The sequence below is a fragment of the Burkholderia gladioli genome (assembly GCF_000959725.1).
GTDB classification, from domain to species: domain Bacteria; phylum Pseudomonadota; class Gammaproteobacteria; order Burkholderiales; family Burkholderiaceae; genus Burkholderia; species Burkholderia gladioli.
In genome coordinates this window covers 2,715,300-3,176,672 of sequence record NZ_CP009323.1, presented here as the reverse complement: position 1 = coordinate 3,176,672, position 461,373 = coordinate 2,715,300, and the positions used below count along the sequence as shown (strand labels likewise).

Here is a 461,373-nt window from a genome sequence, read left to right as displayed (position 1 = left end):
AGCAGCGCCGGGTCGTTGATGTCGCCGAGCATCAGCGCGGCCGGATCGCCCGGAATCGCGCGGATCATCGCGAACACCAGCACCGTGACGATCGCCACCGAGGGCACCGCCATCAGGATCCGTTTGAACAGGTAGGACAGCATGCTATTTCTCAGTGCTTGATCACGTTGAACACGCGCGTGCGCCGCATCGGCCAGGAGCCGACGCCCTCCAGGCGGCTGCTGACCTGCAGCAGCTCGGGCGCGAAGTACATCATCAGCATCGGCGCGTCGGCCAGCATCAGCGCGTGCAGCTGGTCGAACACCCGCTGGCGCTGCGACTCGTCGGTCATGCCCTGCAGGCTGCGCCACAGCGCCCGCGCCTTGGGGTTCTCCCATTGCGCCATGGCACGCTTGTCCTTGTCGCCGATCACGTCGCCGTACATCAGCTCGGGATCGATGCGCGCCGAGTAGGCGAAGGACATCAGCTGGAAATGGCCCGAGCGGAAATCGGCGAGCTGCTTGCCCCACTCGACCAGGTCCAGGCGCGTGGCGATGCCGGCCTGGCTCAGCAGCGACTGCATGTAGACCGCCAGGCTGTACATGTGCGGGAAGCGCCGGCTGGTCTCCAGGCTCAGCACCTGGCCGTGGTAGCCGGCCTCGGCCAGCAGGCGGCGCATCTCGGGCAGGTTGCGGCGGTAGCCGGCGGCGTCCTCGGCGCTGAACAGCTCGGTGGCGCCCGGCACCAGCGAGGGGTTGTAGGGCGCGCGCCCATCGGTGACGGCCTTGACGATGCTCGGCAGGTCCAGCGCCAGCGCGATCGCGCGGCGCATGCGCACATCGGCGAGCAGCGGATCGCGGGTCTGCATCAGCAGCATCGCCGGATCGGCGGTGGGCCCCGTCACCAGGCGCCAGCGCGGGTCGCTCGGCAGCACGCCGTTCTCGCCCACCGACATCAAATCGATCTGGCCGGCCACCAGGGCCGATTTCTGCGCGGCCTCGTCGGGGATCACCACGAAGCGCACGTCGCCATGGGCGAGCTTGGCGCCGGCCAGGCCGCTGGGCGGCTCGGCGCGCGGGCGGTAGCCGGCGAACGGGCGCAACAGCACGTACTGGCCGCGCTTCCATTCGGAGAACACGAAGGGGCCGGTGGCGACCGGCTTGAGCCACTCGCCCCGGGCGTCGACGCTGGAGGGACTGAGCACCGCCAGCGGGCAACGCGGGTCGACCATGCGCGTGAGGAACAGCGCGCTCGCGCGGTCCAGCTCGAACACCACCGTCATCGGGTCCGGCGTGCGCAGCGCGAGCACGCGCGGGCCGCGACTGCCGTCGTAGACGTTGCGGCACTCGAAGCCGGAGCTGCGCTTCATCAGGAACTCGAAGCTCCAGCGCACCTCGCGCGAGGTCATCGGCGTGCCGTCGTGAAAACGCACGCCGTGGCGCAGGTGGAAGGTGTAGGTCTTGCCGTCGGGCGAGATCTCCCAGCTATCGGCCAGCATCGGGCCGACGCTCAGGTCCGCGCGCAGCGCCACCAGCGACTCCACCACATTGGCGAGGATGTTGTCGGTGGCGGTGTTGCGGGCGATGTTGCCCGGCATCGAGGTGGGCGTGTCGGAACCTTCGGCGACGCGAATCTCGGGTTGCGAGGCAGGTTGCGAGGCAGGTTGTGATGCGGGTTGTAAAGCAGGCTGTAAAGCCGAGGACGCAGCGGATGAGGCACCGGCGGCCGCGGCCGTCGCGGCGCGCGCCGTGGCCGGCAGCCAGGCTGCCGCGGCGGCCATGACCAGCGCCAGCGACAGCGCGGCGGCCCGCTTGGCGCCTCGCCAGGCGCCCGGGCGCGCCGGGGATGCCGGGAACGAAGGCTTGCGCCCGGGTGGCTCGGCGCAGGCAGGGTGGGATTGCATCCGGTCTCCAGATCGGTGTCGGCGTGATTGTGTGTCGGCCGGATCAGGCTCCGGCCGCTTGTCGCTCGATGAAGCCACCGCAGCGTGATGACGATCCTAGGCACCGCCCCTTTTTGGCGGAAGCCTCGCCAAATTATCGCGATCTATTTTTTCGATCACCGTACGTTAGCATCGGCAGCCGGTGCTGGGGAGGGGCCTGGATAGGCCGCGGGAAATCGGGCCAGGTGAAGCGCGAAACACGTGCCGCTGCGCGGCCCGCGGCGGCGCCGGTCGGGGCACGAGGATTCGTCTGGAGAAATGAGAGGAAAGGACAGTCGCGCCGGGCCGGCCGTCCCATGACGCGGCCGGGATTCGCCGGCCAGCCGGTTCGATGTCTTGCGGCAGGCAAGCCGGCGCCGCGAGCGCGGCTCCGCCCTGCCCTGGCCAGCGCTCAGCGGGTCGCGCCCACCGTCAGCAGCGCGTGATAGGCCGCGTCGTTGCCCTGCGCCTGCGCGAGCCGCAGCGCCGTGGTGCCGCGCGCGTCGGCGTGATCGGGGTTCGCGCCGCGCTTGACCAGTTCCGGCAGCAGGTCGAGCCGGCCGAACAGCGCCGCGAACGAGAGCGCGGTCTCGCCCGAGTTGTTGACCTGGTCGATCGGGCAATCGGTCCGCATCAGGCGCCGCGCGCTGTCCAGCTCGCCCTTGAAGAGCGCGCCCATCAGCGCGGTGTTGCCGTTGCGGTCGCCCAGGCAGGCGTTCGCGCCATGCTCGAGCAGGAATTCCATCGCCTTGGGCTGGGCGTCGTAGGTGCTCAGGATCAGCGCCGTGTAACCCTGGCGGGTGGTCGAATCGATCGGGTAGCCGGCCTGCAGCAGCGCTTCGAGGATGTCGGTGCGTCCGAGGCGGGCCGCGGCGAACCAGTCGTCGTCGTAATGGTGGAGATCCTGCACCGCGACGCCGGGTTCCGGCTTGTGCAGCTCGGGTGCCGCGCAGGCACCGAGCGCGAGCAGCAGCGCGGGGACGAGGGCCTTGAGGAACGAGGATGGGCTGCAGCGCGATGGCATGTCATAGGGCTCCGTCGAAGTGCCGGGAATGCGGATTCGGGAAACGGGCGACCCGGGCCGCAGGCGGCGCGTGATGCCGCGCCCCCTGCTCCCGGCCCGGGCAGCGCGCCGTCGGCTGGCGACGGCGCGCGCCGCTTACATGTCGCTCAGCGTGGCCGCCTTGGCCTGCACGCGCGACAGGTCCGCGTGGGTGGCCGAGGCCAGGCGCTTGCCGTAGTCGGCGTCGGCCTTGTAGAAGTACGACAGCATGGTGATCTTGTTGTCGTCGTTGCTGACACGACTCAGGTCGCCCGAGAGCGCCGTCACCAGGTCCGCCTTGCCCTGCGAGGACAGCGAGCGGTAGTACTCGCCGGCCTGGCGGAAGTTCAGCGTCTTCTTGATCGCGGCCTGCTGGGTGGTGCCCGACAGCGGCGTCTGCACGTACTTGTACTTCGGATCCTGCGGGATCTCGCCGAGCGTCGAGGGCTCGTAGTTCACCTCGCCCTTGCGGTCGCCCGCGTTCATCAGCCCGTCCTGGTTGTTGTTGACCACCGGCACGCGCGGACGATTGATCGGCAGCGAGTTGAAGTTCGGCCCCAGGCGGTACATCTGCGTATCGGCGTAGGAGAACATCCGGCCCTGCAGCATGCGGTCTTCCGAAGGCTCGATGCCCGGCACCATGCGCGAGGGCGCGAAGGCCGATTCCTCGGTGCTCTCGAAGTAGTTGTCCGGCACGCGGTTCAGCGTCATGGTGCCGATCTTGCGCTCCGGCACGTCGGCCCAGACCTTGGTGTCGTCGAGCGCGTTGTAGTCGAACTTGTCGAGATCCGCCGGCTTGAGCACCTGGATGTAGAGGTCCCACTTCGGATCGTCGCCGCGCTTGAGCGCGCCGTACAGATCGTTGCTCATCAGGTTCCAGTCCTTGCCGATCGAGGCCGGGATGTCCTGCGGACGGATGCCCTGCATGCCCTGCGCGCTCTTCCAGTGGAACTTCACGTAGTGCACCTCGCCCTGCGCGTTGACCAGCTTGAAGGCGTGCACGCCGAAGCCGTCCATGTTGCGGTACGAGTTGGGCATGCCCTCGTCCGAATACAGGCGCGTGAGCATCGCGGTGGCTTCCGGCGTATGCGCGAAGAAGTCGAAGGCGAGGTTCGGATCCTGCACGCCCGTCACCGCGCTGGGCTTGTTGGCATGGACGAAGTCGGGGAACTTGATCGCGTCGCGGATGAAGAAGATCGGCAGGTTGATGCCCACCAGGTCCCAGTTGCCTTCGCTGGTGTAGAACTTGGTGGCGAAGCCGCGCGGGTCACGCGCCTGCTCGGGCGAGCCGCGATAGCCCATCACCGTCGAGAAGCGCACGAACACCGGCGTATGCTCGCCCGGCGTGAACACCTTGGCGACCGACAGGTCCGAGATGTCCGCGTCGGCCACGAATTCGCCGAAGGCGCCGGTACCGCGCGCATGCACCACGCGCTCGGGGATGCGCTCACGATCGAAGCGTTGCAGCTTCTCGATGAGGTGCGAGTCCTGCAGCACGACCGGGCCGCTCGGGCCTGCCGTCTGCGAGTTCTGATTGTCGCCGACCGGCGAGCCGTTATCGCGCGTGAGGTTTGCCGCGAACGCCATCGACGACATCATCAGGCCGACGGCGGTAGGGATTGCCCATCGCGACAGGGTTTTCTGTTTGTTCATTTCGTCTCCGTGAGGAAGTGACACCACTGGGGATACCGGTTATCGAGACGAGTGAATGCTATTGAGACAGGCCGCGCGATTCCAATTGGTATTGGTAATGGCGCAAATAGGCAGCCTCAATCATATGAACTATCGAAGACCATCGAAGACAGCGAAAATCGGCTGAAAACGCCCATCCATCAAGGATGTGAAGACGTTTACGAAAGCTTTGAATTGATCAGCATTCCGACATTTTTCTTCTTTTCGTTACTGACTTTTCGCAATTTCTGGACGCATCGTCCAATTGACAACTACTGCGACGCAGCATTTTTTCGATGATATTTCATGTCCATGATTTACCGGACATCGAGGAATTTCGGTAATATCGCGCGCGTTTTCAGTCAGTACCGGACTCGAACCTGTCTTAACCAACAGCAGGACAGACCAGTCCACTCGATGCGCGCGCAACGACTCCGCAGCGCCCCGGATAAAGCAGCATGCGCCACGCTTGTTTTCCGTCCAATAAAAAACGACATCGCCGGCATGAAGCCGTGACGATGTCGTTCGTTTTGGTGAAGAGCGCTGCGCGGCGGCGGCTCAGGCCACCACCTGGCTCTTGTGCTCGAGGGCGATATCGCGGAAGTTCCGGAACAGCTCGATACCCGCCTCGGTGCAGATCGATTCGGGATGGAACTGCACGCCATGCAGCGGCCGCGTGCGATGGCGGATACCGTGGATCACGCCGTCCTCGCCCCAGGCGCACAGCTCGAAGGGCTCGCGTACCGCCTTCACCACCAGCGAGTGGTAGCGCACGATCGACAGTTCCTCCGGCAGCCCCGTGAACACGCCGCGCCCGTCGTGACGGATCACGTTGACGCGGCCATGCATCGGCACCGGCGCATGCACCACCTCCATGCCGTACAGGTGCGCCATGCATTGGTGGCCGAGACAGACGCCGAGCAGCGGCAGTTCGGTATCGCGGATCACGTCGGCGCTGATGCCCACGTCGGCCGGCACCGCCGGCGTACCGGGGCCCGGCGAGACGATGATGCAGTCGTAGCGCGAGAAGTCGATCTCGTCGAGCGAGGCGGTGTTCTTCACCACGGTCGGCTCGACCCCGCAGACCTGCCCCATCTGCTGGAAGATGTTGTACGTGAAGGAATCGAAGTTATCGATGATCAGGGCTTGGCACATCGGCGCACGGTCCTTGCATGGATGAGGGAGGACACGGCCGCGCGGATCAGCACCGCTCCGGGTGGGAGCGGGCCGCCGCGTCCGGCCGCTCAGGCGAGCGAGGCGCGCTTCTCGCCGAGGTAGCTGGCGAAGCGCGCCACGCCGGCCTCGATCTCGGCCGCGCCGGCATTGCTGAAGGCGAGCCGCACTTCGCGGCGTCGCGAGGCGTCGAGCGAGAAGAAGGTCATCGGCATCACGATCACGCCGTGATCGCGCGCGCATTCCACGGTCTCGCGCTCGCCGAACTCGAAGGGCAGCGTGACGCCGAGGAAGAAGCCGCCGTCGGGGCGATTCCAGCGGATCTCGCCATCGGTGCCGAAGGCGCGTTCGAGTGCGCCCAGCAGCGCGTCGCGATTGTCGTGGTAGAAGCGGCGCGGCGCATCGACCAGTCGCCGCAGGCTATGGCCCTCGCGCAGCAGCACGCCACCCACCAGGGCCTGGGTCACCTGGCTGGTGTTGACGGTCACGAAGCTCTTGCGCTCCGAGACTTCCGCGCGCAGGCGCTCGGCGGCCTGCTCGCTGCCGAACAGGCGCCTGGGCAACACCGCCGCGCCGACCCGCACGGCCGGGCACAGCGTCTTCGAATAGGTGGCCAGGTAGATCACGCAGCCGGCCGGATCGAGCGCCATCATCGGCCGGGTCGACTCGCCGTCGTAGCGGAACATGCCGTAGGGATTGTCCTCGAGCACCACGATGCGATGCTCCAGGCAGCCGGCGATGATCGAGCGCCGCTCGGCCTCGTCGAGCACGGTGCCGGTCGGATTGTCGAACTCGGGCGTCAGGTAGAAGCCGCGCGCGGTCTTGCCGGCGCGGCGCAGCGCGGCGGCGGTGCGGGCCAGCGCCTGCTCCCAGTTCTCGCCGGCCTCGCATTCGACGGGCAGGATCTCGATGCCGGCGAAATCGGCCACGCCGGTGATGCCGATATAGGTGGGATTGCGCGCCAGCATCACATCGCCGCTGGCGCGGCACAGCGCGGGCACCAGCAGCGCCAGCGCCTCCTGGCAGCCGGCCGTCACCACCACCTGCGAGGCATCGCAGTCGACGCCTTCGTCCAGGCGCAGTTGCTCGGCGATCAGGGCATTGATGATGCCGGCCGTACGGCCGTACTGGGCGAGCCGCCGGCCCGCCAGCGCGAGGTCCTGGCCGGCCGCGCGGGCCGCGTGGGCCTGGTAGTCGGGCACCGCCTCCAGCCAGCCTTCCAGCGAGAAGAACTGCTCGGCCGGGCGGCCCGAGGCGAAGGAGATCGCCTGCGGATACTCGTTGGCGGCCTCGTTGAGGAAATTCATCACCGAGAGCCGCGAGGCTCCGGCGCTTGCTTGAGTCGACAAGGCCCTCTCTCCCATCCTGTGCATGTCCCGAGGCGCGACGGCTGGCCGGTCGGGCCCGCCAGGCGATGGCTTCGGGATATCTCTCAGTGCCATATCGACGGCATCGAGCCGCCGTCATTTCGTTCTGTGCATCGCGTGCCGCTTCCTTGCGAAAGCAGCGGCGCGCAATCTGGCGGCTACGATAGCACCGTCGGCGATCGATAAATTATTTGCTGATTTTTCTTGATAAATTCGCGTGCTGTTGCACGAAGCGATCCAATCCGGCTTGCGGCGAGACCATCGGTATCGTGCACGGCGGGAAACGCGACAAACCACCGGACCAGCGTTTACACTCGTGCGCTTTCGCGCCGGGCGCCCCGCCCCGCCTCACCGGACCTTCCGAACCGCGCCGATGCCGCCACCGATCAACGTCGAAGACTTCCGCAAGCTCGCCCGACGCCGGCTGCCGCGCCGCGTGTTCGACTACCTGGACGGCGGCGCCGAGGACGAACGCGGCCTGCGCCGCAATCGCGACGCCTTCGCGCGCCTGGCCTTCGTGCCGCGCCGCCTGGTGGACGTGGCCTCGCGCGAGCTGTCCACCACCCTGCTCGGCCAGCGGCTCGCCGTGCCCTTCGTGCTGGCGCCGACCGGCCTGAACGGCCTGATCTGGCCGCAAGGCGATATCGCGCTGGCACGCGCGGCGCAGCGCGCCGGCATTCCGTTCGCGATGTCCACCGCTTCGAACGTCTCGCTGGAGCGCCTGGCCGGCGAAGCGGGCGGCGAGCTGTGGTTCCAGCTCTACGTGATGCATCGCGAGCTGGCCGACAGCCTCGCCGAGCGCGCCGCGCGCGCCGGTTATCGCACCCTGGTGGTGACCGTGGACGTGCCGCTCAACGGCAAGCGCGAGCGCGACCTGCGCAACGGCTTCGCGCTGCCGCTGCGGCCCAGCCCGGGCCTGCTGCTCGACACGCTGCGCCATCCGCGCTGGAGCGCCGCGCTGCTGCGCGCGGGCGGCGTGCCGACGCTGGCCAACGTGGGCGCCGACGACCATGCCAGCGTCGAGGTGAAGGCCGCGCTGCTGCGCCGCCAGATGGACGCGAGCTTCAACTGGCACGACCTGCGGCGGCTGCGCGATCGCTGGCCGCATCGGCTGCTGGTGAAGGGCATCCTCGGCACCGACGACGCCCTGGCCTGCCTGGAGCTCGGCGTCGACGGCGTGATCCTGTCGAACCACGGCGCGCGCCAGCTCGACGACGCGGTGGCGCCGATCGACATGATCGCGGCCGCGCGCCATGCTTGCGAGCGACGCGGCGCGCTGCTGCTCGACAGCGGCATCCGGCGCGGCTCCGATATCGCCAAGGCGCTCGCGCTCGGCGCCGATGCGGTGATGCTGGGGCGCGCGGTGCTCTATGGCCTGGCGGCGGCCGGCGAGGCCGGCGTGACGCGCGTGATCGAGATCCTCGGCGACGAGCTCGATCGCACGCTGGCGATGCTGGGCTGCCGCGGCGTGGTCGATTTGTCGGCCGCGCATGTCGAGCCGTCCGCCGCGCCCGGCGAAGGCTGGTGAAATCGTCGCCGCTGGTTCAGGCGCGGGAATGCAGCGCGCTGGGGCGCGCCTCGCCGCGCCGATGCGGGAGTGCGTTCGTATCGTCCTCGCCGCCCTCGCCCCTTGCCTCGCGACGCGCATCCGGCGCATCGCCCGAGAAGTAATAACCGGCACGCCGGACCGTGTGGATGAAGCGCCGGCCATCTGGGTCGCGCAGCTTGGCGCGCAACTGCTTGACGTGCACCTCGATCAGGTTGGTGCCCGGATCGAAATGATGCTGCCAGACCGCCTCGAGGATCATTCGCCGCGTCATCACGCGATCGGCATTCAACATCAGGAATTCGAGCAGGCGGAACTCGGTCGGGCGCAGTTCCACCAGGGTGGCATCCACCAGGGCGATGCGGCGAATCCGGTCCAGCACGATGCCGCCCGCCTGCAGGCGCGCCGCCGCCGCGTCGTCGGCTGGTGCCGGCGGCCTCGCCTGCCGTCGCAGCAGCGCAAGCACGCGCGCCCCCAGCTCTTCCAGGTCCAGCGGGAACGGCTGGTAGTCGTCGGCACCCGCTTTCAGCATGCGCACGCAGCGCTCGATGCTGCCCTGGGCATCGATCGCCAGCATCGGCACGCTCAGGCCCGTCGCGCGCATCGCCGCCACCAGCGCGGGGCCGTCGATCTCGGGCAGGTCGTAGGCGACGATCACCAGCGCATAGGCGCCGCTGGTCACGCGATACAGCGCGTCGCGCGCCGAGGCCGTGTCGTCGGCCGACAAGCCCTGCCGCTGCAGCGATTGCGCGATATCTCGCAATGCCTGCCGATCCGCTTCGATCACGAGGATGCGGCTCATGATCGACCTCGCCGGCGGGTCGCGATCCATGCCGGGCGGCCGGGGCGCATGGCGCCGGCGCCCGGGTTCGATGCGGCACGCATCGCTCAGCTACCGAAATACACGTTGCAGAAGCTGGCCGGGCCCACGCAGTTCGGGTCCGAGGCGGCCGAGTTCTGGCCGTTCGCAGCCTGGGCGCGCTGCGCCTGGCCTGCCTGCTGTTGCGCGACCTTCGCCTCGGCGGCCTGCAGCTTGGCCGGGTAGTCGACGCTCTCGCCCGCCGCCGGATCGTAGCCGGCCTGTTCGAGTTGCGCGAGTTCTGCCACCACCTGCGCGCGCGTGATCGGCGCGGTGCCCTGGGCGAACGACAACGCCGGGATGGTAAGGGCGCAAAGGGCGATGGCGAGGGTACTCAGCTTCTTCATGATGATGCTCCTGGTTCGGATAAATGGTTCGAAATCCTCATCAATCGATGGATTCCGGTTCGCTCGACGGGCTAGCTTGCTGCTTCGTTGCGTGCCTGTCATAAGGGCTAACAGCATTTCGCGACGAATATTCCCGTCTCGTCCCGAATCTTTTTTCAGGCGAGGCGAATGCGTGCCGTCATTCACCAGATCGGGCGGCGCGGCGATTCCGTTACATCGCGACCGAGATATCGCGGCGCGATCCAACGATGCGAGCGGGCGGAGAAAAAACGAAAGGGAGGAAAAGACAGGAAACGCACGAGCGGCAGCGCCCGCGCGACGGCCTCAGGCCGGTTTGCGGCGGGCCTTCGCCGCCTGGCGCGCCGTGGCGGAGGCGCTTGACGGCGCCGCCAGATCGCCGGCCGCGCCCGGCGGCACCAGCGCCATCATCGCCTGCGCGCCCGGCGACAGCGAACGCCCCTTGAGCCAGACCATGTGCAGGGCCCGCTCGATACGCGGCGCGTCGACCTCCACCAGTTGCAAGTCGCCGCGCGCGAGTTCGTCGCTCACGCTCAGCCGCGAGAGATAAGCCAGGGATTGTTGTGCCTGCAACAATCGCTTGATCGCCTCGGTATCGCTGACCGACATCAGCGGCGTGATCGACAGCCCCAGCCGCGCATAGGCTTCCTCGACGATCGCGCGGGTGCCGGAGCCGGGCTCGCGCAGGATCACGGCGTGTTCGGCGAGATCGGCCGGCGCGAGGCACCGCCCGGCCAGCGGATGGCCGGCGGCGGCCACCACGGCGATCTCGTCGGCGCCGATCGGGCGCGCATCGAGCACGGCCGTATCGAACGGGCCCTCGACGAAACCGAGCGTGAAGCTCAGATCGCGCAGGCCGGCCTCGACGCCTTCGGTATTGGTGACCGTCAAGTCGATCGTGATGCGCGGGTGCCGTGCGCTGAAGCGCGCGATCAGGGCCGGCACCAGATAGACGCCCAGCGTGTTGCTCGCGCCGATCCGCAGATGCCCGGCGCCAAGGCCGGCCAGCTCGCGCAGTTCGCTCTCGGCCGTGTCGGCCAGCGCGAAGATCCGCGACGCGTGGTCGAACAGCAGCCGCCCCGCCTCGGTCAGCGCCACGCCGCGCGGCAGGCGATCGAACAGCACCAGGCCGAGCCGCGCCTCGAGTTCGCGGATCTCGCGCGTGACGGCGGGCTGGCTGACGTGCAGGCGCTCCGCGCCGGCGCTGATGCTGCCGGCGCGCGCGACTTCGTGGAAGGCCAGTAAATGCGTGAAGTTCATGAGTGGACAGACCTCGTGGCCCGGTCGGCGGGCATGACGATGCCGCCGGCAACGGGCTTCATGACAGGCAAACACCGCGCGCGGGCACTTATTCCCGGCCCGGCGGCAATCTTTCGATCGAGACTTCGGAAGCTGGCGCAAAGCATATCAAAAAAGCATGCTTAAGATCATTAATATGTATTTTTCTTATCCCGCCACGAACCCTAGACTGCCCTCATCTCCTCCCGATCCGATCGGAGCCCATGATGAAAACCTCCCAAGCCGCCCTCGCCCGCCGCGCCGCCCAGCGGCCCGCCTGGCTCGAGAATATCCGCCAGTTCACGCCCAACTGGTTCGCCGTGACGATGGGCACGGGCGTGGTCTACCTGGTGCTGAACGCGCTGCCGGGCGCCTCGCCGCTCAAGACGCTGGCCGCCGCCTGGCTGTGGCGCCTCGACATCCTGCTCTACGCGCTGTTCGCCGCGATGTTCGTCGCTCGCCTGGTGCTGTTCAGCGACACCATCCGGCCGATGCTGCACCATCCGCTGCAATCGCTGTTTCTCGGCACGCTGCCGATGGGACTGGCGCCGATCGTCAATGGCCTGGTGCTGTTCGGCGGCGCGCAGCAGGGCAACACGGCCGGGCAGCTCGCGCTGGTCCTGTGGAGCTTCGACGCGGCGCTGTCGGTGCTGGTCGCGATCGGCGTGCCCTACCTGGTGTTCACGGTGCAGGAACACAGCCTCGAGAAGCTGACCGCGGCCCTGCTGCTGCCGATCGTGGCGCCCGAGGTGGCCGCCGCCAGCGCCGCCCTGCTGGCGCCGCACCTGAACCCCGCCGCCGCGCAGGTGGTGATCGGCCTCGGCTACGTGCTGTGGGCGATCTCGGTGCCGCTGGCCTTCTCGATCCTGACCATCGTGCTGTTCCGCCTGGTGATCCACAAGCTGCCGCATCGCGAACTCGGCGTGACCAGCTGGCTCACGCTCGGCCCCATCGGCACCGGCGCGCTCGGCCTGCTCACGCTCGGCCATGCCGCCAGCCAGGCCTTCGCCGGCACGGCGCTGCAAAGCGTGGCCGTCGCCGCCCGCGACTTCGGCGTGCTCGGCGCGCTGCTGCTCTGGGGTGCCGGGCTCTGGTGGCTGGCCTGTGCCCTGCTGTTCATGTGGCGCTATCGCCGCGAGGGGCTGCCCTTCAATCTCGGCTGGTGGGGCTTCACGTTTCCGATCGGCGTCTACACATTGGCGACCTTCAACCTCGCCCACGTGACCGGTTTCGGCATCTTCACCGGCCTCGGCCTGGGCTTCGCCAGCCTGCTCGGCATGCTGTGGATCGTGGTGCTGGCCCGCACGCTGCGCGGCCTGATGTTCGAGCGGATGTTCCGCGCGCCGTGCCTGGCGACCAGCCGCGCCTGAAACACGCGTCGCTCCGCCAAATGGAAGGGGGCCGCGATCCACCGGGATCGCGGCCCCCTTCGGTATTCCAGCCCGCGCTTCGCGCCGGCCTGAAGCGCTTCAAGACACCTCGGGGCACCTCGGGGCCGGTCAGGGCACGAATCGCAGGCTGTGCTTCGCCTCCCCGGGCAGGAACGGCGTGGGCTCGCCCTTCACCCAGGCTTCGTGGCCGGCCAGGAAGAAGGGGCTCAGCGGATGGCCGCTCTGCCCGCCCGGCATGTTGAAGATGCCGGCCTCCTCGTGCCCCGGCGACACCACCATGCGCTCCGACTGCCCGAAGTTCGGGCCCGCCACGCGCGGCATGCCGGAATCGCCCGGCACCTGCTCGGCCGGCGCCGCCAGCCAGCGGCCCAGCAGCGGCACGCTGGAGGCGAACGGATGCGCGATGCGCAGCGTGTTGTGGCGGCCCCAGGTGGCCTGGTCGAGCTTCGCGCCGTCGCGCGTGAGCTCGGCGATCACCTGGTCGATCGCCTTCAGTTGCAGCTCGCGCCAGCTCCCGGCGCCGGCCGGTAGCCAGCCCGCCGGCTGCGCATCGAGCAGGCGCGCCATGGTGATCGACCAGCGCGAGTTCACATGCTCGTAGTCGGCATCGGGATCGAGCTGGTGGATCTGCGTGTCGAGCCCGCCGAACACGTCGCCGGACAGGCGATACAGGAAGCCGCGCGCGAGCCGGTAGCCGACCGAATCGACGCTGGCGCGCCCGGTCCAGCTTTCGGTCAGCAGGCGCTTGAATTCGGCGCGCTGCGGATGGCCGGCCACGGCCGCGTCGTCGAGCAGGCGCAGCGCGCGCTCGCGCCACGGCGTGATGAACAGCGCGCGATCGTCGAGATCGACCTGGTAGGCGGCGGGCTCGCTGGTCTGTCCGAGCGCCGTCAGGTCATCGCGCAGTTGCGAAGCGCGCGAGCCGTGGTCGGCCCCGCCGTCGCCGATCAATTGATAAGCATCGCTGGCCAGTTGCCGGTTGTTGGCGGTCCACAGCTGGCCGCCCGAGGGATCGACCACGCGCGGCACCGCCTCGGGCGGCAGCACGCCCCGCCAGCCGGGGCCGGCGCCCACGCCGCGCCGATCCGGCAGCGGCCCGGCGATGGTCCAGCCGATGCGGCCCGAGCGATCGCCGATCATGATGTTCTCGGCCGGAATCCCCGAAGTGTTGGCGATCCGCATCGCGCTGTCGAGGTCGCCGGCCTCGCCCATGCGCGCCAGCGTCAGGTTCACCGCCTCGGGCGCTTGCGCGACCCAGTGCACCGCGTAGGGCCGGCCGTCGATCTCCCTGACCGGGCCCACGGACGTTTCGAGCACCGTCATGGTCTGCGCGGCGCCGCCGTGCACGCCGATCGTCTCGGTATAGGCCCGGGCGCGCTCGCTCACGCCGTTCACGCGGAACGCCAGCGGGTCGCTGCCCTCGTGTTCGAGCGGCACCAGGTTCAGGCCGTTGATGTAGCCGTCGGTGAAGCCCCAGGCCACCTCGCCGTTGCTGCCGACCACCACGCCGGGCAGCCCGGCCAGCGTCACGCCCACCACGCGGCGCGTGTGCGTGCCGTCCTGCGTGACCAGCGCGGCGCGATACCAGGTGTTCGGCAAGGCGATGCCCAGGTGCATGTCGTCGCCGACGATGGCCGCGCCGTTGGCGCTGCGCTTGCCGGCGATCACCCAGCTATTGCTGCCGATCGAGGAACGGAAATCGAGCGCGGCGCGCTTCTGCAGGCCGTCCGAGCCGCCGCGGAAGCCTTCGGGCGCGTTCTCGGGCAGCGGCGCGAGCGGCGCGTCGATGCCGGTCGCGTCGAGCGGCGCGTCGTGCCTCGACGATTCGGGCAGCAGGAAGGCCTGCTGCTCGGCCGTTGCATGCGTGCGCAACCACAGCCTGCCGACCTCGCGCGCCGGCAGGTTGCCCTGCAGTTCGAAGTACATCGCGTAGATCGCCAGCAGCGAATCCTCCGGCTGCCAGCGCTCGGGGCGCGCGCCCAGCAGCGCGTATTCGAAGGGCCGCGCGCCGAGCGCGGCCAGCCCGTCGTTGACGCCCTGCGTATAACGATCGAGCGCCTTGTGTTCGTCGGGCGAGAGCCGTGCCACGGCCTCGCGGGCCCGCGCGCGGAAGCGGTACAGGCGATGTTCGCGATCCAGGCCGAGCGCCGCGCTGCCCACCAGGGCCGACAGTTCGCCCGCGCCGCTGCGGCGCAGGTAGTCCATCTGGAAGAAGCGGTCCTGCGCATGCAGGTAACCGAGCCCGTAGGCCAGGTCGTAGCGGTCGCGCCCGCTCAGGGTGGGCACCCCGGCGGCATCGCGGGTCACCGTCAGCGGCGCGCCGAGCCCGGCGGCACGCAGTTCGCCGTCGAGTTGCGGCAGGCTCGCGCGCAGGAACAGCGTCGCGCCGATGGCGACCGCCACCACGGCCAGCACCAGCAGGCCTGCCAGGATCTTGAGCCACCTCGACAGGCGGCGCTTGCGGGAAGTCATGGATACGGGATTCCGAAACGGGACACGGAAACACCGCCGGCCGCCCTCTCGCGGCGGCTGGCGGCAAGGCTCATCTCATTGCTTGGAGATCAGGAAGTTGCCGAGCGCGAGGTAGTCGATATCGGTCTTCATGAAGGTGTTGATCGCATCCTGCGGGGTACAGACGATCGGCTCCGAATCGTTGAACGAGGTATTGAGCAGTAGCGGCACGCCCGTCAGCGCGTAGAACTCGGAGATCAGCCGATGATAGCGCGGATTGTCCTCGGCATAGACGGCCTGGGCCCGCACCGTGCGATCGAAATGGACCACCGCCGGGATCCGGTCGGCCTTGTCGGCGCGCGCCACCGAGGTGGTCAGCATGTACTTGCCGGCCACCGCCGCGGTGCTGCCCTCGAACCAGGCCTCGGCTTCCTCGCCGAGGATGCTCGGACAGAAAGGTCGGTACAGCTCACGGTGCTTGACCTTGACGTTCATCACCTCGCGGATGTCGGCATTGCGCGGATCGGCCAGCAGGCTGCGGCCGCCCAGCGCGCGAGGGCCCCATTCCATCGCCCCGTTGAACCAGCCGATCACGGCGCCCTTGGCGATCAGCTGGGCCACCTCCTTCTCGATCTCGACCTTGTGATAGGCCAGCGTGGTGCGCTTGAGCACGGCCTCGATCTCGTCGTCGGAATACGACGGCCCCAGGTAGGAATGCGTGAACACGTAGTTGCGCGGCTGGCCCAGCACCTCGTTCCAGATCAGGAAGCAGGCGCCCAGCGCGGTGCCGGCATCGTTCGAGGCGGGCTGGATGAACACGTCGTCGAACAGCTTCTCGCGCACGATCACGCCGTTGGCCGCGCAGTTCAGCGCGACGCCGCCGGCCATGCAGAGGTTGCGATAGGTCTGGCGGTCGAACTTGCGCAGGATGTGGATCAGCACCTGCTCGGTCAGCAGTTGCAGGCCGGCGGCGACATCCACGTAGGCCTGCCAGTTGTCGGTATTGAAATCGACCGGCTCGTGGCGGCGCGGCAGCCCGAACAGTGCCTCGAGCGTGGAGAAGTCGGGCGACTCGTGGCGCAGCACCGACAGGTCCACCGTCATGTCCGCCTTGTCCGGCACGATGCGCGAGAACAGCTCGATGGTCTTGCCGGCGTCGCCGTAGGCGGCCAGGCCCATCACCTTGGAGGCGTCGTACTGGCTGAAGCCGAGGTACTTCGAGAGCTTCTCCCAGACGAAGCCCAGCGAGTTCGGGAAGTTGAAGTCATGCACCTTGCTGAGCTTGAGCCCGTCGCCGTGATAGAGCGAGGTGCTGGCCCATTCGCCGATGCCGTCGATCACCAGCACCGCCGCCTTCTCGAAGGGCGAGACGTGGAAGGCGCTGGCCGCGTGGCAGTCGTGGTGCGGCAGGAAGTGGAACTCGCCCTGGAAGCCGGCTTCCTCGATCAACTGGCGGCGCGAGGACAGCACGCCGTCGGCGAAGCTCAGGCCGCCCTCGAGCGTCTGGTAGCTCTGCTTGTCGAGCGGCCAGTCGTGCGTGCCGCCGCTCGCGGCGCGCCACGAGGCCACCCCTTCCTGCAGGATCTCGGGGCTGAAGGAGTAGCCGATATGGGCCACCTGGTCGAGCTCGATGCCGGCCGCGTCCAGGCACTTGCGGATCGACTTCCAGGGCAGCTGGCCGGTGGTTTCCGGCGTCGACAGCTTGCCGTGCTTGATGCGGTTCAGGCGTTCTTCCTCGATCGCCATCACCACCTGCCCGTCCTTGATCAGGCAGGCGGCGGATTCGTGGTAAGCGGCGTTGATCCCGAGTACGTACATGATGTGTTGTCCTCTTCAGTCCAGTTGTGATTCGTCGATGATTCGGTGCTAATGCGTGTCCGCTTGGAGTTCGGGCGCGCGCCGGCGGCGGCGGGCCGGCGCGCGTGTCCCGCGTTCAGGATCGGCCGTCGAGCAGCGTCTCCAAGGCGCGGATGGTCGGGTTTTCGTAGAACTGGCGAAGCTCGATCTTCTGGCCGTAGCGCCGGCTCACCTCGGAGATCATCTCGATCGCCTTCAGCGACTGGCCGCCCAGCTCGAAGAAATCGTCGGTCACGCCGACCGCCGCCGCACCCAGCAGGCGCGTCCAGATCGCCGCCAGCTCGCGTTGGCGGTCGGTGCTGGCGGCATGCCGCTGCTGCCGCTCGCCCACCTCGATCACCGGCAGCCGGCGCGCGTCGACCTTGCCGCTTTCGGTCAGCGGGATCGCCGGGATGAAGTGCACCTGGTCGGGGATCATGTAGTCGGGCAGCGACTGGCGCAGCCAGCTGCGCACCGCCTCGCGCGTCAGGCTCGGCGCCGAAGGCGCGAGCGTGGCGGCCTCGGCGTCGCTCGCGAGGCGCAAACGCGCCAGGCCCAGCGAGGCCGCGACGCGCCGCCATTGCGCGGCCAGCGCCTCGGCCTGCGCGGCCGGCAAGGCGCCGGCGGGCGCATCGAACACCAGCAGCGTGTCGGGCACCTGCCCCGCATCCTGCTGGGCCGCCGCGAGCGAGACGGCGGCCTCGCGATCGAGCGAGAACGAGAGCGAATCCGCCATCGCGTCCGCACGCAGCGGCACCGCCTCGATCCAGGCCAGCACCTGGCTGGCGGCATCGGTCAGCACCAACTGGCAGGCCGGGAAGCGCCGCGCCAGCTCGTTGCTGGCTTCGACCACGGCCGACATGCCGGGCTCGCCCTCGTCGTCGCCCATGCCGCCCGCACCGGCGGCTTCGGCAACCGCTTCGGCCACTGCTTCGGCCAGTGGCGCAGGCTCGCGCAGGGCCAGCGCCGCCGCCGTCAGCTCGGGACGCTGCTCGAGCGTGAACGCATACCGCGGCGCCCCGCCCGGCTCGCCCGCCACGCCGATCGTCTCGGCCGGCTGCTCGACGAAGGCCACCAGCCGCCCCAGGTCCTCGCGGTACTGAAGCGCGGCCGCCGCGATCGACGGATGGGCACGCAAGGCGCTGGCGATCTCCTCCAGCTCGACGCGGTTGCCGCGGATCTTCAACTGCCGATCGGCGCGGCCGTGGAAATGCACCAGGCCGGCGCGATCGCAATGCCCGAGGTCGCCGGTGCGATAGACGCGCAGCGGCTGCCCCTGGTACTCGATCTCGACGAAGGCACGCGCGCTCGCCGCGTCGTCGTTGAGGTAGCGGCGCGCCAGGCCCGGCGAGGCCACGCAGATCTCGCCGATCACGCCGCGCGGCACCGGCTGCAATTGCGCGTCGAGCACATGCAGGCTGGCATTGCCCACCGGCCGGCCGATCGGCACGGTGTCGCCCGCATAGGGCTCGCTGCAATCGAAGCGGCTCGCGTCGACGGTCACCTCGGTCGGGCCGTAATGGTTATGCAGGCGGCAGCCCGGGAAGGCGGCGGCGAAGCGCTCGGCCAGGCCGCGATAGAGCGCGGCTGCGCCGACCACCGCGTGCCGCAGCGAGGGCAAGGCGCCGATCTCGCCGCGCTCGCGCGCCTGCACCAGGCTCTCCAGCATCGAGGGCACGAACTGCGCGAAGCTCGCGCCCTCGCGTTCGATCAGCTCGCCGTAGGCATGCGCGCTGCGCAGCCAGTCGTCGCCCATCACCACCACGCTCGCGCCCGAGGCCAGCGGCCAGAACACGTCCTGGATGAACACGTCGAAGGTGAACGGCGTATGGAACAGCACGCGGTCGCGCGCATCGAGCGAATAAGTACGCTGCAGGTCGGCGATCATGCTGACCACGCCGCGATGCTCGATCTCGATGCCCTTGGGCGTGCCGGTCGAGCCCGAGGTATGCAGCACGTAGGCCAGCGAGCGCGGCTCGACGGGCGCCGGATCGGCATCGGAATACCCGCCCAGCGCGCCCATCACCTCGTCGACCAGCACCACGTCGTAGGCGAACTGCGCGAAGGCGCGCCGCGTGGCGCCGGCCGTCAGGGCCCAGCGCGCGCGGGAGCCGCGCAGGATCGCGTCGATGCGCTTTTGCGGCGTCTGCGAACCGATCGGCACGAAGCTCGCGCCCGCCTTCAGGATCGCGTAGAGCGAGACGATCATGTCCAGCGAGGGCGCGAGCAGCACCGCCACCTTGTCGCCCGGCTCGACGCCGAGCGACATCAGGTAGTGCGTGAGGCGGTTGGCCTGGCGGTTCAGCGTCGCGTAGTCGTGGCGCTCGCCGTCGACCACCAGCGCGGTGGCCTGCGGCGTGCGCGCGGCCTGCCGGGCGAACAGCGAGTGCATGCTGGCCCGCGCGTCGTACTCAACCGGCTCGCCGTGCACCACGGCCGGCGGATTGCCGTTCGCGCCGACCATCGTGTAGCGCGCGAGCGGCTGGTGCGGATCGTCGAGCACCTGCTCCATCAGGGCGGTCATGTTGTCGAGCATCTGCCGCACCGTCTCGCCCTCGAACAGGTCGGCGTTGTAGATGCAGCTGAACATGATGTCGCTGCCGAACTGGTCGACCACGAAGTTCAGGTCGAAGCGCGAGGACTTGTTCTCGGTGTCCACCACGTTCTCCAGGCTCAGCGCCAGCCCGTCGAAGCGGATCCGGCTCATCAGGTCGCTCTTGTTGTTCTGCACCCCGTACATGATCGAGAACAGCTTGGGCCGCGACAGGTCCTTCTCGTGCTGCAACTGCTCGATCACCTGGTTCGACGGGTAGTGGTAATGCTCGAAGGCATCCAGCGTGCGCTGGCGCACCTGGGCCAGCAGCCCGGCGAAGCTCATGCCCTCGTCGATCGTGCAGCGGATCGGCATCGGCGTGGCGAACAGGCCGAACAGGGGCTTCAGGCGCTCGTCGGCGCGGCCCGCGATCGGGCAGCCGATCACGAAGTCGTGCTGGCCGCTGATGCGCGCCAGGTAGGCGTCGATGATCGCCAGTTGCAGCATGAACAGCGTCACGTCGTGCTGCTTCAGGTAGGCCTCGATCTTGCGCACCACGCCGCGCGGCAGCCAGCTGCGCAGCGCATCGCCGCGATACGACATCACGTTCGGGCGCGGCCGGTCGGTCGGCAGGTCCAGCGGCGGCGGTAGCGTGCGATACATGTCGAGCCAGTAGCGCTTGTGTTCGTCGAAGGCGCCCGAGCGCAACTGGCGGTGCATCCACTGCACGTAGTCGAAGTAGCCCACCTCGATGGCCGGCACCTCGGGCGGCCGCCCGGCGGCGTAGGCGTTGTACAGCTCGCTCATCTCCAGCATCAGGTTGATCAGCGAGGTCTCGTCCCAGATGATGTGGTGGACCACGAAGATCAACTGGTGGAAGTCGCCGCCGTAGCTGGCCACGTGCAGGCGGAACAGCGGCCCGGTGGCGAAATCGAAGGGCGCCACGCCGAAGCGCGCGCCGAGCCGGTTGGCCTCGTCGATCGCCTCCGCGCCCGAGAACTGCGTGCGATCGAGGAACACCTCCCCGGCATCGATGCCGATCGACGGATCGACGATCTGGATCGGCGCGCCGTCACGGTAGTCGAACTTCACGCGCAGCACCTCGTGGCGGTCGAGCAGGGTCTGCCAGGCCTTGACGAAGGCATCGCGGTTCAGCTTGCCGGTGAAGAACAGGTCCGACACGCTGATGTTGTAGACGGGGCTCGTCGGGTCCATCTGGTAGGCGTACCACTCGGGCACCTGGCAGGGCGCGAGCTCGTAATGCGGCTGCGCGGGCAGGCGCTCGATCGGCTCGGGCACCACCGCGCCCTGCCCGTCACGCAGCGCGTCGAGCGCGGCGGCCACGGCGCGCAGTTGCGGCGCCTCGAACAGCGCGCGCAGCGGCAGCGCCACGCCGAAGCGGGTGCGCAGCTTGAGCGTGAGCTCGGCGGCCAGCAGCGAATGGCCGCCCAGTTCGAAGAAGCTGTCGAGCGCGCCCACCTGGTCCACCTCCAGCAGCTCGCGCCACAGCTCGGCGAGCTGCGCCTCGGTGCCGGCCGCCGGCTCGACGTGCTCGTGACGGCGGAACACGTCCTGGTCCGAGGGCTGCGGCAGGCGCTTGCGGTCCACCTTGCCGTTGGCGTTGAGCGGGAAGCTGTCCATCAGCACGAAGGAGGCCGGCACCATGTAGCCCGCCACGCGCTCGGCCACGAAGGCACGCAGCTCGGGCACGGTCGGCGCCGGGTGGCGATGCGGGATCACGTAGCCGAGCAGGTAGAGCCGCTCCTTCGCATCACGCGCGGCCACCACCACTGCCTGGCGCACGTTGTCGTGATCGCCGATCGCCTTCTCGACCTCGCCGATCTCGACGCGCTGGCCGCGAATCTTCACCTGGAAGTCCTCGCGACCGAGGAACTCGAGCGTGCCGCCCGGGCGGTAGCGCGCCAGGTCGCCGGTCTTGTAGAGCCGGCTGCCGGGCTGCGCCGAGAACGGATCGGGCAGGAAGGCGCGCGCCGTGCGCAGCGGGTCGCCCAGGTAGCCGCGGCCCACGCCGGTGCCGCCGATATAGACCTCGCCCGTCACGCCGAGCGGCACCGGTTCGAGCTGTGCGTCGAGCAGGTAGGTGCGCAGGTTCGGCAGGGTGCCCTGGATCGGCACATAGGGCAGCGCGGTGCCGAGCGGCTCGCGGATCCACAGATGGCTGGTGTCGTCCGAGCACTCGGTCGCGCCGTAGGTATTGACCACCGGGATATGCGGCACGCAGGCGAACCAGCGCTCGCAGAGCGCGGGCGTGAGCGCCTCGGCATTGCTGACGTAGACGCGCACGCCCGGCAGGCGCTCGGCGCCCGGGCGCGATTCGAGCTCGTCGATCAGGATCTTCATGTGCGAGGGCACCGACTCGAACACCGTCACGCCCTCGGCATCCAGTTGCGCGAACAACTGTTGCGGATCCCAGGCCGCGTCGCCGGGGATCACCGCGGTGCGCCCGCCCACCAGCAGCGCCACCAGGTACTGCCAGATCGACACGTCGAAGGTGGTGACGGCCATCTCGGCCACCACGTCCCGCTCGCCGATGCCGAGGTCGTCGATCTTGGCCAGCAGGTGGTTGAGCATGCCGAGCTGCTCGATCATCGCGCCCTTGGGCAGACCGGTGGAACCCGAGGTGTAGATCACGTAGGCCAGCGAGGCCGGCGTGAGCGGCAGGAACGCGCCCGGCGCCTCGGGCTCGCGCAGCAGCGTGTCGAGCGCCACGCGCTCGGCGGCCACGTTCAATGCCTGCGCGCAGCCGGCGCCGGCCGCGTCGTGCAGCACGTAGCGCAGCTTGCCGAGCTCGGCCACACGCTCCAGCTTGGGCAGCGGATCGGCCGGGTTCAGCGGCGTGAACGCCAGGCCCGCCTTCAGCACGCCGAGCATCGCCACCAGGTAGCCGAGATCGCGGCCGAGCAGCAGCCCGACCAGGGCCTCGTCGCGCGCGCCGAGCGCGAGCAGGTTGTGGGCCACGCGATCGGAGGCGCGGTCCAGCTCGGCGTAGGTCATGGAACGATCGCCGCAGCTCGCCGCGATGCGCTCGGGCACGCGCGCGGCCTGCCGCGCGAACAGCTCGCGCACCGTCAGGCCCGGCTCCAGCGGCCGGCGCGCCTGGTTGAGCGTCTCCAGCTGATAGCGGCGCTCGTCCTCGTCGAGCAGCGGCAGCGCGTGCAGCGCCGTGCCCGCATCGGCGGCCACGCCCGCCAGCAGATGGCGCAAGTGCGCGGCCAGGCGCTCCACCGTGGCGGCCTCGAACAGGTCGGTGCTGTACTCGAAGCCGCCGTGCAGCCGGCCGTCCAGCGACCAGGTGGCGAGATACAGGTCGAACTTCGCGCTGCGATGCTCGGGTTCGAGGTTGCCGGCACGCAGGCCGTCGAAGCGGGCCGTCTCCAGCGCGGCGCCGTCCTGGTACGAGAACATGGTCTGGAACAGGCCGCTGCCGTCGCGTTCGCGCTGGCCGTTGACGGCCGCGGCGATCTCCTCGAGCGCGACGTCCTGGTGGTCGAAGGCTTCCAGGCAGGTGGCGCGCACCGTGTCGAGCAGCTCGGCGAAGCGCGTCGAGGGCTGGGCGCGCAGCCGCATCACCAGCGTGTTGACGAAGAAGCCGACTACCGGCTCGAACTCGGGCCGCCCGCGGCCCAGCGCCGGCACGCCGATCAGCAGGTCGTCCTGGCGGGCGTAGCGCGCCAGCAGCGCCGCGTAGGCCGCCAGCAGCAGCATGAACATCGAGACGTGGTGACGCTGCGCCACCGCCTCCAGCCGCGCGGCCAGCGCCGCGTCCAACTCGAAGGAGAAGGCCGCGCCCGCGCCGCTCGGCTGTGGCGGCCGGGCATGGTCGGTGGGCAGTTGCAGCACCGGCAGCGTGCCGTCGAGCCGCGCGCGCCAGTAGTCGAGCTGGCGTTCGCGCTCGCCGCCGTCGAGCAGGCGGCGGTGCCAGTCGGCGAAGTCGCGGTATTGCAGCGCGCGCGTGGCCGGGTCGGCGGCCGTGAGCGCCGGTGCCCGGCCGACGCGCGCCTGGTTGTAGTGGCGCGCCAGGCTCTGCTGGAACAAGGCCACCGACCAGCCGTCGATCACGATGTGATGGAACATCGACAGCAGCGCGTGTTCCTCTCCGGCCAGCCTGACCAGGCTGAAGCGCGCCAGCGGCCCGCGTTCGAGGTCGAAGGGCGTGCCGAGCTCGCGCTGCACCAGCGCGTCGAGCGCGGCGCGGCGCGCTTCGGGCGCGAGCGTCGAGAGGTCGTGGCGCGCCAGTTGCGGCGCGGCGGGCGCGTCGATCACCTGCAGCGGCGTCTCGCCTTCCACCACGAAGCGCGTGCGCAGCGATTCGTGCTCGGCCAGCGTGGCCGCCAGCGCCGCGCGCAGGGCCGCCTCGTCGAGCGCGCCGTCCAGCGTCAGCAGGTCCGGCAGGTGATAGGCGGTGTTCAGCGGGTCGCGCTGATGCAGGTACCAGAGCCGGTATTGCGCGCCCGACAGCGGCGTGGCGAGCGCCTCGATGCGCTCGATCGCCGGCAGCGCGCCGCCGGCCGCCGTGGCGCCCGCCTCGCGTGCCCCGCCCGCCACGCGCCCCTCGCGCAACCGCTCGACCAGGGCCGCCAGCGCGCGCACGGTCGGGCAGTCGAACAGCGCCGCCACCGGCAGCCGCACCGCGAAGGCCGCCTCCACGCGGCTGTTGATGCGGATCGCCAGCAGCGAGCTGCCGCCCAGGCTGAAGAAGTTGTCGTCGATGCCGAAACGCGTGTCGCCGAGCAGCTCGTGCCAGAGCGCCAGCAGCGCCGACTCGGTGCCCGACAGGGCGGGCGCGGCCACCACGGCGTCGTTGGCGGCCACCGCCAGCAGCGCGCGGCGATCCACCTTCTGGTTGGTGGTCAGCGGGAAGGCCTCCATCACCACCACCTGGGCCGGCACCATGTGGCGCGGCAGCCGCTCGCGCAGGTAGTCGACCAGGGCCGCGCCGTCGGTGCCGGTGGCGCGCGGCGCCGGGGCGCCGCCCTGGCGGTCCAGCGTCACGTAGCCGATCAGCGGATTGCGCGCGTGCTGCCGCTCGCCGGCCAGCACGATCGCCTGCGCCACCGCCGGATGCGATTCGAGCACGGCCTGGATTTCCTCGGGCTCGACGCGGATTCCATCCACCTTGAGCTGGAAGTCGGCGCGGCCGAGGTAGTGCAGGCGCCCGTCCAGGTCGTAGCGGACCTGGTCGCCGGAGCGGTACAGGCGCGCGCCGGCCGCCGTCGAGAACGGGTCGGGCACGAAGCGCTCGGCCGTCAGCGCGGCGCGGCCGCGATAACCCTGCGAGACGCCCGCGCCGCCCACGTAGAGCTCGCCCGGCATGCCGGCCGGCACGCGGTTGCCGTGCGCGTCGAGCACGTGCAGTTGCGCATTGGCGACCGGCTCGCGCAGGTAGATCTCGCCGTCCTCCAGCGCGCGCTCGATGTCGACGCGATCGACGATGCAGCCGATCGAGCACTCGCTCGGGCCGTAGATGTTGTAGAGCGCGATGGCCTCGGCCGCGCCGCCGCGCTGCCATTGCCGGATCGCCTCGGCGGTGATCTTCTCGCCGCCGACGCTGATCAGCCGAACCGAGGCGGGCCGCGCGGCCGGCTCGGCGGCCAGTTGCTCGCCGAGCACGCGCCAGTAGGCGGTCGGCAGGGTCAGCACGCTGATCGCCTGGGCGCGGCAGCAGTCCAGCAGGGCCGGCACCGAGCGCTTCACGTCCTCCTCGCCGATCACCAGTGCGGCGCCCGCGATCAGCGGCGTGAAGATCTCCTCGAGCGAGGCGTCGAAGGTGAGCGGCGCGAACAGCAGCGCACGGTCGCGCGGCGTGTAGCCGAAGCGATCGAGCACCGTGCCGAGATAGTTGACCACGCCGCGATGCGTGAGCACCGATGCCTTGGGCGTGCCGGTGGTGCCCGAGGTGTAGGTCAGGAACACGCCATGGTCGGCCGGCAGCGACAGCGCCGGCGCCTGGGCCGGCTGGTCGCGCCAGGCCGCGTGTTCGAGCGGCAGGTGCCGCCCGTCGAAGCTGCCGAGCGCCGCACCGGCGCGGGCCAGGATATGGCGGCAGCCGCTGTCGGCGATGATCGCCTCCAGCCGCTCGGCCGGCAGCGCCAGGTCGACCGGGAAGCAGATCGCGCCGGCCTTCAGCGTGGCGACGATGGCCAGCACCGCATCCACGCCGTGCACGGCCTCCACGCCCACCACGCTGCCGGGAGTCACGCCGGCCGCCGCCAGCAGGCCGGCGAGGCGATCGGTCTCGCGCGCCAGCGCTGCGTAGTCGAGCGTGCCGGCGCTGGATACCAGGGCCGGCGCCGAGGGCGAGACGCGCGCCCGACGATCGACCAGCGCATGCAGCAGCGCGCCGCCTTGCGGGCCGGCCGGCTCGGCCAGCAGCGCGGCGTGGTCGATCACGTCGGCGTTGTGCAGCCGCGCCACCACCGCCTGCTCGGCCGGCGTCAGGAAGTCCAGCTCGCCGACCGGGCGCGAGGCGTCGGCGGCCAGCCCGTCGAGCAGCAACTGGAAGTTGTCGAGCCAGCGCGCCACGCTCGCCTCGTCGAACCGATCGACGGCATGCACGCAGGACAAGGCCAGGCCCTCGCCGGTTTCGCGGAAGGTCACCGACAGGTCGGCCACCAGCGCCTGCGGCGCCTCGTCGAGCAGCTCGGCCCGCAGGCCCTCGCCGTCGGCCGCGCGGCCGTCGTGCGCGAGCGTGGTCGGCAGCAGGTCGAAGGTGGTCTGGAACAGCTCGCCGCTGGCTTCGCTGCATTCGCCGATGATCCGGTCGAACGGCAGCGCGTGATGGCGATAGACGTGCCGCAGCGTGTCGCGCATCTCGCGGATCAGCGCCGCGCCGCTGCGATGCGCGCGCACGCGGGCCCGCACCGGCAGCACGTTGACGAAGAAACCGACCAGCGGCGCCAGCTCGGCACGGCCGCGATCGTGATACGGCATGCCGACCACCAGGTCGTCCTGCCCGCCCAGGCGATGCAGCCAGGCGAAGTAGGCGCTGATCAGCACCTCGTAGAGCGAGGCCTGCTCGCGGCGTGCCAGGGCCTTCAGCGCGGCCAGCGTGGCGGCCGGCCAGACGCGCGTGTGACGGCCGGCGGCCCGCGCCTGCGCGGCGCCGGGCGCCTGGCCGGTGATGCCCTCGGCCGCGCCGCGCGCCACCGGCAGCGGCGCCTGCGCCGGCAACGCGCGCAGGTAGTCGCGCCAGAAATCCAGCAGGGCCGGTTCCTCGCGGGACAGCGCCTGCTGCGCCCAGACGCTGTAGTCGCGATACTGCACCGCCAGCGGCGCGAGCCGAGCGGCCCGCTGCTCGCGATGCGCGGCATAGGCTTCCAGCAGGTCGGCGAGGAACACCTCGGCGGACCAGGCATCGACGACGATATGGTGGAAGCTGGCCGCCAGCACCGCGCTGTCGGCGGCGGTCTGGATCAGCGCGAGCCGGTAGGGGCGGCCCGCGGCCAGGTCGAAGGGCTCCTTGGCCATGCGCGCGAGATGGTCGCGCACGAAGCCCTCCAGCATCGAGGCCGGGTTGCCGCTCAGGTTCATCTGCAGCAGGTCGGCGTCGGCCGGCACGAGCGTGGCCGCCTCCTGCGCGGCGGGCACGATCTGGCGCGGCCCCTCGTCGGTCTCGACGATGCGGGTGCGCAGGATCGCGTGGCGCGCCACGGTATCGATCAGCGCCGCGCGGAACGCGGCCGCATCGAGCGTGCCGCTCAGGCGCAGCGCGCCCACCACGTTGTGGCCGACATGCTCGGGATGGAAGCGCTGCGCGAGCCACAGCCGATGTTGCAGCGGCGCGAGCGGGATCGCCGCGTCGGCCGGGGCGAGCGGGATGCCCGCCGGGCGCGCGGCATCGCCGTCGAGCCGTTGCGCCAGTGAAGCCAGGTCCTGGGTCATGAAGAAGTCCTTCAGGGCAATCGCGCGGCCGAGTCGGGTCTCGATCGCCGCGACGGCGCGCGCGGCCAGCAGCGAGTGCCCGCCGAGCGCGAAGAAATTGGCGTGGGCGTGGTCGACGCGCTCGCCGAGCAGTTCGCTCCAGATCGCCGCCAGCGCGCGTTCGGTGTCGGTGGTCAGCGGCGTGCGGGTCGCCTCGCCCACCCCGCCCGCTTCGTCCGTTTCGACGCAAGCGCGCGGCGCGGGCAGCGCCGCGTAGTCGACCTTGCCGTTGCGCGTGAGCGGCAGCGCGTCGAGCTCGACCACGTGCGTCGGCACCATGAAGGCCGGCAGCTTCGCGGCCACCGCCTGCTTCAGCCACGCGGCGCGCGCGGCCGGCGTGCCGGCGATGTCGGTCGATGCGGCGTCGAACACCACGTAGGCGACCAGTTGCAAGCCCGCCTGCGCATGCTGGTGCGTGCCCACCACCGCGTCGTAGACACCCGCCTCGCCCTTGATCGCGTGCAGGATCTCGCTCGGCTCGATGCGATGGCCGCGGATCTTGAGCTGGTCGTCGGTGCGGCCGAGGTAGTCGAGTTCGCCCGCCGCGTTCCAGCGCACCAGGTCGCCGCTGCGATACAGCCGGGCGCCGGCCTCGCTCGAGAACGGATCGGCGATCAGGCGCGCCTGCGTGAGCGCCTCGTTGCCGCGATAAGCGCGCATCAGCGAGGCCCCGCCGACATGCAGCTCGCCCGCCAGGCCGCGCGGCACCAACTGGCCGTGACGGTCGAGCACCAGCGCCTGCACGCGATCGATCGCGGTGCCGATCGCGGGCGCCGCCTGCCGCGCGTGCGGCGTTTGCGCCGGCACTTCCGTGGCGGTCGCCACCACGCTGTTCTCCGACGGGCCGTAATGGTTGAACAGCCGGTAGCCGGCGCCGGCCGGCGCGCGGCGCGTGAGCCGCTCGCCGCCGGTCAGCAGGTAGCGGAACGCCGGCGTGCCGCGCCAGCCGTCGGCCAGCACCGCGTGCGCGAGCGGCGTCGCCACGAAGGCATGGGTGATGCCGGCCGCGGCGAACCAGGCCGTCAGCTCGCGCGAGGACTGGCGCGCCGCCTCGGGCGCGAACCAGACGCTGGCGCCGGTGGCCAGGTACGGCCAGATCTCCCAGACCGCCGCGTCGAAGCCGACGCCGGCCGTCTGGCTGGCGCGCGTGGTGCGCGGCGCCTCGTGCAGCGCATAGGCGCGCGCGTGCCAGTCGCAGAGATTGGCCAGGCCGCGATGCGGGATCTCCACGCCCTTGGGCGTGCCGGTGGTGCCCGAGGTGTAGACCAGGTAGGCCAGGTCGTCGAGCGCGACGGCAACGTCGAGATCCTCGCCGTCCAGGCCGGCGGCCTCGGCGACCAGTGTGTCGAGCTCGAGCGCGGCCACGCCGGCCGGCAGCGTTTCGGGCGCCGTGCCGGCCTCCACCAGCAACTGTCGCGCGCCGCAATCGGCGACGATGCGCGCGCGACGCGCCTCGGGATAACGCGGGTCGATCGGCACATAGGCGGCGCCCAGCTTGAGCACGGCCAGCGCGGCCAGCGCGAAGCCGGGCCCCGGCGAGAGGCACAGCGCGACGGCCTCGCGCGGCACCGCGCCGAGCGCGCGCAGGCGGCGCGCCAGGCGATTGGCCTGCGCGTTGAAGGCGCCATAGGCGATGCCTTGCGCGGCATCGGCGCCCATCACGGCGAGCGCTTCGGGATGCAGGCGCGCGATCCGCTCGAGGTGGTGATGGATCGGTTCGCCGGACAGCACGCCGGCCTCGCCGAAGCCGAAGCCACGGCCGAGCGCGAGCAGCGCCTCAGCCGCGTCGACGTCGACCACCCGCGTCTGGGCCGGCGTCAGCTCGGGCGCCGCGACCACCTGTTCGAGCAGCAGGCGATACGTGTCGAGCAGCAGCGTCGCGCGCTCGCGGTCGAAGGCCGAGAGGCGATGGTTCAGCGCGATGCGCATCGCCTCGCCCTCGGCGCGGCAGCGCAGCGTGAGGTCGAACTTGGCGCTGCGGTCGGCGCGCCGCTCCAGCGCGAGCGTCGCCGCGCCGAAGCCGATCGCGCCGAACTCGCGCTCCTCGTAGTCGAACATGGCGCGCACCAGCTCGCCCGCCCCACCCGCGCGCTCCACGCCGGCCAGCTCGACCATCTCGCCGTAGCCGAGTCGCGCATGGCGCCAGGCCACCACGCTGGCCTCGCGCCAGTCGTGCAGTTGACGCGCGAAAGGCGTGCCGTCGCCGATCGTCACGCGCAGCGGCAGCACGTTGACGAACATGCCGATCATCGTCGCCGTGCCGGGCACGTCGCGCCCGGCATAGGCGGTGCCGACCAGTACCTCGGGTTCGCCGCCCAGGCGCGCCAGCAGCAGGCCATAGGCGGCCAGGTAGACGGTGGACTCGCTGACGCCTTCGCGCGCGGCCATCGCGCGCACTGCCGCGGCCAGTTCGCGCGGCAACTCGGCGGCGACTTCGTCGCCCGGTGCCGTATCGATATCGCCAGCCTCGACGGCTTCGGCCTGCCGCGCCGCTTGCGGCAGGCGCAAGGCGGCCAGCCCGTCGGGGGCGAGGCCCGTCAGCTGCTCGCGCCAGAACGGCAGCGCGGCGGCTTCGGCGGCCTGCGCCTCGGCCGAGCGGCTCCAGGCCGCGTAGTCGCGGTACTGCAGCGCAGTTTGCGCGGCTGCCGTTTCGGCGACGAGCGTCGCGCCCACGGCACCGCGCCGGGCGATCTCGTCGAGCAGGATCGCCACCGAACGGCCGTCGGCGATCAGGTGATGCAGGCTCAGCAGCAGGTAAGCCTGGTCCGCCGCGAGCGGCAGCCAGCCCGCGCGCAGCAGCGGCCCGTCGGCCAAATCGAAACGACGCGACTGGAAGGCCTCGATCGCCGCCGCCACGCGCGTCTCGCGCGCCGTCGACGCGAGACCGTCGAGCTCGACCGACAGCCGCTCGATCGCGAACGGCGCGGCCACGCGCACTTCCTGCACCGGCAGGCCGTCGCGCAGCGGGAAAACGGTGCGCAGCGCCTCGTGCTCGGCCACCAGCGCCGTCAGCACCTGCTCCAGGCGCTCGAGATCAAGCTCGCCATGCACGCGCAGCGCGCCGCCGACGTGGTAATCGGTGCTGGCCGGGTCGTAGCTCTGCAGCAGCCAGATGCGCTGCTGGGCCGGGCTCAGCGGCACCGGCAGGCCCGGCTCGACACGCGCCAGCGCCACCGGCGCGGCACGGCCGGCCGCTTCGCGCAGATGCGCGGCCAGCGAGGCCACCGTGGCATGCGTGAACAGCTCGGCGATCGCCACTGTCACGCCGAAGCGCTCGCGCAGCGCCTCGGCCAGCTTCGCGACAAGCAGCGAATGGCCGCCGAGCGCGAAGAAATCCTCGTCGGCACGCGGCGTCACGCCGCCGAGCAGCTCGCGGTAGCAGGCGGCCACGCCCTGCTCCACTTCGTCGGCGAACAGCGCTTCCTCGGCCGGGCTTGCCGGCGCGGCGTCCAGCGACGGCAGCGCGCGGCGGCTGATCTTGCCGTTCGCGTCGAGCGGCAGCGTGTCGAGCAGCACATAGGCGGCGGGCCGCATGTAGGACGGCAGCCGCGCCTCGACGAAGGCGCGCAGCGCGGCCTCGTCCAGCGCGGCGCCCGCTCCGGCGCGCGGCGCGACATAGGCGGCCAGCAGCTTCCCGGCCGCGGCGCGTTCGAAGGCCAGCACCTTGCATTGCCCCACCGCCGGATGCGCGGCGATCACCGCCTCCACCTCGGCCGGCTCGACGCGGAAGCCGCGGATCTGCACCTGGTCGTCGGCGCGGCCGATGAAGTGGATGCGCCCGGTTTCGTCGAGCCGCACCACGTCGCCGGTGGCATAAAGGCGCGTGCCGGCCGCCTCGCCTCGCGGCGCCAACACGAAGCGCTCGGCGCTCAGCTCGAGGCGCCCCAGGTAGCCGGCGGCCAGCCCGGCGCCGCCCACGTAGAGCTGGCCGGCCACGCCGAGCGGCACGGCGCGCAGCGCCGTATCGAGCACGTGCAGCCGCTGGCCGCGGATCGGCCGGCCGATGTCGGGCAGCGCGGGCGCGCCTTCGGTCGAATCATCCGCGGCAACCTCGCCGGCCGTGGTGACCACGCTGTTCTCGGTCGGGCCATAGGCGTTGACGAGCCGGTACGCGGCACCGGGCACGGCGCGCGACTTCAGCTGATCGCCGCCGGTGAGCAGCACGCGCAGCGCGCGCGGCGCGGCGCCGGTGGCGAGGAAGGCCTCGGCCAGCGGCGTGGGCAGGAAGGCATGGCTGATCGCCTCGGCATCGAGCCATTGCGCCAGCGCGGCCGCGTCGTGGCGCAGCGCGGCTGGCGGTTCCACCAGGCTCGCGCCCGCGCACAGCGCCGGCCAGATCTCCCAGACCGCCGCGTCGAAGCCGGGGCCGGCCAGCATCGCCACGCGCGAGCCCGCATCGAGCCCGAAGGCCTCGACATGCCAGTCCACCAGGTTGGCGAGGCCGCCGTGCGGCACCAGCACGCCCTTGGGCTGGCCGGTCGAGCCGCTGGTGTAGATGCAGTAGGCGATGTCGTCCGCGCGCGGGGCGACGGCCGGCAGCGCTTCGCCAGCGCCGGCGGCATCGAGATGCGCGTCGACCACCATCACGCGCGCCGCCGCCGTGGCCGGCACGCGCGCGGCGTCGCGCCGGGTGCTCAGCACGCGCCGCGCGCCGCTGTCGTCGAGCAGCCAGGCGAGGCGCTCGGCCGGGTTGGCGAGATCGACGGGCAGGTAGCTGGCGCCGGCCTTCAGCACGGCCAGCGCGAGCAGCGCCTGCATGCCGCGATCGGCCACCGCCACCGCCACGCGTTCGCCGGCCGCGACACCGTCGGCGCGCAGCATGCGGGCCAGCGCGTCGGTGGCGCGATCCAGTTCGCCATAGCTGAAGGCGCGTTCGCCGCCGGCCAGCGCCGGCGCATCGGCCTGCGTGGCCGCGAGGCGGGCGAAGCGCGCCGCCACGTCGTCGCCGGCGCGCATCGGCGTGGCCGCCGGGCCCGTCAGGTGCCGGCGCAGCAGCGCCAGCTCGGGCTCGGCCAGCATCGGCAGCTCGCCGACGCGGGCCGAGTCGCCGGCCTCGCTCAATGCAGCCAGCAGCCGCGCGAAGTTGGCGGCCAGGCGCGCGATCATCGGCGCGGCATGGCGTTCGGCGCGATAGGCGATTGCGCCGGCCAGTTCGCCGCCGTCCTCGCTGAGCTGGAACGTCAGGTCGAACGGCGCGCGCACATGGCCGGTCTCGCAGGAGGCCAGCACGCTGTCGCCGAGCGCCAGGCGCCCGCCCGCGCTACCCAGCGCGAACGGCGCGAGGCGTTCTCCTTCGGTCGCATCGACAGCCGCATCGCGGGCCGCATCACCGGCCGACAGCGCCGGGCGGCCGGCGCCCGGCGCCAGCAGCGAGATCACGGTCTGCACCAGCGGCCCCGTCGCGCCCAGCGCGTCGGCCAGCACCGGCAGCGGCAAGGCCTGGTCGCGCAGCCCGTCGACGATCGCGGCCTTGACCTGCCGCAGCCAGGCGCCGATCGGCTGGCCGTCGTCGAGCGCGACGCGAATCGGCAGCACGTTGGCGAAATAGCCGATGGTGTTCGCGTCGGCCTGCTCGCGCGCATGCGCCGGCATGCCGAGCACCACCTCGCGCTGCGCCGCGTAGCGACCCAGCAGCAGCGCGCCGGCCGCGAACAGCAGTTGATAGACGCTCAGGCCGTGACGGCCGGCCAGCGCGGACAGCGCGCCGGTGGTGGCCGCGTCGATGCGGAAGCGATGCTGGCCCGCGCCGGCCTCGCCGGCGCGCGAGGGCGCCACCGTCGCCGGGAAGGCGGAACGCTCGGGCATGCCGGCCAGCCGGCCGCGCCAGGCGTCGAGCGCGCGCGCGGCCGCCGGCGAGGCGAGCCAGTCGCGCTGCGCGGCGGCGAAGGCGCGATAGCCGCGCGTGGCCACCGGCGGTTCGGCCTCGCCGCGGCCGAGCGCGTCGTAGAGGCGGCCGAGTTCGGCCAGCAGCAGGTCGAAGGACCACATGTCGACGCAGCCATGATGCAGGGCGAGCGCGACCCAGGTCCGCGTCGGGCCCTGCGTGACGCTGGCGCGCCAGGCGGCGACGCCCAGGTCGAACGGCGTGACCAGCGTTTCGCGCGCGGCCTGCAGCGCGGCCTCGTCGTCGGCGAAACGCGCCTGCACCAGGGCCGGTGCCGGCGCCTCGGCCGCCATCGGCTTGCCGTCGCGCTCGATCAGCACCATCCGCAGCACGTCGTGGCGCGCCGCCAGCTGACCCAGCGCGCGGGAGAAACGCTCGGCATCGAAGGCCGCGTCGGCCTCCGCCACGAAACCCTCGTTGTAGTCGACCGAGCCACGGTTCGCCTGCTGCGCGAGCCACAGCGCGGCCTGGCCCGGCGTCGCCGGCCAGTCGCCAACGGCGGGCGCGGCCGCCCCGGCCCGCGTCGGCGTGCCGGTTTCCTCGGCGGCCGGTGCTCGCCAGGCGCGTTCGGCCAGCGTGCCGATCTCGGCGGCCAGCGCCGCCAGCGTGAGATCGCCGAACAGCAGCTCGACCGGCAGCTCGACGCGCAACGCGGCGCCGAGCCGATGCTGGACCTGCACCAGCGCCAGCGAATCGAGGCCGAGCGCCGACACCGGCCGCGACAGGTCGAGCGCGTAGAACGGCGTCTTCAGCAGCTCGGCGAACTGGTTCTGCACCACGCCCTCGACCAGCCGCGCAAAGGCCTCCCCCTGGGCGGCGGCCAGCATCGCGTGCAGCACCGCGTGCGGGTCCTGCGCGACCCGCGACGCGTCCCGCGTGCCGCTCGCGCCGGGCCGCGCCTCGTGCAGCACCTTCAGCGCGCCGCCGTGCAGCTCCTCGCGCACGGCGCTGCGCTGCACCTTGCCGCTGGAGGTCTTGGCGATCGAGCGCTCCTTGATCAGCACCACGCGTTCCAGCGCAAGGCCATGCCCCGAGGCGACGCGTTCGACGATCGCCGCGACGATCGCCGGGAACTCGGCCGGCGGCGTATTGCGCCGCACCTCGGCGACCAGGGCCAGCGCCTGCGTGTCGGCTTGCGCTGCCTGCGTGGCCTCCGCGGCCTGCCCGGCGCTCTCGCCGGCGCTCCCCGCCGAGGCGTTCTCGGCCAGCGTGAAGGCGGCCGCGCCGTCCGGCACCAGCGCGCGATGCGCGGCGGTGGCGGTGGCCTCCAGGTCGGACGGATAGTAGTTGTCGCCTCGCAGGATGATCACGTCCTTGCAGCGGCCGGTGACCACCAGCTCGCCGCCGTGCAGGAAGCCCAGGTCGCCGGTGGCGAGGAAGGGGCCGTCGCCGTCGGCCGTGAAGTTGCCGAAGGTCTGCGCGCTCTTCTCGGCATCGCCCCAGTAGCCCTGGGCCACGTGCGGGCCCTTGACCCAGATCTCGCCGACCGCGTCGTCGGCCAGGCGTGCGCGGCTGTCGCGATCGACGATCGCCAGCTCGCCGCCCGCCACCGGGCCGCCGCAGCCGACGCGCCGGAACACCGTGCTACGTCCCGAGGCGGCCAGGCTGGTCTGCTCGATCACGTGGCGCGGCCCGTAGCCGGTCGAACCCGTCACCAGCAGGGTGGCCTCGGCCAGCCCGTAGCTGGGCCGGAACGCCTCGGCGCGGAAGCCGCAGGCGCCGAAGCGCGCGACGAAGGCGTCCAGGGTGCGCACCGACACCGGCTCCGAGCCGTTCACGGCGGCCGTCACGCTCGACAGGTCGAGCCCGGCCAGTTGCGCCGGCGCGATCTTCTCGACGCACAGCTGCCAGGCGAAGTTGGGCGCCACGGTCAGCGTGGCGCGATAGCGCGAGACGGCCTGCAGCCAGCGCAGCGGATTGCCGAGGAAGTCCATCGGCGCCATCAGGGTGGTCGGGTAGCCGACGTAGACGCCCTGCAGCAGGGTCATCAGCCCCATGTCGTGGAACAGCGGCAGCCAGAACACCGCGTGGCTGTCCGGCGTGTTGCCGCACATCAGGCGGATCATCTCCTCGTTGGCGAGCAGGTTGCCGTGCGTGACCATGATGCCCTTGGCCTGGCCCGTCGAGCCCGAGGTGTATTGCAGGAAGGCCAGCGTGTCGGGCGTGGCCGCGTGCGGGCGCCAGCCGGCCGGATCGAGCTCGCCCAGCTCGTCGACCACGATCAGCTCGACCGCGCTCAGCGCGGGACGCTCGGCGATGAAGGCCTCGATCGAGGCGGCCTGCTTGCGGGTGAGCATCACGAAGCGCGGCGCGGCGTCCTCGATGATGCGCGCCAGGCGCTCGAAGTGATGGTTGTTGCGCGGCGCGTAGGCCGGCACGGCGATGAAGCCGCCATAGAGGCAGCCGAAGAAGGCCGTCACGTAGTCGAGGCTTTGCGGGCAGACGATCAGCGCGCGATCGCCGGCGCCGCCGCTCGCGGCCAGCCGCGCGGCGACGCGGCGCGCCGCCAGGTCGAGGCCGGCGAAGCTCAGGCTCGGCGCCGCATCGTCGCCGTCGCGGCCTTCGAGATAGCGATAGGCCAGCGCCTCGCCGAGCGTCTCGGCGCGCGCGCGGCACAGATCGACGAAATTCGCGTGGCCGCTCATCGCGCCTCCCCTGCGGCCATGTCGGCCGCCCCGGCCTGCGCGCGTCGTTCGCGCCATTCGCTGGCCAGCAGCGCATAGGCGTATTCGTCGCCCCAGGCGCCCTTGAAGAACACGTTCTGGCGATACATGCCCTCGCGGCGGAAGCCCAGGTGCTCCAGCAGCCGCTGCGCGCGCGCGTTGAGCGCATCGACGGTGGCCACCAGCCGGTGCTTGCCATGCTGCTCGAACAGCAGCTCGACCACGCTCGCCACCGCCTCGCGCGCATAACCCTGGCGCTGCGCCTGAACGTCGAAGGTCACGCCCAGCTCGGCCTGGCGTCCCTCGTCGAGGAAGTGCACCGCCACGTCGCCGACCAGTTGCCCGTCGGTCCGGCGTTCGGCGGCGATCTGGAACCAGGTTTCATCGGTGTCGAAGGCGAGCGGCTCCTGCTCGGCGAAGAAGGCCAGCGCGTCGTCGAAGGAATACGAGGACCAGCCCTGGTAGCGCGCCACCTCGGGATGGTTGCGGTAGGCGGTGAAGCTGGCGAGGTCGTCGCGCGTGAAGGGGCGCAGCACCAGGCGCGCGGTGGCAAGCGGGAAGCTCATTCGGGTTCCTTGAAGTCCAATGGCGGGCTGGTCGGCGCAGACCGTGGAGATGCGGGAAGTCGCGGCGCTCATCGATGCGACTCCATCGCCTCGGGCAGCGCGGCCTCGGCGAGGATCGCCCCGGCGGCCGCGATGGTGGCGTCGATCGCCGCGTCGTCGATCTGGTAGTGGACGACGGCGCGGATCACGCCGTCGCCGAGCAGGCCCATGCGGATGCCCTGCTCGCGCAGCGCATCGAGAAAGGCAGCATTGCCGGGCACCGCCACGTCGAAGAACACCATGCTGGTGTCGAACGCGGGCGCGCGCAGCGCGATGCCGGGAATCCGCGCGAGCCCGGCGGCCAGACGCGCGGCGCGGCGATGGTCCTCGCCCAGCCGCTCCACCATCTCGGTGAGCGCGACCAGGCCGGCGGCGGCCATGATCCCGGCCTGGCGCGTGCCGCCGCCGAGCAGCTTGCGGTAGCGCTTGACGCGATCGATCAGCTCGGCGCTGCCGCAGACCATCGAGCCGTAAGGCGCGGCCAGGCTCTTGGACAGGCAGAACTGCACCGAATCGGCATACGAGACGATCTCGGCGGCCGGCACGCCCAGCGCCACCGCCGCGTTGAACAGGCGGGCGCCGTCCATGTGCACGGCCAGGCCGTGCTGGTCGGCCAGCTCGCGCACGCGGCGCAGGTAGTCGAGCGAGAGCACGCGGCCGCCGGCCAGGCAATGCGGGTTCTCCAGCGCGATCACGGCGGCCGGCGCGCACTGGTAGTCGTGGCGGTCGCGGATCGCCGCGCGCAGCGCCTCGATCGGCAGGCTGCCGTCGGCCGCGGTGGCCACCGGGTGCAGCACGCCGCCCCCCACCAGCGAGATGCCGCCCGCCTCGTAGTTGTAGAGGTCGGACTGGTCGCCGAGGATCACCTCGTGGCCGCGCGGGCACTGCGCCAGCAGCGCCGTCAGGTTGCCCAGCGTGCCGCTCGACACGAAGGCCGCGGCCGCCTTGCCGGTCATGTGCGCGGCCAGCGCCTCCAGTTCGTTGACGGTCGGGTCCTCGCCGTAGCAGTCGTCGCCGACTTCGGCCTCGAACATCGCGCGGCGCATCGGCGCGGTCGGCACGGTCACGGTATCGCTCAGGAAATCAATCAGGGGTCGGTCCATCGCCTGCGTCTCTCGTTCGGTCAATTCGTTTCGTCATCCTGACGACGATCGATGCGATCGCCGCCGTTTGTGGGTGTTGCGGCTGGCCAGGCCGCGCTCGGCCTCAGTGCGGCGCCGCCGCCAGCAGCGCGGCGACCCGCGTCTGGCGCTGCCGCGCACCGGCCTGCCAGGCCGCGCGACGCTTCCAGGCGGTCTCGGCCGAGCCGCGCAGCAGCGCCAGCGCGCGCTCGATGCCGGCTTCGGCCGCGCCCGGGCCGCCGCCGTGGGCGAGCCGCGCGGCGGCCGCCTCGACCGGCGCGAGCGGCTCGCGCACCAGGCCCGCCAGCGCGGCCGGCGCGTCGCCGCCCGCCTCCAGCGTGGCGGTGATCAGCGCGCCCACCTCGTGATGCGCCTCGTGGAAGCTGGTGCCGGTCTCGCGCACCCGCGCGTTCGCCACCTGGGTGGCCGTCACCAGGCCCCGGTCGGCCGCGGCGCGCATCGCCCCCGGGTGCCCCTCGATGCCGTCGATCATCAAGCGCAGCAACTCGCAGCTCTCGCCGAACTCGCGCACGGCGTCGGCGCAATGCGCGGGCATCTCGGTGCCGATCTCCACCGAGTTGCTGAAGGGCGTGCGCTGCGCTGCGAACACCGCCGCGTTGAGCGCGCCGGCCACGTGGCCGAGCTTGCCCTTGACGATCTCCAGCAGGTACGGGTTGCGCTTTTGCGGCATCAGCGAGGAGCCGCCGGAGAGCTCGTCGGGCAGCGCCAGGAAGTCGGTCTCGCGCATGGTCCAGAGCTGCAGGTCGTGCGCCAGGCGGCTCAAGGTGGCGGCCGCGATCGCCAGCGCCGACAGCAGGCGCAGCACCAGGTCGCGGCTGGCCACCGCGTCCAGCGCGCTGTCGAAGCTGTGGCCGAAGCCGAGCAGCGCGGCGCTGGTTTCCGGGCGAATCGGGAAATCGGTGCCGGCGCCCGCGCCCGCGCCGAGCGGGCAACTGGCGAGGTCCTCGTCGAGCGCGTCGAGCGCGGCCTGGTCGCGCCGCAGCGCGGCCTCGACCGACCAGAGGTAGTAGCCGAAGCTGCCCGGCTGGGCCACCTGGTACTGGCTGTAGACCGGCAGCGGCCAGTCGAGCGTGGCGCCGGCCTTGTCGAGCAGGGTCGAGCGCAGCCGCCAGAGGCGGTCGGCGGCGCTGTCGAACCAGTCGCGCGCGCGCAGCTTGGCGACGCAGGCGTTGATGTCGTTGCGCGAGCGCGCGGTATGCACGGCGCCGCCCGCCTCCAGCCCGACGCGCTCGATCAGCAACTGCTCGTAGAGCGCATAGCTGCCGCGCGGCGCAACCGCCTCGACGATCGCCGCGAAACCGGCCTCGCGCTGGCGCGCCAACTCGGCCAGCACCACCGCCGCGCGCGCCGGCGGGCACAGCCCGGCGTCGACCAGCATCAGCAGATGGGCCTCGTCGATCGCGGCATAGGCCTCCAGCTCGGCCAGGCGCTCGGCCGGCGGCTCGGGACGGCGCACGATCGCCAGCGCCTCGGGATGCAGGCCGCGGCGCAGGCGGCCCGTGCCGGCCGCCGGCGCGGGCGCGTCCGTCTCGTCCAGTTCCAGCTTCACGCGCGCCTCGATGCCGTCCAGCGCGCGCGCCAGGGTCTCGCGATCGGCCGCCGAGGCCAGCACCAGCGCGACGCGATCGCGGAAATCGCCGTCCAGCTCGACGCGCTGGCCCGGCTGGCGCAGCGCCATGAACTGCATGCGCACGCCGGCCGCGCGCGGCGCCTGGGCGAACGAGAGCGCGCGGATCGTGCCGCGCCGGCCCGGCAGCACGAAGCGGATCGCGGCCTGGCCGTCGCGGCGCGGCGCGAGGTCGGGCGAGACGCCCGCGTGCAGGTCCACCATCGCGCCGAGCACGTCGATGCCGGTGGCCGCCTCGATCGCCTGCGGGATCATGCCGCCCGCCAGGCGCGGGTTGATCTCGATGATCACCACGCGGCCCTCGGCGATCCGGCATTCGACATGGGCCGGGCCGAAGCGGTGGCCGGTGGCGTCCAGCGCGCGCAGCGTCTCGGCCACCAGCGCGTCGCGCTGGGCGGCCTGGATCGGCGCCGGGAAATCGTGGCCGCTCTCCACGAAGAACGGCAGTTCCCCGAGATGCTTGCCGGTCACGCCGAGCACGCGATAACCGCGCCCCGCGCCCAGCCCCACCACCTCCACCGAGAACTCCGCGCCCTCGACGAAGGCCTGCACCAGCAGTTGCGGCACCACCGCCAGCCCGCGCTCGTTGCTGCGCGCCGCGAGGATCTGAGCGCCGTGCTCGAGCAGCTCGGCCTCGTTTCGCACCAGCCGCACGCCGACGCTGCCCGAGCCGAACGAGGGCTTCAGCACGCGCGGATAGGACAGGCCGAGCGCCAGGTCGCGCAAGGCGCTCAGGTCCGGCACCACCTCGGTGTGGGCCGCGCCCACGCCGGCCCGCTGCAGGCAGGCGGCCAGGCGGGCCTTGTCGCGGCAGGTGCGGATCGCCTCGGGGCTCGCGCCGGCCAAGCCGAAGTGCGCTGCCACCGTGGCGGCGGTCTCGATGAAATACTCGGAGGTCGAGAACACGCCGGCGATCTGCGAGAACGCGCCGAGCGCATCGACGATGCGCGCCACGTCGGCGGTATCGACCACCAGCGGCTCGATCAGCAGTTCGCGCAGGAACGGATAGAGCTGGGGGCGGGCGGTCACGAACACCACCTGGTAGCCGCGCAGCAGCGCCTGGCGCAGGCACAGCCGGCCGGTGCCGGTGGTATTGCTTTCGATGAATACGAAGGTCTTCACGGTCAGGGCGTCAGGTGGTCGGTTGCTCGATGGTTCGGGTTCGCCGGGCGGCTCAGGCCGCGGGGGCCGGGGCCGCCGCGGGCGCGGCAGGCACGGCGGGCGCGGTGGGCGTGGCGCGGATCTGCGCCAGCGCGTCGCCGGCCGGCTTGTCGCGGCCGGTGGCCTCGGCGAAGCTGCGCCGTTCCCACTCGAAGCGGGCCCAGGCGCCGCCGGCCGTGGCCGGGCTGCCGGCACGCGACGGTTCGGTGGCCAGCACGGTGTCGGCCACGCCCTGCTCGCGCAGCCAGGCGTCGTCGTAGACCGAATCGATGTAGCGATGGCCTTCGTCCGGCGCGATGAACACCACGGTCTTGCCGTCCTGCCGTTGCGCGCGCACCCATTCCGCGACCATGAAGGCCGCGCCCGAGGTCGGCCCGCAGTACAGGCCGTGCTCGGCATGCAGGCGCCGCGTGCTGGCATAGACCTCGGCCGGCGACACCCAGTGCACCTCGTCGAAGCAGGCGTGGTCGACATTGCCGGGATGGATCGAGTTGCCCAGCCCGCGCAGCGCGCGCTTGCCCACCGGCAGGCCGAACAGCACGCTGCCGAAGGTGTCGACGCCGACCAGCCGGATCGAGGGATCGGTCTCGCGCAGCGCCTTGATGGTGCCGCAGGTGGAGGCGCCCGAGCCGACCGTGCCGACCACCACCAGGTCGCGGCCGAAGGCGGCGATCAGCTGCCGCGCGAAGGCGCGATAGGCCTGCTGGTTGTCGGGGTTGTCGTACTGGCGCGGCCAGAAGCCGCCGGGGTTGTCGCGCAACTGCTCCTGCAGCGCCTCGAGCCGCAGCACCTGCACGTTCGAGCCGGAAGCGTCGGCGCCGACGATCTGCACGCGCCCGCCGAGCTGCGCGAGGCGTGCCTGCAAGCGCGCGTCGATCGCCGCGTCGCTGACGATGTGGAACGGGATGCGCTTCTCCGCGCAGACGATGCCGATCCCCATCGCGAAGGTGCCGCTGGAGGTTTCAAGCACCGGCATGCCGGGATCGAGCTGGCCGGTGGCCAGCGCCTTCTCGATGATGTACTTGGCCGGCACCAGCTTCATGAGCCGGAACGCGGCGGCCACCAGGCCGGGCCGCAGCGCGATCAGGTCCGGGTGGTCGAGCGAGGCGGAAACGCTGTCGTAGAGCCGGGCGTCGAGGCCGCCGGCATGGTCGAGGATCTGGGTCATGGTGTCGTTCATGCGATCGATTGTTCGAGCATCCACAGATAGGCATCCGAATCGGTGCCGCTGCCGCGCACCGCCTTTGGCCAGCGCGCGGCGCGCCATTCGTCGGCCAGCGCGGCGCGCGCGAGCGCGTCGGCGCTGCGATGGCGCCGGTAGCACCACTCCACGCCGCTGGCGATCGCGGTCTTCAGCTCGTCGGCGAACTTGCTGGGCTCGAGCACGTGGCGCGGCAGCTCCTGGTGCGCGCCGGGCGTGCCGCCGGCGGCCGCCGGCGCGATCTCCAGCAGCTCCAGCCGGCCGGTGCGGTTCTTGCGGATCGAGAGCCGGAACGCGGCGCCCGCGCCCGAGGTGATGGCCACGTGGTAGATCCCTTCCGGCACGTGGCCGGTGCCGCCCACCTTGGCGCCCGGCAGCCGGTAGTAGGACACCGTGCCGTCCTCGATCAGCACGAATTCCAGGCCCCGATAGCGCAGCATCGAGGCGTGGAAGAAGTCGGTGATCAGCCAGCGCCGGGCATCGACGCGATGCACCCAGTAGTAGATCAGCGGATGGGCGGCGACCATCTCGCCGAAGGCGCTGCCGAGATGCTGCAGCTCGGCGGGCGCGAGCGCCTCGAACGGCGTCTCGCGGTACAGCAGACGACGCAGCTTCATGCTTCCTCCCCGGTGTCGACGCAGCGCGCGACGATGAAGATGCCGAACGCGCAGGCGGCGATCAGCGAGGACGACGCCATCACCTGATGGATCGCCAGCGATTTCGCGAGATAGCTGTACAGGAAGTACATCACCGCGATGGTGACCGACATGCAGAGCCCGATCAGCGACAGGAACGAGGCGCGGATCCGGCTCGGCAGCCGTTTGTTGAAGTACTCGTTGGCCACCACGGTGACGATCGGGTTGATGATCATCACCAGGAAGAAGCCGGCGAAATCGACCGCCACCACGTTGAACCACATCGAGGCCAGCACCGCGGTGGTGAGCAGCGTGCTGGCGATCACCACCGGGTAGAAACGCAGGAAGGACATGGTCCGCTGCATCACCAGGTAGACCACGCCGATCAGCATCTGCGCGGCGAAGAAGAACCAGGTGATGGTCTCGATGCTGAAGCCGTTGCCCTTGAACAGCGCCTGGCTGAAGGTGAAGAACGGCGAGGTGCAGGCCGCGAAGGCGGTGAAGCCGAGGATCGGCAGCGCCACGCCGCGCCAGTGCCCGCGCAGGAACGCGAACAGCTCGCGCATCACCTCGCCGCGCATCACCTCCTTGCCCGGCGGCTCGTGCTCCGCCGCCTGGCCCTCGGCGGCCAGCCGCGGCGGCTCGGCGGCGAAGCTCCAGGCCGCCAGCGCCAGCGCGTAGACCACGAAGTAGGCGGCATACACGGCGTTCCACGACAGCTCCTGCAGCAGCCCGCCGGCCAGCACCGCCAGCGCCCCCGAGATCAGGCCCAGCGCGTTGGCGCGCAACTGGATGCCGTTGAAGTCGGCCACCCGCCGGTCGGCCACCAGGCTGTCGTAGAGCAAGGCCGTGTCCGAGCCGTAGACCAGCGCGAGCGCGGTGCCGAGCAGCGCATAGAGGCACAGGAAGGCCACGAAGCCGTCGCTGACCATCACCCCGAGCGCATACAGGCAGTAGGCGGCCAGCCCCAGCAGCACCGAACGCTTGCGGCCGAAGGCATCGCCGAACATGCCGGCCGGCACCTCGAACAGGATGTTGGCGACGAAGAACACGCCCTGCAGGATGCCGATCTGGTAGGCGTCGAAGCCCTTGTGCAACAGGAAGATCACGAAGATCGCGCGATCCACGATGGCCAGCGTCAGCACCCGGTAGGCGAGGTAGATCCGCGCGTTGCGGGTGCTGAGCCGCCCGGCCCGATCGACCGGGCTCGGCAGTTCGGCGACGGTGTCAGGCACGCGCATGGCACCCTCCCCGGCTGGCCGGCGCGGCGGCGACGGCAAGCCGCCGCGTGCGCGAGGCGCCCGGCGCGCGGCCGGGCAGGCGTTCAGCAGATCGTGTCATAGACCCTCACGCTTCCGTGGGCCGACAGCGCGTCGACCGCCCGCGCCAGGTTCGCCGCATGGTCGGCGCGCCCCGCCTCGTAGAGGATTCCGATGCAGGTGCCGCTATGCGCCGTCACCAGCCCGAGCCCGCCGGTCGCGGCGCTGACGTCCTGCACCGCCACCAGGTGCCGCTTCGGGTTGACCTTCTGGTTGATCTGGGCGCTGCGCGTCGAGACCCGCCCGATCTCCGCCAGGTCGCGCGCCGCGAAGGCCGCCACGATCCGCTCCAGCAGCTCGTTGAACTCGGCGCGATGCTCGCGGTTGTGGCGGTTGGCTTCGCCGCCGCGATGGTATTCGAGCGTGTCCAGCGTGCCGCCCTCGTCGAGCGAGACGATCTGCAGGTTCGGCAGCCGGCCCAGCCGCGCGCGCAACATGCCCTTGCGCTGCAGGTAGACCACCGATTCCGCGAACATCACGCCGTCGGTCGGCTCGATGCCGCTCATGTCGCGGCACAGCTGTTCCAGCGGCAGCTCGCGGCCCAGGTAGACCTCGATCGCGCGCGCGGTGGCCAGCAGGTCGGCCGAGGAACTGCTCAGGCCCTTGCCGACCGGGATATCGCAGTCGATATGGAAGGTGCCGCCGACCGTTCTGCCGTGACGCGCGAGGATCACCCGCGCGAGCGCGGCCGCCTTGGTCTTGCCGCTGGGCTGCGTGACGATCTCGCTGCTGCCGTGATCGGGCACGAAGGTGCTGACCGAATACTTGCGGATCGGCAGGGTGACGAGGAAGTCGCTCTCGTCCTCGAGCAGCACGCCCTGCAGCAGTTCGCCGAACGAGCAGTACGAGATGCCCGCCGCCGCGCGCGGGGCCGGATGGAAGGAACGCATGGGCTCGGACATGAGCATGGTCGTCCCGTCAGCGGCCGGACTGGTGCGCGGCCAGCATCGAGCGCAGCCGCGCGAGCAGCTCGTCGAGTGCCTGGTCGCCGCACGAGCCCAGCGAGTTCTTGCGCGCCACCATGTCCTCCACCGTGATGCGCGCCACGTCCTCGCCGAACAGCGCGCTGGCCTGCGCGAAGCGCTCGTGCGGCAGCTCGGCCACGTCCACGCCGAGTGTGTCGGCGGTCTTCACCAGCTCGCCCACCACGCGATGCGCCTCGCGGAACGGCAGGCCCTTGCGCACCAGGTAGTTGGCGTACTCGGTGGCGATGATGTGGCCGCCCAGCGTGGCCGCGCGCATCTTCTCGGGCACCGGCGCCATGGTGCGCACCAGCTCGGTGAGGATCGCCAGCGAGCTCATGCAGTTGTCGAGCGCGGCGAACCAGGCGGTCTTGTCCTCCTGCAGGTCCTTGTTGTAGCCCAGCGGCAGCGCCTTGAGCAGGGCCATCAGGCTCATCGCGTTGCCGATCACCGAGGCCGACTTGCCGCGCACCAGCTCGGGCACGTCGGGGTTCTTCTTCTGCGGCATGATCGAGCTGCCGGTGCAGTAGCCGTCGGCCAGCGCGATGAAGCCGAACTCCTGGCTGGTGAAGGAGATCAGTTCCTCCGACAGGCGCGAGAGGTGGATCATCAGGTTGGCCGCGTGCGCGCCGAACTCGACCAGGTAGTCGCGGTCGGACACCGAATCGATGCTGTGCAGGGTCGGCTCGCGAAAGCCCAGCAGCGAGGCCGACAGGCGGCGGTCGATCGGCAGGCTGGTGCCGGTCGAGGCGCAGGCGCCGAGCGGGCACTGGTCGGCGCGCTCGAGCGCGTCGACGAAGCGGCTGCGGTCGCGCTCCAGCATCACCACGTAGGTGGCCAGCCAGTGCGTGTAGTAGGTGAACTCGGCGCGCTGCAGGTGCGTGTAGGACGGCATCACCAGGCCCGCATGCTGCTCGCCGTGCTCGAGCAGGGTGCGTTGCAGCGTGTCGATCGCGTCCACCAGCTCGCGCGTCGAGCGCATGAAGTAGATGCGCTGCGCGGTGGCCTGCTGGTCGTTGCGGCTGCGCGCGGTATGGGTCTTCTTGCCGAGCTCGCCGACCTTCTCCACCAGCAGCGTCTCGAGATTCATGTGGATGTCCTCGAGCGCCGGGCGCAGCGTGATCTCGCCGGCCTGCCAGCCGGCGCGGATCTCGCCGAGCGCCGCGGCCAGCGCCGCGTGCTCGTGGTCCTGCAGCAGCCCCACCGCGTGCTGCATGTCGACGTGGGCGGCGGTGCCGTCGATGTCGGCCTCGAACAGGCGGGCCTCCAGCGGCAGGCTGGTGTTGAAGGCCACCAGGCTGTCGGTCATCTGCTGGCTGAAGCGGCCGGCCCAGGGATTCGCCAGGGGCGTGCTCATGCCTGGCCTCCCGCTTTCGCGCCGCGCGCGGCCTCGATGCCGATGCGCAGGCCCAGCGTGTTGAGGAAGCCGGTGGCGTCCTCGCCGCTAATCGACTGGCCCGCGTGCAGGGTGACCAGGTCGCGCGAGTACAGCGATTGCGGCGACTCCACCGCGGCGGCCGTGGCCGAGCCCTTGTAGAGCTGCACCGTCACTTCGCCGCTCACGTACTTCTGGGTCTCGTCGATCAGGGCCTGCAAGCACAGGCGCTCATCGCTGAACCACAGGCCGCGGTAGACGATGTCGCCGTATTCATCGGACACCAGGTTGCGCAGGCGCTCGACGTCGCGACCCAGGGTAATCTTCTCGAGCTTGCGGTGCGCCGCGTGCAGGATGGTGAGCGCCGGGTTCTCGAACACGCCGCGCACCTTCAGGCCGTTGATGCGGTTCTCGATGATGTCCTGGAAGCCCACGCCGTTGCGCGCGCCGGCCGCGTTCAGGCGCGCCACCAGCTCGACCGGGCCCAGCGCCTCGCCGTCCACGCTGACCGGCACGCCCTGCTCGAAGCCCACGCGCAGCGTCTCGATCGCGTCCGGCGCGAGCGTCGGCGGCGTGATCCAGTTGGCGTCGTGCCAGTCGAAGGCATTGCCCACGCTCTCCAGGTAGTCGCCCTCGGTGGTGATGTGCACCAGGTTCTCGTCGTGGCTGAGCAGGTTGTCCGGGCGGCTCTCGACCGGGATGCCGTGCTTCTGGCAATAGGCGAACAGGTCCTCGCGCGAGGCGATGTCCCACATCCGCCACGGCGCCACGGTCGGCAGGTTCGGCGCGAGGATGCGCGAGGCCATCTCGAAGCGCACCTGGTCGTTGCCCTTCTGGGTGCAGCCGTGCGAGAGCGTGTCGACGTCGTGCGCCAGCGCGTAGTCGGTGAGGCCCTTGACGATCGCCGGGCGCGCCAGCGGCGTGCCGAGCAGGTAGTCGCGCTCGTAGGCGGCATTGGCCTTCAGCGCGGGGAACACGTAGTCGCGGATGAAGGTCTCGCGCAGGTCGGCGATCACCAGTTCGTCGGCACCGGCGATCGCGGCGCGCTTCTTCATGCGCTCCCAGTCCTCCTTCTGGCCGAGGTTGGCGCAGTAGGCGGTGACGCGGCAGTCGAACTGCTGCTTGAGGAAGTGCAGCGCGGTGGAAGTGTCGAGGCCGCCCGAGTAGGCGAGCAGGATGTGCTTGGGTTTCATGTCTGGTCTTCCGTGAGGGTGGATCGCCGCCGGGTCAGCCGACGAGATAGTTGTCGCGCTTGCCGCGCACCTGGTTGACGTTGTCGACGAGTTCCGAGAACTCGATGCCGATGCTGTATTTCTTGCCGTCGATCTGCATCAGGCAGCCGCCTTCGCCGCGAAAGCTGAAGGTGCGCAGCAGGTCGATCAGCTCGCGCGCCACGTAGGTCGCGTCCGGGTCGATCTCCATGGCCGCGGTGGTCTCGGTGATCTTCTTGCGCGTGCCGCCGTGGCGCTGGCGGAACAGCCGGTAGGTGCCGGTCTCGATGCTCGGCCAGGTGGTGCGGAACAGCTCGATCGAGGCGTCCATGTGCTTGTCGTAGATGATGTCGCCGGTATCGGTGCCTTCCACGCGCACGCGCATCTGGCTGATGATCGGCCCGGCATCCACGGCGGTCTCGATGCGGTGGATGCTCACCCCAGCGGGGGTGCCGTCGAGCACCGCCCAGGCGTAGTAGTAGAAGCCCTTGTTGTAGGGCAGGTAGCCCGGATGCAGGTTGATCGAGTCCTTGGCGGCCAGCGCCAGGAAGCGGTCGTCGAGGATGTAGTCGAAATAGATCGAGACGATGAAGTCGGGCGCGAGCGGCACGATCAGCTCGTCGAAACGCGCGCGCGCGTCGAGCACGTTGATGGCCGGAATCGCGTGCCGCTCGCACAGCGCGAGGATCTCGTCGAGCTGCACCGCATTCGCCTCGGGATGGACGATCACGGCCACCACCTCGACGCTCGGCCGCTGCGCCAGGTAGCGCAGCGATTCGAGCCCGGCGATGTTGTCGATGCAGAGCAGCACCTTGTCGCGAATTGGAGTATTCATTCAGGAATCCTGTTCAGGCCGCGCGCGGGACGGCGCGCGCTCGTTGTCCGGTCGCTCAGTCGGCCTCGCCGCGGTGCTTGAGCACGTAGCAGATGCCGAAGCCGGTCGGGTCGGCCTTGGCGCTGGTCACCTCGTCGCGCACGACGTCGTAGCCGGCCTCGTCGAAGATCTGGTCCCACTCGCGCTTGGGCAGCAGCAGCTGGTTGGTGAACGGATGCAGCAGGAAGTACGGGTTGTAGTAGCCGCGCCCCATCGGCGCCTGCATGGCGGCCGCGTTGTCGATGTCGTAGTCGACCTCCATCACCATCAGGTAGCTGCCGGCGAACTTGCGGCCGAGCTTGCGCAGGTACTCGATGAAGGCCGGGCGGCCGATCTGCGAGATGATTTCCTGCAGCACGAAGCCGAACAGGATGAAGTCGGGCGCCTCGTCGATCTCGTAGTCGAGCGCGTCGACATTGACCAGGCGGATCTGGTCCTGCATGCCCATCGACTCGACCTGGCGCAGGCCGGCCTCGTAGGCGCCGGTGTCCGGCTCGATGCCGACCGCCTTGATCGCGCCGAGCTCCTTGACCAGGGTGCAGAGGTATTGCGCGTTGCCGCAGCCGAAGTCGACGATCTGCTTCGCGTCGGGCTTGACCGACTCGATGAAGGCCTTGGTGATCGGAATCGTGTCGTACTGCGAGATCTGGCAACTGCCGACGCCGACCAGCCGGCCGTTGCGCTTGTAGCCGTCGATGCCCTCGGTCAGCATCGCGCCGACGTTCGAGAAGATGCTGTCGTAGCCGCCGATCAGGATGTTGAACCAGCCCTCGTAGTGCTTGATGCGCGAGCCGTAGTCGGACAGGCGGAAGCTCGCCTGCGGATCGCGCCCCTCGCCCTCCTTCACCAGCAGCCCCTCGACGGCGAGGTATTCGAAGACGGTGCGCAGCAGGTACGCGTCCATCTTGCGGCCCTCGGCGATCTGCGCGAGCGACTTGCCCGCCAGCAGGTCGTCGAACACGCCGAGCTGCAGCATCTGGAAGATCACCTTGGCGCCGACGAAACCCTTCACGTAGTCGAGCGTCTTGAACTGTTCCGGCTGGAACCAGGTCGAGTCGAGGATGGCCTCGACGGTCGGTTCGGCGTCGCGCACGTCGGCGCGTTCGAGCGTTGCTTCAGTCATGGAATTCACCTTGGATGGAAACGGATTCGGAAAAGCCGGCGGCTTCGGGGAAGCTGCCGAGCGCGGCCAGCAGACGATCGTTCTCGTGAGCGAGGCCGATGCTGATGCGCAGGTGGCCGGCCAGGCCGAACTGCGCGGCATCCTTCACCTGCACGCCCTGCCCGGCCAGCCAGGCCAGCGTGCGCGCACCGGCCGGGTTGGCGACCAGCACGAAGTTCGCCTCGGAGGGCACCACGCGGTAGCCGAGCGCGCGCAGCGCCTCGCTCACGCGAGCGCGCTCGGCCAGGATCGACGCCACGTGCGCGTCGCGGGCCTGGTCGTGGTCGAGCACGGCCTCCAGCGCGTTCAGCTCGAGCGTGCCGACATTGCTGAACCACTGGCGGCGCTTCATCGACGCGATCGCCTCGGCCGGCCCGAACAGCACGCCCAGCCGCAGCCCGGCCAGCCCGTAGGACTTCGAGAACGAGCGGAACACGTACTCGTGCTCGCCGAAGGCGGGCCGCTGGCGCCGCCGCGTCGAGTAGTCGACGTAGGTCTCGTCGATCAGCAGCTTGCCGGCCCGCGCGCGCAGCGCTGCCAGTTCGTCCTCGCCCAGCAGCAGGCTGGTCGGGTTCGAGGGGCTGGCAAGCGTGACGAAGTCCTCGCGCGTGAGCCGGGCCAGGTCGGCCGGGTCCAGTTGCAGCGACTCGGTCAGCCCCAGCTCGAAGTGCGGCAGGCCATACACGCCGATCCGCCCGCGATAGCCGTCGAAACCGGGCCAGGCGCTGACCTGGCGCATGCCCGGAAACGCCTCGCAGAGCCGGTCGAAACACTCGTCGATGCCGCGCACCAGCATCAGGTTCGCTTCCGGGCAGTCGAAGTGCTCGGCGAGCCGGCGCGTCACGCGCGGTTCGTCCTCGAACGGATAGCGGTTGACGCGTGAGGCGGCGGCGGTGATGGCCGCCACCACCGCCGCCTCGACCGGCGCCGGGTTCTCGTTGAACGCGAGGCAGACGGCCTCGACGGCTGTCGCCGTGCGCACGCCTGCTGCCCGCTCCTTCACTGCTCCATCGCTCACGGTGTGATCCTTGCCGGGTGGGTTGGGAATCGCTGCCTGGCTGCCTGGCACGTCGGGCTCAGCGCGGCGGCGGGTTGAGGCCGGCGCGCTCGTTGCGCATGCCCTTCCAGCGCCAGCCCTCGATCGCGCGCTTGATGTACTCGCCGAAGAACTCCGGCACCAGGCTGAACAGTTGCGGATAGGTGATGAAGAACGAGCTGATCGAGATCGACACGTCCATCGAGATCACGCAGTGGCACCAGTTGCGCGGAATGTGCAGCGACTCGCCCGGCTCGATGATCACGCGATAGGGCGTGGCCTCGCGCAGCTTCGGGAAGCGCTTGAAATCGGGGTTCTCGATGTCGACCGGGCTGAAGGTCTCGCGCTCGAACTCGCCGATGTAGAGATGCGACTTGGCCTGCTCCGGTGGGAACAGCCAGACCATCTTGCGGCCGACGATCTGGGTCAGGAAGTTCGGCATCGGATCGGTGTGGGTCGGCGTGTGCGTGCCGGCCGGGCCGATCCACAGGTACGAGTCCATGTGCGCGCCGGGGATGTGCTCGATATGCCCCTTGATGTACGGGTGCTGGACCAGGTCGGCGCGCAGGTTCGGGAAGGTCTTGCGGAACGGGTGCGAGGCCATGTAGTACATGTGGTCCGGCTTCTCGCGCAGGATCGCGATCAGTTCCCTGAGCTTCATCTCCTGGAAGCGCAGGTACTTCACGTAGCCCTGCGGGCTGTTGTTGCCCGGCCCGCGCTCGTGCGGCTGGAAGCTCTCGACGCCGATCGTCTCCTCGCCGAAGTTCTTCTCGAAGTAGTCGAGCGACCACTTCTGCATGGCGGGCCAGCCGCCCAGCGCGCCCGCGATCTTCACCGGGCGGTCCTTGTTCAGGTAGTGCTTGCGGAAGTCCGAGACCTTGGGCTGGTGCAAGGTGTCGACGGACAGGATTTCATCGAACGGCATGGTCAATTTCCGATCCCGAATGTTGGTTGAGGTGTTCGCGGACGCTGGCGGGCACCATGTCCGTCCAAAGTTGCTCGATCCGCTGCAGGCAGGCCTGCTTGCTGGCGGGTTCGCCGACCGTCTCCCAGCCGGCAGGCAGGTTGCGTCCGTCGAGCCATACCGAGTACTGCCCCTCGCTGTTTCGCACTACAAAATACAAATCGTCATCCATGGCTGTTCCCCTGGAAAGGCAATGTGAAGCGCCGAACTTCGCCGCGATCGCGGCCGGGCCGCGTCGCGCGAATGCAGAAGCCGCCTGCCCCGTCAGGGGATATCGAAATGCGCCGCCACCTGGTCAATTCGGATTGGTCAACAAAATCACCCGAAAAACATAATGTCGATTCATTCCCGGCTCCAATGAGCGCAAAGACTGAGGCATCCTCCTTACGAGTGTCAAGACTTATTCAAATAACGAGTCATTTTGAGTTAAATCAGAAAACGATCCGATATCAATTGAAAAAGTTTTGAATCGTAAATAAATGAATCGAACCTGCCGATTCTGACGGCGGAAAAACTTACATCACGCCGACACTGGCTGGCATTCCACAAACGTGATATCACGCGCGCGGTCGCGCCGACGCGAAGCTTACATGTCAGGTTGTTTCCGTCGCCCCATATCGTCTTACCGGCGTGGATTCAGCCAGATCGCTCGAGCCGAGCCTTACAGGCCGGGCCATGATTTGAAAGGCATTTTTCATATTGGCATTCTTTGTGTTACCGAGCCTTGACGCGATCAAGACGATCGTTTTCTTATCGCCGTCGCTCATTCCGGGAAATTTCGATATCGTCACTTAATGCCGGCAGCGCGCGAAATTATTACCTGGCATTGCCGTTTCATTTATTGACCACCGCATCCGACCGTCACCCGGAATCCCAATTGATTTCTTTTTTTATTCATTCCGAATCGGATCGGCGAAGTCAAAACGCTATGATTGAACGCGACGATTATTCATTTTTTTATTTATTACGAAGCGGATCACGAATTAGGCGATTGATGCGGGATGTTTCGCGAATCGCCTCATGCGCACCATCCGCATTTCCACAAACGCAACCCGGAACGACAATGTTGCACGAACAGGAACGACCGAAGGAAGCGCCGACGACGCCGTCGCCAAACCACGCCGAAAGCGCCGGCGATATGCCCGGCGCGGCTTCTCATTGGACCGCCCGCGCGCCCGAGGTTGAGACGCGAGACGCGATCGCCGTGCTGGCCGACGGCATCGGCGAGCTGGAAAGCACGGCACCGCTGGAAGAAATGCAACGATCGCGCCTGATGGCCAGCTTGCTGGATCCAGGCGGCGAAGGACGTCCATCGTCGCTGACGCTGGCGTTCGCCTCGCGTGCGCGGCTCGATGTCTGCCTGGCGTCGCTGCAGCGCGCGATCGACGGCAATGCTGCCTTGCGCGGCGGCGTGGCCTGGGCGCTGCCTTCGCGGCCGATGCGCTTCACGCTGCGCGAGGCGACGCTGCGGGTTCATACCGCCCGGCTGGCGGCCGGCATCGACGGCGAGGCGCAGTTGACAGCACTGGCCGCCCCGCCCGGCATGCAGATCGATCCGCAACGGCCGCCGCTATTGCATGCCGTGATTGCGCGCCTGCCCGGTGCGCGGCCATGGCGGTTGCAGTTGCTGGCCTCGCCGCTCGCTATCGAACTCGATGCGCTCGCAACCTTCCTGCGCGAGGCCGTCGCCGACGATCCCGGCTCCGGGCTGGCCGTGTTTCAACGAATCGAGCCCCTCCCCGCCGCATTGCGCCCCGCCCCGTGGCATGAGATCGAGGCCCACGCACCCGCAAGCAGCGAAGCGGGCGATGCCGATGTCGGCACGGATACGGCGCTGCGCGCCCAGCTCGCCGCGCTGGCCACCGAGGCGACCGGCCTGGCCTCGACCGGCCTGCATGCCGACCTGCTCGGCAGCGAAGCGCCCGAGGAGCGCGCGTTGCAGGCCCTGCGGATCGCCATGCAGGTTCGCGATCGGCTGGACGTCTCGATCCCGCTCGGCGCGCTGCTCGCCGCGCCGACGCCGGCAGGCCTGGCCACGTATCTCTGCGGCGTCGTGCAAGCACGGGCCCGTGTTACCGGCCAGGACGAGCCCGCGCCGATTCCGATCCAGACGGGGCGACACGCGCAGCCGCCCGTGTTCTGCCTGCCGGGCGCCGGTGCCAGCGCGGCCAGCTTCGTGGCACTCGCCACCGCGCTCGGCCCCGGCGTGCCGATCCATGGCTTGCAGGCACGCGGCCTCGACCCACGACAGGCGCCCGAAACCAGCGTCGAGGATGCCGCGCGCCGCCATCTGCAATCGATCCTGGCGCTATGCCCGCAGGGCCCGGTGAGGATCGTCGCGCACTCGTTCGGCGGCTGGATCGCGCTCGAGACGGCGCGACAGCTCGAACGGCTTGGGCGCCGCTGCGCGCCGCTGGTGCTGCTCGATTCGCCGCCGCCGCCGATCCTGCCGCTCGCACCTGAACCGAGCCCTGCCGATATCGTTCGCACCCTGGTGCGCCTGCTGGAGCAATCCTCGGGGCTGTCGTTCCAGCTCGACGACGCAACGATCGAAGCCGCCGCCGCGAGCGATTTCGAAGCGCGGCTCGCCTTCGTCGGCAAGCTGATGCGCGACGCCGCCCTGTTGCCGCCCGCCGCGGGTGCCCATCGGGACGCCGCCATCGCGCCGATGCTGCAGACCTTCGAGGCACAACTGCGCACCTGCCATGTCGCGCACGGGCGCCTCGACGGCGAAGCCATCGTGATCGTCGCGCACGACGGCGGCGAAGGCAGCCCGATGCCGGGCGCGTTCGGCTGGAGCGCGCTGGTCGAGCATGTGGAGTTCGCCGTGATGCGCGGCAATCACATGAGCCTGCTCCAGGAGCCGGCCGTGCGCGAGATCGCGCTGACGATGCGCGAACGCTGGCGCATCGTCTGAGGCGGCCAGGCCGCCCGCTCTTCCACCTTGCTCGTTGCGCCTGCGCCGTGGTCCGCTTTCCCGGCGTCTTCCCCGGCGTCTTCCCCGCCGTCTTCCCCGCCTCGACCTCGGCTCGCAAAAAAACCTTCCCCGCGCTGTAACCGCCAGCCCTCATGCGTCGAACTCACTGTCGTACCCGCTGCGGGTATCACTCACCTACCCATCAGGAGCATCACCATGTCGGCAAAGCAATCGATCCATTCCGCCCTCGTCCTCGGTGCCGTCGCGAGCCTGCTCGCCTCGGTCGCCCATGCCGCCCCGCTCACCAAGGCCGAGGAAGGCGCGGCCATCGCGGCCCACAAGGAGAAGTGCTACGGCGTGGCGCTCAAAGGCCAGAACGATTGCGCGGCAGGTCCCGGCACGACGTGCCAGGGCACCTCGACGGTCGACTTCCAGGGCAACTCGTGGAAGTTCGTGCAGGGCGGCACCTGCACCAGCATCGTCACGCCGGGCGGCGGCCACGGCTCGACCACGCCGATCAAGTCCTGATCGCCGCTGTTTCCACCGATGGCGGCCCTTCGCGAAAAATTCGCTGCTCGCCGTAACCCGCCGCCGTCCTCCATCGAACTCACTGTCGTACCCACACCAGGTACCACTCATCCACCCATCAGGAGAATCACCATGTCGGCAAAGAAATCGGTCAATTCCGCTCTCATCCTCGGTGCCGTCGCGAGCCTGCTCGCCTCGGTCGCGCACGCCGCTCCGCTCACCAAGGCCGAGGAAGGCGCGGCCATCGCGGCCCACAAGGAAAAGTGCTACGGCGTGGCGCTCAAAGGCCAGAACGATTGCGCGGCAGGTCCCGGCACCACGTGCCAGGGCACCTCGACGGTCGATTTCCAGGGCAACTCGTGGAAGTTCGTGCAGGGCGGCACCTGCACCAGCATCGTGACGCCGGGCGGCGGCCACGGTTCGACCACGCCGATCAAGTCCTGATCGCCGCCGGCGGCCCAGGAGACGAGCATGATGGAGTTCCTCAGCCCGGCAGGCCACGAGCCCAGCCGTCTCCAGCCGGCCGCCGCGCAGGCGGGCCTGCTGGCCGGCACCAGTCTCAAGAGCCAGCACATCGCCGAGATCCTCGACGAAACCCTGCACGACGCATTCTTCGAAGTCCATGCCGAGAACTACATGGGCGCGGGCGGCCCGCCCCATCGCTGGCTGGCTGCCGTGCGCGAGCGCCATGCGCTGTCGGTGCATGGCGTGTGCATGTCGATCGGCGGCCCGGCCCCGCTCGATGCCACGCATCTCGCGCGCTTCGGCGAGGTGGTGCGGCGCTACCAGCCCGCGCTGGTTTCCGAGCACCTGGCCTGGTCCTCGCATGGCGGCGCGTTCTTCAACGACCTGCTGCCGCTGCCCTACACGAAGGCCACGCTCGAGCGCGTCTGCGATCACCTCGACCAGGTGCAGAACGCGATCGGCCGCGCCATCCTGCTCGAGAATCCCTCGACCTACGTGGCCTTCGCGCAATCGAGCTTCAGCGAGACCGAATTCATCCGCGAAGTGGCGCGACGCAGCGGCTGCGGCCTGCTGCTCGACCTCAACAACGTGTTCGTGTCCGCGACCAATCACGGCGGCTCGGCCGAGGCCTATCTGGCCGAGTTCCCGATCGAGCGGGTCGGCGAGATCCACCTGGCCGGCCATACCGAGCAGCGCGACGACGAAGGCGAGACGCTGCTGATCGACAGCCACGATCGCCCGATCGCCGATGCGCTCTGGCAGCTCTATGCCGACCTGATCGCGCACACCGGCCCGATCCCGACGCTGATCGAATGGGACAGCGCGCTGCCCGACTGGCCGACGCTGCGTGCGCAGGCGCTCGAGGCGCGGCGCATCCAGCTCGCGCTCGCGCCGCGTTCCGAACCGGCCCGCGCCCACCACGAGGCCGCCGATCATGCGCACTGAGATCGATATGGATAACTACGCTTCGGCATTCGCGCCGGGCCTGATCGACCCTAGCGTCAACGCGCCGGCCGAGCTGGTCGCGCATCGAGGCAAGCGGGTCGCGAAGCGCTACGACGTCTATCGCAACAACGTCACGGTCAGCCTGATCGATGCGCTCGCCGCGATCTACCCGGCCGTGCAGCGCATCACCGGCACCGAATTCTTCCGTGCCATGGCGCGCTTCCATCTGCGCGAGACGCCGCCCGTCTCGCCCCTGCTGTTCGAATACGGCCGCGATTTCCCGGCCTTCATCGAGCGCTACGAGCATGCGCGCGCGATGCCCTGGCTCGCCGACACGGCACGCATCGAGCGCGCCTGGCTCGACGCCTATCACGCGGCCGATGCCGAACCGCTGTCGGCGCAGGACTTCGCCGCCTTCGCACCGCAGCGGCTGGCCGAGCTGCGCTTCACGCCGCATCCGGCCACGCGCATGGTGCGCTCGCCCTATTCGGCGCTGGCGATCTTCGCGATGAACCGGGGCGACGCGCCGCTGCGCACGCTCGATGCCAGCGAGGCGGAAGACGCGCTCGTCACGCGTCCCGGCCTCGAGGTGATCGTCACGCGCCTGCCGGCCGGCGGCGCCGAATTCCTCGGCAGCCTGATCGACGGCGCCACGCTCGGCGAGGCGGTCGCGCTCGCCATGCAAACCCAACCCGCGTTCGAGCTGTCCGCCCATCTCGGCGGCATGCTCGACGCCGGCGTGTTCAGCGCCGCCCACCTCGGAGACTGATCATGATGTCCGACGCCCGAACCCTGAAGCGCTCGCCGCTGGCCTGCGCCGCCGTGCTGGTCGGCCGCGCGCGCCGCGCGGTGCAATGGCTGGCCCGCCCCTGGCTGGCCCAGCTGGTGCTGCGCCTGGCCCTGGCGGTGCCGTTCTGGAAATCGGGGATCCTGAAATGGAACGGTTTCCTGCAGCTCAACTACACGGCGATCGAGCTGTTCACCAGCGAATTCCAATTGCACCTGCCCGGCGGCCCCTATCCGTTCCCGGCGCCGGCCCTGTTCGCCTTCCTGTCCGGATGCGGCGAGGTGCTGTTCCCGGTGCTGCTGGTGCTCGGCCTCGGCACGCGCTTCGCGGCGATCGGCCTGCTGCTGATGACCTGCATCGTCGAGCTGACCGTGCCCGACGGCTGGCCGGTGCACCTGACCTGGGCCGCGATGGCGCTCGGCATCGCCGCCTGGGGACCGGGCCGGATCTCGATCGACCATCTGCTCGGCGATCGTTCGCCGCGCGACTGACACGGCGCGACGGCCGGCAGCCCGACGAGATGCTCCGATGAAAACCCGCGAACTGGTCGCGCGGCTCGCCGCCGATGCCGGGCCGGTCGAGCCCGACCGCGTGACGCGCCGGATCGGGCGCGCCCTGCTGGGCGGCCTGGCCGGCAGCATCGCGCTGCTGGTCGCGCTCTACGGCATCCGCAGCGACATGCCGCAAGTGCTGCTGAGCGCGGCCTTCTGGATCCGGCTGGCGTTCCCGCTGGCGATCATGGTGGCGGCGGTGCAGTTGACCGAGCGCCTCGGCCGGCCCGGCGCGCCCACGCGCCTGGCCTGGTTCGCCGCGGCACTGCCGCTGGCGGTCATGGCGCTGGCCGGCATCGGCCTGCTGCTGGCGACGCCGCCCGGCTACCGGCTGCAATTGATGCTGGCCGACTGCTGGCCGCTCGCGGTCGGGAACCTGGTGCTGCTGTCGCTGCCGCCGCTGGCTGCCGCGATGCATGCCTTGAAGGGGCTGGCGCCCACCCGCCTGGCGCTGGCCGGCGCGGGCGCCGGGCTGCTGGCCGGCGCGCAGGGCTTGCTGGTGGATTCGCTGTATGGGGCCGACGGCGCGCTGTCGCTCTGGGGGCTGGCCTATGCGCTGGCGATCGGCCTGACCAGCGCGCTCGGTGCCGCGCTGGCGCCCAGGTACCTGCGCTGGTGAGACGGATCGATGAGGAAGGTCGACGATGCCGCGTCGCGCGGGAGCGCGCGACGGGAGCGGGAATGGGAACGGGACAACGTGGAGATCGGGATCAGCCGCCGCCGACGCAGGCTTCCTCGGCCGAGATCGTCTCGCGCAGCGCGGCGGTATGCTCGATGAAGGCCGCGTACATCAGCAGCGAGCAATCGCTGTCGCGCAGCGCGACGCCCCGCTGCTCGGCCTCGCTGTCGAGCAGGCGCAGCAGGCCCTCGCGATCGCTGCACTGGTCCAGCATCGCCTTGAGCAGGATCTCCTGGGCATGGACCCGGCCGGACAGCACGTCGATCCGCATCTCGTCCCTGCTCATCCTGCCCGCGCCCGCCGCGGCTCCGGTTCGCTCGCGCCGCTGCGTGCCGTCTCGATACTGCCCGTTCATCTGGTCTTGCTCCCGTGATGCATGCCGCGCGCCCGGCGCGATGCCGCGGCCGCGCTAACCGGCCCCGCGCGCGAAGCCGTCCTGTCTGCCCTGTCCTGCCCGATTTGCGGCTCGCGCCGCGGTTCAGCTGACGAAGATCGCCAGCGCCACCGCGCAGGCCACCAGCAGGGCACTCGCCCCGAGCAGGTATTTCTCGAACGTCACGGCCCGGCTGCGGCGCGGTTCGCCCAATGGAGTTTCCATTGCCCTCTCGATATCGAAACGACGCCGCGAATCGAAATGCGCGGCGACTGAGCCAGATCGCGGCATCTGCCGCGAGTTGAAGGAATTCCGGTTTTTCAACATCGCGGAATGAATACGGGGATTATGCAATCCGCGCCTTTCATTCGCGATAGACGGCATTCTGTTATCGACAACAGTTCGATTTATCATTGTCCGATCACCGCATGAAAGATGAACCAGCAGTGCAACAATTGCAGCATCGAATTCAGGCCGGCACGCGCCAGGACTGGCGCCGCGGTGCGGCCCATGCGCCGTTTCCGGCACTGTGGCGGGAATGCGGACATATCCTAGCATCCGCCATTTCCCGACACTAGATTAATCGTTCGGCTCAAGTGATATCGGGGCATTTCGTTCTCGACGATGATCGCCATCGAGCCGCATTCAATCCAATTACATATCCAATAAGCCGAGTGTTGCGGCGCGTTTTACTGTCAGCGAAATGTGATTAACGGAAAATTTTTCGTTAAGCCGCTTGTAATAGCCATATACGGTGGGCACCGCCACGCACAATTGCCCGGCGATATCGTGGGCGGTGCAGCCGCTGCGCAGCAGCCTGAGGATGCCGGTCTCGCGCTCGGTCAGCGCGAGCGAGCGGGCCGCGTCGGAACGCTGTTGCCGTGCATGCCAGTCGAGCAGTTCGCTGGCGATCAGCCGATAGAGGATGCGCTTGCCGTGCAAGGCGGCCTCGCCCTCACCCGCTCTCGCGTCGAGGCCGACGTAGAGCACCCCGCCCAAGCCCGGCGTCGGCAGGTGGGCCGGCGCGATCAGCTTGGCGCGAAAGCCGTGCGCCGCATCGTGCTCGCCCAGCGCGCAGGGGCCGTCCGCGCGCGGCGCGATGGCGGCCGCGCCGGTGGGCGCCGAATTGCGCCGCGCATAGGCGATGCCGGGATCCGTCTCGAACCAGCCGCGCGCGCGATAGCTGTCCAGCCAGGCCGGAGCGGCATCGGTCAGCACCTCCTCGTCGCCCAGCCGCGGCGGCTCGCCTTCCGCCGGAACCAGCAGGAAGGCGAAACGTTCGGCGCCGAGCAGCCGGACCAGGCGCGAGACGATCTCGCGCAGGGCCTCGCGATGCGGCGCGCATTCGAGCTCGTCGAACAGCGCGAAGCAGTCGTATTCGGATGCTTCGTGCGACTGGGCTGGCGCCGCGATCGACAGCGCGCCGGCACGCACGCCGAACGCGCCGGCATGCGCCTGCGCGCACAGCACGCCATCGGAGGGAGTCGGCAGGCCGGGCCTGCCGTCGGTCTTGCCGGGTCTTGAGAAAACGCTCATACGAAGGCTCTCTAGGTGTGTGCCGGGGTTCGTGCGCCGATGGCGCCCTCGATCGAACCCGCCACGTCATGGATAGACGGTTTCCGCTCCAGCCTGCCCTTGTCGCTTGCAAAATCTGTGATCGCAGCTTGCTCGATCGCTTCAATGGACCAGGGGCATCCTCTCCGATCGGAAAGGACGCCGTGCCGCAACTTCGACTGCCTGATGCTGCCCTGCTCGCGCCGCCGGGCTGGTGGCCCGCGGCGCCTCTCGTGTCATGCCATCGTGCCGGCTCAGGTACGCAGGCTCGCCCCGCCGTCCAGCTCGTCGGCGGCGGCCCGGTCCTCGCTGCGGGTCAAGCGCAGCGACACCGTCATCGCCACCGTGCTGGCATAGACGTTCAGCGCGGTGCGGCCCATGTCGAAGAAGGCATCGACGCCGAGGATCAGCAGCACCGCCTCGGCCGGCAGGCCGATCGCGGCCAGCACGATGGTGATCGCCACGATCGCCCCCGAGGGCACGTTCGCCGCGCCGTCGATGGTGATGATGGTCAGCACCAGGATGGTCAGCGCGAGCGGCCAGCTCCAGGCCACGTGATAGGCATCGGCCAGGTAGCCGACCGCGAGCGCCGTATAGAGCACGGCGCCGTCGCGATTGAAGATGTAGGACAGCGGCAGGATGGTGGAGGCCACCGACTGCGGCACGCCCATCTCGGTCAGCTTCTTCAGGTGCACCGGGTAGGTGATTTCCGAGGAGCGCGTGGTGAAGGCGAGGATCAGCGGCTCGCTGACCTTGCGGATCACGGCTAGCGGCCGCTGGCCGGCGGCGATCACGATCGCGCTGAGCAGCAGGCCGAGGATCAGCATGCCGAGGTAGGAGATGCCGAGCAGCTTGACCAGCGGCATCAGGCCCGACACGCCGCGGCTGCTCATCAGGCCCGCGACGGCCGCGAAGATCGCCAGCGGCGAGAGCGCGACGATCCACTCGACCATCTTGAACAGGCCGGCGAGCAGCGAGGCGAACAGGTTGATGGCGGGACGCCCGGCCTCGCCGGTGGCGCCCAGCGCGGTGCCCAGCAGCACGCCGAACACCAGCACCGGAATCGCGTTGCCCGAGGACAGCGCGGCCACCAGGTTCTGCGGGATCAGGTCGGTGATGAACTTGACCCAGTCGATGCTCGAGGCGAGGTGCTCGGGCAGCGCGCCCGATTCGGTCAGCGGCGCGCCCAGGCCCGGGCGGAAGATCCAGTTGAGGCCGAGCCCGAGCGAGCTCGACACCAGGGTCATGACGATGAAGAACAGGATGGTGACGAGCGCGGTGCGCCCGAGATTGCGTCGCTGCTCGACCGCGCGGTAGCTCCCGACCGTCACGGACAACAGGATCAGCGGCATCACCACCATCTTGATGGCGTGGCCGAACATGGTCGACAGGAAGCCGACGTCGGCCGCGAAGCGCGGCGCCGTGACACCCGCGATCGCGCCGAGGATCAGCGCCACGATCATCAACAGGGGAAGCGAGGTCCTGCTATTCTTTTGACTCATTTTTGGCCCGGATTAATTTGATTCTTGCAGGGGTACCGTCGACGATGTGATGCCACATATGCGTGCGGGCCGCCTCGGGCTGCCCGTCGCGGATCGCGGCATAGATCGCCAGGTGCTCCACGGTGCCGCGCCGCACGGTCTCGATGTCCTGGCGTGGCAACTCGTTCAATGCAAGCGTCTGTGCTCTCAGTAATTTATAGAAGTTATGCAGCCGCTCGTTACGCGCGGCCAGGAACAGCTCCTGGTGAAACACCCAACCGATGCGCTGCTCGGCCATGATGTCGGTGTCGCCGCTCTCGATCAGCCGCTCCATGCGCTCCACCGATGCCGACATCGCCAGCGTCGGCCCGCGGGCTGCCGCCAGGTAGGCCGCCGTGCTCTCCAGCGCGAGGCGAACCTCGTAGATCTGCTGGAGATCGTCGCGCGTCGGATCGTTGACGAAGGTGCCCCGCTTGTCGAACACGGTGACGAGGTTCTCCGCGGCGAGCCGCTGCAACGCGCTCCTGACCGGCATCTGCCCGATTCCGAGCTTGCTTGCCAACCCGCGATGTGAAATTTTTTGCCCTGGTTCCAGCCTGCCGTCGAGAATTCGTGTTCGAATTTCGTCGTAGGCGTGGTCAGCATCGGAATTTGTTTTTTCTTCCATTCTGTGATCGCAGTGTTGTCATTGCTAAACTCGCAATCGGCCCGCGCTGAGGATACCTCTACCGCCAGCGTCGATCAACCGTCAGATGTGACGAATCGAATAACGACTACGAAGACATCTTTTTGCTCCCCGATTCTCAATGAATACTCACGCTCCGATATTTGAAATTCTTACGGTTAGCGCGGATCAGGTGTATCCGCTGCGCGCGCGACTGCTGCTCGACGGCGATGAAATCGCCTCCCGGCTGTCCGGCGATCTCGGAGCGGATACGCTGCATTTAGGAATCCGGCGCGGCGAGCAGTTGGTGGGCGTGGCCTCGGTATGTCGCGAGGATTGCCCCGACCTGCCGCGCGACGGCTGGCGCCTGAGGGGCATGGCGATCGACGAGGCGCTGCGCGGGTTCGGCTTCGGCCGCGTGCTGGTGCGGCTGTGCGCCGAGCATGCGCGCGGGCGCGGCGGCCGCACCCTGTGGTGCACCGCGCGAGAAACCGCGAAGGGGTTTTATGAAGGACTGGGGTTTACCAGCGATCCCCGGGTGCTGTCACTGCCGACCAAGCCCGATGTGCAGTTTTATCGGATGTGGATGGATATTTGAAAATCGCCGCTCAATCGGCGCGATTATCTAGAGTTGAAACTCCAGGGCGCGGTGTCTCGATGTCGTGAAAATACGTCGCGCCGAACCCGTAAGCGCGGCATGGCTTCCGGTTAATCGCGCCGACGATGCGCTGCGCGATTATGCGGGCCGCATCGTCGGCCGCATCACGCACCGGATCATTCACCGGTTTATTTATCCCGTCGCGCCGCCCGCTCGCGCGGGCCGCATTGCCGAGCCACCCTCGCCTCGCGCTTTCCGACCAGTCCGATTGTCCCGTCCCCCCGCCCGCTGCGACCATCGCCACTCGCTGCGCGCGGCCTGTCCGTGAGGCCCGTGCGGAACCGGAACCGCAACAGGACAATCTCGATGAGCGAAGCACAATTCCCGGCGCGCGCCGCCGCCCGAGCCACTCTCGATGCCGGGCCGGAACCGGGCGGCCAGGGCCTGCAACGTGGCCTGGGCTGGCGCGACGCCTTCTGGGTCACCAGCGGCGTGCCGGCCGGCGTGCTGTTTACGATCGGCGGGGTGTCGGCCACCATCAGCCACCCCGCCTGGGCGATCTGGATCGCCGCGATCACCATGGGCCTGATCCAGAGCGCCACCTATGCCGAGATCTCCGGCCTGTTCCCGCACAAGTCGGGCGGCGCCTCGGTCTATGGCGCGATGGGCTGGGTACGCTACAGCAAGCTGATCGCGCCGGTCTCGGTCTGGTGCAACTGGCTGGCCTGGTCGCCGATGCTCGCGCTCGGCTGCGGCCTGGCCGCCAGCTACGCGCTCACCGCCCTGTTCCCCGCCGACTCGGTGATCCGCACCTGGCAGTTGCAGCTCGCCGACCTCGGCTTCATCAGCCCCGGCCTCACGCTGCGCATTAATGCCACCTTCCTGATCGCCACGATCCTGCTGCTGCTGACCTTCCGCCTCCAGCACAGCGGCGCCTCGAGCGCCGCGCGCACGCAGCGCATCCTCGGCATCGCCTCGCTCACACCGCTGCTGATCGTCGGCATCGTGCCCTTCGTGACGGGCGACGTGCCGGCCTCGAACCTGTTCCCGCTGCTGCCGCTCGGGCACGACGCCCACGGCAATCCGACCGCCGCCACGTTCGGCAGTTGGAACGGCCAGGGCGTGGTGATGGCGCTCGGCGCGATGTTCATGGCCGGCTGGGCCTCCTACGGCTTCGAGACGGCGGTCTGCTACACGCGCGAATTCCGCGATCCGCGCCGCGACACGGCCAAGGCGATCTTCTGGTCCGGCGCGCTGTGCCTGATCGTGATGACCCTGGTGCCGATGGCTTTCCAGGGCGCGCTCGGCACCCAGGCCATGCTCGATCCCGCGATCGGCGACGGCACCGGCGTGGGCGCCGCGATGGCGCGGCTGGTGGGCGGCGGCGCCTGGGTGGCCAATGCCATCGTGGTGATGCTGATGCTGTCGATCCTGCTGATCGTGATGACCTCGATGATGGGGTCCTCGCGCACGCTGTACCAGGCTTCCGTGGACGGCTGGCTGCCGCGCTACCTCTCGCACGTCAACCGGCACGGCGCGCCGACCCGCGCGATGTGGACCGACCTCGGCTTCAACCTGGTGCTGCTGATGATGTCGAACTACATGACGGTGCTGGCGATCTCGAACGTCTGCTACATGATCTTCGTGTTCCTGAACCTGCAGTCGGGCTGGATCCATCGCATGGACCGCGGCGAGCGCGAGCGGCCGTTCCGCTGCCCGAGCTGGCTGCTGGCCGCCGGCGCCGTGTGCGGCTACCTGAACCTGGTGTATGCCGGCGCGGGCGCTGACCTGCATGAAGCCGGCACGCTGCGCAACGGCCTGGTCGCGATGCTGCTGATCGTGCCGGTGTTCGTCTATCGCCACTACTGGCAGGATCGCGGCTGCTTCCCGGCCCAGATGCAGCGCGACATCGAACTGGTGCTGCCCGCGCGCAGCCGCTGGCTCGATCTCGCGCCCTACGCGGCGCTGCTCGGCGCGGTGTTCACGGTCGCCGCCGCCTGGTGGCTCGCGCGGCAGGCCTGAGCGCGGCCAGCCGCCCGCGACGGGATTGAGCCCGGCCATGATCCGAGCCGATAATCGCGCAGGCGCCTCGGCTTCGCGCCTCCTTCAACCCCTTCGCGGCAGCTTGATTCGATGACGAGTATTGGTCCCTTCTCGGTACAGGTGGTGGCGCTGGCGGCAGCCGCGCTGCTGGCATGGCTGATCGCCCTGGGCCTGGCACGGACGCTGCCGGGCGAGGCCGACCGGCGCGCGGCGAGCCTGCTGGTCGACGCCCTGCTGGTCGGCCTGCTGGTCGCGCGTCTGGCCTATGTGCTGCGCTGGTGGCCCCAGTACGCGGCGGCACCGGCCTCGATCGTCGCGATCGGCGACGGCGGCTTCTCGGCCTGGGCCGGGCTGGCCGCGGCGCTGGTCCTGCTTGCCTGGCGCCTGCGGCGCCGGCCGGCGGCGCGCCGCCCGGTGCTGGGCGGCCTGCTGGTCGGCCTGGCGGCGTGGGGCATCGCGCAGGGGGTGCTGGGCAGCATCCGGGACAACGCGCCGCCGCTGGACACGCTGGCGATCAGCACGCTCGACGCGAAGCCGGTGGCGCCGGGCCGTTTTGCCGACAAGCCGGTGATCCTGAATCTGTGGGCGAGCTGGTGCCCGCCCTGCCGCCGCGAAATGCCGGTGCTCGCGCAGGCGCAGGCGGCCCATCCCGAGCTCACGGTGCTGATGCTCAACCAGGGCGAGGACGCCTCGACGGTGCGCGGCTTCCTCTCGCAGATGGGCCTGCGCTTCGACGAGGTGATGCTCGATCCGCGACGCGACGCGATGCGCGTCTACGGCTCGCGCGGCCTGCCCACCACGCTGTTCTTCGACGCTCGCGGGCACCTGGTCGAATCGCATGTGGGCGAGATCACCGCGGCCCGGCTCGAGGACATCCTGCAGCGGCAGTTCGACCACTGAGCGCTCGCGCGCGAAGGGGCGCGCCCTCGCGCGCCCCGCCTGCCGTGTTCAGCCCGTCACCGCCCGGGTGGCGCGCACGAACTCCGACACGCCGGTCAGCATGATCTGCACGCCCACGCACAACAGCAGGAAGGCCGACACGCGCATCGCCACCTTGGTGCCCTCAGCGCCGAGATAACGCGCCAGCGTGGTGGCGCGGCTGTAGATCTGCCAGATCGCGAAGGCCACCAGGAAGGCCACCGCCAGCGAGATCAGCCCGGACATCAGGAAATCGACGGCGCCCTTCTGCCGGTTCGCGTGCAGCGCGATGCCGGCCGCGATCGAGCCGGGGCCGATCGTCAGCGGCACGGTCAGCGGGAAGAAGGCACGCGCCATCAGCTTCTGCAGGTCGCCGCCGCGCACCGTGCCCTCGGCCGCCGGCACGTCGGGCGCGTTGAGCATCGACCATGCCGGCCATCGCCACCGCGAAACCGCCGCCCAGGCGCAGCGCCTCCATCGAGATGCCGAAGAAGTTCAGCACCGGCGCACCGAGGAAGAAGATCACCAGCAGCGTGAAGAACACGTTGATCGCGAGTCGCTTGGCGAGCTGGGCGCGTTCGTCCTCGTTCAGCGACTCGGTGCGCTCGAGGAACACGAAGGCCATGCCGATCGGGTTGATGATGCTGATCAGGCCGGTAAACCCGAACAGAATGTCTGGAATCAGTCGCTCAACCGACATCACGATGCTTGGCTCCACTGGACGAAAGGAATCGACCGGGGCAGGCAAACCATGCGGCGCGTCGCGCGAGCGCATCCTGCCGGCAACCCGGGCGGCGACGATTCTCGATCAGAGGAACTGGCGGGGCTATCGGCCGAGTCTGAAAAGCATTCCTTCGGGGCGCGGCGACGCGCCCTCAGCCAGGCAGCCGCACGCCTTCGGCGGGCTCCGTCTCGGCCAGCCGCACCGGCCTCATGCGCGGCATCAGCACGTGCATGATCGCGAGCGCCACCAGGTAGGCCAGCGCGCCGATCGCGAACAGCGCCCAGTACTGCCCGGTGCGCTGCAGGGTCTCGCCGATCACGCCCGAGAACAGGAAGGAGCCGAGCATGCCCATCGTGCCGCCGATGCCGATCACGGTGCCGACCGCGCGCCGCGGAAACACGTCGGAGACGGTGGTGACGAGATTGGCCGACCAGCCCTGGTGCGCGGCCGCCGCCAGGCCGACCGCCAGCACCGAGAACCACAGCGCATGGAACTGCGAGAGCAGGCCGATCGGCGTGACGCACAGCGCGCAAACGCCCATCGTCAGCTTGCGCGCGAAGTTCACGCGGCCGGTGCGCGCGACCAGCCGCGACGAGGCCCAGCCGCCCAGCACGCTACCACCGCAGGCCATCGCGTAGATCAGGATCAGCGGCGGCCCCATGTGCTGCATGTCGATGCCGTTGGCCTCGTTGAGCCACTTCGGCAGCCAGAACAGGTAGAACCACCAGATCGGATCGGTCAGCAGCTTCCCGACCATGAAGGCCCAGGCCTCGCGATGGCGCAGCACCGCGAGCCAGCCGACCCGGCGCGGCTCGGGCTCGCCGCCGGCATCGGCGTCGATGTGGGCGAGCTCGTCGGGCGCCACGCGCGGATGCTCGGCCGGCGCGCGATAGATGCGCCACCAGGCGGCCAGCCAGACGAAGCCGACCGCCCCGCTCACCGCGAAGCTGGCGCGCCAGCCCCACAGCACGGCCATGATCGGGATCACGGCTGGCGCGACCACCCCGCCCACGGTGGCGCCCATGTTCCAGATGCCGGTGGCCAGCGCCCGCTCCGCCTTCGGAAACCAGATCGCGGTGGTGCGCAGCGCGACCGGGAAGTTCGAGGCCTCGGCGAAGCCGAGCAGCCCGCGCACCGCGGCGAAACCCGGCACGCTGGCGGCCAGCGCGTGCAGCATGGCGGCCGCGCTCCACATCGCCATCGCGCCGCCATAGACCAGCCGCGTCGAGACGCGATCGGCGAGCCGCCCGAACAGCATCAGCCCCAGCGCGTAGGCGGCCGTGAAGATCATCACGGTCTGCGCGTACTGCACCTGGCTCCAGCCGATGTCGGCCTGCATCAGCGGCGCGAGCAGGCCCAGCGTCTGCCGGTCCATGTAGTTGATGGTGGTGGCGAACAGCATCATCGCGCAGATGGTCCAGCGGTAGCGCGTCGAGGGCCGGCCCGCGGCGCCCGGATTCGGTAGGTTCACGTCTGTCTCCATGTTGGTGTTCGATCCGCGCCCGCGCGCATGACGCGCGACGGGGCGCATGACTCGCCCTCGCCGCTTGCCGCTGTTGCTGCCTGTTGTTGCCGGTTACTGCCGGTTACTGCCTTATCGCGCCGTCGCGAACGTCCCGCCTCGCGCGGGCTGCCTCGACGCCCCCTCCTCAGTAGCGCGGCTTCAGGTTCTTCCAGTCGGGCCGGTACTTGCGCATCTGGCCGACGTCGTCGCGCTGGCGGATCCCGCAACCCAGGTACAGCTCGTGCAGCTTGCGCAGTTGCTCGCGATCGATCTCGAGCCCCAGGCCCGGCGCGTCGGTGAGCTGCACGCAGCCGCCGCGGATCGGCAGCTTGCCGCCGCGCACCACCTCCTCGTCGGGTTCCTGCCAGGGGTAATGCGTGTCGCAGGCATAGGAGAGGTTCTCGACCGAGGCGGCCACATGCGTCATCGCCATCAGGCTGATGCCGAGGTGCGAGTTCGAATGCATCGACACGCCGATCCCGAAGCTGTCGCACATGCGCGCCAGTTGCTGCGTGTCGCGCAGGCCGCCCCAGTAATGATGGTCGGCCAGCACGATCTGCACGCTGTTCAAGGCCACGCCGCGGCGGAACTCGTCGAAATCGGTGACCACCATGTTGGTGGCCAGCGGCATGCCGGTGCGCCGGTGCAGCTCGGCCATGCCCTCCAGTCCCGGCGTCGGATCCTCGTAGTACTGCAGATCGTCGCCGAGCAGCTCGGCCATGCGCAGCGCGGTGTCGAGCGACCAGTTGCCGTTCGGGTCGATGCGCAGCGGCGCGGCGGGGAAGGCACGCCGCAGCGCCTTGATGCAGGCCACCTCGCGCTCGGGCGCGAGCGCGCCGGCCTTCAGCTTGATGCTCTCGAAACCGTGCGCGTCGATCATGCGGCGCGCCTGCTCGACGATCTGCGCCTCGTCGAGCGCCTCGCCCCAGGCATCGGGCGCATAGGGGCTGTCGATATGTTCGGCGTACTTGAAGAACAGGTAGGCGCTGAACGGCACCTCGCGACGCACCGCGCCGCCGAGCAGGTCCACCAGCGGCGCGTTCAGGTAGCGCGCCTGAGCATCCAGGCAGGCCACCTCGAAGGCCGAATAGGCATTGCTGACGGCCTTGCTCGCATGCGAGCCCGGCGCGAGCTCGGCGCCGGCGGCGCTGGCGGGCGCCTGCCTGGCCACCACGCCGCGCACGATCTCGCGCAGCCGGTTCAGCTTGAACGGATCGAGCCCGACCAGTTCGCCCTTCACCGCATCGAGCACGGCCAGCGCGGGCGCGTCGCCGTAGCTCTCGCCCAGGCCGATATGGCCGGTATCGGTCTCGATCTCGATGATCGAGCGCAGCGCATAGGGCTCGTGGATGCCGGCCGCGTTCAGCAGCGGCGCGTCCTTGAAGGCGATCGGGGTGACGGTGACGCGGGTGATCTTCATGCGGATCTCTGGATGGGAAAGGGGGAAGGCGGCGCTCAGCCGGCGCGGCGCGACAGGGGCTCGGCGCGCCGGCGGGGCCGCTCGCGCGTGAACCAGACGGCGAGCACGGCCAGCAGCGAGCAGATCGACAGGCCCGCGAGGCCGCCGCGGATCGAACCGGTGTGCTGCTCGAGCAGCCCGAACACGGCCGGCGCGACGAAGCCGCCGAGGTTGCCGATCGAATTGATCAGCGCGATCACGCCGGCGGCGATGCGCGCATCGAGATGGTTTTGCGGGATCGGCCAGAACAGCGAGGACGCGGCCTTGAAGCCGACCGCCGCGAAGCAGATCGAGACGAAGGCGAAGGCCCCGCCGCCGAAGCTGGAGACCAACATGCCGAGCGCGGCGATCAGCAGCGCGACCGAGGTCCACCGCTGCTGGTGGGGATGGCGCGCGGCCAGCCGCGCGAAGCCGATCATCGCCACGATCGACACCAGCCAGGGAATCGAATTGAACAGGCCGACCTGGAAGTCGCTGTAGTGGCCCATCTTGCGGATGATGCCGGGCAGCCAGAAGGTGGCGCCGTAGATCGTCAGCGAGATCGCGAAGTAGATGAAGCAGTAGAGCGCGATGCGCGGATCGGCCAGCAGCTCGAGCGGCGATACATGGGCCGGCTGCTCGCGCTCGCGCGCGGCCTGCTCGGCGGCGACGGTCTCGACGATCGCGCGCCGCTCCTCGTCGGCCAGCCAGCGCGCCTCGGCCGGGCGCGAATCGAGCCAGCACCACACCACCGCGCACAGCAGGATCGAGGCCGCGCCCTCGGTGACGAACATCCACTGCCAGCCGCGCAGGCCGCTGCCCGCCATCGCGCCGAGCCCGAGCAAGGCGCCGGAAACCGGGCCGGCCAGGATCGAGGCCAGCGCCGAGCCGCTCAGGAACACCGCCATCGCCTTGCCGCGCGCGCCGGCCGGCAGCCATTGCGTGAAGTAATAGATCACGCCGGGAAAGAAACCCGCCTCGGCCACGCCAAGCAGGAAGCGCAGCACGTAGAAGGAGGTCTCGCCGCGCACGAAGGCCATCGCGGTGGCCGCGATGCCCCAGGTCAGCATGATCCGCGTGAGCCAGGCCTTGGCGCCGAAGCGCGCCAGCAGCAGGTTGGAGGGCACCTCGAAGATCGCGTAGCCGACGAAGAACAACCCCGCGCCGAGCCCGTAGGCGGCCGTGCCGATGCCGACGTCGGCCGCCAGGTGCTCGCGCACGAAGCCGATGTTCACGCGGTCGATGTAGTTGACGATGAACATGATCACGAACAGCGGCAGCACGCGACGCTCGATCTTCGCCACCGCCCGCGCCAGCGGCGCGGCCGATATCGGCGCGAGCGCGCCCGGCGCGGCGCAATGCTTCGCAGTGTCCACGGCTGTCTCCTGGATGTTCTCGTTCGTATTCGTTGCGCCCGCGACGGATATTCGCCTCGAGCTGGGGCGGATTAAAACACTAAAACATTAGTGCGTCAATGAAGCGGGATTGCGGTATCGTGGCGGCTGGCCGGCCGCCGCGCGGCGGCCGGCTTTTCTGCTTGCCCGCTTTCCGTCATCCCGTGCCGACATGACTCCGACGCTTTCCGACGCTCCCGCCGCCTCGTCTCCCGCCGAATTGATCGCGCCCTCGTTCGACCGCTCGCGCCATGCCGCACCGCAGGTCTTCGAGCACCTGCGCGAGCTGATCGTGGCGATGCGCATCGCGCCGGGCACCGTGCTGCAGCGCGCCGAGCTCGCCGCGCTCTACGGCCTGAGCCAGACGCCGATCCGCGACGCGCTGATCCGGCTCGGCGAGGAAGGCCTGGTCGACATCTTTCCGCAGCACGCGACGGTGGTCAGCTCGATCGACGTGCCGCTGGCGCGCCAGCAGTTGTTCCTGCGCCGCTCGATCGAGCTGGAGATCGTGCACCGGCTCGCCAGCACGCCGAGCGCGCCGCTGCTGGCGCGGCTCGCCGACAGCATCGAGCTGCAGCGCATGCACGCGGCGCGCGAGAACTACGTCGAGTTCGTGCACGCCGACGAGGCCTTCCACAAGCTGATGTACGACGCGGCCGAGGTGATGGATCTATGGACGCTGGTGCGCCGGCAGAGCGGGCACCTGGACCGGCTGCGCAACCTGCACGTGCCGATCCCGGGCAAGACCGAGCGGGTGCTGGAGCAGCATGCGGCGATCGTCGCCGCGATCGCGGCGGGCAACCCCGAGGCGGCGCAAGAGGCGCTGCGCGCGCATCTGTCGGGGACGCTGTCGCAGGTCGACGAGATCCGCGCGCGCTTTGGAGGATTCCTGAAGAATTGACGGCGGGCGACGACGCGGCGCACGAACCGCGCCGCGCACCGCCTGGCCGGGCTCAGCCGCGCCCCGCACCCCTGAGCTTGAACACGCTGACCGCGTCGGCCAGCAACGCGGCCTCGTCGCTCAACGCCACCGCCTCGCGCTGTGCCTGATCCACCACCTGCGCGTTCTGCTGGGTCGCCTCGCCGATCTGCGTGACGGCGATGTTGACCTGCTCGATCGCCTGCGACTGCTCGCGCGAGGCCTGGCTGATCTCGCCCATCAGGTCGCGCACCTGGCCCACCCGCTCGACGATGCCCTGCATGGTGGCGCTGGCCTCGCCGGCGATCCGCGCGCCGCTGTCGACGGTGGCCGTCGATTCGGCCACCAGCGTCTCGATTTCCCTGACCGATGCCGCGCTGCGCTGCGCGAGCGCGCGCACCTCGGCCGCCACCACCGCGAAACCCTTGCCCTGCTCGCCGGCGCGGGCCGCCTCGACGGCCGCGTTCAGCGCCAGGATATTGGTCTGGAAGGCAATGCTCTCGATCACGCTGGTGATGTCGGCGATGCGGCGCGCCGAGCGGCCGATATCGTCCATGGTCGAGACCACCCGGCCGACCGCCTGGCCGCCGTCGAGCGCGGCCTCGGCGGCACCGGCCACCAGTTGATTCGCCTGCGCGGCGTGATCGGCGTTCTGCTGCACGTTCGAGGTCAACTCCTCCATGCTGGCGGCGGTGCGCTCCAGGTTGCCGGCCTGCGCAGCGATGCGCGCGGCGATGTCGCCGCTGCCGCCGGCGATCTCGCTGGTGCGCGCCGACATGCCGGCCGCGCCCTCGCGAACCTGGGCGACGATGCGCGCCAGGCCGTCGCCGATGCCGTCGATGGCGCGGATCAGGCGGCCGATCTCGTCATGGCGCGGCGGCGCGCCGTCTGCGATCCGCACGCTGAGGTCGCCCGCGGCGAGCCGCTCCGAGGCGCGCGCCGCCGCCTCCAGCGGGCCGCTGACGAGCCGACGCACCGCCAGCACGAACAGCACGCCGAACACCAGCACCAGCGCCAGGCCGACCAGCAGGAAACGATCGCGGGTGGCCGTCACATCCGCCATCACCTCGTCGCGCGGGGCGATGCCGGCCACCAGCCAGTGCCATTCGGGCAGGGTCTGGAACACCACGTACTTGGCGCGCGCCTCGCGCTCGCCGAGCGCCGCGTCGGCCGACACGTAGTCGAGCCGGCCCTGCCCGGCCTCGAGCATGCGCCGCACCGGCAGGTTCGCCTCCTCGGCCAGCTTGCCCTCGGCACTCGGATGGACCACGAACTTGCCGCGATCCGCGCCGCCCGAGGCGTCGATCACCAGGAAGTAGCCGCTCTCGCCGATCTTCTGCCGGCGGATGCCGTCCTCGATCGAGGCGATCTCGGCGCCGACGTCCACGCCGACGAACAGCGCGCCGATCACGCGCCCGCTCGCGTCGCTGATCGGCTTGTACTGGGTGATGTAACGTTTGCCGAACAGCGCGGCCAGGCCCGTGTAGCTGCGGCCCGACGCGACCGGGCCGTAGGCGGGCCCCTTGCGGTCGAGCAGGGTGCCGATCGCGCGCGTGCCGTCGGCCTTCTTCAGCGAGGTGGTGACGCGCACGAAATCGTCGCCGCGCCGCGCGAAGACGGTCGCGATCGCGCCGCTATGAGCGAGGAATTCGTCGGGAATCGTGAAGTCCAGGTCGAGCACGCGATCGCCCACCTTCAGCGTCGGCGCGTCGGTGCCCTGGATGTTTATCGTTTGCGCGAGGTCCAGCGAAAAACCGCCGGGCAGCAGGCTCTCGAACTGCGTCATCGAGCGGCCGACCTCGGTGCCGAGCGCCTTGTCGAACAGGGCGATGGTCTCGGCGATCGACTGATTCCTCTCGGCGACGCGCAGCAATACCTGGTCGGTCACCTGGGTGCCGGCGGTGCGCGTGAGCGCCCAGGCGAACACGGCAAGGCTCAGCGCGAACAGCAGGCAGGAAAGAATCGCGAGCCGCACACCGATACCGGCGCGGCGCAAGGCTAGGAAGTTCATAAGTGAGCGGCAATGACAGGAAAAGACCGTGGACAGGCAGCGGGACGCTGCACGGCGCCACGACACGCGCGACAAAGCGTGCGCGGTATCAGCCCTTAACGGCAGTTCCCCGAGGATCTTGAATATGTCATTTCATTCACATTTCAAAATGCTTCCGGATGCGAAAGGATCGGTGCTCGGGTGGATATGGCCGCCCGAGGCGGCGGATTGCGTCGACTAGGACGAGCCTGAGGCAATCGCCGTCCGGATCTTCGCCATGCGCGCCTGCGCCATCGCCAGGAACACCTGCACGATCGGCTTCTCCTGCTGCCATCGCGGGCACACGGTGAAGCCGCGAAACAGGATCTCCGGCGCGAACGGCCGGAACACGATGCGCGCGGGGTTCGTCTCCTCGATCGCCAGCGGATTGACCACGCCCACGCCGAGCCCGCGCGCCACCAGCGCGCAGATGGTCGCGCCATAGGGCGTCTCGATCGCCGGCACCTGGTCCGCTTGCGCCTGGCGCAGCACGCGGTCGACCGAGGCGCGCGTGTCGTCCGCGTAGGACGGCAGGATCAGGCGCTCGCCGCGCAGGTCGGCCGCCACGATCCGCTCGCGCGCGGCCAGTGCATGCCCGGCCGGCAGCGCGCAGACGCCGGGCAGCCGATACAGGTCGACGCTGGTCACCTCCACCACCTCGGGCGGGGTGGTCGCGAAACCGATATCGCAGCTCGACGAGGAGGCCCAGCGCTGGATCGTGCCCTCGCTGCGCATTTCCAGCGATACCGCCACGCGCGGATGCTCGGCCAGGAAATCCTCGATCACGGCCGGCAGGAAGGACAGCGCCATGATCGGCGCGGCCACCAGGCGCAGCCGGCCGCTGCCGAACTGGCGGATCTCGCGCGCCGCCTGCCCGAGCTTCTCGAGCCCGACGAAGCTGCGGTCGACCTCGCGATAGAAGGCGGTGCCCGCATCGGTGGCGCGGATCCGCCCGCCGTGGCGCACGAACAGCGCCAGCCCGGTGGCCGCCTCCAGTTCCGCGATCAGCCGGCTCACGCTCGGCTGCGAGGTGCCCATCTCCTCCGCGGCGGCCGTCATCGAGCCGCGCAGCATCACCAGCCGGAATGCCTCGATCTGCCGTTGATTCATCGCGCCCCGCCTGGTCCGGATCCCCTGGCAGGTTGCCATATCAAAAATGAATGGAAGCTGTTTTTGTCGCTATTTGACCGCATGAGCGGCGCAAACCTAGACTGGTCCCGACCTCTGCACGACGGAGCCCGGATGCGACCCGACGCCCTGCTGTTCCACGACGACTTCCGTCTCGCGCCTTATTGGTGGGACGCCGCGCCGCCCGAGACCGACCGTTCGCCGCTGCCCGGCTCGGTCGAGCTGCTGGTGATCGGCAGCGGCTACTGCGGCCTGTCGGCGGCCGCCGAGGCCGCGCGCCACGGCCTGGCCACCGCCGTGATCGACGCGGCCGAGCTCGGCGCGGGCGGCAGCACGCGCAGCGGCGGGATGGTCTCCAGCGGCCAGAAGCTCGCGCTGACCAAGGCGATCCGCGGCGTCTCGGCCGAACGCCTGCAGCGGCTGATGCGCGAATCGATCGCCAGCTTCGACTTCCTCAAGCAGTTGATCGCCGACGAAGGGCTCGACGCGGACCTGCAGATCAGCGGCCGTTTCTTCGGCGCCTACACCACGCGCCACTTCGATACCCTGCGCGCCCAGGGCGAACTGCTGCGCGACAAGACCGGCGTGACCGTCCACGTGATCTCGCGCGAGCAGCAGCGCGCGCTGATCGGCAGCGACTACTACTACGGCGGCATCCTGATCGACGATTACGGCGGCCTGCACACCGCGAAATACCATCGCGCCCTGCGCGCTCTCGCGCGCCGGCGCGGCGCCAGCCTGCACTCGCACGCCGGCGCCGAGCGCATCGAGCGGCTCGGCGGCGGGCGAGCCGCGCGGTTTCGCGTGCATACCGCGCGCGGCACGATCGAGGCCGCGCGCGTGCTGGTCGCCACCAACGGCTATACCGGCGACCTGCTGCCCTTCCTCGCGCGCCGCGTGCTGCCGGTGGCGAGCTACCAGATCGCCACCGAGCCGCTGCCGCCGGGCCTGATGGACGCGCTCAATCCCGGCCGGCGCATGGTCAGCGATTCGCGGCGCAACCTGTTCTACACGCGGCCCTCGCCGGACGGCACGCGCATCCTGTTCGGCTCGCGCCCGGCGATCCGCGATCTCGACGAGCGCGACGCGGCGCGGCGGCTCCACGCCAAGCTGGTCGGCCTGTGGCCGGCGCTGCGCGACGTGCGGCTCACGCATGCCTGGAAGGGTTTCGTGGCGATGACCACCGACCGCCTCGCCCACCTCGGCGAGGCCGACGGCATCCACTACGCGCTGGGCTGCAACGGCAACGGCGTGGCCCTGATGAGCTGGCTCGGCCAGCGCATCGCGCGCCGCCTGGTGGGCGCCGCCACCGAGGCCGGACCGTTCGGCGAGGGCGGCTTTCCGCTCGGCCCGATGGGGCTGGCGCGCTCGCTGGCGGTGCCGGTGGGCGCGGCGCTCTACCAGCTCGACGATTACTGGAGCGGCCGCCATCGCAGCGCGCTCGCATGATTCGAGGTTCGATCCGCAGGAGCCGGCGATGATCAGCTTGAACAAGGTTTCGAAATGGTATGGCGAGCATCGCGTGCTCGACGCCTGCTCGGCGACGGTCGCGCGCGGCGAGGTGGTGGTGATCTGCGGCCCCTCGGGCTCGGGCAAGTCCACCTTGATCAAGTCGATCAACGGGCTGGAGGCGATCCAGCAGGGCGAGATCCTGGTCGATGGGCGCCGCGTGGGCGGCAGCGTGGCGCAGCTCGCCGCGCTGCGCGCCTCGGTCGGCATGGTGTTCCAGCACTTCGAACTGTTCCCGCACCTGACGGTGCGCGAGAACCTGGTGCTGGCGCAGGTCAAGGTGCTGCGACGGCGCCGCGACGAGGCCGCCGAGCGGGCACGCGTGCTGCTCAGGCGCGTCGGCCTGCATGCGCACGAGGATCGCTTTCCCGCGCAGCTTTCCGGCGGTCAGCAGCAGCGCGTTGCGATCGCACGCGCGCTGTCGATGGACCCGGTGGCGATGCTGTTCGACGAGCCCACCTCCGCGCTCGATCCGGAGAGGGTCCACGAGGTGCTCGAGGTGATGAGCGAGCTCGCGCGCGAAGGCATGACCATGCTGTGCGTGACCCACGAGATGGGCTTCGCGCGGCGCGTGGCCGATCGCATCCTGTTCATGGATCGCGGCGCGATCGTCGAGGACGACCGCAGCGAGCAATTCTTCGAGCGGCCGCGCTCGGCCCGCGCGCGGGAGTTCCTGTCGCGCATCCTGCACTGAACGCGGCGCCCCGCACTCGCTTTCCGTTAACCCCACCCTTGCCACGAAGGAGTTCCGTCATGCGTTTGAGCCAGTTCCTGCGCGCCGCCGCGATCGCCGTGCCGCTGTCCCTCGCCGCCTTGTGCGCCGCCCCGGCCGCTGCCGCCGACGACCTCGGCACGCTCACGCCGGGCAAGCTGATCGCCGGCGTGGACGCCAACAACAAGCCCTATTCCTACGTCGACAACGGCAAGATGACGGGCTTCGACGTCGAGCTGCTGCGCGCGATCGGCGCGCGGCTCGGGCTGCAGGTGGAATTCCGCGCGCAGGACTTCGCCGGGATGCTGCCGGGCGTGGCGAACCGCCAGCTCGACGTGGCCGCGGGCTCGATCTCGATCACCACCGACCGCCTCAAGATGGTCGACTTCTCCGAGGGCTACCTGACCGGCCTGCTGAGCGTGGCGACCCTGCCGGGCAGCGCGATCAGCGCCGATGTCGCCTCGGTGAAAGGCAAGCGGATCGGCGTGGTGCAGGGCACCATCGAGGACACCTATGCCGATACCTACATCCCCGGCGCCCAGGTGGTGCGCTTCCCGAACCTGAACGCCGGCTTCCTGCAACTGCGCTCGAAGTACATCGACGGCTACTTCATCGACAAGACGCTCGCGGTGGGGCTGCAGGCCAAGTACCCGCAGCTGAACCTGCAGGACAAGCTCGACATCTCGGCGGTCAACCTGCCGGCCGGCTTCCCGCTGCGCAAGGGCAACAGCAAGCTGGCGGCGGCGCTCAACAAGTCGATCGACGCGCTGGTGGCGGACGGCACCTGGCTCAAGCTCTACAAGCAGTTCAACCCGACCTACCCGACGCCCACCAGCCTGCCGCCCTATGCGATGAAGACCGGCAACTGAGCCGGTAACCGAGCCGACAATTGAGCCGACAACCGAGCGCGCCGCCGCGCCCGGTCCCTTTCACGATCAGGAGGAGTCCACCATGCAGGCCTTCATCGAGAACTTCCTCGACTGGCAGTTGCTGGTCTCGTCGCTGCCCTCGCTGCTCTACACCGGCCTGGTCAACACGCTGGTGCTGTCGGTGTTCTCCACCCTGCTCGGCATCCTGGCGGGCATGGTGCTGGCGCTGATGGCGGTGTTGCCCACGCGCTGGCTGACCACGCCGGCGCGCATCTACGTGGACGTGTTCCGCGGGCTGCCGGCCGCGCTGGTGATCCTGGTGGTCGGCCAGGGGCTGGCGCCGGTCGGGCTGGCGCTGTTCGGGCCGAATCCGTATCCGCTCGCGATCGTGGCGCTGGCGCTGATCTCCTCGGCCTATATCGCCGAGATCTTCCGCTCCGGCATCCAGAGCGTGGGCCGCGGCCAGCTCTACGCCTGCCAGGCGCTGGGCATGAGCTACTGGAGCAGCATGCGCCACGTGATCGTGCCGCAAGGGATCCGGCGCATCCTGCCCGCGCTCGCCAACCAGTTCATCTCGATCGTCAAGGATTCGAGCCTGGTGTACTTCCTCGGCCTGCTGACCTCGCAGCGCGACCTGTTCACGATCGGCCAGAACACCGCGGTCAACACCGCCAACCTCTCGCCGCTGGTGGCCGCCGGCGCCGTCTACCTGCTGATCACCGTGCCGCTCACCCACGCGATCAACCACCTGGACCGCTGGACCAACCGCCACGCCAACCCCGGCGCGCAGCGGCCCGAGCGCGCCACCGCGATGCGGCGCGCCTTGCGCGCGGCGGTCTCGCGCGTCGCGCCGCGCCACTGAGCGCGCGGCATCGTTCGCCGCCCTCGCCCTCATGAACCACAGGAGATCGCATCCGAGATGGGACCGAAAGTCGACCCCGTAGCAGAAGACATCAGGCCGCCCGAGCGCGCGGACGTGGTGGTGATCGGCGGCGGCATCATCGGCGTGAGCACCGCGCTCGCGCTGGCCGACAAGGGTTTGTCCGTGGCGCTGTGCGAGAAAGGCCATGTCGCCGGCGAGCAGTCGAGCCGCAACTGGGGCTGGGTGCGCGTCACGCGGCGCGACCCGCGCGAGCTGCGGCTCGCGATCGAGAGCCTGCGGATCTGGCGCACGCTAGACGCCACGCTCGGCATCGAGACCGGCTTCCGCCAGTGCGGGATCCTCTACATGTCCGAGGACGAGGCCGCCATCGAGGATCATCGCGACTGGCTGCGGCGCGCGCGCGACGAGGCCGGCGACAGCTTCGACACGCGCGAGGTGGGCACCGCCGAGATCGACTCGCTGCTGCCCGGCGCCACGGTGCGCTACCGCGGCGGGCTCTACACGCCCGGCGACGCGCGCGCCGAGCCGCAGAAGGCCGCGCCCGCGATCGCCAACGCGCTGCGCCGGCGCGGCGTGTCGATCCTCGCGCCCTGCGCGGCGCGCGGCATCGAGACCAGCGCCGGCCGCGTCAGCGCGGTGGTGACCGAGCACGGCACGATCGCCTGCTCGGCCGTGGTGGTGGCCGGCGGCGCCTGGACCCGCTACTTCTGCGGCAGCCTCGACATCGAGCTGCCGCAGTTGCTGGTACGCGCCTCGGTGATGCGTACCGAGCCGCTCGACGGCGGCCCCGAGCTCAGCGCCAGCAACAAGCATTACGCGTTCCGCAAGCGTGCCGACGGCGGCTACACGATCGCGGCGGGCTTTCGCACCTGGACCGATCTCACGCCCGACGCGTTCAAGCTGTTCTTCCAGTATCTCGAGGCCCTGAAGAGCCAGGGCCGCGCGATGCGGCTCGGCATCGGCCGACGCTTCGTCGAGGAGCTGCGCCGCCCGCGCCGCTGGGCGCTGGACCGCCCCACCGAATTCGAACGCGTGCGCACGCTCGACCCCGAGCCGATCGCGCGCTATGTCGACCCGGGCCTGGCGGAATTCAAGCGGGTGTTTCCGCACCTGGCGCAGGCGCGCATCGCGCAGCGCTGGGCCGGCTACATGGACGTCACGCCCGACGCGATTCCGGTGATCTCCGGCGTCGAGCGGCTGCCGGGCTGTTTCATCGCCACCGGCTTTTCCGGGCATGGCTTCGGCATCGGCCCCGGCGCGGGCCGCTTGATGGCCGACCTGGTCGCCAACGACGCGCCGCTGGTCGATCCGCATGCGTTCCGGCTCACCCGTTTCTCCGACGGCACGAAGATCGTGATCGATGCCGGGTTCTGATCAGCGGCGGCAGGGCAGCGAGGCTGCGCCGCCGTCAACACGAGGCACATGACACATGGACAAGGTGGCGATGATCTCCGGTGCGAACCGCGGCATCGGGCTGGCGATCGCCGGCGAATTGCAGCGGCGCGGCTACCGGCTGTCGCTGGGCGTGCGCGAGCCGGCGGCGCTGGCCGGCCGCTTCGGCAACGCGCTGCTGGCAAGCTACGAGGCGCGCGAGCCGGACGCCGCGCGGGCCTGGGTCGAGGCCACCGTGGCGCGCTTCGGGCGCATCGACGTGCTGGTCAGCAATGCCGGCATCTGCCGCCAGATCGGCTTCGAGGACGGCACCGACGCGCTGCTCGACGAGACGCTCGACATCAACGTCAAGGCGCCGTTCCGGCTGGTACAGGCGGCGCTGCCGCATCTGCGCCGCGCCGGCAGCGCGCGCTTCGTGCAGATCGCCTCGCTGTCGGGCAAGCGTGTGCGCAACGGCAACGTCGGCTACCAGATGTCGAAGCACGCCACCATCGCCTTGACGCACGCGGTGCGCCGCGCCGGCTGGGACCAGGGGCTGCGCGCGGTGGCGGTGTGCCCCGGCTTCGTCAACACCGAGATGGCGGCCGGCATCGCCGACCTGCCGGCCGAGGCGATGACCCAGCCCGAGGATATCGCCCGGCTGGTCGCGAACACGATCGAGATGCCGGATTCGGCCAGCATCGCCGAGTTGCTGGTGAATTGCCGGCACGAGGACCTGTTTTGACGATGCACCGCCCAGGCACGACGATCGCTTCGGCACCCTGGACGGTTCACCGCGTCTGCCTGCCTTCCCCTCGCCGCGCCCCGCCCGACGATTCATCTATGCCATAGATGCATGGCATCGAAATATCGCATTTCTGCAAGGCGAAGTCGGCTGGCATAGTTCGTCCCAACGAACCGAACGGAAATCCCGACCATGCCCCCGCTGAACCGCCGGCGCTTCGTCCAGGGCCTGCTGGCGCTCGGCGCCGCCTCCACCGGCCTCGCCCACGCCGTCGCCGCCGACACCTCGACCGAGGCCGCCATGAATCCGCAGCAACTGCCGCTCTCCCGCAACGGCTGGGTGCCGAACAACCCGCAACTGCCCGTGCTGCTCTATCGCCAGGCCCTGCAGGGCGACGATCTCGCCGCCGCCTTCGAGCAAGGGTTCCGCCGCAACGGCTGGGTGCCGCAATGGCGCGCGGGCGTCTACCCCTATCACCACTACCACTCCACCGCGCACGAGGTGCTCGGCATCGCGGCCGGCGGCGCGCGCCTGATGCTGGGCGGCCCCGACGGGCACGAGGTGCGGGTCGAGCGCGGCGACGTGGTCCTGCTGCCGACCGGCACCGGCCATTGCGCGCTGTCCTCGACGCCGGACTTCCTGGTGGTGGGTGCCTATCCGCCGGGGCAGGACTGGGACGTCTGCCGCGATGCACCCACCCCCGAGATGAGCGAGCGCATGCGCCACCTGCCGTTCCCGGACAGCGACCCGGTCAACGGCATGCATCCCCCGTTGAGCACCCTATGGCATCGATCCTGATGCCCGCGCGCGCCGCGCGCCGGGCCACCTTGCCGACCATGGCGCAGTTCTTCATGAACGGCGCGAGCTTCGCCACCTGGGGCGTGCAGATCCCCGTGCTCAAGGCCGCCTTCGGCGCCTCCGAGGCGCAGATGTCGATCGCGATGCTGTGCGTGGCCGCCGGCGCCGTGCTGGCGATGAAGCACGTCGGCAGCTGGGTGGCGCGCGTGGGCAGCGCCCGGGCGCTCACGCGCAGCAGCGTCGTCTACGCGGCGGCCCTGCTGGTGATTCCGTTGGCCGGCCGCTTCGCCCTGATGCTGCCGATCCTCGCCGTGTTCGGCATGGCGATGGCCGCCTTCGACGTCGCCATGAACGTGCAGGCCGCGCAAGTGGAAACGCGGCTCGAACGGCCGATCATGTCGACCATGCACGGCATGTTCAGCGTCGGCGGCATGGCCGGCGCGGCGTTCGGCGGCGCCATGCTGGCCACCGGCGTGTCGCCGCGCGTGCATCTGGCGATCGTCGCGGCGCTGCTGTGCGCCAGCGCCCTCTACGCATCGTCGCGGCTGCTCGCCGATCCGCCCGCCGAACACGACGAGGCATCCCCTGGCGGCGCCGGCATCCCTCGCGTGCTGTGGATCCTCGGCGGCATCGCCTTTCTCGGGCTGGTCTGCGAGGGCGCGATGTACGACTGGGCCGCCATCTACCTGCGTGACGTGACCGGCGCCTCGCTCGACACCAGCAGCTACGGCTACGCGCTGTTCTCGGCTGGCATGGCGCTGGGCCGCTTCGGCGCCGATCCGCTGCGCCGTCGCCTGAGCGTGAAGACGATCCTCCGCGCCAGCGCCTGGCTCGGCTTCGCCGGCATCACGCTGGCCATCGCCGTGCCGTTGCCGGCGGCGAGCCTGGCCGGCTTCGCGCTGATGGGGCTCGGCGTGGCCAACTTCATGCCCTTCTTCTTCCTGGCCGGCACCCGGCTGCCGGGCATGAGCGCCGCGGCCGGGGTGGCCGGCGTGGGACGCTTCGCCTACGCGGGCATGCTGTTCGGGCCGCCGCTGATCGGCGCGCTCACGCACGCGACCAGCCTGCGCGGCGGCCTGGCCGCCATCTCGGTCACGATGGGCGCGATCGCCCTGCTGGGGATCCGGCAGGTCGCGCAGGTGCTGCGCGATGCGTAATGCCCCTGATGCCTGACGAAGCGTCGCGCGCGGCGGTCCGCGCCGTTGCTCGCATCCTGTCGACCGGCACCACGGCGGCGGTTCGGCGAACGCGTCTCCACCGTCGTTGACGAATGCTCCCGGCCGCTCACCGCGGGACCGTCTCAGGCGCGCCGCGTCGCCAGTTCCGCGCCCTGGCGCAGCGCCTCGAGCATGCTGCCCTCGTCGGCGATGCCCTTGCCGGCGATGTCGAAGGCGGTGCCGTGGTCGACCGAGGTGCGCACCACCTCCAGCCCGACCGTGACGTTCACGCCCGCCTCCAGGCCCAGCACCTTCACCGGGCCGTGGCCCTGGTCGTGATACATCGCCACCACCAGGTCGAAGTCGCCGCGCCCGGCGCGATAGAACAGCGTGTCGGCCGGCAGCGGGCCGGTCACGTCGAGCCCGCGCGCCTGCAGCAGCTCGACCGCCGGGATGATCTTCTCCTCTTCCTCGCCGTAGCCGAACAGGCCGTTCTCGCCGGCATGCGGATTGATCCCGCACACGCCGATGCGCGGCCGCGCGATGCCGGCCTTGATCAGCGTGGCGTTGCCGCGCTCGATCGTGCGCTGCACCAGGCCCGGCTCGATCTTGCGGATCGCGTCGATGATGCCGATGTGGGTGGTGACGTGGATCACGCGCAATTGCGGCGCCACCAGCATCATCGACACCTCCTCGACGCCGGTCAGGTGCGCCAGCATCTCGGTGTGGCCCGGGAACTTGTGGCCGCCCGCGTGCAGCGCTTCCTTGTTGAGCGGCGCGGTGCAGATCGCGTCGATCCGGCCGGCCTGCGCCAGCTCGACCGCGCGCGCGATGTAGCGGTAGGCGGCGTCACCCGCCACCGGCGAGAGCTGGCCGAACGGCAATTCGTCGGGAATCAGGCCGAGGTCGATGCAGTCGATCGTGCCGGGTTCGTAGCGCGCCTCGGTGGCGTCGTCGATGCGGCGCACCGTGGCCTGGCCGCCGACGATCTCGATCGCGCGTGCCAGGCGCCGCGCGTCGCCGATCACCAGCGGCCGGCATTGCCGGTAGACCGATTCATGCGCGAGGCTCTTGACCACGACCTCGGGGCCCACGCCGCTCGCGTCGCCCATCGTGATGCCGATTACGGGGAGATAGTTGCTCATGATGTGTTTCGTTCAGGGGTGAAGGCTGGAAGGGTTTCAGGCGCCACCGCGCGCAAGCGCAGCGGGTTCGCCGCGCAGGTGCCGGTAGGCGCCCAGCAGCGCGTGTTCGGTGCCGAACGCGCCGGCCTTGGTGACGACATGCGGGCCGCGGCCGTCGGCGGGCCGGCCCAGCGCGACGCCAGCCTCGATCTCGCGGGCCAGCTCCAGCGCGCCGATGCGCGCGGCGCCCAGCATCGCGCGGGCGGTCTCGCCGCCGGTCACGATCAGGCCGCCCAGGCCCTCGACGTGCGGCGCCACCAGGGCCGCCAGCGCGCCGGAGAGCAGCGCGCCCTCGGCGGGATCGAAGGCCGCGTCGCGGCCGATGCGCACGATCGCGTCCTGCCGGCCGCGCAGGCAGGCGCCGATCCGCTCGTGCCAGGCGGGCCATTGCGCGTGCGCCGCGCCCTCGCGCAGCACCGCCGGCGGCACGATGAATTCGGCGATGCCGGCCTCGGCACGCAGCAGCGCGCACTGGCGCTCGGAAATCGCCGAGAGGCTGCCGACCAGGGTCAGCAGCGGGCCCCGGGCGACGACGCTCGCCGCCTCGGCGGATCGGGATTCGGATTCGGCTTCCGATGCGGCTTCGGAGCCGGCCGCGGCATCGGCTTCGAACAGCTCGGGCAAGGCCGCCAGCTCGCGCGACAGCCCGCCCGAGCCGACCCAGAAGAACGGCGTATCGAGCGCGGCCGTGAGGCGCGCCAGCCGTGCCAGGTCCTCGCTCGTCTCGGCGTCGACCACGATCGCGCGCCCGCCCTCGGCGGCAGCCGCGGCCAGCATCGCGACGATGCGCTGCGGATCGCCGCGCAGCACCTCGAGCCCGACCTGCTCGACCCGCAGGCCCGCGCCCTCGAGCAGCGCGCGCAGCGCGGCGTCGCGCCCCGCATGTTCGAGCTGCCAGGTTTCGGTGTCCTCGAGCGGCACGCCGCGCACCAGCACGCGGCCATCGATCACGCCGCGGCCGGTGGCCGGAAACGCCGGCGCCACGATGGCCGGGCCGGCCAACGCGGCGAGCGCGGCCACTTCGGCGGCCCAGTTGCCGCGCAAGGTCGAATCGATCTTCTTGTAGAGCCGCCGGCCCGGCGCGCGCTGCGCCCGCCAGGCGTCGGCCGCGCGCCGCGCGGCCTCGGCCGGGGCCAGCCGGCGCGTATCGGTGTCGATCGCCAGCACCGCCGCCGGCCGCGCCGGCGCGCTCGCGTCGAGCGAGACCACGGTGCGCCGCCCCGCCGCCGCGAAGGCGATCGCGCAATCGGCCGCGCCCGACAAGTCGTCGGCCACGATCAGCAGTCCCGAGGCCCTCATCGCGCGCCCTCGCCGGCCGCACCGCCATCCTGGTTCGCCGCGCCGGACTTGCCGCCCACTCGCCTGGCCACCGAGGCGGTCAGGATCGGCGAGACGATCGCGGTCACCACCACGCAGGCCGCCACCAGCAGCGTGGCGGTCTTGGCCGCCTCGGTGTACACCGGGTTGGCCGCGGCGATCAGCGCCGGCACCGCCGCCGCGTTGCCCGCGGTATTGGCCGCCGCCACGCCGGCCACGCCGGTGCCGCCGGTGAGCCGGTCGGCGAAAAACAGCGGCACGCCCGTCACGATCACCACCGCCACGCCGAGCACGATGCCCAGCAGGCCGGCCTGCCAGACCTTGTGCAGGTCGAGGCCGGCGCCCAGCGCCAGGGCGAAGAACGGGATCATCACCGGCACCGCGCGGCCGAGGAAGGCGCGCATCTCGCGATCGAGGTTGCCGAGCAGCATGCCGATCGCCAGCGGCAGGATGCTGCCCACCAGGGTCGGCCAGGGAAACGCCGAGAGGCCGGCCACGCCCAGCGTCACCATGGTCAGGAACGGGCCCGACTCGAGCGACATGATGGTATAGGCGCCGACGTCCTCCGAGCGGCCGTACTGGCCCATCAGGGCCATGTAGAGGCCGCCGTTGGTGTCGTTCATGGCGGCCACCACGGCCAGCGTGGAAATGCCCGCGAACAGGCCCGACGAGACCGGCTGCTCACCGAGGAAGTGGCCGAGCACCACGCCCGCCACGATCGCGGTGCCGACCTTGGTGACGAACAGCGCGCCGCCCTTGCGCAGCAGGTAGGGCGTGGCCTTCACGTCGATGCTCGCGCCCATGCAGACGTAGAACACCGCGAGAATCGGCAGCGAGCCGGTGAACAGCGCGTTGGTGAACGAGCCGAAGAACTTCGGCATGTCCGGCAGGAAGGTAGCGATCAGCGAGCCGATCAGCAAGGGGACGATCATCATCCCGCCGGGCACGCGCTCCACGGCGCGCTTGATGTGAATCTGGGCCATCCCTGTCTCCGCTGGCAGTTTTGTTTGAATCGATCACAATTTGATCGATTCGATCAGATCGAAGTGTAACGGCTGCCTCAATTTGTCGCAATCTCGGGTTCACACGGGAATACCCTGATCGAATCGATCAAAAACAGCGCCAGAGTGCGCAAATCGATCAAGCGGCGCGCGTGCCGGTCCGCCCCCGCCGGGCAAGCGGCACCGGCGGCGGCTCCGCTACACTGGCGCTCGCCATCGCCACACCACACAGGAGCTTCATGAAAGTCGAGAAACGCCGCGAGGCGATGCTCAAGGCCGTGCTGTCCGGCATGAACGACGTGGCCGCGCTCTGCGAGCATTTCGGCATGTCCGAGGCCACCGTGCGTCGGGACCTGCGCGCGCTGGCCGACGAAGGCCGCATCCTGCGCACCTACGGCGGCGCCGCCTCGGTGGGCGCGCACGAGCCCGAGGAATCGCTCGACACGCGGCGCGAGAGCTTTCGCGAGCAGAAGGCGGCGATCGCGCGCGCGGCCGCGCGGCACGTGCAGGACGGCGACACGATCTTCCTCGACGGCGGCACCACCACCGCGGCGCTGGCGCGCTGCCTGGCCGGGCGCCGCGATATCCATGTGGTGACCAACAACCTGCTGGCGGTCGGCATGCTGGCCGCGGCGGAACTGCGCGTGACCCTGATCGGCGGCGACGTGCGGCCCTCGAGCATGAGCACGCTCGGACCGATCGCGCAGTTGGCGCTGTCGCGCGTGAGCTTCGACAAGGCCTTCCTCGGCGCCGACGGCGTGGTGGCCGGACGCGGCCTGTGCGAGGCCTCGGCCGAGCAGGCCTTCCTGAAGGAATGCATCGCCGCGCAGGCGGCCCAGGTGCTGGTGCTGGTGACCTCGAACAAGCTCGAGCGCGCCAGCCAGCAGCACTGGACGCCGCTGGCGCGCCGCTGGACCCTGCTCACCGACGCGCAGGCCGACCCGGCCCTGCTCGCGCGTTTCGCGCAGCACGAGGAGGTGACGGTGGAATGCGCGCAGCGGGAAGCGTGAAGCGGTAGCGCCGAACCCCGGCGCCCGGCGCGTTCAGGCCGTCAGGCACAAACGCGCGAAGCGCGCGAGCAAGGCGAATGCCTCGGGCGTGGATGCCAGGCGCACTTGCGGCGGCAAGGCATCGGCGCCGTGCGCGCCCGGTTGCGCGCGCAGGATCGCGAGGTACTGCTCGATCGCCGGCAGCGGGAATTCCGGGTGGAACTGCACGCCCCAGCAGGCCTGCCCGTGGCGGAAGGCCTGGCAGGGATCGGTGTCGCTGGCGGCCAGCAGGCGCGCGCCCGGCGGCAGCCGATGCACGGACTGGTAATGCACCACCTGCGCGTCGAAGCGCGCGGGCAGCGCCGCGAACAGCGGATCGCCCGCCGCCTCGGCGCGCTGCCCGATCGACACCGTGCCGATCTCGAAGCGCCGGTCGCGGCGATCGCCCACCTCGCCGCCGAGCGCCTGGGCCAGCAGTTGATGCCCGTAGCAGATCCCCAGCATCGGCGTGACGCCCCGCGCCGCGCAATCGGCCAGCCAATGCCCGAGCCGTTCGCTCCAGGGCTCCCGCGCCGTCACCATCGCATGCGAGCCGGTCAGCACGATGCCGGCGTAGTCGTCCACATCCGGCAAGGCAGCCGCGCCGCGCGCGTCGAAGCGCTCGATCGCGAGGCCGGGCAGCGGGCTCGCGGCGAGGCCCGCCTCGATCCAGTCGGCGAAATCGCCATGGGCCGCGCTAATCGAGGCGAAGGTCTCGCCGGTGATCACGATCAGGATCGGTTTGTTCATCGAGGGAAGTCGGCAGGGAATCGGCAGGGAATCGGGTGCGCCGATTGTACGCAGCCGGGCGCCGGCCGATAATACGCGCGACCGAGCAAGGACCTGTTCCCCGTGAGCACAAATCAGATTCCGCCGCTGATGGACGAGATGGCGACCTTCGTCAAGGTCGCGGAAGCCGGCAGCTTCTCCGAGGCCGCGCGCCGGCTCGGCTCGACGCCCTCGGCGGTGAGCCGCTCGATCGCGCGGCTGGAGCGCGCGCTCGGCACGCGGCTGATCCTGCGCAGCACGCGCAGGCTGCGGCTCAGCGACGAGGGCCTGGAGGCGTTGCGCCATGCCGGCGAGCTGGTGGCCGCCGCGAAGGCGGTGATGTCGCTGGCCGAACGCCGCTCGGCCGAGCCGGCCGGCACGATCCGGATCAGCGCGCCGCGCGCGCTGGGCCGCTTCCTGATCCACCCCAACATTCCCGATTTCCTGGCGGCGCATCCCGCCGTCGACGTGGTGCTGAAGCTCGACGACCGCCAGCTCGATCCGGTCGACGACCAGGTCGACATCGTGTTTCGGATCACTGACGATCCGCCGCCGGGCCTGGTCGGCAGGAAGCTGATGCGCATCGAGCACGTGGTGTGCGCGACGCCGGCCTACCTGGCGCGGCACGGCCGGCCCGCGCATCCGCGCGAGCTGGCCGCGCACGGCTGCATCACGCTCAGCGAGGACCCGGTCGACACGCGCTGGCGCTTCGAGCGAGGGGGAGGCACGGTGGCGGTCGACGTGCGCGGCCGGTATGTCGCCAATCATTCCGGCGTGCGGCTGGAGGCGGTGCTGGCCGATCTCGGCATCGGCGGCGTGCCGCGCTTCGTGGCGGCCGCCGCGCTCGAGGACGGCCGCGTCGAGCAGGTCCTGCCGGACTGGCTGTTCAAGACCAACTACTACGGCAATGCCTGGGCGTTCTGCTCGCCGAGCCGCCATACCGCGCCCAAGATCCGCAGCTTCCTTGCCTTCATCGCCGGGCGCATCGGGCAGCCCGGCTAGCTTGCGGCGACCACGATCACGCGCACGGCATGGCCCATGCGCTCGTCATAGTGCGCGGCCAGCACCGCCTGCGCGTCGCCGCGGGTGCGGGCATGCACCTGGTACAGCGCGGAGGCGACCTCGGCGAGCCGCAGCGTCTCGGCGCCGGCGACGATCACCAGGATGCCCGATGCCGCGCGAAGCGCGATGTCGCCGAGTTCGTCCACCGCGTCCGTCGCCGCCTCGAGGATGCGCTCCGGGCCCGATGCCAGCCCGCTGCCCAGCGAGGCGCGTCCCGCGCCGTGGAATGCCGAGCGCAAGTCCAGGAATTCGCTGCCGGCCGGCATGGCCGAGGCGCTCGCGCGCGTCGGCCGCTCGCCGACCGCGGCGCGATAGGCGCGCACGATGCAGTCCAGCAGCGTCAGGTGGGGATAGTCGGGCATCACCACGATGGCGTCCACCTCGGCGGCCAGCTTCGCGGTGGCGTTCTGTACCGCTGCCCGATCGGGCAGCGGCGGATACATCACGATGGCCACCACGCGGGCACCGCCGGCCCGCGCGGCGGCGCTCGCGCGCTCTGCCAGTTCGAGGGCACCGGGCTCGGTTGCCGAGATGAACAGGAAGCGCAGATCGGCGCCGGCACGATCGCCTGCTGCCACCCCAGCGGGCAGCTCGCGCGCCGCCCGCTGCCACCATCCCGCCCCCTCGCGCTCCAGCCGTTCCAGGCCGCGGGAATCCATGAGACGTTGCAGGGCGCTCGCGATGGCCGCGCCGATCCGGCCAACGCCGGCCAGGTCGATCGCCGACACCCCGGCAGGCTCGTGCGGCATGGGTATCACCGACCACCCGCGGCACGATTGGTCTCCCGCGCTCTCGTTGCATGATGACATCGTGGTGTTTCCTCGGAAGGCCTCGGAGCGGGCCGTGGATTGCTGTCGAACGTCCTCACGCCACGAGCCGGGAATCGGAGCGAGCATCGCTTTTTTGAGAAACGCGCATGGCGCACATTGTTCTCCGGAGCAAAAGCGCATGTCAAGCGCACTTTGATATCAAAAAAGCTTGACGCGCGCTCTTGTTCGGATAATTCGAGCGCGGCATGCAAGATGAGAGACAGGAACGGCACCTTGTGGGAAGATCGCTCAGCCACCCATCCCTGGAGAGTCAATGCTGGAGAATCAAGACGGGCCCGACGACGCAGGTTCCATCGCGCAGCGCGTCAGGCAGCTACTGGAATCGCAAGGTGTCGCGAAGCGTCAGTACGCCACCGAAATACAAAGAATTCTGGGGCTCAGCTACTCTCAGGCACTTCGCAAGATCAAGGGCGAGAATCCCTGGACGATCCTCCAGCTTCGCGCGGTGGCCGCCGAATATGGAGAGTCGGCGGCCCAGTTGGTGGCCGACGACGCCTCGCAGGGCAGCGAAGCCGAATCGCCCGATGGCGTGGCCAGGGCATCCCTGACGATCGGCGGCAGGGACTATGAATGCCAGGCCGAGATCGGCGGCAGACTCTCGGCGAACCGAAGCCCGGAGTTCGTCGCGATCATGAGCGGCGACCGATGGCATGTGTTCCCGCGCGACGCGGCGCCGGCGGGTGAGAAATTCGAGGTCTACCGGATCTCGATCCAGGTGCGGGAAATCAGCGATCCGGCGGTTGCCGTGGTGGATGACGATCCCGCCATCACCGAACAGATCTGCAGCTACCTGAACCGGACCGGTTTCATCGCGAAGGGCTACACGAGCTATCGCAGCTTCCTGGCCGAGCTGAAATCGGCGAGCTTCGACGCCGTCATCATCGACTGGCTGCTCGACGGCATCACCGCGCGCTACCCGATCGAGGAAATCATTTCCTCCGCCCCTGCCCCGCTCGTCTATCTGCTGACGGGCAAGATCGCCACCGGCGAGGCCAGCGAGGTCGAGATGGCGGAAATCATCCAGAAATACGACATCTCGGCACTCGAGAAACCGCTGCGCCTTCCCTGGCTGGTCGCCGACCTCAATCGCCGGCTGAACCAGCGGCGCGACTAGGCGCTCCAGCCGCGCGCGCGACGCGCCCGGGTCAATGCAGGCCCTTGGCCCTGGCCGCTTTCGACAGCGAGGAGAACAGATCGCTGGCGCGCAGGGGCTTGCTCAGGAACACGTCGAACATGCCCTTGTCCCCCTTGTCGAACAGCAGGGGGCTGTAGGCGCTCAGCGCGACGACGATGGTGTCGTCGTTGATCAGCCCGATGCGGCGCGTGTGCTCGAGCAATTCGAAGCCGCTCATCTCCGGCATCTGGATGTCGCACACGACGACCTGATAACGCTTCGCCGCCAGTTGCCGTTGCGCGTCCTGCGCCGAGCTGACGCCATCGACATCCACCCCATATGATTCGAACACCGAGACCAGCGTTTCCACGATCTCGGGATTGTCGTCCACCACCAGCACGTGGCGCAGCCACGCGATATCCATCGAATGGCTCGGCTTGCCCGGGCGCCGCTGCTCCAGGGACGGCTCTTGATCCGGCCGCCCCTCGCAGGGAAGCGACACGGTGAATTCCGAACCCGCCCCGGGCCGGCTGTCGATGGCGATCCTGCCATCGAGCAGACCGACGATCTCGCCCACGATCGCCAGGCCCATCCCGATCCCCGGTACCTGGCTCGCTCGCCCGTCGGCCAGGCGCACGAACGGCTTGAATATCTGCGCCTGGTCCGACTGGCTGATCCCCACGCCCTGATCCCGGACCTGGATCACGAGATCGTAGCGAGCCTCGCCACCGGAGCGGCTGCCGCGCGCAATTGCCGTGATGGAAACCCGCACCGGGCCGGTTTCGGAATATTTGATGGCGTTGGATACCAGGTTCGTGAGGATCTGCTGTACCCGATTCTCGTCGGAGAAAATCAACGGGAAATGCTCGCTGAATTTCACCTCGATCGCGATGCCCTTCTTCATCGACAGCTCGCGCTGCGATTCCAGCGTCACCCCGAGCACCTCCGACATCCGGAACCAGCCCTTGACGATCTTCAGGCGGCTGGTTCCCAACAGCGCGAAGTCGGTGATATCCCTCAGCTGGATATCGATGGCCTGCGCGGCCCGCTCCAGCGCGAACACGCCCTTCATCGCCGAGCGCGTGAGTTCCTCGTGCATCAGGTTGTCGATCACCGAGGTCACCACCTGCAAGGGCGAACGCAGTTCATGCCCGACCATCCCCAGGAAGGCAGCCTTGACTTCGCGCAGCTCGCTTTCGCGCCGGATATTCGCCCGCAACTGCCGCAGCAGCCAGAGCAGTCCGACGAATCCGACCAGGATGATGGCCACCAGGCCGGTGCTGAGCTTCAGGAAGAAGAACTGCTTGCTCTTGAAATCGTCGATCGCCAACTGGCGCCGCAGGATTTCCGCATCGCCGATGCTGTGCACCAGGCGGCTGACGTCGGGCGCCATCGCGTTGAGGGTCGCCAGGATCGCGACCGCGTCCTGCCGGGATATGCGCTGGCGCTCGAAGAACGGCGAGAGGCTGTACAGCGGCGGGCGCAGGTCGGCCAGGGCGGCTCGATATTCGGGCACGGCCATGGCCGAGCGGGTGGCATCCCCCGTCACCGACAGGATGAAATACTTCGACAGCAGGATGTTGTAGGACAACTCCAGGGCATCGAAATCGACGGTCCCGGCGAAAATACTGGACCAGGTCGCCCTTGAACTCCTCCAGTTTTATTTCGAACTGGGCCGGCCCCCAGTAATAGTTCTCCTGCGGCCCGGTCAGCGCGTAGACGCCTCTCGGATTCAACCAGGACAGCGCCGAGTAGGTCCAGAAAACGACCGAGACGATGATGATCGCGGCGATCGACAGGATCGCGAACCTCGGCGAGCCGTGGAACCCGATCGACCTCAGGCCGGAGCGCCGGGTCTGGAACAGGTTCTTCGTCACGATCGATGCGGCGCGTGCAGGACCTCGCCCGGCACCGCGATCCAGGCGACGGGCTCGCGCGTGAGCCACGGCGGGACGGCCCGGCCTTCGCGGAGGGCCAGGTGAAGACCTCGGGAATAGTGATGGATTCGCATGTCGAATTTCGCGAACAGGATCCGCAGGCCCTGGCGTGAATGAATGGTCACGTGCCCGTTGCGGGGCGAGATGTACCAGTGATCGATCGAGGCATCGGGCTCGAAATCCAGCGCGTAGGTCGAAAACAGGATCGCGCCATCGTCCTCCAGCTTGCTCGCCATGTCGGACACGGTGCCGATCGGATCGATGCTGTGCTCGAGCACCTCGAAGGAGGCGATGAGATCGTAGCCATTGCGTACCGCCACGGGATTCGAAAAAGGATCCCAGCTGTCGGCGCAGAAACCCTTCTGCGCGAGCATCCGGCTCAGATGGCCCGCATGGCCGCCATAGTCCAGGATCGATACCTTCCGGTCGGTCACCAGGTCGGCAATGAGCCTGGCATTCTGCCTGGGTCGCGTATCGAGCACGTCGACATCGATGAGCGCGTATTCCTCGTTGTAGATGTTCCGGGCGAAATCCTCACGGCTCCAGTGGTCGAAATCCGTCGTGAAGATCGTCGCGCAGTTTTCACACTTGAAATACGTCGCGAATTCGGCATGGGGAGGCAGGATCAAGCCTCGTCGCTCCTCGCAATTCTTGTTGAAGTTCGCCGTGCCGAACCATGCCGCGCGAGCGCCGCAGATCTTGCACGGCGTGGATCCCGGCAGCCGAGCACTCTGTGCATCCATTTCAGTCGACCTCCAGCGCCTTGATCTGTCGGGCAAAACTCGCCTCGAACCGGTAGTTGTTGAACACGTCGGGGTGCAGATCGCGCGGGAATATCGTGAAGATCGGGCCGAAGTTCCTGATCTGGAGTTGCTCGCCATTCATCGACGTCGCGAAGATCGGATGATATTTCATGACGTCCGATACGTAGATGGTTTGAGAAATGAAGCCGTCGTAAGCCGCCAGCCTGAAGGTGCCGCTCGCGACCCCCACCTTCTTCAGAATATCCTCCACCCGCACGCCCACGAATGTCGATCTCGCCGTCCACGGCGTGGAGGTGATGATCGTGTATTGGGGCATCGCACCCAGTTCTTCCGCGGAAAAATGGTGCAACAGCTTGCCCTGCTCGCCCGACGGGGTTCGCTGATACACGTCCAGGGACAAGGGCGGGAGCTTCGCCGCCGCCGGTCGGGCGAGCGGCAGGCTCGCGACCAGGACCGCGATGGCGAGGCTACCGACTCGAAGCGGGCTGTGGACAAGCAAGGGGCCTCCAAGGGTGTTCCTGCGATTGATCGGCGAGATCCGGCCGGCCTGGCCGAGCCAGACAGGCCGGGTTCGCCCAGGCAAGGGATGATCGCACATCCGGGTGTCGGCCCGCCGCCTGCCGTCGCGCCCCACGAATCGCCCATGCGCGGAGCGACACGCGCTGTCTCGAATCATTGCAGATATGACATTGCTGCCCGCCTGAGCTCCGAGCCAAGATTTGCCTGACGACGCAAGCGACTGGTCTATTCAGGAAACCTCGGCGATGACGAACAAGATGTATCGAACCGGCGAAACCCGGCAGCGGATCCTCGACGCGGCTCAGGGATTGATGGCGAGCAAGGGGTTTTCCGCGGTGGGCCTCAACGAGGTACTGCATGCCGCCTCGGTGCCGAAAGGCTCGTTCTATCACTACTTCGCCTCGAAGGACGCGTTTGGCGAGGCGCTGCTCGATGTTTATTTCGAAGCCTCGCTGGCCGGCATGGACTGCCTGCTGACGGCCGGCGATCGCGGCATGGGCGATCGGCTGATGAGTTACTGGCAAGGCTGGGCCGATCGCCAGATGGAGTCGAATGACAGCATGAAATGCCTGGTGGTCAAGCTCGGCGCCGAGCTTGCCGACATCTCCGAATCCATGAGACTGGCGCTCGAGCGCGGCACGGACAGGCTCGTCGAGCGCCTCGCCGAGGCGATTCGCCTGGGCATCGCCGACGGCTCGCTGGACGTGCGCGAGGCGCCGCCGGACGTCGCCCTGACGCTTTATCAAACATGGCTGGGCGCCAGCATCATGGCGAAGATCTCACGTAGCCGCCTGCCTTTCGAGAATGCGGCATCGATCACGCGCCACCTTATTCGGCCGCGATCGAGCACAGCCGACAGCGTCTCGCTGGCCGCTTCCAGGTAGCGACCCAATCCTGCCGATCAACGGTTCAACCTATTTTTTGTTAGCAGTGCGTTTTATTTACCCAAGAACGAATGGAGCTTTCCATGCCTTATCAAACCATCAACCCCACGACCAACGAACTGGTCAAGACCTATCCGAACCACACCGACGCCGACATCGAGGCCGCGCTGAGCGCGGCGCATCGACTGTACAAGTCGGCATGGTCGAAAGGCCCCATCAAGCCGCGCCTGCAGGTGCTGGAACGCCTCGCCGACCTGATCGACGCGCGCAAGGAGGAGCTGGCCCGCATCGCGACGATGGAGATGGGCAAGCTGATCGGCGACGCGCGCGACGAGGTGTGGATCATCGCCGAGATCGCGCGTTTCTATGCGCGCAACGCCGAGCGGTTCCTGGCACCGGTGAAGATTGATTCGCAGCTCGGCGATGCCTGGGTCGAGCATCATCCCATCGGTGTCCTGCTCGCGGTCGAGCCCTGGAACTTCCCCTACTATCAGCTGATGCGCGTATTCGCGCCGGCCATCGCGGCCGGCAACCCGGTGCTCGCCAAGCACGCCAGCATCGTGCCGCACTGCGCGAGCGTGTTCGAGGCCTTGGTCAACGAAGCCGGCGCGCCGGAAGGCGCCTGGAAGAACCTCTTCATCACCGCCGGCCAGGTTGCCGACATCATCGCGGACGATCGCATCCAGGGCGCCGCCATGACGGGCTCGGAAGGCGCCGGCAGCGCCATCGCGGCCCAGGCCGGCAAGTACTTGAAGAAGTCGACGCTGGAGATGGGCGGCAACGACGTGTTCGTCGTGCTCGACGACGCGGACCTGGAAAAAGCCGTCGAGATCGGCGTCTTCTCGCGCCTGCACATCTCGGGCCAGGAATGCATTTGCGCCAAGCGCTTCGTGCTGCACGAGAACATCGCCGACCAGTTCCTCGAGAAGTTCACCGTGGCGATGGCGGCCGTGAAGATCGGCGATCCGCTCGACGAAAGCACCAGGCTGGGCCCCCTGTCGTCCGCCGAGGCCGTGAAGGGGCTGTCGCGGCAGGTCGAGCGCGCGCTGGCGCACGGCGCCACGCTGCACCTGGGCGGCAAGGCACTCGAAGGCAAGGGCAACTTCTTCGAGCCGACCATCCTGACCCATGTCGCTCGCGACAACCCGGCCTACTTCGAGGAGTTCTTCGGCCCGGTCGCCCAGGTGTATGTCGTGAAGAACGACGACGAGGCGGTCGAACTGGCCAACGACTCGCGCTACGGCCTGGCGGGCGCGGTGTTCTCGCGGAACATCGAACGCGCCAAGTCGCTGGCCTCGCGCATCGAAACCGGTGCGGTCTGGATCAACAGCTTCGCCAGCACCGCCCCTGAGCTGCCCTTCGGCGGCGTGAAGCGCTCAGGCTACGGCCGCGAGCTGTCCGAGCTCGGCATCAAGGAGTTCGTCAACCAGAAGCTGGTTCTCGTCGCCAACGCCGGGGCTTGAGACAAGTATCGATCGCCGGAGACGGCATGCAGGTCGCCGCCTCCGGCGATCCAGCCTTGATCCCGGGCTGACGGGCCCGGGCATCACCAGGCCTCGTGTCGGGCTCGCCCCGGCACGTCATCACGCCTTCGGCGCGTATTGCATCTCGCCATTGCCGAACGACCAGTCCTCGCGCGCGACATCGACCAGGCTGATCCAGACGTCCTCCTTGCGCACGCCGACCTTGGCGTGGATGCCATCCGCGATGGCACGATAAAACGCCTTCTTGACCTCGACGGTGCGCCCGGCATTCCAGGTCACCTGGATGAAAACGATGCCCGGGGTGTAATCCACGCCAAGGTAACCTTCGGCCGGATAGACGAGCTCGTCCGGGGCGTGGCGCGAAATGATCTGGAACTTGTCGTGCTCCGGCACGTTGGCGATATTGACCATCGCCTCATACACCGTCTCGCTCACGGCGGCGACGACTTCGGGCGATGCGGACTTCGACAGATCGATACGGACGAGGGGCATTTCATTCTCCTGGTGTGAGGCGGCAAGCCTCGTGAGGTCATCGCGCCCGGCAAACAGGGGACTGGCGCAAAACGATGCCTAAGCGTAGGCTGGCGCTTGCATTTCCTCAAGCGAATGATATTCATGAAAAACATGACGGAACGGAATAATGATCGATGAGCTGAAATCCTTCGTCACGGTCGTCGATGCGGCCTCCCTGACCCGCGCCGCCGACGTCCTGTGCGTGTCGCAATCGACGATCTCCAAGCGCATCCAGCGTCTCGAGGAACTGATGGGCGGCGTGCTGTTCGACCGCAATGCCAAGCCGCCGCTACCGACGGCGCTGGCCAAGCGCGTCTACGAACAGGCGGTGCCGGTCTTGCGCGCGCTTGAGCAGTTGCAGGAGATCGCCCACGAGGATTCGCCGCCGTCAGGGACCTTGCGCTTCGGCCTGCCCCAGGCCGTCACGGACATCGTGCTGTTCGATGCGGTGACCGGCATGAAGCGCCGGTTTCCCGAACTCGAGGTGCAGTTGCTCACCGACAGCAGCCCCAGGCTGCAGGAGCGGATGGACGACGGATCGCTCGATGTCGCGATGCTGATACTGCCCTCGGGGGCGGCGCTGCCGGCCGACCTGGCGAGTGACCGAGTCGCCCGCTTCGACGTGAAAGTCGTGCAGAGCGCGGACCAGCCGCTGGTCGCGCGAAGAACCGACATGCATGCGCTGGCCGCCCATGGATGGATCCTCAATCCGGATGGTTGCGGCTATCGCGCGGCGCTGGAACGCGCCATGACGGACAAGGGACAAGCCGTCAGGCTGAGCATCGATACCTACGGCACCGACATGCAACTGCGATTGGTGGCCAGCGGCCTAGGCCTCGGCCTGGTGCCGATCGACGTGCTGCGGGCCAGCAAATGGCACCGCAAGCTGAGCGTGGTGGAAGTCAGCGATTTTGCCCTGGCAATCGACCTCTGGCTGGTCCATCCACGCTACCTGGGGAATCTCCGGCAGGCCGTCGAGGTGTTGCGCGAGTCGATCGTGGCGTCGTTCGATGGGCAGGCGGCGCGCGGCGCCAAAGGCGCTGCGTCGAGGTGAGGAAGGCACGGCCTGTCCAAACACGACACGTGATCGAATCGGCGGGCGGGTATCGCGCCGATGCCGGAATCTGTCACCCGGGTGGCGTGCCTCTCGCTGGATGAACGCGCAACCATCTGATGTCGCGATCGCCTATCGCGCAACCGGCAACTCGGCAGCGACGGAACGCCTGGTTGCGCTCTGCTCGGAACTAGTGTTCGGGGCACTCGCCAGATAACGACCTGCTTGCACGGCAGGGTCGGCCTCCGCGCCCGAATCCTGGCCGGGATGTTCTCGGCCGCTGGCGGCCGCCGCCTCCGTCCAAAGCCGCTCGATCCGCTGCAGACAGGCCTGCTTGCTGGCGGGCTCGCCCACCGTCTCCCAACCCGCTGGCAGGTTCCTGCCGTCGAACCATACCGAATAATTCCCTTCAGTGTTTCGCACGACGAAATACAAATCGTCCATGATCGTTCTCCTGGAAAAGCAAGATGAAGCGATGAACATCGCCGCGAGCGCGGCGGCGCCGTCAACTCAGGCCGAGTAGGCGCGAATCATCCCGGCGGCGATCGTGTGATGGGTCGCCTCGTCGATCAGCACGAACGCGCCCGTGCCCGGATGCGCATCGTAGGTATCGCAGACGATCGGCTTCTGCAGCGTCAGCGCCACCCGGCCGATGTCGTTCATCTTCAGGTCCTGGCGGTCGCTGGCGTGCGACAGCGTATGCACGTCCAGCACCTGCTTGACCTCGCCGATCCTGGTGAACACCGTGTTGGTGGTCTGCTTGAGCAGATACTTGCGTTGCGGGGACAACGGGGTTTCATCGAACCAGCAGAGATCGGCCTCCAGCTTTTTGGCCGGCTCGATGCGCTGCGCGTTCGGCACGAACACGTCGCCGCGCGAGACGTCGACGTCCTCGGCGAGGCGGATCGTGACGGTCTGCCCCGCGAAGGCGGATTCCACCGCAGCCGTGCCGCCCGGCACCGGCGCGACGATCTCGGCCACGGTCGCCGTGCGGCCCGAGGGCAGCACCGCGATCTCGTCGCCCACCTTCACCTCGCCCGCCTCGACGCGGCCCATGTAGCCGCGGAAATCGTCGGCCGAGCTGCCGTCCTGGCGCGCCACCCACTGCACCGGGAAGCGCAGCGCCTCGCCGCCGTCGATCGCCACCGGCAGCGTCTCCAGCACGTCGAGCAGCGGCTCGCCGGCGTACCAGGGCATGCTGTCCGACAGCGTGACGATGTTGTCGCCCTTCAGGGCCGACACCGGCACGAAGCGCACGCCCTCCAGGCCGAGCTGCTGCGCGAGCACGACGTAGGCATCGCGGATCAGGTTGAAGGTCGCTTCCGAATACTCGACCAGATCCATCTTGTTGATCGCGACGATCACGTGCTGCAGGCCGAGCAGCTTGACGATCGCGCTGTGGCGCTTGGTCTGTGGCAGCAATTGCGCCGGGCTCGCGAGGCCGCCCTCGACCGTGACGCGCGTGGCGTCCACCAGGATGATGGCCGCGTGCGCGGTGGAGGCGCCGGTCACCATGTTGCGCGTGTACTGCTCGTGGCCCGGCGTGTCGGCGATGATGAACTTGCGCTTGGCGGTGGCGAAGTAGCGGTAGGCCACGTCGATCGTAATGCCCTGCTCGCGCTCGGCTTCCAGGCCGTCGGTCAGCAGCGCGAGGTCGAGCTCGTCGCCAACGGTGCGCTTGTTCTTGGCGCGCGACAGCGCGGACAGCTGGTCCGACAACACGGCCTTGCTGTCGTACAGCAGGCGGCCGATCAGCGTGCTCTTGCCGTCGTCGACGCTGCCCGCCGTGATGAAGCGCAACACGCCGAGGTCTTCGTGGTTCTCGATGATGCTCATGATGTCTGTGTCCTCGCGTGCTTCAGAAATAGCCTTGCTTCTTGCGCTGTTCCATCGCGGCCTCGGAGGTCTGGTCGTCCATCCGCGTGGCGCCGCGCTCGGTGATCTCGGTCACCGCGGTCTCGGCGATGATCTTCTCGACGTCGTCGGCATCGCTCTCCACCGGGCAGGTGCAGGAGATGTCGCCGACCGTGCGGAAACGCACCTGGGCGGTTTCGCTCGCCTCGCCCTCGCGCATCGGCGTGAGCGGCGTGACCGGCACCAGCAGGCCGTTGCGGCGCACGATCTCGCGCTGGTGCGCGTAGTAGATCGAGGGCAGTTCGAGCTGCTCGCGCGCGATGTATTGCCAGACGTCGAGCTCGGTCCAGTTCGAGATCGGGAACACGCGCAGGTGCTCGCCCTTGTGCAGGCGCGCGTTGTAGAGGCTCCAGAGTTCCGGGCGCTGGGCCTTCGGATCCCATTGGCCAAACTCGTCGCGGAACGAGAAGATACGCTCCTTGGCGCGGGCCTTTTCCTCGTCGCGGCGCGCGCCGCCGATCATCGCGGTGTAACCGTGTTGCTCGATGGTCTCCAGCAGGGTAACGGCCTGCGCGGCATTGCGCGAATCGGTTTCGCGGCGCAGCACCACGGTGCCGCGCTGGATCGAATCCTCGACGTGGCCGACCACCAGCTCGGCGCCGATTTCCTTGGCGCGGCGATCGCGGAAGTCGATCACCTCATCGTAGTTGTGGCCGGTGTCGATATGCACCAGCGGGAACGGCAGCGAGGTCTTGCGATCCGGGCCCAGGCCGAAGGCCTTCAGCGCGAGATGCAGCACGACGACCGAATCCTTGCCGCCCGAGAACAGCAGGGCCGGCTTGCTGCATTCGGCCACCAGCTCGCGCAGGATGTGGATCGACTCGGCCTCGAGCCAGTCGAGGTGGCCCATCCGGCTGGCGGTGCCGGCCGGCGATGCGAAGGCGGATGGTTCGAGCGTGATGCTCATGCGACCGCCACGAGTTCGCCCGAGAGCTGCTCGATGTCCTGCGTGAAGGTACCGAGAAAATCGTCGTCGTCGTAGAAGGCCAGGGCCTGGCGAAACATCCTGTCGCGACTTTCCCAGCGGTTCGTCACCGGATATTGCGAAATCCGCGCATGGTCGTCGTGCGAGATGTGCAGCGCATGGCCCTCCTGGATGCGCGTGAGCCCCGCGCCCAGCGTGAGCCGCGAGATCATGTCCTGATCCTCCCAGCCCCAGCCGTGCAGGCGCCCGTTGTAGCCGTTGACCGCCAGGAAATCGTCGCGCCGCACCAGCAGCAGCCCCGGCGCCTGGCGCGTGCCGTCCTGCGCGTCCTCCTCGTTGTCGACGATCGCCAGTTCGCGCCCGTTGCGGATCTTCACGTCGAGCCGATATCCGAACCGCACCACGTTCTTCGCCTGGCGCGAATTGCGTTCGGTCTCTCGCACCCCTTTCAGCGTCGCGAACCGGCCCGGCTCGGCGCCCAGACGCGCGACCAGCGCATCGATCGAGGCCGGCTCGACGATGATGTCGCAATCGCAGAAGAACAGCGTGTCGTGCCGCGCGAAGTGCGCACCGAGGTTCTGGGCGCGCGTCTTGTGGAAATACGGCTGCTCGCGCAGCTCGACGACGCGCACCGCATCGCGATACGTGTCGGTCTGGCGCGCGACGGCTTCGGCGTCGCCGCCGAAGTTCACCACGATCACTTCGCCGCCGACACGCCGTGCCGTCTCGACCAGCCCCGGCAGCGCGCCGCGCAGTTCCTCGCGATTGCGCCACGTCACAATGATGGAAAGCATGGGATCAATCTCCTCCGGCCGACGGCCGTGACATGGGTATGGGTAGGCGGCCGCGCATCAGGCGTGGCGCAGCGCGAAATCCTTCAGGAAGGCCGTCAGCCGGCTCACCGCCTGCTCCGACACGGCGTTGTAGAGCGAGGCGCGCAGGCCGCCGATCGATCGATGTCCGTTCAGACCGGAGAAACCCGCCTCGGTCGCGAGTTCGAGACAGCGCGCATCGAGTCGCGCGTCGCGGAAGCGGAACGCCACGTTCATGGTGGAGCGGCATTCGCGCCGCGCGTGCGCATCCACCACTTCGCGCAGCTCGTCGAGCGTGGCGTACAACTGCGCCGCCTTGCGCGCGTTGCGCTCGGCCATGCGCTCGACGCCGCCCACCTCGTCGCGGATCCAGCGCAACACCCGCGCCATCACGTAGATCGCGAGCACCGGCGGCGTGTTGTAGTTGGAGCCGTGGCGGATATGGGTGCGATAGTCGAGCATCGGCGGCAAGGTGTCGGGAATGCGCTCGAGCAAGGCATTTCGGATGATCGCCACCGTCACGCCGGCCGGCCCGAGATTCTTCTGCGCATGCGCATAGACCATCCCGTAGGCGCGGACGTCGAACGGCCGGGACACGAAATCCGACGACATGTCCGCCACCCACGGCGCGCCGTCGTCGTCCGGCACGGCCGGGAACTGCAGGCCCTCCACCGTCTCGTTCGACACGAAGTGCCGATACGGGGCGCGCGGGTGCCAGTCCAGATCGGCAAGCCGCGGCAGCGTGCGGTAGCCGCTCGCCGCGCCGTCCCAGACGGTGCGCATCGCCATCACGCGCGAGGCCTCGTCGATCGCCTTGCGGCTCCAGTAGCCGCCCGTCACGTAGTCGGGCGGCGGCGCGCCAGGCACGCGAAAATTCATCGGGATCATCGAGAACTGCAGGCTGCTGCCGCCCTGCAGGTACACCACGCTGTAATCGTCGGGAATGCGCAGCAGCGCGCGCAGGTCGGCCTCGCTCTCCTCCAGCAGCTGCGCGAACCACCTGGAACGGTGGCTCATGCCGAGCACGGACAGGTTCGTCTCCGGCAAGGCCACGACCGCCTGCTGCAACTCGTCGAGCACGCAGTCGGGCAGCGCGCCCGGGCCGCCGGAGAAGTTCAGTTGATTGGGATGCATGGAGCAAGACTCCTGGATCGTTGGATGAGGCGATGACGGGTCATTTCTCGAGCAGGCCCGCGGCAGGACGCGGCGCGCCGCGCCGCAGCATCGCGTTGAGCGGCTCGGAGAAGTGGCGGAACACGATCTGCGCGACCAGCGCCGCCACGCAGAGATAGAACAGCAGCCAGAGCGGCTTCGCATAAAGCCCGACGTTCTCGCGCGTCACGTACTCGCGCAGCACGCCGAGCACGATGATGTGGAACAGGTAGAGCTCGTAGCTGCGCTGCCCGAACCAGCGGATCACGCGCGCCACGCGCCACGTGCGTGCCGGCTGCGCGCTCGCCGCCTCGTGCTGGAAGCAGTACAGCAGCACGGCGGTGCACAAGGCGACCACCGACACGCCCCACACCACGTGCTGCATGATCGGCCCAGACAGATAGGTCAGCGCCAGCACCAGGCCGGCCGCGCAGCGCAGCGCGATGCCGGTGCTCCGCGCGATGCGTCGCGCCGGCAGCAGCGCCACGAGGCTGCCCATCGCGATCGCGTCGAAGCACGACAGATAACCGTACAGCGCCACGATCTCGTCCTCGGCATGCAGGCTCCGGTAATACGGCGCGAACAGGATCGGCACCACCAGCCAGATGCCGATGTAGCGCGGCCGGCGCAGCAGCAGGAACACGATCGGGAAGCTCAGGTAGAACACCTCCTCCACCGACAGCGACCAGAGGATGTTCATCGCGTAGTTGAAGTAGCCGACCTGCGCCATCAGCACGTTGTGCCAGAACGTCAGCACCGAGAGCACCGCCACCGGCATGCTCGCCGTGTCGGGCTTGTTCACGAACGAACGCATCTCGAACAGGCTCAGCACCACCATGATGGCGAGTGCCAGGACCAGGCAGGGCAGGATGCGCGAGGCGCGGAACCGATAGAAGGTGCCGGGCCGGATCCGCGTGGGCGCACCGAAGCGGCGCAGCGAGGTGGAGGTGATCAGGAAGCCCGACACGGTGAAGAACATGGTCACGCCATAGTTGCCGTTGCGCGCCACCGCCTTGATGGCCTCGGACAACCACGGCAGGTCGAACGGCAGCAGATGCAGCCGATAGGTCAGGTGGAAATGCAGGATCAGCACGAGCAGGATCGCGATGCCTCGCAGCATGTCCACGCCGTTGCTACGCTTGCCTTGGTTCATTGGGTTTCCTGTTGTTGGAGCGGCGGCGATGCCACCGCCTGTAATTCGGCGCGGGTGCGCAGCATCTGCCGCGCTACCTGCTCGACGGTCTCGATCGACCAGACGCACGGCAGCCGCGCGCCGCCCGGTATGTCCTCCTCGCCATCCCGTGCGCCGGTCCGCACCGTGCCCGAGGCGTCCAGTTCCACATGCTCCCGGGCACTCCATTCGCGGTTCAGCGCGACAGCGGCCTCGAGCTCGAGGCCCGCGGGCAGGTCGAGCGAAAGCCGGCCCGCCTCGATCGCGACCGGATAGCCGCCCGGCAGCCCGTTCGGGCCGGGAGCATGGCCGGCGTAGCTGGCGATGCGCCCGAGCAGCGCGGCCAGCAGCACGGCGCCGGTCGCGCCGGTGACGCGGTTCAGCGACGCGTCGGCGGGCAGCCGCGGATCCGGCAGGGCCCTCGCCTCGCAAGCCCGCGCATCCACCCAGACGCGCGGCGCGTGACGGTGCCCGTGCCCGGCGATCGCCGCGCCGACATGCCAGTGATGCGCGAGCATGCGCAGGCGCGCGCCGGGCGCCAGATCCATCTCGGCGTGGTACGCGGCGGCCAGCGTCGCCACGTTGCCGATGCCGCACACGACATCGTGGCCGAGCCGCACCAGGATCTCGTTGACCGCGTCGGGGTAGCAGGCATTGACGAAGCGGCTGCCGGGGGAATGCGCCGCGATCGCGCGCGCCACGCGCAGCGCCAGCACCACCTGCAGCGGCAGCGTCGCGCCATAGCCCTGGGCGCGGATCGTCGCGGCCCAGGCATCGCGCCCGGCGGCGATCTCCCACATCGACTGCAGCGAGGCCACGTTGAACACCAGCGCCGGCCGCAGCGCGGCCAGCAGGCTGTCGAGCGCGCCCGCCGCATCCCAGTCGAGCCGATGGCCGACCACGCGATGCGGCGTGCCATGCACCACGGCGCGCGCGTTGGTGGCCTGCACCAGCCAGGCCAGGCGCGCCGCGTTGCGCCCGGCCAGCACGATCCGCAGCGGCCTCGCGCCCGCCGGCAGGGTGGCGAGATCGAACAGCACGGCCTCGGCGAGCGAGCCGGTGCCGGTCACCAGCAGATCCGCGCTCATCGGCCGGCCTCGCGGGCGGCCCGCGCGCCGCTCCTTGCCGCGCGCCCGCCGCCGCGCAGTTCGGCGGCCAGGCGCGCGGCGATATCGTCCGCGGCGAGCCCGTGGCGCTTGAGCAGCACCTCGGTCGGCCCGAAATCGCCGCTCCAGTCGGCCGGCCAGGAAAACACCGGGTCGCGCACCGCGAACCCCTCGGCATGCAGCAGGTCGGCCAGGCCGCCGCGACGCGTGTGGTCGTCCACCACCCAGAGCCCATCCACGTCGCGCAGCAGGGCCGCGAACTCGGCAGCGGGAAACGGCGCGAGCCGCGTCAGGTGAATCACGCCGGCATCGACGTCGAACTCGCGCAGCCGGCGCGCGGCGTCGAGCGCGACGTGCGTGAACAGCCCGCAGCTCACCAGCGCGAAACGCGCGCGCGCGCCGATCCAGCGACATTCGGCAGGCTCGCCGGGCAACGCGCCCAGCGGTTCGCGCGGATAGCGCAGATAGGCCGGGCGCTCCCGCGCCAGCACCGCGTCGACCACGAATCGCGTGTCCGCCTCGCAGCCGGGCGTCCAGATATCGAGGTTCGGCAGCGATCCGATCGCCGCGATGTCGTTGAGCGCCTGGTGGCTCTTGCCGTTCGGCCCGCCGCAGCCGCCCGCGTGCGAGCCGACCAGCGTGACCGGCACGCCGGTCTGCGCGAGCCCGACGCGAATCTGGTCGTAGGCGCGAAAGCACAGAAAGGCCGCGAACGAGAACACCCACGGCCGCAAGCCGCAGGCGGCCATGCCGGCCGCGGTCGACACCATGGTCTGCTCGGCGATCCCGGCCATCAGGAAGCGCTCCGGGTGCGCCTGCGCGAAGCGGTCCACGCCGTAGGAATCGGCCAGGTCGCCGTCCACCACCCAGATCCGCGGGTCGTGCCGCGCCCGCTCGACGAGCGCCTGCGCGCAATGGGCGGCGGGCCTCATGCCGGCTCCCCGGCCGCCATCACGGCGTCGCGGAACTGCGCCTCGGTCAGGCTCAGGCAATGCGACAGCCCGGGCGCGTCGGCGAAGGCCGGAATGCCGTGGCCCTTCTCGGTATGGGCCAGCAGCACGCCGGGCTGGCCGCGCCGGCCCAGCATGTTGCGCATCGCGGCCTCGAGCCCGGCCGCGTCGTGCCCCGGCGCCTCGCTGACATGCCAGCCGAACGCCTCCCACTTGCGCGCCGCGTCGGGCAGCGGCGCGGGCTCGATGCCCGGCATGCCGTGCCAGCCCATCTCCTGGTAACCGTTCAGGTCCAGCACCGCATGCAGGTTGTCGACGCGGTAGCGCGACGCCAATTGCGCGGCCTCCCACACCTGCCCTTCCTGGCATTCGCCGTCGCCGAGCACCACCCAGACGCGCGCGCCCGTGCCGCGCAGCGCGAGGGCCATGCCGAGTCCGACCGACAGGCCCTGGCCGAGCGATCCGGTGGAAAAGTCGATCGCGTCGCACAGGCTCATGTCGGGATGGCACGCCAGGCGGCCGCCGTGCTGCCCGTAGCTGGCCAGCTCGGCCTCGGGCAGCGCGCCGACCGAGGCGAGCGTCGCGTACAGCGCGACCGAGGCATGCCCCTTCGACAGGATCAGGCGATCCGCCCGCCCCTGGGCGCGCCGCGCCGGATCGCGGTCGAGAATCCGGTGATGGAGCACCATCAAGCTGTCGAGCACGCTCATCGCGCCGCCGAAATGGCCGCCCTGCGCGCCGTGCAGCATCGTCAACACGCGCTTGCGGCTCTCCCGTATCTGAATCTCGAGGTTCATCGAATCTCCCGGTTCTTGAAATCAGTTCAGCGCAGCCGCGCGAGACCGTGCTCGCTCAGCAGCGCGTCGCTGCGGATGGCGCGCCAGCAGGCGTCGAACGCCGCCAGCGCCTCGGCATCGGCGCCGCGCGTCGACAATCGCTCGCGAGACAGGCCGGAGCCCGCCTGCGCGTCCCTGCCCAGCGCCGTGGCGATGGCGTCGCCGCGCGCCGCCAGGGCGGCCGGATCGGACACGATGCGCCGCAACGCCGGCAGCGGGCCGGCCAGCAGGTCCTCGTACCAGACCGGCTGGGGCCGCACGCCGGCGCGATGCAGGCGGTCGAAGGCCTCGACCGATACCTTCAGCAGCTCGGCCAGCGTCTCGCCGCGCTCGCCGAACGCGCGCGAGGTGGAGCGCACCCAATCGTCCCGCTCGCGGAACATGAAGACGTAACGCGCTTGCGGGAAGGCCTGCAGAAACACGTCCACCGCCCGGTTGCAGCGCGCGCGCAGCTTGATGACCGGCGCACGCCCGCACGCGAGCGCGAGCCCGCACACGGCGGCGCGCACCACGCTCGGCCCCCAGCGCCGCGCCGCCGCCAGCTCGGCGTCGTCGTCGACCCAGGCGACGTTGGTCAGCACGTCCGGCTCCGAGATCGCCGGCTCGCCGGCGGCGGCCAGCAGGCGCGACAGCAGCGTGGAGCCGCAGCGGCCGATCGAGAACACGAAGGTCGGCGTCAGGCCGGCATCGTCGTGCCAGGCGTCGAGCCGCTCGAACGGCAGCTCGGCCAGCCACTGCACATGGCGGCGCTGATGCTGGTAGAGGAAGGGCACGTCGCTCAACGCGGCATCGCCCTCCCAGCGGCCATGAACGAGCCGCTCGGCGCGCCAGTCCGCGTACAGCGGCACGTAGCGCGCGCGCTCGGGCAACTCGGCCAGCGAGGCGTGGCGCGCGACGACGCGGCTGTCGAAGTCGCCGGGGCGCACCATGCGGGTCGAATCGGCATGGCGGACCCGCAGCACCTGCTTGACGCACACCGGACCGGATGAATCGGCGGATGTCATGCTCTCACTCCTGTCAGGATGGACCGGCCCCGCCTCGCCACAAGGCGCCCAGCAGCCGCTGCGCCTCGTCGGTGAAGCCCTCGCCGCCGTTGGTGCCGCCCGCGTACTCGCCGAACACCGGCCCGCGGTCCGAATCGAACAGGTCGACGCGCACGTGCTCGATGCCGGTCCAGCCGCGGTAATAGTCGGCGAGCTGCTCGGCCAGCGTGATCACGCGATCGAAGTGCGCCGGACGCGCGATCTCGCGCTCGATCGGCTGCGCGCTGTGATAGAGCGCGGCGCGCCGCCAGTCGCGGTCGTAGTCGTAGGCGACGCAGCCCAGGTCGTAGCCCACGGTCACGTAGTGGATGTACTCCACGCGACCGTGGAAGGTCAGGCACTTGAACTGCGACACGCAGGGCGAGCCGTCGCGGTTCTCGACCATCTCCTCGACGATCACGTGATTGTTCAGGCCGCGATAGCACCATTGGCGCGCGAAGAAGGCGCGGATCTCCTCGGGCGCGAACGCCGCGCCTGTCTTCAGGTCGGTGCCGCGATCCATCAGCATCAGCACGCCGGTCTGGCAGCGCGGCTTGATCACGTAGCGTGGCGGCAGCGCGGCGAAATCGCAGTCGGCCACGTCGCCCTGGAAATACAGCTTCGGCAGGTAGGCCTCGAAAGCCTGCAGATGCGTGCGGCAGGTCAGCTTGCAGTCGAGCTGCGTCTCGCTCGCCACGCGCCGCATTTCGTCGGGCGTGGCGCCGGCCTGGAAGATGCCGCGGCGATCGTCGTAGTGCGGCCAGCGCTCGCGCACCTTGTCTCGGAAGGTCGTGCTCACGGGCGCGCTCCCTCAGGCTCGCCGCGCACGGGCTACCCAGCTCTCGCGGGAGCCGCTGCGGTAGTCCTCGAGCTCGCTCCAGTCGGTGAGGCCCTGCGCGTGCCAGTCGACCCGCTCGTGATCGAGGCCGTAATGATCGAACAGCATCTCCACGGCCGAGCGATTGGCCCAGCCCATCAGGCCGCTCTGGCGCGCGGTGGCGCCCGGCGCCGCGGCGTCCTCGTACAGCAGCACCAGGTTGCCGGTGCGGCTGCGCTCGCTGGGCAGCACGTCGTCGAACCAGCCCTGCATGCGCGTGAGCAGCGAGCGCTTGCCGAAGCCGCCCTGCTGCATGTTGCGCACGAAGGCGTTGACGCGGCGGTTGCGCAGCCGCTCGCGCAGGTTCCAGCGCTCGCGCGCCACCCAGGTGTCGAGGATGAAGGCGCCCGGCGCGATGCGGCCGATCTCGCGCATCACGTCGATATGCTCGATCAGGTGGCTCAGCACGCCGAAGCAGAGGATCGTGTCGAAGCCGCCCGGCTCGACCGAGCGCAGGTATTCCACGAGATCGCCGGCCACCACCTCGTAGCGCTCGCGCGCATGGCCGCCCTGGGCCAGGTTCGCGCGCGCGGCGTCGAGGTGGCTTTCGCGCACCTCCACGCCCACCACCTTGGCCGCGCCGTGCGCGAGCGCGGCGTGCATGAAGCGTCCGTCGTGGCTGGCGAGATCCAGCACGCGCTTGCCGCGAAAATCCTGCTCATAGCCGCTGATGAGCACCTTCGCGCGCCAGTTCAGGCGCTGCGCGACCGCGCGCACGGTGCTGGAGGCGAGGTAGACGGAGCCGGAGAAGTCGACGCCGGATTGCATGGTCGATGAGTTCATGATGAGGTTCGGATTCAGGTAGGAGAACCACGGCCTGCCGGCCGTGGCGCAATCGATCGCGCCTCGCGCGACCTCGTCAGGCAGGTTCGGCGGCGGTGGCCGCCTCGCGGGCCACGCCGAACGGCACGTCGCCGCGCACGCACACGCGCCGCGCGAAGCGCCGCCCGGCGCCGTAGTCGTCCACCGCGGTGTGCATGGTGCAGCGGTTGTCCCAGAGCGCGACGTCGCCGTTCGACCAGTGCCAGCGCACCGTGAACTGCGGCTTCTCCATCTGCGCATACAGGTAGTTCAGGATCGTCGCGCTCTCGGCGGAATGGAAACCCGCCAGGTGCGAGGTCATGAAGGGATTGACGAACAGGCACTTGCGGCCGGTCTCCGGATGCACGCGCACCACGGGGTGCTCCGCGCCGAACAGGTTGCTCAGGTCGATGTCGGTGCGGCCCTTGCCCTGGAACGCGCCCGGGCGCTGCGAATACTGCTCGGTGGTCATGTCGTGCACCGCGCGCTGGCCTTCGAGGAAGGCCTGCATGCCCGGCGACAGGCTCTCGTAGGCGGCCTCGAGGTCGGCCCACATGGTGTCGCCGCCGCTGGCCGGCGTCTCCATCACGCACAGCACGCCCAGCGCGGTCGGCGCCTTCGCGACGCTCAGGTCGGTATGCCAGATCGACGCCCGCCCGCTGGGCACGTCGGCGTCGAATACCGTTACCTCGGGGCGCCCGTCGGGCTTGGCCGAAAACGAGGGGAAATTCGTCTCGATCTCACCGAACAGGCGCGCGAACGCGATCTGCGTGTCGACCTCGAGCGCGGGCTGGTCGGTGAAGAACAGCACCTTGTGGCGCAACAGCGCCGCGCGGATCTCCTCGACGCCGCCGTGCTCGACGATGCCCGCCAGCGTACGGTTGCGCACTTGGGCGCCGATGGTGCCGCTCAGCGGCCTCAGGTCCAGGGTGGTCATGGGCTCAGCTCCTTGTAGTCCTTGCAGTGTCGGTGTCTCGAAGCTCGTCGTGAACGGCCGGGACGGCCTCCCGGTCGAAGCGTTCGAGCGCGAATCGGTACAACTCGATGTCGAAGCGATTGCTGTGCTCGACGTGCTCCCGGCAGGCCGGGCTCAGCGTCAGGTCACGCGCGTAGCTGCCCTCGTTGCGCCGCTCTACGCCGGCCGCGGGCCAGCCGAAGCGCGCGCAGAAGCGCCGCATCGATTCGTCGAAGCGCTCGGTCAGGCCGAAAGCCGCGAAACGCTCGACCAGGTTGTGCTTGGCCATCTCCAGGTGCTCGGGACCGACGCGCGCGCGCGGCGAATCGAAATGCGCGCCCGAGACGGCCCGCACCTGGGCGTTGTCGAGATCGATGCTCGCCTCGCTGGCGAGGAAGCGCTCGAGCCCGATGCGGCGCTGGAACAGGTACGCATGCAGGTAGTTGAGCGGCTCCTTGAGCGCGTAGAAGTAGTACGACACGAGCCGCGAGACCGGCTCGCGCAGCAGCGTGACGTAGCGGCTGCCGTGCTCGCTGTCGTCGAAGCCGTACGGGAAATGGCCGCGCAGCATCGCGTACGAGGCCTTGTCCGCTTCGTCGAGCGCGCGATACGCGTCGATCCGGCCGTTCACCACCGGATGCTCGTCGTCGACGTAGAACTTCGCGATCCTGGCGCCCGCGTGGAGCTGGTCGAGATGCTCGCCGAACGCGGTGCCGGCCGTGCGCGGGATATGGACGAAGGCGATGCGGGAGCCCGACGCGCTCATGCCACGGCCTCCCTGCTGGTGGCCTGCTCGGCATCGCGCCAGACGTCGCCGAGCGCGCGCGCCAGCGCGTCGGGACAATCGCGCAGCAGGTAGTGGCCGATGCCGGCGTACTCGACGAGGCGCACCTGCCGGCCGAGCTTGAGCCAGTCCGCGTGGCGCTCGGCGTAACCCTCCACCAGCGGGTCCTCGGTGCCCACCATGCACCACACCGGTACGTCCAGTGCCTGCAGCGCGCCGGCCTGCATCTCGTCGTTCAGGTGATCGTAGTAGACGTCGGCGAGCCAGCTGTCGTAGCGGAAGTCGTGCAGGAAGAACGCCTGCTCGTCGGCCTGGGCCGGCAGCGTCGCGCCCATGCCACCGAGGAAGGCGAAGATCTGCGCGTCGCTGCGGGTGTCCGGCTTGCCGTGACGCATGCGCATCAGCGCGCCGCCGATGCAGAGCGCGCGCAGGTCGGCCTTGCGGCGCGAGAGTTCGCGTGCGATCGCGATCGCCAGCGCCGAGCCGTTGCACTGTGCGAACACGATCACCGGCAGCGTGGTGGCCGCCAGCAGGTCGTCGCAGACCTGGCCGGCCAGGCGCCGGATCTCGGCCAGCAGCGCCGCGTCGTCGCCCACCGGCGTGCGCGGCAGCTTCACCGCGAACAAGGCCAGGTCGGCCTCGTGCCGGCCCACCGCGCGGCTGGTGTCGACGAAGCTGACCGGGCCGCCGGCGGCATTGGCCACGCACACCAGCACGGCCTTCGCGCGCGCCGTGTCGCCCGCCATCAGCACCACCGAGCCGGACTCGGTGGGCGCGCGCTCCAGGTACTCGGCCAGCGCCTCGATGCTCGGATGATCGTAGATGTCGGTCACTTCCAGGGGCGCGCCGTACTTGGCCGCGATCCGGATCGCCTTGAACGAGTCGCCGCCCAGCTCGAAGAAATCGTCGTGGATGCCGAAGCCGTCGTGGCCGAGCACCTCGGCGAACACCTCGGTCAGCCGGCACTGCACCGGCGTATGCGGCGCGACGCGCGCCACCCGCGACGGCTCGTGGCGGAATTCCTCGCGCAGGCGGTTGCGGTCGATCTTGCCGCTCGGCAGTTGCGGCAGCGCCGTCTCGAAGCGGAACACCGAGGGCACCATGTAGGGCGGCAGCTTCGCCTTGAGCGCCTCGACGATCACCTCGCGCTGGTCGGCCTGGTGCGGCACCACGTAGGCGCACAGGAAGGCCTCGCCCCGTTCAGGCTGGATCAGCAGCACGGCGGCCTGGCGCACGGCCTCGATCGCGCGCAGGCTGGCCTCCACCTCCTCCAGCTCGATGCGCATGCCGCGCACCTTCACCTGCCGGTCCTTGCGGCCGTGGAACATCAGCACGCCGTCCTCGCGCATCACGCCGAGATCGCCGGTGCGGTACAGGCGGCCCTTGTAGCGGTCGGGGAACGGGCTCTCCACGAAGGCCTTGGCGGTGGCCCCCGCCATGCCCACGTAGCCGCGCCCCACGCCCACGCCGGTCACCACGATCTCGCCGCGCGTGCCGATCGGCACCGGATTCAACTGCTCGTCGACGATGTAGATGTCGAAATTGGCGAGCGCGCGGCCGATCGGCACCGGATTCTCGATCACGTCGCCGGGCGACATCAGGTGGTGGGTGATGTCGTCCGAGGCCTCGGTGGGCCCGTAGGCGTTGAACACGTGGGTGTTCGGCATCAGCGCGAACCAGCGCTGCAGCAGCGCGGCGTCGATGGTCTCGCCGTTGACCATCAGGTAGGTCATCGCCTCGGGCCGCGGCAGGCCGGGATGCGCCTCGAGGTGCTCGACCAGCGCCAGCAGGTAGGTGGGCACCACCTCCAGGATCGTGATGCGATCGTCGTGGAGCCGGCGCAGCAGCCCGTCGATATCGTGCACGGTGCGATCGTCGTAGACGAAGGTCGTGCCGCCCTGGGCCAGCGCGATGAACATCTGCCAGACCGACACGTCGAAGCTCATCGATGCGTTCTGCGCGACGCGGCACTGCGCGTCGATGCGCATGTCGTGCGCCTTGTTGACGATGTTGTTGAGCATGCCGATGTGCTCGATCATGGCGCCCTTCGGCTTGCCGGTCGAGCCCGAGGTGAACAGCACGTAGGCGAGGTCGTGCCCCGACACGTGCACGTCCGGGTTGTGCTCGAGCGTCGCGTCGGGCGCGGCCAGCTCCTCGAACACGAAGCGGCTCACGCCGGCGGTGGCCGGCTCGACGGCGGCCACCGCGGCATCGGCGATCACCACCGTCGCGGCGGCCGATTCGAGCATCTCCTGCATGCGCTGGGGCGGCAGCACCGGATCGATCGGAATATAGGCCGCGCCGATCTTCCAGATCGCCAGCACGGCCACCGCGAGGCGGTCGCTGCGCGTGATGCGCAGGCCGACCAGCGAATCCGTGCCGAGTTCGGGGCAGGCCTGCATCAGGCGATTCGCGAGCCGGTTCGCGGCGCGATTGAGTTCGTCGTAGGTATAGCGCTTGCCGTTGCAGACGAGCGCGCAGCGGGTGGGCGTGTCGGCCGCGTGATCCTCGATCAGGTGCGGCACCAGGTTGCGCCCCAGGCGCAGTTCGCCCTGCCGGCAGGTGCGGCTCAGCCCCTCGCCGGATGCCGGCGCCGGTGCCGGGCTCCCGCCCGCGAGCAGGGCCTCGACGGGCTGTTCGAGTTGGTCGGGAAGGCGGTTCAGTGCCGCGTTCAGATGGTCGGTCATGATCTCGATGTCCTTGATGTGGTACCGCGTACGATCGAATGCGATGTCGAAATGCAGGCGGGCGCCGGGTTTTACCGTCACGGTCAGCCCGTAGTGGGTGTCGTCGATGAAGTCGTAGTCGCGCATGCCCAGCGCCGCGCGCGCGTCGTGCTCGGCCGCCGGATAGTTCTCGACCACCAGCAGCGTGTCGAACAGCGGTTGCCCGGCGCGCACGCCCGATTCGCGCTGGATCTCGACGAGATCGAGCAGGCCGTGGGACTCGCGCTCCACGTGCCGCGCATGGACCGTGCGCAGCCAGTCGCCGAGCGTCGCCCGCGGGTCGATGTCGACGCGCGCCGGCAGCGTCGCGATCAGCGGGCCGACCATGGTGTCGATGCCCGGCAGCTCGACGTCGCGCCCCGAGGTGGTGACGCCGAACAGCGGCGAGGACTGCCCGCCGTGACGCCCGAGCACCAGTGCCCAGGCGGCCTGCAGCACGGCCGCGAGCGTCACCCTGCTGCGCCGTGCCGCCTCGACGAGGCGCCGCGTGCCGGCTTCGTCGAGTTCGCGGGTCACCACCGCGGCATCGGCCGCTCGCGCATCGAGGCCGGCCTGCTCGATCGCGAGCACAGTGCGCTCGGTGCGCGCGCCGAGCTGTTCGCGCCAGTAGCGCCGATCCTCGTCGAGCGGCCGGGCCGGGCGCCATGCCACGTATTCGCCGAACTGCACGGCCGCGGGCAGCATCGGCTCGCGCCCGGCCGCCAGCGCGGCGTAGGCCAGCGCCAGGTCCGCCCAGATCAGCTGCAGGCTCCAGCCGTCGAGGATCGCGTGGTGATAGGTCCAGACGAAGCGGCGACCGGCATCGTGCCGGATCACCTGGAAGCGCATCAGCGGCGGCTGGCCGAAGTCGAACGGCGTCGCGCGATCGGCAAGCAGCAGCGCACGGAACGCCGCCTCGCGCGGCTCGGCGGCGAGACCGCGATGATCCGTTTCGCGCCACGGCAGCGGCACCGAGGCGGCCACCAATTGCAGCGGCTGCTCGCGCTCGAAACCGACGAAGGCGGTTCGCAGGGCCGCGTGGCGCGCCACCACCACCTCCCAGGCGCGCCGCAGCACGTCGAGCTCGACGTGCTCGCCGAGCGTCATGTGCACCTGGTTGACGTAGGCGCTGGCGTGATTCGGCATCAGGCTATGGAACACCATGCCCCACTGGATCGCGGTGGCCGGATACAGCGCGTCAAGCGCCGGCTGGCTGGCGTGCCAGCGCGCCAGCTCGTCGCGGCTCGCGCCGGCGAGCGGGAAATCCGCCGGCATCGGGCACCAGCCCGCTTGCGCGGCGCAATGCGCGGCAAGCTCGCGCAACGCCGCCTCGAAGCAGGCGCCCAGTGCCTCGACGTCGGCGGCATCGAAGCGCTCGCAGGCGTAGTCGATCTCGAAACGCAGGCTGCCGTCCTCCACCCCGCCGTTGATGCCGAGCCGGTGCTCGCGCGGTCGATCGGGCGTGATGTCATCGCGCGACACGGTGCTCAGCACCCGGATGTCGGCCGCCTCGTCGGCGCTCACGTCGAACTGGCCGAGATAGTTGAAGACGATCTCCGGCGCGTTGCGCGTCGCGAGCTCGTCCAGCTCGGCATCGGCCGCGAGATGGCGCAGCATGCCGTAGCCGATGCCGTGCCGGGGCGTGGCGCGGTACTGCGTCTTGACCGCGGCGATCGTCGCGGCCAGTTCCGGCTCGCCTTGCGATGCGGGCAGCGCGAGACGCTGCGGGAAATAGCTGGTGAACCAGCCGAGCGTCTCGCCCAGCGCGGGCGGCTCGTGCTCGGGCAGGTAGTGCGCGAGCGCCTCGGTCTCGCGGCCGTGGCCTTCCAGCGCGATACGCAGTGCGTCGAGCCCGCGCCAGCGCCATGCGGCGATCAGCAAGGCGGCCAGCAGCAGTTCCACGGTCTGGGTGCGATAGGCGTGATGCGTGCGCGTGAGCAATTCGCGGGTGGCCTGTGCGTCGAGCACGACCTCGACGATGCGCGTGCTGTGCCGGCTCTCGCGAGCGGACGCGCCGAGATCGGGCAGCAAGGGCGGCACCGGCTCGCGCAGCGTGCGCAGCCAGTGCTCGCGCTCGGCCAGCAAGGCCGCGCCGTGGCGCGCCGCGCCAGGCCTGAAAGCCGTTGCCGCGCGGGCGGCGCTCGATGTCGCCCCGCGCGCGCCATTGCATGAAGCCGCCGCGCAGGTCGTCGAGCAGCACGCGCCACGACACGCCGTCGATCACCGCGTGATGCGCGGCCAGCAACAGCCGGCCGCCGCGCGCGCCATCGCGCGCCAGCGCCGCCACGAACAACGGCCCGCCGGCAAGCCGCACGGCGCGCCGCGCGGCGGCGAACAGCGCCTGCGCGCCCGCGCCGTCGAGTGCCTGTCCGGCATGGTCGTGGCACATCAGGCGCGCGCTGTCCTCGCGCGGTGCCGACGCGGCGAATTTGGCCCGCCAGCCCGACGCGTCGCGCGCGAAGCGCAGGCGCAGCGCGTCGTGGTCGGCCACCAGCGTATCGAGCCATGCCTCGAGAAATGCCGGCGTGAGCTCGGCCGGCACGTCCAGCAGCCGCGATTGCTGGTAGTGATCCACGTGCCGGTCGTCGATCGCGAAGAACGCGTGATGGATCGGCAGCAAGGGCATGTCGTCCGCACTGGCTTCCGTGGCGCCCTGGCTCGCGCCGCGGTCCGACGGGTGGACAGGCTCGTGGCGCGCGTTGGCGGCCAGCAGTTCGATGCTCGGGAAGCGGAACAGGTCACGCGCCGAAAAGGCGATGCCCTGCTGGCGCGAGCGCGCCGCCACCTGGATCGACAGGATCGAATCGCCCCCCAGCTCGAAGAAATTGTCGGTCACGCCGAGCGTCGGGGCCCGCAGCACCGCGCGCCAGATCTCCCACAGCGCCCGCTCGGTCGCGTTGCGCGGGGCGAGCGCGCCGCCGGCATCGCCGACCGGGTCCTGCAGCGCCAGCGCGGCGAGCGCGCGGCGATCGAGCTTGCCCGCGATGCCCTTGGGCAGCGCCGCCACGAAGCCGAACGCGCTCGGCACCATGTAGTCGGGCAGGCTCGCCCGGAGCGCCGCCGCCAGCGCCTCGCGCGCGGCCGCCGGGTCGGCCGCGCCCTCGCCCGGCGCGAGCGCGACGTGCGCCACCAGTTGCGCGCGGCCGTCATCGTCGCGGCGCACCGCCACGGCCGCCTCCGCGACCAGCGGATGGGCGTTTAGGGCCGTCTCGATCTCGTCGAGCTCGATGCGGTAGCCGCGGATCTTGACCTGCTGGTCGACGCGCCCCAGGAACTCGATCTGGCCGTCGTGCGTCCAGCGCGCGAGGTCTCCCGTCAGGTAGAGCTTGCCGCCCGGGGTGAACGGATCCGGCAGGAAGCGCTCGGCGTTGAGCGCGTCGCGGTTGAGGTAGCCGCGCGCCACCCCGGCGCCGGCGATGTGGAAATCGCCCGGCATGCCGATCGGCACCGGCCGTTGCATGCGATCGAGCACGTGCACGCGATAGTTGCCCAGCGGCCGCCCGATCGGCACGCGTGTGCTCGCGAGGGGCGCCGCGTGCGAGTAGGCGGTGGTGAACACGGTCGCCTCGGTCGGACCGTAGACGTTCTCGATCGCCGCTGGCCGCAGCACCTCGAGCGCGGCATTGGCCAGCGCGACCGGCAATTCCTCGCCCGCGGCCAGCACGTGGCGCAGCCGGTGCCGCGCCTGGAAAACCGGGTCCGCGGCGGCTTCCCGCACGAACAGGCGCAGCATCGACGGCGTGAAATTGACGTGCGTGACGCCGAACCGGCACATCGCCGCCATGATCAGGTCGGGTGAACCCTCCTCGCCCGGCGGCAGGATCGCTAGCGAGGCGCCCCCGACGAACCAGCCGAACAGCTCCGGCACCGAGACGTCGAACGCGTAGTTGGTCTTCAGCAGGTAGCAGTCGTCCTGCCCGAGCGGATAGCGGGCCTGCACCGCGTCGAGCAGGTTGGTCACGTTAGCGTGCGTGACGGCCACGCCCTTCGGCTGTCCGGTGGAGCCCGAGGTGTAGAGCAGGTAGGCGGTGGCGTCGGGCGCGACGGCCGGCATCGCGCGCGAGGTGCCGGACTGCGCAGGCGGCTGGGCGGCATCGAGGCACAGCGTCTCGATCGCGTGGGAGGCGAAGCGCGCGCGGCGGATCGGCTCGACCGTCAACAGCAGCGCCGCGTCGCTGTCGCGCAGCATGAAGTCGATCCGCTCGTCGGGCAGGCGAGGATCGATCGGCAGATACGCGCAGCCCGCCTCGAGGGTGGCCAGCATCGCCACCAGCATCTCGAACGAGCGCTCGAAGCACAGCGCGACATGGCGCGGCGCGCCGCCCGTCACGGCAAGCAGGCGGGCGGCCAGCGCGTCGACGCGCTGCCCCAGCTCGGCGTGGGTCAGCATCGCGTCGCCCAGGCGCAGCGCGGGCGCGTCGGGCACGGCGCGGCGGCGGGCCTGGAAGCGCTCGTGGATCAGCACGCTGCCGTGCGACTCGAATGCCGTCGCATTCCAGCGCTCGATGCGGGCAAGGTCGGCGGGCGGGGTGCAGGCGAGCATCGCGACGCTCGCCTGCGGCGCCGCCGCGATCTCGCCGAGCAGCACCTCGTATTGTTCGAGCATCCCCGCGATCGAGGCCGGCGCGAACAGCGCCGTGGCGTATTCGGCCATGCAGGCCAGGCCGTCGGCGTGATGCGCGATCTCCAGGCTCAGGTCGTACTTGGCCGCGCCAATGTCGTGGGGCACCGCCGGCGGCAGCTCGCCCTGCCCGCCATCGTGGCTGGCGTCGTGCCGTTCGTTGTGGAATTCGAACATCACCTGGAACAGCGGCGTATGGGCGGTACCGCGCGCGGCGCCGGCCAATTCGATCACCTCGCCGATCGGCAGGGCGCGCCGCTCGTAGGCATCCAGCGTGTCGCTCGCCACCCTGGCGAGCAAGGCGCTGAAAGGCTCCTCGTCGTCGATGCTCGCGCGCAGCACGACGGGGTTGGCGAAGTAGCCGACCTTCGCGTCGTCGCGCCCCGTCTCGCGCAGCGACATCGGCGTGCCAAGCACGAACGCGGCCTGCCGGCTGTAGCGGCGCAACAGGATCTGCCAGCCGGCCAGCAACACCATGAACAGCGAGGCACCGTGCGCGGCCCCGAGCGCGGCGAGCCGTTCGGCCAGCGCGGCGGGCAGGCGCCGCGCGGCAAGCGCGCCGACGCCGTCGCGCACGGCAGGACGCGGGAAATCAGTCGGCAGCTCGAGCAGATGCGGCACCTCGGCGAGCCGGGTGCGCCAGTAGTCGCGCAGCGCCTCGATGGCCGGGCCGGTCGGCGGCGGTGCATCGGCAACGCCTGCGTCCGTGGCAGCGTCAATGCCGCCGCCGTTCGCACGATAGGCATCCACGATCTCCCGCGCGACGATCACGCGCGAACGCGCATCGAATACGATGTGGTGCGCCACGAACTGCAGCACGTCGCCCGCCTCGCCGAGCCGGTGCAGGCGCACGCGGAACAGCGGCCCGGCATCGAGCGCGAAGCGCGGCCGCGCGAATGCGCCGAGCGCGGCGCGCAGCGTCGCCTCGTCGGCCGGCGTCACCTCCGCCTCGGACCAGTCGAGCTCGATCGCCTCCCGCACGCGCCGGCGCAGCGCCGCCCCCTCGCCGTTGAAGGTCGCCCGCAGCATCGGGTGGCGCGCCGCGATCGACGCGATCACGCGGCGCATCCGCTCGGAATCGAGACGCCCGTCGCGCGCCGCGTCGAAGCGCAATGCAAACGACAGGTGGTAGGCCGCGCCATCCTGGACCTGCTCGGCCAGCCACATGTCGCGTTCCGGCGCCGAGGCCGGCGCGTCGCCCTGCATCGCGGCCGCGCAGGCCGAATCCTGCGTGGCGCGATGCGCGTCGTCGTGCATCGCCTCGCCTGCCTTGTCGTGCGGACGTTGCGTCGATGCCGCGGCGCGCTCGCCGAGCCTCGACAGCTCGTGCAGCGATCCGCAGCCAAGCACGTCGATCCGCTTCGCGTCGGGCGCCACGCATTCGCGCACGATGCTCACCAGCAACGCCGGCTCGAGCGTCTGCACGGTGCGTTCGAAGAGGTCCTCGTCAGGCTCCGTGCCGCTCATGCCGAGATGCGCCGCCAGCCGGCCGCGCAGTGCCTCGATCGCTTCGATCGCGTTGATGTTCCCTGCCTTGTCCATCAGTAATCCTATTTGACAGATATTCCATGCGGCCCTTGCCGCGCGGTTGTCCGGCCTCAACCCGCCACGCGCTCGCGTTGCGGCAGCACCAGGGTTTCGGCGAGCCGTCGCACGTGGCGCCGCAACTCCGGCACCGCCGTGGCCTCCCAGTCACGCGCCTGCAGCAAGGGGCCGACGTAGTAGAGCCAGTCCGAAGCCGTGCCGCTGGCATCCAGCACGGCCCCGCTGTCGGCGACGGCGAAACCCATGCCGATCGCGTCGCGCCTGAGCAGCCCGTCGGCGTGCAGGCGGCCGAACAGCGAATCCGCCGCGTCGCCGAAGTCGGGTGCGGGGCCGGTGCAGTTGATCACCGCCGCGACACGCAGCGGCTCCGGCACATCCGCCCCGCGCCGGCGCACGGCGACCTCCACGCTATCCGGCCGCCAGGCATAGCCGGTCACGCGTCCGGCCGTCAGCACCAGCGCGCCGCGCTCGAATTCGGCATGCAGCAGGGCCGCGGGCCCGGGCGCGCAGCGATGACGGTGCACGTCCCAGTAGGCCCGCAGGTGGCGCAGAAAGCGGCGCCGCTCGCGATCGGCGAGGCGGCGCCACAGCAGCGGCGTGGCCTCGCGGATCGAACCGATCACGTCGCGCCAGTCGCGGCCGGCGATCGCCGCCTCGGCCAGCGCCTCCCGCATCATCCGCAAGTAATGGCGAACCTCGGGACGCGCCAGCATGGCCGCCGCCAGCCGCCCGTCGTAGTGCGGCGGCGCATCCATCTCGCGATGCGCCTGCGGCAGCAGCCCGTGGCGCGACACCACGCGAATCGGCGCCGTGTGCCCACGCGCGCGCAGGCCAAGCACCACGTCGACCATGGTCAGCCCGCTGCCGACCAGCAGCACCGGCGCCGCGCCGTCGATGCCGTTCAATGCGCCGGGCCGCCACGGGTCGCTCACGTAGCGCCCGCTCTCCAGGACCTCGCGCGGCACGCTGCCTGCGGGCGGCTCGCCGCGCATCTGGTTGCCGTTGCTGATCACCACGCAATCGGCATGGATCACCTCGCCGTCGGCCATGGTGATCGCGGCGGGCCGCTCACCCCGCGGCGGCGCGATGGCCACCGCGCTGCCGACCACGCTGCGAAAGCTCACGCCCTCGCAGGCCCGCTCGATGCGCTCGGTCAGGCGGGCCTCGAGATAGTCGCCGTAGAGGCGGCGCGGCACGAAGCTCGCACGCGTATGGCGCGCATCGCGCTGCTGCGCGTAACGATGGAAATCGTCGACGTCGGCTTCGTCGGCGCTCATGCGCCCGGCGGGCACGTTGAGCAGGTGGTCGAGCGTGCGCGTGCCGTAGGCCACGCCCCGCGCCATCGCGCCCGAGCGGTTGATCAGCAGCAGCCGCAGCGGCCGCACCGGCGGCGAACGCAGCCAGTGCATCGCCAGCGTCGCGCCGCAAAAACCCGCGCCGATAATCGCAATTGTCGTCATGCCTTCCTCGTCTCGATTCGCAAGCAGGGGAAAAGATCGTTCGTGCCGCCTGGCTCGGCGGCGGCTAGCGGGTCGCCAGGGCCTGCGGCGCCTGCCAGCCGCCGCCGAGCGCCTTCGCGAGGCGCACCACGGTATCGGCCTGCATGCCGCGGATGCGGGCCGCCTCGCGCTCGCCGGCCAGCGCCGCGCGCTGCGCCTCGATGACGTCCAGGTAGGTGACCATGCCGTTCCGATAACGCGCGCTGGCGAGCGTCAGCAGGCGCTGCGCGTCGTCGACGGCACGACGCGACTGCTGCGCCGCCGCCGCCAGCACGTCCAGGCCGGTGACGGCGTCCTGCACTTCCTGGAAGGCCGTCAGCACCGAGGCGCGATAACGTGCCTGCGCGGCGTCGTAACCGGCGCTCGCGAAGCGCTTGCGAGCCACGCGCCGGCCGCCGTCGAACAAGGTCTCGCCGATCGATCCGCCAAGCGACCAGACCAGGCTCGGCACCGTCGCGAGCGTGGCGAACTGCGCGCTCTGCCAGCCGATCGACGGCGACAGCACGAGGCTCGGGAAATAGGCGGCGCTCGCCACGCCCACGCGCGCGTTGGCGGCGGCCATCGCGCGCTCGGCGGCGGCCACGTCGGGGCGCCGCTGCAGCAGGTCGCTCGGCATCCCGGTGGGCAGCACCGGCAGCGCATAGGCCTCGCGATTCGGCGCCAGCGAAAACTGCGGCGCGGGCTCGCCCACCAGGGTGGCGATCACGTGTTCGTAGCGCGAGCGCTGGGTCGCGAGCAGATGCAGCTGCACGCGGGTGGCGTCGAGCTCGGTTTGCTGCTGCAGCACGTTCAGCTCGGATACCTGTCCGAACTTCCACTGCTGCTGGACGAAATCGAGCGCCTTCTGCTGCCACTCGATCGAATCGGCCACGATCCCGCTCTCGTCGTCGAGCGCTCGCAGCGCGAAGTACGCCGAGGCGAGCTGCGCGGTCAGGGCGAGCCGCGCATTGGCCAGGTCGTCGGCCGACTGTTCCGTGTCGGCCACGGACGCCTCGACCGAACGGCGCACGCGCCCGAACAGGTCGACCTCCCACGACAGCCACGCGCCCGCCTCGAAATCGTTCTGCACCGTGGAATAGTTCGGCGAGTCGTATTCGGTCAGCGGCCGATTGGCCGAAATGCGGCGACGCTGCGCGGCAAGACCGACGCCGACGTCGGGCAGGCGCGCGGCGGCCACCGCCGACAACTGTGCGCGGGCCTGGTCGTAGCGCGCGGCGGCCTCGCGCAGCGTCTGGTTGCGCTCGAGCACGCGGCGCTCGAGCTCGTCGAGCTCGCCGATGCCGAAGGTAGTCCACCAGGCGTCGTCGAGCGAGGCGCGCGACGGCTCGGCCGGGTGCCAGTTGGCGTATGCCGGATCGATCTTCCAGGCTTGCGGCGCGGCCACGGCCGGCCGTTGATAGTCGGGCCCGGCCGCGCAGCCGGCCAGCGCAACGGCCAGCGCGGCGGCGCACGACAGCGCGCTCGCGCGCGCCAGCCGCACGAGGCGCGGGCCTCGCGCGACACCGGTGGCGCGATGGCTCACGGATCGAAGAGTGATGGATCGATGGATCACGGATCGATGCCTCGTCATGACGCACTTCCCCCGGGCATGGCCGGCGCGTCCTGCGCCGGCAGCACCAGCCATTTCGCCAGCGTGGCGGCCAGCGCCATCAACAGCGCGGAGACAATAAAGACCAGCCGGATCGACGTGGCCGTCGCCACCAGCCCCCAGAGATAACTGCCGATCGCCAGCCCGCCGACGATGCAGGAATGGAACAGCGACAGCGAACGCCCCGCCACCCAGGCCGGCGAGGCGGTCTGGATCGTCAGGTTGTAGGTCGACACCACCGCCACCCAGCTGCCGCCCGCCATCGCGAGGCCGGCCAGGGCCGCCAGCCGCGTCGGGCTCCACGCGGCGATCGCCATGCCCGCGGCGAAACTCAGCGTGCAGAGCGCGAGCAGGTTTTCGCGACCCAGCCGCATGCGCAGCGCGGCGCCGCCGAGCGCGCCGGCCGCCGCGCCGGCACCGAAGGAGGCGAGCAGGATGCCGTAGGTGGTCGCGTCGCCGCCGAAGCGCTGCCGCGCGAACAAAGGCAACAGCGCCCAGACCGGGCTGCCGAGGAAACCGAACGCGGTGCTGCGCAGCAACGCGGCGCGCAGGCCCGCGTCGCCGAAGCAATAGCGCATGCCCTGCCCCAGCATCGCCGCCAGCGGTTCGCGACGGCGCTCGCGCGCCGCGCCGCCGCCACGCACCGCGCGGGCCAGCACGGCCACCAGCCAGGCGCAAGCCAGCACGCTGATGCCGAACGCGGCCTGCGGCGACAGCGTCGCCACCACGAAGCCGCCGAGCGAGGGGCCGGCCGTGCGCGCGATATTGAGCGAGAAGCTGTCCAGCGCGATGGCCGCCGACAGCTCGCGCGCCGGCACCTGCTCGGTGACGGCCGACTGCCAGGCCGGCTGGAACATCGCGCCCGCGCAGCCGCCGAGGAAGGTGAACAACAGCACCCAGGCCGGCGTCATCACACCCCAGGCCGCCAGCAGCGCCAGGCACAGCGCCGCGCCCAGCATCACCGATTGCGATACCAGCATCACGCGGCGTCGGTCCCAGGCATCGGCCGCCACGCCCGACATCAAGGCGAACAAGGCGATCGGCAGGGTCGAGGCGGTCTGCACCAGCGAAACCATCGCCGGCGACGGCGCCATCGAGGTCATCAGCCAGGCCGCCGCGACGGTCTGGATCGATCCGCCGATGTTGCCGACCAAGCTCGCGCACCAGATCGTCCTGAACGCGCGATAGGCGAAGGGACCGCGCAGCGTGGCGAACCACGAGCGCCGCGCGGGCCGCGCGGTCGTGCCGGCCACTGCAGCGAGCCCGGGATCGGACTCGTCGCGCGATTCGAGCAGGTCGCTCATTGCGACTCCAGCAGATGCGTGGCCAGCGCCTCGACCGTCGGATGGCGGAACAGGTCCGCCAGTTGCGCATCGATCTCCAGCTCGCGCCGCACGCGCCCCAGCAGTTGGGTGCCGAGCAGCGAGTCGCCGCCGAGCTCGAAGAAGTTCTCGTCGATGCCCACCGTCTCGCGCCGCAATACCTCGGCCCAGTAGCCGGCCAGCGCGCGATGCAGCGGCGTGCGCGGCGCCTTGCGCGCGCCGCCGGGCTCGGGCGCGCGCGGCACCGGCAGGGCCTGGCGATCGAGCTTGCCGTTCGGCAGCAGCGGCATCTCGGCGAGCGGCACGATCACCGCCGGCACCATGTAGTCCGGCAGGCGCGCGGCCACGTGCGCACGCAGCGCGGCCGCGTCGGCGGGGCCGGCCGTGACCACGTAGGCCACGATCGATACCGGGCCGGCGGGCGTGTCGGTGCGCGGCAAGACCACCGCCTGCCGGACCTGCGGATGCGCGGCCAGCGCGGCTCGTACCTCGCCGAGCTCGACGCGCATCCCGCGAATCTTGACCTGGTCGTCGAGGCGGGCGAGATGCTCGTAGCAGCCGTTCGCGTCGCGACGCAATACGTCACCGGTGCGATAGCGGCGCGCACCGCCGCCCTCCGGCGCCTCGCCGAAGCGTTCGGCGCTCAGCTCGGGGCGGTTCCAGTAGCCGAGCGCGACGAAGGCGCTGGTAATCGCCAGTTCGCCCTCGCTCGCGCCAGGCTGTCCCTGCGCATCGAGCAGCGTGGCCTGGACGCCCGGCACGGGCCGGCCGACCGGCAGGCGCACCGCATTCGCGTCGGTCTCGAGATCGGCCACGTATTGCAGCGCCGTGGTGCATTCGGTCGGGCCGAGGCCGTTGATCAGACCGCACCGCGGCCCGCCATGACGCGCCACCAGCGCGACGTCGCCGCCGACCGCGGCCTCCCCGCCCAGCACCACCCAGCGCAACGCGGCCGGCCGGGCGAAGCCGGGAAACGCGGCTCGCAGCACGCTCGGCGTCGAATGCCAGATCGTGATGCGCTCGCGCAGCAGCCACTCGCCGATGCCGTCCACGCCGCGCCGCCGCACGTCCCATATATGCAGGCACGCGCCGCTGAGCAGGGTCGCGTGAATGTCCATCACGGAAGCATCGAAGCCGTAGTACGGCAGCAGCGTCATGCGATCGTCACGCTCGAGCCCGAGCGACGACGCATAGCAGGCCGCGTGGTGCAGCACGTTGCGGTCGCATTGCATCACGCCCTTGGGCACGCCCGTGGTGCCCGAGGTGAACAACAGGTAGCTGATCGCCTCGGGCCGCCGCGCCTGCAGCGGCGTTCCGGCTTCGGGCAGCGACGCGTCGTCGATCACGCACACGGCCAGTCCGAGCGACGCCGCCAGCGCCGCATGCTCGGGAGCCGCGAGCACGATCCGGCAGCGGCATTCCCGCACCACGGCCTGCAGGTGGGCAAGCGGGTGATCGACGATCAGCGGCACGTAGAACTTGCCGGCGCCGAGCACGCCGTACAACGCCGCGATCATCGGTGCGCCATGCCCGTAGAGCAGGGCAACCGGCTCCTCGTCGGCACCGCCGGCGGCCAGCAGGGCCGCCGCGATACGCGAGGCGCGCGCCGCGAGTTCGGCATAGGTCCAGCGCCGCCCGTCGTGCTCGACGGCGGGCGCATCGGCTTGCCGCGCGGCCATCTCGGCGAAGCGCGCCGTCAGCGAATCGGCCGATGCGATCGCCCCTGCCGAAGCGGTCGAGAAGCGGCGGGCGAACGGGTCCTCCGAGGCCGGGTTCGGATCATGCCTGCCGGCCGGGTCGTGCTGGGTCATATGGCTCTCGGTAAGGAATGCGCAAGCGGGCCGACTCGCGCTCAGGCGGCGGCCACTTCGGTATCGCCGGTTCGTGATGCGGGCTGGAACAGCCCTTCGTAGTGACGGCTCAGGCAGCGCGCCGCGGACTCCACGTCCATCGCGGTGGTGTCGATGTGGATGCGCGGCGCGCGGGGTATCTCGTAGCCGGAATCGATCGCGGTGAACGAGGCGATCAGCCCGGCGCGCGCGCGCCGGTACAGTCCCTTGGGATCGCGCGCCTCGGCCACCGATGGCGGGACGTCGACGAACACCTCGACGAAACGCTCCTCGCCGATGATGGCGCGCGCGGCGTCGCGAAATGCCTGCTTCGGGGAAATGCAGGACACGATCACCACGCGACCGGTGTCCGCCATCAGCGCCGCGACCTCGGCGATGCGCCGGACGTTCTCGGCGCGATCGGCGTCGCTGAAGCCGAGATCGGCGTTGAGCCCGCCGCGTAGCGCATCGCCGTCGAGCACCGTGGCCGGCCAGCGCCGCGCGCGCGCCTGCTGCTCGAAGCGCGTCGCGATGGTGGTCTTGCCCGCCCCGGAAATGCCGGTCAGCCAGAACACCAGCGGCACCACCGCCTCCTGCGCATCGCCCTGGAGCGGCGCGGCGAACCACGCGGCGGCCCCGCCGTCGTCCAGCGGCATCGCCGCGCCGATATCGTCGAGCGCCACCTCGATCGCCTCGCCCGGCGCGAGTTCCATGCGCCGCGGCAACCAGCCGACCGCACGGGCACGCCCGATCACGATGCCGTCGTGGATCAGTTCCTGGGTCCATATCACCGCGTCGGCGCGGCCAGGCTGCTCCGCGCGCAACGTCAGCGATGCCGGCGCCTGGGGCGGCACGGCAGCCGAGTCGGGCCGCGGGCCCCGCGATTGCGGTTGGCAGCTCAGGAACGCCACGCTCGCATGCAAGGGACGCAGGCACTCGGCCCTCACCCGCTCGCGAGCGGGCGCCGCCGCGGCCATGCGCTCGAGCGCGGGCCCGAAATCGACCGCGTAGCGCTCCCCCAGTTCCCGGGCGCGCGCCGCGACATCGGCATCGAGACGGGCCGCATCGCGCCATTCCACCAGTTGCGCGCTGTAGCGCACGGTGTTCGGCAGGACCGAGGCCCGCGACGTGCCGAAACGCTCGAGCAGACTTTCGAGCCGCCGGCCGTAATGCAGGTCCACACCGTTCGCGCCGATCTTCACGGGGCCGAGCACGAGGTCGAAGCGCGCGCCCTGCGCGGCCAGGGTCGCCTCGTCGGCGAATGCGAGCCGATCCGCGACATCGCCCTGCTGCGAGCCGACACGCGCGATGGGCGCATCGGGATCGCACAACACCGTCACCCGGGCGGCACCGCAATGCAGCGCCTGCAGCCCCGCCGCGCCCGAACCGCTCGCGTCGAGCACCTGATGCACGACCCCGATCGCGCGCCGCATGCCGTTGGTCGCGGCGATCGGCAGATCCGCGGCACACAGGAATTCATGGCATGCGCGAGTCAAGGGAATGCCACGTCTATGCTCTCTCATAGCACGTTCGTCTTTGGTTTGATTTGTCACGGTACGCGTATCGCGGATACGCGGGCCCTCGGAATGGCTTTCGTCTTTTTTCAAACGCAAGCTATCGAATCGTTTGAATCGTTTCGCTTGAATCGTTTTTAAGCAGGAATTTTATACATCACTTATTCCGAATACACAAGTCCTTATTCATCCTGATCATAAGGCGGAAATCGTTGCGTCGCACCATCCGCTCCGCGCTGAATCGGGCCCCACCGGACGAATAACAAAATGACACGAACAGACGTGCGCGTGATATTCGAAATATCCGCATCGCGCAACCGCATTCACGAAAATTTAACGAGGAAATTTTCTCCGGCGATTCATCACCCGTTTCGTTGACAAAATCGAAAAGGTGCTGTTGAATTCGTCAACTCGACGTGACAGCAGACGGTATCGGCATCCCGCGAAGTGGGTCGGAACGCCTGGTCCCGGGTCCGGGCAAGGTGTCTGCAACACCTGCGCGCGGATCGTCGAAACCATCGCCGGCTGGCGGGTGAGAGAGCACCCGCCAGCCGGATCGACCAACAACGCAGAGCGCCGGGAGCGCCGCATGCGCGGCATGCGGCTGGCCCGGCGAACAGTAGAAAGGCGCGACATGAATGCCGAGATTCATCGACGTGCAGATGCGGCCAATCCCAGTGTGGTGCTGCTTCCGCCCGATATCCTGCGTCCCACCGAAGAGATCCTCGCCTCGCGCTTCCGGGAAGTCAGCGAGCGTCTGTTCGCGGCCGGCGTCTGGCAGGAGCCGATCCTCGTCGAGCAGGCGTCGCTGGTGGTGATGGACGGCCATCATCGGCGCGCCTTCGCGCTGGCGAACGGCTTTGCCCGGGTGCCGTGCGTGCTGCTGTCCTACGCCGAGGTGAGCGTGGAATCGCGCCGCGAAGACCAGTGCGTGACGCCGCATGAGGTGATCACTCGTGGCCTCGAGGGCCGCCTGTATCCGGCAAAATCGACTCGCCACATCATTCCCGGCTCGGCAAGGATTTCCTGTCATTTCCCTCTCGAAAGACTTCGATATTCCTGATTACCCCGGCCGTATTCGATTTTCCCAACGCGAGATTGAATTCGATTCGTCCGTCTACCCGGTTTTAAAATCGGGTGCCGGCCCGATCATTCTCGATTGATTTACTCAGGTGCCACATGAAATTCGGCTCGATCGAACAGATAATCAACGACCGGATATTTCTGCGACTCGATGAATTCGCGGCGGGCCGGCAGGTATATCTGAAACTGGAAGGCTTCAATCCCGGCGGCTCGATCAAGATCAAGACCGCGCTGGCATTGATAAGAGATGCGGAACAGAATGGCCGACTGTTAACGAAACGAAAAATGATCGAATCGAGTTCAGGCAATCTCGGCTTGTCGCTGAGCATGATCGCGGCGGCGCGCGGCTACCGGTTCACCTGCGTGGTCGACGCCAATACCAGTCAGCAGGCAATCGGCGTGATGCGCGCATTCGGCACCGAGGTGGTGGTGATCGACCGTCGCGACGAGCAGGGCGGCTTCCTCGGCAATCGCCTCGCCTACATCCGCGACGCGCTCGAGCGCGATCCCGACCTGACCTGGCTCAACCAGTACCAGAACGCGGCCAATCCCGCGATCCACGCCGACATGACGGCGCGGGCGATCCACGAGGAATTCGGCAAGGTCGATCACTTGTTCATCGGCGCGGGTACCACCGGCACGCTGATGGGCTGCGTCGAGTATTTCCGGCGCCATTCGCCGGGAACCGAGATCATCGCGGTCGATTCGGTGGGCTCGATCACCTTCGGCACGCCGGGTGGGCGGCGCCATCTGCCAGGGCTCGGCTCCAGCGTGATGCCCCATTTCTTCGACGGCAGCCGGATCGACCGCCTGCTGCAGATCCCCGAGCCGGAAACGGTCTGCGCCTGCCGCGACCTGGCCCGGCGCTACGGCGGCCTGTTCGGCGCCTCCACCGGCACCGTGCTCGCCGGCGTTCGACGGCTGGCCGGCGAACTCGGCCCGGACGCGACCATCGTGGCGATCGCGCCCGACCTCGGCGGCCTGTACGTCGACACGGTCTACAACGACAACTGGTGCGACGACACCTACGGCCAGGCATGGCGCGACGCGCTGGGCCAAATCCACGTCATGGAGAATCTGGAAAATGTCTAATCGGCCGCGCCCGTTCAGCGTGATCGGCGGCAGCTACATCGCCGAGCTGCTCGCCACTTCGAAACGCGACATCATCGACATCGTCGAACACGGCTACCGGCTGCACGAGCTCGGCGGCACGAATAACCCGGACAGCTATTTCCTGCGCTTCGACGACAAGCCCGAAGCCCGCATCATCGCCTTGCCCGCGGCGATCCGGGACGTCGATCGCGCCCGCTTCGTGTCGGGCATCAAATGGATCGCCAGCTATCCACGCAACATCGAGGCGAACCTGCAACGCGCCTCGGCCGTGGTGGTGCTCAACGACTACGAGACCGGCTACCCGTTCGCCTGCCTCGAGGCCTCGCAGATCAGCGCGGCGCGCACCGCCGCGTCGGCGGTGCTCGCCGCGACCCGGCTCGGCCCCGCTCAACGACGCGCGGCGAGCCTGGGCGTGATCGGCGGCGGCGTGATCGCGAGCACCATCCTCGAATACTTCAAGGCGGCCGGCTGGCATTTCGACGAGGTTGGCATCCACGACCAATCGCCCGAGCATGCCGAGGCCTTCGCCCGCAACCTTTCCTCGCGCGACGTCTATCCGGTGCGCACCTGCAGCGCCGAGCAGGCGCTCGGCGCCGAGCTGGTGGTGCTGGCGACCACGGCGGGCGCGCCGTGGGTGCCGGCGGACTATCGCTTCACGGCATCGCAGCGGGTACTCAACGTGTCGCTGCGAGATCTCGAGCCCGACACGCTGCTCGCCGCGAACAACGTGTTCGACGACGTCGAGCACTGCATGAAGGCCAACACCTCGCCCCATCTCGCGCAGCAGCGCTACGGCCATCGCGATTTCGTCTCGGGCACGATCGGCCAGCATATCCTCGGCACGCTGCGCCTCGACCCCGGCAAGCCGGTGATCTTCTCGCCGTTCGGCCTGGGCGTGCTGGACCTGGCCGTCTCGATGTTCATCCACGAGCGTGCGCTGGCCGAGGGCGGACAGCACAGCATCGACGATTTCTTCGCGAGCACCGAGCGCTGGAGCCAATGATCGCCCGCGCCACGACACGCCGGCTCGCGCCGAGCGCGTCGCGCGCCCCCTCGCCTTCCTCGCCGCGACGCCGCCAGGCGCCGCGGCGCATCCTTTTCCCGTCGACCTCAGCAACCGCACGCCCATGTCTTTCGCCACACGCCGCCATCTGCTTGCCCTCACAACGACATCGCTGATCGCGGTCGGCCTGCTCGCATGGCTGGCCCGCTCGCCCGACACGGCGCATGCGCAGGCAGCCAAGGCCGCCCCCGCCGTGCCCGTGACCGCGGCCACGGTCGGCGCGATGGACGTGCCGGTCTACCTGACCGGGGTCGGCACGGTGACGCCGCTCTACGACGTCACGGTGCGCAGCCAGGTCGACGGCCAGATCACCGGGATCCATTTCAAGGAAGGGCAGCAGGTGCGCGAGGGCGACGCCCTGGTGGACATCGACCGCCGCGCATTCCAGGCCCAGGCCGATCAGGCCGCGGCGCGCCTCGCGCAGGATCAGGCCACGCTCGCCAACGCGCGCCTCGAGCTGACCCGCCACGAGCGGCTCGCCGAGGTCAACGCGACCTCCACGCAGGCGCTCGAGGCACAGCGCGCGCGCGTGGACGAGCTGGTCGCGCAGGTTCGCGGCGATCGCGCGGCGGTGGCCAACGCGCGCGTGTCGGTGGACTACACGACGGTACGCGCGCCGATCTCGGGACGCGTCGGCTTCCGGCTCGCCGACCAGGGCAACATCGTGCGCGCCAACGACACGCCGATCCTCACGCTGGTCACCACCGCGCCCATCACGGTGATGTACGCGCAGTCGCAGAACGCGCTGCCCGACATCCAGGCCGCCATGCGCGGCGGCAAGGTGGAGGTGGTGGCGCTGAACACCGACGGCACCCGCGTGCTGTCGCGCGGCCACCTGGAGACGATCGGCAACCGCGTCGACGTCAACAGCGGCGTGATTCGCCTGAAAGGCAGCTTCGCCAATGCCGACGGCGCGCTCTGGCCGGGGCAGTCGGTCATGATCCGCACCGTGGTGGACACCCTGCGCGACGTGCTCGCGGTGCCGGACGACGCGATCCAGACAGGGCCGAACGGTCATTTCGTCTACGTGATCGGCGCCGGCGATACGGTCGCGCCGCGCCCGGTCCGGCTCGGGCCGCGCGTGCTCGGCCATGCCGTGATCGCCAGCGGGCTGAAGTCGGGCGAGCGGGTGGTCGTGCAGGGCCAGTACCGGCTGCAGGACGGCGCGCGGGTCGCGGCGACACTGCTGCCCCCGCCCGCCGCGCCGCTGCGCGCCGATACCACCGCCGACGTCCCCCATGCGCTCGATGCGGGCTCGGGCAGCCTCACGCTGGGTGCCGACTGAGATGCGTACCAACCTGTTCGCGGTGTTCATCCGCTACCCCGTCGCCACCTGCCTGCTGACCGCCGGCATCCTGTTCGCCGGCCTGGCCGCGTACCAGCACCTGCCGGTCGCGCCGCTGCCGCAGGTCGAATTCCCGACCATCCAGGTGTCGGCCGTGCTGCCCGGCGCCGATCCGGAATCGGTCGCCTCGACGCTCGCGCAGCCGCTCGAGACGCAGTTCTCGAAGATTCCGTCGGTGGTGCAGATGACCTCGCAGAGCACGCTCAGTTCGACCTCGATCGTGCTGCAGTTCGCGCTGGACCGCAGCATCGACGCCGCGGCCAACGACGTGCAGGCCGCGATCGACGCGGCCGCGGCGCAACTGCCCGCCAACCTGCCCTCGCCACCCACCTTCCAGAAGGTCAATCCGGCCGACGCGCCGATCCTGCTACTCAGCGCGACCTCGGACACCCTGCCGCTGACCACCATCGACGATTACGTGGAAACGCGCCTCACCAAGAGCCTGAGCCAGATCGACGGCGTGGGCGCCGTGTCGATCGGCGGCCAGCAGAAGCCGTCGATCCGGATCCAGTTCGATCCGGTCAAGCTGGCCGCGCGCGGCCTGTCCTCGGAGGAGGTGCGCCACGCGCTGGCGGCGCTCTCGGGCGTCAATCCGAAAGGCATCTTCAACGGCGCCACGCGCTCCTACACGATCTACACCGACGGCCAGCTCACCCAGCCCGCGCAGTGGAACGAGGCGATCGTCGCCTATCGCGACGGCGCGCCGATCCGCGTGCGCGACATCGGGCGCGCCGTGCTCGGCCCCGAGGACAACACGCTGGCGGCCTGGATCGACGGCAAGCGCGCGGTCTCGGTCGGCATCTACAAGAAGCCCGGCGCGAACACCGTGGCCACCGTCGACCAGATCCGCGCGCGCCTGCCGGAGCTGACCGCGTCGCTGCCGCCGTCGCTGAAGGTGCGCATCCTGGCCGACCGCACCCAGACCATCCGCGCCTCGCTGCTCGACATCGAGCTGACCCTGCTGCTCAACGTGGTGCTGGTGGTGGTGGTGATCTACGCCTTCCTCGGCAGCGCGCGCACCACCATGATTCCCGCCATCACCGTGCCGGTGTCGCTGCTCGGCGCCTGCGCGCTGATGTGGGCCTGCGGCTACAGCCTCGACAACATCTCGCTGATGGCGATGACGATCGCGGTGGGCTTCGTGGTGGACGACGCGATCGTGATGGTGGAGAACATCGCGCGCCACGTGGAGCACGGCGAGCCGCCGATGCGCGCCGCGCTCAAGGGGCTCGACGAGACCAGCTTCACGATCGCCTCGATCAGCATCTCGCTGGTGGCCGTGCTGCTGCCGCTGCTGCTGATGGGCGGCATCATCGGACGGATGTTCCGCGAATTCGCGGTGACGCTGTCGATGACCATCCTGGTGTCGGCCTTCGTCTCGCTCACGCTCACGCCGATGATGGCCGCCTACATGCTGCGCGGGGGCGCCAGCGATGCCGAACGGGCCCGGCGGCCCAGCCGCTTCGAGCGCGCCTTCGCGCGCCTCGCGCGCGGTTACGAGCGCGCGCTCGACGTGGCGCTGACGCACCGCTTCCTCACCCTGTGCCTGTTCTTCGCCTCGGTGGCCGCGTCGGTGCTGCTCTACGCGGGCATCCCGAAGGGCTTTTTCCCGCAGCAGGACACCGGCGTGATCACCGGCGTGTCCGAGGCCTCGCAGACCATCTCCGTCGAGGACATGGCGCGCCACTCGGCGGCGCTGGCCGCCATCATCCGCGCCGATCCGGCGGTCGAGCACTGCCAGATGGCCGTCGGCGGCAGCGCCTACGCGGGCACCACCGTCAACAACGGCCGCTGGTACATCACGCTCAAGCCGCGCGGCCAGCGCGACGCCAGCGCCGACGAGGTGATCCGCCGGCTGCGCCCGCAATTCGCCAAGGTGGCGGGCGTGCGCATGTACCTGCAGGCCGCCCAGGACCTGATCATCGGCGCGCGGCTCGCGCGCACGCAATACCAGCTCACGCTGCAGAGCGCCGATGTGGGGCTGCTCACGGGATGGTCGCCGCGGGTGCTGGCGCGCCTCTCGGACCTGCCGCAGCTGCGTGACGTGGCGAGCGACCAGCAGGTCAACGGCTCCGCGCTGAGCATCCGCATCGACCGCGACCAGGCCGCGCGATACGGACTGACGCCGCAGGCCATCGACGGCACCCTCTACGACGCGTTCGGCTCGCGTCAGATCGGCCAGTACTTCACCCAGCTCTCGACCTACAAGGTGGTGATGGAGGCGCTGCCCTCGCTGCAGCGCGACCCGTCCACGCTCGACAAGATGTACCTGAAGTCGCCCTCGGGCGAGCAGGTGCCGCTGTCGGCGGTGGCACGCTGGACCACCGACACCACCCAGCCGCTGTCGATCAACCACCAGGCGCACTTCCCGTCGGTGACGATCAGCTTCAACCTCGCGCCGGGGGTTTCGCTGGGCGAGGCGACCGCCGCCATCGACACGGCCCTGGCGGCGATGAACCTGCCGCCCGCCATCATCAGCGCGTTCCAGGGTACGGCGCAGGCGTTCCAGAGCACGCTCTCGACCATGCCGATGCTGATCGTGGCGGCGCTAATCGTCGCCTACCTGGTGCTCGGCGCGCTGTACGGCAGCTTCGTGCATCCGTGGACCATCCTTTCCACACTGCCGTCGGCCGGCGTCGGCGCGATTGCCACGCTCTGGCTGTTCAAGTACGACTTCAACCTGATCGCCCTGATCGGCGTGATCCTGCTGATCGGCATCGTGAAGAAGAACGGCATCATGATGGTGGACTTCGCCATCGTGGCGACGCGCGAACAGGGCATGAGCTCGTACGAGGCGATCCGCAATGCCAGCCTGCTGCGCTTCCGTCCCATCATGATGACCACCATGACCGCCCTGTTCGGCGCGCTGCCGCTGATCATCGCCGACGGCATCGGCTCGGAGCTGCGCCGCCCGCTCGGCTACGCGATGGTGGGCGGCCTGATCGTCAGCCAGGCGCTCACCCTGTTCACCACGCCCGTCATCTATCTCTACCTCGACGCCCTGTCCAACCGGCTCGCGGCCTGGTTCCGCCGGCGCAACGCGTATTCGACGCAGCAGCCGGCCCGGCAAGGCATCACCCAGGATTGAGTCCGCCGGACGCGCCGATCCATGATCGACCTGATCTACCATAGAGGGCCTGCCCTGGCCCGCTCCCGCGCCGAGGCGCCGCCCGCGACCCGGGCGGCGTTCGCGCAGGCGGCCCGCCGCATCGCGGCGCGCGGCCGCCGCGGGCCGTCAACCGGAATGGAGATCGATGAACATGCATTGGCTATCCGCCGTCCTGCGCGCCGCCGCGGGCAGCATCGTCTGCGCCGTGCTGGCCGCGCCGCCGGCCTGCGCCGGCACGCCGGCCGCGACGGGCGCCGCACGAGCCGGCGATGCGCGCCACGACGCGCTGCAGGCCACGCTCGAGCGCTTCGCGCAGGCCGCGCGCCCCGGCACGCTGGGCGTGGTCGTGCTGGACCTGGAGCGGCCCGCCCGCTGGCAGGTCAACGGCACGCTGCCGTTTCCCATGATGAGCGTCTTCAAGGCGCCGCTCGGCGCCACCGTGCTGGACCTCGCGGAACAGGGCAGGTTGCCGCTCGGGCAGCGCATCACGATCACGCGCGACCAGCTGCGCGGCGGCCACAGCCCAATTCGCGAAACCTTCCAGGGCCAGCAGATGAGCTTCACGGTCGACACGCTGCTGCGCGCGGCCGTCAGCGACAGCGACAACACCGCCGCGGATGCGCTGCTGCGAGCCGTGGGCGGCCCGGCCGTCGTCACCGGCTGGCTGCGCGCGCATGGCATCGAGGGCATGCGTGTCGACATGGACGAGGGCGAGGTCTCGCGGATCTTCGGCAATCTCGGCGCATCTCCGGCCCCGCCGCCCGCGGAAAGCGCGCAGCAACGCAGCCGGCGCCTGCAGGGCGGCCTCGACGCCTACCTGGCCGACCCGCGCAACCGCACCACGCCGCTGGCCGCGGCCGAATTCCTGCGCAAGCTGGCCGGCGGCGAGCTGCTCCCACCCACCGCCACGCGGCGCCTGCTCGGGCTGCTGCGGGATCAGACGCAGCCGCGCCGGCTGCGCGCCGGCCTGCCGCCCGGCGTCACGTTCGCCGACAAGTGCGGCACCTCGCTGACGGTCAACGGCACCACCGCCGCGTTCAACGATATCGGCATCCTCACCTGGCCCGACGGACACCGGCTCGTGATTGCCGCCTTCCTGAGCGCCTCGCGTGCCTCGCGCGCCGAGCGCGAGCGCCTGTTCGCCGACCTGGCGCGCGCGGTGGCGAGCGCCGCGGCCCGCTGACGATTCGAGCGGCGCGGCGAGCGGGGGACGCGGCCGGCCTTCAGGGACGCTAGGCCGGCGTGCCCCGCTCCGCCCCGCCACCCTCGTGCAGCGCGCAGCCTGACGGCGAGCGCGACCTGCCTTTCACGCTGCTGCGCGTGGCCACGCTCGCGCTCGACTACGCGAAGGCCTTCACCCTGCCGCTGCTGGTATACGAGCAGAGCAGCGGCAGCACCCTCGCCGTCGGTATCGCCTACTTCGTGGAATTCCTGCCGCGCGCGCTGCTCTCGCCGATCTTCGGCTCGATCGTCGATCGCAGCAAGGGCAAGTGGCTGGTCTACCTCGTCGAGATATTGCGCGTCGTGCTGATGCTCGCCTGGGCGGTGCTGGGCCGCACGCAATACGGCTGGACCCTCTCGAGCGCGGTGTCGCTGTGTTCGGGGATGACGCTGGTGTACTACGAGGCGAGCGCGGCTCGACGGCTCGAACCCGGGACGCTGCAAGGCTTCCAGATCCGCTCGCAGTTGCTGGAGCCGCTGGCGCGGCTGGTGGGTCCGGGCGCGGCGGCGCTGGCCGTCGCGCATCTCTCGCCGCTCGCGGCGATCGACGGCCTCGCGCTCGGCTACGCGCTCGTGCTGGCCGCATCGTTCGCGTGGCGCGGCGCCACCTCGATCCTGGCCGCCGCCATCCTCGACAGATGGACGCCGGCCGAGGAATGGCGGCGCTTCGCGACGCTCGCGGCGAACGCGCGCCTGCTCACGCTCACTCTCGCCGCCGGCTTGCTGAACGTGCTGTTCGGGGTGTTCCAATCGCTGATCGCGCCGGTCATGATCGGCCACTACCGCATGCCGATCGCCTACAGCGCCTTGCCGAGCTTCGTCGGCGGCACGATTTCGTTCGCGCTGTGCATCCTCGTGCCGCGCCTCGCCGGACGCCGGCCGCCCGCCGATTTCGGCACGCTCGGCACCGCCAGCCTCGCGGCGGCCGCCGCGCTGTGCGCGCTCGACGTCGGGCCCTGGGCGTTCTGCGTGGCGTTCGGCTTGCTGATCGTCGGCAGCGCTCTGTATGGCATCTTCTTTCGCCACATGCGCTACGAACTGATCCCGGCCAGCCAGATCGCCCAGGGTATCGGCGCCACGACCTCGGTCACCACCGCGTTCCTGCCGGTGGCCGGCCTGGTCACCGCCTCCACCGTCGCGTTCTCGCCGGTGCTCGTGATCGGCGCGCTGGGGCTGGCGGTGGCGGCTGCGCTGTTCCTGTCGATCCGCCATGTCTGCCGCGCAAACCCGCCGCGCACCGCGCCGCTCACGCCCTCCGATTCCTAGCGCGGCGCCTAGAACGATGCGCCGAGCGTAGCGAACAGGTCGTAGCTGCGGCGCCGGGCGTTGCCGAAATCGGTCAGCAGGCCGAGCTTGCCGCGCCAGTAGCGGTTCGCCTGGAAGCTCGCCGCCATCGACAGCCGGCCGTAGGTCGCGCTGGCGCCATCCACCGCCGTCTCGATCGGCAAGGCCGGCGCATAGCGCTGCGAGGTTTCGAGCGTGCGGCTGTCGAAGGCGTCGTGGCGCAGGGCGGCCTCGACCTCGAACTCGCCGCCGCGCAGCCCGGCCGCGGCGAGCGGCAGCGTCATGCGCAGCCCGGCCCCGCCGCTCGCGCCTTTGAGGCGCTGCACGCCGACGTTCTGCACCAGGATCGGATCGCCGGTTTCGGTGTAGCCGCGCATGACGAGCTGCTGGTAGCCGATGTCGGCCACCGGCCCAAGCCTCGCAACACCGAGCGGGTACAGATAACCGAGCTTGAACACGGCGCCGAAATCGAAGCCGCTGGTGCCGCCGTCGAGCGACGGCGCGAGCACCGCGGTCCGCTCGAGCCGGTAGCGCTCCCAGCCGGCGCCCACGTACACGCGGGTGAACAGCCCGGCGCGATCGAACGCATGATAGACGCCGAGGCGATAGGCATGCAGGCCGAGTTCGCCCTGCCCGTTGTCGAGCCAGGCGCCGGCATTGCCGCTCGACAACACCGCGCCGATCCGCGAGACGCCCGACAGGCGATACTCGGCGCCGACCGAGAAATTCTCGACGTTGCTGTCGAATGCATCGATGCCCTTCGCCGCGCCATGGAAGTCGCGCGTGTAGCCGCCCGCCACCGCGATCGACACGCGCTCGGACAGCATCGCGCGTGCCGGGCCGCCGGCGCCGCCTTCGGCCATCGCGAGCGCCTGCTGCGTGCTGGCGCGCACCGCGTCGAGCCCCATCTCGGGGGCGGTGGAGAGCGCGGCCGGGGCATCGAGCTGGTTGGCGATGTAACGCGCGATGTATTGGTGGACGCTGGTCATGACATGGGTGCCGTCGGCGGTCAGATAGGTGTTCTGCACCGCCACCGAGCCGGTATTGCAGGCCGGCACGGCGCGGCATTGCACCTCCGGGGTATCGTTGAGCCCGTAGGCCGACGGGTTCGCGCGCATCTGGTTGAGCAGCCCGGCGACGTCGAACAGATGCACATTCACGCCGCGCCGCGAGAACTGCGCGAGCTCGCCGGGCAGCTTGCCGTTGTAGTCGACGTAGCCGGGCCGGCTTCCCGCGTCGTCGTTGAGGTTCAGGACCACGAACTGCCGGGCGCCCGCATCGACCAGCCGCTGCAACTGCGTGTTCAGGTTCGACAGCGTATAGGCGCTCATCTGCGCGATGTCGGTCGGCCGCGGCACGCCGAGGAACGGCTCGATGCCGTTGAGCGCGGCCTTGGTCAGGTCCTGGTCGTTGGTGCCGATCCAGATGCCGACCAGATCGTTGGCGCCGAGCCGTGGATGCGCCGCCAGCAACTCGTCCACCTGGTCGATGAAGCCCGGCATGTTGCGCCAGGCCGGCTGGTTCGCCACGATGTTCAGGTAGCCGCCGTGGCCGCTCAGCGCGCCGTTGATCGCATAGTCGTCGTCCGCCCTGAAGTTCGCGCCGATCAGGCCCGGCAGGTATTCCGCCCAGACCGGGCCGTCGGACGAGCGGCCGTCGCGGAAGATCGTGGAAGTGGCGTTGGGCAGGATTCCGGTCAGCCTGACCACCCGGCCGTTGTCGGTCAGGCTGTCGCCGAGTGCATAGAATTCGTAGCCATGGGCCGGCACGCACGCGGCGCAGGCCAGGCTGAAGGCGATCGCGCGCAGCGATCGTGAAATCGGATTGGACAGGTTCATAGGGCGCAGTGGCGTAGCTCGGGGTGACGAACGCGCGGGCCAGCACCGGGCGCCCGATCGCGCGGGGGAGGATCGCTTAGTCGGCGTAGGTGCCGCGGAACTCGCTGGCGAAGCGATCGACGTCGCATTCGGCCAGGTGATTGATGCCGGCGGCAAGCTTGCGCCCCCCACCGGTCGCGAAACCGCGACAGAAATCGTCCGCCCCGTGCTGCCTGCCGGCCGGCACGCGCACGCTCACCACGTAGCCGCCGCCGCGCCGCGGGCTCAGCACGGCGAGCGCGCGCCCGGGCCGCTGCTGCATCAGCTCGTTGGCCAGCACGCCGCTCACACGGCGCGCCCAGCGCTGCGAAGGCAGCACCAGCATCGCGACACCCGGCAGATCGTATTCGGGCTGCACCGCGCAGGCCTCGTGCAGGTCGCTGCGGTAACCCTCGGCCAACACCGCCAGGATGCCGGTGCCGGCCACGAAGGCGAGTGGATCGGCATAGGGCAACATCGCCTCGGCCAGCACCTCGGGCGCATAGAACAGATCGGCCGGATCGTCGCCGTAAGCGTTGTAGTTGAGGCAGCGTCCCAGCAGCGCGAGCGCCTCCACGGTGTCGGCGGCGAGTGCATGGCGATGCGCGAGCGCCGCGCCGAGCCGCGGCAGCGAATCGCCGAAGGCCGCGGCCACCGCCCATTGCGCATGACGCCCGCCGAGATAACGGTCGACCAGCGTGCTGGTGCAAACATTGGTACTCGTATCGATATGCGCCTGCAGCGCGGGATGAGACGGCACGCTGCCCGCGAAGTGGTGGTCGAAATAGCGAATCGCGGCGCCGCCCGCGAGCAACCGGGCGACGTCGTCGCGATTGCTGTCGTGCGACAGGTCGAGCACCGTCACGCAACAATCCGCATCGGCATTCACGCGCGCGAGCAGGCGAATGTCGCGCTTGACGCCCGTCACGAGCGCACTGCCCTCGCCTTCGACGAGCCGAAGCTGCTGCAGGGCGCAAAGGCCGTCCGCGTCGCCGTTGAATACGTGGATATGCGTCGCGCGTTCGCACCATGGAATCGTCGCGTCGGTACCGCGATGCGTGTCGGCCGCATCGTGCGGTGCCAGTGTGTAGTCGTTCGTCACCACACGGCCCTCTCTTTTCGTTATTGACATGGGACCGGCACGGGGAAACCGATGCGCTCGCCGGTCGATCGCACCGTCGTGATCGCGGCGCTGCATCGTTGTACCGCGAGTGCTGCCGCGAGGTCAATGCGATCGGCGGGGCGCGCGATGCCGCGATGCTCGCGATCGTATCGCGAACCGGCTCAACCGCCGGTGGCGGGATGGAGCGGGAAGGTCCTGCTGCCGGCACCGCGCCACTGCGTGACTTCGGCACCTCGCATCAGCCGCGAAGCTCTCAGCGTGGCACTGACGAGCGCATACAGCCGGTCGGCGTCGGAGCCGTACATGTACAGGTAGCCGTCGTTGCCGTCCAGATGCAATTCGGTCTCGCCAAGCTCGCCCGCCTGCGCGCGCTCGATTTGCACGCGCAAGGCTTGCTCGAGCTGGCGCAACCGCGGCAGCTCGCGTTCGTAGAAAGTGAAATGCACCATCACGACGGGAGCGGACGACGTGGAGGATGCGGTGGGAGCGGGCGAAGCCGCCAGCGCGCGCGAGGCAAGCAGCGCGATGCTCAGGAGGACGGCGAATTCTCGGATTCTCGACATGGCTGGTGGTGGATGCACCGGATGGATCGTCATTGTCGGGGATCGCCGTGGCGGAGTCGAGCGCCACCCGGATCCACCGCTCGCCACGGCGAGTACTTCATGCTGGCTGTATCGGCCCAATAGTGGCTGACCGCCTTGATCGCTTTCACGCCGGCCGGTATCTCGACGCTGCGCACCTATCTCGCGCTACTCGGTTTCCGCAATTTCTCGTCATGCATCGTGATGCTTGTACTGGACACGGAAGCCCTGCCCGGCATGGCGCTGGATCTGGACAAGCTTTCGCTCCTCCTCGCCCCTGCTCGCTCGGCACACGCAACTCACAAGTGACAGATACCGTCGCATGGAAGTGACCGTGCTTGAATACCTTTTCCGGGCGATTTAATCTTGCCGACTCTCGAACCTGAAGCTACCGATATGGCCGACTCCGCCGACATTCGTTTCCTGCTCGTGATTCAGGACAGTGGAAGTCTCACGGCCGCCTCCCGAAAACTCGGGCTGTCGCCGTCTGCGGTCACGCAGCGGCTGCAGCAACTCGAAAAGAAGCTGGCTACGCGGCTGGTCGACCGCACGGCACGCACGCTGAGATTCACCGAGGAGGGCCAGTTGCTGTGCCGGCGCGGCGCAGACCTGATACAGCAGTTCGACGCGCTGTTCGAACATGTTCGGCACCGCCGAGGTCGGCTTACGCACGTATTGGCATAATCGCATCGGTCTAGGCCTGGTAGACGGCGCGCAAGCACCCGAAGTTGAATCGCCGGGGCTCGATTCGCTCGTTCCATGGGCCAGCCGCTTCGGGACAAGGTCCACCGGCTTCAAATAATTCCGCGCCGCTCGATTCCGAAACTCCGGATGACGTGCGCGCATGCCGTGCGAGCGTTTTGTCGTGCACCCGGCGTCGCTTTCCCCCTGGATAGGATCCGGTGGGAACGGCTCGTTCTGCCCGAAGCGCGGGACGCAAACGCTGACTGATCGATACTCAGTCCAGCAGCGCCGCGAGCCCGGCTCCCGTCGCCCTCGCCACCTTGACCAAGCGTGCTTCCGGCATCCCCTCGCGCGCCATTCCCGACAAGCCCGACATCACTGTCGACACGTAATCCGTCACCGCATCGGCGCGGCGAGGATGTGTCCTCGCCACGAACGCGCGAATTTCCGCGCGACGCCGCTCAGCGATCCGGCGCGCGAGCAGCGCGCTCTCGCTTTGCGCGTGACCGCGCGCTGCTTCGAGGACAAGACAGCCGGTGCATTGGGGATCGTGAGCATAACGGTGCGCCGCAAGTTCGAGCAAATCCACGAGCGCCTCCGTCGGCGATCGATGCGGCTGCAGGATGCCGGCCAGCGGCAGCTCGGTGCTCGCATATCGCTCCAGCACGTGTTCGAAGAATTTCGCCTTGCTGCCGAACGCGGCATAGAAGCTCGGCGGCGTGATGCCCAGTGTGGCCGTCAGCGCACTCAGGCCTACTGCGTCATAGCCGGTCATATGAAACAGGCGCTGACCAACCGCAAGTGCCGTGTCGGGATCGAACATGCGTGGACGACCACGCCCCGGCCTGGCTGCAGAATTTAAATTAGTGGCCACTACAAAAATCCTTGCATCATCGTTCGCCAAATAATATAGTGGCCACTACTTAAAAACAAGGCTTGGCGCCTTGCCTCGACGGAGCCATATCGAGGGAGAAAACGCCGATTGCGCCATCCGTCGCCACGAACCACAACAGTCGTGCCGACCGCCCGCGCATGTCGCTTTCGCGCCCAGTCAGCGGCGCAAACGGCGTTCGCCGCGCCCACTACCACCGCCGTGGTCATGGTCGATTCCCCCTTTCACCAAACTCGCAACGCATCGCTCGCCCGCGATGCCTTTACAAGGAACCCATTCGATGACTGAGCAATTCAGCCCCTGGCATGTCACGCCCGCGCGCACGATCCGGCGCGGCCATTTCTGGGTGCCTGGCGAGCGGGTCGCCATCGGCCAGCGAACCTATCAGCGCGGGCCGATGTATGTCGAGTGGGAAGCGCCCGAGACTGTCACGCGCAAATGGCCAATCGTGCTGATGCACGGCGGCGGCTTTCAGGGCACGGAATGGTTCGACACGCCCGACGGACGCCCCGGTTGGGCACAGCGTCTGGTCGAGGCAGGATATGCGGTGCTCGTCGTGGATCGCCCGGGCCACGGACGTTCGCCGTATCACGTCGATACGCTTGGCGCCATGGGGCCTCCCTTCTCGTATGAAGGCGGCCGTCAGATCTATTTTCCGGGCGACGACACACGTCATACGCAATGGCCGTTCGGCGTGGACGATGAACACGCGATGGACGAGTTCATCGCCGGATACGGGCCCTTGCCGCACGACCTCGAAGCCTCGCAGACGATGGATGCCGACCGCACCGCCAGCCTGCTCGACCGCATCGGCCCCGCGATTCTGATCACGCATTCCGCCTCGGGGCCAGACGGCTGGCTGGTGGCCGATCGTCGCCCGCATCTCGTCAAGGCAATCGCCGCGATCGAGCCGATGGGACCACCGTTCGCGACGATCCCCAACATCGGTGAGATGCGCTGGGGACCAACCGCCGCGCCGCTACGGTTCGAGCCGCCGGTGCGTGAACCCGACACGCTGCGGCGTGCGCAACCGGGCGATTTCACGCTGCCGTCTCTGGCCGAGGTGCCGATTCTCATCGTCACCGCCGAAGCGTCCGCGTTTGCCGCGGCCAGCCCGCCGACAGCAGCGTTTCTCGATGCATGCGGCGCGTCGACACGAGTGTTGCAACTCGCGGATTGCGGCGTGCACGGCAACGGCCACGGGCTCATCTACGAAAAGAATTCCGATGCCGCGCTCGTGCCGGTGCTCGACTGGATCACGCACATCGTCTGACAGCGGCTACCCGAAGCCCACGCGGCATCACGCTCGCGAACGCGATGCCGCGGCGTTGGCGTAGCCGGCGCCGCAGGCCACGGGATCGTGCCCAACTAGCGCGCGATGGGCTTCACACTCGGCTGGCACGCGCTCGATCCGCTGGCCGGTCCACACAGCTCGCCCACATAGCTAAAGGCCGAATCACGTCGGTGGCATGTCATCCATCCAATGACGGTTCGGATATCTGCGACGTTGCTGCAGCCGGAATCGCTCCAGATCCATGTTGGTCCCCAACACCTGCACAGTGCCCTACATGAAGTCAAAATGTTGCGAATCAGAGTGTCGAGGATCGGGCTAATCCATTGATTTGACTGGCCCGCCCTACACGATTTGAACGTGTGACCTACGGCTTAGAGACGGTTTCAAAAAGGGCCCGAGGGGCTGTTAACTTTCGCGGCGAGCTGTTAACCTCAGGCATCGGAACAACCGAGACGAGGAGATGGGCAAGCCAATCATCGACGACGAGTTGTGGACACTGATCGAGCCGTTACTGCCGCCATCCAAGCCACGGCGCAAGAAGAACCCGGGCCGCCTGCCGGTTTCGAATCGCGCCGCGCTGACCGGCATCTTGTTCGTTCTCAAGACCGGACTGCGCTGGCGCGATCTGCCTGCCGAGATGGGTTGCGGCTCGGGCGTGACATGTTGGCGACGGCTACGCGATTGGCAGGCTGCCGGTGTGTGGGACCGTTTGCACGAGCTGCTGCTCGCGAAGCTGCGCGCAGCAGACCAAATCGACTTCTCGCGAGCCGCTGTCGATTCATCATCGATTCGCGCAGTTGGGGCGGGCCAAAAACTGGGCCAAACCCAACCGATCGCGCGCGACCCGGTTCCAAGCACCACATCGTCACCGACGCCAACGGCACGCCGCTTGCCGCGATCCTGACCGGCGCGAACGTCAACGATGTCACGCAATTGCTGCCGCTGATTGACGCGATTGCGCCGATTCGCGGACTGCGAGGCCACCCGCTGCAAAGACCGCGTGTGGTCTACGCCGATCGAGGATACGACTCCGAGCGACATCGACGAGCGTTGCGCAATCGCGGTATTGAGCCGGTGATCGCCAGGCGCCGTACCGAACACGGCAGCGGCCTTGGCAAATATCGCTGGGTCGTTGAACGCACGCATGCTTGGCTGCATCACTTCCGTCGCCTCCGTATTCGTTTCGAGCGACGTGCGGACATTCACGGCGCGTTCCTCAAACTCGGTTGCTGCCTGATCTGCTGGAATACCCTTCGGCGCGTCGAGCAGCCTTTATGAAACCGTCTCTTAGAAGGCCGAAGGTTTTTGCATTCTTCGACATGGATCTGACCTGCCTGATTTCTTCGGGCCATTTCAATCTTGGAGAACGGCCTCGGTTGCTTCAGTTGAACAATACCGCTGCTTGAACTCGTTGGGCGTCAGATAGGCCAGGCTCGAATGCGGCCGGATGGCATTGTAGTGACGCCGCCACTGCTCGATAACAACCTTCGCTTCCGTGCGCGTTCGAAACCACTCAAGGCTCAGGCATTCATCTCGGAACTTGCCGTTTAAGCTCTCGGATTGGCCCAGGATTCCTAACGCAGATCAGTATCGAAAGATATCGAAGAAATGATAAATGTTCAATCTGATCTCGGCCGTGGTAGGCGATTGTGCTAATATCAATAGGCATGGTTGCGTCTGATTTTACCGAAGCGGCGACTCAAAATACACGTCTCTAACTGTAAAATGCATTGGGGCTGGCTGATGTCAAATCACAAGAAAAAAATAACTCTTGTGTTATGCGTGGTAGCTGCGGCGCTAACCATACCGATGGGAAGCAACCTGGCGTACGCTGCGTCAGAAACGAGCGACACACTCGCCACCCAAATATCGTCATCCAAGTCCAAACTGTCCGAAGGGAGGGCTGCCTTAGGTGAACTTAATACCGCTTCCAGTTGCCTAAATACAAAGAGCGGAAAATTACTCTCCGAGAGAAAAGCTGCCGAGGACGCCCTCGCCGTCAGCATGAAGGATAGGCAAAATCTGGAAGATAAGAAGGCGCCGTTGCAAGTCGATTACAACAAGAAAAATGAGTTATATCAATCGGCCATCAAAGAGTCCAATAATTTGCAACGGGCATTCGGCCAGGCGAATGCCGTCCTTGAGGAACTCAGAGATGTATGGAATAAATGCATGAACGCTCCAAGCGTTATCGCCCCGCTGAAAGCGGCATGCGCGTTGGGGAACGCCATCTCGAATGCCGCTCATGCTGCTGACCAGATCAATCAATCAATACAGGAAAACAATAAGATCGTCGATAAATCCAAAGCAGATGCGAGTGCAGCTTATGCAGAATTAGCAAAAGCACAATCTTTAATTGACGAAAATCAGAAGTCGATCAACTCGGAAAATAAAAAAATCAAGAAAAATACCGAGCACATCGCATTCATCAGCAAGGATCGCGGAAAGATCGAGTCGCTGGCTTTTTCTATGAAGAAGGCCTCGACCGATCTATCGGAGAAAATAACCGAGGCGTCAGAAATAAACCTGTCTAGCAGCCGCGTGATCCGCCTTTCACGAGAGCTTTCTGACCTCGAGAAAAATCTAAACGAATCCATTGCAATTAAGGACTCCTTGTTTTTAGACGCCGACTCCGTTTTAACGAGTGGTTGGCGCGCCGAATGCAAACTTTGATTGAACCGAAGACGCGCGGGGTATCTCCGCAGTCGCCACATTGCATCACCACGCTCGGAGCATATGACATGGGACAAACTATCCAGTTTGTAAGCAAGGATGCGGTGCTAAATAGCAATATCGAATCTGCAATCGAGAAGATTTCTGCGACCACGCCGCTCAGCTTGCCCGGAGAAACCTCCGATATCGTTTCATCGTATATCGAGAAGATTCAAGGAAACTATAATGTTGATCGCGCAAAGCAAGATACTGAAAGCGCGATAAATCTTATGTATATCGCATACAATACAACTCCTCAGGAAGAGGCGGAAACTCGAAAGAAAATCGAAGACGTTGCCGAGGAGTTGAAGACCGCCCAGGAGGATAGTGCTTTAGCAATGCAAAGCGCGCTAACGGCTGCCACGGGAATTTCTCATAGTATACACCGGAGCTTCGACGAATGGCTCGAAGTTCGGGCACCGCTCGAAGATGCCAACGAGAGTGCGGTCGATGAGTTGAAAGAGTATCTAAAAGATGATCTTCTTGACCTCGCTGAGAAGATCAAAAAAAAGTCAATTTTGCTAAAGGATGCTCTCGAAAAAACGTCCACTCTCTACGAGAGTATCATCAAGAACATCCTGACCGTTACTCAGAATAGCGAATTCCTTCTGGCCGAGAGACTAAAAGACAAGCAGCGGATGAAAGAGGAAATCTTGAAAATGAAGGCGCGAGAGCATGCGCTGGAAAAGCTAGTCGAGGAACTCAAAGCCGATGTCAAACGTTATAACGACATGGCGGCGGAGTTTGAGAAGCGTGCCACGACCGCGGAAGAGCGCGCGTTTATCTTGTCGCTTGTGCAGATTGGGGCGCAGGTGATCGCAGCGGCACTTCCGCCCATCGCCGCGGCCGCAACGGCTTCCTCGACTGGTGGGGCCTCCGTTGTCGCTTCAGGGGTAGCGAGTACGATGACGCGATCCAAAGATACCCTTGAGGAAACAGCGGGTGATAGCAAGGGTGAACACACAGGTGGAAAGAAAACGGAGAAGCTAAGGGAGAAGGCAGAGGCTCAAGAGAAACTGGAGTTGTTGAATAATGAAATCACTGAACTTTCGGGTGAGATAGAGTCATTGAAGGCGAGTAAATCAAAGGAAGAGAAGCCCAACACGAAGGGTCATGACGATAAGCATGACGGGCACTCATCGGAGGACGCCGGTCATGCTTCCAGTCTCGACGAACGTATCCAGACGAAGGAGGGCGAGCTTGCAAAGAAAAAGAAGGAGCGGAATACTTTGTCGGTGACACTAGCATCGCTATCCGACTCAATTGCCGCGTTTGACAGAGGCCTGGATAAGGTCGTCGAAAAGTACGAAGGTACTGCCCGGAGCCTTCGCGAGATGCAGATGAAAATGCTGGACAAGGCGGAGGAGTTCGAGAAGGCAAAGCGAGAGCAAAATAGCGAGCTCGATGAAATTCGTGTTCTGCTTGCGGGCAAGCGAGACAAGGAAGAATCATTGCAACTCACAATTCGATCGTTGAATTTGAGTGTTACGGCGCTCAAGCGCGCTAAGGAGATTGTGGATGAGCTATCGCTATTTTTTAAATTTTTCGCCGCCTTTATGGAGCGCACAATAGAAGAAATAAAAGACGATATTGAGGAATGTTCCAAAGCGCTCAAAAAAAAGAAGCTTCGGCCGAGTGCGATCACCAACCTTGTCAAGCTTGGCGATCGTTTTTTTATCTGCCGCCAGGCGGAGTGGCACGCGATCAACACGGTTTGTTCGAAATTTCTCGCGAGTTTCGATAGTGGCGCTCACCTGTCGATCCGTCTGATGGCGATGTATCTTTCCGAGGATGACCTGAAGATCTATCTCAAGACCGTGCCGGAGACGCTTCAAAAGATCATCGACTCTAGGAAAGCGGCGAGTACCGGTAAAATCCAGAATCTCGCGGACTATCGGAAGGATCTCCAGCAAGGTGTAGTTGGGTGACGCATATTAATTTCGAATTCGGGCGGTCGGCATGATAGCCAGGTCTTCGTTTAAGCGTTGCGGAGATTCGCCAGAAGAACCTGAAAAGACCACGAGTGCGGCCAAAGCTTCGGTAACCCCCCCGTTAAAAACCGGGGCGAGGTTCCAGTCGAATAGCGCCGCCATCGTTGCAGACACGACAGCCGCGACGTCAATCGCCGCTGGCCTCGAGTGCTCGGGGACTGGGTGGACGCCTGACGTTTCGCCCATCTGACCAGCGCCTGTAGTCGGCTGGCGTCATGCCAGTGAGTTGGCTGAAGGCACGCCGAAACGACGTTTCCTCACTGTAGCCGCATTGCAGTGCTACCTGCTTAATGCTTGCTCCAGGCCGCTCGAGCAACACGCAAGCCATTTCGATCCGCACGCGGGAAATGAACCCTTTGGGTGACTCGCCGGTCAAGCGCTTTAGCCGCCGGTGCAGTGTCCGTTCACTGAGACTCAGCGCGCTCGCCAGCGCTTCAGCGGTCAATCCAGGGCTGGCATGGCGAACGATCTGCTCTGCTTGCAGAAGCAGCGGGTCGGTGGCGTTGACGAACCCGCGGGGCGCATAAACCAGTTGCGGCAGCGGCAAGCTGTCGGCCACGGAGATATCTGCGGCGAGACGGGCCACATCGGGCCCTGCCTCGCGCCTGATCACGTGCAAGGCCAGATCCACCCAGGACAGCGGACCGCCTGTCGTCACAATCCGATCCTGCTCTTCCACTGCTGTGCCCCACACCGCGCGTGCCTTGGGAAACCGCTGCCTGAACGCATGGTGGAGCCACCACGTGGTCGTACAGCGCCTGCCGTTCAGCAAGCCGGCCTCTCCGAGCACGAAGGTACCTGCACACGAAGCGCCCACCAGCGCACCGGCTTGATGACGCTCTTGCAGCCACGTTGCCGCGTGGCCGATCGATGCGGATACAGAGGGTAGCCGGTCCGGCCCCAGCGCCATACCAGTGACAAGCGCTACGTCGCATTGCGTTAATTCCCGAAACGAGGCGTCGATCGGAATCAGCCGGCCCTGCGGATCGCGCAGGCCCTTCCCATCCGCGCTTGCGATGATGGTCTCGAAGGTTGGGAGAGCTCGGCCAGGCAGGTCATATGACGCGTCGGCAGGCGGTGCGCGTAACGCCTGCTCCGTCATCCAGAACAGGTCGGCAAGGCCGCTGATGGCGGACAACAGGCTGCCTTCGACTGCAACGATTCCTATGCGCACGGCGCGCTCCGTGTCTCAGGGAGGGTTGGCGAATTTTGCATGAATGTTGGCGAGTTTGCCACCTGCAACGGTTCGCTGAAGCCGGATAAATTTGGCACGTGTCCTCAACGATTCGCTTTCACATGAAATTCCCATTCCTTCACGACTGTCCGGTCTCGCTCTTTCAGAGAAGGGCGCGCCGTCGGTCCGTATGGTTCAGCCGACTAGCTGCTGCCGTAGCCTTCACGGCGACGCTGACGACGGCTCATGCGACAGCGACTGCGGCGCTGGCTCTGCGCAACATCGTCCTCGTGCATGGCGCCTTTGCGGACGGATCAAGTTGGAGCCCCGTGATCGTCAGGCTACAGCGCATGGGTTACCGCGTCACTGCCGTGCAAAACCCCCTCACTTCGCTCGCAGACGACGTTGCCGCCACCGAAAGCGTCCTGCATCGGCAAACCGGCGACGTACTGCTAGTGGGCCATTCCTGGGCCGGGGCGGTGATCACGCAGGCCGGTAATGCTACCAACGTGAAAGGCTTGGTCTATCTATCCGCGCTGGTACCGGACGACGGCGAGTCCGTCGCCGACCTGCTGCAACGCCTCCACGCGCCGATGACCGGCCTCGCACCGGATGCGCAGGGGCTGATCTGGCTCGACGACGCGCGAGCGTTTCAGCACGTCATGGCGGCGGACGTTCCGCTCGCACAGGCTCGCGTCCTGGCATCGGTTCAACAGCCCGTAGCGGCGACCTGCTTCACCGGGAAGATCCAGCACGCGGCCTGGCACGACAAGCCTGTCTGGTATCTGCGAACCACCAACGACAATGCACTGAAGCCCGCCGTACAGCAAGCCATTGCGCAGCACATCGGGGCAACGGTCACGTCGATTCGCTCCAGCCACATGTCGATGCTATCTCACCCGGACGAGGTCGCGAGGCTGATCGATCTGGCGGCCCGGAAGGCATCGCAATGAATTCCAGCGTGTTTCTACGCGCTTCACTCCTCCCCTGTCAGCGAGGCTTCAATGAATATCCTTCATCTCGATTCGAGCATGCTCGGCAACAGTTCCATCACGCGAGAGCTGTCCGCGGCCGTGGCAGCTGTTCTCCGGGCGCAGCATCCATCGGCGCATGTGACGTATCGTGATCTCGTCCGTGACGAAATCCGGCATCTCAGCGGCCCAATCGCAGCAGGATTTCGGCAGATCGACGTCGGTGCTCTCGACGACTCCACCGCGCGCGAACATGAGCTCTCCGAAGCACTCGTCAAGGAGTTTCTAGCGAGCGACGTCATTGTCATCGGTGCGCCGACGTACAACTTTTCGGTGCCGAGTCAGTTGAAAGCATGGCTCGATCGTGTAGCCCAGGCCGGGCGCACGTTCCGGTATACCGAAAACGGCCCGGTCGGCCTGGCAGGCGGCAAGCAGGTGATCGTAGCCTCTGCGCGCGGTGGATTTTACACGGAAGCACCGCTCTCACACATGGACTTCCAGGAAAGCTACCTGAAGGCGTTCTTCGGATTTCTGGGCATCACCGACGTCCGATTCGTACGGGCGGAGGGGGTGTCGAAAGGTCAAGCCGTCCGGGACCAGGGCATCGCACTCGCCAGGGCTTCCGTGACCGAGGTATTCGTCAACGTACGCCCGTCCGGTGCGCAAACCATCCAGTAATAGAGGTCGCTTATGCTGTTCGCCATCAAACTCGGCTACGTCCGTCCCATTGAAGAGATCCAGGCGCATCTCGATGCTCACAAGGCATGGCTCGTCAAATACGCTCAGGCGGGAAATATTCTTGCTGCGGGTCCGCTGTGTGAAGAGAACGGCGGCTTCGTGCTGGCGTATGCGGACCAACCACGGGATATCGAAGAAATGATTGCCGAAGACCCATTCCACATTCACGGCCTGGCCACGTTCGATACCCAATGCTGCGAACCTGCCATATGTGCGGCAGGTTTTCCTGCACACTGGGCAGCAGGCGCAAGGTCGATATGATTGGCTTCATTTGCGGGACGTTTTCACGCTAACTCGCGGTGGAATTCCGTGACCAGTCGTACCGTGACCCGACATCCGGGCGTTAGCCGACCTGCCGCCACTATTGTGCGGCCCACATCAGCCTCTCGCCTGGGCCCCGATCCCTCTCCGGCCGCGACGGACACGCCATGACTGCGTGATCTGGCGCGCTCGCAATGCAACCTCGCCATCCGTCGGTCAGGTGCTTCTTCACGTCTGACGGAGTCGCCGCACTAACAGGACTGTTATTGAGATATCCGCGCCGTCAATGTCCGGTCCCATTAGCTCATCCAAGCGAACCGCGACTCACACGCAGGCATTCGGCCAGATCAGGAAAGCAGCCCAAATGACTTCGCCGTGCGATATACCGGTCTCCCGGCATACTAGCGACTCCGATCCGTCATCCGAGCCACGACCTGATATTCGCGCGCATCGCGCCAGCCGAGATGCCGTAGCGCTCATGCAATGTCGGCAGCGCGCCCGCGGCGAGGTACGCATCCGGCAGCGCGATCTGCCGGAACGGCACCGTCACCCCGGCCCCGAGCAACGCGGTCGCGACCGCTTCACCGAGCCCGCCGATCGTCGTATGGTTCTCCGCGACGATGACCATGCGCCCTTTTCGCGCTGCCTCGCGGACGATGGTCGCCGTGTCGAGCGGCTTGATCGTCGGTACGTGCAGCACGGCGACATCGACGCGATCGGCTTCGAGCGCCTTCGCCACCTCGAGCGCACGCATCGTCATGATACCGGACGAGATCAGCAGCACGTCGTTGCCGTCGCGCAGCAGCTTGGCCTTACCGAGTTCGAAACGGTAATCGTATTCGTCGAGCACGGCCGGCACGTTGCCGCGCAGCAGACGGGCGTACACCGGCCCCTTGTGCGCAGCGATGGCCGGCACCATCTGTTCGATGTCCAGTGCGTCACATGGATCGATCACGGTCATGTTCGGCATCGCACGCATCAGCGCCAGATCCTCGGCGGCCTGATGGCTCGGGCCGTAGCCGGTCGTGAGCCCCGGCAATGCGCAGATCAGCTTCACGTCGAGATTGTCCTCGGCGATCGCCTGATGAACGAAGTCGTACGCGCGGCGCGTCGCAAACACCGCATAGGTCGTGACGAACGGCTGCGCGCCTTCGTGCGCGAATCCGGCGGCGGCCCCCATCAGCAGTTGCTCGGCCATCCCCATCTGGTAGTAACGCTCGGGAAATTCCTTCGCGAAGATGTGCAGGTCGGTGTACTTGCCAAGATCGGCGGTCATTCCAATTACGTTGCCGTTCGTGCGCGCGAGCTTCGCTAGCGCATGACCGAACGGCGCGGCGCGGGTCGCCTGTCCCTCGGCCGCGATGGACGCGATCATCGCCGAAGTCTTCAGGCGCGGCTTGTTGTCGACGGTGCTCATGCGTGTCTCCCTGCTTCGAGTGCGTCGAGCGCGAGCTTCCACTCGTGCGCATCAACGCGAATGAAATGGCTCTTCTCGCGTGCTTCGAGGAACGGCACGCCGCGCCCCATTTTCGTGTCGCAGACGATGATGCGCGGCTGCGGTGCGTCATACCGGCGCGCATTGTCGAACGCGCGTTTCACCGCGTCGATGTCGTTGCCGTCCACGCGCTGAACGTACCAGCCGAATGCCTCAAGCTTGTCAACCAGCGGTTCGAACGCCATGACCAGGGTCGACGGGCCGTCGGCCTGCTGGTTGTTCACGTCGACAATCGCGATCAGGTTGTCGAGCTTCCAGTGCGCGGCCGACATCAGCCCTTCCCAGATCGCGCCTTCGTCGAGCTCGCCGTCGGAGAACAGCGTATAGACGAACGCATCGGAGCCCTTGCGCTTCAGGCCGAGACACCGGCCGACCGCGATCGTCAGCCCCTGCCCGAGCGATCCGCCGGACATCTCCATACCGGGCGTATAACTCGCCATCCCGGACATAGGTAAACGACTGTCGTCGCTGCCGTAGGTTTCGAGTTCGTCGGCCGGCAGGATGCCGGCTTCGAACAGCGCCGCGTACAGCGCGATTGCGTAGTGACCGTTCGACAGCAGGAAGCGGTCGCGCCCTTCCCACTCGGGCTCGTCGGCACGATAGCGCATCGCACCGAAGTACGCGACGGCCAGCACGTCAGCGACGTCGAGCGCCTGGCCGACATAGCCCTGGCCCTGCACTTCACCCATCAGCACGGCGTTTCTGCGGATGCGGTACGCGCGCTCGGCGAGCGTGACCGCTTCATGGACGGTTTCGGTATCCATCGATAACTCCAGTATCGGGTCGGAAGAAACGGGTATGAAAAACGAATCAGCGATTGACGGATCGGGGCACGAAGAACACCAGCAGTGCGCCGACCGTGATCGCGACGGAGATGAAGAGTAGCCCCGCAGTGGACTTGCGGGTCAGGTCGTTCAGCCAGCCGACGATCGCCGGCGAGAAGAAGCCCGCTAAGTTCGCAAAGCAGTTGACCGCGGCGATGCCCGCTGCCGCCGACATCCCGCCAAGCAACGCGGTTGGCAGCGACCAGAACTGCGACGACGACGCGAGGATGCCAGCGGACGCGATGCTCAGGCAGACGATCGACGCACCAACGCTGCCGAGCAGTGGCAACGTGGCAAAGCCCGCCGCCGCGACCAGCATCGGCACCGCGAGATGGAAGCGGCGCTCGCGTCGACGATCCGCGCTGATGCCGATCAGCGGCAGCGCGACGATCGCGCAGGCATACGGAACCGCGGTGAACAAACCGACCCACAGCGGATCAGCGACGCCCGCCTTGCGAATGATCGTCGGTAGCCAGAACGTGAGGCCGTACTGCCCGAGAACCACGCAGAAGTAAATCGCGGCCATCAACCACAGGCGGCGGTCCGCGGCGAAAGTCCGAATCGACACGTGAGCGGTGGTGTGCGCGGCATCGGCCGACACGTTGCGCGCGAGCAAGGCCTTTTCGGAGTCGGTCAGCCATTTCGCGCCGGCAATGCCGTCGTCGAGATACAGCAGGATCGCGAAACCCAGCACGAACGAAGGCAGCGCCTCGAGCAGAAACAGCCACTTCCAGCCCGGCATTGACATCGTGCCGTGCAGCGAATGCATGATCGTGCCCGACAGCGGCCCGCCGATGATCCCGGCGAGGGGAATCGCCATGAAGAACAGCGACAGCGCCTTCGCGCGCCGCGCCGACGGGAACCAGTACGTGAGGTAGAGGATCACGCCTGGAGCGAAGCCGGCTTCGGCGACGCCGAGCAGAAATCGCAGCACGTAGAACAAGGTGGGCGACTTGACGAACACGAAGCTCGCCGAGATCACCGCCCAGGTCAGCATGATGCGCGCGAGCCAGCGGCGCGCGCCGACGCGATGCAGGATCAGGTTGCTCGGCACCTCGAACAGGAAATAGCCGAGGAAGAAGATGCCGGCGCCCATCCCGTAGACCGTCTCGCTGAAACGCAGATCGTTGAGCATCTGAAGTTTCGCGAAGCCGACGTTGACGCGGTCTAGATACGCGCCGAGGTAGCACAACATCAGGAACGGGATCAGCCGGCGCGCGACCTTCGCGTAGGTCGCCGCTTCGAACGTCTGCGCGTCCTCCCGTTGCAGAGGCTCGCCCTGGACCAGCGATGCGGGGTACTTTGCTCTCATCCTTGTCTCCTGCCATGGCCCCTGGTTGTCCCGGGTGCATGATGGTCGGCGCCGCGTATCGGGCGGCGCCGTTCTTAGTGAATCAGCATCCCGCCATTGACGTCGAGCGTGACGCCTGTCAGGTAGCTCGACAGGTCGCTCAGTAGGAACAGGCATGCATGGGCGACGTCCGCGGCCTCGCCGAGCCGGCCAAGCGGAATGCCCTTGATGATGTCCTCGCGCATGTCGGGCGTCAGCTTGTCGCCGGTGATGTCGGTCTGGATCAGGCCGGGCGTAATCGAATTGACGCGGATCCGGTCGGCGCCGAATTCGCGCGCCATCGCCTTCGCGAGGCCGAGCACGCCGGCCTTGGCGGCGCTGTAGTGCGGGCCGCCGAAGATGCCGCCGCCGCGTTGCGCGGAGACCGACGACATGCAGACGATGCTGCCGCCGCGCTGCTCTTTCATCGCGGGCAGCACGGCTTGCGACATGTACAGCGTGCCGCGCAGGTTCACGTCGACGATTGCATCGTAGTCGCGCGCCGAGATATCGAGCGTGCGCACGGGCTGCGTGATGCCGGCGTTGTTGACGAGGCCGTCGATACGGCCGAAGTACTCCAACGTCGCGCGGGCGGCCGCCGCGCATGCATCGCGGTCGGTCACGTCACAGGCAAGGCCAAGATGGCCGGACCCGAGTTCAGCGGCAGCCGATTCGGCGTCGTCGCGGCGCAGGTCGAGGATCGCCACGCGTGCGCCGTGCGCGGCCAGCGCGCGGGCCGTCGCCTTGCCGATCCCGCGCGGCGACGCGGCGCCGGTCACGATGATGGTCCGGTTGTCGAGCAACATCGCTTGTCTCCTGTGTTGATGTGTTCTCCGGAGTGTCGGCTCACCGGACGCCCGCATCAACGCGGAAACGCTCAGCCATAGGTGAGAAAAATTCAGATGACGGCGCGCGGCGGCGCCGATGCTGCAACGCAAAATCGCGGCCTCGCCGCTCAGCCTGCCGCGCCGCGCGCCGTGGCCTCCCGCTCGATCCACGCTAGGAAACGCTTCACGCGCGGCAATTCCGCATTCTGCCGCGGGTATACGAGATGATGCGCGCCGACTTCCACCGCATGGCTCGCGTCGAACACCGGTACCAGCAGCCCTTCGCGAATCTTCCCCGACGCGAGCATCAGGCTTTCGAGCGCGATGCCGAGGCCGAGCGCAGCGGTTTCGAGCGACATGTACGACCGGTCGAATGAAAAATCGAAGGTCTTCCGGGCCGCCAGCGGCACGCCGGTCCGTCCGAACCACTGCTTCCACTGGACCAGCGGGGTTTCGGAGTAGATGAGCCGGTGCGTGAGCAGGTCTTCCGGCGCGTTCACCGGATGCCGTTCGAGATAGTGCGGCGACGCGAGCGGCGCGATGAATTCGCCGCGCACGGTCCGGACCTCGAGGTTGTCCCAGTTGCCGTAGCCGTGCCGGACGTCGACGTCGTAGAAGCCGTTCGAGAACGACACGTTTTCGTAAGAGCACGCGAGGTTCAGCTGGATATCGCCGTTCGCCTCCTGAAACGACGACAGACGCGGCAGTAGCCACATCAGCCCGAAGCTTGGGCTCGAATGCACGCGCAGGATATCGACTTCGTTGCGGCTCGACGCACGCTCGGTCGCGCGGCTCAGGTCGGCCAGCGAGCCTGTCACGTCGGCCAGATAGCGTTCGCCGGTCGGCGTGAGGACTAATCCGCGTCCTAATCGCTGAAACAACGGCTGGCCGATCTGCGATTCGAGGTTGCTGAGCTGGTGGCTTACGGCGGACGCGGTCAGGCCCAATTCTTCTGCCGCACGGTTGACACTTTTGGTCCGGGCCACGCTTTCGAACGCAATGATTGCCTTGAGCGGAGGGATACGCATGTGGGAGTCTTGAGAAATTTGCCGAACGCAAGCGAAGCGATGTCGCGCTCGGGCGATCGCACAAGCAAAGCCAGCCCATTATTTTACAGGCCAATTCTTGCCTGGCGGAGGACCTCCGGTAACTGTAGATCAAAACAACGTTTTTCACCGAGCCCAGAGTTGCGAACAGCAATGTCAACTTCCCAGGAACGCTCGCAGCAGCATCCACCCGGTGTACGGAACCTCCGTTTGACTCAGTCACCTCTCCATAGCGATACGCCCGGTCATAGGCATAGGTCAGTTATCGGGCCACCTGGCCTTGCCGCATCGGCGCGAGGGCCGGCTGGTGCCGCTGTTGGAGGACTTGCAGCCCGCGCCCTCGACGATCTACGTCTATCTTACGCGGCGCCTGTCGGTGCCTCCGCGCTTGCGGATCGTGTACGACGCGCATTGCGAGGCGCTCGACGCCTGCGAAGGGCCAGCAGCTTCGCAGGCGGGCTAGCTCTGTGCGCGGCGGGGCCTTTGGGACGCCGCGCAGCGTAGCCAGCATGCGGCGCGGATGGCGCAGGTCAGTGCCAAGAGCGCCATAGTGTGCGCAACGCGCGCTCGTTCAAACGCTTCAAGAGCAATACGGCGCAAAGCGTTGGTCAGGTACTGCACCGGCAGCTCCGCATTCGCCAACGGCAAGGTTCTGACCGTTGACGCGCGAAGAGGACAGGCTCACGCCTTTTCGCGCGTTGCTTCACGGCTGGTCGCCCTCCGTCGGTTGCGGGAAAAGATGCTCGCTCAGGAAGTCCACAAACGCCCGCACTTTTGGCGGCATCATGCGTCCCGACGGCCAGAGCGCGCAAAACGGAATCTGGTCGTGCAGGAACGCGTCCAGCACTGTTACGAGCGAGCCGTCGGCTAGTTGCTTGCGCACCGCGAAATCCGGCACGTTGGTAAGTCCGAGCCCTCGTTCCGCCATCGCGATGAGCGGCTCGACCGCACTCGCCACCGCCGTCGACGGCAGTACGACCTCGACGGGCGCGCCGTCGCGCATCAACGCCCAGCGCCGTAATCGCCCGGTGCGCGGGAAACGATGCTGAAGGCAGGCGTGGGCGGCCAGATCTTCCGGTCGAGCTGGCATGCCATGCCGCTTCAGATAGGCCGGCGAAGCGACGATCACATGCGTGTAATGGCCCAGCGTGCGCATTGTGAGTTGCGAATCGAGCGCGTCGCCGGTGCGCAGCACGACATCGAATCCTTCCTCGATGACATCGACGATATGATCGCTGAAATCGATATCGATCTGCACCTCGGGATAGCGCTGCATGAACGCGGACAGCACTGGCATCAGCAACATGCCGACGAGCGGAATGCTCACGCGCAGCTTGCCCGACGGACTCGCGCGCGATAGCGCCAGTTCGACTTCGGCCTGCTCGATCTCGCCGAGAATGCGCTGGCAGCGCGAGAGAAACAGCTCGCCTTCGCTCGTCAGACGCACGCTGCGTGTGCTGCGATGAAAGAGCCGCACCGCGAGCCGCGTCTCCAGCCGCGCGATCGCCTTGCCGATCGCCGATGGAGAAAGCCCCAGTTGCCGTCCCGCTTCCGCGAAGCTCAGCGTTTCCGCCGCACGAGTGAAGACGACCATGGCGCTCATATGATCCATCGTCCCGCCGCCGCCCGCGTGGGCAACGGGCGGACGCACGGCGGAACTCGATTGTTTCATCGCGATGTTCTCCCGAATGCGCTCATGACGATGTCCGCACGGCAATGAAGCGCCGTGCCGCGTACGACGCCTGCGCGTCGTCGATGAGGCGATGCATCTTCACGGCATCGGCGAACGTGGGAGCGCTGCGCGTGCCGTGTCGCACGTCGTGGGCGTAGGCCCACCAACACCGACGAAGGCAGGCTCGACGCCGGCAAGCGATAATAACGCGCCGGCACCGCGAGACGTTCGAGCGGCGCCTTGTCGCCATGCGCGCCATGGATCACGTAGTCGTCGCCGGCGTCGCCGAACGCAGACACGTTGGTCACGCGCAGATCGCCCTGCGTGCCCGTGATGTCGATCTGTACACCCGAGCCATTGCGCTTGCCGCCTTCGATATGCACCGACAACACCGCATTGCGCTCGAGCATGCCGGCGAGCACGAGCTGGTCGGGCGTCGATGTCGGCATCGACACGCCAGTCTCCCGGATCGTGACCTCGGGAAACTGATTGGGCGTGAGCGCAGCGATCGACACCGGCCAGCCCGTCGACGCGAACAGCATGTCGAGAAAATGCCCGCCGTAAATCGATACAACCGACGAGAAGTTTTCCGGGGGCACCGTCCATTCGAGCGCGCGGGTTCGCATCGCCTGAAAGTAATTCATGCTCACGTGCATGCGCACCGAGCGCAGTTCGCCGACATAACCGTCGCCGATGAGATCGCGCACATAGCGGTTATGCGGCGCGCGCCTGCGCTGCAATCCGACGACATGACGCACGCCGCGCGCGTCGGCGAGGCGCAGAAGCTCTTCGGATTCCGCGAGCGTGGTTGTGAGCGGCCATTCGCAGTACACGTTCTTGCCCGCCGTGATCGCGCGCCTCACGGTCTGCGCGTGTTGCGGCGCGGTGTTGAGCACGACGACGAGATCGATATCGCCGCTCTCGACGAGTTCGTCGATCGACGCCGCGACGCGCGCGATCCGATATTCGCGCGAGGCCGCCTCGGCCGCCTCGCGTCGATGGCTATACACGGTCTGCAACGCGTACTGCGGCAGCAGATCGAGCACGCGCAAATGACCATGCCGCGCCCAGTTGCCGACGCCGATCACGCCCACGCGCAACGGTGCTTCGTGTCGTGCAAGTACAAGCGTCATCGTGGACCTCCGTGTGTGGCGTGCGCGTCCCAGTCCTGCAAGGGAATCGCGGGGAGCCGGACCACGTCGTGCGTCCGGACATAGGTATTCGCTTCGCCGCGTCCAATCAGACGCAGCTTGCGCGTGTCGATGTAAGCGCGTTCGGCGTCGATGACCGCGTCGTCGTCGACATGCATCGCGACGATCCGCCCCAACACGAGTGAGCGCGACGGCCCGAGCGCGATGATGTCGAACAGCCGGCATTCGAACGACACCGGACTCGCGGCGATACGCGGCGTGCGGATCACGCTCGACGGCGCCGCGACGAGCCCGGCTTCCGCGAACTCGCTGCGCTGCGGAGGAAAGTCGATCGCGGTGACGTTCATCGCCGCCAGATTCGACTCACCGACGAGATTGACGACGAACTCGCGCTCGCGGCGCACGTTCTCGCCCGTATCCTTTCTGTCACGCTCCGAACGATGCAGGATGCTGAACCCGACGATCGGCGGGTCTTCGCCGAAGGCGTTGAAAAATGAAAACGGCGCGGCGTTCGGCTCGCCATTTTCGCCGAGCGTCGATACCCACGCGATTGGCCGTGGCGTGATGGCCGCGCCGAGCAGCTTGTAGCGCGCCCAGGCATCAATCGATTCAAAATCAAATTGCATGTCGCTCTCCTCGCGCGTCAGACCGTCACCACGATACGCCCGAAATGCTCGTTGCGTTCGAGCAGCGCGTGTGCATCGGCCATGCGCTCGAAGGCAAACCGCTGCGCGATCACCGTGCGCAGCGCACCCGAGCGCAATCCATCGAAGATGAACGACGCGGCTTCGCGCTGGCGTTGCGGATCAGTTGTCGTCGAGAACAGGTTGTAGCCGTGCACGGTGATGCGTTTGGACAGCAGCGGCAGCACCGGCAGTACCGTTTCGTCGGTACTCAGTGCGCCGTACAGCAGGATAATGCCGCCTGCCCGCGTTGCGTCGACCAGCCGCGCGAGCGTCTTTCCTCCGACCGGATCGAAGACGAGATCCGCGCCGCGCCCTCCTGTGATGCGCATGACCGCATCGACGAGATTCTCTTCGTCCGTCACGATCACGTGATCCGCACCGAGTTCGAGAAGTGCGTCGCGCTTCGCGGACGTTCGCGTGAGCGCCACCGCCGTCGCGCCGAGTTGCTTCGCGACCTGGATCGCGCCAATGCCCACGCCGCTCGACGCCGCTGGGATGAGCACGACATCGCCCTGTTTCAGGCGGGCATCTTCCGTGAAGGCCGCGTAGGGTGTCACGAACACGTTCCAGATCGCGACCGCGAGTTCGTGCGAAAGCCACGCGGGGCTTCTGACCACCGAGTGCGCGGGCGCGAGCACGCATTCGCCATACATGCCGTAATCGTTCATCGAAAACGAAGGCACGGTGGACACCGCGTCGCCGACTGCGACGTGCGTGACGTCCGCGCCGATCGCATCGACAATGCCCGACGCCTCGTAGCCCACGCGTGCGGGCAGCTTCGCGGCCTCGACATAGGCGCCGCGCCGCCACATCGATTCGGCGCGATTCAGGCCGATGGCCTTCACGCGAATACGCACTTCGTTCACCGCGGGCGTAAGGTCGCCGGCCTCGGTGTACTCGAAGACGTCGGGGCCGCCATGCCTCGCAAAGGTGATGATTCTTGCCATGATGTATTCCTTCCGGTCGATTTGAGTGGACGAGACGTGCGCTGATGCGGCACGCCTCGACGTGGCTCGAATTATCGGAACGGCCATCGACGCAATAAATCGGAATACAGCGAACTGACTGTTCTTCGCGGCCAAACAATGTCGTTTCATCGGCGCCGAGCCACGCCAGCCGGGCCGCGAGCCATTGCGGACGCGCACTTCCGCAGTGTCGCGACGCGCGGGCGGTTTTTTTCCCGGCGGCATCCGCCTACATTGGCCTCAAGCGTCGCCGCTCATGGCGCCGGCAGCAATTCCATCCCTGATACCACAGCTCTAGGAAATCGAAATGTCCACGCTTTTTTCACCGGTGAAAGTCGGTTCATATGAATTCACACATCGTGTCGTGCTCGCGCCGCTCACCTGCATGCGTGCCGAAGACGGCGCACGCCCAGGCCCGCTGATGGCCGAATACTACGCCCAACGCACCTCGCCCGGCGCGCTGCTGATTGGCGAAGCGACCATCGCCGCGCCCGAAGGCAACGGCTACCTCGGCGCGCCTGGCCTCTACAATGACAGCCAGATCGAGGGCTGGAAGGCTGTCACGAATGCCGTGCATGCCAAAGGCGGGCGCATCTTCCTTCAGCTCTATCACGCGGGACGCCAATCGAATGCCCAGTTGCAGCCAGACGGCGGGCAGCCCGTGGGGCCGTCGGAGATCGCGCATGACGGCGTCGCTTATACAGAATCGGGCTGGGTGCCCAATACGCCCAACCGCGCGCTGCGCACGGACGAGATCGCGGGCATCGTCGAAAGTTTCCGGCTGGCCGCGGCGCGCGGCCTGAGGGCGGGCTTCGACGGCGTCGAGCTGCACGCGGCGAATGGCTATCTGTTCGACCAGTTTCTTCAGGACGGCAGCAACCGGCGTACCGACGAATACGGCGGCCCGATCGAGAACCGCGCGCGTCTTCTGCTCGACACGACGCGCGCCGTGATCTCGGTGTGGGGCGCGGACAAGGTCGCGGTGCGCCTCGGCCCGAGCGGTTCATGGGGCGACATGTCGGATAGCGATCCACAAGCGCTGTTCGGCTATGTCGCCGATGAACTCGACAAGCTCGGCATCGCCTATCTGCATCTGATCGAGCCGCGCATCGCCGGCAACGTCGAGGACGATACGCGCGACCAGCACCCGGTCGCGGCGCAATCGCTACGCGCACGCTTTCGCGGTCCGATCATCGTGGCGGGCGGCTTCGACGGCGACAGCGCGGAAGCCATTCTCCAGTCCGGCGATGCCGATCTGGTCGCGTTCGGACGTCACTTCATCGCGAATCCGGATCTTCCTGAGCGGCTGCGCAAGCATCTGCCGCTCAACCTGTATGACCGCCCGACGTTCTTTGGCGGCACGGAAATCGGCTATACGGATTACCCGTTCTATCGCGAAACCGCCGTCGTAGCCTGAGAAGCCGTGCCTCACGCGCGCGGCGGCGTGACAGCGCCGCCCCGTTTTCTTTCGCCATTCGACGACGAGACTACTCATGGATATCGATCGGACCTCGCCCGCAGATTCGCGCACGGCCGCACGGACGCGGTGGCTCGCGGTGCTTTCCATCGCGCTCGGCGCATTCGCGTTCGTAACGACCGAATACATGCCGGTGGGCGTGCTGCCGGCCATCGCGCGCGATCTCGCCATTACGCCCGGCACCGCCGGGCTGATGACCACGACGCCGGGCATTATCGCAGCCTTCTCCGCGCCCCTGCTGCTGCTCGCGGCAGGCCGCGTGAACCGTCGACTGATTCTGCTATTGCTGTCGATCGCACTCATCGCGTCCAACGTGCTCAGCGCGCTCGCGACGAATTTCACGACGATGCTCACCGGACGTGTGCTGCTCGGCCTTGCGCTGGGGGGATTCTGGACGGTGGCGCTCGGCGTGTCCGGGCAGATCGTCGCGGAAAAGGAAAGCGCCCGGGCCAGTGCGACGATCTTCATGGGCATCACGCTCGCGACGGTCGTCGGCGTGCCGTTCGGCACGTATATCGCGGACGTGTCGTCGTGGCGCATGTCGTTCTTCCTGACGGCGGCGCTCGCGTTCGCCGCGTTGCTGTCGCAGGCGTTGTTGCTGCCGCCGTTGCCGCCGCGCGTGGCGGCGCTTGGCGCGGATTTCGTGCGCATGCTGGCGCGCGGCCCGGTGCTGCGCAGTCTCGCGCTCGTCGCGCTGCTGTTCGGCGCGCACTTTTGCGCCTACACCTACGTTGCCCCCTTTCTCGAAGACGATGCCTCTTTCGATGCCGCCCGCGTGAGCGCGCTATTGCTCGGCTTCGGCGTCGTCGGCTTCGTGTCGAACTTCGTCGCCTCGGCTTACGTGACGTCGCATCCGCGCGCATCGATCCTCACGATGGGCGCGCTCGTTATCGCTTCGCTTGTCCTGCTGCCGGCGTTCGCACACACGGCGGGCGCGGTCGTCGCGGTCGTGCTGGTGTGGGGCGTCGCGTACGGCGCGATTCCGCTCGGCCTCAGTGTCTGGATGCAGTCGACGTTGCCCGGACAGGCCGAAGCGGCGTCGGCACTGTTCGTGAGTGCGGTACAGACGGCGATCGCGGCGGGCGCGGTTGCCGGCGGCGTCGCCTTCGATTGCGTGGGCGCTGCAGGCGCGATGCATCTCGGCGTGCTGCTATGCGCGGCGGGGCTGGCGGTGCTCGCGACCTTCGGGACTCCGCGACGCGCGGTAGCCGTCTTGCCTCAGGAATGAATGTGCGGCACGTTTGCGTTAGCGTGCAGGTCTGTTCTCCAAAGGCCGCCTAGACCCGCCTCAGGGCGCGCCCCGATCCAACTGCAGAACCTCGGCGCCAGCGGCGCTGATCGACGAGGGCGCCCGTTGGCCGGCCGCTCGTCAAACTGAATTCCCCACTGTGGGCGTGCGGGAGCAGCGCCGCGCGGCGTCAATGGCTCCGAACGACCCAAAGCCGACGGTCAGGCATCCCGAAAGCGGACGCTCAACATGGTGACGTGGTGAGCGGGGCAGGATGACCAACGTGAAGGATTCAGCTGGCGTGATCAAGATGGGCACCGAGGTAAAAAATGTCCGGCTGGTGGACAGTGACCACGATATCGATTGCAAGATCGATGGCTTTGGTGCCATGAGCCTGAAATCGGAATTCGTCAAGAAGGCGTGACCACGTGGAATGGTGCATCAATGACGGCTGTTGGCCGATAGACTACGTCCGCGAGCCGTCCGGCATCCGAGCGCTACACGTCGCCCCACCGAACAATGTCGGTCGTCGATCGAGCCACTGTCCGCTTGGGTTGAGGCGGCATCCTCAGGCGAAGCTGCTAGCGAAGGCAGTAACCTGGACTCTGGATTTCAGGCGTGCCTTTGGTCCCTCAAACGCGTTGTATATCGCCTTGTGCGCGCCATACGAACTCGATCCTGAACGAGAGCAGTACGACTCGGCCCAACCCAGCAATTCTGCGAACGACTGCGCATCCGCGCCACGTCGCATTCCACGTTGGTGGATGTTCGCGACACATTCAGCTTAATCCACATCTATCCAGACAAGTGCAGACGCGGCCGGCAGAATCTCTGAAACAATCCAGCCATAGATGCCTTCGATTACCCAACACTCTTCGGCGGCCGCGACACGCGCCATTGAGATGACTTCCTCTCGCTTCCTGGCCAGGTTGTAGCCGCCTGGCTCCCAGTTGAGCAGGGCAAAATCCGCCCAGGCACCGCCGAGCAAGATTGCAAACTGCTCCGAAAGCCAGCTTGTCCCCGAACCCGAATTTTCAACCACCACTGTTCTGGTCAAGTTAATACGCGACGGCTCACAATGCGATTGGATGACGATTGTCGCCAATTCATCTCGATTCGTCGACCGGCCGCTTCTGGCCGAGGCTGTGTGAAAACGCACGCTGAACGTGGCCTCCTCAAAAATCGACCGTCCAGAGCGCACCGTGTTGGCTTGGCAGCAACTCCTCGGCCCAACCCGGACGACCGCCGGCGAGCGGTTCATCGGAACGTCGACCTCGTGTGGCGGTGCCGCCCAGCACCGGACCCAGGCCGCGGACGGCACCAGCCTCCGCACCCGCGCCCTGCGACCCTCGCCCGGGCTGCGGTACATCGACGGAGCGGCCTAGGAGATGGGCGCTCAGCAGCACGCTGGTCACGATCAATCGCTGCCGGTAAGCCCTGCAATGCGGCAGAATGCAAAAGTCGCCTTCAAGAGCTTCCCTATGCCTCGCATCGATCTTCCTCTCATTGCCGGTCCCTACGACGAATGCTTCGTTGACACAATAGCTGACATCCATACCCTCAGTTGGCAGCACGCGTATGCCGGGCTGCTACCGGCCGACTACTTGATGCATCAGGCTCCGGCCGAGCGTCGCGTCACGTGGCGGGCCCGCCTGCTCGAAGGTGCTGACGGACCGCTAGAGATCTCGCTCGGTCGCGTCGATGGCGCGCCTGCAGGCTTCAGCTGTCTCAGGCCGGCGTCGGAACCGGAATACGGCGTCTACCTCGACAACCTACACGTCCTTCCCGCGTTCCAGGGCTGCGGCCTTGGCAAGCGGCTGCTTGCACAGTGCGCCGCCCGCGCGATCGAAAGCTGGCCAGGGCGGCCGCTTTACCTTTACGTACTCGATGGCAATACGCAGGCGCGAGAGTTCTACCGGCGTATCGGAGGCAACGAGTCGGCCCCATTCACCGATACCTTTCCCGGCGCGAACGTCATCCTGCCGGTGCGACGCGTTACGTGGACCGATCTACCGGCGCTAATCGCACGATTGGCTCCGCATTAGACACAGGTCCAGCCGGTGCCGCCGCCCCGTCAGCGCGGCCAGCGGCGGGCCGCTCGCCGGCGAGCGGTCGAGGGCCGAGCACACCAACCGTCCAGGCGCCCTGTCGTTTCGAATATGGTCTTCGCCAGCCTGCATCGTGGCAACCTGGCCGACCTCCCACGCGTCGAATCCAGCCTCGCCGCGATCGCGGCTCGGACGAATGCCCCTCATGCATTCAGCTCAGGGCCTCCCTTTCCGCACCATCGCCGTACCCCGTTCGCCGTCACCTTCCCGCGACCATGGCTTTGCCGTGCGTCGAGCCGAGGCGCGCGCGGCCCGCCCCACCCCGCGCTTCACCCTTGACTCGTCGCACGGCGCCCTTCGCGAGCTTGTTGGGCAACATCGATATCGGCATGGTGATCGGGCTGATCGTATCGTCCGCCGTGTACTGGATGACTTGCAGATCACTCGACTGCGATGCCGACCGCCCTCGTGTCCGCGAAGCCGATTTGGGCCTGACGTCCCGCATTTAGTCGGCTTTGGAATGATGCCGGCGGCATGAACGGCCGACCATCGTCGTCGGCCGCAGCACCTCGAATGCCTCGCGCCCCTATCCAGCCAATTTTCGATTTACATCCACTGGTTCGGGCGGGTGCCTCGTGAGCGTCCGGTGAACCCATCCGGTGGTTAGGCCGGTTCTGATTTCCAGCTCCGGGTAAGAGTTCGTCGAGCCGAGCTGCCGGACGCACCGGCAGCCGTGCAAGGACGTCCTTGAGATAGGCGTAGGGATCGTGGTCGTTCATCTTGGCCGACTGAACCTGTCGACGCCGACTGAATACTGCCCCACCTTTCGGCGATTCGCCGAAGTCAATCCGGCCCACCCGGGCTCTGTATCACGCGGTGGTTTTCACACTCGCCGGCGTCCCTGTCTGCCCTGCCCTACCTTGCGCTTGTCCTTGAGCCGGTAGCTCTCGCCGCTGATTTGCACGATATGAGCGTGATGCGAGAGCCGGTCGAGCATCGCGGCCGTGAGTGTCTGGTCGTCGGCGAACGCCGCCGCCCACTGCGTGAACGGCAGGTTGCGGTCAGCACGATGGCACCGCATTCATAGCGTTTTACTACCACATTGAAGAACAGATTCGCCTCCTCGCGCCCGAACGGCAGATAGGCAGATAGGCAGATAGGCAGATAGGCAAGCCGAGCACATCGCGCTCGTCGCCGCCGCACAGCGTGGCGATGGCGCGCTCGCATGCTCGCTGCTGGAAGCGGCACATGAGCGATCGGGGGAGATTTCGGTGGCGGCGGTGGGCGCGTTGCCAGGCTGGGCGCCGGGCTGATTTCGCAGGAAGCCGGGAGAGCCGCGAACGTCACGTCTCAGGCGCTCTGCCGCTCCACGATCGTGAATCCCTTGTCGATCCTCACGGCGGCGGCCGCCGCGTCGCCGGCGTCGTTGAAGCGCGCGAGCAGCGCCTCGGCCGTGCTCGTGCCGATCGCCGCGCCGTCGATGCGCACGGTGGACAACGCAGGAAACACCTGCGCGGCCGTGCTCAGATCGCCGAATCCCATCACCGCCAGATCGGCCGGCACGCGCAGGCCGCGGCTGGCCGCTTCGGCCAGCACGCCCTGCGCGAGCGTGTCGGAGCTGCAGACAATCACGTCGGGCTTCACCGCCTCGAGCAGCCGCCCCGCCCCTTCCCGCCCCGCCTGCAACGTGGCCGGCGCCGGCATCACGGCCACGGCGGGCTCGGCCATGCCGAGCACCGCCAGTTCCGCCTTGAGGCTTTTCAGGCGACGCAGGCCGCGCGGGTCGTCCACCGACACCACGCCGAACGAGCGATAGCCCTTGCCGACCAGATGGCGCGCGACTTCCTTGCCAACCTTCTCGTGCGAAAAGCCGATCACCATGTCGATCGGCTTGCTGGTCAGATCCCAGATTTCCACTACCGGCAATTTCGCCTTCGACAGCCGCTCGACCGTCGCCTTGCTGTGCAGCGTGCCGGCCAGAACGATGCCGTCGGGTCGGCGACCGAGAATCGCTTCGACGAGTTCTTCCTCGCGCTGCGTCGAATAGGCGGTCAGGCCCAGCAGCGTCTGGTAGCCGAAGCGCGACAGGCCGTCCATGATCGCCTGCACGGTATCCGCGAAAATCGAATTGGTGATGGTGGGCACGAGGATCGCGACCAAACGGCTGCGATTGCTGGCGAGGCCACCCGCCAGCAGGTTCGGCACGTAGCCGGTGGCGCGCACGGCGTCGAGCACCTTCTTCTGCGTATCGGCGCGCACCAGCTCGGGACGGTTCAGCGCGCGCGACACCGTCATCGGCGCGACGCCGGCCACCCGCGCTACGTCGATCAGGGTCACGCTATGCCCCGACGCCGCGCTGTCGACCGGCGCGGCGCGCACGTCTTTCTTCTTCATCTGTTGACTCTCCTCCCCGTCCTGTTCATGCGGAGGGATTAGAACACGATCCGCGTTCGCCAGACCGGCGACCGACGAATCCCGCCTCAGTGTAAACGACAGTGATTGCGCAACCAAAATCAATTGAATGATTGCGCAATCACTGTATGATCGTCAAAAAATACGTTGACGCGTCGACACGGAAAGCCCACTGCGATTCGTCCGACCGATCCACTTCAGGAGGCAGGCGTGGCCGCACGACCCGACACATCCCGGCGCACCAAGGTGCGCTGGCTCACCTTGGCGATGATCTTCATCGTCACGACCTTCAACTACGTCGACCGCGCGACGCTGTCGATCGCCGCGCCGAGCATGCGCCACGACCTCGGCTTCGACGCGCTGACGATGGGCGTCGCGTTCTCCGCGTTCGGCTGGGCCTATACCAGCATGCAGATTCCGGGCGGCCTGCTGCTCGACCGCTTCGGCGCGCGTCTCGTGCTCGGCGTGAGCCTGATCGTCTGGTCGGTGCTGACGTTCATGCAGGGTTACGTGCATCTGTTCGCATCGGCGTTCGCGGCCCTGTTCGCCCTGCGCTTCCTGATGGGGATCGCCGAATCGCCGGCCTTCCCGTGCAACAGCCGGCTGACGGTGATGTGGTTCCCGAGCGCCGAGCGCGGCTTCGCGACCTCGGTGTTCCAGCTCGCGCAGTATTTCGCGCTGGCGGTGTTCACGCCGATCATGACCTACACGGTCAGCGCCTGGGGCTGGCACTACGTGTTCTACACGACGGGCGCGGTGGGCGTACTGATCGGCCTCTGGTGGCTGAAGGTGGTGCGCGAGCCGCAGCGCGACCATCGCGTGAACGCCGCCGAGCTGGCCTACATCGAAGCCGGCGGCGGGCTACCGAAGATGGGCGACAGCCCGCGCCCGTTCAGCTGGCGCCAGGTGAAGGCAATCGCCGCGCACCGGATGATGGTCGGTATCTACATCGGCCAGTTCTGCCTGACCTCGATCACGTGGTTCTTCCTGACCTGGTTCCCGACCTATCTGATCGAGGCGAAAGGCATGTCGATCCTGAAGGTGGGGCTGGTGGCCTCGATCCCGGCGATCGCCGGCTGCATCGGCGGCCTGGCCGGCGGCGCCTGGTCGGACTGGATGCTCAAGCGCGGCTTCAGCCTGTCGGCCGCGCGCAAGACGCCGATCATCACCGGGCTCGTTCTGTCGTGCTCGATCGTGGCCGCCAACTACGTTCATTCGACTGCGCTCGTGATTGGTGTGATGTCGCTCGCGTTCTTCGCCAAGGGCGTCGGCAACCTCGGCTGGTGCATCGTCGGCGACGTCTCGCCGAAGCACGCGATGGGCATCAGCGGCGGCATCTTCAACCTGTGCGGCAACCTCGCCAGCATCGTCACGCCGCTGGCGATCGGCGCGATGATCAAGCTCACCGGCTCGTTCGAGGTCGCGCTGACCTACATCGCCGCGCTGTCCCTGCTCGGTGCGCTGTCCTATCTTCTGATCGTCGGCAAGCTGGAACGTATCGAGCTCGACGATGCCGGATCGCAGACACGCGACGCCGCCGTCGCGCACGGATAACACCACGCACAACACGGCAGGCGCCGATCAACGAAGCAGGAGACACACATGAACGCATCGCACAAATGGACACGCATCGGCGGCAGCCTGCTGGCCGGCCTGTTCGTCGCGTATCTCGACCGGATCGCGCTGTCGGTGGCGCTGCCCTCGATCGCGAAGGACTTCGGTTTCGCCGCCCCGAACATGGCGGCCACGGCCAGCTGGGCGCTGACGGCGTTCCTGATCGGCTATGCCGTGGCCAACGTGATCGGCGGCATCCTGACCCGGCGCTGGGACCCGAAATACGTGGCGGCGTGGACGTTCGCGCTGTGGTCGGTGGCGACGTGTTACGTCGGGATGACGAATTCGATCGCCGTACTGCTGATCTGCCGCGTACTGCTAGGGATCGGCGAAGGCATCTACTGGCCGCAGCAATCGCGCTTCGCGACCGCCTGGTTCGCGCCGAACGAGCGCACCAAGGCCAACGCCGTGATCCAGTATTACGGCCAGTTCCTCGCGCTCGGCATCGGCTTCATGCTGCTCACGCCGCTGTACGACGCGTTCGGCTGGCGCGTGCTGTTCTACATCGCGGGCGGCCTCGGCCTGCTGGTGATCGTGCCGCTCTATCTCGCGATGCTGAAGCCGCAGTCGGCGGCGCCGTATCCGCCGCCCAAGCGCGGCAGCACAGCGCCGAAGCTGACGCTCGCGGTGCTCGGCGGCCCGTCGTTTTACCTGATCCTGTTCAGCTACGTGATGCAGGGCATGCTGTTCTGGGGCATCACGCTGTGGATTCCGCTGGCCGTCAAGTCGATCGGCATCACCGGCGCGGAGCAGGGCATCGCCAGCGCGCTGCCATATCTGGCCGCCGTGGTGCTGGCGCCCTTCATGTCGCGCATCAGCGACCGCACCGGCAAGCGCATCCGGATCGCGGCCAGCGCCCTGCTGCTGCCGGGCGTGCTGCTGATGCTGCTGCCGGTCGTGACGAGCGGCTACGGCAAGCTCGCGCTGATCACACTAGCGCTCGGCTATTTCGCGAGCAGCTACACGCCCAACATCTGGTCGATCCTGCAGGCTTCGGTGGCACCCGAGGCGGTGGGCTCGGCGGCCGGCATCATGAACGGCATCGGCGCGGGCGGCGGCGACACGCTGGCCGGCTTTCTAGTCGGCATGACCAAGGCCGCGACCGGCTCGTTCATCGTCGGCTTCGTGCTGCTCGGCGTGCTGGCCTTGATGGGTGGCGTCGCCCTGCTGATCTACGAGCGTCACGCGTCGGGCCGGATCGGCTCGTGCGGCGCCGAGGCGGCCGTCTCCACCGCGCGATAAACCCGGCGCGACCGCTCGATCGCGCGCTATGCCGCCTCCCCGTCCGCACGCCGGCCGGTGCCGCGCGGATGCGCCTTTTCTGCCTTGCCGAGACCCCGCGCACCATGACGCTCCCCTCCATTGAACCGCCGCTCCTGATCGATTCGCACGTGCATGTCTGGGCCTCGGATCCGGCCTACCCGTTCGCGGCCGGCGCGCAGGTGCCGCCCGGGGTTGACGCAAGCGCCGAGCGCCTGATCCGGATGATGGACGGGCACGGCATCGCGCGCACCGTGCTGATCCAGGTGATCCACTATCGCTGGGACAACCGCTATCTGGCCAACGTGCTCAAGCGATATCCCGGCCGGTTCCACGGCGTGGCGCGTGTCGATCCGGCCGATCCGGCCGCGCCAGACCATGTCGATGCGCTGACCGAACAGGGCTTTCGCGGCGTGCGCATCAGCCCGTTCGCGAGCGCCGAGAGCGACTGGCTCGGCGGCCCGTTGATGGCGCCGCTGTGGGCGCGCTGCGAGGCGCTGAAGGTGCCGATGAACGTGCTGACCGTGCCTGGGCGCCTGCCGCAGATCGCCGCGCTGATCGATCGCCATCCCGATCTCGCCGTGGTCATCGATCACATGGCCGACACCCCACCCGGACGCACCGACCAGATTCGCGACCTGCTCGCGCTGGCGCGCTTTCCGAACGTCTTCGTGAAGATCTCGCATCTGTGGTCTCTATCGAAGCAGGCGTTTCCGTAGGCCGACGCGTTCGCGCTGCTCAAGCAGGTGTACGACGCATTCGGGCCGAAGCGCCTGATGTGGGGCACCGATCATCCGGTGTGCCTGCCCCACCTGTCGTATGCGCGAGCGATCGCGCTCTATCGCGATCATCTCGACTTCATGCCTTTCGAGGATCGCCAGGAAATCTGGCATCGCACCGTGCAGCGGATCTGGCCGTTCGGCCTGTAGCCGACGCGCTGTGTCGGTCATTTCGGCCGCTTCGATTCGCCTTCGGTGTTAACGCCGATGATTGCGCAATCAGTCTTTGCTAGAATGATTGCGCAATCACTCAATTCGGGTCGCGCGCACCATGCGCTTGCGGCCTTCAAGCCTAAGTCAAGGACCCTGCTCATGAACACCGTCAAGCCGCTCACGCCGCAAGCATCGAACGACCGCATCAAGTGGATTCGGATCGCCTCGACGTTCCTGCCGCTCGCCAATCCGATCAGCGACGCGAAGGTGCTGACCGGCCGCCAGAAGCCGATGACCGAAATCGCGATCCTGTTCGTCGAGATCGAGACGGCCGACGGCCACCGCGGCCTCGGTTTCAGCTATTCGAAGCGTGCCGGCGGGCCGGGCCAGTTCGCACATGCGAAGGAAATCGCGCCGGTGCTGCTCGAAGAAGATCCGAACGACATCGCGCGGCTGTGGGACAAGCTCGCCTGGGCCGGCGCATCAGTGGGCCGCAGCGGGATGGCGGCGCAGGCGATCGGCGCGTTCGATGTGGCGCTGTGGGATCTGAAGGCGAAGCGCGCGAACCTGTCGCTGGCCAAGCTGCTCGGCGCGCAGCGCGATTCGGTGCGCTGCTACAACACCTCGGGCGGCTTCCTGCATACGCCGCTCGATCAACTGCTTGTGAACACCGAAATCTCGCGCGAGAAGGGCATCGGCGGTATCAAGCTGAAGGTCGGCCAGCCCGACTGCACGCTCGACATCCATCGCGTCTCGACCGTGCGCAAGCAGTTGGGCGACACGTTCCCACTGATGGTCGACGCAAACCAGCAATGGGACCGCCCGACCGCGCAACGCATGTGCCGCACGTTCGAACAATTTGACCTGATCTGGATCGAGGAGCCGCTCGACTGCTACGACGCCGAAGGCCACGCCGCGCTCGCCGCGCAGTTCGACACGCCGATCGCCACTGGCGAGATGCTGACGAGCGTGTCCGAGCACTGGGAATTCATCCGCCAGCGCGGCGCCGATTACCTGATGCCCGACGCGCCGCGCGTGGGCGGCGTCACGCCGTTCCTGAAGGTGGCCACGCTGGCCGAGCACGCCGGCATGATGCTCGCGCCGCACTTCGCGATGGAACTGCATGTGCATCTGGCGGCGGCGTACTCGCGCGAGCCGTGGGTCGAACACTTCGAATGGCTCGAACCGCTGTTCAACGAGAAGCTCGAGACGCGCGACGGGCGGATGATCGTGCCGACGCGGCCGGGGCTCGGGTTGACGTTGAGCGAGCGGGTGGCGGGATGGACGGCGCAGGAAGCGGAGTTTGGGCAGCGGGGATAAGGCGGGTCGTCGACACTTCAGGGGGCCCGGTTGCATGTCTCTTCATGGCCGAGGCTGTGTCCAAAGTCCGCTCTTGGCCGAAAGGACACCGTCATACCGGCCTGATCTGCGTTAGGAATCCTGGGCCAATCCGAGAGCGAGTTTTGCGGCAAACTTGACCCTGAACCAGGAGGTGGTTTGCCATGAAACGCAAGCGCTTTTCGATCGAACAGATTGTGGCGGTACTGAAGCAAGCGGAACTGGGGATGCCGGTGGCGGATCTGATCCGCCAGGTCGGTATTTCGGAGCAGACGTTTTATCGCTGGAAGAAGCAGTACGCAGGCATGCAATCGGATCAGGTACGCGAGCTCAAGCAGTTGCAAGACGAGAACGCTCGACTGAAGAAGCTGGTTGCGGAGCTGAGCCTGGACAAGGCGATCCTGCAGGACGTGGCTTCAAAAAAGTGGCCCGGCCCGCGCTGAGGCGAGACGTGGTGGCCTATGTGGTGAGCCACTACGGATTGACGATGAGGCGGGCCTGCCGGCTCTTGAAGCAACCACGTAGCGTCCAGTACTACCGAAGCGTCAAGGATCCCCGTCCCGAGCTGCGTTCGCGCATGCGCGAGATTGCGTACACCCGGGTGCGATATGGTTATCGGCGCGTCCACGTGCTGTTGCGCCGCGAAGGTTGGCAGTTGGGCAGGAACCAAGCCTACAGGCTGTATTGCGAGGAACAACTGCAGTTGCGCTCGAAATTGCCGAAGCGTCGCAAGATGGTCGTGACCCGGATGGCGAAGATCGTGCCAGTCAAACCGAACGATGCCTGGAGCATGGATTTCGTGGCTGACCAACTGGCTGATGGTTCGAAATTCCGTACCTTGACCGTGGTGGACGTATTCACCAAGGAGGCCCTGGCCATCGAGGTCGGACAGCGTCTAAAGGGCGAGCACGTGGTATCGGCACTCAATCGCATCGTGGCTCGACGCGGCGCCCCACGGCATGTGTTCGTGGACAACGGCAGTGAATTTTCCGGGCGGCTGCTCGACATGTGGGCGTATCACCATCGGGCCAAAATCGACTTCAGCCGACCGGGCAAACCGACGGACAATTGCCACATTGAGACCTTTAACGGATCATTCCGGGACGAATGCTTGAACCTACATTGGTTCGAGACGTTGGGCGAAGCCAAAGCGATAATCGAGGCATGGCGGCGGGACTACAACGAGAGCCGTCCTCACTCGGCTCTCAAAGACTTGGCGCCGGCTGAATTCGCCCGTCAGCTGGCGCTTTTGCCGGGCCCCATCGGGCCCGAAACGCCGGAAAACTCGCGCTAGGGTTGGTCTGGAAAACCCAAGCGGATCACCGAGGCCGTTCTCCAAGATTGAAATGGCCCGAAGAAATCAGGCAGGTCACATCAATGGTCGCGATGGCGCTGCCTAGTTCAAGTTCGACACCGTTCGACAGATGCACATGCAGCGTGAGCGTCATCGACGGGGATGGCGGTGTGGACGCAGGCGGTACCGGAACAACAGGCACGAACGCGGGTGGTGGTGCCGCGCCAACGACGAGCTGGCGAGAACTCGGAGGATCGATTGCCACGCTGTCAGTCGCATCACCCGAAGGCGGCCGGTCGTCGCCGTTATCCTGCTGCGCCAGCGAGACGCATTTCTCGCGCTCCATCAGGTATTTCGTGATCCACTTGCGCAGCAGGTTGGCGTTGATCCCGTGCTCTTGCGCCATGCGGGCCACCGACACGCCCGGGCGTAACGTCGCCTCCACCAAGGCTCGTTTGCCATTTTCATCGTAACGGCGACGGCCGTCACTACTTTGCCGAACGACTCGCAACTGTGAGTTTTTGTCAGCCATAGGTGTCCACCTCCGGAATAGGTGGACACCTATGCTCCTCGCTCAGAGTGCTGTTGGGTAGACGTCGATAATGGATCGCTTACCATCAATCTAACGGTGTCCGAGTGTCCTGGGTTGCGGGGGCAACTACAAACCCGGCGTACCCTTCGACGGTGGTCACGGAGGGTAACGGTTTTCTATCTGTACCCGGGGAAAAATACGATGTTATGACGCGCGTACACCGCCGCCTCTACGGGCCGGTTGTGGCCGTTCTCGGCGCTGTTAGGTAATTTGCTACGCAGCCCTCCGCGAACTTTCTCCGAGTTGCGAGAAGTTTCCGAACTTAAATCACCCGCAACGCTCGCCCCGTAAGGCTCCCTACGGCTTTACTGGAATCGCTCAGTGCGAGGTAAAATCCAGTCACACTCCAGTCACACTGAAACGTGATTGGCCGACAATTTGCCGGAAGTGACAAAAATCTAAGCGACTGATTCTTAAGGATTTGACTGGCCCGCCCTACACGATTCGAACGTGTGACCTACGGCTTAGAAGGCCGTTGCTCTATCCGTCTGAGCTAAGGGCGGTCGTGAGACAGGCAGCGCCGATGCACTGCCCGAAGAGACATGCGGACGATCCGAGGCGAACCATCCGATCGGGCCGTTCCCACCGAAGCACGAAACCCGCTCCGCGAGAAAAACCCGAGCCGGCAATTATACCCGATCGCTCCTGGGCAGCCAGCGTAAAACGAGGCGGCAGGGGCGGCCGTCGAAATCGGCCGCGCCACTGCCGCCCCGCGGCACCTCAACTCAAACCGGCTGCGGATGAAACGCGAACCAGCCAATGCAGAACAGTCCAGCCAGCACGCAATACACGCCGAACGCGGCCAGCCGCCCGCGCCCCTCGAAATAACGCATCAGGAAACGCACGCTCAGGTAGGCGGCGATCGCCGTCAACACGCCACCCAGCGCGGCATCGGCCAGTTGGTCCGGCGCATGGAACAGCTTCGGCAACTCGAGCACGCCCGCGGCCAGGATGATCGGCGTGCCGAGCAGGAACGAAAACTCCGCCGCCTTCTCGGTGGTGAGCCCCGCCGCATTGCCGGCGATCATGGTCAGCCCGCTGCGCGAGAAACCCGGGATCAACGCACCCACTTGCGCGAGACCGACCAGGAAGGCCCGGCCGAAACCGAGCTTCTCGGGCGCACGATGCACACGCGAACGCTGCAGGCGATCGCCCCACCACAGCAGGATGCCGTTGACGATCAGCGCGCCAGCCACGATCCGCAGGTCATGGAACACATGCTCGATCCTCTTCTCGAGCAGCAGTCCCACCAGCCCGGCCGGAATGGTGCCGATGATCAGTGCCCACATCATGTGCGCGTCGTCGTTGGGGCGGCCGGCAAAGGAGGCGAAGAAGCCCCGCACCAGCGCGCACCAGCGTGCGCGGAAATACCAGAGCAGCGCGATCGCGGTACCGAGGTGCAGCGCGACCAGGAACGGCAGCAACTGCGGCGCGTGCTTGTCGATATGCATGCCGATCAGGGCCGGCACGAGCAGCGTGTGGCCCAGACTGCTGACGGGGAAGAGTTCGGTCACGCCCTGCAGGACGCTCAGAAATACCAGAAACCAGAGGCTCACGCGTCAGTCCTTTTGTCGATGGATGGAGGGGGAAAAGCCGGCAGGATCGCCGGCAGCGCCCCGATTATGCACAGCAGCATAAGGAGCGCCAAGCCGAATGGCGCCTCGATGCCGCGATCATCGACACTGGAACCGCGTTGTCAGCAAATTGAAATGATCATGAAAAACAAACGGCCCGCGATCCGAGGACGGCGAGCCGGCAGACAGCGACGGAACAGGCTCCGTCGCGCGACGAAATCAGCGACCGAGCTGGTAGAAGAACAGCACCGTGCTGCCCGTGAACATGCCGAACAATGCGATGCCCATTGCCATTGCCAGATCCATGCTGCCGACTCCCGATAGCCAAGTCCGGTGTAACGAAACGTAACCGGTTGACGTCATTATCCTGACGGTCCGTCAGATTGCTACCCGCAATTTCCCGACACGGGTTTCCCCCGAGCAAGTTTTGCCGATCACCTCGGTCGCCTGGTACCGAAGCCTGCCGATCGGCGCGCCCCGCAGCGCACAAGCGCGCATCGATCCGTTATGCTGTCCGCCCGATTTGCCTTGTCGATGCCGACCGAAGGAACCCCATGCCCATCTTCCAGCAGCAGGACATCATCGAACTCGTGGACGGCGCGGCGCGCCTGCGCATCGCACCCCAGGCAGGCGGGCGCCTGCTGTCCTGGCACATCGGCGACGAGCCGATCATCTTCTGGCCCGAGCAGGCCGACTGGAGCGCGCCGGCCAAGGTGCGCGGCGGCAATCCGTTGCTGTTCCCGTTTCTCGGCCGCCATCGCGTGGGCGACACGATCGGCCGCTGGCGCGACGCGGCCGGCGTGGTACGCGAGCTGCCGATGCACGGTTTCGCACGCGACCTGCCGTTCGCCGCGCACGTGGATGCCGACGGCCGCGGCGTGGACATGACGCTGGAGAGCAGCGAAGCCACGCGCGAGGCCTACCCGTTCGCGTTCCGCTTCGACGCGCGCTACCAGTTCGTCGACGCGCACACGCTCGACGTCGAGCTGACCACGCGCAATCTCGGCGATGCGCCGCTGCCCTCGCTGCCCTATTACGCGGGCCATCATTTCTACTTCGCGCTGCCGCACGACGAACGCGCTCGGACCCGTATCGAACTGCCGCCGACGCGGCAATGCCACCAGCAGCCCGATGGCTCGATCAGCGCACCGATCGCGGGCGAATCGCACTACACGCTCGACGAGGCGCGCATCCTCGATCGCTTCCATTGCCTCGAGGGCGTGCCCTCGCGCCCGGTGCAGATCGACATGGCCGGCCGCCGCCGACGCATCGAGATCGACCTGAACCGCCCCGGCTCGATCCCCTGGTACGCCGTGACAACCTGGACCGAGAAGCCCGAGTCGGACTTCTACTGCGTCGAACCCTGGCTCGGCCTGCCCGACGCGATCCACAACGGCCTGGGGCTGCGCATGCTGGCGCCCGGCGCGACCGAGACGGCCGCGCTGCGCATTCGCGTCTCGCCGCTCGGCTGAGGCGATCCGCGACGATCGACACGGCAAGGCATGGAGCGCGGCCCGGCGGGCAGCGCTCCAGCCTGAACTACGGCCTTCCAATCCGTCACTCACCTGCCCGCTTCCAGCGCCGCCAAGCCCCACGCGGCGCCATGCCGCGCAAGCCCGGCCGCGCAATCTCTACCTCGAATCGGCGGCGCGCGCCGCGAACCCGGTAAAATCCGGGGTTTTCGTGTTTCACCGTCGTGCCCGTCGCGACGGTGTCCTGTGAGGTTTCATGCTGGTCAAGACCACCCGAAGGTTCGTCGTCGCTTCCCTCGTCGCCGTGCTGGCCGCCTGCGGCTCCGCGCCGGTCGGCCCCGGTTTCTATCGCGTCGAGCGTGGCGACACGCTGTCGAAGATCGCGCGCGCGAACCGTCAGCCGATATCGAACCTGGTGCGCTGGAACTCGATCACGAACCCCGATGCGATCGAGGTCGGCCAGGTGCTGCGCGTGGCGCCCCCGGGCGGCGCGCCGATCCGCTCGGCCGGCGCCGGCTCGTCGAGCGCAGGCAGCTCGGCCCCGCCGCCGTCGAGCGGCGCGGCCAGCGCCGCGCCGCGCCCGAACGCCTCGATCTCGCTGATCTGGCCGGCGGCCGGCAACGTGGTCCGCTCGTTCGACGGCGGCAGTTCCAAGGGGATCGATATCGCGAATGCGGCCGGCACGCCGGTGGTGGCCGCGGCGGCCGGCACCGTGGTGTATGCCGGCAACGGGCTGCGCGGCTACGGCAACCTGCTGATCATCAAGCACGACGCGGACTTCCTGACCGCCTATGCCCACAATCGCACGCTGCTCGTGAAGGAAGGCCAGGCCGTCACGCAAGGCCAGAAGATCGCGGAAATGGGCGATACCGACAACGACCGCGTGGCGCTGCATTTCGAGCTGCGCTACGGCGGCCGCTCGATCGACCCGTCACGCTACCTGCCGGCGCGCTGAGGCACGAATGCGGCCGACTCGCCGGCGCGTGCACGCGCGCCGGCCGCGACCCGACCGGCGGTAAGCGAAAAGGACATTGCTCAGCGCTTGCGATAGCGGCCGCTGACGCGGCCGGACAGCGGATCGACGCGCATCGCGAACAACACGACGGCGCCGATGCCCAGCAGGCTGAACCCCGTGGCAATCCAAAGCCAGACCATGTTTCACTTCAAATCGTTGAACTTGCGATAGTACGCGCGATTCGGCGCGGCCGCCGCGCAACCCATGATCGCGGCCCCGACTATCGCGTAGGCCCATGACGATACGGTGTAATCTCGTCGGAAACCATCACGCGCGATGTCGCGAGGAGCGCCGATGCTGCCCGATGCCGACGATTACCCCTCCCTGCTCGAGCGCTTCGCCTGGCGCATTCCCGAGCGCTACAACATCGGCGTCGACGTCTGCGATCGCTGGGCCGACGGCAGCGGCCGCCTGGCGCTGATCGACGAACGCGAGGACGGCTCCGTCACGCACTATACGTTCGACGACTTGAAGGCGGCCTCCAATCGCCTCGCCAACAGCCTCGCGCGCGCCGGCATCGGGCGCGGCGAGCGGATCGGCATCTTCATCCCGCAGGGCCCGCAAACCGCCATCGCCCACCTGGCCGCCTACAAGGCCGGCGCGATCGCGGTGCCGCTGTTCGCGCTGTTCGGCGCCGACGCGCTCGAATTCCGCCTGGCCGACAGCGGTGCCAGCGCGCTGGTCACCGACCGCGCCGGCGCCGCCAAGATCGCGCCGCTGCGCGCGGCGCTGCCGGCGCTGCACACGGTCTACTGCATCGACAGCGGCAGCGACGACGCGCCCGACGGCACGCTGCCCTTCGAGGCGGCGCTGGCCGCCGAATCCGAGCACTACACGCCGGTCGACACGCTCGCCGAGGACCCGGCCGTGATCATCTACACCTCGGGCACCACCGGTAAGCCGAAGGGCGCGCTGCACGCGCAGCGCGTGCTGCTCGGCCACCTGCCCGGCGTGGAGATGTCGCAAAACGGCTTTCCACGCGGCGCGCGCGTGTTCTGGACGCCGGCCGACTGGGCCTGGATCGGTGGCCTGCTCGACGTGCTGCTGCCGGCCTGGCATCACGGCGTGACGGTGCTCGCGCGCCGCTTCGAGAAGTTCGACGGCGAGGCCGCCTTCGCGCTGATGGCGCGCCACGGCGTGACGCACGCCTTCCTGCCGCCGACCGCGCTGAAGCTGATGCGAAGCGCGCAGCGGCCACCGCAAGCGCAGGCGCTGCGGCTCGTCTCGGTCGCCAGCGGCGGCGAGTCGCTCGGCGCCGGCCTGCTCGACTGGGGCCGCGAGATGTTCGGCGTGACCATCAACGAGTTCTACGGCCAGACCGAGTGCAACATGGTGCTGTCCTCGTGCAGCCGGCTGTTCGCGCCGCGCGCCAGCGCGATCGGCAAGGCCGCGCCGGGCCATCGCGTCGAGATCGTCGACGCGGCGGGGCAGCCAGTGCCGGCCGGCGTGGAAGGCAATATCGGCATCCGCGCGCCCGATCCGGTGATGTTCCTCGGCTACTGGCGCAACCCCGGCGCGACTCGCGACAAGTTCGCCGGCGACTACCTGCTCAGCGGCGACCGCGGCGTCGCCGACCCTGACGGCTTCATCCGCTTCGTCGGCCGCGACGACGACGTGATCACCAGCGCCGGCTACCGGATCGGTCCCGGGCCGATCGAGGACTGCCTGCTCAAGCATCCGGCGGTGCGCATGGCGGCCGTGGTCGGCGTGCCCGATGCGACGCGCACCGAGATCGTCAAGGCCTTCGTGGTGCTGCAGCCCGGCGCCGAGGCCGGCGCGGCGCTGGTCGGCGAGTTGCAGCAGCATGTGCGCACCCGCCTGGCGGCGCACGAATACCCGCGCGCGATCGCCTTCGTCGACAGCCTGCCGATGACGGCGACCGGGAAAATCATCCGGCGCGCGCTGCGCGCGTCGTGAGCCGGACGGGCGAGACGGCGGATCGGCTAGAATCGCGGCTGATCCCGTGGCCCGCGATCTCCGCGATCCGGCACCGATGGCGTCCCGACGGCGGCGAAACGTTCCCAGGCTCCCGGGTTCGTATCTTCGAGCACCGCGAGGCGCGCCACCGCAACGGCCATTGCCCCCAGCCTCCATCACCATGAGTTCACCGAATCCTTCCGCAGCCGGCGCAGCGCCGAGCGCGCTCTATACCCAACTGCTCGGCGAGACCGCCAAGATCGACTGGTGCGACCTCGAACGCTTCTTCGCGCAGGGCAAGCTGTTGTCGGTCGCGCGCGACCTCGACCTGGTCAGCGTGGCCGAGGCGATCGCCGCCGACCAGGCCGAGCAGGTCACCAGTTGGCTCGCCGCCGGCCACGTCGCGCGCATGCCGAGCGAGACCGCCCAGGACTACGCGAGCCGCAATCCCGAGCTGTGGGCGGTGGTGGTATCGCCCTGGGTCTGCGTGCAGGAACGCGCCTGAGCCGCGCGATGCCCGCCTCCCCTCCTTCCCCCTCGCCCACTGCTGCCTCGTACGCCGGCGCCGTGCCTGAGCGGCCGCCGATCAGCCATCGCAGCGTGCTCGGCCTGGCGGTGCCGATCGTGCTCGCCAACCTGACCCAGCCGATCCTCGGCGCGGTCGACACGGCCGTGGCCGGCCATCTCGACGGCCCGCAGGTGCTGGGCGGCGTCGCGCTGGGCAGCGTGTTCTTCGGCTTCGTCTACTGGGGTTTCGGCTTCCTGAGGATGGGCACCACCGGGCTGGTGGCGCAGGCCTTCGGCGCGGGCGACCCGGCCGGCGTGCGGCTCAACCTGCTGCGCGCGCTGGCGCTCGCGGCCGCGCTCGGCCTGGCCGTGCTCGCGCTGCAGGGGCCGCTGAGCTCGATCGGGCTCGGCCTGCTGGGCGGCAGCGAAGCGGTCCGGGCCAATGCGCGGGCCTATGTGGCGGCCCGCATCTGGGCCGCGCCGTTCGCGCTCGCCAACTACGCGATCCTCGGCTACCTGCTCGGCCTGCAGCGCGTGCGGCTGGGCCTGCTGCTGCAGGCCCTCATCAACCTGGTGAACATCGCCGCGGTGATGCTCTATGTCTATCGACTCGACGGCGGTGTCGCCGGGATCGGCGCGGCCACCGCCACCGCCGACCTGGCCGGCTTCGTGTTCGGCGCCGCGCTGCTGGCCTGGCGCCGCACGCGCGGGCTGGGACTGCCGAGCCGCGCCGAATTCTTCGAGCGCGCGGCCCTGAAGCGGCTGGTGGCACTCAACCGCGATATCTTTGTGCGCACGCTGTGCCTGCTGTCGGCCTTCGGCTGGTTTGCCCATCTCGGCGCGCGGCTGGGCGACGCGACGCTGGCCGCGAACGCGCTGCTGCTCAATTTCCAAACCTTCATGGCCTATGCGCTGGACGGCTTCGCGCACGCGGCCGAGGCGCTGGTGGGCGCGGCGGCCGGCGCGCGCGACCGCGCCAGCTTCCGGGCCGCGGTGCGCGTGACGCTGCAATGGGCGATCGGCTGCGCGCTGGCCTTCTCGCTGGCCTATGCGCTGGGCGGCGGCTGGATCGTCGCGCAACTGACCGACCAGCCGGCCGTGCGCGAGATCGCCGGCCACTTCCTGCCCTGGGCGGCCGTGATGCCGCTGATCTCGGTGTGGGGCTTCCTGCTGGACGGCGTGTTCATCGGCGCCACCGAAACGCGCACGCTGATGGTGGCGATGGCGATCTCGTTCGCGGTGTTCGTCGCCGCCACCTTCGCGCTGGCCGGCCCGCTCGGCAACCACGGCCTGTGGCTGGCGCTGTCGATCTTCATGATCGCGCGCGGCGTGACGCTTTCGCTGCGGATGCCGGCGCTGGCGCGTCGTATCGGCGGCTAGACGCGCTGGAGTCGAAGCCTGGGGCTTCGGCTCACCGGCCGGCGCATCGGTACTTCGGCCAGGTTGGCCGGCTTACTGCGATGCCGGCGCGGCCGGCGCTTCCAGCATCGAGGGCGGCGTCATGTCGGTCGGCACGCCGTGATAGTCGGCCGGATCCTGCGGCGGCGGCTTGCGATGATTCGCGCCGGAAGGATTGGGATCGCCCACGCAGCCGGCGAGCATCGCCGCGACCAGCGCGGCCAGAATGAAACGGGACATCCGTCACCTCGAAAAAGTCGGAACGGCACGATGCAGCCGCATCGCGCGATCGACGGAGTCTAGCGGAAAGCAGCGGCCGGCGTCGGACCCTGCCCGCCCGCGCCGGCGGATTGACTATCATGAAGACATGGCGCTGAGCATTTCCAGGAGGGCTGCCATGAACGTCGAATCGATCGCCGGCCTCGTCGGCCTGGTTATCGGCCTGATCATCCTGATCGGGCTGTCCATCTTCGAATCGCGCGAATACCGCCGCGAGCATCATGGCGAGGGCCGGATCCATCACTGGCTCGCCGCGCATCACCTGCTCGACTGGCGGCACCGCCACTGATCTCAATCACGCCCGCCGCCCGGCAATCGGCGCACCACAAAAAACGGCACGACGATCGTCTCGTCGTGCCGTTGCTTGCGGCTTGCCGCCGCTCGCGCGGACCGGCTCGCGAACGCTCAGGCCAGGAAGTGGCGGGCGTAGCGCGCGTTGATGTCCGACAGGCGGAACAGCGTCAGGAAATCGGCGCAGTTGAAGTCGGGATCCCAGGCCGGCGCGCCGCAGATCTTCGCGCCCAGGCGCAGATAACCCTTGATCAGCGGCGGCGGCGCGACCTTGGTGCCGGTCTGCAGCTCGTCCACCGGCAGCGGCGTGTGCGCAAAGGCGTGGTACTCGGGCGCCGTCAGCGAACCGCCGAGCGACTGGTAGAGGTTGGCCGCGTAGTGGCCGCCGTCGGCCATCGACACGCTCGCGCAGCCGAGCATGGTCTCGTAGCCATTCTGCATCATGTAGGTACCCAGGCCGCCCCAGAGCGCCATGATCACGGCGCCGCTGCGGTAGTCGCGATGCACGCAGGAGCGACCCACCTCGACCATCTTCGAGCGCAGGTGCGCCAGGCGCGACAGGTCGAATTCGCCTTCGGCGTAGAGGCGACCGATGCGAGCCGCCTGGTGCGGCGGCAGCACGCGATAGGTGCCCACCACCTTCAGCGTGTCCAGATCGCGCACCAGCAGGTGGTCGCAGTAGGCATCGAAGGGATCGACGTCGAGACCGGCCGGGCCGCTGACCGCGGCGCCCATCTCGTCGGCGAACACGCTGTAGCGCAGGCGCTGCGCCTCGCGCAGTTCGTCCTCGGTACGCGCCCAGGCCGCGCGCAGGCGGAATTCGGAGGTGACCGTTTCGGCCGCGCGCGGCAAACGGCGACGCGACTGGTCAAGCGGGAGCGAAGCAAATGGGAGCGTAGGCGTCGGCAGATCTCGCATCAGGCTTTCCTGGTCGTAAGGAATGGAACGACATGGTCGCCAATGTAGTAACCGGCCGTGACGCTTGCGTGGCGAATCGGTGTCAGTTTGGTGACATGTCGTCCAAATGACTTTAGCAGAAAGTCGGAAGAAAGATACTTTGGCTCTCTCAGACCAGCTCGGGCGATAGCGCGGCACGCAGGCTGGCCTGACCGCCCTCGCGTGAACGGCTCTGCAGCCAGATCAGGCCGCCCTTTTTCAGCGACCAGCTGTCGTCGCTGCCGGCCAGCAGGCGCGCGGCGACCGCGCCGAGCGTCGGCTGGTGGCCGACCACCACCACCGTGGACGCGATGCCCTCGGGCCAGCCGGCGGCGGCCAGCACCTCGGCCACGCCGCCGCCCGGCGCCAGCTCGCGCACGGTGCGGTACTGGTCGGTCAGCGCCTCGACCGTCTGCACGGTGCGCACGGCCGGGCTCGCCAGAATCACCGCGCTGCTCTCGAGCCGCAGCTTGAGCCATTTCGCGACCGCCTGCGCGTCGCGGCGCCCGCGCGCGGTGAGCTGGCGTGCCAGGTCGCTGGCGGCGTAGTCCTCGGCTTCGGCATGACGCCACAGAATCAGGTGCATCGCAATGCCTCCTTGCGGGGTTGCCAAAGGCCCATGCTAGCGCGGCTTCGATGACATCTGTACGAGGGATTGACCCGAGTGCGCCGATGATGCACAATCTCTGGCTCGTCGGAGCGTAGCGCAGCCTGGTAGCGCATCTGATTTGGGATCAGAGGGTCGTAGGTTCGAATCCTATCGCTCCGACCAAAGGAATCAAGGGGTTACAGGAATTTTCCTGTAACCCCTTTTCCATTTCAGGGCGGCAGTTCACTGCCCTGGTCGATCCTCCATCGAAGCGGTACGACACGACCGGCAGCAAGCCCCAGCCGGCCGCTGACACGCCATCTCCTCGATCCGGTTTCATCCGAATCAATACTCGCCTTTCAAAACAGATGCGGATCGACTTCCGACACCCATCAATTTGAAAGAAAGAATCTTTCCAAATCGCCTCTGAAGCCCGCCGTTCCAAGCGCGAATATTATGTTTTTCATCTTGAATTGATACGTTATATCATCTCGATCCCGAACATTAAGAACTCGCTGCCGGTGCGCGCCGTGCCGCACACCAGTGCCCGCCATCCATGACCACACCGACTCCGATCTCGCGTGCCGTGCTGCTCGCTTTCCTTGCATTTGCCTCTCTCGATGCCAACGCGCAGAGCCCGACCGGCGCCGTCGACAATGGCACGCTCGCGGACGCGACAAACACGGCGCCGGCCACCGGGCAGAAACTCTCCGTCGTCAGCGTGACGGCGAAGCGGCTCGACGATGCACGCAATGGCCTGCTACCGGAAACCGGCAGCAGCGTCTATCGCATCACGAGCGAGGACATCGATGCGATGCCGCAAGGCGCGGACACCCCGCTCAACCGCGTGCTGTTGCAGGCGCCGGGTGTGGCCAACGATTCGTACGGACAACTGCACGTTCGCGGCGATCATGCGGACCTGCAGTACCGTATCAATGGCATCCTGATCCCTGAGCCGATCAGTGGCTTCGGCCAGGCGCTCGACACACGCATCATCGACCACGTGAACCTGCTGACGGGCGCGCTGCCGGCTGAATACGGCTACCGCACCGCCGGCATCGTCGACATCCATACGAAATCGGGCGACGAGTTCGGCAATGGCGGATCGATCGACGTGTTCGGCGGAAGCCACCAAACGCTGAAGACCAGCGCCGACGTGTACGGCACGAAGGGCGCTCTGAGCTATTACTTCACGGGCTCGCTGGGCGTGAACAATCTCGGCATCGAATCGCCCACCTCGTCATCCAGCCCGCTTCACGACCACACGCGCCAGGGCGATGCGTTCGGTTACCTGTCCTACGTGCTCACCCCACAAACGCGCTTGAGTCTGATGTTCGGCACCACCTCGAATCAGTTCGAGATTCCGAACACGCCTGGACTGACGCCCAATTTCTCGCTGGCAGGCAACTCGGGCTTCAATTCGGCCAACCTGAACGAAACGCAGTCCGAACTGAACAACTTCGCCGTGGTGGCCCTGCAAGGCACCAACGGCGCGGCGCTCGACTATCAGGTCGCATTCTTCACGCGCTACACACGCACCCAGTTCAACCCCGACCCGATCGGCGACTTGCTCTACAACGGGGTGGCCTCCCAGGATTTTCACAGCGACGTGGCCAACGGCATTCAGGCCGACACCACCTACCGCCTGAGCGATCACCATACGCTGCGCGCGGGCCTGTTCCTGCAGCAGGAGCACGCGCAGTTCCGCGACAATGTCTCGGTGTTCCCCGCCGACGACGACGGCAATCAAACCTCCGACGTACCCTTCTCCGTTGCCGACGCGAGCAGCAAGACCGGCTACCTGTATAGCGCGTACCTGCAGGACGAGTGGAAGATCAATTCGCGCCTGACGATCAACTACGGCGTGCGATACGACGGCATGGACCAGTACGTCACCGCCAACCAGTTGAGCCCGCGCATCGGCCTGGTGTTCAAGGTCGCCGATGGCACCACGCTGCACGCCGGGTATTCTCGCTACTTCACGCCGCCCTCGTTCGAACTCGTGTCGAGCTCGACGATCGGCCGCTACGCAGGCACCACCAATGCCAGCGCCGTCACACAAAACGACCCGGTGCAGCCGGAGCGCGACGATTATTTCGATCTTGGCGTGATCCAGCAGGTGGGTTCGGACCTCACGCTCGGTATCGACGGCTACTACAAGAAGGCCCACAACCTGCTGGACGAAGGACAGTTCGGCAGCGCGCTGATCTACACGCCGTTCAACTACGAGTACGGCCGCGTGTACGGACTCGAGCTCACGGCAAACTACAGGCATCGCAACCTGTCCGCCTATCTGAACGTGGCCTTGAGCCGCGCAATGGGCAAGAACGTCACGTCGGCGCAGTTCAATTTCGATCCCGACGAACTGGCTTACATCTCGAACCATTGGGTCAACCTCGATCACGACCAGCGTGTGACGATCTCGTTCGGCAGCGCCTATACATGGCACCAGACGACCTTTTCGTTCGACGGCATTGTCGGCAGCGGCCTGCGCGAGGGCTTCGCGAACACCGGCAAGCTGCCGTGGTACGAGCAAGTGGATCTGTCGGTGTTGCAGCGCATGAACCTGCCGTGGATCGGCAAGGTGGATGGACGTGTCGTGCTGGTCAATGCGTTCGGCGATTCCTATGCGTTGCGCGACGGGTCGGGCATCGGGGTCTTCGCGCCGCAGTACGGCCCGTACCGTGCCGTCTACGCAGGCTTCACCAAGTACTTCTGACGCGGCAAGCAGGCCGTTTCGATGCGGCGGCATTCCTTGCGATTGTTCCGGGACGCAAGCTTCCCGGATCCGGTCCCATGCGAGCGGCGCTCGGCGTGATCGAGCGGGCTCGCTGACTCCAGCGCAGCCACCCGGCTGACCTGTCCTCAAGGGAGCGGTGCTGCTCCCGCCACGTCACGGGCCGTTGCGGCCCGCCTCCCCCCACGGATCATTTCGACCCTGTCGACGCTCGGCATGGCCAGGTCCGATTCGTTCGACCGACCGATTTAAGCGCTATGCTGTCACGCCGCCAGGAGCGCCGCCCCGCCCCGGCGCTTGATCCATGTACCCCCAGGACCCTCCATGCCGGACACTGCTCCCCGCTCCGCTCGCCTCACCCCGCTGCTGGCCCTGCTCCCCTTCCTGCGCCCTTACGCGGGACGCTGGGCGCTGGCCTTCCTGGCCCTGGTGACCTCGGCCGGTGCGACGCTGGGGCTGCCGGTGGCGTTCCGCTACCTGATCGACCGCGGCTTCGCGAGCGGCGAGCGCGTGCATATCGACCGCTACTTCATCGCGCTGTTCGTGGTCTCGCTGATCCTCGCCGCCGCCACGGCCCTGCGCTTCTACTGGGTCTCCTGGCTCGGCGAGCGCGTCACGGCCGACCTGCGCCGCGCCGTGTACGACCACGTGATGCGCATGAGCCCGCAGTTCTTCGAGACCACCCAGACCGGCGAGGTGCTGTCGCGCCTCACCACCGACACCACCCTGATCCAGGCGGTCGTGGGCAGCAGCCTCTCGCTCGGCCTGCGCAACCTGCTGCTGGCGCTCGGCGGGGTGGCGATGCTGGTCACCACCAGCCCGGTGCTGTCGGCCTACATCATCGCCACCCTGGTCGTGGTGGTGGTGCCGATCGTCACCTTCGGGCGGCGCGTGCGCAAGCTCTCGCGCGCCAGCCAGGACAAGGTGGCCAATGCCAGCGCGCTGGCCGGCGAGGTACTCAACGCGATGCCGACGGTGCAGTCCTACACGCAGGAGGTCCACGAGGCGCAACGCTTCGGCGCGGCGGTGGAGAGCGCCTTCGATACCGCGCTCACGCGGATCCGGGCACGCGCCTCGCTGACCGCCGTGGTGATCGTGTTCGTGTTCGCCGCCATCGTGTTCGTGCTGTGGCTCGGCGCGCAGGCGGTGCTGGCCGGGCGCATGACGGCCGGCCAGCTCTCGCAGTTCATCCTCTATGCCGTGTTCACGGCCGGCGCGGTGGGCGCCATCGCCGAGGTATGGGGCGACCTGCAGCGCGCCGCCGGCGCCACCGAGCGGCTGCTGCAGTTGCTGGCGGCGCGCTCGCCGGTCGAGCAGGCCGCCGAGACGACGGCGCTGCCCGCGCGCGGCGCCGGCATCCGCTTCGACGCGATCGGCTTCTCCTATCCCTCGCGGCCGGGCGCCGCCACGCTGGCCGACTTCACGCTCGAGGTGCGTCCCGGCGAGCATGTCGCGCTGGTCGGGCCGTCGGGCGCGGGCAAGACCACCCTGTTCCAGTTGCTGCTGCGCTTCTACGATCCGCAGTCGGGCCGCATCCTGATCAACGGCGTGCCGACCAGCCAGGTGCCGCTGGTCGACTTGCGCCGGGCGATCGGCATCGTGCTGCAGGAATCGGTGATCTTCTCCGGCAGCGTGCTCGACAACATCCGCTACGGCCGGCCCGACGCGAGCCTGGCCGAGGTGCAGCGCGCCGCCGGCATGGCTGCCGCCGCCGGCTTCATCGAGCAGTTGCCGGAAGGCTATGACACCTTCCTCGGCGAGCGCGGCGTGCGCCTGTCCGGCGGGCAGCGCCAGCGCATCGCGATCGCGCGCGCGATCCTCAAGGATCCGCCGATCCTGCTGCTGGACGAGGCCACCAGCGCGCTCGACGCGGCCAGCGAGCGCCTGGTCCAGACCGCGCTGGACAACGCCGCGCAGAACCGCACCACCCTGGTGATCGCGCATCGGCTCGCCACGGTCCAGCAGGCCGACCGGATCGTGGTGCTCGACCACGGCCGCATCGTCGCCCAGGGCCGGCATGCCGAGTTGCTCCAGCACTCGCCGCTCTACGCGCAACTGGCGGCGCTGCAGTTCGGCGCGACGCCGCTGGACGGGAACCGCGAGCCACCGCCGGCCGAAACGGCGCCCGCATGAATCCACGGCGCCAATGCGCCCGGCGATTCAGGGCGTCTGGATCCCCCGCGCATTGACGCGGATCCGGTACAGCGAACTCGAGGCCGCGATGAACATCTCGTCGCGGTTCACGCCGCCGAAGGTCAGGTTGGCGACCTTCTCCGGCACCGGGATCAAGGCCAGCTTCGTGCCATCCGGATGAAACACCTGGATGCCGATCGCGCTGCTGGTGAACACCCAGCCCCGGCTGTCCAGGCGGAAGCCGTCGGCGAGCCCCTCGCCCTCGGCGATGGTGGCGAAGATGCGCGGCCTGACCAGCGAGCGCCCGTTCACCACCTCGAACACGCGGATGTTGTGGAAGCCCTTGTCCTCGTAGGGAACCATCGAGGTGTCCGACACGTAGAGCAGCGACTCGTCCGGCGAGAAGGCCAGCCCGTTCGGGCAGATCAGCAGGTCGGTCATCACGTCGAGGGTGCCGTCGCGCGGATCGAAGCGGAACACGTAGCGGCCCGGCAGCTCCTGCTCGGCCTGGTGGCCCTCGTAGTCGGACAGGATGCCGTAGGGCGGATCGCTGAACCAGATGGTGCCGTCGCGCTTGACCACCACGTCGTTGGGCGAATTGAGGCGGCGGCCGTGATAGTTGTCCACCACGATCTCGTCGTGCGTCTCGCCCAGGTCGCGCCCGAAGCGCGTGCGCACCAGCGCGCGCTGGCCATGCGAGCAATGCAGCAGGCTGCCGTCGGCCTCGCGGAAATGGCCGTTGGTGTATTCGACCTGGTCGCGCCACACGCTCGCGCCCGTCTCGGGATGCCAGCGCATCATGCGGTTGTTGGGGATGTCGCTCCACAGCACCGAGCCGTCCTCGTGCATCCACACCGCGCCCTCGGACCAGATGCAGCCGCTGGCCAGTTGCTCCAGCTTGGCGCCCGGCGCGAGCAGGTCGCGCGCACGTTCGTCGTAGATCTCAATGACTTCCTGTTTCATCGGCTTTCCTAGAGAGATTTGCGTTTTTCGGTCAGGGCCACCACCGCCACGATGATGATGCCGGTCAGCACGGTGCGCAGCCCGGCGCTGGCGCCGGCCGAATTCAGCAGCGCGACCAGCAGGAACATGAACAACGCCGCGCCCCACACGCCGCCCAGCGAGGCGCGTCCGCCCGACACCGAGGTGCCGCCGATCACCACCACCGCCACCGTCAGCAGCAGGTACTCGTTGCCCTGGTCCAGCGAATTGCCACCCGAGAAGGTCGCGATCAGGCAGCCGGTCAGCCCGGCCAGCGCGCCGCAGATCACGTAGGTCAGCCAGACGTGGAAATCGGTCCTGACGCCGGCCAGCCGCGCGGCATTGGTGTTCTGGCCGAGCGCGGCGAGCGCGCGGCCGTACAGCGTGCGCGTGAGCAGCAGCCAGACCAGCAGCGTGAGCGCGATCGCGAAGATCGAGAACAGCGGCAGCCAGGCGATGCGCGCCACCATCATCTGCGCCAGCAGCGCGGGCGGCGGCGTGCGCACGCCGCGCCCGTAGGCGATCGCGCAGGACAGCACGATCAGCGCGCTCGACAGCGTGGCGATGATGGGTGGAATCCGCAGGAAGCGGATCAGCACGAAGTTGAAGCCGCCCACCACCGCCCCCGACAGCAGCGCCACCGCGATGCCCGGCAGGATCATGCCGTTGGCGCCGTTCATCACGCTCATCGACAGCGCCCCCGACAGCGCGATCACCGAGGGAATCGACAGGTCGATGTTGCCGGGGCCGCTGGTGATCACCAGCATCTGCCCCAGCGAGACCAGCACGGTGAAGGTAGAGAAGCTCAGCGCGGTGCTCAGCAGCGGGCCCAGGCTCGGGCCGCCCTTGCCGGCGTTGAACAGGGCGGTGGCGACCAGCACCAGCGCGGTGGCGATCCAGGCGCTGAGCCAGTGCCGGCCGCCCGGCGCGCGCGGCATCTTGCGTTGCACGGTATTCATGCCGGCCTCCCCGGGCGCGCCACCACGGTGCGCAGGCTCAGGGCGACGATCAGGATCACGCCCTGCATCGCCACCTGCCAATCCGACGACACCTCGTAGAAGTTCAGGAACGAGGTGGCCAGGGTCATGCTGAGCGCGCCGAACACGCTGCCCAGCGCGAACACCTTGCCGCCGACGAATTCGCCGCCGCCCAGGATCACGCCGGCGATCGAGATCAGCGTGAAGCCGGAAGCCTGGTTGGCGTCCGCCGAGGTGGTCTGGCCCAGCATCAGCAGGCCGGCGACGATGCCGAACAGGCCCGCCAGCGCATACACGCCCATCCGGATCGCCAGCGCCGAATGACCGCTGCGCTGGATCACGCGCGGATTGCCGCCGAGGCCGCGCACGATGGTGCCGAACACGCTGACGTTGAAGATGAAATAGCCAATCAGCGCGCCGACGATGGCCACCAGCACCGGCAGCGGAATCAGCGGCGAATGCCAGGACAGCAGGTCGACCAGGGCCTGGGGCGCCTCGCCGCCGGGGCTGGGCACCAGCAGCAGCGCGCAGCCGAGCCAGACGAAGGACATGCCGAGCGTCACCACGATCGCCGACAGCCGGCGCAGCTCGATCAGCGCGCCGCACAGCGCGTAGGCGGCGATCGCCAGCAGGTAGAGCAGGATCGCGAGCCAGGGCGAGGACGGCAGCACGATCGCGCCGATCGCCGCGTTCATCGACACGAAAGGGCCGATCGACAGGTCCAGGTCGCCGATCGAGATGAACATCATCTGCGCGAGCGTGGCGAAGATCAGCGGGATCGCCGAGCCGAGCAGCAGGGTCAGCCCCATGTAGGACAGCGACATCGGCTGGTTCCTGACGATCAGCGCCAGCAGCACCACGAAGGTCAGGGCCGACAGCAGCCGCGACGCGGGAAAGTGAATGCGTTTCATGCGGCCGCCTTGAAGGAAAGACGCAGCACCTCGGCCTCGCTCAGCTCGTCGGCCGAGATCTCGCCGACGATTTCGCCCTCGTTCATCACGTAGATGCGGTCGCAGTGGTACAGCTCCTCGAACTCGGTGGTGTACCAGAGGAAGGTGCGCCCCTCGTCGGCCTGCGCGCGGACGATGCCGTAGACCTCGTGCTTGGTGCCGATGTCGACGCCGCGCATCGGGTCGTCCATCAGGATCACCGAGGCGTCGGTGCCGAGCGCGCGCGCGAACAGGATCTTCTGCTGGTTGCCGCCCGACAGCGAGTCGATCGGCAGGCTCGTGTCGGGCGTCTTCACCTTCAGCGTGTTCACCCACCGCGCCACGCGTCGCTCCTCCTCGTGAAACGAGATCAGGCCGCCGCGCACGCAGTCGCCGAGCCAGGACAGGCTCATGTTGCGCGCGATCGACCACAGCCCGAACACGCCGTCGCCCTGCCGGTCGCCGGCCACGAAGGCCGTGCGCGCCTGCCGCCGGTTGCCCTGCCGGTCGGCGCGGCCTTCGCGCAGCGCGTGGATCAGCTTGAGCAGGCGCGTCTGGCCGTGCCCGGCCAGGCCGGCGAGGCCCACCACCTCGCCCTCGAAGGCCTCCAGCGCGGCGCCGCGTTCGCCGAGCCGCGCCTTGATGCGCGGCACGCCCGAGGCGGCCGCCGCGCGGCTCGCGCGGGCGCCGCGCTCGACATGCCCGAGCTCGTGCCCCATCGCCGCGACCAGCCGCTCCACGCTGGTGTCGGCGGTCGCGCTCTCGTAGACGAGCCTGCCCTCGCGCATCACCACCACGCGGTCGCTGCGCTCCATCACCTCGTGCATCTTGTGCGAGATCAGGATGCAGATGCCGCCGCCCTGCACGAAGCTGCGCAGGTAGTCGAGCAGTTGCGTGGCCGAGTATTCGTCGAGCGAGGAGGTCGGCTCGTCGAGGATCACCAGCCTGAGCGGGTAGTCGCCCGGCGTGAAGGCCATCGCGATCTCAACCATCTGGCGCTTGGTGATGGGCAGCGATTCGATCAACTGGCCGGGCGCGAGGCCATGGCGCGGGAAGATCCGGTCGAGCGTCTCGATCAACTGCCGGCCGGCGGCCACGCGCCAGCGCAGGCCCTTGCTGCGCGCCGCGCGCAGGCGCATGTTCTCGGCCAGGCTCAGGTTCGGGCACAGCGACAGCTCCTGGAACACGCAGCGGATGCCGTGCCGCATCGCTTCGTGGGTGTTCCATTGCGGGCCGATCTGCTGGCCGTCCACGTACAGCGTGCCCGCGTCGTTGCGGAACACGCCGGCCAGGATGTTCATCAGGGTCGACTTGCCGGCGCCGTTGTGCCCCATCACCCCGACGCACTCGCCGGGATGGAACGACAGCGTGGCGGCGTCGAGCGCACGCACCACGCCGAAGGTCTTGCCCAATGCCTCGGTGCGGATGAATGCCGTTTGCGCAAGGGAAACCATGCGTTCTCCATTCGCTGGACCGGCGCCGCGCGCGGCGCGCGGCGCGCGCAGGCCGATCCTCGGTCGCGGACCGATCAGTTGGCGGCGTGCTGCCTGACGTAGTCGAGCACTTCCTGGCGCGTGAAGGTCTGGTCGTAGACGCCGCCCTTGGGCGTGGCCGCCAGCGATTTCTCCAGGTCGCCCTGCGAGACCACCGCGATCGGCAGGCTCACCTCCTTGGGCAGCTTGTTGCCGGCCAGCAGTTGCTGCGCGTACCAGAACGCGAAGGTCGCCACGCCCGGCACGATCGAGGCCGACTGCGTCTCGTAGCCGTTCTTGTCGTGCTCGCTCTTCCAGAGCGCCAGCTCGTCGTAGCGATTGCCCATGTAGATCACCGGCAGCTTGCGCCCCGCGTCGAGGAAGGCGCGCGCGGTGCCGGCGCCGTCGCCGCCCTGGGTGGTGACGGCCACCACCTCGGGCAGGGTCGGCAGCAGCCCGGCCACCGCCTTCTGCGCGACGGTCTGCGTGTAGTCGCCGTTGACCGAACCCACCACCTTGAATTCGGGGTATTGCTTGAGGCCGTCCGTGACGCCTTCGTGGATCTGGTTGTCCACCACGAAGCCGGCCAGCCCGCGCACCTCGAGCAGGTTGCCCTTGAGCTTGCGATTGTGGAAGTAGTCGAGCTCCATGCGGCCCATGCGCTTGAAGTCGATGCTGATGCGATAGGCGCAGGGCTCGGTGACGGTGCCGTCGAACGAGACCACCACGATGCCGGCGCTGCAGGCCTGCCTCACCGCGCCGTTGACGGCGGTCGGCGAGGCCGCGTCGATCACGATCGCCTGGTAGCCCTGGAGGATCAGGTTGCGGATCTGCTGGGATTGCTCGGTGGCCTGGTTCTGCACCGTGGTGAAGCTCGGCGCGGCCGCCACCTGCTTGTCGGCCACCGCCTGCTTGCTGACCTTGTCCCAATCCTGCAGCATCTGCTGGCGCCACGAATTGCTCGCGAACGAGTTCGAGAAGGCGATCTTCATGCTGCCGGTCGGCTTGCTCTGGGCCAGCGCAGCGCCGCCGACCAGCATTGCGCCCGCGCCGAACAGGCAGGCGGCCCATCGAGTCCTGTTGATTCCCATCGTCCGTCTCCGATATGTCGGGAAACGTGCGCGGGCCCGGTTCGATGCCCGCTCGTTTCCGCTTTGCTTGCGTTTCAGAACATGTTCAGCATCGCTCGTCATCGCCGCCCGACGAAGTCGGGTCGCCATGACGATCATGGACAGGAAGGTCGTTTGCCGCTGTCTCCACCATTTGCCCTTCCTGTCACGGCCATTCACCGTGGGGGCATCGCATCCGGCAAACTCGCGATCGAAACCGCATGCACGCGGTTTCGGTTGGACATCGATCGAGCATGAATCGGTTACCGGTATCCGATTTGATGAGCCGAATGTAGCATGGGGTCAATGTGCGGACAAGACGGGATTTGCATGGCAACTGGAGAATCTTTCCGAAAGGTCGGAAGCCGGCAGGCGCAAGCTTTCGGACTGCTAGGGACGGCACGCGAGACACGGCTGTTGTCCGACCTTGCTCGCGTCGCGGTGCTTCGCTCGCGGAGCACGCCTCGATGATCGCGGACGCCGATCGACGCGGCGAGACCGAACGGTCCGGCCCGGTGTCAAGCGCGGGCGAAAGCGGCCGGCGATGGCGCGCGGCCACCGCCTGGGGCCCCGGCCTGCTGGCCGCGATCGCCGATACCGACGCGGGCAACATCGTCGTCGCCGCGCAATGCGGCATGCAATGGGGCTACCGGCTGCTGCCCGTGGTGCTGCTCTCGATCCCGGTGCTCCATGTCGTGCAGGAACTCGCGGCGCGGCTCGGCATCACGACCGGCCATGGCCCTTGCGGGCTGATCGGCAAACACTTCGGGCGCGGCTGGGCGGTCCTGGCAGCCGCCATGCTCACACTGGTCACCGCCGCCACGCTGATCACCGAGCTGACGGCCGTGGCCGGCATCGGCGAGATCCATGGCGTGGCGCGAGGGATCAGCGTGGCCATGGCCGCTGCCCTGATGACGCTGCTGGTGCTGTCGCGATCCTGGCGGCGCGTGGAGCGAATCGCCCTGGCGATCGGCTCGCTCGAGCTGGCGTTCTTCTACCTGGCCTGGCGCAGCCATCCCGCGCTGGGCACGCTGGCCCGGCAGGCGATCGATTGGCATCCGGCCGGGCCTGGATTCGGCTGGGCGGCGGTGGCGCTGCTCGGCGCGATCTTCAGCCCGTCGATGGTCTTCTATCAACAATCGGCGATGACGGGACGGTTCCGGCGCTGGGACGCCCTGCGCCAGCAGCGCCGGGAAACCCTCGTCGGCGCGGTGCTGACGCAATTGCTGACCGGCGCGGTGCTGGTGGCCAGCGCGGCCGTCGCGCAAGGCACGGGCGGCAGTCGTCCGCTCGATTCGATCGCCGACATCAGCGCGATGCTGGCCTCGGCGCTGGGCCCGGTCGTCGGGCAGGCGGTGTTCGGCGCGGGCGTGCTGGCTGCCTCGATGGTGGCCGCGATCGTCGCCTCGCTGGCGATGCTGTCCGGTACCCGGGAATGTTTTGGACTCCACGGCAAACCGCGCAACCCGGCGCCGGTCGCGCTGTACCTGGCCTGCCTCGCGGCCTGCGCCTGGTTCGTATGGCGTGCCCCAGATCTAGTCTCGCTGACGATGGACATCCAGGTCGCGACGGCCCTGACGCTGCCCTTCATCTTCATCGCTTTTGCCCGGCTTGCAGTGATCGCCCTGCCGCCCGCCTTGCGGCTGTCGCGACCGAGACGGCTCGTGATCCTGACGATCCCCGCCCTGGCCTGCCTGCTGGCCGTGATGGCCTGCCTGGCGCCCGGCGATCAGCGACGCCCCGGCGCGTCCTCCGCCAGCTCGGCCTCCACGAAATCGATGAAGGCCCGCACCTTGGCATTGAGCGCGGCGCGCTCGGCCACGCAGGCGTAGATCTCCATCGGTTCGGATTCGGCCCAGGCCCGGCTGCGCGAGCGCGCCTCGAACAAGGGCAGCAGCTTGCCCGCGTCGATCAGCGGCTGCGCGACGAAGCTGGCGAGCCGCGCGATACCGCCGCCGCTGACGGCGATCTGCGCGAGCATGTCGATGTCGTCGCAGATGAAGGCCGGGTTCACGGCCGCCTCGAAACGCCGCCCGTCGCGCACGAAGCCCCATGGCAGGAAACGTCCGTCGGTCGGGTAGCGCAGCACCAGGCAGGCGTGTTCCTCGAGATCCTCGGGCGCGGCCGGCACGCCGGCGCGCGCCAGGTAGGCGGGCGAGGCGCAGAACACGAAGGGACGCGAGGCGATGCGCCGGGCCACCAGTCGCTCGTCGAGCTGCGCGGCGATTCGCAGGCTGAGATCGACGCCTTCGAGCCGGTGATCGATACGGCGGTCGGTGCTGATCAGCTCAACCGCGATGCGCGGATAGGCGGCCTGGAAGGCCGGCATCAGCGGCGCCAGCAGGTGGCGCCCGAAGGCGGCCGTGGTCGCCACGCAAAGCGGGCCGCGCGGCGCCAGCGCCTCGGTGGCCGCCGCCTGCGCCAGGTCGAGATCACGCGGGATATGGCGGACCTTCTCGTAGTAATGCGTGCCGCTTTCGGTCAGCGCCATGCTGCGCGTGGTGCGCGAGAGCAGGCGCACGCCGAGGTGGGCCTCGAGGCGCGCCAGGTTCTGGCTCACGGCCGCCGCGCTCATGCCGAGCGCGCGCGCCGCCGCCGCGATGCTGCCGTTCTCCACCACGCGGATGTAGCAATGGATCAGGCCGAGGAGATTGATCGCCATGCGCTTGTCGTCCCGGGAATCGATTCGTAATTTTCCCTTACGGATGAATCCGCCACAAGCCGGCTAGTGGCGCTGCCGCGCGCTTGCTACGCTGGCGCTTCCCTGAAACCCGACACGACGAGACCGCTTCGATGATGCCCGGCACGACTCCCGACATTGCACCCAAGACCTATCGCTACCGCTTCCCCCGCCGTTCGACGCCCTACGTGTTCGCGCTCTACATGGCGACCATCATGGCCTTCCTGATGTGCCTGGTGATCACTTTCGCCGAATTCGGCCTGGACGCGCATTACATGGAAAACGTGAAGAATGCCTATCGGGTGGCGATGCCCTCGGCCTTCGTCTGCGTGCTGATCGTGAGGCCGCTGGTGGCGCGGCTGGTGGCCTGGACCGTGCATCCGCATTGAGGCGGCACCCCTCGCCCGATATCCCGTCCCATCAGCCGCTGCTGGCATAATTCGCCTGCAACCGCGCAATATCGATGGGACGTGACGAGACATGAACAGACAGGAAATGGGCGATCGAATCGCCGCTCGCCTCAGGCAGCATCTCGAGGCCTCGCGCCGGCAATGGCAGGCATCCATGCCGCTCAATCATTTCCACGTCGACGAGATACTGCCCGACGAAGTGGTGATGCGGATACGCGAGGCGTTCCCGGCCTCCTCGTCGATGATGCTGCGCAAGAGCCTGCGCGAGTTGAAATACGTCACGTCGCAGATGAACGAGCATGCCCCGTTGCTGGAGGAAATCACCTTCGCGTTCCAGCAGCCGGCGGTGGTCGAGGTGATCACCGAGATCACCGGCCTGCGCTCGCTGCAACCGGACGAGCATCTCTATGCCGGCGGCATCTCGATGATGGGGCACGGCCACTTCCTCAATCCGCACCTGGACAATTCGCACGACAAGGACCGGCAGCGCTACCGCGTGCTCAATCTGCTCTATTACGTTTCACCGGACTGGACCCTCGAAAAGGGCGGCAATCTCGAACTCTGGCCGAACGGCACCAAGGCCGAGCCGGTGACCGTGGTGAGTCGCTTCAACCGGCTGGCCGTGATGGTGACGAACCAGTATTCATGGCACTCGGTCTCGAAGAATCTCAGCGGCGAGGCACGCTGCTGTGTCTCGAACTACTACTTCTCCGATCATCCGGTCGGCGACGACGACTACTTCCACCCGACCTCGTTCCGCGGCCGCCCCGACGAGCCGCTGCGCGACGTGGTGCTGCAAGCCGATGCGGCCCTGCGCGGAATGGTACGCGCGGTGGTGCCCAAGGGCGTGGCCAGGACCAAGCACGTCTACAAGAAAGACTGACGCTCCCGGGCGATGGCCGCGATGGTTTTCATACCATCGCGGCCATCGCGAACGCGGCGCGCCGCAACGCCGCGATACCCGGGCTCAGGCCGCCTTGCCGCGATAGAGCCCGATGATCGAGGAGAAGTCCAGCCCGCCCGAACCCGCGGCGCTGTGCGCCTGGTACAACTGCTGCGCGAGCGAGCCGAGAAAGGCCGGCTGCCGTACCGACTTCGCGGCCTCGGTGGCGAGCCCCAGGTCCTTCAGCATCAGGTCGGTGCCGAAACCACCGGTATAAGCGCGCGAGGCCGGCGCCGTCTCCACCACGCCCGGGAACGGGTTGTAGGTGTCCGAGCTCCAGCAGCGCCCGGTCGAACGGTCGACGATGCCGGCCAGCACCTTCGGATCGATGCCGAGCGCCTCGCCCAGCGCCATCGCCTCCGAGACGCCCGCCATGCTGATGCCGAGGATCAGGTTGTTGCAGATCTTCGCCACCTGCCCCATCGACACGCCGCCGCAATCGATGATGTTGCGGCCCATCGCCGCCAGCAGCGGCTTGAGCGCCTCGAACTGCGCCCCTTGCGCGCCGACCATGAAGGTCAGCGTGCCGGCCGCCGCGCCGCCCGTGCCGCCCGATACCGGCGCGTCGACGAAGCGGTTGCCGCGCGCCTCGGCCGCCTGCGCCATGGCCTTGACGGTGGCCGGGTCGATCGTGCTGCAGTCGACGATCGTCACGCCCGGCGCGATGCCGGCCAGCACCCCGTCCTCGGCGCCGATCACGTGCCGCACGTGGGCCGCCGCCGGCAGCATGGTGATCACGCATTCGACGTCGCCGGCCGCTTCGCGGGGCGAGCCCGCGGCGCGCGCGCCGGCATCGACCAGCGCCTGGACCGCCGCCGCGTCGAGGTCGAACACGCGCAGCGCGTGCCCGGCCTTCAGCAGGTTGCGCGCCATCGGCGCGCCCATGTTGCCGAGCCCGATGAATCCGATCTTCATGATGTGCCTTCCTCGTGCCGGGCTCAGCGCAGGCTGATGGTGGTGTTGACGCCGTCGTTGACGGTGGCGTCGTCGAACCAGCGCGCGGTGACGGTCTTGGTCTGCGTGTAGAACTGCACCACCTGCTTGCCGTAGGGGCCGAGGTCGCCGAGCTTGGAGCCGCGCGAGCCGGTGAAGCTGAAGTACGGTACCGGCACCGGGATCGGGATGTTGATGCCGACCTGGCCGATGTCGATCTCGCTCTGGAACTTGCGCGCCGCCGCCCCGCTCTGCGTGAACAGGCCCACGCCGTTGCCGAACGGATTGGCGTTGACCAGGGCGATGGCCTCGTCGAGCGTGTCGACCGCGATCACCGCCAGCACCGGCCCGAAGATCTCCTCGGTATAGATGCGCATGTCGGTCTTCACGTCGGCGAACAGCGTCGGCCCGATGAAGTTGCCGGCCTCGTAGCCGGGCACCTTCACGTCACGGCCGTCGAGCAGCAGGCTCGCGCCCTCGCTCACGCCGGATTCGATCAGCTCCAGAATGCGCGCCTTGGCCGCCTTCGAGACCACCGGCCCGACATCGGTGCCGGCCTCGTGCCCGGCGTTCACCTTCAGCGTGCGCGCCTTGGCGGCCAGGTCGTGCACCCAGTCGCGCGCCGCGCCCACCAGCACCACCACCGAGGTGGCCATGCAGCGCTGGCCGGCCGCGCCGAAGCCGGCGCCCGCCAGCGCGTTGAGGGTCTGCTCGCGATTCGCGTCGGGCAGCACCACCGCGTGGTTCTTGGCGCCCATCATCGACTGCGCGCGCTTGCCGTGCTCGCTGGCGAGCCGGTAGACGTGCGTGCCCACGCCGGTCGAGCCGACGAAGGACACCGCCTTCACGTGCCGGTGCGTGCAGAGCGCATCGACCGCCTGCTTGCCGCCGTGCACCACGTTGAGCACGCCCTTGGGCACGCCGGCCTCGATCGCCAGCCGGACCAGCTCCATGGTCGACAGCGGATCCTGCTCGGAGGGCTTCAGCACGAAGGTGTTGCCGCAGACGATCGCCATCGGGAACATCCACAGCGGGATCATCGCCGGGAAGTTGAACGGCGTGATGCCGGCACATACGCCGATCGGCTGGCGCAGCGTGTAGGTGTCGACGCTGCCGGCCACGTTCTCGGCGAACTCGCCCAGTTGCAGCGTGCCGATCGAGCAGGCGTGCTCGACCACCTCGAGACCGCGGAAGATGTCGCCCTCGGCATCGGGCAGGGTCTTGCCCTGCTCGGCCGTCAGCACCTTCGCGATGCGCGGCATGTGCTCGCGCACCAGCGCCTGGAAACGCAGCATCACGCGCACGCGGGCGCCCAGCGGCGTGTTCTTCCAGCTCGCGAAGGCCGCCTGCGCGGCCTCGATCGCCGCGTCGATCTCCTCGGCCGTGGCGAAGGGCACGCGCGCCAGCACCTGCTGCGTGGCCGGGTTGACGATATCGCGCCATTGCGTGCTGCGCGATTCGACGAACTCGCCGTCGATCAGCAGGGGCACGGTCTGCACGGCTGCTACGGGTTCCTGAATGACTGCGTTCATGCTCGACTCTCTCGGGTTGTCGGCGCGTCGGTTCGCGCCGGATGAGGGTTGTGCCGGGCCGGTCCGCGCCGGCCGCGGCACGCTTATTCCTTGCCGTCGCGCAGGCAGGCGGCGCAGGCCAGCGCGATCACGCCCAGCGCGATCATGTAGGCCACCACGTAGCGCGGGTCGCCCGCGCCCATCGCCAGCAGCGCGGTGGCGATCATCGGCGCGATGCCGCCGCCGAGCACGCCGGCGGCCTGCACGGACACCGAAATACCGCTGTAGCGCACCTGCGGCGGGAACTGCGCGGCGAAGAACTGCGATTCGGGCGCGTAGAGGATCGGGAACACCACGCCGACGCCGAGCACCATCGCCCACCAGACCGTCACCGCGTGGCGCGTTTCCAGCATCAGGAAGAACGGCGCCGAGAACAGACACATCAGCACCAGGCCGATCATGAACAGGCGCTTCTGCCCGACGAAATCGCTGACATAACCGGCCAGCGGCATGGTGACGATCGACAGTGCCGCGCCGGCCGTGATCGCGTGCAGGATCTGCGGCTTGGGAATCGCCAGCTGGTTGGCGGCATAGGACAGCGCGAAGGCCACCACCAGGTAGAACCAGGTGTTCTCGGCGGTGCGCGCGCCAATGATCGCCAGCAGCGCGCGCGGATGGCGCGCGATCACCGTCACCACCGGCGACTTCACGCGCGCGTCGTCCTGCTTGAGCCGCTCGAAATCGGGCGACTCGGGCACCCGCGCGCGGATGTACCAGCCCACCACCAGCAGCACGAAGCTGGCCAGGAAGGGCACGCGCCAGCCCCAGGACAGCAGTGCCGGCTCGGGCAGGGTCGCGACCACCGCCATCGCGCTGGACGAGAGGATCAGGCCGAAGCCCACGCCGGTCTGCGGCAGGCTGCCGAACAGGCCCTTCTTGCCCGGCGGCGCGTGCTCGACCGCCATCAGCGCCGCCCCGCCCCACTCGCCGCCCACCGCCATGCCCTGGATGAAGCGCATCGCCACCAGCAGCCCCGCCGCCCAGTAGCCGATGCTCTGGAACGAGGGAATCAGGCCGATCGCCATGCTGGGGATGCCCATCATCAGCAGGGTGGCCATCAGCATCGACTTGCGGCCGATGCGGTCGCCGAAATGCCCGAACACGATGCCGCCCATCGGCCGGCCGATGAAGCCCACGCCGTAGGTGGCGAAGGCGGCCATGGTGCCGAGCAGCGGGTCCAGCGTCGGGAAGAAGATCTTGTTGAACACCAGCGCGGCGGCGGTGCCGTAGAGGAAGAAGTCGTACCACTCGATGGTGGTACCCGCCATGCTGGCCCAGCCAGCCACGACGTAGTCCTTCGCGGTCCGGCGCGTGGCCGGTGGCGCCGCGACGGCGCTCGAATGCAGGTCCATGGTGTCTCCGGTGTTGTTGTCCAATCAGGGGAATCCCTATTGGGCGTCGCACTTGGCGGCGACGTCCGGCCGAGTATAGTTCTTTGATTTTCCACACGAAATAACGCTAAAAGCCCATCCGTTATGCAAAAATCCACAAGCGAAATGCGTCGGATCAATTGGGACGACCTGCGCTATTTCCTGGCGGTAGCGCGGCTGCAGACGGCCAGCGCGGCGGCCAGGCGGCTCGGCGTCGATCACACCACGGTGGCGCGCCGCGTGCGCGAGCTGGAAGCGTCGCTGGAGGCGGTGCTGTTCGAGAAATCGCGGGCGGGGGGCTTCGTGCTGACCTCGGAAGGCCAGCGCCTGCTGGCCTATGCCGACGAGATCGAGACTGCCGTGCAGTCGGCCAGCGAGCAGTTCAAGGGCGGCGCGAACCTGCTCTCGGGGCATGTGCGGATCGGCTCGACCGAGGGTTTCGGCTCCTTCTTCCTGGCGCCGCAACTGGCCCACTTCGCGCGCGCGCATCCGGAGATCTCGATCGACCTGCTGCCGGTGCCGCACTTCGTCAGCCTGTCCAAGCGCGAGGCCGACATCGCGATCCTGCTGGAGCGGCCCGAGCGCGGCCAGTACGTGCACACCAAGCTGTGCGACTACCGGCTCCAGCTCTACGGCACGCGCGACTACCTGCGGCGCCACCCGGTCTCGCCGCGGCTGGCCGATCTACGCGAGCACGCCTTCCTCAACTACGTCGCCGACCTGGTGTTCAGCCCCGAGCTGCTCTACCTGGAGCGGACCATCCCGGGCGCCGGGGCCAACCTGTCGACCACCAGCATCGTCGCGCAATACCACGCGGCCCTGCAGGGCACGGCACTGGCCATCCTGCCCTGCTTCATGGCCGCGCCCGACGAACGGCTGGTGCCTGTGTTCCCGGGCGAGGTGGCGATCACGCGCCACTTCTGGCTGTGCTGCCGCGAGGACATCCGCAACCTGCGGCGCATCTCGGCGCTGTGGGACTTCCTGCGCGAGTCCGCCGTGCTGAACCGCGAGTTCCTGCTCGGGGAGGCGCCGGCGATGCGCTTCGCGACGCTGTGAGCAGCGTTCAGCGAGTTGCGTGTGCCATCGGCCGGCTCGGTTGATGCAAGGTTGGCGCCATCGCATCGGTCGAGGCCACCGACGTCGCCGAAGCCATTGACTTCACCTCGACGGTGGCCGCCGCCATCGCCTCGCGCGTCATCGACAGGCCCGCCACCAGCTCCGCCATGCGCTCGGCCGCCGACACCACGCCGTGGATCTTGCCGACGCCCTGCCCCGCATAGAGCGACAGCTTCTCGGCCATGCGCGGCTTGTCGATCGCGCGCGCGCCGCCGCCCATGAAGCGCAGCAGGTTCCAGCGGTCGCGATTCGGGATCACGCGATGCGGCGTGCCGTATTTCCATCCGTAGGAATAGCCGGTGCGGTACTCGGTATCGTCGACGCCGGCCTCGACGATCTTCTGCCGGTACAGCGGATGCGCGTTCGATTCGTGGGTCGCCACGAAGGCCGTGCCGACCAGCACGCCGGCGGCGCCGAGATCCATCGCGGTGCGCACGTCCTCGCGCGTGACGATGCCGCCGGCGGCCAGCACCGGCCGGCCGCCGGCGATCTCCACGATGGCCGGCAGCAGCGAGAGCAGGCCGACCGTGCCGCGGTTGAGATGGCCGCCACTCTCGCTACCCTGCGCCACCAGGATGTCGGCGCCGTGCCGGATCGCCAGGCGCGCCAGCGCGACGGTGCCGACCTGCACCATCACCAGCATGCCGGCCGCCTTGGCGCGCTCGATCATGGCGGGATAGTCCTCTGCGTAGAACAGCGAGAGCAGGCGCGGGCGCTCCTCGAGCAGCACGCGGAACTGCGCCTCGAACACCTCGGGGCCGCCGAACGAGGGCACCAGGTTGACGCCGAACGGCGCGTCGGTCAGCGCGCGCGTCTCGCGGATCCACTGGCGCAGCAGGCGCGGCGGCAGGCGCAGGCCGCCCAGCGTGCCCATCCCGCCCGCCTTGGCCACCGCGGCCACCAGCGCGGGCCCGGAGATCGCCGCCATGCCGGCCAGGAACACCGGGTGGGACACGCCGCAGAGATCGGCCAGGCGCGGGCCGGGAGGATTGGCTTCGAACGGAATCATGATCAGAGCTCCACGTGTTTGCCGAGCATGCGGCGCAAGGCGTCGTTGCGCAGTACGAAGTGATTCTTGAGGGCGCCGAACACATGCAGGGCCAGGCCGGCGAAAAAGGCGGTGGCCCCGATCCTCAGCAGCCAGTCGAGCACCGCGTGAACGCCCGCGCTGGCGGCGAACGGCAGCGGCAGCGCCCAGCCGCCCGGCAGGACGCTCGCCTCGCCCGCCGCCGCGCGCGTCAGCCAGAGCGCGAGCGGCAGCAGCGCCATCGCCAGCGCGAGCGCCACCGCCACGCCGCGGCTGGCGATCAGCTCGACCGGATTCGGCGTGCCCACCGGCAGCGGATGCCAGGCACCGAGGCGCTGCCGCAGACGGTAGATCGACACCAGGAACAGCAGCAGGCCGAGCAGGTTCTGCCAGCGCGCGAGTTCGCCCTGCAGCGACGCGTCGATGGCTTGCCAGCGCGCCAGGCCGAGCAGCACGATCGCCAGCAGCAGCGCGGCGACCAGCCAGTGCAGGACCAGGGTGATGGGTGAAAAGGCGAGGCCGTTGTCGCGAATCTGCATGTGCGTCTCCTGAGGGGATGACGATGCCGGCACACGGCCGGCGCGCTCGGATGCGAGGCTCGGCGCCGCGGCGGGGGATCTCGTCTCCATGCTCGTCTGCGTTCGATGCGGAAAGGAATCTCACGGTCCGACGCGGGCGCGGCCGCGGTGGCAGGACACGCCGATGGCATCGGTATCCAGACGATAGGTCGATCGCGCTGCCGCTACAAACGATCGTTTCTGATAGCGGCAATCGAATCTGGAGATAGCGCGCAGCCGGGCGCCACCCCACCCGTCATGGGGTTTTTCCATTCTCCAAATAAAAATAATTATCATTTGCATCTTGGAACGAAAACGCCACCTGGCGAGGAGAGCGCCATGCAGACCACCATCGTCGAAGCCGAACCGTCCCGCCCCGACCACGACGCGCTGGCGCGCTGGCGCCGCTCGATCACCTGGGGCAACCGCGCCTTCGACGAGCGCGACTATCCGAGCGCGATCGCCCATTACGACGCGGCGGTCTCGACGGCCGAATCGATGTACGGCCGCCTCGACGACGCCGAGGCCGGCACGGCCGCCTGGGTGGTGGCCCATCACAACCTCGCGGATACCTACGAGCGGCTGGGGCGCGACTGCGACCAATGCCGCCATCTGTGCGCCGCGCATGCGCGCCTGTGCGACACCATGAACCGAGGCGGCCTGCCGATCCGCTGGCAAGCCGCCGCCCAGCGGCATTGCCGCCGCACCTATGCCGAGCTCACCCATTTCGCGGCGCGCCATCCCGACGACGAGGCCGCCCGCGAAGCCTGCCAGCTCGGCGCGGCCGGCGCCACCCAGGGGCTGCCGCGCCAATGACCTTCCCGCGGCGCGCCGTGCGCGGCCGCGCCGCCGTCCCGCATCCATCCAACGGAGCCTTCGATGCCCTACGCCCTGCCCCCGCTGCCCTATGCCTATGACGCGCTCGAGCCGCATATCGACGCGCAGACCATGGAGATCCACTACACCCGGCATCACCAGACCTACGTGAACAACGTCAACGCCGCGCTGGAAGGCGCGGGCCTGCCCTTCCCGCCGGTCGAGGAACTGGTCGCCGGCATCGAATCGCTGCCCGAGGCGGTGCGCGGCGCGGTGCGCAACAACGGCGGCGGCCATGCCAACCACAGCCTGTTCTGGAGCGTGATGACGCCCGGCGGCGGCGGCCAGCCGCAAGGCCGGCTCGGCACCGCGATCGACGCCGACCTGGGCAGCTTCGATTCGTTCAAGGACGCCTTCACCAAGGCCGCGCTGACGCGCTTCGGCAGCGGCTGGGCCTGGCTCAGCGTGACCCCGCAGAAGAAGCTGGTGGTGGAGAGCAGCGGCAACCAGGACAGCCCGCTGATGCACGGCAATACGCCGATCCTCGGCCTCGACGTCTGGGAGCACGCCTACTACCTGAAGTACCAGAACCGCCGGCCGGAATACATCGCGGCCTTCTACCAGGTGATCAACTGGCCCGAGGTCGCGCGCCGCCACGAAGCGGCGCTGGCCGCGCTGGGCTGATCACGCACCGCTGGCGCCTGGCACGTCGCGCCGGTCCGCGCCGCCGCGCTCCGGTTCGCGACCGGGACGCGGCGCTTGCCATGCCTGGCTGGATGTTGTATGTAATCCAAATCATCCAGACAGCATCGCACCCATGAGAAAGTCCAGACAGGAAGCGGCCGAAACCCGCCAGCGCATCGTCGAGGCCGCCTCGCGGCGGTTTCGCGAGAACGGCATCGAGAACACCGCGCTGGCCGACCTGATGGCCGAGGCCGGCCTCACGCACGGCGGCTTCTACAAGCACTTCGCCTCGAAGGACCAGGTGGTGGTGGAATCGCTGCAACTGGCCACCGAGAACGCCCGCAACACCATGTCGGCCACCCTGGAAGGCGCGCCTGGCAAGCGCGGCGTAAATGCCACCATCGACAACTACCTGTCCAAGACGCACCTGGGCAATGCCTGCGACGACTGCGCCTTCGTCTCGCTGGCCAGCGAGCTCGCGCGCGGCAGCGAGGAAGTGCGCGAGGCCACCTCAGCCGGGGTGGTCGCGCTGATCGAGCTGTTCGCGCGCCACCTCACCGACCTGACGCCGGCCGCGGCCCGCAAGCGAGCCTCCGTGATCGTCTCGACCATGATCGGCGCGCTGACGGTCGCGCGGCTCGTCAACGACGACGCACTCGCGGCATCGGTGCTGCGCGAGGCGCGCAAGGCGCTCCAGCAGTAGGCTGGCCGCCGGCCGTTCAGCCGGCCGGCTTCGCGACCGAGGCCAGCGTGTTGGTCGACACCGGCGAGCGCATCGCGGCGGGCGGCAACGAGGCCGCGGCAGCCTGCGAGGCCGCCGTGCTCGCCGCCCCGGCCACCCCCGTCGCCCATCCCCCGCCCAGGGCACGGAACACCGACACGGCCGCCCGCGCCGAATCGGCACGCGTGGCGTCGAGATCGTCGCGTGCGCTGAGCAGTTGCCGGTCGGCGTCGAGCACGTCGGTCAGCGTGATCGCGCCGGCCTTGTAGGCCCGCTCCGACAGATCCCGCGCCCGCGTGAGCGACTTCACCTCGGCATCGAGCTCGGCCTGCCGCAACTGCGTCTGGCTCAGCGCCACGAAGGCGTTCTCGACATCCTCGGCGGCCTTCAGCACGGTCTGCCGATAACTGGCCAGCGCCTCGGCGTTCGCGCCGCGCGCCGAGGCCACCTCGGCGTCCACCTTGCCGAAATCGAACAGCCGCCAGCGCAGCCCGGCCGTCACGCCCGGCTGGAACGCGCGCGCCGTGAACAACTGCCCCGCGCTGATGCTGTCGAAGCCCAGCAGACCCGAGATCGACAGCTTCGGGTAGTAGTCCGACAGCGCCGCGCCGATGCGCTCGTTGGAAGCCGCCAGGCGTCGCTCGGCCGCGATCACGTCGGGGCGATGACGCAGCACGTCGGTGGGCGTGGCGCTCGCGTCCACCGAGGGAATCCCCGGGATCTCGCCGGGCAGCGCCAACTGGCTCGCATAGGTGCCCGGCTGCGCGCCCATCAGGATGTCGAGCCGGTTCAACTGCGCGACCAGGTTGGTCTGCAAGGTCGGCACCAGCGCGCGGGCCTGCCGCAGCAAGGCATCGGCCTGCGCGATCTCGCGCTCGTCGGCGGCCCCCGCGCGACGGCGCGCCTTCACCAGTTCGAGCAGGTGCGCATCGGTCTTCACCTGGTCGTTGGCGACCGCGAGCCGGGCCTGGTAGCCACGCACCTGCAGATAGGCATCGGCCGCGTCGGCGGCCACCGTCACGCGCGTGCCGAGCCGATCCGCCTCGGCCGCCTGTGCCTCGTTGGCCGCCGCGGCCGCGTTGCGGCGCAGCCCGCCCGCGAGATCGATCTCCCAGCTCGCCGCCGCGCCCAGCGTGTATTCGCGCTGGTTGCGGTCGTAGCCGGGGAAGGACTTGGCCAGCGAGCCGGTCGGGCTCAGCTCGCTCTGGTGCTGCTCGCTGGCCGAGCCGTCCAGGTCGAAGGTCGGCAGCAGCTCGGCGCCGGCCGCCGAGGCGGCGGCGCGAGCCTGCCGAACCCGCGCGAAGGCGGCAGCCAGGTCGAGGTTCTGCGCCAGCGCGCGATCGACGATCGACACCAGCATCGGATCCTGGAACCCGGTCCACCAGGTATCGAGCGAGGGCGCCGGCGCGGCGGCCGCGCCCTGCGCTTGCGACGCCGCCGATGTCGAAGCCGGCACGTGCTGGAACGGCGCCAGCTCCGCCGCGGGCGGCTTGTAGTCGGGGCCGACCGCGCAGCCGGCCAGCGCGAACACGAAGGCGCAGGCCGCGGCGAGTGCCGGGATACTGGCCGGAAGACGCGCGACGCCGACGCTCGCGCATGCGCCCGCCTCGGCGGAGGATGTCATCGACTTCATCATGCTTGCTCCTCGCGACCTTGCCAGGCCTCTTTCTTCTTCAGGCCGAAGCGGCGGATGAACACATAGAACGCCGGGGTGAACAGCAGGCCGAAGCCCGTCACGCCCAGCATGCCGAACAGCACGGCGGTGCCCAGCGACTGCCGCATCTCGGCGCCCGCGCCGGTGGCCACCGCCAGCGGCGCGACGCCGAGGATGAAGGCGAACGAGGTCATCAGGATCGGGCGCAGGCGCGTGCGGGCCGCGTGCACGGCGGCCTCGGCCGCGTCGGATCCTTCCTCCTCCTTCTGCCGCGCGAACTCGACGATCAGGATCGCGTTCTTGGCGGCCAACCCCACCAGCACCACGAAGCCGATCTGCGCCAGGATGTCGATCGGCATGCCGCGCAGCGACAGCCCCGTGACCGAGGCCAGGATGCACATCGGCACGATCAGCACGATCGCCAGCGGCAGCTTCCAGCTCTCGTACTGGGCGACCAGCACCAGGAACACGAACAGCGCGGCGGCGCCGAACACCACCAGGGTAGGCGTGCCCTTTTGCTGCTGCTGGTAGGCCAGGTCGGTCCACTCGAAGGAAATGCCCTGCGGCAGCACCTCGTGGGCGAGCTCCTCCATGCGATGCAGCGCGGTGCCGGTGGCCACGCCCGGCGCGGCGGCACCCTGCACCTCGGCGGCCGGATAGAGGTCGTAGCGCGGCACGCGATACGGGATCGTGCGGTCCTCGAAGGTGGCCACCGAGCCGATCGGCACCATCTCGCCGGCCTGGTTGCGGGTCTTCAGGCGCGAGATGTCCTCGCCGCTGCGGCGGAAGCTGTCGTCGGCCTGCACGATCACCTCGTAGGTCCGGCCCAGGTAGTTGAAGTCGTTCACGTACTGCGAGCCCAGGTAGACCTGCAGCGTCGAGAACACGTCGGTGGGCGTGACGCCCAGCTTCTGCGCCTTGACGCGGTCGATGTCGGCGAACACCGAGGGCGAACCCGCGTTGTAGAGCGTGAACACGCCGGCGAAATGCGGATCCTTGTTGGCCGCCGCCACCAGCGACTTGGCCGCCTTGACCAGCGCGTCGGGCCCCAGGCCCGCGCGATCCTCCAGCATCAGCTTGAAGCCGCCCGCGCTGCCCAGGCCCTGCACCGGCGGCGGCGGGATGGTCAGCACATAGGCGTCCTTGATCACCGACAAACGCTTGCGCAGGTCGGCCAGCACGGTCTCGGCGGTCACGCCCGGCAGCGAGTGGTTGTAGAGCGAGGGCAGGCCCGTGAACACCGTGCCCGAGTTCGAGGCGACCGTCAGCGTGGTCGCGTCGAGCCCGACGAAGGGCGCGGCATGTTCGATGCCGCGCGTGGACAGCGCGATGTCGGTGACCTGGCGCACCACCTGCTCGGTGCGCTCCAGCGACGCGCCCGGCGGCAACTGGATCACGGTGATCAGGTAGCCCTGGTCCTGCTCGGGGATGAAGCCGGTGGGCGTGCGCGAGAACTCGATGCCCGCCACCGCGATCAGCGCGACGTAGACCGCCAGCACCACGGCCAGGCCGCGCACCAGGCGGCGCGTGACGTTGCCGTAGCCGAACGAGATCCGTTCGAAGCCGCGATTGAAGCGCGCGAAACCGGCATCGAGGAAGCGCGCGACGCGTCCGCCACCGCCAGCCTCGTGGCCGTGGTGCGACTTGAACAGCACCGCGCACAGCGCCGGGCTCAGCGTCAGCGAGACGAAGCAGGAGATCACCGTCGAGGCCGCGATGGTCACCGCGAACTGCCGGAAGAACAGGCCCGAGATGCCGCTCAGGAAGGCCGAGGGCACGAACACCGCGCACAGCGTCAGCGCGATCGACAGCAGCGCGCCGCCCACCTCGTCCATGGTGCGGTGCGCCGCCTCGACGGCCGACATGCCGGCGCGCATGTTTCGCTCGACGTTCTCCACCACCACGATCGCGTCGTCGACCACGATCCCCACCGCCAACACCAGCCCGAACAGCGAGAGGTTGTTCAGCGAGATGCCGAAGGTCGCCAGCACGATGAAGGAGCCCAGCAGCGAGACCGGGATCGCCACCACCGGGATGATGGTGGCGCGCCAGTTCTGCAGGAACACGAACACCACGCCCACCACCAGCAGGATCGCCACGAAGATGGTGGTGATCACCTCGTCCACCGACTTGCCGATGAAGATGGTCGGGTCGTAGATGATCTGGTAGTCGACGCCGGCCGGGAACTCCTTCTTGAGCCCTTCCATGGCCGCCAGCACCTCGTGCTCGACGGCCAGCGAGTTCGCGCCGGGCTCGGCGTAGATCAGCATCGCGGTGGCGTCGTCGCGGTCCTTGAACGAGGTCGCGCCGTAGTCGGCCGCGCCCACCTCGACGCGCCCGATATCGCGCAGGTGCGTGACCCGCCCCTGCGGGTCCGACTTCAGCACGATGTCGCCGAACTGCTCGGGCGTGGCCAGCCGGCCCAGCGCCTCGACGTTGATCTGGTAGGCCGCGCCGCGCGCCACCGGCGGCTGGTTCAGGATCCCGGCCGAGACCTGCACGTTCTGCGCGCGCAGCGCGGCCAATATCTCGCTGGCGGTCAGGTCGTGCGCGGCGGCGCGATCGGGGTCGATCCAGATGCGCATCGCGTATTCGCGCGCGCCCTGGATCTGCACGTCGCCCACGCCCTGCAGGCGCGCCAGCGTGTCCTTCACGTGCAGGGTTGCGTAGTTCGACAGGTAGAGCGTGTCGTGCGAGTGGTTCGGCGAATACAGATGCACCGCCAGCAGGATGCTCGGCGTCGACTTGCGCACCTGCACGCCAAGCCGCTGCACGTCCTCGGGCAGGCGCGGCAGCGCGTCCTGCACGCGGTTCTGGGTGAGCATCTGCGCGACGTTCAGGTCGGTGCCGATGCGGAACGTGACGGTCACCGTGAGCTGGCCGTTGCCGGTCGACTGGCTGCTCATGTAGAGCATGTTCTCGACGCCGTTGATCTGCTGCTCGAGCGGCGTGGCCACGGTGCGCGCGATGGTGTCGGCCGAGGCGCCGGGATAGGAGGTCGTGACCTGCACGGTGGGCGGCACGATCTCCGGATACTGCGCGACCGGCAGCACGAACATCGCACCCAGGCCGATCAGCGTCAGGAAGGCGCTGACCACCGTGGCGAAGCGTGGGCGGTCGATGAAGAAATGAGCGATACGCATGGAATCGGCGCTCCCTTATTGCGGCTGCGCCGCGTAGCGGATCGTGCCGTCGTGGGTCTTCACCTTCGAGCCGGGCGCCGCGAACGGCAGGCCGTCGATGATCACGCGGTCGCTGTCGGCCAGGCCCGAGCGGATCACGCGCAGGCCGCCGCGCACGTCGCCGGTCTCCACCTGCTTGGGCACCACGGTGCCGTCAGCGGCCACCGTCAGCACCAGGTGCTCGGACTGGTTCGGCAGCACCGAGGCGTCGGGAACCAGCAGGGTGGGCGCCGGATGCGTGACGGCCACCCGCACGCGGGAGAACTCGCCGGGCGTGAAATGGCCGTCGGCATTGGGCACCGTGGCGCGCGCGTGGATCGTGCCGCTGGAGCGGTCGAGCACATTGTCGACGAAGTCGAGCGTGCCCTGCCGGTCGTAGGCGGTCGAGCCGCCCGAGGCCAGTTCGACGCGGTCGGCCGGCAGGCCCGAAACCTTGCCGCGATAGCGCTGGAAGGCCTCGTAGTCGGACTCGCTCATGTCGAAGTCGAGGTAGATCGGGTCGAGCGAGACGATGGTGGTCAACAGCGTGGTCGGGCTGGTCGCGTAGCGGCTGCCGGCGATCAGGTTGCCCACCGAGACCTGGTGCCGCCCGATGCGGCCGGTGAAGGGCGCGACGATGCGGCAATGGTCGAGATCGAAGCGCGCGTCGCGCACCTGGGCGTCGGCGTCGTCGAGCGCGGCCTGCGCGGCGTGCAGCTCGGAGGTGCGCTGCTCGGTGTTCTGGCGCGTGCCCGCCTCGCTGTGCTCCAGGTCCTGCGCACGCGTGAGCTCCTGCCTGGCCAGCACCAGCCGCGCGGCGGCGCTCTGCTGCTGTGCCTTGGCCTGGCTGTAGCGGATTTCGTAGGGAACCGAATCGATGGTGAACAGCAGGTCGCCCTTGTGCACCACGTCGCCGTCGCGAAAGTGGATGCCGGTCAGGGTGCCGCCCACCTGGGCGCGCAGCTCGACCTGGTCGACCGCCGAGAACTGGCCGAGGAAGCCGAGCCGCGTATCGAGATCGCGCACCAGCGGCCGGCTCACCGTCACCTCGTGCGGCGGCATCGGCGCCGCGGCGGCGGTGCCGGCACCGCCCGTCTGCGCGTGATGGAACCACAGCCCACCACCGATCACCACGATCCCGGCGGCGATCGCCAGGGCCCTGGCGCGCCCCTTCGGCCCGCCGTTGCGGCCGCCACGCAGGTTCGGGCCGTCTTCGTCCAGTCTTGTCTTCGTATCCACTGCTTCACCCTGGAAAGCGTTGCGCCCGGTCGGTCCCGCAAGCGGGACGAACCGGGCGATGTCGGCGCCTCTTACCCTCACCCGGCTGCCGGCCTGAATGGATGTCTACCGACATCCAAGGTTCGTTAGATTACCGATATCATCTAAATGATCAAGCCTGTCAGAATGACGGCTGGCCGCGAGGCGCCCGGCGATCGGGCGCAATCGCTTGCGGGATGGGGCTTTCGGGGATTGTTGGCGCCTGTCGGCTACTGAATTCAGGCGCGACGCACAGAGTGGATCGGGCAAAAACGCCTGGATTTCGTAAGGAAAATCGAAACTTCGGCGCGGTGACGTGCATCCAGGGATGCTCAGGATATCTCGGCGATGTCGTGCCGGTAGAGGTTCACCACGCTCGTCATGTTCAGGGCGCCCAGGCCTCGTGCCTCGGCGCGCACGAACACGGCGCCCGCCGCCTCGATCACCGGCAGGGCCGCACGCTCGCCTGCCGTGCGCGACAGGTACTCGAAGTCCTTGCCGATCAGCTCGACCGGGAATTGCGGCGCGAAGTTGCCGGCCTGCATCGAGCCGGCGAGATAATGGGCCACCGGCGCCCAAACCGAGGTCACGGCCACCGCACCCAGCACCCTCTCGACATCGGCGCCCTGCTCCGCGAGCAAGCCGATCAATTCGGCCAGCGCCGTGACCTGCACGCCGAGCAAGGCATTGGCGGCCAGCTTGGCCAGCGCGCCGCTGCCGAGCGGCCCGGCGTGGCGGATGCCGCTGCCCATCGCGGCGAGCACCGGTTCGGCGCGCGCCAACACCGCCGCCTCGCCACCGACCAGATAGACCAGTTGTCGAGCCTCGGCCTGCGCGCGAGAGCCCGAAACCGGCGCATCGAGCAGCGCGACGCCCGCCTGCCGGGCTTGCTCGCCCAGCTCGCGCACCCAGGCCGGCGTCAGCGTCGAGCTCTCGATGGCCACCGCCTCGGGTGCCATGCCGGCCAGCGCGCCCTGCGCGGGGTCCAGCCAGACCTCGCGCGAAGCCGCGTCGTCGCGCAGCATCGCGATCACGAACTCGGCCCCGCTCACGGCCTCGCGCGGCGTGGCCGAGCGACGGGCGCCGACGGCTTCCAGCGCCTGGGCGGCCGCCGCAGTGCGATTCCATACGTTCAGGCAGTGCCCCGCCTCGATCAGCTTGGCGGCCATGCGCGATCCCATCGCGCCGAGCCCTAGTACTGCAATCCTGCTCATTTCGTTTCCTTGTTCCTGGATGATGATTCAGCGAGCCGTGCCGCCGGCGCGTGGGCCGCGCATGGCGACCACCACGAGCAGCCCGGCCAGCACGAAGGCCGCGGCGACGCCGGGAATCGGCGCCGGCCCGAGCCGGTTGACCAGCACACCGCCGATCAGTGCGCCGAGCCCGACGCCCGCGTTGAACACCGCGACGTTGGCGGGAGTGGCCGCCTCGGCGCCGCCCTCGATGCGCGCGGCCTGTTCGAACACCGAGGTCTGCAGCAGCACCGGCAACGCGCCATAGGCCGCGCCCCAGCCCGCCAGCAAGGCGACGGTTGCAGCCTGGCTGGCCACCGCCAGGTGCATGGCGGCCAGGCTCGCGGCCAGCAGCGACGTCGCCAGCGCGAGGCCGGTGCGCGGCGCGTGCCGAGCCAGCGGCCCCACCGCGAAGTTGCCGAGCACGCCAGCGGCGCCATACACCAACAGCATCATGCTGATGCGGCCCGGCGCGAGATGCGCGGCCTGCTCGAGATAGGGCGTGACATAGGTGTAGCCAAGGAAGTTGCCGGTCACGACCAGCGCGGTGCAGGCCAGCAGGCCGAGCAGCGGGCCGTCGCGCAGGACCGCCGGCATCGCGCCGCGAATCGAGGCTTTCGCGACGCGCAGGCGCGGCACCGAGCCCAGCACGGCGACGAACACCACGAGGCTCAGGATCGTCAGCGCGGCGAATACCGCGCGCCAGCCGGCATGCTCGCCGAGCAGGGTGCCGGCGGGAATGCCGAGCACCGCCGCGAGCGAGACGCCGCCGAACACGACCGAGGTGGCCCGCACCGCATGCTTGGGCGCGACCAGTTGCACCGCGGTGACCACCGCCGTCGACCAGAATACGGCGATCGCGGCGGCTACCAGGATCCGCCCGGCCAGCACGATCGGATAGCCGGGCGCGAGGTAGGTGAGCACGTTGCCGGCCGCGCAGACCGCCAGCAGCGCGGCCATCAGCAGCTTGCGATCGAGCCCGCCCAGCAGTCCGGTGAGCGGCATGGCCGACAGCGCGACCACGAAGGCGAAGCAGCTGACGAGGTAACCGGCCTCGCCGAGCGAGACGCCCAGGCCTGCCGCCATCGCGGGCAGCACGCCGACCGGCATCAGCTCGGTGCTGACGAAGCAGAAGCAGCCGAGACTCAAGGCCAGCACCGCGATGGCAGCGCGCGCCGGCGACAGGCGGGAACTCGGTTCCGATGCCGGCGGCCCGCCGTCGGCGCTCAGTGAATGTGCGGATGAGAAGTCCAAGGGGTGATCCCGTGAAAAACGGTCGACGTGGGACGCACGACCCGCGATGCCTGGTTCCATCAGGTATGCGAACCATCGAGACAGGCTCGGCCGGTGGAAGGACCCGAGGTCAGGGCCATGCGTGCATTGGAGTCATTGTGGAACCGCGAGCCTCGCCTGGGGAGCCCGTCCAGCTCACAAGACTTGTGGGCCCGGCGGAACAATCCCGGCTCGGCACGCGCCGCCGCTTGCGATAGCATCGGGAATCCCCCACCCGCCCCGACCACGGAGGTTCCCTCATGAGCGCAATCGATCCCCGGCTGCTGGAAGGCGTGGACGTGCTGGCCGCGGTGGTCGACACGCACAGCTTCGGCGCGGCCGCCGAGGTGCTCGACGTATCGAAGTCGGTGGTCAGCCGCGCGATCGTGCGCCTCGAGAAGCGGCTCGGCATCCGCGTGTTCGAACGCACCACGCGCTCGATCCGGCTCACCGACGAGGGCCGCGAGTTCTACGAGCAGGTGATGCCGCTGGTGGGCAGCCTGGCCGAGATCACGCGCAGCGCGGCCGGCAACGCGGGCAAGGTGCGAGGCCGGCTGCGCGTCAACATCGATCCGCTGTTCGCGCGCCTGGTGGTGGGCCCGCGCCTGGGCCCCTTCATCGACGCGCATCCGGAACTCGAGCTGGAGCTGCACAGCCGCGAGGACCTTGGCGACCTGGTCGCCGACGGCTTCGACCTGGCGTTGCGCTTCGGTCATCCGCAGCCCTCCTCGCTGGTGGCGCGCAAGCTGTTCGACACGCGCGTGTTCGCGATGGCCTCGCCGGCCTACCTGCAACGCTTCGGCCATCCCGCCGAGCCGCGCGAACTCGAGACCGGCGGGCACCGCTGCATCCTCTATCGCGAGCCGGTGACGGGGCGGCCGTTTCCCTGGGAATTCCATCAGCGCCGCAAGAAGCTGGTGGTCAAGCCGCACGGCGCGCTCACGCTCAACGATCCAGGCACGCTCTACAGCACCTGCCTGGCCGGGCTAGGCATCGGCCAGCTGTTCGAGCTCGGGGTGGAGGACGCCATCGCCGCCGGCCAGCTGGTGCCGCTCTTTCCCGACTGGTCCGACTACCGGTTCCCGCTCCATGCCTACTACCCATCGCGACACCATGTGCCGGCCAAGACGCGCGCCCTGCTCGACTTCGTGGCGGGCCTGACCGGCTGAAGCGGGCTGCCCGCTTGACTTCAAGTCGACTTGAGGCGCCATAGTGCATCGCTTCGCGCCATCCGGCGCTCCGCGAGGACAGCGTCATGCCCACTTCTTCCCCTCCCAGCCAGGCCGAACTCTGGAACGGCAGCTCGGGCCTTGCCTGGGTCGATACCCAGCCGATCCTCGACGCGATGTTCCAGCCGCTCGAACAGCGGCTCACCGAGGCGGCCGCGGCCGATGCGTCGGCGCTCCCGCGCCGCGTGCTCGACGTCGGTTGCGGCACCGGCGCCACCACGCTGGCGCTGGCCGCGATGGCCGAAACCGGCGCCGAAGGCGACGGGGGCGGCGCCTTCGGCGACTGCCTCGGCATCGACATCTCCGCGCCGATGCTGGCCCTGGCCCGCGTGCGCGCCGACCAGCGCGGCCTGCGCGCCGCCCGCTTCGTGCGGGCCGACGCGCAAACCCACGATTTCGCGCCGGCCGGCTTCGAGCTGGTCCAGTCGCGCTTCGGCGTGATGTTCTTCGACGATCCGCGCGCGGCCTTCGCGAACCTGCGCCGCGCGGCGGCACCCGGCGCGCGGCTGCGCTTCATCGCCTGGCGCCCGGCCGACGAGAATCCCTTCATGACCACCGCCGAACGCGCGGCCGCGCCGCTGCTGCCGGCACTGCCCGCGCGCGATCCGGCCCGTCCGGGGCAGTTCGCGTTCGGCGACCCCGAGCGGATGATCGGCATCCTGCACGGCGCGGGCTGGGAACGCATCGAGATCGCGCCGCTCGACGCCGCCTGCGCCCTGCCCGAACGCGACCTGCCCACCTATGCGCTGCGGCTCGGGCCGGTCGGCCAGCAGTTGCGCGAGGCCGATGCGCGAACCCGCGCGCAGGTGATCGAGACGGTGTGCGCGGCCTTCGCGCCCTTCCTCGACGGCGACATGCTGCACTACCAGGCGGCATGCTGGTGGGTCGAGGCGCGCGCCCCGCGCTGAACCCGGCGCGTCGGCGCGGGCAAAGAAAACGGCCGCCCGAAGGCGGCCGTTCGACTCGACACCCGCGCTCACCTATCGTCGGATCACGCCCAGCAACAGCGTGACGATGAAGATGATCACGAAGATGAAGAACAGGATCTTCGCGATCTCGGCGGCCCCGGCCGCAATGCCGCCGAAGCCGAACACCGCCGCGATGATGGCGATGATGAAAAAGATCACTGCGTAACGAAGCATGTCTACCTCCGGATTGGACTGCGAATAAGCCATGTCGCGCACGGCCGGGCCGTGGCGATCTCGTTCGATGATGCCGGCGCGCCTGTGCTGCGCGCCGCTCAGATCGGCACGCGCCGGCGCAGCTCGGCCGGCAGGATCTTCATGCCCTGCCGGTACTTGGTCACGGTGCGCCGTGCCAGCACCACGCCGCGCCCGGCCAGGCGCTGCGCCAGCACCACGTCGGAGAGCGGCTCGCCGGCCGGCTCGGTCGAGATCATTTCGCGGATCAGCACCTTGGCCGCCGCCGCCGAGCAGGCACCGCGCCCCGCCGCCTCGAGCTTGCGCGGGAAGAAGTGCTTGAACTCGAACACGCCGTGCGGGGTGGCCATGTACTTGTTGCCGGTGGCGCGCGAGATGGTCGATTCGTGCAGGTCGAGCTCCTCGGCGATATCGCGCAGCACCAGCGGCTTGAGCGCGATCGCGCCGTAGCGGAAGAAATCGCGCTGCCGCGCGACGATGCACTCGCCCACGCGCTGGATCGTGTCGAAGCGCTTCTGCGCGTTGCGGATCAGCCAGCGCGCTTCCTGCAACTGCTGCCCCAGCGGCGACTGGGTCGACTCGCTGGACTTGGCGAACAGCTCGGCATAGAGCTTGTGGATCCGCGCGCGCGGCATCACCGCGGGGTTGACCGTCACCACCCAGCGGCCGCTCACCTGGCGCACGATCACGTCCGGCACCACGTAGTCGCCGCTCGCGCCGCCGAAATGGTTGCCGGGGCGCGGATCGAGCTTGCGCACCAGCGCGCAGGCCGCGCGCAGCGTGCGCGTATCGCAGCCCAGGCGTCGCTGGATCTCGGCGGTCTCGCGGCGCGCGAGCCGCTCCAGGTGATGCTCCGCGATCGCCTTGGCGCATTCGACGTCGGGGCGCCCGGCCGGCATCGCGGCGAGCTGCAGCGTCAGGCATTCCGACAGCGAACGCGCGGCCAGCCCCGGCTTGTCGAGCGACTGCACGCAGCGCAGCGCGATTGCCAGGTCCTGCTCGTTGAAGCAGTTCTCCGAGTCGGCGATGGTCTCGGCCAGTTCGGCGAGCGACTGGCGCAGGTAACCGTCGTCGTCGAGCGCGTCGATGATGGTGCGGGCCGCCGCGCGGTCGCGCGGATTGAGCGGGTACAGGCAAAGCGCCGCGTGCAGGTGCTCGTGCAAGGAAGGCTCCACCACCAGCCGTTCCGAAGGCTCGAGATCAAAGGCCTCGCCCGAGCGGCGCAGCGAGCTGCCGCGCATCGAGGGCTCGGCGGTGTATGAGGGCTCGCCGTCGGGCGGCCCCGCCTCGGCCGCGATCAGGGTCGGCGGCTCGGTGGTTTCCGCCGACTCGGCCGCCTGGGTGGCCTCGTCGAACGGCGTGCGCGTGTCCTCGTCGCCCGAAATCTGGACGTCCTCGAGAAAGGGGTTGGTGTCCAGCGCTTGACGCAGTTCCTGCTGGAATTCGAGCGACGACAGTTGCAAGAGCCGCAGCGACTGTTGAAGTCGCGGCGTCAGTGTCAGGTGCTGTCGCATCTGTAGCGCGAGCGTTGCGGGCATCCGGATGCTCCTCGTCGTTGATTGGGACTGTCCCGACTTTTGCAACATCCGTACCAGGCTGGCGAAGCCTTGTGCCACGGGGCTCGCGCACGCGCGAGGGCGGCGCTCCCCACGCGGCCGGAGCATTTTTTACAAGCAGCTTCGCAAGATTTGGTCCGGGAGAATCGGTCCCGGGCACATGCTCCGCGGCCTTTTCGCGTGCCCCGCACCGAAGGCTTCCTCTAGTCACGCCAAAGAACCCACGAGCCCCTGCCCTCGGGCGATGCAGCGCCATGCGATGGGTCCGGCCGCCCCCCGAAGCGCATCCGCCACGCGCCTTCCAGATACCGCCGGGTACGCATCCTGCTCATTGTCATCGCCCGCCGGCGCATCGTGCGGGACCGGCGAGGGGGGCGCCAATCAGGCCGCATTCGCCGTGCAAGCCGTAACCACTGGTCGCGCAAGCTCGTGCCGGACCGTGCACGCAGCGCAGCTCATATGAACGACAGAATCAGAGAGGAAAGTATGAAAGGACTACGTACCCTGGCCGTGATGGTGTCCGCGGTGGCCATGCTCAGCGCATGCGGCGGCGATGACGGCAACGACGTCGGCACCATCATCGGCGTCTCGAAGCCGCAGGCGCGCTTCATCAACGCGGTGCCGCTCGGCCCCAATCTCGACTACTACCTGAACGGCCAGGTCAACACCGCCAACATCGCCTACAAGGGCGTGACGCGCTACGCCGACCTCGGCACCGGCAACCAGACCGCTTCGTACGACGCCAACGGCACCACCGTCACGCTGGGTTCGCAGGGCTTCTCGACCGCCAACGGCCATCACTACACCACCATCGCGCTGCCGAGCACCTCGGCGCCGATCTCGGTGATCGACGACCCCTACGCCAAGGGCCTGCTGTCGGACAAGGCGCGCGTGCGCGGCTTCAATGCCTCGCCGAACGCGCAGAACGTCGACATCTACGTGGTGCCGGCGGGCAAGACCGACATCAGCGCGATTGCCCCGACCATGCCGGGCCTGGCCTACCAGGGCGCGGTGCCGGCCAGCGGGCAGGATTCGATCTACATCGAGGGCGCCAGCGTCCAGGTGGTCGTCACCTCCACCGGTTCGAAGACGCCGATCCTGACCACCGCGCCGGTCACGCTATCGGACAACGCCGACTGGCTGGTGCTGACGATTCCGGCCGGCGGCATCAAGGACGTGGTGCCGAACGACATCCACGTGCTGGTGGCGCAGGGCAACGATGCCGATACCTCGGCGCAGGAACTGGGTCCGCAAGGGCAATAAGCCTCGCCGCCGCGCGTCGCGCCACGCGACGCGCGCAGCGCAATACGACGACGCCCCGCTTCGAGCGGGGCGTCGTGCCATTGGGAGTCGTGCCGCGCAAGTGAACCGCGCCGGCGCCGGCCTCAGCTCGAGGACGGGCCCGCGGGTTCGAGCCGGATCACGCGCTCGGTGCGCGCGCCGTAGGTGCGGCCCGCGTCGACGATGCCGGCCTGGCTGACCTGCCAGCCCAGCCGTGTCTCGACGGCCGGCTGCGAGCCGCCGCGACGGCTGGCGAAACCGGCCAGGCCGTCGTCGGGCGTGCTCACGCTGTCGTCGAGCGAGGCGTTCGAATGGATCACGTTATCGCGCCAGTGCGGCGCGTCGCGATGGGCGTCGAAGCTCTTGCCGTCGACGTCGACGCAGCTGTCGGAGGCACCCATGTTGGCGTTGTCGAGCGTCGCGATGCGGCTTGCCGCGCGACGCACCGGATCGCCGTGCTCGAGCAGCGCATAACGCGCGCGGTCGATCGGCGGCAGCCCGGTCGGCATCTTCGCGGCGATCCGCTCGGGCGTGAGCCTGCGATCGGCCGCCGCCGGCTTGCCGGCTGCTTCGGTTTCCGAATGATTCTGTTCCATCGTCTCCTCCAGGTCGAAACACCGGGCGAGCGCCGGGCACGAAGCCCGGCGCTCGCCAATCGAACCGCCCGACGCGCGAGGACGCGGCCGGACTAGAACTGGTAATTGATCGACAGGTCGAACGTGGCGTTTGCCGAGCTCTGCGTGATGGGACTGTGGCGCGCGCTGCCGACCAGCTGCTGAATCGCGCCGTCCGCGGTCATGAACCAGTGCTTGCGGAAGTACCAGACCATCGTGATGCCGCCGCCGTAGGACCTCAGGCCTGCCTTGGCAGAATACTCCGGAATACCCGAGCGCGCCGAGGCGGCGGGGTTCACGCCGAACCAGCTGTTCATGTAGCGCGAATCGGCGAAGGTCACGTTCGGCCCGGCGAACCAGAAGAAGTGCTCGGAGCTGCCCGGCAGCGGCATGTAGGCGGCGAAGTCGGCCACCCAGCCGTTCGCGCCGCCGATGCTGCGCTGCACATCGCCGCGCAGCACCAGCGGGAAGCGCTTGGAGAGCACGTAGTCGGCCGACAGCTTGATTTTGGCCGCCGGATTGATGTTGTCGAGACCATGCAGGTGGCCGAGATCGTCGGCCGAACGCCGCCCCAGGTCGTAGCCGACCGACAGCGTGGCGCGCCAGTTCTGGCCGCGCAGGAAGTTCACGCCGAGCCCCTCGCCGGTCGACAGGAAGAACAGGTCGCGGTAGCGGATGTCGATGCTCGGGCCCGCCATCGCACGATACTGGTCCGAGCCGTCATAGCGTGGCCGGAAGGTCGAGGCGATGCCGATGCTGGTCTGCCAGTTTTCCTTCGGGTTCGGATTGAACAGCTTCTCGAGCGGCACGCCGGCCGAGTACTGCCATTCGCTCAAGGGGCCCGGCGTCTGTGCGCGGGCCGTGGTGACGCTGGCCGCGCAGCACAAGGCCAGCAGGGTGAGCCGTGAGGGCACGATCGCGCGGCGCGGCATCGGGCGGGCGCGGCGCGGGGGGACGGAAACGGCACGGCATCGAATCATCAGCTCATCCTCTTGGTGTTGTCAGTTCTACTGGAAGAGTCCCGACGCAAGCCCGCGCACGCCGTGCACCGCCGCATGAAGAACGCGGCGCGGCGCGCGCAAGCCGGCGGTCGCACCGCGGCTGCGCATGTTGCCCTCGCTCATGTTACCCGCGCCGCATGCATCCTGCCTCGCGAAGCCACGCCACCCGCTCGGGTGGCTCGCGCGAGGGCGGATCGCCCGCCGGCGGATGCTGCGGCGCCGGCGGATCGGGCGGCCCGTCGTCGCCCTCGTCGGGCTGCGGATCGGGATCGTCGATCTGGGGATACGGCGGCTCGGGTCGATGCAGCGAGATGCCGGTTGGCCAGCCGGCGAAGCCCCATGCACCGGACATGGCGAACCCGGGCGGCGAAGCTGACACAGGCTCCACGGTCGGTCCTCCTAATGCGAGTCAGCGGCAAATACTGCAATTCGTATGCCAGGCTGCGCGATGACGATCCAGCCCGGCCGCCGCCGCGCCGGAACCGGGTCCGGCCGCCGTTGATCGCGCGCCCTGGGCATTCCTTACATCCGGCACTGAAAATTTTTCAGACGCCCGGCGCGCGCCACGGACCGCCGTGCCGCCCGCAACGGGCGGCGCGGCTCGGCACGCGGCTTGCTGGAACGAAAGCATGATCACTCGGAGGGCAAGCGATGCGATCCTTTAACCGATCCCCATTCCCAAGCTCGGCGGAAGTCGAGAGCCGGCCACCGCAGCGGGTGCACGACCATGGGCAAGCCCAGGCCGCCGGCAAGGACCAGCCTCCGCCGCGCCAGCAGCCCGCGCGTCCCACCGAGGAGCGGCGCATCGACCGCGCGCTCGAGGACACCTTCCCGGCCAGCGACCCGCCGGCCACCGGCGGCGTGACCCGCATCGATCCGGCCACGCCCGCCCACCAGCCGCCTCACCGCGGCGAACCGGGCTCGCCCTGAACGGGCGAGCGCTCATTGCAGCAGCTCCTTGCACCAGGAGGTCGAAGATGAACCTGCATCCCGAGACCCAGGGCGCCACCCGCGTGCCCGAGCGCATCATCGGCCGGCCCGCCGATTCCAGCGGCCCCGGCCCCGAGGTGATGGCCGCCTCGAGGCTGGACGGCAACCGCGTCTATGCCACCGACGGCGTCCAGGTCGGCCATATCAAGGACATCATGCTGGACGTGCGCGGCGGCCGCATCGCCTACGCGGTGCTGTCCAGCGGCGGCCTGCTCGGCATCGGCGACAAGCTGCTGGCCGTGCCCTGGCACGAGCTGACGCTCGACACCGATCGCAAGTGCTTCGTGCTGCCGGTCACCTCGCAGCAGGTACGCGAGGCGCCAGGCTTCGATCGCCATCACTGGCCGAGCTTCGCCGATGCCGAATGGGTGCACACCCGCGAGCCGGCCGGCGCCGCGGCCACCGGCTGGGATCCCGCCGATCTCGGCCGCTTCGACGTCGATACCGGCCTGGACGAACCTCCGCACGAAAGCTCGCCGAACCGGCCCGAATCGCGATCCGAACCACGCGACGACCGCCATTGATCTGCTACGGTCGTCACGTTTCCAGGAGCGTCCAGCCAGGACGCTCTCTTTTTTTGCGGCTCGCATTTTCGTGTCGAGACGGCGCTCGGCGACCGCGGTATCAATGCGCCAGGCCGCCTCGCGCACGCGCCGCGTGGCTGGCGACGGCCTCGCCCGCCACGGCGGCCGGCGCGACTTCCTCGGGCGGCGGCAGCACGGCCGCGAGCCCGAGCGCATCGATCCACAGCTCGCGCGACCAGCCCAGCGTGTGCAGGGCCAGCGGATCGACCTGCGCCTCGAGCGCCTCGACGGCGTCCTTCAACACCTGCGCGACCGGCCCGGCGGAGCGTTCGGCCGCGATCGCCAGCAGCTTGCGATGCAACTGGTCGCGCGTCTCGACCAGCAGCACGCACTCGGTGGCGACCCGCTCGGCGGCCGCGCGATCCCCGCCCTGCACCGCGTAGGCGATCACCTCGAGCAGGGACTTGCCGAGCGCGGCCGCGGCGGTGCGCACGCGCGAGCTGGCCTCGACGTCGAGGCCGAGCGCGTCGAAGACATCGGCCAGCACCTGGGCGCGGCGGTGCGCGGCCTCGCGATGCAGCCGCCATTCGGCGGCCAGTTCCTCGTGCGTGGTGGCGGCCAGCGCGGCGTCGTAGACGGCCATCGCGCGCAGCGTGGTTTCATGCGCCTGGTCCAGCAGTTGATGCAATCCCTCGCGATCGACACGCGTCGTCATCCCGTTTCCTCCCTTCCAGTCCATCGAGCGCCGCCGGCCCGGCCGGCGGCACGAACGGCGCGCGCTCTCAGCGCCCCACCTCGCGCGCCAGCGTGCGCGCCGCCGCCAGATGCTTGCGCAGCATCGGCAGGCTGTCCTGCGCGAAGCCGCGCAACTCGGTCGAATGCCCGCCGCGCGCCTCGGCCGAGAACAGCCGGATCGCCTGGCGGTGCGCGGCCGGCCCCGCGATCGCCACGTAGGCGACATCGAAATCGTGACCGCGCTTGTTGCGCAGCGCGTCGATGTCGGGATCGACGATCATCGCCGCCTGCGCGGGCACGCCGACCTTCGCGGCGATCGTGCGCAGCGCCTCGTTGGCGCGTCCGTGGTCGTCCAGCATCATCTTGGCGAACTCGCGCACCGCGGGCGAAGCCGATTGTTCGATCGCCAACTGGCTGGCCTGCACCTCGCGCTTGCCGGCGATCGCGGCCTTGTCGACGAATTCCGGATCGATGCCTTGCGGGCGCTTGGCGATCTCGCTGTCGCCGACCGGCGAGGCCGGCTTGACGATCTCCGCGCCGACGCGCGGATCGGCGGCGGGAGGCTCGTGCGGCGTCGGGTTCGGGTTGGTCTGCGCCGACGCCGCGCAGGCCGCACCCAGCGCGATGGCGAGCGCCACCATTCGCCGGCCCTGGCGGCCGGCTGTCCTGGTTCGTTTCATCCTCGCTCTCCTCGATGAGATGGGATCGGCCCTGCCAGCCGCCTCGGGCGCGGCACGCAGCCCGCTCCGGCCCGCAGCGGAACCGGCCGCTATCGCTGACTTACTTCGGCCGACTCACTTCGGCCAGCTTACTTCGGGTGGATGGTCAGTTGGTCCTGCACCGAGCGCACGCCGTCCACGCTCTTCACCGCGGCCACCGCGAGCGGGCGCTGCGATTCGTCGGGCACGCTGCCGGTGAGCGTCACGTGGCCCTGGCGCGTGCTGACGTGCACGTCGTCCGAGGACAGCCCGCTGGCCTGCACCAGCGCGGCCTTGGCCTTGGTGGTGACGGCCATGTCGCGCATCTTCGCGCCAGCCGAGTGAGTGGCCGAGGCGACCGTGTCGCCCGTGTCCGCGCCGGCGTCGAACGGCACGCTCGCGCAGAACGCGGTGGCGGCCGTCAGCGCGACGGCCAGCAAGCCGCGCGGTCCGCGCGAACGCGCGAGACGACGCGGAGTCGACGAGATCCTGTCTGCATTGCGGTGCTTCATGCCTGGGCTCCTTGCAGCGAGCCGGCCCGGTGCCGGCGACAAGGCAGGAATCGCAAGCGCCATGCCCGGGTCATGCGCCTTGCCACGCAAGGCCCGGGCGGCGACGCGGCACTTTTCGTCAAGCCGTTTGAAAGATTTACGAACTCGTCGGGACGATCGGCAAGCCCGGCTCGATAAATCGACGCGGCGCCCCCATATCAATCGCAGTGCGAAGCAAAGAGGCGGCAGACGGGGTGAACGGAGAGAGGCGCGCCGGCGCCGGCGCGCCGCGCTCAGTCGCGCGAAGGCGAGGTCAGCGATCGCTCCGGCGCCTGGGTGGCGCGCAGGATCTCGCGCGCCAGGACCTGGATGTCGACCGGCTTGCACAGATAGCCGTTGAAGCCGGCCGCCAGCACGCGGCGCTCGTCGGCCTGCCCGGCATGCGCGGTCACCGCCAGCATCGGCGCGTTGATGGCGGTGCGCGCGCCGCCGCGCAGCGCATCGAGCAGCCAGAAGCCGTCGCCGTCGGGCATCGCCAGGTCGGACAACACCACGGTCGGCCGCGCGCCGTCGATCTTGGCCAGCGCGTCGCGCCCCGAGGAAGCCACCACCACCGCCGCGCCGAGCGTGGCCAGCGCCGCCGCCAGGCTGGTGCGCGAGGTCTCGTCGTCGTCGACCAGCATCACGCGCTGGCCGTCCAGGTTGATGCGCTCGCGCGATAGCGCGTCGTCGTCGCGCCGGCCGCTCCAGGCGATCGCGCCCGAGGGCTGCCAGCCGGCCGGCAGCGCGACCTCGAAGGTGGTGCCGAGATCGCGCCCGGCGCTGGCGACGCGCACCGCGCCGCCGTGCAGCTCGGCGATGTGGCGCACGATCGACAGCCCGAGCCCGAGCCCGCGCTTGGGCGAGGCGGGCGAGTTCTCCGCGCGGCGGAACGCCTCGAACACATGCGGCAGGAAATCCGCGACCACGCCCTGCCCGGTGTCGGTCACCGTCAGCAGTACGCGCGCCTCGTCGCGAGTCAAGCCGATCGTCACGCGGCCTCCGCGCGGCGTGAACTTGAAGGCGTTGGACAGCAGGTTGGAGAGCATCTGCTTGAGACGCTCGGCGTCGCCCGAGACCACGCAGGCCTCCAACGCGCAGTGGGTCTCCAGCGTGATGCCGTCGTGGCCGGCGGTGGTGCCGAACGAGCCGGCCACGTCGCCGACCACGCGCACCAGGTCGACCGGCATCGGATCGAGCCGCAGCTTGCCGGTGGCCAGCGAGGAGGCGTCGAGGATATCGGCCACCATGCGCGACAGCGAACGGGCGCTGCGGTCGATCGCGTCGATCGCCTGTCGCTGCAGCGCGCCGTCGATCGGATTGCGCATCACCTCGACCCAGCCGTAGATCACGTTCAACGGCGTGCGCAGCTCGTGCGAGACGATCGCCAGCAGTTCGTCCTTGAGGCGGTTCGAGGTGTCGGCCTGGCGACGCGCATCGCGCGCGCCGCGCAGCCGGTGATGGTTGCGCCGCTCGCGGCGGCGCTGGGCGCGCGTATCGCGCAGCGTCAGCGACAAGGCCACGCAGCGCTGCTGTTCGTCGAACACGGGCGAGGCGGCCAGCGTCACGCGAAACCGCTTGCCGTCCCCCCCCAGGCAAAGCACGTCGAGGCCGCCGATCGCCTCGCGCACCTCGCCCACCTCGGTGGCGATCGGGTGCCGGCCCAGCCAGCGCGGCGCGACCAGCATGTCGATATCGTGGCCGAGCGCGTCGGCCTCGGGATAACCGAACATGCGTTGCGCGGCCGGGTTCCAGCTGGTGATGCGGCGATCCGCGCCGACTCCGATGATCGCATCGGGCGAGGCGTCCACCAGGCGGCGCAGCATGCCGTTGGCCAGCGCCCGCTCGTGCTCGGCGCTGACGTCGCGCAGCACCGCCACCGCGCCGCCGCGCGCGCCGTCCGGATCGCGCAGCGGCGAGACCACCACCGCGACAGGCACGCGCGCGGCCTGCCCCGCCGGCTGCAGCCAGTGCAGCTCGCTGGTGCCCGCGCCGTCCTCCGCGCCGGCCAGCACGCGCTCGAGCGCCGCCACGCGGGAACTGGCGCCATGGCTGTCGTAGCCGTGGAAGATCTCGTGAAAGGGCTTGCCGTGCGCGCTCGCGCTCTGGTGCCCGGTCAGCGCGACCGCCACCGGGTTGAGATAGGTAAGCCGGCCGAGCGGGTCGATCACCATCACGCCCTGCGTCAGCGAGGCCAGGGTGATCTCGTAGTGCTGGCGCGCGGCGGCCTCGCGCCGGCGCAGCGTCTCGTTGGTCAGGCGCGCATGGCGGAACGCCGCCACCACCGCGCAGACCACGCCCGCCACCAGCAGGAACAGGCCGACCTGCATCGCCTGCATGGCCGGCGACAGCGCATAGGCGAGCGGATCGCCGAGGAACAGCAGCCAGATCAGCAGCGCGCTGAGCAGGGTGGCGACCAGCCCCGCGCCGAACGACGCGGTCCAGGCCACCCCCGCGATGAACGGGTAGTAGAGCAGGAGCGGCATGTTCGCGCCGCCGTAATGGACCAGCAACGACTGCAGCACGGTCGGCATCGCCACCAGCGCGGCGATGATCACGCCGTTACGCATCCAGCCTGATTCGAGTTGGGTCATCCGATCGACTCCCGCCCTGGCCGGCTGCCTGCCGACCGGGCGCTGCACGCCGGCCGCCGCAGCGGCCCGCCCTCCCCTGACATGGCATCGTCGGGCGCGGGTACGAGGCCCGCGCCGCGCCTCACGATGCCGTCTTGTCCGTCTTGTCCGCGAGCTGGTCGGCCGATCTGTCGGCCGCCTTGTCGCTCTTGTCGACCTTGTCGGCTTTCTCGCCGCCCTCGATCTGCGCGAGGCGGTTGTAGATCGTCTTGAGGCTGATGTCGAGCACCTCGGCCGCGTGCGTCTTGACCCCGCCGCATTGCGCCAGGGTGCCGAGGATCACGCGCCGGTCGACCTCCTCCAGCGTGGTGCCGAACGGCACCGACACCGTGTCGTCGGCCGCCACCGCCTCGCCCGAGACTTCCGCCATGATCGGCGGCGGCAGCGTGTCGATCAGCTCGCCGTCGTTGAAGATGCTGGCGCGCTGCACGAAGTTGCGCAGCTCGCGCACGTTGCCCGGCCATTCGTAGCCGGCCAGCGCAGCGAGCGCGGCAGGCGCGAAGCGCATGTCGCGCCCGCTCTCCTCGTTGAGACGGGTGAGGAAGGCGGCGGCCAGCATCGGGATGTCGTCGCCGCGCTCGCGCAGCGGCGGCAGCGTGATCGGGAACACGTTGATGCGGTGGTAGAGATCGGGGCGCAGCTTGCCGTTGGCCATGGCCGCCTCGGGATCGAGGTTGGTGGCCGCCACGATGCGCACGTCCACGTCGATCTCGCGCGCCGAGCCGAGCCGCGTCAGGCGCCCGGTCTCGAGCACGCGCAGCAGCTTGACCTGCGATTCGACCGGCATCTCGGTGATTTCGTCGAGGAACAGCGTGCCGCCGTCGGCGCGCTCGAAGAAACCCTTGTGCTGGCGGTCCGCGCCCGTGAAGCTGCCGCGGTCGTGGCCGAACATCTCGCTCTCCACCAGGTTCGCGGCGATCGCCCCGCAGTTGATGGCCAGGAACGGGCCCTTGCGGCGCAGGCTCAGGTCATGGATGGTCTGCGCGGCCAGCTCCTTGCCGGTGCCCGACTCGCCCATCAGCAGCACCGAGGCCTCGGTGCCAGCCACCCGGCTGATCGCGTCGTACATGGTCTGCATCGGCGGCGAGCTGCCCAGCATGCGGCCGAAGCGGCCCAGCCGCTTGAGCTCGCTGCGCAGCGAGGCGATCTCCTCGTGCAGCACGCTGGTGCGCGGCACGCGCGCGAAGATGCTGTTCAGGCGCTGCATGTTGAGCGGCTTGACCAGGTAGTCGGTCGCGCCGCGCCGCAGGGCGTCGATCGCGGTTTCCAGACTCGCGTGGCCGGTGGTCAGCACCATCTCGCAGTGCACGCCCTTGGGCAATTCGTCGAACAGGTCCATGCCGTTGCCGTCGGGCAGCACCAGGTCGCAGAGCACCAGATCGGGCGTGTGGGCAGCGATCAGCGTGCGCGCCTGGGCCAGGGTCGCGGCGGTATCGCAGCTCAGTTGCTGCGTGTGCGCCAGCGCGGCCAGCATGTCACGGGTGTCGGCGTCGTCTTCGACGACAAGAATGTAGGGCATTGATGCTCCGTCGCAAGGCACGTGCCCGGAGGCGGGGCCCCTGCATGGCAACGTGCGGATCGGCCGATCGCGGCGCGGCCGCGGTCGAGACCGTGAGGCGATCGCACGCGGCAACATTGCGTGGATCGCGGGTAGGAATCGGCAATGCTGACCGACGAGGCTCGCGCCCGGTAAGGATGCCCTGAACCGCGGCAGCCGGAGCGGCGTCACGAGTAGTCGCACCGGCCAAGCATTCGGGGAGTATAGAGGAGTCGCCTGCGCCGCCCGGCATTATCGGTTTTTTCTATCCGTACCCCGTAGGCAAATTGGAATTTTCAATTCATGCAGCGGCGGTGGATTCGGCTACGCTTGCGCTTATAAAAATTACACGCTGCGCGGCGACCGTGTAGAGAGTACGAAGGCACGCTGTTTCACCCGAGATCCATCATTCATGTCGAAAACATCCAGCGACGGCCGGCGGTTGGTCGGTTCCTCGCCGCGTATCCAGGCACTGCTCTCGAAGATCGAGAAAGTGGCCGCGACCCGCGCCAGCGTCCTGATCGTCGGCGAGAGCGGGGCCGGCAAGGACATCACCGCGCGGCTCGTGCACGATTCCAGCACGCGCGCGGGCGGCCCGTTCGTGGCCGTCAATTGCGGCGCGATTCCCGCCGACATCGCCGAATCCCAGCTGTTCGGCCATGAGAAGGGCAGCTTCACCGGCGCGGCCGCCCAGCACACCGGCTTCTTCGAAGCCGCGCGCGGCGGCACCATCTTCCTCGACGAGATCGCCGAGATGCCGCGCGAGATGCAGGTCAAGCTGCTGCGCGCGCTCGAGTCGAACACCATCATGCGGGTCGGCGGCACCGAGACCATCGCGCTCGACGTGCGGATCGTCGCCGCCACCCACCACAATCCGGTCGACGCGATCCGCGACGGGCGGCTGCGCGAGGACCTGTTCTACCGGCTCGCCGCCTTCGCGCTGCACGTACCGGCGCTGCGCCACCGCGACGGCGACGTCGAGGAGATCGCGCGCGACCTGGTGGCCGCGCTCAACGCCCAGCACGGCAGCGACAAGCAGCTTTCGGCGCAGGCGCTGAAGACGCTGCGCGCCTATCCCTGGCCCGGCAACGTGCGCGAGCTGCGCAACACCATCGAGCGCGCCTTCATCCTGGCCGACCACGACATCGACCTCGACCTGCCGCGCCAGTTGCCGCCGCGCGCCGACGTGCGCGACAACGTGATGTCGCTGCCGCTGGGCGCGACGCTCGCGCACGCGCAGCAGCGCTTCATCGTCGCCTCGCTGCGCCACTTCGAGGGCGACAAGCCGCGCACCGCGAAGGCGCTCGGCATCAGCCTGAAGACGCTCTACAACCGGCTCGCGCTGATGCGCGACCACGGCCTGCAGAACGAGCTCGACGACAGCGCGCGGCGCTGAGGGCGGGCGCCGGGTGCTGCCGCGCCACCCTCGCCGCGCGTGCGTCGTCACGGCGAAGGCGATTCAGTGGCGATGGCCATCGGGCCCGGCGCCTGTCGTTGCCCCAGGTCCGGCCGGCCCCGCCGGGCCGATCGCGCCGGAAGGATGCGCTGCCGGGTCGGGCGAACCAGGATGCGCGGCCGGATGCGAGAGCGCGTCGGCGCGCGGCAGCGGCCTCGGCAGTTCGTCGCGCGAGGCATCGCGCGGCACCCGCACCAGGTTGTCGACGTCGCGCACCCACACGCAACTGGCGGCCAGGTCCTCGATCTCGTGCTTCATCCAGCGCTCGGGCACGCTGCCCTCGAGCCGCACGCAAGCCTCCCGCACCGCCACGCTGACCTCGCTGACGTCGAGGTCGAAGGCATAGGCCAAGCGCTCGCAGACATCCTCGCGAATCCGCTCGTCGGAGCGCGTGTAGCCCTTCGGCCCACGAATGCGCGGCGCGGCGCGCTGGCCGCCGCGCGCGGGTGGCGCGAAGCGCGGGTCGTAGCGCGCATGGGACGGTGCGCCGTGGCCGCCGCCCGATTCGTCGAGCCGGTCGCCGCCGGGCCGGTCGCGGTAGTCGTCGCCCCGGCCCGCGTTGCCCGACCCGCGAGCATCGGCGCCCGGGCGCCGCGATTCGCCGTGTACCCGCGAGGGCTCGCCGCGACGCCCCGGCTCGTCCCCCGCCCTGGCTCTCGGGTCCGGGCGGACGGGCTGCCGGTATGCCTCGCGGTAGGCCTCTCGATACGCCTCGTCGGAGCCGTCGCGTTCGCGTGGCCGGGGAATGTCACGATCGCGGCCGGCCGCTTCGCGCGGCCCGGCGCGCCAGCGTCGCTCGTCGAACCGATCGCCGGGCGACTGGTCGCGGGCGTCGTGAAAGTCGATATCGCGTTCGTCGTCGGGCAGCAGCAGGTCGTCGTAGTGCGGCAGGTCACGTTCGTCGCTGCCCCAGTACGCGCGTTCGTTGCGCTCCTGCCAGTTCGCAGGCTCGCGGGCGTGTCGCGAGCGATTCGGATGGCGTCCTTGCATCGCTTCCTCCTCGATCGGTAAGGGCCGGCCGGATCCAGGCGCGGCCGGATTCGTCGTTTACTTCAATCGTATTGAAAGATTTCCCGGATCAACGGCGACGGGATCCCGCCCCGCCGGCCGGCAGGGTCGGGTCGGGCGCCCGGGCGTCCTCGTCCTCGTCGTCGCCCACCAACCGATCGGTGCGATCGGGCTCGATGTCCTCGTTGTCGACCAGGCCCGCATCGCCATCGGCCGAGGCACGCTCGCCGGTGCCGGCGCGATCGGTACCGGCCGCGCCGGCCGCCTCGCCGCGCTCGAGCGCATGCGCGTCGAGTTCGCTGTCGATGTCGAATGGGCGACGCTTCGCGCCGCGCGTGTCGCTGCCGCTATCGGACGAATCGCTCGGGCCGAGCGTGTCGGCGACGGGCCGGCCGTCGTCCGGGTCGAGCGGCTCGTTATCGGGGTTCAGGGTGCTGTTCATTCGGCCTCCTGGTTGAACCGCCGGCCCGGCGAGCGGCCGGCGGGAGGGTTGGCGTTCAGGGTTCGCGCGGATCGCGCTCAGGGGTGCGTGTTCAGCCACCCGAGGCGCCGGAAGCGCCCATGGCACCGGAGGCACCGGCCGAATCGCCGGCACCCGAGGCGCCAGTCGCGCCAGTCGCGTCGGAAGCGGCACCCGGCGACATCGGCGCCGGCGTCACGCCGGTCGCGGCGCCCGGTTGCGCGCCGCTGTCGCTCGCCGAACTCGATGCCGAGGGCGCGGTACCCGCGCCGCCGCCGCTGTCGCTCTGCTTCGAACAGCCGGCGGCGGCAAGCAGCGCCGCGCACAGCGCGCCCATCGCGAGCGCGCGCCACACTGGTCGTGTCGGATCGTGTTGCATAGGACCTCCGGTGTTGGATGGACCCTGAAGCGCAGCAAGCCGCGTGCCGCCGTTGCTCGCCCGAGTGGCACGGGGCTTGCTGAATCGGGGAAACACGGGAAACGCCGCCGCATCCCCGGCCATTCGTGCCGACGCGGCTCCGGCGCGGCGCATCGGGCGCGACGCCGCCGTTCAAGCATGGAGGAACGCTCTGTGACCCAAGTCGACCTGCTTCGTTACCTGGTGACGAGCCAGTTGGTCGCGCGCATTCAGACCGGGCGCTGGATGCCGCCCGATCGCGTCGTTAACGCGACGCATGGCTGGCTGAGCGGCCATCGCGTCGAATGCGACTGGCTCGATCGGATTCGAATCGCGATGGCCGCGCGCGGCCTGGCTGGCGAGATCTACGAGGTCGCGACCTCGGGCCAGCACCCGGGCCTCGTCGACGGCCTGCTGGCCGACGAGCACTCGCCGCAGATGGCGGCGCTGCGCGCGCGCTGCGAGCACTATCTGCAGCGGCTGCTGCGCAGCCACTGAGCCGCGCGCTCGTGCCTGCCCCGCTCGTGCTACCCCGCTCCTCCCTGCCCCATAACCGCCGGCTCGGGGTGGGCGCGCAGCGGCTCGTTTGGCGCTCGACCAGCGCGTCGGCCGGCGCGAGGCGGGCACGCGTGCCGCGCATTGCAGCGGCGGCGCCTCACGCGCGCCTCAGGCCGCGCGCCAGGCGCTCGGCGACAGCGTCTCGATCTGCCGCCAGGCCGAGCGGAACGCCTGCACGCTCGCGAAGCCGCATTGCTCGGCGATCCGCTCGACCGGCGCGTCGCTGTCGCGCAGCAGTTGCCTCGCCCGCGCGATCCGCAACTGCTGGTGATAGGCCTTCAGCGTGATCCCGCAGGCATCGCGAAAGCGCCGTGCGAGATGTCGATAGCTGAGCGCGAAACGCCCGGCCAGCTCGGTATAGGACAGCGTGCAGGCCGGCTCGGCCACCAGGAAATCCTGCACCGCGTGGATCAACTCGTGATCGTGGTCGCGATAGCGCAGTTGCGCGTCGAGCGCGGCGTCGCCGCTCATGCGCCGGAACGGCACCACGTTCTCGCGCGCCACCTCGATCGCGGCGGCCGCGCCGAACTGCCTCGCGATCAGGTGCAGCGCGAGATCGATGCCGGCCGCCACGCCCGCCGAGGTCAGCAGCGCCCCCTCGTCGACCAGCAGCCGGTTCGCCAGCACGCGCGCCGCGGGATGGCGCTGCTGCAGGCGCGTCAGGTGCGCGTGATGGGTGGTGCAGGCCTGGCCGTCCAGCAGCCCGGCCGCGCCGAGCAGGAAGGCGCCGGTGCAGACGCCGGCCAGCACGATGCGCTCGCGCTGCGGCGCCACCACGCGCCGCAGCCAGCTCACCAGTTGCGCATACTCGGCCGACGGCGGCGCGCGGAAGTCGTGCTTCGAGCCGATCACGATCACCCAGTCGCCGGCCGGCACGCGCTCGGGCAGGGGCGCGAGATTCGCGAGCCGCAGGCCCTGGTGGCTGTCCAGGGCCGCGCCCGCGCCGATGCAGCAGGTCTCGACCGCCGCGATGCGCAGCGGCGCCAGCGAGGCGATCAATTGCAGCGGGCCGCCGAGGTCGAGCATGTGCACGCGCGGCGGCAGCACGAACCAGGCACGCCGGGGCGGCCGGGCGGAACGGGAAACGGTGGCGAGGGCGGCGCACATGCGGGCTCCAGGAACGGGATCGGCGGGATGCCTCGCATGATGGCAGGAAATTTGTCGATCCTGTCAGGCAAGCGAATTGTCCCGTCCCGATGCGCTGGCTACCATGGCACGAAATCTTCCTCTTGGATTTCCACCGCGGAGTTCGCCATGTCCCATCGAATCGCATTGCTGATGTTTCCCGGCGTCCAGGCGCTCGACCTGGTCGGCCCCTACGACGTGTTCGCCGCCCTGCCCGACACGACGGTCCACCTGGTCTCCCGTGACGGCGCGCCGGTGCAGGCCGCGCATGGCCTGACGCTGAGCCCCGATACGCGCTTCGAGGATTGCCCGCCGGTGGACGTGCTGTGCGTGCCGGGCGGGCGCGGCATCGGCGAGCTGCTGCTCGACGATGCGACCCTGTCCTTCCTGCGCCGGGCCGCCGGCACCGCGCGCTACCTGAGCTCGGTCTGCACCGGCTCGCTGGTGCTCGGCGCGGCCGGCCTGCTGCAAGGCCGGCGCGCCACCACGCACTGGGCCTTCCTGCCGTTGCTGGAAGCCTTCGGGGCCACGCCGGTGCGCGAGCGCGTGGTTCGCGACGGCAGCCTCGTGACCGGCGGCGGCATCACCGCCGGCATCGATTTCGCATTGACCATCGCGCGCGAGCTGCATGGCGACGCCGTCGCGCAGGCCACCCAGTTGTCGATCGAATACGCGCCCGCGCCGCCGTTCGACGCCGGCAGCCCCGAGACGGCGCCGGCCGAGGTGGTCGCGACCGTGCACGAGCGCTACGCGCCGATCTACGCGACCCGCGAGGCCCTGGTGAAGCGTGCCGCCGAGCGGCTCGGCACCGGGCGTTGAGATTCCGGCGCGCGCCCGCCCCCGAGGGGCGCGCGCGTTATCGCTCGACTGCATCGAGGCCGAATAAAACATTAAGCCACCGGCTGGATTTCACATGAAAGCAATTGGTAAAGATTCGAGAAGTTTTTAATAAGCCAATCCATTTTCCGCGATTACCCGAATAGTTCATTCGAGCCACCCACCGCGCAACGAATCCGTCAATCGCGCGCCTGCCTTTTCCGATGTCGGAAACCGGTACCTTCCCCATCTGCCGTCCAAGGCCGCCCTGCCTGCCGATGGCGCCACCCATCGCGCCGCATCGCAACAAAAGCCCCGTTACAAAACTCCACACGAAATTTTTCGAATTTCGATTGACGCAAATATTTTTCATTCTTACGCTGCTTGCCGACCCACGCGAGTCGATAAACCATAAAAACAATGAATCTGGCGCAATTCAAGCCCATAAAGCCGCGATTGCATCACCATCCTGATTGATTTAAATAAATCGAAAGGAAAAGGAAACAAGAATGAAAGAGAGAAACCAGGGTCTGGGGCGCGGATCGCAGCGTGCGATTCGGCAAATCGGAGGGATCGTCCTGTCGATGTCGGCGCTCGCGCTGAGCGCGTGCGGCGGCGACGGCACCAGCAGCAGCATCGCCTCGGTCGACGCCTCGGCGAACCATCCCTTCACCGACAACACCGCGTACTCCACCAGCGCCGGCGCGAACCTGCAGGCCTCGCAGGTCAACGAATCGGCGGCCGTCATGCATCGCCAGTGGACGGGCGGCGGCAAGACCGTCAGCTACACCTCCACCACCGGCCACCTCACCGCGATCGATCCGAGCGGCAAGGCCGAGGCGAGCATGTCCTACGTCGCCTACACGGCGCCGAGCCAGGACGGCAAGCCGCGCCCGGTCACCTTCTTCTACAACGGCGGCCCCGGCTCCTCCTCGGTCTGGCTGCGGCTCGGCTCGTTCGCGCCGACCCGCGTGGCCACGCCCGATCCGCTGATGACGAACTGGCCGAACTTCCCGCTGGTGAGCAACGACGAGAGCCTGATCGGCACCACCGACATGGTGTTCATCGACCCGCCCGGCACCGGTTTCTCGGAAGCGATCGCGCCGAACACCAACCAGACCTTCTGGGGCGCGGACCCGGACGTGCGCGTGATGCGCGACTTCATCCGCCGCTACATCGCGGTGAACAATCGCGCGAGCTCGCCGCTCTACCTGTACGGCGAGTCCTACGGCACGCCGCGCACCGACATGCTCGCGCTGTCGGTCGAATCGGCCGGCGTGAACCTGACCGGCATCGTGCTGCAATCCTCGATCCTCAACTACTTCGCGGATCCGGGCGAAACCTACGCGATCACCAACGGCAACGCGGCCAACAACGCGCTGGAGCTGAAGTACACGACCGACGGCATGATCGGCTACTTCCTCGGTTATGCCCAGGTGGCGGCGTACTTCAACCAGGTCTCGCCGGCGCCGACCAGCAACGGCCAGTTCGCGCTGCAGATCCAGAACTTCGTGACCGCGCAGTATTCGCAGCTGGCCACCTACGCGCCGACCTTCTTCTTCGCCGGCAGCCCGCTGGTGCCGAACCCGACCTTCCCCGACAACAACACCTTGTCGCAGTGGTCGACCCAGACCAACATGTCGGTCGCCTCGCTGAACGCCTACTTCGGCAACGACTACTACGGCACCAACCTGGTACCGGGCTCGACCATCGGCCGTTATGACGGCCGCGTGATCCTGCCGAGCAGCGACCCGCGCCTGCAGCAGGATTCGGATCCCTCCGACATCCTGATCACCCAGCCCTTCACCAATGCGCTGGCCACGCAGTTGCCGAACGAGCTCGGCTTCGAGGCGCCGAACGCGACCTATGCCACCCTCAACAACGACATCATCGGCGCCTGGGACTTCAGCCACGCGGGCCAGGCGGTGCCGGACACGATCCCGGACCTGCTCGCGGCGCTGCAGCTCAACCCGCAGCTGAAGGTGCTGTCGGCCAACGGCTATCACGACCTGGCCACGCCGTTCTTCCTGACCGAGAACCAGCTCGCGCGGCTGCAGACGGTGCCGGGCCTGAACCCGAACCTGCAGATGACCTTCTACCAGGGCGGCCACATGATCTATCTCGACAATGTCGCGCGGCCGCAGCTCAGGTCGGACCTGGTCTCGTTCTTCGCCAACCAGCCGATCTCGAACGCGCTGTCGCTGGCGCAGTTGCCGGCGCCCTGGCCCGACGAAAGCCCGGCCGGCACGCCGACGCTGAAGACCGCGGTCGCGGCCCGCTGAACCGACAGGCGCGGCGCCGCCCGTCGGGCGGCCCGCGTTCGCCAACCTCATCGATGAGACAAGCCATGATCCAATCCCGTCCGATCGCGCGCCTGCTCGCGCTCGCCCTGCTGCTCGCGCTGCCGGTGCTGCCGGCCACCCAGGCCATGGCGGCCGCGCAACAGGCCGTCTCCACCCCGGTGCCGCTCAAGGGCGGCGTGGACGGCCCGTTCCTGCCGCGCCGCCCGATCGCCGCGCCTGCGGCGGCCACCACCGGCAGCGACCTGGCCCAGCAGGCCCAGTCGCGGCTGGCCTCGAGCCTGGCCACCAACAGCGCGCTGGCCAACGGCCAGTCGATCACCAAGGCCCAGGCCCAGGCCGACGGCCTGCCCTTCATCGCGCGCAACTTCGAGCAGATCGATACCGCGCACAGCGGCCGCGTGAGCATGCAGCAGGTCAGGCAGTACCTGCAGCAACAGCAGTAAGCGGCCGCAGCGGCAGCACGCGGCGGCACGGCACGCCCTCGCCCACCCGCCCCGCCCGCGCCATGGGCGGGGTGGAGGCGACCAGGCTGCGCCGCCGCCGCGTTTTCGTTATGATCGGTCACATACCGGACGATCAGGCCAGGGCCTGTTCAAGCCACCGGGCATCGCGGGCCGGCCGCCTCGGCAGCCGGCTTCCTCGTTGACCAGTACAACAACATCACCGATCTTCCGCCTATGAAAACACGCCGTCTCGGGGCCGCCGGCCTCGCCTGCGCCCTGCTGGGCGCCATCAGCCTGGCCGCTTCGGCTGCCGCCCTCGCAGCCGAGCCCAAGGCGCTCGACGCCGCGCTCGACTGCTCGTCGAACGGCCATCGCTTCATCGCGCCGCTGGCCGAGGCCGGCGACATCCAGACCAAGCCGATGCATGTCGAGTCGAACTCGATGAATGCCTTCCATACCGAGCACCCGCTCAGCGCCTACGGCTTCTCGGTCTACGTGGTGCTCGGCTACCAGCAGGACGATCCGCTGTTCCAGCACGGCGACGGCAAGCCGATCGACGAATGGGGCTACGGCGTGGTGGTGCGCGGCTCGAAGAGCGCCGTCGAGGCCAAGGTGCGCGCCGCCGGCAGCCAGGCCACCGTGAAGGCAGCCTTCCCGTTCCTGACCGCGATCGTCTGCACCCCGTAAGGATCGCCCGGAAACGACAACGGCCGCACCTGGGTGCGGCCGTCGAGGCACGGGCGGTCCCGGAACGGGCCGGCCGAGGCGAGGCGCGTCAGGCCTCGGTATAGACCACGCGATACGGAATCCCGACCTTCTCCCATTCCGCCGCTTCCTGGCTCAGGCTGTAGTCGGTGAGCGGATTCTGCTCGACCCAGCTGCTCGGCAGCCGGACCTCGTAGCCGCCCTTCTTGACATCCGATACCGAGATCTCCGGCAGGCCCGCATCGGTTCGCCGACGGCACAGCAGCGCGGCCAGGCGCAGGCAGAACAGCAGCGGCCACTCGACGTCGCGCGACTGCGAGAGCTTGCCGAGCTTGCCCGCGTGACCGAGCACCAGCGCCGCCAGGCGAGCCTGATCGGTACGCGAGAAGCCGGGCATGTCGGCATTGCTGGCGATATAGGCGGAATGCTTGTGATAGGCACTGTGCGAGATCGACAGGCCGATCTCGTGCAGCGCGGCCGCCCAGCCGACGAAGGTGCGATCTTCCTCGCGGGACACGTCCTCGGTGTGTTCGAGCTGGTCGTAGAAGCTGGTGGCCAGCGAGGCGATGCGATCGGCCTGCGGGCGATCGACGCCGTAGCGGCGCATGAAGCCTTCCACCGTCACGGCGCGCATGTCCTCGTGCTGGGCCCGGCCGAGCAGGTCGTAGAGCACGCCCAGGCGCAGTGCGCCGTCGGTGGTGTCAACGTAGTCGATGCCGAGCTCCTCGAACACCGCCAGCATGATCGACAGGCCGCCCGCCAGCACCGGGATGCGGTCCGGCTTGAGCGCGACCAGCTTCAGGCGGTTGACGTTCTCGGCCTTGATCAGGGCGCGCTTCAGGCGCTCCAGCCCGCCGCGCGAGATGCCGTGCGAGATGCCGGCGTCGTTGAAGCCATTGCCCTCGACCAGCTCGGCCAGCGCGCGGGCCGTGCCCGAGGAACCGATCGCCTGGTCCCAGCCGGCCTTCTTGTACTCGCCCGAGATGATCTGGATTTCGCGCTTGGCGGCCAGCTCGGCCTGGCGCATGGTGTATTCGTCGACGTTGCCGGCCGGGAAGAACTGGCGGCTATGGCTCACGCAGCCGATATAGAGGCTTTCCATCACAATCGGCGTGTAGTGCTGGCCGATGATGAACTCGGTCGAGCCGCCGCCGATGTCGACCACCAGCCGCTTGCCGGCGCTGGCCGGCACCGAATGCGCGGCGCCCGCGTAGATCAGGCGCGCTTCCTCGCGGCCCGCGATCACCTCGATCGGGAAACCGAGCGCGGCTTCCGCCTCGACCAGGAATTCGCCGGCGTTCTTCGCCACGCGCAGCGTGTTGGTGGCGACCGCGCGCACGTGATCGGGGTGGAAGTCGCGCAGCCGTTCGCCGAAGCGCTTGAGCGCCTCCCAGCCGCGCTCCTGCGAGGCGCGATCGAGCATCTTGTCGCGCGACAGGCCGGCCGCGAGACGGACCGGCTCGCGCAGCGCGTCGACCGGGTAGATCTGGCTGCCCGCGGGAGTTTCCTCGACGCGGCCGACGATCAGCCGGAAGCTGTTCGAGCCGAGATCGACGGCGGCGAGCAATTGCGGGGATGTAACCATCGGGTAGAAGCTCCGTTCTCAGGCCGGCAAGTCGCCGCCGTGCCGGCCCAGTGCATGACAAACGCGACATTCTAAAGGCTGGCGCGCTTGCGGTGTCGGATCATCGCGCCCTGCCGCGCTCCACCGCAGTATCCGCGATTTGTATCGATTGAAACAGGTGGTGAGTTTCCATCTGGGCAGACGTATTATTTGTAGACAAACCAGTGATTGTCATCAAGTCGTCATCAAATCATGGAACGTCAGGCCGTATCATTCCAGAACAAGATCAAATACGTCATCAAGATGTCATCGCACCGTGAGAATTTCCGAACTCCCGTTTCTGCCCGCCGCGCCCGATCTGCCATCCTCGCTGCCGATGTCCATCCGCTACCCGCTGCTCAACCGTGAACTAGGCATCCTCGGCTTCAACGAGCGCGTGCTGGCGCAGGCCGCCGATCCGCAGGTGCCGCTGCTCGAGCGGCTGCGCTTCATCTGCATCACCAGCAGCAACCTCGACGAATTCTTCGAAGTCCGGATGGCCGGGCTGCAGGAGCAGATGCGCGACAACCCGGGCGCGCTGTCGCCCGACGGCATGTCCCTGCAGCATGTCTACGACCTGGTGGTGGACCGCGCGCAACGCCTGGTGCACAAGCAGTACGCGATGCTGCACGAGACCATCTTCCCGGCGCTCGAGACCGAAGGCATCTATTTCCACGGCACCGATACCTGGAGCGAGGCGCAGCTCGAATGGGCGCGCGCCTACTTCCTCGACGAACTGCTGCCGGTGCTCACGCCGATCGGGCTCGATCCGGCCCATCCGTTCCCGCGCGTGCTCAACAAGAGCCTGAACTTCGTGGTCGAGCTGGAAGGCCGCGACGCCTTCGGCCGCCAGGCTCTGCTCGGCATCGTGCAGGCGCCGCGCGCGCTGCCGCGCCTGGTGCGCATGCCGCAGGAGCTGTCGGGCTTCCGTCACGGCTTCGTGCTGCTCAGCTCGCTGATGCAGCGCTTCGTGGGCGAGCTGTTCCCGAAGCTGGTGGTCAGGAGCTGCAACCAGTTCCGCATCACGCGCAACAGCGAGCTGTTCGTCGACGAGGACGAGATCACCAACCTGCGCGTGGCGCTGCAGGGCGAACTGCCGGCGCGCCACCTCGGCAACGCCGTGCGGCTCGAAGTGTCGGCCGACACGCCGGCCCATATCGTGCGCCGCCTGCTCGACGAGAGCGAGCTCAACGAGCGCGATTGCTATCGGGCCGACGGCCCGGTCAACCTGGTGCGGTTGATGCAGCTGCCCGACCTGGTCGACCTGCCCGAGCTGAAGTTCGTGCCGCACACGCCGTCCACGCCGGCGGCCATCGCCAACGACACCTCGATGTTCGACGCGATCGATCGCGGCGACATCCTGCTGCATCATCCCTACGAGAGCTTCCAGCCGGTGCTGGAGCTGCTGCGCGAGGCGGCCAAGGATCCCAACGTGGTCGCGATCAAGCAGACCATCTACCGCACCGGCACCGATTCGCCGCTGATGGACGCGCTGATGGAAGCCGCGCGCAACGGCAAGGAAGTGACGGTGGTGGTCGAGCTGCTGGCGCGCTTCGACGAGGAAACCAACATCAACTGGGCCTCGCGCCTGGAGGCGGTGGGCGCGCACGTGGTGTACGGCGTGGTGGGCCACAAGTGCCACGCCAAGATGGTGCTGATCGTGCGCCGCGAGAAGCGTGGCGGCAAGACCGTGCTGCGCCGCTACGTGCACCTGGGCACCGGCAACTACCATCCGCGCACGGCGCGCCTCTATACCGACTTCGGGCTGATGACGGCCGAGCCGAGGATCTGCGAGGACGTCCACCACGTGTTCCAGCAGCTCACCGGCATCGGCGGCGAGCTCAAGCTGCACGAGCTGTGGCAGTCGCCGTTCACGCTGCATCCGAAGCTGATCGAGGGGATCCGCAACGAGATCGCCAATGCGCGCGCCGGCAAGCGCGCGCGCATCGTCGCCAAGATGAACGCGCTGCTCGAACCCTCGGTGATCGCCGAACTCTACGAGGCCTCGCAGGCCGGCGTGAAGGTCGACCTGATCGTGCGCGGCGTGTGCGCGCTGCAGCCGGGCGTGCCGGGCCTCTCGGAGAACATCACGGTGCGCTCGATCATCGGGCGCTTCCTGGAGCATCACCGGATCTACTACTTCCATGCCGGCGGCGCCGAGCAGGTCTACCTGTCGAGCGCGGACTGGATGGATCGCAACCTGTTCCGCCGCGTCGAGGTGGCCTTCCCGATCCACGATCGCAAGCTCAAGCGCCGCGTGATCGCCGAGGGCCTGTCGGTATTCCTCGGCGACAATCAATCGGCCTGGGTGATGCAGAGCGACGGCCACTACAAGCGCCGCCGCTCGGGCAAGACCCGGCGCAGCGCGCAGCTCGGCCTGCTGGAGAAGTTCGGCGGCTGAGGCCGCGCCGATCCCGGGCCGCTTCAACCGCCGCGCAATGCAAAACGCCACTCGCTAGCGAGTGGCGTTTTGCTTGCCGCGCCGCGAACAGGGCACGGGAACCGGATGGACGTCGGCTGCCGCCCGGCCCGCCTCAGGCCGCGCGCGGCCGGCGCACCACCGTGCGCTGCGCCGGGAAGCGCGCCGTGAAGGTGCTGCCCCGCCCTTCCTCGCTCTGGATCAGCAACTGGCCGTCGTGGCGCTGCAGCACGTGCTTGACGATCGCCAGGCCCAGGCCGGTGCCGCCGGTATCGCGCGAGCGGCTGCGGTCGACGCGATAGAAACGCTCGGTGAGCCGCGGCAGGTCCTCGGCCGGGATCCCGAAGCCACTGTCCTTCACCGAGAACACCGCCTGCGAGCCGTCGCGGCGCCAGCAGACGCGGATCTTGCCGCCCTCGGGCGTGTAGCGCACCGCATTGGTCACCAGGTTGCCGAGCGCGCTGAAGATCTCGGTCTCGGCGCCCGTCACGCTGAGCGTGTCGTCGATCTCGAAGGAGATTTCGTGATGGCCGGCCGACAGCGTCTGCGCGACGTCCTCCAGGTGGCCGAGCACGTCGTCCATGTCGACCGGCTTGTCGGTCGGCGGCTTGCCCTCGCCCTCGAGCTTGGCCAGCACCAGCAGGTCGGTGACGATCTTGCGCATGCGCCCGGCCTGCTGCTCCATCATGTCGAGGTAGCGCGCGCGCTCCTCGTCCGACAGCGGCAGTTCGCGCAGCGTCTCGAGGAAGCCCGAGAGCACCGTGAGCGGCGTCTTCAGCTCGTGCGAGACGTTGGCGACGAAGTCGCGGCGCATCGCGTCGGTGCGCTCGACCTCGGTGATGTCCTGGGTGAGCAGCAGCTTGCGGTTGTCGCCATAGGGGAACACCTGCACCGCGATCACGTGCTGGCGCCCCTCGCCCATGCCGCGCATCACCAGCATCTCGTCGTAGTGCTGGGCATTCAGATAGCGCACGAAGTCGGGATGGCGGACCAGGTGGGTGATGTGCTGGCGCAGGTCGCGCTTGGCGTCGAGCCCGAAATGCAGCTCGGCGATCGCATTGCACCACTCGATCTGGTCATGGTCGTCGAGCATGGCCACGCCGTTGGGCGAGGCCTGGATCGCCTGGATGAAGCGCGAATGCTGCTGCTCGACCTGGCGCACCTGGGCGTGCCATTGCTTGGCGAGCTTGTGCAGGCGGTAGTAGATCTCGCCCCAGATGCCCGGCGCGCTCGGCACTTCGCCGTACACGGGCGCATCGAGCAGGCGCCAGAGCTGCTGGGTGTGGAAGGTGCTGAAGAATGCCTGCGCGACCAGCAGCACGACGGCCACGGCCAGGCCGGCGCGCACGCCGATCGTCGCGCCGGCCAGCGTCGCGACCAGCGCGAGCAGGACGAGCGACACCAGAAAGCGCGCCCAGATGATGTTCATGGTTGGCGCTCGACAGGAAACGGGATGGAGGCGAAACGCGGCGCCAGCTTCATGCGCCGCGTCGCGTCATGCGTGCTTGGCGAGGCGGTAGCCGCTGCCGCGCACGGTTTCGATCATAGCATCGCAGCCGGCCGGCTTGAGGGCCGCGCGCAGGCGCTTGATATGGACGTCGACGGTGCGTTCCTCGACGAACACATGGTCGCCCCACACCTGGTCGAGCAGCTGGGTGCGGCTGTGCACGCGCTCCGGATGCGTCATGAAGAAGTGCAGCAGGCGGAACTCGGTCGGGCCGAGGTCGAGCTTGATCTCGTTGCCCTCGGCGGCGGCCGCCACCCGGTGCGTGGCCGGGTCCAGGCGCAGGCCGTTGATCGAGACCACGTCCTCGGTCAGCTGCGGGGCGCGGCGGCGCAGCACCGCCTTGATGCGCGCCATCAGCTCCTTGGGCGAGAACGGCTTGGTGACGTAGTCGTCGGCACCGATCTCCAGGCCGAGCACCTTGTCCTGCTCGTCGCCGCGCGCGGTCAGCATAATGATCGGGATGTGCTTGGTACGCTCGTTGTTGCGCAGTTCGCGCGCGAAGGCGATCCCCGACTTGCCCGGCAGCATCCAGTCGAGCAGGACCAGATCAGGCAGCACGTCGCTGATCAGGTTCTGGGCCTGCTCCGCGTTGTACGCGCGAATCGCACAATGTCCCGCGTGCTGAAGGTTCACCGAAATCAATTCGGAGATCGCGGGCTCATCTTCGATGACGAGAATGTTGCTGGGCATCGGCACCTCGGTGCGTCCTCTGACGTGGGTTAACTATTGGCTTCGCGATCGAGCAGGTCGCGCGGCTGGTGCCGCACGTCGGTGCCCTTCACGATGTAGATGATGAATTCCGCGATGTTCTTGGCATGGTCGCCGACCCGCTCGATCGCCTTGGCGATGAACAGGAAGTCGAGCCCGACCGAGATGGTGCGCGGGTCTTCCTGCATGTAGGAGACCAGCTTGCGCACGAAGGCGCGGAATTCCAGGTCGATTTCCTTGTCGTCCTTGACGATCTGCGCGGCGGCCACCGTGTCCAGGCGCGCGAACGCGTCGAGCGCGCGGCGCAGGATGGTCACGGCCATCTCGCCCGAGACCTTGATCTCGGCGATGTTCACGCCGCGGGCGATCGGCTCGTCGGCCAGGCGCCGCACGCGCTTGGCGATCTTCTCGGCCTCGTCGCCGGCGCGCTCGAGGTTGGTGATGGTCTTGGAGATCGACATCAGGAGGCGCAGGTCGCGCGCGGCCGGCTGGCGGCGCGCGATGATGTTGCCGCACTCCTCGTCGATCTCGACTTCCATCAGGTTCAGGCGATCCTCGTTGGCGATCACGCGCTCGGCCGCTTCGCGGTCGAACTCGTTGAGCGCGTGTATCGCCTCGGTGATCTGGGCCTCGACGAGGCCGCCCATTTCCAGGACCTTGGACGACACCGCGTTGAGGTCGGCGTCGAACTGGCTGGACAGATGCTTGTCGGTCATTGTTATCGCTCCCTCGTCAACCGAAACGGCCGGTGATGTAGTCTTCCGTTTCCTTGCGGGCCGGCTTGATGAAGATCTTCTCGGTGTCGCCGAACTCGATCAGCTCGCCCAGGTACATGTAGGCCGTGTAGTCCGAGCAACGCGCCGCCTGCTGCATGTTGTGCGTGACGATCACCACCGTGTAGTCGCTCTTGAGCTCGGCGATCAGCTCCTCGATGCGGCCGGTGGAGATCGGGTCGAGCGCCGAGCACGGCTCGTCGAGCAGCAGCACTTCCGGGCGGATCGCGATGCCGCGCGCGATGCAAAGACGCTGCTGCTGGCCACCCGACAGGCCGTAGCCGCTCTGGCTGAGCTTGTCCTTCACCTCGTTCCAGAGCGCGGCCTTGGTCAGGGCCCACTCGACGCGGTCGTCCATTTCCGAGCGCGTGAGCTTCTCGAACATCTTCACGCCGAACGCGATGTTGTCATAGATCGACATCGGGAACGGGGTCGGCTTCTGGAACACCATGCCGATGCGCGCGCGCAGCAGCGAGATGTCCTGCTTCGACTCCAGCAGGTTCTCGCCGTCCATCATGATCGCGCCTTCGGCACGCTGCTCGGGATAGAGCGCGTACATCTTGTTGAAGGTGCGCAGCAGCGTCGACTTCCCGCAGCCCGACGGGCCGATGAAGGCGGTCACCTTGCCTTCGGGAATGCGCAGGTTGACGTTCTTCAGCGCGTGGAACTTGTTGTAGAAGAAGTTAAGGTTGTTGACTTCGATCTTCGCGTCGAGCGGGGCGAGCGGGCGCTGGCCGTTTGCCGCGTTGCCGCCGGCGGGCGCGCTGCCGTGTTCGATCGGATTCAGGTGGCTTTCTGCCATGTTCATCGGATTGCTCCGCCGTTACTTTTTCGAGAAGATCGAGCGCGCCAGGATGTTCAGTCCCAGCACTCCCAGCGTGATCAGGAAGACGCCCGCCCAGGCGAGCGATTGCCACTGCGCGAACGGGCTCATCGCGAACTTGTAGATCGTGACGGGCAGATTGGCGATCGGCTTGGACATGTCGACCGAGAAGAACTGGTTCGACAGTGCCGTGAACAGCAGCGGCGCCGTTTCGCCGGCGATCCGCGCCACCGCCAGCAGCACGCCCGTGATGATGCCGCCGATCGAGGCGCGCAGCGTGATCTTCATGATCATGCGCCACTTCGGCGTGCCGAGCGCGAACGAGGCCTCGCGCAGCGCGTTGGGTACCAGGTTCAGCATGTTCTCGGTGGTGCGGATCACGATCGGCACCTGCAGCAGCGCCAGCGAGATCACCCCGGCCCAGCCCGAGAAGCGGCCCGAGGGCGCCACCACCACCGCGTAGACGAACAGGCCGACCACGATCGAGGGAGCCGACAGCAGGATGTCGTTGATGAAGCGCATCAGGCTCGCGAGCCAGTTCTTCTGGCCGTATTCGGCCAGGTAGACGCCGGCCAGCACGCCGATCGGGGTGCCGACCAGGGTGCCGAGCGCGACCAGCATCAGGCTGCCGACGATCGCGTTGGCCAGGCCACCACCTTCGCTGTCCGGCGCCGGCGTCGACTGCGTGAACAGCTCGACCGACAGGCCGCCGATGCCCAGGTGCAGCGTGGTGTAGAGGATCCAGACGAGCCAGATCAGGCCGAAGGCCATCGCGGCCAGCGAGAGGGTCAGCGCGACGGCATTGGTGCGCTTGCGGCGCGCCTGCAGGCGCGAGCGCATCGCTTCGAGCGCGGCGCCGGACTGGCCGCCCGGCATGTTCAGGACGCGTTTGCTCATTTCTTGCCTTCTCCCTTCTGGAGGCGCAGCAGCATCAGTTTCGAGATCGTCAGCACGATGAAGGTGATCACGAACAGGATCAGGCCGAGTTCCATCAGCGCCGAGGTATGCAGGCCCGGCGCGGCTTCCGCGAATTCATTGGCGAGCGCCGAGGTGATGCTGTTGCCCGGCGAGAACAGCGAGATGTTGTCGAGCAGGTTGGTGTTGCCGATCACGAAGGTGACGGCCATGGTCTCGCCGAGCGCGCGGCCCAGGCCGAGCATCACGCCGCCGATCACGCCGCTCTTGGTGTAGGGCAGCACGATCTTCCACATCACTTCCCAGGTCGTGCAGCCGATGCCGTAGGCCGATTCCTTGAGCAACACCGGGGTGACCTCGAACACGTCGCGCATCACCGAGGCGATGTACGGGATGATCATGATCGCCAGGATCACGCCGGCGCAGAGCAGGCCGATGCCGATCGGCGGGCCCTGGAACAGCGCGCCGATGAAGGGCACGGGGCCGAGGATCTGGCCGAGCGGCTTCTGGAACCAGGCCGCGAAGATCGGCGCGAACACCAGCAGGCCCCACATGCCGTAGACGATCGAGGGGATCGCGGCGAGCAATTCGATGGCGATGCCGAGCGGGCGTCGCAGCCACACGGGCGACAGCTCGGTCAGGAACAGGGCGATGCCGAAGCTGACCGGCACGGCGATGATCAGCGCGATCAGCGAGGTGGCGATGGTGCCGTAGATGGGCACCAGCGCGCCGTAGACGTCGGCGTTGGGGTCCCATTCGGACCGCCAGAGGAAACCGAGGCCAAACTTCTCGATGGTCGGCAGCGAGGCGATGATCAGCGAGACGATGATGCCGCCGAGCACCAGCAGGGTCACCACCGCGGCGATGCGCGTGAGGCCGCCGAAGATGACGTCGCCGAGCCGGCCGGGCGCGCGCATCTGGCCGGCGGGGCGTGACGTGAGAGGAATGTCGGACATGGGCGCCTGAAGGTTCGATGGCGGGGGCCACGGGCCGCCCGCCGGTACCGCACGCGTCGCCCGGCACATGCCGGACGACGCGACCACGACTTGCTTGCGTGCTACTTGCTACAGCCCGAGGCTTATTCCGCGACCGGCTTGCCCGACGCGTCCGTCACCTTGGTCTTCCACTGCTTGCGGATCTCGGCCGTGACCGATGCCGGCAGCGAGATGTAGTCCAGGTCCGTCGCGGCCTTGCCGCCGTTCTTGAAGGCCCAGTCGAAGAACTTGAGCGTTTCGGCGCCCTGCTCCGGCTTGTCCTGCTTGGTGTGCAGCAGCACGAAGGTCGCGCCGACGATCGGCCATGCGTCCTTGCCCTGCTCGTTCGTCAGGATCTGGTAGAACGACTTCGACCAGTTCGCGCCGGCAGCGGCTGCCGCGAAGGTCTTCGCGTCCGGCGTGACCACGGCGCCCGAGGCGTTCTTCAGGTCGACGTAGATCATCGAGTTCTTCTTCGCGTAGGCCGATTCGACATAGCCGATCGCGCCCGGCAGGCGCTGCACGAAGGCGGCGACGCCGTCGTTGCCCTTGCCGCCCGTGCCGGTCGGCCAGTTGACCGTGGTGCCTTCGCCGACCTTGGTCTTCCACTCGTCGTTGACCTTCGAGAGGTAGTTCGTCCAGATGAACGAGGTGCCCGAACCGTCAGCGCGGCGAACCACGGCGATGTCCAGGTCCGGCAGCTTGGCCTTCGGGTTCAGCGCGGCGATCGCCGGGTCGTTCCACTTCTTGATCTTGCCCAGATAGATGTCGCCGAGCACTTCGCCCGACAGCGTGATTTCGCCGGCCTTGATGCCCGGGACGTTCACCACGGGAACGATGCCGCCGACCACCGTCGGGAACTGGAACAGGCCCTTCTGAGCGAGTTCGTCGTCCTTCAGCGGCGCGTCCGAGCCCGCGAAGTCAACCGTCTTGGCGTCGATCTGCTTCAGGCCGCCGGACGAGCCAATGCCCTGGTAGTTGATCTTCGCGCCACCGGTTTGCTGGTATTCGGCGGCCCACTTCGAGTAGATCGGGGCTGCGAAGGTGCTGCCCGCGCCGGTGACGTCGACTGCGTGAGCGGCGACAGCGAAGAGCGCGCCGGCCAGACCAGCAAACGCGGTTTGCATCAATTTCATGAGACCTCCAGTGTGTGAGCGGATGACTACGGCACCGCGAAGATTAGGGGGTGTCCATGACAGTAATGTGACAATTGATGAACCTGGCGTGACAGCAACATGACAGACCGAAAGCTGGCGCCCGGGCTTCGCCGACCGCCCGCCGCCGGCGCCGCGGGCCCGGCCGGCAAGGCTTGCGCCGGGTTGCCGGGCGGCGCGCGGACATCGTCGCCCGGTCCGGCTCCCTCTGCTCGCGCATCGTAAACGTGCACGTCAGCGCCGATTGTTCACCCGGTCCGCGGACCGGCGACGGCGCTCAAGCAGCTTAGATGAAATGTCATGAAACGGAAGGATTTCGGGCGCGCAAACGATTTCGTCTGTGGAATCCGGGGTGGGTAGTTGAGTGGATCAGTCGGGAATGGCGCCGGCGCGCGCCCGGGTCGATGATCTCGGCGCATGTGCGCCTGCGACAACATGGCGCCCTCCTGCGCGGGCTCGCCAATAAAAAACGGCGGCCAACCTGGCCGCCGTCGTGGTTTCCGCTGGCGCGGATTCAGGCCGTCGCGAGCCGCACCGCGCCGGCGATCGCCTCGGCATGGCGCTGGGCATCGGCCGCCTCGCGCGCCTCGACCATCACGCGCAGCACCGGCTCGGTGCCCGAGGCGCGGATCAGCACGCGCCCGCTCTCGCCGAGCTCGCGCTCGGCCGCGGCGATCGCCGCCTGGATCGAGCTCTCGCCCTTCCAGTCGGCGCCGGCCTTCATGCGCACATTGATCAGCGTCTGCGGGAACAGCGCCACGCCCTCGAGCAGTTCGGCCAGCGTCTTGCCGCTGCGCTTGAGCGCCGCCAGCACCAACAGCGCCGAGACGATGCCGTCGCCGGTCGAATGGCGGTCGAGTGAGAGGATATGGCCCGAGCCCTCGGCGCCGAGCTGCCAGCCGCGCTCGCGCAACTGCTCGAGCACGTAGCGGTCGCCCACCGCGGCGCGCACGAAGGGCACGCCGAGCTTGCCGAGCGCAACCTCGACCGCGAGGTTCGTCATCAGCGTGCCGACCGCGCCCGGCACCTTGCCGTCGGTCTCGATGCGATCCTTCGCCAGCACGTAGAGCAGCTCGTCGCCGTTGTAGAGACGGCCGGCCGCGTCGACCACCAGCAGGCGGTCGGCGTCGCCGTCCAGCGCGATGCCGAGATCGGCGCCGTTTTCCTTGACGGCCGCGATCAGCGCCTCGGGCGCGGTCGCGCCGACCTTGTCGTTGATGTTGAAGCCGTTCGGCTTGACGCCGATCGGCACGATGTCGGCGCCCAGTTCGTGGAACACGTGCGGCGCGATCTGGTAGGCCGCGCCGTTGGCGCAATCGACCACCAGCTTCATGCCGCGCAGGTCGAACGAGGCCGGGAAGGTGCTCTTGCAGAACTCGATGTAGCGGCCGTTGGCGTCGTCGAGCCGGCGCGCCTTGCCGAGCCCGTCGGAGGCTTCGCAGGCGAGCGGCTTGTCGAGCCAGGCCTCGATCTCGGCCTCGGTCTCGTCCGGCAGCTTGTTGCCGTCGGCCGAGAAGAACTTGATGCCGTTGTCGTGATAGGGATTGTGCGAGGCGCTGATCACCACGCCCGCGGCCAGGCGCAGCGCGCGCGTCAGGTAGGCGACACCCGGCGTGGGCATCGGCCCGGCCAGCATCACGTCCACGCCGGCGGCCGAGAAGCCCGCCTCGAGCGCGGCCTCGAGCATGTAGCCCGAGACGCGCGTGTCCTTGCCGATCAGCACGGTCGGGCGGCCACTCGCCGCGCGCGCCTTCGAATGCGCGAGCACCTTGCCGGCCGCGTAACCGAGCCGCAGCACGAAGTCGGGCGTGATCGGCGACTCGCCGACCAGGCCGCGGATCCCGTCCGTACCGAAATAACGACGTCCCATGAATGCATTCCTCCTCGTATGTTCTCTCTCAGGCGGGGCGTGCCGCGTCGCGCACGGCGCCCCAGATCTTCAATGCGTCGACGGTGGCCGCCACGTCGTGCACGCGGATGATGGCCGCGCCGCGCTCGGCCGCGCAGACCGCGGCGGCCACGCTGGCCGCCACGCGCTCGGCCGGCGGCTTGCCGATCAGCGCGCCGAGCATGGACTTGCGCGACATGCCGGCCAGGATCGGATACGGGCGCCCGTCGGGGCGCGGCGGCGCCGTGTCGGGCAGGCGCGCCAGCAAGGCGTAATTATGTTCGATGGTGGCCTTGCCGAAACCGAAGCCCGGATCGACGCTGATCCGCTCGGCGGCGATGCCGGCCGCGAGGAAGTCCGCGGCGCGCCCGGCCAGGAACGCCCGCACCTCGGCCACCACGTCGAGATAGTCGGGCTCGCCGAGCTGCATGGTTCGCGGCTCGCCCAGCATGTGCATCACGCACAGCCCGCAGCCGCTGTCCTTCACCGCTTCGAGCGCGCCGGGCTGGCGAAAGCCCCAGATGTCGTTGATCAGGTCCGCGCCGGCCGCGAGCGTGGCGCGCATCACCTCGGGCTTGTAGGTGTCGATCGAGAGCGGCACGCGCATCGCCTGCAGCGCCTCGACCACCGGCACCACGCGCGCCAGTTCCTCGTCGAGCGGCACCGGCGGTGCGCCGGGGCGGGTCGATTCCCCGCCGATATCGATCAGGTCGGCGCCCTCGGCCAGCATCTGCTCGGCCTGGCGCTGCGCGGCGTCGCGCGCGATGTAGCGCCCGCCGTCGGAAAACGAATCGGGGGTAACGTTCAGGATGCCCATCACCAGCGGGCGCTCGAAACTCAGCGTGAAGCGGCCGCATTGCAGCGACGGTGGAAGGGTTGGTTGGAAAACGCTCAAATCGAATGATCCGGAAGCAGAAACAAAACGGGCCGGTGTGATTCACACCAGCCCGTCGATTGGAATCCCGTGGCGGGATTATGCCGGCGCGGTCGCGTTGCCCGGCTTGACTTCGGCGCCGGCGCCGCCCGAAGGATCGCTCGCCGGCGGCACGTTGCCGCTGCTCTTCGGCGAGCGCGGCGGGCGGCCCGCCATGATGTCGTTGATCTGGTCGGCGTCGATGGTTTCCCACTCCATCAGCGCGGCCGTCATGGCCTCGACCTTGTCGCGGTTCTCGTCGAGCAGGCGCCGCGCCAGGCTGTACTGGTCGTCGATCACGCGGCGGATTTCCGCGTCGACCTTCTGCTGCGTCGCTTCCGAGATGGCACGCGTGAAGCCTTTGCCGAACGGGCCGCCATCGTTGTCGTCATCGGCGTAGACCATCGGCCCGAGCGCATCGGTCATGCCGAAGCGCGTCACCATCGCGCGGGCCGTCTGGGTCGCCTTGTTGAAGTCGTCCGAGGCGCCGGTGCTGATCAGGTTCATGAACAGCTCTTCGGCAACGCGGCCGCCGAACAGGATCGCGAGACGGTCGAGCAGGTAGTCCTTCGAGTAGGTCTCGTTGTCGTGCTCCGGCAACTGCCAGGTCACGCCCAGCGCGCGACCGCGCGGGATGATGGTGACCTTGTGGACCGGATCGGCCTTCGGCAGCAGCTTGGCGACCACCGCGTGGCCGGCTTCGTGGTACGCCGTGGCACGCTTGGCCTCCTCGCGAATCACGGCCGACTTGCGCTCCGGACCCATGAAGATCTTGTCCTTGGCGTCCTCGAAGTCCTGCATCTCGACGATGCGCTTGCCGCGACGCGCGGCGAACAGCGCCGCCTCGTTGACCAGGTTGGCCAGGTCGGCACCCGAGAAGCCCGGCGTGCCGCGCGCCAGCACGGCCGCGTCGACGTCGTTGGAGATCGGTACCTTGCGCAGGTGCACGCGCATGATCTGCTCGCGGCCGCGGATGTCGGGCAGGCCGACATAGACCTGGCGGTCGAAACGGCCCGGGCGCAGCAGCGCCTTGTCGAGCACGTCGGAACGGTTGGTGGCGGCGATCACGATCACGCCCGAGTTGGCCTCGAAGCCGTCCATCTCGACCAGCATCTGGTTCAGCGTCTGTTCGCGCTCGTCGTTGCCGCCGCCCATGCCGGCGCCGCGATGGCGACCGACCGCGTCGATTTCATCGATGAACACGATGCAGGGCGCGTGCTTCTTGGCCTGCTCGAACATGTCGCGCACGCGGGCCGCACCCACGCCGACGAACATTTCGACGAAGTCCGAACCCGAGATGCTGAAGAACGGCACCTTGGCCTCGCCGGCGATGGCGCGCGCCAGCAGCGTCTTGCCGGTACCCGGGGGGCCGACCAGCAGCACGCCGCGCGGGATGCGCCCGCCCAGCTTCTGGAATTTCTGGGGATCACGCAGGAAATCGACCAGCTCGGAGACTTCTTCCTTGGCTTCGTCGCAGCCCGCGACGTCGGAGAAGTTCACGGCGTTGTTGTTCTCGTCGATCAGCCGCGCGCGCGACTTGCCGAACGAGAAGGCGCCGCCTTTGCCGCCGCCCTGCATCTGTCTCATCATGTAGAACCAGAACACGATGATCAGCAGCGTCGGCCCCAGGTAGTACAGCGCGGAGACGAGCGCGTTGGGCTCGTCGTCGGCCTTGCCGCTCACCTGGACGCCGAACTTCATCAGGTCGCCGACCATCCAGATGTCGCCAGGCGACACGATCTGGTATTTCTGGCCTTCGGCAGGAGTGACGGTGAGGTTGCGCCCCTGCACGATCACGTTCTTGATCTTGCCGGCCTTGGCGTCGTCCATGAACTGCGAATACGACACACCTTCCTGGACGCGGGGCTTGTCGAACTGCTTGAACACTGTAAACAGCACCAGTGCGATCACGAGCCACACTGCCGCTTTCGAGAACATATTGTTGTTCAAAGCACCACTCCTTCACTCATAGAAGAGCACCCGCAGTTTTCCTGCGGCACTCCCGTGGCATTCTAATCCAGTCCGAAGCCCGTCGCCATAAGGTTCGCCAAACGCTTCGATAGGCAAACCCCATGACCGGCAAGGCTCCCGGCCGGGCTGCGGCGGCTGCGCATCCGTCAGCGCGGATGCTTCAGATGCCGACCCAAAATAAATGTCTCCGACGATTTATCGCGCGAAGCCTTCGGCTTGCGCGGTGCGACCGTGCGGAACTGATGCTTGAACTTTTCGACAATCTGGCTGTAGCCGCTGCCGTGAAAGCACTTCACTAAAAGGGCGCCATCCGGTTTGAGATGGTTCTGGGAGAATTCGAGCGCGAGGTCGCAGACATGTTCGATCCGCGCCGCATCCGCCAGGGCCACGCCGGACAGGTTGGGGGCCATGTCGGAAATTACAAGGTCCACCGCGCGGCCTTCCAGCACGTCCTCGAGCTGGCGCAGCACCTCGTCCTCGCGGAAGTCGCCCTGGATGAAGTGCACGTCGGCGATCGGCTCCATCGGCAGCATGTCGAGCGCGATGATGATGCCGTCGATCCCGCCTTCGCGCTGGCTGTCGCGCTGCTTTCCCTGGGCCAGCTTGTTGCGCGCGTACTGGCTCCAGCTGCCCGGGGCGGCGCCCAGGTCGACGATCACCTGCCCGGGACGGATCAGCTTGTCCTGGTCGTCGATTTCCTTGAGCTTGTAGGCCGCGCGCGCGCGGTAACCCTCCCGTTGCGCCAGCTTCACGTAGGGGTCGTTGATATGGTCGTGCAGCCACGACTGATTGAAACGGTTCTTTGCCATGCAGGGGAAAAATGTCTGCCAAATGCCACAGTGCCGCCGCGAAACCAGGCTTGCGGCGGCCCGCCGGACCCCTCGAACGCGCAATGGTTTCGTCGGCACCGGCTTTTGGCGGATAATACGCGTCTATTTCGCGCGGCGGACGCCTCGAAGGCGTACCGCCGCGATTTTACGTGGTTTTCGCGCGCGCCCGCGGGCGCGCCGTTCTATTCGATTCCAGAGTTCCGATGCCTGCCCTTTCGCTTTCCCCCGTCGAGCGCTCCGCGCTGCGTTCACAAGCCCATGCGCTGAAGCCGGTCGTGCTGATCGGCGCCGAAGGCCTGACCGACGCCGTGCTGGCCGAGATCAAGGTCCACCTGGCCGCGCACCAGTTGATCAAGATCCGCGTATTCGGCGACGAGCGCGATGCCCGCATCGCGATCTACGAAGACATCTGCGACCGCCTGAATGCCGCGCCGATCCAGCACATCGGCAAGCTGCTGGTGATCTGGCGCCCGGAGCAAGCCGAGGTGGCGCCGGTTCGCGGCCGCCGCGGCCTGCCCAGCGCGCGCGAGGCCGCCAAGCTCGGCGCCGCCGAGCCCGCGACCAAAGGCCGCGCCCCGCGTACCGTGAAGGTGGTCAAGCACTCGCCCGACGCCAGCCCGGTGCGCAAGCCGCGGGCCACCAAGGTGGTGGTGCGCGGCAACGAGCGCGTGACCGCGGGCGGTACCGTGAAGCGTGCCAAGAAGCGTCAGCAGAGCGCGAAGCGCCCGTTCCAGAACGACAAGTGATCGGCTGATGATGCCGGCCGGCGCGGGCATCTTTCCCGCCGGCCCGGCCACATGCCGCTCCACTCGAGGGCGGCATCAGGAACGGCTCAAGCGCCGCCGCGGCCCTCACCCGCCACCGGCAGGCTCCACACCAGCCACAGTCCCAGCACGCTTTCGACCAGGTAGAACAGGCTCGATATGCCGTGCAGCATCCCGAAGCGGCTCGCGTATTCCGAATGGCCGACATCGGTGCCGGCCGCCTGGGCCGCCAGGCGCATCGCGTCCATGAAGGGTTCGATCGCGAAATAGCCGATCAGCACGCACAGCAGCATCGCGGCGACCAGCAGGCGCGAACGCCGGTAGGTAACATCGCCCGCGCGTACGCGCGCGTTGGCTATCAGCAGCATCAGCACGGCGCAGACCACACCGATCAGTCCCTCGATCCGGAACAGGCGCGCGGCCACACCGCCCGCGCTGGCGCGATCGAGCGCGACGAACAGTATCGGCGCAACCGCATAACCGATGGTCAGCAGGCTGCCGACCCAGATCGTGGTGAGAAGACGGAACAACCGGGGCGCATGGCGCATCGGATCGCTCCCGGCTCAGACGTAGCTGACCGAGATGATCTCGTACTCGCGCACGCCGCTGGGGGCCTGCACGGCGGCCACGTCGCCCTCGGACTTGCCGATCAGCGCACGCGCGATCGGCGAGCTGACCGAGATCAGGCCGTGGTCGATATCGGCTTCGTCGTCGCCGACGATCTGGTACTTCACCGTGTCGCCCGACTCGAGATCCTCGAGTTCGACGGTGGCGGCGAACACCACGCGGCCTTCCGCGTCGATCACGGACGGGTCGATCACCTGGGCGGCCGACAGCTTCGACTCGATCTCGGCAATCCGGCCCTCGATGAAACCCTGCTTTTCCTTGGCGGCGTCGTATTCGGCGTTTTCGGACAGATCGCCCTGCGCACGCGCTTCGGCGATCGCATTGATCACGGCCGGACGCTCGACCGATTTCAGGCGCTGCAACTCACTGCGGAGTTGTTCGGCGCCACGTTTGGTCAACGGAATGGTGCTCATAAAAACGGCTCAATAAACAAAAACGGGCATAAAAAAAATCACCGCGATTAAGCGCATTTCCGGGAACGCCGGAAACACCGCTTAATCGCGGCATGTGGTGCCTGGGAAAACCCGACGGCTTAGTTTAGGCGAGCATGAAGACCTTGTAAATCATAGACTTCGAGGTCCTTCAGGTAGCGCAGGCCTTCCACCGCCGCGCGCGCGCCCGACATGGTGGTGTAGTAGGTGACCTTCTGCGCCTGCGCGCTCATGCGGATCGAACGCGAGTCGGCGATCGCCGCGCGCGTCTCGTCGACGGTGGTGAACACCAGCGCGATCTCGCCGTTCTTGATCATGTCGACGATGTGCGGACGGCCGTCCTTCACCTTGTTGACGACCTTCACCGGCACGCCGGCCGCCTCGATCGCGGCGGCCGTGCCGCGCGTGGCGACGATCGGGTAGCCGAGGTCGTGCAGCATGCGCGCGACTTCGACCGCCTTGGGCTTGTCGGCATCCATCACCGTCAGCAGCACCGTGCCCGACTCGGGCAGGCGCGAGCCGGCCGCGAGCTGCGACTTGAACAGCGCTTCGCCGAAGGTACGGCCCACGCCCATCACTTCGCCGGTCGAACGCATTTCCGGTCCGAGCACCGGATCGACGGTCGGGAACTTGACGAACGGGAACACCGCCTCCTTGACGCTGAAGTAAGGCGGCTCGACTTCCTTGGTCACGCCCTGCGCGGCCAGCTTCTGGCCGACCATCGCGCGCGCGGCGATCTTCGCCAGCGGCAGGCTGGTGGCCTTCGACACGTAGGGAACGGTGCGCGAGGCGCGCGGGTTCACTTCCAGCACGTAGATGACGTCCTGCTTCGAGCCGTCCGCCTGCGGCACCTGCTGGATCGCGAACTGCACGTTCATCAGGCCCACCACGTTCAGCGCCTTGGCCATCGCGGCGGTCTGGCGCTTCAGCTCGAGCACGGTCTCCTTGGCCAGCGAGTACGGCGGCAGCGAGCAGGCCGAGTCGCCCGAGTGCACGCCCGCCTGTTCGATGTGCTCCATCACGCCGCCGATGAATACGGCCTCGCCGTCGCAGATGCAGTCCACGTCGCATTCGATCGCGTCGTTGAGGAAGCGGTCGAGCAGCACCGGCGAATCGTTCGAGACCTTCACGGCCTCGCGCATGTAGCGCTCGAGGTCGCGCGGCTCATGGACGATCTCCATGGCGCGGCCGCCCAGCACGTAGGACGGGCGCACCACCAGCGGGTAGCCGATCTCGGCGGCCAGCGCCAGCGCCTCGTCCTCGGCGCGCGCGGTGCGGTTCGGCGGCTGGCGCAGGCCCAGCTCCTGCAGCAGCTTCTGGAAGCGCTCGCGGTCCTCGGCGGCATCGATCATGTCCGGCGAGGTGCCGATGATCGGCACGCCCGCGGCCTCCAGGTCGAGCGCCAGCTTCAGCGGCGTCTGGCCGCCGTACTGGACGATCACGCCGACCGGCTTTTCCTTGTCGACCACTTCCAGCACGTCCTCGAGCGTGAGCGGCTCGAAGTAGAGACGGTCGGAGGTGTCGTAGTCGGTCGAGACCGTTTCCGGGTTGCAGTTGACCATGATGGTCTCGTAGCCGTCCTCGCGCATCGCCAGCGCCGCGTGCACGCAGCAGTAGTCGAACTCGATGCCCTGGCCGATCCGGTTCGGGCCGCCGCCCAGCACCATGATCTTCTTGTTGTCGGTCGGCTGCGCCTCGCACTCTTCCTCGTAGGTCGAGTACATGTAGGCGGTCTTGGTGGCGAACTCGGCCGCGCAGGTATCGACGCGCTTGTAGACCGGGCGCACGTTCAGCTCCAGGCGGCGCGCGCGCACCTCGGCGGGGCTCGCGGCCAGCAACTTCGCCAGGCGGCGATCCGAGAAGCCGCTCTGCTTCAGGAAGTAGAGCTCGTCCTTCGTGAGGCTCGCCAGCGTGCGACCGCCGAGCGCCTTCTCCTTCAGGATGATCTGCTCGATCTGGGCCAGGAACCACGGGTCGATCGCGGTTTCCTCGAAGATCTGCTGGGCCGACATGCCGACCCGGAACGCATCGCCGACATACCAGATCCGGTCCGGACCCGGCTCGCCGATCTCGCGCACGATCTCGTCGCGATCGACCGACTTCTCGTCGAGGCCGTCGACGCCGACTTCCAGGCCGCGCAGCGCCTTCTGGAACGATTCCTGGAAAGTCCGGCCGATCGCCATCACCTCGCCCACCGACTTCATCTGGGTGGTCAGGCGCGAATCGGCCTCGCGGAACTTCTCGAAGGCGAAACGCGGGATCTTGGTCACGACGTAATCGATGGTCGGCTCGAACGAGGCCGGCGTCTGGCCGCCCGTGATCTCGTTCTTCAGCTCGTCGAGCGTGTAGCCGATGGCGAGCTTGGCCGCCACCTTGGCGATCGGGAAGCCCGTGGCCTTCGAGGCCAGCGCCGAGGAACGCGACACGCGCGGGTTCATCTCGATCACCACCATGCGGCCGTCGTTCGGGTTGATCGCGAACTGCACGTTCGAACCGCCGGTGTCGACGCCGATCTCGCGCAGCACCGCCAGCGAGGCATTGCGCAGGATCTGGTATTCCTTGTCGGTGAGCGTCTGGGCCGGCGCGACGGTGATCGAGTCACCCGTGTGCACGCCCATCGGGTCGAGGTTCTCGATCGAGCAGACGATGATGCAGTTGTCCGCGCGGTCGCGAACCACTTCCATCTCGTATTCCTTCCAGCCCAGCAGCGATTCCTCGATCAGCAGCTCGCGCGTCGGAGAGAGGTCGAGGCCGCGCTTGCAGATTTCCTCGAATTCCTCGCGGTTGTAGGCGATGCCGCCGCCCGAGCCGCCCAGCGTGAAGGACGGGCGGATCACCGTCGGGTAGCCGCTGCCGCCGGTGATCGCGGCGATCTCGCCGTGCACCTTGAGCGCCTCTTCCATCGAATGCGCGATGCCCGACTTGGCCGAACCCAGGCCAATCTTGGTCATCGCGTCCTTGAACTTCTGGCGGTCTTCCGCCTTGTCGATCGCCTCGGGCGAGGCGCCGATCAGCTCGACCTGGTACTTCTCCAGCACGCCGTGGTGGTGCAGGTCGAGCGCGCAGTTCAGCGCGGTCTGGCCGCCCATGGTCGGCAGGATCGCGTCCGGGCGCTCCTTGGCGATGATGCGCTCCACCACTTCCCAGGTGATCGGCTCGATGTAGGTGACGTCGGCCGTGTTCGGGTCGGTCATGATCGTCGCCGGATTGCTGTTGACGAGGATGACCTTGTAGCCTTCCTCACGCAAGGCCTTGCATGCCTGCGCGCCCGAGTAGTCGAACTCGCACGCCTGGCCGATGATGATCGGGCCGGCGCCGATGATGAGGATGCTCTTGATGTCTGTGCGTTTTGGCATGGCTCGAGTATTCAAAAAGTAATCGTTAATGCGCTTGAGCGGCGGCTGCGTTCATCGGATCGTCGCGAAGGCGAGCTTGAGGCCGAAGCCGATGAACAGACTGCCCACGCCGCTGGCCGCGCCCGCCGCGAGCTTGCGGCGGCGGCGAAACTGTTCGGCAAGACGTGCGCCCGCGAAGATCAGCGTGCTCAGGTACAGGAAGCTCGTGAACTGCGAGATCGCGCCCAGCACGACGAAGGACACCACCGGGTAGCGGTAGCTCGGATCGACGAACTGGATGAAGAACGAGATGAAGAACAGGATCGCCTTCGGATTCAGCAGGCTGACGACCAGCGCTTTGCGGAACGGACGCTCGCCGTCCACGGTGCGCACGGGGGCCGTCGGCGCGGGGGCCGCGGTGCCGGCGCGCGAGGCGTGTAGCGCCCGCCAGCCGCCGCGCAGCATGCCGAAGCCGATGTAGAACAGGTAGGCGGCGCCGCCATATTTGACAACCGAGAACAGCAGCGGGTTGGCCTTGAGCAGCGAAGCGACGCCGGCCGCCGACAGCAGCATCAGCACCGCGTCGCCGACGAACACGCCGCAGGCCGCGCGATAACCGGCCTTGACCCCGCGCTGCGCCGCCAGCGACAGCACGTACATCGAATTCGGGCCGGGCAGCAGGATGATGAACACCACGCCGACGACGTAGGTCCAGAAATCCGTGATCCCGAGTGCATGTCCGAACATGATGTGCCGTCTCCGCTCGCTCAGGCGCTGCGCGCCTTCGCGGTTTCCATCAGCGAGGTGAAGCGATCGAACAGGTAGCCGATGTCGTGCGGGCCCGGCGAGGCTTCCGGGTGGCCCTGGAAGCAGAAGGCCGGCTTGTCGGTCAGCTCGAAGCCCTGCAGCGTGCCGTCGAACAGCGAGACGTGGGTGGCGCGCGCATTGGCCGGCAGCGAGTCGGCGTCGACCGCGAAACCGTGGTTCTGCGAGGTGATCACCACGCGGCCGTCGGTCAGGTCCTTCACCGGGTGGTTCGCGCCGTGGTGGCCGGTCTTCATCTTCAGCGTCTTGGCGCCGACCGCCAGGCCCATGATCTGGTGGCCCAGGCAGATGCCGAAGGTCGGCACGCCGCGCTCGATGAACTCCTTGGCGGCGGCGATCGCGTAGTCGCAAGGCTCCGGATCGCCGGGGCCGTTCGACAGGAACACGCCGTCCGGATTCAGCGCCAGCGCCTCGGCCGCGCTCGCCTGGGCGGGCAGCACCGTGACGTCGCAGCCGCGCTCGGCCAGCATGCGCAGGATGTTGTACTTGACGCCGAAATCGTAGGCGACGACCTTGAAGCGCGGCGCGCTCTGCTCGCCGTAGCCGCTGCCGAGGCGCCACTCGCTCTGCTTCCAGGCGAAAGGCTTGTCGGTCGAGACCACCTTCGCCAGATCCATGCCGGCCAGGCCCGGGAACGAGCGCGCCAGCTCGACCGCCTTGGCCTCGTCGTCGGAACCGGCCAGGATGCAGCCGTTCTGCGCGCCCTTGTCGCGCAGCACGCGGGTCAGCTTGCGGGTGTCGATGCCGGCGATCGCGACCACGCCTTCGTCGCGCAGGTAGTCGCCGAGCGTGCGGTCCATGCGGAAGTTGGACGCCAGCACCGGCAGGTCGCGGATGATCAGGCCGGCGGCGTGGACCTTGGTGGCTTCGACGTCTTCGCGGTTGACGCCGACATTACCGATGTGGGGATACGTGAGCGTTACGATCTGCCGCGCGTAGCTCGGGTCGGTCAGGATTTCCTGATAGCCGGTGATCGCGGTATTGAACACGACTTCGCCGATCGTATGGCCGGCCGCGCCAATCGAATAACCGCGAAACACCGTGCCGTCGGCGAGTGCGAGCAAGGCGGGAGAAAAAGACGGCAACACGGGAGGCTCCTTGGGGGACACCCTTGCTGCCGACCTGTCGACCTGCCGCGGCCGGTTCGCCTCACGGGAGGCGTTCGCCGGCGCTCGCTCGGCTCACCCGGACGACGCGCCGGACCTGCGCCGGCTCGATGGATCGGCAGGCTGCATTCGGCGGCGTCGCGTGCCGGGAGGCAGGCGGCGGAAGACGGGGATTTGGAGGTAGGCGCTAGGGTGCGGGGTTGAATTGCACAAACCTTCAAATTATAGCGTGAAACGGGACCTATCTCAAATCGGATCTACCCAGCCTTGTGTGACAAGGGTTTGACCGCCTGGCCCGGCGACATCGGCCGATTCCTCAACACCAGCCGGCGTCGAACGATTCGAGAGGGTCGAAACCACCGCGCCTGCCGCCCCGCCCCGCCTGCTTCAGCGACCTCAGGACGAGGGATGCTGCCCGGCCCCGATCCGCGCACGCCCCGGCAACACGTACCAGATCGCGCTGGCCAGTTGCAGCGCGACCAGCACGCCCCAGGCAGTCAGGTGCGCTGTGGCGGGATAGTGGCCGCCCAGCGTCGGCCATTGCGACAGCACCGCGCCGACCCCGACCTGGAAGCCGAAGATCAGCAGGAAGATCACCAGGGTCAGCGTGGTGTTGGCGCGACCGATCAGGTGCGAGGGGAAATGCTCGGCGAGGATCGCGTAGCTGAGGATGCCGATTCCGCCGAACGCGCCGTAGGCGGCCCACAGCACCACGGCCGGCAGCGGCGCGCGCAGCATGATCGCCAACTGGGTGAGCACGAAGCAGCCCATGCCGATCCCGCAGAAGGCATAGACCGACAGGCCGCGGCGTTCCAGCAGGCGCGCCGCCGCGCCGGTGCCGACGCTGCCCGCCATCATCGCCAGGCCGATCACCGACACCAGCGCGGCCGCCTCGCGCGGCGCCAGGCCCATCACGTCGCGCATCCAGGCGCCGACCCACAGCGACTGCATGGCGTAGAACACACCCTGCGTGAGCACCGAGAACGAGGCGATCTTCCAGAACGCCGGGCTCTTCAGGATGTGCCAGGTACCCTTGAACTGGCTGCCGATGCTGGCCTGGCGATGGGTGCGCGCGGCCTCCGGCGCGCCGAGCCAGATCAGCGCGGCCACCGCCACGGTAAACAGCACCAGCCCCGCGCAGACCGCGCGCCAGCCCACGAAGCCGAGCGTCCAGGCCAGCGGCGAGCCGACCGCCACGCCGCCGAAGCCGCCCACCGCCATCACGAAGCCGTTCACCATCGGCAGCCGCGCGATCGGGAAATGCTCGGCGATCGCCTTGAAGGCCGCGCCCAGGCAGACCGACACGCCGATCCCGATCAGCAGGCGCCCCGCCATCAGCGCGCCGATCCCGTGGCCGAGCCCGAACAGGCCGATGCCGGCCGCCGAGAACAGCAGCATCGCGGCCGTCACTCGGCGCGGGCCGTAATGGTCGAGCAGCACGCCGGCCGGGATCTGCGCGCCGGCGAAGCCGAGGAAATAGAGACTGGTCAGCAGCCCGAGATCGGCGGCCGACAGGCCGAGCTCGTGCGTGATCAGCGGCGCGAAGCCGAGATTGACGCCCCGGAACACGTAGGAAACGAAATACCCGATCGAAAACAGCGCGAACACGCGCAGCTGGACGGAAGACATGCGGCTTACCTCGAATGCGCCGCGCGCGATGGCGCGCGGCCGACCCAAAACGAAAACGCCGTCACCTCGGTGACGGCGTGCGGGCGGATCATAAGCGACGCGCGGCGGATCGGGCGCAATGCCCCCGCTCGCGCGGCGACCGAATCGCGTTACTTCTTCTTGCTCTTGTTCGAGGCGGTCTTGGCAGCCGGCTTGGCACCCTTCGCGGCGGCCGGCTTGGCGGCGGCCTTGGCCGGCGCGGCGCGCCCACCGCGCTTGCTGGCCTTGCCGCCGGTATGCAGGCTGGCGCGTTCGACGCGTGCGCCGCCCGTCGAGGTGGCGATCCGCTGCGGACCCGGCTCGGCCGGCACCGCGCGGCCCACCGGCACGTGTAGCACCAGGGTCTGGCCCGGGCTGACCTGGTCGCGCCGCGTGCGGTTCCAGGCCTTCAACTGTCCGATCGACACGCCATAGCGGCTCGCCACCGCAGCCATCGACTGCGAGCGGCGCACCCGGATCAGCATCTTGCGCGTGTCCGGCACGTCCGGCTCCATCGCCAGCACGGCATTCTCGGCGACGTCGGCACTGACGTCCTCGTCGTCGTCGCCGCCGCGCGGCACCACGATGGTCGAGCCCGGCTTCAGGCGCATCCCGGCGGGGATCTTGTTGACGGCCATCAGCGTGTCGGCGTCGACGCCGATCTTCTCCGCGATCGCCGCCGGGCGCGCGCGCTCGGTGACGGTATAGGTGGTCCAGCTCGACAGCTGGCCATCGTAGGACTTCAGGCCCTTCTCGAACTGCGAGGCATTGTCGAACGGCAGCAGGATCTGCGGCTGGGTCGCGCCGAGGATCACCGGCTTCGAGAACGAGGGGTTGAGCGCCTTGAACTCCTCGAGCGACAGGCCCGCGAGCTGCGCGGCCATCTTCACGTCGATGTCGTGCGAGGTGGTGACCGTGACGAAATACGGGTGGTTCGGGATGTCGGGCAGGCTCAGGCCGTACTGCTGCGGATTGGCGATGATGTTCTTGACCGCCTGCAGCTTGGGCACGTAGTTGCGCGTCTCGTTCGGCATGCGCAGGCTCTGGTAGTCGGTCGGCAGGCCGGCCGCCTGGTTGCGCGCGATCGCGCGCTGCACGTTGCCCTCGCCCCAGTTGTAGGCCGCCAGCGCCAGGTACCAGTCGCCGAACATGTCATGCAGGCGCGACAGGTAGTCGAGCGCGGCGCTGGTCGAGGCCAGCACGTCGCGGCGCTCGTCCTGCCACATGTTCTGCTTGAGGTTGTAGGTGCGGCCGGTACCGGGAATGAACTGCCACATGCCGGCCGCCTTGGCCACCGACAGCGCCTGCGGGTTGTAGGCCGACTCGATGAAGGGCAGCAGCGCCAGCTCGGTCGGCATGTTGCGTGCCTCGAGCTCCTCGACGATGTGATAGAGGTACTTCTGCGAGCGCTCGGTCATGCGCTGCACGTAGTCGGGACGCTCGGTGTACCAGGTCGTCTGCATGTCGACCAGGTCGCTCTGCAGGTCGGGCATCTGGAAGCCGCGGCGGATGCGCGCCCACAGGTCGGTGTCCTTGGTGGTCAGGTCGCCGACCGACTGCTTGTCGACGTCGACGGTTTCCTTGGAGGTGGCGGACTTGCGGAGAAAATCGGAGGCGGCTTGCGGGTCGGAAGCGGCGGCGGTGGGGGCGGTCGGCCCCGGGCTGGCACAGGCTGCCAGCAACAGGACCAATAGCGCACTGATCAGGAATCGCATGTAAATCTCGGCTTCCAACGGCTGGAAATTGCAGGCGATAGTAAGGTAGGCGCGCGCATCGCGTCAATAAAAACGCCTAAAAATGCAGATAAATCCTATATTTGGGGCGCATTCTCCAGATTCCGCTTGAGCATCTGCCTGCCGCCTTCAGGGATTTACCGTACGTCGCCTCGGCGGGCCGTGGGACCCGCTCGGTCGCGCGCTCCCGCCCGAGGCCGCGCGAGTCCCGATGATGCGCGCCTTATGCGCCGGGGAAGGTGAAGAATTGTTGCGGCAGGCGGCGGGATCGCGCGCCCCGCGCCGGTCGGGGCGCGGCGCGAGCGCGGCGGAACCATGTGGAACGAAGCAGGACCGGCAGCAACGGCTGCCGACGGGATCAGCGGAAGCGGTTCTTCCACTCCCGCATCAGCGTGAAGGCGGCCAGCCGGTCGGCCGGGGCCTCGTGCAGTTCGGCCTCGAGGGTGGCCGCGATCGCGGCGCTGTCGGCACGCAGGAAGGGGTTGACGGCGCGCTCGTGCGCGATGGTGGTCGGCAGGGTCGGCTCGCCGCGCGCGCGGCGCGCCGAGGCATCGTCGCGCCAGGCCGCCAGCGCGGCATTGTCGGGCTCGCAGGCGAGCGCGAAGCGGATGTTGGAGAGCGTGTACTCGTGCGCGCAGTGCACCTGGGTCTCGCCGGGCAACGCGGCCAGCGCGTCGAGCGAGGCCAGCATCTGGGCCGGGGTGCCTTCGAACAGGCGGCCGCAGCCGCAGGAGAACAGCGTGTCGCCGCAGAACAGGTGCGGCGCCGGATGGCCTGCACCGGCCGCCTGGAAATAGGCGATATGGCCGCGCGTGTGGCCCGGCACGTCCAACACCTCGAACTCGAGCGCGGGCTTGCCGATACGCACGCGCGAGCCGCCCGCGAGCGGCTCGCTGACCTGGGCGATGTCCTCGCCCGCCGGCCCGTAGACGGGCACCGGGCCGGCGTCGGCGGCATGCGCGAGCAACTCGGCCACACCGCCGACGTGGTCGGCATGGTGGTGGGTGAGTAGAATAGCGGCTAGCCGCCAGCCCCTTGCCTCGAGATATCGCCGCACCGGGGCGGCGTCGCCCGGATCGACGGCGACCGCGTCGCTGCCATCCGACACGAGCCAGATATAGTTGTCCTCAAATGCCGGCACCGGCACGTATTCCAGCTCGTTCATGGGCGCGCACTCATCGATATGTCAGACCGTCCGATTATAGACTGGCCCGCCTGGAGCGCCTCGCCGCCCGGCCGCTACGTGCTCGAGTGGGAACAGGCCCAGCTCGACCGCGTGGTGTCCGACGTGTTCGGCTTCCACGCCTTGCAACTGGGCCTGCCGCAACTCGATTCGCTGCGCGAGAACCGCATGCCCGGCCGCGGTCTCGTGCTGGACCCGGCCAGTGGCGCCAGCGCGCCGTTCCGCTATCCCTGGGCGGGCGACCCGCCGGGCCCGCATCACGCGCCGTCCGGGCGCAGCACCGTCTGGTGCGACCTGCTCGAGCTGCCGTTCGAATCGCAGAGCGTCGACCTGATCGTGATGCCGCACACGCTGGAATTCACCGCCGACCCGCACGGCCTGTTGCGCGAGGTCGAGCGGGTGCTGATGCCGGAAGGCCGGCTGGTGATCACGGGCTTCAACTCCCTGAGCCTGTGGGGCGCCCGGCAGTCGGTCGGGCGCATCGCCAACCGGCCCTTCGTGCCGACCGCGCGCGACCCGATCGCCTTCATCCGCCTCAAGGACTGGATGAAGCTGCTCGGCTTCGACATCGAGCGCGGCCGCTTCGGCTGCTACCGCCCGCCGCTGGCCACCGACAAGTGGATGGCGCGCTACGCCTTCATGGAGGCCGCCGGCGACCGCTGGTGGCCGATCTTCGGCGCGGTCTACATGGTCACCGCGGTCAAGCGCGTGCGCGAAATGCGGCTGGTCGGCCCGATCCGGGTCCGCAAGCCCGTGCGCGCGCCCGGCCTCGCGCCCGCCGCCACCCCCACCACCCATCAAGAGCATTCATGACGTTGCAATCGATCGATATCTATACCGACGGCGCCTGCAAGGGCAATCCCGGCCCCGGCGGCTGGGGCGCCCTGCTGCGCTTCGGCGACCAGGAAAAGGAACTGTTCGGCGGCGAGCCCGGCACCACCAACAACCGCATGGAGCTGCTGGCCGTGATCAAGGCGCTCGAGGCGCTCAAGCGCCGCTGCCACGTGGTCGTGCACACCGATTCGCAATACGTGCAGAAAGGCATCAGCGAGTGGATCCACGGCTGGAAGAAAAAAGGCTGGGTGACCGCGGCGAAGACGCCGGTCAAGAATGCCGATCTCTGGAAGCGGCTCGACGAGCTGGTGGTCGGCCACGAGATCGAATGGCGCTGGGTCAAGGGCCATGCCGGCCACGCCGAGAACGAGCGCGCCGACGCGCTCGCCAACCGCGGCGTCGAATCGCTGTCGCAGCAGGCCTGAGCGGCCCGCGCCCCTTGCCCAGCCTCTTGCCCTCACACGCCGGCCCCCGCGCCGGCCATCCTGAAGAACACCCATGCGCCAGATCATCCTCGATACCGAAACCACCGGCCTGAACGCCCGCACCGGCGACCGCATCATCGAAATCGGCTGCGTGGAAATGCTCAACCGCCGGCTGACCGGCAACAACCTGCATTTCTACGTGAATCCGGAGCGCGACAGCGATCCGGGCGCGCTGGCCGTGCACGGCCTGACCACCGAATTCCTCAGCGACAAGCCGAAGTTCGCCGAGGTCGCCCATGCGATCTGCGATTTCGTGCGCGGCGCCGAGCTGATCATCCACAACGCGCCCTTCGACATCGGCTTCATCGACGCCGAGTTCGAGCGCGTCGGCCTGCCGCCGCTGAACCAGCACTGCGACGGCGTGATCGACACGCTGGTGCAGGCCAAGCAGATGTTCCCCGGCAAGCGCAACTCGCTCGACGCGCTGTGCGACCGGTTCGGCATCAGCAACGCGCACCGCACGCTGCACGGCGCGCTGCTCGACTCGGAGCTGCTCGCCGAGGTCTACCTGGCGATGACGCGCGGCCAGGAAAGCCTGGTGATCGACATGCTCGGCGACGGCGACGACGAGGGTGGCGCGAGCGGCACGGCGCGCGTCTCGCTGGCCACGCTGGCGCTGCCGGTGCTGGCCGCCAGCGAGGACGAGCTGGCCGCGCACCTGGCGCAGCTCGACGATCTCGACAAGTCGGTCAAGGGCGCCTGCGTCTGGCGCAAGGAAGACGCGCCGGCCGCCTGACGGCGGCTGCGCATCGCGAGTGGCCGCCGCCCGGGCGGCCCTCGGTCGAATCCGCCGGCCCGGCGATATCGGGCAGCCGGCCGCTGCAGTCGCTCAGCCGCGCGGCTGCAGCGCGATCACCGCCATCCCGGCCAGCGCCAGCGCGGCGCCGGCCACGTCCCAGCGCGTCAGCGGCACGCCGTCCACCACCCGCAGCCAGGCCAGCGCCACCGCGATATAGACCCCGCCGTAAGCGGCATAGATGCGCCCCGCCGCCGACGGATGCAGGGTCAGCATCCAGGCGAACAGCGCCAGCGAGACCGCCGCGGGCAGGTACAGCCAGGCACTGCGCCCGCCCTTGAGCACCAGCCAGGGCAGATAGCAGCCGGCGATCTCGGCCAGCGCGGTGAGGACGAACAATCCTCCGATCCTGAACAATTCGGGCATGACCTTGGATGCGGCCGAGGCGCGACCGCGCAATGAATGAACGGGAAGAAAAAACGGGGTCATCGTACCCGGGAACGGGTGATGCCACGCGCGAGCGCGTCAGCGCCGCGCATTCCCGCCGAGCCCCGCGGCACGGGGATCGCGCCGCCAATTTGCACGATCTCCTGCCATTGTGCTAACATGGCGCCTCTTTCATTTATCTATTTCGTTCATTTAGCTTTTCGCAACGAGCGTCCGCGGTCCTCCGCCCTCGCCCCGTCGCACGAAATATCGATCACAGGCAGCGTGTCCGTTCCGGGCATCCTCGCTTCGTTTCAACGCCCTTAACAGGGTTCGTTACCGGTCGCAGGCGCCACGCCGCGCACCGGTCGCCGTCGGTCCCCCTTGTCAGGCCAGCCCGGCGGCAATCTCATGAGCGCATCGACGCGGCGGCCACAGGCGCGCCGCACGCGGCCCCTTTCCGAGCTCCGGCGTCCCGTGCGCCCGACGTTTCCGTGCCGCCACGCCGCTGCGCTCCCCGGCAAACCGTGGCGATGTCCGCGCCTTCCCGCGCCGCCGTCGTCCGCTGTCAAAGGAGCCTTTATCTTGACCGCCTCACACGTCAGCCCTTCCGCTGTCTCTTCCGCTAGCGCGTCGTCCGTCGACGCCCCCGTCACGGTCAACGACATCACCGTGGTCGACCAGTCCCTGCTCAAGCGCGCGGTGCGCGCGATGGCCATCGGCAATGCGATGGAATGGTTCGATTTCGGCGTCTACAGCTACATCGCCGTGACGCTCGGCCAGGTGTTCTTCCCCTCGAGCAATCCTTCCGCGCAGTTGCTGGCCACCTTCGGCACCTTCGCGGCCGCCTTCCTGGTGCGCCCGCTGGGCGGCATGGTGTTCGGCCCGCTGGGCGACCGCATCGGCCGCCAGCGCGTGCTCGCCATGACCATGATCCTGATGGCGCTCGGCACCTTCTCGATCGGCCTGATTCCCGGCTACGACTCGATCGGCATCATGGCGCCGGTGCTGCTGCTGGTCGCGCGCCTGGTGCAGGGCTTCTCGACCGGCGGCGAATACGGCGGCGCGGCCACCTTCATCGCCGAGTTCTCGACCGACAAGCGCCGCGGCTTCATGGGCAGCTTCCTCGAGTTCGGCACCCTGATCGGCTACGTGATGGGCGCCGGCGTGGTGGCCCTGCTCAGCGCCCTGCTCTCGCACGAAGCGCTGCTGTCCTGGGGCTGGCGCGTGCCCTTCCTGGTGGCCGGCCCGCTCGGCCTGATCGGGCTGTACATCCGCATGAAGCTGGAAGAGACGCCGGCCTTCAAGCGCCAGGCCGAGCTGCGCGAGGCGCAGGACAAGGCGATGCCGAAGGTCAATTTCCGCGAGACGCTCGGCCGCCACTGGCGCGCCATGCTGCTCTGCGTGGGCCTGGTGTTGATCTTCAACGTCACCGACTACATGGCGCTGTCCTACCTGCCGAGCTACCTGTCCTCGACGCTGCACTTCGACGAGTCGCACGGCCTGATGCTGGTGCTGCTGGTGATGGTGCTGATGATGCCGATGACGCTGGCCGCCGGCCGCCTGTCCGACCTGGTGGGCCGCAAGCCGGTGATGCTGGCCGGCTGTATCGGCCTGCTGGCGCTGTCGATCCCGGCGCTGATGCTGATCCGCACCGGCGAGATGCTGCCCGTGTTCGGCGGCCTGCTGATCCTCGGCGTGCTGCTGTCCTGCTTCTGCGGGGTGATGCCCTCGGCGCTGCCGGCGCTGTTCCCGACCGAGATCCGCTACGGCGCACTGGCGATCGGCTTCAATATCTCGGTCTCGCTGTTCGGCGGCACCACGCCGCTGGTCACCGCCTGGCTGGTGGACCGCACCGGCAACCTGATGATGCCGGCCTATTACTTGATGGGGGCGGCCGTGATCGGCGCGATCTCGGTGCTCTCGCTGCGCGAGACGGCGCGCCAGCCGCTCAAGGGCTCCCCGCCGGCGGTCGCCTCGCGCCGCGAAGCCCATGCGCTGGTGCGCGAGCTGCGCGAACGCGCCGACGAGGATGCCGACAAGGGCTACCCGGAAGTCTCGGCGGCCCGCGCCTGAGGCTGCGGCGGGGGCTAGGCTCCCGCCGCCGGCAATCCCGATACACCGCGTCGACCTCGCCGGTCGGCGCGGTTTTTTTATTGGCTGCCGCCCCGCCGCTTCATCCTTTTCCTTTGCGCCCAAAAACGAACACCCCCGCCGAGGCGGGGGTGTCTGTCGTCCTGCGTCCCGAGCGGCGCGGCGGCGAGCCGCCGCCGCATCAATGCACGGCGCAGTGGCAGTTGCGGCAGGCCAGGCAGTCGATCAGCGAACGCGAGCGCTCGACCGCCGCGCGCACGCCGCGGCCCGCCACCACGAAGCCGACCTGCCCGAGATTGAAGTCGAGCGTCACCATCAGTTGCATCAGCGAGACCATCGGCAGCACGACGGACGGGTGATACAGGCGATTTTCGATCAGGGTTCTCATGGCGGGCTCCGGCGGACGATGGTTGGGCGACGGAGTGAATTCTACGGAGCGGCCGCCGGCGGATAAACCTGCCGGCGCCGAAGTCACTTGTTTGCCCGGCAGAACAATCGCCGTGCCTGCCGCGGGTGGCCGCGGCCCTGCCCGATCAGTCCAGCGGCGTGCCGGCGAACTCGGGCAGTGCCTCGGCACGCGCCGACAGCGCGGCGATGCTCGGGTAACGCTCGGCGTCGGCCGCGGCCAGGGCCGGGTGGTCGGGCCGCACGTACTGCGTGAAGCGCCAGACCACCGCCAGCGTCACGTCGGCCTGGGTGATGCGCTCGCCGAGCAGCCAGCCGGTGGTGCCGAGCACGCGCGCCTCGAGCGCGGCGTAGGCGCCGTCGAGCTGCTGCACGACCCGGTCGAGCCAGGGCTGGTGCAGCTTCTCGTCGGGCCGCAGGCCGCATTCGTAGACCACCTGCACGGTCTTCTCGGCCGCCGCCAGGGCGAGGCCGATCAGTTCCAGCGAGCGCAGCCGCGCGGCGGCATCCACCGGCAGCAGGCGCCGCTGCGGCTCGACCAGGTGGTCCAGGTAGTCGCAGATCAGCGAGGAGTCGAGCACCATGGTGCCGTCGTCGGTCAACAGCGTGGGCGCCTTGACCACCGGGTTCACGGCCCTGAATTCGTCGAAATGGCGAAACACCGACAGCGGCTGGTGCTCGAACGACAGCCCGAGCAGCTTGGCCGACACGGCGGCGCGACGAACGTAGGGCGAATCCAGCATTCCGATCAGCTTCATCTGAGTCTCACTCGGTTGACGGCGGGACCGACGACTGTAACAGCGTCTAGCGGCCCGGCGCCAGTGCCGGCACCTTCAGGAAGACCGGGAAGGCCTCGCCCCGTCGATTCAGCAGGCGGCCAGCCAGTCGGCCAACGAGGGCCACAGGCCGCGATTGTCGTCGCGGAAATAACCGGCCTGGCCGATCGGGGCGTGCCCCGGATGCGGGGCGATCCAGCGCGACTCGACCTCGGCATGGATGAATTGCCGGTGCAGCGCACTGACGGCCGCCGGGGGCGCCAGGGGATCGTCCTCGATCGCATAGGCCAGGAGTGGGCCGCGATAGGCCTCGAAACCGGCGCGCGCCGCCGACCCCGCCGCATCCAGGTCGCCGCCCGCCTGCCGGCAGCCGCGCGCCCAGTCGCGCGCGATGCCCGCCGGCACGTCGGCCTCGGCGCCGAGCAGCAGCCGGCCCGGCACGCGCGACAGCAGCCGCCCGGCCAACGGCACCGTCAGGTAACCGGCCAGCGCCAGCCGGATCCCGGCCAGGCCGCGCGCGTCGCCGCGATAGGCGGTGCCGGCCGCGATCGTGACGATGCCCGACAACTGGCCCAGGTTCGGCGCGAGACCGAGCAGCCGTCCCCCCGTGGCATGGCCGACGGCGAACTGACGCGCCTCGGGCAGCCGCGCGGCGAGGCAGTCGAGCGCGGCCGGCAGGTCGGCCTCGCCCCACTGCCGCAGCCGCACGCGATCGGCGTCGCCCACCGCGGTGCGCGAGCCGCCGATGCCGCGGTTGTCGTAGCTCAGCACGCTGAAGCCGGCTTCGGCCAGGAAGCGCGCGAACGCGTCGTAACGCGCGCGCGGCGTGCCCAGCGCGCTGTTGATCAGCACCGCGCGCCGGTTCGATACGGGGGGAATATGGAGCGAGCCCGTCAACGGTCGTCCGTCGCGTGCCGCGAACTGGAGAGTCTCGACCGTGATCGCCATCGTCTGCCTCGTCGTGGGAGCGGCTATTGTGCAAGCGAACGCGCAGGCCGCCAACTGCGTCGTCGCGCCGTTCCGGCGGGCCGCGCCGCAGCATCGCGCGGCACGGGCGGGCCGGTGTCTGTCCGGTCCGTCGAACGGTCTGCCATTATGGTGCCGGATCGAAACGGCGCGACGATGAAGAGGCGGCGCCGGCACCGACCGGCTTGGCGGCGGCGCATCGGGTTTCGCATGCGCGCGTGCCGGCCGTCATGTGCCGCAAGACGTGATCCCGCTCGCCGACGGCGGCCCGGATTTCAGCGCTCGGCGGCCGCCACGCGGTAGAGGCGCCAGAAGGTCTGCGCATAGGCTTGCGCGAGCCGCGGCACGTCGTGGAATACATTCAACTCGTGCACGCCGGGGCGCATGTCGGCACGCGGCAGCAGCGCGGCCGCGTCCACGCCGCTGGCCGCCCTGGCCAAACCCGCGCGCCGGGCCGCGACCTCGGTCGCGACGGCATCGTCGACCACCAGGAACGGCGCGCGGATCAGGCCGGCGCGACGCGCGAACACCACCTCGACGCCGGTTTCGGCCAGCAGGGCCGCGCCGCTGTAGCGCAGTGCCGGCGCCGAACGGTCGAGCACCACGCGCACCGCGACCCCGCGCCGGCGCGCATCGCACAGGGCGGCCGCCAGCTTCGGCGACAGCGAGGCGTAACCGGCCACCAGCACGCGCTGCCGCGCGCCGCGCACCAGTTCGGCGGCCAGGTCGGCCGAGACGGCATCATCGGAAAAATAGGCGCTGGCGCTCGCGCCGACGAAGGGCGCGGGCAGCGCGAAAGCGGCGGGCGCGACAAAGGCGGACGCCGCGCTGAAAGCGGCGGCAAGGCGGGCGTGTGGTCTCATCGGGCGCGTATTGTAGTCACGCCGATGCGGCTCGCAAGCGGTTTCTGCGCGGCGTGGCGCGGCGGCGACGAACGCGCGTTCGCCGGGCCGTGCCAGCCGCGTCCGGCGGCGGCTTCGGGTGCCGTGGATCGCCCGGCTTCCGGCCGGTATCGAGACCTTTCCGCTTGCACGGCGACGGCATGCCGCCGCCGCCTTCGCCGCCTCGTTCAAGCTGCCTCGATCATCCGCTTCGGCCGGATCCCTCGCGAAGCCCTCCACTTGCACGGCGACCTTCATGCCACCGCGCCCTTCAACCCGCCTCGATCCTCTCCAGCCAGCCGCGCACGCCGTCCAGCGAGCGGAAATCGGCCAGGCTGCGCGCCGGTATCGACGGATAGGCCGCACCCGCCATCTCGGCCAGCGCGCGGCCCGGCCCGAGTTCGAGGAAGGCGCTCGCGCCGGCCTCGACACAGGCGGCCAGGCAGGCGGCCCACTCGAGCGGCTCGGCGATCTGGCGGGCGAGCTTGTCGAGCCCGGTTTCGGTATCGAGCACGGCGGCGCCGTCGATACCGCTGAACAGGCGCGTGCCGGCCGCGCCGCGCGCGACCGACACGGCGCCGAGCGCATCGCGGAACACCGGCACGGCCGCCGCGAGCCGCGGCGTATGCGAGGCGATCCGCACCGGCACCGGCACCACCCGCGCGGCGCCCTGCGCGCGCGCCGCCTCGGCCAGCGCCGCCAGCGCCTGGCGGCTGCCGGCCAGCACGCAGGCCTCGCCGGGATTGACGATGGCCAGCGCCGCCTCGCGGCCCGCGCACAGCGCCTCGAGGGCGGCACGGCCCAGGCCGCGCACGAACAGCATGCCCTCGTCGCCGGCGCTGGCCGCGTCCATGGCCTCGGCGCGCGCGGCGATCAGGTCGAGCGCCTCGATCGGGCCGATCCGCCCCGCCACATGCCAGGCGGCCAGCTCGCCGACGCTGTAGCCGGCCACGCAGCGCCGCCTCGGCAGCAGCGGCGCGAGCCGCGCGTGGGCCGCCAGCGCCTGCAGCGTGCAGAGCACTTGGGCGGCGCGATTGGCGCGCAGCGCGTCCTCGTCGGCGCGACGCAGCCAGTCGCGCGGATCGGCGCCGAACCAGCGCGAGGCGTGGGCGAACCACGGCTCGACGGTCGCATCCTCGCCGATCCAGTCGAACATGTCGGGGCCTTGCTGGCCTTGCCCGGAACAGAGCAGCGCGATCGTCATGGCGCTTCGAAGCCGTCGACGAACAGGCTCATCGCGAGCAGGTCGGCCGCGCCGCCCGGGCTGAGGCGCCGCGCCACGAAGGCGCGATGCACGGCCTCGGCGCGGGAGAGCCAGTCGCTCGCTGCCACGCCGCCGCGCGCCAGGAATTCGCGCGCGCCGCGCTGCGCGAAGGCCAGCCCCTCGGCGCCACCGCGATGCAGCAGGTTGGTGTCGTCGAGCTCGGCGATCAGCGCGAAGCAGGCCTGCACGCGCGCGGCCGCCTCGTCGCCGGGCCGCAACTCGCGCGCCTCGCGCAGCGCGGGCAGCCCGATCCGGTAGACGCTCGGGAATCCGTCGGCCGCCTCCCGGCGCGCGCCGCCCACGCCGTGACGACGGATCGCGATCTCGCCATGGCTGTCGGATGGACGGGGCCCGAGCAGGATCTCGGCGCCCCATTGCCGCGCCACCCAGTCGCCCAGCGTCGGCCCGGCGGCCGGCCCGGGCGAGCTTGCATGACGCAGGCCCGCGGCCGCGCACAGCAGGCCCAGCCCGAAGATCGCCCCGCGATGCGTGTTCACGCCGCCGGTGGCGGCCAGCATCGCGTGCTCGGCGCGCAGGCCGATGCGGCGCAGCGCGGCCATCTCGCGACGTTCCGCGCCGGCGCGCGCGAGTTCGGCGAGGTACGGGCCGATCGCGGCGGCGCTGCGCGCGAAGGTGCCGGCGTTCATGTCCAGATGGCTGCCATTGTCGACGCGGCTGACCAGCCCCGGCTTCGGCCAGGTGTCCACCTCGAGCCGCAGGCAGCGCTCGGCGAAGGCGCCGATCATCGCCTCGGGCCCCTCGGCCGGCCGATCCGGCTGGCGGGGCGCGGGCAGGCGCAAGCGCGGGCGGCCCATCACGCGGCCCCCGCCAGGAAATCTCGCGGCGCGAGCAGCCGCACGTCGGTCGCGGTCTTCACCATCACCGCGTCCTGCCCCGCCTGCAGTTCGCGCCAGTTCGCGCCGGCACCGTCGACGCGGATCACCTCGCCGTCGATGCGCATCGGCGCATCGGCCTCGCAAGCGGCCACGTCATCCAGCATGGCGGCGAGCATCGCCATGCCATCGCCAGCGGCATCGAAGCCGGGCGGCAGTTCGAACAACAGATCGAGATCGGAATTCGCGGAAAGGTAAGGCAAGCCCGTCAGCCCTTGCCAGGCCAGGCTGCCGAACGCGCGGCAGACGATCCGGTGACGGCGCGTGATCGCGTCCAGCGCATCGAGCGTGGCACGCCAGGCGGGCGGCGCGACTTCGCGCAACGAATCCAGCGCGGGCGGCCGCTCGATCGAGACGATCGCCTCGGCCGCCAGGCTCACGCCGATCCGCCGCTTGCCGAGCGAGGGCGGCAGCGGCAGGCCGAGCGGCACGCCGGGACGGGCCGCGTCGCAGGGCCCCGGGCGCCGCACCATCAACGGCCAGCCGCGCACGACCCAGTCACGCAGCACGGACCGCGCGGCCGCGTCGGCCGCATCGACGATATCGGCCGCATCGACAGCCCCGGCCGCCAGCGCGGGCTCGGCGGCGAGCAGCACCCGCCAGGCCTCGGGCGCGACGCGCACCAGGCCATGACGGACCAGCGCGGCCTCAGCCGGCCGAGCGGGCGAGTGCATGGACACGCTCGGCGATCCGCGCCGCGGCCGGGCGGCCGCCGCGTTCGGCGCCGAGCCGGTCGCGACCATCGGCCCGGTCGGACGGCGCATCGAGCCAGGGCGCCAACTGGGCCCCGAGCGGCTGCGCCGGATCGAGCACGGCGTCGACGGCGCCCGTCTGCGCGAGATTGTCGAGACCGGGCGCGAACACCGCCGTCGATTTCGCCATCTCCTGCAGCACCTCGAGCGGCAGCTTGGTGACGCGCGAGATCGAGGGCAGGTCCATCACCGCCGGCTCGGCGCCGGGCAGCGCGAGCAGCACGCGGGTGGCCAGCGCGGTGGCGATGAAGGCGCCCGCCGCCGTGCCGCCGTACAGCAGGCCGATCGTCGGATGGCCGCGCAGGCTCGCCAGCATCAGGCTCTTGGCCAGGTGCGACAGGCATTCGTTGAGCCCGAGCAGCTCGTCGCGCTTGCTCATGCGCTGGCTGGCGCTGTCGACCAGCACCAGGATCGGCGTGTCGCCGCCGCGCCGCACGATGTCGAGCACGCGCGAGGACAGCCACAGCGCCTCGTCGACGCCCACGAAGGCCCCGCCCGATACGCCGATCACCTCGACCACGCGCCCCGCCAGGCTGGCGCGGCCGGCCAGCAGGCCGTCGTCGCGGATCGCGATCTCGTGTTCGAAGGCGGCCAGGATCTGATCGAGCTTCATCGTGCTTCTCCCTTGACGGCTTGCAGGCGCTCGGCCAGCGCGGCGAAGGATTCGCCCGGCATGGCGGGGATCGCCTCGGCTTCGGCCTCGCTCGCGCCGAGCCGCTGCCAGACCTCGCGCGCGTCGGCGCAGTCGCCGTAGGCGGCAAGGCGCGCCTCGAGCCGCCTCTGCTCGGCGTCGAGCACTTCGAGGTCGAAGGCATGACGGGCCGCGAGCAGGTCGAGCGCGGCCGCGCGGAAGGCCGGCAGCGTGTCCTCGACGAAGCGCTCGGCGCCGCCGATCAGCCGGCGATGCTTGCCGCCCATGGTGCGCCAGACCAGCGCCCGATCCTTCGAATCGAATTCCTCGACGCCGCGATTGGTCTCGATCACCTCGGGGCCGGACACGCTGATGCGTCCCGGCTCGGACACCGCCAGCGCCGAGCAGCAGGCGGCCAGCAGGCCGCCGCCGCCGTAACAGCCGGCGCGCCCGCCGATCAGCCCGATCACCGGCGTGCCGGCCGCGCGCGCATCGACCAGCGCGCGCATGATCTCGGCGATCGCCAGCTCGCCGGCGTTGGCCTCCTGCAGGCGCACGCCGCCGGTATCGAAGGCGATCAGCACCGGCGTGCCCGCCTCGCGCGCGGCGCGCAGCAGCCCGGTCAGCTTGGCGCCATGGATCTCGCCGAAGGCACCGCCCATGAAGCGGCCCTCCTGCGCGGCGACCAGCACCTCGCGCCCCTCCAGTCGCGCGCGGCCGACGATCATGCCGTCGTCGAACTGGCGCGGCAGCTCGAACAGCGGCAGGTGCGGGCTCATCTCGCGCTCGGCGGGGCCGACGAATTCCACGAAGGAGCCGGCATCCACCAGTCCGTCGATGCGCTGCCGCGCCGAGGCCTCGTACCAGCTCGCGCCGGCCGCCACGGGATCGAAACCGTTCATCGCTGGCCTCCCTCGATGGCGCGCACCGCCTGGGCCAGGCGCAGCGCGACCGTGTCGGGCCGCGCGCCGCCGTCGTTGATCGACAGGCGCAGGCCGCCCGGCGAGCGGCGCTCGACGAAGTCGGCGATCACCGCCTGCCAGACCTCGCCGAAGCCGACCGCCGCGGTCTGGATCTCGACCTCGCAGTCGGTGCCGCCGAGCACTCGCTCGACCAGCACCTCCAGATTGCCGGAGGCGACCACGCCGACCAGCGCCGAGGCCGCCTCCCCCGCCGCGCGTTGCCGCGCGGTATGACGATAATTGAGCCGTTCCATTCGATTTCTCCCGCCGGCGCTTCCCCGAAGGCCGGCCGAAACGCGCGGCATGCCGCGCGGCTCGCGGCGGCGGCACCCGAGGGCACCTTCGCCGCGCACTTGACTCACCAGTTCCGAAACCGCGAGGGCGGCGCGTACAGGCCGCCCGACCAGTGCACCAGGTCCTTCACCGAGCGCGCCGCCAGCAGGCGCCGGTCGGCATCGAGCGGATCGATGCCGAGATCCTCGGGGCGCCGGATCACGCCGCGCTCGCGCAGCCGCTCCACCAGCTTGCGATCGCGCCCGCGGCCGATCTCGGTATAACCGGCCACGCCGCGGATCGCGTGCTCGCGCTCGTCCGCGTCGCGGCACAGCAGCAGGTTCGCGATGCCCTCCTCGGTCACCACGTGGGTGACGTCGTCGCCATAGACCATGATCGGCGCGAGATCGAGCTTGAGCCGGTCAGCCAGGCGCAGCGCGTCGAGCTGCTCGACGAACATCGGCGCGTTCTTCTCGCCGAAGGTCTCGCCGATCTGCACCACCAGCTTGCGGCCGCGCCGCAGCGCCGCCGGCGTGGCCGGATCGGCCTGCTCGCCGGCCTTCAGCCAGGGCTCGCTCGGGTGGCGCCGGCCGCGCGCGTCGCTGCCCATGTTGGGCGCGCCGCCGAAGCCGGCGATGCGGCTCTCGGTGACGGTCGAGGAATGGCCGGCCAGGTCGATCTGCAGCGTCGAGCCGATGAACATGTCGCAGGCATAGAGGCCGGCGGTCTGGCAGAACGCGCGGTTCGAGCGCAGCGAGCCGTCGGCGCCGGTGAAGTAGATGTCCGAGCGCGCGCGGATGTAGTCGTCCATGCCGACCTCGGAGCCGAAGCAGTGGATCTGCTCGACCCAGCCCGATTCGATCGCGGGGATCAGCGTGGGATGCGGATTGAGCGCCCAGTGCGTGCAGACCTGCCCCTTCAGGCCCAGGCGCTCGCCGTAGGTGGGCAGCAAGAGCTCGATGGCCGCGGTGTTGAAGCCGATGCCGTGGTTCAGGCGCTTCACGCCATAGGGCTGGTAGATGCCCTTGATGGCCAGCATCGCGGTGAGGATCTGGGTCTCGGTGATCGCGGCCGGGTCGCGCGTGAACAGCGGCTCGACGAAGAAGGGCCGGCCCGCCTCGACCACGAAGTGCACACGGTCGCCGGGGATGTCGACCCGCGGCACGCGATCGACGATGCGGTCGACCTGGGCGATCACGATGCCGTCCTTGAAGGCGGTGGCCTCCACCACGGTGGGCGTGTCCTCGGTGTTCGGGCCGGTGTAGAGATTGCCGTCGGCGTCGGCGCTGACCGCCGCGATCAGCGCGACCTGCGGCGTGAGGTCGATGAAGTAGCGCGCGAACAGCTCGAGATAGGTATGCACCGCGCCCAGCTCGATGCGCCCGCCGAACAGCAGCCTGGCGATGCGCTGCGACTGCGGGCCCGAGTAGGCGTAGTCGAGGCGCCGCGCGATGCCGCGCTCGAACACGTCGAGATGCTCGGGCAGCACGATGCCCGATTGCACCATGTGCAGGTCGTGGATCCTGCCGCTGTCGACTTCCGCGAGCGCGGCGGCCAGCAGGTCGGCCTGCTTCTGGTTGTCCCCTTCCAGGCAGACCCGGTCGCCCGGGCGCAGTACCGCCTCGAGCAGCGCGGTGGCATCCTCGGCCGCCACCCGCTTGCCGCGCGCGAGATGCGCGCCTGCCGCGAGGCGCGCGTCGCGTGCCTGTTGCGCCTGATTCCATGCCGTCATTGCGTCTCTCCTGCGATGCGTATCCGGTCGTGGCGACGATTGTAAGCCGCGCCCCGCGCGCGATTGATGAAGTTGCCGAATGCCACTCAGAGGCCGCGCCGATCGATCTCGCGCCGGGCCCGCCCGTCTTGCCGTAGACTGCTGCCACGGCCCGCTGCGCGCCCCTCGTTCCAGGCCGGCGAGCGCCGCTGCCGGCGCGTGCTCGCCGCGCTCGCGCCGGCAAGCCGTCCTTGCCCTGCCCCACTGGATTCCGCCATGCGTCCCTTACCGCCCGAGCTGCTGCGCAGCTTCGTCGCCGTCGCCCAGACCGGCAGCTTCACCGCCGCCTCGGAGCGCGTCAACCTCTCGCAATCGACCGTCAGCCAGCACATCCGGCGGCTGGAGGAACTGCTCGACCGGCCGCTGTTCGAGCGCGACACGCGCAACGTGCGGCTGTCCGCCAACGGCGAGGCGCTGCACCGCTACGCGAGCCGCATCCTGGAGCTGATGGACGAGGCCGTGATGTCGGTCTGCGGGCCGCCGCTGTCGGGCAAGGTGCGGCTCGGCATGTCGGAGGATTTCGCCTCCACCCACCTGGCCGCGGCGCTGGCGAACTTCATCCAGCGCAATCCCGAGGTCGAGCTGGAGATCGCCACCGGCCTGTCGGGCGACCTGTTCGACGCGCTCGACGAAGGGCGCCACGACCTGGTATTCGCCAAGCGCGTCGCCGGCAGCCGGCGCGGCCGCGTGATCCGCACCGAGCCGCTCTACTGGTGCACCGGCCCCGGCTCGCCGATCACCGGGCGCGAGGCGGTGCTGCCGCTGGCCCTGCATCCCGAGCCCAGCGTGTCGCGCCGGCGCGTGCTGGAGACGCTCGACGCGATCGGCCGGCCCTACCGGATTGCCGTGTCGAGCAGCAGCATCGCGGCGCTGCGCGCGGCCGCGGCGGCCGGGCTGGGCGTGTCGGCCTTCGCCGGCTACGTGATCCCGCAGGGCCTGGCCAAGCTCGACGCCGACCTGCCCGCGCTCGGCGATCTCGAATACGTGATCGACCGGCCGGCTTCCGCCTCGCGCTCGACGCTGGCGCTGGAGGCGACGCTCGCGGCCGCCGCCGCCGAATTCTGAAGCCGGCACGGCGGCGGCCTTCAGCATCGCGCGTCAGGCATTCGTCAGGCCGTCATCGGCGATTCGTTAGCGATGCTTGACAAGCGGCAGCGCCCTGCCCGGGCCGCCGCAAGCCAACTGACAAGCACGTCATCGTCCGGTCACGGTCCGGGCAGCCTCCCGCGGCCAGAATGCGCCGCAACGGCCGTCGCGCACTCCGCGCGCCGGTGCGCACAACGCGCCGCGATGCCGATGAAGGAGCCCCATCATGCGATCCCTGTTCTGCCTGCCGCTGCTGCTGGCCGCCGTCGCGCCCCTGGCGCAGGCCCAGTCGTCCACCGCCGCCACGCCGCCCGAGAAGACCCACGCGCAAGTGGTCGCCGAACTGGTGCAGGCCTACCGCGAGGGCACCATCCCGACCACCGACGGCGACTACCCGCCCAGCGACAGCACCATCGAGCGCAACCGCGCGCGCTTCGAGTCGAAGACGCCGAGCTGGGCCCAGCAGCCGCAGCCGCAAACGCAAGCGCAGCAATAAGCGCGGCATCCGCGCGATCCGGGCGGCCCGCCGCCGCCCGGCCGCGACGATTGGCGAAACCGGCGAAACGCCCTAGGATGGGCGTGTTTCGCGCGCGGCACCGTGCCGTGCGCGCCTAGCCGACCGCCGCCATGTCCCCTTTCGCCACGCCCCGATCGGCAGCCGAGCCCGTCGACCACCTGCCCTACGAGAACACGCCGCGCCCGGTCGCCGCGATGGCCGCGCGTTATCCGAACGGCCTGCATATCGCCACGCACCGGCATCGCCGCGCGCAATTGCTCTACGCCATCGAGGGCGTGATGCAGGTGACCTCCGAAACGGGTGCCTGGGTGGTGCCGCCCACGCGCGGCGTCTGGCTCGAGGCCGGACTCGACCACGCGGTGCAGATGAGCGGCGACGTGCAGATGCGCACCGTGTTCGTCGAGCCCTCGGCGGCGCTGGCGCTGCGCGCGCGCACCGGCGTGGTGGACGTGCCGCCGCTGCTGCGCGAGCTGATCGTGGCGGCGATCGACGTGCCGCTCGATTACGCGCCCGGCTCGCGCGACGAGCACCTGATGCAGTTGCTGCTGGCCGAGCTCAATTCGGTGCCGCAACTGCCGCTGCACCTGCCCTGGCCGCGCGATGCTCGGCTGCGCGCGGTCTGCGACGCGCTGCTGGCCTCGCCGCACGACGATCGCACCATCACCGAATGGGCCCGCCAGTTCGGCATGTCGGAAAAGACGCTCTACCGCGGCTTCAGCCGCGAGACCGGCATGACCTTCGGCCGCTGGCGCCAGCAGGCGCGCCTGCTGCTGGCCTTGAAACGCCTCGCGCACGGCGAGAAGATCCTCGGCGTCGCGCTCGACCACGGCTATCGCAGCCAGAGCGCCTTCACCGCGATATTCAAGCGGCATTTCGGCGTGGCGCCCTCGGCCTTCTACAACTGAGAAGCCGACGCGGCGAGCCGAGCGCTCAGGGCAGGAAGCTGCGGCGCCGCGCCTCGATCAGCTCGACCAGCAGGCGATCGCGCTCGGCGCCGAACTCGGCGATCGAGCGCTCGCCCTGGATCTCGCGCAGTTCCTCGACCAGCTTGCGATCGACCGCCTCGTTGAAGGACGGCGTGCCGAGATCGTCCCACCAGCTCGTGATAGGCCCCGACAGATGGTCGAGGAAATGCGCCATGCCGCCCTCGCCGCCGCCGAGGTGATAGGTCAGCCCCTGCCCCATCAATCCCCAGCGCAAGCCCGGCCCCCACGACACGGCCTTGTCGGCATCGGCCACGCTGACCACGCCCTCGCCCACCAGGTGATAGACCTCGCGGAACAGCGCGGCCGCCAGCCGGTTCGCGACATGGCCGGCCATTTCCTTGTTGAGCACGATGGTGACCTTGCCGAGCGCGTCGTAGAAGCGTTTCGCGCGCGCGAGGGTCTCGGCCGAGGTGGCCTCGCCGCCGACCAGTTCGACCAGCGGGATCAGGTGCGGCGGATTGAAGGGATGCGCGATCAGGCAGCGTTCGGGATGGCGCTCGCAGGCGCTCTGGATCGCCGACATGGTGAGCCCCGACGAGCTGGAGGCGATCAGCGCCTCGGCCGGCAGCCGCGCATCCATGCGGCGATACAGCTCGCGCTTCACGTCGAGCCGTTCCGGGCCGTTCTCCTGCACGAAATCGACGCCGTCGAGCGCGGCCTCGAGATCGGCCTCGAAGCGCAGCCGCGCCGTGCACTCGGCGAGGCGCGTCTCGCCCATGAAGCGCCGCAGCGCGGCGTTCAACTGCGCGGCCGCCTCGGGTGCCGGGTCGCTCACCACCAGTTCGAAACCCTGGTCGAGATAGAAGGCGGTCCAGCTCGCGCCGATCACGCCCGCGCCGATCACGGCAATGCGTTGGATGTCCATGGGATGCGTGTCTCCGATGTAGTTGAGTCGTCCGGGAAGCCCGGCGACGATTGTCGCATCGATCGGCGCTTGCGCGTCGCGAAGCGCAGGCGAGGCACGCCGTTCGCCGCGAATCCCTGCGCGCGCGACCGATAATGAAAAACGCCACGCGGCTTGCGGCCAGCGTGGCGTTCTTCTTATGAAGCCCGACCTCAGTCGGCCAGGCGCGACTCGAACTTCGCCTTGGTCTCGCTGAGCGCCTGCGGCAGGCGCGCCTTCAGCTTGTCGAACAGCTCGTCATGCAGCGCGAGCTCCTCGCGCCAGGCCTCGCGATCCACCGAGGCGACCTGCTCGTACTGCGCCGGCGTGAAGGCCAGGCCCTGCCAGTGCAGGTCGTGATAACGCGGCGTGATGCCCAGCGCATGCTCGACGCCTTCGCCACGCCCGTCGAGGCGATCGAGCATCCACTTCAGCACGCGCATGTTCTCGCCGAAGCCGGGCCAGGCGAAGCGGCCGTCGGCATCCTTGCGGAACCAGTTCACGCAGTAGATCTTCGGCAGGGTCGCGCCCGAGGCCTCGAGCTGCTTGCCGAGCGTGAGCCAGTGCGAGAAGTAGTCGCTCATGTTGTAGCCGCAGAACGGCAGCATCGCGAACGGGTCGCGGCGCACGATGCCCTGCTTGCCGGCTGCCGCGGCGGTGGTTTCCGAACCCATGGTGGCGGCCATGTAGACGCCCTCGGTCCAGTCGCGTGCCTCGGTCACCAGCGGCACCGTGGTCGAGCGGCGCCCGCCGAACACGAAGGCGTCGATCGCCACGCCGGCCGGATTGTCCCAATCGGCGTCGATCGACGGGCATTGCGAGGCCGGCGCCGTGAAGCGCGCGTTCGGATGCGCGGCCTTGCGGCCGGTCTCCTTGCCGATCTCCGGCGTCCAGTCCTGGCCCTGCCAGTCGAGCAGGTGGGCGGGCGGCGTGTCGGTCAGGCCTTCCCACCAGACGTCGCCGTCGTCGGTCAGCGCGACATTGGTGAAGATCACGTTCTCGCGCAGCGTGGCCAGCGCATTGGGATTGGTCTTCTCGCCGGTGCCGGGCGCCACGCCGAAGTAGCCCGCCTCGGGATTGATCGCGTAGAGCCGGCCGTCGGCGCCGGGCTTGAGCCAGGCGATGTCGTCGCCGATGGTGGTGACCTTCCAGCCCTCGAAGCCGGCCGGCGGGATCAGCATCGCGAAGTTAGTCTTGCCGCAGGCCGAGGGGAAGGCCGCCGCGATATGGCGCTTGGTGCCGTCGGGCGCGCTCACGCCGAGGATCAGCATGTGCTCGGCGAGCCAGCCCTCGTCGCGGCCCATGGTCGAGGCGATCCGCAGTGCGAAGCATTTCTTGCCGAGCAGCGCGTTGCCGCCGTAGCCCGAACCGAAGCTCCAGATCTCGCGCGTCTCGGGGAAGTGGACGATGTACTTGGTGTCGTTGCAGGGCCAGCGCACGTCGGCCTCGCCGGCCGCCAGCGGATGCCCGACGCTGTGCACGCAGGGCACGAAATGGCCGTCCTCGCCGAGCACCTCGTACACGTCGCGCCCCATGCGCGTCATGATCCGCATGTTGACCGCCACGTAGGGGCTGTCGGACAGCTCCACGCCGATATGCGCGATCGGCGAGCCGAGCGGGCCCATCGAGAACGGCACCACGTAGAGCGTGCGGCCGCGCATCGCGCCGCGGAACAGCCCGTCGAGCGTGACGCGCATCTCGGCCGGCGCGATCCAGTGATTGGTCGGACCCGCGTCCTCGCGCGCTTCGCTGCAGATGAAGGTGCGATCCTCGACGCGCGCGACGTCGGACGGATCGGACAGCGCGAGGAACGAGTTCGGACGCTTTAGCGGATCGAGCCGGATCATGGTGCCCTGCGCGACCATCTGTTCGCACAGGCGGTCGTATTCCTCCTGCGAGCCGTCGCACCAGACGACGCGTTCGGGTTCGGTCAGCGCGGCGATGCGCGCCACCCAGTCGACGAGGCCGCGGTGCCGAACGTACTCGGGTACGTCGAGCGATACGGAATGCGTAGCCTCGAGCGCATGGCTTCGGGTCATGGAAATCTCCAGGTAGTTGAACAGGAATTCGGTGAGTGGCGCGCGTCCCGGCATGAAGCTTCAGCGTGGACGCGGCGGCGCATGGATGCGGGCGGACGAGGCAGGCTGCGGTTCGCGACGAACCGCAGCCGTTGCGCGAGCGCGCGGCACGGGCGTTGCGGGCGGGTTCCGGCGCAATGCGGCGGCGCGGCGGCGGAGATGGCCGCGGCCGGCACCAGAACCTTCTGGCGTATCGAGAGGCGAATCGATCTTGGTCATCGGCATCGCGAGCTTGCCGATGCCGACCTCCTTATAAGAAAGAAGGCCAGCATACCATCGCGCTCCCGCAGTTTGGGACGGCTGGAGGGCGCGATTCGGGATGATCCCGATAGGGATCGCCCTGAAGCGGGGCGCGACCCCGGCGGTTCTCCCGGCGCCGCCCTCCACGCGGGGCCTTTTCATCGCGGACACGACGGCGCGCGCGAAACATGGCGAGAGGCTCGCGCCCCGGCCATCGATGCGCGTGCAAGCTCGATTGACGATGGCCTCTTGAATTCGTGCACGGCGTTCCTACCTGTGGAGCCATGAGGCGAGCGCGACCCGCGCCGCCGGTTGACAACGCATCGCACGCAGCGTGTTTCAAACAGGGCCGCGCGTGCCGATCCTCGAGAGGACTCGAACCATGACCACTTATCGTTTCGGTGCCGGCCTGTTCGGCGAATTCGACCGGCTGCAGCGGCAGATGTCGGGCCTGCTGGCCGCGCCCTCGTTCGCGGCGGCCGCGCGCAGCGGGCGCTTCGACAGCTTCCCGCCGATCAACATCGGCGCCTCCGACGAGGCGATCGAGATCGTGGTGGCGGCACCGGGCATGCAGGCCGGCGACTTCGACCTCAGCATCGACAAAGGACTCCTGACGATCACGGGCGAGCGCCGCGAGGCACAGGCCGGCCCCGCCGCACCGCAGGCCGAAGGCGAGGCGCCGCGTGCGGCCGCTCGCGTGCTGGCCCGCGAGCGCTTCGGCGGACGCTTCCGTCGCGCCGTCGAACTGCCCTCGAATGCCGATGCCAACGACATCCAGGCGCGCTACGAGGATGGTTGCCTGCGCATCCGTATCGCGAAGCGCGCGGCATCGCAGCCGCGTTCGATCCAAGTCCAGTAAACAGCCTCGAGGAATATCGCCATGAACACCACGTCCGAACTGATCGATCGCCCCGCCGTCGCCGACACTGCCGCGCCGGAATCCACGCAAGCCAGCGAGGCGCCGCGCCGCGGCCCGGCCGTCGCGCCGGCCGTCGACATCGTCGAGGACAGCGAGGGCATCACGCTGTGGGCCGACCTGCCCGGCGTCTCGAAGGCCGGGCTCGACCTGCGCGTGCACGACAACCGCCTGACCATCGACGCCCAGGTGTCGCTGCCGCAGACCGAAGGCCTGCGCGTGCAGCACGCCGAATGGCGCGCGCCGCGCTATCTGCGCAGCTTCGTGGTCAGCCCGCACTTCGATACCGCGCGCATCGAGGCGAACCTGCGCGACGGCCTGCTGACGCTGCGGATCCCGCGCCGCGCCGAAGCGCTGCCGCGCAAGATCGAGGTGGCCACGGGCACGGCCTGAACCTCGTCCGCCATCGGCGCGCCGTCGCCGTCAAGGCGCGGCGCCCGATGCCGGGGCCGCGCCCGCGCCGGGCCGGCCGCTCTCGATCCGCCTCCCGCCCCCCGCCTCCACCCGGCGGGATTTTTTTCATGGCACCCGGCGGCCCCAACTGCAGGCCGACATCAGGGGAAACTATAATAGCGGCCGGTCACGCAACCGGCAGGGGCCTCGCAGCGCGACGGCCGCGCGGCGGCGGGCCCGCCCCTTACTCGACGCCATGCACAATCGACCCAGCCTGATTTCCCTGACTTGCGCGCTTGCCGCCGGCACCCTGCTGGCGGCTTGCTCGTCCGCGCCCAAGCCGCTGTACACGCAGGAGCAGTTCGACGCATCGAGCAGCCCGTACACGCATACCTTCCACGAGAGTTCGACGGCCACCTGCGAGGCGGCGCGCCGCGCGCTGCTGAGCCAGGGCTACATCACCAACCTGGCGCGGCCCGATACGGTGGACGGCAGCAAGAATTTCCAGCCGAACAACGATACCCACGTGGTGATCGAGTTCCACGTGGTCTGCGTCGACGCCGATGCGGACTCGAGCTCGAGCATCGCCTACGTGAACGCGGTGCAGGACCGCTACACGCTGAAGAAGACCAATACCTCGGCCAGCGTCGGCCTTTCGGTGCTGGGCTCGGTGTCGCTGCCGATCGGCTCGAGCGACGATTCGATGGTGAAGATCGCCAGCGAGACGATTCCCGCCGGCGTGTTCTACGACCGCTTCTTCAAGCTGGTCGATCACTTCCTGAAGGTCGACCCGGCACGGCACGGCAAGGCCGCCGCCAAGGCCGCCGAGAAGGAGCCGGTGGCGCCGCTGCCGGAACCGGCCCCGAGCACCGGCACGCCCGGCGACGACGGCTCGGTGAAGCTGAAGACGCCGGCCGTGCCGACCCCGCCCTCGGCACCGATCTCGGGCCTCGCGCCCGTGCCGGTGGCGGCCACCGGCGCGGCCGCGCTGGCGACCGCCGCGCCGGGTGCCGCCCAGGCCCATGCCGTGACGGCTCCTGGCGCGGCGATGCCGGCAGCTCCGGCAGCCCCGGTGGCCCCGGTGGCAAGCCAGGCGCCGGCCGGTTCGCCGAGCCCGGCACCGGCGCCCGCATCGAGCGCTGCCGCGCCGGCCGCCGTGCCGCACCAGGCCGCCGCCGCGGGAGCGAATCTTGCCCCGGTGCCCGCCGCTGCCACGGCCAACGGCAACCAGGCCGTGGTGCCCTCGACCGGCACCTCCGCCGTGGAAAACGGCGGCGCCGCCCAGGCCGCCGCGGCCTTCACGCCGGGCATCAATGCCTCGGCCGCCGCCCAGGTGGCACCGGCCGCGCCGGGGCTGGTGAACGTGACGCCGGGCGCGGCACCGGCCACGCCGAATCCGGCACCTGCCGCGCCGGCCAGCGCGTCGGCGCCGGCTGCCACGCCGAACGCCGCGGCCCCGTCAGCGCCGGCTCCCTCGCCGGCCGTGCCCGCCTCGATGTCGAGCGCAGTGCAGGCAGCGGCCCCTGCCGCTTCGGCACCGGCCGCCTCGACGCCCGCTGCCTCGACGCCCACCACATCGGCACCCGCTGCCGCCTCGGCTGCCACGCCGAATCCCTGAGCCTGCGCTTGCGGCTCATCCCCGTCGCTCATCGCGAGCGACGAGGAATATCCCCCACCGAGATTCGAAATCCATCAACGATGCGATGCGTCGTTGACACCACCGCTCGCCAATGCCGCCGAGCAGCAGCACATCAAGCTGTTCATCGGCGACAGCCAGGAACCGGCGGCCTATCATAAGCTCACCACGCGAGACGGCCCGCGCGAATCCACGCTCAATTCCGGCAACGGCAAGATCCGCTTCGAGGTGACGATCAACGGCAAGAAATCCGATGGTCAGCCGTTCACGGTCAATTTCGGCATCCTCGTTTCGGAAGACGGCCACGACAGCGACTACAACGACGGGATCGCGGTCCTGCAATGGCCGATCGGCTGAGCAAAAAAAGGAAACAGGAATGCAAAACGGCCGCCTCGAATACGGGCGGCCGTTTTTCGATGCATCACGCCTCGCTCCGGCATTCGTCCGGAGCGGGACACACGCGGTTCGCTCAATCCCATTCAGGCGCCAGGCCGGCCGGGCTCACTTCGCGGCCGTTGCGCTCGAGGCCGGCGATGCGCGCCATCTCCGCGTCGCTCAGCTTCAGGTCGCGAGCCAGCAGGTTGCTGGCCAGGTTGGCGCGCTTGGTCGACGAGGGAATCACCGCGTGACCGAGCTGCAGGGCCCAGGCCAGCGCCACCTGCGCCGGCGTCGCGCCATGCGCGGCCGCGATCTCGCCGAGCACCGGGTCGCCCAGCACCTTGCCGTAGGCCAGCGTCATGTACGAGGTCACGGCGATGCCCTGCGATTCGAGGAAGGCCACCAGCTTGCGATTCTGCAGATAGGGGCTCAGCTCGATCTGGTTGGTCGCGATCGCCTCGGCGCCGAGCACCTCGATCGCCTCCTGCGTCAGCGCGATATTGAAGTTCGAGATGCCGATCTCGCGCGTCAGGCCGCGCGCCTTGGCTTCGGCCAGCGCCTCGAGCGTGGCCGCCAGCGGCACGCCGTTGCCGGGCGCGGGCCAGTGGATCAGCGTCAGGTCCACCTGGTCGGTGCGCAGCTTGGCGAGGCTCGCCTCGAGGCTCGGCGCCAGCTTGTCGGCCGCGTAATGGTCGACCCAGATCTTGGTGGTGAGGTACAGCTCCTGGCGCGCCACGCCCGATTCGGCGATCGCGCGGCCGACGTCGGCCTCGTTGTCGTAGATCTGCGCGGTGTCGATCGCGCGGTAGCCGAGCTCGAGCGCGTCGCGCACCGAGTCGACCACCACCTGCCCTTTCAGGCGAAACGTGCCGAGGCCGAACGGAGGAATGCGATTCATGATTCGTTGTCCTGTCGATGAGTGCCGGCGCGATGCCGGCCGGATAAGGATGAAAAGCGGATGAAAAGCGGCGCGCCGGGCGCGCCGCGCGAGTCTTCGGGCGCTCAGCAGGCCAGTGCCCGCGGACGGCGGCGCAGTTGCGAGAGCACCAGCAGCAGGCCCAGCGCGGCGATTCCCGCGCCGACCATCGGCACCGCCGAGTAACCGAGGCCCGAGGAGATCGCCGCGCCGCCGGCCGCCGCGCCCAGCGCGTTGCCGAGGTTGAAGGCGCCCACGTTGACCGAGGAGGCCAGGCCCGGCGCTTCCGAGGCGGCGCGCATCACGCGCATCTGCAGCGGCGGCACCACCGCGAAGGTCGCGATGCCCCACACCAGCAGGGCCAGCGCGGCACCCACATGGGTCGCGGCCAGCATCGGGAAGGCCAGCATCACCACGATCAGCAGCAGCAGGAAGGCGATCAGGCTGCCGTCCAGCGAGCGGTCGGCGAGGCGGCCGCCGGCCACGTTGCCGATCGAGAAACCGACGCCGATCAGCACCAGCATCGCGGTGACGAAACCCGGCGTGGCATGCGTGAGCTGCGCGAGGGTCGGCGCCACGTAGGTGTAGAGCGTGAACATCGCGCCCGCGCCCAGCACCGTGGTGGCCAGCGCGCCCAGCACCACGGGGCGCGTGAGCACCGCGAGTTCGGCGCGCAAATCTGGCATGCGGCCCGACTCGCCCCTGGGCAGGGCCGCGAACAGCCCCGCGATCGCCAACAGGCCGAGGCCCGCGGTGGCGACGAAGGACATCCGCCAGCCGATCATCTGGCCGAGCCAGGTGGCCGCCGGCACGCCGCCCACATTGGCGATGGTGAGGCCCATGAACATGGTCGCCACCGCGCTGGCCTGCCGCTCGCGCGGCACCACCGAGGCCGCCACCACCGAGCCGATGCCGAAGAAGGCGCCGTGGTTGAGGCTGGTGACGAGGCGCGCCAGCAGCAGCGTGGTGTAGTCGGGCGCCACCGCCGAGAGCAGGTTGCCGATCGTGAAGATGCCCATCAGCAGCATCAGCGCGGTGCGCCGCGAGGCGCGCGCCAGCAGCAGGGTCATCACCGGCGCGCCGACCATCACGCCGATCGCGTAGGCGCTGATCAGCATGCCGGCGCTCGGGATCGTGACATGCACGCCCTCGGCGATCACCGGCAGCAGCCCCATCGGCGAGAACTCGGTGGTGCCGATGCCGAACGCGCCGACGGCCAGCGCGAGCAGCGGAAGCGTCGAGCGCGGGGCCGACGCGGCGGGAGAGGAGGAAGCGTTCATGGCAGCGGATCCTGTGGCGAAGCGGGCGACGGACGCCCGCGATTTCGGTTGATGCGTAGTGTGCCCGCGATGTTGCCATGCAAAAAGCCGGCCGTCGTGGAAAGACCCTTGACTCGAAGTCAATGATCGGGGCACTGGCGAACCCTCCACCCTTGCCGTTGCAAGGCAAGGACACGCGTCATCATTCACGCTTATTGTTTCGATAAGTGTTTTTTATTGCTTCATCATCACGAATCTCCACGTAATATGCCAATTTCCTTCATTGCTTCGGCGATCCGGCCGCAGCCCGCATTCCCGCACGAATTTCCTTCCGAAGCCCAAATTCGATCTTTTGCTCTATTGATGCATAATTGATCTATCGCGCCGCAGCACGGCTGAACGGCGCCATCCTTCATAAGCACCGAGACAGGAGGCAAGGCATGAGCACCGAATCGCTCGCGATCGACACCGGCCGGAAGCGCTCGCAAGCCGCCACCATGCGCATCACGGCGGCCGTCGCCGCGATCGCCGGCGGCCTCTACGGCTACGACACCGGCATCATCTCGGGCGCGCTGCCGCTGATCGCGCGCGATTTCGCGCTCGACTACCGCGCCCAGGAATGGGTGGCCGCGGCGATCCTGCTCGGCGCCGTGATCGGCGCGCTGGCCTGCACGCGCCTGTCGGCCAGCCTGGGCCGGCGTCGCACGATCCTGGTCGTGTCCGCGATCTACACCGTCGGCGTGATCGCCGCCGCGCTGTCGCCTTCGGCGCTCTGGCTGGGCGCGGCGCGCCTGGTGCTCGGCTTCGCGGTGGGCGGCTCGACCCAGATCGTGCCCACCTACATCGCCGAACTCGCCGAGCCGGCGCGGCGCGGCCGGCTGGTCACCTATTTCAACGTCTCGATCGGGATCGGCATCCTGATGGCGGCCATCGTCGGCGTGGCCGGCCAGCAGCTGGTGGACTGGCGGCTGATGATCGGCCTGGCGGTGCTGCCCTCGCTGGTGCTGCTGTTCGGCATCTCGCGGCTGCCCGGCAGCCCGCGCTGGCTGGTCGAGCAGGACCGCCTGCACGATGCCAGCGCCGCGCTCGCGCAGGTGCGCGACTCGGAGCGCGCGGTGCGCGAGGAGCTGGCCGAGATCCGCGCCACCGTCGAGCGGCAGCGCCGCGACGGCGCCGGCGGCTGGCGCGCGATGCGCGAGCCCTGGGTCAGGCCCGCGCTGGTCGCCGGGCTCGGCGTGGCCGCCTTCACCCAGCTCACCGGCATCGAGATGATGATCTACTACACGCCGACCTTCCTGCGCGACGCCGGCTTCGGCGCCTCGGCCGCGCTCTGGGCGGCGCTGGGCGTGGCCACCACCTACCTGGTGATGACCTTCGTCGGCAAGCTCCTGATCGACCACGTCGGGCGCCGCGCGCTGAGCCTGGCGACGCTGCCGGTGGCCGCCGCCAGCCTCGCCGCGCTCGGCTGGGTGATGCAGGACGGCGCCGGCGGCACGCAGCGGCCGCTGTGGATCGTGGCCTGCCTGATCGTGTTCATGATCTTCAACTCGGGCGGCATCCAGCTGATCGGCTGGCTGCTCGGCTCCGAACTCTATCCGGTGGCGATCCGCAACCAGGCCACCGGCGCGCACGCGGCCACGCTGTGGGGTTCGAACCTGCTGCTCACGGGCACCGCGCTGAGCATGACGCAATGGCTGGGGGTGGGCGGCGCGATGTGGGTCTATGCGGCGCTGAACCTGCTGGCCTGCCTGTTCATCTATTTCGCGGTCCCGGAGACGCGCGGGCGCAGCCTCGAGCACATCGAGCGCGCGCTCAAGGAAGGCCGCTTCACGCCGCGCGCCGCCGCCCGCGCGCGCCGCGCGCCCTGAAACACCGCGGCCGCGGCGGTCGCCGACGGGCAAACCCATGTCGGGCGCCGGGATGACCGGCGCCCGACGTTCCCGGTATCATGGCCGGTTACCGCAGGAGAACTTCCCCATGTCATCCCCCTTCCCTTCCACGCTGCGCACCGATCGCGCCCTGATCAGCGACTGCGACGGCGTGCTGGTCGACAGCGAGGCCATCGCCGAACGCATCGTCATCGAGCGCCTCGAGGCGCTCTGGCAGGTCGAGGGCGTGCACGACGCGATCCGCCCGCTGCTCGGCATGCGCACGGCCGTGGTGCTGACCGAGGCCGCCAAGGTGTTCGGCCGCAGCATCGACGAGCCGCAGATCCACGCGATCCGCGAGGAGATCCGCACGCGCGCGGCCGATGCGCCCGAGATCGCCGGCGCGGTCGAGGCGCTGAAGTCGATCGAGCTGCGCCTGGCCTGCGCCAGCAACAGCGACCTCGATTATGTCGAGCGCGTGGTCAAGCGGCTCGGCCTGGACAGCGTCTTCGGCAACCGCCTCTTCACGGGCGAGCGCGTGGCACGGCCCAAGCCCGCGCCCGACGTCTACCTGGCCGCCTCCGAGACGCTGCAGGTGCCGCCCTCGGGCTGCGCGGTGGTGGAGGACAGCGTGACCGGCGCGCGTGCCGCGCTGGCCGCCGGCATGACCGTGCTCGGCTTCACCGGCAGCGCGCACGCGCCGGCCGAGCGGCGCGAGGCGCTGCGCGAGATCGGCGTGCACGTCACTTTCGAGCGCATGACGGAACTGCCCGGCGTGGTGGCGCGCTGGCTCGACGGCGAGTTCGGCGTGGCCAGCGATTCGTCGCAGCCGGCGAATTCGGCGGCCTGAGCCGGCGCCGATCGCCGGGCGGCGATCCATCGATTCGGTGCCGTAAAAACAAAACGGGCCGTCTCTCGCGAGACGGCCCGTTTCGTCAACATGCGGCGGCCATGCACCGCCGCGTGCCGTTCACCCGGCGCTCAGAGCGCCGGGATCACGTCGATGCGCAGCGCGGCACCGCCGTTGGCGACTTCCAGCAGGCGATCGACGTTCGGATGCGCGCCGGGACGGTTGCGCGCGTCGGCCGTGTGCTCGCCGAACACCGCCAGGCCATGCTCGGCCGCCTTCGCGTCGAGCGTGCCGAACACCAGTTGCAGATAGTGATAGACGGCCAGCGAGCCTTGCTTGCCGGGCTTGTTCTCGATGGTGGCGAGCACCGCGCCGCTGGCATCGACCAGGTCGATCCGTTCGATGCCGTCGATAGGCGGCAGTTGGGCGAGGTTGTCCTTGAAGACGGGGGTCGGTCGAATCACGGCAGGCTCCGCTGGAGGTCGGTAAAAGTGGGCGGGCCGTATCTTAGTCGATATTCCCGGTCGACATTGTCGGCCGCCATCGGCGCGACGCGCCTGCCTCGCCGATCGACACAGGCCGGCGCGGTTTTTCGGCGCCCGGTAGAATCGGTCGCTTCCTTCACCGCCCCGCCCCTTGCCATGACGCATTTCGCTCCCGTGCGGCTCGACCATGCGAGCCGCCTGCTCAACCACGGCCCGACGGTGCTGGTCACCAGCACCGTCGGCACGCGCCGCGACGTGATGGCCGCCGCCTGGTCGATGCCGGTCGAATTCAAGCCGCCGCGCCTGGCCGTGGTGATCGACAAGAACACCTATACGCGCGAGCTGATCGCCGCGAGCGGCATCTTCGGCATCGTGGTGCCGGGCTTCGCCGCGCTCGACCTGACCTTCGCGGTGGGCAGCGCGAGCGGCCGCGACGAGGACAAGTTCGCGCGCTACGCGATCGACGCGCGCCCCGGCCCCGAACTGGGCGTGCCGGTGATCGAGACCGGCTGCGCGGCCTGGCTCGAATGCCGCCTGATTCCGGAGCAACACACCGAGGATGCCTACGACACCTGCTTCTGCGAGGTGGTCTCGGCCGCCGCCGACAGCCGCGTGTTCGCCGACGGCCACTGGAACCTCGACGACAGCCACCCGGAGCTGCACACCATCCATCATCTCGGCGCCGGCAAGTTCGTGCGCGCCTCGAGCATCACGCAGGCCAAGCCGCTGTAAGCGGCCAGGCGCCCGACCGCGCCGCCCACCACGATCTGCCGCCGCCCGCCTTCCGACGGGCGGCACCCTCCCTCACAGCAAGGCCATCAGGTTCGCGACCACCTGCTCGCGCTCGCGTTCGCGCGTGGCCAGCGCCAGGCGCGCCACCGCCGGCACGCCGTCGATGTCGAGATAACGCACGCCCTGCACGCGCACCTGCTCGAACGCGGCCGGCACGATCGACAGCCCGAGCCCGGCCGCCACCAGGTTGATCACCGAGGAGATCTGCGGCGCCTCCTGCGCGAGCCGCGGCAGGAAGCCGGCGCGCCGGCAGGCATCGAGGATCTCGGCGTAGAGCGTGGCGCCGGCCGGCCCCGGCACCAGCACGAAGGCCTCGTCGGCGAGCTCGGCCAATGCCACGCGCCGCCGCTGCGCGAAGCGATGCGAGGCCGGCACCACCAGCTTCATCGGCTCGTCGGGAAACGGCCGCAGCGCCAGGCCCTCGAACGAGGTCGGGCACGGCCGCACGAACACCGCGTCGAGCCGCTCGTCCGCGAGCCGCCGCACCAGCTCGGGCGTGTTGGCCTCGTCGAGCGACACGTCCACGCCGGGATAGGCGGCCTTGAAGCGCTGGATCAGCGCCGGCACCACGGGGTTGAACACGGCCGAGGCGGTGAAGCCGAGCCGCAGGATGCCGGTTTCGCCATTGCCGGCCTGCTGGGCCGCGCGCCGCGCCCGCGCCGCGTCGTCGAGCACCCGCGCGGCCTCGACGCGGAAGGCCTGGCCAGCGCTGGTCAGCACCACGCCGTGCGCGGTGCGCCGGAACAGCTCGACGCCGAGCTCGCGCTCCAGGTTGCGGATCTGCTGGCTGAGCGGCGGCTGGCCGATGCCGAGCCGCTCGGCCGCGCGCGTCACATTCGATTCCTCGGCGATCGCGAGGAAATAACGGAGATGGCGGAGTTCCATGAGATATCTGTGAAACGTCTTTCTTTGATCCTTTTCATATATTGGACAGTATAACTAGCGACGCGGACAATCGGGGCTGTCGTCAAGTCCTTACGTCCGTACCATCATGAGCCCCGCTTCCTCCCCCGCCCCGGCAGCCGCCGACACGCGCGTCGCCCCCGGCAGCGCCGACTATCGCCGCATCAGCCTCGCGCTGTTCCTGGCCGGTTTCTCGACCTTCTCGCTGCTGTACTGCGTGCAGCCGCTGCTGCCGCTGTTCGCGCAGGCTTTCTCGATCGGCGCGGCGCAGAGCTCGCTGGCGCTGTCGCTGTCCACCGGCTGCCTCGCCGTCGCGATCCTGGCGGCCAGCGCGCTGTCCGAGCGCCTGAGCCGGCGCCGCCTGATGTTCGTGTCGATGGCGCTGGCCGCCGCGCTGAACCTGGCGGCCGCCTGGATGCCGAGCTGGCCGGGCGTGCTGGTGGCGCGCGCGCTCGAGGGCCTGGTGCTGGGCGGCGTGCCGGCCACCGCGATGGCCTACCTGGCCGAGGAGATCCAGCCGCGCGGGCTCGGCCTGTCGATGGGGCTCTACGTGGGCGGCACCGCCTTCGGCGGGATGGTCGGGCGGGTCGGCATGAGCATGCTGAGCGACTGGATGTCGTGGCGCGCGGCGATGCAGTGGATCGGCGCGATCGACATCGCGGTGGCGATCGGCTTCGCGCTGCTGCTGCCCGCCTCGCGCCACTTCGTGCCGCGCGCGGGCGTGAGCCTCGGCGAGCATGTCGCGCAATGGCGTCGCCAGCTCGCGCACCCGGCCCTGCCGGCGGTGTTCGCGATCGGCTTCCTGGCGATGGGCGAATTCGTGACGATCTACAACTACGCGGGCTTCCGCCTGATGGCGCCGCCCTTCTCGCTCGACGCCACCCGCTGCGGCCTGATCTTCAGCGCCTACGTGTTCGGCATCGTCGCCTCCTCCACGGCCGGCGCGCTGGCCGACCGCTTCGGCCGGGCACCGGTGATCGTGGCCGGGGTGGCGACCAGCGCGGCCGGCGTGGCGCTCACGCTGGACGCCTCGCTGGCGGTGGTGATCGTCGGCATCGCGCTGCTGACGATCGGCTTCTTCATCACGCATTCGGTGGCCAGCAGCTGGGTGGGCCTGCTCGCGCAGGGCGCCAAGAGTTATGCCTCGGCGCTCTACCTGCTGGCCTATTACGTCGGCTCCAGCGTGCTCGGTTCCTGGGGCGGGCAGTTCTGGCAGGACGGCGGCTGGCACGCGGTGGCGGCCTATGCGCTGGCCTTGCTGGCGGCGGCCCTGGCCTGCGTGGCCTACCTGGCGCGCGCCGCGCGGCGAGTGACGCGCCCGGCTGGCGGGGCGCACACGGCCTGAAGCGCGGATAAGGCGCGGGTAAGGCGCGATCCCGCCGTCACCGCCGACCTCGCCTTCGCTTCCCCCAGATCGCCTCATCGCCCCATCGCTACACGGACCTGCCACACAGGCCTGCCACACTGCCGCGCAACCCGGCTCACCCCCGGCCCCAGCGACAGGACAGCCCCCAGGATAGCCCCATGTGGCAGGAAGACCGTCATCAACGCATCCGCGCGCTGCTCATCGCGCTGCATCGCGTCTCGACCGAACGCATCATGGCCGAGCTGGGCGTATCGCGCGAAACCGTGCGGCGCGACCTGCTCGACCTCGAAACCCTCGGCGAGCTGGTACGCGTGCGCGGCGGCGCGATACGTCCCGACGCGCCGGCCGCCGCCATCGAACGCGCGCCCGCGCGCGAACGCGTCGAGCGGGCCATCGCCAAGGCCGCGGCAGCCCAGGTCGGCGCCGGCCAGACCCTGTTCCTCGACGCCGACAGCCGCAGCCAGGCGCTGGCCGACGAACTGGTCGCGCTCGAAGGCCTGACCATCCTCACCAACTCGCTCGACGTGGTCGCGCGCCTGCGAGCGCCGCTGACGCAAGCGGCCAACGCCAACCAGGTGATCATGCTGGGCGGCGCGGTGCCCGCCCGGACGCTGGCCACCGCGAGCGCCGAGACGGTGCGCGAGATCCAGCGCCATCGCGCCGACCTGGCCCTGCTCGCGCCGGACGGCCTGGACGCGCGGCACGGCGCGAGCCATGTCGACCGCGCCCAGGCCGAGGTGGCGCGCGCGATGTGCGAGGCGGCCGACCGCGTGGTGATGCTGGCCGATGCCGCGCGCCTGGGCCTGCGCAGCCGCGTGAGCTATTGCGCGGCCGACGCGATCGACCTGCTCGTCACCGAACGCGGCGCCGCCGGTGCCGACGCCTTCGCCGCGCTGGAGCGGCGCCTGCCGAAGGTGCTGCTGGCCTGAGGCGCCGGCGCCCGGTGCGCGTGTCGATGCGAGGCATGGCCGCCGCGTCGAGGCAAAGACGCCACGGAATGACACACGATTGACAAGCTCGACGTAAAGAATCGCCCGGGAAAACCGCCCAATGCCGCTCGCCGGTTGCTTTCGGGCCGGTTGCAGAGATTTGCTGATTTGCCGATTCGTGGAATTGTCGTTAGCATTTTTCATCGTTCCGGTTTCGCGTCCCGCCTCCCTGTCGCGATCCGGCTGCCCGCCCCGTTGTCGTCAGGAAGTCCGATGAGCCGTCGTCACCTCGCGCTGTTCGATCTCGACCACACCCTGCTGCCGCTCGACAGCGACCAGTCCTGGGCGCACTTCCTGGCCCGGATCGGCATCGACGGCGCGGCCGAGCACGTGGCCTCGATCGACCGCCTATATCGCGACTACGCGGCCGGCGCGCTCGACATGGACGGCTACCTGCGCGTGGCGCTCGCGCCGCTGGCGCGCCATACGCGCGCCGAGCTCGACGGCTGGCACCAGCGCTACATGGCCGACGTGATCGAGCCGGCGATCCAGCCGGCCGCGCGCGAGCTGATCGAGCGCCACCGGCAGGCCGGCGACCTGTGCTGCATCGTCACCGCCTCGAATGCCTTCGTGACCGGCCCGATCGGCCGCGCGCTCGGCTTCGAGCACCTGCTGGCGATCGAGCTGGCCACCGAGGGCGGCGATCCGGCCGCGCGCTACACCGGCGCGGCGCTCGGCGTGGCCTCGTTCCGCGAGGGCAAGGTCACGCGCACCGAGCAATGGCTGGCCACGCTCGGCGCCAGCCTCGAGGATTTCCCGCGCAGCTTCTTCTACAGCGACTCGATCAACGACCTGCCGCTGCTGGAGCGCGTCACCGACCCGATCGCCACCAACCCGGATGTGCGATTACGGGCGATCGCCGACGAACGCGGCTGGCCCGTGCTCGAGCTGTTCCCCTGAACCCGGAGGGGCTGGCAGCCGTTGCCCGCGCCGTCCCCACCATTTGCCTCGCCGCCCCGATCGCGACGATGCCGCACGACGAAGCCGCGCCCCCGGGCGCCGCCGTCCCGAACGAATACCGATAACGATGAAAGAACGCGCCACCGTCCTGTGCCGACGCGACAACAAGATCCTGCTGGTGACGCGGGCCCGCTCGCGCTGGGCCCTGCCCGGCGGCACCATCCACGCCGGCGAGACGCCGCACGAGGCGGCCTGCCGCGAGCTGTTCGAGGAAACCCGCCTAGACGATCTCGAACTGCACTACGCGTTCCAGTTCGGCGGGCTCAGCAAGCGCCACCATGTCTTCATCGCCGACGTGCCGGCCGGACGCAAGGCGGTGGCCAGCAACGAGATCCTGCGCTGCCACTGGTTCGGCCGCCGCAAGTTCGAGACGCTGGCCGTCAGCGTGCCGACGCGCAAGATCGTCGAGATGGTGACGAAGATGGGGACGTGAGGGCGTCGATCCCGACCTCGCCGCCCTCACGTCCGGGACCGGCGCGGCGGCGCGGCGGCACGAACGCGCCGCGCTCCCTTCAATCGAACGCGCGCCCCATGCGCTCGGCGTCCTCGGCCGATTGCGGGCGCAGCAGCTCGAACATCGCCGATGGCTCGATCGCCGCGTAGTCGCCGGGGCCGCCGGCGCGCAGCACCGGGTGCGCCTCGGCGGTGCGATAGATGCCGTCGCGCAGCAGCTCGCGGCGGATATGCACGGCCACCACCTCGCCCAGCACCAGCCAGCTGTCGAGCTCGCCGCCGCCGGCATCCTGCAGGCGCACGATCTGGGTCTTGCGGCACTCGAAGTGCACCGGGCTGGCCGCCACGCGCAGCGCGCGCACGCGCCGCGACGGCATCAGCTCCAGGCGCGCCACGTCCGCCTCGCTCTGGCCGCGCGGCAGCGGCGCGCAACTGATGTTCATCTGCTCGACCAGCGCGCGCGTGGTGAGGTTCCAGACGAATTCGCCGGTCGCGTCGATGTTCGCCACGCTGTCCTTCCAGCCCAGGCTGGCGAAGCCGATGATCGGCGGCCGGTAGTTGAAGCCGTTGAAGAAACTGTAGGGCGCGAGGTTCGGCCGGCCTTCGGCGTCGACGCTCGAGATCCAGCCGATCGGGCGCGGCCCGATGATCGCGTTGAACGGGTCGTGCGGCAGGCCGTGGCCGGCCGCCGGTTCGTAGTAGTGGTAAGGGGATTCCTGGGGCGCGCTCACGCGGGGCTCCTGCTCGAGTCGGGGAAGAATGGCGCGCGGGGCCGGCCGGGGTCGAGGCCGGATCGCGGCGCGCGCCGCAGCCTCGAACACTAGCGCATCTCGCCGCGCGTTGCAGGGCGCCGCCCCTGCGCGGCGCGTGTGCTGAGCACTGCCTAGCCGCCGGTTCCTGGCGCGCTATGGCAGACTGTCGGGCGCTCGCCGCCCCCTAATCAGCCCCGCTCCAACCTGCCGCCCAAGCCGCGCCGCCACTCGATGCCCACCTCGCCGCCCCTGCCCGCCTGGCTGATCGCCGCACTCGAGCGGCGCGCGCTGCGCCTGGATGCCGACCAGTTGTCCGCGGCGGCGCGCCTGGATGCCTTGCTGACGGGCGCCCTGCCCGAGGACCTGATCGGCGCCTACTGCTACGGGCCGCCGGGGCGCGGCAAGAGCCTGCTGGCCGCGCTGTTCCACGAGGCCTATCCCGGCGCGCGCGTGCGCACCCATTTCCACGCCTTCCTGCGCGACGTGAACCGCCGCCTGGTGGCCGCGCCGCCGTCCGACGACAAGCTCGGCGAGGTGCTCGCGCAATGGCTCGGCGACAGCCAACTGCTCTGGTTCGACGAATTCCACGTGCACGACATCGCCGACGCGCTGATCCTCGCCGCGCTGCTGCGCGTGGCGATCGCGCGGCGCGTCCACCTGCTGTTCACCTCGAACCAGGCGCCCGCGGCGCTGCTGCCCGATCCCGAATTCCATCATCGCTTCGAGCCGACCATCGCCGCGCTCCAGGCGCATTGCCTGATGCTGCCCTTCGAGGGCGCCGTCGACTATCGGCGCATCGCGCCCGGGCCTGGCCGCCAGGCCGCGCCTGCCGGTGACACGCCCGGCGACGGCAGCCTCGCCGCGCTGTTCGCGCGCCACGGCGACACCATCCTCGCCACCGACACGCGCGTGCCGATCGCCACGCGGCCGCTCGAAGCCAGGGCGGCAGGCGCCCACACCCTGTTCTGCGACTTCGATGCGCTCTGCGCGCAGGCCCGCTCGCATCTCGACTACCTCGACCTGGCCGCGCGCTACCGCGTGCTGATCCTCGACCACGTGGCGCTCGACGCGTCCACCGCGCGCGCCACGCTGCAGCGCTTCGTCTGGCTGGTCGACATCCTCTACGACCAGCAGGCCAGCCTGGTCTTCCTGCACGACGCCGACCACGAGGCACGCGTCGGCCAGCGCGACGACGTGCACGGCATCGAGCGGACCTGGTCGCGCATCAGCGAGATGCGGGCGGCGGCGCGAGGCTGATCGCGCCCCCGATCGCCGTCGATCGCCCGCCGCCCGCCCTCGTTCGTCCCGAAGCGCCGCCCCATGGGCCTCACCGGGCACTGGCCGATCGCATCGAATTCACGCGAGACCGATTGCACAGGCCAAAAAGACTGTATATATTTACAGTACCAGATCACCCGACGAGGTCTTCCATGACGACGATGTCCGACCTGAGCCCGAGCAGCCAAACCGGCGCGCGCCCCGATGCCGACTGGCTGGTCGACGATTACGAACTCGAGCAGATCGAGTCGCACCGCGCGCGCTACCGCGCCACCCAGGATCTGCACCAGATCCTCGTCACGCTGGCGCGCCGTGCCTTCGGCCCGCGGCGTGGCAGCCCGTTCGGCGAGCTGCGCGGCCCGAGCTGGGCGATGCTGCTGGCGATCGAGGAGCGTGCCTTCAACGACCCCGGCTTCCGGGCCCGCCACGATCCGTCGATGCTCGCCAGCCTGCCGCGGCTGGCCGGGCGGCGCGGCCTGGAGGAGGAACAGCATGCCGAGGCGAACCTGCGCGTGGACGACGACGACATGCCGCTCGTGATCGGCGTGGCGGCCGCCCTGCTCGGCGCGAACGACATCGAGGTCGATTGAGGGCGCCCGCCGCGCGCGGCGCCCGAACCCGCCTTGCGCTTCTCCGCCCCATCCGACTGGCGTTACCAGCCGGCGCTTCCCGCGCCGGCTTTTCTTCATTCGGCTTGTCTTCGTTCGGCTTTTCGTCGTTCCCTTCCCACCCTCTGACTGCATCGGCCGAACCCGAAGCAGGTAGTGTCCATACCGGTATCCCCAGGCGTCTGTTTGCGCCTTCGCGCGCGGCGTAGCATCGTCCCGATCGCCGCCCCGCACCGCGTACGGCGGCCCCACAAGACCGCTACCACCGAGGAGACGCGATGAGCCGTCCCGCTTACCGCCCGCCGGCCGGCACCGACGACGACGGCCACGCGCACTGGCGCCGCAACCTGGCCGTCTGCGTGTTCGGCTCGTTCACCACCATCGTCTCGATGACCCTGCTGCTGCCCTTCCTGCCGCTCTATGTCGAGCAACTCGGCGTGCACGAGCCGGCCGCGATCGTGCAATGGTCCGGCATCGCCTACGGCGCGACCTTCTTCACCGCCGCGCTGACGGCGCCGCTGTGGGGACGCCTGGCCGATCGCTACGGGCGCAAGCTGATGCTGATCCGCGCCAGCCTCGGCATGACCATCGTGATGTCGCTGATGGGGATCGCGCACGACGTCTGGCAACTGGTCGCGCTGCGGCTCGCGGTGGGCCTGCTGGGCGGCTACGCCTCGGGCTCCACCGTGCTGGTCGCCACCCAGACGCCGAAGGCGCGCTGCGGCTGGGCGCTCGGCCTGCTGTCCTCGGGCATCATGGCCGGCAATATCGCCGGGCCGCTGATCGGCGGCTGGCTGCCCTCGCTGATCGGCATCCGCGCGACCTTCCAGGTGGCTGGCGCCGCGATCGGCCTGACCTTCCTCGCCACCGTGTTCCTGATCAAGCGCGACCGCCCCGCCGCGGCCGGCCGCGGCGCCGCCGACAAGCCCGGCTGGGCCGCGCTGCCCGACCGGCGCCCGGTGGCGGCGATGCTGGTCACCGGCGCGCTGCTGATGCTGGCCAACATGTCGATCGAGCCGATCATCACGGTCTATGTCGCGCAACTGGTGCCGGCGCACCAGGTCACCCTGGTGGCCGGGCTGGTGATGTCGGGCGCCGCGCTCGGCAGCATCCTGTCGGCTTCGCGGCTCGGCCGGCTGGCCGACCGGATCGGCCACTGGAACGTGATCGTCGGCTGCCTGGCCGCCTCGGCGGTGCTGCTGATCCCGCAGGCCTTCGTCACCGCCGGCTGGCAGTTGATCGCCCTGCGCTTCGCGATGGGCATCGCGCTGGGCGGCCTGCTGCCCTGCGTGGCCAGCGTGATCCGCCACGCCGCGCCGCCCTCGGTGGCCGGCACCCTGCTCGGCTACTCGACCTCCTCGCAATACGCGGGGCAGGTGCTCGGGCCGCTCGCGGGCGGCTACTTCGGCGGCCACTACGGGATGCGCTCGACCTTCTTCGGCACCGCCGCGATCATGGCGCTCGGCGCGCTGGGCAATGCGATGATGCGCGCGCGGGTGGCGCGCTCGGGCGGGGCCGGCACGCGGCCGGCGGCAGCGGAATGAGGGGATGAGGCGGGAACCCGAAGCGGAGGAACTGAAGCGGCGAACCTGAAGCGAGGAAGCCGAGGCGGGAAATGCGGAGCGAGCGCGGCGGCTCGCTTCAGTACGACATGCCGTCGACGCGCATCGCCACCGATACCGGGTCCTGCCGCGACAGCATCTCGCGAAAGCGCACGCCGCCGCGCTCGTTGGCCGGGTCGCGCTCGGCCGCGTATTCGAAACGCCCGCCGCAAGGGGCGTCGAAGCAGCGGAACACATTGGCGCCGGAGCGATCGCGGTCGAGCCGGCGCGAACCCTGCCAGCCCTGCGCGCCCATGAAATTGCCGCCCGCGATCAGGTCGTCGAGATCGCCAACCTCGAAGGCGATGCGGTTGATGCCGGGTCGATTGGCGCGCTCGCTCAAGCGCAGGCCGTGACGGCCAACTCCGGCACCGCAGCGCAGGAAGCTGCCCGCGCCCGGCGCCGAGGCGGCCAGTTCGAAACCGAGCCGGTGTCGATAGAAATCGATCGCCGCGTCGCGTCCCGCCTCGGGAATGTCGAGCGTGACACGCGCCAGCCGCAGCACGCGTGCGCGCGTATAGGCATCGAAGGTGCGGTTCCAGTAGAACAGGTCGTCGCGCACGCCCTGCGCGCGGCCCGCGCCATCCCCGCCGCGGCGGATCTCGCCGATCGGCAGCGGCTGCGCGAGCGCGAAGCCGATCGCGTAGCCGGTCTCGTCATGGGTGTGCAGCACGCCCTCGCCATCCACGCGCACCGCGCGATCGCGCGACAGCGTGTTGTGCAGCGCATCGAGCGAGGCGATCGAATCGACGCCCCAGATCAGCTCGCGCAAGGTCGAGCCGGTCTCCAGGCCTTCGGGCAGGTCGCGCGCCTGCGCGGCGACCAATCGCAGCGACTGGTTCGCGGGCGTGGCGAACACGACGCGATCATTGCTGGTATCGATACGAGCGAGGCCAAAATCCTCGACGAAACGGATACTGTCGGCAAGTTCGTCAACACCGTACGTCACTGATTCGATTCTGGTAATCGCCATCGGGTCGTCTCCGGTCTTTGCTGCTTGTTCTGGCATTGCGCATGCATCGCGCCGGCCGGACAGTCTAGCATCGGCGACGGGAACCCGCCGGCGCGGAAAAAAGCACGAACGGACTTCTCGATGCGCCGGCTCGCGCATCCGTTTGCGCGCCTAGCCCGGCGCCAGTTTTTGCCCGGCCAGCAGTTGATGATGCCGGGCCTCGGTCTGCTCGTCGGCGGGAAACATCGATTCGAGACGCAGCTCCTGCGCGCTCACGCTCTGCGGCGCGCCCACCGTGGTGACCAGCGAGAAGTAGCGCAGCACCACGCCGTCCTTGACGAAGCCCAGCGGGATCATCGGCAGGCCCGCCGAGGACGCGCTCGCGCGATGCGTGCGCCAGTCGCGCGGCACCGCCGGATAGGCGAGCAGTTCGTCGAGCAGGCGCCGCGTGCCGGCATCCACGGCATGCCCCACCGTCTCGCGATGCAGGCGCTGCAGCAGGCTGCGCGCCACCGCGTCCCAGTCGGCCAGGAAGGGGCGCAGGCCGCGCGGATCGAAGATCAGGTGCAGCATGTTGCGCGGCTCCTGGCGCGCGGCCATGTCGATGAAGCTGCCGAACAAGCGCAGCGCCGCCTGGTTGTTCATCAGCACGTTCCAGTGACGGTCCATCACGATCGCCGGAAAAGGTTCGTGCTGCGAAATGAGTCGCTCCAGCGCGCGGATCACGCCCTGCATCTCCTGCGCATTCCAGGGCGGCTCCGCGTAGACGGGCGCGTAGCCGGCCGCGAGCAGCAAGGCATTGCGTTCGCGCAGCGGCACCTCGAGCGCCTGGGCCAGCGTCAGCAGCGTGTCGCGGCCCGGCACGCTGCGCCCGCTCTCGATGAAGCTGATCTGCCGCTGCGAGATGCCGGCCTCGAGCGACAGCCCGAGCTGGCTCGCGCCGCGCACACCGCGCCAGTAGCGCAGCAGCTCGCCCAGCTCGCTGGCCGCGGCTTTAGTATCGGAACGGTCGGCGCCCATCGGATCTCCTTGCATGGCGTGACACGCGGCGGCACGAGCGGCCAACCCGCTCAAACAGCCGGTGCCTGCCAGGCGTAAGCCTCGAATTGTGCCTCGAGCGGGGGCCGCGTCACGCCGCAACTGTAGTTGGTGATGGTCGAGGCCGCCACCACGGCGACCACCTCCAGCACCTGCGGCGCGCTGAAGCCGGCCGCGAGGAAGGCCTCGCGATCCGCCTCGGGCAGACGGCCGCGCTGCTCGATCAGCTTGCGCGCCAGCGCCGAGAGCGCGGCCAGTTGCGGATCCTCGGGCAGCTCGCCGCGCCGGATCGCCTCGACGTCGGCGGGCGGCACGCCCTGCTGCAAGGCCAGCACGGTATGGAAGGCCACCGGCCACGCGCTGGCATTGACCACCGCGTTGGTCAGCAGCAGCACCTGGATCTGCGGCTCGGTGAGGCTGCTCGCATGCACCTGCTCGAACAGGCCGATGAAGCCGCGGATCAGCACCGGCGAGGCCGCCATGGTGGCGGCCACGTTCGGGATCAGGCCGAAGGCCTGCTGCAACTGGCGCAGCACCGGCTGCGATTGCGCGGGGGCGGATTCGATCGTATGGACGGGATAAAGCGACATGATGGCTCCGGGTCGACGCGCGCCGCCGGAATGGCAGCGCGACCCGGCCAGACTAAGCGCGCCCGCGCGACGCGCCAATTACATCGCATGTCATCGCCGCGCGGCGTTCAGGCCGGATCGTCGCCGCCCAGGGCCTTGCTCAAACACTTGCCGAGCTGGCGGTAGCCGCTGCGATCATAGAGGCGCCGGGCCGCCACGTTGTGCTCGAACACGTTGAGATCGAGATGCGCGAGGCCACGGGCTCGCGCCCAATCCTCGGCCGCTTGCAGGGCCGCGGCGCCGAGCCCCTGCCCGCGCTGCCCGGGCTCGATCAGCAGATCGTAGAGAAAGGCGCGGCGGCCGCGCGCCGAGCTCGTCTCGCCAAGCCAGAGCCGGCCGACCGCCATCTCGCGCGCGGCGTCGTGGAGCCTGAAGAATTGATGCCCGGGCGTGGCGCGGCCCAGCGGCAGGAGCCGCGCGAAATGGCTTGCCGCGAACTCGGCCGCCGAGTCGGCGTCGCCGGCCGCGACGAGGGCCGCGGCGTAGCTCGCCACCGTATCGGCCTCGAATTCGGCGAACTCGTGGTCCGACATGGGTACCAACTCCAGCATGATGGCGACGCTCCGGGACGAGAAAATTGGGTGGCACGATTGTCGGTCATCGGCGAGCCGTTGTCGAACGCGGCGCGCCGGCCATCGCGGCATCGCTCACCACGGCACCACGCGCCCCTGGTAGTCGAGGTATTGCAGGCCCGGGCGCCCGGCGTTCGCCGCGATCGTGTCGACCAGCCTCGGGATGCTCTCGTCGATGCCCAGGCGCGCCTGCGGGCCGCCCATGTCGGTGCGCACCCAGCCCGGCGCCATCAGCAGCAGCGTGCGCGGATCGCCGGCATGGCGCGCCGCGAAGCTGCGCATCAGCATGTTCAGCGCGGCCTTGCTGGCGCGGTAGACCTCGTAGTTGCCGTTCTCGTTGTTGGCCACGCTGCCCTGCCCCGATGACATCAGGCCGATCGTGCCCGCGGCCGTCACCAGGGATTCGAAACGCTCGATCACGCGCATCGGGCTCAGCGCGTTGGTCACCATCACGCGCACGAACTCCTCGGTGGAGACATCGGCGATCGTCTCGCCGTCGTCGTTCTTCACGCCCGCGTTAACGAACAGCAGCTCCAGGCGGCGCCCGGCGAGCCGCCGACGCAAGGCCTCGACCTGCTCGGGCACGGTGATGTCGACGGTCTCGACCTCGAGCAGGCCGCCGGCGCGCTCGGCACGCTGGCGCAGCGCGCCCAGCGAGCTGGCGCGGCCGGTGGCGATCACGCGCCAGCCGCGTTGCAGGTATTGGTCGACCAGGGCGAAACCGAGGCCGCGCGAGGCCCCGACGATCAGCGCGGTCGCTTGGGAATGGGAATCTGTCATGTGCGATGTCCTGGCAAGCCGGCCGACGCCATCGTCGACCGATGCAGGCAATGTAGCGAGCGGCGCCGCCGGGCGGAAGGCGCGCGGCGTGCAGGGATGGGTTGCAGCGGACGCCATGTCGGAATGCCCATGCTAGGATCCGCGCATGGCCGATTCCGACCTCAATCTCCTCGTCGCGCTCGACGCCCTGCTGGCCGAAGCCAGCGTGGCCGGCGCCGCGCGACGGCTCGGCCTGAGCGCCTCGGCGATGAGCCGCACGCTGACGCGGCTGCGCGAGGCCACCGGCGACCCGCTGCTGGTGCGCGCCGGGCGCCAGATGCTGCTCACCCCGCATGCCGAGGCGATCCGCTCACGCACCCGCGACACCCTGCACGAAGCCCTGGCCGTGCTGCGCCCCGCCGGCGCCGACCTGGACCTGGCCTCGCTGCGCCGCACCCTGACGATCCGCAGCAACGAGGGTTTCGTCGAGGCCTTCGGCGCGGCCCTGGTCGCGGCCGCCGCGGCCGAGGCGCCGCATCTGCGACTGCGCTTCACCGCCAAGCCGTCGAAGAGCGCCGCGGCGCTGCGCGACGGCTCGGCCGAACTCGAGATCGGCGTGCTCGGCGAGATGGGGCCGGAAGTACGCCTGCAGGCGCTGTTCCGCGATCGATTCGTGGGCGTGGTCAGGCAGGGGCATGCGCTGGCTCGCGAGGACGTGGTCAGCGCCGAGGCTTATGCCGGCTTCGGGCATGTGGTCGCCTCGCGTCACGAGGACCCGCGCGGCCCCGTCGACCACGCGCTGGCCGGGCTCGGCCTGCAACGCACGATCGTGGCGGTGGTGCCGGGCTTCCCGGCCGCGCTGGCGATCGCACGCGGCACCGACCTGGTGGCGCTGGTGCCGGCCTCCTTTTTGGTTCATCGCGGCGCCGCGGCCGAAGACGGCCTGCACGTGTTCGAGCTGCCGGTCGCGACCGCGCGGATCACCGTCTCGCAGATGTGGCACCCGCGTCTCGAGGCCGATCCCGTGCATCGCTGGCTGCGCCAGCGCGTGCTCGCCGAATGCCGGCGGCTGATGCCGGACTGAGCCGGATCGAGCCCCGGCCCGGCAGCCCCGCTCCGATCAGCGAATCACATCGCCGAGCCGCGCCTCGCCGCCCGTCACCACTATCTCGATCGCTCGACGGACAAGCCCCGCGAACCACCTCAACCCAAGCCCGGCCCCGACAACGGCAAGCCCGCGCCCGCGTGCGCATCGGCCGGCGGTGCATCGTGCGGCGCCTCCAGCGCCGGCTCCTCGTGATGCGTGCGATCGAGCACCGCGCGCGCCCGGTCCATGTCGAGCGCGCCTTCCCAGCGCGCCACCACCACCGTCGCCACGCCGTTGCCGATCAGGTTGGTGACCGCGCGCGCCTCGTTGAGGAAACGATCGACGCCGAGCAGCAGCACCAGCCCGGAGACGGGAATCTGCCGCATCGTCGCCAGGGTCGCGGCCAGCGCGACGAAACCGGCGCCGGCCACGCCGGCCGAGCCCTTCGAGGTCAGCAGCAGCACGCCCAGCACCAGCAGTTGATCCCAGATCGACAGGTGGATGTTCATGGCCTGCGCGATGAACAGCGCCGCCATCGTCAGGTAGATCGCCGTGCCGTCGGCGTTGAAGGTATAGCCGGTCGGCAGCACCATGCCGACCACCGGCCGCGAGCAGCCCATGCGCTCCATCTTCAGCAGCATCTGCGGCAGCACCGCCTCGGTCGAGGCGGTGCCGAGCGTGATCAGGATCTCGTCCTTGATGTAGCGGAGGTATTTCCACAGCGACAGTCCGCACAGGCGCATCGCCAGCCCGAGCCCGAGCGCCACGAACAGCACCGAGCTCAGGTAGAGGCACAGCATCAGCTGGCCGAACGAGGCCAGCGTGCCGATGCCGTACTTGCCGATGGTGAAGGCCATGCCGCCGAAGGCGCCGATCGGCGCCACGTACATGACGATGCGCACCACCCCGAACATGCCCTGCAGGAACATGTCGAGCATGTCGACCAGCGGCGCGGTGCGCGGCCCGAGCTTGGCCAGCGCGATCGCGAAGATCACCGAGAAGAAGATGATCGGCAGGATCTCGCCCTTGGCGAAGGCGCCGACGATGCTGCCCGGCACGATGCTCATGAAGAACTCGAGCATGCCGTGCTGCTGGGCCGCGTGCGTGTAGGTGGCGATCGAGGCGCTGTCGAGCGTGGCCGGGTCGATGTTCATGCCGCTGCCGGGCCGCACCAGGTTGACGATCACCAGGCCGATCAGCAGCGCGAGCGTCGAGGCCACTTCGAAATACAGCAGCGCCTTGACGCCGACGCGGCCCGCCTCGTGCAGGTCGTTCATGCGCGCGATGCCGACCACCACCGAGGCGAAGATGATCGGCGCGAGCGCCATGCGGATCAGCTTGATGAAGAGGTCGCCGAGCGGCTTCAACTGCGAGCCGAGATCGGGAAGGAAGTGGCCGACCACGACGCCGGCGAGGATACCGATCAGCACCTGCACGTAGAGGCGCGAAAGCGATTTCCGGATGCGCGATACCAGCATGTCTGTCTCCTGTGCATGCCGTCTTCCGATGGGAACCGGAACGCGCGCCTCCCGCGCCTGTCTCGTCGCGGCCCTGCACGCGAATCCGCCAGTCTTTCTTGTTCTTGGCGTGAAACGGCGGGGCCGCGCCGTCGGACGCGGCCCCGCGAGGGACTGCCTGCCGCGCTCAGTCCGACAGCTTGCGCATCTCGACGATCAGGTCCGACTTGCCCTCGAAGCCGATGCCCGGCAGCTCCGGCATGGTGATGTAGCCGTTGTCGACCTTCACGCCGTCGGGGAAGCCGCCGTAAGGCTGGAACAGGTCCGGATAGGATTCGTTGCCGCCCAGCCCGAGCCCCGCCGCGATGTTCAGCGACATCTGGTGGCCGCCGTGCGGGATGCAGCGCCTGGCCGACCAGCCGTGCTCGCGCAGCATCTCCAGCGTGCGCAGGTACTCCACCAGGCCGTAGCTGAGCGCGCAGTCGAATTGCAGCCAGTCGCGGTCGGCGCGCATGCCGCCGTAGCGGATCAGGTTGCGCGCGTCCTGCATCGAGAACAGGTCCTCGCCGGTGGCCATCGGGTTCGCGTAGTAGTTGCGCAGCGTGGCCTGCAGCTCGAAGTCGAGCGGGTCGCCCGGCTCCTCGTACCAGAACAGGTCGTATTGCGAGAGCGCCTTGGCGTACTGCACCGCGGTGTCGAGATCGAAGCGGCCGTTGGCGTCCACCGCCAGCTTCTGGCCGTCGCCGAGCACGCTGAGGATCGAGTCGATGCGGCGCAGGTCCTCGTCGAGCGAGGCGCCGCCGATCTTCTTCTTGACCACCGTGTAGCCGCGGTCGAGATAGCTGCGCATCTCGTCCTTGAGCTTGCCGTGGTCCTGGCCCGGGTAGTAATACCCGCCCGCCGCGTAGACGAAGATCTTGCGATCGGGCTGGCCGTCGCCGTAGCGATCGGCCAGCAACTGGAACAGCGGCTTGCCCTCGATCTTCGCCACCGCGTCCCACACGGCCATGTCGATGGTGCCGATCGCCACCGAGCGCTCGCCATGGCCGCCCGGCTTCTCGTTCTGGAACAGCGTGGCCCAGATCCTGTGCGGATCGAGATTGGTGCCGGCGTCGTCCACCAGCGAGGCCGGATCGGCTTCGAGCAGGCGCGGGATGAAGCGCTCGCGCATCAGCGTGCCCTGGCCGTAGCGGCCGTTCGAATTGAAGCCGTAGCCGACCACCGGCTTGCCGTCGCGGATCACGTCGGTGATCACCGCCACCAGGCTCAGCGTCATCTTGCTGAAATCGATGTAGGCATTGCGGATGGGCGAGCTGATCGGGACGGTCTTTTCGCGGATTTCTACGATTCTCATGCGGGTGTCTCCTGGTGACACGGATTCTCGTTGTTCCGGCACGCAAACCATGCGGCAACGGGGTCTAGCTTAGTCGCGTCGCGCGGCGCTAGAATTCACCGAAATTCATTTCATCTTTCACCAGAAGTGAAAACCGACATCACCTCCGACTTCGCGTTCTTCGTCCAGCTGGCCAAGCTCGGGAGCCTGTCGGGCGCGGCGCGCTCGATGGGGCTCACGCCGCCGGCGGCCACCAAGCGGCTCGGCATCCTGGAGGCGCGCCTGGGCGCGCGCCTGGTGAACCGCACCACGCGCAGCATCAGCCTCACGCCCGAGGGCGAGACCTACGCGCGCTACGCGGCGCGCATCCTGGAGCAGGTGCGCGAGATGGAGGATGCGATCGCCGGCACGCCGGCCGATCCGCATGGGCGCCTGCGCGTGAACGCCACCCTGGGTTTCGGTCGCACCACCATCGCGCCGCTGGTTTCCGAGTTCGCCAAGCGCTACCCGCACGTGGACGTGCAGTTCGTGGTGACCGACAAGCCGGTCGACCTGGTCGAGGGCGGTTTCGACATGGCGATCCGCTTCGGCGAGTTGCCCGACGGCCGGCTGCGCGCGCGCCGCCTGATGAGCAACCGGCGCTTCCTGTGCGCCTCGCCGAAGTACCTGGAGCGCGCCGGCACGCCGCTGCGCAAGGAGGACCTGGTCGCGCATCGCTGCATCATCCACAGCCAGAACGACGATGCTCATGGCGTCTGGAACTTCATCCAGGACGACCACCTGGAGGCGCTGAAGGTGAACGGCTCGCTGTCGAGCAACGACGGCGACATCGTGCTGCGCTGGGCGCTCGACGGCCACGGCATCCTGATCCGCTCCGAATGGGATCTCGCCAAGTACCTGCAGAGCGGGCGCCTCAGGCTGGTGCTCCCCGAGGTGGTGCTGCCCTCGGCCGACCTCTATGTCTACTATCCCGGGCAGCGCAAGCAGAGCGCGCGCTCGCGCGCCTTCATCGACTTCCTGGTCGACCACTTCCAGGCGCCCTTCATCCCCGTCGACGTCGCGCAGGCGGCGGCGCTGGCCGCGCCGGCGCCCGCCAGATCGGCGCGCCGGCGCCGGGCCGCGACGGGTTCAAACGAGGAAGCTTGAGGGGCGCCCGCCGAGTCGGGGACGGGCAGCCCGCGTGGCGACGCCGGGCTCGTCGCGCTCAGCCGGCCGCCTCGTCCAGGCGTGCCAGCACCTCGTCGGCGATCGCCAGCGAGGCGGTCAGCCCCGGCGATTCGATGCCGTACAGGTTCACCAGCCCCGCCACGCCGTGCACGCCAGCGCCCTGGATCACGAAGTCGGCATCGGGCGTGTCGAGCTTGGGGCGGATGCCCGAGTAGGCAGGTTGCAGGGCCTGGTCGGGCAGCGCCGGCCAGTAGCGCCGGATCGCCGCGTAGAAGCGCTCGGCGCGGGCCGGATCGACGCGGTAGTCGATGCTGTCGACCCATTCCACGTCGGGGCCGAAACGCGCCTGGTTCGCCAGGTCCAGCGTCAGGTGCACGCCGAGCCCGCCGGGCTCCGGCACCGGGTAGATCAGCCGCGAGAACGGCGCGCGCCCCGCCAGCGAGTAGTAATTGCCCTTGGCGTAGCGCTCGCGCGGGATCGTGTCGGCGGGCAGGCCGCGCAAGGTACGCGCCACCGACTGCGCATGCAGGCCGGCCGCGTTGATCACGCGGCGCGCGCGTATCGTCATCGGCTCGTCGCCGCCCACCTCCAGCTCGATCAGCGGGCCGCCGGCCTCGCGCAGGATCTCGCCGCCGCTCACCGGCGAGCGATAGGCGATCATCGCGCCGGCGCGCTCGGCGTCGCCCAGCAGCGCGAGCATCAGCGCATGGCTGTCGACGATGCCCGTCGAGGGCGATTCGAGCGCGGCCACGCAGTGCAGCGAGGGCTCCAGCGCGCGCGCCTGGCCGGCGTCCAGGCGGCGCAGGTCGGTCACGCCGTTGGCGCGCGCGGCCGCCTCGATCGCGTCGAGCGCGTCGCGCTGCGCCGCGTCGGTCGCGACGATCAGCTTGCCGCAGCGCCGATGCGGCACGCCGCCCGCCTCGCAATAGGCATAGAGCTGCTGCCTGCCCGCCACGCACAGGCGCGCCTTCAGCGAACCGGCCGCGTAATAGATCCCGGCGTGGATCACCTCGCTGTTGCGCGAGCTGGTGCCGGTGCCGATCATCGCTTCCGACTCGACAATCACCGTCTCCCAGCCGCGCCGCGCGCAGGCACGCGCCACCGCGAGGCCCACCACGCCGGCGCCGATCACCACGCACTCCACGCTGTCCGTCATCTGCTCGGTCTCCTGGCTCGATCGGTGCCGTGTTCGTCGCGCCGACCGGCGCGCGATCCGACACGACACGACATGAGGAAACCGCAGCATAGCGCAGCCTCGCCACCGGCACGCCCGTGCATCGCGTCCCGCAAGCTTCGCGTCAGGAAGACGGCAGCGCCGGCTGCCGCGCGCCAGCAGGCTTCAGCCCGGCACGATGTCGAGGAAGGTCAGCGGCACGCCCGAAGGCTGGCCCTGAAGCTCACCGTCGCGCATCACGGGCCGGCCGCGCAGCACCGTCGATATCGGCCAGCCGCGGCACCAGACGCCGTCGTACGGCGTCCAGCCCGAGACGCTGGCGATCCAGTCGTTGCCGATCATGCGGCGCGCGGCCAGGTCGACGATCGTCAGGTCGGCGTCGTAGCCCAGCGCGATGCGCCCCTTGCCCTCGATGCCGAACAGCCGCGCCGGCCCCGCGCTGGTCAGGTCGACCAGGCGCTGCAGGCTCAGGCGGCCGAGCGCGACGTGGTCGAGCATCAGCGGCAGCAGGGTCTGCACGCCGGTCATGCCGCTCGGCGAATCGGGATAGGGCCGCGCCTTCTCCTCGCGCGTGTGCGGCGCGTGATCGCTGCCGATCACGTCCACCACGCCGTCGCGCACCGCCTGCCACAGCGCCTCGCGATGGTAGGCATCGCGCACCGGCGGATTCATCTGCGCGAGGCTGCCGAGCCGCTCGTAGCAGGCCGGCGCGTCGAGCGTCAGGTGGTGCGGCGTGACCTCGACGCTGACGCGCCGCTTGTGCTGCGCGAGAAAGGCCATCTCCTCGGCGGTGGTCACGTGCAGCACGTGCAGCTTGCGGCCCGTCTCGGCGGCCATGCCGACCACCCGGCGGGTCGCCAGCAAGGCGCTTTCCGGATCGCGCCAGCGCGGATGGTCGCGCACGTCGCGGCTGGCTTCCACCAGCGCGCGCCGCTCGCGCAGCCGCGCCTCGTCCTCGGCGTGCACGGCCATGCGGCGCCGGCCGTTGCGCACGATGCGGCGCAGCACGCTGTCCTCGTCGGCCAGCAGATTGCCGAACGAGCTGCCCATGAACACCTTCACGCCGGCGCAGCCGGGCAGCGTCTCCAGCACCGCGAGCCGCTCGGCATTGAGCGCCGAGCCGCCGAGGTAGAAGGCGTGATCGCACCAGGCCCGGCCGCGCGCGAGCTGCAGCTTGTCGCGCAGGTCCGAGGCCTCCAGCGTGAGCGGCTGGGTGTTGGGCATCTCGAACACCGCCGTCACGCCGCCGAGCACGGCGCCGCGCGTGCCGGCCTCGAGCGTCTCCTTGTGGGTCAGGCCCGGGTCGCGGAAATGCACCTGGGTATCGATCACGCCCGGCAGCACGTGCAGGCCGTCGGCCGCGAGCCGCGTCTCGGCGCTCCAGCGCCGCGACAGCTCGCCGAGCGCGACGATCCGGCCGTCCAGGCAGGCGATGTCGATGACGGCCTCGCCGCCCGGCGTGAGCACCGTGCCGCCCGTCACCAGCAGGTCGGCATGGCGCCGCGCGAGGCGAGCGTCGAATTCGTCCCGTGCGAGGGTGCCGCTCATGCCGCTCCCCCGTCTTGTCGTGTGATGCGCATCGGTCGCCTCAGAATTCGTTCTGGATGTGCTTGTAGCCATGCACGAGTTCGTTGTTGGTGCGCGCGACGTCCTCGGAGAACTCGCTCGCGTCGGGCGTGACCTGCGGATAGGCCTCGAGATCCGTCTCGGGCCCGATGCGCTCGGTGGAAGGCACGTGGAAATGCGGCGGCAGCCGGCAGCCGTCCACCACCGCGTTGTAGCGCACCACGCAGCGGTCGCCCACCACGCAGTTGAACAGCACGCTGTTGAAGCCGATGAACACGCCGTCGCCGATCTCGCAGGGGCCATGCACGATGGCCCGGTGCGCGATCGAGGTGCGCTGGCCGATGCTCACGCGCGCGCCCGACTTCGAGTGGATCACCACGCCGTCCTGGATGTTCGAGTGCGCGCCGATCACGATCGGCTCGATATGGCCGTTCGCGTCGATCTCGTCGGCGCGGATCACCGCGTAAGGCCCGATGAAGACGTTCGCCTCGACGATCACCAGGCCGCAGAGCACGGCGGTCGGATCGACGAAGGCGTCGGGATGGATTCGCGGCAGGTCGCCGCGCGGGTTCTTGCGGATCATGTGCGGAAGCTCAGCCCTTGTGCTGGTTGCGGGCGCCGCCCTGGCGCGCCTTGAAACGCGGATTGGTCTTGCAGATCACGTAGATGCGTCCGCGGCGGCGCACCACCTGGCAGTTGCGATCACGTTTTTTCGCTTCCTTCAGCGAGGACAGGACTTGCATGTCTCGGGCTCCGTTGGATGAGAGGATGGGTTCAGTACGCCGGCGTCGGCGCGACCGGCGCTGGATTGGCGATCCGCTCGCCGCGCGCGAGCCGCGACAGCAGCGCGGGATCACGCCATTCCCCGAGGATCGCCGGGGAAAATTCGATGTCCCGAAGATCGATCGGCCCCATCCTCGGGTTCACGGCGTCGGCGCGAAAGCATTGCGCGTAGCCGGTCTCGGTCTCATGGACGATCACCGAGTGCAGTTGCACGTCGGCCTCGCCATTGGCCATGTCGGTCGCGTCGAGCAGCGTGTCGATCAGGCGGAACAACAGGCGCGAGAACTGCTCGGCGCTCGGCGAGACGGGCAGCAGCACCCAGCGCTCGGAATGGCGGCGCATCGCGGCGAGGTAGTCGGCATCGTCGTGGCACCAGAGCGCGACCGCGTGGTCGAAGCCGTCGATCAGCTCGCGCGCCTCGTGCTTGAGCAGGCCGAAGTCGTAGACCATCTGGCCGTGGTCGAACGCGTGGGCCTCGAGCAGCAGTTCGACGCGATAGGAATGGCCATGCACCGAGCTCGCGCAGCGCCGCGTGGTGCAGCCGCGCACGATATGCGCGCTCTCGAAGCGGAACAGCTTGCGGATCAGCATCGTGCGCCCTGGGTCGCGAAGCGGGTGCGGCGCCGGCCGCCGGCGCTGTCGTCGGCGCGGGCTTCCGAATCCGCCTCCAGGGCGGCTGCCGGTTCGAGGTCGAATTCATCGGCCGGCGCGCGCCGCACGCGTTCGCGCGGCACGGCCTCGGCGCCGAGTTCGCGCAGGGCCGATTCGGGCGAGCGCTGCAGCAGGCCGAGCGGCCGCGCGGAAGCCAGCAGGCGCGACTTCGCGCGGATCCGGGCGGATTCGGTCGCCGCGCCGTCGACAGCGGCCAGCAGGCCGTTGAGCCGCGCCAGCGCGGCCGGCACGTTGAGGTCGTTGCGCAGCGCGGCCAGCACCGCCTCGTCGGGTTCCACCGCGGTGTCGACGCGGGTGTCGCGCGCCGCCGCCAGCACGTGGTAGCCGCGCGTGAGCGTGCGCCGCGCCGAGGACAGGCGCTGCAGGTTCCAGTTCAGCGGCTGCCGGTAGTGCACCGACAGCAGGGCGAGCCGGATCGCCTCGCCGGACGCGCGCTCGCGCAGCGCCCGCAGCGTCACCACGTTGCGCAGCGGCTTCGACATCTTCTGCCAGTTCACGGTCAGGAAGGCGTTGTGCAGCCAGGTCCGGCTCGGCGGCATGCCGTTCGCGCAGGCGAGCTGCGCGATCTCGTTCTCGTGATGCGGATGGATCAGGTCCTGGCCGCCGCCATGGATATCGATCTCGCGGCCCAGCTCGCGCTCCAGGACCGCGGTGGATTGCGCGTGCCAGCCGGGACGCCCGGCGCCCCAGGGGCTGGGCCATGCCGGAAAGCCATGCTCGGCCGGCTTCCAGAGCACGAAATCGAGCGGATGGCGCCGGCGCGGCGCGGGTTCGCCGCGCGCCAGCGCGATCATGTCCTCCACCGGGCGGCCGCAAAGCCGGCCATGACCGGGATACGAGGGCACGTGGAACAGCACGTGCCCGGCCTCGATGTAGGCATGGCCGCGTTCCAGCAGGCGCGCGGCCTGCTCGACCACGCCCGCCACCTGCTCGCTCGCGCGAGGTTCGACGTCGGGCGCGAGCACGCCGAGCGCGTCGAGGTCCTCGCGCCAGGCGTCGCGATAACGCGCGGTGAAGGCCTCGACGGACTCGCCGGCGGCGAGCGCGGCCGCGTGGATGCGGTCGTCGACATCGGCCAGCCGGCCGACATGGAGCACGTCCGGGTAGTGCAGGCGCAGCAGCCGGGCGAGCACGTCGAACACCACCGCCGGGCGCACGTTGCCCAGGTGCGCATGGTCGTGCAGGGTCGGGCCGCCGACATAGAGGGTCACTCGCCCCGGCACCGGCGTGCGCAGCGGCGACTTTTCGCGCGTGATCGTGTTGTAGAGCTGGATCGGCGCGTTCATGCGGGCATCTCCCGTGGACGCGAAGCTTGCGCGGCTGCGCTTTCCGAGTCCGCATGCCTCGTCGTCATTTCGGAAAACGAAATAATTGTGCGAGCGGGATTCATGCCGACATGTCTCTGCAAGGATTGAGGTGGTCCGCACGGAATCGGTCCGGGAATGGACGCGCTGCCTTGGGCATGGCTGCCGGCGGGCGCATTGGATGCGGCACGTGCGGCGACAAAGACCGCCGGGCAAATGGCGTCTCGCTACGAACTCGACCGTGATGTGCCGGCGAGAGGCGATGTTACGATATAACGTATCAATTCACAAGCGGAGCACGGCAAGGGGCGCCCGGCCAGCCGAGCCTCAATCAATACATGGGAAACAAATCGACGGCATCGTCGGGCTTTACCTCGCCAAAGGAAGCAAAACCCGCCCGGCGCCGGCCGCTCAGCCCACCACGCCCGTCACCAGCAGCAGGTTGGTGCCGGTGATCACGGCGAACAGCAGCCAGGCGAACAGGCGCGCGGGCAGGCCGATCGCGTTGTCCTGCATCAGCCGGCGGTCGCTGACCGAGCGGATCAGCGGCCACATCGCGAACGGCAGTTGCAGGCTCAGCAGCACCTGGCTCCACACCAGCAGCTTGCCGACCGAGCCGTCGCCGAGCACCAGCACGCCGATCAGCGCCGGCACCAGGGCCAGCCCGCGCGTGATCAGGCGACGCTGGTAGCAGGGAATCTTCACTTGCAGGAAACCGTCCATGATCACCTGCCCGGCGATCGTGCCGGTCAGCGTCGAACTTTGCCCGGAGGCCAGCAGCGCGATGCCGAACAGGATCGCCGCGCCGCCGCCCACCAGGGGCGTGATCAGCTGGTAGGCCTGCTCGATGTCGGCCACGCCGGTATGCCCCGCCGCGTGGAAGGCCGAGCCGGCCAGGATCAGGATCGCCGCGTTCACGCACATCGCCACCAGCAGCGACACCCAGGTATCGACGCGCACCATCGCCAGCGTGTCGCGGACCTGGCCGCGCTCGCCGCCGGTGACGCGGCGGGTCTGGACCACCGAGGAATGCAGGTAGAGGTTGTGCGGCATGATGGTCGCGCCGACGATGCCCAGCGCCAGCACGATCGCGTCCTTGCTGTCATGGCCCGGGTTGCCCGGCACCAGGCCCGCGGCCACCGCGTGCCAGTCGGGCGGCACCATCGCCACCTGCGCCACGAAGCAGAACGCCATGGTGCCGATCAGGCCCAGCACGATCGCCTCGATCTGCCGGAAGCCCTTGCCCTGCAGGCCCAGCACGATCACCGTGTCGAGCGCGGTCAGCACGATGCCCCAGGCCAGCGGCACGCCCAGCAGCAGCTTGAAGGCCAGCGCGCAGCCCAGCACCTCGGCGATGTCGCAGGCAATGATCGAGATCTCGGCGGTGACCCATTGCAGCCACTTGCCGAACGGGCCGTAGCGCTCGTAGCTGGCCTGCGCGAGGTCGCGCCCGGTCACCAGGCCGAGCCGCGCGGCCAGCATCTGCAGGAAGATCGCCGCCAGGCTCGAGAAGGCCACCACCCACAGCAGCGAATAGCCGAATTCGGAGCCGGCCTGGATGTCGGTCGCCCAGTTGCCCGGGTCCATGTAGCCGATCGCCACCAGCAGGCCGGGGCCGGCGAAGCGGCGCAGCTTCTGGGACCACGGCGCGCGGGCATCGATGGTGATGCTGCCCTTCACTTCGGCGGGACAGAACGGGGCGGTCGGAATGGTCGGCAGCGGCATCGGGGGCGGGCGAGAAAAAAGGGAGCGGCACGGTGGAACCCGTGCATTGTACTGAGGCCGGAAAGATCCGGCCGGGATCGTGCGCCGCGAACGACGCCGCCCTATTCTCGTCCCCTCCTGGTGCCGCCAGGGGCGAGCCTGGGCCAAGCCCTCGAGCCACCGACGCGACGAGCCGGCCGCGCCGGCCCAGCCAGCAACCCGCCTTCGCTCAAGCCGGCTGCTGCTGCGTGGTGCAGTGAATGCCCCCGCCGCCGGCCGCCACCCCGTCGATATCGAGCTGGATCACCTCGCGCCCCGGGAACAGGTCCGTCAGCACGTCGCGCGTGTTGCGGTCCGCCTTCGCATCGCCGAACTCGGGGGCGATCACGGCGCGATTGCAGACATAGAAGTTGATGTAGCCCGCCGCGAACTGGTCGTTCTCATACCGGGCGCGCACGCTGCCCGGCCCCGGCAGCGTCACCACCTTCAGCGGGCGGCCCTTCGCGTCGCTGGCCTTGCGCAGGATCGCCAGGTGGCGCTGGGTCACCGCGTGATCGTAGGAGGACGGATCCGGGTCGAGCCCGGCCACCACCACGCCGGGGCTGGCGAAACGCGCATAGAAATCGGTATGACCGTCGGTGATGTCCCGGCCGGCGATGCCGGGCAGCCAGATGATCTTCCTGAGCCCGAGCAGCCGCGACAGCTCCGCCTCGCACCGCGCCTTGTCCAGGCCCGGATTGCGGTTGGCGTTGAGCACGCAGCTCTCGGTGATGATGGCCGTGCCCTCGCCGTCCACCTCGATGCCGCCACCCTCCAGCACCAGGCGCGTCGCCACGCGCGCCGCGCCGGCGCGATCGGCAACCAGGCCCGCCACTTCGGCATCCGCCTCGTGCTCCTGCTTGTTGCCCCAGCCGTTGAAGTTGAAGCCGACCGCGCCGAGCTGCCCGGCCGCGCCCTTGACGAACACCGGGCCGGTATCGCGCATCCAGAGATCGTCGATCTCGCAGGGCACCAGCTCGACCGAGGCGCCGCACAGACGCGCGGCGGTCTCCTGCTCCTGCTCGCGCACCAGCATCTTCACCGGCTCGTGCGCGGCGATCGCCCGCGCGATGCCCGCCAGGTTCTGCCTGACCACCGGCAGCAGCCGGGCGCCCCAGATCGCCTCGCTGGGGCCGAAGGCCATCCAGGTGGCGGCATGCCGGTCGCCCTCGTCGGGCATCCGCCAGGCTTCGTCGCGGGCTTGCGCCGGCAGGCTGAAGGCGCCACCCAGCGCGCCCGTGACCAGCGCGCCGCTGGAGGCCAGCACACCGCGTTTCAGGAAATGGCGTCGTGTCGTCATCTCGAATTCCTCAATCAGATCGATGGAGCCTGTCGCGCCGGCGCGCAGCAGGGTCCGGATTCCGTCCCTTTCATGCCGCGCCTTCACGTTTGGCCGATGCGAGATTGTGCTGGCAGCCAGACTTGATGAAAAATGATGTTTATTGCCCCAATCAATCAACTTTCCTCATATCTCCATGCAGCGCGTTCCTTCCCTGAAATTACTGATGGGCTTCGAGGCGGCCGCGCGCCTGGGCAACTTCTCGCGCGCTGCCGACGAGCTGCACCTGTCGCAATCGGCGATCAGCCACCAGATCCAGCAGCTTGAGGAACAGCTCGGGCAGCCGCTGTTCCGCCGCGTGGGCCGCGGCGTGGAGCTGACGGTGGCCGGCGAGGTGCTGCAGCGAAGCGTACGACGCTCGATGGACACGCTGCGCAGCGGGCTCGGCCGGATCGCCAGCTATCTCGATCCGGGGCTGGTGGTGCTGGTGTGTCCCGCGCCGCTGCTGCACGGCTGGCTGCAACCGCGTCTCGAGCAGTTGCAGCAGGCGCTGCCCGAGCTGTGCCCGCTGCTCTCGACCGACGAGAGCGCGCGCTACGTCGACGAGATCGACGTCGACCTGACGATCGGCGCGCGCCCCATGCAGCAGCCGGGCCTGCTGGAGACGCCGTTGCTGCGCGACGAATGGGTGACGGTTTGCGCGAGCGGACTGGCCCGGCAATTGAGCGGGGTGCCGCGCGCCGAGCATCATCGGCACGCGGGATTGATCTGCCTGGAGGAGAACCTGACCGACGAGAGCACCGCCGCGCTGTTGCGCGGGCCGTTGTCGGCCTACCGGATCAGGGCGATCTACGACGATCAGCGCCTGGTGCTGGATGCCGTGCGACGCGGGCGCGGCCTGGCCTGCGTATCGCGACTGGCGGCGCAGGACGAGATCGCGCGCGGCGCGCTGCGGGTGCTGGAGGATTACCCGCGCCTGCCCGGCACGACCTGGTGGTTGTCACGCGTGGCCGGGCCTTCGCGATCGCCGATCGTCGGGCAACTGCTCGACTGGCTGCTGGCGCAGGGCGACCCGGCGAGCGACGGGACCAATCCCGCCGCCTGAGCCAAGCCGCGCGCCGCCGAACTCAGAGCTGCGCCTCGACGATCGCGCGACCACGAATCGCGCGCTCGACCAGTTGCTCATCCTCGACCTTGCGGATCGCGTCGTCCAGCAAGCCCTCGGGCGCCTCGGTCACCAGCTTCAGCATGCCGGAGAAACCGCGCGCATCGAGCACCACCAGGGTCTCCATCGAATCGGCTCGGCTCACCAGCACGCGGCGCAGGGCCGGGCCGGCGCCGAAGCTGGCACACAGGGAAATCGTCTCGTCGCCGAGCGTGTAGTTGAAGTGCTTGATCATGGCGCACCGTCGCGGCAAGGGGCTGGTCGATGGGCGCGCGCCAGGGCCGGCATGCCGGCGCGTCGGGGCGCGCTGGCGGCGCCGCTCGACAGCTTCGACCGGTCACCGCTATCGGCATGCTAGGGGCCCTGGATTAAGGCGCGCTTAAGAGCCCGAAGGCCGCGGCGCACCCGAACCATCCGGCGCGGCGCGGGCGGCCTTGCCCGCCTCGACGTCGCGCAAGCCGGCCACCGGCACGCGATGCCGGCGCGCGGTCAGGTCGGCGACAATCGACACGGCGATCTCGGGCGGCGTGCCGCCGCCCAGGTACAGCCCGATCGGCGCATGCCGGCGCGCGAGGAAAGCCTCGAGCGCGTTCAATGCCCCGCTCCCTGCGCGCGGATCCGCGCCGAGGCCGCTTCCAGATCGCGCCAGGCCGGCTGGTCCGGCGCGTATCGCTTGCGGATGTAGGCGGCGAGCTCGGCCATCTGGCGATCGTCGAATTCGTCGCGGAAGGCCGGCATGTAGCCGAGCGCGGCCGTGGCCGGCTGAGCGATGCCGTTCTGCAGCACACGCAGCAGGTTGTCGGGATTGGCGTGGCTCACGCTGGTATTGAGCCCCATCAGCGGGCGCACGCCGAAGTGGCCGACGCCGCCCGATTCCGCGTGGCAGACCGCGCAGGCCGCATCGAAGGCGCGCCGCCCGTTCTCCATGCCGAGCGTCGAGACCAGCTCCGCGCCGCCGGCGCGCGACGCGGCGGCGGCCGACGCCGCCTGCGCGTCGACCGAGGGCGACAAGGAGGCGAGGTAATGCGCGATCGCGCGCACGTCGCCCTCGGGCAGCTCGGCCAGCCCCGCCACCACCGGCGCCATCGGCCCGGCCGCCACGCCGTGCTCGGGCGAGAAGCCGGTGCGCAGGTAGCGGAACAGCGCGTCCTCGGTCCAGGGCACCGGCGCCGCGTGCGAGGCGGCGACCAGCGCCGGCGCGTCCCAGCCCTCGGCCTGGCCGCCGCTCAGGTAGGCGAAACCGCCCTTCTCGGCACCCAGCGCGTTGCGCGGCGAATGGCAGGCGCTGCAATGGCCGGCGCCATCGACCAGGTACTTGCCGCGGTTCCACTGCGCCGAGCGCGCCGGATCGGGCACATAGGGCGTGTCGTCGTGATAGAGCCAGTTCCAGCCGGCCACCAGGCGCCGCTGGTTCATCGGGAACGGCAGGCGCGTGGGCGGCAGCACCGCCTTCACCGCCGGCTGGGACATCAGGTAGGCATACAGCGCGAGCATGTCGGGCTCGCTGAGCTTGGCGAAAGCCGTGTACGGAAAAGCCGGGTAGAGATGATGGCCGTCGCGCGAGATGCCCTCGCGCATGGCGCGCGCGAAGGCCGGGTAGGACCAGTTGCCGATGCCGGTCTCGGCATCGGGCGTGAGATTGGTCGAGTAGATCGTGCCGAACGGCGTTTCGAGCGGGAAGCCGCCCGCGTTGGGCTTGCCGCCCGGCGCCGTGTGGCAGACCGCGCAGTCGCCGGCGATCGCCACCAGGCGGCCGCGCTCCAGCGTCTCGGCGCTCCACACCTGGGCGCCGCCCGCCGAGCCGGCCGGGATCGGCGCGATCGGCGCGGGGCCCGGCAGCATCGCGCCGGCCAGGCCGATCAGCCCGCCCACCACGCCGCCGATGCCGCCGCCCTTCAGCCAGCGCCGCCAGCGCTGCGCAGCCGTGGGTTGCCGCGCCGCCATCGCGGCGCGCGCCTGGTGCGTGGCCAGCGCCTCGCGCACCGTGCGCGCGTCGAAGGGCGGCGCGCGAAAGCGCACGCCGGTGGCGTCGTAAAGCGCGTTCGCGATCGCCGCCGCCGCGGGCGCGGCGGCCCGTTCTAGCCGCGCGCGTTCGGCCGGGTCCAGCGAAGCGAGGTCCGGCGCGGCCGCCGGCTCGCCCGTGGCCTGGCCGGCGCGCGTGAGTTCGTAGGCGAGCGCGTCGCCGCCTGCGCCACCTTCACCGGCGCTCTCGTCGAAGGCATGACGCGCGGCATGCTGCACGCCGAGCAGGCGCGCCACCGTGGCCTCCACCTGCGCGGCCGCCACGCCCGAGCCGCGCGGCAAGCCGTCGGGGCCGGGCTCGCCGGCGCCCTGCCCGGCCACCACGCGACGCAGCGCGATATCGCCGCTGGCCGGATCGACCTCGATGTCGACCACCCAGGCGCTCCAGTCCGAACGCGCGTCGAGCGACGCGGTGCCCGGCGCGCCCTGCTCGGCCCGATCCGCCTCGACGCGCCGCCCGTCGAAAGCGAAACCGCGTCCGCGCAACCAGGACGAGGCCGGCACGGCCACCGCCGGCGCCTGCCATCGGGCCCGCTCGCTCACCATCCGGATCACCGCCTGCGCGCCCGCGTCGGCGACCGGATCGAGATGGCGCAGGCGCAGTTCGACGGGATCGGCGCGCAACTCGGCCGCGCATTCGTCGAGACCCGATTCGCGCGCGAACACGTGCGCATGCGCCGGAATCGCGAACGCGGGATCCTCCACCTCGATGCGCGCCTCGGCGTGCCGATAGACGAAGGGCAAGGCGCGCTCGCCATACCCGCCATATGCGCCAGAATCGCCATGAGCAGGCGCCTCGCCCGATACCGGCGCCGGCCGCGAGCGCGCCTCGCCGCTCGCCGTCGACAGGCGCGCCCGGTAGCGCCAGCTCGCGAGCCGGCCCTGCTCCGAGATCCCCGCCTCGACATCGAGCATCGCGCTCACGCCCGGCGTGCCGGTCGGCCAGCCGTATTCGGCATGGCGCCGCGAGGCGACCTCGGCGGCATCTCGCTCGCCCGGCGCCGCAGCCAGGCTTGCCGCCGGCGCCTCGCGCGCCTCGGCCAGCGCGGTCGAGGCGGCTTCGTTCACCGCGCGATCAGGCTTCATGGTCGGCTTGCAGGTAACGTGCCGCGCGCTGCACGGCGCGCACGATCTCGAGATGGGTGCCGCAGCGGCACAGATTGAAACGCAGCGCCTCGCGGATCGCGTCGTCGTCGGGCGCCGGCTCGCGGTCGAGCAGGGCCTTGGCGCTCATGATCATGCCGTTCAGGCAGTAGCCGCATTGCGCGGCCTGCTCCTCGATGAAGGCACGCTGGATCGGATGCAGCGCCTCGGGCGTGCCGAGCCCTTCGAGCGTGGTGACCTCGCGCCCGCTCGCGGCGCCGGCCGGCACCACGCAGGAACGCGTCGCCTGGCCGTCGACCAGCACCGTGCAGGCGCCGCATTGGCCGAGCCCGCAGCCGTACTTCGGGCCGTTCAGGGCGAAATCGTTACGCAGGATCAGCAGCAGGGGCGTGTCGGGCGCGGCGTCGGGGACGCGGCGCACCTCGCCGTTGACGCGGAGCGTGAGCGGCCCCGCCGGATGGCCGGAATGCGACATGACAGACTCGATTCAATAGGCCGACGCGCGTGGCAGACGCGCGAGCCGGCAGGCAACTCCGCGCGGCGCAGGCCGCGCGATTCCGTTATACCTCGCCGAAATTCCGGCCGGGGCGGCCTCGAACTTCCGTCAGGCCTCGCCGCCCCTCGATGCGCGGGGCGCCCGGCCAGCGCCCCTTGCCGCTACCGCCTCAGCCGGCCACCGGCTCGCGGCTCGGCGCCTCCAGCGGCACGCCGAACACATCATAGGCGAACACCCAGGCCGGGTCCTCGTTGGTGCGCAGCCAGGTGTTGTTGTGCGAGACCAGCTGCACCTTCGAGGCGCGCGCCGCGCGGTTCGCCTCGTAGAGCGCGAAGGCGTTCGCGTAGTCGGCGATGCCGACCTCGTCGAGGCAGCGCGCGAGCATCGCCGCGTCCTCGATCGCCATCGCCGCGCCCTGCGCCATGTGAGGCTTCATCGGATGGCAGGCATCGCCGAGCAGCACCAGCCGGCCGCGGCTCCAGAGCGGCAGCGGATCGCGTTCGAGCAGCGGCCACTTGGTGATCGAGGGCGAGACGTCGATCAGGTGCTGGATGTCGGGATGGAAACCGTCGAAGGCCTCGCGCATCTCCTCGCGGCTGCTGTCGACCATCGACACGCCGGCCGGCCACTCGGCCTGCGGCACGCCCGTCACGTAGTAATACTCGTCGCGCTTCTCGGTGACGTAGTAGACCATCATGTGGCGGTCGCCCGACCACCACTTCACGCACATGTCGTAGGGCTTGTTGTCGAGCAGCGAGGCCGGGAACACCGCGCGATGCGCCACGTAACCGGTGTAGCGCGGCGGCTCGGCGCCGAGCAGGTGCTCGCGCAGCCGCGAATTCACGCCGTCCGCGCCGATCGCGATATCGGCCGTCTCCACCGTGCCGTCGTCGAAGCTGAGGCGCACCTCGCTGCCGGTGTCCTCGATCGCCGTGAGCTTGCGGCCGAAGGCGATGGTGCCCGGCGCCACGGCCTGGGTCATCAGCGCGTGGAAATCGCCGCGATGCACGGTCAGGTAGCTCGCGCCGTAGGTCTTCAGCGCGAAATCGCCGAGCGGGATCTGCGACATGACCTCGGCCGTGATGCCGTCGCGGCTGTACCAGAAATCCGGATGCGAACCCATCGCGTTCAGCGCGTCCTCGCAGCCGATCCTGCGCATGATCTTCATCACGTTCGGGCCGAGGTGGATGCCGGCGCCGAGCCGCGAGAACGACGGCGCCTGCTCGTAGAGCCGCACGTCGTAGCCGCTGCGCTGCAGCAGCGCGGCGGCGGCGGTGCCGCCGAGGCCGGCGCCCACGATCGCGATACGGGGTTGCTTCATCGGAATCTCCTCATCTGAGCGCCGGCGGCGGGGACGGTCGGCCACGGCGGCTGGTTACGTTGAAATCTAGCGTACACACTGAAAAATATTCGCACAAGCAAAAATTTTCGCACCGTATCCGGGCACGCTGCCCGCACCAATATCGATCGAATTCTTGGCAAATCAAAGGGATTACCCTTAAGCCTCCGGCATTTTTGAGACGTTGTGATATTCAAATGTACACGCTAGACTTTGCCTCAGATCCGGCGATCGCCCGGCGCCGATGCCAGCATCGATGCGACGCCGCCCGGCGCCAATCCGCCGCCATCCATTCGCAGCCCAGGAGCCCCTGATGACCCGCACCTTCCGCATCGGCCAGATCGTGCCGAGCTCGAACACCACCATGGAAACCGAGATCCCCGCGATGCTGCGGCTGCGCGAGGCGATCCGCCCGGAGCGCTTCACCTTCCATTCGAGCCGCATGCGCATGAAGAAGGTGGTCAAGGAGGAACTGGCCGCGATGGATGCCGAATCCGATCGCTGCGCGCTCGAGCTGTCGGACGCGCGCGTCGACGTGCTCGGCTACGCCTGCCTGGTGGCGATCATGGCGATGGGCCGCGGCTACCACCGCGTTTCGCAGGAACGCCTGACGCGCCACACCGCCGAGAACGGCGCCAAGGCGCCGGTGCTGACCAGCGCGGGCGCGCTGGTCGACGCGCTGAAGGTGATCGGCGCGAAGAAGATCGTGGTGGTCGCGCCCTACATGAAGCCGCTCACCGAGCTGGTGGTCGACTACATCGGCCACGAGGGTTATGAAGTGATCGCCTGGCGCGCGCTCGAGATCCCCGACAACCTCGACGTCGGCCGCCACGATCCGGCGCGCCTGCCCGAGATCGTCAAGAGCCTGCCCTACCAGGACGCCGACGCGATCGTGCTGTCGGCCTGCGTGCAGATGCCCTCGCTGCCGGCGGTGGCCAAGGTCGAGGCGATGACGGGCAAGCCGGTGATCACTGCCGCGATCGCCACCACCTACTCGATCCTGCGCGAACTCGATCTCGAGCCGATCGTGCCGGGCGCCGGCGCGCTGCTGTCGGGCGCTTACTGAGCGAGGCCGCCATCATGAGCTCCACCTTCCTGTACGGCGCCAACGTCCACGCCAACGGCATCCGCCAGCACTACCTGCGCTACGGCGGCGCGAGCGGCGAGCGCGCCGCGCGGCCCGCCGTGATCCTGATTCCCGGCATCACCAGCCCGGCCATCACCTGGGGTTTCGTCGGCGAGGTGTTCGGCGCGCGCTTCGACACCTATGTGATCGACGTGCGCGGCCGCGGCCTGTCCTCCGCCTCGGACACGCTCGACTACAGCCTCGACGCGCAGGCCGCCGACGTGGCCGCGTTGGCCGCGGCGCTGAAACTCAAACGTTACGCGCTGGTCGGCCATTCGATGGGCGCGCGCATCGCCGCGCGCGCCGCGCTGCGGATCGAGGCGGGCCTCGAATCGGTGGTGCTGGTCGATCCGCCCGTCTCGGGGCCGGGCCGCCGCGAATACCCGGGCAAGCTGCCCTGGTACGTCGATTCGATGGCGCTGGCGCGTGCCGGCACCGACGCCGAGGGCATGCGCGCCTTCTGCCCGAGCTGGACCGACGAGGAACTGCGCTTGCGCGCCGAATGGCTGCACACCTGCGACGAGCGCGCCGTGCTGGCCTCCTACGAAGGTTTCCACCAGGACGATTTTCATGCCGACGCGGCGCGGCTGCGCGTGAGCTCGCTGCTGATCACCGCCGAGCGCGGCGACGTGGTGCGCGACGAGGACGTGGCCGAGCTGCAGCGCGCCACCCCGGCGATGCGCCATGTGCGCGTGCCGGCCGCCGGCCACATGATTCCCTGGGACAACGCGGCCGGCTTCTACGCGGCCTTCGGCGATTTCCTCGGCGCGCCGCTGGTGCCCGCCACGGCCGCTGCCTGATTCGAACGGAGCCGAACATGCCGATTAGCGATTTCCAATTGATCGACGCGTGGAAGCGCGTGCTGACGCTGTCGCGCCTCGAGGCGGGGCAGACCGTGACGATCCTGACCAGTTCCTCGACCCATCCGCAGACGCTGTCCTGCGCGCTGATCGCCACCCAGCAGATGGGGGCGATCGTGAACCGCCTGGACCTGCCGCCCGTGAACGGCGAGAAGGCCTTCAGCCGCGATTCGCTGGCCTATCTCGGCACCACGCCGCTGACCGGCAACCGCGCCGCGATCGCGGCCCTGAAGGCCAGCGACCTGGTGCTCGACCTGATGACCCTGCTGTTCTCCCCGGAGCAGCACGACATCCTGAAGTCCGGCACCAAGATCCTGCTGGCCGTCGAGCCGCCCGAGGTACTGGCGCGCCTGGTGCCCACCGAGGGCGACCGCACGCGCGTGCTGGCCGCCGCCGCGAAGATCTCGGCCGCGCGCGAGATGCGCGTCAGCTCGCCGGCCGGCACCGCGCTGGTCTGCCCGCTCGGCGATTTCGGGCCGACCGCCGAATACGGCTACGTCGACGAGCCGGGCCGCTGGGACCACTGGCCGAGCGGCTTCGCGCTGACCTTCCCGAACGACCGTGGCGCGCACGGCACCATCGTGATCGACCGCGGCGACATCCTGCTGCCGCAGAAGCACTATGTGTCCGAGCCGATCGTGCTGACGGTGGAAGGCGGTTATGCCACCCGCATCGAGGGCGGCGTGGATGCCGCGCTGCTGCGCGACTACATGGAAACCTTCCAGGATCCGGAAGGTTATGCGATCTCGCATATCGGCTGGGGGCTGCAGCCGCGCGCGCGCTGGTCCACGCTGGGCCTCTACGATCGCGAGGCCACCATCGGCATGGACGCGCGCGCCTTCGAGGGCAATTTCCTGTTCTCGCTCGGCCCGAACAACGAGGGCGGCGGCGATCGCACCACCACCTGCCATATCGACATTCCCCTGCGCCACTGCACCGTGCAACTCGACGACGACGTCGTGGTGCGCGACGGGCGCGTGCTCGACCAACCCGCCTGACGAGGCCCGCGCATGAGCACCATCGATACACTGTCCCGCCACGCCGAAGCCGGCGTCTACCGCCAGCAGGGTTTCGGCACGCCGCTGCCGCCGGCCGGCAACATCGGCCTGCTGATCATCGACCTGGTGGTCGGCTTCGCCGATCCCGCCACCTTCGGCGGCGGCAACATCCCCGCCGCGATCGCGCGCACGCGCCAGGCGCTGGCGATCGCGCGCGAACGCGGCTGGCCGGTCGCGCACAGCCGCATCGTCTATGCCGAGGACGGCAGCGACGACAACGTGTTCTCGCTGAAGGTACCCGGCATGGCCACCCTCACCGAGGATCACCCGAACAGCCAGATCGTCCCCGAGCTCGCGCCCGCGGCCGGCGAGCTGGTGGTGCGCAAGCAGGTGCCCTCGGCCTTCTTCGGCACCCAGCTCGCGCCCTGGCTCACCCAGCGCGCGGTGCGCACCCTGCTGGTGGCCGGCGCGGTGACCAGCGGCTGCGTGCGCGCCAGCGTGGTGGACGCGATGTCGTTCGGCTTCCGGCCCTTCGTGCTGTCCGACTGCGTGGGCGACCGCGCGATCGCCCCGCACGAGGCCAACCTGTTCGACATGGCGCAGAAGTACGCGGCCGTGATGCCGCTCGACGAGGCGATCGCCGCGATCGAGGCGGTGCAGGCGGCGCGCTGAGGTCGAGGTCGAAGCCGCATTCGCCCTGGCCGCTCCGGCTCGCCTGGCGCGCCGGAGCGGCGAGGGCAAGCGGCTGAAGGCTGGCGGGGCTGAATTGACCGGCTCGATTCATCGGCTCAATTCATCAGCCCGCTTCATCGGCCCGACTCGCCCGCAAGATTGACCGGCGCGTTTTGGCCAACTAGATTGCCGGATGCCGGCGCGCCTCGCGCCCCGTCGTCCGGCCTTCCTCCCTCCTCGCGGAACCGATGCCCGTGAACCGCTCCGAACTGCTTGCCCGCGACGGCTGCCTGAGCGTGATCCGGCGCCCCGCGGCCCCCGTCAAGCCCGCCCCGGGCCAGCCCGGCAGCCTGTCCTCGTACACGCCCGAGGTGCCCGAGGTATTCGTCGCGATCCTCGACGACGGCCGCGTGCTCGCCTTCAACGGCCACGTCGACCTCGGCACCGGCATCCGCACCTCGCTGGGCCAGATCGTCGCCGAGGAACTCGACCTGCTGCCGCCCCAGGTCGAGATGCTGCTAGGCGACACGGCCGCGACACCGAACCAGGGCCCGACGATCGCCAGCGCGACCATCCAGATCTCCGCCAAGCCCTTGCGCGCGGCGGCCGCCCAGGCGCGCCGCAAGCTGCTCGAACTGGCCGCCGCGCGACTGGGCGTGCAGCTCGAACGGCTCGCGAGCGACGGCGGTGTCGTTTCGATCGTCGATGGCGATGGCGATGGCGATGGCGATGGCGATGGCGATGGCGATGGCGATGGCGATGGCGATGGCGATGGCGATGGCAAGGATCAGCGCGGCAGCCCGATCGACGCAAGCCGGCGCCTGAGCTTCGCGGAACTGGTCAGCGGCCTGCGCCTCGCGCTGGAGCTCGAGCTCGACACGCCCGTCAAGGACCCATCGCGCTACCGCGTGATCGGCCGCTCGTCGCCGCGCGTCGACCTGCCCGCCAAGGCCACCGGCCAGCTCACCTTCGTGCACGACATGCGCGTGCCCGGCATGCTGCATGGCCGCGTGATCCGCCCGCCCTACAGTGGCCTGGACAGCGGCCCCTTCGTCGGCCGCCTGCTGGCCGGCGTCGAGCGCGAGTCGATCGCCCATCTGCCCGGCATCGTCGCGGTGGTGACGCTGGGCGATTTCGTCGGCGTGGTGGCCGAGCGCGAGGAACAGGCGATGCGCGCGGCGCGCGAGCTGCGCGTGCGCTGGCATCCGCTGCCGCCGCTGCCCTCGCTCGACGATCCGCGCGCGGCGATCGAGGCCGCGCCGGCCACGCGCCGCCCGCTGCTGGAGCAAGGCGATGTCGAGGCGGCGCGCGACACGCCCGGCGCGATCACCCTCTCGCGCACCTACGTCTGGCCCTACCAGCTGCACGGCTCGATCGGCCCGTCCTGCGCGCTGGCCGACTACCGCACCGCGGGAGCAGGCCGCATCACCGTGTGGTCCGGCACGCAGAACCCCGTCACGCTGCGCTACGACCTCGCCACCCTGGTCGGCCGCGACGAGGCCGATCTCGACATCGTGCGCATGGAAGCGGCCGGCTGCTACGGCCGAAACGGCGCCGACGACGTCTGCGGCGATGCGCTGCTGCTCTCGCGCGCGGTCGGCCGCCCGGTGCGCGTGCAGCTCACGCGCGCCGACGAACATCTGTGGGAGCCCAAGGGCACCGGCCAGGTGGTCTCGGTCACCGGCACCGTGAGCCGCGAGGGCCGCCTGCTCGGTTACGACTTCGCCACCCGCTACCCGTCCAACGACGCGCCGCTGCTGGCCTCGCTGCTGACCGGCACGATCCCCGCCGAGCCGCGCGTGTTCGAGATGGGCGATCGCACGGCGGTATCGCCCTACGAGAGCCCGAACCGGCGCTTCGTCTGCGACGACCTCGCGCCGCTGGTGCGCTCCTCGTGGTTTCGCAGCGTGTCCGCGCTACCGAATTCCTTCGCCCACGACGCCTTCGCCGACGAATGCGCGGCGCTGGCCGGCGTCGACCCGCTGGAATTCCGGCTGCGCCACCTGGCCGACACACGCGCGGCCGAGCTGCTGCAGGCGGTGGCGCAGCGCGCCGGCTGGGTGTCGCGGCCGCAGGCGAGGCCCGACGAGGCGCGGCTCGCGCGCGGACGCGGCATCGCCTACGCGCGCTACGTGCACAGCCGCTTCCCCGGCTTCGGCGCGGCCTGGTCGGCCTGGATCGTCGAGCTGCTGGTGGATCGCGTGACGGGCGAGATACGGGTGGAGCGCGTGACGGTCGGCCAGGACACCGGCACCATGATCAACCCCGACGGCGTGCGCCACCAGATCCACGGCAACGTGATCCAGGTGCTGAGCCGCTCGCTGAAGGAGCGCGTGCGCTTCGTGGACGGCAAGGTGGCCGCGCGCGAATGGGCCAGCTACCCGATCCTGACCTTCCCCGAGCTGCCCGCCGTGGACGTGGTGCTGATGCCGCGCCAGGGCGAGCCGCCGCTCGGCGCGGGCGAATCGGCCTCGGTGCCGGGGCCGGCCGCGCTCGCCAATGCGATCTTCGACGCGACCGGCGTGCGCCTGTACGCACCGCCTTTCAACGCGGAGACGGTGAGGGAAGGATTGCGCGCAGCCGGCCGCCTGCTGGAAGCGTCGGCGCCGGAGCGTGCCTGAGCGCGCCACGCGCCATCAGGCACCGGTCGGTGCTGCCTGGCGTGGTTGGCGTCGATTGATGCCGCCCGAGGCCGGCGAACGCAGGCAAGCGCCGCGAAACATGCCGAAGCTCGCATCGCACTCATGCCGGCCGCGCGTCCCGGCACGCCGCGCCCGAACAGCGCCGCGCCGACGCTCATTCGCCGTCGCTCTCCAGCATCTTGTTGAGCAGGTACTGCAGCGCGACGCGCTCGCCGACGTTCAGCGCCCCATAGGTGCGCTCGGTCACCTGCTTGGCGAAGGGCACGGTGCGATCGATCAGCGCCAGCCCGGTGGCGGTGGCGCGCACCAGCAGCTTGCGCCCGTCGCTCGGATCGGGCAGCACCTCCACCAGCGAGCGCACCTTGAGCCGCTCGACCACGCCGCGGATGGTGGCCTGGTCGATCGCCGTGACCTTGACGATGTCGTTCAGCGAACAGCCCCTGGTTTCCTTGACCGTGCAGAGCGTGACGAACTGCGCGGCCGTCAGGTCGGAATCCGGGATCGCCTCCTGGAAGATCGCGACGTGGCGCTGGTAGGCGCGTCGCAGCAGATGGCCGATCTGGTCGTGAAAATCGTAGGAATCGCGGGAGGACGGCATGAACGGCGAGGCCTGGCGGCCCGGGGTCGAAAGTGAGGAAGTGTACACCCTCGAGTTTCGTATTCCTCACGGGATTCGCCCGTCGTCGCGCCTGCATCGGTTGTCACGCGCCACGGCGCGAACAGGCACGGAAGATGCATGCAGTCCACGGGCATCGAATCATCATGTACACGCTTCAATTTATGGCGTACTCGCACTATCCGGGTGCAAGCCGATCGCGCCGGATCGAGGCCCGTGCACCGATCCGGCATTGATGAAAACACCTAGCAAAACAAGGCATCCAGCGCCTATAAAGAGATTGCGGAGGATCGTTTCCCGGCTCTCGTTCCAGGCCGGTTTTTGTAGTGTGTACGCTCATTAAATGGCGTGATATACAGACTCCCGGGCGTCATCGCGCAAGTGACCGTAGCGACCGGCACCAACCCAACCGTCCTATCCGAACAGGGGCAGTCCCATGTCAACGACTCATCCGAACGCGGCCGTGCCGGCCGCCCCGGCGCAACACGCGGCGCTGTACCGCAAGGTCACGATCCGTCTCGTCACGATCTTCTGTCTCTGCTATTTCGCGGCCTACCTGGACCGCATCAACATCGGCCTGGCCAAGCTGCAGATGCTCGACGCGCTGAAGTTCAGCGACTCGATCTACGGGCTCGGCGCGGGGCTGTTCTTCGCCGGCTACATCCTGTTCGAGGTGCCGAGCAACCTGGTGCTGCAGCGCGTGGGCGCCAAGCTCTGGATCGCGCGGATCATGATCACCTGGGGCATCCTGTCGGGCGCCACCCTGCTGGTGAAGACGCCGACCCAGTTCTACGTGCTGCGCTTCCTGCTCGGCGCGGCCGAAGCCGGCTTCCTGCCCGGCGTGCTGCTGTACCTGACGCAGTGGTACCCGGACGCGCGCCGCGCCCGCATCGTCGCGCTGTTCATGGTCGGCCTGCCGCTGTCGAGCATGGTGGGCAGCCCGATCTCGGGCTGGATCATGCGCGCCTTCGACGGCGCGCATGGCCTGGGCGGCTGGCAGTGGCTGTTCCTGCTGGAAGCGCTGCCCTCGATCGTGCTCGGCTTCGCGGTGCTGCGCTGGCTGCCGAACTCGATCGAGACCGCCGCCTGGCTGGCCGAGGACGAGAAGAAAACCTTGCGCGCCAATCTCGACAGCGACGCGGGCGGCCACAAGAGCCATGCGCTGCTGCGCGCCTTCACCGACCCGAAGGTCTGGGCGCTCGGCATGATCGACCTGTGCGTGCTGCTCGGGCTCTACGCGGTGAGTTTCTGGCTGCCCACCATCCTGCGCGACACCGGCGTCAAGGACGCCTACCAGATCGGCTGGCTGATGGTGATCCCGAACGCGGCGGCCGTGCTCGCCACGCTCTACTGCGGCGCCAGCTCGGACCGCACGCGCGAGCGTCGCTGGCATATCGTGGTGCCCTTCGCGGTGGCAGCCGTCTCGCTGGTGATCGCGGCGGCCGCGCCGCACGGCACGCTGGGCACGCTGATCCTGTTCTCTCTGGTCAATGCCGGCGCGGCCGCGGCGATGCCGGTGGTCTGGTCGCTGCCCTCGATGTTCCTGAAGGGCGCCGCCGCCGCGGGCGGGATCGCCTTCGCCTGCTCGCTGGCCAACCTGGGCGGCTTCGGCAGCACCTACTTCATCGGCTGGCTGCGCGACACCTTCCATACCCAAAGCGCCGGCCTGTATGGCTTCGCGGTCTGCATGCTGGTGGGCTGCGCGCTCGCGCTGGCTTACCCGAAGCAGCTCGTGAACCGCTGAAACGCGCGCGCCTGTGCGCATCCTCGCGCCGCGCCGGCAGCTCGCCGTGCGCGGCGTTTTTCATGGCGCGTGCAAACGATATCGCGCGGCGCCGTTGCCGGCCCCACCGGAGTTTTTTCGAGGTGCCCGACATGGCATGCCGGCAACGAAAACCCAGGCGAAATAGAGAGCCCGGCGATCAGCGGCGAGCCAATAAATCGGCGATTGATATCCGGCTCGCTGTTGGCAACCAGCTTCGGCCAGGCCCGAAACGGAAAACGGGCGACGCAAGGCGCCGCCCGTTCGACTGCCACTCACTGCATTGCTTCCAACACAACTGCTACAGCCTGCTTCAACGGTACTCACTGCGTACTTCCTGCTACAGACTTGCGTGCTACCTGCTGCAACTTCAACCACCCACTACTGCAAGACAACAACGACTGCGACCTCAACCACTACCACTCACCAGCTACTACCACTCACTGCCTGCATCGCGGGCGGCTCCGATCGAATGCGATCATTTCGCATCACTGACTGAATCGGCAAGCTCGCCGCCCGCGATCACGATGCCATGCTCAGGGATGGCTGTACATCGCGTCCCAGTCGGACTTCGAGACGCCGCGGCCGATCGGGCTGCCGGCCTGCACCTTGTTGCTGACGCCGCCGTAGCCGCTGGTGTCGGCGCCGTTCAGCGCGGCCACCTTCTTCTCGGCTGCCAGGATGTCATCGGGATAACGCGGATCGGAGCCCGCGGCCGGACGCCAGCCGGTCTGCTCGAGCTGCACCAGTTCGGCGCGCACCTGGGCACGCGTCACGGCGCCATTCGATTGGGTTTGGGCGAATGCAGCGGCGGGAACCACGAGGGCGGCTGCGATGGCGACGGCTTGAATCAGGTTCTTCATGATCGATACCTCCAAGGTGTTGTGCATTCGGTCGCTGTGTTGCTCAACCGATGGACTGAAGTGTAGGACGCATCGAAACCTAGGGTTAACACTTAAATTGCGACAACAGTGTTTCCGTATGAAGAACAAATACCCGCCAAGCCTTGCCGGGCGGGGCTCGCGGCGCTGCCCGGCAAGCCCGGGGCGGCCCGGATATCCCTACTGATGCATCGGCAAGCACCGCCGGCGGCGGTTTACTTTCAAGGCTTTCAACGAACCTCGGCCGCCTTCCCGGCCTTCCCGGCCTTCCCGGCCTGCGCGGCCTCGGCGGCCTCGGCGGCGGCGGCCACGCAGGCCGCGAAGGTCGCCGCCGCCGCCGGCCGTTCGCCCGCCGTGCGCTCGACGTAGCCGATCTCGCGGCTCGGCGGATCGCCGTCGAGCGGCAGCGCCACCGCCGTGCGCGGAATCCGCAGCGCCGCCGCCTGCGGCACCAGGGCGACGCCGACGCCGCGCGCCACCAGCTCGACGATGGCCTGCAGCTCGTCGAGCTCGACCACGTCCTGCACGTTCAGGCGCATCTTGCGCAACCAGCGCTCGACGATTCGGCCCCCGAAGGAATTCCGGTCGTAGCGGATGAAGGGTTCGCTCTTGAGCAGCGCGCGCCAGTCGCCATTGCGCTGCGCGCGCGGCACCAGCAGCGTGAAGGGCTCCCGCACCAGCGCGCGCCACTGCAGTTCGGCCGGCAGCGCGAACGGCGGCTTGATCAGCACCGCGCCATCCACCTCGCCCGAATCGACCTGCGCGAGCAGGTTCAGCGACACGCCCGGCATCACGCGCACGCGCCAGCCCGGCGCGCGTTCGCGGAACAGCGCGATGGCCTGTACCAGCAGGGAGGTCTGCGCCGAGGCGATCGCGCCGATCCGCAGCAGCCCCGTGTCGGGCTCCGCCGCGCCCTCGTTGGCCAGGCGCGCATAGACGGCCAGCAGTTCCTCGGCGCGCTCGACGGTGCGCCGCCCCGCCGCGTTCAGCGTGGCCGAGCGGCCGGTGCGATCGAACAGCGTGAAGCCGAGCTCGTCCTCCAGCCGCTGGATCTGCGCGCTGACCGCCGACTGGGTCAGGCCCACCTGGGCGCCGGCGCGCGCGAAGGTGCCGTAGCGCACCACCGACAGAAAGGTCTTCAGCTCGCGGATCATGGTTCGATTGATCGAAATTATTTGTGCCAAGTCACAAAATATATCGTTTTTCAGCGAATTTTGTCATGCATAGACTGGCTCTCATCCTGCGTGACCAGCTCCGCCCTGGCGCCGGCCGGCACGCTCCCCCGCATTCGAACCACCCCGCAATGGATTTCGACATGAGCACCACGAGCCTTACCCAGCCGCCCTTCCACCTGGCCTTCCCGGTCCACAGCATCGCCAGCGCGCGCGAGTTCTACGGCGAGCTGCTCGGCTGCCCCGAGGGCCGCAGCGCGCCCGAGTGGGTCGACTTCAATTTCTACGGCCACCAGATCGTCGCGCACCTGGCGCCCGAGGAATGCGGCCATCGCCATACCAGCGCCGTCGACGGCGACGCCGTGCCGGTGCGCCACTTCGGCGTGGTGCTGTCGATGTCGCAATGGGAGGAGGCGGCAGCGAAGCTGCAGGCCGCCGACATGAAGTTCATCATCGAGCCGCACGTGCGCTTCAAGGGCGAGGTGGGCGAGCAGGCCACCATGTTCTTCCTCGATCCGTCGGGCAATGCGCTCGAATTCAAGGCCTTCGCGAACATCGATTCGCTGTTCGCGAAGTAAGCACGCCCCGCCGCCCGAGCCACGTCACGCCACGTCCGCGATGCGCCACTCACTCCCCGCCCAGCCCGCGCCCGCCGACGGCGCCACGCGCTGGACGCTCGCGCCCTCGGGCGAGCGCCTGCTGATCGTCGACCTGCATGCCCCGGACCTGCGCCGCGCCAACCTGGCCGCGCGTCGCGCGGCCGCCGCGATCGGCGCGGCGCGCCTGCCCTTCGTGCTCGACATCGTGCCGGCGATGGCCACCGTGGGCGTGCACTACGCGCTGGAGCGGGTGCCCTTCACGCGCGCCGACGGCTCGCCCTACGTCGCGCTGGAACGCCTGATCGGCGCCTGTCTGACCGAGGCCTGGCAGGCCGGCGCGGGCCATGCCGACGAGGCCGAGGCGGGCCGCGTGATCGAGATCCCGATCTGCTACGGCGGCCTGCACGGCCCCGATCTGGCCGGCGTGGCCCAGGCCTGCGGCATCACGGAATCCGAAGTGATCCGCCGCCACAGCGCGAGCCTGGTGGACGTGATGATGCTCGGCTTCGCGCCGGGGCACCCCTACCTCGGCCTGCTCGATCCGGCGCTGGCGGTGGCGCGGCGCGCCACGCCGCGCACCTCGGTGGCCTCGGGCTCGGTGGGCCTGGCCAATCGCCAGTCGGTGATCTACCCGAGCATGCTGCCCGGCGGCTGGAACGTGATCGGCCGCACCCCGCTGACGCTGTTCGACGCCACCCGCGAGACGCCCTGCCTGGTGGCGGCAGGCGACCGCGTGCGCTTCGTGCCGATCGGCGAGGACGAATTCCGCGCCGCCAACGAACATCTCCCGAGGAAGGCCGCATGAGCATCGAGGTGATCCGTCCCGGCGCGCTCAGCTCGTTCCAGGACCTGGGGCGCGGCGGCTACCAGCATCTGGGCGTGCCGGCCAACGGCGCGATGGACGAGCGCGCGCACCGGCTCGCCAACGCGCTGGTCGGCAACGCGCCCGGCGAGGCCACGCTCGAGATCACGCTGACCGGCCCCACGCTGCGCTTTCATCGCGCCGCCGTGATCGCCGTGTGCGGCGCCGACCTCGACGCCTGGCTCGACGAGCAGCCGCTGCCGCGCGAGCGCGCGGTGGTCGCGCCGGTCGGCAGCACGCTGAGCTTCGAGCGCCGCCGCAGCGGCGTGCGCGCCTACCTGGCGGTGCGCGGCGGCTTCGAGCTGGCGATGCCGATGGGCAGCGCCAGCACCGCGCTGCGCGCCGGCTACGGCGGCCATCGCGGCCGCGCGCTGCGCCGCGGCGACACGCTGACGATGCGCGAGCGCTATCCCTCGTTCCGCGAGCGCCCCGGCTACGGCGAGGTGTTCGCGCCCGGCGTGCTGCGCGCGGCGGGCGAGCCGCTGCGTGTCGTCGCCGGCCGCGAATGGGCGCGCTTCACGCCGCACGCGCAAGCGGCCCTGCTCGACACCGTGTATCGCGTGAGCCCGCAGTCGGATCGCATGGGCTACCGGCTCGAAGGCCTGCCGCTGAATCTGCTCGAACCGTTCGAGGCAGCCTCCGAGGCGCTGTCCTGCGGCACCGTGCAGGTACCGCCCGACGGCCAGCCGATCGTGCTGATGGCCGACCGCCAGACCACCGGCGGCTACCCGAAGATCGCCCAGGTCTGCTCGGTGGACCTGCCGCGCCTGGCGCAAACCCTGCCGGGCGAATCGATCGCCTTCGAACGGGTCGAGCTGGCCGAGGCGCAGCGCCTGGCGCTGGACCAGGCGCGCGGCTTCGACACCTGGGAGCGGCGCGATGCGCACTGAACTCGACTTCAACAGCGACCTGGGCGAAAGCTTCGGCGTCTACCGGCTCGGCAACGACGCGGCCGTGCTGCCGCACGTCAGCTCGGCCAACATCGCCTGCGGCTTCCACGCCGGCGACCCGCGCAGCATCGCCCGCACCGTGAAGGCGGCGCGCGCGGCCGGCGCCGCGATCGGCGCGCATCCCGGTTATCCCGACCTGGTCGGCTTCGGCCGCCGCGAGATGCAACTGAGCGCCGAGGAACTCTACGAGATCACCGTCTACCAGGTCGGCGCCGTGAAGGCCTTCGCCGAGGCGGCCGGCTCGCGGCTCTCGCACGTCAAGCCGCACGGCGCGCTGTACAACCTGGCCGCGCGCCGCCGCGAGATCGCCGAGCCGCTGTGCGCCGCGGTGCGCGATGTCGACCCGGGCCTGATCTTCTACGGCCTGGCCGGCTCGGCGCTGGTGGAGGCCGCGCGCGACGCCGGGCTGGCGGTGGCGCAGGAGGTGTTCGCCGATCGCACCTACCAGGACGACGGCACGCTCACGCCGCGCAGCGATCCACGTGCGCTGATCACCGACATCGATATCTCGATCCGGCAGGTGTTCGAGATGCTGCGCGAAGGCGTGGTCACCTCGGTGAACGGCGTGGCCGTGCCGATCCAGGCCGACACGCTCTGCATCCACGGCGACCAGCCCGGCGCCGCGCTGTTCGCACAACGGATCCGCGCCGCGCTCGACGCGGCCGGCATCGCGGTGCGCCCGCCGGGCGCGCGCCTGCCGGCCACCGCCACCGGCTGACGCCGTCTTCGCTTTTCCACGCCGACCCCACCGGCTCAAATCCTCAGGAGTCCAGATGTTGAACGCAAGCACGGCAGAGCTCCCGGCGGCAGCGGCGGATGCCGCCAGCACCGCCTCGTCCCGCGCCATCGCGCGCAAGGCCGCGCTGGCGGCCGCCGCGGGCACGGCGATCGAATACTACGAGTTCGGCGTCTACGGCTACATGGCCGCGCTGATCGGGCCGCTGTTCTTCCCGGCCGACAATCCCACCGCCGCGCTGCTGTCGATCCTGGCGATCTTCGGCAGCGCCTTCCTGATGCGGCCGATCGGCGGCATCGTGCTGGGGCGGCTGGGCGACCGCGTGGGCCGGCGCGCCGTCTTGCTGGTGACGGTGCTCGGCATGGGCATCGCCACCGCGGCGGTGGGCCTGCTGCCGACCGCCGCCACCGCCGGCGTGGCCGCGCCGGTGGCGCTGCTGCTGGCGCGCCTCGCGCAGGGCTTCTTCTCCGGCGCCGAGGTGACGGGCGCGGCCACCTATCTCGCCGAATCGGCACCGCGCGGCCGACGCGGCTTCTACGGCGCCTTCACGCCGGTGGGCGTGGCGATCGGCGGGGCGCTGGCCGCCACCGTCTGCGGGCTGACCACGGCCCTGGTCGGCGCAGAGCAGATGCATGCCGGCGGCTGGCGCATCCCGTTCCTGGCGGCGCTGCCGCTGGTGCTGCTGTCGGCGCTGATCCGCAAGCGCGTGGACGAATCGGTGGCGTTCCGCCAGTCGGCCGCGCGCCACGAAACCGTCAAGGCGCCGCTCTCCGAGCTGTTCGCGCATCACCGCGCGGCCCTGCTGAAGGTGTTCCTGATCTCGCTGGGCCAGAACGCCGGCTACTGGGTCGGCTTCATCTTCATGAACATCTACCTGACCAGCTACCTGAAGTACGACAAGGCCAGCGTGTTCACCCTGATGGCCGTGATCAGCCTCGCGATGGCGGCGCTGATGCCCTTGTGGGGCGGGCTGTCGGATCGCATCGGCCGGCGCCGCGTGCTGCTGGTCGGCTTCGCCGGCTACATCGCGCTGATCTTCCCGATGATGGTGCTGATGAACCAGCAGAGCTTCGCGCTGGCCGCGCTGGCGATGTTCGTGGTGGCGCTGCCGATGCCGGCCGTGCAGTCGGTCGGCTACCCCACCTACGCCGAGCAGTTCCCCACCCGCGTGCGCTACACCGGCATGGCCTTCAGCTTCAACTTCGGCGCGATGCTCGGCGGCGGCGTGACGCCCTACCTGGCCACCGCGCTGATCGGCAGCACCGGCAACCTGATGTCGCCGGCCTTCCTGATGGTGGGCGCGCTCGTGATCGGCGGCCTGGCCCTGCTGAGGATGCGCGAGACGGCCGACGCCGCGCTGGAATGACGACCGACCGAATGAGGATCGCTCCCGGATGAACACGATCGACTCCGGCGCCCTGCGCGCCTCGCCCGATGCACCCGCGCTCGACACGCCCCGCGCCGCGCGGCTGGCGTTCCGCGCCGGCTACGACGGCAATACCAGCGGCGCCGCGCCGGGCCACGCGCAAGGCAACCTGGTGATCCTGCCGGCCGCCTGGGCCGACGACTTCGCCGCCTACTGCCGCGCCAACCCGACACCCTGCCCGCTGATCGGCATGACCGAGCCGGGCAGCCCGCTGCTGCCCGCGCTCGGCGAGGATCTGGACCTGCGCCGCGACCTGCCGCGCTATCGCGTCTGGCGCGACGGCGTGCTGGTCGACGAACCGCGCGAGATCGCGTCGCTCTGGCGGGACGATTTCGTCGGCTTCGTGATCGGCTGCTCGCTGTCCTTCGAACATGCCCTGGAGCAGGCCGGGCTGCGCGTGCGGCACGTCGACGAGCGCAAGGTGGTGCCGATGTACCGCAGCGCGATCCCGACCGTGCCGGCGGGGCCGTTCCGCGGGCCTACCGTGGTCTCGATGCGGCCCTACACGGCCGAGCAAACCGCGATCGCCTTCGAGGTCTGCGCGCGCCTGCCTGGCGCGCACGGTGCGCCGCTGCATGTCGGCGATCCGGCCGCGATCGGCATCGCCGACGTGAGCCGCCCCGACGAAGGCGAGCCCACCGAGATCCGTGCCGGCGAGCAGCCGGTGTTCTGGGGTTGCGGCGTCACTCCGCAGGCGGCCGTGATCGAGGCGCGCCCGCCGATCTGCATCACGCATGCGCCGGGCTACATGCTGGTCTGCGATCCGCTGGTGGAGGATCTGCGCCTGGTTTGAGCGTCCGGCACGCGCGGCTTGGGCTTGGGCTTGGGCTTGGGCTTGGGCTTGGGCTTGGGCTTGGGCTTGGGCTTGAGCTTGAGCTTGAGCTTGGGCTTGGGCTTGGGCTTGGGCTTGGGCTTGGGCTTGGGCTTGGCTCAGGCGCAGGCCGCCGCACCGGCCGCGTGCCGCGCTCGCCAGGCCTGCCCCACCCGCGAGGCACCAGGCCGCCCCAGCGCGCGCGAGATGAATTCGCCGGCCTCGACCAGCCGCGCCAGGTCCACCCCGGTCTCGATCCCCAGCCCCTCGCAGAGATAGGCCAGGTCCTCGCTGGCGAGATTGCCGGTCGCGCCCGGCGAGAACGGGCAGCCGCCGATTCCCGCCACCGAGGCGTCGAAGATGGCGATGCCGGCCGCCAGCGCCGCGCAGACGTTCGCCACCGCCATCCCCCAGGTATCGTGGAAATGCCCGGCCAGCGCCGCGAGCGGCACCTCGCGCGCGCAGGCCTCCACCAGGCGCCGGGTGGCGAGCGGCGTGCCGCGCCCGACCGTGTCGCCGAGGCTGATCTCATGACAGCCCATCCGGTACAGCTCGCCCGCCACCGCCGCCGCCTGCGCCGGCGCGACCTCGCCCTGGTACGGGCAGCCCATCACGCAGGACACGTAGCCGCGCACCGGCACGCCCGCCTCGCGAGCCGCCTCGATCACGGGCACGAAGCGCGCGAGGCTCTCGGCGATCGAGCATTCGATATTGGCTCGCGAGAAGGCCTCGGTGGCCGCCGCGAACACGGCGACCTCGTCGCAGCGCGCCGCGAGTGCCGCCTCCAGCCCGCGCCGGTTCGGCACCAGCGCCGACAGCACCACGCCCTCGCGACGGGGCAGCGCGCGCAGCACCTCGGCGCCGTCGGCCATCTGCGGCACGCGCCGCGGCGAGACGAAGGCAGCCGCCTCGATATGCCCGAGCCCGGCATCGGCCAGCCGCTCGACCAGCTCGACCTTGGTTGCGGTCGCAACCAGCGTCGCCTCGTTCTGCAGGCCATCGCGCGGCCCCACCTCGACGATGCGCACGCGCGCCGGAAGCGGCACGCCGCTTGCGTCACCGAAGCCGCCGCCCGGCGTACCGCGCCCAGTCGCCGCCATGTTCGGCCGTTGCCAATGCGCCCTCGGCGGCGCGGGAAATGAGCATCGCATCGTGTCGTCCTCCGTGTCGATCGCGCCGTCGGGCGCGGCGGAACGCAAAGCGGCCCGCGGCCCGACTATCGGATCCGCAGGGCCGCGCGGCAAGAGACGGTTCGCGACGACAGTCGCCGCGCTGTCATGGTGACAGCGCGCCGGCAGCCAACCGGCGGCGACCCGGCAACAACCCGGCACCGGTAGCGAAACGCGTTCCCGCGCCGAGGCTGACGATCGGCTGTCGGTGCCCGGGACGATTCGCGCCGCCGGAGCGCGAGCCGAGGCTCGGCGGAACTAATCGGGGCGGGACGCAATCATGTTAACGTCCTGCCAACGCTCTCCAAGACGGGCCGCCGCCGACGCGGAGCCCCACCCATTCCCTATGCGACAGATCCTGATCGGCTGGCTGCTGGCCATCGTCGTCACCGCGGCCCATGCGGCCGCGCCCGCCTCCGCGGCGCCGGCCTCGGCCGCCTCCGGCGCCGTGCCGCCGCTCACCCCGCAGCAGGCCAAGCAGGCGCTCGCGGTGCTCGAGAACACGCAGCAGCGCGCGCAGTTCGAGGCCACCTTGCGCGCCATCGCGGCGGTCGGCGAACTGAGCACGCCGGTACCCGCCAGCGCGGCCAGCGCCGCTTCCGCGGCAAGCGCGCCACCGGCATCGGCGGCCTCCGCGCCGGCCGCGCTCCAGACCAACGGCCTGGCCTCGCAACTGGTGCGCCAGGGCTCGCACTGGGCCGCGCAGATCGGCAATGCGCTGCGCGATTCGCTGCGCTCGCTGCTCGACGTCGGCTCGGTCGGCAGTTGGTGGCGCAGCAAGCTCACCCACGGCGACGAACGCGCCGACTTCATGCATTTCCTGCAGTTGATCCTGAGCGCGCTGCTCCCGGCGCTGGCGATCGAATGGTTCGCGCGGCGCCTGCTGCGACGCGCGCTGGCGGCGCTGGCCGCGCGCCGTGCCAATGGCCATCACGACGAAAGCGCCGAATCCGAGGCTGATGCCAAGCCAGCCACCGCCGCCGGCGCCGAGGCCGCGCCCTCGATCGCCGCCGCCGAGGCGAATGCCACCGCCCCCGCCGACGACGCAAGCCAGGACGCCCGACAAAGCGCCCACGCCACCCGCGGACGCGGCCACGCCCAGCACCACAGCACCCTGCTGCGGCGCATGCCGCGCGCGCTGGTGAGCCTGGCGCTGCGGGCGATCCCGGTGCTGGTGTTCGTCGGCGCGGCGACGCTGGCGATGTCGATGCTGACCGAGGACGACACACCGCCGGCCAACGCGATCAGCGCGCTGATCGACATCTACGTGATCTGCCGCGTGGTGGCGATCGTCACGCGCCTGTTCCTCCAACCCGACGCGCCGAACCTGCGCCTGCTGCACATGAGCGATCGCTGGGCCGTGTTCACGCAGCAGTGGATCCGCCGCATCGGGCTGGTGGTGGGCGGCTGCGCGGCGGTGGTCGAGACGGCCGCCAACTTCGGCCTCAGCGAGGCGGGCCACCTGGCCCTGCTCAAGGCCGTCGCGCTGGTGGGCCACGTGATGGTGTCGATCCTGATCCTGCAGTGCAGCCGCCCGGTGGCGGCGCGCATCCGCGCCCACGCGGCCGGCAATCCGTCGGTGACGGTGCTCGGCAACGCGCTGGCCGATGCCTGGGCGCCGGCCGCGGTGTTCATCGTGATGGCGCTGTGGTTCGTCTGGGCGCTCGACGTGCACAACGGCTACCACGTGCTGTTCGCGCTGGGCGGGCGCACCATCGCCGTGATGATCGGCATGCGGATCGTCTCGATCATCGTGTTCGGCGCACTCGCGCGGCTGTTCCAGCGGCGCGACAGCGAACGCGGCACGCTGGTGCATCGCCATGCCTATCGCTACTACCCGCTGGCGCGCCAGATCGTCTCCGGCGTGATCGGCATCGTCACCCTGGTCCTGCTGCTGCAAATCTGGGGCGTGCCGGTGCTGCGCGCCTTCGAGGCCGGCACCATCGGCCACCGGCTCGCCTCGGCCCTGGTGACGATCGCGATCGCCGCGGCGGTGGCGCTGCTGGTCTGGGAAGCGGCCAATATCGCGATCGAGCGCCGGCTCGACAGCTGGACCCAGCAGGGCAACCTGGTGCGCGCCGCGCGCCTGCGCACCCTGCTGCCGATGCTGCGCTCGCTGCTGTTCGTGATGATCGCGCTGGTGGTGGTGCTCACCGGGCTGTCGGAACTGGGCGTCAACGTCGGGCCGCTGCTGGCCGGCGCCAGCATCTTCGGGGTCGCGCTCGGCTTCGGCTCGCAGAAGCTGGTGCAGGATTTCATCACCGGCATCTTCCTGCTGATGGAGAACGCCATGCAGGTGGGCGACTGGGTCACCCTGGCCGGCGTGTCGGGCACCGTCGAATACCTGTCGATCCGCACCGTGCGGCTGCGCGCCGGCGACGGCTCGCTGCACACCGTGCCGTTCAGCTCGGTGTCGACCGTCAACAACACCAACCGTGGCCTGGGCAACGCGGCGGTGAAGGTCAGCATCCAGTACGGCGAGGACGTCGACCTGGCGGTGGCCACGCTCAAGGAGATCGGCGCGGCGCTGCGCGAGGATCCGCAGTACAAGGACGGCATCCTGTCGGACTTCAGCTACTGGGGTATCGATTCGGTGGACGGCGCGGCGATCGCGATGTCCGGGCAGATCCAGTGCAAGGACTCGACGCGCTGGGGCGTGCAGCGCGAATTCAATCGCCGCATCGCCGAGACCTTCCGCGATCGCGGCATCCGCATCGCCAACCCGCAGCGCAACGTGCTCGCGCGCGAGGCGCACGACGGCGCGATACCCGAGGATGCCGATCCGGCCACGCCGGCCGAGCGCGAATCGGGCAAGCCGGCCGGCGCGCCCGCCGACACGCCGCCGCCGGAACGTGGCTGAAGGCTCGGCGCTCTGCGCCGGATAAACCTGGCAAGATCGCGCGCCGCCCCGCGCCCGTGATCGCGCGCCGCGCTCAGGCGCCCTCGCCCGCCTCGCCGAACCCTTCCGCGAAGGCCTCGCGCAGATAGGCCACGAAGGCCGTCACCACGCGCGGCACATGCGTCGCGTAGGGCCGCACCGCCAGCAACTGCTCGGCGAACACGCCCACCGGCCGCCACTCGGGCAGCACGCGCACCAGCGTGCCGGCCTGCAGCGCGGCCACCGCCGAGAAATCGGGCAGCAGCGCGATGCCGAGATCGTCGAGCGCCGCGTCGCGCAGCACCTCGCTGTTATTGGCGCAGAACGGTCCGGCGATCGGCACCGTGACGCGCGCGGCGCGCTGGCGGCGCGTGCCGGCGCGCTCGAAGGTCCAGGCCGCCGAATCGTGGCTGCGCGGGTAGAACAGGCAGTCGTGGCCGGCCAGTTCGTCGGGATGGCCCGGCCGGCCGCGCGCGGCGAGATAGGCGGGCGTGGCCACCAGCAGCGACACGGTGCGGCACAGCTGCCAGGCCACGTGCGTCTCGGGCGCCGAGGCGCTGTGGCGGATCGCCAGGTCGTAACCCTCGGTGGCCAGCGACACCAGCCGATCCGACACGTCGAGCTGAATCCGCACCTCGGGATGGCGGCGCCGGAACTCGGCCAGGCGCGGCACCAGTTGCTGGCGCGCCAGCGCCACCGGCGCGCTCACGCGCAGGCTGCCGCGCACCACCTCGGCGGTATCGCGCACGCCGGAGAAGCTCTGCGCGATGCGCTCGTAGAGCGGCCGCGTCTCGTCCACCAGATGCCGCCCCGCCTCGGTGAGCCGCACGCTGCGCGTGGTGCGCTGCACCAGCGGCACGCCGGCGGCACGCTCGAGTTCGGCGATCTTCAGGCTCACGGCGGCCTTGCTCACGCCCAGGCGGCCCGCCGCGGCCGTGTAGCTGCCCTGGTCGGCCAGCACGGTCAGCCAGTGCAGGTGGGCCCACAGGCTTTCGATGGATTCGCTCGGCATGATGGATCGTGGATCGGTCGGATGATTGTTCAGTTTTTTAAACAATGATTTCACCGACAGTGTATATCCATCGCCCGGCCGGGCTCCTACACTGCCAGACATCGAACCGCCTTACCCTGGACATCCTGGAGGAGCCCATGAACGCCTACAACGATCGCAGCGACGTCGAACACTTCATCGGCGGGCAACGCACCGCCGGCCACGGCCAACGCTCGCAGCCCGTCTACAACCCGGCCACCGGCGACATCGCCCGCACGCTGCGCCTGGGCGACACGCGCGACGTGGACGCCGCGGTCGCGTCGGCCAAGCAGGCCTTCGCCGGCTGGAGCAACACGCCGCCGATCCGCCGCGCGCGCGTCATGCTGCGCTTCCTGGAACTGATGAACCAGCGCCGCGACGAGCTGGCCGCGATCATCACGGCCGAGCACGGCAAGGTGTTCAGCGACGCGCAGGGCGAGGTCTCGCGCGGCATCGACGTGATCGAGTTCGCCTGCGGCATCCCGCAACTGCTCAAGGGCGACTACACGGAGCAGGTCTCGACCGGCATCGACAACTGGACCACCCGCCAGGCGCTCGGCGTGGTGGCCGGCATCACGCCGTTCAACTTCCCCTGCATGGTGCCGTGCTGGATGTTCCCGGTGGCGATCGCCGCCGGCAACGCCTTCATCCTCAAGCCCAGCGAGCGCGACCCTTCGGCCGCGCTGTTCATGGCGGGCCTGCTCAAGGAAGCCGGGCTGCCGGACGGCATCTTCAACGTGGTGCAGGGCGACAAGGAAGTGGTCGACGCGCTGCTCGCGCATCGCGACGTCAAGGCCGTCAGCTTCGTCGGCTCGACCCCGATCGCGAACTACATCTACGAGACCGGCGCCAAGCACGGCAAGCGCGTGCAGGCCCTGGGCGGCGCCAAGAACCACATGGTGGTGATGCCCGATGCGGATCTCGACGCGGCCGTCGACGCGCTGATCGGCGCCGGCTACGGCTCGGCCGGCGAGCGCTGCATGGCGATCTCGGTGGCGGTGCTGGTGGGCGACGTGGCCGAGAAGATCGTGCCGCGCCTGGCCGAGCGCGCCCGCACGCTGAAGATCGGCGACGGCATGAACGCCGAGTCGGAAATGGGCCCGATCGTCACGCGCCAGGCGCTGGAGCGTATCGAAGGCTATATCGGCCTGGGCGTCGAGGAAGGCGCCGAGCTGGTGGTGGACGGCCGCGGCCACAAGGTGGCGGGCCACGAGCATGGCTTCTTCACGGGCGGCACGCTGTTCGACCACGTCACGCCCGAGATGCGCATCTACAAGGAAGAGATCTTCGGCCCGGTGCTGGCCTGCGTGCGCGTCAAGGACATGGGCGAGGCGATCGACCTGATCAACGCCCACGAGTTCGGCAATGGCGTGGCCTGCTTCACGCGCGACGGCCACGTGGCACGCGAGTTCGGCCGCCGCATCGAGGTGGGGATGGTCGGCATCAACGTGCCTATCCCGGTGCCGATGGCCTGGCACGGCTTCGGCGGCTGGAAGCGCAGCCTGTTCGGCGACATGCACGCCTACGGCGAGGAAGGCGTGCGCTTCTACACGCGCCAGAAGTCGATCATGCAGCGCTGGAACGAGAGCATCGAGAAGGGCGCGGAGTTCGCGATGCCGACCGCGAAGTAAGCCCTCCAGCGCGATTGTTCGGGCTGGCGCAGCCCGCAACGAAAAAGGCCGGCAAGCGAACTTGCCGGCCTTTCCTCATTTCGGCCGGGGCGCCGCCGCCCCGCCGTCGAGTATCACCACTCCACCACGATCTTGCCGAAGTGCCCGCCCTGCTCCTGCCAGCGGAACGCCTCGGCCAGTTCGCCGAACGCGAAGCTGCGGTCGATCACGGGACGGATCGCGGTGCGCTCGAGCGCGGCCACGTAGTCCTGCTGCTGGCGCCGGCTGCCGACGATCAGCCCTTGCAGGCGCGCCTGGCGCGCCATCAGCGCGGCGGTCGGCACCTCGCCCTGCATGCCGGTGAGCACGCCGATCAGCGAGATATGGCCGCCCACGCGCACCGCCTCGATCGATTGCGCGAGCGTGCCCGGCCCGCCCAGTTCGAGCACGTGGTCGACGCCGCGGCCGCCCGTCAGTTCGCGCGCCACCGCGCCCCATGCCGGCGTCTGCCGGTAGTTGATGGTGTGATGCGCGCCGAGCGCGCTGGCCTTTTCGAGCTTCTCGTCCGAGGACGAGGTGACGATCACGGTCGCGCCCATCGCGCGGGCGATCTGCAGCGCGGCGATCGAGACGCCGCCGGTGCCGAGCGTGAGCACGGTGTCGCCGGCCTTCAGCGCGCCGTCACCCACCAGCGCGCGCCAGGCGGTCAGCCCGGCGGTGGTGAGGGTCGCGCTCTCGGCGGCACGCCAGCCGCGCGGCGCGTGCGTGAAGGCGCCGGCCGGGCGCACCACCACCTCGGTGGCGAAACCGTCGACGCCATCGCCCGGCGTGCCGGCGAAATCGCCGACGGCCGGGTAGGCGGCGCCGTCCACCCAATGCGGGAAGAACAGCGAGACCACTGCGTCGCCGGGCTGGAATTCGGTCACGCCCTCGCCCACCGCCTCCACCACGCCGGCGCCGTCCGACATCAGCACGCGGCCGTCCTCGGTCGGGATGGCGCCCTTGGCGACCAGCAGGTCGTGGAAGTTGAGCGAGGTGGCATGCAGCGCGACGCGGACCTGGCCCGGGCCGGGCGCGCCCGGATCCGGCACGTCACGGATCTCGATGCGTTCGAGGCCGCCCGGTGCGCGCAGGACGGCGGCCTTCATGCCGGCCTCCCTTGCGCGGCGTGGCGGGCGTGAAGCGAAACGGGCTGGATGAGCGTGGACATGCAAGGCTCCTGGGGTTCGGTTGACGAAATGGCGCGAAGTGGCACGAACGGCACCACGCGGCGAAGGCACGGCGCCCCGTTTCGAGGCATGCCTCGAAGCGCTGGCGGCAAGGGCCTAATGATCGCCTCCCGGGCGCCCCGCTGCCAACCGGAAATCGCGCGCAGCCTGCCGAGCCGCGTCGCGCGGGGCTCGGCGCGCCCGGCGCGACCTGCCATCCCGTACCGCGCCAAGGGGCTTTCGCGCGGCCTTCGGCGAGATCGGCGAAACCCGACTACAGTAACGATCCGGCGCGCGATCGGCCCCGTCGGCCGACGCGCCACGCTCGATGCCCGCCCGCGCGCGGGCCGCCGTTGCGGCCTTGCCGTCGCCCCGTTTACTGCTCTTTTGCCGCCTTTCCCGGAGAACATCGCATGAGCCAGGATTCCGCCTACACCCCGCCCGCCGTCTGGACCCCTCGCGCGCCTTCGGGCGGCCAGTTCGCCAACATCAACCGCCCGGTGTCGGGCGCCACGCACGAACGCGAACTGCCGGTCGGCAAGCATCCGCTGCAGCTCTATTCGCTGGCCACGCCCAATGGCGTGAAGATCGGCGTGATGCTGGAGGAATTGCTCGCGCTGGGCCACGCGGGCGCCGAATACGACGCCTGGCTGATCCGCATCGACGGCGAGCAGTTCGGCAGCGGCTTCGTCGGCATCAACCCGAACTCGAAGATCCCGGCCCTGGTCGATCGCAGCGGCGCGCAGCCGGTGCGCGTGTTCGAATCGGGTTCGATCCTGCTGTACCTCGCCGACAAGTTCGGCGCGCTGGTGCCGAGCGACGCGGCCGCGCGCGCGGAAACGCTGAACTGGCTGTTCTGGCAGATGGGCTCGGCGCCGTATGTGGGCGGCGGTTTCGGGCATTTCTACGCCTACGCGCCGGAGAAGCTCGAATACCCGATCGACCGCTTCACGATGGAAACCAAGCGCCAACTCGACGTGCTCGACAAGCTGCTGGCCGAGCGCCGCTACATCGCCGGCGACAGCTACACGATCGCCGACATCGCCATCTGGCCGTGGTACGGCGGCCTGGTGCTCGGCGACCTGTACGGCGCCGCCGAATTCCTCGACGTCAAACAGTACAAGCACCTGCTGCGCTGGGCCGAGGAGATCCGGGAACGCCCGGCGGTGAAGCGCGGGCGCCACGTCAATCGCGCGCGCGGCGACGAGGCCGAGCAGCAGCACGAGCGCCACAGCAGCGCCGACCTGGATCGCTTCGCGCCGGCCACGCGCGCGTAAGCATCGCCCGGGCATCATCCGGGCACGGCGTCGATCCAGGGATCGGCGCCGAGACGCCACCCGCTCAGCCGAGCCGCAGCGACAGTTCCACGTCGCCGCCGAAGGGCGTCGACAGGTAACCCTGCTCGGGCGAGCGCACGCGCTCGAGATACTCGGGGCTGTGCTCGGCGTTGTCGGCGATCACGAAGGCGCCGGGACGCAGCCGGCTTTCCAGCAGCGCCAGCACCGCGGGATACAGCGACTTCGCGCCGTCGAGCAGCACCAGGTCGATCGACTCGGGCAGGTCGGCGGCCAGCGTGCGCAGCGCATCGCCCTCGCGGATCTCGACCAGGTCGGCCAGCCCGCCCTCGGCCAGGTTGCGGCGCGCGCGCTCGATCTTCGAGGGCTCGAACTCGCAGCTGACGAGCCGGCCGCCGCCGTTGTCGCGCAGCGCGGCGGCCAGGTGCAGCGTCGAGATGCCGAACGAGGTGCCGAACTCGACGATATGGCGCGCCCCGGCGCCGCGCGCCAGTTGGTACAGCAGGATGCCGGTCTCGCGCGAGACCGGCAGCGGCAGGTCCTTCAGGCGCGCATAAAAATCGAGGTACTCGGTCTTGCTCTGCATCAGCCGCGTCAGTTCGCCGGGCGGCAGTTCGGCGACGGCGCGGCTCATCTGGGGCCTGGCGGCATCGGCTTCGGCGAACAGGCGCTCGAGCAGCGGTGCGAGCGGCGCGGTGCTCAGGGTGCTCATGAATGGATGACTCCGGTCGGGAGGGCGCGATGCGCGACGGCACCGCGCCCGATCAGTAGGATGACGAATCGATCCGGCGACGGGCCGCGATTCGATGGAGGGTTGCTCGACTCAGTCGTCGAAGCTGCCGCGATACTCGGGCGAGGCGTCGTCGCGCGTGTTCAGTTCGAACATCACGCCGCCGGGGGCGCGGCAGAAGAAACGCGAGCCGCGGCCGTTGTTGAAGATGTCGGTTTCCATCGGCACGCCCGCTTCCACCAGCCGCGCGCGCAGGGCCGTGACGGCCGCCAGGTCGGGCAGCTCGAAACCGGCGTGGAAGTTGCGGGGCCAGGCCGGCACCTCGTCGGCCACGTGTTCGATCACCACGTCGAAGCCGGGACGCTTGAGGATGTAGGAGCGGTCCCAGGTGCCGGAGATGGTGAAGCCGAGATGGCGCTCGAAGAAGGCCGCCGTGGCCGTCGCGTCGGCCGAGGGGAAGCTCAGGTGGTTCAGTTTCATGCGGTGGGTGAAGTCGTTCATGATCGTGCTCGGGGTACGGGCGCTGGCCCCAATGCCAGCTGCCGATGACGATCAGAATACGAGCCCGCGCTCACATTCGGCTACTCGCATCGCTTTGGCGCGCCGAAGCGGCCCGCGAGCCGCGCCGTGGCGGGGTTTGGGCGAATCGGCCGGAGCGTGCCGGCCGCGCGTGCTCACATTTCGGCGGGTCGAGCCGCGCGTAGTCAGGCCGAAGGCCCGGCCGGCGCGGCAGCGGGCAGCAAACGCAATTCCCTCAGATAACCGAACACGGCGGCGCGCAGGCGCGTCTCGAGGCTGGCGATGTCCTGCTCGCCGCGCGCGCCGGCGCTATCGACCATGACGTGGATGATCTCGCCCAGATCGACGGCCGCGTGCGCGGCGCGAGCATCGCCCGCCGGCACCAGGCGCCGCAGGATCGCCGCCACCGGCGTGTCCATGCCGTCGCAGTCCACCGCGTCGCGCAGCGCGGGGCTCGCCTCCTGCTCGTCGAGCAGGCGCGCCAGCATCGGCCGCTGCAACTGCTGGCGCACGGCCGCGCCGATCAGCAGGCCGAGCGCCACCATGCCGTCGGGCTCCGCCATCGCCCGGTCCATGTCCTCGACGAAGCGCTGCGTCTCGCGCTGCATCAGGGCCACGGTCAGCGCGTCCTTGCCGGGGAAATACTGGTAGAGCGAGCCGATGCTGACGCCGGCCCGCTCGGCCACCGCATTGGTGTTGAAGCCCTCGATGCCGCGCGTCTCCAGCACCTGCGCGGCCGCCTCGACGATCGCGGCAACCGTCCCGGCCGCGCGCGGCTGGGTCGGGTTCTTGCGCGGTTGCAGGCGGGGACGGCGGGGACGGTCGGTCATCGGCGGGCGCGGGCTGGGACGGGATTCGCGCATTGTACAAAGGCGCGAGCGCCGGCGGGGTTGGAGGTGGGATTCGAGGCGGGTTCGAGGCGGGCTCAACGCGGGGTACGAGCGGGCACCGCTCAAGGCGGGCTCAAAGCGGATTCAAGACAGGCCCGGCGCCGGCCGCGCGGCGAATTCCGGCGCGCAACACCGTAGCCAGCCGGCGGCGCGCCGCCGCTCAGAGCTTGCCCAGGCGCTCGCGCATGGCCGCGGTGAGCCGCCGGCGCGCCGCCTCGTAGCCGTCCCAGGGATCGCGCCGCAGCGAGGCCAGCCGCTGCGGCACCTCGGCGATGGTCCATTGCGCGCCGCCGCGGGTACCGGGCAGTTCATCCCAATCGATCGGCACCGACACGCCCATCCCCGGCCGCGCCCGCGCCGACCAGGCCGCCACCGTGCTGGCGCCGCGCCCGTTGCGCAGGTAGTCGACGAAGATGCGGCCCTTGCGGTTCTGCGCGCCCATCTTCGCCGAGAAACGCTCCGGCGCGACGCCGGCCAGGTGCTGCGCCACCGCCTGCGAGAAATCGCGCGCCTGGTCCCAGGAAGCGTGGCGCGTGATCGGCACCACCAGGTGCAGGCCCTTGCCGCCGCTGGTCTTGCAGAAGCACGGCAGCCCCAGCGCGTCGAGCAGCGCGCGCAGCGCCTGGGCCGCCTCGATCATCGCGCGCCACGGCAAGGCCGGGTCGGGATCGAGGTCGAACACCAGCCGGTCGGGCCGCTCGATCCGGTCCACGCAGGCATTCCAGGTGTGGAATTCGAGGGCGTCGAACTGCGCGGCGCCGACCAGGGCCTCGCGATCGTCGAGCGTGATCAGCGCGTCGTGCCCGGGATCGAGGCCGGGGTGGCGCGTGACGAAACCCATGCCGCGCGGGCCCGCGTGCTTCTGGAAGAAAGACGGCCCGTCGATGCCCTTCATGTAGCGCACCAGCGACACCGGCCGTCCCGCGAGCTGCGGCAGCAGGTGCTCGGCGATCGCGGCGTAATAGCGGACCACGTCGATCTTGCGCAGGCCGCTCTCGGTATCGACCACGCGCTCGGGATGCGTGACGCGCACACCCGCCACCGTGGCGTCGTCGTTCCTGCCGGTGGCGTGGTTCGCGGCCTTGCCGCGCGAGCGCGAGCCCGTCGCCTGATGATCGGTCCTCATCCTGCCTCCTGTCGGTTGCCCGCCGGCGGGCGCGGCCGTTTCCCTGACGATCTGCCCGGCCGGCTTGTCCTCGCGCAAGCCGATGAAGGCAGCCTGCCGGACCAGGCCGTCGGCGGTCCAGCCCGCGAACTCGCATTCGGCCACCAGCCGCGGCTCGACCCAGTGCACCGCGTCGCCGCGTTCGGCCGGCGGCACCGCGAACGGCGCGTCGCTGCGTTCGATCTTTCGCAGCCTGGCCGCGATCGCGTCGAGCGCGCGCCGATCGAATCCGGTGCCGACGCGGCCGACATAAGCCAGGCCGCCGGCACGGCGACGCCCTTGCGCGGGCCGCTCGTGCACGCCGAGCAGCAGCGCGCCGAATCCGCTGCGGCTGCCGCGCGGCTCGCTGAAGCCGCCGATCACGAATTCCTGGCGCTGTCGGCACTTCAGCTTGATCCACGACGCGCTGCGCCCGGCGCGATAAGGGCTGTCGGCGCGCTTGCCGATCAGGCCTTCGAGGCCGGCCCGTGACGCCGCGGCGAGCAGCTCGGCCGGCTCGCCCTCGAGCGTCGGCGAAAGCTGCACGGCTTGCCTGCCCGCGCCGCCGAAGCAGGCCGCCAGCCGCTCGCGGCGCGTATCGAGTGGCAGGTCGGCCAGCGCCCGGCCATCGAGAAAGGGCAGGTCGAACACGAAGAACACGATGGCGGCGTCCTCGCCGGCCGACAGCGCCTGCTGCAGGGCCCCGAAATCGGGCAGGCCGCGCGCGTCGAGCACCACGGCCTCGGCGTCCAGCCAGGCGTTGTTCACCGGCAGGTCGGCGAGCGCGGCGCATTGCCGGCGGAATTTCGCGCTCCAGTCCTTGCCCTCGCGCGTGAACACCTGCACCGAGCGTCGGCGGCCGCGGCCGGCAATGCGGATCAGCACGCGATAGCCGTCGAACTTCATCTCGTAGCGCCAGTCCTCGCCCTCGGGCGGCGCGGCCACGAGCGTCGCCAATTGCGGCGCGAGCGTGGCCGGCAGCGCCTCGCGCCGGCCGGCGCGATCCGCCGCGCGCTTGCCGCGTGGCGGTGGTGCGCCGCGCTTCTCGGCATGCTTCTCTGCATGCTTCTCGCCATGCGTTTCGGCACGCTCGCCGGCACGCTTGGCCGCCGCCGTGGCCGGCTGCTTGCGCGCGGCCTTGATGCGCTCGCCGCCCGGCGAGCCCGCCTGCTCGTCGCGCGCCTTGATCAGCAGCCACGACGACTTGCCGTTGCGCTCGGGAAGGTGCGTGCGCACCAGCGACCAGCGTCCATGCAGACGATGGCCATCGAGTTCGAAACTGAGCTTGCCCTCGCGATAGCCGCGCCGCGCGCCGGCGATACCGCCATCGGGCCGCCAGACGCCCTGGTCGTCGATGCGCACGCTGCCCGCGCCGTAGTGGCCGGGCGGTATCTCGCCCTCGAAGCCGGCATAGTCGAGCGGGTGATCCTCGACATGCACCGCGAGCCGCTTCTCGGCCGGTTCGGTGCTCGGCCCCTTCGGCACCGCCCAGGACTTCAGCACGCCGTCGAGTTCGAGGCGGAAGTCGTAATGCAGGCGCCGCGCGTGATGCTCCTGCACCACGAAGTGCAGCTCGCGCTCGGGATCGTGGCGCGGGCGCGCCTGGGCGCCGCGCTTGCCGGCCGGTTCCGGGCTCGCGTCGAAGCGGCGTTTGCGCTGGTATTCGGCGAGCTTGCTGGCCATCGGTGGCGATCCTCCTCGTGCGTGCCTCAGGCGGCGCGCTTGTGGCCGGTGCCGGCCGCCGCGCCCTTGCGCGTCGCCGTCGACCCGCTGGCCTTCGCCTTGCGTTTCGCGCTACCGGCGGCGGTCGGCTTCGATTTCGAAGCGGTCGATTTCCCTGCCGCGGTGGGCTTGGCGGCCGACTTGCGCGCGGCGGCGCCCTTGGTCGCCTTCGCGGCCTTGGTGGCTTTGGTGACCTTAGCGGCCTTGCCGTTCCTCGCCGCGCCCGCCGCCTTGCCGGCGCGCTTGCGCGGCGCCGCCTCCTCTGCCTCGCCATCGCGAGCCGAGCCGCGGCGCGCTCCCCCGCCTCCGAGGCTGCGCCGCAGCAGCTCGGTCAGGTCGAGCACGTTCGAACCCGCCGTCGACGGCCGGGTCTCGTGCGGCGTCTCGATGGTCTTCGACTTGCCCGCCTTCACCTTGCGATCGACCAGGGCGAGGATGTCCTCGCGAAACGTGTCGTGGTACTCGTCGGGCTGCCAGTCGCCCGACATGTCCTCGATCAGCTTCCGCGCCATCTTGCGCTCCCTGGCGCTGAGGCCCTCGCCGCGTTCGCGCTTGCCGCCCACCCGCAGCTCGTCGAGCGGGCGCAACTCGTCCTGCCAGCGCAGCGTGTCGAGCGCGAGCACCGGGCCCACCGGGATCAGCGCGGCCAGGTGCTGCCGGTCGCGCATCACCACCAGCGCGATGCCGATCCGCCCGGTCTCGACCAGCGCGTCGCGCAGCAGCGCATAGACCTTCTCGCCATGGCGGTCGGGCACCAGGTAATAAGGCGTGTCGAGATAGAGGAAGGAGACGGCCGAGGCCTCCACGAAGGTGAGGATGTCGACGCTCTGCGTCGACTCGGGATTGGCCGCGCGGATCTCCTCGTCGCTGAGGACCACGTAGCGTTCCTTCTCGTATTCGTAGCCGCGCACGATGTCGTCGTGCGCGACCTCGCGGCCGGTGCGCTTGTTGACGCGCCGGTAGCCGATCGGGTCCATCGAGCGGCGATCGAGCATCCGGAACGAGGGCTTGACGGTGCGCGTGGCCGGTACCAGTTGCACTGGCACGTGGACCAGGCCGAAGCTGACCGCGCCCTTCCATATCATCGACGGCATGCACGGCTCCTGTTGGTGGTGGGATCGCGAACGCCGCGCCGGCCGCATCGCGATCGAGCATCGATACGACGCAAGCAATGCAAGCCGCGTGCCACACACTGGCGCGACACGCCTCGCTCGCCCGCTCCACCGCCGCCGGCCCGGGCCTACATCATCTTGCCGCGCGCGCGTGCAGCCTGCGCCGCGTCGGCCGCGGGCGCGCCGTCGCGCCCCGTCTCGGGCGGCGGCAGGACGGCCGGGAAATCCATCGCGGCGAGCCACATGCCGCGCGCCCATTCCCGGGTGCGATACAGACGATGATCCTCCTGCGCTGCCACCGCATCGTGCGCCTCCCTCAGTAAGCTGGCCGCGTCGCCGGACAGTTGCTCCGCCGCCCGGCCGATCAATTCCCAGTTCAGGTTCCGCTTGGTCTCGGCCAGCAGCACGCATTCGGCGGCGATGATCTGCGCGTCGGCCGGCGAGGCGTTGCGGCGCGCCAGCTCGATCACGTTGACCAGCGCCTTGCCAGTCTCGGCCACCGCCAGCCGGCCCGGCGTCTGGATCAGCTCGTCGAGCCCGAGGCCGCGGAAGATCGCGCGCAGCATGTCCTGGTGATGCAGGCTCTGCCGATGATGGCGCTCCCAGGTCTCGTGCAGGGCGGGATCGTGCACGCAGGACAGGGCCGCGCGATACACCTGGGCGCCGCCGAGTTCGGCTTCGAACGCCTGGTACAGCAATTCGTGCACGCCGCGATGTCTGGCCTTGCCGTGAAACATGATGCCCTCCGAAAAACAGTCACCGGCTCGCAAGGCGATGCCCGACCCGCCTGGCCCCGACTGCCGCAAGCCTCGTGCCGCCGACGCGCCGTGACGCGCCCGCGCCCTTCCACGCCGGCGCTCGCGGTCCCCGCCGGCCCGGCGCGAAAAAGCTGCATGCGCTTGTAAAAAGGTCAGAGCCCGGTGTGCCCGCGGTGGCAACCGGGCGGCGCACCGATGGCATGCGGATTGCGAATCGAAGCATGTTCGACCGGTTCGGATCGGTCCCCGTCGACGGCTTGCCGCGTCCCGCCGATCCGCCCCTTTCCGTTGCGGTGCAGCAGCCCGTCATGGGAGCCGCCCGCGCCCTTATCGAGGAACCGCGATGAAAACCGACACCCCAGCTTCGACCGATACGCCCAAGGAAGCGTCGAGCGGCCCCCCCAGCGGGCCGCTGGTCCGCTTCCACGGCCAGGCCCCGAGCGGCGAGCATCCGATCCCGGGCCACCGTTTCGAGGGCGTGGGCGTGCGCGCCACCGACGGCGCCGATGTCGGCCATGTCAGCGACGTGCTGCTCGACCTCGGCCATGGGCGTATCACGCACGTGCTGGTCACCACCGCCGAGGGCCATCCGGACCGCGTGATCGCGATCCCCTGGCAGGCGCTGTCCGTCGACACCGAAGGCCAGGGACTGGCCGTCGCGGCGACCGCCGAACGCGTGCTGGCCGCGCCGCCCTTCGACAAACAAGGCGGTTCCGCCGCGCAACACGAGGAATGGGTCGCCGCCGTCGACCGGCATTTCGGCAAGCCGGCCTGAAGGCATCGCCAGACGCATCGGCCGCCGGCATGCGTAACGCTGTCGGCCGATGCGAAGTCATGGCGTGCCGGGCCCCTGATGCGGGCCGGCACGGCTGCGCATCCACGCGCTTTCGAGCTTGCGTGCCGATGCCGCGGCGAATCGTGTAAGGTCGCTTTTTTTACCACCGCGAGACCGCCATGCCGGCATTCGAACCCGTGACCATCACCACCCGCCGGCTGCGTCTGCGCCCGATGCGCGAGGACGACTGGCGCGCCGGCTTCGCGCTGTGGTCCGATGCCGATGCGATGCGTTATTTCTCGTTCTCGCCGATGACCGATCCCGCCCAGGCGATCGAGCGCACCTCGCGCCTGGCGGCGCGCTCGGCCAATGGCGAGGATCTGGTGTGCGTGGTGGAGTTGCTGGCGACCGGCGAGCCGATCGGCGACTGCAGCCTGTTCGATCACGACGCGCAATGCCGCCGCGCGCAGATCGGCTTTTCGCTGCAACGTCGTTGCTGGCGCAACGGCTATATGACGGAGGCGGGATCGGCCCTGCTCGACCACGCTTTCGATACGGTGGGACTGCGCCGGCTCGAGGCCGACATCGATCCGCGCAACGAGGCTTCGGCGCGCGTGCTGGAACGGCTCGGCTTCGTGCGCGAGGGGGTGCTGCGCGAGCGCTGGCAGGTCGGCGACGACGTATCGGACAGCGCGATCTACGGCCTGCTCGCCAGGGACCCGCGGCCCGTCGCGGCCGCCACGCCCTCGCTGAGCGACCTGGCCGGCCGCTGAGCCGCGCGCCGTGCGGCCGCTCTTGCCGGCCGCCGAGCCCGTTTCCCGATCAACGATAGAACACGTAGCGAGCCAGGTAGGGCGTGCTGCCCTCCTGGTGCTCGCTGGCGCAAGGCGCGCTCGGCGCAAGGCCGCCGACGGTGTTCAGGCGCTGCACGTAGCGCACCTCGGCCAGCATCCCCGCGCCGCCGGTGCCATGCGTCTCCAGCAGCAGTTGCGGGATGCTGCCCGGCGTATCGCTGGGCTTCTGCGCCAGCACCCGGCCGACGACGCGGCTGCCGTCGCCGGCTTCCCAGGACGGCCCCGCGCCGTGCAGCACGACTTCCCTGCCGCTCGCGTCGTAGAGCATCGCCGAGGGACGCTTGAAGCTCCATCGCAGCTGATGCTGCGCATTGAACTCGCAACTGTAGATCTGCACGCCCGAGGCTTCGAGCGCCGCCAGTTGCTGGCCCGCGGGCGGCTCGATCGAGGCGCCCGCCACCGCCGGCGTGGCGCCGGCCGTCGGCGCCATCGCGCAGGCGCCGAGCGCGAGCATCGCCGCCGCGGCCAACAGCGCCGACGCGCCGGTTTTCAGGATTGGTTTCGACATCGCTGCTTCCTCAGGATCGCGCGTGCTCAGACGCGCTCGAAGTTCGCCGAGGCGAACGCCCAGTTCAGGTGACGCGAGACCGTCGCGACCAGGTAGTCGGGGCGGCGGTTCTGGTAATCGAGGTAGTAGGCGTGTTCCCAGACGTCGACCGTCAGCAACGGCGCCGCGCCGCGCGTGAAGGGCGTCTCGGCATTGCCGGTCTTGACCACCGCCAGCTCGCCGCCGTCCAGCACCAGCCAGCCCCAGCCGCTGCCGAACTGCGAGGCCGAGGTGGCCACCAGCGCCTTGGTGAGCGCCTCCATCGAGCCGAACTTGCGCTCGATCGCGGCCTTCAGCTTCTCGCTGGGCGCGCTCGCCTCGGGCGCCAGCGAGTTCCAGTAGAAGTTGTGGTTCCAGGCCTGGGCGGCGTTGTTGAATACGTCGGCCATCTCCGGCACGCCGTGCGACTGCATGATCACCTGCTCGAGCGAGGCCTGCTGCAGCGGCGTGCCGGCCAGCAGCTTGTGCAGGTTGTCGAAGTAGGCGCGGTGATGCTTGCCGTAATGAAAGCCGATGGTGCGCGCCGAGATGGTGGGCTCCAGCGCGTTCTCGGCATAGGGCAGCGGCGGCAGCGTCTGCGGCGAGCTGCCCAGGAAGGCCGGCACGGTGCGCAGCACCGGCGCGCCGGCGCCGGCCGTCTCGGCGCGCGACATCTCGACGAAGGCCACGCGTGACAGCGCGAGCCCGAGCGAGGCGAACGACAGACCGCCCAGCAGGCGGCGGCGCGAAAGATTCGAATTCAGCATGGCCAGGACCTCGTATGTGTGGGTTGAGCGCCGGGCGCGCCGGTTTGGCCTGCGGTGCGTCCGATACCCCCAGAACACCCGATCCCGTGCCGCTATTCCATCGGATCGGGCTGATTTTCGGTCTCGCCCGCCCGTTTCTTTACACCCCGCCGACGGCCCGAAACACGATGGAATAAATTCCGGCGCCTCGTGTTTTGCACTCGACGAACGCGTGTTCCGCAGCCGATGTCGGGGGACACGGTGGCCCGAAAGGCCCGCGCCGTCCTTGCGTCTGTCCGGCCGATTCGCGCCCGGCCGGACCGGTAGCCCAACTTATCCATCAGGAATCCATCATGAAAGTGAAACGCATTGCAGCCCTGGCCGCGCTGGCCGCCGTCACGGCCTTCACGCTCGCCGCATGCGGTGGCGGAGACGACAACAGCACCCCGCCCGCGAGCACCACCCCGCCGCCGCCGGCGCTGAAGACCCAGTTCAAGTCGACCACCCTGGTCTCGGACGGCAGCGCCACCGCCGCCAACATCGACCCGAACCTGAAGAACGGCTGGGGCATTGCGTTCAACCCGACCGGCGTGATGTGGGTGTCGGACAACAACACGCACCTGTCGACGCTCTATGACGGCAACGGCGTGCCGCAATCGCTGGTGGTGACGATCCCGGCGAACGCCGCCGGCACCGCCGCGGGCCCGACCGGCATCGTGTTCAACAAGACCGCCGCCGACTTCCAGATCAGCGCGAACGGCGGCGCGGCCAGCAATGCCGTGTTCATGTGGGCCACCGACGCCGGCACGATCGCCGCGTGGTCGCCCAAGGTGCTGCCGACCCAGGCCGTCAACGCCTATGACGACGGCGACGGCGGCGCGGTCTACAAGGGCCTCGCGATCGGCGTGAACGGCGGCGCCAACGTGATCTACGCGACCGACTTCCACAACAAGAAGGTCGACACCTTCGACCGCGCCTTCAACAAGATCCTGGTCGGCAAGTTCGTCGACCCGAACCTGCCGGCCGGCTTCTCGCCGTTCGGCATCGCGGCGATCGGCAATACCGTCTACGTCTCGTACGCGGTGCTCGGCAGCAACGGCAAGACCCAGGTCAACGGCGCGGGCAACGGCGTGGTCGACGCGTTCGACACGGCCGGCAACTTCGTCAAGCGCATCGCCACCGGCGGCACGCTGAACTCGCCGTGGGGCATGGTGATCGCGCCGTCGAACTTCGGCTCGGCCAGCAACGACCTGCTGGTCGGCAACTTCGGCGACGGCACCGTCGACGTGTTCGACCCGAACAGCAACGCGCTGATCGGCGCGCTGCCGAACCCGGACGGCTCGACCTTCAAGCAGGCCGGCATCTGGGGCATGTCGTTCGGCAACAATGCCGCCAACCAGCCGAGCAACACGCTGTTCTACGCGGCCGGCCCGACGCCGACCACCGGCGTCTACGGCCGCATCGACGTCACGCCGTGACCTGGGCGACGCGCCGGACCGCCCCCCATGCGGCGCGTCCGGCGCCACCTGGGCGGCATCGGCGCGCGCGCCTCGCGGCGCCGCCCGATGCCGCCCTCCCGCACGCGGCCCGGCGCCACGCCGGCCGGCCGCCGCGCGCGGTTTCCGTGTTCCTGTCCGCGCGCGGCGAGCCGCTGCGCGGGCGGCCACTTCGCGTCCCGCCCGGCCTACCCGCCGGCGCGGCGGCGCATCATGACGCCGTCGGCCGCCAGGCCGACGGCATCGCCACGGAGCCGGGCCCGCGACGGCGCGCCCCGCCTCCGGCTCCCAGCGGAGATTGACGCCGATGAGCAGTGCAGACTTGCCGAGCCTGCTTCCCGAGATGCTGCCGCGGCTGTGGGCCTTCGCCCTGCGCCTGGCCGGCGACCAGCACGACGCCGAGGACCTGGTGCAGCGCGCCTGCGTGCGCGCGCTCGAACGCGCCCACCAGTTGCAGCCCGATACCGCGCCGCTGAGCTGGATGTTCTCGATCGTCCACACCACCTGGCTCAACGAGCTGCGCTCGCGCGGCGTGCGCCGTCGCGCCAGCTTCGACTGGGACGACGACCTGATCGAGAACCTGCCCGATCCCTCGGGCCAGACGCCCGAATCGGCGCTGATGCACGAGCAGGTGATCGCCGCGGTCGAGCGGCTGCCCGAGGCGCAGCGCGTGGTGATGCTGCTGGTGGCCGTGGAAGGCCTCAGCTACCAGGAAGCGGCCGACGTGCTGGAGATTCCGATCGGCACCGTGATGAGCCGGCTGTCGCGCGCGCGCCAGGCGATCGGCGCGCGCTTCGCGCCGCGTCGCGCGCCGTCTCGCGCGGCCACCGCGCCCGGGGATACGCTGGCATGAAAGTCGACGAAACCCTGCTGATCGCCTATACCGACGGCACCCTGCCGCCCTCGCAATGGGCCGGCGTGGCCTCGCTGGTGGCCACCTCGGCCGAGGCCGCGCGCATCGTGCGCCTGCTGCGCGCCTCCAAGCTCGATTACCGCGCCGCGTTCGAGGCGCAGGCCTTGCCGCCGCTGCCCAGCGCGCTCGCGCTCGATCTCGACCGGCTGATCGACGCGCATCGCGATCGCGACGAAGCGCACGGCCCGGCGAGGGCTGTCGAGGCTTCACCGAATACCGCGCGAGAGGCGACCTCGCATGCCGCACCGCCGCCCTCGTCCCCGCCGCCGGCGCCGCGACTGCGCCCGCGCGCGCCGACCCTGCCCTGGCTGGCCGCCGCCTGCGTGGCCGGTGCCGTCTGCGCGGGCCTGCTGCTGCGCGCCGCCTCGGGCAATCCGGTGTCGCCATGGCTCGCCGCGGCGGTCGGCTACCAGCAGCTCTATACACGCGACACGCTCGAATACGCGAGGCTCGATGCGAACGAGGCGGCCGATGCGATCGCCGAGATTCGCGCGCGCGACCACCTCGACCTGCGCGTGCCCGACCTCAGCGAGGCAGGGCTGCAACTGCGCGCCGTGCAGCGCCTGGCATTCCGCGGCCGGCCGCTGATACAGCTGGTCTACCTGCCGCGTCGCGGCGGCCCGGTCGCGCTGTGCGTGATCGCCGAGTCGAAACCTGACCTGGCGGTCAGCGAACGTGCCATCAACCGGATGCGTGTGGTAACGTGGCGCCGCGCCGCGCTCGGCTATGCACTGATCGGTGCGCCGAACGACGCGCCCGGCGACGTCGACCTCGGCGCGCTGGGCCGGCGCCTCGCCGCGGAACCCGCTACGCCCGCGCCTGCCGCGTCCTCCGCGCCGGCCTCCGGCGAGCATGCGCCGCGAGGCCAGGCCGACTCGTGACGACGGCTAATAGAGAGAACGACGGAGCGAGCACCGGGGCAAACCCGGTGGCGAACGTGAACAAATGAAAAAAGTGGGCGCGATTCCAGAACAACGCCGCGCGCCGAGCTTATGCTTCACCGAAAATGCGGTGCCGATCGGACCGTCGGCACCCGGCATGGAACAGATCGATCCCTGCCCATTCGATTAGAACGACATAGATTGATGAAACCGGACGATATCCAGTTACTGGCTTACGTGGACGGCAAGCTGCCCTTGCCCGAGCGTGCCGCGATCGACCAGGCGATGCGGGCCTCGCCCGCGCTGGCCGGCCAGGTCGCGCTGCTGCGCGCCTCGGCGCTGCCCTACCGCGATGCCTTCGCCACCCAGGCCCTGCCGCCGATGCCGGCGGGCCTCGCGCACAAGCTCGAGCAGCTCGCGCGGGAGCACGCCGCGGCACCCGCCTTCACGGCCCCGCCCGGCGCCAACGACCCGGCCATCGCCGGGCACGGCGCCGGCTCCGCGCCGCCGCGCTCGCGCCTGCGCGTGGCACCGGCCTGGCTCGCGGTCGCCTTCGTGGCCGGCGCCTTCCTGTGCGGCGGCATCCTGCAGTTCGCGCCGGGCGCCGTCGGCCTCGACGCGCCGTTCGGCGCGGGCTCGGCCCCGCGCACCTGGATCGCCGCGGCAGCCGGCTATCAACAGCTCTATTCGCGCGACACGCTGGCCTCGGTGAACGCCGACCCGGCCGCGACGGCCAGCACGCTCGACGAAATCCGCCGAGTCGACGGCTTCGACATGACGATCCCCGACCTGCGCGCGGCCGGCCTTACGTTCAAGCGCGTGCAGCGGCTGCGCTTCGAGGGCCGCCCGCTGGTACAGATCGTCTACCTGCCCGAGCACGGCGCGCCGATCGCGCTGTGCGTGATGAAGGAGGCCAAGCCCGACCAGGCGATCGCCTCGCGCAGCATCGCGCAGATGGACGTGGTCAACTGGCGGCAGTCGACGCTCGCCTACGCGCTGATCGGCCAGCCCGGCGACGCCGACCTGGCCCTGATCGCGCAGCGCATCTCCGCGCCCGGCGCGGCGCCGCTCTATTCCGCGCTACCGGCGGCGGCCCCGGCGCACGCCGGCTGAAGCACGCCGCGAGATGGCGGGGCATCGGGCGTCGACGCGGCGCCCGATGCCCCGCCCTCGTTTACGTCACGCTTTCGAATTCCTATGATCAGTCCTGCGAAACAGGGCCCCGCTTACGTTCCTGACAAGCGGGGCGCCGCGCTCGCAACCCCCGGTAATACAAGCGTTCGACGCGGCCGCTGCGAGCCGCGCGAATCTATGCGCTAATGCATGAACCTGTCATGCACGCGCGAGCCGATCCGGCACCCAGGCCTCGCGCGACGTGACCGATGCCAGCCCGAGGCGATGGAATAAACCCCCGGCCGCGCGCGTTATGCAAGGGAGCGGACGAGAACTGCGTCCGCCCGGCTCCCTCAACGCAAACGACCCACCGACCACACCATGAAACTGATCCCGCACCGCGCCCTGCTGATCGCCTCGCTGAGCCTCCTCGGCCTCGGCGCCTCGCTGTCCGCCCACGCCGACACGCTGGCCGTGCACGCCACGCTGAACGCAGCCTCCGAAGTGCCGCCCAAGCAGAGCGACGGCCACGGCACGCTGACCGGCAGCTACGACACCAGCACCAAGGTGCTGAGCTGGCACGTGGTCTACTCGGACCTGACCGGCCCGGCCACCATGGCGCACTTCCACGGCCCGGCGCCGGTCGGCCAGAACGCCGGCGTGATGATCCCGATCGACATGAAGGACGTGCCGAGCCCGATCGACGGCCATGCCACGCTGAGCGCCACCCAGGAAGCCGGCCTGCTGGCCGGCAACTGGTACTTCAACGTGCACACGGCGAAGAACCCGGGCGGCGAGATCCGCGGCCAGGTTGCCGCCGACAAGCAGTAAGCCGGCCATGGCGACCGGCAGCCGCCGCGAGCGCGGCCCGGTCGCCCGGCCGCGACGCGCCCTGAACCGGCAGCGTCCCTGAACCCGGCCCCGACGTCCCCACCACGAGACCAGAACCGACATGAATTCACGTGCCCCGTCCCAGGCCAGCCCGGCCGCCGATGCGAGCCACAGCGTGCCGCGCTACACGCGCACGGCCATGGTGCTGCACTGGCTGATCGCGCTCGGCATCCTCTGCAACGTCGCGATCGCGCTGTCGGCCGACGCGATGCCCGATGCCTGGGTGCGGCCCGCGATCGACATCCACAAGTCGATCGGCATCACCGTGCTGGGCCTGGCGATCCTGCGCCTGCTGTGGCGCGTCTCGCATCGCCCGCCCTCGCTGCCGGCCTGGTTCCGCCGCTGGGAACTGCGCGCCGCGCATGTCGCCCATATCCTGCTCTACGTGCTGATGTTCACGCTGCCGATCACCGGCTGGCTGCACGACTCGGCCTGGAACGGCGCGGCCACGCATCCGATGTCGCTCTACTACGTGATCCCCTGGTTCCGCCTCGGCTTCATCGAGAGCCTGCCGCCGGCGGTGAAGGATCATCTGCACGACCTGTTCGGCGCGATGCACACCTGGGCCGCCTACGCGCTGTACGTGGTGCTGGCCATGCATATCCTCGGCGCGCTCAAGCACGAGCTGTTCGATCGCGAGTCGGTCCTGCGCCGGATGCTGCCGTGAGCTGCCCTCCTTCCACCCTCGTCCGGGAGCCCCGCATGGACCGTCCGTCGAACCCGCCGCGGCGCCCCGCCGCCGGCAGCGGCAGCCACGGCACCATCGCGGCCGCGCGCGAAGCGCTCGAGCAGGCCCGCACCCGCATGTCGCCGCGCCTCACGCCGCGCGGCACCACGCTGGCCAGCGTGCTGATCCACGGCACCGCGATCGCCGTGTGGGTGCTGCTGCTCACGCGCGCCCTGGTGCCGGGCCTGGTGTCCTGGTCAGTGGGCATCGCCTACGTGATCTACGACACGCTGCTGCTGTCCTTCGTGGCCTTCAAGATCCTGCCGCTGGCCGGCCCGATCTCGCGCCTGCATGCGCCGGCCAGGCCCGCGCCCGGCGCTCGCCAGCCGAGCCTCGGCGTGGTGGTGGCCGCCTACAACGAGGCCAGCGTGATCAAGGTGACGCTCGACGGCCTGTTCTCGCAGAGCGAGCCGCTGCAGCAGATCATCTTCGCCGACGACGGCTCGACCGACGACACGATCGGCGTGCTGACCCGCCAATACGGGCTGGTGCAGGCCCCCGATGGCGAGCTGAGCGCGCCCAGCACGACCCACCCGAACCTGCGCTGGCTACGCGTGCCGCACGGCGGCAAGGCCGCCGCGCTCAATGCCGCGCTGCTGCACATCGAGACCGACGCGGTGATGACGGTGGACGCCGACACGCGCCTGGCACGCGACGCCTGCGCCGCGATGCGCCGCGCCTTCGCGGCCGAGCCGGCGCTGGTGGCCGCCACCGGCATCCTCACGCCGATCTGCGCGCGCACCCTGTCGGGCCGCTTCTTCCAGTGGTTCCAGACCTACGAGTACATCCGCAACTTCATCTCGCGCTTCGCCTGGATGCGCGCCGACAGCCTGCTGCTGATCTCGGGCGCGTTCGCCTGCTTCCGCCTCGACGCGCTGCTCAAGGTGGGCGGCTTCGACGGCGAGTGCCTCGTGGAGGACTACGAACTGATCCACCGGCTGCGCCGCTACGCGGTCGAGCACGGCGAGACCTGGCGCGTGCGCGTGATCGGCGACGCCCATGCGCACACCGACGCGCCCGGCACGCTGCGCAGCTTCCTGCGCCAGCGCCGCCGCTGGTTCGCGGGCTTCCTGCAGACCCAGTACTGGAACCGCGACATGACCGGCAACCGCCGCTACGGCCAGCTCGGCATGCTGATGCTGCCGGTCAAGGCGCTCGACACGCTGCAGCCGATCTACGGCCTGACCGCCATCGCGCTGCTGTTCGTGTTCCTCGTCGAGCACCGCTTCCATGTGGCGCTGTCGATCTCGGGCGTGATCGCGGCCAAGATCGTGATCGACTTCGCCTTCCATCTCTGGTCGATCCATCTCTATCGCCGCTGGACCGGCTATCGCGAGCAATCGAGCCTGGCCATCGCCTTCGTCGCCTCGGTGCTGGAGCCCTTCAGCTTCCAGGTGCTGCGCCATACCGGCGCCGCGCTCGGCTGGGTGCACTTCCTGCGCGGCAACCAGCGCTGGGGCGCCCAGGAGCGCACCGGCCTGGTCGGCGACGGCAACTGAGCCCGGCGCGCTTCAGAGCGGCTTGATCATGAAGTAGCGCGAGGTGCCGGCCGGCTGGCAGGGCACCTCGCCGAACACGCGAAAGCCGTGCTTCTCGTAGAAGCGCGGCGCCTGGAACGAAATCGTGTAGAGCACGGCGTTGTCGCAGCCGCGCCGTCTCGCCTCCTCCTGCGCACGGGCCAGCAGTTCGCTGCCCACCCCGCCGCGCCGCAGCGTCTCCGGCAAATACAGCATGTCGATGAAGCACACGCCCAGCGAGGTGCGTCCCGACAGGCCGCCCAGCACTTCGCCGGTGGCCGGGTCGCTGACCACCAGGTCGAGCGGCGTGTTGTCGGGCTGGCCCGAATTGAGGTTGTTGTAGTCGTCGAGCTTGCGCGCGAGCAGCTCGCGCGCGGCCTCGTGCTTGCCTTCGGCGAGCTGGATCGAATAGGCGGCTTGGGTGGTCATCGGTTCGGGCGGATCGGTGGCGAAGCTGGCGCGGCAACAGCAAGCGCGGAAAAAAACGAGCGCACATGGTGCCACGGCGCGGCGGCCCTGCCTATGCCACGCGCGCTCGATGCCGGCGCGCCGTCGCCACCTCGACGGAATCGATGCGATCGCACCGCCCCTGCCTGTCGTCACGAACCTCCGGCCGCTCAGGCCGACAAGCTCAGCAGCCCCGGCGCGCAATCGAAGTCGAGCGCGCGCGTCGCCTCGCTCATGTAGTCGACGAACACGCGGATCCGCGTGGGCAGGTGCTTGCGGCTCGGATAGCAGAGATAGTGGCCGCGATCCTCGTCGGCGAAGGCCCCCAGGCAGGCCAGCAGCCGTCCCTCGCGCAAGGCCTCGCAGGCCAGGTAGGCCGGCAGTTGCGCCAGCCCCTCGCCGTCCAGGGCCGCCTGCATCGCCAGCTCGGGATCGTTGAAGCCGTGGCGCGCCTCGGGCACGACGCGGCGCACGCCGCCCTCGACGCGAAACGTCCAGGCCTCGACCGAACCCGCCGCGCCGCGCAGGCCGATGCAGCGATGCGCGGTGAGTTCGACGAGCTCGCGCGGCAGGCCGTGACGGCTCGCATAAGCGGGCGAGGCGCAGACCAGCAGGCGCATCGGCATCAGCCGCCGGGCGATCAGTTGGCTGTCCTCCAGGATGCCGTCGCGAAACGCCACGTCGATGCGCCCGGCGGCGAAATCGGGCGGCCCGTCGTGCAGCAGCAGGTCGAGCGCGATCTCGGGATAGCGCTCGCGAAAGCCGCGCAGCAGCGGCGCCACCACGCGCCGGCCGAAGCCGCTGGCCGCGCGGATTCGCAAGGCGCCGCGCGGCGGCCCGCTGCGCAGCTCGCGCATCTCGTCGAGCGCCTGCGCGATCTGCTCGATGCCAGGGCGGCAATGCTCGTAGAACAACTGCCCCTCGCGCGTGAGCTGGGTGCAGCGCGTGGTGCGCAACAGCAGGCGCGCGTCGAGCTGGGCCTCGAGCTTCTGCACGTTGCGGCTGACCGCCGAGCGGCCGATGCCGAGCCGCTCGCCGGCCTTCGCGAAACTCCCTTCGGCCGCCACCGCGAGGAAGGCGATCACGCCCGTGTAGCTGGTGGCGAAGCTGGCGGCGAAAACGTCGTCGCCGCCCGGGCGGGCGGCGGCGCGATGATCGGGAAACAGGGACATGGCTGGCTCGAACAGGGTTGCGGATCACCACAAGACGTCCGGCGCGCGCATGTTGTGACAGCGCTTCGCGTTTTTTCACCGGGCCGCCCGCGCGAGCCGGCAAGCCCGCTCAGGACAGGTTCGCCTTGTCGAGCCCATAGGCCTTGTCGGCCGAGCCGGGCACGGTGCGAAAGCCGACGTTGAGACGGTTCCAGGCATTGATCGCCATCACCGCGAAGCTCAGGTCCGACAATTCCGCCTCGGAGAATTGCGTGCGCACGCGCTCGTAGATCTCGTCGGGCACGCCCGGCTCGGGCAGGCGCGTGAGCACCTCGGTCCAGGCCAGCGCGGCCCGCTCGCGCGGCGCGAACAGCGTCGACTCGCGCCAGATCGCCAGGTGATGCAGGCGCAGCGCGCGCTCGCCATGCAGGCTCGCTTCCTTGACGTGCATGTCGACACAGAAGCCGCAGCCGTTCAATTGCGAGGCGCGGATCGAGACGAGATCGAGGATGGCTCGCTCGATCGTGCTGTCGTGCAGCAGGTTGCTGAACTCGATCAGCTTGTGGAACAGCTTGGGGGATTGGCGCGAGGCGTCGATACGTTGGGACATGAGGGCACTCCATGAAGGGTGGATGGCGGCCGCGCGGCCCCGGCCCGATCACCGGATCCGGCCGCGCGCCGGACTGAACCCATGCTAGGAGCGAGCGGCCCGGCGCGGAAGCCGCGCGGCGGGCTCACGCCGTTGCCGCGCGCGCACCAATCGCCGTGCATCGATCGCCACGCATCACTCTGCGCGCGTCAGGGAGCCGGCGCCCAGCCGTCACCGCCGCCGGCCTCGCCACGCGCGGCCGCGATCCGCGCCAGCTTGTCGGGATTGCGCTGCACCAGGATGCGCCGGATGCGTTCGCCGTCGGTCTCGTAGGTTTGCGCCGATTCGAGCCGGCCGTCGATGAAGCGCAGCAGCGCCCACTGGCCGTTGAGCACGGCGAGCTCGGCGCGCACCGCGCCCGGGAAGCGCCGCGCGCCCGCGTAGAAAAGCTGCGCGATGCGCCGAGCGCCGACCATCGGCCAGGGAAAGCTCGGCACCCGGCCGCCGCCGTCGCCGATCAGCACCGCATCCTCGGCCAGCAGCGCCTGCAGCGCCGCGAAGTCGCCGCTCTCGAGCGCGCGCGCGAAACCCGTCAGCAACTGACGATGCCGCGCCGGCGAGACGGCAAAGCGCGGCCGCGCCTCGCGCAACTGCGTGCGGGCGCGGCTCACCAACTGGCGGCAGGCCGCCTCGCTCTTGCCGATCGCGCTGGCCACCTCGTCGTAGCCGGCGTCGAACACCTCGCGCAGCAGGAAGGCCGCGCGCGCCTCCGGCGTCAGGCGTTCTAGCAGCATCAGGAAGGCCACCGAGAGATCGTCGGCACGCTCGGCGAGCTGGTCGGGCGTGGCCGGTGCCTCGGACAGCGCGGGCTCGGGCAGCCAGAAGCCGCTGTAGTGCTCGCGCTGGACCTTGGCCGCGCGCAGCCGGTCGATCGCGATGCGGGTGGTGACCGACACCAGCCAGGCCTCGGCATTGTCGATCTCCTCGCGATTCGCGCCGTGCCAGCGCAGCCAGACGTCCTGCACCACGTCCTCGGCCTCGGCCACCGAGGCCAGCATGCGATAGGCGATGCCGTGCAGGCGCGGACGCAGGCGGTCGAAGCGGCGTATCGCATTGCCGGCGTCGCCGGCTTCGTCGCCGTCGCTGCTGTCGCCGGAGGCGGGATCGTTCGCGGCGGCTGGGGTTCGAATCATGATGGTCGGCCCGTGTAGAGAGGGCGGGATCGAGACATCGCCGCCTCCCGGCCCGGGCGGAAGCGCGGCGGACACGGCCCGCACGGCCGTGACCTTCGCCAGACGTTCGAGGCGACCCGTTTGTGACGGCCGTCGTCGAATTTTTCGCGCTGCCCGATTTGCGCCCGAATCTCGCTGAGTCAGCGCTCAACCAGCGCTCAACCAGCGCTCAACCAGCGCTCAACCAGCGCTCAACCGGCGATCCTGCAGCGATGATCCTGCATCTCCTCGGCCGGCACGCCGAGCAGCGCATTGCCCGTGGCCGCCAGCACCAGGAAGCGTCGCGCGTCGAGCTTGACCAGCGCCACGCCGGTATAGGCCAGCGGCTCGTGCTCGGCGGCCAGCTTCTCGCGCACCAGGGCGAAGGGATCGGTATGCGCCAGATCGGCCGCGTCGATCTTCCTGGCCATGTAGCTGTGCCAGCCGATGCGCCCCGGCAGCGCGAACCAGTCATCGCCCAGCTTGTCGGGTTCGAGCGTGTCGAGCATCGCGCGCACCTTCGGCTCGAGACAGGAGATATGGATATGCAGCTGGTTCTGCGTGCGCGCGTTCTCGGCATTCACGGTCAGCGCGATGTCGGTCTCGCGCAGCGGCTTGCCGAGCTTCTCGGCCAGCAGCGCGCGCGCCTGCCAGGCATACCAGAAGTAGTTGGGCGTGCCGGGCGCGGCCAGGCGGGGATCCTCGATGCCGGTGATGCGCTCGCTCGGCAGCAGCAGGTATTGATAGGGATCGCGGTCGACCTTGTAGAGCACGTAGCCGTGCGCGGTATCGACGAAGGCGCAGGGGCTGTAGCTTTCGCGGGCCTGGTAGTTCGGCAGGCACTGGCCGCTGATGCGTTTCCAGAGGATGTCGTGATCGACGGCCAGCGCCTCGCGCGCGGCCAGCAGCATGGCGAGGATCGGCAGCAGACGCAGGCAGGAACGGAACGAGGCGTGCATGGTTCGGGGCGCAAGCGGATCGAAGGCCGCACGCGATGGCTCGCGCGCGGGGACGGCCCGGCGATTGTCCATCGTCGCGTCGCGCGCGACAAGCGCCGGCGCGGGCCGCTTCGCCCCGCGAAGCACCGGCCCGGCACTCGCCCGGCACGCGCGGGCAGGCGCCGCCGTCCTGCCCGCTACCTCAGCGCGCCGAGCTCGCGCTCAGCCGCACCGAGCGATAGGTCTCGCGGCGCTGCGGATGGGTCAGCACGATCTGCCAGAGCTGCCCCTGGCGCGAGCGGAAGAAGCCCGCGCAGCAGAGCAGGTAGTACTTGAACATGCGATAGAAGCGCAGGTCGTAGCTCGACTTCAGGCTCGGCCAGGCCGCATCGAAACGCGCCCACCAGGCCATCAGCGTGCGGTCGTAGTCGGGGCCGAAGTTGTGCCAGTCCTCGATCAGGAAGCGCCCGTCCACCGCCTCGACGATCTGCCCCGGCGCCGGCAGCTTGCCGTTGGGGAACACGTAGCGGTCGATCCAGGGATCGGTGCCGGCCGACTCGCTGGCGATGCCGATCGAATGCAGCACGAAGATGCCCTCGGGCGCCAGCAGCCGCCTGGCGGTATCGAAGTAGGTACGGTAGTTCTTCGGGCCGACGTGCTCGAACATGCCGACCGAGACGATCTTGTCGAAGCTGCCCTGCAGCTCGCGATAGTCCTGCAGCAGCAGCGTGACGGGCAGCCCGCGGCAGCGCTCCTGCGCCAGCGCCAGTTGCTCCTTGGAGACGGTCACGCCGGTCACCTTCACGCCGTAGCGCTCGGCGGCGAACTTGGCCAGGCCGCCCCAGCCGCAGCCGATGTCGAGCAGGGTCTCGCCAGGTTTCAACTGCAGCTTGCGGCACAGCATGTCGAGCTTGTCGAACTGCGCCTGCTCGAGATCGGTAGCGTGTTCCCAGTAGCCGCACGAATAGATCATGCGCGAATCGAGCATGGCCTCGAACACGTCGTTGCCGGCGTCGTAGTGCTGCTCGCCCACCTGGAACGCGCGGCTTTTCGACTGCAGGTTGAACAGGCGATGCCGCAGGTGCTCGTAGCCGAGCCGCAGCTTGGCCATGCCGAGCGCCGCCATGTCGATATCGGTGAGCAGCAGCCTGGTGAACAGCTCGTCGAGCCGCTCGCAATCCCACAGCCCGTCCATGTAGGCTTCGCCGAAGCCCAGCGACCAGCTCGAGAAGATGCGCCGATAGACCTCGCGGTCGTGAACCTGGATGTCCCAGGCGCGCTTGCCGCCGATCTCGACGTCGGCTGCCCTCAGCAGCGAAACCAGCACCGCGGGCGCCGCGCCCGCCTGCCGGGAAGTCCCGTGTTCGGATTGGCCGGGGATGGATGGTTCGGGTGTCATGCCGGCTGGTTCTCCAGTTCGAGGGTCGTGCGCCGCCAGGATTGCGCGGTCTCTTGTTGGGTCAGCACTATCGCCGGAACGCCGCCGGCCTGTGAAATTCAATATTCGAATGGACCCGATAGCCTGAACCCGCGGGCAGGCCCTCGCCCGCTACCGGCATCCCCCGCCTGTCTCGCCGCGCCCCGTGTCCGGATTGCACGTGAAATGGCAGCAATCGTCGCGCGGTTTTTATTGAGATTAACTATCGAACAAGGGAAACTGATTGCGTTTTCCGTGGGCTTCGATGCGTCTCGCGCCGCGCTGCAAATACGATAGCCGATCCGCGCCGAAACTGCCGCGAAGCGCCGCGCGCCTGCCGGGACCATCTCTGCAAGCCGCGGCGGCTTCGCCCAGAATCCGCTGCGCGCATCGCCTGCCGCGAGGCGCGATGCGCGAGACCCCGCCACGGAACACCTGCCCTCGCGCGATGCAGCCCGCTGCCGCGCCGGCAGCGCGTCGTGCCGAACCGATCGGCGCGCGCTCCCCACACTCAAGTTCAGGAGAAGTTTCATGTCCGACAAGACGACCCCGACCTACCTGACCCACGCGGCCGGCGCCCCGGTCAGCGACAACCTCAACATCCAGACCGCCGGCCCGCGCGGCCCGGCCCTGCTGCAGGACGTCTGGCTGATCGAGAAGCTCGCGCACTTCGACCGCGAGGTGATCCCCGAGCGGCGCATGCACGCCAAGGGCGCGGGCGCGCACGGCAGCTTCACGGTCACGCACGACATCACGCGCTACAGCAAGGCGAAGATCTTCTCGGAGATCGGCAAGCAAACGCCGATGTTCGCGCGCTTCTCGACGGTGGCGGGCGAGCGCGGCGCGGCCGATGCCGAGCGCGACATCCGCGGTTTCGCGCTGAAGTTCTACACCGAGGAAGGCAACTGGGACGTGGTGGGCAACAACACGCCGGTGTTCTTCTTCCGCGATCCGCTGCGGTTCCCGGACCTCAACCACGCGATCAAGCGCGATCCGCGCACCGGCATGCGCAGCGCCGACAGCAACTGGGATTTCTGGTCGCTGCTGCCCGAGGCGCTGCACCAGGTCACCATCGTGATGAGCGAGCGCGGCCTGCCGCGCAGCTTCCGCCACATGCACGGCTTCGGCAGCCACACCTACAGCTTCATCAACGAGGCCAACGAGCGCAGCTGGGTGAAGTTCCACTTCCGCAGCCAGCAGGGCATCGAGAACCTGACCGACGCCGAGGCCGAGCAACTGGTGGGCAAGGATCGCGAATCGCACCAGCGCGACCTGTACCAGAGCATCGAGCGCGGCGAGTTCCCGCGCTGGACGCTGTTCATCCAGGTGATGACGGACGCGCAGGCCAAGGCCTTCCCGTTCAACCCGTTCGACCTGACCAAGGTCTGGCCGAAGGGCGAGTTCCCGCTGATCGAGGTGGGTTACTTCGAGCTGAACCGCAACCCCGAGAACTTCTTCGCCGAAACCGAGCAGGCCGCCTTCTCGCCCTCGAACATCGTGCCGGGGATCGGCTACTCGCCCGACAAGATGCTGCAGGCGCGGCTGTTCTCCTACCCGGACGCGCAGCGCTACCGGCTCGGCGTGAACTTCAACCACATCCCGGTGAACGCGCCGAAGTGCCCGTTCCACAGCTATCACCGCGACGGCGCGATGCGCACCGATGGCAACCTCGGCGGCACGCCCTCGTACTGGCCCAACAGCAAGGGCGAGTGGACCGACCAGCCCCAGTTGAACGAGCCGCCGCTGGCGATCGACGGCGCGGCCGCGCATTGGGATCATCGCGTCGACGAGGATCACTACCAGCAGCCGGGCAACCTGTTCCGCATGATGAACGAGGCGCAGAAGCAGGCGCTGTTCGACAACACGGCGCGGGCGATGGGCGACGCGCGCGAGGAGGTCAAGCAGCGCCACGTGGAGAACTGCGCGAAGGCCGATCCGGCCTATGGCGCGGGGGTGGCCGCGGCGCTGGCGAAGCTGGCGGCGGCCAAGTAGGGACGCGCCCGGCGCCGGTCAGGCCGCCGGCGCCGGGCCGATGCCCGAAGCCGGCGGTTCGATCGCCGCGCCTACCTGAGCGAGGCTGGGTCGAAGATCACCAGCCGGCCGTCCTCATGAAGCCCGCAAGGCCAGCCGCCCAGCCGATAAGCCTGCAAGACCCCGTCGAGCCAGCGCTCGGCCGGCAGCCCCAGCCAACGATGGATCGCGAGGGTCGCCAGCACGAACATCGCATCCTCGCGCGCCTCGGACCAACGGAAATCGTCGCGCGGCGTGTTGCTGCCGGCGAGCCTTCGCTTGCGATGCTCGATGCGCTCGCCGGCCTGGCGGCGCTGGCAATCCAGCATCCATCGCTCGACGTAAGCTTGGGCGGCATCGAACCGCGGGTGCCGACGCAGGCGGGCCCGGCATTGCTCGATGGCATCGAGCCAGACGCGATAGCCCTCCGGCAGGGACTGCTCGAACGCAAGCAGGAAGGCCCGATCCAGCTCGGCGATCACGATCGCGCCTGCCACGGCTGCGTCCGGCAGCCCCGCGAAGAGCGTGTCGGACGCGAGCAGCTGCAATACCTCGACGGCCTCGTCCTCGCTCACTGGTCCGAGTAGTCGAACACGCCGAGGAACAGCGGATCCTCGTCGATCTTGCGCGTGACGACCTTGGGATCGTAGGCGAAATCGTATTGCACCAACACGCTTCGGGCCTGCGTGATACCGCGCGCCGCGGCCGCCGCCAACACCGCGTCGCGATACGAATCGGCATAGGACAAATCGGCGAGCAGGTCGCCGATATCGCTCATCTGGAAATCGAAATGATTGTTTTCCTGATCGCTCAGGCGGTAGTAGCCGACACCGCACAAGTCCTGCAAGGTATCGATGTCGGTATCGCCGCTGCGATCCCGCATGCCGAGCCAGACCGACAGCACGCCCTTCTTCTCGAAGTTCTGCGTGTAGAAATCCTCGTCCTCGGAATAATCGCGCGATGCCATGATTCAGGCTCTCCTATTGATGAAAACCCGACGGCAGCGCATCGTAGCCGCCGGTGATCCATTTGTCGGCCCATGGCCGGATGTTCTGCTTGAAATCCGACAGGCTGCTCGAGTTCTGGATGATCGACTGGAGCTGATTATGGACCATCTTGGAGCCCGGGGCCTTCGAGTTCGGTAGCCCGGTCGAGTGCTTCCAGCCGTTCGCGAGGCCGCCCTCGTTGAGGTCCGAAATCGGGATCGCGAAGTCCTCCTGCACCTGCTTCGCACTCACGTCCCACTGCTTCCACTGCGGCGCCTCGGCCACCATCAGCATCTCGTGATTGCCACCCGCGCCGCGCAATCCCGATTCGATCTTGGCGCGCAGGGCCGGCTGCTCGTACATCGTCGAGATCTCCTCGGGCGTGCGCGCGTCGAACCATTCGTTGAACTTGCCGCTGGCGAAGGTCGGGATGTCCTTGGCCGTGACCTTGTTGACGTCGAACTCCTCGCAGCCGGACAGCCCGAGCGGATCGATGCGCCCGGTCGGATTCTCGACGTAGCCCTGGGTGCGCAGGCCGCCCGCCAGGCCAAGCGGATCGGGACTCAGGTACTGGCCCGAATCCGGATCGTAGTAGCGGTTCAGGTTGTAGCTGAGCCCCGATTCCTGGTCGGCCCATTGCCCCGGAAAACGCAGCGTGGTGTCGAGCGTGCCGGCCTCGTCGTTGGCCGCCGGCCTGGCCAGCAGCCGCCCCCACAGGGAATGCGCGCCCTTCCAGACACGCTCGCCGCGCGCATCGAAGATCGCCTTCGGCATGCCGACCTGGTCGGTCAGCACCGGATACAGGCCGTCGTCGGTTTCCTGCGCGAGCGGACGGAAACTGCCCGGGTCGATGTGCCAGGTCACCACCTCGCCGGTGGTGCCGTCGCGCAGTTCGGTCCAGCGCTCGGCCAGGGCCGGACCGTCCCAGAGATAACGCGTGCTCTCGCGCGCACCCACCCGGCGCTTGTCGACGCGCCGGTTGAAGGCGTCGTAGCGATAGGTCCACACGCCGTGATCGGGCGTGCTCACCTTGACCAGGCGATTCAGACCATCCCAGTCGTACCGCCAGGTCCTGGGCCGGAAGCCCGGCCGCTCGACGGTCTTCTCGATCGCGCGACCTCGCGCGTCGTAGCGCCAGCGCGCGTAGCCGACGCGCTCCGGCAGACCGCCGGGCGCATGGCGATGCGCCTCGCCGGTGTCCTGCTCGCCGTGCGCGCCCAGGTTCATCGCCGCGTCGTAGCCATAGCGCTCGGCCGGCTGCCGCGCCGCGTCGACAGCCGTGACCTGGCCGCGCACGTCGCGCCGGTAGTCGATCGTATCGGCCTCGGTGTCGATGCCAGCCAGCTCGCCTGCCGCATCGTAGCGATAGACCTGGCGAGTCAGTTGTTCGATCGCGCCGGCCGGATCGGTCTGCAGCATCGCCAGCAATTCCTCGGGGCCGGCCACCTGCTTGCGGATCCGCCCGCACACGTCGTACTCCACGCGTGCGACGAAGGCCCCCGCGTGCCGGCCGATCTCGCGTCCGAGCCCGTCGCGCTCGATCTCGAGGCCGCCGACGCGTGTCAGCGCGCCGAGCGGGTCATAGGCGTAGACCGTCTCGCGAGTCGGCGTGGCGCGCAGGCAGCGGCGTCCCGACTCGTCGTAGACATGGCGCAGCAAGTCGCCATGCTGGTCCTCGCCGATCAGGCGGCCATGCGCATCGTAGGCGAAGCGCGTCAGGTGCGGGTGCTCGCCCTGCACCTCGGCCGAGGCGAGCCGCCCGCCGGCGTCGTAGCGATAGACGATGCGGACATCGCCCGCGTCGATGGCGGTGATGCGGTCCAGGGCGTCGTAGCTGTAGCGCCATTCGGTGCCGTCCGGCAGGCCGCGCGCCAGCAGGCGGCCGGCCGCGTCGCGCCGGTACCGCGTGAGACGCCCTCCCCAGTCGATTTCCGAGCGTAGCCGGCCCGCTGCGTCGTAGTCGTAGGTCCAGGTTTCGCCCAGCGGATTGGTGACGCGGCTCAGGCAGGTGCGATGATCGTATTCGTAGCGCGTTTCCTGGCCGGCCGCGTCGATGCTGGCCGTCAGCAGGTCGAACGGCCCGTAGCGGCGCCGGATCACGCGGCCCAGCGGATCGACCTGCTCGATCGCCAGGCCCTCGCTGTTGTAGCGCGCGCTCAGCACCGAGCCGTCGGCTCGCGTCACGGCGCGCAGCAGGCCGCGCGGGTTGTCGGGGCCCGGCGTGTAGTCGAAGCGCGTGAGCTGTCCATCGGGCGAGGTTTCGGCAAGCAGGCGCCCGAACACGTCGACCTCGCGGCGAAACCTCGCGCCGCTCGCCAGCACCACCTCGCTGGGCCGCAGGCGCGCGTCGTAGTCGAAGCGCGTCTCGGCCGTGCCGCGAACCACCCGCAGCAGCTCGCCGCGCGAACCGTAGCGATATTGCGTGCGGGTGCCGTCGGGCTCGGTGCGCGCGATCAGGCGGCGCAGGTGATCGTATTCGAGCCGAATGCGCCCGCCCGAAGGCAGCACCACCGCCACCAGCCGCTGCTCCTCGTCGTGCTCGAAGGCCATCGCACGGCCGCTCGCTTCGATCACGCCGACCAGTTGCCCTCGCGCGTCGTAGCGATAGTCGGTGCGCCGCCCGAGCGGGTCGATGCGCGCGCTCAAGCGGCCGAGTTCCCACTCGTAGCGCTCGGTGGCGCCGAGCGCATTGCGGTGCGCGACCACCAGGCCGTCGGCGTCGTGGTCGTAGATCGACTCGCCGTCGGCATCGATCACGCGCGTGCGCCCCGGCTCGTAGACGAAGCGCCCGCCGTGGTAGCCCTCGCGCGTGCCGGTCTCGATCACGCGGCCATCGCGATCGTAGCGATAGTGAACCTCGGTCTGGTCGGTATCGCGCCAGCGCGTCATCCAGCCGTTGTCATCGTAGTCGTAGCGGAACCCGCCGAACTGGCGGCTCGCGACCTCCACCAGACGTCCGCCCTGGTGGACATAGTCCACCAGCCGATGGACGATGCCATCCGCATCGTGCAGCACGATCGCGAGCGGGTACCGCTGCTCGCCGTGATAATGCAATGCGACGCGATAGCCATCGCTGTGCGCGAGTTCGGCAAGCCGGCCCTGCTCGTCGTAGCCGAAGCGGATCGCGTTGCCGTCGAGATCCTCGATGCGCTCCAGTCGTGCCGCACCCACCTCCGATAGCTCGGCGAAAATCAGCAGCCGTCGCGTGTCGCGATCGAGAATCCGCGGCTCGGTGCAACTGCCGACCAGACGATAGCGCGGCTCGCGCAAATTGATGCCGTCGAAGGCGCTGGCCGGCGCATCGAAGCCGAGCACCAGCCCGGCTCCGTCATGGAAGCGCACCACGCGGCCGTCGCGAGTCAGCCGTTGCGACCAGTTGTCGGTCCAGCGTTCGCCGAGCAGGCCGTGCCCGGTCGCGCGGGTGCGATAGCGCCGCGCCAGCTCGAGCGGCAGCACACCGGGGATGTAGAGGTCGCGGCGGCGCTCCACCAGCTCGCCGCTCGCCACGTCGACCGGATCCTTCTCGCAGGTGCGCTTGTTCTCGTCGACGCCGGTCTGCTCCACCGATTCGGTCGAACTCGGCCGGAAGCGCTCGCCCGCCATATGCCCGAGCTTCGCGCCGATCAGGCCGCCCAGCAGCCCGGCCAGGAATTCCTGGCCGGCCGTCAGCTCCGGATTCTTCGGCCCGTATTGCCCGGTGGTCTTGTCGATCCAGATGCTGTTGCGCCCCGAGTTGACCTTGCCGCTGCAATGCGTCTCGTGGCCGATCCGCACCAGCGGCAGGCCATTGACGAAGATCGTCCTGCTGCCCTCGACCAGCGGCTCGGGCGCGCCCGAGTGATGCTCGCACTGCACCAGGTCCGTCACGCGCGCGACCTTCTTCTTCTCGAAGTAGACCGTGCGCGAGCCGGTCATGATCTTGCCGCAGTTGCTGCCCATGCTCTGGCTGGCCTGCGCGAGCGCGCTGCCCAGGCTCAGGCCGCCCGCCATCACGCAGCCGACGATCAGCGCGCCGGCCAGCCCGCCGGTGGCGACCGTGGCGGCGATCGCCGCGCCGATCGCGACGCCCACCGCGAGCCCGACCATCATTCCCCAGAAGCCCGAGGAATGGGCGATGTCATCGCCGACGCAGGCCGGGTGCGGGTCGCCGCGGCCGATGGTGAGCCCGAGCGCGTCGCCGAGCCGGGTGAAGCCGCTGGCCATCGCGCCCGTCACGCCGACTTTGTCCAGCAGCATCGCGCCACCCAGCGCGATCACCGCGGGCGCCGCGGCCAGCGCGCCGGCACCGAGCGCGGCCGCGCCGCCGGCGCCCCCCGCCAGCGCGGCCGAGCCGCCCGCGTAGGCGGCATAGCCGATGTCGGCGCCGGTCATGCCGTAGTTGGCGCCGTCCACCCAGCCCATCTGCTGCTGCTTGGTCTTCTCCCCGTCCTCCAGCGTCTGCAGGTTCGCGACGCGCTGCTCGGCGCTGCCGCTCGGCTCCTGGTAGGTGGGCGTGGTGGAATCGGACATGGCCGCTGCCCCGCTCAGGCCGGCTCGCGCAACTGCAGGCTGGCGATCAGCGCCTGAAGTTGCTCGCGCTGCGTGTCGCTGATCGCGCCCGGCGCCGTGAAGGTCAGCATCAGCACCACGCGGCCGTATTCGACCATCGTCAGGCGCTGCTGGATCGGCGCGCGGTTGTTGGTCCAGGTGTATTCGTGCGCGAAGGCCTCGCGGCCCGACACGCTGGTTTCCTCGCTGGAGACCGCCGCGTAGTCGCTGACCTGCCGCGCCAGCTTGCGGATCTCGCCCGCGGTGTATTCGGCGAACTTCATGCCCCACGGCAGGGGCTCGCGGGTGATCACGAAACTCACGCCCTCGGTGCCGGTGGCAGCCGACACGAATACGTTCATGGTCTTGTCCTGCCACGCCTCGGGCATCGCGAAGCTGCCCTCGTGCATCTGGTACATGCTCGGCTTCCTGGTGGGTGAGCGATGCTCGCCGGCTCGCTCAGCTGTTGTCGGGATTGATGTCGGTGCGCGCGGCCTGCACCTTGATGTTGTCGGCGTCGATGTGGATCACCGACTTGCCCTTGTAGATCTCGATCACGTCGCCGGTCATGTGGATCTTCGTGCCGGCATCGCCGCCGATCTTGATCCACAGTTCCTTGGCCTCGATGGTGTGCGTGCCGTTGGGCGCCTGGTAATCGGTCTTGCCCTGCGCCACCACGGTCTTCTGGTCGCCGACATGGACGGTGGTCGCGTCGTTGCCCTTGGCGACGTGGACGGTGCGATCGCCCTTGAGCACCGAGGTGGTCTGCGCGTCCTCCACCACCGTGTTCATGTCCTTCTGCGCGTGCAGGTAGAGCATCTGCGCGCCGGCCACGTCGCTCATCAGCAGTTCGTTGGAGCCGGCGCCCTTGTGCGTCTGGCTCTTGATACCCATGGTCTGGCCGGCCGCGCCGTGGTACGGGTTGCCCTGCTCGCCGTTGAACATGCGCCCGACGATCACCGGGTTGTCGGGGTCGCCCTGGTTGAAGGCGACGAGCACCTCCTGGCCGATCCGCGGGATCGCCGCGGCGCCCCAGCCGGCGCCGGCCCAGGGCTGCGAGACGCGGATCCACATCGAATCGGAGCCGTCGCATTTGCCGCGCCGGTCCCACAGGAAATGCAGCTTCACGCAACTGCCGTTGGTGTGGATCTCCTCGCCCTTGGGACCCACCACGATGGCCGACTGGGTGCCCTGGATCAGCGGCTTGGTGGTCATCCGCTGCGCGCGATAGGCGACCTTCTGCGGCAGCAGCGCGAAGCTGTTGCGATAGGGCAGCCTGGCCGCGTGCTGGGTGTAGTCGTTGACCGCCTCGTGGCGCACCTGCAGCACCACGTACTCCTGGTTGTCGGCCGCCACCGGATGCCCGGTCACGCTCACGCTGCCGGCCGCCGTCATGCGCCAGGCGTAGCCCTGCCCCGTGTAGCGATGCGCCTGCGCCTCCTCTGCCTCGATCGCGTAGCGCGCATAGCGGTTGCCGTCGTCGCTGTGGTCGTAGAGCGACTGGTGCTCGAAGCGCTCGGTGGTATCGAGCCGCGCATGCGTGAGCGTCAGCGATTCGGCCTGCACCATCATCAGCGGCGAGGACGGCGTCTGGTGGTTGAAGTCGCGGTAGGTCACCTTGCCCACCCCGAAGCGCCCGCCCTCGTGCAGTTGGTCGATGCCGTTGTATTCGCTGGAGGCGCTGTCCGCGTAGGGCACGCTCGCCAGCCCGTCGATCGGGCGGAACACGCCGTTGGTGTCGCCGATCGCGAGAATGTGCTTGTCCTTCTGGTAGCGATGCGTCCAGATCAGCCCCTCCTGCTCCATCAGCCGCGCGCAGAAGTTGAAATAGGACTCCTGGTACATCACCACGTAGTCGAGCGGCTTCTGCGCATTGCGGATGTCGAAGGCGAAATCGGAGAAGCCGTGCTCGGTGAAGATGGTCGAGAGGATGTCGCGCGCGCTCTGGTTCTGGAAGATCCGGCAATCGGTCGAGCGCGTCAGGAACCAGAACCACGGCACCACCGACATCTGGTATTGCGTGACGCTGCCCGGGTTGCCGACGCGGTCGAACGAGCACACGTAGCCGTCGAAGTAGCGATAGTTATCGCCGCTGGAGGCCGTCACGCGCTCGAGCGATACCTGGGTGGGCTGCTGGTCGAGGCGCAGCTTGACCTGCTGGCCGATCAGGTCGGCCGGCTTGAGGTCGTTGCGATGCGAGAGCAGGTCGAGATGGATCTCCGGCAGCCGGTTCACCTGCTCGTCGACGATCGCCACGCTCACCAGCAGCACGTCCTGGCCCAGCGGCGTGTCGAGCGTGACGTAGCGGTTGGCCTGGGTCAGCGTGGCGCTGCTGCCGGCCACCTGACCGTTGATCGACTCGGCGATCGCCGAGGGCGGCCGGTTCAGCAGCGAGAAGCCGGTCTGCGCGAGCTGCATGGCGCGCTGCACGGTGTCGAGATGGCTGGCCACCCCGGCCAGCGGGCCGAGCTGGCCGGCAACGCCAGAGGCCAGCGAACCGGCGAGTCCGCCGAGCGGACTGGGTAAGGGGCTGCCGCCGATCGCACTGAGCAGGCCGCCGCCGTTCGGAGCAAAACTCATCGTGGTTCCTTTCCGTCTCGGGTTCCGCCAAGGCAGCCGGGGCCGCGCCGAGGCGTCGATACTTTAGGGGAAATTCCGCCGACAAGAAAGCTCAGGATCACTATTGAAGCGCATGACACGAGCCTTGTTTTCAGGGTTCGAACGTATCGCGCCAGGCAACGGAAATCCCTACCTGGAAGCCGCGTCGCGCACTGGAAAGACTTGCCGAATTCCGGCTCGCACATCGTCGACATGTCGTCGGCACGTCCAGCGCGTGACGTCTCGATGACGGGTTGCGCAAGGCTGACCGCAGGGTGCTTGCGCCGCTTCCGGCGGCCATTCATCCGACGATTCCGCCCCCTGCCTTGCGCGCCACTGTTCGCGTTTCGAGAAGAATCCATTCGCGCCGCGGCCGATTCCCCGCCCGGCGCCGCGTCCCTAGACTGGCTTCATGCGATCGGATGGTCCGGTCGCCCAGACCCAGAGGACTCCACCATGAAGCTCTATCACCACCCGCTGTCCGGCCATTCGCACCGCGTGCGCCTGCTGCTGTCGCTGCTCGGCATCGAGTACGACGCGATCGAGGTCGACCTGGCCGCCGCCGCCCACAAGTCGCCCGAGTTCCTGAAGCTGAACCGCTTCGGCCAGGTGCCGGTGCTGGTCGACGGCGAGACGGTGATCGCCGATTCGAACGCGATCCTGGTCTACCTCGCGCGCCGCGCCGGCAAGCCGGGCTGGCTGCCCGAGGCGCCGGTCGAGGAAGCGGCGGTGCAGCGCTGGCTGTCGGTGGCCGCCGGCGAAATCGCCTACGGCCCGGCCGCAGCGCGCCTGATCACGGTGTTCGGCGCGAGCTACCATGCCGACGAGGTGATCGCGCGCGCCCACCGGATCCTCAAGCTGATCGACGAGGAACTGGCCGGCCACGCCTTCATCGCGGGCGAGACCGCGACGATCGCCGATGTCGCGCTGTACGGCTACATCTCGCGGGCCCCCGAGGGCAACGTCGACCTGTCGTTCTACCCGCGCATCAATGCCTGGCTGAGCCGCATCGAGGCGCTGCCCGGCTTCGTCGAGTTCCGCAAGACGCCGGTCGGCCTGGCCGCCTGAACGACACGCAATTTCCCGGGAGTCCTGGCATGAAGCTCACGCACACCGAAACCGCATCGCCCTGGCACGAGGGCGAGCTGGCGATCCAGCGCAAGACCGGCGTGGCCGGCAAGATGCACGAGGTGGGCCAGCGCGTGGTGCGCGACTACATGCCGGACCAGCATCGCGAGTTCTACGCGCAGTTGCCCTTCATCGCGTTCGGTGCCGTCGATGAACGCGGCGATGCCTGGGCGAGCTTCCTGAGCGGCCATCCCGGCTTCATGCAGTCGCCCGAGCCGGGGCGGCTGCATGTCGAGGCCGGCGTCGATCCCGCCGATCCGGCCGCGCCCGGCCTGTACGAAGGCGCGGCGATCGGCCTGCTCGGCATCGAGCTGCATACGCGCCGCCGCAACCGCATGAACGGCACGCTGCGCGCGCACACGGCCGGCGGCTTCGACGTGCAGGTGCGGCAGAGCTTCGGCAACTGCCCGCAGTACATCCAGTTGCGCGATTTCGGTTTCGTGCGCGAGCCCTCGCAATACACCGACATCGCCCCGCTCGAGTTCGACCATCTCGACGCGCGTGCCCGCGCCATCATCGCGGCGGCCGATACCTTCTTCGTCGCCTCCTATGTCGGCGAGGGCGAGGCGCGCCAGGTCGACGTCTCGCATCGCGGCGGCAATGCCGGCTTTGTCAGGATCGACGAGGACGGCCGGCTGACCGTGCCCGACTTCGCCGGCAACCTGTTCTTCGCCACGCTCGGCAACTTCCTCGTCAATCCGCGCGCCGGCCTGGTGTTCGTCGATTTCGAAACGGGCGACATGCTGCAGATGACGGGCGAGGCCAGCGTCGAGCTCGAATCGGAGGAGATCGCCGCCTTCCAGGGCGCCGAGCGGCTGTGGCATTTCAAGCCGCGCCGCGTGATCCATCGCCGGCAGGCGATGCCGCTGCGCTGGCGCTTTCGCGCCGACGGCTGGTCGCCGAACTCGCTGATGACGGGCAGCTGGGACGAGGCCGCCAGCCGCCTGAAGGCCGCCGCGCTGGCCCATGCCTGGCGCCCCTTCGAGGTCACCCGCATCGTCGACGAGACGCCGGCGATCCGCTCCTTCCACCTGCAGCCGGCCGACGGCGCCGGCCTGCTGCCGCACGCGGCCGGCCAGCACCTGCCGATCCGCGTCACGCCGCCGGGCCAGGAGCGTGCGCTGATTCGCACCTACACGCTGTCCACCGCGCCTTCCGACGGCGTCTACCGGATCAGCGTCAAGCGCGACGGGCTGGTGTCCGCCTACCTGCACGACACGCTGCGCCTGGGCAGCACGCTCGAGACGCGCGCGCCGGCCGGCGCCTTCACGATCGACGCGGCGCAGACGCGGCCGGCCGTACTGCTGGCCGCGGGCGTGGGCGTCACGCCGATGCTGGCGATGCTGCGGCACATCGTGTACGAGGGGCTGCGCAAGCGCCGCGTGCGGCCGACCTGGTTCTTCCATTCGGCGCGCTCGCTCGGCGAGCGGGCCTTCTCCGCGGAGATCGCGCAACTGGCCGCCGCCTCGAAGGGCGCGGTGACGGTGGTGCGCGCGCTCAGCGACACGGTCGGCGCGCAAGCGCACGAGGACTACGACTTCGGCGGCCGCCTCGATATCGCGCTGCTGCGGCGCACCCTGCCCTTCGACGACTACGACTTCTATCTGTGCGGCCCCGGCGGCTTCATGCAGTCGATGTACGACGCGCTGCGCGACCTCAACGTGGCCGACGCGCGGATCCATGCCGAGGCCTTCGGCCCCTCGGGGCTGCAGCGACGACGCGATGCCGCCGCCGCGGCCGCACCGGCGCGCGAGCCCGCCACCGAGCCGACGCCCGTGGCCTTCGTGAAGTCGGGCAAGGAAGCGCGCTGGCAGCCGGACGGGGGCTCGCTGCTGGAGTTGGCCGAGGCGCGCGGGCTCGCGCCCGAATACGGCTGTCGCAGCGGCAGTTGCGGGTCCTGCCGCGCACGTGTCGTCGAGGGCGCGGTGGCCTATCCGAGAGCGCCGGAGTTCGAGGTGGCCGAGGGCGAGGCGCTGATCTGCTGCGCGGTGCCGGCCAGCCCGGCATCGGGCGGCGGCTCGCGCCTGCTGCTCGATCTTTGAGACGGGCGCCGCCGGGTTCAATCGGCCCGGCGACGGCGCCCGATGCTGCTATCTTTACGGCCATCGCGCCCGCTCACCGGCCCTACCATCTTCCCCCCCGCCCATGGACAAGCATCAGGCAATGACCGTCTTCGTCACCGTCGTCGAGACCGAGGGTTTCGCCTCGGCCGCGCGCAAGCTGCGCGTCTCGCCCTCGGTGATCAGCCGCGTGGTGACCGAACTCGAGGCGCATCTCGGCGTGCGGCTGCTCACGCGCACCACGCGCGTGGTGCGCGTGACCGACGCCGGCGCGCGCTTCTTCGAGGACAGCCGGCGCATCCTCGCCGACATCGCCGCGGCCGAGCTGGGCGCCGCCAGCGAGAACACCACGCCGCGCGGCCAGTTGACCGTCACCGCGCCGGTGATGTTCGGCAAGCTCCATCTGCTGCCGATCACGCACGAATACCTGCGGCGTTATCCGGCCGTCAACGTGCAATGCTGGTTTCTCGACCGCATCGTCAACCTGGTCGACGAGGGCGTGGACGTGGGGATCCGCATCGGCGAGCTGCCCGATTCCTCGCTGCAGGCGATCCCGGTCGGCAAGGTGCGACGCGTGCTGTGCGCCTCGCCCGCCTATCTGAAGGCGCATGGCACGCCCCGGCATCCCGACGAGCTGGCCTCGCACGTCACGATCCAGAGCGTGAGCGCGGCGCCCACGGCCGAGTGGCGCTTTCGCGAGGGCGAGCGCCAGACCCTGGTGTCGATCCAGCCGCGCCTGTCCACCACCACCAACGACTCGGCGATCGACGCGGCGGTGGCGGGCCTGGGCATCATGCGCGGCATCTCCTACCAGATCACCGAGGAAGTCGCGGCGGGCCGCCTGCGGATCGTGCTGGCCGATTACGAGATCGAGCCGCTGCCGGTGCACGTGATCCATCGCGAAGGCCGGCATGTGAACCAGAAGGTGCGCGCCTTCGTGGATCTCGCGGTGGAGACGTTGCGGGCCAAGTCGGGCAGGTGGGGCGCGGGCTGAGGTAAGCGCATGCGGGATTCGCGCCGGGCATGGTCCGAGCCGCTCAGGTCGAAGGCGTCCTCGCCCACTCTCCCAGCGCCTGTCTCACGCGAGCCACCACCCGCTCCCATCCCTCCCCATCCGATTGCCGGAACAGGCGCAGACGCGCCGGGTACCAGGGGGTGTCCTCGCGCCCGTGCATCCAGCGCCAGTCGACGTCGCGCCCCGGCAGCAAGACCCAGCAAGGCACGCCCAGGGTCGCGGCGAGATGGGCGACCGAGGTATCCACGCAGATCAGCAGGTCGAGCTGGGCGAGGATGGCCGCGCTGTCGGCCAGGTCCTCCGCCTCGGCGCCGAGCGCCAGCAGCGGCTGGCTGGCCGCCGCGGGCGCGATCTCGTCCTCGCCCGCGCCCTTCTGCAGGCTGACGAAGCCGATCCCGGGCACCGACCAGAGCGGCGCCAGCGCGGCCAGCGACGGCAGCGAGCGATGCGCGTCGTTGTGATGTTGCGGATTGCCCTTCCATGCCAGCCCGACCTTGCGCCCGGCTCCGGGCGCCAAGGTATCGAGCGTATCGAGACGGGCGCGCCAGCGTGCCAGCCGCGCCGGCTCCATCGGCAAGACGACGGGCGCCGGAATCGTGATGGCCGAGGTGCCGAAATGCGCGGGCACGCTGAGCAGGCTGGTCCAGCAATCGAAGCTCGCCGCCCGCGCCTGGGCGCTGTCGTGATCGAGCACCGCGTCGACCCCGGCCACGCCCGCCAGCAGGCGATGCAGGGCGCCCATGCAGGCGACGCTCACGCGGCTCGCGCCGGCGGCCTTGAGCATCGGCAGGTAGCGCGCGAACTGGATCGTGTCGCCCAGGCCATCCTCCTGCCATACCAGCAGCGAGCGCCCGGCCAGCGGCTCGCCCTGCCATTGCGGGCAAGGCAGCATGGCGCGGGTGCGTTGGTGCACGAAGCGCGGGTGCGCGTAGCGCGACTCATAGAGCGGCCAGCCCTCCTCGAAGCGCCCGAGACTCAGCAGCAGCGTGGCCAGGCCAAACAGCGCATCGGGATAGTCGGGGCGCAGCGCCAGCGCGCGTCGATAGGCGAGCTCGGCCTCCTCGAGGCGCCCTGCATGGCGCATCAGGCTGGCGAGGTTGCAATGGGCTTCGGGCAGGTTCGGGTCGAGTACCGACGCGAGGCGCACATGCGCCTCGGCCTCGGCGAAACGCTCCAGCACCTCGAGCACGTTGCCGAGATTGCTGTGCGCCACCGCGGCGCCGGGCAGGATCGCCAGTACCTGGCGATAGGCGTGCTCGGCCTCGGCATGGCGGCCTTGCGCGACCAGCGAGAGGGCGAGATCGAAATGCGCTTGGGCCGGATGCGGATCGGGCGGCGTGGCGGTCATGGCGAGGTGGCGGCGGTCTCGTGGGACGAAGACGCTACGCTAGCGCAAGCCCGCCCGGCCCGATCGCGCGAGCTGCGCGCCTGCCGGGCCGCAATTCGGGCAATCGCGGCCGCGCGAGGCGACCTGGAGGGAAGGCGCGAGGATCAGCCCGGCTGGCCGGCCCGCGCCTCGCGCGAGGCGAAATGCGCGCGCACGCGCTGGCGCGCCGCTTCCCACAGCACGGGCGAGCCGCGCTCGATCACCGGGCCGTAGCGCTCCAGCACCTGCTGCTCGCTCACGCCGTTCTCGGTCCAGGTGCCGCCGTCGGTCAGGGTATTGAGCAGCAGCGGCTGCAGCCGGTCGAGCGACTTGGCGAACACCGCCTCGGGCGTTTGCGCCGCCTCGAACTCCTCCCACAGGCCCAGCATCGCCTCGGCCTGCGGGCTGGGCAGCAGGCCGAAGATGCGCCGGGCGGCGCGGCGCTCGGCTGCCTCGATCTGCGCGGCCTCGGCGCTGGAGGCGTGGATCGGATGATCGCCGGCGTCGATCTCGACGATGTCGTGCACCAGCAGCAGCCGGACCACGTGCAGCACGTCGACCTCGCCGGCATGCTCGGCCAGCGTCAGCGCGAACATCGACAGGTGCCAGCCATGCTCGGCGGAGTTTTCCTTGCGGCTGCGATCGATCAGCGGCGACTGGCGCATCACGGACTTGAGCTTGTCCAGCTCGGCGAGGAACTCGAATTGCCGCGCGAGCGCGTCGGTGGCGTGGGCGGGGGTGTTCGGGGTCAAATGCATCCTCCTGACGATTCCTGATGGGGTGGATGCCGCAGTTTGGCACGACTGGCCGCCGGCGATCGTCTCGATATCACGATCCAGGCAATTTATCCCTAAAAACGGTCAGGCTTCGCGCCGGCCGGGCGCACGCATGGGATACTGAAATTCGATGAATTCGCCGTGGGCAAGGGATGAACACGACTCAAAACATGAGCGTCTTTGTGCGAGTCGCCGAATCAGGCAGTTTCTCCGGCGCCGCGGCTGCGTTGCAGCGTTCGACGGCCCAGGTCTCGCGCGCCGTGTCGGACCTGGAGGCGCACCTGAGCACCCGGCTGCTGAACCGGAACACCCGCCGCGTCGCACTGACCGAGGCGGGCGAACGCTATCTGCGGCACTGCCGCAAGATTCTCGCCGACCTCGAATTCGCCGAGGCGGAACTGCTCACCGACCAGCCGCCCCAGGTGCCGCGCGGCCAGTTGCGCATCCATTCGATGACCAGCTTCGGCACGCACTACGTGATGCCGCTGGTCGCCGAATTCATGCGCGCCTATCCGCAGATCAGCATCGACCTCACGCTCTCTCAGCGCTCGGTCGACATCCTCAACGAGATGTACGACGGCACCCTCACCATCTCCGACATGCCGGCCGGCGACGGCATCGTCTCGCGGCGGCTCGGCGAGATCTCCTGCATCGTCTGCGCCTCGCCGGACTACCTGGCCGCCCACGGCGTGCCGCGAACGCCCGCCGATCTGCAGGCGCATACCTGCCTGCACCTGCGCTCGCCCGGCATGCCCTTCAGCGACTGGCAATTCAGCGGACCCGCCGGCATCGAGCAGGTACGCTTCGAACAGCATCCCTTCGTGGTCAACGTGGCCGCCTCGATGGCGGTGGCCGTCGAGCAAGGCATGGGCGTCGGCATCCTGCCCGCGCCGATCGCCCTGGGCGGCCTGCGCAAGGGCACGCTGCGGCGCCTGCTTCCCGCGTACACGATGCCGTCGATGCTCGTCGAGCTGGCCCACCCGGCGCGCGCCCAGCTCAGCCCGCAGCTCGGCGCCTGGATCGCGTTCCTGGCCGATCGCCTGCCGGCGATGCTGGCGCGCGATGCCCAGGCGCTGGCCGAGGGCACCGGCAATGCGGATGCGCCGGCGCAAGGGTGAGCCTTGCGCAACCCGAACCCCACCCACGCCCCGGCCGCCTTCGACCCGGATCACCATTCGGCCCGCGCCGTGGCCCTGCACCTGGATGCGCGCGACAACGCGGTCGAGTTGCCGGTTCACCGGCACCGGCGAGGCCAGTTGGTGATCGCGCGGCGCGGCTTCGTCACCTGCCTGGTCGAAAGCGGCGTGTGGGTAGTGCCGCATCATTGCGGCGTGTGGATTCCCGGCGGCGTCGCGCACAGCAACCGGGTGGCGGCCAATGGGGAAATCACCGTGCTGTTCGTCGAGCCGGGCGCGGCGCGCATGCCGCAACACTGCTGCACCTTCGCGATCCCGCCGCTGATCCGCGAACTGATCGCCCATCTCGCCGAGCGCCCCCACGACTACGAGGAAGACAGCGCGACCGGCCGCCTGGCCGCCGTCCTGCTCGAACAACTGGGCGGCATGCCGCTGGAGCAGCTGCACCTGCCGATGTCGCCGAAACGGCAACTGCGCCGGATCGCGGCCGCCTTGCTCAAGGACCCGTCGAATCGCGCCACGGTCGCGCAATGGGCGGCGCAAGTGGCGCTCAGCGAGCGCAGCCTGGCGCGGCTCGTGATGGCCGAGACCGGCTTGAGCTTCGGCCGCTGGCGGCGCCAGCTGCACATCGTGGTGGCGATCCAGAGGCTCTCGACGGGGCTGCCGGTGCAGCGTGTGGCCGCGGAGCTCGGCTACGAATCGGTGAATGCCTTCATCACCATGTTCAAGAAGGTGCTGGGGAAAACGCCGGGGCATTACCTGCCGCGCGCGGCGCAGGTTCGCGACGACACGCATCGATCGTGAACAATCGCGCCAATCGCATCGCACTTGCGCAATTGACAAAATCCTTTCATCCCTCGTAAAACAACACCGGATTTCGCCAGCCATTTCCACCACGAACAAATAATCAAAATCGACCATCAACGGCCGATCATCAAACGAAATATATTTCTTTTCCGGAATCCGAATTCCTCGAAAGATCCCTGCCCGGTTTCGCGGAATCTCGCCAGATGGTCGATTTCCTCGGGTGTTTAGCGAAGTCGCGGCAACAAGAATGCTCGCCGCCGGGCATATAAGCATCCGAGAAAAAACACTAAAAAATGCCTCCCGGACATTTGACCCATTCGATTTTCCCCACTATCTTCCCCATCACTTCAGCAATCTTTCAAATTCTCACCAACGCTTTCCAGGCATTTCATCCGATGCGCCCGCATCGGGGATGAGATTCGCACTCCGGAATATCAGCATCAGCGCATGCATGACAGGCGGCCTGCCCGATCCGGGTAGCGCAGCCGCATTGGCGTCGCCGCTCCGATCACCCCCGGCGCGGCGGCATACGAGGGGGCCGCAAGGTCGCATCGGTGGATCACCGATCGCCCGACCGGTCTTGTTTTGCCGGGAGGGAAACATGTCGCCGTGATTCGCGTCCGCTTCGCCGTGCTCGCAGCAAGCGAGCGCAGCCCGTCGAGCCTCGACGGGTATCGCCGATTTCATCTCCTGCCTTTCCGTTCGGAGTCGAACATGTCAAACCATCAGTCCGTCCAGCGCCGTGCCCTGAAGCGTTTTGCCTTTTCGCTGCTCCCCATCGCGGCCGCCGTGCTCGCGCAGCCTGCCGCGCACGCGGCCGATCCCGGCAACTGGGTCGCCACCCGCACCCAGGCCTTCCTGCTGCCGGCCGGCGCGAGCGCCGGCACCGCCAGCACCACGCAAGCGCGTACCGCCGCCACCCGCTACGCGCTCAACAGCGCCGGCAAGCCGGCCCTGCCCAACACGCAGGTCACGCCGCTGGAACTGAGCCAGCCGCTGCATATCGCGGTGGCACTGAAGAATCGCAACGAGGCCGAGCTCGACGCGCTGCTCAAGGAGATCGAGCAGCCGGGCAGCGCCAACTACCAGAAATACCTCACGCCGGCCCAGTTCAAGGCCCGCTTCGCGCCCACCGACGAACAGGTGCAGGCGGTGATCGCGCATCTGAAGGCGAGCGGTTTCAGTCATGTCGAGGTGTCGGCGAACAACAAGCTGGTCACGGCCAGCGGCAACGCGAGCGACGTGCAGAACGCCTTCCATGCCAGCCTCAAGCGCTTCAGCTACCTGGGCAAGCCGGTGTATGCGAACGACACGCCCGCGCTGGTTCCGGCGCAGCTGGGCGCGACCGTGGACAGCGTGCTCGGCCTGCAGAACGTGGTGACGCCGCACCCGCAGATCGCCCTGCCGCCGGCGAACCCGGCGCGCAACCAGGGGGCCTCGGCCAACGCGGCCGCGCCGCAGGCCGCCGCGGCCTCGCAGGTGGCCCACCAGCCGACCGATTTCGCGAAGATCTACAACGCCGGCAGCCTGCCGGCGGCGACCAAGACCACGGTGGGCATCATCACCTGGGGCGATGTCTCGCAGGCCATCACCGATCTCAACATCTTCACCAGGAACGCCGGGCTGGCCACCGTCGACACCAAGGTGGTGGCCGGCGGATCGGGCACCCTCAATCCGATCGACGACAATTCGCTGGGCGAGTGGAATCTCGACAGCCAGAGCATCATCGGCACCTCGGGCGGGGTCAAGCAGCTGATCTTCTACTCCGCGCTCAATACCATCGACGACGGCTCGGGCGTCAGCTACGTGGCTTCCGATGCGGACATCGCCGCCGCCTACGACAAGGCGGTGAGCGACAACGAGGCCAAGATCATCAACGTCTCGCTGGGCGCGGACGAGACGGCGGCGGGCGGCAGCGGCGCGCTGGCCGCGCTCGACAGCACCTTCAAGCAGGCGGTGGCGCAGGGGCAGATCTTCTCGGTGTCCTCGGGCGACGCGGGCGTCTATCAATGGTCGCGTTCGCCCTATGGCCAGCCCGGCGTGGTCGGCAGCGACTCGAACTACTGGTTCGATGCCTTGTTCGGCTCGCCGCGCCTGACATCGACCGTCGACCTGGGCAAGTACAGCGTGTCGACCCCCGCCAGCTCGCCGTATGTGGTCGCGGTCGGCGGCACCACGCTATCCACCACCAACACCACCACCTGGGCCGGCGAAACGGCCTGGAACGAAGGCCTGCGCTTTGCCGACGCCACCAGCAGCGGCGCGCTCGACGATGCCGTGCGGCTGTGGGCGACCGGCGGCGGCGTCAGCCAGTACGAACCCGTGCCTGCCTGGCAAACCGCCACGCTGGGCAAGTCGGTCACCAAGCGCGCGCTGCCGGATGTGTCCTTCGATGCGGCCAGCGCGACCGGCGCGATCCTGGTCCACAAGGGCAAGACCGGTTATGGGCCGGTGGGCGGCACCAGCCTCGCCTCGCCGATCTTCGTGGGCGGCTTCGCGCGGGTCGAGTCGGCGCACGACAACAGCATCGGCTTCCCCAATCCCGGCTTTTACCAGAACCTGCCCGCCAGCCCGACGCTGGTGCACGACGTCACGTCCGGCAACAACGGTTATGACGGGCATGGCTACAAGGCCGGCGCGGGCTGGGACTACGCGACCGGTCACGGCAGCCTGGACTTCGCCAAGCTGAGCGCCAGCTACAAGTGATGTCGCGCGACGGCATCGACAACCTGAATCGGGGCGTCGATGTCGTCGGGAGAAAGCGCGGCGATTCCCGGTGATTCGAGGGGGATGCCGCGCGCCACGAAAGACGGGCCCGGCACGCGAGGCAACAAGCTCGCGTGCCGGGCCCGTTGCCGGGTATCGGGGTACCGGGGTACCGGGTTCAGGCCGCTGCCGATGCCGATTGCAGCTGGGCCACCCCCTGCCCGCGCGGCCAGCCGGGACGGCTCGGCGCCGTGAGATCCGCGAGCGTGTAGCGGAACTCGCGCAGCGTGGCGTCGATCGCCGCGCCGATCTCGTCCTCCGACGCCCCGCGATAGCGGAAGCGCGCGAGGATCGTATCGTAGCCGCCCTTGCCGTCGAAGCCATGATGGCGCTTGGGCAGCACGGCACGATACAGCGCCGCGATGCCCGACGGCACCTCGGCCTCGACGAAGCGGCTGCCGACCGGCTCGGGCAGCATCAGGAAGCCGCCGCGCAGCGGCGAGGCGGACGCGGCCCGCGCCGCCTGCGCGCGCGCGGCGAAGCGCGCCGCGTCGCCCGATTGCTGGGCGACCCACAGGTCGTAGAGGTCGACGCCATAGAGATCGCGGAACAGGAACGGAATCTCCCCGCCGCCGACGCGCGCGCCGATCTCCAGGAAGGTCAGGCCGTCGCCGCCGCGGATCACCTCCAGGTGGAAGGCGCCGTCGTCGAGCCCGAGCGCGCGCAGGCTGTCCCGCGCGAACGCGAGCAGCGCGTCGTGGGCCGGGCCGGGGTCGAGCATCACCGAGCCGAGCGGCTTGCCGTTGGCGAAATCGAGGCAGGTGTTGACGTAGCGCGAGGCACGCGCGATCACGAATTCGCCATCGGCGACCAGCCCGTCGACGTGATAGATCGGCCCCTCGATGTACTCCTCGCACTCGTGGTCGGCACGCGCCAGCGTCGGCCAAAGCGCCGCGAGCTGCGCGGGCGTATCGACACGCCGCACGCCCGCGCTGGCCGCGCCGGCGCGCGGCTTCAGGACCAGCGGAAAACGCAGCGCGGCGAGCGCCGGCGCATCGGGCGCGTCGACCTCGTCCAGCGCGACGAAGCGCGGCACGCGCAGGCCCGCCGCGGCCACCACCTGCTTCATCACGGCCTTGTCGCGAAAGCGAGCCACCGCCGCGGGCCGATCGCCGGGAATGTCGAAGGCCTCGCGCAGCCGGCCCGCCGCGATCAGGTCGAACTCCGACAGCGCGACCAGCCGGTCGATGCCGCCCAGCGCCGCGCCGCAGGCTCGCACGGCCTCGTGCAGGGCCGCCTCGTCGAGGAAGTCGGGCAGCCGCTCGAGATGCGCGATACGCGAGGCGGCGAGCGCGGCGGCGCCGTCGGGCGTGCAGACATAGGCCACCTCGTGCGCGGCGTGGTCGATGTAGCGGTGATAGGCGGCGAAATCGTCGGACCAGCGATTGAGCACGACGATGCGGCTGCGCCCGGGAGAAGGTTGCGGATGCAAGCTCATTGGCGTATCTCCTTCAGAGATCGGTCAGCGCGGGGCCGAATTCGAGCGCGCGCAGCGCCTCGGCCACGCGCCGATCGAGCGTCGCCCGATCCGGCGCTGTGAACAGCACATGCCCGACGCGGCCGCGAAAATCGGTCAGGCGCGGCACCAGCTCGCCAAGGCGCGGGTAGATCTCGATCTCCTCGAAACCGGGCAGCGCGCGCACCGGCTCGATGCCGTGCACGCCGGCGAAACGCCCCGCCGCGTCCGGCGCGAGGAAACGCACACCGCTCACCTGGGTGGCGAGCCGGCCCTCGTAGGCGGGCGCCGGGTCCGCCTCGCCGAGATGGGCGCGGATCATCACCTCGGGCAGCGAGATCGACTTGCTGAGCTCGACCAGCCGATAGATGCGATCGCCGCCGAGTCGCGCGGCGATCTCGATCAGCACCGGGCCGTCGCGCGTGATACGCGCCTCGGCATGGAACACGCCGAGCGTGAGCCCGATGCGCGCCGCCGCGGCCTCGACATAGGCGACCAGCGTCGCCCGCGTCTCGGGCGCGAGCGGCGCGTCGACCACGTGCCCCATCTCGACGAAGTACGGCTCGGGCCCGAGCAGCTTCTCGGTCACCGCGAGCACGCGCGGCCCGTGCCGGCCGACGTAGCCCTCCAGGCTGTATTCGGGGCCGTCGAGATATTGCTCGAGCAGCAGCGCCTGGCCGAGCTCGCGGCCCATGTCGACCACGCCCTCGCGGGTGGCGCGCTCGACGGCCTCGCGCAGCGCCGGCAGCGAATCGACGCGCGTCACCAGCTGGCTGCCGCAGCCGTCGACGGGCTTGAGCACGGCCGGGAACCCGACCCGCTCGGCGGCGGCCTCCAGCTCGGCCGGTGACGCGATCCGCGCGAAGCGCGGCACCGCCAGCCCGGCCTCGGCCAGCCGCTGCCGGCTGCGATGCTTGTCGCGCGTGAGGGCCGCCGCGTCGGGCGGCAGATGCGGCAGGCCCAGCCGCTCGGCCGCCTGCGCGGCCACGCCGACCACGTATTCGAAGCCCGGGACGATCGCCTCGGCGCCGAGCGCGCGCGCGGCGGCCGCGACCGCCGCCGGCGAACTCGTATCCACGGCGGTAAACGAGGCGGCGGCCGCGCGCAGCTCGGGCGGCACGATGCGCTCGTCGCGATCGGCGGAAAACACGTGGGCGGCAAGCCCGAGCCGCGCGGCGGCGACGACCAGCGCCGCGCCCGACGACGCCGGTTCCAGCACGATGATGGCGGTCATGGCGCGCCCCTCAAGCGGCAACCGCTTCCGGCTGCGCCTGGGTCGCCTCGCGCAGTTCGTCGAAGTACTCGCCGATCAGGCCGACGAAGTGGCGCAAATAGGCTTCGGCCTTGTCGATGCCGCCCCAGCCGTCGATCGCGCGCTGCACCGCGCCCCACATCAGGTCGTCGTGATCGTGCGATTCGTCGTACTGGATATGGCCGAGCGAGCCCTTCACCAGCTCCTGGCCGAAGGCCTGCGCCGCCGCCTCGGTGATGATCTTGTTGTAGCGATCCGAATACCATTCGACGAACCAGTTCCACACCATGGTCGGCAGCGGGCCGTCGCGGCCGATGCTCAGGTACAGGTAGCCGATCAGCTTGTCGGTGCTGTGGAAGGGCTGGATCGCGTCGACCTGCTTGTCGGTCAGGCCGAACTTCTCGATGTCGCGCAGGAACAGGCCTTCATGGCCGTATTCCTCGGCCAGGTATTGCGCGAGGATCTGCGCGAGGTGGTTGTCCTTGAAGCCGATCTTGTAGAGCGCGAAGGCATCGACTTCGTTGTTGAGGCGGATGCGCAGCACGGTTTCGACCAGGTGCCGCCGATAGAACTCGCGGTCGATGCCTTCGCCGCGATGGAACGCGGCCGTTGCCGGCGATGCCGCGAACAGCCGGTTGATGGACTGCTCGGCGACTTGCTCGAAGCGGGCGCGATCGTGGTTTGCCATCTTTTCTCTCCAGGTTCCAGGTCATAGGGGACGGTCCGGCGCGGGCACTGCCCGCGATCCGGCTTTCGGCTACTCGATGACATGGGAGGAAAGACAGCGCGGCTGCGGAAGGCGGCGCCGCTCGGCGCGCCATCCTGCGTCGGCTTTTATGATGACCGGCGGGGCCGGTTACTTCTGTACGACCGCGCCGATGCTCGCGGCCACCACGCAGAAGGTGCCTGCGATCTGTAGCGCGCTCAAGGGCTGCGAGAGCACCAGGAAACCGATCGCCGCGGCGATCGCCGGCTCGGCGCTCATCAGGATGCCGAACGACGAGGCGCTCATGCTGCGCAGCGCGATCAGCTCCAGCACGTAGGGAAACAGCGGCACCAGCATCGCCAGGTAGGCCGCGTCGAGCAACTGCCCGGCGGGCAGGTGGCCGCCGCTTTGCGCGATGCCGAACGGCGTGGTCACCAGCGCGGCCACGATCAGCGAGGTGGCGAGCCCCTGCAGGCCGTCGAACAGCGTGCCCACGCGCTTCATCAGCAGGATGTAGGCGGCCCAGCCGAGCGCCGAGCCGACCGGGAACACCAGCGCGGCGGGCGTGGCGACCCACATGCCGTCCTGGCGCGCCAGCAGCAGCACGCCGGCCAGCGCCAGCACCGGCCACAGCAGCAGGGCCGGCTTGCGCACGCGGAAGGTGGCGATCGCCAGCGGCCCGAGGAAGTTGATCGCGACCGCGAGCCCGAGCGGCACGCGGCGCGCCGCCTCGAAGAAGCACAGCGTCATGCCGGCCATCGCGCTGCCCAGCGCGATCGCGGCGATCCAGCGCTGGCGAGAATAGCTGTGCAGCGGCGGGCGCACCACCACCGCGAGCACCAGCGCGGCGAAACAGAGCCGCAGCCAGGTGGTGCTGACGGTGCCGTATTCGATCGTCGCCGGCCGCGACAGCGCGGCGCCCAACTGCACGCTGCACATCGAGGCGACCGCCAGCAACGGCGCGATAGCAGCCGCGAACGACGCAGGAGCGCGCGATTCGGCAGGCGGGCCGCCGTCCGCCCGGGCGGCGCTCAATTCATCGCTCATGGTGGGTTCCAGGTAGGTGACCGAGCGAGTCTAACCGGGCTCGGGCGCGTGGTATAAGCTGCTTATTCTTATGGCCGCATCAGGAAAATTGATGATCCGAGATCTCGACAGCACCCTGCTGCGCACCTTCGTGACGGTGGTCGAAACCGGCAGCGTGAGCGGCGCGGCCACCGCGCTGCGGCGCACCCAGGCCGCCGTCAGCATGGCCTTGCGGCGGCTCGAGGACGAGGTCGGCCAGCGCCTGCTGGAACGCTCGCCGCGCGGCGTGAAGCCGACCGCGGCCGGCAGCGTGCTGCTGCCCTATGCGCACGAGCTGCTCGGCATCGGCCTGGCCGCGCGCGCGGCGCTCAACGCGGGCGAGATCTCGGGCACGGTGCGGCTCGGCATCCTGGAGGACATCGCGGTGGGCCACCTGCCGCACGCGCTCTCGCAGTTCGCGGCCGCGTTCCCAAATGTCGCGCTGGAGATCGTGGTCGACGCGAGCCCGGTGCTGTCGCAGCGCCTGGCCAATACCTCGCTCGATTTCGCGATCGGCGATCCCAGCCTGATCCGCGCCGAGCCGCTCGTCACCTGGCAGCATCCGCTGCACTGGGCCGCCGCGCGCACGCGCGAGGCGTTCACGCGCGGCGAACCGCTGCCGATCGTGGCCTTCGGCGGCACCTGCCCGTGGCAGGAGAAGCTGTTCGCGACGCTGCGCGATGCGGGCATTGCGTGGCGCGTGATCTGCACCAGCACCAGCCTGTCGGCGATCCAGTCGGCCGTGGAGGCCGGGCTGGGCGTGGCGGTGCTGCTGGACTGGAACGTGCGCCGCGACTCGATGCGTGTGCTCGATCCGCGCGCGGCCGGCCTGCCGGCGCCACCGATGGCGGATTTCGGCTTGTTCAGTCATGCGGATGCCGGCGATCCGGGTTCGGCGTCGGCCACGCTGCAGCGCTTCCTGTTTCATGCCTTGCAGCTCGGCGCGCCCGGCGAGGCGGCCGGGGATGGCGGGCGTCGGGTCGGGTCGCTGCGGGTGGCGATCTGAGCGCGATGCGGGGCCCTCCACACGGCCGCGGTGCGAACGGTCCAGGTTCCCGCCGGCTTCGGGCGAACTATGGGCAACACCGATCGCGCCTCGCGTTTTGTCATGAAATACTCCGGGAACAATTCATCGCGATCCTGTCATCCCGACAATTCGCCCACGCCCGCCCGGCGCCGCGCCTCGTGCCGCCCGGCCGGGCTCGCTTCCCGGTCCAGCCCCTTCAGCGGCAATGAAACAGCATTCGGCACATAGGATCCTCATCGTCTTCTCCCTCGCCTCGGCCATGCTCGCCGCCAGCTTCCCGGCGGCCGCGCAACACGCGCCCCGGCAGCCGCGCCACTGCCTGGACCTGGCCGGCGTGCAGATTCCCCCGGCTGAAATCGGCCTGCCGACCGACGGCGCGATGGTGCAGACCGCCTCGACCATCGGCGCGACCACGATCGGCAACCAGGATGGCGATTATTGCCGGCTGACCGGCGTGATCCGCGCGAAGACGGCCGGCACGCCCGACATCCGCTTCGAGATGAACCTGCCGGATCGCTGGAACCGCCGCGCGCTGCAATTCGGCGGCGGCGGCTACAACGGCGTGGTCGTGACCGGCACCGGCCCGACGCCGTTCTCGCCCGATATCGCGCCGCTCGCCCAGGGTTACGCCACCTTCGGCGACGATTCCGGCCATATCGGCAACCCGGGGGAAGGCAGCTTCGGCATGCTCGACGAGGCCGTCATGAACTACGGCTACGCGCATCTGAAGAAGGTCCACGACGTGGCGCTCGCGCTGATCACGCGCGGCTACGAACGCGCGCCCGACAAGATGTATTTCGCGGGCGGCTCGACGGGCGGCCGCGAAGCCTACACGGTGATCCAGCGCTACCCCGACGACTACGACGGCGTGATCGCCAACGCGCCCGCGCTGAACTTCACCGGCGTGCGCCTGATCGGCGTGGCGGTGGGACGGGCCGAGTACCGCAGGCCGGGCGGGTTCGTGTCGAGGCATCTGCTCGAACGCGTGTACGAGCGGACCTTGCAGGTTTGCGATGCGCTGGACGGCGTCGCCGACGGGATCATCAGCGATGTCGAGGCCTGCCGCGCGAAGGAGCCGGAGATCATCGATTCCTTGCGTTGTCCGGATCAGCGTGCATCGGCGGAGGACGTGCCGGCGCAGATGCCGGCGATCGTCGCCAGCCCCGGCGCCTGCCTGACGCCGACGCAGCTCTCAACGCTCGAATTGCTGCGCGACGGGCTGCACCTGCCCTACCCGCTCGCCTGGAACGTCGACGGCTATCGCGGCTACAACGTGTTCCAGGGCACGCGCTTCACGAGCGGGCTCGGCCTCGCCAATTCGCCCTTGCCGCTCGCGCAGCCGCAGTTCCATGAAAACGGCTATCTGTTCGCGCAGGGCGATGCCTATATCCGCTACTTCGTCACCCGCGACACCGGCTTCAACGGGCTCGACTTCGACGTGAAGCACCCTGGCCGCTACCAGCAGCGCCTGGTCTCGCTATCGAAGACGATCGGCGCGATGAATCCGGACCTCTCGCGCTTCATCGCGCGCGGCGGCAAGCTGATCACCATGCAGGGGCTGGCCGATGAAGTGATCAGCCCGAACCAGACGATCGCGTATTACGACAGGCTGGTTGCGCGTTACGGGCAGGAGCGTGTGGATGGCTTCATGCGCCTCTACATGGCGCCGGGTTTCCAGCACGGCAACGGCGTGTTCATTCCGTCGGTCGATCTGCTCGGCGCGCTCGATCGATGGGTGTCGCACGATGTGTCGCCGGAAACGCTGCTGGCCACCGATATCGTGCCGGCCACCAATGGGCGCACGCGCCCGCTGTGCCGATATCCGGCGTTTCCGCGCTATGTGGGCAAGGGGAATGTGAATCGGGCGAGCAGCTTTGTCTGTGCGACGTCGTGACGGGGGCGGCCTCGCGGCTCCCTACTAGGCGCCGACCATCGAACCCAGGAACATCGCGACCTTTGCCTTGCTGGTCTTCTGCAGTCGCGACATGAGCGCGTGATCGATGCGGCTCAGGCCGTAGGTCCGCGCCATGTCGCTTTGCAGGCGGCACCACAGATGGCTCGCCATCTCCGCGTCGACCATCGCACGGTGAGCACGGCCCGTCTTCGGCAGGCTCAGCATCTCGACCAGGCTCGACAGTCGATGGCTTGGCGCCTGCGGACAGATGCGTCGCGCGACCAGCAGCGTGCAGGCGAATTCGTGTGCCGACGGCACGCCGAGCAGCCCCAGCTCCGATTGCCAGAAACGCCGGTCGAAACCGGCGTTGTGGGCCACCACCGGATGGTTTCCGACAAACGCCGCCGCCTCCCGCATCACGCTCGCCACCGGCGGCGCCGACGCGATCATGTCGTTCGTGATGCCGGTCAACGCGACCACGTCCGACGGGATGCGTCGGCCGGCGTTCATCAGGCTCTGATAGCGGTCGACGATTTCGCCATCGCGCAACAGCACGATGGCGATTTCGGTGGCGCGGTCGCCCTGGGCGGGGGAAAGTCCGGTGGTTTCGAAGTCCAGAACGGCAACGGTTTGCATATCTCTTTGCTTGTGCGGCGGGTTTGAATCGGGCGAACTCCCAGGCCCGTGCGGGCTTCGACGCTTGAGCTTGCGGGACGCGGCGGCTTTCGACGCCGCGTCCCAAGTGCCGATGAGAACGAGCTCAAACGGCAATTTGCCGACTTACTTCGCCAGGCGCACCACGTACAGGCCGGAAGCCTGCGCGTTGGCGGCCACGCTGTAGTTCGGCGGGTTCGAAATCGATGCGCCTTGCTGCAGCGGCTGATAGCTCACGGTGCCGCCCGACAGGCTCGCATACTCGATCACGGGCGGATTCTGCGTCGGCTTGACGTCCGTCTTGAAGTTCAGCGTCAGCGTCGACGAGGCCATCGAATGCAGATCGCCGGCGGATTTTACCTCGTAGACATAATCGGCCGCCACGCCGGCGGGAACCGGATCGGGTTTGCCCAGGCAAACGGCGAAGTCGCCGGAGATGCCGTTTGCCGGCGTCTTGATCGTCAGCGTCGCGATGCCGTCGTCGGTCACCAGGTTCATGTTCGCGTTCGAGATGCTGCTGTTCGAGAGCGTCAGTTTCTTGTAGCTGGACGGGCAGGAGAACGCCGCCTCCTTCGTCGTCTCCTTCGAACCCTGCGAGGTCGAGCCCGTGGTGTTTCCGCCGGCCACCGGGGTGCCGCCATCATCGTCACCGCCGCCGCATGCCGACAGCAGGACCGCCACGCTCATGATGCTTGTCAAAACGAAACGCTTTTTCATCTTCATCCTCGTAATTGTTAAATAGGACTAACGAACAACATCACATCCTCGGATCGATCTGGATTCCATCGTCCCGTGTGATTCTTGATAAACCTCGCGCGGCTACGCATCATCGCCTTGCAGCATCGTGGCATTCACGGTTGGACGCCGTTCGAGCTAATCTGCCCGCCGGTGTTCAAAATGAACATCTCGGCTCGCTGGCCGGTAATCTCGGCAAAACCTCGTAGCTTTGACGGGTTGTGACTGCCGAGCTGATTGATGATGATCCGGGCCGCATCGTATTGGTGAGTTGTTCACGATCACGCCGGGTTTCTGGACGTCGAACCGGGAATAGGGGTTAAGCGAAACCCCGCCGCCGCCCAACTTGTTGATATTGATCTGCGGCAGGCTGTTGGGTGTCTGGATAACCGAAGGCGCATTCGCGGTTTCCTCCACGGCGACAAACACGCAGTGGACGCGATTGAACACCAATCGGTGGCTATTTTTGTTCATGTGATTTGGTCTACTCGCAAGTCGCGCCCCGGCGCAATACTGGTCGACTGATAATCACATTCTTACCCGAAACATCCCTCCGCTCGACTATCTCGAATTAAAGAATGTCAAATCAGGCGGGCACGTTGGGTTTTCACCTCGATCAGTCAACCCGGATACGTAATGCAACACCGTCTCAAAAATAACGACACCCTTCACCGGTCGATAACGCCGCGCGACAATCAAGTCGAGATCTCGGAATAATCGTGGAAATATCGGCAGCTCTTTTATCTAATTATTTAGCCTGAACGGCGTGGACTCGCGCTGGCGACATATGGACGGCACACGACTTGATCGACTCACCTTTCGCGGCATCTCAGTCAATTTAACGCGGCTCACGCCCAACAAGAAACCCGCGATGCCTTGCGCGATCGCGGGTTTCAACCTCTCACCGAATCTCGGCGCGCTGCTTGTCTGGTGCGAGGACCGGGACAGAACAAAAATCCACCTACTCCCCTCCGAGCACGAGAAGGGCATCTCAAAATAAGTACATGCCCCCTAATATGCCCCCTTCTCTTGACGCAACTTCGGCTCGGTGACGACAACTTATCCTACCGTCGTGACATGACCATTCCCAACGTCCGAAGTGTTTGTGCATGCTACCGGTCCGGCCGGCATTTCCGATCAGTTTCGCTGCAGACGCTTCTGACCGGGCTTGGGAAAACTCCGACGCGCCAGACACTCGAACAAACGCCGTCGCCGTGCTTATATCGAGCCAATGATCGCGAAGCGCCGGACCGAACACCGCGGTGGACCAGGCAAGTATCGCTGGGTGGTCGACCGCACACATTCCTGGCTCCACAATCTTCGATGCCAACGTACGCGCTTCGAGCGACGTGCCTACATTCACGAAGCATTTCTGAAACTTGGCTGCTCGCTCGTCTGTTGGAACATCTTCGGGCGAGCTGAGCAGGATTTTTGAACCGGCCTCTTAGTGGATAATATCCCGCTGCTCCATCCAGGCTTCAAGGGGCGCTTTCCCCGGACGGATGTAGCGAATGCGTGCCCAATCTGGCGTCTGTTCACCAATAACGGCAACGTGATCGCCACGAATCAGATACCCATGGCGGTTGCTTCCCACCGAAGGTTGCTCATACAGCCATGCGCGGTCTACCTGCACAGTCCATGTTGACGGTGCGCCAGGAGGATTCGATGGCGGGCGGCCGGCGGATGCCTGCGTCGGATGATTCGCGACATGGGCGGGGTTCCCAAGCGCTGTCTGGATTTGCGCGTAGTAGCCGGCGTTTTCGGCGCTCGGCGGATCACATGCACGAAGGTTATCAATGCCGAGCGCAACGCGTACGAACGGCTTGATATTCGCAGCCTTGGCCTGGCTGAATTGTGTCCACACGGCTTGGGCGGTCGGCTTTTCCAGCGCCTTCATCGACTGCAAGTCCGTTTCGCCCGAGTCAAGTTGGCTACGCCAAACCGGGGCTTTGTCATCCCACGCGCCCCCGCAAACGGCACCCGAGTAGTCGCGCGCGACACACCCGGTTTGGGTGTCGAGGATCGGGCAGAACTCGCGACTGGCAACGACAGATTTGCCATCTTCGGATTCCGTTATGCCATTCCGGGTGAGATCGAGCACGACATAACGTCCATCGCTCGATCGTGCGTGGGTCGCGACCGTCGAAAAGATGACGCCGCCCGCCGCAGTAAGTGGTTCGTCCGGGATGATAGGTAACGAACGACCATCCGGGAGTGTGATCGTGAGACGTGTCCAACCCTGCCCGAACGTGCGACTGAGTTCCGACGAGACGGGCGCGGAGTAGACGAGTCGCGCGTGATTGGAAAAATCCATCTCCTGCCGATCCTGCCCGCACCATACCGGCGAGGAAGCCAGCAATGCAGAAATCATTAAAGTGAGTCGTGCTGTTATGCTCATATTCATCCTAGGGTACCTTTGAGTGTCTGATAGCGCCCGGGGGCAACGGACACCCCATTTTGAATCGCCATGCGTCGCGTAATGCCATAGTGATCCGCTAATGCTCGCTCAAGTGTCGATCGGTTTTGCCCCCATTCGCTGGGGTTGCGAGGTGTTGCTGGGTAGGTGGCATAGAGATGATTAAGAGAAGCGGCGACATCGCCCGCCACGTAGCCCGGGCGGTTTACGCTTTGATCGAGCACCGTCGCGCGACCAAGGTCCCCCTGAAAATACTCATCTATTTGGTAAGGATAGCCGGTTGGATTTAATGCCATGTAATGCCGCAACCGCCTGACGAAATCTAGGAGCTGTAGTTTTTGGTAGCGAGCATCGGACAATGCATGCGCAAGCACCGCGATCGCGGGATTCGGCAAATACTTACGGTAGGTGCCGTGATCGCATCCGATCCGTATCTTTTCGCGAAGCGCTACTCCCGTCATAGGCTGACCGCCGGTCACGTCAGGATGCGAGAACGACATACGCGCTGCACTGCCAGAGCCTTCAACTGTCCAACCACAACGCGCAAAGAGCTCTTGGTAGTCGCTCTCATTTTGAGCTCGAAAATCAGCGACTTGGGTCGGTAATTCGCCGCCTCCGTCAGATGGACGAATGGTTTTCTGCATCGCTCCTGCTGTAATCACCTGATCGTCGTAGGACTGCACGGTGTCTAGCTTGCCCTCATTGGGTGCCATCGCCGCGATAATCCGTTTCTCACTTGGAGTAATTTCGTCTCTAGCAAGCATTGCGGCGAGCTCCGGTGCATTCCCGAGCGTTAGCTCGCCCCAGTAAATGGGTCCATATTGACCGTCCCCTCGTGTTACCTGGATCTTGTCATTCAGACAGCAGCCACAAGCACAAGTGTCAGGGTCAAAGAAATTCCCTACGATGCCCATCGGATGCAAGTGATACACGCTCGGCCCCGACAGCGGTTTCAACGCCTCCTTGCACGCATCCCAGATCTGCAACTGCTTGATGCGACCCTTCTCGACCTTCCAATACGGCAAGCCGTCGTGCATGAACGGATCGAGCGCATCCCACTTGCTCATCTGTCCGCCCCACTCGCTCTCGTACTTCACTACCAGATGATCGATCCGGTTCGCGCGCCAGGTGTCCCGCAAAGCACTCAACAGATCCTCGCCGAGCACCTTGCCCTGACGTTGGGCTGCCGGCAGCAAAACCTCGTCGAGTTGCGTGATCAACGCATCGCTTTTCGCGGCATTGAAGCTGGCCTCGAACGCCGTTTTCTCATCAGCCGTGGCGTTGTCATTTTTCAAATGCAGAAAGCGCTTGTAAAGATCTACCGCGGCCAGATTCGATGACAGCAACTTGAAGCCTGCCCAGACCCAACGGTTCTGTAACACAACATGGGCTTGCTCAGAGGCACAGACGAAGCCACTGATGGTCTTTTGCGCGGCATCGCCTGCATTAACTTGATACCAGATGTGCTTCTTGTCGTCGACGTACTCCGTGAGCCCCGCGATATTGACCACACGCATGTAGTCGTTCGTGCCAGCAGGCGAATTGGCCGTCGACAACGGAAACTCATTCCACGCCTTGCGCGCACCCTTGCTATCCAGTTCGCTGCGCTGAATCCAATAAGCGGTCGGGTCGGCCTTCTCGTGCGGCTTGGCCTTGATCTGTACCTTCGCCCATGCACCGCTTTCGGGTGAATCCTTGGCCGGTGCAACAGCGGTTTTCTCCGGCAACGTCAAATCGCCATCCGCCTTGAAGCCATACAACACGGCCCCCTTCTCGAGCACCAACTGAGTCTTCGGCTCTTTCGGCAGTTGGGCCGCGCGCGCGGCACTGCGACTGATGAACGCAGGCAGATCATCGCCGGCGAATACCTCGACGTGCAGCAGTGCGCGTTGCGGGCTCGGCGGCAACGTCGATGCGTGTTGAACGTTCTGATATTCGCCGAGATATCCGATCACTTCGCCGGCACTGATGTGGATCGGCTTCGGCAGCACGTAAACCTTGTCGAGTGCGGCCGGATTGATTTCATCGTCGAACGCAGGGATATACACCCAGCCGGTCGATGCGTCGGCATCCACTTTCCCGCCGGGGGTAATCGGCGCAATGTCGCCTGATACGATTCCCGCGATGCGCCCCCAGCCCTTCGGCGCGCGTGCCGGACGCTGGATCTTGACCTTGCTGCCCGACGGCAAGATACCGAGGTTCTTCTCGGGGCGTCCGTGTTTGTCACGGTGCACATGGATGCCCTTGACTGGATCGCCGGTTTTGACGTTTTCCTGCTCGTCGAGCGCGTCCTTGTCGTGGACCATGTACGTCGATTTGACCGTATAGACCGATTCGGCGTTGTAGTAGCCCGGCCAGATCTTCTTGTTTTTGTCCTCCGCCGAATGCTGGTAAACCTTGCAGGGCGCCAAGTGCATGTACAGGCTAAAAAACACGAGGGTATCGGCCGGATCGACGCTCGGCTTGCCCGGAGGCGGACTGGGCGGCGCAGGCGTGGGCGACGAGGTTTTCCCGGGTGGCGTTGCAGGTTGTTTGGAATCGGCCTTACCCGGCGTATTTGGCGCGTTGTCGGGCGTGCTGGCGGGCACCGGAGGCAAGACGAGCTTGTGCTTTACCAGGGTAAAGCTGCGCGAATACAGCGCAGTTGACTTGTCCGGATAGGTCAATTTCTGATAGTCGCTGTCCAAGCAGTACGCCACCACTTCGCCATCGGCGATGCAGCGCACGCCACCGCCGAGATCCATGTTACCGGCCGCAGAGGAGCCGCCATCCTGGTCAAGGTGAATACCGCCGTGCCAGAGCCCGTTCAATCCGAGCGGGAACGGGCCGTCACTGCCTTGCAGCGCTGCCAGATAAGCGTCCGGGTCAACTGCGGCAGACGAATCTTTTTGCGGGAACGGATAAGCCCATTGCGAAATCGCGGTCAAGGTGTCGCCAGTCTCGGCTGCCATTCTCTGTATTTCCTGATGTGTTCTTGGTGTCATCGCGCGCTACGCGCTTCGTGCTGCTCGGTCAGACGCCTACCCGGAAAAGGAGGTCGAACGCTTCGGCTTACCGTCCGCCGCCACCCACGAAGGGAATGCCGGGTCCAGGCGAGCCGGCCCCGAGAAATTGTGCGAAGCACCTTTTACGTCAATCTTCCCGGGCGCATGAATCTCGATGTTTCCGTTCGATATCCGGATATAGGCGCCACCACTGGTCAGCAGGATTTCCTGCTTGGCTGTGATGTTGACGGTGTCCGTCGCCGACAACACCTTGACTGCCTTCTGCGCGATCAGCTCAATGTTGTCCGACTGCGCCTGAATCTCCACCTTGCCCTTGCCCGCGAACAGTTTCATGCCAGCGTTCTGCACGAACAGGCTCAACTTCTCGGCAACACTGGCGATAAGCGATTTGCCTGCTGCGACATGGGTGCTCTGGCCGCTCACCAGATTCACGTGCTGGTTTGCCGCAAGGTGCACCGATTTCTGCGACGACAAGCCAATCGCTGCCGGGCTGCCGAATACCATCACCGGTTGTTGAAACGCATTGGCGTTGCCGGTACCGCCGCCTGCCGTGTTGCCGCCTGCGGCAAGCGCACCGCTCGCGCTGCTTTGCGTCGCGTCGGTGAAGGCTCGCATCGTGTCATGCGCACCCTGCAGACTTTCAGCTTGATGCTGCACACTCGCGTCCGAAAGCGACTCGACGATGCTCTCGGCATTGACGAGCTGCTGCTGCGTTTCTTTCACATCGAGCTGCTGGCTGTTTGCCTGCTTCGCATGCGTCGTGACGTAGAGGCCCTGGCTCGCGCGCACCGCACCGTAGTTGTCGGTACGCAGATCGAAGCCGCTGCCAAGGTAACCGCCACGCGTATTGCCGCTCTGATCGATCAGGTAACCTAGATGCAACATACTGTTCGCGCTGCTGCTCATCAACTGCACGCGATTCTGACCGGTCGCGTCGTCCATCACCATCTGGTTGTAGCCGCTGCCGCCGTATTCCTTCGAGCGATGGCCCGACAGGATGCCGTTGCTGTGCCACTGCGGCTTTACCGAGCCGTTGTAGACGCGGTGGAGCACGATCGGTCGATCGCAATCTCCGCCAACATAGCCGATCAAGACCTCTTCGCCAACGCGCGGAATATGGACTCCGCCGTAACCATCGCCCGTGTCTGACTGCGCAACCCGAACCCAACATGACGCGCCCGCGTCTCCTGGATTCTGCCGGTCCCAGACAAACATCACCTTCACCCGGTTCAGTTCGTCCGTGTACACCTCCTCCCCTTGAGGCCCGACGACGATCGCTGTCTCCATGTGCATCTTGGGCTTCTTGTGTTCGAACGGGCTGCGGTACGGCACAGTGGTGCGCTGCGCCTCGACTTCCACTAGATAGAATCCCGCCGAGCCGTCGTCGTGCGTAATCGACGCGCCTGAGTACCCGGCCTTCGCTTGTGCCAGCTCGGTTTGCAAGCTATGCGGGAAGCTGGCTTCGTGATCCGACAACGGCAGGTTGTTCTCGATGTAGCGCCAAACCTTGATCGCCGCGAACTCGCGCTGACCAGCAGGATCGCGATCGTGCTCCGGATGACCGCTCAATTCAAACCGTAATCCTGCGTCAATGCCGCGCACGCCGCCTGCCGCAAAGAACCGCTTCGCGCGTGACTCCCATTCTTCCAAGCGGATCTTGGAGAGATGTTCTCCTCGTTCCTGGCGGCCGTACGTGTAGGCGCCTGTGTATTCGTAGACCTCCGTCTGCTCCGGCAGATTGCCCTGCCCCGCCATGGTGGGCAGGGTGGTGCCTTTGGGGTTGGCGATGGAAGACGGTGCTTTGTAATCGAACGTACGCGTCGTATGTACCGAGCTCTGCAATGTCCGCGAACCCGACCACTGCGTGAACGCATCCGCCTCACTGCCCGTGCCGGATCTGTAAAACTCAACAGGATTGCCCGATATCTCGTCGAGCGAATGAACGTCATCGGTCACGACCAGCGTATGCGACTTGCCGTCCTTGCCCTGCCTCCAGAAGCCGAAGAGCCCTTCTTCTTCCATCAGGCGATGGACAAAATCCCAGTCAGATTCGCTCTGGCGGCAATAAGAACGAGACGGCAACGGCTTCGACAGCGCAAACTGGAACTGCCCGCTCGCCTGCGGATGGGCATTGAACACATCCGTCATGATGGCGTCGACACTTTGATCCTGCCAATACCGCATGTCGCGACGGAACCTCAGGAAGTGCATCCACGAGGCGAAAGCCAATTGATAGCTTGCTTGGCTGCCCTCCGCGCCGAGTCGGCGGGCCGTATGAATGTAGCCGTTGATCGGCAAGTAGGACTTGTCCGCTTGCTGAATCCACAGCGTCATCCGCTGCGCAATCAGCGTTTTCAGTTCAATGTCGCTTGCCGTCGACACCATGTCGATCGTGACACCGAAGTCTCGCCCAAGCTCCGAATAGGTCACGGCGCGGCGTGGCACGAGCGCGTTGTCGGGCAGTGACGGAACGTCCGTCTTCAGTAGACGATCTTGCTGGATCAGCCCGCCGCGAAGCGCCTGAATCAAATCGGTCAAGTTCATGTGCTACCTAGTTCTTGTTCATGTCGTGCCCCGCGGGGCGTTCTCTCACAGGGACGGCCGCCCTTTACATGTGTTGGCGAGAATAGCGACTAGGGCCGATCGCAGCTATCCTCTGGGCGTCGAAAGCTGTCACGGTCCGCTGCCAGCGATGACAACAACGAACCAGCCACCGAAACTTGCCGCCATGATATTTCAATCAGGGGCGATTTGAGCGCGCGCCGTTAGTGTTGAGACGTATTCAAGGGAAATTTCTGACAAAACAGACACTCACTCTCCAACGAGCACCGCCAGCAAAGATTGACGGCGACAAACCGAGTTTTCTCGCGACCGAGTGAATTGCGCTCACGAATGATCCTCCGAGCTCAAGATGGGCATCTCACATCGAAAAATGAAAGCAAGACGAAAGATTTCGCGAGGTCTGCTGTGCCTTTGACAATCGATCCATTCGAGGGCAGATTCGGCCAATACCGCACGATATTTGAAAGCATATCAAATCATGAAACTGAGAGATTTCGAAAAATCGAGCGCTTAAATTTCAATATGCAAGGTGTGGTTAACGTGGACCGGCCCCCGCTAAAACCGGACACGGGGTAACGCTTAAATTATGAGGTAGTCTTCTGCCTATGTTTAAGCCTAACCACAACGTAGAGCCGGTCGAAGTTCTGACCCAGCCGGAGCAGCGCCGCCGACGTTCTGTCGAGGAGAAGCTCGCGATAGTGCGCGAGACGTTCGAGCCCGGCGCGACGGTTTCCGGTGTTGCCCGTCGCCATCAGGTGAATGCAAACCAAGTCTTCGCCTGGCGCAAGCTCTATCAGGATGGAAGCCTATCTGCCGTCAGTGCTGGCGAACAGGTGGTGCCGGCATCGGACCTTACCGAAGCGATGAAGCAGATTCGCGAACTTCAGCGGCTGTTGGGCAAAAAACGATGGACGTGGAAATTCTCCGCGAAGCAGTGGAGTACGGTCGAGCAAAAAAATTGATTGCGCGCTCACCATTGCTGCCGGGGGACGACCGTTGAAGACGGTCTGTGAAGTCCTGGGTGTGTCGCGCGCGAATCTCACGGTCAAGTCGAAGCGTCCTGCCGAGTGGGTCGACCGGCGCAAGACGCCGGTTCTGGATGACATGCCGCTCGTCACCGAACTGCGAGAGCAGGTTGCCGACCTGCCCACGTACGGCTACCGGCGCGCATGGGCGCTGCTGAGGCGAAGCCGGGACGCGCTGGGCCAACCTCGCGTCAATGCAAAGCGGGTGTACCGCGTCATGCGTCGCCACGGGCTGCTGCTCGAACGCCGAGCTCATCACGTCTCCTGGACGCGTCGGCACGATGGCAAGGTCGCGGTGGACAGAAGCAACGTGCGCTGGTGCTCGGACGGTTTCGAATTCCGCTGCGACGACGGTGTCCCTTTGCGCGTCGTCTTCGCACTGGACTGCTGCGACCGGGAAGCCATGAGTTGGGCTGCGACCACCGGCGGTTACACCGGTGACATGGTGCGCGACGTGATGCTTCAGGCGGTCGAAAACCGCTTCGCTGGTGCGTTGAAGGCTGACGGCGAAATCGAGTGGCTGAGCGACAACGGTTCTTGCTACATTGCCGACGAGACAATGACGTTCTCGCGTGAAATCGGCCTGAGGCCGATCACGACACCCGTCAGAAGTCCGCAGAGCAACGGGATGGCCGAGAGCTTCGTCAAAACGATGAAACGCGATTACGTTTCATGGATGCCCAAGCCCGACGCCCGAACGGCGCTACAGAATCTGGCCATTGCGTTCGATCACTACAACGAGTCGCATCCGCACAGCGCCCTGAAATACTGCTCGCCACGCGAGTTTCGCCAGCAAACAAATTCTCCAACCTAAGCGTGGCCGCGTGTCCGGTCATGCAGGGGCAAGTCCATAACGTGCGTCGACAAGTCCCTGTAAAAACCAACAGGTTAAATCGTTATTGCATTGAATATCGCCCAATAGCAGACGTAAGCTTTTTTGCTCGATCTCAATCAATAATCCGCGTGTGATTCCAGATTTCCTCAAACCTACATGCCCACCTGAACACGGCCGGCCCCGGCCGCTCCGCAGCGGCGTTCCTGCAAAGGAGTGCCCACGCATCCCGCTTTCACCTTTGATATCGGTGACATTGTTGTCCTGACTCTCGTCGGCATCGGTGTCGTTCTGCTTGTTAAAAGACGTGCCGCTTCAATTCGCCCGGTTCCGCCTCCACCTATGGCCCTCGCTTCCCCTTTCGTCGAATACGAACTATTCGGCCCGGCCGTCGACGAATGGGTAGCTCACGCGCCCTATCCCGATCAAGCGCTGCACGCTGCGCGCCATGCACCGTCAACATCACTCGACGCCACCGCCCATACGCCACCTCGCTCGCCCAACCCTTATCGCGAAGACATCGAGTCGGTCGAATGTCGCTCGCATCCGTCAAAAATCGGAAATTCAAGACGACGAGCCGTTCGAGACCCTCCCTCCATCGCCGGCAGATCACTAGCGATTCGCAGCAGCCAAGACAAACGCCCCGACTATCCTCGTATGCCCCTGCCTGGGCGACCGAAGGATTTTCATCGTCCGGCGACACGCATCACTGATCGGTGGTTTCGGGCTCGAGACGGCCGGCGTCTTGAACGAACGCCGCAGGCTCCGAGCGCTCGCCAAGACCGGACAATCGGGCTTGCTCAAAGGCGAGGGCAAAATCACCGGCTATCTCTTGCTGGCCACCGCGTGCGATGGCACGCTCGCGACCACCGCGCAATTCACCTCGGCACGCATCGTCTGTCGCAACACACTGCAGGTTGCTCTAGGCGATAGCACGAGTGTCGTCAAAGCTCTCTTTGCCAGCAAAGCGGTACTTAAATCGCCAGCACTTCCCTCCCGTCGGAGATACCTCAAGATACATCCCGCCACCGTCTGCGAGACGACACGATTTTTTGCGGAGAGAGGCGTTGCAGATGGCAACGTCATCTGACGGCACGTGCATCCTGTAATCCAAGGGGGCATTTTTCGATCAACGGCATCGAGCGATCACAACATTCCCCCGATGGTGCCCACACATGCCCTCGGATTCACGCGGACTATGCTCGATAGCTCAGGAATGCAAAAACCCGCGAAGCCTTACGCTATCACGGGTTTTCGGAACAACGAGGACCACCTAGAACGTGTACTTGGTGCCGGGGACCGGACTCGAACCGGCAAGCCAATGAAGGCGGCGGATTTTCGTCACACTGCTTCTTTCGAAGCCGGCCGGGCGCATGCCTGGCCGTTCGTGCGCTGGACTATGCCTTCGCCGTCGCCTGCACGCGTTCGCCGCATGCAAGGCCTTAGGCGCCCCCCGTCTAGTCTCTACACCTTCCCGCGCATCGCTCGCGCGATGTCCGGGCTTGGCTCGGCGTTGCCTCGTCGCGCTGCGCGCCAGGGGTTTCACCGAATTTGAGGGGTTCTGCACCGGACGTTTCCGACCGGGCACTCAAATCATTTAAGTCCGCTATGTTTACCAATTTCATCACCCCGGCTAAAGGGCGGACCGCATTCTACCACTGGTCCGGCACGACTTCAGTCCGGTAAGCAGGCTCGCCTGCGGATTGGCGGCGAGGGTTTCGCCATCGTCGGGGAAACCACCCTGACCATCCCGCCGGCGCCTTGCCCCATCTCATCCGGCCCGCGTCATCGAAGCGTCACACGCACTGCCGATAATCGTCGACGTAAACGTTTACATCGCGAGTGCCCATGACGTCGACCATCAAGGATGTTGCAGCCTTGTCCGGCTTTTCGATCGCCACGGTCTCGCGTGCGATCAACGCCCCGCACACGGTGGGCCCGGATACGCTCGCGACGATTCGCGCCGCGATCGAGACACTGCAGTTCCGGCCCAATCCGCTGGGCCGACAGTTGCGCAGCGATCGCACCCAGTTGATCGGCGTGATCCTGCCCACCTTCGCCAACCCGGTGTTCACCGAATGCCTGCAAGGCCTCGACGAGCTGGCATCGCAAGCCGGCTTCAAGCTGATCGTGATGACCACGGAGTACGACACGGCGCGCGAGCGGCATGCGATCGAAACGCTGCGCGCGCAGCGCGTCGAAGGCCTGATCCTGACGGTCGCCGACGCGCACGCGCATCCCCTGCTCGACGCGCTCGATCGCGACGGCCTGCTCTACGTGCTGATGCACAACGACACGCCGCATCGCCCCTCGGTGGCGGTCGACAATCGCCAGGCCGCCTACGACGGCGTGAGCCACCTGATCGCGCGCGGCCATCGTCGCGTGCTGATGCTGGCCGGCTCGCTGGCCGCCTCGGATCGCGCCAGGCAGCGCCATCTCGGCTACGCGCAGGCGCTCGCCGATCACGGTCTCGAGCCGCTGCCGGCGCTGGAGATCGACTTCAACGCGCCCGAGCTGCCCAACGCGGTGCTCGCGCACCTCACCTCGAAGGCCACGCGCCCCACCGCGATCTTCTGCAGCAACGACCTGCTGGCGATGGTGGTGATGCGCGGGCTGCGTCGCGCGAAGTTCCGCGTGCCCGACGACATCTCGGTGCTCGGTTTCGACGGCCTGGCGATCGGCGAACTGCTGGCGCCGCCGCTGGCCAGCGTCGCCACGCCGAATCGCGAGATCGGCCGCTCGGCCTGGCGCCGCCTGGCCGAGCGCCGCGCCGGCGAAACCCATGCCGCGCCCGCGCTGGTCCTGCAACACACGGTGCGCGACGGCGGCTCGGTGACGGCGATCGGCGATGCGCTCGATACCGGCTGCGGCAACGGTCACGGCCCGGACGGCGCGCATGGCCTCGACACCCACGACTGAGGACGACGCGATGCTCATTCCGTTTCCGCCGCTCAAGCGATTCGTTTCGTCATCCCTATCGATTGGCTCGACGCACGCGTCGCCGCCCACCCCGCATTCCTCGAGTGGACGGCAAGTACCGTCCGCCCCTTGCTCGTTCACCCCTGTCCATGCTGCATCCGTCCTCGCCAGGAGACCTCACGTGACTTTCCGCTTCCCCTTCCCGCGCGCGCTTGCCGGCGCGCTGCGCCGCGCCGCGGCCCTGCCGGCCGCCTGCGCACTCGCGCTGGCCGCGTTCGCGCCGCTCGCCGCGCACGCCGACGAGACCGCGATCTGCTACAACTGCCCGCCCGAATGGGCCGACTGGGCCTCGCAGATCGCCGCGATCAAGCAAAAGACCGGCATCCGCGTGCCGTTCGACAACAAGAACTCGGGCCAGGCGATCGCGCAGCTGATCGCCGAGCAGAAGAGCCCGGTGGCCGACGTGGTGTATCTCGGCGTGTCCTCGGCCTTCCAGGCCACGGACAAGGGCTTGGTCGAGCCGTACAAGCCCGCGCACTGGAACGAGATCCCCGCCAACATGAAGGACCCGCAAGGCAACTGGTTCGCGATCCATTCGGGCACGCTGGGCTTGTTCGTCAACAAGGACGCGCTCGACGGCAAGCCGGTGCCGCGCTCCTGGGCGGACCTGCTCAAGCCGGAGTACAAGGGCATGATCGGCTACCTCGACCCGGCCAGCGCCTTCGTCGGTTACGCCGGCGCGGTCGCCGTCAACCAGGCGCTGGGCGGCTCGCTCGACAACTTCAAGCCCGCGCTCGACTGGTTCCGCAAGCTCAGGGCGAACCAGCCGATCGTGCCGAAGCAGACCGCCTATGCGCGCGTGCTGTCGGGCGAGATCCCGATCCTGATCGACTACGACTTCGACGCCTATCGCGCCGAGTACAAGGACCACGCCAACGTCGCCTTCGTGATCCCGGCCGAGGGCACCATCTCGGTGCCCTATGTGATGAGCCTGGTGAAGAACGCGCCGCACGCGGCCAACGGCCGGAAGGTGCTCGACTTCGTGCTGTCCGACGAAGGCCAGAAGCTGTGGGCCAATGCCTACCTGCGCCCGGTGCGCGCGCAGGCGATCAGCCCCGAGCTGGCCGCCAGGTTCCTGCCGGCCAGCGACTACGCGCGCGCCAGGCCGGTCGACTTCGGCAAGATGGCGGCGGGCCAGCAGGCCTTCGGCCAGCAGTACCTGCAGACCATGCAATGAGGAGCGACGGCGAGATGCGCGACCTGAGCTTTCCGCTGCGCTGGCGCCTCGCGCTGCTCGCGCCGGCGCTGGCGGTATTCACCGCGTTCTGGTTGCTGCCGATGGTGGTGCTGGTGCGCGTCTCGGCCGAGGGCGGCTTCGTGTCGACCTACCTCGCGCTGCTCGCCAATGCGCTCTACATGAAGAGCCTGGCCTCGACGGTCGCGCTGTCGGCGGCCGTCACGCTCGCCACGCTGGCACTCTCCACCCTGGCCGGGCTGCTGCTGGCGCGCCGCGAGTTCGCGGGCAAGCGCGCGCTGGTGGCCCTGCTGACCTTCCCGCTCGCGTTCCCCGGCGTGGTGGTCGGCTTCATGGTGATCATGCTGGCGGGCCGGCAGGGGCTGGTCGGCATGCTGTCGGCGAAGCTGACCGGCGACAAATGGGTGTTCGCCTATTCGGTGGCGGGCCTGTTCGTCGGCTACCTGTATTTCTCGATTCCGCGCGTGATCGTCACCGTGATCGCCTCGGCCTCGAAGCTCGACGCCTCGCTGGAGGAAGCCGCGCGCTCGCTCGGCGCCTCGGCCTGGCGCGTGTTCGCCGACATCGTGCTGCCCGCGCTGGCGCCGGGCCTGATCGCCTCGGGCGCGATCTGCTTCGCCACCTCGATGGGCGCGTTCGGCACCGCCTTCACGCTGGCCACCGAGCTCGACGTGCTGCCGATGACGATCTACACCGAGTTCACGCTGAACGCGAACATCGCCACCGCCGCCGGCCTGTCGATCGTGCTCGGCATCGTCACCTGGGCGGTGCTCGCGCTCGCGCGCAGCCTGACCGGGCAGGCCGCGGCCGCCGCCTGACTTCATCGAGGACCCCGCCCCGACCATGACCACGCTCCCACCCCCGACCGGCCTCGATGCCGAGCAGGCCGCGCCGCCCGATCGAAGCCGCGCAAGCGGCGCAAGCGGCGCAAGCGGCGCAAGCGGCGCGCTTCGAGGCCCGCATCACGGCCCGCTTTACAGCCCGCCTCACAGCCCACGACGCGGCCCGCTGCGGGCCCTGCCGAGCGGGCGCAGCCTCGCGGCCGCCGCGCAATGGGCCGTCACGCTCGGCCTGTGCGCCTTCCTGATCATCCCGATCGGCATGTCGGTGCTGGCCGGGCTGACTGTCAACTATTTCCGCGGCCCGTCGAGCGGCCTCACGCTGCGCTGGCTCGGCGAAGTCTGGGCCCAGTACCAGGGTTCGGTCTGGCTGTCGCTCGAAGTGGCGGCCGCCACGCTCGCGCTCACGCTGGTCACCGGCGTGCCGGCCGCCTATGCGCTGGCGCGCAGCCGCCATCGCCTGGCGCGCCTCGCCGAGGAGGCGCTGGTGCTGCCGATCGCGCTGCCGGGCCTGGCCTCGGCGCTGGCCCTGCTGATCGTCTATGGCGGCTTCTCGTCGTTTCGCACCAGCCTGTGGTTCATCGTGGTCGGCCACGTGGTGTTCACGCTGCCCTTCATGGTCCGCGCGGTGGCGGCGGTGGCCGCGCGCGCCGACCTGCGCACGCTGGAGGAAGGCGCCGCCAGCCTCGGCGCCTCGTTCGCCACGCGCTTTTTCACCATCGTGCTGCCCAACCTGCGTCCCGGCATCGTGGCCGGCGCGCTCGCGGTGCTGACGCTGTCGATCGGCGAGTTCAACCTGACCTGGATGCTGCACACGCCCGACACCAAGACGCTGCCGGTGGGTCTCGCCGATACCTATGCCTCGATGCGCATCGAGATCGGCAGCGCCTACACGATCCTGTTCCTGCTGATGACGCTGCCGTTGCTGGTGGCGATGCAATGGCTCGGCGTCGACGCGACCGGCACGCGCGTCGACGCCGGCGCCGCGCGCAAGTCGCGCAAGCCTTCCGCCTGACCTCTCACCGCCCCCTCCCGACGATGAAGCTCGATTCCATCCCCGTCACGCTGACGCGCTGCGCCAAGACATTCCGCGACACACGCGTGCTCGAACCGCTGGACCTGACGATCGGCGCCGGCGAAACCCTGGTGCTGCTGGGCCCTTCGGGCTGCGGCAAGACCACCACCTTGCGCATGATCGCCGGGCTCGACCGGCCCGACGCGGGCGGCGCCATCCACTTCGGCGACGAGGACGTGACGGCGCTGCCGATCGAGCGGCGCCAGGTCGGCATGGTGTTCCAGAGCTACGCGCTGTTCCCGAACCTGACGGTGCGCGGCAATGTCGGCTACGGCCTGAAGATCCGCCGCACCGCGGCGGCCGCGCTGCGCGAGCGCGTCGACGAGCTGCTGGCGATGATGCAGCTCGGCGCGCATGCCGACAAACCGGTCACCGAGCTGTCGGGCGGCCAGCGCCAGCGAGTCGCGCTGGCCCGCGCGCTGGCGGTGCGCCCGCGCGTGCTGCTGCTCGACGAGCCGCTGACCGCGCTCGACGCCAAGCTGCGCGACACCCTGCGTCGCGACATGAATGCCCTGCTGCGCGAGCTCGGCGTGACCACCGTCTACGTCACGCACGACCAGGCCGAGGCGATGGAGCTGGGCGACCGCATCGTGGTGATGGGCGCCGGGCGCATCGAGCAGATCGGCACGCCGCGCGACATCTACTACCGCCCGGCCAGCCGCGCGGTGGCGCAGTTCATCGGCACGCTCAACCGCATCGAGGGCGTCTGGCGCGACGGCGCGCTGGTCACCACCGGCGGCGCGGTGCCGAGCGATCGTCAGGCTTCCGAACTGTTCTTCCGCCCCGAGGATGCCCAGCTGGTCGATCCCGGCACGGCGCCGCTGCGCGGCGCGGTGGCCGGCTGCGCCTTCCTCGGCGAACGCACGCGCCTGACGATCGAGCAGGCCGCGCCCGACGCGCTGGTGATCGACGTACCCGGCCGGATCGCGCTCGCGCGCGGCACCGCCGTCGGCCTGGCGATCGCCCCCGAGGGGCTGATCGCGCTTCCCTGACCCCGCACAAGTACCCACGAGGATTTCCCCATGTTGCTCGCCCAGATCAGCGACCTGCACATCAAGCGCCCGGGCGCGCTCGCCTATCGCCGCGTCGATACCGCCGCGAGCCTGGCGCGCACCGTCGCGCGCCTGAACGCGCTGGTGCCGCGTCCCGACGCGGTGCTGGTGACCGGCGACCTGACCGACTTCGGCCACGACGACGAATACCAGCACCTCAAGCGCCTGCTCGCGCCGCTCGAGATCCCCTACTACCTGCTGATCGGCAACCACGACGAGCGCGGCGCGCTGCGGCGCGTGTTCGCCGAGCGCGCCGAGCTGCAGGGCGGCGAGTTCGTGCAGTACGCGCTCGACCTGGGCCCGCTGCGGGTGATCGCGCTGGATTCGCAGATCACCGGCCAGAGCGCCGGCACGCTGTGCCAGGCGCGCCTCGACTGGCTCGCACGCGAGCTGGAGGCCGCCGCCGGGCGCCCGACCGTGGTCGCCCTGCACCATCCGCCGTTCGCCTCGGGCATCGCCCACATGGATCGCCAGCGGCTCGATCCCGAAGCCGCGCGCCGGCTCGATGCGCTGCTGCGCGCCCATCCGAACGTCGAGCGCGTGCTGTGCGGGCACGTGCATCGCACCATGTTCGCGCGCTTCGGCGGCACCATCGCCCTGGCGGTGCCGGCGCCCGCGCACCAGGTGGCCTTCGACCTGCGCCCGGACGGCCCTTCGGCCTTCGCGATCGAGCCGCCGGCCTTCGCCGTGCATCGCTACGATCCCGTCGAGGGCCTGGCCACCCATCATGTGTATGTCGACGACAGCGACGGCCCGCATCCGTTCTACGACGCCTCGGGCGCGCTGATCGACTGAAACGGCAGAAGGCGGGACGAGGACGCGCCTCGCCGTGCACGCGGCACGGGAAGCCGGCCCGGCGGCCCCGGATGCCGACGCGACGCGAGCCCGGCACCGGCAGAGTTCACGGCGCTCCGGTATGATCGGCAGCCTCGCCGGCGCGGCCGTCCTCGCGCTGCCCCGGCCCCGCCGTTCCGGCGCGCCCGGCTTCGCGCGCCCCGCTTCGTTCCGATCGCCCATGTCCACGCCGCCTTCCGCCATCCCCTCGCCGTCCGCCGCCCATCGTCACTACTCGCGCGGCCTGCTGCTCCTGCTCGCGACCATCGCGGGCGTGTCGGTCGCCAACATCTACTACAACCAGCCGCTGCTCGGCGCGCTGCGCCTGTCCTTCCCCGACGGCGCGGCCTGGATCGGCGTGGTGCCCACGGCCACCCAGCTCGGCTACGCGGCCGGCATGCTGCTGCTCGCGCCGCTGGGCGACCGCTTCGACCGCCGCAAGCTGATCCTGCTGCAAATCGCCGGGCTGTCGGTCGCGCTGCTGGTGGCGGCCGCCGCGCCGGCGCTGCCGGTGCTGGCCGCGGCCAGCCTGGCAATCGGCGTGCTGGCCACCATCGCCCAGCAGGCGGTGCCCTTCGCGGCCGAGATCGCGCCGCCGGCCGAACGCGGCGCGGCGGTCGGCACGGTGATGAGCGGCTTGCTGCTGGGGATCCTGCTGGCGCGCACGGCGGCCGGCTTCATCGCCGAATATCTCGGCTGGCGCGCGGTGTTCTGCGCCTCGGTGGCGGCGCTGCTGGCGCTGGCGGTGGTGATCATGCTGCGCCTGCCGCGCAGCACGCCGACCTCGACGCTGCGCTATCCGCAGCTGCTGGCCTCGCTCTGGCACCTGGCGGTGGAGCTGCGCGAGCTGCGTTACGCGGCGGCCACCGGCGCGGCCATGTTCGCCGCGTTCAGCGCCTTCTGGCCGGCGCTCACCCTGCTGCTGGCCAGCGCGCCCTTCCATTACGGGCCGCAGGCGGCCGGGCTGTTCGGCGCGGTCGGCGCGGCCGGCGCGCTGGCCGCGCCCTATGCCGGCAAGTCGGCCGACAAGCGCGGGCCGCACGCGGTGATCGCGCTAGGCATCTGGCTGGTGGCGATCTCGTTCGCGATCTTCGCGGTCTCGGCCAGTTCCCTGGCGGGGCTGGTGATCGGCGTGATCGTGCTCGACGTGGGCGTGCAGGCCGCGCAGATCTCGAACCAGTCGCGCATCTACGCACTCAAGCCCGAGGCGCGCAGCCGCGTCAACACGGTCTACATGGTCTGTTATTTCATCGGCGGCGCGATCGGCTCCTCGGCGGGTGTCGAGGCCTGGCATGCCGGAGGATGGCTCGGCGTGAGCGTGGTGGGGCTGTTGTTCGCCTGCCTGGCCGGCACGATCCATCACGTCGGCGCGCGCCGCCGGGGCTGAGCGGAGCGGGCCGCCGCGAACCAGGCCCTACCGGCTCGGCTGCCGTGAATCGGCAGGCGCTGCCGGTAGCCGGCAGCGGACGCGGATGCCCGCGAATCGGGCCAAGCTGCCCGAGCCTGAATCTCACGGCCCCGGGCATGATCCTGAGGAATCCGTGCCTAGCAGGCCGCCTGGGGCCGCCCCGAGCCGGCCGAGGCCGCGCGCCCTACTTCACCGCCTTGCGCGCCGGATCGCAGACGAAGGACAAGCCCACGCTGCCGAGGATCGCCAGCGTCGCGATCACGGTGGCGGCCGTGACCGGCTCGCCCAGCAGCAGCGCGCCCAGCGCCACCGCGACGATCGGGTTCACGTACATGCAGCTGCTGGCCAGCACCGGGCTGGTGTTGCGGATCAGGTAGCCGTAGGCGACATACGCGATCATGGTGCCGAAGATCATCAGGTACAGGAACGCGAAGGTCGGCAGCACCGCCCACTGCACGCTGCGCTCGCCGAGGAAGATCGCGGCGATGGTCGACATGGTGCCGCCCAGGCCGATCTGCAGCGAGGTGGACAGGAACAGGTCGCTGGGCAGCTTGAGGCGGCTCGACAGATGCACGCCGCCGGCCCAGAACAGGCCGCCGCACAGCACCGTGATGCTGCCCAGCGTGGAGCCGGGCGTGGACGGCCCGCCCGAGTTCAGGATCACGATGCCGACCATGCCCAGCCCAACCGCCACCCACTCGCCGCGCGCGACCTGGCGCCCGGCGATGGCGGCGATGACGGTGGCGAACAGCGGCACGGTGGCCACCATCACGGCCGCCGAGCCGCTGCTGACGGTGCGCATGCCGAGCGCGATCAGCCCCGAGGAGGCCGCCACCAGCATGGTGCCGACGATGCCGGCGTTGCGGATCTCCACCAGGCTGGGCATCACCGGCTTGCGACGCATCGCGAACACGAACAGGCCGATGCCGGCCAGGCCGTTGCGCATGCCCGAGAGCAGCAGCGGCGGAAACGACTCGAGCGCGATATGCAGCGCCAGGTAGGTCGAGCCCCAGACGAAATAGATGAAGGCCAGCGCCAGCGCGATGCGCCCGCCGCGGCTTTGCGGCAGGCGGATGCGGACTCGCCCCGCGATGGCGAGCAGACGGTCGAGCAGGGTCATGGCTCAGCCCGGCTCGTTGGCGGATCGGGAGGACGGGATGGATCGAGGGCCCGGCATGGCAGCGGCAGCCGCAGCCATCGCCCAGGCGGCGGGCAGCGCGGCGAAACCATCGTGGCGGGAAATGCGGACGTGCGAGGGCGACCGGCGCGAAGCCGATACGGTGGGGAAAAACGAGCGGGACGGCATGTCGTCGAGAACGGAACCGGAGAAGTCGAACTGACCCAGAAGAATGGGCGCGCCGCGACCGACGGCGCCTTTGAAAGCATTATGCATGACAGCCAGGAAGGCGAATCGGGGTCAATCAGGAAAAGCTCGACGCTGACGTTTCGGCGCGACAACCGCCGCTCGCCCTTGTCGCGGCCCGACGCGAATCTGCCGCGAAACGACAGCCACCGCCGCGTTTCGAGCCATCCCGGCAAAACCCCGCGCGACAAGCCCGCCGGCCCTGCCCGGCGAATTCGGCGGCGCGCCGGCCAAGCGAGCGGTTGAAACCTCGGCCGTCCGGGTGTATCGTTCGCCCTTGCTAACGCGGGGGTCCTGCGTTGCGCCATTCGGAATGCGGCGCATCGCGGGTGAGAAATACCCTTTGAACCTGATCTGGATAATGCCAGCGCAGGGAAGCGTACGGGCCTCGCCACACGTGGTACCTCCGGCCGGCCTGCCGCCCTCTCTCGTCTCCTGCTTAGCGCCCCACATCAGGAGATGACCGCATGAATGCCAACCCGAAGTTCCTGTCCGCCGATGCCCGCGTCGACGCCGCCGCGATCGCCCCGCTGCCGAATTCCCGCAAGGTCTACGTGACGGGCTCGCAGCCCGACATCCGCGTGCCGATGCGCGAGATCACGCAGGCGGACACGCCGACCGGCTTCGGCGGCGAGAAGAATCCGCCGATCTACGTCTACGACACCTCGGGCCCCTATACCGACCCGGAAGCCAGCATCGACATCCGCTCGGGCCTGCCGGCGCTGCGCCAGGGCTGGATCGAGTCGCGCGGCGACACCGAGACGCTGGACGGCCTGAGCAGCGCCTACGGCCGCGAGCGCGCCGCCGACGCGGCCACCGCCGAGCTGCGCTTCCCCGGCCTGCACCGCCAGCCGCGCCGCGCGCAGGCCGGCAGGAACGTGACGCAGATGCACTACGCGCGCCAGGGCATCGTCACGCCCGAGATGGAATACATCGCGATCCGCGAGAACCAGCGCCGCGCCGAATACCTCGCCAGCCTCGAGGCGAGCGGCCCGAACGGCGCCAAGCTGGCCGCCATGATGGGCCGCCAGCACCGCGGCCAGGCCTTCGGCGCCGCCGCCTTCGGCGAGAACCCGCTGGGCGAGATCACGCCCGAGTTCGTGCGCGAGGAAGTCGCGCGCGGCCGCGCCATCATCCCCGCCAACATCAACCACCCGGAATCGGAGCCGATGATCATCGGCCGCAACTTCCTGGTGAAGATCAACGCCAACATCGGCAACTCGGCCGTCACCTCCTCGATCGGCGAGGAAGTCGACAAGATGACCTGGGCGATCCGCTGGGGCGGCGACACGGTGATGGACCTGTCCACCGGCAAGCACATCCACGAGACGCGCGAGTGGATCATCCGCAACAGCCCGGTGCCGATCGGCACGGTGCCGATCTACCAGGCGCTGGAGAAGGTCAACGGCCGTGCGGAAGACCTGACCTGGGAAATCTTCCGCGACACGCTGATCGAGCAGGCCGAGCAAGGCGTCGACTACTTCACGATCCACGCCGGCGTGCGCCTGCAATACGTGCCGCTGACCGCCAACCGCATGACGGGCATCGTCTCGCGCGGCGGCTCGATCATGGCCAAGTGGTGCCTCGCGCATCACAAGGAAAGCTTCCTCTACGAGCACTTCGAGGACATCTGCGAAATCATGAAGGCCTACGACGTGAGCTTCTCGCTCGGCGACGGCCTGCGCCCCGGCTCGATCTACGACGCCAACGACGAGGCCCAGCTCGGCGAGCTCAAGACGCTGGGCGAGCTCACCCAGATCGCCTGGAAGCACGACGTGCAGGTGATGATCGAAGGCCCGGGCCACGTGCCGATGCAGTTGATCAAGGAGAACATGGACCTGCAGCTCGACTGGTGCAAGGAAGCGCCGTTCTACACGCTCGGGCCGCTGACCACCGACATCGCGCCGGGCTACGACCACATCACCTCGGGCATCGGCGCGGCGATGATCGGCTGGTTCGGCACCGCGATGCTCTGCTACGTGACGCCCAAGGAGCACCTGGGCCTGCCGAACAAGGACGACGTCAAGGAAGGCATCATCACCTACAAGCTGGCGGCGCACGCGGCCGACCTGGCCAAGGGCCATCCGGGCGCGCAGGTGCGCGACAACGCGCTGTCCAAGGCGCGCTTCGAGTTCCGCTGGGAAGACCAGTTCAACCTCGGCCTCGATCCGGACAAGGCGCGCGAATTCCACGACGAGACCCTGCCCAAGGATTCGGCCAAGGTCGCGCACTTCTGCTCGATGTGCGGCCCGCACTTCTGCTCGATGAAGATCACGCAGGACGTGCGCGACTTCGCGGCCAAGCAGGGCGTGTCGGAAAGCGAGGCGCTGAAGAAGGGCATGGAAGTCAAGGCGGTCGAGTTCGTCAAGACCGGCGCCGAGATCTACCACCGCCAGTGAGCGGCATCGGCGCGGCCGTTACCGCGCGCGGGATATCTCCTGCGCGCGGCCTAGCGCTGCGCCGCAGCATGCGCGGCCTCGGGGGCGCGGCCGGTGCAAGCCGCGTACCCGCGGCGATACATTTGATTACGCCGGAAAAGCGGCTTAACAAGTCCTTACAGCAGCCGGTTCGCGGCTCCTCTAGATTGATAGTGTCGCGCGCGAATCGGATTTCCCGGGCCGCACGCCACGACTCACTCTTCACTCTTTCCGAGGACACACCATGAACTCGATCCGACGTGTTGGGATAGGGGCGCTGCTGATCGCCACCATCGCGAGCCTGTCGGCCTGCGACTCGATGACGACGCGCCAGCGCGATACGGCGATCGGCGCCGGTGTCGGCGGCGTGGCCGGCGCGGCCATCGGCGGCAGCGCGCTGTCGACGCTGGGCGGCGCGGCCGCCGGCGGCATCATCGGTAACCAGGTCGGCAAGTAAGCGCCCGCCCGGGCTTGAACCCAGTTGATCGCCCCGCCCGCGCGTTCGCGGGCGGGGCGACTCGTCCTGCCGCCCTCGCTCCCCACAGTTCGCCTCGTGACACGATGCGGGCTCGCGCGTGTTGAAATCTGCCGTTACTGTTTCACACAGCGTTTCATGCGCGACGCGCCTAAGCTCCCCGTATCGCCACCGTCACAGGACGCCTCCGTCCGGAGGTCCGCCATGAAAACCCGCACTTTCGTCGCCGCCGGCCTCGCCACCGTCGCCCTCGCCGGCTGCTATTACCCTTACGGCTATTACCCGGCCGGCGGTTATTACGCGGCCACCCCGGTCGCGCCCGCCGCGACCGATCCGAACTACCCGGCACCGGCCTACAACACCGCGCCGGCCTATGTCGCACCGGCCTATCCGGCCTATTACCCGGCCTACCCGGCGCCGGCCTACTATCCGGCCTATGGTGGCTGGTGGGGGCCGTCGGTCTCGCTGGGCTTCCGCTTCGGCGGAGGCGGCTACTGGGGACACGGCGGACGCTGGGGCGGCTGGCACGGCCATCGTTGAGCGTGGCGAGCGCGGGCTGCAGGTTCGCCTCGCCCGCGCCCGAGCGATCGCGGCCGCGCCGCCGTGCGTGGCCTGATCCATCGTCGGCGTGGCGCGCCGGGCGCCCGATCGTGCGTGCGGCTGCGAGAGCCGGCCTTCGGAGTTCGAGGCCCTTCGCCTTGCCACGCGCCCCACGCGCCCGACCTGCCGCCTTCGCCGGCAAGCCAGCATCGACGATTCCTCAGACCTATCTCCGCCTTTTTGCCATTTCATCCGTTCCTGTAACATCGGCGGCCGGCGCGGCGCTACCATGCCTCGGCATCCCGCGCCCCCATTCGAGCCCGCCATGTCCACCCGCCATCTCTCGCTGCTGATCCTGCTCGCCGCCTTCTGGGGCGCCTCGTTCCTGTTCATCCGCGTCGGCGTCGCCGACTTCGGCGTCGCCCCGCTGATGGTGCTGCGCGTCGGCTTCGGCGCGCTGTTCCTGCTGGTGCTCGCGCTGGCGCGCAACGGCGCGGCCGGACTGGCGCGCACGCTGCGCCGCCATGCCTGGCCGCTGCTGGTCTGCGGCCTGCTCAACTCGGCCGCGCCGTTCTGCCTGTTCGCCTTCGCCGAGCTGACGCTGCAGGCCGGCATCACCTCGGTGATCAATGCCACCGCGCCGCTGTGGGCCGCGGTGGTGGCCTATCTCTGGCTTGGCGAACGGCTCTCGATGCCGCGCGTGTTCGGCCTGGTGCTCGGTTTCGCGGGCGTGCTGCTGCTGGTAGGCAACCAGGTGCTCGCGCCCGAGGGCAGCACCGGCGGCGCGAGCGCCGGCGCCACCGCGCTGGCCGCCGCGGCCGCGCTCGGCGCGACCCTGCTGTACGGGATCGCCGCCAACTACACCAAGCGCAAGCTGTCCGGCGTCGACCCGCTGATCAACGCGACCGGCACCATGACCGGCGCCACCCTGTTGCTGCTGCCCTTCGCGCTGGCCACCTGGCCGGCCGCGCCGGCCTCGGCGCAGGCCTGGGGCGCGGTGATCGCGCTCGGCATCCTGTGCACCGGCGTCGCCTACCTGATCTTCTTCTACCTGATCGCGCATGTCGGGCCGTCACGCACCATCACAGTGACCTTCGTGATCCCGATCTTCGGCATCCTGTGGGGCGCGCTGTTCCTCGGCGAAACAGTCGCGCCGATCATGCTCGCCGGCTGCGCGGTGGTGCTGCTCGGCACCGCGCTCGCGACCGGCGCGATCCGGCGCATCCCGGGCTTCGGGTCGGCACGCGACACGGCCGCCTGAGCCGCGATGCGCGGCGGCAATGCTTCGAATCCCGCCACGCATCGCCACTGCAATGCTGCCTCTCTTTTTCCTCGCTTTCCGGCTTTTTCGACACTTCAATCGTTTGCGCCCAGGCTTTGGCGCAGGCCGACAAGGCCCCGCCAAGCGCTGCGCGTGCGGCCGAACAACAGGTGTGCGAAGCGTCGATGATTCGTAGCGCCGATCATTTTCCGTGCTCGTCCATTCGGTGTAGAGTACGTGGGCGCGCGACGCGGCGGCCACCGCGTCAACCCGGCCGGCAGCGCGCTGCCACACACAGCCTCACGCAGCCTCGGGTAGCCACACACGACCGCGCGGTGCCGCCGCCGATCCCCCCGGATCGCACGACGCCCGCCCCCACCGAACTCACGCGCAATGCGACCGTCCGCCGAACTGACGCTAGACCATCTCGTCAGCCTGCTCGTATCCGACGGTGCCGGCGGCTGGACCGCCAACTATCGCGGCATGCGCCTGACCTCGGCATTCCAGCCGGTACTCTCGATCACGCACCGGCGCATCGTCGGCTACGAGGCGCTGGTGCGCGCGCAGGCTTCGAGCGATGCCTCGCTGGAACCGGAAGCGCTGTTCGCGCTCGCGCACACGCGCGGCGACGCCCCGCTGCTCGATCGCATGACGCGCTGCCTGCACGCGGCCAATTTCGCCGCGCAGGATCCCGGCCACGGCTGGCTGTTCCTCAACGTGATGCCGCAGATGCTCGACTCGGGCAGCGCGCAGCGCGAATCGATCGACGAGCTCTGCGCGCATTTCTCGCTGCCGCCCACCCGCGTGGTGCTCGAGGTGATCGAGCAACCGGTGCGCGACGAAGCCGCGCTGGCACGCACCATCGACCGCATCCAGCATCGCGATTTCCTGATCGCGATCGACGATTTCGGCACCGGCTTCTCGAACTTCGACCGCGTCTGGCAGGCGCATCCCGACATCGTCAAGCTCGACCGCTCGCTGGTCGAGCGCGCGCAGCAGCCCGGCGACGCGCGCCGCAACATCCGCCACCTGGTGACCATGCTGCATCAGGCCGGCGCGCTGGTGCTGGCCGAGGGCATCGAAACCACCCACGCGCTGCAGGTGCTGATGGATGCCGACGTCGACTTCGTGCAGGGTTTCCTGTTCGGGCAGCCCGATGCCTCGCTGGCACGGGCCGGCGAAGGCGGTACGCGCCATATCGACGAGGCATGGGCGCGGCACGCCGCGCGCCGCGAGGCGCGGGCGCTGCGCAACGGCCCCTGTTTCGGCGAGCTCGAGCGGCGGCTGCTGGCGGCCGCGCAGGCCTGGCTCGCGAACGGCGACCTGGCCGCCGCGGCCGCGCCGCTGTTCGAACTGCCCGAGATCCGGCGCTTGTTCGTGACCGACCCGCAGGGCCGCCAGCCGGTCCCCTCGATCGCGCGCCCCGACGCGGTCTCGCCGACCCAGGCGGCGCGCCTCGCGCCGCTGTTTCCCGATACCGACAGCAACTGGTCGCGCCTGCCGGTCTGGCAGCGCGCGATGCAGACGCCGGGCCGCGTGATCATGGCCGGCCCGCAGCATTCGCTGACCGAGGGCCGCAACGCCTGGTCGGCGGCGCTCGCGGCGAGCGCGCCGCCAGGCAGCGAGGTGAAGGTGGTGCTCTGCGTGGAGTTCGTGTCGGACCCGCACGACGAGGGCGACGCATTCGAGGCGGCCGACGAAGCCTGAGCCGCGTTCATGCGCACCGAACGGTACTCGGTTCGGCACCGCGCCGTTCCCTCGCGATTCGAGCCGCAACCGGCTCGATGCCTCAATCCACGACCTTGCCCCGCCCGGCCTTGACGGTCCCGCGCCGATTCTTCGCATCGAGCCGGCGCTCCTTCGAGGCACGCGTCGGCCGCGTCGCCACCCGCGCGCGCCGCACCACGGCGACACTCGCGATCAGTGCGTCGAGCCGCGCCAGCGCGGCCACGCGGTTCTGCTCCTGGGTGCGATATTCCTGCGACTTCAGCACCACCACGCCGTCGCGCGTGATGCGCTGGTCGGACAGCGCGAGCAGGCGCTCCTTCAACAGCTCGGGCAGGGAGGAGGCGCGGATGTCGAAGCGCAGGTGGATCGCGCTCGACACCTTGTTGACGTTCTGGCCGCCGGCGCCCTGCGCGCGCATCGCCGAGAGTTCGACCTCGGCGGGATCGAGCGTGTAGCGGATCATGTTCCGTTCTCCTGATCGACTGTCTTGTCGGCGCCTGCGTGCCGCGCGGCGGCCTCGGCGATCCGCGCGGCAAGGCCCGAGTCGCGCTGGGTGCGCGTGGCGATCGCCTGCGCCAGCACCGTGCGCGGCCCGATCACCTGCACCCGTGAACGCGCGCGCGTGATCGCGGTATAGACCAGCTCGCGCGACAGCACGCGCCCGAACGCGGCCGGCAGGACCAGCGCCGCCTCGTCGAACTCCGAACCCTGCGACTTGTGGACCGTCAGCGCGAAGGCCGTATCGTGGGGCGGCAGCGCGGCCGGCGAGACCGCGCGTGCCTGCCCGTCGGCGCCGCGGAACCAGACCCGCAGCGCGCCGCGCGCATCGGGCAGCGCGATGCCGATATCGCCGTTGAACAGGCCGAGCGCGTAGTCGTTGCGCGTGACCATCACGGGCCGGCCCGCGAACCAGTGCGCGCCGACCGCGAGCGGCACGCGCACCGCGCGACGCACCTGGGCGGCGACGCGCTGGTTGACCTCGTCGGCGCCGCGCGCGCCGCTGCGGGTGGCGCACAGGATGCGGAAGCGGTTCAGCGCGTCGAACAGCGGCAGCGGATCGGGCTCGGCCGTGGCGAGCGCCGCGCGCAAGGCCTCGCCATAGGCGTCGAAACCGTGCGCGAGGCGCTCGATGGTGGCCACGGACAAGGCGTCGCCGCTGTCGTCGTAGTAACGCGCGGCGGCGCCGGCTTCAGTCGACAAGGCATCGAGCGCGTCTTGCGCCGCGCCGCGGCGGATCGCCAGCGACAGCCGGCCGATCGGCGAATCGAGGCCGAAGCGGTAGTTGCGTTCGAGCCAGACGACGCAGTCGGCCAGGGGGGAGATGGCGCCGACGGGAGGTGCCGGTTCGAGTCCGGTCCCCGGCACCCAAGTTCGCGCCTCCCGATTCATCGCGGCGCCCGCGACATCCTGCTCGTCGATCCGCCAGGCATCGAGCCAGCCCAGTTCCTCGGGCTCGATCCAGGCATCGAGCGGCGCGCCCGCGAAGCTGTCGATCGATACCGCGGGCAGCGCGACCGGCTCGACGATCGGCGCCTCGTCGAAATCGAACAGGGAAGCCTGCGCCGGCGACGGGTCCGCTTCGTCACGCGCCTTGCGCTTGCCGCGCGCCGTCGCGCGCGTGGTCGTCGAAGCCGGCCTGGCGGGCGGCGTCACCGCATCAGGTGCCGCTCCAGCCAGCACCGGCGGCCCGCCCGCCTCCGCCGGCAGCGCCGCCACGAAGTCCGCCACCTCGACGCCCAGCGCCTGCGCGATGCGCCGGCAGCCCGCCGCGCTGAAGGCCGGCCGCGCGCTCAGCTCGGCGAACACGGCGCCGGCCTCGACGGCGGCGAGCTGGTCCTTGTCGCCGAGCAGCACCAGCCGCGCGCCCGGCGCCAGCGCGTCGAGCAGGTGCGCGGCGAGGGCGACATCGATCATCGAGGCCTCGTCGACCACCACCAGCTCGTAAGGCAGCGGATTGTCGCGATGATGGCGGAAGCGCCCGCCCGGCAGCCAGCCGAGCAGGCGATGCAGCGTGTAGGAGATTTGCGGCAGGCGCGCCGCGAGTTCCGGCGGCAGGCCCGAGGCGCGCGCATGCAGGGCTTCCTGCATGCGCTGCGCGGCCTTGCCGGTCGGCGCGGCCAGCGCGATCCGCAGCGTTGGCTGCATCTCCACCAGGCAGGCGATCACGCCCACCACGGTGGTGGTCTTGCCGGTGCCGGGGCCGCCGCTGACGATCGTCACCCGCCCGCCCAGCGCGACCAGGGCGGCGACGCGCTGCCAGTCGATCTCGCCGGCGCGCGGCGCCGCGAAGAAGCGCTCGAGGCTCTCGCGCAGCGCGACAGGCGAGAACGCGGCCTCGCCCACTTGCGAGGCCGCGCCCGCGTGCATCACCAGCGCATCGGCCAGGCGCGTCTCGTAGTCGTAATAGCGCGCGAGATAAAGCCGCCCTTCCCCATCCACCACCAGCGGGCAATCGGCGCCGCGCGGCGCGCGGCCGAAGGCGGCCACGCCGCTGGCGGCCAGCTCGGCGCGCACCGCGTCGAGCGTGGTGGCGTAGCGTTCGGCGAGCGCCGCCAGCGAGATGCAGACGTGGCCGGCGGCGGTCGCGCGGCTGGCCGCGAAGGCGGCGCGCGCGGCCCAGCGCGCGGCATCGGGGGCAGCGCCCAGCCGGCGCGACAGCATGCCGATCCGGCGCGCGAAACCCTCGGCCAGCGTGAGCCCGAAATCGGCCGGCTCGGGCAGGCGTTCGGCCAGCCCGCCGACGAAGCCGAACGGTTCGGTCAGGTCCTTCATGCGCGCTCCTTGCGCATCAGCGCGTCGAGCGCCTCGACCAGCTCGCGCGAGGGCCGCCGCGCATGCACGCCCGAGGGCCGCCCGCCGCTCGACCAGCCGGGACGCACGCCGCGCACGAAAAGGTAGAGATACCCGGCCATGTGGCTGTCGTAGTCGTAGCCGGGCAGGCGCACGCGCAGGTAGCGATGCAGCGCGACGGTATAGAGCAGCGCCTGCAGGTGATAGGCGTGGTCGGCCATCGCCGCATCGAGCGCGGCCGGCCCATAGGCGTCGGGGGTCGCGCCAAGATGGTTCGACTTCCAGTCGACGATCCAGAAGCGGCCGTCGTGCTCGACGATCATGTCGATGAAGCCCTTGAAGAAACCCGCGAGCGTACCCGATTCGAGCGCCACGTCGGGATAGCCGTGCTCGACCAGCAACGCACGCAGCGCCGCGAAATCGAGCGCGGCGGCCGGGAACAGGAATTCCATCTCGTTCAGGCGCCGGCCCGGATCGATCGCGGCGAGCTGCATGCCGGGCACCAGCTCGGTGGCGACCACCTCGGCCAGCATGCGCGTCATCATCGCCGGCAGCCGCTTGGCCAGCTCGGGCTCGGCTTCCACCGGCCGCTCGTGCAGCGCGCGCCGCGCGGCTTCGTCCCAGCCGCTGGCGTCGCCGAAGTCGCTCAGCTCGAACAGCAGGTGCAGGCACTCGCCGGCCGCCGCGCCGCGCGGGAAACCAACGATATCGTCGGGATTGGGTTGCATGGCGCGCTCGCCGCCGCCGTCGATGCGCGGCACCGGATCAACGGCGGCGGCGAGCGCATCGTGATCGGGACGCAGCGCCTCGTCGGGCACGGCCGCGATGCCTTCCTGCTCGCGCGCGATCGAGGCCGTCAGCGAGCTGAAGCTGGCGATGCGCCAGGCGTCGCGCAAAAAGCGCGCGGCCTGGCGCGCGCCGCCGAGCCGTTCGGCATCGTGGCCGGCCGCCAGCGGCGTGCGTGCGCTCACGCCCGGCAGCGGCGCGATCGAGATCGGGCCGGTGGCCAACGCACGCCAGCTCGCGGCCAATTCCTCGGCCTCGGGCGGTGTCTCGAGCCAGGTGTCGAAGCCGTGGCCGGCGCCGCCGACCAGCCAGTTCAGCACGCTGCGGCGCGCCTCGCGCGTCGAACGCGCCGACTGGTAGACGCCCGCCACCAGGTAGCAGCGATGCACCGCGCGCGTGAGCGCGACATAGACCAGCCGCGCGCGTTCGGCCGCCTGCTCGCGACGCGCCTGCGTGGCGGCCAGCTCGGCGGCCGCCTCGTCGCAGCCGTAATGGAGCACCGCCGCGCCGGCCTCGTCGTGATACTCGCGCGCATCGGGCAGGGCATCCTCGCGCGGCTCGTGCAAGCGCCCATCGTTCAGGAACGGACAGAACACCACCGCGTATTCGAGGCCCTTGGACTTGTGCACGGTGACGATCTGCACCAGGTTGCGATCCGATTCGAGCCGCAATTGCGCGTCCTCGCCGCCGCCCACCGCACGCTGCGCGGCCAGCCAGCGCAGCGTCGGCGCGATACCGGGCTGCGCCGAGGCACGCGCCTGGGTCAGCTCGGCCAGGTGGTTGATGTCGGTCACGCGCCGCTCGCCGTCGGCGCCGCCGATCAGCCGCTCGGCGATCCGCAGCTCGCGCGCGAAGCTGCGCCACATCACCGCGAAACCGCGTTCGCGCCAGAGCAGGCGATAGCGCGAGAAGCGCTCGACCCAGCTCATCGCGTCGGCATCATCGGCGGCCGCGCCGGGCGCCGCCTCGCCCTGCTCCAGCCGCCACAGCGCCGCCGCGTCGAGCCCGAACCAGTCGGTGGCGAGCGCCGCGCGCAGCCGGCGCAGGTCGCCCGGCGCATCGATGGCGGCCAGCACGCGCTCGAGCTGCTCGGCGTCGAGCGTGGCGAACACCGAGGCCTGCGCGAGCTCGACGCTGCCGATCCCCCAGGCGGCCAGCACGCGCTTGACGATGCTGCCCTGCCGGTGGGTCTGCACCAGCACGGCGATATCGGCCGGCGTGAGCGCGGCCTCGCCGAGTCGCACCGCGCCCTCGCGCGCGCCGCGCATCAGGCGCGCAATCTCGGCGGCGCAGGCCTGCGCGGCCTGCCATTGCGCGTCGCGCTTGCCCAGCGCCTGGTCGCCGTCGGGCAGCATCCAGATCCGGAAATCGCCGCTGCCGGCGCGCGGATCGGTGCCGTCGACGAAGGGCGCGCGCTGCCGCGTGCCGGCGCGCACCGGCTGGTAGTCGAGGCCGTCCAGCACGAAGGCGCGCGGGTTCGCGCCGAACACGCGGTTGCAGGCCTCGACGATGGCCGGCGTCGAGCGCTGGTTCACCGCCAGCGTGTAGCGCGCGCCGGCCCGCTCGCGCGCGGCCAGGTAGGTGTGCAGGTCGGCCGCGCGGAAGCTGTAGATCGCCTGCTTCGGATCGCCGACCAGGAACAGCGGCCCGGCCGGCGCGAAGATCCGGTCGAAGATCGCGAACTGCAGCGGGTCGGTGTCCTGGAACTCGTCGATCAGCGCGGCCGGGTAGCGGCGGCGCAGCGTGTCGGCGAGCCAGGGATGCGCCTCGAGCGCGTGATACAGGTTGGCGATCAGGTCGTCGAAGGAGACCACGCGGCGCGTGCGCTTCTTCTCGGCGAGACGCGCCGGCGCCTCGGCCAGCCAGTCGGCGATCAGCGCCAGCCAGCGCGCGCGCTGCGCGGCCTCGGCGGCGGCCAGCGCGGCCTCCAGCGCCTCGGCCGCCTCGAAGAACGGATGCTCGGGCGTGGCGCCGCCCTTCTTGGTGGCCTTTTCCAGCACGCCGCGGGTGAGCTTCAGGGCCGGCTTGGGCAAGGCGGCCGGTGCCAGCGCGCCGGCCGCCTCGTTGAAATAGGCGCCCCAGGCGGCCAGCGCGTCGGCCACCGCCTCGGGCTTGTGCGAGCGCTGGTTCAAGGAAGCCTGCGCCAGCTCCAGCACGCCGGCGATCGCCGCGCGCTCGGCCTGCCACAACGCGGCCGCCGCCGCGTGGCTGGCCCGCAGCGCCGCGTCGAAATCCACGCCCTGCGCGTGCGGATCGGGCAGGCCGTCGAAGCGCAGCGCGGCCAGCGGTTTCTTCAGGCGCCGCGCGAGCTGCGCGTCGAGCGCTTCCGGTCCGGCGCGATGCGCGACCAGCCAGGCCGCGAAGCCGGGATGCGCGGCCGCCACCGGCTCGACGCGCGTGCGCCAGAACTCGGCCGCCAGCTCGAAGCGCAGCACCGCGTCGTCGGCCTCCATCTCGAAGGCGAACGGCATGGCGGCCGCGAACGGCGCTTCCTGCAACGCGCGCTGGCAGAACGCGTGAATGGTGTGGATCGCCGCCTGGTCGAAGCCGCGCAGCGCGCGGCGGATTCGCTTGGCGGCGGTTTCGGCATCGATTCCGCTGCCGTCATCGTCGCCACCGCCGTCGCTGCCCTCGCCGAGCGTGGTCTCGAACAAGCGCGCGACAAACGGATCGCCGCCGTCATCGCCGGTCTCCAGCGCGTGCGCGAGCTGCGCGAGCCGTCCTCGGATCCGCTCGTGCAGCTCGGCGGTGGCGGCCTTGGTGAAGGTCACCACCAGGATCTGGTCGGCCTGCAGGTCGTGTTCGAGCAGCAGGCGCACATAGAGCGCGCAGATGTTCCAGGTCTTGCCGGTGCCGGCCGAGGCCTCGATCTGGTTCACCCCGTCCAGCGCGCAGGCGAAGACGTCGAGCTCCTGGGGCGCCTGCGAGGCAGCGATGGCGGTGCTCATGCCTCGCTCCTGAGGTGCTCGGCGAGCGGCGTGAAGACCAGGCGCGCGAGCGCCGGGAACGGCGCGTCGAGCGAAAGATTCCTGCCGCGCCAGACGATCGCGAGCGCCGCGTCGTCGGCCTCGCTGGCCACGCGCTCGTTGATCCACACGCCGGCGGCCTTGGCCTCGCCTTCCGCGACCAGCGCCCAGGCGCTCTTCGGGAAGAAGCGCAGCGGCATGCGGCGGCCGGCGCGGAACAGCGCGGCCAGCGGCGCGAGATGCGCGAGCGGGTCGGCCACCGGCGCGAATTCGAAACCCTCGCCGCTGCCGAACCACCGCGTGCGGCGCGGGCCGCCCGGATCGATCGCGCAATAGACCAGGTGCGCGAGCCAGGCCGACAGATGATCGCGCGCGCCGGGCCGCGCGTAGCGGTAGATCACCTGCCCGGCGGGCGTGAGCCGGTTCAGCGTGCCGTGCAGCGAAAGCGGCGCGCGCAGCGCATCGGCCGCCAGTGCCGCATCCTCGGCGCCGAACCAGGGCATCTCGCCCTGCGGCCAGGCCGGCGTGATCTCCAGCGCGAAGGCGCGCCGCTCGGCGCCCGCCTCCAGCGCGAGCCGCACCTTGCCGGCCAGCCGGTCAAGCGCGCCGAGCGCCTGCTCGCGCCACACCGCGCCGGTCGCGCCGCCCGGCATCTCGGGGCTCGCCTCGGCCACGCGGCGCGCGAGTTCGCCCACGCTCTCGCCGGCGCCATGCTCGACGCTCTCGACGAACATCGGCAGCACGCGCGCGGCCAGCGCATCGCTGCCCGCGTAGTCGAGCGCGAAGGGTTCGGTGTCGATCAGCTCGGCCTGCGCGTCGAACAGCGCGACGCCGAGCCGGTCGCGCAGCAGCGCGCGCGCCGGATGGCGCCAGAAGCGCTCGAAGTCGCCGAAGGCCACCGGCGCCTCGGGCTCGGGCGGCAGCGGCGCGGCGAAGAACGGCGGCACGTCCCCGGTCGCGCCGCGCGCGAGCTGGCCGGCCAGCGTGGCGCGTTCGGCGTCGTAGGAATAGAGCCGCCCTCCGGTCTCGAAGTAGTCGGCCGAGAACGGCTGCAGCGGATGCTCGATCACGAAGGCGCGCCGCGCCGCCTCGATCGCGGCCGGCGCCGCGCCCGGCCCGGCCGTGACCTCGGCCACGTAGTCGAGCAGCTCGTCGACCAGGGCGGCCGGCGGCAAGGGCGCGTTGTCGCGGATGCTGCGGCCCGTGTAGGTGATCAGCAGCCGGTCGCGCGCGGCCAGCAGCAGGTCGAGGAACAGGTTGCGCTCGTCGTCGCGGCGCTGGCGATCGCCGAGCTTGGCGAACACCGCCATCAGGTCGAATTCGTCGGCGCGCGCCAGGCTCGGCAGCACGCCGTCGTCCATCCCGACCAGGCAGACCACGCGATACGGCAGGCCGCGCAGGCTGGTCAGCGAGGAGAAGGTCACGCCGCCCCAGGGCACGCCGCCGCGCGCCGGATCGTCGAGCGCGGCGGCGAAACCGGCGCGCATCACGGCGGCCGGCACCGGCAGGTCGCGCGCGCCCTCGCGGATCGTCGCGACCAGCGCGTCGAGCGCGTCGCGCACGCCCGACAAGGCGTCCGCGTGGGCCGCGCCCGAATCGAAGAAGCGCGCCAGCGCATCGGCGAAGATCTCGCCCCAGGCTTCGGGTGTTTCCTCGCCGGCGATGCGGCCGGCGAACCAGTCGAGATCGTCGGTGAAGCGCGCGAGCCGGCCCAGCAGTTCGGCTTCGCCGCCCTCAGGGCCATCCACCGGCAGGTAGGCGCCGATCGGCGCGGCACCATCGGGCATCGCGTAGCCGAGGAACAGCCGCGCCAGCGCATCGGCGAAGGTGTGGCGGCGCACCGGGACGGCGTCGCCGTCCACCGCGCCGCCCGCGGCATCGTTCGCGGCCGCCAGCCCGCGACGCGCGCCGGCCGCGGCGAGCCAGGTCTGCACGGTCTCGAGCGCGGCCGCGTCGATGCCGTAGCGGGCCGCCACCGCGTCCACGCGCAGCCACTCCACCAACTCGGGTGCGCCCACCTCGCGATCGGGCAAGGCCAGCCAGTCGAGCAGCACGCGCGCCACCGGGTTGGCCTGCGAGGGCGGCAGCCCGGTGATCCGGTACGGCACGCGCGCGGCCTCCTGCGAGGCGGCGGTGCCGAACACCGCGTCGATCAGCGGGCCGGCCGCGGCCAGGTCGGCCACCGCCACCAATACGTCCGAAGGCGCGAGCGTCGGGTCCTCGGCGAAGGCGGCCAGCAGCCGGTCGTGCAGCACCTCGAGCTGGCGCGCCAGGCCGTGGCAGACATGCACCTCGATGCCGCGCTCGGCCGGCGGCGGCCCCAGCTCGGCCTCGGGCTGCAGATCGAGGATCGCGTTCTGGATCCGCGCCAGCCAGGTGTCGCCGGCGAAGCCGTCGTATTGCGCGGCATCGGTGGCGGCGGCGGTTTCGGTCAGCTCGTGCAGCATGTGCAGCTGCGCCTGGGTCTGGCGCCCCCACTCGGCCAGCAGCGGATGGCCGACCTGCTGGTAGTCGAGCTGGCCGGCCGCGTCGAGCGACTCGACGCGCGCGGCGCTGACGATGTCGAACCAGAATTCGCGGCAGGGATTGAGCGCGTAGATCCGCACGTCGATCCAGCGCGACAGCTCGCGCAGCAGCGCGACGTGCAGCGGCGGCATGGTCGGCAGCGCGAACACGCTGACCGCGTCGGGCCAGGCGGCCAGCGTGCGCGCGTCGGGCGCGAGCGCGGGCGCCTCGCGCAGGAAACGATGCGCGGGCGGCTCGCCGTCCTCGGCCAGCTCGGCCACCAGCGCGCGCCACAGCGCGGCCTGCCAGTGCTCGTCGTCGCGCGCGGCCTCGGCGCCGCGCGAAGGCGTGCCCTCCAAAGCGAAGATCGAGCCGCCGTCGCGCCAGGCAGCCAGCCATTCGGGCCGGTAGGTCAGGTAGTGGTCGAACACCGAGGCGAGCCGATGGGCCAGCTCGTAGCGCATCGGCGCATCGGCCGCCGCCAGATAGGCCGCGAGTCGCGGCGAGGCGAGCCAGGGCGCCGCGCCGTGCGCTGCGCCGGCTTCGTCGAGACCGCCATGAGCGCCGCCCTCGTCCGCCGAATCCATCGAATCCGCCGCCTCCGACAGCAGCCGGTAGCAGCGCCACACCAGCCGGTCCGGCGCGAACGGCGAGCGCGGCGGCACGCGCAGCACCTGGCCGATCTGCGTCCACAGCCACTGCGCCAGGTAGCTGAACTCGAGGTTGGCGCAAATGCCGTGCCGCCCGGCGATGTCGAGCTCGAGCCGCCGCCGCAGCGCCGCGCTCGGCACGATCACCTGCTGGCGCGCCCACGGGCCCGCCGCGCCCGGATGCGAGGCGAGATGCTCGATCAGCGCATCGGCGAGGGTTTCGTGGCGGTTCGAGAAGAAGAGATGGAGCATGCGGGCGGCGCGACGGACGAGGCGCGGCACGAAACCGCGCAGGAAGCGCCAAGGATAGCAAACGCGCCCGCGCCCGGATATTCGGAGAACGGCCAGACGGCCGGCCCGGGGAAATACGATAGACTCGTCCGTCCCCCCGCGCCGTTTCCTCAACCCGTCCTCGATGCGCTATTCGATCGAAATCAGGAAGTTCCTGTACAGCCAGTATTTCTTCGGCGGCCTGCGAATCGCCGTCGGCGTGTCCCTGCCGGCCGTGCTCTGCCTGATCGTGTTCCACGAACGCGACCTCGGCTTCACCATCGCCACCGGCGCGCTGGGCGCCTGCGTGGTCGACATGCCGGGTCCGCTCAAGTACAAGCACAACGAAATGCTCGCGTGCAGCGTGATCGGCTTCCTGTCGGCGCTGGCCACCGGCCTGGCCACGCCGAACATCTTCGCGCTGTGGCTGACCATCGTGCCGCTCACCTTCGTGCTGTCGCTGATCGTGGTGTACGGCAACCGCTGGCCGCAGATCAGCTTCGCCACCCTGTTCATGATGGTGATGACGCTGGAGGACAGCTTCACGCCGCTCGAGGCGCTGGTCAACGCGGCCTGGATCCTCGCCGGCGGCCTCTGGTATACCTACTGGGCCACCCTGGTGTCGCGCTGGCAGGCGCGCCGCATCGAGCAGCAGGCGCTGGCCGACAGCCTGTTCGCCTTGTCCGGCTACCTGCTCGCGCGCGCCGATTTCTACGATCCCGATGCCGATCTCGACGAGTGCTACCGCAACCTGGTGATCAAGCAGGTGGCGGCGGTCGAATCGCAGGAAACCGCGCGCGACATCGTGCTGCGCAACCTGCCCAAGCTGCGCCACGGCAAGCTCGACCCGGCGCGCACCATGATGTTCAACCTGTTCATCAACAGCGTCGACCTGCACGAGATGTTCGTCGGCGCGCATACCGACTACCCGCTGGTGCGCAGCACCTTCGGCGGCTCGGACATGCTGCTGTTCTATCGCGACCTGATCCGCAAGGCCGCCTCCGACCTCGAAACGGTCGGCCTCGCGGTGCTGGAGAATCGCGCGAGCCAGCCGCGCATCAGCGTGAAGGCCGAGCTGCGCGCGATCGAGTACGAGATCGAGCTGATGCGCAAGAAGAACTTCGCGCAGACCAACCCCGAGGCCTACGCGGCCGTGCTGGCCACCTTCCGGCGCATCTGGAGCGCCACGCGCCTGATCGACAAGATGCGCCGCGCGCTCGCCGAGACGCCCGACACCAGCAAGACCGAGCTGAAGATCGACCAGACCCTGGCGCGCTTCCTGCAGCGCCGCCGCGTCTCGCCGATGCTGATCTTCTCCAACCTCAACCTCGGCTCGCCGAGCTTTCGCCATGCGCTGCGCGTGACGGTGGCGGTGGCGCTGGCGTTCTGGCTGGGGCGGCTGCTGCCGCTCACCAATGCCTACTGGATCGTGATGACCACCATCATCATCCTGAAGCCGGGCTACTCGCTGACCAAGCAGCGCAACGCGCAGCGTATCGTCGGCACCCTGCTCGGCTGCGCGATCAGCATCGCGCTGATCTACACGGTCAAGTCGCCGGCGCTGCTGATCGCGATCATGTTCGGCTCGATGGTGATGAGCTACAGCCTGCTGCTGTTCAACTACGCGGCCAGCGTGGTGTTCACCTCCTCCTACGTGCTGCTGATGTTCCACCTGCTCGCGCCGGGCAGCATGCGCATCATCGGCGAGCGCGCGATCGACACGGTGGTGGGCTGCATGATCGCGATCGCCGCGAGCCGGCTGTTCCCCTACTGGGAATACCGCGCGATGGGCAAGCTGGTGGCCGAGGTGCTGAGCACCACCCGCAAGTATTTCGAGGCGGCCTGGCGGGTCGGGCGCGGCCAGGGTGCGCCGGCGGCGCCCTCGGTGGCCGCCGCCGACGGCGCGGCGGTGGTGCAGGCGGTGGCGGTCGCGGCCGAATCCGGCAAGGTCTCGCCGCTCGAGAGCGACTACCCCTATCGCCTCGCACGCAAGAACGTGCACATCGCCTTCGCCAACCTGGGCCAGGCCTTCCAGCGCATGATGCTGGAGCCCAAGGCGCACCAGCGCTTCGTGCCCGAGCTCAATGACCTGCTGGTGCAGGCCCACGTGCTGGGCGCGCAGATCACGGCCGCCGCGCCCCTGCTGCGCAGCGCCACCAGCGAGGGCGCGCCCGATACCTACGCGGCGCTGGAACAAGGCCTCGCGCAGGTGCGCGAGCATCTCCAGCAGGCCGAGGCCGGCACGCCGCCGCCCGCCGAGCAGGCCGAGCTGACCAAGCGGCTCTCGCGCGATCTCGATTCGATGGTGGTGGAAGCGGAGAAGTCGAGCCAGGTGGGCTCGGAGCTGACGCACGACCTGAAGGTGCTGGCGCACCAGTGCAAGCAGATGCTGGCCTCCTCGCTGCTGATCCGCAAGGACGCGAGCCTGATCCGGCTGCCGGCCTGAGGCGGGGAAAGCGGCATCGATGGAAAAAGGCCCGGCGTCCTGCCGGGCCTTTCGGACTTCAGCCGCCCGAGGCGCCCGAGGCCGGCGCCGAGGCGGCCGCGCCCGGCGCCGCGCCATGTTCGGCGTCGTAGGCGCGCTTCTCGGAGATCGCGTTGTAGAGCACCGTGCCGATCACCGCCAGCACGATCACGACGATCATCACCGACACGCCGCGTACCGGGTTCTTCCTGCGCTGCTCGCTCATGGTCTGTGGCCGCCTCGCGGCGGACGATCGAAAGGGCTCATTCTACGCGCGGCCTTCAGGCCGGCGCGAGTTCGGTGCGCACCGGCAGCGCGGTCGAGTACTTGATCTGCTCCATCGCGAACGAGGAGCTGACGTCGAACAGCGGCACGCTGCGAATCAGGTGCTTGTAGACGCGGTCGTAGTCGGCGATGTCGGCCACCACCACGCGCAGCAGGTAGTCGGTCTCGCCGCTCATGCGGTAGACCTCGACCACCTCGGGGATGTCGCAGACGGCCTGGGTGAAGCTGCGCGCCCATTCCTCGGTGTGCTGGTTGGTGCGCACCGCGACGAACACGGTGGTGCCCACGCCGAGCTTGCGCGCATCGCACAGCGCCACCTGGGCGCGGATCGCGCCGGTGTCCTTGAGACGCTGGATCCGTTTCCAGCAAGGCGTCTGCGACAGGTTCACCTTCTGCGCGAGTTCGGCGATCGGCAGCGTCGCATCGGTCTGCAGCAGTTCCAGCAATTTGCGATCGATGTGGTCCATTTCCCCATTCCTGTTGGTATAGAAAATTTTTCTACGCTGGATGCTACACGGGGAACATTATGAAAACTTATTCGCAACGTCGACCGGGGTAAATACGGAGCCGACCGGGCCGCCGCGACGGACCGCATGCGAGGACGGCGAGCAGGCACGAGCCGGTGCCGCCCGCCTCGCCCGCCTCGCTCAATACGCGACGGTGGCGATCTCGCGCACGAACTGCCCCTGCTCGATCGCATCGACGAAGGCGATCGCGTAGTCCTCGGTCGAGATCCGGCTGTTGCCCTCGGCGTCGCTGATCAGCTTGCCGGTGCCGGTGCGGAAGGTGCCGGTGCGCTCGCCCGGCGCGATCAGCGCGGCCGGCGCGAAGAAGGTCCAGTCGAGGTCGCTCACGCCGCGCAGGTAGCCGAGTGCCTCGCGATGGGCCAGCGCCTGCGGCTTGTAGGCATCCGGGAAACCTTCGGTATCCACCAGTTGCGTACCCGGCGCGACTTCCAGCGAGCCCGCGCCGCCCACCACCAGCAGGCGCCTGACGCCGGCCGCACGCGCACCGTCCACCAGCGCGCGGACCGCCTTCGGCACCTGGGTCGCGTCGCCGCCGCCCGGGCCGTAGGCGCTCGCCGCCACGTCCTGCCCTTGCAGCGCCGCCGCCACGCTGGCCGCATCGAACAGGTCGGCCGTCTTCGCCGTGATATTGCCTTCGCTGACACCGGCGCGGCGCGACAGCGCCGTCACGCGATGCCCGCGACGCGCCGCTTCCGCCGCGATCCGCGAACCGATGCCGCCCGATGCGCCGAACAGCGCGATGTTCAAAGTCTTCTGCGTCATTTGCTTGATCCTCAAGGTGATATGTAATCAACTCGATTACATATGTTGGCAAAAAAAGCGGGGATCGGCTCCCCGTACCTCGGCACTGCCCGAACTGCATCCTGCCCACCGGCGGCCCGGCCGCCGGCTTCCCGCTATCCGTCCTGCCGCATCTCGTGCTCGCGCAGCACGTCGGCCATCACGTCGGCCACCGTGCGCCGCGCCAGCGAGGCTTCCATGGCGCGCTGCGCGTCGTCGATATAGACCGTCAGCACGCCCTGGATATGCCGCCCCACCAGGCAATCGGGGTTCGGCGCCTCGCGATGCAGGGCGAACAACTGCCCATCGTCGACCGCGCGATATACCTCCAGCAGCGTGATCGAACCCGGCTCGCGCGCCAGCAGCGCGCCGCCGCCGGCCCCCAACTGCGAGGTGGTGATGCCTGCGGCGGCCAGCATCGAGGTCAGGCGCCGGATCAGCGCCGGGTTGGTGTTCACGCTGCCGGCGATGTACTCCGACGACAGCGGCACGCCCTCCTGCTGCGCCAGCAAGGTCAGCACATGCACGGCGAAAGCGAACCGGCTGCTCGTATTCATGCTCGGTGAACCGGCCGCGTGATCGCGCGGCCGTCTCGGCGACAAAGTGTGCTCATCATAGTTACATTTATTCCAGCCGGCAAGCGCGGTCTCAGCGATTCGCTGATTTTTCGGTATCCGCGGACGAGGCGCCGTGGTCGCGGCTCCATTGCTGGAGCTTGCGGCCGGCCGTCTCCAGGCCCGTGCCGGCAGCCGAGGCGGCCAGCCCGAAGGCGGCCGTGGCGGCCTGCTTGAGATGCGCCTGGGCGGCCGAGGCCACGTCGCTGGCCGACACCGGCGGCACGGCCGAAGCCGCCGACGCCACGCCGGCCTTGGCGGCGGCGATCTGGCTGTCGACGAAGCTGGCGGCCTGGTCGAGCTTGCCGGCGGCGGTCGCGGCGGCGGCGGCCACCGCGCTGGCGGCGTGATCGGGCGCGGACGCGTTCGAGGCGGGCTTGTCGCAGCCGGCCAGCGTGAACGCGGCGAGGCCGGCGACGGCGAGCGAGGCGAGCGCGTGGGCTGCCGACAGGCCGGGGATCGGGCGGACCGAAAAACGGGAGGAAAGCTTCATGATGTCTGGCGCGTGCCTGCGCTCTCTCGATACGGGAATCGCGATGATACGACGGGCGGGGACCGGCGCTGCATCAAGCTGACAATTGCTTTCAGACCGGGCGCGAAATCTTTCGGATTCGACTGATAGGCGGGGTTCGATAGCCTGCCTATAGTCGATCGCGTCATCGATTCCGCCCCCTGGGTTCCCTGCATGATGGATGTCCTCGACTGGCTGCTGGTGCTGGCTGTCGCGCTGGGCCTGACCTTCGCCTTCTGCCGGCGCGCGCGGCTCGCCTGGCCCGATGCGGGCGAGCGGCGCCGGCGCCGGCACGCCGCGCGGCTGCTGTCGCTGGCGGTGGCGGGCCTGTGGGCCGCCGCGCTGATCGTGACGCAGGGCGTGCTCGCGCCATTCGACTGGCTCGACGAACCGGCCCTGCCCCCGGTGCCCGCCCTGCTGCTGGCCGCCCTGCTGTGCGTCGCGCTGTCGGCGTGCTGCGCAAGCCTCGGCTGGCGCCTGTTGCGCCCGCGTCGCCTGTTCTCGGCGCATTGACGCCGGCGCACGCGCAGTCGCGCCGGGCGGTAGATATCGGGCGCACCGGAATCGTACGCACGCGCATTCTGCGCACCATCAAGCAGCAGATTCGCACCACCTCCAGACATGCACCGGCACCATGCACGTGCCTGGCGCGCGACATGCCATCGATCCACCGAGCCGCTAGCGCGTCACCGTCCCGACACGGTGCGATCCGCACCGATTTCACGCATCTTTTCACCCGATTGGCCCGAATCTTGCTCGACATGCCCTCTTTTCGAGCAAACACGGGCAACAGGATGGACAGTCTGAAAACGGCCGGCGACACCTTATTTCTCCTTCTCGGTGCAGCCATGGTGCTCGCCATGCACGCGGGTTTCGCCTTCCTCGAGCTGGGGACGGTGCGCAGGAAGAACCAGGTCAATGCCCTGGTCAAGATCCTGGTCGACTTCTCGGTCTCGACCATCGCCTACTTCTTCATCGGCTACACGGTCGCCTACGGCGTCGAGTTCTTCGACGACATCGGCACGCTGGCCCAGCACAACGGCTACGCCCTGGTGCGCTTCTTCTTCCTGCTGACCTTCGCCGCGGCGATCCCGGCGATCGTCTCGGGCGGCATCGCCGAGCGCGCCAAGTTCAACCCGCAGCTGATCGCCACCTCGGTGATCGTCGGGCTGGTCTACCCGTTCTTCGAGGGCATCGCCTGGAACGACCGCTTCGGCATCCAGGACTGGCTCGCGCACGCCTTCGGCGCGCCCTTCCACGATTTCGCCGGCTCGGTGGTGGTGCATGCCTTCGGCGGCTGGATCGCGCTGCCCGCCGTGATCCTGCTCGGCGCGCGCCACGGCCGCTACTCGAAGGACGGCCGGATCGCCGCGCATCCGCCCTCGAACATCCCCTTCCTCGCGCTCGGCGCCTGGGTGCTGGCGGTGGGCTGGTTCGGCTTCAACGTGATGAGCGCGCAGACGCTCGACAAGATCAGCGGCCTGGTGGCCGTCAACTCGCTGATGGCGATGGTGGGCGGCACGCTGGCCGCCTGGTTCGCCGGCCGCAACGATCCGGGCTTCACCTACAACGGGCCGCTGGCGGGGCTGGTGGCGGTCTGCGCGGGCTCCGACGTGATGCACCCGCTCGGCGCGCTGGTGACGGGCGCGGCCGCCGGCGCGCTGTTCGTGGTGATGTTCACCTGCGTGCAGAACCGCTGGCGCATCGACGACGTGCTCGGCGTGTGGCCGCTGCACGGCCTGTGCGGCGCGCTCGGCGGGCTGGCCGCCGGCGTGTTCGGCCAGCCGGCGCTGGGCGGCTTCGGCGGCGTGTCCTTCCTCTCGCAACTGGTGGGCACGCTGGGCGGCATCGCCGTCGCGCTGCTCGGCGGCACGCTCGTGTACGGCGTGCTGAAGGTGTCGCTCGGGTTGCGGCTCGACCAGGAAGCCGAATTCGACGGCGCCGACCTGTCGATCCATCGCATCTCGGCCACGCCCGAACGGGATTAGACCGCGCATCCGCCCGCCCGCTTCGCGGGCAGGAAACCGGGCGCCGCTCGCCTTCCTGCCCGCCGCCTCACGCTCTTCCCGCCGCCGCCCCCCGCCACGCCTGCCCTTCCCGTCGACGGCCCCCGTCACCGGTTCCTGTCCGCCCCCCCCGGCCACGACGCGGCTCTTCAGGCACGATCGCGTCGCTCCGCCGCTGCCCCTCGCCACCTGCCCGGGCCCACCGCCGTCTTGCCCTGCGCCCTTCAAGATTCCGAAATCAATACGCTCAGCATTCAAAAAACTTTCACGAAGCGCACCTACACTCGCGTCCAGTTTTCCAAAGCCCTTCTGCATGCTTTCCATTGCATGACAAACGAAGGCCGTTTCGATCGACCACAACAACCGGACACCCCATGACCGCGCTGCCCAAAACCTCCCGACGCCAGGCCCTGAAGCTCCTCGTCGGCGCCCCGATGCTGCCGCTCGGCGGCCTCGCCCTGCCCGCGCTGCTGTCCGGCTGCGGCGGCGACGACGACACCCCGCCGGCAGCGGGCAACCCCGGCGGCGGCACCACCCCGGCGGCCTCCTTCGCGGCCGCCAGCTTCGTCTCGATGGCCGCGCCGACGCTGGCCAATCCGGCGGCGATGGCCACCACCACGGTGGGCTCGACGCTGAAGGTGTCCTTCACCGACGGCAGCGCACGCGACTACAAGCTGGCCTACAAGCCCTTCTTCACCACCGGCGACCTGGTGCCGAACGGCGCCGGCGGCACCATCCTGGCCGGCGGCTACTACGACATCAACAATCGCCCGATCGTCGACAGCTCGAAGGCCGGCAGCGAGCGCCAGTTCTACTCGGACTGCCCGGACGGCAGCTCGCTGCTCACGCTGGCCAACGCCAAGGTGCCGGGCGTGAAGGGCAAGCCGGTGTTCGCGGTGGTGCAGTTCGAATACACCACGCGCAACCAGAACGGCGACTCGACCTACGGCCAGTTGCCCTCGCCGATCGCGGTGCTGACGCTCGACCAGGACCCGGCCACCGGCGCGCTCACGCTGGTCAAGTACCACAACGTCGACACCTCGAAGGCGCATGGCCTGTGGATCACCTGCGGCGCGAGCCTGTCGCCCTGGAACACCCACCTGTCGAGCGAGGAATACGAGCCGGACGCGACCCTCGCCGCCACCGACAAGCAGTTCCTCGCCTACAGCCAGAACACCTTCGGCAGCCCCACGGCGGCCAATCCCTACCACTACGGCCACCTGCCCGAGGTGACGGTCAACCCCGACGGCACCGGCAGCATCAAGAAGCATTACTGCCTGGGCCGGATCTCGCACGAGCTGATCCAGGTGATGCCGGACCAGCGCACCGTGATGATGGGCGACGACGCCACCAACGGCGGCCTGTTCATGTTCATCGCCGACAAGGCGGCCGACCTCTCGGCCGGCACGCTCTACGTGGCGAAGTGGAACCAGACCAGCTCGACCGGCGCCGGCGCGGCCACGCTGAGCTGGATCCGCATCGGCCATGCCGGCAGCGACGAGATCGAGGCGCTCGCCAATACGCTGAAGGCCGCCGACATCATGGACCTGGCCACCGCCGATCCGAACGACGCCTCGTACACGAAGATCCACTTCGGCGGCAAGTTCAACTGGATGCGCATCAAGCCGGGCATGGAGAAGGCCGCGGCCTTCCTGGAGACGCACCGCTACGCCGCGCTGATCGGCGGCAGCATGGGCTTCACCAAGCTGGAGGGCACCACGGTCGACGCGAAGGACAAGGTGGTCTACACGGCGATGTCGCGCGTCGAGACCTCGATGGTCAAGGGCAACGCGGTCTCGCGCGACGTGGCGGTGGACAGGAAGATCTCGGCGGGCGCCGTCTATGCGCTGAACCTGAAGGGCGGCCAGCGCGACAGCGCGGGCAACGCTATCGACAGCGAATGGGTGCCGGTCGACATGAGCGCGCCGGCCGCGCTGGTCGGCGAGGACCTGGCCGCCGCCGACGCGCTCGGCAATACCGCCAATGCCGACAAGATCGCCAACCCGGACAACCTGAAGTTCTCGCAGAAGCTGCGCACGCTGTTCATCGGCGAGGATTCCGGGATGCACGTGAACAACTTCCTGTGGGCCTACAACGTCGACACCAAGACCCTCTCGCGCGTGCTGTCCTGCCCGTCCGGAGCGGAATCGACGGGCCTGCACGCGGTCGACGAGATCAATGGCTGGACCTACATCATGAGCAACTTCCAGCACGTGGGCGATTGGGAATCGCCGCTGCACGACAAGGTGAAGGCCACCCTGGACCCGCTGGTGCGAAGCAATTACAAGGATCGTTTCGGCGCCAGCGTCGGTTACCTGACGGCCGAGGCCACCGGCATCCAGCTCGGCAAGGCTTGAGGACGCGAGCGGGGCAGCCGGCTCGCTGACCGGCCGTCCCGTTCACAATCCTGAAACATCGTTTCATCCGTCACGGCCTTCCCGGCCGTTGCCGCGCGCTGTCGATCCCGACAGCGCGCTTTTTTCTTTTTGTCGGCTTTGTGTACGCGCCAGGCACGGCCCTCGGCCATGGCCACGGTGTAAGCTGCGCTTTTTGCCCCGCGGGCCCGGCGCGCTCCGGCAAGTTCGCCTGGATCGAAAATCCCAATATATGGGAAATCGACTTTCGACGGTCGGGGCAAAAAAAAAGCGCCACGGGGGACCGTGGCGCTAAAAAAGTTCTAGCCATTCCGAGGGCCGTGCTAGAACCTGAGAGACTGCATCGAAACCCCGTTATCGGTAAATCTGGCGAAACGTTGTTTCGAAATTCAGGTACATTTTTTCCGTTTCCCGAGGACAAGTCAAGCGAAAAATACAGTCCCGTTGCGAATTTTGCGACATGCCGATCGGGTTTAACCCTGGAAAACAGGGGCTATTCGGCAATATCTCACGACATGAGATGTTGCTCATCAAACGTGCATGACTTGGCATTTGTCGTACTATTTCGGAAATTTTGAAATTTTGTTTCGGAAAAAAGAGAGTGTTCCGTGTCGATATTGAATAACGCAGCCGCTGCCGCGCGCGATCGGGAATCCTCCACCGACGAGATCTCGGCGCTCGCCCGGGGGCTCGCGGTGCTGCGCCGGATCGCTGCCGCCGATGCTCCCGTCAGCAACCGCGAACTGACAGAATTAACAGGTATCCCCAAGCCGACCGTCTCGCGCATCACCGCCACCCTGGTGAGCGCCGGTTTCCTGTTTCGGCTGCCCGACAGCGAGCGCTTCGTGCTGACCGCGTCGGTGCTCGAGCTGAGCAACGGCTTCCTGCGCAACTTCGACATCCGCGCGCGCTCGCGGCCGTTCCTGATCGAGCTGGCCGAGCGCACCTCGCTGTCGGTCCATCTCGCCGTGCGCGACCGGCTCGACATGGTCGCGATCGACGTGATCCGGCCGCGCTCGGCGGTGCTCGTCACGCGGCTCGAGATCGGCTCGCGGATGGACATCGCCCGCACCGCGGTGGGCCGTGCCTACCTGGCCGCGCTCGAGGAAGGCGAGCGGCGCGAGCTGCTCGGCGCCCTGCAGGCCGCCCACGGCGACGACTGGCCACTGGTGGTGGCCCGCCTGAACTCGGCCCTCGACGACACGCTGCGCAACGGCTACTCGCTGGCGATCGGCGAATGGCGCGACGGGCTCAACGCCATCGCGGCCGGTTTCGTCGGCCCCTCGGGCCAGCGCTACGCCGTCAATTGCGGCGGCGCCGCCCAGCAGTACCCGCCCGAGTGGCTGCTCGAAACAGCGGTGCCCGCCATGCACGAATGCATCGCCAAGATCACGCGCGAGATCGGCGGGGCGGTGCCGACGCGGCGCGGCTGAAGCCCCGCCACGGCCGCCAGCCGGCTCGGCCGACGGCGACCGCCATCTTGCCGGAGCACGGCGCGGCACGACGAAATCGAAATGAGCGGGCGGCGCCGGCGGGCTGGCCGGCGCCGCCCGCTTCGCCTGGCGCAACACGGCATCGTATGGGGCCGCCGTGTCGGCGCCATGTCGGTGCGCGCCCCGCCGGCAACGGGGCCGGCCAGCCCGCGCCCGCCGTCAGCCAATCGTCAAGCTCGCGTCACCCGATCGTCACGACGAAAAAACATGTGGTTACCCCAGTAAACCGTTGAAAGAAAGTCCTCTGGACGATAGGCCGGCTCGCAACGTAGCATCATGCAACCTCGCGCCGGGGCGCTGCCCGCCCGACGCTCCGCTCTTTCGCCGTCCGACGTGGCGCGCCTGCCTGGCGCACCCGCGCACGACGCCTCCCACGCCCGCTCACGCCAGCGTCAGCCAGATCGAACATGAACAATCAGGAATCGCAAACGCCTCGCTCCCCCGCCCCTCCGCCGCAGGATCCGGCGCCGCGCAAGCGCCGCTGGCCGATCGCGATCGGCGTGGCCGCGCTCGTCGTGATCGGGGGCGCGCTGCTGTGGTGGCATCCGTGGAAGAAGAACGAGGCGCCGGCCAACGGCCAGCAGGCCGGCCAGGGCGGCGGACGCCGCCACGGCGGCCCGGCCGACTTCGCCAACCAGCCGCAGCCGGTGCAGGTGGCCACCGCCTCGCGCGGCGAGATGCCGATCGTGCTGTCCGCGCTCGGCACGGTCACGCCGCTGGCCACCGTGACGGTGAAGACGCAACTGTCCGGCTACCTGCAGTCGGTCAACTTCACCGAAGGGCAGATGGTCAAGAAGGGCGACGTGCTGGTGCAGATCGACCCGCGCCCCTACCAGGTCGCGCTCGAGACCGCCGAAGGCACGCTGGCGCGCGACCAGGCGCTGCTGGCCACCGCGCGCCTCGACCTCAAGCGCTACCAGACGCTGCTCGCGCAGGACTCGATCTCGGGCCAGCAGGCCGACACGCAAGCCTCGCTGGTCAAGCAATACGAAGGCACCGTGAAGACCGACCAGGCCTCGATCGACTCGGCCAAGCTGAACCTGACCTACGCGCGCGTGACCGCGCCCGTCTCGGGCCGCGTCGGCCTGCGCCAGGTGGATGCCGGCAACTACGTGACGCCGGGCGACACCAACGGCCTGGTGGTGATCACCCAGCTGCAGCCGATGAGCGTGATCTTCACCACCTCGGAGGACAACCTCCCGCCGATCCTGAAGCAGGTCAATGCCGGCAAGTCGCTGTCGGTGACCGCCTACAACCGCAACAACACGGTGCCGCTCGAAACCGGCTCGCTGGAAACCTTCGACAACCAGATCGACACCACCACCGGCACCGTCAAGCTGCGCGCGATCTTCGACAACAAGGACAACCTGCTGTTCCCGAATCAGTTCGTCAACACGCGCCTCTTGGTGGACACGCTGAAGGACGCGGTGATCGTGCCGACCGCCGCGGTGCAGACCGGCTCGATCGGCCAGTTCGTCTATATCGTCAAGCCCGACAACACGGTCACGGTGCGCAAGGTCAAGCCGGGCCCGGTGGACGGCGAGCGCACCAGCATCGCCGAGGGCGTGCAGGTCGGCGAGCGGGTGGTCACCGACGGCGTCGACCGGCTGCGCGAGGGCGCCAAGATCACCATCCCGGCCGAGCATCCGGCGGGCGCCAGCGGTGCCTCGGCCGCGCATGCCGCATCGGGCGCCTCGGGCGCGCACGGCCATCGCCATCACGGCGCGTCCCAATCCGCCGCGCAATGACGACGCCTGATCGATGAATCCGTCACGTCTATTCATTCTTCGCCCGGTCGGCACCGCCTTGCTGATGGCGGCCATCATGCTGGCCGGCCTGGTCTCGCTGCGCTTCCTGCCGCTGGCCGCGCTGCCCGAGGTCGACTACCCGACCATCCAGGTGCAGACCTTCTACCCCGGCGCGAGCCCCGAGGTGATGACCTCCTCGGTGACCGCGCCGCTGGAGCGCCAGTTCGGCCAGATGCCCTCGCTGAACCAGATGTCCTCGCAGAGCTCGGCCGGCGCCTCGGTGATCACCCTGCAGTTCAGCCTGGACCTGCCGCTGGACATCGCCGAGCAGGAAGTGCAGGCCGCCATCAACGCGGCCGGCAACCTGCTGCCCTCGGACCTGCCCGCGCCGCCGATCTACGCCAAGGTCAACCCGGCCGACGCGCCGATCCTCACGCTGGCGATCACCTCCAAGACGCTGCCGCTCTCGCAGGTGCAGGACCTGACCGACACGCGCCTGGCGATGAAGATCTCGCAGGTCTCGGGCGTGGGCCTGGTGAGCCTGTCGGGCGGCAACCGGCCGGCGGTGCGGATCCAGGCGAACCCGCTGGCGCTGGCGCAATACGGCCTGAACCTGGACGACCTGCGCACCACCATCTCGAACCTCAACGTCAACACGCCGAAGGGCAACTTCGACGGCCCGACGCGCGCCTACACGATCAACGCCAACGACCAGCTGACCAGCGCCGACCAGTACAACGAC

At 68.9% G+C, this 461,373-nt stretch carries 380 protein-coding genes, 2 tRNA genes, 12 pseudogenes and 1 riboswitch (2 of these 395 running past the window's edge); of the genes and pseudogenes, 164 read left to right on the top strand and 230 right to left on the bottom strand.

Annotated elements, in window-relative coordinates; all coding sequences use genetic code 11:
- From BM43_RS31090 to BM43_RS31075, 4 genes are all read right to left on the bottom strand, one after another.
- On the bottom strand, positions 1 to 143 hold the start of the coding sequence (locus tag BM43_RS31090) for an ABC transporter permease (RefSeq protein ID WP_036051892.1). It extends 796 nt beyond the left edge of the window; 143 of the gene's 939 nt are visible here — the first part of the coding sequence; its start codon is at positions 141 to 143; its stop codon lies beyond the left edge, outside the window.
- Positions 144 to 151: 8 nt separating this feature from the next.
- Positions 152 to 1,882, bottom strand: a complete 1,731-nt coding sequence (locus BM43_RS31085) for an ABC transporter substrate-binding protein (protein ID WP_230676284.1) — start codon at positions 1,880 to 1,882, stop codon at positions 152 to 154.
- 430 nt (positions 1,883 to 2,312) lie between these two features.
- Positions 2,313 to 2,924, bottom strand: a complete 612-nt coding sequence (locus BM43_RS31080; RefSeq protein ID WP_036051893.1) for an ankyrin repeat domain-containing protein — start codon at positions 2,922 to 2,924, stop codon at positions 2,313 to 2,315.
- A gap of 135 nt (positions 2,925 to 3,059) precedes the next feature.
- On the bottom strand, positions 3,060 to 4,538 hold the full coding sequence (locus BM43_RS31075) for a catalase (RefSeq protein WP_172535090.1): 1,479 nt from the start codon (positions 4,536 to 4,538) through the stop codon (positions 3,060 to 3,062).
- Between the two features lie 108 nt (positions 4,539 to 4,646).
- Between BM43_RS31075 and BM43_RS40920 the strand changes: the two genes are divergently transcribed.
- On the top strand, positions 4,647 to 4,913 hold the full coding sequence (locus BM43_RS40920) for a hypothetical protein (RefSeq protein ID WP_144417707.1): 267 nt from the start codon (positions 4,647 to 4,649) through the stop codon (positions 4,911 to 4,913).
- 258 nt (positions 4,914 to 5,171) lie between these two features.
- Here BM43_RS40920 and BM43_RS31070 read toward each other — a convergent pair whose 3' ends face one another.
- Together BM43_RS31070 and BM43_RS31065 are read right to left on the bottom strand one after the other, a co-directional pair.
- The gene (locus tag BM43_RS31070; protein ID WP_013697645.1) at positions 5,172 to 5,768 is read right to left on the bottom strand and encodes an anthranilate synthase component II; all 597 of its coding nucleotides are present in this window, start codon (positions 5,766 to 5,768) and stop codon (positions 5,172 to 5,174) included.
- An 89-nt stretch (positions 5,769 to 5,857) separates the two neighbouring features.
- The gene (locus BM43_RS31065; RefSeq protein ID WP_036051895.1) at positions 5,858 to 7,135 is read right to left on the bottom strand and encodes an aminotransferase-like domain-containing protein; all 1,278 of its coding nucleotides are present in this window, start codon (positions 7,133 to 7,135) and stop codon (positions 5,858 to 5,860) included.
- Positions 7,136 to 7,526: 391 nt separating this feature from the next.
- Here BM43_RS31065 and BM43_RS31060 point away from each other — a divergent pair, with 391 nt between their 5' ends.
- Complete coding sequence (locus BM43_RS31060) at positions 7,527 to 8,681, top strand: alpha-hydroxy-acid oxidizing protein (protein ID WP_036051896.1); 1,155 nt, start codon at positions 7,527 to 7,529, stop codon at positions 8,679 to 8,681.
- A 16-nt stretch (positions 8,682 to 8,697) separates the two neighbouring features.
- On the opposite strand, the gene BM43_RS31055 is transcribed toward BM43_RS31060, so the two are convergent.
- The 3 genes from BM43_RS31055 to BM43_RS31045 all read right to left on the bottom strand — a co-directional run bounded on the left by BM43_RS31055 (position 8,698) and on the right by BM43_RS31045 (position 11,183).
- Positions 8,698 to 9,501 carry a response regulator transcription factor gene (locus BM43_RS31055; RefSeq protein ID WP_052409280.1) on the bottom strand — a complete coding sequence of 268 codons (804 nt, stop codon included), beginning with the start codon at positions 9,499 to 9,501 and terminating at the stop codon, positions 8,698 to 8,700.
- Positions 9,502 to 9,587: 86 nt separating this feature from the next.
- On the bottom strand, positions 9,588 to 9,905 hold the full coding sequence (locus BM43_RS31050; RefSeq protein WP_013697641.1) for a DUF4148 domain-containing protein: 318 nt from the start codon (positions 9,903 to 9,905) through the stop codon (positions 9,588 to 9,590).
- A gap of 324 nt (positions 9,906 to 10,229) precedes the next feature.
- Complete coding sequence (locus BM43_RS31045; protein WP_036051897.1) at positions 10,230 to 11,183, bottom strand: LysR family transcriptional regulator; 954 nt, start codon at positions 11,181 to 11,183, stop codon at positions 10,230 to 10,232.
- A 242-nt stretch (positions 11,184 to 11,425) separates the two neighbouring features.
- Here BM43_RS31045 and BM43_RS31040 point away from each other — a divergent pair, with 242 nt between their 5' ends.
- On the top strand, positions 11,426 to 12,571 hold the full coding sequence (locus BM43_RS31040; protein WP_036051898.1) for a TDT family transporter: 1,146 nt from the start codon (positions 11,426 to 11,428) through the stop codon (positions 12,569 to 12,571).
- Between the two features lie 129 nt (positions 12,572 to 12,700).
- Here BM43_RS31040 and BM43_RS31035 read toward each other — a convergent pair whose 3' ends face one another.
- The 18 genes from BM43_RS31035 to BM43_RS41430 form a co-directional block, all read right to left on the bottom strand.
- Positions 12,701 to 15,064 (bottom strand): penicillin acylase family protein, encoded by a 2,364-nt coding sequence (locus BM43_RS31035; RefSeq protein ID WP_036051899.1) that lies wholly within the window; start codon positions 15,062 to 15,064, stop codon positions 12,701 to 12,703.
- 75 nt (positions 15,065 to 15,139) lie between these two features.
- Positions 15,140 to 16,861, bottom strand: a complete 1,722-nt coding sequence (locus BM43_RS31030) for a carbamoyltransferase family protein (RefSeq protein ID WP_036051900.1) — start codon at positions 16,859 to 16,861, stop codon at positions 15,140 to 15,142.
- Positions 16,862 to 16,976: 115 nt separating this feature from the next.
- A complete protein-coding gene (locus BM43_RS31025; RefSeq protein WP_036051901.1) occupies positions 16,977 to 35,882 on the bottom strand; it encodes a non-ribosomal peptide synthetase in 18,906 nt (6,301 codons plus the stop codon).
- Positions 35,879 to 36,466, bottom strand: a complete 588-nt coding sequence (locus tag BM43_RS31020; protein ID WP_025099833.1) for a GNAT family N-acetyltransferase — start codon at positions 36,464 to 36,466, stop codon at positions 35,879 to 35,881. The genes BM43_RS31025 and BM43_RS31020 overlap by 4 nt, the downstream gene beginning before the upstream one ends.
- A gap of 68 nt (positions 36,467 to 36,534) precedes the next feature.
- Positions 36,535 to 37,608: a GntG family PLP-dependent aldolase gene (locus tag BM43_RS31015; protein WP_017921650.1), complete on the bottom strand. Its 1,074-nt coding sequence runs from the start codon at positions 37,606 to 37,608 to the stop codon at positions 36,535 to 36,537.
- 103 nt (positions 37,609 to 37,711) lie between these two features.
- On the bottom strand, positions 37,712 to 40,396 hold the full coding sequence (locus BM43_RS31010; RefSeq protein ID WP_036051902.1) for a lyase family protein: 2,685 nt from the start codon (positions 40,394 to 40,396) through the stop codon (positions 37,712 to 37,714).
- Between the two features lie 52 nt (positions 40,397 to 40,448).
- Complete coding sequence (locus tag BM43_RS31005; protein ID WP_080742142.1) at positions 40,449 to 41,615, bottom strand: pyridoxal-phosphate dependent enzyme; 1,167 nt, start codon at positions 41,613 to 41,615, stop codon at positions 40,449 to 40,451.
- Positions 41,612 to 42,253, bottom strand: a complete 642-nt coding sequence (locus BM43_RS31000; RefSeq protein ID WP_036051903.1) for a hypothetical protein — start codon at positions 42,251 to 42,253, stop codon at positions 41,612 to 41,614. Before BM43_RS31000 ends, BM43_RS31005 begins: the two co-directional genes overlap by 4 nt.
- On the bottom strand, positions 42,250 to 43,512 hold the full coding sequence (locus BM43_RS30995) for an MFS transporter (protein WP_036051904.1): 1,263 nt from the start codon (positions 43,510 to 43,512) through the stop codon (positions 42,250 to 42,252). Before BM43_RS30995 ends, BM43_RS31000 begins: the two co-directional genes overlap by 4 nt.
- An 83-nt stretch (positions 43,513 to 43,595) precedes the next feature.
- Complete coding sequence (locus tag BM43_RS30990) at positions 43,596 to 44,480, bottom strand: GHMP family kinase ATP-binding protein (protein WP_052409212.1); 885 nt, start codon at positions 44,478 to 44,480, stop codon at positions 43,596 to 43,598.
- A 28-nt stretch (positions 44,481 to 44,508) separates the two neighbouring features.
- Positions 44,509 to 45,909 carry an argininosuccinate lyase gene (gene argH, locus BM43_RS30985; protein ID WP_036051906.1) on the bottom strand — a complete coding sequence of 467 codons (1,401 nt, stop codon included), beginning with the start codon at positions 45,907 to 45,909 and terminating at the stop codon, positions 44,509 to 44,511.
- The gene (locus BM43_RS30980; protein WP_036051907.1) at positions 45,906 to 47,120 is read right to left on the bottom strand and encodes an argininosuccinate synthase; all 1,215 of its coding nucleotides are present in this window, start codon (positions 47,118 to 47,120) and stop codon (positions 45,906 to 45,908) included. The genes argH and BM43_RS30980 overlap by 4 nt, the downstream gene beginning before the upstream one ends.
- A gap of 34 nt (positions 47,121 to 47,154) precedes the next feature.
- Positions 47,155 to 47,973, bottom strand: a complete 819-nt coding sequence (locus BM43_RS30975) for a formyltransferase family protein (protein WP_013697626.1) — start codon at positions 47,971 to 47,973, stop codon at positions 47,155 to 47,157.
- A 55-nt stretch (positions 47,974 to 48,028) separates the two neighbouring features.
- Positions 48,029 to 49,135, bottom strand: coding sequence for a methyltransferase domain-containing protein (locus BM43_RS30970; RefSeq protein WP_036051908.1), 1,107 nt, complete (start codon positions 49,133 to 49,135; stop codon positions 48,029 to 48,031).
- The gene (locus tag BM43_RS30965; RefSeq protein WP_080742143.1) at positions 49,128 to 50,192 is read right to left on the bottom strand and encodes a pyridoxal phosphate-dependent aminotransferase; all 1,065 of its coding nucleotides are present in this window, start codon (positions 50,190 to 50,192) and stop codon (positions 49,128 to 49,130) included. Before BM43_RS30965 ends, BM43_RS30970 begins: the two co-directional genes overlap by 8 nt.
- A 58-nt stretch (positions 50,193 to 50,250) precedes the next feature.
- Positions 50,251 to 51,135, bottom strand: coding sequence for a cupin-like domain-containing protein (locus tag BM43_RS30960; RefSeq protein ID WP_013697623.1), 885 nt, complete (start codon positions 51,133 to 51,135; stop codon positions 50,251 to 50,253).
- Entirely contained in the window at positions 51,122 to 51,346 is a 225-nt protein-coding gene (locus BM43_RS30955) for an MbtH family protein (RefSeq protein WP_013697622.1), read from the bottom strand. The genes BM43_RS30960 and BM43_RS30955 overlap by 14 nt, the downstream gene beginning before the upstream one ends.
- Before the next feature lie 421 nt (positions 51,347 to 51,767).
- Positions 51,768 to 51,941: a hypothetical protein gene (locus tag BM43_RS41430; RefSeq protein WP_155296526.1), complete on the bottom strand. Its 174-nt coding sequence runs from the start codon at positions 51,939 to 51,941 to the stop codon at positions 51,768 to 51,770.
- Between the two features lie 296 nt (positions 51,942 to 52,237).
- Between BM43_RS41430 and BM43_RS30950 the strand changes: the two genes are divergently transcribed.
- The 7 genes from BM43_RS30950 (at position 52,238) to BM43_RS30920 (ending at position 57,986) form a co-directional block, all read left to right on the top strand.
- Positions 52,238 to 54,091 (top strand): thioesterase domain-containing protein, encoded by a 1,854-nt coding sequence (locus BM43_RS30950; protein ID WP_052409209.1) that lies wholly within the window; start codon positions 52,238 to 52,240, stop codon positions 54,089 to 54,091.
- A gap of 216 nt (positions 54,092 to 54,307) precedes the next feature.
- On the top strand, positions 54,308 to 54,619 hold the full coding sequence (locus BM43_RS30945; RefSeq protein WP_013697620.1) for a BufA1 family periplasmic bufferin-type metallophore: 312 nt from the start codon (positions 54,308 to 54,310) through the stop codon (positions 54,617 to 54,619).
- A gap of 132 nt (positions 54,620 to 54,751) precedes the next feature.
- Positions 54,752 to 55,063, top strand: coding sequence for a BufA1 family periplasmic bufferin-type metallophore (locus tag BM43_RS30940; RefSeq protein ID WP_013697619.1), 312 nt, complete (start codon positions 54,752 to 54,754; stop codon positions 55,061 to 55,063).
- A 27-nt stretch (positions 55,064 to 55,090) separates the two neighbouring features.
- On the top strand, positions 55,091 to 56,029 hold the full coding sequence (gene bufB, locus BM43_RS30935; protein WP_036051909.1) for an MNIO family bufferin maturase: 939 nt from the start codon (positions 55,091 to 55,093) through the stop codon (positions 56,027 to 56,029).
- The gene (locus BM43_RS30930) at positions 56,019 to 56,798 is read left to right on the top strand and encodes an HvfC/BufC N-terminal domain-containing protein (RefSeq protein ID WP_036051910.1); all 780 of its coding nucleotides are present in this window, start codon (positions 56,019 to 56,021) and stop codon (positions 56,796 to 56,798) included. Before bufB ends, BM43_RS30930 begins: the two co-directional genes overlap by 11 nt.
- Positions 56,799 to 56,803: 5 nt before the next feature.
- Complete coding sequence (locus BM43_RS30925; protein ID WP_036053545.1) at positions 56,804 to 57,307, top strand: DoxX family protein; 504 nt, start codon at positions 56,804 to 56,806, stop codon at positions 57,305 to 57,307.
- Between the two features lie 37 nt (positions 57,308 to 57,344).
- Positions 57,345 to 57,986 carry a DUF1109 domain-containing protein gene (locus tag BM43_RS30920; RefSeq protein ID WP_025100030.1) on the top strand — a complete coding sequence of 214 codons (642 nt, stop codon included), beginning with the start codon at positions 57,345 to 57,347 and terminating at the stop codon, positions 57,984 to 57,986.
- A gap of 91 nt (positions 57,987 to 58,077) precedes the next feature.
- Here BM43_RS30920 and BM43_RS30915 read toward each other — a convergent pair whose 3' ends face one another.
- From BM43_RS30915 to BM43_RS30900, 4 genes are all read right to left on the bottom strand, one after another.
- Positions 58,078 to 58,332 carry a hypothetical protein gene (locus BM43_RS30915; RefSeq protein ID WP_124093993.1) on the bottom strand — a complete coding sequence of 85 codons (255 nt, stop codon included), beginning with the start codon at positions 58,330 to 58,332 and terminating at the stop codon, positions 58,078 to 58,080.
- Between the two features lie 741 nt (positions 58,333 to 59,073).
- The gene (locus BM43_RS30910) at positions 59,074 to 59,955 is read right to left on the bottom strand and encodes an autoinducer binding domain-containing protein (RefSeq protein WP_172535086.1); all 882 of its coding nucleotides are present in this window, start codon (positions 59,953 to 59,955) and stop codon (positions 59,074 to 59,076) included.
- 272 nt (positions 59,956 to 60,227) lie between these two features.
- The gene (locus tag BM43_RS30905; protein WP_036051911.1) at positions 60,228 to 61,475 is read right to left on the bottom strand and encodes a dicarboxylate/amino acid:cation symporter; all 1,248 of its coding nucleotides are present in this window, start codon (positions 61,473 to 61,475) and stop codon (positions 60,228 to 60,230) included.
- Positions 61,459 to 62,121: a GntR family transcriptional regulator gene (locus tag BM43_RS30900; RefSeq protein ID WP_013697612.1), complete on the bottom strand. Its 663-nt coding sequence runs from the start codon at positions 62,119 to 62,121 to the stop codon at positions 61,459 to 61,461. The genes BM43_RS30905 and BM43_RS30900 overlap by 17 nt, the downstream gene beginning before the upstream one ends.
- Before the next feature lie 139 nt (positions 62,122 to 62,260).
- Between BM43_RS30900 and BM43_RS30895 the strand changes: the two genes are divergently transcribed.
- Positions 62,261 to 62,716: a GNAT family N-acetyltransferase gene (locus BM43_RS30895; protein WP_013697611.1), complete on the top strand. Its 456-nt coding sequence runs from the start codon at positions 62,261 to 62,263 to the stop codon at positions 62,714 to 62,716.
- A gap of 10 nt (positions 62,717 to 62,726) precedes the next feature.
- Here the strand turns inward: BM43_RS30895 and BM43_RS41425 are convergent, their stop codons facing one another.
- Complete coding sequence (locus BM43_RS41425; protein WP_155296527.1) at positions 62,727 to 62,900, bottom strand: hypothetical protein; 174 nt, start codon at positions 62,898 to 62,900, stop codon at positions 62,727 to 62,729.
- A gap of 182 nt (positions 62,901 to 63,082) precedes the next feature.
- Here BM43_RS41425 and BM43_RS30890 point away from each other — a divergent pair, with 182 nt between their 5' ends.
- Positions 63,083 to 64,738 (top strand): trimethylamine N-oxide permease, encoded by a 1,656-nt coding sequence (locus BM43_RS30890; protein ID WP_036051912.1) that lies wholly within the window; start codon positions 63,083 to 63,085, stop codon positions 64,736 to 64,738.
- A 111-nt stretch (positions 64,739 to 64,849) separates the two neighbouring features.
- A complete protein-coding gene (locus BM43_RS30885) occupies positions 64,850 to 65,659 on the top strand; it encodes a TlpA family protein disulfide reductase (RefSeq protein ID WP_036051913.1) in 810 nt (269 codons plus the stop codon).
- Between the two features lie 48 nt (positions 65,660 to 65,707).
- Here the strand turns inward: BM43_RS30885 and BM43_RS30880 are convergent.
- The 4 genes and pseudogenes from BM43_RS30880 to BM43_RS30865 form a co-directional block, all read right to left on the bottom strand.
- Positions 65,708 to 66,377, bottom strand: a pseudogene (locus BM43_RS30880) (MarC family protein).
- 175 nt (positions 66,378 to 66,552) lie between these two features.
- A complete protein-coding gene (locus tag BM43_RS30875; RefSeq protein ID WP_042285577.1) occupies positions 66,553 to 67,884 on the bottom strand; it encodes an MFS transporter in 1,332 nt (443 codons plus the stop codon).
- A gap of 166 nt (positions 67,885 to 68,050) precedes the next feature.
- Entirely contained in the window at positions 68,051 to 69,325 is a 1,275-nt protein-coding gene (locus BM43_RS30870; RefSeq protein ID WP_036051914.1) for a glucarate dehydratase family protein, read from the bottom strand.
- A 35-nt stretch (positions 69,326 to 69,360) separates the two neighbouring features.
- A complete protein-coding gene (locus BM43_RS30865) occupies positions 69,361 to 70,719 on the bottom strand; it encodes an MFS transporter (RefSeq protein ID WP_036051915.1) in 1,359 nt (452 codons plus the stop codon).
- A 190-nt stretch (positions 70,720 to 70,909) separates the two neighbouring features.
- On the opposite strand from BM43_RS30865, the gene BM43_RS30860 reads away from it, so the two are divergent.
- A complete protein-coding gene (locus BM43_RS30860) occupies positions 70,910 to 71,638 on the top strand; it encodes a GntR family transcriptional regulator (RefSeq protein ID WP_036051916.1) in 729 nt (242 codons plus the stop codon).
- Positions 71,639 to 71,690: 52 nt separating this feature from the next.
- Here the strand turns inward: BM43_RS30860 and BM43_RS30855 are convergent, their stop codons facing one another.
- Positions 71,691 to 73,667 carry a methyl-accepting chemotaxis protein gene (locus tag BM43_RS30855; protein ID WP_036051917.1) on the bottom strand — a complete coding sequence of 659 codons (1,977 nt, stop codon included), beginning with the start codon at positions 73,665 to 73,667 and terminating at the stop codon, positions 71,691 to 71,693.
- A 216-nt stretch (positions 73,668 to 73,883) separates the two neighbouring features.
- Positions 73,884 to 74,795 (bottom strand): LysR substrate-binding domain-containing protein, encoded by a 912-nt coding sequence (locus BM43_RS30850; protein WP_036051918.1) that lies wholly within the window; start codon positions 74,793 to 74,795, stop codon positions 73,884 to 73,886.
- Between the two features lie 132 nt (positions 74,796 to 74,927).
- Here BM43_RS30850 and BM43_RS30845 point away from each other — a divergent pair, with 132 nt between their 5' ends.
- The 8 genes from BM43_RS30845 (at position 74,928) to BM43_RS30810 (ending at position 82,857) form a co-directional block, all read left to right on the top strand.
- Positions 74,928 to 76,262, top strand: a complete 1,335-nt coding sequence (locus BM43_RS30845; RefSeq protein WP_036051919.1) for an NAD(P)/FAD-dependent oxidoreductase — start codon at positions 74,928 to 74,930, stop codon at positions 76,260 to 76,262.
- A gap of 28 nt (positions 76,263 to 76,290) precedes the next feature.
- Positions 76,291 to 77,016, top strand: coding sequence for an amino acid ABC transporter ATP-binding protein (locus BM43_RS30840; RefSeq protein ID WP_036051920.1), 726 nt, complete (start codon positions 76,291 to 76,293; stop codon positions 77,014 to 77,016).
- 59 nt (positions 77,017 to 77,075) lie between these two features.
- Complete coding sequence (locus BM43_RS30835) at positions 77,076 to 77,903, top strand: substrate-binding periplasmic protein (RefSeq protein ID WP_013697601.1); 828 nt, start codon at positions 77,076 to 77,078, stop codon at positions 77,901 to 77,903.
- Positions 77,904 to 77,985: 82 nt separating this feature from the next.
- A complete protein-coding gene (locus tag BM43_RS30830; RefSeq protein WP_036051921.1) occupies positions 77,986 to 78,765 on the top strand; it encodes an amino acid ABC transporter permease in 780 nt (259 codons plus the stop codon).
- A 57-nt stretch (positions 78,766 to 78,822) separates the two neighbouring features.
- On the top strand, positions 78,823 to 80,160 hold the full coding sequence (locus BM43_RS30825) for an NAD(P)/FAD-dependent oxidoreductase (RefSeq protein WP_036051922.1): 1,338 nt from the start codon (positions 78,823 to 78,825) through the stop codon (positions 80,158 to 80,160).
- A 55-nt stretch (positions 80,161 to 80,215) separates the two neighbouring features.
- Complete coding sequence (locus tag BM43_RS30820) at positions 80,216 to 80,902, top strand: SDR family NAD(P)-dependent oxidoreductase (RefSeq protein WP_036051923.1); 687 nt, start codon at positions 80,216 to 80,218, stop codon at positions 80,900 to 80,902.
- Between the two features lie 192 nt (positions 80,903 to 81,094).
- Positions 81,095 to 81,700 (top strand): cupin domain-containing protein, encoded by a 606-nt coding sequence (locus BM43_RS30815; RefSeq protein ID WP_036051924.1) that lies wholly within the window; start codon positions 81,095 to 81,097, stop codon positions 81,698 to 81,700.
- A complete protein-coding gene (locus BM43_RS30810; protein ID WP_036051925.1) occupies positions 81,685 to 82,857 on the top strand; it encodes an MFS transporter in 1,173 nt (390 codons plus the stop codon). The genes BM43_RS30815 and BM43_RS30810 overlap by 16 nt, the downstream gene beginning before the upstream one ends.
- Before the next feature lie 143 nt (positions 82,858 to 83,000).
- On the opposite strand, the gene pdxA is transcribed toward BM43_RS30810, so the two are convergent.
- The 3 genes from pdxA to BM43_RS30795 are packed head-to-tail and all read right to left on the bottom strand — an operon-like array spanning position 83,001 to position 86,341.
- Positions 83,001 to 84,002, bottom strand: a complete 1,002-nt coding sequence (gene pdxA / locus BM43_RS30805) for a 4-hydroxythreonine-4-phosphate dehydrogenase PdxA (RefSeq protein WP_013697595.1) — start codon at positions 84,000 to 84,002, stop codon at positions 83,001 to 83,003.
- A gap of 36 nt (positions 84,003 to 84,038) precedes the next feature.
- Positions 84,039 to 85,340: a four-carbon acid sugar kinase family protein gene (locus BM43_RS30800; RefSeq protein ID WP_036051926.1), complete on the bottom strand. Its 1,302-nt coding sequence runs from the start codon at positions 85,338 to 85,340 to the stop codon at positions 84,039 to 84,041.
- Positions 85,337 to 86,341: a 2-keto-3-deoxygluconate permease gene (locus BM43_RS30795; RefSeq protein ID WP_036051927.1), complete on the bottom strand. Its 1,005-nt coding sequence runs from the start codon at positions 86,339 to 86,341 to the stop codon at positions 85,337 to 85,339. Before BM43_RS30795 ends, BM43_RS30800 begins: the two co-directional genes overlap by 4 nt.
- Before the next feature lie 257 nt (positions 86,342 to 86,598).
- Here BM43_RS30795 and BM43_RS30790 point away from each other — a divergent pair, with 257 nt between their 5' ends.
- On the top strand, positions 86,599 to 87,369 hold the full coding sequence (locus BM43_RS30790) for a DeoR/GlpR family DNA-binding transcription regulator (protein ID WP_036051928.1): 771 nt from the start codon (positions 86,599 to 86,601) through the stop codon (positions 87,367 to 87,369).
- A gap of 33 nt (positions 87,370 to 87,402) precedes the next feature.
- Here the strand turns inward: BM43_RS30790 and BM43_RS30785 are convergent, their stop codons facing one another.
- Positions 87,403 to 88,137 (bottom strand): glutamine amidotransferase, encoded by a 735-nt coding sequence (locus tag BM43_RS30785; protein WP_036051929.1) that lies wholly within the window; start codon positions 88,135 to 88,137, stop codon positions 87,403 to 87,405.
- A gap of 102 nt (positions 88,138 to 88,239) precedes the next feature.
- On the opposite strand from BM43_RS30785, the gene BM43_RS30780 reads away from it, so the two are divergent.
- Entirely contained in the window at positions 88,240 to 89,157 is a 918-nt protein-coding gene (locus tag BM43_RS30780; protein ID WP_036051930.1) for a LysR family transcriptional regulator, read from the top strand.
- Here the strand turns inward: BM43_RS30780 and BM43_RS30775 are convergent.
- Entirely contained in the window at positions 89,154 to 89,966 is an 813-nt protein-coding gene (locus BM43_RS30775) for an FtsZ/tubulin family protein (protein WP_157693191.1), read from the bottom strand. The two genes, BM43_RS30780 and BM43_RS30775, sit on opposite strands and share 4 nt — an antisense overlap.
- Before the next feature lie 334 nt (positions 89,967 to 90,300).
- On the opposite strand from BM43_RS30775, the gene BM43_RS30770 reads away from it, so the two are divergent.
- A complete protein-coding gene (locus tag BM43_RS30770) occupies positions 90,301 to 91,161 on the top strand; it encodes a helix-turn-helix domain-containing protein (RefSeq protein WP_036051932.1) in 861 nt (286 codons plus the stop codon).
- Positions 91,162 to 91,192: 31 nt separating this feature from the next.
- Here the strand turns inward: BM43_RS30770 and BM43_RS30765 are convergent, their stop codons facing one another.
- The 3 genes from BM43_RS30765 to BM43_RS40915 all read right to left on the bottom strand — a co-directional run bounded on the left by BM43_RS30765 (position 91,193) and on the right by BM43_RS40915 (position 94,460).
- Positions 91,193 to 92,752, bottom strand: coding sequence for a hybrid sensor histidine kinase/response regulator (locus BM43_RS30765; protein WP_232484011.1), 1,560 nt, complete (start codon positions 92,750 to 92,752; stop codon positions 91,193 to 91,195).
- A 282-nt stretch (positions 92,753 to 93,034) separates the two neighbouring features.
- Positions 93,035 to 93,841, bottom strand: a complete 807-nt coding sequence (locus tag BM43_RS30760; protein ID WP_052409210.1) for a class I SAM-dependent methyltransferase — start codon at positions 93,839 to 93,841, stop codon at positions 93,035 to 93,037.
- 1 nt (position 93,842) lies between these two features.
- Complete coding sequence (locus BM43_RS40915) at positions 93,843 to 94,460, bottom strand: putative pterin-binding protein (protein ID WP_157693190.1); 618 nt, start codon at positions 94,458 to 94,460, stop codon at positions 93,843 to 93,845.
- Between the two features lie 166 nt (positions 94,461 to 94,626).
- Between BM43_RS40915 and BM43_RS30750 the strand changes: the two genes are divergently transcribed.
- Positions 94,627 to 95,265, top strand: a complete 639-nt coding sequence (locus BM43_RS30750; RefSeq protein ID WP_080742148.1) for a TetR/AcrR family transcriptional regulator — start codon at positions 94,627 to 94,629, stop codon at positions 95,263 to 95,265.
- 83 nt (positions 95,266 to 95,348) lie between these two features.
- On the top strand, positions 95,349 to 96,728 hold the full coding sequence (locus BM43_RS30745; RefSeq protein WP_036051934.1) for an NAD-dependent succinate-semialdehyde dehydrogenase: 1,380 nt from the start codon (positions 95,349 to 95,351) through the stop codon (positions 96,726 to 96,728).
- Positions 96,729 to 96,848: 120 nt separating this feature from the next.
- On the opposite strand, the gene BM43_RS30740 is transcribed toward BM43_RS30745, so the two are convergent.
- Positions 96,849 to 97,241 (bottom strand): tautomerase family protein, encoded by a 393-nt coding sequence (locus tag BM43_RS30740; protein ID WP_013697583.1) that lies wholly within the window; start codon positions 97,239 to 97,241, stop codon positions 96,849 to 96,851.
- A gap of 148 nt (positions 97,242 to 97,389) precedes the next feature.
- Between BM43_RS30740 and BM43_RS30735 the strand changes: the two genes are divergently transcribed.
- Positions 97,390 to 98,316 carry a LysR family transcriptional regulator gene (locus BM43_RS30735; RefSeq protein ID WP_052409211.1) on the top strand — a complete coding sequence of 309 codons (927 nt, stop codon included), beginning with the start codon at positions 97,390 to 97,392 and terminating at the stop codon, positions 98,314 to 98,316.
- A 132-nt stretch (positions 98,317 to 98,448) separates the two neighbouring features.
- Here BM43_RS30735 and BM43_RS30730 read toward each other — a convergent pair whose 3' ends face one another.
- The 20 genes and pseudogenes from BM43_RS30730 to cysC all read right to left on the bottom strand — a co-directional run bounded on the left by BM43_RS30730 (position 98,449) and on the right by cysC (position 128,187).
- On the bottom strand, positions 98,449 to 98,760 hold the full coding sequence (locus BM43_RS30730) for an MbtH family NRPS accessory protein (protein WP_230676285.1): 312 nt from the start codon (positions 98,758 to 98,760) through the stop codon (positions 98,449 to 98,451).
- A gap of 66 nt (positions 98,761 to 98,826) precedes the next feature.
- Positions 98,827 to 100,152: a sulfate adenylyltransferase subunit 1 gene (locus tag BM43_RS30725; protein WP_036051936.1), complete on the bottom strand. Its 1,326-nt coding sequence runs from the start codon at positions 100,150 to 100,152 to the stop codon at positions 98,827 to 98,829.
- A gap of 22 nt (positions 100,153 to 100,174) precedes the next feature.
- Positions 100,175 to 101,137: a sulfate adenylyltransferase subunit CysD gene (gene cysD, locus BM43_RS30720; RefSeq protein ID WP_036051937.1), complete on the bottom strand. Its 963-nt coding sequence runs from the start codon at positions 101,135 to 101,137 to the stop codon at positions 100,175 to 100,177.
- Positions 101,134 to 101,949, bottom strand: a complete 816-nt coding sequence (locus tag BM43_RS30715) for a galactosyltransferase-related protein (RefSeq protein ID WP_036051938.1) — start codon at positions 101,947 to 101,949, stop codon at positions 101,134 to 101,136. Before BM43_RS30715 ends, cysD begins: the two co-directional genes overlap by 4 nt.
- Before the next feature lie 57 nt (positions 101,950 to 102,006).
- Positions 102,007 to 103,101: a phosphoserine transaminase gene (locus BM43_RS30710; protein ID WP_036051939.1), complete on the bottom strand. Its 1,095-nt coding sequence runs from the start codon at positions 103,099 to 103,101 to the stop codon at positions 102,007 to 102,009.
- A 40-nt stretch (positions 103,102 to 103,141) separates the two neighbouring features.
- Positions 103,142 to 104,272: an acyltransferase family protein gene (locus BM43_RS30705; protein ID WP_036051940.1), complete on the bottom strand. Its 1,131-nt coding sequence runs from the start codon at positions 104,270 to 104,272 to the stop codon at positions 103,142 to 103,144.
- Positions 104,269 to 105,378, bottom strand: coding sequence for a hypothetical protein (locus BM43_RS30700; protein WP_036051941.1), 1,110 nt, complete (start codon positions 105,376 to 105,378; stop codon positions 104,269 to 104,271). The genes BM43_RS30705 and BM43_RS30700 overlap by 4 nt, the downstream gene beginning before the upstream one ends.
- Complete coding sequence (locus tag BM43_RS30695; RefSeq protein WP_042285582.1) at positions 105,375 to 106,328, bottom strand: transketolase family protein; 954 nt, start codon at positions 106,326 to 106,328, stop codon at positions 105,375 to 105,377. The genes BM43_RS30700 and BM43_RS30695 overlap by 4 nt, the downstream gene beginning before the upstream one ends.
- Positions 106,325 to 107,143: a transketolase gene (locus BM43_RS30690; protein ID WP_036051942.1), complete on the bottom strand. Its 819-nt coding sequence runs from the start codon at positions 107,141 to 107,143 to the stop codon at positions 106,325 to 106,327. Before BM43_RS30690 ends, BM43_RS30695 begins: the two co-directional genes overlap by 4 nt.
- Positions 107,144 to 107,169: 26 nt before the next feature.
- Positions 107,170 to 108,186, bottom strand: coding sequence for a sulfotransferase family protein (locus tag BM43_RS30685; RefSeq protein WP_036051943.1), 1,017 nt, complete (start codon positions 108,184 to 108,186; stop codon positions 107,170 to 107,172).
- A 13-nt stretch (positions 108,187 to 108,199) separates the two neighbouring features.
- Positions 108,200 to 108,940, bottom strand: coding sequence for an ATP-grasp fold amidoligase family protein (locus BM43_RS30680; protein WP_042285595.1), 741 nt, complete (start codon positions 108,938 to 108,940; stop codon positions 108,200 to 108,202).
- Between the two features lie 75 nt (positions 108,941 to 109,015).
- The gene (locus BM43_RS30675; RefSeq protein ID WP_036051945.1) at positions 109,016 to 109,864 is read right to left on the bottom strand and encodes a class I SAM-dependent methyltransferase; all 849 of its coding nucleotides are present in this window, start codon (positions 109,862 to 109,864) and stop codon (positions 109,016 to 109,018) included.
- A 76-nt stretch (positions 109,865 to 109,940) separates the two neighbouring features.
- Positions 109,941 to 110,819: a TauD/TfdA dioxygenase family protein gene (locus BM43_RS30670; protein ID WP_036051946.1), complete on the bottom strand. Its 879-nt coding sequence runs from the start codon at positions 110,817 to 110,819 to the stop codon at positions 109,941 to 109,943.
- Between the two features lie 4 nt (positions 110,820 to 110,823).
- Positions 110,824 to 111,603, bottom strand: coding sequence for a sulfotransferase family protein (locus BM43_RS30665; RefSeq protein WP_080742149.1), 780 nt, complete (start codon positions 111,601 to 111,603; stop codon positions 110,824 to 110,826).
- Positions 111,600 to 120,489: pseudogene (locus BM43_RS42605) on the bottom strand (amino acid adenylation domain-containing protein). The gene BM43_RS30665 and the pseudogene BM43_RS42605 overlap by 4 nt, the downstream one beginning before the upstream one ends.
- Positions 120,490 to 120,545: 56 nt before the next feature.
- Complete coding sequence (locus BM43_RS30655) at positions 120,546 to 121,952, bottom strand: FAD/NAD(P)-binding protein (protein ID WP_036051947.1); 1,407 nt, start codon at positions 121,950 to 121,952, stop codon at positions 120,546 to 120,548.
- Between the two features lie 64 nt (positions 121,953 to 122,016).
- On the bottom strand, positions 122,017 to 123,543 hold the full coding sequence (locus BM43_RS30650) for an efflux transporter outer membrane subunit (RefSeq protein WP_230676286.1): 1,527 nt from the start codon (positions 123,541 to 123,543) through the stop codon (positions 122,017 to 122,019).
- Between the two features lie 14 nt (positions 123,544 to 123,557).
- Positions 123,558 to 124,883 (bottom strand): MFS transporter, encoded by a 1,326-nt coding sequence (locus BM43_RS30645; protein WP_036051948.1) that lies wholly within the window; start codon positions 124,881 to 124,883, stop codon positions 123,558 to 123,560.
- Entirely contained in the window at positions 124,880 to 126,712 is a 1,833-nt protein-coding gene (locus tag BM43_RS30640; RefSeq protein ID WP_036051949.1) for a non-ribosomal peptide synthetase, read from the bottom strand. The genes BM43_RS30645 and BM43_RS30640 overlap by 4 nt, the downstream gene beginning before the upstream one ends.
- 41 nt (positions 126,713 to 126,753) lie before the next feature.
- Positions 126,754 to 128,187, bottom strand: a complete 1,434-nt coding sequence (gene cysC, locus BM43_RS30635) for an adenylyl-sulfate kinase (protein WP_042285600.1) — start codon at positions 128,185 to 128,187, stop codon at positions 126,754 to 126,756.
- Between cysC and BM43_RS42375 the strand changes: the two genes are divergently transcribed.
- From BM43_RS42375 to BM43_RS30600, 8 genes are all read left to right on the top strand, one after another.
- Complete coding sequence (locus BM43_RS42375) at positions 128,137 to 128,385, top strand: hypothetical protein (RefSeq protein ID WP_162184487.1); 249 nt, start codon at positions 128,137 to 128,139, stop codon at positions 128,383 to 128,385. The two genes, cysC and BM43_RS42375, sit on opposite strands and share 51 nt — an antisense overlap.
- A gap of 493 nt (positions 128,386 to 128,878) precedes the next feature.
- On the top strand, positions 128,879 to 129,307 hold the full coding sequence (locus BM43_RS30630) for a ParB N-terminal domain-containing protein (protein ID WP_042285586.1): 429 nt from the start codon (positions 128,879 to 128,881) through the stop codon (positions 129,305 to 129,307).
- A gap of 116 nt (positions 129,308 to 129,423) precedes the next feature.
- Positions 129,424 to 130,419, top strand: coding sequence for a 2,3-diaminopropionate biosynthesis protein SbnA (gene sbnA, locus BM43_RS30625; protein WP_036051950.1), 996 nt, complete (start codon positions 129,424 to 129,426; stop codon positions 130,417 to 130,419).
- Positions 130,412 to 131,443, top strand: a complete 1,032-nt coding sequence (gene sbnB / locus BM43_RS30620; protein WP_036051951.1) for a 2,3-diaminopropionate biosynthesis protein SbnB — start codon at positions 130,412 to 130,414, stop codon at positions 131,441 to 131,443. The genes sbnA and sbnB overlap by 8 nt, the downstream gene beginning before the upstream one ends.
- 124 nt (positions 131,444 to 131,567) lie before the next feature.
- Positions 131,568 to 132,788, top strand: a complete 1,221-nt coding sequence (locus BM43_RS30615) for an efflux RND transporter periplasmic adaptor subunit (RefSeq protein ID WP_088555439.1) — start codon at positions 131,568 to 131,570, stop codon at positions 132,786 to 132,788.
- Position 132,789: 1 nt separating this feature from the next.
- Entirely contained in the window at positions 132,790 to 135,936 is a 3,147-nt protein-coding gene (locus tag BM43_RS30610) for an efflux RND transporter permease subunit (protein ID WP_036053568.1), read from the top strand.
- Positions 135,937 to 136,108: 172 nt separating this feature from the next.
- Positions 136,109 to 137,140 (top strand): class A beta-lactamase, encoded by a 1,032-nt coding sequence (gene bla, locus BM43_RS30605; RefSeq protein ID WP_157693189.1) that lies wholly within the window; start codon positions 136,109 to 136,111, stop codon positions 137,138 to 137,140.
- 59 nt (positions 137,141 to 137,199) lie between these two features.
- The gene (locus BM43_RS30600) at positions 137,200 to 138,444 is read left to right on the top strand and encodes an MFS transporter (protein ID WP_042287227.1); all 1,245 of its coding nucleotides are present in this window, start codon (positions 137,200 to 137,202) and stop codon (positions 138,442 to 138,444) included.
- Positions 138,445 to 138,452: 8 nt separating this feature from the next.
- On the opposite strand, the gene BM43_RS30595 is transcribed toward BM43_RS30600, so the two are convergent.
- The 3 genes from BM43_RS30595 to BM43_RS30585 form a co-directional block, all read right to left on the bottom strand.
- Positions 138,453 to 140,300, bottom strand: a complete 1,848-nt coding sequence (locus tag BM43_RS30595; RefSeq protein ID WP_042287230.1) for an autotransporter domain-containing esterase — start codon at positions 140,298 to 140,300, stop codon at positions 138,453 to 138,455.
- A 76-nt stretch (positions 140,301 to 140,376) separates the two neighbouring features.
- Positions 140,377 to 141,354, bottom strand: a complete 978-nt coding sequence (locus tag BM43_RS30590; RefSeq protein WP_036053576.1) for a hypothetical protein — start codon at positions 141,352 to 141,354, stop codon at positions 140,377 to 140,379.
- 248 nt (positions 141,355 to 141,602) lie between these two features.
- Positions 141,603 to 142,037 (bottom strand): hypothetical protein, encoded by a 435-nt coding sequence (locus BM43_RS30585; RefSeq protein ID WP_226285024.1) that lies wholly within the window; start codon positions 142,035 to 142,037, stop codon positions 141,603 to 141,605.
- Between the two features lie 102 nt (positions 142,038 to 142,139).
- On the opposite strand from BM43_RS30585, the gene BM43_RS30580 reads away from it, so the two are divergent.
- Both BM43_RS30580 and BM43_RS30575 read left to right on the top strand, forming a co-directional pair.
- Positions 142,140 to 142,331 (top strand): hypothetical protein, encoded by a 192-nt coding sequence (locus BM43_RS30580; RefSeq protein ID WP_036051952.1) that lies wholly within the window; start codon positions 142,140 to 142,142, stop codon positions 142,329 to 142,331.
- An 87-nt stretch (positions 142,332 to 142,418) separates the two neighbouring features.
- Positions 142,419 to 142,700 (top strand): annotated as a pseudogene (locus tag BM43_RS30575) (LysR family transcriptional regulator); the annotation flags it as partial.
- A gap of 280 nt (positions 142,701 to 142,980) precedes the next feature.
- Here BM43_RS30575 and BM43_RS30570 read toward each other — a convergent pair.
- Positions 142,981 to 143,529 (bottom strand): TetR/AcrR family transcriptional regulator, encoded by a 549-nt coding sequence (locus BM43_RS30570; RefSeq protein WP_042287233.1) that lies wholly within the window; start codon positions 143,527 to 143,529, stop codon positions 142,981 to 142,983.
- Positions 143,530 to 143,878: 349 nt separating this feature from the next.
- Here BM43_RS30570 and BM43_RS30565 point away from each other — a divergent pair, with 349 nt between their 5' ends.
- Both BM43_RS30565 and BM43_RS39565 read left to right on the top strand, forming a co-directional pair.
- Positions 143,879 to 144,871 (top strand): alpha/beta hydrolase, encoded by a 993-nt coding sequence (locus tag BM43_RS30565; RefSeq protein ID WP_042287236.1) that lies wholly within the window; start codon positions 143,879 to 143,881, stop codon positions 144,869 to 144,871.
- A gap of 481 nt (positions 144,872 to 145,352) precedes the next feature.
- A protein-coding gene (locus tag BM43_RS39565; RefSeq protein WP_088555423.1) for an IS5 family transposase occupies positions 145,353 to 146,170 on the top strand; the annotation gives its coding sequence in 2 pieces (ribosomal slippage) (positions 145,353 to 145,701 and positions 145,701 to 146,170; 819 coding nt in all).
- A 75-nt stretch (positions 146,171 to 146,245) separates the two neighbouring features.
- Here the strand turns inward: BM43_RS39565 and BM43_RS39560 are convergent.
- Positions 146,246 to 146,458, bottom strand: a pseudogene (locus BM43_RS39560) (integrase core domain-containing protein); the annotation flags it as partial.
- Between the two features lie 177 nt (positions 146,459 to 146,635).
- Here BM43_RS39560 and BM43_RS40910 point away from each other — a divergent pair.
- Both BM43_RS40910 and BM43_RS30555 read left to right on the top strand, forming a co-directional pair.
- Positions 146,636 to 147,565 carry a hypothetical protein gene (locus tag BM43_RS40910; RefSeq protein ID WP_126242168.1) on the top strand — a complete coding sequence of 310 codons (930 nt, stop codon included), beginning with the start codon at positions 146,636 to 146,638 and terminating at the stop codon, positions 147,563 to 147,565.
- Positions 147,553 to 149,532 (top strand): coiled-coil domain-containing protein, encoded by a 1,980-nt coding sequence (locus tag BM43_RS30555; RefSeq protein WP_144417706.1) that lies wholly within the window; start codon positions 147,553 to 147,555, stop codon positions 149,530 to 149,532. Before BM43_RS40910 ends, BM43_RS30555 begins: the two co-directional genes overlap by 13 nt.
- 190 nt (positions 149,533 to 149,722) lie before the next feature.
- Here the strand turns inward: BM43_RS30555 and BM43_RS30550 are convergent, their stop codons facing one another.
- A complete protein-coding gene (locus BM43_RS30550) occupies positions 149,723 to 150,769 on the bottom strand; it encodes a GlxA family transcriptional regulator (RefSeq protein ID WP_036051957.1) in 1,047 nt (348 codons plus the stop codon).
- A 122-nt stretch (positions 150,770 to 150,891) separates the two neighbouring features.
- Between BM43_RS30550 and BM43_RS30545 the strand changes: the two genes are divergently transcribed.
- From BM43_RS30545 to BM43_RS39555, 3 genes are read left to right on the top strand one after another with little or no spacing between them, the layout of a single operon-like run.
- Complete coding sequence (locus tag BM43_RS30545) at positions 150,892 to 151,722, top strand: alpha/beta fold hydrolase (RefSeq protein WP_036051958.1); 831 nt, start codon at positions 150,892 to 150,894, stop codon at positions 151,720 to 151,722.
- Between the two features lie 51 nt (positions 151,723 to 151,773).
- Positions 151,774 to 152,418, top strand: a complete 645-nt coding sequence (locus tag BM43_RS30540) for an FMN-dependent NADH-azoreductase (protein ID WP_036051959.1) — start codon at positions 151,774 to 151,776, stop codon at positions 152,416 to 152,418.
- Positions 152,419 to 152,430: 12 nt separating this feature from the next.
- Positions 152,431 to 152,739, top strand: coding sequence for a YciI family protein (locus BM43_RS39555; protein ID WP_080742288.1), 309 nt, complete (start codon positions 152,431 to 152,433; stop codon positions 152,737 to 152,739).
- Positions 152,740 to 153,157: 418 nt separating this feature from the next.
- Here BM43_RS39555 and BM43_RS30535 read toward each other — a convergent pair whose 3' ends face one another.
- The 9 genes from BM43_RS30535 to BM43_RS30490 all read right to left on the bottom strand — a co-directional run bounded on the left by BM43_RS30535 (position 153,158) and on the right by BM43_RS30490 (position 162,717).
- Complete coding sequence (locus BM43_RS30535) at positions 153,158 to 154,156, bottom strand: transketolase family protein (RefSeq protein WP_036051960.1); 999 nt, start codon at positions 154,154 to 154,156, stop codon at positions 153,158 to 153,160.
- Complete coding sequence (locus tag BM43_RS30530) at positions 154,153 to 154,998, bottom strand: transketolase (RefSeq protein WP_036051961.1); 846 nt, start codon at positions 154,996 to 154,998, stop codon at positions 154,153 to 154,155. Before BM43_RS30530 ends, BM43_RS30535 begins: the two co-directional genes overlap by 4 nt.
- A 46-nt stretch (positions 154,999 to 155,044) precedes the next feature.
- A complete protein-coding gene (locus BM43_RS30525; RefSeq protein WP_036051962.1) occupies positions 155,045 to 156,370 on the bottom strand; it encodes an MFS transporter in 1,326 nt (441 codons plus the stop codon).
- Between the two features lie 74 nt (positions 156,371 to 156,444).
- On the bottom strand, positions 156,445 to 157,194 hold the full coding sequence (locus BM43_RS30520) for an SDR family NAD(P)-dependent oxidoreductase (RefSeq protein WP_036051963.1): 750 nt from the start codon (positions 157,192 to 157,194) through the stop codon (positions 156,445 to 156,447).
- 149 nt (positions 157,195 to 157,343) lie between these two features.
- The gene (locus BM43_RS30515; RefSeq protein ID WP_036051964.1) at positions 157,344 to 158,243 is read right to left on the bottom strand and encodes a LysR substrate-binding domain-containing protein; all 900 of its coding nucleotides are present in this window, start codon (positions 158,241 to 158,243) and stop codon (positions 157,344 to 157,346) included.
- 721 nt (positions 158,244 to 158,964) lie between these two features.
- Positions 158,965 to 159,873, bottom strand: coding sequence for a LysR family transcriptional regulator (locus tag BM43_RS30505; RefSeq protein WP_036051966.1), 909 nt, complete (start codon positions 159,871 to 159,873; stop codon positions 158,965 to 158,967).
- A gap of 56 nt (positions 159,874 to 159,929) precedes the next feature.
- On the bottom strand, positions 159,930 to 161,066 hold the full coding sequence (locus BM43_RS30500) for a Gfo/Idh/MocA family protein (RefSeq protein ID WP_230676287.1): 1,137 nt from the start codon (positions 161,064 to 161,066) through the stop codon (positions 159,930 to 159,932).
- Positions 161,063 to 161,710, bottom strand: a complete 648-nt coding sequence (locus BM43_RS30495) for a flavin reductase family protein (protein WP_036051967.1) — start codon at positions 161,708 to 161,710, stop codon at positions 161,063 to 161,065. The genes BM43_RS30500 and BM43_RS30495 overlap by 4 nt, the downstream gene beginning before the upstream one ends.
- 17 nt (positions 161,711 to 161,727) lie before the next feature.
- Complete coding sequence (locus BM43_RS30490) at positions 161,728 to 162,717, bottom strand: zinc-dependent alcohol dehydrogenase family protein (protein ID WP_036051968.1); 990 nt, start codon at positions 162,715 to 162,717, stop codon at positions 161,728 to 161,730.
- Positions 162,718 to 163,042: 325 nt separating this feature from the next.
- Between BM43_RS30490 and BM43_RS30485 the strand changes: the two genes are divergently transcribed.
- The 3 genes and pseudogenes from BM43_RS30485 to BM43_RS30475 form a co-directional block, all read left to right on the top strand.
- The gene (locus BM43_RS30485) at positions 163,043 to 164,152 is read left to right on the top strand and encodes an alkene reductase (RefSeq protein WP_036051969.1); all 1,110 of its coding nucleotides are present in this window, start codon (positions 163,043 to 163,045) and stop codon (positions 164,150 to 164,152) included.
- A gap of 76 nt (positions 164,153 to 164,228) precedes the next feature.
- Entirely contained in the window at positions 164,229 to 165,440 is a 1,212-nt protein-coding gene (locus BM43_RS30480) for an MFS transporter (protein ID WP_036051970.1), read from the top strand.
- A 283-nt stretch (positions 165,441 to 165,723) separates the two neighbouring features.
- Positions 165,724 to 165,864 (top strand): annotated as a pseudogene (locus tag BM43_RS30475) (PhnA domain-containing protein); the annotation flags it as partial.
- 360 nt (positions 165,865 to 166,224) lie between these two features.
- Here BM43_RS30475 and BM43_RS39550 read toward each other — a convergent pair.
- Positions 166,225 to 166,545, bottom strand: a complete 321-nt coding sequence (locus BM43_RS39550) for a hypothetical protein (protein ID WP_052710578.1) — start codon at positions 166,543 to 166,545, stop codon at positions 166,225 to 166,227.
- A gap of 376 nt (positions 166,546 to 166,921) precedes the next feature.
- On the opposite strand from BM43_RS39550, the gene BM43_RS30465 reads away from it, so the two are divergent.
- A complete protein-coding gene (locus BM43_RS30465; protein WP_036053583.1) occupies positions 166,922 to 167,485 on the top strand; it encodes a GNAT family N-acetyltransferase in 564 nt (187 codons plus the stop codon).
- Positions 167,486 to 168,177: 692 nt separating this feature from the next.
- Here the strand turns inward: BM43_RS30465 and BM43_RS39545 are convergent.
- The 3 genes and pseudogenes from BM43_RS39545 to BM43_RS30455 form a co-directional block, all read right to left on the bottom strand.
- Positions 168,178 to 168,282, bottom strand: a pseudogene (locus tag BM43_RS39545) (transposase domain-containing protein); the annotation flags it as partial.
- A gap of 89 nt (positions 168,283 to 168,371) precedes the next feature.
- Positions 168,372 to 168,715 (bottom strand): annotated as a pseudogene (locus BM43_RS30460) (ATP-binding protein).
- A 123-nt stretch (positions 168,716 to 168,838) separates the two neighbouring features.
- Complete coding sequence (locus BM43_RS30455; protein ID WP_036051973.1) at positions 168,839 to 169,882, bottom strand: LacI family DNA-binding transcriptional regulator; 1,044 nt, start codon at positions 169,880 to 169,882, stop codon at positions 168,839 to 168,841.
- A 285-nt stretch (positions 169,883 to 170,167) separates the two neighbouring features.
- Between BM43_RS30455 and BM43_RS30450 the strand changes: the two genes are divergently transcribed.
- From BM43_RS30450 to BM43_RS30425, 5 genes and pseudogenes are all read left to right on the top strand, one after another.
- Entirely contained in the window at positions 170,168 to 171,454 is a 1,287-nt protein-coding gene (locus tag BM43_RS30450) for an MFS transporter (protein WP_042286871.1), read from the top strand.
- Positions 171,455 to 171,502: 48 nt separating this feature from the next.
- A complete protein-coding gene (locus tag BM43_RS30445; RefSeq protein ID WP_036051975.1) occupies positions 171,503 to 172,756 on the top strand; it encodes an MFS transporter in 1,254 nt (417 codons plus the stop codon).
- A gap of 68 nt (positions 172,757 to 172,824) precedes the next feature.
- A pseudogene (locus BM43_RS30440) lies at positions 172,825 to 173,703 on the top strand (amidohydrolase family protein).
- Between the two features lie 162 nt (positions 173,704 to 173,865).
- The gene (locus BM43_RS30435) at positions 173,866 to 175,026 is read left to right on the top strand and encodes an L-talarate/galactarate dehydratase (protein ID WP_036051976.1); all 1,161 of its coding nucleotides are present in this window, start codon (positions 173,866 to 173,868) and stop codon (positions 175,024 to 175,026) included.
- A 182-nt stretch (positions 175,027 to 175,208) separates the two neighbouring features.
- Positions 175,209 to 176,338, top strand: a protein-coding gene (locus tag BM43_RS30425) for an IS3 family transposase (RefSeq protein ID WP_370448974.1) whose coding sequence is annotated in 2 segments (ribosomal slippage) — positions 175,209 to 175,470 and positions 175,470 to 176,338 — 1,131 coding nt in all. Because the reading frame shifts where the segments join, the coding sequence is not laid out codon by codon here.
- Between the two features lie 25 nt (positions 176,339 to 176,363).
- On the opposite strand, the gene BM43_RS39540 is transcribed toward BM43_RS30425, so the two are convergent.
- The 3 genes from BM43_RS39540 to BM43_RS30415 form a co-directional block, all read right to left on the bottom strand.
- Positions 176,364 to 176,870 carry a transposase gene (locus BM43_RS39540; RefSeq protein ID WP_080742030.1) on the bottom strand — a complete coding sequence of 169 codons (507 nt, stop codon included), beginning with the start codon at positions 176,868 to 176,870 and terminating at the stop codon, positions 176,364 to 176,366.
- Positions 176,871 to 177,356: 486 nt separating this feature from the next.
- Positions 177,357 to 177,433: transfer RNA gene (locus tag BM43_RS30420), tRNA-Arg, on the bottom strand.
- Positions 177,434 to 177,655: 222 nt separating this feature from the next.
- Positions 177,656 to 178,486 carry an undecaprenyl-diphosphate phosphatase gene (locus BM43_RS30415; protein ID WP_036051978.1) on the bottom strand — a complete coding sequence of 277 codons (831 nt, stop codon included), beginning with the start codon at positions 178,484 to 178,486 and terminating at the stop codon, positions 177,656 to 177,658.
- A 572-nt stretch (positions 178,487 to 179,058) separates the two neighbouring features.
- Between BM43_RS30415 and BM43_RS30410 the strand changes: the two genes are divergently transcribed.
- From BM43_RS30410 to BM43_RS30390, 5 genes are all read left to right on the top strand, one after another.
- Positions 179,059 to 179,976 carry an aldose epimerase family protein gene (locus BM43_RS30410; protein WP_036051979.1) on the top strand — a complete coding sequence of 306 codons (918 nt, stop codon included), beginning with the start codon at positions 179,059 to 179,061 and terminating at the stop codon, positions 179,974 to 179,976.
- Positions 179,977 to 180,232: 256 nt separating this feature from the next.
- Positions 180,233 to 180,931 carry a peptidoglycan DD-metalloendopeptidase family protein gene (locus tag BM43_RS30405; protein WP_013697429.1) on the top strand — a complete coding sequence of 233 codons (699 nt, stop codon included), beginning with the start codon at positions 180,233 to 180,235 and terminating at the stop codon, positions 180,929 to 180,931.
- 354 nt (positions 180,932 to 181,285) lie between these two features.
- On the top strand, positions 181,286 to 182,908 hold the full coding sequence (locus tag BM43_RS30400; RefSeq protein WP_036051980.1) for an acyl-CoA synthetase: 1,623 nt from the start codon (positions 181,286 to 181,288) through the stop codon (positions 182,906 to 182,908).
- Between the two features lie 181 nt (positions 182,909 to 183,089).
- Positions 183,090 to 183,413 carry a DUF2288 domain-containing protein gene (locus BM43_RS30395; protein ID WP_036051981.1) on the top strand — a complete coding sequence of 108 codons (324 nt, stop codon included), beginning with the start codon at positions 183,090 to 183,092 and terminating at the stop codon, positions 183,411 to 183,413.
- Between the two features lie 8 nt (positions 183,414 to 183,421).
- Positions 183,422 to 184,795 carry an MATE family efflux transporter gene (locus BM43_RS30390; RefSeq protein ID WP_036051982.1) on the top strand — a complete coding sequence of 458 codons (1,374 nt, stop codon included), beginning with the start codon at positions 183,422 to 183,424 and terminating at the stop codon, positions 184,793 to 184,795.
- Between the two features lie 72 nt (positions 184,796 to 184,867).
- Here BM43_RS30390 and BM43_RS30385 read toward each other — a convergent pair whose 3' ends face one another.
- Positions 184,868 to 185,053 carry a hypothetical protein gene (locus BM43_RS30385; RefSeq protein WP_036051983.1) on the bottom strand — a complete coding sequence of 62 codons (186 nt, stop codon included), beginning with the start codon at positions 185,051 to 185,053 and terminating at the stop codon, positions 184,868 to 184,870.
- A gap of 157 nt (positions 185,054 to 185,210) precedes the next feature.
- Between BM43_RS30385 and BM43_RS41805 the strand changes: the two genes are divergently transcribed.
- On the top strand, positions 185,211 to 185,381 hold the full coding sequence (locus tag BM43_RS41805) for a hypothetical protein (RefSeq protein ID WP_164720633.1): 171 nt from the start codon (positions 185,211 to 185,213) through the stop codon (positions 185,379 to 185,381).
- A gap of 116 nt (positions 185,382 to 185,497) precedes the next feature.
- On the opposite strand, the gene BM43_RS30380 is transcribed toward BM43_RS41805, so the two are convergent.
- Both BM43_RS30380 and sixA read right to left on the bottom strand, forming a co-directional pair.
- Complete coding sequence (locus tag BM43_RS30380) at positions 185,498 to 186,301, bottom strand: GNAT family N-acetyltransferase (RefSeq protein ID WP_025101580.1); 804 nt, start codon at positions 186,299 to 186,301, stop codon at positions 185,498 to 185,500.
- A 148-nt stretch (positions 186,302 to 186,449) separates the two neighbouring features.
- Positions 186,450 to 186,905 carry a phosphohistidine phosphatase SixA gene (gene sixA, locus BM43_RS30375; RefSeq protein WP_036051984.1) on the bottom strand — a complete coding sequence of 152 codons (456 nt, stop codon included), beginning with the start codon at positions 186,903 to 186,905 and terminating at the stop codon, positions 186,450 to 186,452.
- Positions 186,906 to 187,014: 109 nt separating this feature from the next.
- On the opposite strand from sixA, the gene BM43_RS30370 reads away from it, so the two are divergent.
- The 3 genes from BM43_RS30370 to BM43_RS30360 all read left to right on the top strand — a co-directional run bounded on the left by BM43_RS30370 (position 187,015) and on the right by BM43_RS30360 (position 191,778).
- A tRNA-Pro gene (locus BM43_RS30370) sits at positions 187,015 to 187,091 on the top strand.
- Between the two features lie 373 nt (positions 187,092 to 187,464).
- On the top strand, positions 187,465 to 189,627 hold the full coding sequence (locus tag BM43_RS30365) for a TonB-dependent receptor plug domain-containing protein (protein WP_036051985.1): 2,163 nt from the start codon (positions 187,465 to 187,467) through the stop codon (positions 189,625 to 189,627).
- Between the two features lie 342 nt (positions 189,628 to 189,969).
- The gene (locus BM43_RS30360; RefSeq protein ID WP_036051986.1) at positions 189,970 to 191,778 is read left to right on the top strand and encodes an ABC transporter transmembrane domain-containing protein; all 1,809 of its coding nucleotides are present in this window, start codon (positions 189,970 to 189,972) and stop codon (positions 191,776 to 191,778) included.
- A gap of 27 nt (positions 191,779 to 191,805) precedes the next feature.
- Here BM43_RS30360 and BM43_RS30355 read toward each other — a convergent pair whose 3' ends face one another.
- The 5 genes from BM43_RS30355 to BM43_RS30335 all read right to left on the bottom strand — a co-directional run bounded on the left by BM43_RS30355 (position 191,806) and on the right by BM43_RS30335 (position 197,228).
- Positions 191,806 to 192,741 carry an SMP-30/gluconolactonase/LRE family protein gene (locus BM43_RS30355; RefSeq protein ID WP_036051987.1) on the bottom strand — a complete coding sequence of 312 codons (936 nt, stop codon included), beginning with the start codon at positions 192,739 to 192,741 and terminating at the stop codon, positions 191,806 to 191,808.
- A gap of 8 nt (positions 192,742 to 192,749) precedes the next feature.
- Positions 192,750 to 193,718 (bottom strand): ABC transporter permease, encoded by a 969-nt coding sequence (locus tag BM43_RS30350; RefSeq protein ID WP_080742029.1) that lies wholly within the window; start codon positions 193,716 to 193,718, stop codon positions 192,750 to 192,752.
- Entirely contained in the window at positions 193,715 to 194,647 is a 933-nt protein-coding gene (locus BM43_RS30345) for an ABC transporter permease (RefSeq protein ID WP_013697416.1), read from the bottom strand. The genes BM43_RS30350 and BM43_RS30345 overlap by 4 nt, the downstream gene beginning before the upstream one ends.
- Complete coding sequence (locus BM43_RS30340; RefSeq protein ID WP_036051989.1) at positions 194,644 to 196,119, bottom strand: sugar ABC transporter ATP-binding protein; 1,476 nt, start codon at positions 196,117 to 196,119, stop codon at positions 194,644 to 194,646. The genes BM43_RS30345 and BM43_RS30340 overlap by 4 nt, the downstream gene beginning before the upstream one ends.
- 74 nt (positions 196,120 to 196,193) lie before the next feature.
- Positions 196,194 to 197,228 carry an ABC transporter substrate-binding protein gene (locus BM43_RS30335; RefSeq protein ID WP_036051990.1) on the bottom strand — a complete coding sequence of 345 codons (1,035 nt, stop codon included), beginning with the start codon at positions 197,226 to 197,228 and terminating at the stop codon, positions 196,194 to 196,196.
- A gap of 485 nt (positions 197,229 to 197,713) precedes the next feature.
- On the opposite strand from BM43_RS30335, the gene BM43_RS30330 reads away from it, so the two are divergent.
- Entirely contained in the window at positions 197,714 to 199,078 is a 1,365-nt protein-coding gene (locus BM43_RS30330; RefSeq protein ID WP_052409124.1) for an NRAMP family divalent metal transporter, read from the top strand.
- Here BM43_RS30330 and BM43_RS30325 read toward each other — a convergent pair.
- Positions 198,976 to 199,908: a LysR family transcriptional regulator gene (locus BM43_RS30325; RefSeq protein ID WP_080742028.1), complete on the bottom strand. Its 933-nt coding sequence runs from the start codon at positions 199,906 to 199,908 to the stop codon at positions 198,976 to 198,978. The two genes, BM43_RS30330 and BM43_RS30325, sit on opposite strands and share 103 nt — an antisense overlap.
- A gap of 131 nt (positions 199,909 to 200,039) precedes the next feature.
- Here BM43_RS30325 and BM43_RS30320 point away from each other — a divergent pair, with 131 nt between their 5' ends.
- A complete protein-coding gene (locus tag BM43_RS30320; RefSeq protein WP_036051993.1) occupies positions 200,040 to 200,315 on the top strand; it encodes a DUF2798 domain-containing protein in 276 nt (91 codons plus the stop codon).
- 91 nt (positions 200,316 to 200,406) lie between these two features.
- Positions 200,407 to 201,219, top strand: a complete 813-nt coding sequence (locus tag BM43_RS30315) for a 2OG-Fe(II) oxygenase (protein ID WP_036051994.1) — start codon at positions 200,407 to 200,409, stop codon at positions 201,217 to 201,219.
- Positions 201,220 to 201,303: 84 nt separating this feature from the next.
- Here BM43_RS30315 and mmsB read toward each other — a convergent pair whose 3' ends face one another.
- The 3 genes from mmsB to BM43_RS30300 form a co-directional block, all read right to left on the bottom strand.
- Positions 201,304 to 202,221, bottom strand: a complete 918-nt coding sequence (gene mmsB / locus BM43_RS30310) for a 3-hydroxyisobutyrate dehydrogenase (RefSeq protein ID WP_230676339.1) — start codon at positions 202,219 to 202,221, stop codon at positions 201,304 to 201,306.
- Positions 202,218 to 203,744 (bottom strand): CoA-acylating methylmalonate-semialdehyde dehydrogenase, encoded by a 1,527-nt coding sequence (locus BM43_RS30305; protein ID WP_036051996.1) that lies wholly within the window; start codon positions 203,742 to 203,744, stop codon positions 202,218 to 202,220. Before BM43_RS30305 ends, mmsB begins: the two co-directional genes overlap by 4 nt.
- 83 nt (positions 203,745 to 203,827) lie before the next feature.
- Complete coding sequence (locus tag BM43_RS30300) at positions 203,828 to 205,135, bottom strand: MFS transporter (RefSeq protein WP_025099613.1); 1,308 nt, start codon at positions 205,133 to 205,135, stop codon at positions 203,828 to 203,830.
- A 123-nt stretch (positions 205,136 to 205,258) separates the two neighbouring features.
- On the opposite strand from BM43_RS30300, the gene BM43_RS30295 reads away from it, so the two are divergent.
- Positions 205,259 to 206,209, top strand: coding sequence for a LysR family transcriptional regulator (locus tag BM43_RS30295; RefSeq protein ID WP_036051997.1), 951 nt, complete (start codon positions 205,259 to 205,261; stop codon positions 206,207 to 206,209).
- A 7-nt stretch (positions 206,210 to 206,216) separates the two neighbouring features.
- Here BM43_RS30295 and BM43_RS30290 read toward each other — a convergent pair whose 3' ends face one another.
- Positions 206,217 to 207,278 (bottom strand): NAD(P)H-dependent flavin oxidoreductase, encoded by a 1,062-nt coding sequence (locus tag BM43_RS30290; RefSeq protein WP_080742027.1) that lies wholly within the window; start codon positions 207,276 to 207,278, stop codon positions 206,217 to 206,219.
- Positions 207,279 to 207,280: 2 nt separating this feature from the next.
- On the bottom strand, positions 207,281 to 207,835 hold the full coding sequence (locus tag BM43_RS30285; RefSeq protein ID WP_036051999.1) for a cytochrome b/b6 domain-containing protein: 555 nt from the start codon (positions 207,833 to 207,835) through the stop codon (positions 207,281 to 207,283).
- A gap of 357 nt (positions 207,836 to 208,192) precedes the next feature.
- On the opposite strand from BM43_RS30285, the gene BM43_RS30280 reads away from it, so the two are divergent.
- From BM43_RS30280 to BM43_RS30270, 3 genes are all read left to right on the top strand, one after another.
- Positions 208,193 to 208,669, top strand: coding sequence for a hypothetical protein (locus BM43_RS30280; protein WP_036052000.1), 477 nt, complete (start codon positions 208,193 to 208,195; stop codon positions 208,667 to 208,669).
- A 63-nt stretch (positions 208,670 to 208,732) separates the two neighbouring features.
- Complete coding sequence (locus tag BM43_RS30275; RefSeq protein ID WP_025099618.1) at positions 208,733 to 209,353, top strand: superoxide dismutase; 621 nt, start codon at positions 208,733 to 208,735, stop codon at positions 209,351 to 209,353.
- A gap of 133 nt (positions 209,354 to 209,486) precedes the next feature.
- Positions 209,487 to 210,056, top strand: a complete 570-nt coding sequence (locus BM43_RS30270; protein WP_036052001.1) for a TetR/AcrR family transcriptional regulator — start codon at positions 209,487 to 209,489, stop codon at positions 210,054 to 210,056.
- 16 nt (positions 210,057 to 210,072) lie between these two features.
- Here BM43_RS30270 and BM43_RS30265 read toward each other — a convergent pair whose 3' ends face one another.
- The 5 genes from BM43_RS30265 to BM43_RS30245 all read right to left on the bottom strand — a co-directional run bounded on the left by BM43_RS30265 (position 210,073) and on the right by BM43_RS30245 (position 218,632).
- A complete protein-coding gene (locus tag BM43_RS30265) occupies positions 210,073 to 211,698 on the bottom strand; it encodes an efflux transporter outer membrane subunit (protein ID WP_232484008.1) in 1,626 nt (541 codons plus the stop codon).
- Positions 211,699 to 211,706: 8 nt separating this feature from the next.
- Complete coding sequence (locus tag BM43_RS30260; RefSeq protein ID WP_036052005.1) at positions 211,707 to 214,871, bottom strand: efflux RND transporter permease subunit; 3,165 nt, start codon at positions 214,869 to 214,871, stop codon at positions 211,707 to 211,709.
- A 15-nt stretch (positions 214,872 to 214,886) separates the two neighbouring features.
- Positions 214,887 to 216,128 carry an efflux RND transporter periplasmic adaptor subunit gene (locus tag BM43_RS30255; protein ID WP_036052007.1) on the bottom strand — a complete coding sequence of 414 codons (1,242 nt, stop codon included), beginning with the start codon at positions 216,126 to 216,128 and terminating at the stop codon, positions 214,887 to 214,889.
- A 350-nt stretch (positions 216,129 to 216,478) separates the two neighbouring features.
- Complete coding sequence (locus tag BM43_RS30250; protein WP_036052009.1) at positions 216,479 to 217,360, bottom strand: NAD(P)-dependent oxidoreductase; 882 nt, start codon at positions 217,358 to 217,360, stop codon at positions 216,479 to 216,481.
- A 27-nt stretch (positions 217,361 to 217,387) separates the two neighbouring features.
- Positions 217,388 to 218,632: an MFS transporter gene (locus BM43_RS30245; RefSeq protein WP_198399537.1), complete on the bottom strand. Its 1,245-nt coding sequence runs from the start codon at positions 218,630 to 218,632 to the stop codon at positions 217,388 to 217,390.
- Positions 218,633 to 218,910: 278 nt separating this feature from the next.
- Between BM43_RS30245 and BM43_RS30240 the strand changes: the two genes are divergently transcribed.
- Together BM43_RS30240 and BM43_RS30235 are read left to right on the top strand one after the other, a co-directional pair.
- Entirely contained in the window at positions 218,911 to 219,819 is a 909-nt protein-coding gene (locus BM43_RS30240; RefSeq protein WP_036052010.1) for a LysR family transcriptional regulator, read from the top strand.
- An 86-nt stretch (positions 219,820 to 219,905) separates the two neighbouring features.
- Positions 219,906 to 220,787, top strand: a complete 882-nt coding sequence (locus tag BM43_RS30235; protein ID WP_036052011.1) for a class I SAM-dependent methyltransferase — start codon at positions 219,906 to 219,908, stop codon at positions 220,785 to 220,787.
- A gap of 72 nt (positions 220,788 to 220,859) precedes the next feature.
- Here the strand turns inward: BM43_RS30235 and BM43_RS30230 are convergent, their stop codons facing one another.
- Together BM43_RS30230 and BM43_RS30225 are read right to left on the bottom strand one after the other, a co-directional pair.
- Complete coding sequence (locus BM43_RS30230; RefSeq protein WP_013697398.1) at positions 220,860 to 221,021, bottom strand: DUF1328 family protein; 162 nt, start codon at positions 221,019 to 221,021, stop codon at positions 220,860 to 220,862.
- Positions 221,022 to 221,119: 98 nt separating this feature from the next.
- Positions 221,120 to 222,577, bottom strand: a complete 1,458-nt coding sequence (locus BM43_RS30225; protein ID WP_036052012.1) for an RNA polymerase factor sigma-54 — start codon at positions 222,575 to 222,577, stop codon at positions 221,120 to 221,122.
- Between the two features lie 504 nt (positions 222,578 to 223,081).
- Here BM43_RS30225 and BM43_RS30220 point away from each other — a divergent pair.
- Complete coding sequence (locus tag BM43_RS30220; protein WP_036052013.1) at positions 223,082 to 223,858, top strand: DUF4397 domain-containing protein; 777 nt, start codon at positions 223,082 to 223,084, stop codon at positions 223,856 to 223,858.
- Between the two features lie 122 nt (positions 223,859 to 223,980).
- On the opposite strand, the gene BM43_RS30215 is transcribed toward BM43_RS30220, so the two are convergent.
- From BM43_RS30215 to BM43_RS30205, 3 genes are all read right to left on the bottom strand, one after another.
- The gene (locus tag BM43_RS30215; protein WP_036052014.1) at positions 223,981 to 224,472 is read right to left on the bottom strand and encodes a DUF3005 domain-containing protein; all 492 of its coding nucleotides are present in this window, start codon (positions 224,470 to 224,472) and stop codon (positions 223,981 to 223,983) included.
- Between the two features lie 92 nt (positions 224,473 to 224,564).
- On the bottom strand, positions 224,565 to 225,470 hold the full coding sequence (locus tag BM43_RS30210) for a MipA/OmpV family protein (RefSeq protein ID WP_036052016.1): 906 nt from the start codon (positions 225,468 to 225,470) through the stop codon (positions 224,565 to 224,567).
- Positions 225,471 to 225,615: 145 nt separating this feature from the next.
- Positions 225,616 to 225,843 carry a hypothetical protein gene (locus BM43_RS30205; RefSeq protein WP_036052017.1) on the bottom strand — a complete coding sequence of 76 codons (228 nt, stop codon included), beginning with the start codon at positions 225,841 to 225,843 and terminating at the stop codon, positions 225,616 to 225,618.
- Positions 225,844 to 226,142: 299 nt separating this feature from the next.
- Here BM43_RS30205 and BM43_RS30200 point away from each other — a divergent pair, with 299 nt between their 5' ends.
- Both BM43_RS30200 and BM43_RS30195 read left to right on the top strand, forming a co-directional pair.
- Positions 226,143 to 226,421: a hypothetical protein gene (locus BM43_RS30200; protein WP_103691111.1), complete on the top strand. Its 279-nt coding sequence runs from the start codon at positions 226,143 to 226,145 to the stop codon at positions 226,419 to 226,421.
- Between the two features lie 53 nt (positions 226,422 to 226,474).
- Positions 226,475 to 227,005: a PRC-barrel domain-containing protein gene (locus BM43_RS30195; RefSeq protein ID WP_370448978.1), complete on the top strand. Its 531-nt coding sequence runs from the start codon at positions 226,475 to 226,477 to the stop codon at positions 227,003 to 227,005.
- Positions 227,006 to 227,105: 100 nt separating this feature from the next.
- Here BM43_RS30195 and BM43_RS30190 read toward each other — a convergent pair whose 3' ends face one another.
- The 5 genes from BM43_RS30190 to BM43_RS30170 all read right to left on the bottom strand — a co-directional run bounded on the left by BM43_RS30190 (position 227,106) and on the right by BM43_RS30170 (position 233,120).
- Complete coding sequence (locus BM43_RS30190; RefSeq protein WP_013697390.1) at positions 227,106 to 227,720, bottom strand: hypothetical protein; 615 nt, start codon at positions 227,718 to 227,720, stop codon at positions 227,106 to 227,108.
- A gap of 67 nt (positions 227,721 to 227,787) precedes the next feature.
- On the bottom strand, positions 227,788 to 228,420 hold the full coding sequence (locus tag BM43_RS30185) for a DUF4142 domain-containing protein (protein WP_042284409.1): 633 nt from the start codon (positions 228,418 to 228,420) through the stop codon (positions 227,788 to 227,790).
- A 128-nt stretch (positions 228,421 to 228,548) separates the two neighbouring features.
- A complete protein-coding gene (locus BM43_RS30180; RefSeq protein ID WP_036052021.1) occupies positions 228,549 to 228,950 on the bottom strand; it encodes a BON domain-containing protein in 402 nt (133 codons plus the stop codon).
- Positions 228,951 to 229,222: 272 nt separating this feature from the next.
- Positions 229,223 to 231,562, bottom strand: coding sequence for a hybrid sensor histidine kinase/response regulator (locus BM43_RS30175; RefSeq protein ID WP_036052022.1), 2,340 nt, complete (start codon positions 231,560 to 231,562; stop codon positions 229,223 to 229,225).
- A gap of 121 nt (positions 231,563 to 231,683) precedes the next feature.
- On the bottom strand, positions 231,684 to 233,120 hold the full coding sequence (locus BM43_RS30170) for a sigma-54-dependent transcriptional regulator (RefSeq protein WP_013697386.1): 1,437 nt from the start codon (positions 233,118 to 233,120) through the stop codon (positions 231,684 to 231,686).
- 430 nt (positions 233,121 to 233,550) lie between these two features.
- Between BM43_RS30170 and BM43_RS30165 the strand changes: the two genes are divergently transcribed.
- Positions 233,551 to 234,534 carry a sigma-54 interaction domain-containing protein gene (locus tag BM43_RS30165; protein ID WP_013697385.1) on the top strand — a complete coding sequence of 328 codons (984 nt, stop codon included), beginning with the start codon at positions 233,551 to 233,553 and terminating at the stop codon, positions 234,532 to 234,534.
- 63 nt (positions 234,535 to 234,597) lie between these two features.
- Here BM43_RS30165 and BM43_RS30160 read toward each other — a convergent pair whose 3' ends face one another.
- The 3 genes from BM43_RS30160 to BM43_RS30150 form a co-directional block, all read right to left on the bottom strand.
- Positions 234,598 to 235,584: a BON domain-containing protein gene (locus BM43_RS30160; RefSeq protein WP_036052023.1), complete on the bottom strand. Its 987-nt coding sequence runs from the start codon at positions 235,582 to 235,584 to the stop codon at positions 234,598 to 234,600.
- 88 nt (positions 235,585 to 235,672) lie between these two features.
- Complete coding sequence (locus tag BM43_RS30155) at positions 235,673 to 236,044, bottom strand: hypothetical protein (protein ID WP_036052024.1); 372 nt, start codon at positions 236,042 to 236,044, stop codon at positions 235,673 to 235,675.
- Positions 236,045 to 236,135: 91 nt separating this feature from the next.
- Entirely contained in the window at positions 236,136 to 236,441 is a 306-nt protein-coding gene (locus BM43_RS30150) for a hypothetical protein (protein ID WP_042284404.1), read from the bottom strand.
- 192 nt (positions 236,442 to 236,633) lie between these two features.
- Between BM43_RS30150 and BM43_RS30145 the strand changes: the two genes are divergently transcribed.
- On the top strand, positions 236,634 to 236,957 hold the full coding sequence (locus BM43_RS30145; protein WP_036052025.1) for a hypothetical protein: 324 nt from the start codon (positions 236,634 to 236,636) through the stop codon (positions 236,955 to 236,957).
- 168 nt (positions 236,958 to 237,125) lie between these two features.
- On the opposite strand, the gene BM43_RS30140 is transcribed toward BM43_RS30145, so the two are convergent.
- A complete protein-coding gene (locus tag BM43_RS30140; RefSeq protein WP_230676288.1) occupies positions 237,126 to 238,124 on the bottom strand; it encodes a GlxA family transcriptional regulator in 999 nt (332 codons plus the stop codon).
- Between the two features lie 147 nt (positions 238,125 to 238,271).
- On the opposite strand from BM43_RS30140, the gene BM43_RS30135 reads away from it, so the two are divergent.
- Positions 238,272 to 238,961: a DJ-1/PfpI family protein gene (locus BM43_RS30135; RefSeq protein WP_036052027.1), complete on the top strand. Its 690-nt coding sequence runs from the start codon at positions 238,272 to 238,274 to the stop codon at positions 238,959 to 238,961.
- A gap of 37 nt (positions 238,962 to 238,998) precedes the next feature.
- On the opposite strand, the gene BM43_RS40900 is transcribed toward BM43_RS30135, so the two are convergent.
- Positions 238,999 to 239,331 (bottom strand): hypothetical protein, encoded by a 333-nt coding sequence (locus BM43_RS40900; protein ID WP_144417705.1) that lies wholly within the window; start codon positions 239,329 to 239,331, stop codon positions 238,999 to 239,001.
- Positions 239,332 to 239,467: 136 nt separating this feature from the next.
- Between BM43_RS40900 and BM43_RS30130 the strand changes: the two genes are divergently transcribed.
- The 3 genes from BM43_RS30130 (at position 239,468) to BM43_RS30120 (ending at position 242,391) form a co-directional block, all read left to right on the top strand.
- Positions 239,468 to 241,240: a S10 family serine carboxypeptidase-like protein gene (locus BM43_RS30130; protein WP_036052029.1), complete on the top strand. Its 1,773-nt coding sequence runs from the start codon at positions 239,468 to 239,470 to the stop codon at positions 241,238 to 241,240.
- A gap of 65 nt (positions 241,241 to 241,305) precedes the next feature.
- Entirely contained in the window at positions 241,306 to 241,704 is a 399-nt protein-coding gene (locus tag BM43_RS30125) for a hypothetical protein (protein WP_036052031.1), read from the top strand.
- A gap of 234 nt (positions 241,705 to 241,938) precedes the next feature.
- Positions 241,939 to 242,391, top strand: a complete 453-nt coding sequence (locus tag BM43_RS30120; protein ID WP_013697377.1) for a hypothetical protein — start codon at positions 241,939 to 241,941, stop codon at positions 242,389 to 242,391.
- 88 nt (positions 242,392 to 242,479) lie between these two features.
- On the opposite strand, the gene ppx is transcribed toward BM43_RS30120, so the two are convergent.
- The gene (gene ppx, locus BM43_RS30115) at positions 242,480 to 243,994 is read right to left on the bottom strand and encodes an exopolyphosphatase (RefSeq protein WP_017918444.1); all 1,515 of its coding nucleotides are present in this window, start codon (positions 243,992 to 243,994) and stop codon (positions 242,480 to 242,482) included.
- 355 nt (positions 243,995 to 244,349) lie between these two features.
- On the opposite strand from ppx, the gene ppk1 reads away from it, so the two are divergent.
- Positions 244,350 to 246,413 carry a polyphosphate kinase 1 gene (ppk1, locus tag BM43_RS30110; protein ID WP_036052033.1) on the top strand — a complete coding sequence of 688 codons (2,064 nt, stop codon included), beginning with the start codon at positions 244,350 to 244,352 and terminating at the stop codon, positions 246,411 to 246,413.
- A gap of 133 nt (positions 246,414 to 246,546) precedes the next feature.
- On the opposite strand, the gene phoR is transcribed toward ppk1, so the two are convergent.
- From phoR to BM43_RS30055, 11 genes are all read right to left on the bottom strand, one after another.
- On the bottom strand, positions 246,547 to 247,860 hold the full coding sequence (phoR, locus tag BM43_RS30105; RefSeq protein WP_036052035.1) for a phosphate regulon sensor histidine kinase PhoR: 1,314 nt from the start codon (positions 247,858 to 247,860) through the stop codon (positions 246,547 to 246,549).
- Positions 247,861 to 247,926: 66 nt separating this feature from the next.
- On the bottom strand, positions 247,927 to 248,628 hold the full coding sequence (gene phoB, locus BM43_RS30100) for a phosphate regulon transcriptional regulator PhoB (RefSeq protein WP_025099650.1): 702 nt from the start codon (positions 248,626 to 248,628) through the stop codon (positions 247,927 to 247,929).
- A gap of 29 nt (positions 248,629 to 248,657) precedes the next feature.
- Positions 248,658 to 249,362: a phosphate signaling complex protein PhoU gene (gene phoU / locus BM43_RS30095; RefSeq protein WP_013697372.1), complete on the bottom strand. Its 705-nt coding sequence runs from the start codon at positions 249,360 to 249,362 to the stop codon at positions 248,658 to 248,660.
- Between the two features lie 16 nt (positions 249,363 to 249,378).
- Positions 249,379 to 250,227, bottom strand: coding sequence for a phosphate ABC transporter ATP-binding protein PstB (gene pstB, locus BM43_RS30090; RefSeq protein ID WP_013697371.1), 849 nt, complete (start codon positions 250,225 to 250,227; stop codon positions 249,379 to 249,381).
- A 15-nt stretch (positions 250,228 to 250,242) separates the two neighbouring features.
- Positions 250,243 to 251,139: a phosphate ABC transporter permease PstA gene (gene pstA / locus BM43_RS30085; protein WP_036052036.1), complete on the bottom strand. Its 897-nt coding sequence runs from the start codon at positions 251,137 to 251,139 to the stop codon at positions 250,243 to 250,245.
- Positions 251,136 to 252,113 carry a phosphate ABC transporter permease PstC gene (gene pstC, locus BM43_RS30080; protein ID WP_013697369.1) on the bottom strand — a complete coding sequence of 326 codons (978 nt, stop codon included), beginning with the start codon at positions 252,111 to 252,113 and terminating at the stop codon, positions 251,136 to 251,138. Before pstC ends, pstA begins: the two co-directional genes overlap by 4 nt.
- Positions 252,114 to 252,235: 122 nt before the next feature.
- Positions 252,236 to 253,267, bottom strand: a complete 1,032-nt coding sequence (gene pstS / locus BM43_RS30075) for a phosphate ABC transporter substrate-binding protein PstS (RefSeq protein ID WP_036052037.1) — start codon at positions 253,265 to 253,267, stop codon at positions 252,236 to 252,238.
- Between the two features lie 532 nt (positions 253,268 to 253,799).
- Complete coding sequence (gene glmM / locus BM43_RS30070) at positions 253,800 to 255,155, bottom strand: phosphoglucosamine mutase (protein ID WP_013697367.1); 1,356 nt, start codon at positions 255,153 to 255,155, stop codon at positions 253,800 to 253,802.
- 28 nt (positions 255,156 to 255,183) lie between these two features.
- Positions 255,184 to 255,990: a dihydropteroate synthase gene (gene folP / locus BM43_RS30065; RefSeq protein WP_230676340.1), complete on the bottom strand. Its 807-nt coding sequence runs from the start codon at positions 255,988 to 255,990 to the stop codon at positions 255,184 to 255,186.
- A gap of 156 nt (positions 255,991 to 256,146) precedes the next feature.
- On the bottom strand, positions 256,147 to 258,036 hold the full coding sequence (ftsH, locus tag BM43_RS30060; protein WP_013697365.1) for an ATP-dependent zinc metalloprotease FtsH: 1,890 nt from the start codon (positions 258,034 to 258,036) through the stop codon (positions 256,147 to 256,149).
- Positions 258,037 to 258,203: 167 nt separating this feature from the next.
- Positions 258,204 to 258,866, bottom strand: a complete 663-nt coding sequence (locus BM43_RS30055; protein WP_013697364.1) for an RlmE family RNA methyltransferase — start codon at positions 258,864 to 258,866, stop codon at positions 258,204 to 258,206.
- Positions 258,867 to 259,090: 224 nt separating this feature from the next.
- Here BM43_RS30055 and BM43_RS30050 point away from each other — a divergent pair, with 224 nt between their 5' ends.
- Positions 259,091 to 259,633: a YhbY family RNA-binding protein gene (locus tag BM43_RS30050; RefSeq protein ID WP_013697363.1), complete on the top strand. Its 543-nt coding sequence runs from the start codon at positions 259,091 to 259,093 to the stop codon at positions 259,631 to 259,633.
- Between the two features lie 86 nt (positions 259,634 to 259,719).
- On the opposite strand, the gene BM43_RS30045 is transcribed toward BM43_RS30050, so the two are convergent.
- From BM43_RS30045 to gloB, 8 genes are all read right to left on the bottom strand, one after another.
- Positions 259,720 to 260,199, bottom strand: coding sequence for a DUF4149 domain-containing protein (locus tag BM43_RS30045; protein WP_013697362.1), 480 nt, complete (start codon positions 260,197 to 260,199; stop codon positions 259,720 to 259,722).
- Positions 260,200 to 260,214: 15 nt separating this feature from the next.
- Positions 260,215 to 260,691 (bottom strand): transcription elongation factor GreA, encoded by a 477-nt coding sequence (greA, locus tag BM43_RS30040; protein ID WP_036034079.1) that lies wholly within the window; start codon positions 260,689 to 260,691, stop codon positions 260,215 to 260,217.
- 119 nt (positions 260,692 to 260,810) lie between these two features.
- Complete coding sequence (carB, locus tag BM43_RS30035) at positions 260,811 to 264,065, bottom strand: carbamoyl-phosphate synthase large subunit (protein WP_036052039.1); 3,255 nt, start codon at positions 264,063 to 264,065, stop codon at positions 260,811 to 260,813.
- Positions 264,066 to 264,116: 51 nt separating this feature from the next.
- The gene (gene leuE, locus BM43_RS30030; RefSeq protein ID WP_036052040.1) at positions 264,117 to 264,791 is read right to left on the bottom strand and encodes a leucine efflux protein LeuE; all 675 of its coding nucleotides are present in this window, start codon (positions 264,789 to 264,791) and stop codon (positions 264,117 to 264,119) included.
- Positions 264,792 to 264,811: 20 nt separating this feature from the next.
- Entirely contained in the window at positions 264,812 to 265,957 is a 1,146-nt protein-coding gene (gene carA, locus BM43_RS30025; protein ID WP_036034087.1) for a glutamine-hydrolyzing carbamoyl-phosphate synthase small subunit, read from the bottom strand.
- Positions 265,958 to 266,371: 414 nt separating this feature from the next.
- A complete protein-coding gene (locus BM43_RS30020; RefSeq protein ID WP_036053606.1) occupies positions 266,372 to 267,604 on the bottom strand; it encodes an MFS transporter in 1,233 nt (410 codons plus the stop codon).
- A gap of 149 nt (positions 267,605 to 267,753) precedes the next feature.
- Positions 267,754 to 269,337 carry a transglycosylase SLT domain-containing protein gene (locus BM43_RS30015; protein WP_080742026.1) on the bottom strand — a complete coding sequence of 528 codons (1,584 nt, stop codon included), beginning with the start codon at positions 269,335 to 269,337 and terminating at the stop codon, positions 267,754 to 267,756.
- Positions 269,338 to 269,713: 376 nt separating this feature from the next.
- Positions 269,714 to 270,520 carry a hydroxyacylglutathione hydrolase gene (gloB, locus tag BM43_RS30010; protein ID WP_036052042.1) on the bottom strand — a complete coding sequence of 269 codons (807 nt, stop codon included), beginning with the start codon at positions 270,518 to 270,520 and terminating at the stop codon, positions 269,714 to 269,716.
- 18 nt (positions 270,521 to 270,538) lie between these two features.
- Here gloB and BM43_RS30005 point away from each other — a divergent pair, with 18 nt between their 5' ends.
- From BM43_RS30005 to dnaQ, 3 genes are all read left to right on the top strand, one after another.
- Entirely contained in the window at positions 270,539 to 271,351 is an 813-nt protein-coding gene (locus BM43_RS30005; RefSeq protein WP_036052043.1) for a class I SAM-dependent methyltransferase, read from the top strand.
- Entirely contained in the window at positions 271,348 to 271,797 is a 450-nt protein-coding gene (rnhA, locus tag BM43_RS30000) for a ribonuclease HI (RefSeq protein ID WP_013697353.1), read from the top strand. Before BM43_RS30005 ends, rnhA begins: the two co-directional genes overlap by 4 nt.
- 73 nt (positions 271,798 to 271,870) lie before the next feature.
- Positions 271,871 to 272,593 carry a DNA polymerase III subunit epsilon gene (gene dnaQ, locus BM43_RS29995; protein WP_036034099.1) on the top strand — a complete coding sequence of 241 codons (723 nt, stop codon included), beginning with the start codon at positions 271,871 to 271,873 and terminating at the stop codon, positions 272,591 to 272,593.
- Between the two features lie 93 nt (positions 272,594 to 272,686).
- Here dnaQ and BM43_RS29990 read toward each other — a convergent pair whose 3' ends face one another.
- Positions 272,687 to 273,019 carry a YnfA family protein gene (locus tag BM43_RS29990; RefSeq protein WP_036053609.1) on the bottom strand — a complete coding sequence of 111 codons (333 nt, stop codon included), beginning with the start codon at positions 273,017 to 273,019 and terminating at the stop codon, positions 272,687 to 272,689.
- 585 nt (positions 273,020 to 273,604) lie between these two features.
- Here BM43_RS29990 and proP point away from each other — a divergent pair.
- Positions 273,605 to 275,095: a glycine betaine/L-proline transporter ProP gene (proP, locus tag BM43_RS29985; protein ID WP_013697350.1), complete on the top strand. Its 1,491-nt coding sequence runs from the start codon at positions 273,605 to 273,607 to the stop codon at positions 275,093 to 275,095.
- A 199-nt stretch (positions 275,096 to 275,294) separates the two neighbouring features.
- Here the strand turns inward: proP and BM43_RS29980 are convergent, their stop codons facing one another.
- The 3 genes from BM43_RS29980 to BM43_RS29970 all read right to left on the bottom strand — a co-directional run bounded on the left by BM43_RS29980 (position 275,295) and on the right by BM43_RS29970 (position 277,242).
- Positions 275,295 to 275,501 (bottom strand): hypothetical protein, encoded by a 207-nt coding sequence (locus BM43_RS29980; protein WP_013697349.1) that lies wholly within the window; start codon positions 275,499 to 275,501, stop codon positions 275,295 to 275,297.
- A gap of 145 nt (positions 275,502 to 275,646) precedes the next feature.
- Complete coding sequence (locus tag BM43_RS29975) at positions 275,647 to 276,276, bottom strand: glutathione S-transferase family protein (RefSeq protein WP_036052044.1); 630 nt, start codon at positions 276,274 to 276,276, stop codon at positions 275,647 to 275,649.
- 108 nt (positions 276,277 to 276,384) lie between these two features.
- A complete protein-coding gene (locus BM43_RS29970) occupies positions 276,385 to 277,242 on the bottom strand; it encodes an alpha/beta hydrolase family protein (RefSeq protein WP_036052045.1) in 858 nt (285 codons plus the stop codon).
- Here BM43_RS29970 and BM43_RS40895 point away from each other — a divergent pair.
- Positions 277,232 to 277,420 carry a hypothetical protein gene (locus tag BM43_RS40895; protein WP_144417704.1) on the top strand — a complete coding sequence of 63 codons (189 nt, stop codon included), beginning with the start codon at positions 277,232 to 277,234 and terminating at the stop codon, positions 277,418 to 277,420. The two genes, BM43_RS29970 and BM43_RS40895, sit on opposite strands and share 11 nt — an antisense overlap.
- A gap of 115 nt (positions 277,421 to 277,535) precedes the next feature.
- Here the strand turns inward: BM43_RS40895 and BM43_RS29965 are convergent, their stop codons facing one another.
- The 8 genes from BM43_RS29965 to mdcA form a co-directional block, all read right to left on the bottom strand.
- Positions 277,536 to 278,123 carry a phospholipase D-like domain-containing protein gene (locus BM43_RS29965; protein WP_036053612.1) on the bottom strand — a complete coding sequence of 196 codons (588 nt, stop codon included), beginning with the start codon at positions 278,121 to 278,123 and terminating at the stop codon, positions 277,536 to 277,538.
- A gap of 289 nt (positions 278,124 to 278,412) precedes the next feature.
- Complete coding sequence (gene mdcH / locus BM43_RS29960) at positions 278,413 to 279,345, bottom strand: malonate decarboxylase subunit epsilon (protein ID WP_036052046.1); 933 nt, start codon at positions 279,343 to 279,345, stop codon at positions 278,413 to 278,415.
- Positions 279,342 to 280,223: a triphosphoribosyl-dephospho-CoA synthase MdcB gene (gene mdcB, locus BM43_RS29955; protein ID WP_370448973.1), complete on the bottom strand. Its 882-nt coding sequence runs from the start codon at positions 280,221 to 280,223 to the stop codon at positions 279,342 to 279,344. The genes mdcH and mdcB overlap by 4 nt, the downstream gene beginning before the upstream one ends.
- Positions 280,220 to 280,972, bottom strand: a complete 753-nt coding sequence (gene mdcG / locus BM43_RS29950) for a malonate decarboxylase holo-[acyl-carrier-protein] synthase (protein WP_036053614.1) — start codon at positions 280,970 to 280,972, stop codon at positions 280,220 to 280,222. Before mdcG ends, mdcB begins: the two co-directional genes overlap by 4 nt.
- Positions 280,947 to 281,663 (bottom strand): biotin-independent malonate decarboxylase subunit gamma, encoded by a 717-nt coding sequence (mdcE, locus tag BM43_RS29945; RefSeq protein ID WP_036052050.1) that lies wholly within the window; start codon positions 281,661 to 281,663, stop codon positions 280,947 to 280,949. The genes mdcG and mdcE overlap by 26 nt, the downstream gene beginning before the upstream one ends.
- The gene (locus BM43_RS29940) at positions 281,660 to 282,583 is read right to left on the bottom strand and encodes a biotin-independent malonate decarboxylase subunit beta (RefSeq protein WP_036052052.1); all 924 of its coding nucleotides are present in this window, start codon (positions 282,581 to 282,583) and stop codon (positions 281,660 to 281,662) included. The genes mdcE and BM43_RS29940 overlap by 4 nt, the downstream gene beginning before the upstream one ends.
- A complete protein-coding gene (mdcC, locus tag BM43_RS29935) occupies positions 282,580 to 282,897 on the bottom strand; it encodes a malonate decarboxylase acyl carrier protein (protein WP_013697340.1) in 318 nt (105 codons plus the stop codon). The genes BM43_RS29940 and mdcC overlap by 4 nt, the downstream gene beginning before the upstream one ends.
- Positions 282,898 to 283,001: 104 nt before the next feature.
- On the bottom strand, positions 283,002 to 284,648 hold the full coding sequence (gene mdcA, locus BM43_RS29930; protein ID WP_036034115.1) for a malonate decarboxylase subunit alpha: 1,647 nt from the start codon (positions 284,646 to 284,648) through the stop codon (positions 283,002 to 283,004).
- Between the two features lie 255 nt (positions 284,649 to 284,903).
- On the opposite strand from mdcA, the gene BM43_RS29925 reads away from it, so the two are divergent.
- The 3 genes from BM43_RS29925 to BM43_RS29915 all read left to right on the top strand — a co-directional run bounded on the left by BM43_RS29925 (position 284,904) and on the right by BM43_RS29915 (position 287,195).
- A complete protein-coding gene (locus BM43_RS29925) occupies positions 284,904 to 285,752 on the top strand; it encodes a LysR family transcriptional regulator (protein WP_013697338.1) in 849 nt (282 codons plus the stop codon).
- 247 nt (positions 285,753 to 285,999) lie between these two features.
- Entirely contained in the window at positions 286,000 to 286,269 is a 270-nt protein-coding gene (locus BM43_RS29920) for a DUF4148 domain-containing protein (protein WP_025098595.1), read from the top strand.
- 131 nt (positions 286,270 to 286,400) lie between these two features.
- Entirely contained in the window at positions 286,401 to 287,195 is a 795-nt protein-coding gene (locus tag BM43_RS29915) for an AraC family transcriptional regulator (RefSeq protein WP_036052053.1), read from the top strand.
- A 25-nt stretch (positions 287,196 to 287,220) separates the two neighbouring features.
- On the opposite strand, the gene BM43_RS29910 is transcribed toward BM43_RS29915, so the two are convergent.
- Entirely contained in the window at positions 287,221 to 288,141 is a 921-nt protein-coding gene (locus BM43_RS29910) for a 3-hydroxyacyl-CoA dehydrogenase NAD-binding domain-containing protein (RefSeq protein ID WP_036052055.1), read from the bottom strand.
- A gap of 191 nt (positions 288,142 to 288,332) precedes the next feature.
- A complete protein-coding gene (locus tag BM43_RS29905) occupies positions 288,333 to 290,198 on the bottom strand; it encodes a phosphoenolpyruvate carboxykinase (GTP) (protein WP_036053616.1) in 1,866 nt (621 codons plus the stop codon).
- 661 nt (positions 290,199 to 290,859) lie between these two features.
- On the opposite strand from BM43_RS29905, the gene BM43_RS29900 reads away from it, so the two are divergent.
- The 4 genes and pseudogenes from BM43_RS29900 to BM43_RS29885 all read left to right on the top strand — a co-directional run.
- Positions 290,860 to 291,336 (top strand): Hsp20/alpha crystallin family protein, encoded by a 477-nt coding sequence (locus BM43_RS29900; protein WP_025098599.1) that lies wholly within the window; start codon positions 290,860 to 290,862, stop codon positions 291,334 to 291,336.
- Between the two features lie 21 nt (positions 291,337 to 291,357).
- A complete protein-coding gene (locus BM43_RS29895) occupies positions 291,358 to 291,786 on the top strand; it encodes an Hsp20/alpha crystallin family protein (protein ID WP_036052057.1) in 429 nt (142 codons plus the stop codon).
- 256 nt (positions 291,787 to 292,042) lie between these two features.
- Positions 292,043 to 293,404, top strand: a complete 1,362-nt coding sequence (locus BM43_RS29890) for a DUF2242 domain-containing protein (RefSeq protein ID WP_036052059.1) — start codon at positions 292,043 to 292,045, stop codon at positions 293,402 to 293,404.
- Between the two features lie 108 nt (positions 293,405 to 293,512).
- A pseudogene (locus BM43_RS29885) lies at positions 293,513 to 293,779 on the top strand (fucose-binding lectin II); the annotation flags it as partial.
- A 112-nt stretch (positions 293,780 to 293,891) separates the two neighbouring features.
- Here the strand turns inward: BM43_RS29885 and dkgB are convergent.
- Positions 293,892 to 294,698 carry a 2,5-didehydrogluconate reductase DkgB gene (gene dkgB, locus BM43_RS29880; protein ID WP_036052062.1) on the bottom strand — a complete coding sequence of 269 codons (807 nt, stop codon included), beginning with the start codon at positions 294,696 to 294,698 and terminating at the stop codon, positions 293,892 to 293,894.
- 104 nt (positions 294,699 to 294,802) lie between these two features.
- Positions 294,803 to 295,996 (bottom strand): MFS transporter, encoded by a 1,194-nt coding sequence (locus BM43_RS29875; protein WP_036052064.1) that lies wholly within the window; start codon positions 295,994 to 295,996, stop codon positions 294,803 to 294,805.
- A 419-nt stretch (positions 295,997 to 296,415) separates the two neighbouring features.
- Here BM43_RS29875 and BM43_RS29870 point away from each other — a divergent pair, with 419 nt between their 5' ends.
- Positions 296,416 to 297,843, top strand: a complete 1,428-nt coding sequence (locus BM43_RS29870; protein WP_036052066.1) for a sugar porter family MFS transporter — start codon at positions 296,416 to 296,418, stop codon at positions 297,841 to 297,843.
- Between the two features lie 109 nt (positions 297,844 to 297,952).
- Positions 297,953 to 298,693: an HAD family hydrolase gene (locus BM43_RS29865; RefSeq protein ID WP_013697326.1), complete on the top strand. Its 741-nt coding sequence runs from the start codon at positions 297,953 to 297,955 to the stop codon at positions 298,691 to 298,693.
- Between the two features lie 131 nt (positions 298,694 to 298,824).
- Here the strand turns inward: BM43_RS29865 and BM43_RS29860 are convergent, their stop codons facing one another.
- Positions 298,825 to 299,157: a DUF2322 family protein gene (locus BM43_RS29860; protein ID WP_036052068.1), complete on the bottom strand. Its 333-nt coding sequence runs from the start codon at positions 299,155 to 299,157 to the stop codon at positions 298,825 to 298,827.
- A 177-nt stretch (positions 299,158 to 299,334) separates the two neighbouring features.
- Here BM43_RS29860 and BM43_RS29855 point away from each other — a divergent pair, with 177 nt between their 5' ends.
- On the top strand, positions 299,335 to 299,910 hold the full coding sequence (locus BM43_RS29855) for a flavin reductase family protein (RefSeq protein ID WP_036052070.1): 576 nt from the start codon (positions 299,335 to 299,337) through the stop codon (positions 299,908 to 299,910).
- A gap of 72 nt (positions 299,911 to 299,982) precedes the next feature.
- Here BM43_RS29855 and BM43_RS29850 read toward each other — a convergent pair whose 3' ends face one another.
- Positions 299,983 to 300,855 (bottom strand): LysR family transcriptional regulator, encoded by an 873-nt coding sequence (locus tag BM43_RS29850; protein WP_036052071.1) that lies wholly within the window; start codon positions 300,853 to 300,855, stop codon positions 299,983 to 299,985.
- A gap of 106 nt (positions 300,856 to 300,961) precedes the next feature.
- Here BM43_RS29850 and BM43_RS29845 point away from each other — a divergent pair, with 106 nt between their 5' ends.
- From BM43_RS29845 to BM43_RS29830, 4 genes are all read left to right on the top strand, one after another.
- Positions 300,962 to 302,218: an MFS transporter gene (locus BM43_RS29845; RefSeq protein WP_036052072.1), complete on the top strand. Its 1,257-nt coding sequence runs from the start codon at positions 300,962 to 300,964 to the stop codon at positions 302,216 to 302,218.
- Positions 302,219 to 302,397: 179 nt separating this feature from the next.
- Positions 302,398 to 303,168, top strand: coding sequence for a DeoR/GlpR family DNA-binding transcription regulator (locus BM43_RS29840; RefSeq protein ID WP_036052073.1), 771 nt, complete (start codon positions 302,398 to 302,400; stop codon positions 303,166 to 303,168).
- 273 nt (positions 303,169 to 303,441) lie between these two features.
- On the top strand, positions 303,442 to 304,128 hold the full coding sequence (locus BM43_RS29835) for an HAD family hydrolase (protein WP_036052075.1): 687 nt from the start codon (positions 303,442 to 303,444) through the stop codon (positions 304,126 to 304,128).
- Positions 304,129 to 304,255: 127 nt separating this feature from the next.
- A complete protein-coding gene (locus BM43_RS29830) occupies positions 304,256 to 304,621 on the top strand; it encodes an NUDIX hydrolase (protein ID WP_017920116.1) in 366 nt (121 codons plus the stop codon).
- A 79-nt stretch (positions 304,622 to 304,700) separates the two neighbouring features.
- Here BM43_RS29830 and BM43_RS29825 read toward each other — a convergent pair whose 3' ends face one another.
- Positions 304,701 to 305,372: a flavin reductase family protein gene (locus BM43_RS29825; protein WP_036052076.1), complete on the bottom strand. Its 672-nt coding sequence runs from the start codon at positions 305,370 to 305,372 to the stop codon at positions 304,701 to 304,703.
- Between the two features lie 252 nt (positions 305,373 to 305,624).
- On the opposite strand from BM43_RS29825, the gene zapE reads away from it, so the two are divergent.
- From zapE to BM43_RS29810, 3 genes are all read left to right on the top strand, one after another.
- Positions 305,625 to 306,650, top strand: coding sequence for a cell division protein ZapE (gene zapE / locus BM43_RS29820; RefSeq protein WP_042284395.1), 1,026 nt, complete (start codon positions 305,625 to 305,627; stop codon positions 306,648 to 306,650).
- A gap of 173 nt (positions 306,651 to 306,823) precedes the next feature.
- A complete protein-coding gene (locus BM43_RS29815) occupies positions 306,824 to 307,261 on the top strand; it encodes a DUF2471 family protein (protein ID WP_013697316.1) in 438 nt (145 codons plus the stop codon).
- A 296-nt stretch (positions 307,262 to 307,557) separates the two neighbouring features.
- Complete coding sequence (locus BM43_RS29810) at positions 307,558 to 308,823, top strand: MFS transporter (RefSeq protein WP_036052078.1); 1,266 nt, start codon at positions 307,558 to 307,560, stop codon at positions 308,821 to 308,823.
- A gap of 97 nt (positions 308,824 to 308,920) precedes the next feature.
- Here the strand turns inward: BM43_RS29810 and BM43_RS29805 are convergent, their stop codons facing one another.
- From BM43_RS29805 to BM43_RS29785, 5 genes are all read right to left on the bottom strand, one after another.
- Complete coding sequence (locus BM43_RS29805; RefSeq protein ID WP_111946489.1) at positions 308,921 to 309,991, bottom strand: VOC family protein; 1,071 nt, start codon at positions 309,989 to 309,991, stop codon at positions 308,921 to 308,923.
- Positions 309,992 to 310,003: 12 nt separating this feature from the next.
- Positions 310,004 to 310,852 carry a helix-turn-helix domain-containing protein gene (locus BM43_RS29800; protein WP_036052079.1) on the bottom strand — a complete coding sequence of 283 codons (849 nt, stop codon included), beginning with the start codon at positions 310,850 to 310,852 and terminating at the stop codon, positions 310,004 to 310,006.
- 50 nt (positions 310,853 to 310,902) lie between these two features.
- On the bottom strand, positions 310,903 to 311,460 hold the full coding sequence (locus BM43_RS29795; RefSeq protein ID WP_036052081.1) for a carboxymuconolactone decarboxylase family protein: 558 nt from the start codon (positions 311,458 to 311,460) through the stop codon (positions 310,903 to 310,905).
- 107 nt (positions 311,461 to 311,567) lie between these two features.
- On the bottom strand, positions 311,568 to 312,032 hold the full coding sequence (locus BM43_RS29790; RefSeq protein WP_042284390.1) for a GNAT family N-acetyltransferase: 465 nt from the start codon (positions 312,030 to 312,032) through the stop codon (positions 311,568 to 311,570).
- 114 nt (positions 312,033 to 312,146) lie between these two features.
- Entirely contained in the window at positions 312,147 to 312,851 is a 705-nt protein-coding gene (locus BM43_RS29785; protein ID WP_036052083.1) for an SDR family NAD(P)-dependent oxidoreductase, read from the bottom strand.
- A 145-nt stretch (positions 312,852 to 312,996) separates the two neighbouring features.
- Between BM43_RS29785 and BM43_RS29780 the strand changes: the two genes are divergently transcribed.
- On the top strand, positions 312,997 to 313,914 hold the full coding sequence (locus tag BM43_RS29780) for a LysR family transcriptional regulator (protein WP_036052086.1): 918 nt from the start codon (positions 312,997 to 312,999) through the stop codon (positions 313,912 to 313,914).
- Between the two features lie 119 nt (positions 313,915 to 314,033).
- Here BM43_RS29780 and dctA read toward each other — a convergent pair whose 3' ends face one another.
- A complete protein-coding gene (dctA, locus tag BM43_RS29775) occupies positions 314,034 to 315,395 on the bottom strand; it encodes a C4-dicarboxylate transporter DctA (RefSeq protein WP_036052087.1) in 1,362 nt (453 codons plus the stop codon).
- A gap of 166 nt (positions 315,396 to 315,561) precedes the next feature.
- Positions 315,562 to 316,728 (bottom strand): mandelate racemase/muconate lactonizing enzyme family protein, encoded by a 1,167-nt coding sequence (locus tag BM43_RS29770; protein WP_017920351.1) that lies wholly within the window; start codon positions 316,726 to 316,728, stop codon positions 315,562 to 315,564.
- Positions 316,729 to 316,854: 126 nt separating this feature from the next.
- Here BM43_RS29770 and BM43_RS29765 point away from each other — a divergent pair, with 126 nt between their 5' ends.
- Positions 316,855 to 317,853, top strand: coding sequence for a LysR family transcriptional regulator (locus tag BM43_RS29765; RefSeq protein ID WP_036034166.1), 999 nt, complete (start codon positions 316,855 to 316,857; stop codon positions 317,851 to 317,853).
- Between the two features lie 58 nt (positions 317,854 to 317,911).
- On the opposite strand, the gene BM43_RS29760 is transcribed toward BM43_RS29765, so the two are convergent.
- From BM43_RS29760 to BM43_RS29725, 8 genes are all read right to left on the bottom strand, one after another.
- Positions 317,912 to 319,030 (bottom strand): NAD(P)/FAD-dependent oxidoreductase, encoded by a 1,119-nt coding sequence (locus tag BM43_RS29760; protein ID WP_036052089.1) that lies wholly within the window; start codon positions 319,028 to 319,030, stop codon positions 317,912 to 317,914.
- 183 nt (positions 319,031 to 319,213) lie between these two features.
- The gene (locus BM43_RS29755; protein ID WP_036052090.1) at positions 319,214 to 320,596 is read right to left on the bottom strand and encodes a dihydroorotase; all 1,383 of its coding nucleotides are present in this window, start codon (positions 320,594 to 320,596) and stop codon (positions 319,214 to 319,216) included.
- Between the two features lie 40 nt (positions 320,597 to 320,636).
- Complete coding sequence (locus BM43_RS29750) at positions 320,637 to 321,197, bottom strand: gamma carbonic anhydrase family protein (RefSeq protein WP_013697304.1); 561 nt, start codon at positions 321,195 to 321,197, stop codon at positions 320,637 to 320,639.
- 10 nt (positions 321,198 to 321,207) lie between these two features.
- Entirely contained in the window at positions 321,208 to 321,357 is a 150-nt protein-coding gene (gene ykgO / locus BM43_RS29745) for a type B 50S ribosomal protein L36 (RefSeq protein WP_017920355.1), read from the bottom strand.
- A gap of 31 nt (positions 321,358 to 321,388) precedes the next feature.
- Entirely contained in the window at positions 321,389 to 321,988 is a 600-nt protein-coding gene (locus tag BM43_RS29740) for a 6-pyruvoyl trahydropterin synthase family protein (protein WP_036052092.1), read from the bottom strand.
- A complete protein-coding gene (locus BM43_RS29735; RefSeq protein WP_036052094.1) occupies positions 321,982 to 323,355 on the bottom strand; it encodes a cysteine--tRNA ligase in 1,374 nt (457 codons plus the stop codon). The genes BM43_RS29740 and BM43_RS29735 overlap by 7 nt, the downstream gene beginning before the upstream one ends.
- A 429-nt stretch (positions 323,356 to 323,784) precedes the next feature.
- The gene (locus tag BM43_RS29730; protein ID WP_013697300.1) at positions 323,785 to 325,098 is read right to left on the bottom strand and encodes an Nramp family divalent metal transporter; all 1,314 of its coding nucleotides are present in this window, start codon (positions 325,096 to 325,098) and stop codon (positions 323,785 to 323,787) included.
- Positions 325,099 to 325,306: 208 nt separating this feature from the next.
- Positions 325,307 to 326,416: an agmatine deiminase family protein gene (locus BM43_RS29725; protein ID WP_036053622.1), complete on the bottom strand. Its 1,110-nt coding sequence runs from the start codon at positions 326,414 to 326,416 to the stop codon at positions 325,307 to 325,309.
- Positions 326,417 to 326,591: 175 nt separating this feature from the next.
- Between BM43_RS29725 and BM43_RS29720 the strand changes: the two genes are divergently transcribed.
- Positions 326,592 to 327,500, top strand: a complete 909-nt coding sequence (locus tag BM43_RS29720) for a LysR family transcriptional regulator (protein WP_036052095.1) — start codon at positions 326,592 to 326,594, stop codon at positions 327,498 to 327,500.
- A 22-nt stretch (positions 327,501 to 327,522) separates the two neighbouring features.
- Here the strand turns inward: BM43_RS29720 and BM43_RS29715 are convergent, their stop codons facing one another.
- From BM43_RS29715 to BM43_RS29695, 5 genes are all read right to left on the bottom strand, one after another.
- Positions 327,523 to 327,795: a hypothetical protein gene (locus BM43_RS29715; protein ID WP_017921582.1), complete on the bottom strand. Its 273-nt coding sequence runs from the start codon at positions 327,793 to 327,795 to the stop codon at positions 327,523 to 327,525.
- A gap of 144 nt (positions 327,796 to 327,939) precedes the next feature.
- Positions 327,940 to 328,155, bottom strand: coding sequence for an XdhC family protein (locus BM43_RS29710; RefSeq protein WP_036052097.1), 216 nt, complete (start codon positions 328,153 to 328,155; stop codon positions 327,940 to 327,942).
- Positions 328,152 to 330,668 carry a cytochrome c gene (locus BM43_RS29705; protein ID WP_036052098.1) on the bottom strand — a complete coding sequence of 839 codons (2,517 nt, stop codon included), beginning with the start codon at positions 330,666 to 330,668 and terminating at the stop codon, positions 328,152 to 328,154. Before BM43_RS29705 ends, BM43_RS29710 begins: the two co-directional genes overlap by 4 nt.
- Positions 330,658 to 331,161: a (2Fe-2S)-binding protein gene (locus tag BM43_RS29700; protein WP_036052099.1), complete on the bottom strand. Its 504-nt coding sequence runs from the start codon at positions 331,159 to 331,161 to the stop codon at positions 330,658 to 330,660. Before BM43_RS29700 ends, BM43_RS29705 begins: the two co-directional genes overlap by 11 nt.
- Positions 331,162 to 331,351: 190 nt before the next feature.
- Complete coding sequence (locus BM43_RS29695) at positions 331,352 to 332,503, bottom strand: FAD-dependent monooxygenase (RefSeq protein ID WP_013697295.1); 1,152 nt, start codon at positions 332,501 to 332,503, stop codon at positions 331,352 to 331,354.
- Between the two features lie 331 nt (positions 332,504 to 332,834).
- On the opposite strand from BM43_RS29695, the gene BM43_RS29690 reads away from it, so the two are divergent.
- The 5 genes from BM43_RS29690 to BM43_RS29670 all read left to right on the top strand — a co-directional run bounded on the left by BM43_RS29690 (position 332,835) and on the right by BM43_RS29670 (position 338,798).
- A complete protein-coding gene (locus tag BM43_RS29690; RefSeq protein ID WP_013697294.1) occupies positions 332,835 to 333,587 on the top strand; it encodes a maleate cis-trans isomerase family protein in 753 nt (250 codons plus the stop codon).
- A 14-nt stretch (positions 333,588 to 333,601) separates the two neighbouring features.
- Positions 333,602 to 334,447 (top strand): alpha/beta fold hydrolase, encoded by an 846-nt coding sequence (locus BM43_RS29685; protein WP_036052100.1) that lies wholly within the window; start codon positions 333,602 to 333,604, stop codon positions 334,445 to 334,447.
- 17 nt (positions 334,448 to 334,464) lie between these two features.
- Positions 334,465 to 335,505: a 2,5-dihydroxypyridine 5,6-dioxygenase NicX family protein gene (locus tag BM43_RS29680; protein ID WP_036034194.1), complete on the top strand. Its 1,041-nt coding sequence runs from the start codon at positions 334,465 to 334,467 to the stop codon at positions 335,503 to 335,505.
- Between the two features lie 21 nt (positions 335,506 to 335,526).
- Positions 335,527 to 336,177, top strand: coding sequence for an isochorismatase family protein (locus tag BM43_RS29675; RefSeq protein WP_036053624.1), 651 nt, complete (start codon positions 335,527 to 335,529; stop codon positions 336,175 to 336,177).
- Between the two features lie 254 nt (positions 336,178 to 336,431).
- Positions 336,432 to 338,798: a xanthine dehydrogenase family protein molybdopterin-binding subunit gene (locus tag BM43_RS29670; protein ID WP_042284431.1), complete on the top strand. Its 2,367-nt coding sequence runs from the start codon at positions 336,432 to 336,434 to the stop codon at positions 338,796 to 338,798.
- Positions 338,799 to 338,973: 175 nt separating this feature from the next.
- Here BM43_RS29670 and BM43_RS29665 read toward each other — a convergent pair whose 3' ends face one another.
- Complete coding sequence (locus BM43_RS29665) at positions 338,974 to 339,417, bottom strand: MarR family winged helix-turn-helix transcriptional regulator (protein WP_013697289.1); 444 nt, start codon at positions 339,415 to 339,417, stop codon at positions 338,974 to 338,976.
- Positions 339,418 to 339,871: 454 nt separating this feature from the next.
- Here BM43_RS29665 and BM43_RS29660 point away from each other — a divergent pair, with 454 nt between their 5' ends.
- Positions 339,872 to 341,179: an MFS transporter gene (locus BM43_RS29660; protein WP_013697288.1), complete on the top strand. Its 1,308-nt coding sequence runs from the start codon at positions 339,872 to 339,874 to the stop codon at positions 341,177 to 341,179.
- Positions 341,180 to 341,733: 554 nt separating this feature from the next.
- Here BM43_RS29660 and BM43_RS29655 read toward each other — a convergent pair.
- On the bottom strand, positions 341,734 to 342,060 hold the full coding sequence (locus BM43_RS29655; RefSeq protein WP_013697287.1) for a DUF4148 domain-containing protein: 327 nt from the start codon (positions 342,058 to 342,060) through the stop codon (positions 341,734 to 341,736).
- A gap of 248 nt (positions 342,061 to 342,308) precedes the next feature.
- Positions 342,309 to 343,232: a LysR family transcriptional regulator gene (locus tag BM43_RS29650; RefSeq protein ID WP_036052106.1), complete on the bottom strand. Its 924-nt coding sequence runs from the start codon at positions 343,230 to 343,232 to the stop codon at positions 342,309 to 342,311.
- 161 nt (positions 343,233 to 343,393) lie between these two features.
- On the opposite strand from BM43_RS29650, the gene BM43_RS29645 reads away from it, so the two are divergent.
- Genes BM43_RS29645 through BM43_RS29620 form a run of 6 tightly spaced genes read left to right on the top strand, consistent with a single transcriptional unit; the run spans position 343,394 to position 348,616 of the window.
- On the top strand, positions 343,394 to 343,828 hold the full coding sequence (locus BM43_RS29645) for a VOC family protein (RefSeq protein WP_013697285.1): 435 nt from the start codon (positions 343,394 to 343,396) through the stop codon (positions 343,826 to 343,828).
- Positions 343,829 to 343,868: 40 nt separating this feature from the next.
- Complete coding sequence (pxpB, locus tag BM43_RS29640; RefSeq protein ID WP_036052108.1) at positions 343,869 to 344,654, top strand: 5-oxoprolinase subunit PxpB; 786 nt, start codon at positions 343,869 to 343,871, stop codon at positions 344,652 to 344,654.
- Positions 344,651 to 345,601: a 5-oxoprolinase subunit C family protein gene (locus BM43_RS29635; protein ID WP_036052111.1), complete on the top strand. Its 951-nt coding sequence runs from the start codon at positions 344,651 to 344,653 to the stop codon at positions 345,599 to 345,601. The genes pxpB and BM43_RS29635 overlap by 4 nt, the downstream gene beginning before the upstream one ends.
- A complete protein-coding gene (locus BM43_RS29630) occupies positions 345,591 to 346,379 on the top strand; it encodes a LamB/YcsF family protein (protein WP_036052114.1) in 789 nt (262 codons plus the stop codon). The genes BM43_RS29635 and BM43_RS29630 overlap by 11 nt, the downstream gene beginning before the upstream one ends.
- Before the next feature lie 55 nt (positions 346,380 to 346,434).
- A complete protein-coding gene (locus BM43_RS29625) occupies positions 346,435 to 347,763 on the top strand; it encodes an MFS transporter (protein WP_036052116.1) in 1,329 nt (442 codons plus the stop codon).
- A 28-nt stretch (positions 347,764 to 347,791) separates the two neighbouring features.
- On the top strand, positions 347,792 to 348,616 hold the full coding sequence (locus BM43_RS29620) for a putative hydro-lyase (protein ID WP_036052118.1): 825 nt from the start codon (positions 347,792 to 347,794) through the stop codon (positions 348,614 to 348,616).
- Between the two features lie 137 nt (positions 348,617 to 348,753).
- On the opposite strand, the gene BM43_RS29615 is transcribed toward BM43_RS29620, so the two are convergent.
- Complete coding sequence (locus BM43_RS29615; RefSeq protein WP_088555517.1) at positions 348,754 to 349,734, bottom strand: hydroxymethylglutaryl-CoA lyase; 981 nt, start codon at positions 349,732 to 349,734, stop codon at positions 348,754 to 348,756.
- Between the two features lie 415 nt (positions 349,735 to 350,149).
- On the opposite strand from BM43_RS29615, the gene BM43_RS29610 reads away from it, so the two are divergent.
- A complete protein-coding gene (locus tag BM43_RS29610; protein ID WP_036052121.1) occupies positions 350,150 to 352,663 on the top strand; it encodes a mechanosensitive ion channel domain-containing protein in 2,514 nt (837 codons plus the stop codon).
- A 73-nt stretch (positions 352,664 to 352,736) separates the two neighbouring features.
- Here the strand turns inward: BM43_RS29610 and BM43_RS29605 are convergent, their stop codons facing one another.
- Positions 352,737 to 353,693, bottom strand: coding sequence for a LysR family transcriptional regulator (locus BM43_RS29605; protein ID WP_036052123.1), 957 nt, complete (start codon positions 353,691 to 353,693; stop codon positions 352,737 to 352,739).
- Positions 353,694 to 353,830: 137 nt separating this feature from the next.
- Here BM43_RS29605 and BM43_RS29600 point away from each other — a divergent pair, with 137 nt between their 5' ends.
- Positions 353,831 to 355,342 (top strand): CoA-acylating methylmalonate-semialdehyde dehydrogenase, encoded by a 1,512-nt coding sequence (locus BM43_RS29600; protein WP_036052126.1) that lies wholly within the window; start codon positions 353,831 to 353,833, stop codon positions 355,340 to 355,342.
- A 113-nt stretch (positions 355,343 to 355,455) separates the two neighbouring features.
- Here the strand turns inward: BM43_RS29600 and BM43_RS29595 are convergent, their stop codons facing one another.
- Positions 355,456 to 356,469, bottom strand: a complete 1,014-nt coding sequence (locus tag BM43_RS29595; protein WP_025099693.1) for a zinc-dependent alcohol dehydrogenase family protein — start codon at positions 356,467 to 356,469, stop codon at positions 355,456 to 355,458.
- A 473-nt stretch (positions 356,470 to 356,942) separates the two neighbouring features.
- Here BM43_RS29595 and yghU point away from each other — a divergent pair, with 473 nt between their 5' ends.
- Positions 356,943 to 357,806: a glutathione-dependent disulfide-bond oxidoreductase gene (yghU, locus tag BM43_RS29590; protein ID WP_036034220.1), complete on the top strand. Its 864-nt coding sequence runs from the start codon at positions 356,943 to 356,945 to the stop codon at positions 357,804 to 357,806.
- A gap of 64 nt (positions 357,807 to 357,870) precedes the next feature.
- On the opposite strand, the gene BM43_RS29585 is transcribed toward yghU, so the two are convergent.
- The 6 genes from BM43_RS29585 to BM43_RS29560 form a co-directional block, all read right to left on the bottom strand.
- On the bottom strand, positions 357,871 to 358,536 hold the full coding sequence (locus BM43_RS29585) for an O-methyltransferase (protein WP_036052129.1): 666 nt from the start codon (positions 358,534 to 358,536) through the stop codon (positions 357,871 to 357,873).
- 111 nt (positions 358,537 to 358,647) lie between these two features.
- Complete coding sequence (locus tag BM43_RS29580) at positions 358,648 to 359,034, bottom strand: VOC family protein (protein WP_036053630.1); 387 nt, start codon at positions 359,032 to 359,034, stop codon at positions 358,648 to 358,650.
- Between the two features lie 224 nt (positions 359,035 to 359,258).
- On the bottom strand, positions 359,259 to 359,903 hold the full coding sequence (locus tag BM43_RS29575) for a TetR/AcrR family transcriptional regulator (RefSeq protein ID WP_036052131.1): 645 nt from the start codon (positions 359,901 to 359,903) through the stop codon (positions 359,259 to 359,261).
- Between the two features lie 220 nt (positions 359,904 to 360,123).
- On the bottom strand, positions 360,124 to 362,790 hold the full coding sequence (ligD, locus tag BM43_RS29570; RefSeq protein WP_036052133.1) for a DNA ligase D: 2,667 nt from the start codon (positions 362,788 to 362,790) through the stop codon (positions 360,124 to 360,126).
- 26 nt (positions 362,791 to 362,816) lie between these two features.
- On the bottom strand, positions 362,817 to 363,923 hold the full coding sequence (gene ku / locus BM43_RS29565; protein WP_036052135.1) for a non-homologous end joining protein Ku: 1,107 nt from the start codon (positions 363,921 to 363,923) through the stop codon (positions 362,817 to 362,819).
- A 146-nt stretch (positions 363,924 to 364,069) separates the two neighbouring features.
- A complete protein-coding gene (locus BM43_RS29560; protein WP_036052136.1) occupies positions 364,070 to 364,678 on the bottom strand; it encodes a hypothetical protein in 609 nt (202 codons plus the stop codon).
- A gap of 364 nt (positions 364,679 to 365,042) precedes the next feature.
- Here BM43_RS29560 and BM43_RS29555 point away from each other — a divergent pair, with 364 nt between their 5' ends.
- Together BM43_RS29555 and BM43_RS29550 are read left to right on the top strand one after the other, a co-directional pair.
- Positions 365,043 to 365,474 carry a PRC-barrel domain-containing protein gene (locus tag BM43_RS29555; RefSeq protein ID WP_036052138.1) on the top strand — a complete coding sequence of 144 codons (432 nt, stop codon included), beginning with the start codon at positions 365,043 to 365,045 and terminating at the stop codon, positions 365,472 to 365,474.
- Between the two features lie 179 nt (positions 365,475 to 365,653).
- Positions 365,654 to 366,247 carry a GNAT family N-acetyltransferase gene (locus tag BM43_RS29550; RefSeq protein ID WP_036052140.1) on the top strand — a complete coding sequence of 198 codons (594 nt, stop codon included), beginning with the start codon at positions 365,654 to 365,656 and terminating at the stop codon, positions 366,245 to 366,247.
- A 49-nt stretch (positions 366,248 to 366,296) separates the two neighbouring features.
- Here BM43_RS29550 and BM43_RS29545 read toward each other — a convergent pair whose 3' ends face one another.
- Positions 366,297 to 366,836, bottom strand: a complete 540-nt coding sequence (locus BM43_RS29545; protein ID WP_036052141.1) for a DUF3455 domain-containing protein — start codon at positions 366,834 to 366,836, stop codon at positions 366,297 to 366,299.
- Positions 366,837 to 366,862: 26 nt separating this feature from the next.
- Positions 366,863 to 367,468, bottom strand: coding sequence for a superoxide dismutase (locus BM43_RS29540; RefSeq protein WP_185767469.1), 606 nt, complete (start codon positions 367,466 to 367,468; stop codon positions 366,863 to 366,865).
- Positions 367,469 to 367,953: 485 nt separating this feature from the next.
- On the opposite strand from BM43_RS29540, the gene BM43_RS29535 reads away from it, so the two are divergent.
- The 7 genes from BM43_RS29535 (at position 367,954) to BM43_RS29505 (ending at position 375,120) form a co-directional block, all read left to right on the top strand.
- A complete protein-coding gene (locus BM43_RS29535) occupies positions 367,954 to 369,078 on the top strand; it encodes a TIGR03118 family protein (RefSeq protein WP_036052145.1) in 1,125 nt (374 codons plus the stop codon).
- A 325-nt stretch (positions 369,079 to 369,403) separates the two neighbouring features.
- Positions 369,404 to 369,949, top strand: coding sequence for an RNA polymerase sigma factor (locus BM43_RS29530; RefSeq protein WP_036052147.1), 546 nt, complete (start codon positions 369,404 to 369,406; stop codon positions 369,947 to 369,949).
- Positions 369,946 to 370,890 (top strand): hypothetical protein, encoded by a 945-nt coding sequence (locus BM43_RS29525; RefSeq protein ID WP_052409169.1) that lies wholly within the window; start codon positions 369,946 to 369,948, stop codon positions 370,888 to 370,890. Before BM43_RS29530 ends, BM43_RS29525 begins: the two co-directional genes overlap by 4 nt.
- Positions 370,891 to 371,094: 204 nt before the next feature.
- Positions 371,095 to 372,003 carry an anti-sigma factor gene (locus BM43_RS29520; RefSeq protein WP_036029898.1) on the top strand — a complete coding sequence of 303 codons (909 nt, stop codon included), beginning with the start codon at positions 371,095 to 371,097 and terminating at the stop codon, positions 372,001 to 372,003.
- A 381-nt stretch (positions 372,004 to 372,384) separates the two neighbouring features.
- Positions 372,385 to 372,834, top strand: a complete 450-nt coding sequence (locus tag BM43_RS29515; RefSeq protein ID WP_013697258.1) for a CHRD domain-containing protein — start codon at positions 372,385 to 372,387, stop codon at positions 372,832 to 372,834.
- A 121-nt stretch (positions 372,835 to 372,955) separates the two neighbouring features.
- Positions 372,956 to 373,561 (top strand): cytochrome b, encoded by a 606-nt coding sequence (locus tag BM43_RS29510; protein ID WP_036052149.1) that lies wholly within the window; start codon positions 372,956 to 372,958, stop codon positions 373,559 to 373,561.
- Positions 373,562 to 373,596: 35 nt separating this feature from the next.
- Positions 373,597 to 375,120: a glycosyltransferase family 2 protein gene (locus BM43_RS29505; protein WP_013697256.1), complete on the top strand. Its 1,524-nt coding sequence runs from the start codon at positions 373,597 to 373,599 to the stop codon at positions 375,118 to 375,120.
- A gap of 12 nt (positions 375,121 to 375,132) precedes the next feature.
- Here BM43_RS29505 and BM43_RS29500 read toward each other — a convergent pair whose 3' ends face one another.
- The 6 genes from BM43_RS29500 to cfa form a co-directional block, all read right to left on the bottom strand.
- Positions 375,133 to 375,567 (bottom strand): GNAT family N-acetyltransferase, encoded by a 435-nt coding sequence (locus BM43_RS29500; protein WP_013697255.1) that lies wholly within the window; start codon positions 375,565 to 375,567, stop codon positions 375,133 to 375,135.
- Positions 375,568 to 375,755: 188 nt separating this feature from the next.
- The gene (locus BM43_RS29495) at positions 375,756 to 376,757 is read right to left on the bottom strand and encodes a LysR family transcriptional regulator (RefSeq protein ID WP_013697254.1); all 1,002 of its coding nucleotides are present in this window, start codon (positions 376,755 to 376,757) and stop codon (positions 375,756 to 375,758) included.
- A gap of 109 nt (positions 376,758 to 376,866) precedes the next feature.
- The gene (locus tag BM43_RS29490) at positions 376,867 to 377,346 is read right to left on the bottom strand and encodes a carboxymuconolactone decarboxylase family protein (RefSeq protein ID WP_036052151.1); all 480 of its coding nucleotides are present in this window, start codon (positions 377,344 to 377,346) and stop codon (positions 376,867 to 376,869) included.
- A gap of 188 nt (positions 377,347 to 377,534) precedes the next feature.
- On the bottom strand, positions 377,535 to 378,518 hold the full coding sequence (locus BM43_RS29485; protein WP_080742102.1) for an RNA polymerase sigma-70 factor: 984 nt from the start codon (positions 378,516 to 378,518) through the stop codon (positions 377,535 to 377,537).
- 230 nt (positions 378,519 to 378,748) lie between these two features.
- Entirely contained in the window at positions 378,749 to 379,495 is a 747-nt protein-coding gene (locus BM43_RS29480) for a CDP-diacylglycerol diphosphatase (RefSeq protein ID WP_036052153.1), read from the bottom strand.
- A 181-nt stretch (positions 379,496 to 379,676) separates the two neighbouring features.
- Entirely contained in the window at positions 379,677 to 380,873 is a 1,197-nt protein-coding gene (cfa, locus tag BM43_RS29475; RefSeq protein WP_036052155.1) for a cyclopropane fatty acyl phospholipid synthase, read from the bottom strand.
- Positions 380,874 to 381,422: 549 nt separating this feature from the next.
- Here cfa and BM43_RS29470 point away from each other — a divergent pair.
- Complete coding sequence (locus BM43_RS29470) at positions 381,423 to 382,883, top strand: catalase (protein WP_036052157.1); 1,461 nt, start codon at positions 381,423 to 381,425, stop codon at positions 382,881 to 382,883.
- Positions 382,884 to 382,954: 71 nt separating this feature from the next.
- Here BM43_RS29470 and BM43_RS29465 read toward each other — a convergent pair whose 3' ends face one another.
- The 5 genes from BM43_RS29465 to BM43_RS29445 are packed head-to-tail and all read right to left on the bottom strand — an operon-like array spanning position 382,955 to position 390,994.
- Positions 382,955 to 383,476: a hypothetical protein gene (locus tag BM43_RS29465; RefSeq protein ID WP_052409168.1), complete on the bottom strand. Its 522-nt coding sequence runs from the start codon at positions 383,474 to 383,476 to the stop codon at positions 382,955 to 382,957.
- Positions 383,473 to 383,868, bottom strand: a complete 396-nt coding sequence (locus BM43_RS29460) for a hypothetical protein (protein WP_036029918.1) — start codon at positions 383,866 to 383,868, stop codon at positions 383,473 to 383,475. Before BM43_RS29460 ends, BM43_RS29465 begins: the two co-directional genes overlap by 4 nt.
- Positions 383,869 to 383,881: 13 nt before the next feature.
- Positions 383,882 to 388,396, bottom strand: coding sequence for an RHS repeat-associated core domain-containing protein (locus tag BM43_RS29455; RefSeq protein ID WP_045577493.1), 4,515 nt, complete (start codon positions 388,394 to 388,396; stop codon positions 383,882 to 383,884).
- A 14-nt stretch (positions 388,397 to 388,410) separates the two neighbouring features.
- Positions 388,411 to 388,833, bottom strand: coding sequence for a DcrB-related protein (locus tag BM43_RS29450; protein ID WP_013697245.1), 423 nt, complete (start codon positions 388,831 to 388,833; stop codon positions 388,411 to 388,413).
- 40 nt (positions 388,834 to 388,873) lie between these two features.
- On the bottom strand, positions 388,874 to 390,994 hold the full coding sequence (locus BM43_RS29445; protein WP_013697244.1) for a type VI secretion system Vgr family protein: 2,121 nt from the start codon (positions 390,992 to 390,994) through the stop codon (positions 388,874 to 388,876).
- Between the two features lie 474 nt (positions 390,995 to 391,468).
- Here BM43_RS29445 and BM43_RS29440 point away from each other — a divergent pair, with 474 nt between their 5' ends.
- The 3 genes from BM43_RS29440 (at position 391,469) to BM43_RS29430 (ending at position 395,194) form a co-directional block, all read left to right on the top strand.
- Entirely contained in the window at positions 391,469 to 392,080 is a 612-nt protein-coding gene (locus BM43_RS29440; RefSeq protein WP_013697243.1) for a glutathione S-transferase family protein, read from the top strand.
- A gap of 29 nt (positions 392,081 to 392,109) precedes the next feature.
- The gene (locus BM43_RS29435; protein ID WP_036052158.1) at positions 392,110 to 394,182 is read left to right on the top strand and encodes a 2Fe-2S iron-sulfur cluster-binding protein; all 2,073 of its coding nucleotides are present in this window, start codon (positions 392,110 to 392,112) and stop codon (positions 394,180 to 394,182) included.
- A gap of 103 nt (positions 394,183 to 394,285) precedes the next feature.
- Positions 394,286 to 395,194: a LysR family transcriptional regulator gene (locus tag BM43_RS29430; RefSeq protein ID WP_013697241.1), complete on the top strand. Its 909-nt coding sequence runs from the start codon at positions 394,286 to 394,288 to the stop codon at positions 395,192 to 395,194.
- A 43-nt stretch (positions 395,195 to 395,237) separates the two neighbouring features.
- Here BM43_RS29430 and BM43_RS29425 read toward each other — a convergent pair whose 3' ends face one another.
- Both BM43_RS29425 and BM43_RS29420 read right to left on the bottom strand, forming a co-directional pair.
- Entirely contained in the window at positions 395,238 to 396,563 is a 1,326-nt protein-coding gene (locus BM43_RS29425; protein WP_036052159.1) for a tetratricopeptide repeat protein, read from the bottom strand.
- Between the two features lie 143 nt (positions 396,564 to 396,706).
- Positions 396,707 to 397,339 carry an HD domain-containing protein gene (locus BM43_RS29420; protein WP_036052160.1) on the bottom strand — a complete coding sequence of 211 codons (633 nt, stop codon included), beginning with the start codon at positions 397,337 to 397,339 and terminating at the stop codon, positions 396,707 to 396,709.
- 170 nt (positions 397,340 to 397,509) lie between these two features.
- Here BM43_RS29420 and BM43_RS29415 point away from each other — a divergent pair, with 170 nt between their 5' ends.
- The 3 genes from BM43_RS29415 (at position 397,510) to BM43_RS29405 (ending at position 402,006) form a co-directional block, all read left to right on the top strand.
- A complete protein-coding gene (locus BM43_RS29415) occupies positions 397,510 to 398,475 on the top strand; it encodes a LysR family transcriptional regulator (protein ID WP_025099660.1) in 966 nt (321 codons plus the stop codon).
- A gap of 3 nt (positions 398,476 to 398,478) precedes the next feature.
- Positions 398,479 to 399,297 (top strand): AraC family transcriptional regulator, encoded by an 819-nt coding sequence (locus BM43_RS29410; RefSeq protein ID WP_036052161.1) that lies wholly within the window; start codon positions 398,479 to 398,481, stop codon positions 399,295 to 399,297.
- 717 nt (positions 399,298 to 400,014) lie between these two features.
- Entirely contained in the window at positions 400,015 to 402,006 is a 1,992-nt protein-coding gene (locus BM43_RS29405; protein ID WP_036052162.1) for a S53 family peptidase, read from the top strand.
- Between the two features lie 178 nt (positions 402,007 to 402,184).
- On the opposite strand, the gene BM43_RS29400 is transcribed toward BM43_RS29405, so the two are convergent.
- The 4 genes from BM43_RS29400 to BM43_RS29385 all read right to left on the bottom strand — a co-directional run bounded on the left by BM43_RS29400 (position 402,185) and on the right by BM43_RS29385 (position 406,527).
- Positions 402,185 to 403,504, bottom strand: coding sequence for an ATP-grasp domain-containing protein (locus tag BM43_RS29400; protein ID WP_036052164.1), 1,320 nt, complete (start codon positions 403,502 to 403,504; stop codon positions 402,185 to 402,187).
- A 13-nt stretch (positions 403,505 to 403,517) separates the two neighbouring features.
- The gene (locus tag BM43_RS29395; RefSeq protein ID WP_042285214.1) at positions 403,518 to 404,756 is read right to left on the bottom strand and encodes an ATP-grasp domain-containing protein; all 1,239 of its coding nucleotides are present in this window, start codon (positions 404,754 to 404,756) and stop codon (positions 403,518 to 403,520) included.
- A 10-nt stretch (positions 404,757 to 404,766) separates the two neighbouring features.
- The gene (locus BM43_RS29390) at positions 404,767 to 405,462 is read right to left on the bottom strand and encodes a hypothetical protein (protein WP_013697234.1); all 696 of its coding nucleotides are present in this window, start codon (positions 405,460 to 405,462) and stop codon (positions 404,767 to 404,769) included.
- A gap of 168 nt (positions 405,463 to 405,630) precedes the next feature.
- A complete protein-coding gene (locus BM43_RS29385; RefSeq protein ID WP_013697233.1) occupies positions 405,631 to 406,527 on the bottom strand; it encodes an EamA family transporter in 897 nt (298 codons plus the stop codon).
- Positions 406,528 to 406,618: 91 nt separating this feature from the next.
- Here BM43_RS29385 and BM43_RS29380 point away from each other — a divergent pair, with 91 nt between their 5' ends.
- The gene (locus BM43_RS29380; protein WP_036052166.1) at positions 406,619 to 407,551 is read left to right on the top strand and encodes a LysR family transcriptional regulator; all 933 of its coding nucleotides are present in this window, start codon (positions 406,619 to 406,621) and stop codon (positions 407,549 to 407,551) included.
- Positions 407,552 to 407,777: 226 nt separating this feature from the next.
- The gene (locus BM43_RS29375; protein ID WP_036052167.1) at positions 407,778 to 409,466 is read left to right on the top strand and encodes a tannase/feruloyl esterase family alpha/beta hydrolase; all 1,689 of its coding nucleotides are present in this window, start codon (positions 407,778 to 407,780) and stop codon (positions 409,464 to 409,466) included.
- A gap of 24 nt (positions 409,467 to 409,490) precedes the next feature.
- On the opposite strand, the gene BM43_RS29370 is transcribed toward BM43_RS29375, so the two are convergent.
- From BM43_RS29370 to BM43_RS40890, 3 genes are all read right to left on the bottom strand, one after another.
- Positions 409,491 to 410,102, bottom strand: a complete 612-nt coding sequence (locus BM43_RS29370) for a 3'-5' exonuclease (protein WP_036052168.1) — start codon at positions 410,100 to 410,102, stop codon at positions 409,491 to 409,493.
- Between the two features lie 144 nt (positions 410,103 to 410,246).
- Positions 410,247 to 410,843, bottom strand: a complete 597-nt coding sequence (locus tag BM43_RS42370; protein WP_230676292.1) for a hypothetical protein — start codon at positions 410,841 to 410,843, stop codon at positions 410,247 to 410,249.
- Between the two features lie 150 nt (positions 410,844 to 410,993).
- A complete protein-coding gene (locus BM43_RS40890; protein ID WP_111946487.1) occupies positions 410,994 to 411,329 on the bottom strand; it encodes an ESPR-type extended signal peptide-containing protein in 336 nt (111 codons plus the stop codon).
- A 748-nt stretch (positions 411,330 to 412,077) separates the two neighbouring features.
- Here BM43_RS40890 and BM43_RS40885 point away from each other — a divergent pair.
- Positions 412,078 to 412,290, top strand: a pseudogene (locus BM43_RS40885) (IS5/IS1182 family transposase); the annotation flags it as partial.
- A 9-nt stretch (positions 412,291 to 412,299) separates the two neighbouring features.
- On the opposite strand, the gene BM43_RS40880 reads toward BM43_RS40885, so the two are convergent.
- From BM43_RS40880 to BM43_RS29355, 3 genes are all read right to left on the bottom strand, one after another.
- Positions 412,300 to 413,169 (bottom strand): SH3 domain-containing protein, encoded by an 870-nt coding sequence (locus BM43_RS40880; RefSeq protein WP_126242089.1) that lies wholly within the window; start codon positions 413,167 to 413,169, stop codon positions 412,300 to 412,302.
- A gap of 86 nt (positions 413,170 to 413,255) precedes the next feature.
- The gene (locus BM43_RS29360) at positions 413,256 to 416,222 is read right to left on the bottom strand and encodes a hypothetical protein (protein ID WP_036052169.1); all 2,967 of its coding nucleotides are present in this window, start codon (positions 416,220 to 416,222) and stop codon (positions 413,256 to 413,258) included.
- 69 nt (positions 416,223 to 416,291) lie between these two features.
- Positions 416,292 to 418,820, bottom strand: coding sequence for a type VI secretion system Vgr family protein (locus BM43_RS29355; protein WP_080742100.1), 2,529 nt, complete (start codon positions 418,818 to 418,820; stop codon positions 416,292 to 416,294).
- A gap of 623 nt (positions 418,821 to 419,443) precedes the next feature.
- On the opposite strand from BM43_RS29355, the pseudogene BM43_RS29345 reads away from it, so the two are divergent.
- Positions 419,444 to 420,677: pseudogene (locus BM43_RS29345) on the top strand (IS3 family transposase).
- Positions 420,678 to 421,392: 715 nt separating this feature from the next.
- A pseudogene (locus BM43_RS40875) lies at positions 421,393 to 421,644 on the top strand (DUF932 domain-containing protein); the annotation flags it as partial.
- On the opposite strand, the gene BM43_RS42735 reads toward BM43_RS40875, so the two are convergent.
- Positions 421,618 to 421,716 (bottom strand): Arm DNA-binding domain-containing protein, encoded by a 99-nt coding sequence (locus BM43_RS42735; protein ID WP_332460749.1) that lies wholly within the window; start codon positions 421,714 to 421,716, stop codon positions 421,618 to 421,620. The pseudogene BM43_RS40875 and the gene BM43_RS42735 sit on opposite strands and share 27 nt — an antisense overlap.
- 827 nt (positions 421,717 to 422,543) lie before the next feature.
- Between BM43_RS42735 and BM43_RS29340 the strand changes: the two genes are divergently transcribed.
- The 7 genes from BM43_RS29340 (at position 422,544) to BM43_RS29310 (ending at position 430,056) form a co-directional block, all read left to right on the top strand.
- Complete coding sequence (locus BM43_RS29340) at positions 422,544 to 423,614, top strand: substrate-binding domain-containing protein (RefSeq protein ID WP_036052173.1); 1,071 nt, start codon at positions 422,544 to 422,546, stop codon at positions 423,612 to 423,614.
- Between the two features lie 181 nt (positions 423,615 to 423,795).
- Complete coding sequence (locus BM43_RS29335; RefSeq protein ID WP_036052175.1) at positions 423,796 to 424,851, top strand: ABC transporter substrate-binding protein; 1,056 nt, start codon at positions 423,796 to 423,798, stop codon at positions 424,849 to 424,851.
- Positions 424,852 to 424,865: 14 nt separating this feature from the next.
- On the top strand, positions 424,866 to 425,687 hold the full coding sequence (locus BM43_RS29330) for an ABC transporter permease (protein ID WP_036052177.1): 822 nt from the start codon (positions 424,866 to 424,868) through the stop codon (positions 425,685 to 425,687).
- Between the two features lie 25 nt (positions 425,688 to 425,712).
- Positions 425,713 to 426,723, top strand: a complete 1,011-nt coding sequence (locus BM43_RS29325) for an ABC transporter permease (protein WP_036052178.1) — start codon at positions 425,713 to 425,715, stop codon at positions 426,721 to 426,723.
- 23 nt (positions 426,724 to 426,746) lie between these two features.
- Complete coding sequence (locus BM43_RS29320; RefSeq protein ID WP_036030078.1) at positions 426,747 to 427,775, top strand: ABC transporter ATP-binding protein; 1,029 nt, start codon at positions 426,747 to 426,749, stop codon at positions 427,773 to 427,775.
- Between the two features lie 30 nt (positions 427,776 to 427,805).
- On the top strand, positions 427,806 to 428,630 hold the full coding sequence (locus BM43_RS29315) for a phosphodiesterase (RefSeq protein WP_036052181.1): 825 nt from the start codon (positions 427,806 to 427,808) through the stop codon (positions 428,628 to 428,630).
- A gap of 220 nt (positions 428,631 to 428,850) precedes the next feature.
- Positions 428,851 to 430,056, top strand: coding sequence for an MFS transporter (locus tag BM43_RS29310; protein WP_036053643.1), 1,206 nt, complete (start codon positions 428,851 to 428,853; stop codon positions 430,054 to 430,056).
- Positions 430,057 to 430,261: 205 nt separating this feature from the next.
- On the opposite strand, the gene BM43_RS29305 is transcribed toward BM43_RS29310, so the two are convergent.
- Positions 430,262 to 431,197 carry an EamA family transporter gene (locus BM43_RS29305; RefSeq protein ID WP_036052184.1) on the bottom strand — a complete coding sequence of 312 codons (936 nt, stop codon included), beginning with the start codon at positions 431,195 to 431,197 and terminating at the stop codon, positions 430,262 to 430,264.
- Between the two features lie 55 nt (positions 431,198 to 431,252).
- Here BM43_RS29305 and BM43_RS41420 point away from each other — a divergent pair, with 55 nt between their 5' ends.
- From BM43_RS41420 to BM43_RS29275, 6 genes are all read left to right on the top strand, one after another.
- Positions 431,253 to 431,417, top strand: coding sequence for a hypothetical protein (locus BM43_RS41420; RefSeq protein ID WP_155296520.1), 165 nt, complete (start codon positions 431,253 to 431,255; stop codon positions 431,415 to 431,417).
- Positions 431,418 to 431,717: 300 nt separating this feature from the next.
- A riboswitch (TPP riboswitch) is annotated at positions 431,718 to 431,834 on the top strand.
- A gap of 73 nt (positions 431,835 to 431,907) precedes the next feature.
- Entirely contained in the window at positions 431,908 to 433,839 is a 1,932-nt protein-coding gene (thiC, locus tag BM43_RS29295; protein ID WP_017919122.1) for a phosphomethylpyrimidine synthase ThiC, read from the top strand.
- A gap of 262 nt (positions 433,840 to 434,101) precedes the next feature.
- A complete protein-coding gene (locus BM43_RS29290; RefSeq protein ID WP_013697213.1) occupies positions 434,102 to 434,314 on the top strand; it encodes a glycine zipper 2TM domain-containing protein in 213 nt (70 codons plus the stop codon).
- A gap of 222 nt (positions 434,315 to 434,536) precedes the next feature.
- Positions 434,537 to 434,872: a hypothetical protein gene (locus BM43_RS29285; RefSeq protein ID WP_013697212.1), complete on the top strand. Its 336-nt coding sequence runs from the start codon at positions 434,537 to 434,539 to the stop codon at positions 434,870 to 434,872.
- 325 nt (positions 434,873 to 435,197) lie between these two features.
- Positions 435,198 to 436,133 (top strand): DMT family transporter, encoded by a 936-nt coding sequence (locus BM43_RS29280; RefSeq protein WP_036052190.1) that lies wholly within the window; start codon positions 435,198 to 435,200, stop codon positions 436,131 to 436,133.
- A 393-nt stretch (positions 436,134 to 436,526) separates the two neighbouring features.
- Complete coding sequence (locus BM43_RS29275; protein ID WP_036052193.1) at positions 436,527 to 437,840, top strand: EAL domain-containing protein; 1,314 nt, start codon at positions 436,527 to 436,529, stop codon at positions 437,838 to 437,840.
- 82 nt (positions 437,841 to 437,922) lie between these two features.
- Here the strand turns inward: BM43_RS29275 and arfB are convergent, their stop codons facing one another.
- The 4 genes from arfB to recC are packed head-to-tail and all read right to left on the bottom strand — an operon-like array spanning position 437,923 to position 447,810.
- Positions 437,923 to 438,324 (bottom strand): alternative ribosome rescue aminoacyl-tRNA hydrolase ArfB, encoded by a 402-nt coding sequence (gene arfB / locus BM43_RS29270; protein ID WP_013697209.1) that lies wholly within the window; start codon positions 438,322 to 438,324, stop codon positions 437,923 to 437,925.
- Positions 438,321 to 440,633, bottom strand: a complete 2,313-nt coding sequence (locus BM43_RS29265; protein WP_036052196.1) for an AAA family ATPase — start codon at positions 440,631 to 440,633, stop codon at positions 438,321 to 438,323. Before BM43_RS29265 ends, arfB begins: the two co-directional genes overlap by 4 nt.
- Positions 440,630 to 444,385, bottom strand: coding sequence for an exodeoxyribonuclease V subunit beta (gene recB / locus BM43_RS29260; RefSeq protein ID WP_036052199.1), 3,756 nt, complete (start codon positions 444,383 to 444,385; stop codon positions 440,630 to 440,632). Before recB ends, BM43_RS29265 begins: the two co-directional genes overlap by 4 nt.
- On the bottom strand, positions 444,382 to 447,810 hold the full coding sequence (gene recC / locus BM43_RS29255; RefSeq protein ID WP_036052201.1) for an exodeoxyribonuclease V subunit gamma: 3,429 nt from the start codon (positions 447,808 to 447,810) through the stop codon (positions 444,382 to 444,384). Before recC ends, recB begins: the two co-directional genes overlap by 4 nt.
- A 163-nt stretch (positions 447,811 to 447,973) precedes the next feature.
- Between recC and BM43_RS29250 the strand changes: the two genes are divergently transcribed.
- Positions 447,974 to 450,274, top strand: coding sequence for an FUSC family protein (locus BM43_RS29250; protein ID WP_036052203.1), 2,301 nt, complete (start codon positions 447,974 to 447,976; stop codon positions 450,272 to 450,274).
- Positions 450,275 to 450,332: 58 nt separating this feature from the next.
- On the opposite strand, the gene BM43_RS29245 is transcribed toward BM43_RS29250, so the two are convergent.
- From BM43_RS29245 to BM43_RS29225, 5 genes are all read right to left on the bottom strand, one after another.
- Positions 450,333 to 450,518, bottom strand: a complete 186-nt coding sequence (locus BM43_RS29245; RefSeq protein ID WP_013697204.1) for a hypothetical protein — start codon at positions 450,516 to 450,518, stop codon at positions 450,333 to 450,335.
- A gap of 55 nt (positions 450,519 to 450,573) precedes the next feature.
- Positions 450,574 to 451,044: an Lrp/AsnC family transcriptional regulator gene (locus BM43_RS29240; RefSeq protein ID WP_013697203.1), complete on the bottom strand. Its 471-nt coding sequence runs from the start codon at positions 451,042 to 451,044 to the stop codon at positions 450,574 to 450,576.
- 180 nt (positions 451,045 to 451,224) lie between these two features.
- Positions 451,225 to 451,866, bottom strand: a complete 642-nt coding sequence (locus BM43_RS29235; RefSeq protein WP_036052205.1) for an NAD(P)-dependent oxidoreductase — start codon at positions 451,864 to 451,866, stop codon at positions 451,225 to 451,227.
- 134 nt (positions 451,867 to 452,000) lie between these two features.
- Positions 452,001 to 452,441 (bottom strand): Rrf2 family transcriptional regulator, encoded by a 441-nt coding sequence (locus tag BM43_RS29230; RefSeq protein WP_013697201.1) that lies wholly within the window; start codon positions 452,439 to 452,441, stop codon positions 452,001 to 452,003.
- Between the two features lie 91 nt (positions 452,442 to 452,532).
- Positions 452,533 to 452,991 (bottom strand): BCAL1086 family glycoprotein, encoded by a 459-nt coding sequence (locus BM43_RS29225; protein WP_042285206.1) that lies wholly within the window; start codon positions 452,989 to 452,991, stop codon positions 452,533 to 452,535.
- A 192-nt stretch (positions 452,992 to 453,183) separates the two neighbouring features.
- Here BM43_RS29225 and BM43_RS29220 point away from each other — a divergent pair, with 192 nt between their 5' ends.
- The 6 genes from BM43_RS29220 to BM43_RS29195 form a co-directional block, all read left to right on the top strand.
- Complete coding sequence (locus BM43_RS29220) at positions 453,184 to 453,522, top strand: hypothetical protein (RefSeq protein ID WP_036052206.1); 339 nt, start codon at positions 453,184 to 453,186, stop codon at positions 453,520 to 453,522.
- A gap of 281 nt (positions 453,523 to 453,803) precedes the next feature.
- A complete protein-coding gene (locus BM43_RS29215; RefSeq protein ID WP_036052208.1) occupies positions 453,804 to 454,997 on the top strand; it encodes an ammonium transporter in 1,194 nt (397 codons plus the stop codon).
- 392 nt (positions 454,998 to 455,389) lie between these two features.
- Entirely contained in the window at positions 455,390 to 457,372 is a 1,983-nt protein-coding gene (locus tag BM43_RS29210) for a PhoX family protein (RefSeq protein WP_036052211.1), read from the top strand.
- A gap of 626 nt (positions 457,373 to 457,998) precedes the next feature.
- Positions 457,999 to 458,823, top strand: a complete 825-nt coding sequence (locus tag BM43_RS29205; RefSeq protein WP_013697196.1) for an IclR family transcriptional regulator — start codon at positions 457,999 to 458,001, stop codon at positions 458,821 to 458,823.
- A 467-nt stretch (positions 458,824 to 459,290) separates the two neighbouring features.
- The gene (locus tag BM43_RS29200) at positions 459,291 to 460,631 is read left to right on the top strand and encodes an MdtA/MuxA family multidrug efflux RND transporter periplasmic adaptor subunit (RefSeq protein ID WP_036052215.1); all 1,341 of its coding nucleotides are present in this window, start codon (positions 459,291 to 459,293) and stop codon (positions 460,629 to 460,631) included.
- Between the two features lie 13 nt (positions 460,632 to 460,644).
- On the top strand, positions 460,645 to 461,373 hold the start of the coding sequence (locus tag BM43_RS29195) for an MdtB/MuxB family multidrug efflux RND transporter permease subunit (protein WP_036052217.1). It continues 2,388 nt past the right edge of the window; 729 of the gene's 3,117 nt are visible here — the first part of the coding sequence; its start codon is at positions 460,645 to 460,647; its stop codon lies beyond the right edge, outside the window.

Coding starts and splice junctions, on each gene's coding strand:
- BM43_RS30175 (WP_036052022.1), bottom strand. CDS start 231,562: ATGACCCAACTCGAATCAGGCTGGATGCGTAACGGCGTGATCATCGCC.
- BM43_RS30995 (WP_036051904.1), bottom strand. CDS start 43,512: ATGCGCGTGCCTGACACCGTCGCCGAACTGCCGAGCCCGGTCGATCGG.
- BM43_RS29450 (WP_013697245.1), bottom strand. CDS start 388,833: ATGTACCAGATGCACGAGGGCAGCTTCGCGATGCCCGAGGCGTGGCAG.
- BM43_RS30125 (WP_036052031.1), top strand. CDS start 241,306: ATGATCCAATCCCGTCCGATCGCGCGCCTGCTCGCGCTCGCCCTGCTG.
- BM43_RS31040 (WP_036051898.1), top strand. CDS start 11,426: ATGATGAAAACCTCCCAAGCCGCCCTCGCCCGCCGCGCCGCCCAGCGG.
- BM43_RS30955 (WP_013697622.1), bottom strand. CDS start 51,346: ATGGATGACGATTTGTATTTTGTAGTGCGAAACAGCGAGGGGCAGTAC.
- bufB (WP_036051909.1), top strand. CDS start 55,091: ATGATGGAGTTCCTCAGCCCGGCAGGCCACGAGCCCAGCCGTCTCCAG.
- BM43_RS30730 (WP_230676285.1), bottom strand. CDS start 98,760: ATGGACGATTTGTATTTCGTCGTGCGAAACACTGAAGGGAATTATTCG.
- sbnA (WP_036051950.1), top strand. CDS start 129,424: ATGAAATTCGGCTCGATCGAACAGATAATCAACGACCGGATATTTCTG.
- BM43_RS30450 (WP_042286871.1), top strand. CDS start 170,168: ATGATCTTCATCGTCACGACCTTCAACTACGTCGACCGCGCGACGCTG.
- BM43_RS30640 (WP_036051949.1), bottom strand. CDS start 126,712: ATGACCCAGCACGACCCGGCCGGCAGGCATGATCCGAACCCGGCCTCG.
- BM43_RS29810 (WP_036052078.1), top strand. CDS start 307,558: ATGAGCCGTCCCGCTTACCGCCCGCCGGCCGGCACCGACGACGACGGC.
- BM43_RS30055 (WP_013697364.1), bottom strand. CDS start 258,866: ATGGCAAAGAACCGTTTCAATCAGTCGTGGCTGCACGACCATATCAAC.
- BM43_RS30050 (WP_013697363.1), top strand. CDS start 259,091: ATGCCTGCCCTTTCGCTTTCCCCCGTCGAGCGCTCCGCGCTGCGTTCA.
- ku (WP_036052135.1), bottom strand. CDS start 363,923: ATGCCGTCGATGATATGGAAGGGCGCGGTCAGCTTCGGCCTGGTCCAC.
- ppk1 (WP_036052033.1), top strand. CDS start 244,350: ATGTCCATCCGCTACCCGCTGCTCAACCGTGAACTAGGCATCCTCGGC.
- BM43_RS30530 (WP_036051961.1), bottom strand. CDS start 154,998: ATGGATACCGAAACCGTCCATGAAGCGGTCACGCTCGCCGAGCGCGCG.
- BM43_RS30300 (WP_025099613.1), bottom strand. CDS start 205,135: ATGGACCTGCATTCGAGCGCCGTCGCGGCGCCACCGGCCACGCGCCGG.
- BM43_RS30235 (WP_036052011.1), top strand. CDS start 219,906: ATGCCCACTTCTTCCCCTCCCAGCCAGGCCGAACTCTGGAACGGCAGC.
- cysD (WP_036051937.1), bottom strand. CDS start 101,137: ATGAGCATCACGCTCGAACCATCCGCCTTCGCATCGCCGGCCGGCACC.
- BM43_RS29380 (WP_036052166.1), top strand. CDS start 406,619: ATGATCCGAGATCTCGACAGCACCCTGCTGCGCACCTTCGTGACGGTG.
- BM43_RS31085 (WP_230676284.1), bottom strand. CDS start 1,882: ATGCAATCCCACCCTGCCTGCGCCGAGCCACCCGGGCGCAAGCCTTCG.
- BM43_RS30465 (WP_036053583.1), top strand. CDS start 166,922: ATGCCTCGCATCGATCTTCCTCTCATTGCCGGTCCCTACGACGAATGC.
- BM43_RS30365 (WP_036051985.1), top strand. CDS start 187,465: ATGACCACACCGACTCCGATCTCGCGTGCCGTGCTGCTCGCTTTCCTT.
- BM43_RS30810 (WP_036051925.1), top strand. CDS start 81,685: ATGGCATCGATCCTGATGCCCGCGCGCGCCGCGCGCCGGGCCACCTTG.
- BM43_RS29970 (WP_036052045.1), bottom strand. CDS start 277,242: ATGGCGATCACGGTCGAGACTCTCCAGTTCGCGGCACGCGACGGACGA.
- BM43_RS41420 (WP_155296520.1), top strand. CDS start 431,253: ATGGCAGCGGCAGCCGCAGCCATCGCCCAGGCGGCGGGCAGCGCGGCG.
- BM43_RS29415 (WP_025099660.1), top strand. CDS start 397,510: ATGAACACGACTCAAAACATGAGCGTCTTTGTGCGAGTCGCCGAATCA.
- BM43_RS29865 (WP_013697326.1), top strand. CDS start 297,953: ATGTCATCCCCCTTCCCTTCCACGCTGCGCACCGATCGCGCCCTGATC.
- BM43_RS29550 (WP_036052140.1), top strand. CDS start 365,654: ATGCCGGCATTCGAACCCGTGACCATCACCACCCGCCGGCTGCGTCTG.
- BM43_RS30925 (WP_036053545.1), top strand. CDS start 56,804: ATGTCCGACGCCCGAACCCTGAAGCGCTCGCCGCTGGCCTGCGCCGCC.
- BM43_RS29330 (WP_036052177.1), top strand. CDS start 424,866: ATGCGCGACCTGAGCTTTCCGCTGCGCTGGCGCCTCGCGCTGCTCGCG.
- BM43_RS29875 (WP_036052064.1), bottom strand. CDS start 295,996: ATGAACGCTTCCTCCTCTCCCGCCGCGTCGGCCCCGCGCTCGACGCTT.
- cfa (WP_036052155.1), bottom strand. CDS start 380,873: ATGACACCCGAACCATCCATCCCCGGCCAATCCGAACACGGGACTTCC.
- BM43_RS29485 (WP_080742102.1), bottom strand. CDS start 378,518: ATGATTCGAACCCCAGCCGCCGCGAACGATCCCGCCTCCGGCGACAGC.
- folP (WP_230676340.1), bottom strand. CDS start 255,990: ATGGGCATCCTGAACGTTACCCCCGATTCGTTTTCCGACGGCGGGCGC.
- BM43_RS30930 (WP_036051910.1), top strand. CDS start 56,019: ATGCGCACTGAGATCGATATGGATAACTACGCTTCGGCATTCGCGCCG.
- sbnB (WP_036051951.1), top strand. CDS start 130,412: ATGTCTAATCGGCCGCGCCCGTTCAGCGTGATCGGCGGCAGCTACATC.
- zapE (WP_042284395.1), top strand. CDS start 305,625: ATGCCCACCTCGCCGCCCCTGCCCGCCTGGCTGATCGCCGCACTCGAG.
- mdcH (WP_036052046.1), bottom strand. CDS start 279,345: ATGACGATCGCGCTGCTCTGTTCCGGGCAAGGCCAGCAAGGCCCCGAC.
- BM43_RS29690 (WP_013697294.1), top strand. CDS start 332,835: ATGACCCGCACCTTCCGCATCGGCCAGATCGTGCCGAGCTCGAACACC.
- BM43_RS30715 (WP_036051938.1), bottom strand. CDS start 101,949: ATGCTTTCCATCATTGTGACGTGGCGCAATCGCGAGGAACTGCGCGGC.
- BM43_RS30335 (WP_036051990.1), bottom strand. CDS start 197,228: ATGGGAATCAACAGGACTCGATGGGCCGCCTGCCTGTTCGGCGCGGGC.
- BM43_RS41430 (WP_155296526.1), bottom strand. CDS start 51,941: ATGAGCGACGGCGATAAGAAAACGATCGTCTTGATCGCGTCAAGGCTC.
- BM43_RS29200 (WP_036052215.1), top strand. CDS start 459,291: ATGAACAATCAGGAATCGCAAACGCCTCGCTCCCCCGCCCCTCCGCCG.
- recC (WP_036052201.1), bottom strand. CDS start 447,810: ATGCTCCATCTCTTCTTCTCGAACCGCCACGAAACCCTCGCCGATGCG.
- BM43_RS30200 (WP_103691111.1), top strand. CDS start 226,143: ATGCGATCCTTTAACCGATCCCCATTCCCAAGCTCGGCGGAAGTCGAG.
- BM43_RS29530 (WP_036052147.1), top strand. CDS start 369,404: ATGAGCAGTGCAGACTTGCCGAGCCTGCTTCCCGAGATGCTGCCGCGG.
- BM43_RS29755 (WP_036052090.1), bottom strand. CDS start 320,596: ATGAGCGGCACCCTCGCACGGGACGAATTCGACGCTCGCCTCGCGCGG.
- BM43_RS30815 (WP_036051924.1), top strand. CDS start 81,095: ATGCCCCCGCTGAACCGCCGGCGCTTCGTCCAGGGCCTGCTGGCGCTC.
- gloB (WP_036052042.1), bottom strand. CDS start 270,520: ATGAACGAGCTGGAATACGTGCCGGTGCCGGCATTTGAGGACAACTAT.
- BM43_RS29505 (WP_013697256.1), top strand. CDS start 373,597: ATGGACCGTCCGTCGAACCCGCCGCGGCGCCCCGCCGCCGGCAGCGGC.
- BM43_RS29900 (WP_025098599.1), top strand. CDS start 290,860: ATGACCACTTATCGTTTCGGTGCCGGCCTGTTCGGCGAATTCGACCGG.
- thiC (WP_017919122.1), top strand. CDS start 431,908: ATGAATGCCAACCCGAAGTTCCTGTCCGCCGATGCCCGCGTCGACGCC.
- BM43_RS29620 (WP_036052118.1), top strand. CDS start 347,792: ATGAACACGATCGACTCCGGCGCCCTGCGCGCCTCGCCCGATGCACCC.
- BM43_RS29925 (WP_013697338.1), top strand. CDS start 284,904: ATGCGTCCCTTACCGCCCGAGCTGCTGCGCAGCTTCGTCGCCGTCGCC.
- BM43_RS40900 (WP_144417705.1), bottom strand. CDS start 239,331: ATGAAAAATATTTGCGTCAATCGAAATTCGAAAAATTTCGTGTGGAGT.
- BM43_RS29790 (WP_042284390.1), bottom strand. CDS start 312,032: ATGTCGGACCACGAGTTCGCCGAATTCGAGGCCGATACGGTGGCGAGC.
- BM43_RS30555 (WP_144417706.1), top strand. CDS start 147,553: ATGCAAACTTTGATTGAACCGAAGACGCGCGGGGTATCTCCGCAGTCG.
- BM43_RS29580 (WP_036053630.1), bottom strand. CDS start 359,034: ATGAAACTGAACCACCTGAGCTTCCCCTCGGCCGACGCGACGGCCACG.
- dkgB (WP_036052062.1), bottom strand. CDS start 294,698: ATGAATCGCATTCCTCCGTTCGGCCTCGGCACGTTTCGCCTGAAAGGG.
- BM43_RS30725 (WP_036051936.1), bottom strand. CDS start 100,152: ATGAGCATCATCGAGAACCACGAAGACCTCGGCGTGTTGCGCTTCATC.
- BM43_RS29760 (WP_036052089.1), bottom strand. CDS start 319,030: ATGACGGACAGCGTGGAGTGCGTGGTGATCGGCGCCGGCGTGGTGGGC.
- BM43_RS30875 (WP_042285577.1), bottom strand. CDS start 67,884: ATGGAGACAGACGTGAACCTACCGAATCCGGGCGCCGCGGGCCGGCCC.
- BM43_RS30970 (WP_036051908.1), bottom strand. CDS start 49,135: ATGACTGAAGCAACGCTCGAACGCGCCGACGTGCGCGACGCCGAACCG.
- BM43_RS30165 (WP_013697385.1), top strand. CDS start 233,551: ATGTCGAAAACATCCAGCGACGGCCGGCGGTTGGTCGGTTCCTCGCCG.
- BM43_RS39555 (WP_080742288.1), top strand. CDS start 152,431: ATGCTGTTCGCCATCAAACTCGGCTACGTCCGTCCCATTGAAGAGATC.
- BM43_RS30400 (WP_036051980.1), top strand. CDS start 181,286: ATGCTGCCCGATGCCGACGATTACCCCTCCCTGCTCGAGCGCTTCGCC.
- BM43_RS42370 (WP_230676292.1), bottom strand. CDS start 410,843: ATGAAGATGAAAAAGCGTTTCGTTTTGACAAGCATCATGAGCGTGGCG.
- BM43_RS30150 (WP_042284404.1), bottom strand. CDS start 236,441: ATGCAACACGATCCGACACGACCAGTGTGGCGCGCGCTCGCGATGGGC.
- BM43_RS29340 (WP_036052173.1), top strand. CDS start 422,544: ATGACGTCGACCATCAAGGATGTTGCAGCCTTGTCCGGCTTTTCGATC.
- BM43_RS29210 (WP_036052211.1), top strand. CDS start 455,390: ATGACCGCGCTGCCCAAAACCTCCCGACGCCAGGCCCTGAAGCTCCTC.
- BM43_RS30210 (WP_036052016.1), bottom strand. CDS start 225,470: ATGATTCGATGCCGTGCCGTTTCCGTCCCCCCGCGCCGCGCCCGCCCG.
- BM43_RS31000 (WP_036051903.1), bottom strand. CDS start 42,253: ATGAAGCTGCGTCGTCTGCTGTACCGCGAGACGCCGTTCGAGGCGCTC.
- BM43_RS29515 (WP_013697258.1), top strand. CDS start 372,385: ATGAAACTGATCCCGCACCGCGCCCTGCTGATCGCCTCGCTGAGCCTC.
- BM43_RS29575 (WP_036052131.1), bottom strand. CDS start 359,903: ATGACCGACCGTCCCCGCCGTCCCCGCCTGCAACCGCGCAAGAACCCG.
- BM43_RS30265 (WP_232484008.1), bottom strand. CDS start 211,698: ATGACATCCTCCGCCGAGGCGGGCGCATGCGCGAGCGTCGGCGTCGCG.
- BM43_RS29645 (WP_013697285.1), top strand. CDS start 343,394: ATGAGCACCACGAGCCTTACCCAGCCGCCCTTCCACCTGGCCTTCCCG.
- BM43_RS30665 (WP_080742149.1), bottom strand. CDS start 111,603: ATGAGCGCGTCGGGCTCCCGCATCGCCTTCGTCCATATCCCGCGCACG.
- BM43_RS29700 (WP_036052099.1), bottom strand. CDS start 331,161: ATGTCGCATTCCGGCCATCCGGCGGGGCCGCTCACGCTCCGCGTCAAC.
- BM43_RS30950 (WP_052409209.1), top strand. CDS start 52,238: ATGTTGCACGAACAGGAACGACCGAAGGAAGCGCCGACGACGCCGTCG.
- BM43_RS30795 (WP_036051927.1), bottom strand. CDS start 86,341: ATGGCCCAGATTCACATCAAGCGCGCCGTGGAGCGCGTGCCCGGCGGG.
- argH (WP_036051906.1), bottom strand. CDS start 45,909: ATGAGCACGCCCCTGGCGAATCCCTGGGCCGGCCGCTTCAGCCAGCAG.
- BM43_RS31015 (WP_017921650.1), bottom strand. CDS start 37,608: ATGGACCGACCCCTGATTGATTTCCTGAGCGATACCGTGACCGTGCCG.
- BM43_RS31050 (WP_013697641.1), bottom strand. CDS start 9,905: ATGAAGAAGCTGAGTACCCTCGCCATCGCCCTTTGCGCCCTTACCATC.
- BM43_RS29555 (WP_036052138.1), top strand. CDS start 365,043: ATGAAAACCGACACCCCAGCTTCGACCGATACGCCCAAGGAAGCGTCG.
- pstA (WP_036052036.1), bottom strand. CDS start 251,139: ATGAGCAAACGCGTCCTGAACATGCCGGGCGGCCAGTCCGGCGCCGCG.
- BM43_RS30480 (WP_036051970.1), top strand. CDS start 164,229: ATGGATATCGATCGGACCTCGCCCGCAGATTCGCGCACGGCCGCACGG.
- BM43_RS29915 (WP_036052053.1), top strand. CDS start 286,401: ATGTCCCCTTTCGCCACGCCCCGATCGGCAGCCGAGCCCGTCGACCAC.
- BM43_RS29430 (WP_013697241.1), top strand. CDS start 394,286: ATGGACAAGCATCAGGCAATGACCGTCTTCGTCACCGTCGTCGAGACC.
- BM43_RS29545 (WP_036052141.1), bottom strand. CDS start 366,836: ATGTCGAAACCAATCCTGAAAACCGGCGCGTCGGCGCTGTTGGCCGCG.
- BM43_RS29395 (WP_042285214.1), bottom strand. CDS start 404,756: ATGACCGCCATCATCGTGCTGGAACCGGCGTCGTCGGGCGCGGCGCTG.
- pdxA (WP_013697595.1), bottom strand. CDS start 84,002: ATGAGCAACTATCTCCCCGTAATCGGCATCACGATGGGCGACGCGAGC.
- BM43_RS40890 (WP_111946487.1), bottom strand. CDS start 411,329: ATGAACAAAAATAGCCACCGATTGGTGTTCAATCGCGTCCACTGCGTG.
- BM43_RS29375 (WP_036052167.1), top strand. CDS start 407,778: ATGAAACAGCATTCGGCACATAGGATCCTCATCGTCTTCTCCCTCGCC.
- BM43_RS29845 (WP_036052072.1), top strand. CDS start 300,962: ATGAGCCCCGCTTCCTCCCCCGCCCCGGCAGCCGCCGACACGCGCGTC.
- BM43_RS29480 (WP_036052153.1), bottom strand. CDS start 379,495: ATGCACGCCTCGTTCCGTTCCTGCCTGCGTCTGCTGCCGATCCTCGCC.
- BM43_RS29635 (WP_036052111.1), top strand. CDS start 344,651: ATGAGCATCGAGGTGATCCGTCCCGGCGCGCTCAGCTCGTTCCAGGAC.
- dctA (WP_036052087.1), bottom strand. CDS start 315,395: ATGCTGGTATCGCGCATCCGGAAATCGCTTTCGCGCCTCTACGTGCAG.
- BM43_RS30940 (WP_013697619.1), top strand. CDS start 54,752: ATGTCGGCAAAGAAATCGGTCAATTCCGCTCTCATCCTCGGTGCCGTC.
- BM43_RS29240 (WP_013697203.1), bottom strand. CDS start 451,044: ATGGACCACATCGATCGCAAATTGCTGGAACTGCTGCAGACCGATGCG.
- BM43_RS29940 (WP_036052052.1), bottom strand. CDS start 282,583: ATGAACGGTTTCGATCCCGTGGCGGCCGGCGCGAGCTGGTACGAGGCC.
- sixA (WP_036051984.1), bottom strand. CDS start 186,905: ATGCACCTGATTCTGTGGCGTCATGCCGAAGCCGAGGACTACGCCGCC.
- BM43_RS30205 (WP_036052017.1), bottom strand. CDS start 225,843: ATGTCCGGTGCATGGGGCTTCGCCGGCTGGCCAACCGGCATCTCGCTG.
- BM43_RS29370 (WP_036052168.1), bottom strand. CDS start 410,102: ATGCAAACCGTTGCCGTTCTGGACTTCGAAACCACCGGACTTTCCCCC.
- mdcE (WP_036052050.1), bottom strand. CDS start 281,663: ATGAAGCTCGATCAGATCCTGGCCGCCTTCGAACACGAGATCGCGATC.
- BM43_RS30160 (WP_036052023.1), bottom strand. CDS start 235,584: ATGCAAGGACGCCATCCGAATCGCTCGCGACACGCCCGCGAGCCTGCG.
- BM43_RS29890 (WP_036052059.1), top strand. CDS start 292,043: ATGCACAATCGACCCAGCCTGATTTCCCTGACTTGCGCGCTTGCCGCC.
- BM43_RS29905 (WP_036053616.1), bottom strand. CDS start 290,198: ATGACCCGAAGCCATGCGCTCGAGGCTACGCATTCCGTATCGCTCGAC.
- BM43_RS30900 (WP_013697612.1), bottom strand. CDS start 62,121: ATGGAAGAAAAAACAAATTCCGATGCTGACCACGCCTACGACGAAATT.
- leuE (WP_036052040.1), bottom strand. CDS start 264,791: ATGTTCGGACATGCACTCGGGATCACGGATTTCTGGACCTACGTCGTC.
- BM43_RS29990 (WP_036053609.1), bottom strand. CDS start 273,019: ATGCCCGAATTGTTCAGGATCGGAGGATTGTTCGTCCTCACCGCGCTG.
- BM43_RS30685 (WP_036051943.1), bottom strand. CDS start 108,186: ATGACATCCGCCGATTCATCCGGTCCGGTGTGCGTCAAGCAGGTGCTG.
- BM43_RS29405 (WP_036052162.1), top strand. CDS start 400,015: ATGTCAAACCATCAGTCCGTCCAGCGCCGTGCCCTGAAGCGTTTTGCC.
- BM43_RS29470 (WP_036052157.1), top strand. CDS start 381,423: ATGTCCGACAAGACGACCCCGACCTACCTGACCCACGCGGCCGGCGCC.
- BM43_RS29610 (WP_036052121.1), top strand. CDS start 350,150: ATGCGACAGATCCTGATCGGCTGGCTGCTGGCCATCGTCGTCACCGCG.
- BM43_RS30495 (WP_036051967.1), bottom strand. CDS start 161,710: ATGCAATTTGATTTTGAATCGATTGATGCCTGGGCGCGCTACAAGCTG.
- dnaQ (WP_036034099.1), top strand. CDS start 271,871: ATGCGCCAGATCATCCTCGATACCGAAACCACCGGCCTGAACGCCCGC.
- BM43_RS30610 (WP_036053568.1), top strand. CDS start 132,790: ATGCGTACCAACCTGTTCGCGGTGTTCATCCGCTACCCCGTCGCCACC.
- BM43_RS29425 (WP_036052159.1), bottom strand. CDS start 396,563: ATGACCGCCACGCCGCCCGATCCGCATCCGGCCCAAGCGCATTTCGAT.
- BM43_RS30760 (WP_052409210.1), bottom strand. CDS start 93,841: ATGGATGCACAGAGTGCTCGGCTGCCGGGATCCACGCCGTGCAAGATC.
- BM43_RS30790 (WP_036051928.1), top strand. CDS start 86,599: ATGAAAGTCGAGAAACGCCGCGAGGCGATGCTCAAGGCCGTGCTGTCC.
- BM43_RS30710 (WP_036051939.1), bottom strand. CDS start 103,101: ATGCATCCCAATCAACTGAACTTCTCCGGCGGCCCGGGCGCGCTGCCC.
- mdcG (WP_036053614.1), bottom strand. CDS start 280,972: ATGCACTCGCCCGCTCGGCCGGCTGAGGCCGCGCTGGTCCGTCATGGC.
- BM43_RS29445 (WP_013697244.1), bottom strand. CDS start 390,994: ATGAGTTTTGCTCCGAACGGCGGCGGCCTGCTCAGTGCGATCGGCGGC.
- BM43_RS29840 (WP_036052073.1), top strand. CDS start 302,398: ATGTGGCAGGAAGACCGTCATCAACGCATCCGCGCGCTGCTCATCGCG.
- BM43_RS30515 (WP_036051964.1), bottom strand. CDS start 158,243: ATGCGTATCCCTCCGCTCAAGGCAATCATTGCGTTCGAAAGCGTGGCC.
- BM43_RS31030 (WP_036051900.1), bottom strand. CDS start 16,861: ATGTACGTACTCGGGATCAACGCCGCTTACCACGAATCCGCCGCCTGC.
- BM43_RS29235 (WP_036052205.1), bottom strand. CDS start 451,866: ATGACGCAGAAGACTTTGAACATCGCGCTGTTCGGCGCATCGGGCGGC.
- BM43_RS29215 (WP_036052208.1), top strand. CDS start 453,804: ATGGACAGTCTGAAAACGGCCGGCGACACCTTATTTCTCCTTCTCGGT.
- BM43_RS30740 (WP_013697583.1), bottom strand. CDS start 97,241: ATGCCCCTCGTCCGTATCGATCTGTCGAAGTCCGCATCGCCCGAAGTC.
- BM43_RS30155 (WP_036052024.1), bottom strand. CDS start 236,044: ATGAACAGCACCCTGAACCCCGATAACGAGCCGCTCGACCCGGACGAC.
- BM43_RS30905 (WP_036051911.1), bottom strand. CDS start 61,475: ATGAGTCAAAAGAATAGCAGGACCTCGCTTCCCCTGTTGATGATCGTG.
- BM43_RS30545 (WP_036051958.1), top strand. CDS start 150,892: ATGAAATTCCCATTCCTTCACGACTGTCCGGTCTCGCTCTTTCAGAGA.
- BM43_RS29965 (WP_036053612.1), bottom strand. CDS start 278,123: ATGAGACCACACGCCCGCCTTGCCGCCGCTTTCAGCGCGGCGTCCGCC.
- BM43_RS30990 (WP_052409212.1), bottom strand. CDS start 44,480: ATGCGTTCCTTCCATCCGGCCCCGCGCGCGGCGGCGGGCATCTCGTAC.
- BM43_RS29325 (WP_036052178.1), top strand. CDS start 425,713: ATGACCACGCTCCCACCCCCGACCGGCCTCGATGCCGAGCAGGCCGCG.
- BM43_RS29595 (WP_025099693.1), bottom strand. CDS start 356,469: ATGAAGGCCGCCGTCCTGCGCGCACCGGGCGGCCTCGAACGCATCGAG.
- BM43_RS30700 (WP_036051941.1), bottom strand. CDS start 105,378: ATGAGCGCGGATCTGCTGGTGACCGGCACCGGCTCGCTCGCCGAGGCC.
- BM43_RS30745 (WP_036051934.1), top strand. CDS start 95,349: ATGCCTTATCAAACCATCAACCCCACGACCAACGAACTGGTCAAGACC.
- ligD (WP_036052133.1), bottom strand. CDS start 362,790: ATGGCCAGCAAGCTCGCCGAATACCAGCGCAAACGCCGCTTCGACGCG.
- BM43_RS29225 (WP_042285206.1), bottom strand. CDS start 452,991: ATGAAGCTTTCCTCCCGTTTTTCGGTCCGCCCGATCCCCGGCCTGTCG.
- BM43_RS30185 (WP_042284409.1), bottom strand. CDS start 228,420: ATGAAACGAACCAGGACAGCCGGCCGCCAGGGCCGGCGAATGGTGGCG.
- BM43_RS40910 (WP_126242168.1), top strand. CDS start 146,636: ATGTCAAATCACAAGAAAAAAATAACTCTTGTGTTATGCGTGGTAGCT.
- ykgO (WP_017920355.1), bottom strand. CDS start 321,357: ATGCAAGTCCTGTCCTCGCTGAAGGAAGCGAAAAAACGTGATCGCAAC.
- BM43_RS29535 (WP_036052145.1), top strand. CDS start 367,954: ATGAAAGTGAAACGCATTGCAGCCCTGGCCGCGCTGGCCGCCGTCACG.
- BM43_RS30770 (WP_036051932.1), top strand. CDS start 90,301: ATGCTGGAGAATCAAGACGGGCCCGACGACGCAGGTTCCATCGCGCAG.
- BM43_RS29780 (WP_036052086.1), top strand. CDS start 312,997: ATGGCCGATTCCGACCTCAATCTCCTCGTCGCGCTCGACGCCCTGCTG.
- BM43_RS30980 (WP_036051907.1), bottom strand. CDS start 47,120: ATGAAACCCAAGCACATCCTGCTCGCCTACTCGGGCGGCCTCGACACT.
- BM43_RS30315 (WP_036051994.1), top strand. CDS start 200,407: ATGAACAGACAGGAAATGGGCGATCGAATCGCCGCTCGCCTCAGGCAG.
- BM43_RS30835 (WP_013697601.1), top strand. CDS start 77,076: ATGCGTTTGAGCCAGTTCCTGCGCGCCGCCGCGATCGCCGTGCCGCTG.
- BM43_RS29510 (WP_036052149.1), top strand. CDS start 372,956: ATGAATTCACGTGCCCCGTCCCAGGCCAGCCCGGCCGCCGATGCGAGC.
- carB (WP_036052039.1), bottom strand. CDS start 264,065: ATGCCAAAACGCACAGACATCAAGAGCATCCTCATCATCGGCGCCGGC.
- BM43_RS30455 (WP_036051973.1), bottom strand. CDS start 169,882: ATGAAGAAGAAAGACGTGCGCGCCGCGCCGGTCGACAGCGCGGCGTCG.
- BM43_RS30410 (WP_036051979.1), top strand. CDS start 179,059: ATGCCCATCTTCCAGCAGCAGGACATCATCGAACTCGTGGACGGCGCG.
- BM43_RS30785 (WP_036051929.1), bottom strand. CDS start 88,137: ATGAACAAACCGATCCTGATCGTGATCACCGGCGAGACCTTCGCCTCG.
- BM43_RS30490 (WP_036051968.1), bottom strand. CDS start 162,717: ATGGCAAGAATCATCACCTTTGCGAGGCATGGCGGCCCCGACGTCTTC.
- BM43_RS29560 (WP_036052136.1), bottom strand. CDS start 364,678: ATGTTTCACGGCAAGGCCAGACATCGCGGCGTGCACGAATTGCTGTAC.
- BM43_RS30820 (WP_036051923.1), top strand. CDS start 80,216: ATGGACAAGGTGGCGATGATCTCCGGTGCGAACCGCGGCATCGGGCTG.
- BM43_RS29705 (WP_036052098.1), bottom strand. CDS start 330,668: ATGAAGCCTGATCGCGCGGTGAACGAAGCCGCCTCGACCGCGCTGGCC.
- BM43_RS30395 (WP_036051981.1), top strand. CDS start 183,090: ATGAGTTCACCGAATCCTTCCGCAGCCGGCGCAGCGCCGAGCGCGCTC.
- BM43_RS29685 (WP_036052100.1), top strand. CDS start 333,602: ATGAGCTCCACCTTCCTGTACGGCGCCAACGTCCACGCCAACGGCATC.
- BM43_RS29720 (WP_036052095.1), top strand. CDS start 326,592: ATGCAGCGCGTTCCTTCCCTGAAATTACTGATGGGCTTCGAGGCGGCC.
- BM43_RS30845 (WP_036051919.1), top strand. CDS start 74,928: ATGCGACCCGACGCCCTGCTGTTCCACGACGACTTCCGTCTCGCGCCT.
- BM43_RS29980 (WP_013697349.1), bottom strand. CDS start 275,501: ATGAGAACCCTGATCGAAAATCGCCTGTATCACCCGTCCGTCGTGCTG.
- BM43_RS29855 (WP_036052070.1), top strand. CDS start 299,335: ATGACGCATTTCGCTCCCGTGCGGCTCGACCATGCGAGCCGCCTGCTC.
- pxpB (WP_036052108.1), top strand. CDS start 343,869: ATGCGCCACTCACTCCCCGCCCAGCCCGCGCCCGCCGACGGCGCCACG.
- BM43_RS30295 (WP_036051997.1), top strand. CDS start 205,259: ATGCAAAAATCCACAAGCGAAATGCGTCGGATCAATTGGGACGACCTG.
- BM43_RS29830 (WP_017920116.1), top strand. CDS start 304,256: ATGAAAGAACGCGCCACCGTCCTGTGCCGACGCGACAACAAGATCCTG.
- BM43_RS30910 (WP_172535086.1), bottom strand. CDS start 59,955: ATGAGCGTTTTCTCAAGACCCGGCAAGACCGACGGCAGGCCCGGCCTG.
- BM43_RS30975 (WP_013697626.1), bottom strand. CDS start 47,973: ATGAATACTCCAATTCGCGACAAGGTGCTGCTCTGCATCGACAACATC.
- BM43_RS39540 (WP_080742030.1), bottom strand. CDS start 176,870: ATGGCTGACAAAAACTCACAGTTGCGAGTCGTTCGGCAAAGTAGTGAC.
- yghU (WP_036034220.1), top strand. CDS start 356,943: ATGAGCCAGGATTCCGCCTACACCCCGCCCGCCGTCTGGACCCCTCGC.
- BM43_RS30535 (WP_036051960.1), bottom strand. CDS start 154,156: ATGAGCACCGTCGACAACAAGCCGCGCCTGAAGACTTCGGCGATGATC.
- BM43_RS30500 (WP_230676287.1), bottom strand. CDS start 161,066: ATGACGCTTGTACTTGCACGACACGAAGCACCGTTGCGCGTGGGCGTG.
- BM43_RS29360 (WP_036052169.1), bottom strand. CDS start 416,222: ATGGCAGCCGAGACTGGCGACACCTTGACCGCGATTTCGCAATGGGCT.
- BM43_RS31035 (WP_036051899.1), bottom strand. CDS start 15,064: ATGACTTCCCGCAAGCGCCGCCTGTCGAGGTGGCTCAAGATCCTGGCA.
- phoB (WP_025099650.1), bottom strand. CDS start 248,628: ATGCCCAGCAACATTCTCGTCATCGAAGATGAGCCCGCGATCTCCGAA.
- BM43_RS29420 (WP_036052160.1), bottom strand. CDS start 397,339: ATGCATTTGACCCCGAACACCCCCGCCCACGCCACCGACGCGCTCGCG.
- BM43_RS30735 (WP_052409211.1), top strand. CDS start 97,390: ATGATCGATGAGCTGAAATCCTTCGTCACGGTCGTCGATGCGGCCTCC.
- BM43_RS29920 (WP_025098595.1), top strand. CDS start 286,000: ATGCGATCCCTGTTCTGCCTGCCGCTGCTGCTGGCCGCCGTCGCGCCC.
- BM43_RS29385 (WP_013697233.1), bottom strand. CDS start 406,527: ATGAGCGATGAATTGAGCGCCGCCCGGGCGGACGGCGGCCCGCCTGCC.
- BM43_RS29630 (WP_036052114.1), top strand. CDS start 345,591: ATGCGCACTGAACTCGACTTCAACAGCGACCTGGGCGAAAGCTTCGGC.
- BM43_RS30405 (WP_013697429.1), top strand. CDS start 180,233: ATGCTGGTCAAGACCACCCGAAGGTTCGTCGTCGCTTCCCTCGTCGCC.
- BM43_RS30825 (WP_036051922.1), top strand. CDS start 78,823: ATGGGACCGAAAGTCGACCCCGTAGCAGAAGACATCAGGCCGCCCGAG.
- BM43_RS30135 (WP_036052027.1), top strand. CDS start 238,272: ATGTCCCATCGAATCGCATTGCTGATGTTTCCCGGCGTCCAGGCGCTC.
- BM43_RS29655 (WP_013697287.1), bottom strand. CDS start 342,060: ATGAAGAACCTGATTCAAGCCGTCGCCATCGCAGCCGCCCTCGTGGTT.
- BM43_RS30385 (WP_036051983.1), bottom strand. CDS start 185,053: ATGTCCCGTTTCATTCTGGCCGCGCTGGTCGCGGCGATGCTCGCCGGC.
- BM43_RS29520 (WP_036029898.1), top strand. CDS start 371,095: ATGAAACCGGACGATATCCAGTTACTGGCTTACGTGGACGGCAAGCTG.
- BM43_RS29435 (WP_036052158.1), top strand. CDS start 392,110: ATGAAGCTCACGCACACCGAAACCGCATCGCCCTGGCACGAGGGCGAG.
- BM43_RS40915 (WP_157693190.1), bottom strand. CDS start 94,460: ATGTGCGATCATCCCTTGCCTGGGCGAACCCGGCCTGTCTGGCTCGGC.
- BM43_RS29320 (WP_036030078.1), top strand. CDS start 426,747: ATGAAGCTCGATTCCATCCCCGTCACGCTGACGCGCTGCGCCAAGACA.
- BM43_RS29305 (WP_036052184.1), bottom strand. CDS start 431,197: ATGACCCTGCTCGACCGTCTGCTCGCCATCGCGGGGCGAGTCCGCATC.
- phoU (WP_013697372.1), bottom strand. CDS start 249,362: ATGACCGACAAGCATCTGTCCAGCCAGTTCGACGCCGACCTCAACGCG.
- BM43_RS30525 (WP_036051962.1), bottom strand. CDS start 156,370: ATGAGAGCAAAGTACCCCGCATCGCTGGTCCAGGGCGAGCCTCTGCAA.
- pstC (WP_013697369.1), bottom strand. CDS start 252,113: ATGTCCGACATTCCTCTCACGTCACGCCCCGCCGGCCAGATGCGCGCG.
- recB (WP_036052199.1), bottom strand. CDS start 444,385: ATGAGCACCGCCATCGCTGCCTCGCAGGCGCCCCAGGAGCTCGACGTC.
- BM43_RS29660 (WP_013697288.1), top strand. CDS start 339,872: ATGTCAACGACTCATCCGAACGCGGCCGTGCCGGCCGCCCCGGCGCAA.
- BM43_RS30505 (WP_036051966.1), bottom strand. CDS start 159,873: ATGGATCATATGAGCGCCATGGTCGTCTTCACTCGTGCGGCGGAAACG.
- BM43_RS30840 (WP_036051920.1), top strand. CDS start 76,291: ATGATCAGCTTGAACAAGGTTTCGAAATGGTATGGCGAGCATCGCGTG.
- BM43_RS30270 (WP_036052001.1), top strand. CDS start 209,487: ATGAGAAAGTCCAGACAGGAAGCGGCCGAAACCCGCCAGCGCATCGTC.
- BM43_RS29910 (WP_036052055.1), bottom strand. CDS start 288,141: ATGGACATCCAACGCATTGCCGTGATCGGCGCGGGCGTGATCGGCGCG.
- BM43_RS29275 (WP_036052193.1), top strand. CDS start 436,527: ATGCGACCGTCCGCCGAACTGACGCTAGACCATCTCGTCAGCCTGCTC.
- BM43_RS29725 (WP_036053622.1), bottom strand. CDS start 326,416: ATGACGACACGACGCCATTTCCTGAAACGCGGTGTGCTGGCCTCCAGC.
- BM43_RS29400 (WP_036052164.1), bottom strand. CDS start 403,504: ATGAGCTTGCATCCGCAACCTTCTCCCGGGCGCAGCCGCATCGTCGTG.
- ppx (WP_017918444.1), bottom strand. CDS start 243,994: ATGGTTACATCCCCGCAATTGCTCGCCGCCGTCGATCTCGGCTCGAAC.
- BM43_RS29390 (WP_013697234.1), bottom strand. CDS start 405,462: ATGGCAAACCACGATCGCGCCCGCTTCGAGCAAGTCGCCGAGCAGTCC.
- BM43_RS29455 (WP_045577493.1), bottom strand. CDS start 388,396: ATGTCCGATTCCACCACGCCCACCTACCAGGAGCCGAGCGGCAGCGCC.
- BM43_RS29975 (WP_036052044.1), bottom strand. CDS start 276,276: ATGAAGCTGATCGGAATGCTGGATTCGCCCTACGTTCGTCGCGCCGCC.
- BM43_RS31020 (WP_025099833.1), bottom strand. CDS start 36,466: ATGAGCTTCCCGCTTGCCACCGCGCGCCTGGTGCTGCGCCCCTTCACG.
- BM43_RS30140 (WP_230676288.1), bottom strand. CDS start 238,124: ATGTGCGCCGCCCTCGCCACCGTTTCCCGTTCCGCCCGGCCGCCCCGG.
- BM43_RS29730 (WP_013697300.1), bottom strand. CDS start 325,098: ATGCCGCTGCCGACCATTCCGACCGCCCCGTTCTGTCCCGCCGAAGTG.
- BM43_RS30045 (WP_013697362.1), bottom strand. CDS start 260,199: ATGCGCCATGCGCCCCGGTTGTTCCGTCTTCTCACCACGATCTGGGTC.
- BM43_RS29625 (WP_036052116.1), top strand. CDS start 346,435: ATGTTGAACGCAAGCACGGCAGAGCTCCCGGCGGCAGCGGCGGATGCC.
- BM43_RS30190 (WP_013697390.1), bottom strand. CDS start 227,720: ATGACGACGCGTGTCGATCGCGAGGGATTGCATCAACTGCTGGACCAG.
- BM43_RS30320 (WP_036051993.1), top strand. CDS start 200,040: ATGATGCCCGGCACGACTCCCGACATTGCACCCAAGACCTATCGCTAC.
- BM43_RS30695 (WP_042285582.1), bottom strand. CDS start 106,328: ATGAGGCCCGCCGCCCATTGCGCGCAGGCGCTCGTCGAGCGGGCGCGG.
- BM43_RS29695 (WP_013697295.1), bottom strand. CDS start 332,503: ATGAAGCAACCCCGTATCGCGATCGTGGGCGCCGGCCTCGGCGGCACC.
- BM43_RS30330 (WP_052409124.1), top strand. CDS start 197,714: ATGATCGCGGACGCCGATCGACGCGGCGAGACCGAACGGTCCGGCCCG.
- BM43_RS30280 (WP_036052000.1), top strand. CDS start 208,193: ATGCAGACCACCATCGTCGAAGCCGAACCGTCCCGCCCCGACCACGAC.
- BM43_RS30645 (WP_036051948.1), bottom strand. CDS start 124,883: ATGAGCGACCTGCTCGAATCGCGCGACGAGTCCGATCCCGGGCTCGCT.
- BM43_RS29615 (WP_088555517.1), bottom strand. CDS start 349,734: ATGGCGGCGACTGGGCGCGGTACGCCGGGCGGCGGCTTCGGTGACGCA.
- BM43_RS30850 (WP_036051918.1), bottom strand. CDS start 74,795: ATGAATCAACGGCAGATCGAGGCATTCCGGCTGGTGATGCTGCGCGGC.
- phoR (WP_036052035.1), bottom strand. CDS start 247,860: ATGAACATCATCTGGGCGCGCTTTCTGGTGTCGCTCGTCCTGCTCGCG.
- BM43_RS30355 (WP_036051987.1), bottom strand. CDS start 192,741: ATGAAACAGGAAGTCATTGAGATCTACGACGAACGTGCGCGCGACCTG.
- BM43_RS30345 (WP_013697416.1), bottom strand. CDS start 194,647: ATGAAACGCATTCACTTTCCCGCGTCGCGGCTGCTGTCGGCCCTGACC.
- BM43_RS30020 (WP_036053606.1), bottom strand. CDS start 267,604: ATGTCTTCCGTCCAGCTGCGCGTGTTCGCGCTGTTTTCGATCGGGTAT.
- BM43_RS30855 (WP_036051917.1), bottom strand. CDS start 73,667: ATGAACTTCCTAGCCTTGCGCCGCGCCGGTATCGGTGTGCGGCTCGCG.
- BM43_RS31005 (WP_080742142.1), bottom strand. CDS start 41,615: ATGAACGACACCATGACCCAGATCCTCGACCATGCCGGCGGCCTCGAC.
- BM43_RS29280 (WP_036052190.1), top strand. CDS start 435,198: ATGTCCACCCGCCATCTCTCGCTGCTGATCCTGCTCGCCGCCTTCTGG.
- BM43_RS29815 (WP_013697316.1), top strand. CDS start 306,824: ATGACGACGATGTCCGACCTGAGCCCGAGCAGCCAAACCGGCGCGCGC.
- BM43_RS29440 (WP_013697243.1), top strand. CDS start 391,469: ATGAAGCTCTATCACCACCCGCTGTCCGGCCATTCGCACCGCGTGCGC.
- BM43_RS29250 (WP_036052203.1), top strand. CDS start 447,974: ATGCGCTATTCGATCGAAATCAGGAAGTTCCTGTACAGCCAGTATTTC.
- BM43_RS30915 (WP_124093993.1), bottom strand. CDS start 58,332: ATGAGCAGGGACGAGATGCGGATCGACGTGCTGTCCGGCCGGGTCCAT.
- BM43_RS30325 (WP_080742028.1), bottom strand. CDS start 199,908: ATGGCGATCAATCTCCTCGGCCTGATCCATTGCTACATCCGCGTGGTG.
- BM43_RS30570 (WP_042287233.1), bottom strand. CDS start 143,529: ATGTTCGATCCCGACACGGCACTTGCGGTTGGTCAGCGCCTGTTTCAT.
- BM43_RS30960 (WP_013697623.1), bottom strand. CDS start 51,135: ATGCCGTTCGATGAAATCCTGTCCGTCGACACCTTGCACCAGCCCAAG.
- BM43_RS30885 (WP_036051913.1), top strand. CDS start 64,850: ATGACGAGTATTGGTCCCTTCTCGGTACAGGTGGTGGCGCTGGCGGCA.
- BM43_RS30705 (WP_036051940.1), bottom strand. CDS start 104,272: ATGAACCAAGGCAAGCGTAGCAACGGCGTGGACATGCTGCGAGGCATC.
- BM43_RS29315 (WP_036052181.1), top strand. CDS start 427,806: ATGTTGCTCGCCCAGATCAGCGACCTGCACATCAAGCGCCCGGGCGCG.
- BM43_RS30920 (WP_025100030.1), top strand. CDS start 57,345: ATGAAAACCCGCGAACTGGTCGCGCGGCTCGCCGCCGATGCCGGGCCG.
- BM43_RS30945 (WP_013697620.1), top strand. CDS start 54,308: ATGTCGGCAAAGCAATCGATCCATTCCGCCCTCGTCCTCGGTGCCGTC.
- BM43_RS29265 (WP_036052196.1), bottom strand. CDS start 440,633: ATGAAGGACCTGACCGAACCGTTCGGCTTCGTCGGCGGGCTGGCCGAA.
- BM43_RS30750 (WP_080742148.1), top strand. CDS start 94,627: ATGACGAACAAGATGTATCGAACCGGCGAAACCCGGCAGCGGATCCTC.
- BM43_RS30595 (WP_042287230.1), bottom strand. CDS start 140,300: ATGAACCTGTCCAATCCGATTTCACGATCGCTGCGCGCGATCGCCTTC.
- BM43_RS30585 (WP_226285024.1), bottom strand. CDS start 142,037: ATGACGATCCATCCGGTGCATCCACCACCAGCCATGTCGAGAATCCGA.
- BM43_RS30180 (WP_036052021.1), bottom strand. CDS start 228,950: ATGAAGCACCGCAATGCAGACAGGATCTCGTCGACTCCGCGTCGTCTC.
- BM43_RS30520 (WP_036051963.1), bottom strand. CDS start 157,194: ATGTTGCTCGACAACCGGACCATCATCGTGACCGGCGCCGCGTCGCCG.
- BM43_RS30485 (WP_036051969.1), top strand. CDS start 163,043: ATGTCCACGCTTTTTTCACCGGTGAAAGTCGGTTCATATGAATTCACA.
- BM43_RS42735 (WP_332460749.1), bottom strand. CDS start 421,716: ATGTATCTTGAGGTATCTCCGACGGGAGGGAAGTGCTGGCGATTTAAG.
- BM43_RS30800 (WP_036051926.1), bottom strand. CDS start 85,340: ATGAGGGCCTCGGGACTGCTGATCGTGGCCGACGACTTGTCGGGCGCG.
- BM43_RS29665 (WP_013697289.1), bottom strand. CDS start 339,417: ATGCCGTCCTCCCGCGATTCCTACGATTTTCACGACCAGATCGGCCAT.
- BM43_RS29735 (WP_036052094.1), bottom strand. CDS start 323,355: ATGAACGCGCCGATCCAGCTCTACAACACGATCACGCGCGAAAAGTCG.
- bla (WP_157693189.1), top strand. CDS start 136,109: ATGCATTGGCTATCCGCCGTCCTGCGCGCCGCCGCGGGCAGCATCGTC.
- BM43_RS30870 (WP_036051914.1), bottom strand. CDS start 69,325: ATGAAGATCACCCGCGTCACCGTCACCCCGATCGCCTTCAAGGACGCG.
- BM43_RS29850 (WP_036052071.1), bottom strand. CDS start 300,855: ATGGAACTCCGCCATCTCCGTTATTTCCTCGCGATCGCCGAGGAATCG.
- BM43_RS41805 (WP_164720633.1), top strand. CDS start 185,211: ATGAACGTCGAATCGATCGCCGGCCTCGTCGGCCTGGTTATCGGCCTG.
- BM43_RS30675 (WP_036051945.1), bottom strand. CDS start 109,864: ATGAACTCATCGACCATGCAATCCGGCGTCGACTTCTCCGGCTCCGTC.
- BM43_RS30120 (WP_013697377.1), top strand. CDS start 241,939: ATGAAAACACGCCGTCTCGGGGCCGCCGGCCTCGCCTGCGCCCTGCTG.
- BM43_RS30275 (WP_025099618.1), top strand. CDS start 208,733: ATGCCCTACGCCCTGCCCCCGCTGCCCTATGCCTATGACGCGCTCGAG.
- BM43_RS29310 (WP_036053643.1), top strand. CDS start 428,851: ATGTCCACGCCGCCTTCCGCCATCCCCTCGCCGTCCGCCGCCCATCGT.
- pstS (WP_036052037.1), bottom strand. CDS start 253,267: ATGAAATTGATGCAAACCGCGTTTGCTGGTCTGGCCGGCGCGCTCTTC.
- BM43_RS29220 (WP_036052206.1), top strand. CDS start 453,184: ATGATGGATGTCCTCGACTGGCTGCTGGTGCTGGCTGTCGCGCTGGGC.
- BM43_RS29870 (WP_036052066.1), top strand. CDS start 296,416: ATGAGCACCGAATCGCTCGCGATCGACACCGGCCGGAAGCGCTCGCAA.
- BM43_RS30215 (WP_036052014.1), bottom strand. CDS start 224,472: ATGGAACAGAATCATTCGGAAACCGAAGCAGCCGGCAAGCCGGCGGCG.
- BM43_RS30690 (WP_036051942.1), bottom strand. CDS start 107,143: ATGAACCTCGAGATTCAGATACGGGAGAGCCGCAAGCGCGTGTTGACG.
- BM43_RS29245 (WP_013697204.1), bottom strand. CDS start 450,518: ATGAGCGAGCAGCGCAGGAAGAACCCGGTACGCGGCGTGTCGGTGATG.
- BM43_RS30390 (WP_036051982.1), top strand. CDS start 183,422: ATGCCCGCCTCCCCTCCTTCCCCCTCGCCCACTGCTGCCTCGTACGCC.
- BM43_RS30015 (WP_080742026.1), bottom strand. CDS start 269,337: ATGCGATTCCTGATCAGTGCGCTATTGGTCCTGTTGCTGGCAGCCTGT.
- BM43_RS29495 (WP_013697254.1), bottom strand. CDS start 376,757: ATGTCCCTGTTTCCCGATCATCGCGCCGCCGCCCGCCCGGGCGGCGAC.
- BM43_RS30170 (WP_013697386.1), bottom strand. CDS start 233,120: ATGCCCTACATTCTTGTCGTCGAAGACGACGCCGACACCCGTGACATG.
- BM43_RS29490 (WP_036052151.1), bottom strand. CDS start 377,346: ATGTCCCAACGTATCGACGCCTCGCGCCAATCCCCCAAGCTGTTCCAC.
- BM43_RS30670 (WP_036051946.1), bottom strand. CDS start 110,819: ATGACCACCCTGGACCTGAGGCCGCTGAGCGGCACCATCGGCGCCCAA.
- BM43_RS30220 (WP_036052013.1), top strand. CDS start 223,082: ATGAAAGGACTACGTACCCTGGCCGTGATGGTGTCCGCGGTGGCCATG.
- BM43_RS30565 (WP_042287236.1), top strand. CDS start 143,879: ATGACTGAGCAATTCAGCCCCTGGCATGTCACGCCCGCGCGCACGATC.
- mdcA (WP_036034115.1), bottom strand. CDS start 284,648: ATGACGGCATGGAATCAGGCGCAACAGGCACGCGACGCGCGCCTCGCG.
- BM43_RS30615 (WP_088555439.1), top strand. CDS start 131,568: ATGTCTTTCGCCACACGCCGCCATCTGCTTGCCCTCACAACGACATCG.
- BM43_RS31025 (WP_036051901.1), bottom strand. CDS start 35,882: ATGAGCGGCCACGCGAATTTCGTCGATCTGTGCCGCGCGCGCGCCGAG.
- BM43_RS30130 (WP_036052029.1), top strand. CDS start 239,468: ATGAAAGAGAGAAACCAGGGTCTGGGGCGCGGATCGCAGCGTGCGATT.
- BM43_RS30775 (WP_157693191.1), bottom strand. CDS start 89,966: ATGCCGCACGAGCCTGCCGGGGTGTCGGCGATCGACCTGGCCGGCGTT.
- BM43_RS31075 (WP_172535090.1), bottom strand. CDS start 4,538: ATGTCGTCGATGGCGTTCGCGGCAAACCTCACGCGCGATAACGGCTCG.
- BM43_RS30005 (WP_036052043.1), top strand. CDS start 270,539: ATGTCAGACCGTCCGATTATAGACTGGCCCGCCTGGAGCGCCTCGCCG.
- arfB (WP_013697209.1), bottom strand. CDS start 438,324: ATGATCCGCTACACGCTCGATCCCGCCGAGGTCGAACTCTCGGCGATG.
- BM43_RS29750 (WP_013697304.1), bottom strand. CDS start 321,197: ATGATCCGCAAGAACCCGCGCGGCGACCTGCCGCGAATCCATCCCGAC.
- glmM (WP_013697367.1), bottom strand. CDS start 255,155: ATGGGACGTCGTTATTTCGGTACGGACGGGATCCGCGGCCTGGTCGGC.
- BM43_RS30305 (WP_036051996.1), bottom strand. CDS start 203,744: ATGAACGCAGTCATTCAGGAACCCGTAGCAGCCGTGCAGACCGTGCCC.
- BM43_RS29600 (WP_036052126.1), top strand. CDS start 353,831: ATGAACGCCTACAACGATCGCAGCGACGTCGAACACTTCATCGGCGGG.
- BM43_RS29805 (WP_111946489.1), bottom strand. CDS start 309,991: ATGCGCGAGCCGGCGCATCGAGAAGTCCGTTCGTGCTTTTTTCCGCGC.
- BM43_RS30435 (WP_036051976.1), top strand. CDS start 173,866: ATGAACACCGTCAAGCCGCTCACGCCGCAAGCATCGAACGACCGCATC.
- BM43_RS29715 (WP_017921582.1), bottom strand. CDS start 327,795: ATGATCAAGCACTTCAACTACACGCTCGGCGACGAGACGATTTCCCTG.
- BM43_RS29525 (WP_052409169.1), top strand. CDS start 369,946: ATGAAAGTCGACGAAACCCTGCTGATCGCCTATACCGACGGCACCCTG.
- BM43_RS30830 (WP_036051921.1), top strand. CDS start 77,986: ATGCAGGCCTTCATCGAGAACTTCCTCGACTGGCAGTTGCTGGTCTCG.
- BM43_RS30890 (WP_036051912.1), top strand. CDS start 63,083: ATGAGCGAAGCACAATTCCCGGCGCGCGCCGCCGCCCGAGCCACTCTC.
- BM43_RS29770 (WP_017920351.1), bottom strand. CDS start 316,728: ATGAGAATCGTAGAAATCCGCGAAAAGACCGTCCCGATCAGCTCGCCC.
- BM43_RS31080 (WP_036051893.1), bottom strand. CDS start 2,924: ATGCCATCGCGCTGCAGCCCATCCTCGTTCCTCAAGGCCCTCGTCCCC.
- BM43_RS29605 (WP_036052123.1), bottom strand. CDS start 353,693: ATGCCGAGCGAATCCATCGAAAGCCTGTGGGCCCACCTGCACTGGCTG.
- BM43_RS29785 (WP_036052083.1), bottom strand. CDS start 312,851: ATGACAGATTCCCATTCCCAAGCGACCGCGCTGATCGTCGGGGCCTCG.
- rnhA (WP_013697353.1), top strand. CDS start 271,348: ATGACGTTGCAATCGATCGATATCTATACCGACGGCGCCTGCAAGGGC.
- greA (WP_036034079.1), bottom strand. CDS start 260,691: ATGAGCACCATTCCGTTGACCAAACGTGGCGCCGAACAACTCCGCAGT.
- BM43_RS42375 (WP_162184487.1), top strand. CDS start 128,137: ATGCACGACCCCGATCGCGCGCCGCATGCCGTTGGTCGCGGCGATCGG.
- BM43_RS30340 (WP_036051989.1), bottom strand. CDS start 196,119: ATGGTTTCCCTTGCGCAAACGGCATTCATCCGCACCGAGGCATTGGGC.
- BM43_RS30655 (WP_036051947.1), bottom strand. CDS start 121,952: ATGACGACAATTGCGATTATCGGCGCGGGTTTTTGCGGCGCGACGCTG.
- BM43_RS30250 (WP_036052009.1), bottom strand. CDS start 217,360: ATGAGCAGGATTGCAGTACTAGGGCTCGGCGCGATGGGATCGCGCATG.
- BM43_RS30445 (WP_036051975.1), top strand. CDS start 171,503: ATGAACGCATCGCACAAATGGACACGCATCGGCGGCAGCCTGCTGGCC.
- BM43_RS30380 (WP_025101580.1), bottom strand. CDS start 186,301: ATGCGAGATCTGCCGACGCCTACGCTCCCATTTGCTTCGCTCCCGCTT.
- BM43_RS29500 (WP_013697255.1), bottom strand. CDS start 375,567: ATGACCACCCAAGCCGCCTATTCGATCCAGCTCGCCGAAGGCAAGCAC.
- BM43_RS30225 (WP_036052012.1), bottom strand. CDS start 222,577: ATGCCCGCAACGCTCGCGCTACAGATGCGACAGCACCTGACACTGACG.
- BM43_RS40880 (WP_126242089.1), bottom strand. CDS start 413,169: ATGGATTTTTCCAATCACGCGCGACTCGTCTACTCCGCGCCCGTCTCG.
- BM43_RS29835 (WP_036052075.1), top strand. CDS start 303,442: ATGAGCCGTCGTCACCTCGCGCTGTTCGATCTCGACCACACCCTGCTG.
- BM43_RS31060 (WP_036051896.1), top strand. CDS start 7,527: ATGCCGCCACCGATCAACGTCGAAGACTTCCGCAAGCTCGCCCGACGC.
- BM43_RS29800 (WP_036052079.1), bottom strand. CDS start 310,852: ATGGGCGCCGACCGTTCCGATACTAAAGCCGCGGCCAGCGAGCTGGGC.
- mdcC (WP_013697340.1), bottom strand. CDS start 282,897: ATGGAACGGCTCAATTATCGTCATACCGCGCGGCAACGCGCGGCGGGG.
- BM43_RS29650 (WP_036052106.1), bottom strand. CDS start 343,232: ATGATCCGCGAGCTGAAGACCTTTCTGTCGGTGGTGCGCTACGGCACC.
- BM43_RS29460 (WP_036029918.1), bottom strand. CDS start 383,868: ATGGCATCGCGCGATTATTCCGAGGACGAGGATTTCTACACGCAGAAC.
- BM43_RS29290 (WP_013697213.1), top strand. CDS start 434,102: ATGAACTCGATCCGACGTGTTGGGATAGGGGCGCTGCTGATCGCCACC.
- BM43_RS30630 (WP_042285586.1), top strand. CDS start 128,879: ATGAATGCCGAGATTCATCGACGTGCAGATGCGGCCAATCCCAGTGTG.
- BM43_RS30540 (WP_036051959.1), top strand. CDS start 151,774: ATGAATATCCTTCATCTCGATTCGAGCATGCTCGGCAACAGTTCCATC.
- BM43_RS30285 (WP_036051999.1), bottom strand. CDS start 207,835: ATGCAGATTCGCGACAACGGCCTCGCCTTTTCACCCATCACCCTGGTC.
- BM43_RS30260 (WP_036052005.1), bottom strand. CDS start 214,871: ATGCGTATCGCTCATTTCTTCATCGACCGCCCACGCTTCGCCACGGTG.
- BM43_RS30290 (WP_080742027.1), bottom strand. CDS start 207,278: ATGATTCCGTTCGAAGCCAATCCTCCCGGCCCGCGCCTGGCCGATCTC.
- BM43_RS29285 (WP_013697212.1), top strand. CDS start 434,537: ATGAAAACCCGCACTTTCGTCGCCGCCGGCCTCGCCACCGTCGCCCTC.
- pstB (WP_013697371.1), bottom strand. CDS start 250,227: ATGAACATGGCAGAAAGCCACCTGAATCCGATCGAACACGGCAGCGCG.
- BM43_RS31045 (WP_036051897.1), bottom strand. CDS start 11,183: ATGAACTTCACGCATTTACTGGCCTTCCACGAAGTCGCGCGCGCCGGC.
- BM43_RS30240 (WP_036052010.1), top strand. CDS start 218,911: ATGAGCGCAATCGATCCCCGGCTGCTGGAAGGCGTGGACGTGCTGGCC.
- BM43_RS31055 (WP_052409280.1), bottom strand. CDS start 9,501: ATGAGCCGCATCCTCGTGATCGAAGCGGATCGGCAGGCATTGCGAGAT.
- BM43_RS29355 (WP_080742100.1), bottom strand. CDS start 418,820: ATGAACTTGACCGATTTGATTCAGGCGCTTCGCGGCGGGCTGATCCAG.
- BM43_RS30230 (WP_013697398.1), bottom strand. CDS start 221,021: ATGCTTCGTTACGCAGTGATCTTTTTCATCATCGCCATCATCGCGGCG.
- BM43_RS29680 (WP_036034194.1), top strand. CDS start 334,465: ATGCCGATTAGCGATTTCCAATTGATCGACGCGTGGAAGCGCGTGCTG.
- BM43_RS30350 (WP_080742029.1), bottom strand. CDS start 193,718: ATGAATACCGTGCAACGCAAGATGCCGCGCGCGCCGGGCGGCCGGCAC.
- BM43_RS29230 (WP_013697201.1), bottom strand. CDS start 452,441: ATGAATACGAGCAGCCGGTTCGCTTTCGCCGTGCATGTGCTGACCTTG.
- BM43_RS29895 (WP_036052057.1), top strand. CDS start 291,358: ATGAACACCACGTCCGAACTGATCGATCGCCCCGCCGTCGCCGACACT.
- BM43_RS29585 (WP_036052129.1), bottom strand. CDS start 358,536: ATGAGCACCCTGAGCACCGCGCCGCTCGCACCGCTGCTCGAGCGCCTG.
- BM43_RS30860 (WP_036051916.1), top strand. CDS start 70,910: ATGACTCCGACGCTTTCCGACGCTCCCGCCGCCTCGTCTCCCGCCGAA.
- BM43_RS30360 (WP_036051986.1), top strand. CDS start 189,970: ATGCCGGACACTGCTCCCCGCTCCGCTCGCCTCACCCCGCTGCTGGCC.
- BM43_RS29795 (WP_036052081.1), bottom strand. CDS start 311,460: ATGTCGCTTTATCCCGTCCATACGATCGAATCCGCCCCCGCGCAATCG.
- BM43_RS31070 (WP_013697645.1), bottom strand. CDS start 5,768: ATGTGCCAAGCCCTGATCATCGATAACTTCGATTCCTTCACGTACAAC.
- BM43_RS29740 (WP_036052092.1), bottom strand. CDS start 321,988: ATGCTGATCCGCAAGCTGTTCCGCTTCGAGAGCGCGCATATCGTGCGC.
- BM43_RS30895 (WP_013697611.1), top strand. CDS start 62,261: ATGAATACTCACGCTCCGATATTTGAAATTCTTACGGTTAGCGCGGAT.